The 461,373-nt window shown below is 31.0% G+C and carries 440 protein-coding genes, 2 tRNA genes, 11 pseudogenes, 2 riboswitches and 1 other annotated feature (2 of these 456 cut by a window edge); of the genes and pseudogenes, 272 read left to right on the forward strand and 181 right to left on the reverse strand.

The features are described 5' to 3' along the window. Both KTC94_RS01400 and KTC94_RS01405 read left to right on the forward strand, forming a co-directional pair. Positions 1 to 338: the 3' end of a monovalent cation/H+ antiporter subunit D family protein gene (locus KTC94_RS01400; protein ID WP_216303051.1), read on the forward strand. 1,108 nt of this gene lie to the left of the window's left edge; only the last 338 of its 1,446 coding nucleotides appear in the window; its start codon lies off the left edge, out of view; the stop codon is at positions 336 to 338. Positions 339 to 355: 17 nt separating this feature from the next. Next, positions 356 to 2,368, forward strand: coding sequence for a complex I subunit 5 family protein (locus tag KTC94_RS01405; RefSeq protein WP_220319513.1), 2,013 nt, complete (start codon positions 356 to 358; stop codon positions 2,366 to 2,368). 37 nt (positions 2,369 to 2,405) lie between these two features. On the opposite strand, the gene KTC94_RS01410 is transcribed toward KTC94_RS01405, so the two are convergent. Further along, positions 2,406 to 3,506 (reverse strand): iron-containing alcohol dehydrogenase family protein, encoded by a 1,101-nt coding sequence (locus KTC94_RS01410; RefSeq protein ID WP_216303049.1) that lies wholly within the window; start codon positions 3,504 to 3,506, stop codon positions 2,406 to 2,408. A gap of 416 nt (positions 3,507 to 3,922) precedes the next feature. Between KTC94_RS01410 and KTC94_RS01415 the strand changes: the two genes are divergently transcribed. The 8 genes and pseudogenes from KTC94_RS01415 to KTC94_RS01450 all read left to right on the forward strand — a co-directional run bounded on the left by KTC94_RS01415 (position 3,923) and on the right by KTC94_RS01450 (position 12,368). Beyond that, positions 3,923 to 4,633: a pseudouridine synthase gene (locus tag KTC94_RS01415; RefSeq protein WP_216303111.1), complete on the forward strand. Its 711-nt coding sequence runs from the start codon at positions 3,923 to 3,925 to the stop codon at positions 4,631 to 4,633. A gap of 83 nt (positions 4,634 to 4,716) precedes the next feature. Then, entirely contained in the window at positions 4,717 to 5,589 is an 873-nt protein-coding gene (locus KTC94_RS01420; RefSeq protein WP_216303110.1) for a MurR/RpiR family transcriptional regulator, read from the forward strand. A gap of 189 nt (positions 5,590 to 5,778) precedes the next feature. Continuing rightward, complete coding sequence (gdhA, locus tag KTC94_RS01425) at positions 5,779 to 7,131, forward strand: NADP-specific glutamate dehydrogenase (protein ID WP_220285874.1); 1,353 nt, start codon at positions 5,779 to 5,781, stop codon at positions 7,129 to 7,131. A gap of 238 nt (positions 7,132 to 7,369) precedes the next feature. Next, positions 7,370 to 8,557, forward strand: a complete 1,188-nt coding sequence (locus KTC94_RS01430; protein ID WP_369811892.1) for an NAD(P)/FAD-dependent oxidoreductase — start codon at positions 7,370 to 7,372, stop codon at positions 8,555 to 8,557. Positions 8,558 to 8,622: 65 nt separating this feature from the next. Next, the gene (gene cmk, locus KTC94_RS01435) at positions 8,623 to 9,285 is read left to right on the forward strand and encodes a (d)CMP kinase (RefSeq protein WP_216303046.1); all 663 of its coding nucleotides are present in this window, start codon (positions 8,623 to 8,625) and stop codon (positions 9,283 to 9,285) included. 41 nt (positions 9,286 to 9,326) lie between these two features. Further along, positions 9,327 to 10,160 (forward strand): annotated as a pseudogene (locus KTC94_RS01440) (4-hydroxy-3-methylbut-2-enyl diphosphate reductase); the annotation flags it as partial. Between the two features lie 166 nt (positions 10,161 to 10,326). Then, entirely contained in the window at positions 10,327 to 11,385 is a 1,059-nt protein-coding gene (locus KTC94_RS01445) for a CotS family spore coat protein (RefSeq protein WP_258876377.1), read from the forward strand. A 113-nt stretch (positions 11,386 to 11,498) separates the two neighbouring features. Beyond that, the gene (locus KTC94_RS01450) at positions 11,499 to 12,368 is read left to right on the forward strand and encodes a GNAT family N-acetyltransferase (RefSeq protein ID WP_216303043.1); all 870 of its coding nucleotides are present in this window, start codon (positions 11,499 to 11,501) and stop codon (positions 12,366 to 12,368) included. Positions 12,369 to 12,447: 79 nt separating this feature from the next. Here the strand turns inward: KTC94_RS01450 and KTC94_RS01455 are convergent, their stop codons facing one another. Next, positions 12,448 to 12,657 (reverse strand): hypothetical protein, encoded by a 210-nt coding sequence (locus KTC94_RS01455; protein WP_220319517.1) that lies wholly within the window; start codon positions 12,655 to 12,657, stop codon positions 12,448 to 12,450. A gap of 269 nt (positions 12,658 to 12,926) precedes the next feature. On the opposite strand from KTC94_RS01455, the gene miaB reads away from it, so the two are divergent. The 5 genes from miaB (at position 12,927) to KTC94_RS01480 (ending at position 20,924) form a co-directional block, all read left to right on the forward strand. After that, positions 12,927 to 14,252 (forward strand): tRNA (N6-isopentenyl adenosine(37)-C2)-methylthiotransferase MiaB, encoded by a 1,326-nt coding sequence (gene miaB / locus KTC94_RS01460; protein WP_220319518.1) that lies wholly within the window; start codon positions 12,927 to 12,929, stop codon positions 14,250 to 14,252. Positions 14,253 to 14,395: 143 nt separating this feature from the next. Continuing rightward, positions 14,396 to 17,086 (forward strand): DNA mismatch repair protein MutS, encoded by a 2,691-nt coding sequence (gene mutS / locus KTC94_RS01465; protein ID WP_220285871.1) that lies wholly within the window; start codon positions 14,396 to 14,398, stop codon positions 17,084 to 17,086. 43 nt (positions 17,087 to 17,129) lie between these two features. Continuing rightward, positions 17,130 to 19,067: a DNA mismatch repair endonuclease MutL gene (mutL, locus tag KTC94_RS01470; protein WP_220319519.1), complete on the forward strand. Its 1,938-nt coding sequence runs from the start codon at positions 17,130 to 17,132 to the stop codon at positions 19,065 to 19,067. Positions 19,068 to 19,082: 15 nt separating this feature from the next. Further along, positions 19,083 to 20,009, forward strand: a complete 927-nt coding sequence (gene miaA / locus KTC94_RS01475) for a tRNA (adenosine(37)-N6)-dimethylallyltransferase MiaA (protein ID WP_220285869.1) — start codon at positions 19,083 to 19,085, stop codon at positions 20,007 to 20,009. 21 nt (positions 20,010 to 20,030) lie between these two features. Then, positions 20,031 to 20,924: an MYG1 family protein gene (locus tag KTC94_RS01480; RefSeq protein WP_216303037.1), complete on the forward strand. Its 894-nt coding sequence runs from the start codon at positions 20,031 to 20,033 to the stop codon at positions 20,922 to 20,924. A gap of 102 nt (positions 20,925 to 21,026) precedes the next feature. Here the strand turns inward: KTC94_RS01480 and KTC94_RS01485 are convergent, their stop codons facing one another. After that, a complete protein-coding gene (locus KTC94_RS01485; protein WP_258280658.1) occupies positions 21,027 to 22,238 on the reverse strand; it encodes a pyridoxal phosphate-dependent aminotransferase in 1,212 nt (403 codons plus the stop codon). Positions 22,239 to 23,009: 771 nt separating this feature from the next. On the opposite strand from KTC94_RS01485, the gene iscB (KTC94_RS01490) reads away from it, so the two are divergent. The 14 genes and pseudogenes from iscB (KTC94_RS01490) (at position 23,010) to KTC94_RS01550 (ending at position 34,969) form a co-directional block, all read left to right on the forward strand. Then, positions 23,010 to 24,245: an RNA-guided endonuclease IscB gene (gene iscB / locus KTC94_RS01490; RefSeq protein WP_165412231.1), complete on the forward strand. Its 1,236-nt coding sequence runs from the start codon at positions 23,010 to 23,012 to the stop codon at positions 24,243 to 24,245. Positions 24,246 to 24,324: 79 nt separating this feature from the next. Then, positions 24,325 to 26,283 (forward strand): ATP-dependent DNA helicase, encoded by a 1,959-nt coding sequence (locus KTC94_RS01495; RefSeq protein ID WP_258280659.1) that lies wholly within the window; start codon positions 24,325 to 24,327, stop codon positions 26,281 to 26,283. 352 nt (positions 26,284 to 26,635) lie between these two features. Beyond that, entirely contained in the window at positions 26,636 to 27,046 is a 411-nt protein-coding gene (locus tag KTC94_RS01500) for a peptide deformylase (protein ID WP_220285866.1), read from the forward strand. Between the two features lie 8 nt (positions 27,047 to 27,054). Beyond that, complete coding sequence (locus tag KTC94_RS17700; RefSeq protein ID WP_220319521.1) at positions 27,055 to 27,147, forward strand: enhanced serine sensitivity protein SseB C-terminal domain-containing protein; 93 nt, start codon at positions 27,055 to 27,057, stop codon at positions 27,145 to 27,147. 424 nt (positions 27,148 to 27,571) lie between these two features. Continuing rightward, the gene (locus tag KTC94_RS01505) at positions 27,572 to 28,534 is read left to right on the forward strand and encodes a YafY family protein (protein WP_220285864.1); all 963 of its coding nucleotides are present in this window, start codon (positions 27,572 to 27,574) and stop codon (positions 28,532 to 28,534) included. A gap of 100 nt (positions 28,535 to 28,634) precedes the next feature. Then, positions 28,635 to 29,261, forward strand: coding sequence for a type 1 glutamine amidotransferase family protein (locus tag KTC94_RS01510; protein ID WP_164946729.1), 627 nt, complete (start codon positions 28,635 to 28,637; stop codon positions 29,259 to 29,261). A 946-nt stretch (positions 29,262 to 30,207) separates the two neighbouring features. Beyond that, the gene (locus KTC94_RS01515; RefSeq protein ID WP_220285863.1) at positions 30,208 to 30,699 is read left to right on the forward strand and encodes a pyridoxamine 5'-phosphate oxidase family protein; all 492 of its coding nucleotides are present in this window, start codon (positions 30,208 to 30,210) and stop codon (positions 30,697 to 30,699) included. An 85-nt stretch (positions 30,700 to 30,784) separates the two neighbouring features. Next, positions 30,785 to 31,621, forward strand: coding sequence for an MBL fold metallo-hydrolase (locus KTC94_RS01520; RefSeq protein WP_220319522.1), 837 nt, complete (start codon positions 30,785 to 30,787; stop codon positions 31,619 to 31,621). A 138-nt stretch (positions 31,622 to 31,759) separates the two neighbouring features. Further along, positions 31,760 to 31,969, forward strand: coding sequence for a hypothetical protein (locus tag KTC94_RS01525; RefSeq protein WP_220285861.1), 210 nt, complete (start codon positions 31,760 to 31,762; stop codon positions 31,967 to 31,969). A 523-nt stretch (positions 31,970 to 32,492) separates the two neighbouring features. Further along, positions 32,493 to 32,756: pseudogene (locus KTC94_RS01530) on the forward strand (AraC family transcriptional regulator); the annotation flags it as partial. Positions 32,757 to 33,152: 396 nt separating this feature from the next. Continuing rightward, a complete protein-coding gene (locus tag KTC94_RS01535) occupies positions 33,153 to 33,581 on the forward strand; it encodes a GNAT family N-acetyltransferase (RefSeq protein WP_258876378.1) in 429 nt (142 codons plus the stop codon). Between the two features lie 47 nt (positions 33,582 to 33,628). Continuing rightward, the gene (locus KTC94_RS01540) at positions 33,629 to 34,120 is read left to right on the forward strand and encodes a QueT transporter family protein (RefSeq protein WP_309550857.1); all 492 of its coding nucleotides are present in this window, start codon (positions 33,629 to 33,631) and stop codon (positions 34,118 to 34,120) included. A 214-nt stretch (positions 34,121 to 34,334) separates the two neighbouring features. Further along, a complete protein-coding gene (locus tag KTC94_RS01545; protein ID WP_268064126.1) occupies positions 34,335 to 34,595 on the forward strand; it encodes a CatA-like O-acetyltransferase in 261 nt (86 codons plus the stop codon). Then, positions 34,595 to 34,969: a CatA-like O-acetyltransferase gene (locus tag KTC94_RS01550; protein ID WP_253198227.1), complete on the forward strand. Its 375-nt coding sequence runs from the start codon at positions 34,595 to 34,597 to the stop codon at positions 34,967 to 34,969. Before KTC94_RS01545 ends, KTC94_RS01550 begins: the two co-directional genes overlap by 1 nt. Positions 34,970 to 35,043: 74 nt before the next feature. Here the strand turns inward: KTC94_RS01550 and KTC94_RS01555 are convergent, their stop codons facing one another. The 3 genes from KTC94_RS01555 to KTC94_RS01565 all read right to left on the reverse strand — a co-directional run bounded on the left by KTC94_RS01555 (position 35,044) and on the right by KTC94_RS01565 (position 38,256). Further along, positions 35,044 to 35,805 (reverse strand): CPBP family intramembrane glutamic endopeptidase, encoded by a 762-nt coding sequence (locus KTC94_RS01555; protein ID WP_220319523.1) that lies wholly within the window; start codon positions 35,803 to 35,805, stop codon positions 35,044 to 35,046. 335 nt (positions 35,806 to 36,140) lie between these two features. Continuing rightward, positions 36,141 to 37,181, reverse strand: a complete 1,041-nt coding sequence (locus tag KTC94_RS01560; protein ID WP_220319524.1) for an alpha/beta fold hydrolase — start codon at positions 37,179 to 37,181, stop codon at positions 36,141 to 36,143. A gap of 328 nt (positions 37,182 to 37,509) precedes the next feature. After that, positions 37,510 to 38,256, reverse strand: coding sequence for a helix-turn-helix domain-containing protein (locus KTC94_RS01565; protein WP_220319525.1), 747 nt, complete (start codon positions 38,254 to 38,256; stop codon positions 37,510 to 37,512). 603 nt (positions 38,257 to 38,859) lie between these two features. Between KTC94_RS01565 and KTC94_RS01570 the strand changes: the two genes are divergently transcribed. The 5 genes from KTC94_RS01570 to KTC94_RS01590 all read left to right on the forward strand — a co-directional run bounded on the left by KTC94_RS01570 (position 38,860) and on the right by KTC94_RS01590 (position 42,563). Further along, positions 38,860 to 39,336: a GNAT family N-acetyltransferase gene (locus tag KTC94_RS01570; protein WP_220319526.1), complete on the forward strand. Its 477-nt coding sequence runs from the start codon at positions 38,860 to 38,862 to the stop codon at positions 39,334 to 39,336. Between the two features lie 208 nt (positions 39,337 to 39,544). Next, entirely contained in the window at positions 39,545 to 39,793 is a 249-nt protein-coding gene (locus KTC94_RS01575) for a hypothetical protein (protein WP_369811882.1), read from the forward strand. Between the two features lie 147 nt (positions 39,794 to 39,940). After that, the gene (locus KTC94_RS01580) at positions 39,941 to 40,474 is read left to right on the forward strand and encodes a phosphoglycerate mutase family protein (protein WP_220319527.1); all 534 of its coding nucleotides are present in this window, start codon (positions 39,941 to 39,943) and stop codon (positions 40,472 to 40,474) included. A gap of 135 nt (positions 40,475 to 40,609) precedes the next feature. Further along, positions 40,610 to 41,143, forward strand: a complete 534-nt coding sequence (locus tag KTC94_RS01585) for a MaoC family dehydratase (protein WP_220285854.1) — start codon at positions 40,610 to 40,612, stop codon at positions 41,141 to 41,143. Between the two features lie 517 nt (positions 41,144 to 41,660). Beyond that, complete coding sequence (locus KTC94_RS01590; protein WP_304518669.1) at positions 41,661 to 42,563, forward strand: alpha/beta fold hydrolase; 903 nt, start codon at positions 41,661 to 41,663, stop codon at positions 42,561 to 42,563. 276 nt (positions 42,564 to 42,839) lie between these two features. Here KTC94_RS01590 and KTC94_RS01595 read toward each other — a convergent pair whose 3' ends face one another. Beyond that, positions 42,840 to 43,775 (reverse strand): RNA ligase family protein, encoded by a 936-nt coding sequence (locus KTC94_RS01595; protein WP_220319528.1) that lies wholly within the window; start codon positions 43,773 to 43,775, stop codon positions 42,840 to 42,842. Further along, on the reverse strand, positions 43,775 to 44,587 hold the full coding sequence (locus KTC94_RS01600; protein ID WP_216303710.1) for a Ku protein: 813 nt from the start codon (positions 44,585 to 44,587) through the stop codon (positions 43,775 to 43,777). The genes KTC94_RS01595 and KTC94_RS01600 overlap by 1 nt, the downstream gene beginning before the upstream one ends. Positions 44,588 to 45,019: 432 nt before the next feature. On the opposite strand from KTC94_RS01600, the gene KTC94_RS01605 reads away from it, so the two are divergent. From KTC94_RS01605 to spoVAE, 26 genes are all read left to right on the forward strand, one after another. Next, positions 45,020 to 45,880 (forward strand): DMT family transporter, encoded by an 861-nt coding sequence (locus KTC94_RS01605; RefSeq protein WP_165413377.1) that lies wholly within the window; start codon positions 45,020 to 45,022, stop codon positions 45,878 to 45,880. 27 nt (positions 45,881 to 45,907) lie between these two features. Beyond that, the gene (locus KTC94_RS01610; RefSeq protein ID WP_216303708.1) at positions 45,908 to 47,662 is read left to right on the forward strand and encodes an N-6 DNA methylase; all 1,755 of its coding nucleotides are present in this window, start codon (positions 45,908 to 45,910) and stop codon (positions 47,660 to 47,662) included. Between the two features lie 77 nt (positions 47,663 to 47,739). Next, positions 47,740 to 47,982 (forward strand): acyl carrier protein, encoded by a 243-nt coding sequence (locus tag KTC94_RS01615; RefSeq protein WP_220285848.1) that lies wholly within the window; start codon positions 47,740 to 47,742, stop codon positions 47,980 to 47,982. Continuing rightward, complete coding sequence (locus tag KTC94_RS01620) at positions 47,979 to 48,101, forward strand: hypothetical protein (RefSeq protein ID WP_258280665.1); 123 nt, start codon at positions 47,979 to 47,981, stop codon at positions 48,099 to 48,101. Before KTC94_RS01615 ends, KTC94_RS01620 begins: the two co-directional genes overlap by 4 nt. Before the next feature lie 35 nt (positions 48,102 to 48,136). Continuing rightward, the gene (locus KTC94_RS01625) at positions 48,137 to 49,456 is read left to right on the forward strand and encodes an AMP-binding protein (protein WP_258876383.1); all 1,320 of its coding nucleotides are present in this window, start codon (positions 48,137 to 48,139) and stop codon (positions 49,454 to 49,456) included. A 25-nt stretch (positions 49,457 to 49,481) separates the two neighbouring features. Next, positions 49,482 to 50,594, forward strand: a complete 1,113-nt coding sequence (locus KTC94_RS01630; protein WP_216303706.1) for an acyl-protein synthetase — start codon at positions 49,482 to 49,484, stop codon at positions 50,592 to 50,594. Next, the gene (locus tag KTC94_RS01635) at positions 50,591 to 51,895 is read left to right on the forward strand and encodes an acyl-CoA reductase (RefSeq protein ID WP_220285847.1); all 1,305 of its coding nucleotides are present in this window, start codon (positions 50,591 to 50,593) and stop codon (positions 51,893 to 51,895) included. The genes KTC94_RS01630 and KTC94_RS01635 overlap by 4 nt, the downstream gene beginning before the upstream one ends. A 28-nt stretch (positions 51,896 to 51,923) precedes the next feature. Next, positions 51,924 to 52,334, forward strand: coding sequence for a MaoC family dehydratase (locus KTC94_RS01640; RefSeq protein ID WP_220285846.1), 411 nt, complete (start codon positions 51,924 to 51,926; stop codon positions 52,332 to 52,334). Between the two features lie 157 nt (positions 52,335 to 52,491). Then, a complete protein-coding gene (locus KTC94_RS01650) occupies positions 52,492 to 54,297 on the forward strand; it encodes a sigma 54-interacting transcriptional regulator (protein ID WP_216303704.1) in 1,806 nt (601 codons plus the stop codon). 330 nt (positions 54,298 to 54,627) lie between these two features. Next, positions 54,628 to 56,082, forward strand: coding sequence for a 4-hydroxyphenylacetate 3-hydroxylase family protein (locus KTC94_RS01655; RefSeq protein ID WP_216303703.1), 1,455 nt, complete (start codon positions 54,628 to 54,630; stop codon positions 56,080 to 56,082). Between the two features lie 93 nt (positions 56,083 to 56,175). Beyond that, on the forward strand, positions 56,176 to 56,463 hold the full coding sequence (locus KTC94_RS01660; protein ID WP_216303702.1) for a NifU family protein: 288 nt from the start codon (positions 56,176 to 56,178) through the stop codon (positions 56,461 to 56,463). Continuing rightward, the gene (locus tag KTC94_RS01665) at positions 56,463 to 56,735 is read left to right on the forward strand and encodes a hypothetical protein (RefSeq protein ID WP_216303701.1); all 273 of its coding nucleotides are present in this window, start codon (positions 56,463 to 56,465) and stop codon (positions 56,733 to 56,735) included. Before KTC94_RS01660 ends, KTC94_RS01665 begins: the two co-directional genes overlap by 1 nt. A gap of 18 nt (positions 56,736 to 56,753) precedes the next feature. Then, complete coding sequence (locus tag KTC94_RS01670; RefSeq protein WP_220319529.1) at positions 56,754 to 58,061, forward strand: acetyl-CoA hydrolase/transferase family protein; 1,308 nt, start codon at positions 56,754 to 56,756, stop codon at positions 58,059 to 58,061. 23 nt (positions 58,062 to 58,084) lie between these two features. Further along, the gene (locus KTC94_RS01675) at positions 58,085 to 59,002 is read left to right on the forward strand and encodes a DMT family transporter (protein ID WP_165413388.1); all 918 of its coding nucleotides are present in this window, start codon (positions 58,085 to 58,087) and stop codon (positions 59,000 to 59,002) included. Positions 59,003 to 59,082: 80 nt separating this feature from the next. Continuing rightward, complete coding sequence (locus KTC94_RS01680; protein ID WP_216303726.1) at positions 59,083 to 60,561, forward strand: acetyl-CoA hydrolase/transferase family protein; 1,479 nt, start codon at positions 59,083 to 59,085, stop codon at positions 60,559 to 60,561. A gap of 100 nt (positions 60,562 to 60,661) precedes the next feature. Continuing rightward, entirely contained in the window at positions 60,662 to 62,032 is a 1,371-nt protein-coding gene (locus KTC94_RS01685) for an aldehyde dehydrogenase family protein (RefSeq protein ID WP_216303699.1), read from the forward strand. A gap of 76 nt (positions 62,033 to 62,108) precedes the next feature. Further along, on the forward strand, positions 62,109 to 63,227 hold the full coding sequence (locus KTC94_RS01690; RefSeq protein WP_216303698.1) for a 4-hydroxybutyrate dehydrogenase: 1,119 nt from the start codon (positions 62,109 to 62,111) through the stop codon (positions 63,225 to 63,227). A 72-nt stretch (positions 63,228 to 63,299) separates the two neighbouring features. Then, positions 63,300 to 63,938: a nitroreductase family protein gene (locus KTC94_RS01695; RefSeq protein WP_220285843.1), complete on the forward strand. Its 639-nt coding sequence runs from the start codon at positions 63,300 to 63,302 to the stop codon at positions 63,936 to 63,938. Positions 63,939 to 64,408: 470 nt separating this feature from the next. Next, positions 64,409 to 65,782 carry a hypothetical protein gene (locus KTC94_RS01700; protein ID WP_216303696.1) on the forward strand — a complete coding sequence of 458 codons (1,374 nt, stop codon included), beginning with the start codon at positions 64,409 to 64,411 and terminating at the stop codon, positions 65,780 to 65,782. A gap of 563 nt (positions 65,783 to 66,345) precedes the next feature. Further along, complete coding sequence (locus KTC94_RS01705; RefSeq protein WP_216303695.1) at positions 66,346 to 67,647, forward strand: acetyl-CoA hydrolase/transferase family protein; 1,302 nt, start codon at positions 66,346 to 66,348, stop codon at positions 67,645 to 67,647. A 249-nt stretch (positions 67,648 to 67,896) separates the two neighbouring features. Beyond that, entirely contained in the window at positions 67,897 to 68,232 is a 336-nt protein-coding gene (gene spoIIAA / locus KTC94_RS01710; protein ID WP_165413394.1) for an anti-sigma F factor antagonist, read from the forward strand. 13 nt (positions 68,233 to 68,245) lie between these two features. Beyond that, the gene (gene spoIIAB, locus KTC94_RS01715) at positions 68,246 to 68,674 is read left to right on the forward strand and encodes an anti-sigma F factor (protein WP_165413395.1); all 429 of its coding nucleotides are present in this window, start codon (positions 68,246 to 68,248) and stop codon (positions 68,672 to 68,674) included. Between the two features lie 10 nt (positions 68,675 to 68,684). Further along, a complete protein-coding gene (gene sigF / locus KTC94_RS01720) occupies positions 68,685 to 69,437 on the forward strand; it encodes an RNA polymerase sporulation sigma factor SigF (RefSeq protein WP_165413396.1) in 753 nt (250 codons plus the stop codon). A gap of 206 nt (positions 69,438 to 69,643) precedes the next feature. Further along, positions 69,644 to 70,096: a stage V sporulation protein AC gene (gene spoVAC, locus KTC94_RS01725; RefSeq protein WP_165413397.1), complete on the forward strand. Its 453-nt coding sequence runs from the start codon at positions 69,644 to 69,646 to the stop codon at positions 70,094 to 70,096. A 6-nt stretch (positions 70,097 to 70,102) separates the two neighbouring features. Then, the gene (spoVAD, locus tag KTC94_RS01730; protein WP_216303694.1) at positions 70,103 to 71,119 is read left to right on the forward strand and encodes a stage V sporulation protein AD; all 1,017 of its coding nucleotides are present in this window, start codon (positions 70,103 to 70,105) and stop codon (positions 71,117 to 71,119) included. Continuing rightward, the gene (gene spoVAE, locus KTC94_RS01735) at positions 71,120 to 71,479 is read left to right on the forward strand and encodes a stage V sporulation protein AE (RefSeq protein WP_165413399.1); all 360 of its coding nucleotides are present in this window, start codon (positions 71,120 to 71,122) and stop codon (positions 71,477 to 71,479) included. It abuts the gene before it with no gap. Between the two features lie 46 nt (positions 71,480 to 71,525). Here spoVAE and KTC94_RS01740 read toward each other — a convergent pair whose 3' ends face one another. Then, positions 71,526 to 73,907: a transglycosylase domain-containing protein gene (locus KTC94_RS01740; protein ID WP_220319530.1), complete on the reverse strand. Its 2,382-nt coding sequence runs from the start codon at positions 73,905 to 73,907 to the stop codon at positions 71,526 to 71,528. Positions 73,908 to 74,125: 218 nt separating this feature from the next. Between KTC94_RS01740 and yunB the strand changes: the two genes are divergently transcribed. Then, positions 74,126 to 74,803, forward strand: coding sequence for a sporulation protein YunB (gene yunB / locus KTC94_RS01745; protein WP_165413401.1), 678 nt, complete (start codon positions 74,126 to 74,128; stop codon positions 74,801 to 74,803). 181 nt (positions 74,804 to 74,984) lie between these two features. Here the strand turns inward: yunB and hpt are convergent, their stop codons facing one another. Further along, positions 74,985 to 75,509: a hypoxanthine phosphoribosyltransferase gene (gene hpt / locus KTC94_RS01750; RefSeq protein ID WP_165413402.1), complete on the reverse strand. Its 525-nt coding sequence runs from the start codon at positions 75,507 to 75,509 to the stop codon at positions 74,985 to 74,987. A gap of 121 nt (positions 75,510 to 75,630) precedes the next feature. Here hpt and hflX point away from each other — a divergent pair, with 121 nt between their 5' ends. The 11 genes from hflX (at position 75,631) to KTC94_RS01805 (ending at position 85,761) form a co-directional block, all read left to right on the forward strand. After that, positions 75,631 to 77,418 carry a GTPase HflX gene (gene hflX, locus KTC94_RS01755; protein ID WP_220319531.1) on the forward strand — a complete coding sequence of 596 codons (1,788 nt, stop codon included), beginning with the start codon at positions 75,631 to 75,633 and terminating at the stop codon, positions 77,416 to 77,418. A gap of 111 nt (positions 77,419 to 77,529) precedes the next feature. Then, entirely contained in the window at positions 77,530 to 78,030 is a 501-nt protein-coding gene (locus KTC94_RS01760; protein WP_216302768.1) for a hypothetical protein, read from the forward strand. Positions 78,031 to 78,184: 154 nt separating this feature from the next. Beyond that, positions 78,185 to 78,406 (forward strand): hypothetical protein, encoded by a 222-nt coding sequence (locus KTC94_RS01765; protein WP_165413405.1) that lies wholly within the window; start codon positions 78,185 to 78,187, stop codon positions 78,404 to 78,406. A gap of 73 nt (positions 78,407 to 78,479) precedes the next feature. Continuing rightward, the gene (locus tag KTC94_RS01770) at positions 78,480 to 79,376 is read left to right on the forward strand and encodes a nucleotidyltransferase domain-containing protein (protein ID WP_216302769.1); all 897 of its coding nucleotides are present in this window, start codon (positions 78,480 to 78,482) and stop codon (positions 79,374 to 79,376) included. 26 nt (positions 79,377 to 79,402) lie between these two features. After that, positions 79,403 to 80,809 (forward strand): PLP-dependent aminotransferase family protein, encoded by a 1,407-nt coding sequence (locus tag KTC94_RS01775; RefSeq protein ID WP_165413407.1) that lies wholly within the window; start codon positions 79,403 to 79,405, stop codon positions 80,807 to 80,809. Positions 80,810 to 80,842: 33 nt separating this feature from the next. After that, positions 80,843 to 81,502: a HEAT repeat domain-containing protein gene (locus KTC94_RS01780; RefSeq protein WP_220319532.1), complete on the forward strand. Its 660-nt coding sequence runs from the start codon at positions 80,843 to 80,845 to the stop codon at positions 81,500 to 81,502. Between the two features lie 65 nt (positions 81,503 to 81,567). Beyond that, entirely contained in the window at positions 81,568 to 82,233 is a 666-nt protein-coding gene (locus KTC94_RS01785; RefSeq protein WP_165413409.1) for a YigZ family protein, read from the forward strand. A 201-nt stretch (positions 82,234 to 82,434) separates the two neighbouring features. Next, entirely contained in the window at positions 82,435 to 83,175 is a 741-nt protein-coding gene (locus KTC94_RS01790) for a YebC/PmpR family DNA-binding transcriptional regulator (RefSeq protein ID WP_220287813.1), read from the forward strand. A 264-nt stretch (positions 83,176 to 83,439) separates the two neighbouring features. Beyond that, a complete protein-coding gene (locus tag KTC94_RS01795; RefSeq protein ID WP_220319533.1) occupies positions 83,440 to 83,790 on the forward strand; it encodes a hypothetical protein in 351 nt (116 codons plus the stop codon). Between the two features lie 382 nt (positions 83,791 to 84,172). Further along, positions 84,173 to 85,234, forward strand: a complete 1,062-nt coding sequence (locus KTC94_RS01800) for a hypothetical protein (RefSeq protein WP_220319534.1) — start codon at positions 84,173 to 84,175, stop codon at positions 85,232 to 85,234. 314 nt (positions 85,235 to 85,548) lie between these two features. Next, positions 85,549 to 85,761, forward strand: coding sequence for a DUF3006 domain-containing protein (locus KTC94_RS01805; RefSeq protein WP_220286588.1), 213 nt, complete (start codon positions 85,549 to 85,551; stop codon positions 85,759 to 85,761). A gap of 84 nt (positions 85,762 to 85,845) precedes the next feature. Here the strand turns inward: KTC94_RS01805 and KTC94_RS01810 are convergent, their stop codons facing one another. From KTC94_RS01810 to KTC94_RS01830, 5 genes are all read right to left on the reverse strand, one after another. Further along, on the reverse strand, positions 85,846 to 86,292 hold the full coding sequence (locus KTC94_RS01810) for an Rrf2 family transcriptional regulator (protein ID WP_165414603.1): 447 nt from the start codon (positions 86,290 to 86,292) through the stop codon (positions 85,846 to 85,848). A gap of 135 nt (positions 86,293 to 86,427) precedes the next feature. Next, complete coding sequence (locus tag KTC94_RS01815; RefSeq protein ID WP_165414604.1) at positions 86,428 to 86,727, reverse strand: hypothetical protein; 300 nt, start codon at positions 86,725 to 86,727, stop codon at positions 86,428 to 86,430. A 41-nt stretch (positions 86,728 to 86,768) separates the two neighbouring features. After that, complete coding sequence (locus tag KTC94_RS01820; RefSeq protein WP_216302775.1) at positions 86,769 to 87,884, reverse strand: amidase domain-containing protein; 1,116 nt, start codon at positions 87,882 to 87,884, stop codon at positions 86,769 to 86,771. A gap of 15 nt (positions 87,885 to 87,899) precedes the next feature. Further along, entirely contained in the window at positions 87,900 to 88,778 is an 879-nt protein-coding gene (locus tag KTC94_RS01825; protein WP_220319535.1) for a M15 family metallopeptidase, read from the reverse strand. A gap of 387 nt (positions 88,779 to 89,165) precedes the next feature. Next, on the reverse strand, positions 89,166 to 90,035 hold the full coding sequence (locus KTC94_RS01830) for an SDR family oxidoreductase (protein ID WP_216302776.1): 870 nt from the start codon (positions 90,033 to 90,035) through the stop codon (positions 89,166 to 89,168). 407 nt (positions 90,036 to 90,442) lie between these two features. On the opposite strand from KTC94_RS01830, the gene KTC94_RS01835 reads away from it, so the two are divergent. Beyond that, positions 90,443 to 91,717 carry a DEAD/DEAH box helicase gene (locus KTC94_RS01835; RefSeq protein ID WP_216302777.1) on the forward strand — a complete coding sequence of 425 codons (1,275 nt, stop codon included), beginning with the start codon at positions 90,443 to 90,445 and terminating at the stop codon, positions 91,715 to 91,717. Between the two features lie 318 nt (positions 91,718 to 92,035). On the opposite strand, the gene KTC94_RS01840 is transcribed toward KTC94_RS01835, so the two are convergent. Further along, positions 92,036 to 92,296, reverse strand: coding sequence for a thioredoxin family protein (locus tag KTC94_RS01840; RefSeq protein WP_165414609.1), 261 nt, complete (start codon positions 92,294 to 92,296; stop codon positions 92,036 to 92,038). Between the two features lie 238 nt (positions 92,297 to 92,534). Between KTC94_RS01840 and KTC94_RS01845 the strand changes: the two genes are divergently transcribed. From KTC94_RS01845 to splB, 5 genes are all read left to right on the forward strand, one after another. Beyond that, the gene (locus tag KTC94_RS01845; protein WP_216302778.1) at positions 92,535 to 93,587 is read left to right on the forward strand and encodes an AI-2E family transporter; all 1,053 of its coding nucleotides are present in this window, start codon (positions 92,535 to 92,537) and stop codon (positions 93,585 to 93,587) included. Positions 93,588 to 93,591: 4 nt separating this feature from the next. Then, positions 93,592 to 94,452, forward strand: a complete 861-nt coding sequence (locus tag KTC94_RS01850) for a putative RNA methyltransferase (RefSeq protein ID WP_216302779.1) — start codon at positions 93,592 to 93,594, stop codon at positions 94,450 to 94,452. 136 nt (positions 94,453 to 94,588) lie between these two features. Then, positions 94,589 to 95,068 (forward strand): LURP-one-related/scramblase family protein, encoded by a 480-nt coding sequence (locus KTC94_RS01855; RefSeq protein WP_216302780.1) that lies wholly within the window; start codon positions 94,589 to 94,591, stop codon positions 95,066 to 95,068. Positions 95,069 to 95,207: 139 nt separating this feature from the next. Continuing rightward, a complete protein-coding gene (locus tag KTC94_RS01860; RefSeq protein WP_165414612.1) occupies positions 95,208 to 95,441 on the forward strand; it encodes a hypothetical protein in 234 nt (77 codons plus the stop codon). 249 nt (positions 95,442 to 95,690) lie between these two features. After that, positions 95,691 to 96,701 carry a spore photoproduct lyase gene (gene splB / locus KTC94_RS01865; RefSeq protein WP_216302781.1) on the forward strand — a complete coding sequence of 337 codons (1,011 nt, stop codon included), beginning with the start codon at positions 95,691 to 95,693 and terminating at the stop codon, positions 96,699 to 96,701. Positions 96,702 to 96,923: 222 nt separating this feature from the next. Here the strand turns inward: splB and KTC94_RS01870 are convergent, their stop codons facing one another. Further along, positions 96,924 to 98,330, reverse strand: coding sequence for an MATE family efflux transporter (locus KTC94_RS01870; protein WP_253198152.1), 1,407 nt, complete (start codon positions 98,328 to 98,330; stop codon positions 96,924 to 96,926). 229 nt (positions 98,331 to 98,559) lie between these two features. After that, positions 98,560 to 99,228, reverse strand: coding sequence for a leucyl/phenylalanyl-tRNA--protein transferase (aat, locus tag KTC94_RS01875; protein WP_220319536.1), 669 nt, complete (start codon positions 99,226 to 99,228; stop codon positions 98,560 to 98,562). A gap of 220 nt (positions 99,229 to 99,448) precedes the next feature. Here aat and KTC94_RS01880 point away from each other — a divergent pair, with 220 nt between their 5' ends. The 19 genes from KTC94_RS01880 (at position 99,449) to KTC94_RS01970 (ending at position 117,841) form a co-directional block, all read left to right on the forward strand. Further along, the gene (locus KTC94_RS01880; protein WP_216302783.1) at positions 99,449 to 100,225 is read left to right on the forward strand and encodes a hypothetical protein; all 777 of its coding nucleotides are present in this window, start codon (positions 99,449 to 99,451) and stop codon (positions 100,223 to 100,225) included. Positions 100,226 to 100,431: 206 nt separating this feature from the next. Beyond that, entirely contained in the window at positions 100,432 to 101,031 is a 600-nt protein-coding gene (ruvA, locus tag KTC94_RS01885; RefSeq protein ID WP_165412779.1) for a Holliday junction branch migration protein RuvA, read from the forward strand. A gap of 23 nt (positions 101,032 to 101,054) precedes the next feature. Continuing rightward, positions 101,055 to 102,053 carry a Holliday junction branch migration DNA helicase RuvB gene (gene ruvB / locus KTC94_RS01890; protein ID WP_216302839.1) on the forward strand — a complete coding sequence of 333 codons (999 nt, stop codon included), beginning with the start codon at positions 101,055 to 101,057 and terminating at the stop codon, positions 102,051 to 102,053. A gap of 83 nt (positions 102,054 to 102,136) precedes the next feature. Beyond that, positions 102,137 to 103,162 (forward strand): tRNA preQ1(34) S-adenosylmethionine ribosyltransferase-isomerase QueA, encoded by a 1,026-nt coding sequence (gene queA / locus KTC94_RS01895; RefSeq protein ID WP_216302784.1) that lies wholly within the window; start codon positions 102,137 to 102,139, stop codon positions 103,160 to 103,162. Positions 103,163 to 103,187: 25 nt separating this feature from the next. Then, entirely contained in the window at positions 103,188 to 104,312 is a 1,125-nt protein-coding gene (tgt, locus tag KTC94_RS01900) for a tRNA guanosine(34) transglycosylase Tgt (RefSeq protein WP_216302785.1), read from the forward strand. Positions 104,313 to 104,445: 133 nt separating this feature from the next. After that, a complete protein-coding gene (gene yajC / locus KTC94_RS01905; RefSeq protein WP_165412775.1) occupies positions 104,446 to 104,736 on the forward strand; it encodes a preprotein translocase subunit YajC in 291 nt (96 codons plus the stop codon). 92 nt (positions 104,737 to 104,828) lie between these two features. Then, positions 104,829 to 105,197 carry a TIGR04086 family membrane protein gene (locus tag KTC94_RS01910; RefSeq protein ID WP_165412774.1) on the forward strand — a complete coding sequence of 123 codons (369 nt, stop codon included), beginning with the start codon at positions 104,829 to 104,831 and terminating at the stop codon, positions 105,195 to 105,197. Positions 105,198 to 105,265: 68 nt separating this feature from the next. After that, positions 105,266 to 105,406, forward strand: a complete 141-nt coding sequence (gene scfA / locus KTC94_RS01915) for a six-cysteine ranthipeptide SCIFF (RefSeq protein WP_165412773.1) — start codon at positions 105,266 to 105,268, stop codon at positions 105,404 to 105,406. Between the two features lie 56 nt (positions 105,407 to 105,462). Beyond that, positions 105,463 to 106,827: a thioether cross-link-forming SCIFF peptide maturase gene (gene scfB / locus KTC94_RS01920; RefSeq protein ID WP_216302786.1), complete on the forward strand. Its 1,365-nt coding sequence runs from the start codon at positions 105,463 to 105,465 to the stop codon at positions 106,825 to 106,827. Between the two features lie 80 nt (positions 106,828 to 106,907). After that, positions 106,908 to 108,146 (forward strand): protein translocase subunit SecD, encoded by a 1,239-nt coding sequence (gene secD, locus KTC94_RS01925; RefSeq protein ID WP_216302787.1) that lies wholly within the window; start codon positions 106,908 to 106,910, stop codon positions 108,144 to 108,146. Positions 108,147 to 108,150: 4 nt separating this feature from the next. Next, complete coding sequence (gene secF / locus KTC94_RS01930; RefSeq protein WP_216302788.1) at positions 108,151 to 109,017, forward strand: protein translocase subunit SecF; 867 nt, start codon at positions 108,151 to 108,153, stop codon at positions 109,015 to 109,017. Between the two features lie 245 nt (positions 109,018 to 109,262). After that, complete coding sequence (locus KTC94_RS01935; protein WP_216302789.1) at positions 109,263 to 110,141, forward strand: DHH family phosphoesterase; 879 nt, start codon at positions 109,263 to 109,265, stop codon at positions 110,139 to 110,141. Between the two features lie 76 nt (positions 110,142 to 110,217). Further along, positions 110,218 to 110,736: an adenine phosphoribosyltransferase gene (locus KTC94_RS01940; protein ID WP_165412768.1), complete on the forward strand. Its 519-nt coding sequence runs from the start codon at positions 110,218 to 110,220 to the stop codon at positions 110,734 to 110,736. A gap of 128 nt (positions 110,737 to 110,864) precedes the next feature. Then, positions 110,865 to 113,048: a bifunctional (p)ppGpp synthetase/guanosine-3',5'-bis(diphosphate) 3'-pyrophosphohydrolase gene (locus tag KTC94_RS01945; protein ID WP_220319537.1), complete on the forward strand. Its 2,184-nt coding sequence runs from the start codon at positions 110,865 to 110,867 to the stop codon at positions 113,046 to 113,048. Between the two features lie 36 nt (positions 113,049 to 113,084). Continuing rightward, positions 113,085 to 113,531 (forward strand): D-aminoacyl-tRNA deacylase, encoded by a 447-nt coding sequence (gene dtd / locus KTC94_RS01950; RefSeq protein ID WP_165412766.1) that lies wholly within the window; start codon positions 113,085 to 113,087, stop codon positions 113,529 to 113,531. Between the two features lie 10 nt (positions 113,532 to 113,541). Next, complete coding sequence (locus KTC94_RS01955) at positions 113,542 to 114,150, forward strand: MBL fold metallo-hydrolase (RefSeq protein ID WP_220286578.1); 609 nt, start codon at positions 113,542 to 113,544, stop codon at positions 114,148 to 114,150. Positions 114,151 to 114,206: 56 nt separating this feature from the next. After that, positions 114,207 to 115,634: a coproporphyrinogen III oxidase gene (locus KTC94_RS01960; protein WP_220319538.1), complete on the forward strand. Its 1,428-nt coding sequence runs from the start codon at positions 114,207 to 114,209 to the stop codon at positions 115,632 to 115,634. A 64-nt stretch (positions 115,635 to 115,698) separates the two neighbouring features. Then, positions 115,699 to 117,480 carry an aspartate--tRNA ligase gene (aspS, locus tag KTC94_RS01965; protein ID WP_220319539.1) on the forward strand — a complete coding sequence of 594 codons (1,782 nt, stop codon included), beginning with the start codon at positions 115,699 to 115,701 and terminating at the stop codon, positions 117,478 to 117,480. 73 nt (positions 117,481 to 117,553) lie between these two features. Then, the gene (locus KTC94_RS01970) at positions 117,554 to 117,841 is read left to right on the forward strand and encodes a metal-sensitive transcriptional regulator (protein WP_220319540.1); all 288 of its coding nucleotides are present in this window, start codon (positions 117,554 to 117,556) and stop codon (positions 117,839 to 117,841) included. A gap of 31 nt (positions 117,842 to 117,872) precedes the next feature. Here the strand turns inward: KTC94_RS01970 and KTC94_RS01975 are convergent, their stop codons facing one another. Then, a complete protein-coding gene (locus tag KTC94_RS01975) occupies positions 117,873 to 118,298 on the reverse strand; it encodes a threonine/serine exporter family protein (protein WP_220319541.1) in 426 nt (141 codons plus the stop codon). Beyond that, a complete protein-coding gene (locus KTC94_RS01980; RefSeq protein ID WP_216302796.1) occupies positions 118,295 to 119,068 on the reverse strand; it encodes a threonine/serine exporter family protein in 774 nt (257 codons plus the stop codon). Before KTC94_RS01980 ends, KTC94_RS01975 begins: the two co-directional genes overlap by 4 nt. A 418-nt stretch (positions 119,069 to 119,486) precedes the next feature. Between KTC94_RS01980 and glyA the strand changes: the two genes are divergently transcribed. After that, positions 119,487 to 120,716 carry a serine hydroxymethyltransferase gene (gene glyA / locus KTC94_RS01985; protein WP_216302797.1) on the forward strand — a complete coding sequence of 410 codons (1,230 nt, stop codon included), beginning with the start codon at positions 119,487 to 119,489 and terminating at the stop codon, positions 120,714 to 120,716. A gap of 139 nt (positions 120,717 to 120,855) precedes the next feature. On the opposite strand, the gene KTC94_RS01990 is transcribed toward glyA, so the two are convergent. Together KTC94_RS01990 and KTC94_RS01995 are read right to left on the reverse strand one after the other, a co-directional pair. Then, positions 120,856 to 122,151: a TMEM198/TM7SF3 family protein gene (locus KTC94_RS01990; RefSeq protein ID WP_216302798.1), complete on the reverse strand. Its 1,296-nt coding sequence runs from the start codon at positions 122,149 to 122,151 to the stop codon at positions 120,856 to 120,858. A 356-nt stretch (positions 122,152 to 122,507) separates the two neighbouring features. Next, positions 122,508 to 123,941 carry a DDE-type integrase/transposase/recombinase gene (locus KTC94_RS01995; RefSeq protein ID WP_258280699.1) on the reverse strand — a complete coding sequence of 478 codons (1,434 nt, stop codon included), beginning with the start codon at positions 123,939 to 123,941 and terminating at the stop codon, positions 122,508 to 122,510. A 174-nt stretch (positions 123,942 to 124,115) separates the two neighbouring features. On the opposite strand from KTC94_RS01995, the gene KTC94_RS02000 reads away from it, so the two are divergent. The 3 genes from KTC94_RS02000 (at position 124,116) to KTC94_RS02010 (ending at position 126,488) form a co-directional block, all read left to right on the forward strand. Beyond that, positions 124,116 to 124,517: a hypothetical protein gene (locus tag KTC94_RS02000; RefSeq protein ID WP_216302799.1), complete on the forward strand. Its 402-nt coding sequence runs from the start codon at positions 124,116 to 124,118 to the stop codon at positions 124,515 to 124,517. Positions 124,518 to 124,716: 199 nt separating this feature from the next. Further along, positions 124,717 to 125,481: a histidinol phosphate phosphatase gene (locus tag KTC94_RS02005; RefSeq protein WP_220286575.1), complete on the forward strand. Its 765-nt coding sequence runs from the start codon at positions 124,717 to 124,719 to the stop codon at positions 125,479 to 125,481. A gap of 98 nt (positions 125,482 to 125,579) precedes the next feature. Continuing rightward, the gene (locus KTC94_RS02010) at positions 125,580 to 126,488 is read left to right on the forward strand and encodes an AEC family transporter (RefSeq protein WP_216302801.1); all 909 of its coding nucleotides are present in this window, start codon (positions 125,580 to 125,582) and stop codon (positions 126,486 to 126,488) included. A gap of 118 nt (positions 126,489 to 126,606) precedes the next feature. Here KTC94_RS02010 and KTC94_RS02015 read toward each other — a convergent pair whose 3' ends face one another. Next, a complete protein-coding gene (locus tag KTC94_RS02015) occupies positions 126,607 to 127,956 on the reverse strand; it encodes an aminotransferase class V-fold PLP-dependent enzyme (RefSeq protein WP_165412754.1) in 1,350 nt (449 codons plus the stop codon). A gap of 187 nt (positions 127,957 to 128,143) precedes the next feature. Then, positions 128,144 to 129,460 (reverse strand): histidine--tRNA ligase, encoded by a 1,317-nt coding sequence (gene hisS / locus KTC94_RS02020; protein ID WP_220320208.1) that lies wholly within the window; start codon positions 129,458 to 129,460, stop codon positions 128,144 to 128,146. A 340-nt stretch (positions 129,461 to 129,800) separates the two neighbouring features. On the opposite strand from hisS, the gene KTC94_RS02025 reads away from it, so the two are divergent. From KTC94_RS02025 to nifU (KTC94_RS02045), 5 genes are all read left to right on the forward strand, one after another. Continuing rightward, complete coding sequence (locus KTC94_RS02025; protein ID WP_165412752.1) at positions 129,801 to 130,241, forward strand: Rrf2 family transcriptional regulator; 441 nt, start codon at positions 129,801 to 129,803, stop codon at positions 130,239 to 130,241. Beyond that, entirely contained in the window at positions 130,234 to 131,418 is a 1,185-nt protein-coding gene (gene nifS / locus KTC94_RS02030; protein ID WP_216302804.1) for a cysteine desulfurase NifS, read from the forward strand. Before KTC94_RS02025 ends, nifS begins: the two co-directional genes overlap by 8 nt. 1 nt (position 131,419) lies before the next feature. Beyond that, entirely contained in the window at positions 131,420 to 131,848 is a 429-nt protein-coding gene (gene nifU, locus KTC94_RS02035; protein WP_165412750.1) for a Fe-S cluster assembly scaffold protein NifU, read from the forward strand. Between the two features lie 10 nt (positions 131,849 to 131,858). Beyond that, positions 131,859 to 132,935 carry a tRNA 2-thiouridine(34) synthase MnmA gene (mnmA, locus tag KTC94_RS02040; RefSeq protein WP_165412749.1) on the forward strand — a complete coding sequence of 359 codons (1,077 nt, stop codon included), beginning with the start codon at positions 131,859 to 131,861 and terminating at the stop codon, positions 132,933 to 132,935. 165 nt (positions 132,936 to 133,100) lie between these two features. Then, on the forward strand, positions 133,101 to 133,496 hold the full coding sequence (gene nifU, locus KTC94_RS02045; RefSeq protein WP_187351419.1) for a Fe-S cluster assembly scaffold protein NifU: 396 nt from the start codon (positions 133,101 to 133,103) through the stop codon (positions 133,494 to 133,496). Positions 133,497 to 133,569: 73 nt separating this feature from the next. On the opposite strand, the gene nagZ is transcribed toward nifU (KTC94_RS02045), so the two are convergent. Further along, a complete protein-coding gene (gene nagZ, locus KTC94_RS02050) occupies positions 133,570 to 134,790 on the reverse strand; it encodes a beta-N-acetylhexosaminidase (RefSeq protein ID WP_165412747.1) in 1,221 nt (406 codons plus the stop codon). A 253-nt stretch (positions 134,791 to 135,043) separates the two neighbouring features. On the opposite strand from nagZ, the gene KTC94_RS02055 reads away from it, so the two are divergent. From KTC94_RS02055 to KTC94_RS02270, 44 genes are all read left to right on the forward strand, one after another. Further along, on the forward strand, positions 135,044 to 135,550 hold the full coding sequence (locus tag KTC94_RS02055) for a PRC-barrel domain-containing protein (protein ID WP_165412746.1): 507 nt from the start codon (positions 135,044 to 135,046) through the stop codon (positions 135,548 to 135,550). Continuing rightward, positions 135,537 to 136,565: an AI-2E family transporter gene (locus KTC94_RS02060; protein WP_220320207.1), complete on the forward strand. Its 1,029-nt coding sequence runs from the start codon at positions 135,537 to 135,539 to the stop codon at positions 136,563 to 136,565. The genes KTC94_RS02055 and KTC94_RS02060 overlap by 14 nt, the downstream gene beginning before the upstream one ends. Positions 136,566 to 136,645: 80 nt before the next feature. Beyond that, positions 136,646 to 136,839, forward strand: a binding site (T-box leader). Positions 136,840 to 136,959: 120 nt separating this feature from the next. Beyond that, positions 136,960 to 139,605 carry an alanine--tRNA ligase gene (gene alaS / locus KTC94_RS02065; protein ID WP_216302805.1) on the forward strand — a complete coding sequence of 882 codons (2,646 nt, stop codon included), beginning with the start codon at positions 136,960 to 136,962 and terminating at the stop codon, positions 139,603 to 139,605. 183 nt (positions 139,606 to 139,788) lie between these two features. Then, positions 139,789 to 140,046 carry an IreB family regulatory phosphoprotein gene (locus KTC94_RS02070; protein ID WP_165412743.1) on the forward strand — a complete coding sequence of 86 codons (258 nt, stop codon included), beginning with the start codon at positions 139,789 to 139,791 and terminating at the stop codon, positions 140,044 to 140,046. 76 nt (positions 140,047 to 140,122) lie between these two features. After that, the gene (gene ruvX, locus KTC94_RS02075; RefSeq protein WP_165412742.1) at positions 140,123 to 140,542 is read left to right on the forward strand and encodes a Holliday junction resolvase RuvX; all 420 of its coding nucleotides are present in this window, start codon (positions 140,123 to 140,125) and stop codon (positions 140,540 to 140,542) included. A 72-nt stretch (positions 140,543 to 140,614) separates the two neighbouring features. Next, a complete protein-coding gene (locus KTC94_RS02080; RefSeq protein WP_165412741.1) occupies positions 140,615 to 140,872 on the forward strand; it encodes a DUF1292 domain-containing protein in 258 nt (85 codons plus the stop codon). Between the two features lie 183 nt (positions 140,873 to 141,055). Further along, complete coding sequence (locus tag KTC94_RS02085; RefSeq protein WP_165412740.1) at positions 141,056 to 141,508, forward strand: Fur family transcriptional regulator; 453 nt, start codon at positions 141,056 to 141,058, stop codon at positions 141,506 to 141,508. Positions 141,509 to 141,756: 248 nt separating this feature from the next. Then, a complete protein-coding gene (gene typA, locus KTC94_RS02090; protein WP_165412739.1) occupies positions 141,757 to 143,580 on the forward strand; it encodes a translational GTPase TypA in 1,824 nt (607 codons plus the stop codon). A gap of 21 nt (positions 143,581 to 143,601) precedes the next feature. Then, entirely contained in the window at positions 143,602 to 144,600 is a 999-nt protein-coding gene (mltG, locus tag KTC94_RS02095) for an endolytic transglycosylase MltG (protein WP_216302806.1), read from the forward strand. A gap of 100 nt (positions 144,601 to 144,700) precedes the next feature. Next, positions 144,701 to 145,369, forward strand: a complete 669-nt coding sequence (locus KTC94_RS02100; protein WP_216302807.1) for an O-methyltransferase — start codon at positions 144,701 to 144,703, stop codon at positions 145,367 to 145,369. Continuing rightward, entirely contained in the window at positions 145,366 to 146,598 is a 1,233-nt protein-coding gene (locus KTC94_RS02105; protein ID WP_216302808.1) for a U32 family peptidase, read from the forward strand. Before KTC94_RS02100 ends, KTC94_RS02105 begins: the two co-directional genes overlap by 4 nt. Then, the gene (gene udk, locus KTC94_RS02110; RefSeq protein ID WP_165412735.1) at positions 146,598 to 147,233 is read left to right on the forward strand and encodes a uridine kinase; all 636 of its coding nucleotides are present in this window, start codon (positions 146,598 to 146,600) and stop codon (positions 147,231 to 147,233) included. The genes KTC94_RS02105 and udk overlap by 1 nt, the downstream gene beginning before the upstream one ends. Positions 147,234 to 147,295: 62 nt before the next feature. Beyond that, on the forward strand, positions 147,296 to 149,053 hold the full coding sequence (locus KTC94_RS02115; protein ID WP_220320206.1) for a penicillin-binding transpeptidase domain-containing protein: 1,758 nt from the start codon (positions 147,296 to 147,298) through the stop codon (positions 149,051 to 149,053). 123 nt (positions 149,054 to 149,176) lie between these two features. Continuing rightward, entirely contained in the window at positions 149,177 to 149,905 is a 729-nt protein-coding gene (gene sigK / locus KTC94_RS02120) for an RNA polymerase sporulation sigma factor SigK (RefSeq protein WP_216302810.1), read from the forward strand. 244 nt (positions 149,906 to 150,149) lie between these two features. Next, entirely contained in the window at positions 150,150 to 151,205 is a 1,056-nt protein-coding gene (locus KTC94_RS02125; RefSeq protein WP_216302811.1) for a type IV pilus twitching motility protein PilT, read from the forward strand. Positions 151,206 to 151,579: 374 nt separating this feature from the next. After that, positions 151,580 to 152,833, forward strand: a complete 1,254-nt coding sequence (gene ftsA / locus KTC94_RS02130; RefSeq protein WP_220320205.1) for a cell division protein FtsA — start codon at positions 151,580 to 151,582, stop codon at positions 152,831 to 152,833. Positions 152,834 to 152,848: 15 nt separating this feature from the next. Next, positions 152,849 to 153,940 (forward strand): cell division protein FtsZ, encoded by a 1,092-nt coding sequence (gene ftsZ, locus KTC94_RS02135; protein WP_165412730.1) that lies wholly within the window; start codon positions 152,849 to 152,851, stop codon positions 153,938 to 153,940. Positions 153,941 to 154,226: 286 nt separating this feature from the next. After that, positions 154,227 to 155,033, forward strand: coding sequence for a sigma-E processing peptidase SpoIIGA (gene spoIIGA / locus KTC94_RS02140; protein WP_165412729.1), 807 nt, complete (start codon positions 154,227 to 154,229; stop codon positions 155,031 to 155,033). A 55-nt stretch (positions 155,034 to 155,088) separates the two neighbouring features. Then, positions 155,089 to 155,796 carry an RNA polymerase sporulation sigma factor SigE gene (gene sigE / locus KTC94_RS02145; protein ID WP_165412728.1) on the forward strand — a complete coding sequence of 236 codons (708 nt, stop codon included), beginning with the start codon at positions 155,089 to 155,091 and terminating at the stop codon, positions 155,794 to 155,796. 239 nt (positions 155,797 to 156,035) lie between these two features. Next, positions 156,036 to 156,296 carry a YlmC/YmxH family sporulation protein gene (locus tag KTC94_RS02150; protein WP_165412727.1) on the forward strand — a complete coding sequence of 87 codons (261 nt, stop codon included), beginning with the start codon at positions 156,036 to 156,038 and terminating at the stop codon, positions 156,294 to 156,296. Positions 156,297 to 156,356: 60 nt separating this feature from the next. Next, on the forward strand, positions 156,357 to 156,812 hold the full coding sequence (nrdR, locus tag KTC94_RS02155) for a transcriptional regulator NrdR (RefSeq protein WP_165412726.1): 456 nt from the start codon (positions 156,357 to 156,359) through the stop codon (positions 156,810 to 156,812). A gap of 234 nt (positions 156,813 to 157,046) precedes the next feature. Beyond that, entirely contained in the window at positions 157,047 to 157,742 is a 696-nt protein-coding gene (locus tag KTC94_RS02160; RefSeq protein WP_165412725.1) for a response regulator, read from the forward strand. 2 nt (positions 157,743 to 157,744) lie between these two features. Beyond that, complete coding sequence (gene pnpS / locus KTC94_RS02165; protein ID WP_165412724.1) at positions 157,745 to 159,448, forward strand: two-component system histidine kinase PnpS; 1,704 nt, start codon at positions 157,745 to 157,747, stop codon at positions 159,446 to 159,448. 180 nt (positions 159,449 to 159,628) lie between these two features. Beyond that, positions 159,629 to 160,516 carry a phosphate ABC transporter substrate-binding protein gene (locus KTC94_RS02170; RefSeq protein WP_165413522.1) on the forward strand — a complete coding sequence of 296 codons (888 nt, stop codon included), beginning with the start codon at positions 159,629 to 159,631 and terminating at the stop codon, positions 160,514 to 160,516. A gap of 202 nt (positions 160,517 to 160,718) precedes the next feature. Further along, positions 160,719 to 161,630: a phosphate ABC transporter permease subunit PstC gene (pstC, locus tag KTC94_RS02175; protein WP_220320204.1), complete on the forward strand. Its 912-nt coding sequence runs from the start codon at positions 160,719 to 160,721 to the stop codon at positions 161,628 to 161,630. Then, the gene (pstA, locus tag KTC94_RS02180) at positions 161,630 to 162,517 is read left to right on the forward strand and encodes a phosphate ABC transporter permease PstA (RefSeq protein WP_220286570.1); all 888 of its coding nucleotides are present in this window, start codon (positions 161,630 to 161,632) and stop codon (positions 162,515 to 162,517) included. Before pstC ends, pstA begins: the two co-directional genes overlap by 1 nt. 12 nt (positions 162,518 to 162,529) lie before the next feature. Continuing rightward, positions 162,530 to 163,282 (forward strand): phosphate ABC transporter ATP-binding protein PstB, encoded by a 753-nt coding sequence (gene pstB, locus KTC94_RS02185; protein WP_165413525.1) that lies wholly within the window; start codon positions 162,530 to 162,532, stop codon positions 163,280 to 163,282. Positions 163,283 to 163,305: 23 nt separating this feature from the next. Next, entirely contained in the window at positions 163,306 to 163,962 is a 657-nt protein-coding gene (phoU, locus tag KTC94_RS02190; protein WP_220286569.1) for a phosphate signaling complex protein PhoU, read from the forward strand. Positions 163,963 to 164,027: 65 nt separating this feature from the next. Next, on the forward strand, positions 164,028 to 164,852 hold the full coding sequence (locus KTC94_RS02195; RefSeq protein WP_220320203.1) for a substrate-binding domain-containing protein: 825 nt from the start codon (positions 164,028 to 164,030) through the stop codon (positions 164,850 to 164,852). Between the two features lie 301 nt (positions 164,853 to 165,153). Further along, the gene (locus tag KTC94_RS02200) at positions 165,154 to 166,491 is read left to right on the forward strand and encodes a DUF512 domain-containing protein (protein WP_220286567.1); all 1,338 of its coding nucleotides are present in this window, start codon (positions 165,154 to 165,156) and stop codon (positions 166,489 to 166,491) included. Further along, entirely contained in the window at positions 166,491 to 167,807 is a 1,317-nt protein-coding gene (der, locus tag KTC94_RS02205) for a ribosome biogenesis GTPase Der (RefSeq protein WP_216302815.1), read from the forward strand. The genes KTC94_RS02200 and der overlap by 1 nt, the downstream gene beginning before the upstream one ends. Before the next feature lies 1 nt (position 167,808). Beyond that, positions 167,809 to 168,801: an NAD(P)H-dependent glycerol-3-phosphate dehydrogenase gene (locus KTC94_RS02210; protein WP_216302816.1), complete on the forward strand. Its 993-nt coding sequence runs from the start codon at positions 167,809 to 167,811 to the stop codon at positions 168,799 to 168,801. A 147-nt stretch (positions 168,802 to 168,948) separates the two neighbouring features. Then, positions 168,949 to 170,427 (forward strand): stage IV sporulation protein A, encoded by a 1,479-nt coding sequence (gene spoIVA, locus KTC94_RS02215; RefSeq protein WP_216302817.1) that lies wholly within the window; start codon positions 168,949 to 168,951, stop codon positions 170,425 to 170,427. 191 nt (positions 170,428 to 170,618) lie between these two features. Further along, positions 170,619 to 171,485, forward strand: coding sequence for a polysaccharide deacetylase family protein (locus KTC94_RS02220; protein ID WP_220320202.1), 867 nt, complete (start codon positions 170,619 to 170,621; stop codon positions 171,483 to 171,485). Between the two features lie 80 nt (positions 171,486 to 171,565). Beyond that, positions 171,566 to 172,219, forward strand: coding sequence for a thiaminase II (tenA, locus tag KTC94_RS02225; RefSeq protein WP_216302819.1), 654 nt, complete (start codon positions 171,566 to 171,568; stop codon positions 172,217 to 172,219). Positions 172,220 to 172,364: 145 nt separating this feature from the next. Beyond that, a complete protein-coding gene (locus KTC94_RS02230; RefSeq protein ID WP_165413534.1) occupies positions 172,365 to 172,805 on the forward strand; it encodes a GatB/YqeY domain-containing protein in 441 nt (146 codons plus the stop codon). 696 nt (positions 172,806 to 173,501) lie between these two features. Further along, the gene (locus KTC94_RS02235; RefSeq protein WP_258280667.1) at positions 173,502 to 174,929 is read left to right on the forward strand and encodes an aspartate ammonia-lyase; all 1,428 of its coding nucleotides are present in this window, start codon (positions 173,502 to 173,504) and stop codon (positions 174,927 to 174,929) included. Positions 174,930 to 175,340: 411 nt separating this feature from the next. Then, a complete protein-coding gene (locus KTC94_RS02240) occupies positions 175,341 to 176,621 on the forward strand; it encodes a dicarboxylate/amino acid:cation symporter (protein ID WP_220320201.1) in 1,281 nt (426 codons plus the stop codon). Between the two features lie 32 nt (positions 176,622 to 176,653). Continuing rightward, on the forward strand, positions 176,654 to 177,826 hold the full coding sequence (locus tag KTC94_RS02245) for an NADP-dependent malic enzyme (RefSeq protein ID WP_165413536.1): 1,173 nt from the start codon (positions 176,654 to 176,656) through the stop codon (positions 177,824 to 177,826). 196 nt (positions 177,827 to 178,022) lie between these two features. Further along, positions 178,023 to 178,361 carry a hypothetical protein gene (locus KTC94_RS02250; protein WP_165413537.1) on the forward strand — a complete coding sequence of 113 codons (339 nt, stop codon included), beginning with the start codon at positions 178,023 to 178,025 and terminating at the stop codon, positions 178,359 to 178,361. 248 nt (positions 178,362 to 178,609) lie between these two features. Beyond that, entirely contained in the window at positions 178,610 to 179,407 is a 798-nt protein-coding gene (locus KTC94_RS02255; protein WP_220320200.1) for an amino acid ABC transporter substrate-binding protein, read from the forward strand. A 12-nt stretch (positions 179,408 to 179,419) separates the two neighbouring features. Then, positions 179,420 to 180,103 carry an amino acid ABC transporter permease gene (locus KTC94_RS02260; protein WP_216302822.1) on the forward strand — a complete coding sequence of 228 codons (684 nt, stop codon included), beginning with the start codon at positions 179,420 to 179,422 and terminating at the stop codon, positions 180,101 to 180,103. 13 nt (positions 180,104 to 180,116) lie between these two features. Continuing rightward, on the forward strand, positions 180,117 to 180,860 hold the full coding sequence (locus KTC94_RS02265) for an amino acid ABC transporter ATP-binding protein (RefSeq protein WP_220320199.1): 744 nt from the start codon (positions 180,117 to 180,119) through the stop codon (positions 180,858 to 180,860). A 65-nt stretch (positions 180,861 to 180,925) separates the two neighbouring features. Continuing rightward, positions 180,926 to 181,132, forward strand: coding sequence for a hypothetical protein (locus KTC94_RS02270; protein WP_165413541.1), 207 nt, complete (start codon positions 180,926 to 180,928; stop codon positions 181,130 to 181,132). A gap of 59 nt (positions 181,133 to 181,191) precedes the next feature. Here the strand turns inward: KTC94_RS02270 and KTC94_RS02275 are convergent, their stop codons facing one another. Then, positions 181,192 to 181,698: a methylated-DNA--[protein]-cysteine S-methyltransferase gene (locus KTC94_RS02275; protein WP_216302841.1), complete on the reverse strand. Its 507-nt coding sequence runs from the start codon at positions 181,696 to 181,698 to the stop codon at positions 181,192 to 181,194. A gap of 584 nt (positions 181,699 to 182,282) precedes the next feature. On the opposite strand from KTC94_RS02275, the pseudogene KTC94_RS02280 reads away from it, so the two are divergent. The 6 genes and pseudogenes from KTC94_RS02280 to KTC94_RS02305 all read left to right on the forward strand — a co-directional run. Then, a pseudogene (locus KTC94_RS02280) lies at positions 182,283 to 182,441 on the forward strand (RNA polymerase subunit sigma-70); the annotation flags it as partial. 142 nt (positions 182,442 to 182,583) lie between these two features. Further along, positions 182,584 to 182,772, forward strand: a complete 189-nt coding sequence (locus KTC94_RS02285) for an alpha/beta-type small acid-soluble spore protein (protein ID WP_165413544.1) — start codon at positions 182,584 to 182,586, stop codon at positions 182,770 to 182,772. 232 nt (positions 182,773 to 183,004) lie between these two features. Continuing rightward, a complete protein-coding gene (locus tag KTC94_RS02290) occupies positions 183,005 to 183,133 on the forward strand; it encodes a hypothetical protein (protein ID WP_258280755.1) in 129 nt (42 codons plus the stop codon). Positions 183,134 to 183,208: 75 nt separating this feature from the next. Next, positions 183,209 to 184,471 carry a putative DNA modification/repair radical SAM protein gene (locus KTC94_RS02295; RefSeq protein WP_220320198.1) on the forward strand — a complete coding sequence of 421 codons (1,263 nt, stop codon included), beginning with the start codon at positions 183,209 to 183,211 and terminating at the stop codon, positions 184,469 to 184,471. After that, positions 184,464 to 185,195 (forward strand): TIGR03915 family putative DNA repair protein, encoded by a 732-nt coding sequence (locus KTC94_RS02300; protein ID WP_220320197.1) that lies wholly within the window; start codon positions 184,464 to 184,466, stop codon positions 185,193 to 185,195. The genes KTC94_RS02295 and KTC94_RS02300 overlap by 8 nt, the downstream gene beginning before the upstream one ends. 117 nt (positions 185,196 to 185,312) lie before the next feature. Continuing rightward, complete coding sequence (locus KTC94_RS02305) at positions 185,313 to 185,678, forward strand: hypothetical protein (RefSeq protein ID WP_216302826.1); 366 nt, start codon at positions 185,313 to 185,315, stop codon at positions 185,676 to 185,678. Positions 185,679 to 185,811: 133 nt separating this feature from the next. Here the strand turns inward: KTC94_RS02305 and KTC94_RS02310 are convergent, their stop codons facing one another. The 3 genes from KTC94_RS02310 to KTC94_RS02320 all read right to left on the reverse strand — a co-directional run bounded on the left by KTC94_RS02310 (position 185,812) and on the right by KTC94_RS02320 (position 190,064). Then, positions 185,812 to 187,089, reverse strand: coding sequence for an aspartate aminotransferase family protein (locus KTC94_RS02310; protein WP_220320196.1), 1,278 nt, complete (start codon positions 187,087 to 187,089; stop codon positions 185,812 to 185,814). Further along, on the reverse strand, positions 187,082 to 189,031 hold the full coding sequence (locus KTC94_RS02315) for a peptidase U32 family protein (RefSeq protein ID WP_220320195.1): 1,950 nt from the start codon (positions 189,029 to 189,031) through the stop codon (positions 187,082 to 187,084). Before KTC94_RS02315 ends, KTC94_RS02310 begins: the two co-directional genes overlap by 8 nt. Before the next feature lie 82 nt (positions 189,032 to 189,113). Continuing rightward, a complete protein-coding gene (locus KTC94_RS02320; RefSeq protein ID WP_220320194.1) occupies positions 189,114 to 190,064 on the reverse strand; it encodes an ABC transporter substrate-binding protein in 951 nt (316 codons plus the stop codon). A gap of 420 nt (positions 190,065 to 190,484) precedes the next feature. On the opposite strand from KTC94_RS02320, the gene KTC94_RS02325 reads away from it, so the two are divergent. From KTC94_RS02325 to KTC94_RS02370, 10 genes are all read left to right on the forward strand, one after another. Beyond that, complete coding sequence (locus KTC94_RS02325) at positions 190,485 to 192,341, forward strand: FAD-dependent oxidoreductase (RefSeq protein ID WP_216302830.1); 1,857 nt, start codon at positions 190,485 to 190,487, stop codon at positions 192,339 to 192,341. Positions 192,342 to 192,517: 176 nt separating this feature from the next. After that, entirely contained in the window at positions 192,518 to 193,489 is a 972-nt protein-coding gene (locus KTC94_RS02330) for a polyprenyl synthetase family protein (RefSeq protein ID WP_216302831.1), read from the forward strand. A 24-nt stretch (positions 193,490 to 193,513) separates the two neighbouring features. Further along, positions 193,514 to 194,959: a menaquinone biosynthesis decarboxylase gene (locus KTC94_RS02335; RefSeq protein ID WP_220320193.1), complete on the forward strand. Its 1,446-nt coding sequence runs from the start codon at positions 193,514 to 193,516 to the stop codon at positions 194,957 to 194,959. Beyond that, entirely contained in the window at positions 194,940 to 195,803 is an 864-nt protein-coding gene (locus KTC94_RS02340) for a UbiA-like polyprenyltransferase (RefSeq protein ID WP_220320192.1), read from the forward strand. Before KTC94_RS02335 ends, KTC94_RS02340 begins: the two co-directional genes overlap by 20 nt. 12 nt (positions 195,804 to 195,815) lie before the next feature. After that, positions 195,816 to 196,397 carry a UbiX family flavin prenyltransferase gene (locus KTC94_RS02345; RefSeq protein WP_220320191.1) on the forward strand — a complete coding sequence of 194 codons (582 nt, stop codon included), beginning with the start codon at positions 195,816 to 195,818 and terminating at the stop codon, positions 196,395 to 196,397. Then, positions 196,394 to 197,140, forward strand: a complete 747-nt coding sequence (locus KTC94_RS02350) for an ATP-binding cassette domain-containing protein (RefSeq protein ID WP_216302834.1) — start codon at positions 196,394 to 196,396, stop codon at positions 197,138 to 197,140. The genes KTC94_RS02345 and KTC94_RS02350 overlap by 4 nt, the downstream gene beginning before the upstream one ends. A 2-nt stretch (positions 197,141 to 197,142) precedes the next feature. Then, positions 197,143 to 197,886, forward strand: coding sequence for an ABC transporter permease (locus tag KTC94_RS02355; RefSeq protein WP_165412785.1), 744 nt, complete (start codon positions 197,143 to 197,145; stop codon positions 197,884 to 197,886). 145 nt (positions 197,887 to 198,031) lie between these two features. Then, positions 198,032 to 198,382, forward strand: coding sequence for an FMN-binding protein (locus KTC94_RS02360; RefSeq protein ID WP_165412786.1), 351 nt, complete (start codon positions 198,032 to 198,034; stop codon positions 198,380 to 198,382). A gap of 20 nt (positions 198,383 to 198,402) precedes the next feature. After that, on the forward strand, positions 198,403 to 199,974 hold the full coding sequence (locus KTC94_RS02365; RefSeq protein WP_220320190.1) for a sensor histidine kinase: 1,572 nt from the start codon (positions 198,403 to 198,405) through the stop codon (positions 199,972 to 199,974). Positions 199,975 to 199,979: 5 nt separating this feature from the next. Further along, the gene (locus KTC94_RS02370) at positions 199,980 to 200,675 is read left to right on the forward strand and encodes a response regulator (protein WP_165412788.1); all 696 of its coding nucleotides are present in this window, start codon (positions 199,980 to 199,982) and stop codon (positions 200,673 to 200,675) included. A gap of 49 nt (positions 200,676 to 200,724) precedes the next feature. Here KTC94_RS02370 and KTC94_RS02375 read toward each other — a convergent pair whose 3' ends face one another. After that, entirely contained in the window at positions 200,725 to 201,900 is a 1,176-nt protein-coding gene (locus KTC94_RS02375) for a DUF4317 family protein (protein ID WP_220320189.1), read from the reverse strand. A 577-nt stretch (positions 201,901 to 202,477) separates the two neighbouring features. Beyond that, positions 202,478 to 203,305, reverse strand: a complete 828-nt coding sequence (gene nudC / locus KTC94_RS02380) for an NAD(+) diphosphatase (protein WP_165412789.1) — start codon at positions 203,303 to 203,305, stop codon at positions 202,478 to 202,480. 407 nt (positions 203,306 to 203,712) lie between these two features. Here nudC and deoD point away from each other — a divergent pair, with 407 nt between their 5' ends. Then, positions 203,713 to 204,426, forward strand: coding sequence for a purine-nucleoside phosphorylase (gene deoD, locus KTC94_RS02385; protein WP_165412790.1), 714 nt, complete (start codon positions 203,713 to 203,715; stop codon positions 204,424 to 204,426). A 91-nt stretch (positions 204,427 to 204,517) separates the two neighbouring features. Here deoD and KTC94_RS02390 read toward each other — a convergent pair whose 3' ends face one another. After that, the gene (locus tag KTC94_RS02390) at positions 204,518 to 204,685 is read right to left on the reverse strand and encodes a hypothetical protein (RefSeq protein WP_224578941.1); all 168 of its coding nucleotides are present in this window, start codon (positions 204,683 to 204,685) and stop codon (positions 204,518 to 204,520) included. Between the two features lie 196 nt (positions 204,686 to 204,881). On the opposite strand from KTC94_RS02390, the gene KTC94_RS02395 reads away from it, so the two are divergent. From KTC94_RS02395 to KTC94_RS02415, 5 genes are all read left to right on the forward strand, one after another. Further along, positions 204,882 to 205,118, forward strand: coding sequence for a TIGR04540 family protein (locus KTC94_RS02395; RefSeq protein ID WP_165412791.1), 237 nt, complete (start codon positions 204,882 to 204,884; stop codon positions 205,116 to 205,118). A 339-nt stretch (positions 205,119 to 205,457) separates the two neighbouring features. After that, positions 205,458 to 208,202: a type I pullulanase gene (gene pulA, locus KTC94_RS02400; protein WP_220320188.1), complete on the forward strand. Its 2,745-nt coding sequence runs from the start codon at positions 205,458 to 205,460 to the stop codon at positions 208,200 to 208,202. 77 nt (positions 208,203 to 208,279) lie between these two features. After that, a complete protein-coding gene (locus KTC94_RS02405) occupies positions 208,280 to 209,188 on the forward strand; it encodes an alpha/beta hydrolase (protein ID WP_165412792.1) in 909 nt (302 codons plus the stop codon). A 14-nt stretch (positions 209,189 to 209,202) separates the two neighbouring features. Then, complete coding sequence (locus KTC94_RS02410) at positions 209,203 to 210,147, forward strand: TRM11 family methyltransferase (RefSeq protein WP_220320187.1); 945 nt, start codon at positions 209,203 to 209,205, stop codon at positions 210,145 to 210,147. A 116-nt stretch (positions 210,148 to 210,263) separates the two neighbouring features. Beyond that, positions 210,264 to 210,569, forward strand: a complete 306-nt coding sequence (locus KTC94_RS02415) for a hypothetical protein (protein WP_165412794.1) — start codon at positions 210,264 to 210,266, stop codon at positions 210,567 to 210,569. Between the two features lie 74 nt (positions 210,570 to 210,643). Here the strand turns inward: KTC94_RS02415 and KTC94_RS02420 are convergent, their stop codons facing one another. Beyond that, positions 210,644 to 210,796, reverse strand: coding sequence for a lmo0937 family membrane protein (locus tag KTC94_RS02420; protein WP_220320186.1), 153 nt, complete (start codon positions 210,794 to 210,796; stop codon positions 210,644 to 210,646). A gap of 317 nt (positions 210,797 to 211,113) precedes the next feature. On the opposite strand from KTC94_RS02420, the gene KTC94_RS02425 reads away from it, so the two are divergent. The 4 genes from KTC94_RS02425 (at position 211,114) to KTC94_RS02440 (ending at position 213,775) form a co-directional block, all read left to right on the forward strand. After that, the gene (locus KTC94_RS02425; protein ID WP_165412796.1) at positions 211,114 to 211,254 is read left to right on the forward strand and encodes a hypothetical protein; all 141 of its coding nucleotides are present in this window, start codon (positions 211,114 to 211,116) and stop codon (positions 211,252 to 211,254) included. Between the two features lie 309 nt (positions 211,255 to 211,563). Next, the gene (locus KTC94_RS02430; protein WP_216303454.1) at positions 211,564 to 212,520 is read left to right on the forward strand and encodes an ROK family protein; all 957 of its coding nucleotides are present in this window, start codon (positions 211,564 to 211,566) and stop codon (positions 212,518 to 212,520) included. A gap of 28 nt (positions 212,521 to 212,548) precedes the next feature. Next, complete coding sequence (locus KTC94_RS02435; RefSeq protein WP_220320185.1) at positions 212,549 to 213,406, forward strand: DegV family protein; 858 nt, start codon at positions 212,549 to 212,551, stop codon at positions 213,404 to 213,406. A 54-nt stretch (positions 213,407 to 213,460) separates the two neighbouring features. Continuing rightward, positions 213,461 to 213,775, forward strand: a complete 315-nt coding sequence (locus KTC94_RS02440; RefSeq protein ID WP_216303456.1) for a hypothetical protein — start codon at positions 213,461 to 213,463, stop codon at positions 213,773 to 213,775. Between the two features lie 117 nt (positions 213,776 to 213,892). On the opposite strand, the gene KTC94_RS02445 is transcribed toward KTC94_RS02440, so the two are convergent. Beyond that, positions 213,893 to 214,279, reverse strand: a complete 387-nt coding sequence (locus KTC94_RS02445) for a hypothetical protein (RefSeq protein ID WP_216303457.1) — start codon at positions 214,277 to 214,279, stop codon at positions 213,893 to 213,895. 201 nt (positions 214,280 to 214,480) lie between these two features. Between KTC94_RS02445 and KTC94_RS02450 the strand changes: the two genes are divergently transcribed. After that, positions 214,481 to 216,490: a YgiQ family radical SAM protein gene (locus KTC94_RS02450; RefSeq protein ID WP_220320184.1), complete on the forward strand. Its 2,010-nt coding sequence runs from the start codon at positions 214,481 to 214,483 to the stop codon at positions 216,488 to 216,490. Between the two features lie 47 nt (positions 216,491 to 216,537). On the opposite strand, the gene KTC94_RS02455 is transcribed toward KTC94_RS02450, so the two are convergent. Continuing rightward, on the reverse strand, positions 216,538 to 216,726 hold the full coding sequence (locus KTC94_RS02455; RefSeq protein ID WP_165412840.1) for a hypothetical protein: 189 nt from the start codon (positions 216,724 to 216,726) through the stop codon (positions 216,538 to 216,540). Positions 216,727 to 217,014: 288 nt separating this feature from the next. Here KTC94_RS02455 and KTC94_RS02460 point away from each other — a divergent pair, with 288 nt between their 5' ends. Further along, on the forward strand, positions 217,015 to 217,494 hold the full coding sequence (locus KTC94_RS02460) for a hypothetical protein (protein ID WP_216303459.1): 480 nt from the start codon (positions 217,015 to 217,017) through the stop codon (positions 217,492 to 217,494). A 67-nt stretch (positions 217,495 to 217,561) separates the two neighbouring features. On the opposite strand, the gene KTC94_RS02465 is transcribed toward KTC94_RS02460, so the two are convergent. Next, complete coding sequence (locus tag KTC94_RS02465; protein WP_220286559.1) at positions 217,562 to 218,149, reverse strand: protein kinase; 588 nt, start codon at positions 218,147 to 218,149, stop codon at positions 217,562 to 217,564. 186 nt (positions 218,150 to 218,335) lie between these two features. Here KTC94_RS02465 and KTC94_RS02470 point away from each other — a divergent pair, with 186 nt between their 5' ends. Further along, positions 218,336 to 219,334: a LacI family DNA-binding transcriptional regulator gene (locus KTC94_RS02470; protein ID WP_220320183.1), complete on the forward strand. Its 999-nt coding sequence runs from the start codon at positions 218,336 to 218,338 to the stop codon at positions 219,332 to 219,334. Positions 219,335 to 219,612: 278 nt separating this feature from the next. After that, positions 219,613 to 221,505, forward strand: a complete 1,893-nt coding sequence (pulA, locus tag KTC94_RS02475; RefSeq protein ID WP_220320182.1) for a type I pullulanase — start codon at positions 219,613 to 219,615, stop codon at positions 221,503 to 221,505. Positions 221,506 to 221,670: 165 nt separating this feature from the next. Here the strand turns inward: pulA (KTC94_RS02475) and KTC94_RS02480 are convergent, their stop codons facing one another. Then, the gene (locus KTC94_RS02480; protein ID WP_165412806.1) at positions 221,671 to 221,853 is read right to left on the reverse strand and encodes a hypothetical protein; all 183 of its coding nucleotides are present in this window, start codon (positions 221,851 to 221,853) and stop codon (positions 221,671 to 221,673) included. Between the two features lie 682 nt (positions 221,854 to 222,535). Next, complete coding sequence (locus KTC94_RS02485; protein WP_165412807.1) at positions 222,536 to 222,751, reverse strand: YwbE family protein; 216 nt, start codon at positions 222,749 to 222,751, stop codon at positions 222,536 to 222,538. 245 nt (positions 222,752 to 222,996) lie between these two features. On the opposite strand from KTC94_RS02485, the gene KTC94_RS02490 reads away from it, so the two are divergent. From KTC94_RS02490 to KTC94_RS02500, 3 genes are all read left to right on the forward strand, one after another. Further along, positions 222,997 to 223,626: a hypothetical protein gene (locus tag KTC94_RS02490; protein WP_216303463.1), complete on the forward strand. Its 630-nt coding sequence runs from the start codon at positions 222,997 to 222,999 to the stop codon at positions 223,624 to 223,626. Between the two features lie 238 nt (positions 223,627 to 223,864). Further along, on the forward strand, positions 223,865 to 224,023 hold the full coding sequence (locus KTC94_RS02495) for a hypothetical protein (RefSeq protein ID WP_165412809.1): 159 nt from the start codon (positions 223,865 to 223,867) through the stop codon (positions 224,021 to 224,023). 288 nt (positions 224,024 to 224,311) lie between these two features. Then, positions 224,312 to 225,460, forward strand: coding sequence for an aminotransferase class V-fold PLP-dependent enzyme (locus KTC94_RS02500; protein ID WP_216303464.1), 1,149 nt, complete (start codon positions 224,312 to 224,314; stop codon positions 225,458 to 225,460). 23 nt (positions 225,461 to 225,483) lie between these two features. Here KTC94_RS02500 and KTC94_RS02505 read toward each other — a convergent pair whose 3' ends face one another. From KTC94_RS02505 to KTC94_RS02515, 3 genes are all read right to left on the reverse strand, one after another. Continuing rightward, a complete protein-coding gene (locus KTC94_RS02505) occupies positions 225,484 to 226,140 on the reverse strand; it encodes a DUF4489 domain-containing protein (RefSeq protein WP_216303465.1) in 657 nt (218 codons plus the stop codon). 153 nt (positions 226,141 to 226,293) lie between these two features. After that, positions 226,294 to 227,052 (reverse strand): hypothetical protein, encoded by a 759-nt coding sequence (locus KTC94_RS02510; RefSeq protein WP_216303466.1) that lies wholly within the window; start codon positions 227,050 to 227,052, stop codon positions 226,294 to 226,296. A 237-nt stretch (positions 227,053 to 227,289) separates the two neighbouring features. Then, positions 227,290 to 228,063, reverse strand: a complete 774-nt coding sequence (locus KTC94_RS02515; RefSeq protein ID WP_220320181.1) for a hypothetical protein — start codon at positions 228,061 to 228,063, stop codon at positions 227,290 to 227,292. 242 nt (positions 228,064 to 228,305) lie between these two features. Between KTC94_RS02515 and KTC94_RS02520 the strand changes: the two genes are divergently transcribed. The 4 genes from KTC94_RS02520 to KTC94_RS02535 all read left to right on the forward strand — a co-directional run bounded on the left by KTC94_RS02520 (position 228,306) and on the right by KTC94_RS02535 (position 232,932). Next, entirely contained in the window at positions 228,306 to 229,841 is a 1,536-nt protein-coding gene (locus KTC94_RS02520) for a hypothetical protein (protein ID WP_220320180.1), read from the forward strand. A gap of 106 nt (positions 229,842 to 229,947) precedes the next feature. After that, positions 229,948 to 230,220 (forward strand): DUF3343 domain-containing protein, encoded by a 273-nt coding sequence (locus tag KTC94_RS02525; RefSeq protein ID WP_216303469.1) that lies wholly within the window; start codon positions 229,948 to 229,950, stop codon positions 230,218 to 230,220. 105 nt (positions 230,221 to 230,325) lie between these two features. Beyond that, positions 230,326 to 231,840: a YncE family protein gene (locus KTC94_RS02530; RefSeq protein WP_216303470.1), complete on the forward strand. Its 1,515-nt coding sequence runs from the start codon at positions 230,326 to 230,328 to the stop codon at positions 231,838 to 231,840. Positions 231,841 to 232,059: 219 nt separating this feature from the next. Then, positions 232,060 to 232,932 carry an ATP-binding protein gene (locus KTC94_RS02535; RefSeq protein ID WP_220286555.1) on the forward strand — a complete coding sequence of 291 codons (873 nt, stop codon included), beginning with the start codon at positions 232,060 to 232,062 and terminating at the stop codon, positions 232,930 to 232,932. 19 nt (positions 232,933 to 232,951) lie between these two features. Here the strand turns inward: KTC94_RS02535 and KTC94_RS02540 are convergent, their stop codons facing one another. Then, positions 232,952 to 233,224, reverse strand: a complete 273-nt coding sequence (locus KTC94_RS02540; RefSeq protein ID WP_220286554.1) for a hypothetical protein — start codon at positions 233,222 to 233,224, stop codon at positions 232,952 to 232,954. 408 nt (positions 233,225 to 233,632) lie between these two features. Here KTC94_RS02540 and KTC94_RS02545 point away from each other — a divergent pair, with 408 nt between their 5' ends. Further along, on the forward strand, positions 233,633 to 235,003 hold the full coding sequence (locus KTC94_RS02545) for a TRAP transporter permease (protein ID WP_220320179.1): 1,371 nt from the start codon (positions 233,633 to 233,635) through the stop codon (positions 235,001 to 235,003). A 97-nt stretch (positions 235,004 to 235,100) separates the two neighbouring features. Next, positions 235,101 to 235,439 (forward strand): arsenate reductase family protein, encoded by a 339-nt coding sequence (locus tag KTC94_RS02550; RefSeq protein ID WP_220320178.1) that lies wholly within the window; start codon positions 235,101 to 235,103, stop codon positions 235,437 to 235,439. A 141-nt stretch (positions 235,440 to 235,580) separates the two neighbouring features. Here KTC94_RS02550 and KTC94_RS02555 read toward each other — a convergent pair whose 3' ends face one another. After that, positions 235,581 to 236,135, reverse strand: a complete 555-nt coding sequence (locus tag KTC94_RS02555; protein WP_220320177.1) for a biotin transporter BioY — start codon at positions 236,133 to 236,135, stop codon at positions 235,581 to 235,583. Between the two features lie 151 nt (positions 236,136 to 236,286). Here KTC94_RS02555 and menA point away from each other — a divergent pair, with 151 nt between their 5' ends. The 6 genes from menA (at position 236,287) to istA (ending at position 240,880) form a co-directional block, all read left to right on the forward strand. Then, the gene (gene menA / locus KTC94_RS02560) at positions 236,287 to 237,237 is read left to right on the forward strand and encodes a 1,4-dihydroxy-2-naphthoate polyprenyltransferase (protein WP_220320176.1); all 951 of its coding nucleotides are present in this window, start codon (positions 236,287 to 236,289) and stop codon (positions 237,235 to 237,237) included. A gap of 240 nt (positions 237,238 to 237,477) precedes the next feature. Then, positions 237,478 to 238,881 carry an RNA-guided endonuclease IscB gene (iscB, locus tag KTC94_RS02565; protein ID WP_258280670.1) on the forward strand — a complete coding sequence of 468 codons (1,404 nt, stop codon included), beginning with the start codon at positions 237,478 to 237,480 and terminating at the stop codon, positions 238,879 to 238,881. A gap of 7 nt (positions 238,882 to 238,888) precedes the next feature. Further along, positions 238,889 to 239,059, forward strand: a complete 171-nt coding sequence (locus KTC94_RS02570; RefSeq protein WP_369811883.1) for a transposase — start codon at positions 238,889 to 238,891, stop codon at positions 239,057 to 239,059. A gap of 278 nt (positions 239,060 to 239,337) precedes the next feature. Next, positions 239,338 to 239,463, forward strand: coding sequence for a hypothetical protein (locus KTC94_RS02575; protein WP_258280671.1), 126 nt, complete (start codon positions 239,338 to 239,340; stop codon positions 239,461 to 239,463). A gap of 29 nt (positions 239,464 to 239,492) precedes the next feature. After that, positions 239,493 to 239,759 (forward strand): hypothetical protein, encoded by a 267-nt coding sequence (locus KTC94_RS02580; RefSeq protein ID WP_304518714.1) that lies wholly within the window; start codon positions 239,493 to 239,495, stop codon positions 239,757 to 239,759. Between the two features lie 110 nt (positions 239,760 to 239,869). Next, positions 239,870 to 240,880, forward strand: coding sequence for an IS21 family transposase (gene istA / locus KTC94_RS02585; protein WP_304518675.1), 1,011 nt, complete (start codon positions 239,870 to 239,872; stop codon positions 240,878 to 240,880). Positions 240,881 to 240,923: 43 nt separating this feature from the next. Here the strand turns inward: istA and KTC94_RS02590 are convergent, their stop codons facing one another. Next, positions 240,924 to 241,985 (reverse strand): IS30 family transposase, encoded by a 1,062-nt coding sequence (locus tag KTC94_RS02590; RefSeq protein WP_220320590.1) that lies wholly within the window; start codon positions 241,983 to 241,985, stop codon positions 240,924 to 240,926. A 189-nt stretch (positions 241,986 to 242,174) separates the two neighbouring features. Between KTC94_RS02590 and KTC94_RS02595 the strand changes: the two genes are divergently transcribed. The 6 genes and pseudogenes from KTC94_RS02595 to KTC94_RS02615 all read left to right on the forward strand — a co-directional run bounded on the left by KTC94_RS02595 (position 242,175) and on the right by KTC94_RS02615 (position 245,356). After that, positions 242,175 to 242,666, forward strand: a complete 492-nt coding sequence (locus KTC94_RS02595; RefSeq protein ID WP_304518676.1) for a hypothetical protein — start codon at positions 242,175 to 242,177, stop codon at positions 242,664 to 242,666. After that, positions 242,654 to 243,397 carry an IS21-like element helper ATPase IstB gene (gene istB, locus KTC94_RS02600; protein WP_220320588.1) on the forward strand — a complete coding sequence of 248 codons (744 nt, stop codon included), beginning with the start codon at positions 242,654 to 242,656 and terminating at the stop codon, positions 243,395 to 243,397. The genes KTC94_RS02595 and istB overlap by 13 nt, the downstream gene beginning before the upstream one ends. 849 nt (positions 243,398 to 244,246) lie before the next feature. Beyond that, entirely contained in the window at positions 244,247 to 244,381 is a 135-nt protein-coding gene (locus tag KTC94_RS02605; protein ID WP_258280672.1) for a hypothetical protein, read from the forward strand. Between the two features lie 47 nt (positions 244,382 to 244,428). Next, positions 244,429 to 244,512 (forward strand): hypothetical protein, encoded by an 84-nt coding sequence (locus KTC94_RS17705; protein ID WP_369811893.1) that lies wholly within the window; start codon positions 244,429 to 244,431, stop codon positions 244,510 to 244,512. Positions 244,513 to 244,596: 84 nt separating this feature from the next. Then, positions 244,597 to 244,986, forward strand: a pseudogene (locus KTC94_RS02610) (Tn3 family transposase); the annotation flags it as partial. Positions 244,987 to 245,260: 274 nt separating this feature from the next. Next, complete coding sequence (locus KTC94_RS02615) at positions 245,261 to 245,356, forward strand: MBL fold metallo-hydrolase (RefSeq protein WP_258280757.1); 96 nt, start codon at positions 245,261 to 245,263, stop codon at positions 245,354 to 245,356. 183 nt (positions 245,357 to 245,539) lie between these two features. Here KTC94_RS02615 and KTC94_RS02620 read toward each other — a convergent pair whose 3' ends face one another. The 5 genes from KTC94_RS02620 to KTC94_RS02640 form a co-directional block, all read right to left on the reverse strand. Beyond that, positions 245,540 to 245,857: a DUF6618 family protein gene (locus tag KTC94_RS02620; protein ID WP_220320551.1), complete on the reverse strand. Its 318-nt coding sequence runs from the start codon at positions 245,855 to 245,857 to the stop codon at positions 245,540 to 245,542. Between the two features lie 29 nt (positions 245,858 to 245,886). Continuing rightward, positions 245,887 to 246,690, reverse strand: coding sequence for an ExeA family protein (locus tag KTC94_RS02625; protein ID WP_220320550.1), 804 nt, complete (start codon positions 246,688 to 246,690; stop codon positions 245,887 to 245,889). Next, on the reverse strand, positions 246,683 to 247,393 hold the full coding sequence (locus KTC94_RS02630) for a Mu transposase C-terminal domain-containing protein (RefSeq protein WP_258876474.1): 711 nt from the start codon (positions 247,391 to 247,393) through the stop codon (positions 246,683 to 246,685). The genes KTC94_RS02625 and KTC94_RS02630 overlap by 8 nt, the downstream gene beginning before the upstream one ends. Positions 247,394 to 247,683: 290 nt before the next feature. Next, complete coding sequence (locus tag KTC94_RS02635; protein ID WP_258876473.1) at positions 247,684 to 247,947, reverse strand: hypothetical protein; 264 nt, start codon at positions 247,945 to 247,947, stop codon at positions 247,684 to 247,686. A 106-nt stretch (positions 247,948 to 248,053) separates the two neighbouring features. Continuing rightward, complete coding sequence (locus KTC94_RS02640) at positions 248,054 to 248,734, reverse strand: DUF6431 domain-containing protein (protein WP_220286544.1); 681 nt, start codon at positions 248,732 to 248,734, stop codon at positions 248,054 to 248,056. A gap of 248 nt (positions 248,735 to 248,982) precedes the next feature. Between KTC94_RS02640 and KTC94_RS02645 the strand changes: the two genes are divergently transcribed. After that, positions 248,983 to 249,333, forward strand: coding sequence for an MBL fold metallo-hydrolase (locus KTC94_RS02645; RefSeq protein ID WP_258280673.1), 351 nt, complete (start codon positions 248,983 to 248,985; stop codon positions 249,331 to 249,333). 319 nt (positions 249,334 to 249,652) lie between these two features. Beyond that, a complete protein-coding gene (gene pulA / locus KTC94_RS02650) occupies positions 249,653 to 251,710 on the forward strand; it encodes a type I pullulanase (RefSeq protein ID WP_304518677.1) in 2,058 nt (685 codons plus the stop codon). A gap of 448 nt (positions 251,711 to 252,158) precedes the next feature. Here the strand turns inward: pulA (KTC94_RS02650) and KTC94_RS02655 are convergent, their stop codons facing one another. Next, positions 252,159 to 252,287, reverse strand: a complete 129-nt coding sequence (locus KTC94_RS02655) for a hypothetical protein (protein ID WP_258280675.1) — start codon at positions 252,285 to 252,287, stop codon at positions 252,159 to 252,161. Positions 252,288 to 252,575: 288 nt separating this feature from the next. On the opposite strand from KTC94_RS02655, the gene KTC94_RS02660 reads away from it, so the two are divergent. Further along, positions 252,576 to 253,217: a Tn3 family transposase gene (locus KTC94_RS02660; protein ID WP_304518715.1), complete on the forward strand. Its 642-nt coding sequence runs from the start codon at positions 252,576 to 252,578 to the stop codon at positions 253,215 to 253,217. Here the strand turns inward: KTC94_RS02660 and KTC94_RS02665 are convergent. Continuing rightward, positions 253,206 to 253,940: pseudogene (locus tag KTC94_RS02665) on the reverse strand (IS30 family transposase); the annotation flags it as partial. The gene KTC94_RS02660 and the pseudogene KTC94_RS02665 sit on opposite strands and share 12 nt — an antisense overlap. Positions 253,941 to 254,190: 250 nt before the next feature. On the opposite strand from KTC94_RS02665, the gene KTC94_RS02670 reads away from it, so the two are divergent. After that, positions 254,191 to 254,874, forward strand: coding sequence for a helix-turn-helix domain-containing protein (locus tag KTC94_RS02670; RefSeq protein ID WP_258280590.1), 684 nt, complete (start codon positions 254,191 to 254,193; stop codon positions 254,872 to 254,874). Then, on the forward strand, positions 254,868 to 255,767 hold the full coding sequence (locus KTC94_RS02675) for an IS3 family transposase (RefSeq protein WP_258280758.1): 900 nt from the start codon (positions 254,868 to 254,870) through the stop codon (positions 255,765 to 255,767). Before KTC94_RS02670 ends, KTC94_RS02675 begins: the two co-directional genes overlap by 7 nt. A gap of 111 nt (positions 255,768 to 255,878) precedes the next feature. Here KTC94_RS02675 and KTC94_RS02680 read toward each other — a convergent pair whose 3' ends face one another. Further along, the gene (locus tag KTC94_RS02680) at positions 255,879 to 257,300 is read right to left on the reverse strand and encodes an IS66 family transposase (protein WP_220319666.1); all 1,422 of its coding nucleotides are present in this window, start codon (positions 257,298 to 257,300) and stop codon (positions 255,879 to 255,881) included. Continuing rightward, positions 257,222 to 257,860, reverse strand: a pseudogene (locus tag KTC94_RS02685) (transposase); the annotation flags it as partial. The pseudogene KTC94_RS02685 and the gene KTC94_RS02680, both read right to left, overlap by 79 nt. Positions 257,861 to 258,225: 365 nt before the next feature. Here KTC94_RS02685 and KTC94_RS02690 point away from each other — a divergent pair. The 3 genes from KTC94_RS02690 (at position 258,226) to KTC94_RS02700 (ending at position 261,133) form a co-directional block, all read left to right on the forward strand. Beyond that, a complete protein-coding gene (locus tag KTC94_RS02690; protein WP_220319667.1) occupies positions 258,226 to 258,609 on the forward strand; it encodes a LacI family DNA-binding transcriptional regulator in 384 nt (127 codons plus the stop codon). A 360-nt stretch (positions 258,610 to 258,969) separates the two neighbouring features. After that, positions 258,970 to 259,656 (forward strand): response regulator transcription factor, encoded by a 687-nt coding sequence (locus tag KTC94_RS02695; RefSeq protein WP_216303477.1) that lies wholly within the window; start codon positions 258,970 to 258,972, stop codon positions 259,654 to 259,656. After that, on the forward strand, positions 259,646 to 261,133 hold the full coding sequence (locus tag KTC94_RS02700; protein WP_220287228.1) for a HAMP domain-containing sensor histidine kinase: 1,488 nt from the start codon (positions 259,646 to 259,648) through the stop codon (positions 261,131 to 261,133). Before KTC94_RS02695 ends, KTC94_RS02700 begins: the two co-directional genes overlap by 11 nt. Positions 261,134 to 261,275: 142 nt before the next feature. Here the strand turns inward: KTC94_RS02700 and KTC94_RS02705 are convergent, their stop codons facing one another. Continuing rightward, positions 261,276 to 261,806: an amidase domain-containing protein gene (locus KTC94_RS02705; RefSeq protein WP_216303479.1), complete on the reverse strand. Its 531-nt coding sequence runs from the start codon at positions 261,804 to 261,806 to the stop codon at positions 261,276 to 261,278. A 360-nt stretch (positions 261,807 to 262,166) separates the two neighbouring features. Between KTC94_RS02705 and KTC94_RS02710 the strand changes: the two are divergent. Further along, positions 262,167 to 264,480 (forward strand): annotated as a pseudogene (locus KTC94_RS02710) (GxGYxYP domain-containing protein); the annotation flags it as partial. Between the two features lie 672 nt (positions 264,481 to 265,152). Continuing rightward, positions 265,153 to 266,043, forward strand: a complete 891-nt coding sequence (locus tag KTC94_RS02715; RefSeq protein ID WP_220319668.1) for a hypothetical protein — start codon at positions 265,153 to 265,155, stop codon at positions 266,041 to 266,043. Positions 266,044 to 266,466: 423 nt separating this feature from the next. Here KTC94_RS02715 and KTC94_RS02720 read toward each other — a convergent pair whose 3' ends face one another. After that, the gene (locus KTC94_RS02720; protein WP_216303481.1) at positions 266,467 to 267,033 is read right to left on the reverse strand and encodes a hypothetical protein; all 567 of its coding nucleotides are present in this window, start codon (positions 267,031 to 267,033) and stop codon (positions 266,467 to 266,469) included. Between the two features lie 861 nt (positions 267,034 to 267,894). Between KTC94_RS02720 and KTC94_RS02725 the strand changes: the two genes are divergently transcribed. The 5 genes from KTC94_RS02725 to KTC94_RS02745 all read left to right on the forward strand — a co-directional run bounded on the left by KTC94_RS02725 (position 267,895) and on the right by KTC94_RS02745 (position 271,232). Beyond that, positions 267,895 to 268,347, forward strand: a complete 453-nt coding sequence (locus KTC94_RS02725; RefSeq protein WP_216303482.1) for a recombinase family protein — start codon at positions 267,895 to 267,897, stop codon at positions 268,345 to 268,347. 72 nt (positions 268,348 to 268,419) lie between these two features. Continuing rightward, on the forward strand, positions 268,420 to 268,926 hold the full coding sequence (locus tag KTC94_RS02730; protein WP_216303483.1) for a hypothetical protein: 507 nt from the start codon (positions 268,420 to 268,422) through the stop codon (positions 268,924 to 268,926). Between the two features lie 507 nt (positions 268,927 to 269,433). Beyond that, positions 269,434 to 269,562 carry a hypothetical protein gene (locus KTC94_RS02735; RefSeq protein WP_258876400.1) on the forward strand — a complete coding sequence of 43 codons (129 nt, stop codon included), beginning with the start codon at positions 269,434 to 269,436 and terminating at the stop codon, positions 269,560 to 269,562. 125 nt (positions 269,563 to 269,687) lie between these two features. Next, complete coding sequence (locus KTC94_RS02740) at positions 269,688 to 269,882, forward strand: hypothetical protein (RefSeq protein ID WP_220319669.1); 195 nt, start codon at positions 269,688 to 269,690, stop codon at positions 269,880 to 269,882. A gap of 36 nt (positions 269,883 to 269,918) precedes the next feature. Continuing rightward, on the forward strand, positions 269,919 to 271,232 hold the full coding sequence (locus tag KTC94_RS02745) for a VanZ family protein (RefSeq protein WP_220319670.1): 1,314 nt from the start codon (positions 269,919 to 269,921) through the stop codon (positions 271,230 to 271,232). A 1,139-nt stretch (positions 271,233 to 272,371) separates the two neighbouring features. On the opposite strand, the gene KTC94_RS02750 is transcribed toward KTC94_RS02745, so the two are convergent. Then, positions 272,372 to 272,626: a hypothetical protein gene (locus tag KTC94_RS02750; protein WP_216303488.1), complete on the reverse strand. Its 255-nt coding sequence runs from the start codon at positions 272,624 to 272,626 to the stop codon at positions 272,372 to 272,374. Positions 272,627 to 273,299: 673 nt separating this feature from the next. Here KTC94_RS02750 and KTC94_RS02755 point away from each other — a divergent pair. Next, positions 273,300 to 273,755, forward strand: coding sequence for a GyrI-like domain-containing protein (locus tag KTC94_RS02755; protein WP_220319671.1), 456 nt, complete (start codon positions 273,300 to 273,302; stop codon positions 273,753 to 273,755). A 932-nt stretch (positions 273,756 to 274,687) separates the two neighbouring features. Here KTC94_RS02755 and KTC94_RS02760 read toward each other — a convergent pair. Both KTC94_RS02760 and KTC94_RS02765 read right to left on the reverse strand, forming a co-directional pair. Then, positions 274,688 to 275,017: a DUF3784 domain-containing protein gene (locus tag KTC94_RS02760; RefSeq protein ID WP_220319672.1), complete on the reverse strand. Its 330-nt coding sequence runs from the start codon at positions 275,015 to 275,017 to the stop codon at positions 274,688 to 274,690. Positions 275,018 to 275,906: 889 nt separating this feature from the next. After that, positions 275,907 to 276,917, reverse strand: a complete 1,011-nt coding sequence (locus KTC94_RS02765) for an alpha/beta fold hydrolase (RefSeq protein ID WP_220319673.1) — start codon at positions 276,915 to 276,917, stop codon at positions 275,907 to 275,909. A gap of 343 nt (positions 276,918 to 277,260) precedes the next feature. On the opposite strand from KTC94_RS02765, the gene KTC94_RS02770 reads away from it, so the two are divergent. The 3 genes from KTC94_RS02770 to KTC94_RS02780 all read left to right on the forward strand — a co-directional run bounded on the left by KTC94_RS02770 (position 277,261) and on the right by KTC94_RS02780 (position 278,213). Then, positions 277,261 to 277,434, forward strand: a complete 174-nt coding sequence (locus KTC94_RS02770) for a hypothetical protein (RefSeq protein ID WP_220319674.1) — start codon at positions 277,261 to 277,263, stop codon at positions 277,432 to 277,434. A 15-nt stretch (positions 277,435 to 277,449) separates the two neighbouring features. Then, positions 277,450 to 277,710, forward strand: a complete 261-nt coding sequence (locus KTC94_RS02775) for a hypothetical protein (RefSeq protein WP_304518678.1) — start codon at positions 277,450 to 277,452, stop codon at positions 277,708 to 277,710. 308 nt (positions 277,711 to 278,018) lie between these two features. Further along, the gene (locus KTC94_RS02780) at positions 278,019 to 278,213 is read left to right on the forward strand and encodes a hypothetical protein (protein WP_220319675.1); all 195 of its coding nucleotides are present in this window, start codon (positions 278,019 to 278,021) and stop codon (positions 278,211 to 278,213) included. Between the two features lie 212 nt (positions 278,214 to 278,425). On the opposite strand, the gene KTC94_RS02785 is transcribed toward KTC94_RS02780, so the two are convergent. Both KTC94_RS02785 and KTC94_RS02790 read right to left on the reverse strand, forming a co-directional pair. Then, a complete protein-coding gene (locus KTC94_RS02785; protein ID WP_220319676.1) occupies positions 278,426 to 278,662 on the reverse strand; it encodes a hypothetical protein in 237 nt (78 codons plus the stop codon). Between the two features lie 99 nt (positions 278,663 to 278,761). Then, positions 278,762 to 278,977 carry a hypothetical protein gene (locus tag KTC94_RS02790; RefSeq protein ID WP_220319677.1) on the reverse strand — a complete coding sequence of 72 codons (216 nt, stop codon included), beginning with the start codon at positions 278,975 to 278,977 and terminating at the stop codon, positions 278,762 to 278,764. 1,087 nt (positions 278,978 to 280,064) lie between these two features. On the opposite strand from KTC94_RS02790, the gene KTC94_RS02795 reads away from it, so the two are divergent. Further along, positions 280,065 to 280,502 carry a hypothetical protein gene (locus KTC94_RS02795; protein WP_220319678.1) on the forward strand — a complete coding sequence of 146 codons (438 nt, stop codon included), beginning with the start codon at positions 280,065 to 280,067 and terminating at the stop codon, positions 280,500 to 280,502. Positions 280,503 to 280,798: 296 nt separating this feature from the next. Here the strand turns inward: KTC94_RS02795 and KTC94_RS02800 are convergent, their stop codons facing one another. Next, on the reverse strand, positions 280,799 to 281,800 hold the full coding sequence (locus tag KTC94_RS02800) for an alpha/beta hydrolase (protein ID WP_220319679.1): 1,002 nt from the start codon (positions 281,798 to 281,800) through the stop codon (positions 280,799 to 280,801). 281 nt (positions 281,801 to 282,081) lie between these two features. Between KTC94_RS02800 and KTC94_RS02805 the strand changes: the two genes are divergently transcribed. From KTC94_RS02805 to KTC94_RS02890, 18 genes are all read left to right on the forward strand, one after another. Beyond that, positions 282,082 to 284,460, forward strand: a complete 2,379-nt coding sequence (locus tag KTC94_RS02805) for a DEAD/DEAH box helicase (RefSeq protein ID WP_220319680.1) — start codon at positions 282,082 to 282,084, stop codon at positions 284,458 to 284,460. A 112-nt stretch (positions 284,461 to 284,572) separates the two neighbouring features. Then, positions 284,573 to 285,187 (forward strand): hypothetical protein, encoded by a 615-nt coding sequence (locus tag KTC94_RS02810; RefSeq protein WP_220319681.1) that lies wholly within the window; start codon positions 284,573 to 284,575, stop codon positions 285,185 to 285,187. A 228-nt stretch (positions 285,188 to 285,415) separates the two neighbouring features. Further along, on the forward strand, positions 285,416 to 286,093 hold the full coding sequence (locus tag KTC94_RS02815; protein WP_220319682.1) for a response regulator transcription factor: 678 nt from the start codon (positions 285,416 to 285,418) through the stop codon (positions 286,091 to 286,093). After that, positions 286,086 to 287,096, forward strand: a complete 1,011-nt coding sequence (locus tag KTC94_RS02820) for a HAMP domain-containing sensor histidine kinase (protein ID WP_309137240.1) — start codon at positions 286,086 to 286,088, stop codon at positions 287,094 to 287,096. Before KTC94_RS02815 ends, KTC94_RS02820 begins: the two co-directional genes overlap by 8 nt. Before the next feature lie 83 nt (positions 287,097 to 287,179). Beyond that, positions 287,180 to 287,863, forward strand: coding sequence for an ABC transporter ATP-binding protein (locus KTC94_RS02825; protein ID WP_216304065.1), 684 nt, complete (start codon positions 287,180 to 287,182; stop codon positions 287,861 to 287,863). After that, positions 287,860 to 290,475 carry an ABC transporter permease gene (locus tag KTC94_RS02830; RefSeq protein WP_220319683.1) on the forward strand — a complete coding sequence of 872 codons (2,616 nt, stop codon included), beginning with the start codon at positions 287,860 to 287,862 and terminating at the stop codon, positions 290,473 to 290,475. Before KTC94_RS02825 ends, KTC94_RS02830 begins: the two co-directional genes overlap by 4 nt. A 196-nt stretch (positions 290,476 to 290,671) precedes the next feature. Beyond that, positions 290,672 to 291,199 carry an RNA polymerase sigma factor gene (locus KTC94_RS02835; RefSeq protein ID WP_216304063.1) on the forward strand — a complete coding sequence of 176 codons (528 nt, stop codon included), beginning with the start codon at positions 290,672 to 290,674 and terminating at the stop codon, positions 291,197 to 291,199. Continuing rightward, positions 291,193 to 291,477, forward strand: coding sequence for a hypothetical protein (locus KTC94_RS02840; RefSeq protein ID WP_216304062.1), 285 nt, complete (start codon positions 291,193 to 291,195; stop codon positions 291,475 to 291,477). The genes KTC94_RS02835 and KTC94_RS02840 overlap by 7 nt, the downstream gene beginning before the upstream one ends. A gap of 5 nt (positions 291,478 to 291,482) precedes the next feature. Further along, positions 291,483 to 292,352, forward strand: a complete 870-nt coding sequence (locus tag KTC94_RS02845) for an ABC transporter ATP-binding protein (RefSeq protein ID WP_216304061.1) — start codon at positions 291,483 to 291,485, stop codon at positions 292,350 to 292,352. After that, entirely contained in the window at positions 292,345 to 293,634 is a 1,290-nt protein-coding gene (locus KTC94_RS02850; RefSeq protein WP_220319684.1) for an ABC transporter permease, read from the forward strand. Before KTC94_RS02845 ends, KTC94_RS02850 begins: the two co-directional genes overlap by 8 nt. Then, on the forward strand, positions 293,570 to 294,220 hold the full coding sequence (locus KTC94_RS02855) for an ABC transporter permease (protein WP_304518681.1): 651 nt from the start codon (positions 293,570 to 293,572) through the stop codon (positions 294,218 to 294,220). The genes KTC94_RS02850 and KTC94_RS02855 overlap by 65 nt, the downstream gene beginning before the upstream one ends. Before the next feature lie 350 nt (positions 294,221 to 294,570). After that, positions 294,571 to 295,134, forward strand: coding sequence for an RNA polymerase sigma factor (locus tag KTC94_RS02860; RefSeq protein ID WP_220319686.1), 564 nt, complete (start codon positions 294,571 to 294,573; stop codon positions 295,132 to 295,134). 2 nt (positions 295,135 to 295,136) lie between these two features. After that, positions 295,137 to 295,601, forward strand: coding sequence for a zf-HC2 domain-containing protein (locus KTC94_RS02865; protein ID WP_216304059.1), 465 nt, complete (start codon positions 295,137 to 295,139; stop codon positions 295,599 to 295,601). Positions 295,602 to 295,628: 27 nt separating this feature from the next. After that, positions 295,629 to 296,297, forward strand: a complete 669-nt coding sequence (locus KTC94_RS02870) for a DUF2953 domain-containing protein (RefSeq protein ID WP_216304058.1) — start codon at positions 295,629 to 295,631, stop codon at positions 296,295 to 296,297. An 87-nt stretch (positions 296,298 to 296,384) separates the two neighbouring features. Continuing rightward, the gene (locus tag KTC94_RS02875; RefSeq protein ID WP_220287171.1) at positions 296,385 to 296,786 is read left to right on the forward strand and encodes a GerW family sporulation protein; all 402 of its coding nucleotides are present in this window, start codon (positions 296,385 to 296,387) and stop codon (positions 296,784 to 296,786) included. Positions 296,787 to 297,154: 368 nt separating this feature from the next. Continuing rightward, positions 297,155 to 298,072, forward strand: coding sequence for a DMT family transporter (locus KTC94_RS02880; protein WP_253198262.1), 918 nt, complete (start codon positions 297,155 to 297,157; stop codon positions 298,070 to 298,072). Between the two features lie 123 nt (positions 298,073 to 298,195). Beyond that, a complete protein-coding gene (locus KTC94_RS02885; RefSeq protein ID WP_216304055.1) occupies positions 298,196 to 298,708 on the forward strand; it encodes a GNAT family N-acetyltransferase in 513 nt (170 codons plus the stop codon). Between the two features lie 810 nt (positions 298,709 to 299,518). Beyond that, on the forward strand, positions 299,519 to 300,610 hold the full coding sequence (locus KTC94_RS02890) for a hypothetical protein (protein WP_304518682.1): 1,092 nt from the start codon (positions 299,519 to 299,521) through the stop codon (positions 300,608 to 300,610). A 223-nt stretch (positions 300,611 to 300,833) separates the two neighbouring features. On the opposite strand, the gene KTC94_RS02895 is transcribed toward KTC94_RS02890, so the two are convergent. Continuing rightward, positions 300,834 to 301,040 carry a DUF378 domain-containing protein gene (locus tag KTC94_RS02895; RefSeq protein WP_165412978.1) on the reverse strand — a complete coding sequence of 69 codons (207 nt, stop codon included), beginning with the start codon at positions 301,038 to 301,040 and terminating at the stop codon, positions 300,834 to 300,836. A gap of 247 nt (positions 301,041 to 301,287) precedes the next feature. On the opposite strand from KTC94_RS02895, the gene purB reads away from it, so the two are divergent. After that, entirely contained in the window at positions 301,288 to 302,718 is a 1,431-nt protein-coding gene (gene purB, locus KTC94_RS02900) for an adenylosuccinate lyase (RefSeq protein ID WP_216304027.1), read from the forward strand. A 382-nt stretch (positions 302,719 to 303,100) separates the two neighbouring features. After that, positions 303,101 to 304,099 carry a tyrosine recombinase XerC gene (locus KTC94_RS02905; protein ID WP_220319688.1) on the forward strand — a complete coding sequence of 333 codons (999 nt, stop codon included), beginning with the start codon at positions 303,101 to 303,103 and terminating at the stop codon, positions 304,097 to 304,099. A 243-nt stretch (positions 304,100 to 304,342) separates the two neighbouring features. On the opposite strand, the gene KTC94_RS02910 is transcribed toward KTC94_RS02905, so the two are convergent. Next, positions 304,343 to 304,810, reverse strand: a complete 468-nt coding sequence (locus KTC94_RS02910; protein ID WP_220319689.1) for a hypothetical protein — start codon at positions 304,808 to 304,810, stop codon at positions 304,343 to 304,345. A 219-nt stretch (positions 304,811 to 305,029) separates the two neighbouring features. Here KTC94_RS02910 and lexA point away from each other — a divergent pair, with 219 nt between their 5' ends. After that, entirely contained in the window at positions 305,030 to 305,638 is a 609-nt protein-coding gene (gene lexA / locus KTC94_RS02915; protein WP_216304024.1) for a transcriptional repressor LexA, read from the forward strand. Positions 305,639 to 305,744: 106 nt separating this feature from the next. On the opposite strand, the gene KTC94_RS02920 is transcribed toward lexA, so the two are convergent. The 22 genes and pseudogenes from KTC94_RS02920 to bla form a co-directional block, all read right to left on the reverse strand. Next, a complete protein-coding gene (locus KTC94_RS02920; RefSeq protein WP_220319690.1) occupies positions 305,745 to 307,025 on the reverse strand; it encodes a methionine gamma-lyase family protein in 1,281 nt (426 codons plus the stop codon). 149 nt (positions 307,026 to 307,174) lie between these two features. Then, entirely contained in the window at positions 307,175 to 308,761 is a 1,587-nt protein-coding gene (locus KTC94_RS02925) for an ATP-binding protein (RefSeq protein WP_220319691.1), read from the reverse strand. Continuing rightward, positions 308,751 to 309,926: a hypothetical protein gene (locus tag KTC94_RS02930; RefSeq protein WP_216304021.1), complete on the reverse strand. Its 1,176-nt coding sequence runs from the start codon at positions 309,924 to 309,926 to the stop codon at positions 308,751 to 308,753. Before KTC94_RS02930 ends, KTC94_RS02925 begins: the two co-directional genes overlap by 11 nt. Positions 309,927 to 310,271: 345 nt before the next feature. After that, complete coding sequence (locus KTC94_RS02935) at positions 310,272 to 310,862, reverse strand: DUF1349 domain-containing protein (RefSeq protein ID WP_220319692.1); 591 nt, start codon at positions 310,860 to 310,862, stop codon at positions 310,272 to 310,274. 316 nt (positions 310,863 to 311,178) lie between these two features. Then, complete coding sequence (locus KTC94_RS02940; protein WP_220319693.1) at positions 311,179 to 312,549, reverse strand: alpha/beta fold hydrolase; 1,371 nt, start codon at positions 312,547 to 312,549, stop codon at positions 311,179 to 311,181. A 155-nt stretch (positions 312,550 to 312,704) separates the two neighbouring features. Then, entirely contained in the window at positions 312,705 to 314,111 is a 1,407-nt protein-coding gene (locus KTC94_RS02945; protein ID WP_216304018.1) for a HAMP domain-containing sensor histidine kinase, read from the reverse strand. Further along, positions 314,108 to 314,812 (reverse strand): response regulator transcription factor, encoded by a 705-nt coding sequence (locus KTC94_RS02950; RefSeq protein ID WP_220287155.1) that lies wholly within the window; start codon positions 314,810 to 314,812, stop codon positions 314,108 to 314,110. The genes KTC94_RS02945 and KTC94_RS02950 overlap by 4 nt, the downstream gene beginning before the upstream one ends. Positions 314,813 to 314,923: 111 nt before the next feature. After that, positions 314,924 to 315,862 carry a hypothetical protein gene (locus KTC94_RS02955; protein WP_220287153.1) on the reverse strand — a complete coding sequence of 313 codons (939 nt, stop codon included), beginning with the start codon at positions 315,860 to 315,862 and terminating at the stop codon, positions 314,924 to 314,926. Positions 315,863 to 315,949: 87 nt separating this feature from the next. Then, complete coding sequence (locus KTC94_RS02960) at positions 315,950 to 317,731, reverse strand: ABC transporter ATP-binding protein (protein ID WP_220287150.1); 1,782 nt, start codon at positions 317,729 to 317,731, stop codon at positions 315,950 to 315,952. Beyond that, positions 317,728 to 319,458, reverse strand: a complete 1,731-nt coding sequence (locus KTC94_RS02965; RefSeq protein WP_216304014.1) for an ABC transporter ATP-binding protein — start codon at positions 319,456 to 319,458, stop codon at positions 317,728 to 317,730. Before KTC94_RS02965 ends, KTC94_RS02960 begins: the two co-directional genes overlap by 4 nt. A gap of 169 nt (positions 319,459 to 319,627) precedes the next feature. Next, positions 319,628 to 320,115: pseudogene (locus KTC94_RS02970) on the reverse strand (RNA-guided endonuclease InsQ/TnpB family protein); the annotation flags it as partial. A 78-nt stretch (positions 320,116 to 320,193) separates the two neighbouring features. Then, a pseudogene (locus tag KTC94_RS02975) lies at positions 320,194 to 320,514 on the reverse strand (recombinase family protein); the annotation flags it as partial. Positions 320,515 to 320,568: 54 nt separating this feature from the next. Then, positions 320,569 to 320,811 (reverse strand): hypothetical protein, encoded by a 243-nt coding sequence (locus KTC94_RS02980; protein WP_220319694.1) that lies wholly within the window; start codon positions 320,809 to 320,811, stop codon positions 320,569 to 320,571. Positions 320,812 to 321,026: 215 nt separating this feature from the next. Beyond that, positions 321,027 to 321,854, reverse strand: a complete 828-nt coding sequence (locus KTC94_RS02985; RefSeq protein ID WP_216304012.1) for a CPBP family intramembrane glutamic endopeptidase — start codon at positions 321,852 to 321,854, stop codon at positions 321,027 to 321,029. Positions 321,855 to 322,021: 167 nt separating this feature from the next. Next, positions 322,022 to 322,915: a GNAT family N-acetyltransferase gene (locus KTC94_RS02990; protein WP_216304011.1), complete on the reverse strand. Its 894-nt coding sequence runs from the start codon at positions 322,913 to 322,915 to the stop codon at positions 322,022 to 322,024. 137 nt (positions 322,916 to 323,052) lie between these two features. Beyond that, entirely contained in the window at positions 323,053 to 323,595 is a 543-nt protein-coding gene (locus KTC94_RS02995; RefSeq protein WP_220319695.1) for a CDP-alcohol phosphatidyltransferase family protein, read from the reverse strand. A 150-nt stretch (positions 323,596 to 323,745) separates the two neighbouring features. After that, the gene (locus KTC94_RS03000) at positions 323,746 to 324,264 is read right to left on the reverse strand and encodes a hypothetical protein (protein WP_304518684.1); all 519 of its coding nucleotides are present in this window, start codon (positions 324,262 to 324,264) and stop codon (positions 323,746 to 323,748) included. A 252-nt stretch (positions 324,265 to 324,516) separates the two neighbouring features. Beyond that, positions 324,517 to 324,861 carry a hypothetical protein gene (locus KTC94_RS03005; protein WP_216304008.1) on the reverse strand — a complete coding sequence of 115 codons (345 nt, stop codon included), beginning with the start codon at positions 324,859 to 324,861 and terminating at the stop codon, positions 324,517 to 324,519. A 42-nt stretch (positions 324,862 to 324,903) separates the two neighbouring features. Next, positions 324,904 to 325,470, reverse strand: coding sequence for an IS1595 family transposase (locus tag KTC94_RS03010; protein ID WP_216304007.1), 567 nt, complete (start codon positions 325,468 to 325,470; stop codon positions 324,904 to 324,906). Between the two features lie 137 nt (positions 325,471 to 325,607). Next, complete coding sequence (locus KTC94_RS17710; RefSeq protein ID WP_216304029.1) at positions 325,608 to 325,967, reverse strand: N-acetyltransferase; 360 nt, start codon at positions 325,965 to 325,967, stop codon at positions 325,608 to 325,610. Next, a complete protein-coding gene (locus tag KTC94_RS03015) occupies positions 325,964 to 326,281 on the reverse strand; it encodes a hypothetical protein (RefSeq protein WP_216304006.1) in 318 nt (105 codons plus the stop codon). Before KTC94_RS03015 ends, KTC94_RS17710 begins: the two co-directional genes overlap by 4 nt. Before the next feature lie 217 nt (positions 326,282 to 326,498). Continuing rightward, a pseudogene (gene bla / locus KTC94_RS03020) lies at positions 326,499 to 327,020 on the reverse strand (class A beta-lactamase); the annotation flags it as partial. Between the two features lie 161 nt (positions 327,021 to 327,181). Between bla and KTC94_RS03025 the strand changes: the two are divergent. Next, positions 327,182 to 327,448: a hypothetical protein gene (locus tag KTC94_RS03025; RefSeq protein WP_220319697.1), complete on the forward strand. Its 267-nt coding sequence runs from the start codon at positions 327,182 to 327,184 to the stop codon at positions 327,446 to 327,448. 178 nt (positions 327,449 to 327,626) lie between these two features. Here the strand turns inward: KTC94_RS03025 and KTC94_RS03030 are convergent, their stop codons facing one another. The 5 genes from KTC94_RS03030 to KTC94_RS03050 all read right to left on the reverse strand — a co-directional run bounded on the left by KTC94_RS03030 (position 327,627) and on the right by KTC94_RS03050 (position 331,880). Further along, complete coding sequence (locus KTC94_RS03030) at positions 327,627 to 327,779, reverse strand: hypothetical protein (RefSeq protein ID WP_216304030.1); 153 nt, start codon at positions 327,777 to 327,779, stop codon at positions 327,627 to 327,629. Positions 327,780 to 327,829: 50 nt separating this feature from the next. Continuing rightward, positions 327,830 to 328,660, reverse strand: a complete 831-nt coding sequence (locus KTC94_RS03035; protein ID WP_220319698.1) for a phosphoenolpyruvate hydrolase family protein — start codon at positions 328,658 to 328,660, stop codon at positions 327,830 to 327,832. Positions 328,661 to 328,766: 106 nt separating this feature from the next. After that, a complete protein-coding gene (locus KTC94_RS03040) occupies positions 328,767 to 329,975 on the reverse strand; it encodes a Tm-1-like ATP-binding domain-containing protein (protein ID WP_220319699.1) in 1,209 nt (402 codons plus the stop codon). 84 nt (positions 329,976 to 330,059) lie between these two features. After that, the gene (locus KTC94_RS03045; protein WP_216304002.1) at positions 330,060 to 331,253 is read right to left on the reverse strand and encodes a phosphoenolpyruvate hydrolase family protein; all 1,194 of its coding nucleotides are present in this window, start codon (positions 331,251 to 331,253) and stop codon (positions 330,060 to 330,062) included. Between the two features lie 468 nt (positions 331,254 to 331,721). Beyond that, entirely contained in the window at positions 331,722 to 331,880 is a 159-nt protein-coding gene (locus KTC94_RS03050; protein WP_216304028.1) for a helix-turn-helix domain-containing protein, read from the reverse strand. Positions 331,881 to 332,471: 591 nt separating this feature from the next. Here KTC94_RS03050 and KTC94_RS03055 point away from each other — a divergent pair. Beyond that, a complete protein-coding gene (locus KTC94_RS03055) occupies positions 332,472 to 333,965 on the forward strand; it encodes a multicopper oxidase domain-containing protein (RefSeq protein ID WP_220319700.1) in 1,494 nt (497 codons plus the stop codon). A 231-nt stretch (positions 333,966 to 334,196) separates the two neighbouring features. Here the strand turns inward: KTC94_RS03055 and KTC94_RS17715 are convergent, their stop codons facing one another. The 10 genes from KTC94_RS17715 to KTC94_RS03100 all read right to left on the reverse strand — a co-directional run bounded on the left by KTC94_RS17715 (position 334,197) and on the right by KTC94_RS03100 (position 343,186). Further along, a complete protein-coding gene (locus tag KTC94_RS17715) occupies positions 334,197 to 334,316 on the reverse strand; it encodes an IS3 family transposase (RefSeq protein ID WP_369811884.1) in 120 nt (39 codons plus the stop codon). 87 nt (positions 334,317 to 334,403) lie between these two features. Next, positions 334,404 to 336,269: an ABC transporter permease gene (locus KTC94_RS03060; protein ID WP_220319701.1), complete on the reverse strand. Its 1,866-nt coding sequence runs from the start codon at positions 336,267 to 336,269 to the stop codon at positions 334,404 to 334,406. After that, positions 336,269 to 337,015 carry an ABC transporter ATP-binding protein gene (locus KTC94_RS03065; protein WP_216304186.1) on the reverse strand — a complete coding sequence of 249 codons (747 nt, stop codon included), beginning with the start codon at positions 337,013 to 337,015 and terminating at the stop codon, positions 336,269 to 336,271. The genes KTC94_RS03060 and KTC94_RS03065 overlap by 1 nt, the downstream gene beginning before the upstream one ends. Before the next feature lie 31 nt (positions 337,016 to 337,046). Next, positions 337,047 to 337,895, reverse strand: a complete 849-nt coding sequence (locus KTC94_RS03070) for an undecaprenyl-diphosphate phosphatase (RefSeq protein WP_220319702.1) — start codon at positions 337,893 to 337,895, stop codon at positions 337,047 to 337,049. A 178-nt stretch (positions 337,896 to 338,073) separates the two neighbouring features. Next, the gene (locus tag KTC94_RS03075; protein ID WP_220319703.1) at positions 338,074 to 338,979 is read right to left on the reverse strand and encodes a sensor histidine kinase KdpD; all 906 of its coding nucleotides are present in this window, start codon (positions 338,977 to 338,979) and stop codon (positions 338,074 to 338,076) included. 41 nt (positions 338,980 to 339,020) lie between these two features. Further along, complete coding sequence (locus KTC94_RS03080) at positions 339,021 to 339,767, reverse strand: ABC transporter permease (protein ID WP_220319704.1); 747 nt, start codon at positions 339,765 to 339,767, stop codon at positions 339,021 to 339,023. Next, the gene (locus tag KTC94_RS03085; RefSeq protein ID WP_216304184.1) at positions 339,760 to 340,680 is read right to left on the reverse strand and encodes an ATP-binding cassette domain-containing protein; all 921 of its coding nucleotides are present in this window, start codon (positions 340,678 to 340,680) and stop codon (positions 339,760 to 339,762) included. The genes KTC94_RS03080 and KTC94_RS03085 overlap by 8 nt, the downstream gene beginning before the upstream one ends. A gap of 60 nt (positions 340,681 to 340,740) precedes the next feature. After that, entirely contained in the window at positions 340,741 to 341,466 is a 726-nt protein-coding gene (locus KTC94_RS03090) for a response regulator transcription factor (protein WP_220319705.1), read from the reverse strand. Positions 341,467 to 341,503: 37 nt separating this feature from the next. After that, entirely contained in the window at positions 341,504 to 342,484 is a 981-nt protein-coding gene (locus tag KTC94_RS03095) for a HAMP domain-containing sensor histidine kinase (protein ID WP_220319706.1), read from the reverse strand. A gap of 9 nt (positions 342,485 to 342,493) precedes the next feature. Further along, positions 342,494 to 343,186: a response regulator transcription factor gene (locus KTC94_RS03100; protein WP_220287127.1), complete on the reverse strand. Its 693-nt coding sequence runs from the start codon at positions 343,184 to 343,186 to the stop codon at positions 342,494 to 342,496. 440 nt (positions 343,187 to 343,626) lie between these two features. Here KTC94_RS03100 and KTC94_RS03105 point away from each other — a divergent pair, with 440 nt between their 5' ends. Beyond that, positions 343,627 to 345,534: an acyl-CoA dehydrogenase family protein gene (locus KTC94_RS03105; RefSeq protein ID WP_220319707.1), complete on the forward strand. Its 1,908-nt coding sequence runs from the start codon at positions 343,627 to 343,629 to the stop codon at positions 345,532 to 345,534. Positions 345,535 to 345,590: 56 nt separating this feature from the next. Next, positions 345,591 to 346,790 carry an FprA family A-type flavoprotein gene (locus KTC94_RS03110; protein ID WP_216304180.1) on the forward strand — a complete coding sequence of 400 codons (1,200 nt, stop codon included), beginning with the start codon at positions 345,591 to 345,593 and terminating at the stop codon, positions 346,788 to 346,790. A 151-nt stretch (positions 346,791 to 346,941) separates the two neighbouring features. Here KTC94_RS03110 and KTC94_RS03115 read toward each other — a convergent pair whose 3' ends face one another. Then, the gene (locus KTC94_RS03115) at positions 346,942 to 347,355 is read right to left on the reverse strand and encodes an Rrf2 family transcriptional regulator (RefSeq protein ID WP_165414758.1); all 414 of its coding nucleotides are present in this window, start codon (positions 347,353 to 347,355) and stop codon (positions 346,942 to 346,944) included. 201 nt (positions 347,356 to 347,556) lie between these two features. Here KTC94_RS03115 and KTC94_RS03120 point away from each other — a divergent pair, with 201 nt between their 5' ends. Further along, entirely contained in the window at positions 347,557 to 348,318 is a 762-nt protein-coding gene (locus KTC94_RS03120) for a YdcF family protein (protein ID WP_220319708.1), read from the forward strand. 84 nt (positions 348,319 to 348,402) lie between these two features. Next, the gene (locus KTC94_RS03125) at positions 348,403 to 349,089 is read left to right on the forward strand and encodes a DUF1287 domain-containing protein (protein WP_258280687.1); all 687 of its coding nucleotides are present in this window, start codon (positions 348,403 to 348,405) and stop codon (positions 349,087 to 349,089) included. Positions 349,090 to 349,105: 16 nt separating this feature from the next. On the opposite strand, the gene KTC94_RS03130 is transcribed toward KTC94_RS03125, so the two are convergent. Further along, complete coding sequence (locus tag KTC94_RS03130) at positions 349,106 to 350,050, reverse strand: YafY family protein (protein ID WP_220319709.1); 945 nt, start codon at positions 350,048 to 350,050, stop codon at positions 349,106 to 349,108. A 151-nt stretch (positions 350,051 to 350,201) separates the two neighbouring features. On the opposite strand from KTC94_RS03130, the gene KTC94_RS03135 reads away from it, so the two are divergent. Beyond that, positions 350,202 to 350,627 (forward strand): VOC family protein, encoded by a 426-nt coding sequence (locus KTC94_RS03135; protein ID WP_220319710.1) that lies wholly within the window; start codon positions 350,202 to 350,204, stop codon positions 350,625 to 350,627. Between the two features lie 125 nt (positions 350,628 to 350,752). Here the strand turns inward: KTC94_RS03135 and KTC94_RS03140 are convergent, their stop codons facing one another. The 5 genes from KTC94_RS03140 to KTC94_RS03160 form a co-directional block, all read right to left on the reverse strand. Further along, positions 350,753 to 351,055, reverse strand: coding sequence for a hypothetical protein (locus KTC94_RS03140; protein WP_220319711.1), 303 nt, complete (start codon positions 351,053 to 351,055; stop codon positions 350,753 to 350,755). A 71-nt stretch (positions 351,056 to 351,126) separates the two neighbouring features. Beyond that, entirely contained in the window at positions 351,127 to 352,515 is a 1,389-nt protein-coding gene (locus KTC94_RS03145; RefSeq protein ID WP_220319712.1) for a HAMP domain-containing sensor histidine kinase, read from the reverse strand. Continuing rightward, a complete protein-coding gene (locus KTC94_RS03150) occupies positions 352,508 to 353,230 on the reverse strand; it encodes a response regulator transcription factor (RefSeq protein WP_216304174.1) in 723 nt (240 codons plus the stop codon). Before KTC94_RS03150 ends, KTC94_RS03145 begins: the two co-directional genes overlap by 8 nt. A 58-nt stretch (positions 353,231 to 353,288) precedes the next feature. Continuing rightward, on the reverse strand, positions 353,289 to 354,050 hold the full coding sequence (locus KTC94_RS03155; RefSeq protein WP_220319713.1) for an ABC transporter ATP-binding protein: 762 nt from the start codon (positions 354,048 to 354,050) through the stop codon (positions 353,289 to 353,291). Between the two features lie 4 nt (positions 354,051 to 354,054). Beyond that, positions 354,055 to 356,382, reverse strand: a complete 2,328-nt coding sequence (locus tag KTC94_RS03160; RefSeq protein ID WP_220319714.1) for an FtsX-like permease family protein — start codon at positions 356,380 to 356,382, stop codon at positions 354,055 to 354,057. A gap of 192 nt (positions 356,383 to 356,574) precedes the next feature. Between KTC94_RS03160 and KTC94_RS03165 the strand changes: the two genes are divergently transcribed. After that, the gene (locus KTC94_RS03165; RefSeq protein WP_220319715.1) at positions 356,575 to 357,498 is read left to right on the forward strand and encodes an ABC transporter ATP-binding protein; all 924 of its coding nucleotides are present in this window, start codon (positions 356,575 to 356,577) and stop codon (positions 357,496 to 357,498) included. Position 357,499: 1 nt separating this feature from the next. After that, entirely contained in the window at positions 357,500 to 358,486 is a 987-nt protein-coding gene (locus tag KTC94_RS03170) for an ABC transporter permease subunit (RefSeq protein WP_220319716.1), read from the forward strand. A 252-nt stretch (positions 358,487 to 358,738) separates the two neighbouring features. On the opposite strand, the pseudogene KTC94_RS03175 reads toward KTC94_RS03170, so the two are convergent. The 3 genes and pseudogenes from KTC94_RS03175 to KTC94_RS03185 all read right to left on the reverse strand — a co-directional run bounded on the left by KTC94_RS03175 (position 358,739) and on the right by KTC94_RS03185 (position 361,459). Continuing rightward, positions 358,739 to 359,607: pseudogene (locus KTC94_RS03175) on the reverse strand (methionyl aminopeptidase). A gap of 77 nt (positions 359,608 to 359,684) precedes the next feature. Further along, entirely contained in the window at positions 359,685 to 360,527 is an 843-nt protein-coding gene (locus KTC94_RS03180; RefSeq protein ID WP_220319717.1) for an HNH endonuclease, read from the reverse strand. Positions 360,528 to 360,778: 251 nt separating this feature from the next. After that, positions 360,779 to 361,459 carry a DUF5680 domain-containing protein gene (locus KTC94_RS03185; RefSeq protein ID WP_216304166.1) on the reverse strand — a complete coding sequence of 227 codons (681 nt, stop codon included), beginning with the start codon at positions 361,457 to 361,459 and terminating at the stop codon, positions 360,779 to 360,781. A 213-nt stretch (positions 361,460 to 361,672) separates the two neighbouring features. On the opposite strand from KTC94_RS03185, the gene KTC94_RS03190 reads away from it, so the two are divergent. The 3 genes from KTC94_RS03190 to KTC94_RS03200 all read left to right on the forward strand — a co-directional run bounded on the left by KTC94_RS03190 (position 361,673) and on the right by KTC94_RS03200 (position 363,642). Then, a complete protein-coding gene (locus KTC94_RS03190) occupies positions 361,673 to 362,125 on the forward strand; it encodes a MarR family winged helix-turn-helix transcriptional regulator (protein ID WP_216304165.1) in 453 nt (150 codons plus the stop codon). Positions 362,126 to 362,137: 12 nt separating this feature from the next. Beyond that, positions 362,138 to 363,400 (forward strand): MFS transporter, encoded by a 1,263-nt coding sequence (locus KTC94_RS03195; protein ID WP_216304164.1) that lies wholly within the window; start codon positions 362,138 to 362,140, stop codon positions 363,398 to 363,400. A gap of 101 nt (positions 363,401 to 363,501) precedes the next feature. Beyond that, entirely contained in the window at positions 363,502 to 363,642 is a 141-nt protein-coding gene (locus KTC94_RS03200) for a zinc ribbon-containing protein (RefSeq protein WP_216304163.1), read from the forward strand. Positions 363,643 to 363,734: 92 nt separating this feature from the next. Here KTC94_RS03200 and KTC94_RS03205 read toward each other — a convergent pair whose 3' ends face one another. Then, positions 363,735 to 364,613, reverse strand: a complete 879-nt coding sequence (locus tag KTC94_RS03205; RefSeq protein WP_220319764.1) for an aldose 1-epimerase family protein — start codon at positions 364,611 to 364,613, stop codon at positions 363,735 to 363,737. A gap of 310 nt (positions 364,614 to 364,923) precedes the next feature. Between KTC94_RS03205 and KTC94_RS03210 the strand changes: the two genes are divergently transcribed. Further along, positions 364,924 to 366,192, forward strand: coding sequence for a VanW family protein (locus KTC94_RS03210; protein WP_220319718.1), 1,269 nt, complete (start codon positions 364,924 to 364,926; stop codon positions 366,190 to 366,192). A gap of 267 nt (positions 366,193 to 366,459) precedes the next feature. On the opposite strand, the gene KTC94_RS03215 is transcribed toward KTC94_RS03210, so the two are convergent. After that, the gene (locus KTC94_RS03215) at positions 366,460 to 367,155 is read right to left on the reverse strand and encodes a hypothetical protein (protein WP_220319719.1); all 696 of its coding nucleotides are present in this window, start codon (positions 367,153 to 367,155) and stop codon (positions 366,460 to 366,462) included. 141 nt (positions 367,156 to 367,296) lie between these two features. Beyond that, the gene (locus tag KTC94_RS03220) at positions 367,297 to 367,461 is read right to left on the reverse strand and encodes a hypothetical protein (protein ID WP_220286835.1); all 165 of its coding nucleotides are present in this window, start codon (positions 367,459 to 367,461) and stop codon (positions 367,297 to 367,299) included. A 536-nt stretch (positions 367,462 to 367,997) separates the two neighbouring features. On the opposite strand from KTC94_RS03220, the gene KTC94_RS03225 reads away from it, so the two are divergent. After that, on the forward strand, positions 367,998 to 368,609 hold the full coding sequence (locus KTC94_RS03225; protein ID WP_220286834.1) for a class I SAM-dependent methyltransferase: 612 nt from the start codon (positions 367,998 to 368,000) through the stop codon (positions 368,607 to 368,609). 34 nt (positions 368,610 to 368,643) lie between these two features. Here KTC94_RS03225 and KTC94_RS03230 read toward each other — a convergent pair whose 3' ends face one another. From KTC94_RS03230 to KTC94_RS03265, 8 genes are all read right to left on the reverse strand, one after another. Beyond that, positions 368,644 to 368,910 carry a hypothetical protein gene (locus tag KTC94_RS03230; RefSeq protein WP_216304356.1) on the reverse strand — a complete coding sequence of 89 codons (267 nt, stop codon included), beginning with the start codon at positions 368,908 to 368,910 and terminating at the stop codon, positions 368,644 to 368,646. Positions 368,911 to 369,062: 152 nt separating this feature from the next. Further along, entirely contained in the window at positions 369,063 to 370,991 is a 1,929-nt protein-coding gene (locus KTC94_RS03235; RefSeq protein WP_220286833.1) for an FtsX-like permease family protein, read from the reverse strand. A gap of 23 nt (positions 370,992 to 371,014) precedes the next feature. Next, positions 371,015 to 371,785, reverse strand: coding sequence for an ABC transporter ATP-binding protein (locus tag KTC94_RS03240; protein WP_220286832.1), 771 nt, complete (start codon positions 371,783 to 371,785; stop codon positions 371,015 to 371,017). Positions 371,786 to 372,067: 282 nt separating this feature from the next. Next, on the reverse strand, positions 372,068 to 373,099 hold the full coding sequence (locus KTC94_RS03245) for a HAMP domain-containing sensor histidine kinase (protein ID WP_220286831.1): 1,032 nt from the start codon (positions 373,097 to 373,099) through the stop codon (positions 372,068 to 372,070). Then, positions 373,096 to 373,770, reverse strand: coding sequence for a response regulator transcription factor (locus KTC94_RS03250; RefSeq protein ID WP_216304352.1), 675 nt, complete (start codon positions 373,768 to 373,770; stop codon positions 373,096 to 373,098). The genes KTC94_RS03245 and KTC94_RS03250 overlap by 4 nt, the downstream gene beginning before the upstream one ends. A gap of 254 nt (positions 373,771 to 374,024) precedes the next feature. After that, positions 374,025 to 375,074 carry an alpha/beta hydrolase gene (locus KTC94_RS03255; protein WP_220319720.1) on the reverse strand — a complete coding sequence of 350 codons (1,050 nt, stop codon included), beginning with the start codon at positions 375,072 to 375,074 and terminating at the stop codon, positions 374,025 to 374,027. 431 nt (positions 375,075 to 375,505) lie between these two features. Next, positions 375,506 to 375,823, reverse strand: a complete 318-nt coding sequence (locus tag KTC94_RS03260) for a hypothetical protein (RefSeq protein WP_220319721.1) — start codon at positions 375,821 to 375,823, stop codon at positions 375,506 to 375,508. 552 nt (positions 375,824 to 376,375) lie between these two features. Beyond that, positions 376,376 to 376,627: a hypothetical protein gene (locus KTC94_RS03265; RefSeq protein ID WP_220286829.1), complete on the reverse strand. Its 252-nt coding sequence runs from the start codon at positions 376,625 to 376,627 to the stop codon at positions 376,376 to 376,378. Between the two features lie 356 nt (positions 376,628 to 376,983). Here KTC94_RS03265 and KTC94_RS03270 point away from each other — a divergent pair, with 356 nt between their 5' ends. Beyond that, positions 376,984 to 377,691 carry a DNA alkylation repair protein gene (locus tag KTC94_RS03270; RefSeq protein WP_220319722.1) on the forward strand — a complete coding sequence of 236 codons (708 nt, stop codon included), beginning with the start codon at positions 376,984 to 376,986 and terminating at the stop codon, positions 377,689 to 377,691. A 162-nt stretch (positions 377,692 to 377,853) separates the two neighbouring features. Here KTC94_RS03270 and KTC94_RS03275 read toward each other — a convergent pair whose 3' ends face one another. Both KTC94_RS03275 and KTC94_RS03280 read right to left on the reverse strand, forming a co-directional pair. Next, positions 377,854 to 378,768: a GH25 family lysozyme gene (locus KTC94_RS03275; RefSeq protein WP_253198295.1), complete on the reverse strand. Its 915-nt coding sequence runs from the start codon at positions 378,766 to 378,768 to the stop codon at positions 377,854 to 377,856. Positions 378,769 to 379,565: 797 nt separating this feature from the next. Next, a complete protein-coding gene (locus KTC94_RS03280; protein ID WP_165414108.1) occupies positions 379,566 to 380,426 on the reverse strand; it encodes a YitT family protein in 861 nt (286 codons plus the stop codon). Between the two features lie 677 nt (positions 380,427 to 381,103). Here KTC94_RS03280 and KTC94_RS03285 point away from each other — a divergent pair. Continuing rightward, a complete protein-coding gene (locus KTC94_RS03285; RefSeq protein WP_165414114.1) occupies positions 381,104 to 382,453 on the forward strand; it encodes a sodium-dependent transporter in 1,350 nt (449 codons plus the stop codon). 90 nt (positions 382,454 to 382,543) lie between these two features. Here the strand turns inward: KTC94_RS03285 and KTC94_RS03290 are convergent, their stop codons facing one another. From KTC94_RS03290 to KTC94_RS03430, 29 genes are all read right to left on the reverse strand, one after another. Next, complete coding sequence (locus KTC94_RS03290) at positions 382,544 to 382,804, reverse strand: DUF1653 domain-containing protein (RefSeq protein ID WP_165414112.1); 261 nt, start codon at positions 382,802 to 382,804, stop codon at positions 382,544 to 382,546. A 431-nt stretch (positions 382,805 to 383,235) separates the two neighbouring features. Continuing rightward, on the reverse strand, positions 383,236 to 383,787 hold the full coding sequence (locus tag KTC94_RS03295) for a nitroreductase family protein (RefSeq protein WP_216304310.1): 552 nt from the start codon (positions 383,785 to 383,787) through the stop codon (positions 383,236 to 383,238). Between the two features lie 106 nt (positions 383,788 to 383,893). Beyond that, entirely contained in the window at positions 383,894 to 384,982 is a 1,089-nt protein-coding gene (locus KTC94_RS03300) for a glycosyltransferase (protein WP_258876401.1), read from the reverse strand. Between the two features lie 47 nt (positions 384,983 to 385,029). After that, on the reverse strand, positions 385,030 to 385,749 hold the full coding sequence (locus KTC94_RS03305) for a WecB/TagA/CpsF family glycosyltransferase (protein ID WP_220286826.1): 720 nt from the start codon (positions 385,747 to 385,749) through the stop codon (positions 385,030 to 385,032). Positions 385,750 to 385,778: 29 nt separating this feature from the next. Further along, positions 385,779 to 386,420 (reverse strand): sugar transferase, encoded by a 642-nt coding sequence (locus KTC94_RS03310; RefSeq protein WP_216304312.1) that lies wholly within the window; start codon positions 386,418 to 386,420, stop codon positions 385,779 to 385,781. A 69-nt stretch (positions 386,421 to 386,489) separates the two neighbouring features. Continuing rightward, positions 386,490 to 387,746: an O-antigen ligase gene (locus KTC94_RS03315; protein ID WP_165414070.1), complete on the reverse strand. Its 1,257-nt coding sequence runs from the start codon at positions 387,744 to 387,746 to the stop codon at positions 386,490 to 386,492. A gap of 35 nt (positions 387,747 to 387,781) precedes the next feature. Beyond that, the gene (locus KTC94_RS03320; RefSeq protein WP_220319723.1) at positions 387,782 to 388,999 is read right to left on the reverse strand and encodes a glycosyltransferase family 4 protein; all 1,218 of its coding nucleotides are present in this window, start codon (positions 388,997 to 388,999) and stop codon (positions 387,782 to 387,784) included. Positions 389,000 to 389,009: 10 nt separating this feature from the next. Further along, a complete protein-coding gene (wecB, locus tag KTC94_RS03325; RefSeq protein ID WP_220319724.1) occupies positions 389,010 to 390,065 on the reverse strand; it encodes a non-hydrolyzing UDP-N-acetylglucosamine 2-epimerase in 1,056 nt (351 codons plus the stop codon). 81 nt (positions 390,066 to 390,146) lie between these two features. Continuing rightward, on the reverse strand, positions 390,147 to 391,490 hold the full coding sequence (locus KTC94_RS03330; RefSeq protein ID WP_220319725.1) for a glycosyltransferase: 1,344 nt from the start codon (positions 391,488 to 391,490) through the stop codon (positions 390,147 to 390,149). 27 nt (positions 391,491 to 391,517) lie between these two features. Beyond that, positions 391,518 to 392,993, reverse strand: a complete 1,476-nt coding sequence (locus tag KTC94_RS03335; RefSeq protein ID WP_220319726.1) for an O-antigen ligase — start codon at positions 392,991 to 392,993, stop codon at positions 391,518 to 391,520. Between the two features lie 69 nt (positions 392,994 to 393,062). Continuing rightward, a complete protein-coding gene (locus KTC94_RS03340) occupies positions 393,063 to 394,142 on the reverse strand; it encodes a glycosyltransferase (protein WP_220319727.1) in 1,080 nt (359 codons plus the stop codon). Positions 394,143 to 394,206: 64 nt separating this feature from the next. Then, on the reverse strand, positions 394,207 to 395,961 hold the full coding sequence (locus tag KTC94_RS03345; RefSeq protein WP_220319728.1) for a CDP-glycerol glycerophosphotransferase family protein: 1,755 nt from the start codon (positions 395,959 to 395,961) through the stop codon (positions 394,207 to 394,209). A 114-nt stretch (positions 395,962 to 396,075) separates the two neighbouring features. Continuing rightward, positions 396,076 to 397,491, reverse strand: coding sequence for a lipopolysaccharide biosynthesis protein (locus KTC94_RS03350; protein WP_216304320.1), 1,416 nt, complete (start codon positions 397,489 to 397,491; stop codon positions 396,076 to 396,078). A 94-nt stretch (positions 397,492 to 397,585) separates the two neighbouring features. After that, on the reverse strand, positions 397,586 to 398,689 hold the full coding sequence (locus KTC94_RS03355) for a LegC family aminotransferase (RefSeq protein WP_220319729.1): 1,104 nt from the start codon (positions 398,687 to 398,689) through the stop codon (positions 397,586 to 397,588). Between the two features lie 37 nt (positions 398,690 to 398,726). Further along, positions 398,727 to 399,719: an NAD-dependent 4,6-dehydratase LegB gene (locus tag KTC94_RS03360; RefSeq protein WP_216304322.1), complete on the reverse strand. Its 993-nt coding sequence runs from the start codon at positions 399,717 to 399,719 to the stop codon at positions 398,727 to 398,729. 16 nt (positions 399,720 to 399,735) lie between these two features. Further along, positions 399,736 to 400,791 carry a nucleotidyltransferase family protein gene (locus KTC94_RS03365; RefSeq protein ID WP_220319730.1) on the reverse strand — a complete coding sequence of 352 codons (1,056 nt, stop codon included), beginning with the start codon at positions 400,789 to 400,791 and terminating at the stop codon, positions 399,736 to 399,738. A 4-nt stretch (positions 400,792 to 400,795) separates the two neighbouring features. After that, positions 400,796 to 401,437 (reverse strand): acetyltransferase, encoded by a 642-nt coding sequence (locus tag KTC94_RS03370; RefSeq protein WP_220319731.1) that lies wholly within the window; start codon positions 401,435 to 401,437, stop codon positions 400,796 to 400,798. 21 nt (positions 401,438 to 401,458) lie between these two features. After that, positions 401,459 to 402,607: a UDP-N-acetylglucosamine 2-epimerase gene (gene neuC / locus KTC94_RS03375; protein ID WP_220319732.1), complete on the reverse strand. Its 1,149-nt coding sequence runs from the start codon at positions 402,605 to 402,607 to the stop codon at positions 401,459 to 401,461. Between the two features lie 74 nt (positions 402,608 to 402,681). Beyond that, the gene (gene neuB / locus KTC94_RS03380) at positions 402,682 to 403,725 is read right to left on the reverse strand and encodes an N-acetylneuraminate synthase (protein ID WP_216304326.1); all 1,044 of its coding nucleotides are present in this window, start codon (positions 403,723 to 403,725) and stop codon (positions 402,682 to 402,684) included. After that, complete coding sequence (locus KTC94_RS03385) at positions 403,718 to 404,422, reverse strand: cytidylyltransferase domain-containing protein (RefSeq protein ID WP_216304327.1); 705 nt, start codon at positions 404,420 to 404,422, stop codon at positions 403,718 to 403,720. The genes neuB and KTC94_RS03385 overlap by 8 nt, the downstream gene beginning before the upstream one ends. A 22-nt stretch (positions 404,423 to 404,444) precedes the next feature. Continuing rightward, positions 404,445 to 405,185, reverse strand: coding sequence for an N-acetyltransferase (locus KTC94_RS03390; protein ID WP_216304328.1), 741 nt, complete (start codon positions 405,183 to 405,185; stop codon positions 404,445 to 404,447). A gap of 34 nt (positions 405,186 to 405,219) precedes the next feature. Beyond that, the gene (locus tag KTC94_RS03395; protein WP_216304329.1) at positions 405,220 to 406,308 is read right to left on the reverse strand and encodes a Gfo/Idh/MocA family protein; all 1,089 of its coding nucleotides are present in this window, start codon (positions 406,306 to 406,308) and stop codon (positions 405,220 to 405,222) included. Positions 406,309 to 406,401: 93 nt separating this feature from the next. Then, positions 406,402 to 407,718, reverse strand: a complete 1,317-nt coding sequence (locus KTC94_RS03400) for a nucleotide sugar dehydrogenase (RefSeq protein ID WP_220319733.1) — start codon at positions 407,716 to 407,718, stop codon at positions 406,402 to 406,404. Between the two features lie 309 nt (positions 407,719 to 408,027). Next, on the reverse strand, positions 408,028 to 408,936 hold the full coding sequence (gene galU / locus KTC94_RS03405; RefSeq protein WP_216303549.1) for a UTP--glucose-1-phosphate uridylyltransferase GalU: 909 nt from the start codon (positions 408,934 to 408,936) through the stop codon (positions 408,028 to 408,030). A gap of 55 nt (positions 408,937 to 408,991) precedes the next feature. Beyond that, positions 408,992 to 409,768 carry a tyrosine-protein phosphatase gene (locus tag KTC94_RS03410; protein WP_216303550.1) on the reverse strand — a complete coding sequence of 259 codons (777 nt, stop codon included), beginning with the start codon at positions 409,766 to 409,768 and terminating at the stop codon, positions 408,992 to 408,994. A gap of 21 nt (positions 409,769 to 409,789) precedes the next feature. Further along, complete coding sequence (locus KTC94_RS03415; RefSeq protein WP_220319734.1) at positions 409,790 to 410,473, reverse strand: CpsD/CapB family tyrosine-protein kinase; 684 nt, start codon at positions 410,471 to 410,473, stop codon at positions 409,790 to 409,792. A 12-nt stretch (positions 410,474 to 410,485) separates the two neighbouring features. Beyond that, complete coding sequence (locus tag KTC94_RS03420) at positions 410,486 to 411,157, reverse strand: YveK family protein (RefSeq protein ID WP_165413614.1); 672 nt, start codon at positions 411,155 to 411,157, stop codon at positions 410,486 to 410,488. Then, entirely contained in the window at positions 411,157 to 412,227 is a 1,071-nt protein-coding gene (locus tag KTC94_RS03425) for a capsular biosynthesis protein (RefSeq protein ID WP_220286809.1), read from the reverse strand. The genes KTC94_RS03420 and KTC94_RS03425 overlap by 1 nt, the downstream gene beginning before the upstream one ends. A 150-nt stretch (positions 412,228 to 412,377) precedes the next feature. After that, positions 412,378 to 414,108: a phospho-sugar mutase gene (locus KTC94_RS03430; protein WP_220286808.1), complete on the reverse strand. Its 1,731-nt coding sequence runs from the start codon at positions 414,106 to 414,108 to the stop codon at positions 412,378 to 412,380. 409 nt (positions 414,109 to 414,517) lie between these two features. On the opposite strand from KTC94_RS03430, the gene KTC94_RS03435 reads away from it, so the two are divergent. Next, positions 414,518 to 416,008, forward strand: a complete 1,491-nt coding sequence (locus tag KTC94_RS03435) for an aminotransferase class I/II-fold pyridoxal phosphate-dependent enzyme (protein WP_165413611.1) — start codon at positions 414,518 to 414,520, stop codon at positions 416,006 to 416,008. A 19-nt stretch (positions 416,009 to 416,027) separates the two neighbouring features. On the opposite strand, the gene KTC94_RS03440 is transcribed toward KTC94_RS03435, so the two are convergent. From KTC94_RS03440 to KTC94_RS03470, 7 genes are all read right to left on the reverse strand, one after another. Then, positions 416,028 to 416,873: a hypothetical protein gene (locus KTC94_RS03440; RefSeq protein ID WP_220286807.1), complete on the reverse strand. Its 846-nt coding sequence runs from the start codon at positions 416,871 to 416,873 to the stop codon at positions 416,028 to 416,030. Between the two features lie 238 nt (positions 416,874 to 417,111). Next, positions 417,112 to 418,125, reverse strand: coding sequence for an alpha-hydroxy-acid oxidizing protein (locus KTC94_RS03445; protein WP_216303555.1), 1,014 nt, complete (start codon positions 418,123 to 418,125; stop codon positions 417,112 to 417,114). Positions 418,126 to 418,137: 12 nt separating this feature from the next. Further along, positions 418,138 to 418,599, reverse strand: a complete 462-nt coding sequence (locus KTC94_RS03450; protein ID WP_165413608.1) for a DUF523 domain-containing protein — start codon at positions 418,597 to 418,599, stop codon at positions 418,138 to 418,140. A 14-nt stretch (positions 418,600 to 418,613) separates the two neighbouring features. After that, the gene (locus KTC94_RS03455; protein WP_216303557.1) at positions 418,614 to 420,980 is read right to left on the reverse strand and encodes an endonuclease MutS2; all 2,367 of its coding nucleotides are present in this window, start codon (positions 420,978 to 420,980) and stop codon (positions 418,614 to 418,616) included. Between the two features lie 50 nt (positions 420,981 to 421,030). After that, positions 421,031 to 423,409, reverse strand: coding sequence for a DUF3656 domain-containing protein (locus tag KTC94_RS03460; protein WP_220319735.1), 2,379 nt, complete (start codon positions 423,407 to 423,409; stop codon positions 421,031 to 421,033). 145 nt (positions 423,410 to 423,554) lie between these two features. Further along, positions 423,555 to 424,568 (reverse strand): WG repeat-containing protein, encoded by a 1,014-nt coding sequence (locus KTC94_RS03465; RefSeq protein ID WP_216303559.1) that lies wholly within the window; start codon positions 424,566 to 424,568, stop codon positions 423,555 to 423,557. Between the two features lie 26 nt (positions 424,569 to 424,594). Further along, a complete protein-coding gene (locus tag KTC94_RS03470; protein WP_216303560.1) occupies positions 424,595 to 425,353 on the reverse strand; it encodes an exodeoxyribonuclease III in 759 nt (252 codons plus the stop codon). Positions 425,354 to 425,745: 392 nt separating this feature from the next. Between KTC94_RS03470 and KTC94_RS03475 the strand changes: the two genes are divergently transcribed. Next, positions 425,746 to 426,063: a hypothetical protein gene (locus KTC94_RS03475; RefSeq protein ID WP_220286805.1), complete on the forward strand. Its 318-nt coding sequence runs from the start codon at positions 425,746 to 425,748 to the stop codon at positions 426,061 to 426,063. A gap of 172 nt (positions 426,064 to 426,235) precedes the next feature. Here the strand turns inward: KTC94_RS03475 and KTC94_RS03480 are convergent, their stop codons facing one another. Next, positions 426,236 to 427,726 (reverse strand): Na+/H+ antiporter NhaC family protein, encoded by a 1,491-nt coding sequence (locus tag KTC94_RS03480; RefSeq protein ID WP_216303562.1) that lies wholly within the window; start codon positions 427,724 to 427,726, stop codon positions 426,236 to 426,238. A gap of 231 nt (positions 427,727 to 427,957) precedes the next feature. Between KTC94_RS03480 and KTC94_RS03485 the strand changes: the two genes are divergently transcribed. Continuing rightward, a complete protein-coding gene (locus tag KTC94_RS03485) occupies positions 427,958 to 428,782 on the forward strand; it encodes an MBL fold metallo-hydrolase (protein WP_216303563.1) in 825 nt (274 codons plus the stop codon). A gap of 113 nt (positions 428,783 to 428,895) precedes the next feature. Here KTC94_RS03485 and KTC94_RS03490 read toward each other — a convergent pair whose 3' ends face one another. The 12 genes from KTC94_RS03490 to KTC94_RS03545 form a co-directional block, all read right to left on the reverse strand. Further along, the gene (locus KTC94_RS03490) at positions 428,896 to 430,293 is read right to left on the reverse strand and encodes an NCS2 family permease (RefSeq protein WP_216303564.1); all 1,398 of its coding nucleotides are present in this window, start codon (positions 430,291 to 430,293) and stop codon (positions 428,896 to 428,898) included. A 110-nt stretch (positions 430,294 to 430,403) separates the two neighbouring features. Next, a riboswitch (purine riboswitch) is annotated at positions 430,404 to 430,505 on the reverse strand. 136 nt (positions 430,506 to 430,641) lie between these two features. Continuing rightward, entirely contained in the window at positions 430,642 to 433,908 is a 3,267-nt protein-coding gene (locus tag KTC94_RS03495; RefSeq protein ID WP_369811894.1) for an SNF2 helicase associated domain-containing protein, read from the reverse strand. Positions 433,909 to 434,105: 197 nt separating this feature from the next. Beyond that, a complete protein-coding gene (locus KTC94_RS03500) occupies positions 434,106 to 434,309 on the reverse strand; it encodes a cold-shock protein (protein WP_216303566.1) in 204 nt (67 codons plus the stop codon). Between the two features lie 217 nt (positions 434,310 to 434,526). Further along, positions 434,527 to 434,601 (reverse strand) — tRNA-Gln (locus tag KTC94_RS03505). Positions 434,602 to 434,618: 17 nt separating this feature from the next. After that, a tRNA-Glu gene (locus KTC94_RS03510) sits at positions 434,619 to 434,693 on the reverse strand. A 156-nt stretch (positions 434,694 to 434,849) separates the two neighbouring features. After that, the gene (locus KTC94_RS03515) at positions 434,850 to 435,032 is read right to left on the reverse strand and encodes an alpha/beta-type small acid-soluble spore protein (protein ID WP_216303567.1); all 183 of its coding nucleotides are present in this window, start codon (positions 435,030 to 435,032) and stop codon (positions 434,850 to 434,852) included. Positions 435,033 to 435,200: 168 nt separating this feature from the next. Further along, entirely contained in the window at positions 435,201 to 436,958 is a 1,758-nt protein-coding gene (locus KTC94_RS03520) for a DEAD/DEAH box helicase (protein WP_220319737.1), read from the reverse strand. Between the two features lie 144 nt (positions 436,959 to 437,102). Then, entirely contained in the window at positions 437,103 to 437,858 is a 756-nt protein-coding gene (locus KTC94_RS03525) for an ABC transporter ATP-binding protein (protein ID WP_216303569.1), read from the reverse strand. Next, on the reverse strand, positions 437,839 to 438,846 hold the full coding sequence (locus KTC94_RS03530; protein ID WP_369811895.1) for an ABC transporter substrate-binding protein: 1,008 nt from the start codon (positions 438,844 to 438,846) through the stop codon (positions 437,839 to 437,841). Before KTC94_RS03530 ends, KTC94_RS03525 begins: the two co-directional genes overlap by 20 nt. A gap of 36 nt (positions 438,847 to 438,882) precedes the next feature. Further along, the gene (locus tag KTC94_RS03535; RefSeq protein ID WP_216303571.1) at positions 438,883 to 439,659 is read right to left on the reverse strand and encodes an ABC transporter permease; all 777 of its coding nucleotides are present in this window, start codon (positions 439,657 to 439,659) and stop codon (positions 438,883 to 438,885) included. Continuing rightward, entirely contained in the window at positions 439,631 to 439,921 is a 291-nt protein-coding gene (locus KTC94_RS03540) for a thiamine-binding protein (protein ID WP_216303572.1), read from the reverse strand. The genes KTC94_RS03535 and KTC94_RS03540 overlap by 29 nt, the downstream gene beginning before the upstream one ends. 112 nt (positions 439,922 to 440,033) lie before the next feature. Beyond that, a riboswitch (TPP riboswitch) is annotated at positions 440,034 to 440,143 on the reverse strand. Positions 440,144 to 440,230: 87 nt separating this feature from the next. Next, positions 440,231 to 440,530: a hypothetical protein gene (locus tag KTC94_RS03545; protein WP_216303573.1), complete on the reverse strand. Its 300-nt coding sequence runs from the start codon at positions 440,528 to 440,530 to the stop codon at positions 440,231 to 440,233. 134 nt (positions 440,531 to 440,664) lie between these two features. Here KTC94_RS03545 and KTC94_RS03550 point away from each other — a divergent pair, with 134 nt between their 5' ends. Further along, positions 440,665 to 441,675, forward strand: coding sequence for a patatin-like phospholipase family protein (locus tag KTC94_RS03550; protein ID WP_220319739.1), 1,011 nt, complete (start codon positions 440,665 to 440,667; stop codon positions 441,673 to 441,675). 196 nt (positions 441,676 to 441,871) lie between these two features. Next, positions 441,872 to 442,732: a sugar nucleotide-binding protein gene (locus KTC94_RS03555; RefSeq protein WP_220319740.1), complete on the forward strand. Its 861-nt coding sequence runs from the start codon at positions 441,872 to 441,874 to the stop codon at positions 442,730 to 442,732. Positions 442,733 to 442,858: 126 nt separating this feature from the next. Here KTC94_RS03555 and argH read toward each other — a convergent pair whose 3' ends face one another. From argH to KTC94_RS03575, 4 genes are all read right to left on the reverse strand, one after another. Continuing rightward, complete coding sequence (gene argH / locus KTC94_RS03560; protein ID WP_216303594.1) at positions 442,859 to 444,172, reverse strand: argininosuccinate lyase; 1,314 nt, start codon at positions 444,170 to 444,172, stop codon at positions 442,859 to 442,861. A 41-nt stretch (positions 444,173 to 444,213) separates the two neighbouring features. Then, positions 444,214 to 445,416 (reverse strand): argininosuccinate synthase, encoded by a 1,203-nt coding sequence (locus tag KTC94_RS03565; protein ID WP_220319741.1) that lies wholly within the window; start codon positions 445,414 to 445,416, stop codon positions 444,214 to 444,216. A 335-nt stretch (positions 445,417 to 445,751) separates the two neighbouring features. Next, entirely contained in the window at positions 445,752 to 448,958 is a 3,207-nt protein-coding gene (carB, locus tag KTC94_RS03570) for a carbamoyl-phosphate synthase large subunit (protein WP_220286798.1), read from the reverse strand. A gap of 102 nt (positions 448,959 to 449,060) precedes the next feature. Beyond that, positions 449,061 to 450,107 carry a carbamoyl phosphate synthase small subunit gene (locus KTC94_RS03575; RefSeq protein ID WP_220319742.1) on the reverse strand — a complete coding sequence of 349 codons (1,047 nt, stop codon included), beginning with the start codon at positions 450,105 to 450,107 and terminating at the stop codon, positions 449,061 to 449,063. A gap of 727 nt (positions 450,108 to 450,834) precedes the next feature. Between KTC94_RS03575 and KTC94_RS03580 the strand changes: the two genes are divergently transcribed. After that, positions 450,835 to 451,716, forward strand: coding sequence for an aromatic acid exporter family protein (locus KTC94_RS03580; protein ID WP_220319743.1), 882 nt, complete (start codon positions 450,835 to 450,837; stop codon positions 451,714 to 451,716). A gap of 103 nt (positions 451,717 to 451,819) precedes the next feature. Here the strand turns inward: KTC94_RS03580 and KTC94_RS03585 are convergent, their stop codons facing one another. Continuing rightward, positions 451,820 to 452,677 (reverse strand): DegV family protein, encoded by an 858-nt coding sequence (locus KTC94_RS03585; RefSeq protein WP_220319744.1) that lies wholly within the window; start codon positions 452,675 to 452,677, stop codon positions 451,820 to 451,822. A gap of 335 nt (positions 452,678 to 453,012) precedes the next feature. Here KTC94_RS03585 and KTC94_RS03590 point away from each other — a divergent pair, with 335 nt between their 5' ends. Then, the gene (locus KTC94_RS03590) at positions 453,013 to 453,858 is read left to right on the forward strand and encodes a hypothetical protein (RefSeq protein WP_220319745.1); all 846 of its coding nucleotides are present in this window, start codon (positions 453,013 to 453,015) and stop codon (positions 453,856 to 453,858) included. A 36-nt stretch (positions 453,859 to 453,894) separates the two neighbouring features. Here KTC94_RS03590 and yfcE read toward each other — a convergent pair whose 3' ends face one another. Together yfcE and KTC94_RS03600 are read right to left on the reverse strand one after the other, a co-directional pair. Then, a complete protein-coding gene (yfcE, locus tag KTC94_RS03595; protein WP_220319746.1) occupies positions 453,895 to 454,437 on the reverse strand; it encodes a phosphodiesterase in 543 nt (180 codons plus the stop codon). A 25-nt stretch (positions 454,438 to 454,462) separates the two neighbouring features. Further along, positions 454,463 to 455,965 carry a LexA family transcriptional regulator gene (locus KTC94_RS03600; protein ID WP_220319747.1) on the reverse strand — a complete coding sequence of 501 codons (1,503 nt, stop codon included), beginning with the start codon at positions 455,963 to 455,965 and terminating at the stop codon, positions 454,463 to 454,465. 239 nt (positions 455,966 to 456,204) lie between these two features. Between KTC94_RS03600 and pdaA the strand changes: the two genes are divergently transcribed. Further along, positions 456,205 to 457,098: a delta-lactam-biosynthetic de-N-acetylase gene (pdaA, locus tag KTC94_RS03605; RefSeq protein WP_253198216.1), complete on the forward strand. Its 894-nt coding sequence runs from the start codon at positions 456,205 to 456,207 to the stop codon at positions 457,096 to 457,098. A 109-nt stretch (positions 457,099 to 457,207) separates the two neighbouring features. Here pdaA and KTC94_RS03610 read toward each other — a convergent pair whose 3' ends face one another. Together KTC94_RS03610 and KTC94_RS03615 are read right to left on the reverse strand one after the other, a co-directional pair. After that, positions 457,208 to 457,654, reverse strand: a complete 447-nt coding sequence (locus KTC94_RS03610) for a GNAT family N-acetyltransferase (protein WP_216303583.1) — start codon at positions 457,652 to 457,654, stop codon at positions 457,208 to 457,210. Between the two features lie 65 nt (positions 457,655 to 457,719). Then, positions 457,720 to 457,887 (reverse strand): conjugal transfer protein TraX, encoded by a 168-nt coding sequence (locus KTC94_RS03615; RefSeq protein WP_258280760.1) that lies wholly within the window; start codon positions 457,885 to 457,887, stop codon positions 457,720 to 457,722. A gap of 602 nt (positions 457,888 to 458,489) precedes the next feature. Between KTC94_RS03615 and sigY the strand changes: the two genes are divergently transcribed. The 6 genes from sigY to KTC94_RS03645 form a co-directional block, all read left to right on the forward strand. Continuing rightward, positions 458,490 to 459,020, forward strand: coding sequence for an RNA polymerase sigma factor SigY (gene sigY / locus KTC94_RS03620; protein WP_220319748.1), 531 nt, complete (start codon positions 458,490 to 458,492; stop codon positions 459,018 to 459,020). Further along, positions 459,021 to 459,428 (forward strand): hypothetical protein, encoded by a 408-nt coding sequence (locus tag KTC94_RS03625; RefSeq protein WP_220319749.1) that lies wholly within the window; start codon positions 459,021 to 459,023, stop codon positions 459,426 to 459,428. It abuts the gene before it with no gap. Beyond that, a complete protein-coding gene (locus KTC94_RS03630; protein ID WP_220319750.1) occupies positions 459,422 to 459,634 on the forward strand; it encodes a hypothetical protein in 213 nt (70 codons plus the stop codon). Before KTC94_RS03625 ends, KTC94_RS03630 begins: the two co-directional genes overlap by 7 nt. A gap of 536 nt (positions 459,635 to 460,170) precedes the next feature. Then, positions 460,171 to 460,377 (forward strand): PLDc N-terminal domain-containing protein, encoded by a 207-nt coding sequence (locus tag KTC94_RS03635; protein WP_220319751.1) that lies wholly within the window; start codon positions 460,171 to 460,173, stop codon positions 460,375 to 460,377. A gap of 1 nt (position 460,378) precedes the next feature. After that, positions 460,379 to 461,305 (forward strand): ABC transporter ATP-binding protein, encoded by a 927-nt coding sequence (locus KTC94_RS03640; RefSeq protein WP_216303597.1) that lies wholly within the window; start codon positions 460,379 to 460,381, stop codon positions 461,303 to 461,305. Continuing rightward, on the forward strand, positions 461,292 to 461,373 hold the 5' end (the start) of the coding sequence (locus KTC94_RS03645; protein ID WP_220319752.1) for a hypothetical protein. It continues 674 nt past the right edge of the window; only the first 82 of its 756 coding nucleotides appear in the window; it begins with the start codon at positions 461,292 to 461,294; its stop codon lies beyond the right edge, outside the window. The genes KTC94_RS03640 and KTC94_RS03645 overlap by 14 nt, the downstream gene beginning before the upstream one ends.

The following is a 461,373-nucleotide window of genomic DNA, read 5'->3' on the forward strand; positions in this document are numbered from 1 at the left end:
TAACAATGGGGTGTTTTAGTGTAGCTGCAATATCACTTATCGGAATTCCACCAACAAATGGTTTTGTTAGTAAGTGGTTTCTAGCTCAAGGCGGACTTACAGAAGGGAAAATGGTTTTTCCTGCAATATTGCTTATTAGTGCATTATTAACTGCTTTATACCTTCTTCCAGTTATAAAAGAAGCCTTTTTCAAAAAAGGGGAGAACACTATAGTTAAGGAAGCACCAATAAAAATGTTACTACCCATAGTTATGATAACCATTATAATTGTTTTACTTGGATTATTTCCTAATATGCTTATCTCATTTATTCAGAAAATTGCTAGTGAGGTAATTTAAGAAAGGAGGGTATTATATTGAAATCCACTACGTATTTACTGTTTATTCTGCTGTTCCCACTTATTAGTTCTTTAATAGGCTACATTATAGGCATGAAAAATGAAAAATATAGAGATATCTTTAATATTGTAATGACTGCCATTGTATTTGTGGTTACTACTATATTATATAAATATGTTGTAGTACAGCCAATAGAGCTATCTATACCTTATATTATGGGTACAGGCCTTCATTTAAAATTGGATATGTTTAGGTATGTTTTTGTCTGGCTTACAGCTATGATATGGTTTTTAACTACAATATATTCAACACAGTATTTAAAAAATCCTAAAAATAGGAATAGATATTATCTGTTTTTTATGTTAACTCTAGCGAGTACTATTGGAATTTTCATATCAGAAAACTTCTTAAATTTGTTTACTTTCTTCGAAATTATGTCGTTTACATCATATGCTTTAATAATTAACGATGAAGATGATTATTCGCATGATGCAGGAAATACTTACATTATAATGGCAGTAACTGGTGGTCTTATTTTGCTTATGGGATTATTTTTGCTGTATAATTATACTCAAACATTAGATATTAGTGAACTTAGAGCTTGCGTAAGCAAGTTAGGTGATGTAAAGTATCTTATCGTAACTCTAATTATTATAGGGTTTGGTGTAAAAGCAGGAATGGTACCATTACACATATGGTTACCGAAGGCATATCCTGCAGCGCCAACGCCTGCAACTATTGTTTTATCTGCAGTTTTAGCGAAGACCGGTATATTTGGAATTATATTAACTATTGAAGTAATTATGAGTGGAGATTTTATGATTTCAATTATTATTCTAGTGATAGGTCTTCTAAATATGTTCATTGGTGGTTTTCTAGCCATGATGCAGAGAAACATAAAAAGAATTCTTGCATATAGTAGCATGAGTCAAATTGGCTATATTCTTGTTGGAATAGGATTAATAGGGGTTTTGAAAGAGCATAGAACTATAGCTATTTATGGTACAATGTATCATGTTATAAATCATGGAATTTTTAAAGCCTTATTATTTATGGGCACAGGAACCATATATTTGGTGCTAAATGAGGTTAGCATAAATAAAATTGGTGGCTTTGGAATTAATAAACATGCATTAAAGATAATGTTTTTTATAGGCGTTCTATCGGTAATAGGGATGCCTGGTTTTAATGGATTCACTAGTAAAACAATGCTGCATGAGGCACTTATCGAAGCGGAGCATATGTATGGGGGGGTGTTTTTTAAAACATGTGAAATTGTGTTTATAATAAGTAGTAGCTTTACTGTAGCCTATTTACTGAAAATATTTGTAGCTGTATTTATAGAAAAAAGCAATCAAAATATTGAAAAGGTAAAGGCAAAGATAACTAAAATGACACTTTTACCAATGGTTATATTTAGTTTAATGAGTATTTATATTGGACTTAATCCAAGTGTAATCTTACATGTGCTAGATAAAGCCTTAAAGCCATTTGGAAATGCTGAGCCAATAGCCGTGGATTTCTACACTTTTAATAATATTAAAAGCTCCTTTATAATAATATTAATTGGTATCGTGATTTATATGGGATTTATAAGAAAAGTGTTAAAAAAAGGGGAAGGTACTAATTGGTATTATGTGAACCCAACTTTAAATTGGATAAGTTTAGAAAAACATATATATAAGCCTCTAGGAAAAGGTATTATTTTTATTAGTTGCTTTATTTTTCATATAATTGATCGCTTAGTAGTTAACAGTGTTACTTTTATAGGGAGAAGTATTGATTCAATTAATAAAAGGGAAATAGATTATGGAAAAGCTATTATAAGAAGGATGAGAAGCGTATTCATCAATTTATTTAATACTCAAGATATTAATAAATGCAAAATTGAGATGGCAGAGGAAAAGTCAGAAATTATAAATGTAAAATCAAAAATAGAAGAAATAGGGTATAACATGAATAGTTTAACTTACTCACTATTTATATTTGGTATATTACTCGTAGTGTGTTTGTTATTTTTAATGTCCTAAAAAAAAGCAAATGTTAATTTGCTTTTTTTTTAAATATTTATAATTTGAAACTATTCTTATAAATATTTAGTATATCTTCTCGCTTTACAGGTGTGGGATGATTTTTTAACTTATTATTGTTTAAGGTCATTTTGTCACTATAAGAACATACGTCTTCATAAGTTACACTATTTACATCACCAAGCATAGAGTTTAGAAAATAGCCAAGTTCATCTAAATTCTCTAGGGTTAATAGATATAAAATCTTTTTAACTTTACTTTTATCATCGCAAAATTCTAAATATGACTTTAAAAGTATTCCATTTGCTTTCCCATGAGGTATATTATGAAAATATGTAAGAGCATAACCCATTCCATGTGGAAGAGATGTTCCAGATTGCGCTATAACCATACCAGCTAAAGTAGAAGCTACCATTAGTTTTTTTCTTATAGTGTAGGTGAAATCCTTTTCTTTTATCATATTTAGACATTCACCAAATAATTTTAATCCCTTTTCTGCTAAAGCATCACTTAATATACTTGCGTTTGTTGACAAATATCCTTCTATTAAATGTGATAAAGCGTCTACTGAAGTATTAATAGTTATTTTTTCTGGTAAAAACATTAGATATTTTACATCCAGCAGAGCATATTCAGGAAATATTCTTTGACATATACCATGCTTTGTTTGTAGTTCATTATCTGTAACTATAGAATAAGGAGTTGTTTCAGTTCCTGTTCCAGCTGTTGTTGGCACGGCAATTATAGGTATAGATTTTAAATTTGGGCTTTCAAATAAATTACATATTGTATCATTTGGGTTATTTATGAGCACACCGGCTGCCTTTGCGGCATCAATGGGAGATCCCCCTCCGATTCCAATAATGAAATTAGATTTTTGTAATATTCCAAGTTTTGCAATGGCTTCTACAGTTTCTAAAGAGGGATTTTCTTCTACATTATTAAAAACATCATATTTAATTCCCTCTTTTTTCAGCGCATTAGTAACATCTTTTAATGAACCATTAGTGATTGAAGAGGTTTTACCAGTAACAATTAAAGCTTTTTCTCCATAATTACAAAATAAATTGCTATTTTTTAGTACTACGTCTTCATCTAGTAATATTTTTGTTGGCATGTAGTAATTAGTAAAGTTCATAGTATATCCTCCTTTTATAATAATATATTTTGTGTATATTATAGCATTAGATACATCAAAATAAAAACAAGTCAAATCTATTAGTAATTGAAGTTGTTAATAATGCAATATATTTCCTTGGAAATATATTGTATTATTAACGGTGCTTGTGTTTTAAAATGAAAAATAATTTTTCAACAATTGATTTTTTATTAATATACTATATAATTATCCGTGAAGACTTATTTATATATATATTAATTTTAATTTTAAATCAATTTTATTTCATAATAGATTATGAAATGTGGTTAGAAATATTTGGTGAAAAATACATTTATAGTGATATTCATTTATTAAGTGGAATTTAGCTTATGAAATTTTTTTAATAGGAGATATATATTTATACAGTGACTAAAATAATATTAGGAAGTGATATAGTGGAAGAACGATTGCAAAAATTCATGGCGAGCTGTGGTGTTGCTTCACGAAGAAAATGTGAGGAAATAATTACAGCAGGAAGAGTAAAAGTAAATGATTTAATGGTTACAGAACTTGGTCATAAAGTTGACCCTGAAAAAGATAGGGTACATGTGGATAATAAAATTATCAATATGGAAGAAAACAAAGTTTACATTGCACTAAATAAACCAGAAGGGATAGTATCTACTGTAAAGGACGAAAAAGAAAGAAAAACTATTCTAGATTTGGTGAAGGTAAAAGAAAGAATATATCCCATAGGACGGTTAGACTATGATACATGCGGTTTAATTATATTAACGAATGATGGAGATATCTATAATAAGGTTATTCACCCAAGACAAGCAATCAACAAAGTTTATTTAGCAATACTAGAAGGATGCCCAAATGAAGAAGAAATATCTAAGTTCTGTAATGGGATAGATATTGAAGGATACATTACAGCGAAAGCGGATCTTCAAATAAATAAGAGGGTTGGATTCAACTGCAGGGTTACAATTACTATACATGAAGGAAAAAATCGCCAAATCAGAAAAATGTGTGATGCAATAGGACATCCAGTTATTGCATTAAAAAGAGTTTCTGTGGGCAATATTTTATTAGGCGATATGGAAAAGGGTTCATGGAGAAACTTGACTGAAGATGAAATAAAATATTTGAAAAATCTATAATTAAATGATGCATTTTATGTGGGACATGAAGGAGTTTTTCATTTTATTTGGTTGGAATTAACATAGAAAGGATTGAGTTAGTTATGGAAAACAGCAAACAAGATTTGATGAGGTCTATTCAAATCAAGTTTCCACGGTTAAGCAAGGGGCAAAAATTAATAGCAGAATATATTTTAAAACACTATGATAAGGCAGCATTTATGACCGCAGCCAAATTAGGTACTAGTGTAGGAGTAAGTGAATCTACTGTTGTAAGATTTGCTAATGAGTTAGATTTCACTGGTTATCCAAAACTACAGAAAGCTCTTCAAGAATTAATTAAAAACAAACTAACTACCGTTCAAAGAATTGAGTTGTCTAACGACTTCATTACGCAAGAAAATGCATTAAAAGGTGTATTAAAAGCTGATATGGAAAATATTAGAGCTACTCTGGAGAAGATTAATTATAAAACTTTTGAGGAGATAGTAAATTCACTATTTAAGGCTGAAAGAATATACATAATCGGGCTTAGAAGTTCATCTGCATTAGCAGAATTTTTGGGTTTTTATTTAAATCTTATTTTAGATAATGTTAAGGTTGTAGCATATGGTGTCAGCGATATATTTGAGCAGATGCTTAATGTTAATGAAAAAGACGTAGTAATTGGAATAGGGTTTCCAAGGTACGCAACAAGAACAGTTGAAGCTTTGGCTTTTGCTAAAAGTAGAAATGCTAATGTTGTAGCAATTACAGATGGTTTATTATCTCCACTAGCTGCTAAAGCCGACTATACATTAATAGCTCAAAGTAATATGGCTTCATTTGTTGATTCTTTAGTAGCGCCACTCAGTGTAATAAACGCATTAATTATTGCTGTGGGATTAAGAGAAAAAGAAAAAATTTCAAGGACATTTTCTAATTTGGAGACCGTATGGGAAGAATATCAAGTTTATTCTTATAAAGATAAAGATTAGGATGATTAGTATGAGATAAGTGGATATAAATATTTGCTTTTTATTTTAAAATATAATTATAATTCTTTAAATGAGGAAGAAATAGTGCATACTATAAATTATGTGCAAAGTAGTAGCAATCTAATATATATATACATACATATATATATTAAATTCAAATAAAACATTAATTTAAGGAGGAAATAAATTATGGAAGTAAAAGAATATATAGAGCAAGTATTAGAAAATGTTAAAAAGAGAAATCCTAATGAACCTGAATTTTTACAAACAGTTGAAGAAGTTTTAGGATCTTTAGGACCAGTTTTAGAAAAACATCCAGAGTATATTGAAGCAAACCTTTTAGAAAGATTCTGTGAACCTGAAAGACAAATGATGTTTAGGGTTCCATGGATAGATGATGCAGGCGTTACACAGGTTAACCGTGGTTTTAGAGTGCAATTTAATGGATGTATAGGACCATTTAAAGGCGGTTTAAGATTTCATCCTTCAGTTTATATTGGAATCATTAAATTTCTAGGATTTGAACAAGTGTTAAAGAATTCATTAACTGGACTTCCAATAGGTGGAGGTAAAGGTGGTTCTGATTTCGATCCAAAAGGGAAATCAGATGCTGAGATAATGCGATTCTGCCAAAGCTTTATGACTGAACTTTACAGATATATAGGGCCAGATGTTGACGTTCCAGCTGGAGACATTGGTGTTGGAGGACGAGAAATTGGCTATTTATATGGACAATACAGAAGGATTAAAGGAACTTTTCAAAATGGAGTTATTACAGGAAAAGGGTTAGCGTATGGCGGAAGTTTAATAAGACCACAAGCTACAGGTTTTGGGATAGCTTATTTCTGTGAAGAAATGCTTAAACATGAAGGGCTAGATTTTAAAGGTAAAACAGTAGCTACTTCGGGTTTCGGAAACGTTGCTTGGGGTGTTTGCACAAAAGTTGCTGATTTAGGTGGTAAAGTAGTTACACTTTCAGGTCCAGACGGATATATATACGATCCAAATGGAATAACAGGAGAGAAAATAGATTACTTAGTTGAAATGTTAAGGGTAAATAAAGGCTCGAGAGTTAAGGACTATGCTGACAAGTATGATGTTGAATTCCATGCTGGAGAAAAACCATGGAATGTAAAAGTTGATATAGTAATACCGTGTGCTACACAAAACGATATCAATATAGAGCATGCTAAACAAATAGTCGCAAATGGAATAAAATTTGTTTGTGAAGGTGCTAACATGCCATGTACTAACGAAGCAGTTGACTACTTCTTAGAAAAGGGCGTTAATGTAGGACCATCTAAGGCTGCAAATGCAGGCGGAGTTGCTACATCAGCACTTGAAATGAGTCAAAATAGCATGAGACTATCATGGACGGCTGAAGAAGTTGATGAAAAATTACATGAAATTATGATTAATATATACAAAAATTGTAAAGATGCTTCAGAAGAATTTGGATTTGGTTATAATCTAGTTTCAGGAGCTAACATCGCAGGATTTGTTAAAGTTGCAGAAGCAATGCACGCACAAGGAAATTATTAATTCTTACGTATATATTTCAAAGAGAATCCTTTTAGGGGGATTCCCTTTTTTATTTTTTTATTTTTTAGTTATATAAAAGAGTGTGATATAATAGAATGCATATATTTATTTGAAATACGGTGTTTATTTTTAAATGAGGTTGAATAAATTAATGTATTATATTAATTTATAATTGTAAGTATTATAAGGGAGTGATTAGGTGGCAAAAGTAGTTATTATTGGAGGAGGACCAGCAGGTATGATGGCAGCTGTTACAGCTTCATCAAAACATGATGTGGTACTCATTGAAAAAAATGAAAAATTAGGAAGAAAACTTTATATAACTGGGAAAGGTAGATGCAATATTACAAATGCGAAGGATATTGGTGATTTTTTTGAACATATACCATGTAATCCTCATTTTTTATATAGTTCTTTATATTCCTTTACTAATGAAGATACAATGAATTTTTTTAAAGAATTAGGAGTTAACCTTAAGGTTGAAAGAGGAGATAGAGTATTTCCGCAGTCAGATAAGTCTTCGGATATAATAAAAGCGTTTAATATGGAATTAAAAAATAAAAATGTTAAAGTGCAATTAAACTCAAAAGTTAAAAAGTTAGTTAGGGATAATCAGAAGATTGTCGGAGTACAGCTTGCTGATGGAAGTTATGTTTATGGAGATTACTTTATATTATGTACCGGTGGTTTATCATATCCACAAACTGGATCATCTGGCGAAGGGTTATCTTATACTCGTGCTTTAGGACACAATATAATTAAACCTAAAGCATCACTTGTACCAATAGAATTTGATGAAACGTGGGTTTCGGATTTACAGGGCCTATCTCTAAAAAATGTAGAATTAAAAATTACTAATAGTAAGAATAAGAGTCTATATAAAGAGTTTGGGGAAATGCTTTTTACACATTATGGTGCTTCAGGACCTATTGTTTTAAGCGCAAGTAGTTTTATAAAAGAAGGAGAAAAATTTAAGGCTGTGATAAATCTTAAGCCAGCATTAAGTGAAGTTGAACTTGATAAGCGAGTTCAAAGTGATTTCTTGAAATATGCAAACAAAGCTTTTAAAAATTCATTAGATGATTTACTTCCTAGAAAAATGATTAATACAATAATTCAACTATCTAATATTGATGAAGATAAAAAAGTGAATTCTATTACTAAAGAAGAAAGAAAAACCGTAGTAAATTTACTTCGAAATTTAACGTTTAATATTAAGTGCCTTCGCCCAATAGAAGAAGCAATTATAACTAGTGGTGGAGTAGATACTTTAGAGATAGATGCTTCTACCATGAAATCAAAAAAAATTGATAATCTTTATTTTGCAGGTGAAATGATAGATGTAGATGCATATACAGGAGGTTATAACCTTCAAATAGCATTATCAACAGGGAATTTAGCTGGGAGTAATGTAGGGGAAATTTAATGCTACTTCCAGTAGCAAATTAATGCTATTAAAACTAGCAGTTTTATAAACGAGGGGTGAAGAGTATGGGAATTTCCGTTGCCATAGATGGACCTGCAGGTGCAGGTAAAAGTACTATAGCTAAAATGATAGGTGAAAAATTTGGTCTTATGTATATTAACACGGGAGCAATGTATAGAGCAGTTACTTTAAAGGCGATGAATGCAAACATATCAGAAAACAATGTAGATGATTTACTTAAAATGGTGGAATCTTTAGAAATTCATTTTGAAGAAGAACGTCTATTTGTTAATAAGGAAGATCTGACATATATGATAAATATGCCTATTATAAGCAACAATGTTTCAAAATATGCAGCTATTCCTGAAATCAGAGAAATACTTGTTAAGCTACAACAAAATATAGCCAAAAAATTTAATGTTATTATGGATGGACGCGATATTGGTACAGTTGTACTTAAGGATGCTTCTTTTAAATTTTACTTAACTGCTAGCAGCGAAGAGAGAGCGAAAAGAAGATACGAAGAATTAATTTCTAAGGATATAGAAGTTGATTACAATACTATTTTAAAGGATATTATAAAAAGAGATTATGTTGATACACATAGAGAGACTAGTCCACTTATAAAAGCGGAAGATGCTATAGAAATCGATTCTTCTGATTTAAGCATTAATGGAGTAGTTGAAACAATTGTGGAATATATTAATTTGAAAATTAAGAATAGTTAATTCAGTATTTTTTATAATGCCTTATATATGGAGGTGGCAGTATGAGTAAAATAACACTAGCAGATTCAGCTGGTTTTTGTTTTGGAGTTAAACGAGCTGTAGATACGGCTTTAAATATGAAAGAAAAATACAATAATGAAATCTATACACTAGGGCCACTTATTCATAATACTGATGTTGTGGATTTTTTGAAAGAAAATTCAATATTTCCTATAGAACTTGATAATATTTCAAGATTAAAAGAAAATGATACGATTATTATAAGATCGCATGGAGTATCTGAAAAAACATTAAATATTTTAAAAAAAACCAGCCTTAATGTAATAGATGCAACATGTCCTTATGTAACCAATATTCATAAAAAGGTGAAAAAGTATTACGATTTAGGATATCATATAATTATAGTTGGAGATAAAAATCATCCCGAAGTTATTGGAATTAATGGATGGTGTAATGATTCTGCAGTAATACTTAAGAGTGGTACGGAGCTCGGTAATATATCAAATAAAGTATGCGTGGTGTCTCAGACAACAGAGAGGCAAGCTACTTGGGAGGATGTATTAACCAAGGTAATAAAAACCTGTAAGGAAATAGTTGCGTTCAACACTATATGCAGTGCAACTGAAGTACGCCAAAAATCCGCAGAAGAACTTTCAATTAAAGTTGATGCTATGGTTGTTATTGGTGGTTTTAATAGTTCCAATACTACAAAGCTGTATGAAATATGTAAGAAAAATTGTGAAAATACAATACATGTAGAAAATTTATTAGGTATTACTGATGAATTTATAAAAGATAAAAATGTTAAGAGTATAGGGGTCACAGCTGGAGCCTCAACACCGGATTGGGTTATTAAAGAGGCAATTTTAAAAATGAAATAATAGATTATTGAAGCATAACATTTTCTTTAAGAAAATTTCTCGTAAAAAACGTGTAGCATAAAATTATGCAAGCACGTTTTTTTATAATTTTTACGAATTATTGAATACTAAATTAAATTAGCTAATATAATTTAATAGCACTATTATGGGAGAGAGAAAATTGAAAGGTAATGCAAGAACAATTGAGCACTTAAATATAATTACTAATAAAAAGATGCAAATATTAATAAATGTAGTTAGGAAGTATAAATTAGAGTTAATAACTGCTGAAAAAGTTAGAAGTGCATATAAGATTACAACAGATAATGGTGATTTCTGTTTAAAGAAAATGAGGCATGGAAGAAGTAAGGTTAAAAATGGTTGTATTTTAACAGAAGAACTACTACTTAATAACTTTACCAATACACCTAAATATTTTAGAACAAAAGACGGAGCTTTTTCCGTAAGCTATAAAAAAAATATATATTACTTAACAGAATGGTTAGAAGGCTGTGAATGTGATTTAACTGATATTGATGAAGCTGTGAGTTGTACAAAACTCTTAGCACAATTTCATAACGTATCAAATAAAATTGACCATAATAAAATCCATATACCAAACAATTTAAAGGATTGGCCGAAAATTTTCACTAACGATTTAAATGATTTTAAAAGATTCGAAAGAATAATTACTAACAAAAGGATAAAAAATGAATTTGATATTCATTTTCTAGAAAATATTGATAACTTTTATAATAGAGGTATGTCTTCCGTTAATATTCTAAATAAGTCACAGTATTATAAATCATCAAAAATAGCAAATGTTAAGAAAATAATATGTCATAATAACTTTCGTTATCACAACATAATTAAAAAGGATGGAGAGTACTTCATAATTAACCTTGATAGTATTATGAGTGATTTACAAATAAGTGATTTAGGAAAGCTTCTTCGGAGATTGATGTTCGAAAAAGCTTATGGGTGGAATTTTAATTTTGCTAAAGTTCTGATTGAAGCATATAATTCTACTAATAAATTAAGCAAAGAAGATTTAGAGATAATGCTTGCCTTAATAATATTCCCTCATAAGTTTTGGAAGTTAGCGAAGAAAAGATATATGAAACAAAAAAAATGGTCTGAGACAAAATATTTGAATAAACTTAATAAGATAACATGTCACAATGAAGCTCAAGAGAAATTTTTTAATGAATATTTAAATTTTTTAGAAGAATATTCATAAATTATAAAAATTCATTGTAAAACTATTAATAATAGATTTATAATTATAAATGTATTAAAGTTTTATAAATAATCAAATTTATTTAAAAATAAATATTAGTGGAGTAAAGTTAAATGTATAAATTAATAAGTCTAACTTTGAAAAATATTGAAAGTTTTAGAAAAATTAGTAGAATTAATACTAACTTTAGTTTATCGAATAAAGATTTCTTTGAACAGTATGATAATAGTAACATTATTCAAAAATTGTTTTTAAGAAAAACTGTAAACTTATTATTAGAAGAAAATAATTATATAGGTTATATATGGTTTGAAAAACATACTAAATATCATAGTTCCATTAATTCAATAAATGTAATAGAGGATAATAATTTAGTCTACTGCTATAAAATTTTAATTAGTTCACTGGTAAGTAATAGTTTGATAACTTATGAATGTGAAGATAATGGAATAAACATAGATATTTTAAATAAGCTAGGGTTTACTAGATTAAAGGGAGTTATGGAACTAGAACTAGAGTGTAAAGAATATTTTAATGCCCTTGTTCCTAGTAATATTACTTTTTCTATAGTAAAAAAGGGCAAAAATGAAAAAGAACGTTGTTTATTACAAAATGAAATATTTAAAAATGATGATAGAATTCCGATAAATGTAGAAGATATCTATTATGATGAAGCACAGGAATATTATTTTAATGAGGGCGCAATATTTATTAAACTAGATAATATACCCGTTGGATATGGTCAAATTATAGTTGAAGATAAGGCAGCAATCATAGTAAATTTCGGAATAGTAGAGAAATACAGAAAAGAAGGATATGGGAAAGTGCTTTTAAGGCATTTGCTTAATATAGCTATGGATAATGATTTTTCTAAAGTCTCACTTAAGGTGGATTCTAATAATGTTTTCGCTTTAAAATTATATATTTCATTAGGTTTTAATATTAAAAAGGAAGTTTATACTTGGAAAAAAACCAAAGCTTAAGAATGCATATAAAAAGTGATAGAGGATTCTATCTCTTTTTATATTTTATCCTCAATATCAGAAAGCATTTTTATTTTTGTTATAATAAGGAATTCTCACTAATGGAAGTGGTGGATATTCCTCCTGAAATGTCGTTAAACTGGTTTAGTACAATTTCAACAGGAACATAGGATGCTTTCATATTTAGCATATTACTATGGTTACACATACAATAATAACTTCTATCACCTATGCAATTGTATTGTAAACTCGTATCTTTTATAGTCTCTTCTTTTTTTGCATCATACATATAAATTCACTCCTTTTAGGTAGGTTATCCTAAAAACAGAAATTTACTCTAGAAATCAAAACAAATATAAGTGCTAATTAAAGAATCATAATATGTAATTTTTTCTATATTAAAATAGAAAATCAACTAGTAAGAGTATAATCTGATTCGTATATATATTTAGAATAGATTAATTATATAATCAATTATTAAAAATGACTTTAAAAAAGCTTTCATATTATATATAATGGTATGTATTAATACTTTTTTTTATAAAGGAGAATGCACTAATGAATAAAACACTTAATTATTACATAGAAACATGGGGATGCCAAATGAATGAGGAGGACTCTGAAAAATTATCTGGTATGCTAATACCTGTGGGATATAAAAGAACTTTGGATAAGGGAACTGCTGATATAATTATATTCAACACTTGTTGTGTTAGAGAGAACGCAGAGCAAAAGGTTGATGGAAATATAGGTGCTTTAAAAACAATGAAAAAAAATAATCCAAAGCTTATAATTGCGATTATTGGATGTATGATGCAACAAGACGGCATGGCGAAACATATAATTACTAAGTTTCCATTTGTAGACATTATTATCGGGACACACAATGCTCATAAATTCCCAGAGTACTTAAAGAGAATACAAGGCGGAGAATCATCTATCGTTGAAATTTGGGATAAAGAAGAAAATATTATAGAGGGAATTAAAATAGATAGGGGAAATAATCTAAAAGGTTTTGTTACAATTATGTATGGTTGCAACAATTTTTGCACTTATTGTATAGTGCCTTATGTAAGAGGACGCGAGCGAAGTCGAAAGCCTGAAGAAATTATTAATGAAATAACAGCTATGGTTGCACAAGGGTACAAAGAGATAACCTTACTTGGTCAAAACGTTAACTCCTACGGTAAGGGATTAACTCCTGAAATAAATTTTGCACAGTTACTTAGAAGAATTAACAATATTGAAAATTTAGAGAGATTAAGATTTATGACATCTCATCCAAAGGATTTATCAAATGAAGTAATGCAAGTGATTGCTGCGGGGGATAAGATTTGTGAACATGTTCATTTACCAGTACAATCAGGTTCATCTAATCTTCTAAATAAAATGAATAGACATTACGATAGGCAGGAATATTTGGATTTGGTTAAAGATATTAGAACCACAATACCTAATGTAGGAATAAGTACAGATATTATCGTTGGATTTCCTGGAGAAACAGATGAAGATTTTGCAGAGACTCTAAGCCTTATGGAAGAGGTGAAATTTAATTTAGCATTTACGTACCTTTATTCTAAAAGAAAAGGAACTCCAGCTGATGAAATGCTAGACCAAGTGCCAGATGATATTAAGCATGAAAGATTTAATAGATTAATTGAAGTTGTTAACAGAAATTGTGCAGAAAGAAACAAAGAATGTGTAGGTAAAATAGTAGAAGTATTGGTAGAAGGGTATAGCAAAAATGATAAAAATAAATTAAGTGGAAGAACTAGAAATGGGAAATTAGTGAACTTCGAGGGAAACGATAAAGCTATTGGAGAGCTCGTATCAGTTCAAATAACTGAGGCACACTCTTTTTCACTTTTAGGTGAAGAAATATAAGGTGCATGAGAATAAATGCACATTAGGGGCATGAAAGTAAATAACAAGTCACTAGGATACTGACTTGTTATTTACTTGAATGTCCCTTATATAAAAATTAACAATTATTATTTACTTACAGATGAAAGCAAGGTGGTATGACAATGGCATTAACTCCAATGATGATACAATATTTTGAAATAAAAGAAAAGTGCAAGGACTGTATATTGTTTTTTAGATTAGGTGACTTTTATGAAATGTTTTTTGACGATGCGCAGGTTGCATCAAAAGAATTAGAATTAGTCCTAACAGGACGGGACTGTGGCCTTGAGAAAAGAGCACCTATGTGCGGAATACCGTACCATGCTGCTAACACCTATGTAGGAAGGCTAATTGCAAAAGGATATAAGGTTGCCATATGTGAGCAAGTGGAAGATCCAGCACTTACAAAGGGCATAGTTAAAAGAGATATTATTAAAATAATTACGCCGGGAACTTACACTGATTCCGGTTTTTTAGAAGAAACTAAAAATAACTATATTATGAGCATTTACATTGACAGAAAAATTAACTTCTGTGGAGTGTGTTTTTGTGATGTATCAACTGGTGAATTTACTTGCACAGATACTAAATTTAACATTGTTACTATATTAGATGAAATTTCAAAGTTTAACCCAAAAGAAATTATTGTGTCAGAGGATATATCTGAGGAGATACTGCGCGCTATAAAAGAAAGATTTAATGTTTTGTATTCGTCTTACCCAAATGAGTATTTTACCCTGAAAGACGAAAGTTTAATTACAAATCAGTTTCATAACTTTTGTGAGAATACATTCACACAAACTTTAATTAGCAGCATTTCAGGATTGCTTAGTTATATTATGGATACACAAAAAAAATCACTTTCTCACATAGATACTATAGAATATTATGATATTTTAGATTATGTAAGTTTAGATGCAAATTCTAGGAGAAACTTAGAACTCACGGAAACTTTAAGAGATAAAACTAAGAAGGGCTCTTTGCTTTGGGTATTAGATAGAACTAATACTGCCATGGGAGCTAGAAGGCTCCGTAAATGGTTAGATCAACCTTTAATAAGCAAGAGCTTAATAGATGAAAGATTAGAGGCCGTAGAAGAACTAAAAGGTAATACTACCTTCCACGAAGATTTAAAAGATGTGCTCGTGGATATTTATGATATAGAAAGACTTGTAGGGAAAATTTCTTCAAAGAATGTTAATGCAAAAGAATTGATTTCTCTTAAAAATTCTATAGGGAAAATACCAAGGGTTAAATCCATTTTAGCAGGACTTAATAGTAAATTAACGAAAAAAATATATTTAAACTTAGATGATTTGCAAGATATATACAATACTTTAGATAATTCTATTATTGTAAATCCATCTATTTCTATTAAAGAGGGAAATATTATTAAGGAAGGCTTTAATAGTGAAATAGATGAGCTAAGGCAAGCTAAGGCCCATGGCAAAGAATGGATTGCTACATTAGAAAATGATGAAAAAAGAATAACTGGAATAAAGTCATTAAAAGTAGGGTATAACAGAGTGTTTGGTTATTTTATTGAAGTAACCAAATTAAATATTGGGTCAATTCCGGAGGGAAGGTACATAAGAAAACAAACCTTGTCTAACGCGGAGAGATACATTACTCCTGAACTTAAGGAAATGGAAGAGAAAATTTTAGGAGCACAAGAAAAATTAGTCAATATCGAATATGAGGTATTTACAGGTATTCGAGAAGAAATTGAAAAACACATAGAAAGAATGAAAAATACTGCAAAGTTAATATCAGAAATTGATTGTTTAAGTGCCCTAGCTACAATTGCCCTTGAAAATAATTATACCAAACCTAAAATAAATACTAAGGGTATTTTTAATATAAAAGGTGGGAGACATCCTGTAGTTGAAAAAATGATGCCTACAAATACTTTCATTGAAAATGATACATGCATGGATGCTGTGGATAATCAATTACTACTAATAACTGGACCCAATATGGCGGGTAAATCCACCTATATGCGTCAAGTCGCATTAATAACTATTATGGCTCAAATAGGAAGTTTTGTTCCCTGCATAGATGCAGATATATCCATATGTGATAAGATATTTACGAGAATAGGAGCTTCAGACGATCTTGCTGCGGGTAAAAGTACCTTTATGGTTGAGATGTGGGAAGTATCCAATATATTAGAAAATGCAACCAATAAAAGTTTAGTTTTACTTGATGAGGTAGGACGTGGTACTAGTACTTATGATGGACTAAGTATTGCCTGGTCAGTAATTGAGTATATTTGTAAGAATTCTAATTTAAGGAGTAAAACTTTGTTTGCTACCCATTATCACGAGTTAACAAAACTTGAAGGTATGATTAAGGGTGTTAAAAATTATTCTGTAGCTGTAAAAAAGATTGAAAATGAAATTGTATTCCTTCGGAAAATTGTTCCCGGTGGAGCTGATGAATCCTATGGAATAGAGGTTGCAAAGCTTGCAGGTCTACCAGAGGATGTAATAAATAGGGCAAATGAAATTCTAGCGTCACTAGAGAATCTTAACAATACTACGGAAATTGACTTAAGAAGCAATGAATTCTCGGAAATTAAACGACCTAATAAAGCTAATAATAAAAAAGATATTGAAAATATTGTGGCGAAAGAAGCGGCTGTAACTTATGTACCGAAGATAGAAAACGATGAAATTACTCAAATTAATTTTACAGACATAGAAAAGGATAATATGTTAAAGGAAATTAAAAATATAAATATCCTTAATCTAACACCTATGGATGGGTTTAATAAGCTATACGATCTAGTTAATAGGGCTAAGTTGCTATAGTGATAGGCGGGGGCTATAAAAATAGCTAAGGATGTGAGTTGTCATGAGAATTAATATGTTAGAAGTTGAAACTTCCAATAAAATTGCTGCAGGTGAGGTTGTAGAGCGGCCGTCGTCTGTAGTCAAGGAGCTCGTGGAAAACAGTATAGATGCTGGTGCTAAAAATATTAGCATAGAAATCGTTGATGGTGGTCAAAAAACCATAAAGATAACTGACGATGGCACTGGAATACATATAGATGATATAGAAAAGGCTTTTTTGCCTCATGCTACTAGTAAAATAAAATATGTTGAAGATATTTATAAAATACATACGTTAGGGTTTAGAGGAGAGGCATTACCAAGTATTGCGTCTGTATCTCATACTTTACTAAATAGTAGAACTGAAGAATCCTCATTTGGCAAAGAGATATCTCAGTCATCAGGAGATATACTCTACGTTAAAGAAGTGGGATGTAATGTTGGTACAACAATAGAAGTTAAGGATCTGTTTTTTAATGTTCCTGCAAGGCAAAAATTTTTAAAAACGCCTCAAAGAGAATCGGCTTTAATATCAGATATTATAGGCAGGCTTGCATTAGCTAACAATGAGATTTCTTTTAAACTACTAAACAATAGTAAAAAGGTTTTGTCTACATATAGTTCTACAAATCTTTGTGATACTATTAGATATATATATGGTAAAGAAGTTGTAGATAATATTACTAGTTTTGAAAGGTATAACGATATAATGTCTGTTCATGGATATATCGGTAATGCACAGATAAGTCGTGGAAGCCGAAATAGACAAAGTATTTTTGTTAATAAAAGGTATATTAAAAGTGGTCTAATTACAGCGGCCGTCGAAAATGCATTTAAATCTTTTTTGACTGTTCATAAATTTCCTTTCTTTGTTATATTTTTAGATATTTTCCCTGAGTATATAGATATAAATGTTCATCCACAAAAAACTGAAATTAAATTTCAGGAGGATAAAGCTGTATTTAAAATTGTTTTTGACGCAGTGCATACAGCAATTGCTGATAGTTTAAGAGGCAATTTTGATATACCAGAAGGCGATAAAGCAAATAGCAGTGAGAAAGAAATTGAAGAAAACACCTTAAGAAAAGAAATTTATGATTTTAACAGGACGGTAATAGATGAAAAGGATAGGGAAGAACTAGAAAAGAGTGTTCAAATCCCAATAGATTTTAATTATAAAACATTAAACAATGAAACGGATAATTTTAAAGAATCATCTTATACAAATGTGAGTGATCTAAAAGTTACAAGTAATTATGGTAGTGAAGCTACTAATGAGTTACAAATCGCGCGGGTAAGTGAGAATGTTAAAGATAGTAATATAATTAATTATGAGACGGGTAAAATCGCATCACCAAATGAAGTTTCTAAAATTTCAAAGTTTCCAGAGCTTCGAATTATAGGACAATTCAATAAAACCTATATTTTAGGTGAGGTATATAATGAGCTTTACCTAATTGACCAACATGCAGCTCATGAAAAAGTATTATTTGAAAAATATAAAAAAGAAATTACAAATTCCGAGGTGCTATCCCAAATTTTACTTACGTCAATAGTAATAGAGCTTAATCAAGATGATTACACTTATTATATTGAAAATGAAGCAGTGTTTAAAAATTCTGGTTTTGACATTATTGAATTTGGTGAAAACACAATAAGTATTAGGGAAGTTCCAATAATACTTGGTAAACCGGATATTAAAAATCTCTTTAATGAAATATTAGATAATTTAAAAAACATGGGCAGCGGTAAAACTGTAGAAGTTAAATATAATCGTATAGCATCTATGGCATGTAAAGCAGCTGTAAAAGCAAATAATCAGCTAACAGAGCTTGAAATGAACAAATTAATTGATGATTTAAGATATATTGATGAACCTTTTACTTGTCCCCATGGAAGACCTACAATAATAAAAGTTACACTTAATGAACTTGAAAAAAGATTTAAAAGAATACAATAGAAAAAAGGTGGAAACATGAAAGATTTATTTATTTTAGCAGGCCCTACAGCTGTAGGTAAAACAGAAATCTCTATAAAACTTGCGCAAAAGCTAAAGGGAGAGATCATATCAGCAGATTCAATGCAAATATACAAATGTATGGATGTTGGTTCTGCTAAGATTTCATTCGAGGAGATGAGGGGAGTTCCTCATCATCTAATAGATATAATAGAGCCTAGTGAAGAGTTTAGTGTGTCTGAGTTTAAAGAAAGAGCTGAAAGTGCTATTGAAGATATAAGTAATAAAAATAAACTCCCAATGCTAGTTGGTGGAACTGGGTTTTATATAAATTCACTAATATATAACTATAGCTTTGCGCGTACCAACAAAGATGAAGAGTATAGAGAGTATCTTACAAAACTTTCAGATGAAAAAGGAAACGAATATGTACATAGCTTACTTAAAGATATTGATGAGGAATCTTACAATAAACTATATCCTAATGATTTAAAAAGGGTTATTAGAGCTTTAGAAGTGTACAAAGTAAGTGGTAAACCCATGAGTGAGTTTAAATCAGAGCAAAATATTTTGGATATTCCTTATAATGTACATTATTTTGTACTAAACATGGATAGACAAAAATTGTATAATAGAATTAACCAACGCGTAGATATAATGTTTGAAAATAATTTAATAGATGAAGTTATAAAATTAAAAGATATGGGCTACAATTCAGATATGCAGTCAATGAAGGGTATAGGATATAAAGAAGTGCTATACTATTTAAATGGTGAAATATCTTTAAATGAAGCTATAGAAATGATTAAACAAGGAAGTAGGAATTATGCTAAAAGGCAGCTTACCTGGTTTAGAAAAGATCCAAGAGTAACTTGGATTAATAAAGATGATTTTAGCAGTGATGATGAAATTGTAGAATATATTGCGGATATGAGTAAATTATAATAAATATAAAAGAGGTAAATAATGATTAATGAAAAGAATATTAAAACTTTAGGAACACATAATGGAAAATTTCATGCAGACGATGTTATGGCTACAGCTATACTTAGTCTACTACTAGGGGATATAAAGGTAACAAGAACAAGAGATGAGAATATACTTAGAACTTTAGATTTTGTATATGACATAGGCTTTGGAGAGTTCGACCATCACCAATTAGACAAAGAAATAAGAGAAAACGATGTTCCATATGCTGCTTGTGGTTTGGTTTGGAGAGAGTTTGGGTCAAGAGTAATACAAAAGTTTAATTCTGAATTTGATGAAGAGGACATAAGATCCATTTTTGATTGTGTTGATAAAAATTTAGTTCAGGGTATTGATGCTACAGATAATGGAATAGATATAAAATCAGAAATTAATGTAACTACAATAAGTGATATAATCCAAAGTTTTAATCCTGCATGGGATTCTGATGATTCAAAAGAGGAGGCATTCGAAGAAGCCGTCCGGTATGCTACTGAGGTTATAAAAAGAATAATAAGCAGACAAGTTTCTGTTATAAAAGCAAGGGTAATAGTAGATGAAGCCTTTCAAAATAGAAAGACTAACGAAATAATGGTTTTAAAAACCGGTTGCCCTTGGCTTAAACAGTTACTTAAAATAGATATAAATAATGAAATATTGTTTGTTATTTCTCCAAATGATAATAATGCAGAGTATAAGATTCAAACTGTAAAGAAAGCCGTTGATACTTTTGAAGCAAGAAAAGATTTATTAGAATCGATTAGAGGAAAATCAAGTGAGGAAATAAATTCTATACTTAAAATAGATGATGCTATTTTTTGTCACAAAGCAGGGTTTATAGCATCTGCTAAAAGCTTGGAAAGTGCTATGAAAATAGGGGAATTATCTATTTAAAACTGATATAAGGAAAATAGATAAAAAGGGCCATCTCAAAATAGAAAGTAATTTCTATTTTGAGATGGCCCTTTTTTCTTTTGGTGTATAATTTAAGTATGATTAACGTATACCCTCATATTTTCTTAGAAGCTTAACGAATAACTCAGGAACTTTTGCCATGTTTTCTGGAGTTTCTACGAATGCGATACGCATCTGGGTGCTCCCTGGATTAGATTCGCCTGGTTTAATGTCATAGAAACCTTTCATAGGTGCTACCAGAAGAGTTGTTTCCACTCCGTGGAAATCCACTGAGCCTTCTTGGGCACAATACATAACAAATTCGATTGAATCAAATCCTGGTTTTACAACATTTCTAACGTCAACTACTGAGTATATAGCTGCATCAGGGCTAGAAACAATAAGACCTGGGTCCAGTTTCTTCATACAACTATAGAATTTAAACAAGAGTTTTTTGTAATACTCACGGAGTCCTATACACCATTCATCAAGCTGTTCTTTGCTTTCATGAGCTAGTGCTCCGAAGATATACTGACCTATTACATTGGCGCAAAGGTTAGCAGTATATTCAGCTACTGATTGAGTATGGAACTCTTCATTATCAGTGATTAAAGCCCCTATTCTTAAACCACAGGCACTCCATATCTTTGATGCGGTATCGAGACTTATTCTTCTGCCCTCTATGCCAGGTACATCTGCATCAGTGATTCCCCAGATACTTATGAGGTCACTGTTAACATAATATAGTTCACGATAAGCTTCATCGCTAATCATCCACATATTATATTTTACGCATATTTTAGCAAGTTCTTTAAGAGTTGCATAGTCGTAGAGCTGCCCTGTAGGATTGTCGTAAGGGATTACAAGAAGTGCCCCGGGATTATTCTTTTTAATAGATTCTTCAATTTTGTCTAGTTCTGGAAGGCTGAACTTACCATCATCGTCTAAATGACGCTTTACTGTAACAGTTTTACGGCCAATTCTTTCTGCAAAAGAAATATAATTTGTATAGGCTGGGTCAATCATCATAAGAGGTTTATCATCAGTGCCGGAAGCTCCGCAAACACCAAGTAATAACATCTCAATACCAGTGGATCCACCATCGGTTACCTGAACAAATAATTTGCTAGTATCAAACCCTTGGCAATTGAGAATGTTTTTAAATGCATCCTGAGCCTCGGCTACACCGGCAGTACCTGAATATCTTACAGTACCCTTTGCAAATGGGCTTTCAGGTGAATCCAATGCAAACATTCTTTTCTGCATAGCAGGATTTGTTGGTAGGGAAACGTTTCCAATCGCTACGTTGACCAACTCAGGTTTAACTTTACGCTCATTAAATTTCATTTGTCCAATTCTTACGGCTGATGGCATCCTTTTCTTAAAATGTTCCGATATTACTGGTTTATTCATAAAAAATACCCCCTAAAATTATAATTTATAAAATATTTAGCTTCTAAGAATATTATAACAGTAAAGTCAAATAATGGATGCAATTATGGTGCGATTAAATTTACTATCTGGTATTAGGATCGACTTTGAGGTGAAAGTAAGTATATATCCAGGAAAGTGACTAGATTTTATGTAATATAAATTAGAATCATTAAAAGATGTAATTTTTTCTCCATTGTTAATGTTATAATACTTATTGAAAAAGTTTAGAATGTAAGGGTGTTTATGTTTAGTATATAAAGAAAAACTATGTGCATGTACATAACTGACAGTAAATTTTCGCATAATATTTTCTATGGTATTCCATAGGTTAACAGGAGCTACTAAACTGCTTAAAAAAATCTAAACAATTTTAAACAAAAGTGAACATATTTAGTTGTTCATGCAGTGAACGTTGCTTTCAAGCTTAAGTGAGTGTAGCATCTGAAAAGATCGTAGCACGATGAACTACGTGAAATGACAGGTTAAAGACGTACCTTTAGATGTACTTCAGTCTGATGCTCTACGATAATGAGGAGGAAAATAATCTAAGGTTTTGCTACGGCTTAATTATGATTAGACACACCGAAATTCAGTGCACCATCATTTTACATTGGCAAGAAGAAAAATTTCCCGTAAGGAGGTTGACTAGAAATGGTCGAATATTCATTTGTACTGGACTTAGCTGGCAACAGACTAAGCCCATGCAACAAAAATAAAGCTTATTACCTTATTAGAAATAAAAAAGCCAAAATGCTTAATAAATTTCCGATGGTAATACAATTGTTTAAAATAGTTAAGGAGAATAACAATAATAAAACTAAAACCTATCTTGGAATTGACGATGGGAGTAAACATGTTGGGCTAGGAATAATTCAAGATTGTAATAACAAAGTAAAACCAATTTTTAAGGGGACTATAGAACTTAGAGATGACGTTTCTAAAAAAATGGCTATAAGAAAAGGGTATAGGACATATCATAGATATCATAAAAGGTATAGAGAAAAGAGATTTGATAATAGGCAATCATCTAAAAGAAAAGGTAGACTTGCTCCAACGATAATGCAAAAGAAACAATCCATTTTACGAGTTGTAAACAAAATAACCAAATGGATTAAGATAGATTCGATATATTTAGAAAATGTGTTAATAGACATACGAGTTCTAACTGAAGGTAGAAGTCTATACAAATGGCAATATCAAAAATCTAATAGACTGGATAATAACATTAGGATAGCGGCACTCATGAGAGATAACTTTACTTGTGTTGATTGTGGTTCTAAAGAAAATTTACAAGAACACCACATTAAACCAAGACGTGCTAAAGGAGCCGACAGCATACATAATGTTGTAACATTATGCAAGTCCTGTCACACAAAAACCTTTGGCAGAGAAATCGAGTTAATAGATCAATATTTAGCTATAATAAAAGGTAGAAAATTAAATCTTAGTGATGCATTGCATGTTATGCAAGGTAAAAAAAACTTACAGACTGAACTTAAAAAAATAGCCCCATTATATTTAACTACGGGTGGCGATACTGCAAACCATAGAAATGATTGGGATATAGAAAAAACACACTCAAATGATGCTTTAGTTATATGTAACGTAGATATCAAAAAAAATAATATTGATATCAAAGACTGGCAAATATCACCTTTACGTAAAAAATCTAAGGGTGACGCAGAGCTAATTGTAAAAGGATTTAAGCATAGAGATTATGTAAAGTATACCAAGAAAAATGGAACCGAGTATATTGGATATATTACAGCATTATACCCAAGTAAAAATCAATTTAACATGACACGAACAAATGGTGAGATATTAAAAAGATATGGTCTAAAAAGCTTGAAACTATTATCGAGACCAAAATGTATACGGTGGATATAATATTAAAAATAAGGAGGTGAACTGGTTAATTAAGTCAAATGTATAATTATGTTCAGATTTAATTAACCAGGATAAAATTTTGTATAAGAAAATAGGACCCACCTTTGATTATAAAACAAAAAAAGAGTTTCCAAGTAAGTTGATGGATTGGATTGGCGATGTTTTTTACGATATTCTTCCGGAACACGGATATGAGATACGTGATGAGCAAATATATACTGCTTTTCAGCTTGCTGATGCAGTTTGTAATAAAAAAGTTCATCTGGCTGAGGCTGAGGTCGGTACCGGAAAGACATTCGCCTACTTACTCACTGCAATTGCCTACGCTGGTTTTAGCGGAAAACCTGTAGTAATTGCATGTGCCTCAACAGCACTTCAGGAACAGCTGGCAGGGCCAAAGGGAGATATTCAAACACTTTCCCGAATACTGGGATTAGAAATAGATGCGCCAATGGCAAAGGATCCTCGTCAGTATGTTTGTGATGAGAGAGTTAGTGGAATAGGGGGAATGTTTGGCGATGCGACAGCCTCTGATGAGATTAATCAATGGTTAGCCAGGACTACAAAAGGTGAACGCTCAGAAATGCCGCATATATCCGATAGTGTATGGAGACAGATTGGATGGGATGAGACTATGCCCTGTGATGCCTGTCCCAGAAGAGGCTTTTGTAAGCTTGTTAAGGTAAGGGAACATTACAGATCTTCCAAGGATTTAATTATCGCTGATCATAATATCTTTTTTCAGGACCTCTGGACAAGGGATGAAAGAATTGCAGACGGTAAAATGCCTATGCTTCCAGATTACTCGCTGGTGATTTTTGATGAAGGGCATAAAGTCATACTGCCGGCAGCCATGGGTGCTGGAAGACAAATTCATAAAGAGGATATTGATAATATTATCCTTTCGATAGAGGAAATCCAGGGAGCAAGAACTTCACTGGTTGTAAGTGCAATTGCCTTGGACCAGGCCAATTCTAACTTTTTCGAAAAACTTAATCAAAACGTAATAGATGATGAGCAATCAGAGCGTCTGGGGGTTCGCACCGATGATATACTTCTGAAAGCAGCTGATACTTTTCATAAGGCACTAGATCGGTTGCTTTTAGATATACAAATTGAGGAAGAGCTATACATAGACGCGCTACCGGAAAGCACGTTACATACCTTTGAAATTCAAATAGAACTATCAATTACAGCCTTAGCTAGGTTTGGTAGGAATAAAGGTAGAGAGGTTATTACTTGGGTAGATAGGGCAGACGGCAGCTTTTGGGTAGTTCCGCGGAATTTGAGCAATATGCTAGATAAACATTTATTTTTGAAAAAATTGCCTGTGGTGTTTACTTCAGGAACTTTAAGTGATAAGGGGGATTTTGGTTACCTTATGAGGACTCTTGGCTTAAAAGATCCAGCAATATCAACGGTTGGAAGTCCCTTTGATATTGAGGAACAGGTGGTGGTTTATTTACATCAGCCATCCTTTGAGGCTACTTCCAGTGCCAAGTTTTCACGCAAAATCAAACAATTACTATGTTTGCTGAAAGAAAATGGAGGAAGAGCGCTGATACTTGTTAACTCTTTGAAGGAAGTCAGGAAAATAAGAAATGAAATTAGTGGCTATGAGTTACCTTTTGAAGTTTTATGGGAGGATAAAGGTGAGCGAGGACATCTTGTCCAAAAGTTTCGTGCGGAAGTTACATCTGTATTAGTAGGTTCTACTTTTTGGGAGGGAATTGATGTGCCCGGGGAGTCTTTATCTCTCGTTGTAGTTTGGCAGCTTCCCTTTCCTTCCTTAGACCCTTTGATTGAAATGAGGCGCAAAGAAGCAGAAGAAGAGGGGATGAATCCACTTATAACCGTTGATTACCCTGAAATGGGATTGAAGTTAAAACAAGGTTGTGGCAGATTAATTAGAACTAAGGATGACCGTGGAGCAATAGCTGTCATGGACCAAGTAATAGGAACCCCATGGGAAAAGGTGGTTATGAGGGCTCTACCTAGAGGATCGAAAATCAAAACTTTGGAACATAGGGATATTTAAAATACCACACCTTCTTCAACAGATTCAACACAAGGATCTAACCAGAATTGCGCTGAACAACTATGCGATTTATCGGGTACAGAGTAGAAGATAGTAAGGTATATCTCTAAGATTGGATCTATTACCATTCGTGCTTATGTTCTTAAGAAATAAGCCAATGATATTAAAAGTGTCATTGGTTTATGTTATAATTTTTTTGAGTTAAGGATGTGTATTAAGTGAAGAACTTATAGCTAATTATGGGAAAGGATATAGTCAAGCAAATTTATTTAATATGCTTAGGTTATACGATATATTTTAAAATCATATCTTATTTTTTATAAAAAATATAACTGAAAAAGAGGTATAAATTATGATAAAACCAATTGTAAAAGATATATTGTTTTTAGGACAAAAATCAGAAGAGGCAACTAAAAATGATATAGTAGTAATTGATGATTTAATAGATACATTAAGTGCAAACTTAGAGCATTGTGTTGGATTGGCTGGTAATATGATTGGAGCAAAAAAGCGTATATTGGTATTTACTGTAGACAACCTTATTGTGCCTATGATAAATCCAGTTATATTAAAAAAAGAAAAGCTTTATGAAACAGAAGAAAGTTGTTTATCTTTAATTGGCTTTAGAAAAATGAAGAGATATGAAATGATAGAGGTGGAGTATCTTGATAGAAATTTTAACAAGCAAAAGCAAGTGTTTAATGGGTTTACAGCACAAATAGTTCAACATGAAATGGATCATTTTGAAGGTGTAATAATCTAATTGAATATTTGAAGAAGCAAAAAAATGTACAGGCAGCCTATTTGCAACTAATGGTAAAGGAAAGTGAACAGAGTTATTTAGTAGTAGATTTTATGGAATAAGTAATGTTGCAATGAGTCACTTAAAAGGTATTTTTATTGACTTGGTACCCTATGATTCTGAGTTTGGAAGTAGTACGCAAATAATATTGAACAATTCTATAAAAAGAAAAAATTTGGATTTTTTTAAAATAGAAATGCTAATTGTAGAGTTTTACAGTAAAGTAATTAAATTATTTCTTATTACTCAAATACCCATTAGGCTAATAATGGGCAGTCGAAAAAATGTGTAACACTTTATATGTGTACTGGGTATCAACGATATCTGAAGACATTTCTCAGTTAAAGAGTTATGTCAAACTTGTTAAAAAATGCGTCACAGTTGATTTAATAATAAAAAATGTTATAAATTTTTAAAAACAATATTTAATGATATTATATTCCTAAACAATAAAATTTAATAGTTAACCAGATTAGGGGGTGCATTATGCCAAAAAATGACAATATGCTAGCAATTTTATGGATGCTGAATTCAGGTACAAAAATAACTGCAAAGCAAATATCCGAAAGGTTAGAAATAAACATACGATCAGTTTATCGTTATATGGATGCACTGTGCGTTAGTGGAGTGCCAATAATATCGGAGCCTGGTCATAACGGCGGATATAGTTTGCTTAACAATTTTATCCGAGCACCCCTGTTTTTTGATCTTGAAGAGAAAAAATCACTTTTGCATGCTGCTGTTTTTGCAATGGAATCAGGATATCCTTTTATGGAATCATTAAATAGTGCAACATCAAAGTTAAAGATGTTTTCGAATCAAGAACAAGAAAAAGTTCTCAATCGTCATTTAGTTGGATTTGAAGTAGTGAGCCGTATTTGCGATCCAGCTGTCAAACCTATATTAATGGAACTCGAGCAAGCTGTTGCAAATGAATGCTCTATGGAAATTGAATACTGTACAGGTTATGAAGGGCATCCCAAGCATAGGGTTGTTGACCCCTATGGGATGCTTTACTGGAACAATAAATGGTACGCTATTGCATTTTGCCATCTTAGGAATGAAATTCGCAGCTTTAGGGTAGATAGAATAATAAATATTATAAGCACTAAAAATACGTTTAAGCGTCCTGAAGCTTTTTCGGCACGTGAGTTTTTTACAGAAAGCTTATTATCGAATATAGAAAGTAAAGTAGGACTTTGCACTTTAGTAATTGAGGGCAAGTCAGAAGCATTGAATGACCTTTGTGCACATTGGTTTTTAGGATATCATCTGATAGAACGAACTGAATGCAGAGCGAATTTTTTAATGGATGAATACTCAATCCATACCTATGTTCCTCATATTCTACTTCCATATGGTAAATCAATAAAGGTGCTTGAACCAAATAGTTTTAAAGCTGCTATGGCATCAATTCTTAAAGATTTGCTGGACTATTATCTCCACTGACTGAATTTGTCAGTAAAGATAATATATAATTGATTAAGATGGAGCTTGAAACCATCCTGTGATAAATAGTACTAATGAAATGAAAGTGGAGGAATAGAAAATGAAAAACAAAGTATATCTTTATGTATTTGATACAATGGCAGACTGGGAAATAGGTTATTTAAGTACTGAAATCAATTCGGGAAGGTACTACAAAAAGGGATTAATGCCTCTAAAAATAGTAACTGTAGGAATTAACAAGAACCCTATTACTACAATGGGAGGTCTAGAAATATTGCCAGAAATTGAACTTAAGGAGTGTAGTATTGAAGAGACAGTTGCTTTGATTCTACCTGGTGGGAATACATGGACAGAAGCAATTCATGCTCCCATTATAAGAATGGCTGAAGAATGTTTAGAGAAAGGTATTGTTGTAGGGGCAATTTGTGGTGCTACAATAGGACTTGCTATGGAAGGAGTATTAAATAAGCGAGCCCATACAAGCAATGACCTGGGATATCTTAAAATGGTCTGTCCAAGCTATGCAGGAGAAAAATATTATAAGCAAGAATACGCAGTAACTGATAGAAGTTTGATTACTGCCTCTGGAATAGCTCCTCTTGAATTTACTTTGCACATATTGAAAATTCTAGAGGTGTTTTCACCACAAACCTTAGATTCTTGGTACAATCTTTATAAAACTCAAGATGCAAAATATTTCTTTGAGTTGATGAGCTCGATTCAATAGTAGAAAATTGAGTGAATCAAAGTTATTTATATAAATATAAAAGTATAAAGCCAAATGCGGAGTTGGAGATTATTATAGATTTGCAAGTGAGTCTGTTTCAAAGTTTATGTAAACTTCCAGGATTGATATAGAATAAATATAAGTCATGGAGTTTTTTCATGGAAAGAAGTTAATACTACTCTGAAAGCTTATGAACCAAATATATCTATGATTCTTCAAAGGTTAAAAGAACGCTATAAGGGGTAGAGCCAACATTTCTCTTATTCACACCAACAGGAACAAAAAACGACTATAAATCAAGTAATATCAAGAAAAATTCTATTATATTATTAGCAATGCAAATACTCACTACCAATCACGAGAACTTAAATTGTTGATAGAAAAAATATCGAAAGCCATTAAGGAAAAAAATATTTAATTCACTATGGAAGATAAGTATTATTTCTATTAAACCATGTGTCATATTCTTCTTATAGTACGTCATAACAGCCACAAAATAGTAGTTCCATTTTTGATTTATAGTTCATCGAAAATGCTGTCTTGTGGCTGTTTTTTGCACGAATCGTTGCCGTACCCCGTATACATTTACGTAGGGTTTTTGCTTTTACAGTTACATCTTACAAAAATATAGCAATACAATTTCTAAAATAACCTTGTTTTTTAATTTTTTAAGTCGATATATATCATAGGACGGTTATATTTCTAATAAGTTTTGTTAGTGATTACATTTGAAAAGAGGTTAATAGGAGTATTTCAATATCAGGTTCAAGCAAAATACAGTCTATTAGCTTTAATAATTATGATATGATTAAATATATATTTTATGATAAATTTATAAAATATTGCGGTGCTATGAAAATTTATGAATTAATGATAATATTTATTGAGGAAACGTAATAAAAACAAGGGCTTAATAATAATGAAAGAATTATAGAGGGGTGTAATTATGTTCAGAGAAATGAGAAGAAAAAAGCAGTTATTGTCCAAAGAAGAAACAATTGAAATTCTACAAGAGTGCACATCTGGAGTTTTAGGTGTAACAGGCGATGATGATTACCCATATACCGTTCCCGTAAGTTATGCTTATAAAGACGGAAAACTCTTTTTTCATGGTGCAAAAGAAGGGCATAAGATTGACAGCATAAAAAGGAATGATAAGGTGACATTTTGTGTCATAGAAAAAGACGAAGTAATACAAAAAACTTTTACTACCCATTTTCGTAGTGTGTCTGTTTTTGGTAGAGCAAGGATTCTTACAGAAGATGACGAGAGGAGATATGCCATTGAAAGTTTAGTTGAAAAGTATTCACCTGACTATATTGAAGAAGGACAGCGAGAAATTGAAAGTGAATGGAATAGAGTATGTTTACTTGAAATCAAAATCGAACATATAACAGGTAAAGCAGCTATAGAAATTGTAAATAATAGGCAGAATTAGGTCACAATATGCTTCTAAGTAGTCACAAGTAAACCCATACCTAATGATATGGGTTTACTTTATTAAGTGTATATGGAGGTGTGTAATGAAACTAACGGCACTTATTGAAAATAAAGCTACTGGTAATTTGAGTGGGGAACATGGACTTGCTGTTCATATCGAATACAATGGAAAACAGTATCTTTTAGATACTGGTGCATCAAATAAGTTCCAGAATAATGCCAATAAACTAGGCATAGATTTAAAAAATATTGATACTGCTGCGTTATCACATTGTCATTATGACCACTCTGGTGGATATGTTGGATTTTTTTCTGAAAACAGTAAAGCAAAAGTATATCTCCAAAGCGCAGCAAGGGAACTGTATTATGCCAAACTAGGATTGATTAAAATATATAATGGTATTCCACGAGGCATTTTAGATACATATAGTGACCGATTTGTCTTTGTAGATGGAGATTATGAAATTGATGAAGGTGTATGGTTAATTTCTCATAAAACGATTGGGCTAGCAGCACGGGGAAAGAAAGCACATATGTATCGAAAAACAGAAAAAGGATTTGTTGCCGATGATTTTCAGCATGAACAAAGTTTGGTGTTTGAAGTAGAGAACGGTTTAGTTATTCTAAATAGTTGCTGTCATGGGGGCGTTGATAACATTATTGAAGAGGTAATGGAAACGTTCAACGGAAAGGAAGTTCTGGCTATAATCGGTGGTTTTCATTTAATGGGGATTATAGGCACCAAGTCTATGAGTGGAAAACCGGAAGAGGTTAGAGCATTAGGAAAACGACTATTTGATTTGAATGTAAAGCATATATATACTGGTCATTGTACTGGTAATCCTGCTTATAAGGTATTGAAAGAGAAACTGGGAGAACGGTTGCAATATTTTAGTACGGGAACCACAGTTGAACTATAAGATTATGAGCAATAATGTGAAGCTGGAAAAATGAACACTTAATTGATGAGTGTAGGGAAAAAGAATAACGGCGATACGTCGAATTTGTAGAGTTATGCGAAGTAAGGTTAATTTATATTTTATGAGGAGGAGTTCATTATGGCTGATTTAAAAAAGAGTAACGATAGAAAAAACATCAATGAAAACAAAAAGAACTCTAAAAATGGGTCTTACCTTGCTATTGGGATTAGTCTCGGTGTTGTATTTGGATTATTAATTAATAATCTGGCTATTGGTATTGCTATAGGGGTTGCTAGTGGAGCAGCAATAGATGCGAAAATAGCGAACAAAAATAAGAAACAACAATAAAGTTAATAAGTATAATCCGTAATTATAGTTAATTCATACTTTTTTTATAGTGTTAACTAACTAGAGTAAAAAACACTCTAGTTTTATTTTATTTGAGAGTATCTAAAATGGTCGTTTATGGTCTCTTTTATCCATATAATTCCTTAACGTTGGTTTTGTCGGATTATCTATACTACACCACATAGAAATGGCTTAGACAATTTAGTTTTTTGGCTAATAATATATTGTGTTAAATAGAATATTTTAAGAGAAGTTGCTCTAAGGGTCTGCTACTTTTTGAATACTAAATGTTGAGGAAGATAAGATATAAGGCAACATAACTATTGAATTTGGAAATTGAATAATCCGGTATTAAAAAATGAAAATATTTACTATTATAGGAATGTAGAAATATGTATAATATGCTATAATTTCTATAGAGTTAGGTCGAAGGTGTATAAATTAGTTACTACTATAGAATCTATACTATAAATAAAAAGGGGGCACAATATGTCAAGGGAAAATAAAGTGGACAAAGGTTTTGAACCTAACGATAATGGCTGTAACAGCGGACTTTTTTCAAAAGATGGGTGCAGAAGTAAGTAAAGGCTTTTATAAAAAATATGATGAAAAAGATGAAAACGGAGAAATAAGTGTTTGTACGAGAAAGGCGTGGGAAAAGGTATGGTCTGAGCATAAATCGGGCGATATACATAGAACCTTTACAGCAGATTTTGAGAGCACTGTTCCAAGTGAATATACGAAAGATGGCAAAGCACATTGCTATTTGTATGATGCAATTCAGTAGATTTAGAAAACATAAGTGGGATTATGAGAAATGTGTAGCGTGTGTACATGGTGACATGAATAGTTGTAAATAAATCTGAAGAAAGTAGGTATGTATTATGATATCTGAAATTCCCATACCTAAAGGAGTGGGCTTTTAGCCAAACAATTGTAAATTAAACAATGATGAAATAGAAATTCACATTGAAGAGCAAAAGCAGTTCGCAGAATAATAAATACACAATTTTTTTAAACTGCATCACAATGTTTATTTATAACGAAGCTAATATATTTATTAATAGAATCTTTTATTAATATAGAAAGGAGAAAATTAAATGGAGTTAAGTACAGAACGTTTAAAAATTATACCTTTGACACACTTCACCAGTTTAAATTATTGCTTGATGGAATTGATAAAATGGAGAAGGAGTTAAAGTTAAGTGCTTCAAATGAATGTTTAGATGGACATACGCAAGAAGCAATGGAGAGATTATATCAAGAAGCTGTAAAAAATAAAGTTAGATATTTTTGGTATACAAATTGGCAGATTATCTTAAAATCAGAAAATAAGGCTATTGGTAGTGCTTGTTTTATGAAATGTCCAGATGAAAATGGTGAGGTTGAAATAGGATATGGTATCAATAGTACCTATCAAAATAATGGGTATATGACCGAGGCAGCACAGGCTATTTGTAAGTGGGCTATTAGTCAACATGATGTTTCCATTATCACTGCAGAAACAGAAAAAGACAATATTGCTTCACACAGAGTTTTGCAAAAATGTGGAATGGGAAAATATAAGGAAACAGACGAGGGAATTTGGTGGCGTATAAAAGTTGCTGAATAATATAATACTTAATAAAAGGTAAAATTGAAGTTACAGTTTTGTGAGGAGTGTTTATTATAAAAATTAAGGAATTAACTATAGCAGCCTTAGTCATGGCGATGTATATAGTAATAATGTATTTAACACAAGGGTTTTCATTCGGACCTTATCAAATAAGGATGGCAACAAGTTTATATGCTTTAGGGTATATATATCCATTTTTAATAGTTCCTATGGGAGTTGCAAATTTATTAAGCAATACATTAATGGGTGGCTTAGGAGTATTCGATATGATAGGCGGAACAATGGTGGGAATCATAACGACAACATTAATATATCTTATAAAAAGATTTAATTTAAATAAGTGGATGATTGTTATTCCGATAGTATTTATTCCAGGCTTATTAGTACCTATATGGCTTTCATATCTATTACATATACCATATTTCGCATTAGCCATTAGTCTTTGTATAGGTCAAATAATACCCGGTATAGTAGGCGTTTTTTTAATAAAAAGGTTAGAACGTAATGCAAACATAGTTCGTCATAACCAAATGTAAGAATTATTAAAGAGATAGATTATTTGGGCAGGTTGCGGCTATAATGTGAAGCTCAAAAAATTAACACTTAATTGATTAGGGTAGGGAATATAAGAAGCATCTGAAAGGTCATGGTTATACAAAGCTATCCCTCAGTTAAAGAATAACGGGGGATATGTCTAACTTGTAGAATAAGACTAAGTTTAGGAGAATTTTTAGGGGGAGTGGTATACAGGTGAAGTTTATAGACATGGAAAATTGGGAAAGAAAAACTCATTACAATTATTTTAAACAACTTGATTATCCTCATTTTAATATTTGTGGGAATGTTGATATTACTGAATTTTATAGATTTATTAAGGAAAAAGATAATCCGTTTTTTATATCAATGTTGTATGTTGTTACAAAAACAGCAAATAGCATAAAGGAATTTCGTTATAGGATAAGAGAAGATAAAATAATTGGACATGAAATGGTCAGTCTTCTTTTACAGTAATGACTTCAAATGAAATATTTAGTTTTTGTACAGCTGAATTTATAGATGGATTTAAAGAATTTAAGATTAACACATCAAATGAAATAGAAAGAACAAAAAATAATGTAAGTATTGGAAATGGAACAGGTCGTGATGACCTTATATATACTACAAGTATTCCATGGGTTTCATTTACTAGTATAACTCACCCAATTCAAATGAACCCTGTTGCTAGTGTCCCAATAATAGCATGGGGTAAATACTTTGAGGAAAATGGAAAGATAAAGTTACCACTATCTGTTCAAGTACATCACTCACTGGTAGATGGCGCACATGTTGGACATTACTTTAATAAAATTCAAGAAATTTTAGATAATCCTGTAAAGTATTCATAATATTTACCTTTAGATAAAATAATTTTATATTTATGCAGTTGGTTTTCAATGTTCTTAAAGTTCGTCTATAATGATTAACTTCTTTTTTTTGGTAAATTATACTTTATATACTTAATGTTCATTACAATAGATATGATTATAGATGCAAAAACTACAACTACGACTAAAGGTTGTGCCGTACCATCTGAATTGGACATAGGTATATAAACATATTGAGATAGAACAACAAATATAAAAATGCTAAAGTTGTGTAACATATGAAAAATAATACAGTTTACAATATTCTTGGTTTCTATATATAATAATGCACTTAACACACCCATAAAAAACCTACCTATAAAGTTTAAATCAAAGTGTACTATTGCAAATATTGTCGCAGATATTAAGATTGCAAGTCTGATACCCGTCTTAAATGTTAATTTATTTAACAATACCCCTCTAAAAAACAACTCCTCAACTATTGGCGCTGTTGTTACTCCAAATATTAAATAGCTTAAAGTCAGACCTGTAGCAGTTACATGTGTACCTACTAATAAAATAAGACCTACTCCAATGTAAAGACCTATATTCAATAGGTATAATCGAGCTATCTTTTTATAACTTATTTCTTTAATGCAACTAACTAAATCGTTTTTCATTGCATTGTTACCTCTAAATACCAGTAGGCTAACAAAAACTAACAATATAATATTTAACATAATTTCAGCTACGTACTTATCTTTCAAATATATATTGTCAATAATAGGTATCTCTAATAATAAAAAAGTTAGTATAATTGCAAGTATATAAAATAGTACGACTTTTTTTACCTTTATTTTCTCAAACATGTTATCCATATATTAATAATCCCACCCACATAAATTTTTATAAATTATATACTAAATAAGTATATATAAAAAACTAATATCTGTAAATATTAGTTTATATTTTATAAACTATAACATGAAAATTAAGTATTCTTATTGGACAACTGATTTTTAATAAATTTAGTCGAACTCTATTAAATTTCTCTACTCAATATCATCTAAAATAGATAATATCCTTATAATCAAATATCTTCTCAGTAAGCCCCAATCTTTGTGAATGGGTTTGGAGCTCGCCAGTTGCTTTTGTAGCCCAACATAAGTTGTAGTAAGTAAGGATGGCAAATTAATTCAAGTTTGCATTATATTTATTTAATAAATGTATCGCACATCCATTTATTAAATCTTTCTTTCTCTTCAAATTGCGGATAATGAGCTGATTGTTCAAAGACAATAAATTCTTTTTTATCCGTTTTAATCATATCAAAATATTTTTTTGCTGCACTAGCTGAAGTCATATAGTCATATTTACCCATGATAAAATAGCATGGTAATTTAAGTTTTGTTACTATAGTTGGTAAAGGATTTTTTAATAAATCCTTTACCAAAATCTTTTGAGATAAGGATATCCCATAGTCATAACGGATAACATCTAACAAGTTATACTCACTACTGAATAAAAAACCTATACTATTATTATCGGGGGCATCAATAAGTCTTGAAGCCCCACCATATTTAATAACATAAGATCGTGGGGCATACATATTGCCATTTTTGATTTCTTTAGTTAATCCTTGTAGATACAAAACATCATCTGTATTGGCAGCATTTTGAGCTTGATTAATACAGTAATTCAAACTGTCGATCTCACTTTCTGTTGTATCGCTCATCTGTCCAATGCCAATATATGCTTCATATTTTTCAGGAGCTTTATAGGCAGCTTGCATTGCAATATATGTACCACAAGAATGGCCACTCAGTATTATCTTTTTTTTGCCAAGACGTGCTGAGATATAATCCGTCATATCCAATAAGTCCTTAACCAATAAGTCTGTTGAAAGGTTCGAATAGTCCTCAAAAAAATGATATGATTTTCCACTTGCTCTTTGGTCGTAATTAACAACTGTAAATTTGGTTTCCAATAAATTTTGGTATTTATCAGCATATGGTATTTCCGGACATCCAGGTCCTCCATGTACAAAAACAATAACTGGATTATCCCTATCATTACCGCGTATCATAAGTTCATGATTACTTCCATTTATCTTTACTTGTTCTAATACACTTATACTGTTTTTACCTTTTATATCCGGAGTCCATGTAGGAAAGAGAAGTGCCATTATTGGCAATACTATAATAATTACTCCGATATATATATAAATTTTCATTGATTTTTTTTTATTTTTCATCAAAGATACTCCTTTAAAATTGCTAGAGTTATTAATCAGTGTTCAAATTTTGAGAACTTTTATTTACCGATTTCATAATTCCTGCTATTGCAAACGACACAGTCATTCCCAATAACAAAATGATTATAATAATATGTATATTCCCATTCATATATTTGTCACTCCAATCACGAAAATTGTATTGGAATCCAAATACAGAAGGTTCAAGCCCCAATACCATATTTATCAGACCTTGTATAAAATATTCAAATACAGAAATTACAGCGAAACATCCTGAAGTCTTCAGTAACCCATTGATTCTAGAATATCTAATAATAAGCATCATACTCTACAGAACAATCAGACATAATAATGTAATCGGAAGACCCTTCGTTAAGAACCATCCTCCGCCTGTATACATATCGCATACAAAAATCAGTAATAATAGTAATACGGTATCTACCATAAAGCACAGCAATGCTTTTTTATTTGTCAAGAAATCCGGAAGCCATATGCGATTTAGTACAATTGGTGAAAAAACAGCCGTCATACCAAACAGCAACGGTATAAATGTCACAAAGAACCAGTCTCCATTCGTATAAATGCAGCAAGTCATCAAAAGAAGAACAAGCGAAGTAAATAAAGATCCTAGCGTGATCTCTCTACGATACTCAGTCACCAAAACAGGCAGCAGTGTTAACGTAAATGCAATCAATTCTGCAGTCAGCACAATAAAAAACCACGACAGCTTATGTTGAACAGCCAGATTACATATAAAACATACTAATAAAGATATTCCATACATAAAAAATAATGTATATTTATATCTGTTTACTATTTTTATATATTTTGTGGCTAATTTTTCAGTAGCTCTTGTTTGAAGGTCTTCACTGGCGGTCAACAGTTCATGTTCGTTAATCTTAAGCACCTCACAGATATCACTTATAAGGGTGATGTCAGGATAAGAGATTCCCCTTTCCCATTTTGAAATTGCAGATTCTGTTACAAATATTTTCTCTGAGAAACTCTTCTGAGTCAATCCTGCTTTTTTCCTTTTTTGCGTAATAAATTCACCAAATGACTTTTTATCTTCCATAGAAATTCCTCCTAGTATTTTTTCACTTCCAATACTATACTTACCATTTCTCTATGTCAACGAAACAGCCCGATTTAACAACTCGACTATCAAGCCAGTCGGCTAAAACACTGCATTTATAGGCATCTTTTCTATAAGAATACAATTGAAGAGGTGTATTTATCTTCAACGTACAACACACTGTGTGTAAAAGGAGTATAACTAATAAAGCTAAAATATGTTCTTTTTAACGTATCAAGGCATGTGGAGTGCTGTTCGCTACTCGTAAGAAAATAGAGGTATGATAATTAGAAAAAGATAGTAAAAACTTTGTTATAAGGTTTTGCTATCTTTTTTGTTAGGCTAGTGATTTAGATGGAGCGGTTTTAGTTTAAATCGTAGATAAAAGTAAAAGAAATATCAAAGGTAAAATAAAGAGATTATGATAAAATTTGTAGTATAATTAAGGTATATGTTAATTGATGCGTGTAGGGAATATCGTAGTCGGCTGAAAAGTCATGTTTTACAGACATTTCTCTTCGTTAAAGACCGGCGATATGTCGAACTCGTAGTTTAATACAAAGTAAAGATTATTAATAAAATGTGAGTATGGAAGTGATAAAAATGATAAGGCAGATAGAAAGAGATGAGATTAAAGTTTGTGTACAAGTAATCAGAAAAAGTTTTGGAACGGTAGCACAAGAATTTAATCTTACAAAAGAGAATTGTCCAGGGAATGCAAGTTTTATGAAAGTTGAAAAATTATATAAGCAGTATGATGAAGGTCGACCAATGTTTGCGTGCCTTGATAATGGTATCATTGTAGGTTATTTTTCACTTGGCAAGAATGATGGTGGGAGTTTTGAACTGAATAATCTTGCTGTATTGGTAGACTATCGCCATAAAGGTTATGGCAGAGAAATGATTATTTTTGCAATGGATAAAGTCAGAGAAATGGGAAGTAATAAAATGACTATTGGAGTAATTGAAGAAAGTACGAAATTAAGGAATTGGTACAGTGGGTTAGGATTTATACATACAGGTACAAGAAAGTATAAACATTTACCTTTCACAGTGGGCTTTATGAAAATTGGACTTTAGACTTCTATAGTAAGAAATACTTCAAATCGCGCTTCAGGAAATATGAGAGGAAAAGCTTTGAATTTCTTGGATTTGAATTTCGATGGGGAGTTTCTCTTAAAGGAAAAGATACAATAAAAAGAATAACTAGTAGGAGCAAACTAAGAAAATCAATAAAGGCGTTTATTTATGGTGTAAACAAAATCGTTATAAGAGAATTAAAAAGATAGTGGCAATGTTAAATTCTAAATACAGAGGATATTTCAACTATTACGGAGTAATAGGAAATAGTAAGGGACTTAGTGAGTTCTATGGACCATCCCTAAAAATATTGTATAAATGGATGAATCGTAGAAGTCAAAGAAAGGGTTTCAACTGGGAAGAGTTTAATAAAAAGATGAATTGGTATGGACTAATTAAACCTAGAGTAGTGGAAAGAGCAGAAACACAAATGAGAATCGAAATCTGTTTTGAGTGATTACGGAAGTGAATATATTTGAAGAGCCCGGTGCGGTACTTCCGCACGCCGGGATCTGTACGGGGCGTACCGGGTGACTAGTACGTTTACCGTGACATTCTACGATACATAAACAAGTGCATAAAATTGCGAATTATTGGAGGAGAAATGAATATAGGATTGGTTAGACATTTTAAAGTTAATTGTTATACAAAGATGTTTATGACATCAAATGATTTTAAGCAATGGGTAAAACAGTATGATAATAGTAATGTTATAGAAAATAAATTTAAAATAGGAAACATAAAATGGGATAAATGTTTTTCAAGTGATTTATCAAGAGCCATTAAAACTTCACAATCTATTTTCAAAGGTGAAATAATAAAAACTCAATTATTAAGAGAAGTGCCTATGGCCCCGATATTTAATACCAATATAAAAATACCTTATATATTTTGGTGTATAAGTGGAAGATTTGCCTGGCTTTTTCAGTGCAAATCTCAAATAGAAAATAAAAAAGATACTCAAAAACGAGTGAATGAGTTTTTGGATAGTATTAAGGATGAATCAAATAACAATATATTAATTGTTTGTCATGGTTTCTTTATGAACACATTACAAAAGGAATTTAAAAGTAGGGGTGCTAATGGACAAAATATAAAAAGACCTAAAAATGGTAAATTATATTTATATAAAAAATAATTAATTCGAATTTTTTTAAATTACGCCAAGAAATAAATACAAAAAATATGTGGTAATAATTATATTATTAAATATATACTTTAGGTTGTAATTTTGTGTGAAGTTAATAATTATGAAGATATAAGGAGAATAAAAATGATAGATTTATTTAGAGCATTTTCTACAACAGAAGATTTTTTTTATGACGGTGCATTTATTGCTAAAGCAAAATATCAACGTTTTAAGCTAAAATTAAATGAAGAAACTTATAGAAATGAAGTTGTAAAAAGTAATAAAAGGCTTTGTATAGCCAACTGTAGTGGATATATTGAAAATGAAATTGCAGAGACATTAACAGTATATTTAATGATGAATGTAACTGTTAAAGAATCTGTTCAAACAGAAACTATTCAAGACGGGGAGACTTTATGGCGTAATTTCTCAAAAGAAGAAATCGCAGATTTTAGTCATCTAACAGGAGATACTAATTCTATTCATCTTTCTGAAAATCCTGTTGTGCAAGGCTTGTTTATTTTGAAAGAACTTTGTAACAAAACTCAAACAAATAAAATAGAAGTAAAATATATTTATCCTGTTTATGGTGATAATCCAATTTATTTAAAACATGAAGGAAATCTTACCAAGGGTTTTAGTAATGGTATATTATGCTTTCAAGCAACCCTATTTTAAAATGTTTTTAATTCGTAGTTCTCATAAAGTTCGGTGCGACAAGAAGTCGCTAAATAGTAGTGTTTCGTGAGAAACTGCGTTAGTTACTAAACGTATCCCCGCTCGAAACTGCACTCTGAGTAATCGGTTTGTAGGTTTAATGAGAGTTAATTACCTAATGTTATTACTTTCGCATAAGTAATGCTGGGTTAGGGGAAAAGTGGAAAGTAGAAACGAAAGTTGAATCTTTGTAATCTCCGCTAATGAAGATAAGTGTACTGCGGTATAACGGGCTTATTATGGATATGAAAGATTGAAGCTTACCCATTTGAATCTACTAATAGTGGAACTTGATAAGCCTTTTGTATTCCTCGTTAGAGGTAGGGTAATCTAAAGAAAGCTACAATATTAAGTTGGGAATAGCTATATTTATTTTAAGGGGGAGTTTATAAATGAATTTACAAACAAAAAAAAAAGAATCGAACTAAAAGGTGTAAAACGATTCAGACAATATGTATTTAGGGTCTTAATTTGTATAGTGGTTATTTTATTAATTGGTTTTTTATATGAAAAGATTGGAGAGTATAATGATGCTAAAAAATATTCTCCAGTAGGAGAAATGATTGATGTAAATAATCATAAAATAAATGTTTACAGTAAAGGTAAAGGGAATGTTACTGTAGTTTTTTCATCGGGTACGAATACTCCAAGTACATATGCAGATATGTACTCTCTTTATAACGAAATTTCAAAATATAATAAAACAGTTGTTTATGACAGACCAGGACATGGATGGAGTGAGGTAACAGATGTGCCAAGAGATACAGATTCTCTTGTAAAGGAAATGCACACTGCTCTAATAAAATCAGGGCAAAAATCACCATATATATTAGTTGGTCATTCATTTGCATCATTACCACTAATAAGATTTACACAAATTTATAAAAATGAAGTAGCTGGGTTAGTGCTTATAGATGGTGCCAATCCTGAGTACTATGCTAAAAATGATTCGCAAATTCCCAATAGCACAATATCTAAGTATAAGCTGCTAAAGGGTACGGGAATAGCAAGGTTAGCACTTTACCATACAGATTACATCTCAAAAAATTTAAAGTTATTGCCTAATAATTTAAAACAATTATATTTAGGAATGGCTCTAAAAACTATGTATAATAAAAATATTATTGATGAATTTAACATGTCAGGAGCGGATGCAAAAACCGTTTTAGCAAACGGTCATTTAGGAGATATACCAATTAGAATACTGACTTCTGAAAATAGCAGTCTAGATGCAGAATGGGAAAATAGCCAGGAAGCCTTGAAAGATTGGTCTACAGATAGTATGCAAATGGTCGTTAAGGGTTCAACCCATGCTATACATCAAACTGCTCCTGATGTTATAAATAATGAAATAAGAAAATTGATAGAAGGCCAGATGTAAAAGGTACATAGGTTTAATGCAGTGAAATGCGCAAATACGATAAAATAAACGAAATTAAGGAAAAAAATAGTTGAAATGATTTGAAATTTCAATGTAAAATGTAGCCTAACAGTTCTGTTAGGCTGCATTTTTTGTTTATCAGCATACTTATCGGAAGTGATTCAAAATAATAGTTGTTGATGTTGAATAGTACTTGAAATCTTTTCTAATGAGTATTGAGACTAGGTTTATTATTAGTAATAGAAACTAGTTTAAACAAAAATAATTTTATAATAATTATTCTACGATACAATCTTCAGGCTCTTTATCGTTCCTCAAACATTTGAATACGGGTTGACGCAAGGAACCGTTTGCTGTTTTCATCATATATTTTACGGTGCATACAAGCCTAGGTTGTATCCACACTGCATTATCGTTTCCAGAAGGCAAATCAGTAAAAGGGTGTGTGATTATTCCGGGCATGGATTTTATTAATTGAAAGTCTCCGGTCGATATTCCCAGAGTGACATGGCCTTTGTATACCAACCCTTTGCTTGAATATTGACCAAGTACAATGCTGATTACACCGGTTTGCTTAAAAATGAAACCACACACTATAAAATCATCATCCAGAAGATTTTTAATTTTAATCCAATCCTTAGTGCGTTTGTCTAGATAATATTTACTATCCTTACTCTTAGCTACTATGCCCTCCAATTCATTTTGTTTAGCAATCTTATAAAATTCAACCCCTCGCTTCTCAATATATCTAGAAATAGCAATGCGCTCATTTTCATTAATAGCTTTTTCAAGTAGCTTTTTCCGCTCCATCAATGGCAAATCTGTAACCTGTTGATCATCATAGTAGAGAATATCAAAGGCTGTGAAACTGGCTGGTAATTTAGATGATGCAAGTTGTATTTTAAAGGTATTTGACATCAGAGATCGCCTTTGAATTTCATAAAAGTCTGGTTTGCCGTCTTTAATAACGATTAACTCACCATCTAAAATGCAACGGTGATTTATCTGCTTGTGTATATTCGACAATTCTGGTACCTTTACAAGCATCTTTATATTTCGTTTGTTACGTAGTTCTGTCATGTCCTTATCTAAATAAGCGATACATCGTTCACCATCAAGTTTTAACTCATAAATATAATTAGGGCTGTCAAATGCCTCTTGTATTTCACCGATTAACATAGGCTTAATGTTTTTATTATCAAACAAATCCATTATGCACCTTTTGGAGTTCTTTTACGTTTTTCTTTATTTGTTGGAGTTTCTTTTACTTTATTTTGCTCGATGCTTGCTTTTAATGCGTCCATAAGATTAATAATATTACTTGGTGTCTCGGGTTTGGAAGCAACGATCTCTTGACCAGATATTTTAGTTTCCAGTAACTCGCGTAACTTTACCTGGTACTCATCCTTATATTCTGCCGGATTAAAAGGAGTGGCCATTGAATTAATTAATGCCTTTGCCATAGTAATCTCAGCATCTATTATTTCGGGTTTATTATAAGATTTGGGAAGGTCTTTAATCTCATCTTCATAGTACATTTTCGAGATTAGTATTCCATCCTCACGTGGGATTATAGCGAGTAAGGTCTCTCTTGTACCCATTACAGTTTTGCCAATTGCAATTTTTTGCTCGCTCATAAGCGCTACACGTAAAAGTTCAAAAGCTTTATCACCGCCAGCCTCAGGAATGGCTTGATATGTTTTGTCGTAAAAAATAGGGGAGATTTGATTAAGTTGTGCAAAGTGCATTATCTGTATTGATTTTTCTTTTTCGGTTTTGATTTTTTCTAAATCATCATCGGTTATGACTACATAATGATCTTTGTCATATTCATATCCTTTGGTAATATCTTTAGTTGTAATTTCCTTGCCGCAATGACTACATGATTTTTTGTATTTTATTCTTGAATTGTCATCTTTATGAAGTTGATTAAAATGTATGTCGTTATCTTGTGTTGCGGTATACATGGATATTGGTATAGCAACAAGGCCAAATGAAATAACTGTTTTATGGGCTATAGCCATTTTTAACACCTCACTTTTTTAATAGTATAACCATAACTTAACTTATTTACTATTTGTTTTCCCACCAAATAATCTATTTAAAATATATATTACAAAATAAGTATGCAAATTTGTTTACTATATCAAAGGAAGATTTAAAACTGGGTTCTTAAAATAGCTATGAATAGCTGTAAAGATTATTGGAAAAGTGCCTATATTAAAAATAATATACTTCAAGATTTTAAAAATGGCTTAGGGTAGTTGACATTAATTTTAAATGAGCAATCTGTTAGCTAACTCGCTCGTTTATAGATATATCGATTATTTGTAAAAAATTTATTTAAATGATGAAAAATTAACATAAAGATGGTACAATTTTAGTAGCTATTAAATTGTTATTTACTTAAGACCACAGCTTCGCGAAGACGATTTAATATACCAAGGGGGATTAACATGGAAAAAACAAAAGGAATTTTATATATTGTTTTATCTGCAATTGCTTTTGGGTTTATGCCAATACTCGCAAAATTGTCATATAGGGGAGGGGCAAATACATATACCACATTAGCGCTTAGGTTTTTTTTTGCGTCAATTATGCTATTATATTATTTGAAATATAAAGGTATATCTTTAAAATTAACTAAAAAACAATTATTTTTAGTATTAACCACAGGTATGTTTGGATATTCACTTACATCTTGTAGTTTATTTATGTCCTACAATTATATAAGTATTGGATTGGCGAGTATGATTTTATATACACACCCTGCTATTATTACTTTATTGTCATATATGTTTTATAAAGAAAAGATAAAAGCTAGAAAAATCATTTCTTTAATTATTTCCTTAATAGGTATTTATGTTTTAATCGATAAGGGAAGTGTTAGCTTTAATTTAAAAGGAATAATATTGGCAGCTATGGCTTCGCTGCTATATTCAATATATGTGCTAGGAGTATCTCTTAAAGAAATTAAAGCTATCAACAGTTATGTTTTAACTTTTTATATCTCGTGTTCAGCTGCTGTTATTATGTTTATAGCAGCAATCACTACTGGTAATTTTAACATGCATATTTCCTTTTATGCACTTGTGGCAATTTTATTATTAGCATTCATATCTACAGTGGTGGCTTTAATGGCATTCTTAGAAGGGGTTAGAATAGTAGGGCCTTCTAATGCTTCAATTCTTAGTACTATTGAGCCTATAGTTGGGTTAATACTAGGAATACTAATTTTAAGAGAACCTATATCAGTTAGAATTGTAATTGGAAGTATATTGATTATTATGTCAGTCGTGATATTAACAAAAGAATAATTTAATTATATAGAATGGAGATAATAAATGCTTGACTTGTTAAAACAGAAAATATGTGAATTACATAATGTTATTTTAAGCCCAATAGATGATATGTTCAAAATAACTGCTTTAAAAAATTATAAAAGGGAAATAGAAGGAACACAGCAAAAAAGTTTTGGTGAAGTTTATTATGAGTTTATTAAAAATAATAAAGAAAAAGGCACAGTATACACTCCAGAACCTATAACTTCTTATATGATAGAAAACACCATAAAAGCAGAACAGATAATAAAGAATCCGTACATAAAAATTGTGGATCCATCTTGTGGAACTGGCAATATATTAATTTGCTGTTTTAAATTTCTTAGAAATTTATATAAGGATAATTTAAACCTAATAAATGAGAAAAATGGGTTGAATTTAAATGTTCAATGCATTGATGAACATATAATAACACATAATTTGTATGGCTTTGATATTGATGATATAGCTGTGAAAATCCTGATTATAGATTTATATGATTTAAGTCAGGGGAGCATAGCCAGTAATGTTGTTAACAAGGATTTTTTATTATATGAAAGTGAACATAAATATGACGTGTTCATAGGAAATCCACCCTATGTGGGTAAAAAATCTATAGATAATGAATACGCAGCTTATTTAAAAATTCGATATAAAGAAGTGTATAGAGATAAAGGAGATCTATCCTATTGTTTTTTCAAAAAAGCATTAGAAGACTTAAACGAGAAGGGAAAGCTGACTTTTATTACTTCGAGGTACTTTTTAGAATCACCTAGTGGAGAGGATTTAAGGAAGGTTTTAAAAAAACTATGCACGATAGACAAAATTATAGATTTTTACGGGAGAAGACCATTTAAAAACGTAGGGATAGATCCTGTAATAATGTGTATAACGAATTGTCAAAATGATGATAGTAAAATTGAAATTATAAAACCTTCTAATGTAAAAAACAAACATAAAAAAGAATTTTATAACAGTGTATTTTTAAAAAGTGGGAATGAATTTAATAGTTTTCTTCTTAATAAAAGTCAATTAAATGACAAGGGTTGGATTCTAATAGATGAAAAGGATAGAAATATAATAAATAAAATAGAGCAAAGAAGTTTTACTCACTTAAGTAATATTTGTAATAGTTATCAGGGAGTAATAACTGGGTGTGACAAAGCGTTTGTAGTAACCAATGATATTGCTCTAAGGAGAAATATTGAAAAAAATATAATAAAACCTTGGATTAAGAGTAGTTACATAGAAAAAAATGAAGTTTCAAGACAAGATAGTTACATAATATATTCAGATTTAATCCATAACACGCATGATTATAATAATGCTATAGCCTATATTGAATTGCAGAAGGAAAAGCTACTAAAAAGAAGAGAATGCCAAAGGGGTATTAGAAAATGGTATGAACTTCAATGGGGTAGAGATCAAAACATATTTGAAGGCGAAAAAATAGTTTTTCCATTTAAGGCAAGCAGTAATAGATTTGCTCTTGACAAGGGAAGTTATTTTAGTGCGGATGTATATGCATTGATATTAAAAGAAAATGTTCCGTTTACCTATGATTTTTTATTATATCTATTAAATAGTAAAATCTATGAATTCTATTTTAAGACCTTTGCAAAAAAACTAGGTGAAGATGCTTATGAGTATTACCCAAATAATTTAATGAAATTATGCATCCCAATTATTATAGATTTTAAGGGTAAAGATGAAAATTATTTATATGATTATTTTCACTTTAGTGAAGAAGAAAAAAAGATTATACTTGGGGAAGTATAATCTTTTTTTTTGATGGAAAAGTTGGCATATATCTTGCTGTATATAAAATAAATTATTAATATTTAGGAGGAATTATTGTGAGCAATTTGGAAAAACTAAACAAGGTGTTATGTGATTTATTTGATTTCAAAAAAGTAGAGGACATAAATGATGATTTTGGACCAGATGAAATAGAATCTTGGGATTCTTTAGGCCATGTAGAACTTATAACAAGTTTAGAGGAAGTTTTTGATATAGCTTTAGATGTAGTGGATATCTCCAGAATGTATACCATAGGTGATATTAAGAAGATAGTTGAAAAATATGGTGTTCAGATATGACATTTACAGATTATGTTTTTGAGTTTTCATCAAAACTGGATAAAACTTCTGTAATTTTTAAAGATAAAATAAGTTATGAGGAAATTTTTAAAAATGTAAAAAAAAAGCTTCTTTTATAAAAAGCAAGAAATTTTTTAAAAAGGATGCTGTACTTCTGGTTTCAGAAAATTCTGATTTTTTCATTGAAAATTATTTTGGAATAATTAAAAGTGGAGCTATTTGTGTTCCTATTAACCCAGCTTTAAGTAGCAATGAGATAAAGTATATTGTAGACTCTCTAGATATTAAGCTGATTTTCACTCAAAATAAATTTATTGAAAAAATAAAGCAATTGGTTCGTGAAGACGTTGAAATTTATACAGATATCATTGAATGTAATTTTACTTATGCACATGAAAACAATTATAGTGAGGATATAGATATACAAGAAGATGTGGCTGTAATACTTTTTACTTCCGGTTCCACAGGAAATCCTAAAGGGGTAATGCTTACTCATTATAATCTGATGTATAATACAAATTCTATAATAGAATACCTGAAACTTACAGAGCGAGATAGAGTGGAAACAGTACTTCCTTTTTATTATTGCTATGGGACTTCAATTTTGCATACACACTTTAGGGTAGGGGGAAGCCTTGTAATTAACAATAAATTTATGTTTCCGCAAACAGTTGTTGAGGATATAAATAAGTATAGTTGCACAGGTTTTTCAGGGGTCCCTAGCACTTATCAAATACTGCTTAGAATGACTGATATAAAGAATACTAAACTTCCAACCTTAAGGTACATAACTCAAGCTGGGGGAAAGCTCTCAGATAATTTTATTAAACAGCTTATAGGTATTCTAAAAGGAGTAGAAATTTTTATAATGTATGGTCAGACTGAGGCTACGGCAAGGTTATCATATTTACCGTCATATTTAATTAATGAAAAGATGAATTCCATAGGACGTGGAATTAAAGGAACGGAGCTTTTGGTTTTAAATAGTGAAGGAAAGCGAGTGAAATCTGGAGAAACGGGTGAGGTTGTTGCCAAGGGTGGAAACATAATGAAGGGATATTTTAATGATAAGGAAGAAACGGATAAAGTTCTAAAGAAAGGATACTTATACACGGGGGATATAGCAAAAGTTGATGATGACGGGTATATATATATAGTTTCAAGAGAAAAAAATATTATTAAAAGTGGTGGGATTAGAATAAGCCCTAAGGAAATAGAAGCCATAATATTACAAATTACAGAGGTAGTGGAATGTGCAGTTATTGGAGTGGAAGATGATATTTTAGGAGAATCAATAAAAGCCTTTGTAGTATTAACAGAAGATAACCACTATATGGATTTTAAATATATATTAGACTTTTGTAAAAATCAGTTACCATCATATAAAACTCCAAGGTATATAGAATTTTTAAAAGAACTTCCCAAAAATTCTTCTGGCAAAATTTTAATAAAAAAGCTCAAGGAGCTTAAGTAAAAGAAATAGTAAGAGGGTGAAGTAAGTGGAGGATTTAGAATTAATAGATGAACTAGTGCTTGGAGCGCAGTTTAATATAGAGCTGAAAAAAAAGGAAAAGTTGCTTTTAAATATTATGTTACCTCAATTAGAACACAATAAGGAAAATTTAAGTATAAAAGCTATGTATAATAAATTAAATGTAGACATTAATAAAATTAAAACGTTAGAACAGGTACCATATATCCCTGTAAATATGTTTAAATCTTTCCATCTCAGAATATGTAAGGAGGAGCAAGTAGTTAGGGTGTTACAATCTAGTGCTACCACCACAGGAGTTCCTAGTAAAATATATTTGGATAAAAAGACTTCAATAAGACAAACGCAAGCTTTAATAAGTACGTTAACAAGTTTTTTAGGAAGAATGCGAAGACCGATGCTTATTATAGATAACGCAGACAGTAATAAAAGAGGGAATGGAATGACTGCACGTGGTGCTGCTATTAGAGGGGTAAGCACTTTTGCGAGCAAGATGTTTTATATTATGGATAAAGAAGAAGGGGAACTTAAATTAAATATAGATAGGCTTCGCGACTTTGAAAGAAAATATAAAGATGAGGAAGTTTTAGTTTATGGATTTACTTATATAGTGTGGTCGAAATTTTTAAAAGTATTAAAGCAGGAAGGAATAAAATTAGACATGCCAAAGTTAAAGCTGTTACATAGCGGAGGTTGGAAAAAACTTATTTCTGAAAAGGTGGAAAAGGAAGTGTTTTCAGAGACTGCTGCGCAGATATTTAACACAAGTAAAGATAATATTATAGACTTTTATGGAATGGTGGAACAGTTAGGAGTAGTTTTTATTGATTGCCAGTGTGGGCATAAGCATGTACCAAATTTTGCAGAGGTTATTATAAGGGATATACAGACTTTAGAAGAAGTGAATTTTGGTGAAGAAGGGCTTATAGAGGTTATGAGTGTTTTGGGCTCTAGCTATCCATCGCAGGCTATTCTTACTGAGGATATTGGGAAATTTATAGGCGTGGATGATTGCCCTTGTGGTAGACGAGGCAAGTATTTTAGATTTAAGTCACGAGTAGACAAGGCTGAAATTAGAGGCTGTGGAGATACATTTGCAGAAAGGGAGGTAGGTAAATGATAAATTGTTACGAGCTAAATGGAGAGTTTTATGAAAAGGGACTAAAATTTGAGGACTTTCATGAATTAGAAACTTGCTTAAATAAGAATTTCAATAAACTTCATGAATTCCCAGTGCAAGTTATAATACTTATTATAAATGAATATAGCAAGAGAATTGCAATAAACAGAGAAATATTAAGAATGGAAGGGGTTCCGTTCTTATGTTTTTATTTAAAGAAAATAAATATGGAAAAACAGTTAAAACTTAACTTATCAAATATTGAATATCTAAATAATTTTGTGCAGGTAGAGAATGAAAAATACATCAAAGCACAGCCAAAGGGTTTAGTGTGTCATTGGATGGCTGGGAATGTACCTACCCTAGGTATCTATTCAGTGATTCAGAGTATAATATGCAAAAATAGTAATATCCTAAGAGTATCTAAAGAAAGTGTCAGTACAGTATATGAACTATTAAAACTTTTGGACAATATTGAGGTTGAGTATGGCGGGGAAGCTTATTCTTCTAAGATTATATTGAAAAATATTGCCCTTGTTTATTTTAATAGTGGCGATAAGTATCTTAATTCTCAAATGTCTTTAAAAGCCGATGCACGAATAGTTTGGGGTAATAAAACAGCAGTAGATGCTATTTCTCTTTTACCTAAAAAAACTACTTGTAAGGATTTAATTTTTGGGCCTAAGTATTCTTTTGCAGTTTTTGATAGATCAGCTATTGAAAGTGATGACTTTGAAGAATACTTAGAAAATCTGGTTACAGATATAATTGCATTTAATCAAAAATCATGTTCTTCACCTCAGGTATTGTTTTTAGAGAAAAGTAAACTAACTGTAGAAGAAATAGCGAAAATATTAAGTCGGAAATTTGAGAAGATTACTAAAAGATATACTAATTTAGATTTAGAGGAGGCTATAGCTGCTAAAATAATTAATAAAAGAGGTGAATATCTACTAAGTATCAATAAGCTTACTTATATGAGTAAGGGACTTCAATATACAATACTAATTGATAGTGAAGTAAAGCTTGAAGAAGCAATTACAGGACGAACTATATTTATAAAAGAGGTGGATGATATATTGGATGTATGCCCTTTAATTACTAAAAACATACAAACCATTGGGATAGCCTCAAAGAATAGTAATAAGACTTTAGAGTTTGCAGATAGAGTGACGACTTTTGGAGTAGATAGAGTTGTGAAAATTGGATACATGAATTTCTATGATTCTCCATGGGATGGAAGTTTAATAATAAGCGAATTAGTTAGGTGGTGCTCCCTTAATACAAAGGGAATGATTTAAATCCTATTTTGCAATGGGGGGGGAGAAAATGGCAGATTTTAAAAGTTTTTATGTAGGTCAAAGCGAGGAGTATATAAAGAGATTTACAGAGGCTGAAGTAGAATCTTATGCAAGAATTACTGGAGATTATAATTATGTGCATATGGATGAGGAAAAAGCTAAAAAATCATTTTTTAAGGGTAGAATCGTTCATGGACAATTAGTTGGAGGAATGATTTCAGCTTTGCTTGGAACAAAATTACCTGGAGGCGGTAATATATATTTAAGGCAGAGCTTCGAGTTTTTAAAACCAGTAAGAATTGGGGATACAATCAAAGCGAAGGCTATTATAACTAAAATAAATGAAAAAAAGAAAATACTATTACTTGACACATTTTGTCTAAATGAACAAGACGAAATAGTTATAAAGGGAAAAGCTGAGGTTTTAGTATTAAGATAATCTATAATTGAGAGAATGGCATAACATATATACGTTTTACTTAAAACAGTAGTTGAATAGTCACATTAAATTATGCTTTTTCTGATATAATAAAATTAAGCTATGTAATCTATAAATAATGAATAGCTTAATTTTTTATAGATTGAGAGGTGTTTTTATGAAAGTAAGGGATGTTATGATAAAATGTGATTTCATACTTAAAGAAAATAATACTTTTTATGAGGCGTCGCAGTTATTTAGTAATAATGAAGTTGAAGTTATACCTATATTAGATGAAAAAGAAATTTTGGTTGGTGTTATAACGAAAAATGACATAATTAAGAATTTTATTGAGGGTACAAGCCCTAATATATGTATTAAATATCTTTCACGTGGTAAAGAAAATATTATCAATGAGGATGATAAAATACAGGATTATGTTGATGCGAAGGAAAGTTATTTGGGAGTTGAAAATTCAGTTGGTAAATTTGTTGGCTGTTTTAGTGTGAATAATATGTTAAAGCGAGGTTTTGATAATCAATCAGAAAAAATAAGTGAGCTAAAGCAAAGATTAAATTGTACGGAAGAATGTGGCAATGCAATCCTTAATTGCACAGAATTAGATGCAATTATTGAATCGTCATTTGATGGTATTTACATAACCGATGGTAAAGCTAATACGTTAAAGATTAATAAATCTTATGAAACCATAACAGGTATACAAAGAAAAGGTATGATTAATAGGAATATGTATGAACTTGAAAAAGAGGGATACATATCTAAATCAGCTACTCTTATGGTATTAAAAAATAGAAAATCTAATACCATTGAGCAGGAATTTAGTACTGGTAAAAAAGTATTGGTTTCTAGTAATCCTATATTTGATGATAAGGGTAATATAAGCATGGTGGTTACAAATGTACGAGATATAACGGAATTATACGAATTAGAAGAACAGCTAACTAAAAATAGGAAGCTTACAGAAAAGTATTATTCAGAGATAGAAACTATGAGAATTCAATATTTAAATTTGTCAGATATGGTTGCTAAGGATAAAGCGATGATAGATTTATTGGAGGTTGCTAAAAGAGTAGCTAGTGTGGATACTACTGTTTTAATATTAGGAGAAACTGGAGTTGGAAAGGAAGAAATCGCTAAGTTTTTACATAAAAATAGTACGAGACAGAATAAAAATTTTATAAAAATTAATTGTGGAGCAATCCCTCAAAATCTTATAGAATCTGAGCTCTTTGGATATGTAAAAGGGGCGTTCACAGGGGCTAATAAGGAAGGCAAAATGGGACTTTTTGAAGTAGCAGATGGAGGTACAGTTTTTTTGGATGAAATTGGAGAACTTCCTTTGAATATACAAGTTAAGCTACTTAATGTACTTCAAGAGGGCGAAGTGGAAAGAGTGGGGTCGGTTAAATCAATTAAAATTGATGTAAGAGTATTAGCAGCTACTAATAGGAACTTAGAAGATATGACTAAAGAGAAATCATTTAGATCAGATTTATATTATCGTTTAAATGTGGTCCCTCTTACTATCCCACCACTAAGGGATAGGAAAGAGGATATTGTTCCTTTAGTCCAACATTTCTTATCTCAATTAAATAAAAAATATAACTTTGAGAAAACTTTCACGATTGAGGCGATGAATACACTTTATAATTACAGTTGGCCGGGTAATGTCCGTGAACTTAAAAATATTGTAGAAAGGGTTATAGTGATGAGTAGTAGTGATAAAATATTCCAAAGTGATTTGTCGATTAAAACCTCTTCGAATGTTATGGAGAGAAATATTGAATGCGGGGATGCATGTAATTTAAAAGAGGCAGTTGGAAAAGTTGAAGCTAAACTTATTAGCCAAGCGTTTGATAATGCTGGTAATGTCAGGGGTGCTGCAAAAATACTTGGAATTGATGCCTCTACTTTTGTTAGAAAGCGTAAAAAATATTTTGGAAAAGAAGCGTTGCAAAAATGAAACGTGTTGCAAAAATGCAAAAACAAGTAATTACCTTCTAAATCTCATATAGTATGCACGAGTTTATAGAATTCTGTCGGTTGAGTTTCTAATATCTGTTGCCTTTATGCAACAGATATTAATAAAAAATAATATATTTGTGATTGTTTTCACAGATATATTATTTTTTTTATAAATATATCTGTTAAAACAATCACAATAATTCATTAAAATACATTAATATAATAGTATTTAAGAAAACATATCACATATTTGTAACTTTGGCACAGGTATTGCTACATATGTAAATGTAAAGTTACATAAAATACACATGTGAGGGGAATGGTTTTAATGGGATTAATGACTGGCGAACAATACGTAGAAAGTCTTAGAGAATTGAATTTAAAAGTTTATATGTTTGGAGAAAAAGTAGAAAATGTAGTAGATAACCCTATAATTAGGCCTTCAATGAATTCAGTTAAAATGACTTATGATTTGGCACAAATGCCTGAATATGAAGATTTATTGACATCTACTTCAATAATTACAGGTGAAAAAATTAACAGATTTGCTAATATACATCAAAGCACAGAGGATCTAGTTAAAAAAGTTAAAATGCAAAGATTATGTGGACAAAAAACCGCTTCATGCTTCCAAAGATGTGTTGGCATGGATGCATTTAACTCTGAATATAGTACTACTTATGAAATAGATAAAGCTTGTGGAACGGAGTATCATGAAAGATTTAAAAAGTTTTTAAAATATATTCACGAAAATGATTTAATAGTAGATGGAGCAATGACAGATCCAAAAGGAGATAGAGGTCTATCAATATCAAAACAAGAAGATCCAGATATGTATCTTAGGGTAGTTGAAAGAAGACCTGATGGTATTGTAGTCAGAGGGGCAAAGGCTCATCAAACTGGTATATGTAATTCTCACGAAGTTTTAGTTATGCCAACTATTGCTATGAGACCAGAGGATAAGGACTATGCAGTATCATTTTCAGTGCCAACAAACACAGAAGGCATTATTATGATTCTTGGACGTCAATCCTGCGATACAAGAAAAAGTGAAGAAGGCGCAGATATCGATGTTGGAAATTATAATTATGGTGGAGTAGAAGCTTTAACTATCTTTGATGATGTATTCGTACCAAATGAACGAATATTCTTAAATGGAGAAACAGAATTTGCAGGTATGCTTGTTGAAAGATTTGCAGGATACCATAGACAAAGTTATGGCGGATGTAAAGTTGGCGTAGGTGATGTGCTTATTGGCGCTACGGCACTTGCAGCAGATTATAATGGAACTAATAGAGTATCACATATTAAAGATAAATTAATAGAAATGACTCACCTAAATGAAACACTATACGCTTGTGGAATTGCATGTTCTGCAGAAGGTCATAAAACTGAATCAGGTAATTATATAATAGATTTGTTACTTGCTAATGTATGTAAGCAAAATGTTACAAGATTCCCATATGAAATAGTAAGACTTGCTGAAGATATCGCTGGAGGATTAATGGTAACTATGCCTGCAGATAAAGATTTTAAAGATCCAATAACCGGACCTTATCTTGAAAAATATTTAAAAGGTGTTGCATCTGTTTCAACTGAAAATAGAATGAGAATATTAAGATTAATAGAAAACTTAGCACTTGGAACCGCGGCAGTTGGTTACAGAACAGAATCAATGCATGGTGCAGGTTCACCACAGGCTCAAAGAATAATGATAGCAAGACAAAGCAATTTAGCCCATAAAAAGGCCTTAGCAAAAGTGATAGCTAGAATAAAAGAATAAATTATTTATAAAATACATTTTTCATAATATGAAAACCTTAAATATATAAGGGGTAACCCACCCCGCATATATTTAAAAGAATGGAGTGACGTAATGTTTGCTGAAATTGAAAAAATCCTTGAGATGAATGTCAGACCAAAGCTAAAAGATCACTATGGAAATATTGAACTTGTTAGCTTCGACGATGGAATAGTTGAGGTTAAGCTTTTGGGGCAATGTAAGGGATGTTTATCTGCAAAATTTACCATTGAAGATGTGGTTGAAGTTGCACTTAAAGAAGCAATTCCTAGCATTAAAAAGGTAATACTTAAAAATGAAGTAAGCGAAGAGTTATTAGAACAAGCTAGAAAATTTTTAAGTAAGGGTAATAGAGGGAATTAATGAAAATTGGTATTAAATATTGTGGAGGATGTAATCCAACTTATGATAGGCCAGGGGTAGTGTCAAAATTAAAGAAATATATTGGCAAAGCGCACAGTATTGAAACGGCAAAACACGGGATTATTTATGATGTGGTTGTTATTTTATGTGGATGTACCAGTGCTTGTGCGAGTCACCAAAATCTTGAAGCTAAATATGAAAAAGTATATATAACTTGTGAAAACGATAACAGAAAATTGCTTAATATTATAGACAAAATCAAAGTTTTGTAATTGGGGAGAGTGATAATTATGAACTTAGAAGAAATTTATAAATCAAAGGTTATTACGGCGGAGCAAGCAGCAGGGAAAATAAAGTCAGGAAATAGGATAGTTACAGGACATGCTTGCGGAGAGCCAACAGATGTTATAGCTGCAATGGTAGCTAATAGTAAGGCTTATGAAAATGTTGAAATCGTACATATGGTGGCAATGAGTAAAAGTGAATATGCAAAGCCAGGCATGGAAAAACACTTTAGACATAACTCGTTATTTGTAGGGGGAACTACAAGGGAGTCAGTAAGCTCAGGAAGAGCAGATTTTACACCATGTTTTTTTTCTAAGGTACCTGATCTATTTAAAAATGGTTATCTACCAATAGATGTGGCAATTGTTCAAGTTTCAGCACCAGATGAGCACGGTTGTTGTAGTTTCGGTGTATCTATTGATTATACAAAGACTGCAACGGAATGTGCAAAAATGGTAATTGCAGAAGTAAATAATAAAATGCCAAGAACTATGGGAGACTCTTTTATACATATTTCTGATATTGATTATATTGTAGAAGTAAGTCATCAAATAATAGAGCTTAATCCTCCTAAAATTGGAGATGTTGAGAAAGCTATTGGAGAGTATTGTGCTTCTTTAGTTGAGGATGGTTCCACACTTCAACTTGGAATAGGAGCTATTCCAGATGCAGTACTTTTATTTTTAAAAGACAAAAAAGACTTAGGCATACATTCGGAAATGATTTCAGACGGAGTAGTTGAACTTGTTGAAACAGGAGTTGTAACAAATCAGGCTAAGACAATTCATCCAGGGAAAATAGTAGTAACTTTCCTTATGGGAACCAAAAGACTTTATGACTTTGTTGATAATAATCCAATGGTTGAAATGTATTCTGTAGATTATGTAAATGATCCGGTTATAATTTCAAAAAATAATAAAATGGTTTGTATAAATTCTGCTATTCAAGTAGATCTTATGGGGCAGGTCAATGCAGAAACTATAGGTTTAACTCAGTTTAGTGGAACTGGTGGACAAGTTGATTTTATTAGAGGTGCAGCTATGGCAAAGGATGGAAAATCTATTATTGCCATGCCGTCTACAGCAAGCAAAGGAAAGATTTCCAGAATTAAACCAATGCTTGATGAAGGAGCAGCGGTTACAACTTTGAGAAACGAAGTGCAATACGTAGTTACTGAGTATGGTATTGCAGAGCTAAAAGGTAAAACATTAAGAGATAGAGCAAGGTCTCTCATAAATATTTCTCATCCAGACTTTAGACCTTCACTTATGCAAGAATGGGAAAAGAGATTTAAAGCCAAATTCCAAAATTAAATGCAAATTATAGGGGGAAACAAATGAGGAAAGGTTATGTGTATATTATTCTAACTGCTCTACTATACAGCACTCAGGAAATTGCAAATAAAATGCTAGTAAAAAATGGAATGGATTCATTTCAAATTACATTTCTAATATTCACAATCGGCGCAATACTATTAACTCCATTTGCAATAAAAGATATTAAAGCTAAGAAGTTAAAGCTTGGTATAAATGATGTTGGCTACTTTGCATTAAATGGTGCACTATGTATACCCATCTCAATGGCGCTGTTATCATTTGCAGGTAAATATACTCTAGCTTCAACTTCAGCGGTTATATTTAGTTCAAATGCGATATTTACAGTACCCTTTGCTTATTTAATTTTAAAAGAAAAGATTAATAAAGCAACATTAATATCTCTTTTGGTAGGTATTTTAGGTGTTATTATAATTTTCAATCCATCAAAAATGGTAGCAGGAATGAATGGTGAATCTTCTAATTTGTTAGGAATAACACTTGCATTAGGTGCAGCTATAGCCTGGTCGCTATTTACAGTAATTAGCAAAATTAGAATAAATCAATACGGTGGTTATGTATTTAACTGTATAGCATTCTATATTGGAGCATTCTTTGTATTAATAATACTTTTAGCTACAGGAAGACCTATATTCAAAGGAATTGATGGTAATGCAGGTTTAGTACTCGTGTACATGGGCCTATTTATAAAGGCACTTGGATATGTATTCTACCTTGGAGCAATAAGGTTAACATCAGCAGTTACAGCATCCTTAGTATTTTTAATAAAGCCTGCTTTAGCTACTATGCTTGCTGTAATGATACTTGGAGAGAAGCTTGAATTAAATATAGTTATAGGAATTGGATTTATTATTGTGAGCTCGTATATTGCATTTAAATCTAAGCGAGCTTCAGAGATTTCTCAAGTAGTTACTAACTAAATACTTAAGATAATCTTTTACAGTTAATATAAACTGGAGGTGTAATTTTGGAAAATGCAAGAATAAGAAGTCAAGAAGTTATGAAAAAAGTAGTTTCTGCGCAGGAAGCAGCGGGTCTAATAAAAGATGGAATGGTAGTTGGAGTAAGTGGGTTTACTCCATCAGGTTATCCTAAGGATGTTCCTTTAGCTCTTGCGCAAAGAGTTAAAAGTACTGGCGAAAAAATGAAACTCACATTGTATACAGGTGCGTCTGTTGGTGCAGAAATAGATGGAGCTTGGACTGAGGCGGGTATAATTTCAAAAAGAATGCCCTATCAAACTAACAGCAATTTAAGAAACTGCATTAATAAAGGGCTTACAGAGTATATTGATATGAATTTAAGCTGTATGCCTCAATTTGTAAATTATGGATTTTTACCTAAAGTTAATGTTGCAATTATAGAAGCTTTGGCAATTACGGAAGAAGGCAACATAATCCCTACAACAGCAGTGGGGAATGCTGCTACTTATGTGGAAAATGCAGATATGGTTATTATTGAAGTTAATGAAAATCAGCCATTGTCATTAGAAGGTATTGCAGATATTTATACGTTAGAAAATCCTCCCTTCAGGAAGCCAATTCCAATAACACATCCGGGAGATAGGATTGGAACAACTTATATACCTTGTAAACTTGAAAAAATTGCTGCAGTTGTGATGACAAATACATCTGATAAAACAAGAGCGTTAAAACCTATTGATGAAACTTCTAAAGCAATTTCAAAAAACTTAATAAATTTTCTTGAAAATGAAGTTAAAGAAGGAAGGCTCCCAGAAAATTTATTACCTTTGCAATCAGGAGTTGGGAATGTAGCGAATGCAGTGCTTGCAGGACTTTGTGAAACTAATTTGAAAAAGCTTACCTGCTATACAGAGGTAATACAGGATTCTATGCTTGATCTTATAAGATGTGGCAAAGCAGAAATGGTTTCAGCTACAGCATTAAGCCCTTCACCAACTGGAATGGAAGCTTTTAGACGTGACGTTGGCAGTTTAAAAGATAAAATTGTATTGAGGCCTCAGGAAATAAGTAATAATCCAGAAGTTATTCGAAGGCTTGGAGTTATTGCTATGAATACAGCTTTAGAGGTTGATATATATGGTAATGTTAATTCAACTCATGTTATGGGTACAAAGATGATGAATGGAATAGGTGGCTCTGGAGATTTTGCAGGAAATGCTTCTTTAACCATATTTACAACAGAATCTATAGCCAAGGGTGGAGATATATCTTCAATAGTTCCAATAGTTTCGCATGTAGATCATACAGAACACAATGTTATGGTAATTGTTACTGAACAAGGCACCGCAGATTTAAGAGGTAAGAGCCCAAAGGAAAGGGCAGTTGCGATTATTAATAATTGTGCTCATCCGGACTATAGGCCACAACTTTTGGAATACTTGGAGAAAGCAGAATGTTGTGCTGGAAAGCATACCCCTCATGTGTTATGCGATGCGCTATCCTGGCATGTAAGGTTTATGGAAACAGGTACAATGAAGATGAATAAAGAATTATAAAATGTATTTTCGTTAAATAATATGATAATCTAATAGTAAGTTAATATAAAAAAATATATAAATATATAAAACAATATAAAACAAATAGGAGGAAGATAAAATGGATAACAAGGCATATATAAATGAAATGATGATTAAGGCAAAGACAGCTCAAGCAGGTATTGCAAATTATAATCAAGAACAGGTGGATGATTTAGTTAGAGTTATTGGTAAGGTTATATTTGATAATGCTGAAATACTTGCAAAAGAAGCGGTAACTGAAACAAGAATGGGAGTTTATGAAGATAAGGTAGCTAAGAACATGGGTAAGTCAAAGACTATATGGAACAGTTTAAAAGGTAAAAAATCTGTAGATATCATTGGAGCAGAAGAAGGAAAAGAAGGAATAGTACTAGTTGCTAAGCCAAAGGGAGTTATAGCTTCTATTACACCAACTACAAATCCAATAGTTACACCTATGTGTAATGCCATGTTTGCATTAAAAGGAAGAAATGCAATTATTGTTGCTCCACACCCAAGATCTAAGGATTGCTCAGCACATGCTGTTAAACTAATGAATGATGAATTAAGGAAACTAGGAGCACCAGAAAATTTAATTCAAATAATATCAGAACCATCTGTTGAATTAACTGGAGAATTAATGGCAGCTGCTGATACAGTTGTAGCTACTGGCGGAATGGGAATGGTAAGGGCTGCTTACGCAAGCGGAAAACCAGCATTCGGAGTAGGAGCAGGAAATGTTCAAGTTATTATTGATAGAGATTATGATTTTGATAAAGCCGCTAAAGATATTATAGCAGGAAGAAAGTTTGATAATGGTATCATCTGTTCTGGAGAACAATCAATTATTGCTCCAGTTGAAAAACATTCTGAAATAATGAAGGCATTTGTTGATAATGGTGCATACTACATTGAAGATGAAGCAACAATTGATAAGTTTAGAAAGGTTATGTTCCCAGGTGGAAGTATAAATGGCAAACTTGTTGGTCAATCAGTTCAATTTATTGCTGATATGGCAGGAGTTATGGTTCCTGAAGATACTAAAGTAGTTATACTAAAAACTAAAGGAATAGGATCACTAGATGTACTTAACAAGGAAAAAATGTTCCCATTTATGATCACAATGACTTACAATACTTTTGAAGAAGCAGTAGAACTAGCTAAAACTAACCTTTTATATGAAGGCGCAGGTCATACTACAGCGGTTCATTCAAATGATAATGATCATATTGAATATGCAGGAAAAGAATTACCTATAAGTAGATTAGTTGTTAATCAAACATCATCAACAGGAGCGGGTGGAAGTTTCAATAATGGATTCAATCCATCTACAACTCTTGGCTGTGGATCTTGGGGAAATAATTCAATATCTGAAAACTTTACGTATTACCACTTAATAAATATATCAAGAATAGGATATTTCAATAAGGATGCTAAGGTTCCAACTATAGAGGAAATTTGGTCAAAATAATATAGAGTTATTAGGTTTCAATTTATGTTGAAACCTAATTTCCTAAATTAAATTAAATTAAATAGGAGGTAAAATAATGAAATTATTTTCAATTAAGTCACAAATTCATAAGTTTGATACAGCAAAGGATTTTGCTGAAACCTTTAATATCGGTGAAGGAGATTTTGTATTATCAAATGAATTTATATATAATCCTTTTTTCGGAAGCCTAAATCTTAACGCTGAAGTAGTTTTCCTAGAAAAATATGGAGTTGGAGAACCTTCAGATGAAATAATTGATGCAGTTCTCGCTACTATTAAGGGGAAAACTTTTAAAAGGATTTTTGCTGTTGGTGGCGGTAGTGTTATTGACATAGCAAAGCTTCTTGTAATAAAAGGTGATAATACAGCATTAGATTTATTTGAGAAAAAAGTTCCACTTATAAAGGATAAAGAGCTTATAATAGTTCCTACAACTGCTGGAACGGGTTCAGAAGTTACAAATTTATCTATAGCTGAAATTAAAGCTAAACATACAAAAATGGGCCTTGCTACAGATGAATTATTAGCTGATCATGCAGTACTTATTCCAGAACTAGTTAAAGGACTACCATACAGATTTTTTGTTGCTAGTTCAATTGATGCGTTGATTCATGCTATTGAGTCCTATGTATCTCCAAAATCTAATCCATACACAGAATTATTTAGTGTTAAAGCAATGGAATTGATTTTAAAAGGATACGTTCAAATAATTGAAAAAGGTGAAGAATACAGAAAAGAAATAATTGAAGATTTTGTAATAGGTAGTAACTATGCTGGTATTGCTTTTGGAAACACAGGAGTTGGTGCTGTTCATGCACTTTCTTATCCACTTGGTGGAACTTACCACGTTCCTCATGGAGAAGCAAACTACCAGATGTTTGTTGAAGTATTTAGAACTTATAATAAGAAAAATCCAAATGGTAAAATTAAAGATATTAAAAAAATACTTGCAGATATTTTAAATGTAAATGGTGAAGATGATGTATTTGCAGCACTTGCCAGCATACTTGATAAATTATTAACTAGAAAACCTTTGAAAGACTACGGTATGAAGGTAGAAGATATTGAAGGCTTTGCGGATAGCGTTATTGTAGGTCAGGCAAGACTTTTAGCTAATAATTATGTGCCTTTAAGCAGAGATGAAATTAGAGACGTTTATAAGAATTTGTATTAAAATATAAGGAGAGAGGGTTAAACCTCTCTCTTTATAGTATATGATATACAATATAAAATTAGGAGGTATTCCATGTCGAATTTAGATTTTATTTATAAAAGACACAGTATACGAAAATTTAAGGACGAAGTTATTCCTATGATTGATTTAGAGGAGATTATTAAAGCGGCTATTCACGCTCCATCGGGTAAAAATGTTCAGAATTGGCACTTTGTAATAATTAGAAATAAAGAAAAGATAAATGAAATTGTAAAAGTCGTGGAAGATAAAAATTCAGAAATAGCATCTAAAATTGTAGATGAAAATATTAAGGCAATTTTCACTAAATCTTTAAAATACCATATTGCATTTAGGAATGCTCCTTGCTTAATTCTAGTATATGCTGGAAATTATAAACCAACAGGATTTGAAGAATTTAAGGCCATTAATGAAAGCGCAGATGATATACAAGAACTTTTTAATACTGCACCAGGAATACAGGGAGCATCGGCCGCAATGGAAAACTTATTACTTGCAGCAGCGAGTCTTGGCTATGGCACATGCTGGATGACAGGTCCAAATTATGCTGCAAAAGAAATTGGAGATGTGCTTAATTTTAAAAAAGAAGAATATTCATTAATGGCATTAACCCCTATTGGATTACCATTAGAAGAGGAAAATAAAAGCCCTCGTAGAAAGCCTGTGGATGAAGTTATTACAGTTATACTCTAAAAAATTCTTATTGATGATACCAAAGATTTTTACTAAAAATTAATGAATAGAAGCAGGGTGATTTTGTATTTAATTATCTTGATTCTATTTATTTTCATGTTCTTGGGTCGCGCTTTTTTAGATGAAATGCTGAATTTCTTTTAGGTATACAAGTTAAGATACTTAGTATATACTAAATAATAAGATATATGTATTATACAGGGATTTATAAATTTTTTTGCTAATATTTGTGAAAATAATCACAATAATTCATTGAAATACTAAGAAAAATGCATTCAGACATATTAAAATGACAGTGGTTTTGGTAACGATTTCTTACTAAGTGAAAGCTATATTAAATTAGATAATATATAGTCAAAACAAAAAAAATATAATTTAGGATAGTAATAGGTATGAACTTAGAAGATATTTACAAATCAAAGGTCATTACGGCAGAACAAGTGGTAGGAAATAAAATCGGAGGTTAATTTATGTCTATTAAAAAAGAGTTTGTGAAAGAACAACCATATATACCTGCAGGTCCTTTTAAGATAAGAATACCTGGAATTCACTATAAGTTTCAAATGGCAGATTATATTCAAGGATTACTGATGTGTGCGGTTTGTCTTGGAGCTATTCCAATGCTCCAGGAATTTTTAGGAATGCCTTTTGAAGTAGCAATGGCAGTTGTTGTGTTAAATGGTATATTTTATTGTGCACATGTATTTTTAGGGGATCCAGTTGTGCCTGGGTGGGTTACACCAGCCATTCCACTTCTCATTCTTTATGTAAGTGATTATGCCATAGGACCTGAAAGAATACAAGCATTAATTGCATTTGAAATGAGTCTAGGAGCTTTAGCATTATTATTAGGTGCTACAGGACTTGGTAAGAAGATAGTTCACATTGTTCCTAATGCTATGCAGTCCGGCATTATAATTGGAGCTGGTATTGCAGCTGTAAATATTATATTTGTAAAAGGTGCTCGTTTTGATCAATTTCCAATTTCTATTGTTGTTTGTGTAGGGTTAGGTTTCTACCTTTTATTTTCAAATCATTTTAAAAGTATTAGCAATAAAAATAAAATTTTAAAAGCAATATCTAATTTAGGCATACTACCAATTATAGCACTTGCGATAATATTTGCGCCTTTAGTTGGGGAAACAGCTTGGCCTAAGGTAGAATGGGGTATAACAAAACCAGCTTTTGGAGTTTTATGGACACAATGGACCCTTTTTTCTAAAGATATAGGGTTTCCTCCAGTCAAAATGTTTATAAATGCTCTACCGATGGTTATTTCTGCATATATAGTTTTATTTGGTGATATGATACAATCTCAAGCGTTAATAGGAGACTGTAAGAAGGAGCGACCAGATGAACTTATAGATTATAATCCGAACAGATCTCACATAATATTTGGTCTTCGTAACATGCTAATGTCTGTAATAGGACCAGATCTTACAATGTGTGGACCACTATGGGCAGCAATGCAAGTTGTTATTTGTGAAAGATATAAACATGGCAAGGAGTCTATGGAGTCGATATTTGGTGGAGCGGGTTCCTTCAGATTCGGTACGCTTACTGGATATTTACTCTTACCAATAGTTTCCCTATGCAAACCTATCTTAGGAATTGCACTAGCATCTACAATGCTAATACAGGGGTATGTTTCTATAAGGGTAGGAGTTTTGAAGGCGCGTACAGCAAATGATCTAGGTATTGCAGGTGTTATGGCTGCTGTAGTTGCAACAAGAGGGGCAGCTTGGGGATTAGCAGCAGGCATTGTACTTTGTATAATCATTCAATCAGGAAATAAACCAAAATTTGATGTTATGCTGTTTGAAAATGAAGAATTGGAGGCATAAGCAAGAGAAAGACTTTTGAATAAAAGGAATAGAAGCGAGGTGATTTTACATTTTATTATACTGCTTCTATTTATTTTATGTTTTAGTGCCTTTTTTATTTTGTTAAGTTTTGTACAAAATAAAAAAGGCTAATAAGAGTTATGAAGTTTCAAACTGATGTATTTTAATAAATACATGGGAAATATGGTTATAGATATAATTAAAGAACCTTATTTAGGTATACAAGTTAAGAGAATTAGTGTATACTAAAAGAATAATAAGTGGAAAGATAAGCCAATTAGAATTGGTGTGAAAATGAACAAGTTTAAAAAATGCAGGAAGAACAATAAATATTAGTATATATATTATGCAGGAGTTTATAAATTTCTGTAAATTCGCTTTCTAATATTTGTGAAATAAATCACAATAATCCATTGAAATACTAACAAAAATGTGCTAATACAAATTTTAAGAAATATTATAACCTTATTTATAACAACGTTTCCTTAAAAACTGAAACTATGATATTAAAATATTTAATATATAGTCAAAACAAAAATTTATAATTTAGGAGAGTGATTGGTATGAACTTAGAAGAAATCTATAAATCAAAGGTGATTACGGCGCAGCAAGCGGCAGGGAAAATAAAGTCCGGAAATAGGGTAGTTACAGGACATGCTTGTGGAGAGCCAACAGAGATTATAGCTGCAATGGTAGCTAATTGTAAGGCTTATGAAAATGTTGAAATTGCACACATGGTTCCTATGGGAAAAGCTGAGTATACTAATACTGGAATGGAAAAACATTTTAAGCACAATGCTTTATTTGCAGGTGCTCCTACAAGAGAAGCCATTAGAGATGGAAGAGCAGATTTTACACCTTGTTTTTTTTCTAAGATACCTGAGCTATTTAAGAAGGGCTATCTGCCAATAGATGTGGCAATTGTTCAAGTTTCAGCACCAGATGAACACGGTTATTGTAGTTTCGGTGTATCTGTTGATTATACAAAGACAGCAACGGAATGTGCAAAAATGGTAATTGCAGAAGTAAATAATAAAATGCCAAGAACTATGGGAGACTCTTTTATACATATTTCTGATATTGATTATATTGTAGAAGTAAGTCATCAAATAATAGAGCTTAATCCTCCTAAAATTGGAGATATTGAGAAAGCTATTGGAGAGTATTGTGCTTCTTTAGTTGAGGATGGTTCCACACTTCAACTTGGAATAGGAGCTATTCCAGATGCAGTACTTTTGTTTTTAAAGGATAAAAAGGACTTAGGTATACATTCGGAAATGATTTCAGACGGAGTAGTTGAACTTGTTGAAACAGGAGTTATAACAAATAAAGCTAAGACACTTCATCCAGGGAAAATAGTAGTAACTTTCCTCATGGGAACTAAAAGACTTTATGACTTTGTTGATAATAATCCAATGGTTGAAATGTATTCTGTAGATTATGTAAATGATCCGGCTATAATTGCAAAAAACAGTAAAATGGTCTGTATAAATTCTGCTATTCAAGTAGATTTTATGGGACAGGTAAATGCAGAAACTATTGGATTAACTCAGTTTAGTGGGACAGGTGGACAGGTTGACTTTATTAGAGGTGCAAGTATGGCAAAGGACGGTAAATCTATCATTGCAATGCCTTCTACAGCAAGCAAAGGAAAGATTTCAAGAATTACGCCTTTGCTTGATGAAGGAGCAGCGGTTACAACTTTGAGAAACGAAATACAATACGTAATTACTGAATATGGTATTGCGGAGCTAAAAGGTAAAACATTAAGAGATAGAGCAAGGTCGCTCATAAATATTGCTCATCCAGACTTTAGACCTTCACTTATTGAGGAATGGGAAAAAAGATTTAACTGTAAGTTTTAGTAAAATATATAATAAACACTAAAGATATAGTAAAAAGAAGCAGTGACTTTGTATTTAGTCATCCTGCTTCTTTTTATTTTCATATTTTACTGTAGTATCTAATAAAAATGGGTATAACATAAAAAAATGAAAAAATATTACATAAAAAAAGAAGGAAAATCATGTAAGTTATAGAATATAGAATAAAGGTACATTATTTAGGCAATACTGAAAAAATATTTTAATTTAAAATGATTTGGGGGGAAGAAAATGCATTTAAATTTTGAAAATAGCGAGGACAAATTGATAGTTTACATGTTTGGAGAACTAGACCATCATAGTGCTGAAGAAGTAAGGAACATTATAGATGATCGTTTAGAACGAGATAGCTACAATAAATTAATTATGGATTTCAAAGATGTGACGTTCATGGACAGCTCCGGTATTGGTGTGGTCATTGGAAGATACAAAAAGTTACATATGAAAAATGGGAAAGTATGCGTAACTAACATTAAATCTTCAGTAAAAAGAGTATTTGAATTGTCAGGAATGTTTAAGATTATTATGTCATATGATGACGTTGAACAAGCTGTAAACAACATTTAGTGGGGGGATTAGTATGTGTTACAATAGAATTAAAATTGAATTTTTAAGTAAATCGCAGAATGAAAGTTTTGCAAGAGTAGCAGTAGCAGCATTCGCTTCACAATTAGATCCTACAATTGAAGAAATTACCGACGTTAAAACAGCAGTATCAGAAGCAGTTACTAATGCAATTATTCATGGATATGATAATGAAGAGGAAATGATTAATATAGAAGCTATTATTAATGGAACTGAACTAACAGTGATAATAGAAGATGTAGGAAAAGGAATTGACAATTTAGAACTCGCTAGGCAACCATTATATACTTCCCGCCCAGATTTAGAGAGGTCAGGTATGGGTTTTACTGTAATGGAGACTTTTATGGACAGTTTAGAAGTAAAGTCTGATAAAGGTAGGGGAACAAGTATAATAATGAAAAAAATATTTAATCCTTTAAGTTAGGTGGAATATTATGGATCAAAAAATAGTAAGAAAAGAAAACTATACTTATGAAGATAATATGCAACTTATTCAATTGGCTAGAAATAAAGAACCGGGTGCATTAGATACGTTGGTGGAAATGAATTTACCATTAGTTTCATCAATAAGTAAAAAATTTCTTAATAGGGGATATGAGTATGATGATATATTTCAAATTGGATGTATTGGCTTAGTAAAGGCAATTAATAATTTTGATACTAAGTATAATGTGAAATTTTCTACATATGCCGTACCTATGATAATGGGAGAGATTAAAAGATTTCTTAGAGATGATGGAATTATAAAAGTAAGTAGAAGCGTTAAGATTACTGCAAGACAATTACATTATGATAAAGATACTCTAACCAAAGAATTGGGGAGGGAGCCTACTATTGATGAACTGTCGGTTTTTTCAAAAATTGAAAAAGAGGATATAGTATATGCATTAGAGTCTGCTAGCAATATGCTGTATTTATTTGATACAATACACCAAGATGATGGTGCCCCAGTACTATTAATAGATAAATTAAGTGAAAAATACGAAGAAGATAATCAGGTTTTAGATAAAATTTCCCTTAAAGAAGCACTTAGAAAACTTGATGCAAAATCAAGGCAAATAATTATGCTCAGATATTTTAAAGATAATACACAAATTCAAGTTGCAAAAATGATGGGGATTAGCCAGGTACAAGTATCGAGAATAGAAAAAAAAGTTTTGAAAATAATGAGGGAAAAGTTGATCTAATAAAAGTGAGTGTATAAGATGAGATATAAATAAGGAACTTCAATTTTAAATTTTGAAGTTCCTTATCTATAAATTCGTCTTATTTTTTTTGACTAAAAATAATATTAATGCAAATACTAACATAAAGAATTAGCATATTATATTTGCATAATACAATATAATAAATGATTAGTAGTGACTATTAAAAGCGACAAGGAGGACATTTCATGAAAGTGGAAGAAAAAACTATAAGAAAAAAATTTGATAAACTTAATTCTAATAACATCCCTAAACCTAATTTAGGATTGCATTGTTTTAATGCTTTTTGGGTTGGAGGCTTAATATGTGTAATAGGACAATTTATCAGTGACATTTTTTCTGGAATTGGTATTCCTAAAGATGAGGTAGGCACATATGTATCTATAGTTATGGTTTTTCTGGGAGCTGTGCTTACTGGCATAGGGGTATATGATAAGCTAGGTGATTTTGCAGGAGCAGGTTCTGTTGTGCCAATTACAGGGTTTGCAAATTCAATCGTTTCACCAGCAATGGAATTTAAAAAAGAGGGTTTTGTTTTTGGTGTTGCAGCTAAAATGTTTACTATTGCAGGGCCCGTTTTAGTATATGGAATAGGGTCATCTGTAATTGTAGGAATTTTATATTATTTTTTAAGGTGGTGATTTAAAATGGGTAGAAGAATTGGTCTTCAAACAGTAGAAATCGAAAGTAAACCTAGAATTATCAGTACATATAATATAGTTGGGCCTAAGGAAGGGCAGGGACCATTAAAAGAGTATTTTGACCGGATTTTAGAAGATGATCTTAATGGAACTGAAAGCTTTGAAAAAGCTGAAACTAGTTTATTATATACTGCTGTATCAGAGGGCATAAAAAAAGCAAAACTAAAAGAAGTTGATATAAATTATCTACTAGCAGGTGATTTATTAAATCAGTTATCTTCTTCATGTTTTGCAGCTAGAGATTTGAATATACCATTCCTAGGACTTTATGGAGCTTGCTCAACTATGGCAGAGTCTTTAAGCGTTGCTTCAATGATAATGGAGGGTGGGCTGGCTAATTATGTTATAGCAGCTACTTCATCACATTTCTCATCAGCTGAAAGGCAATTTAGATTGCCACTGGAAATGGGAAGTCAGAGAGCTCCAACAGCGCAATGGACCGTTACAGGTGCAGGAGCAATGATTTTGGGAAAAAAAGGTAAATTTCCATATGTTACCCATGTTACAACTGGAAAGGTCAAAGATTATGGAATAATTGATGTGAATAATATGGGAGTTGCAATGGCGCCAGCGGCTGTAGACACTATTAAACAACATTTTATGGACACGGGTCGAAAGCCTTCGGATTATGATATTATAGCTACTGGAGATTTGGGCATTATAGGAAGAGAATTTACAGAAAAACTATTACTAGAATATAAGTACGATATGAAGGGTCATTACATTGACTGTGGTGAGGAAATTTTCGATGCGCAGACCCAAGGAACTAATGCGGGTGGTAGTGGGTGTGGATGTTCTGCAGTGGTTGCAACAGGGTACTTACTAAAAAATATGCTAAAGGGAAAATTTAAAAGAATACTACTAGTTTCCACAGGTGCACTTTTAAGTTCAACTTCACCGCTTCAAGGAGAAACAATACCAGGAATTGCTCATGCCGTTTCAATAGAGTTTGGGGGTGAATAAATGAATAATTATATTATGTCTTTTATAGTTGGAGGGATAATTTGCATAATAGGTCAAATACTTATGGACACTACTAAATTAACTCCAGCTAGAATACTAGTTTTATTTGTAACTGCTGGTGTAATATTAGGTGCATTAAATATATATGATGTGGTGATAAAATATGGAAAAGCAGGTGGAAGTATACCTCTTCCTGGGTTTGGGTATAGTTTAGCTAAAAGTGTAATGAAGGAAGTAGATGAAGTTGGTATTATAGGAGCATTTACAGGAGGTATAAAGGGTACTGCGGGCGGTATTACTGCTGCAATTTTCTTTGGATATATTATGGCGTTGTTATTCAATCCTAAAACTAAAGGGTAATAAAAAACTACTATCAAATATTTGATAGTAGTTTTTTATTTATGTGTTAAGGCTTAGTAAAATAGTTACCTTTAGTTTTAGGAATGCTAGCTTTAGGAGTGGCAACTGGGGGGAATATACTATTATTTGAAAAGGTGTCAACTGCTGTTGGTAATACATAAGCAGAGTCCTCTAGAAATACATTAGGTGTATAATTTCTCTTTATAAAAACTTTTGTTTCAATTTTTCCAGGTGGCGTAAATTCTGATGCAAGAACATATTTACCACTTGGGTCTTTGATAACCTTAGCCAAAACATGTATGTTATCAAGGGATGTAGGTTGAGTTCCATCAATAAATAGTTCGGAGTAAACTCTATTGCCTCTTGGGTCTGCATAAGTTAAATCAGTAGGTATATCACCTGAATCTTTTGATACGGAATAGGGAGATATACCAGAAGGCATTTCTAAGTTTTTCACTGGAAGAGACGTATGGGCTTTTTTCATAATATTTCCCCATAGTGAAGCGGCATCATTACTTCCAATATTTTTAAGTTCATCTCCCTTATCGGTTCCAATCCAAACAGCTGTAGAGTAATATGGAGTTAAACCAACAAACCACAGATTCTTAGAATCGGAAGAAGTACCAGTTTTACCTCTGACTGGCATGTCGCCAAAAACAGCATTTGTTCCAGTACCACCAGGATTTACAGGTCCTTTTAATAAATCATATATAATGTATGCACTTTGAGGAGATAAAACAGGTTTTGTTTCAAGTTTTGTTTCAAGCAATACTTTACCAGATCTATCGACTACTTTAGTGTATAATCTGGGAGTTGTACGTAGCCCATTGTTACCAAAAACACCATATGCCGCTGACATAGTGAGAGGATTAGTGCCTTTATAAGTACCACCATCTAATTGTCCAAGGGCCATAGCAGATATACTATTCTTATCTTGGTCATCTAACTGCAACCCAAACTTTTCGCCATAAGAAACGCCAGTTTTAAGACCAATCATATCCTCAATTTTAACAGCTGCAACATTAACAGAATATTTTAAGCAATCTCTAAGAGGTAAATATCCCTTATATCCAAGCGGGGAATTTCTAGGATTATAAGGAGGTGTACCTGGAGCAGAATATTTCTTGCCAATGTCTTCAGGTATAGGTGAATCTTCAATAATAGTAGAAGCTGTAGCTGTTTTTGAATCGATAGCTGGACCATATACGGTTAGTGGCTTAATGCTTGATCCAGGAGCCTTTAAGTAGTCATTCGACGCACCTCTGTTATAAGACATAGGAACTTGGTCACCACGTCCACCTATAATAGTTTTAACTTCACCTGTATGATAATCTGTGATAACACAGGCTGCCTGGAGGCCTGCTTGCGTTGATTTCATAGGATCATCAATTAGTTTCTGTGATGCATTTTGCATATCTCTATTCATGGTTGTATAAATTTTTACACCATCGTACATAAGCATTGAATATGCTTCCTTTTTACTAATATTATTTTGTTTCATTAAATCCTCAGCAACCTGTAGGAGTACAGGTCTTGAGAAGTACTCATAGTTCATTTTGTTTGCATCTTTTTGTGAAAAACTAAAATTTAAATCTTCAGCCATAGCTGAATCAAATTGTTCTTTGCTGATTTTGCCACTATTGTACATATTATCAAGAACGGCCTTTGTTCTATTTGAATCAAAAGCTTCTTTATTTTTATTTGATTTAGATGCCAAATTATATGAAACACTAGGATTTTGTGCAGCGCTAGCAAGAAAAGCGCATTGTTTTAAGGTCAAATCTTCAACAGATTTGTTAAAATATTGATGAGAGGCTGCTTCTACACCATGAGCATTTCCTCCTAGAAAAATAGTGTTCATATAAGTCTCTAAAATTTGAGACTTGGTTAAAACTTTTTCAATTTGTAAGGATAAAGACATTTCTTGAATTTTTCTCTTTATAGAAGTTCTGTTTTCCATAGAATCTTCTAAAAACACTCTATACTTAACTAATTGTTGAGTTATAGTTGAAGCGCCCTGGAGACTTTGACCGCTACCAGCTATTTTTATCTTTATATCATTAAAAATAGCACCACCAAGTCTTTTTAAGTCAACACCTGGGTGTGTTTGAAATCTAACATCTTCAATACTTATAAATGAATCCTGAAGGATGACCGGAACTTTATTAATAGGTACATTAATTCTTCTTTGTGAAATAACATATTCATCCATAGTCTTTCCAGAATCGTCTAATAACATTGTAATCTCATCCAATTTTAAAAATTCATTAATATCTAAGATAGGAGCTGTCTTAATCATAGCTAGAACTGCTCCTCCAATAACTACACTGCTTACTAAGGCTATAATTAGAAAAGTAAAAACAAGGGTTCTAAAAACATGTTTCTCAGTTTCTTTTTTCTTTTTTTTATTAGGTTCTTCTTTTTCCATTAAGTATCCTCCTTGCATTTCTCAGGAGCTGAAAACACTTATTAAGTAGCTTTCCGCCTTCTAAAAATTCATCTTGTTTAACTATAATTAGCTTTTAATATTATACCATATAATCATGGTATTTATTTGAATGTGGCTTAATATAGAATATTGAGTTTGAGTTGGATATTTAAATTCTTTACCGTAAAAAAGTTACATATAATAGCATATAACCTTAGATGGAGGTAATAAATATCAAAAATAAAATTAAAGTTAGGATATTAATAATTATAGCCATAATTATGATAAATTTTACAATATTCATATACATTTTTGATAAAACCGTAATGCCAACGGTAATGGCGGTAGCGGATGCGGAAATGAGAGCAAAGGCTACAGAGATTGTAAATAGATCAATTATTAGTGAATATTCCAAGCAATTTAACTACGACCAGGTTATAAGAGTGGATAAAGATTCACAGGGGAATATTGTAATGCTAAAAGCGGATACTCTAAAAATGAATAAAATAGCATGTGATGTTGCTTTAGAATCCCAAAAGGAACTTATGAAATTGGGGGAGGTTGGTATGAAAATCCCAATAGGTTATATAACAAGAAATAGTATTTTATCTTATTATGGCCCTAAAGTAACCATAAAAATGCAGCCGATAGGCCATGTAGAAACTAAATATTCTTCTGAGTTTGAAAGTGCAGGTATAAATCAAACAAGGCATAAAATTTATGTTAAAGTAAAAACTACCGTTAAAGTAATTGCGCCTTTAAAAAGTAATGATATCGAAGTAGCTAATGAAGTACCAATTGCTGAAACTATTATAGTGGGAAAAACACCTAATACTGCAGTTCAATTAGATTTAAATGGTACAGATTTTAAACTGGGCAATAGTGGTAGTGATTAACAAAAATATAAAAAATAAAGTACGCTATTAATAATAACGTACTTTATTTTTATAAACTAACAATATGTATTTAAGAAGTATTGAAAAAGTGAGTTATTAAATAATCTCCTGCGGAGCTGCAATATTAACGACTTTCCCTCTGAAATGTCATTAATATGGACTTCTCTGATATAGAAGGTTATTAGTCTTCCCAATTAAATACGTATGGTATATTCCTATAGTAATCTCCGTAATTCAATCCATACCCAACTACAAAAAGATCTGGAATTTCAAAACAACAATAATCAGGTGTTATCTCAATTTTTCTTCTAAGTGGTTTATCTAAAAGAACGCAAGATTTAACGCTGGTGGCACCTAAAGACTTAACGTGAGCCACAACGAAATCCATAGTTATTCCAGTATCAACAATATCATCTACTATTAATACATCAAAACCTTCAATATTGTCAGGAATATCATTTATAACATTAATTGATCCACAAGACTCTTCACCATCACCATAGCTTGAAGTTGTCATAAATCCTATTTTTGTAGGCACAGTAATTTGACGCACAAGGTCTGCGGTATATATAAAGCTACCTCTTAATAATGAAAGAATATATAATTTTTTTTCGCAATAATCTTTCGAAATCTCAGCACCAAGTTGCTCTATTCTTTCATCAATTTGGTCTTTAGTTATAAGAATATTTCTTTTTTTATTATCCAATGTTAATCCCACCCTCTATATATATTTACATTAATGCTTTAATGGTATAAAATTATATGAAAGTTGTCAAGTATAAGTATAAGGATACTTGTTAAATATTATTAGAATGGAGTGATTTACGTTGATATATGGAAATATTGGTGGAGTTAAAAATTCAATTTTAAATAAATTGGAAAATGCTTGCGATATAACGGTTTCCAAAGATTGCATTTTGTCTGAAGAATTGGTAGACATACTAGTCGAGGTAACAAAAGATTTGGATAGAGAAATTAGCGCTGCAATTGATAGAAAAGGTAAAATAATTAGTATGGCAATTGGTGATAGTAGTACAGTGGAATTGCCTATAATCGATATAAGAGAAGGTCGATTATCGGGGGTTAAAGTAGTACACACTCACCCAAATGGTAATTCAAGATTATCTGCGCTGGATATGTCAGCTTTAACAAAATTAAAGTTAGATTGTATAGTAGCTATTGGTATAGGAGAAAAAGAGAATTTAAAGTATAACATAGGTTTTTGTGGAATAGAAAAGAGCATTTTAATAGAAGAAGAAATAGGACCAATAACTATAAATGAAGTAATGGAATATGATATTTTAGACAAAATTAGATATATTGAAAAATTAATGAAAACAAGTGAAATTGTTGAGGATGATTCAGAACGAGCTATTTTAGTAGGAATAGAAAGTGAAGATGATTTAGTAGAACTTGCAGAACTTGCAAAAGCATGTAATGTAGAAACTATAGATACAGTACTTCAGAATAGACATAAAATAGATTCGGCTTTATATATAGGTAGAGGTAAAGCAGAAGAGGTAGCTGGTCTTAGGCAAGCAATAAGAGCGAATATAGTAATCTTTGATGATGAATTATCAGGCTCTCAAGTTAGAAATTTGGAGGAAGTACTTGGATGTAAAGTTATAGACAGAACTACACTAATACTAGAAATATTTGCACGAAGAGCAAGAACTAGGGAAGCAAAAATTCAAGTTGAACTTGCACAATTAAAATATAGATTACCACGTTTAACAGGACTTGGAACTATACTATCAAGAACAGGTGCGGGAATTGGAACAAGAGGACCTGGAGAGAAAAAATTAGAAATAGATAAAAGGCGAATAAGAGAAGGTATCTATGAATTAAATAAAGAACTTGAAAAAATAAGAAATACTAGAAATGTGCAAAGAGAAAAGAGAAGTCGCGATAGCATTTCAAAAGTATCTTTAGTTGGATACACTAATTCTGGAAAATCAACACTTAGAAATGCATTATGCGATGTAGCAGCATTAAAAAGTATTGTGCAAAAAGAAAAAGTGTTTGAAGCAGATATGCTTTTTGCAACTCTAGATGTAACAACAAGAGCACTACTATTGCCTGATAATAGAGTGGCAGCAGTAACTGACACAGTAGGTTTTATAAGGAAACTTCCCCATGATTTAGTAGAGGCCTTTAAATCAACCCTTGAAGAAGTTGTATATTCAGATTTGTTGCTGCACGTGGTAGATGCATCATCTGAAAACGCAGTACTACAAATAGAGGCTGTAGATGGGGTTCTAAGAGAATTAAACGCAATTGATAAGCCAACAATATTGGTGTTGAATAAAATTGACAAAGCCTCACAAGAAAATATTTTGAAAATCAAAGAAAAATATAAGAATTTGAAATCAATTGAAATATCGGCTAAAGATGGTACAAATTTGGAGGAACTTCTAAAAGAAACTTGTAAAGACCTTCCATATACTCTTAAAAAATTTAAGGTGCTTATTCCATATACTGATCAGGCAATAGTGGCATATTTGCATAGAGGATCAAAGGTTGATACAGAAGAGTATATTGAAGAAGGAACGCTTATGTCAGTACAAGGGGACGACGAAGTTTATAATAAGTGTGAAAAATATATTTTAGTGTAGTTGAAATTTCTTTTTTATAAAAAAATCTTCATAAGTGTAATAAAGTCAATGGGCATCTTATATAATTTAATATTAGGTCCGAAGCATTTATCAAAGAACTTAGGAGTAGATATGGGAGAAGAAAAATCAAATCCAGATAATGAAAAGAGAAAAAACAAAAAAATAAATCAGTATAACGTCAATAAACTAATTAAAAAAATTATAAATGATATTAATGAACAAGATAAGGTACCCAATGATGGTCAATTTGATACCTGTGACATATGTGACATATCCAATAATTTTGACGTTAAATCATTAGCAGATAAGGTTGTAAATATAAATGTTTTAAGATTCGAATTAGATAGATTGCAACTAGATTTTAAAGCAAGTGCGTATTTTGAAAATGACATAAGACCGTTAATAGACACTCTATATACATTAGGCCTTGCATCTATTAATTTTTCAACCGCTGCAAGTAATATGTCGAATACAAATTTTGGACGCAGTTCAGAAATAAAAAATGCTCTAGGTTTAGCTGAAGACGTTAATGAAATTTCTGAAGATTTAATTAAAGTGTTAAGATGTAAAGTTGATAACATGCTGAAATTATCAAAGCATGATTGTAAATAATCTTCATAATGATAAGGAGAACAGGGTTATTAATATTAAACTTGATTCTCTTTATTTTTTTATTAGAAAATTATATGCTTTTCTTTTTTTTATTAAGATTATTATAATAAAAACTGGTAAAAATAGATATGATAATGAATTTGGAGGTAATATCATGAAAAAAATATGTCCTGTTTGCAATAATTTAGAAAGGAATATTTGTAATTGTGAAAAATGTAGTGCTATAATGAACGATAAAGGAATAATACAAGAATTTTATGATGATTATACTGCTAATATGGAGATTGATGACAAAGATCAGTTTTGTGTTCATATATATCAGTGCAGTAATTGTGATTTTTATGAGAGAATTAAAGTTAATAAAATATTCATTTAGGAATTTGATTTTTAAGACACCTAAACATATTTTAAAATTATAAGGCACATAAAAACTTGGGGGAGGCAAGGAAATGATGAAAACTATTTTGCAATATCAGAAAGCTTTTAATAGTGTAGTAGATAGAATAAAAATCGACGAATCTGTTTTATCAGTAATGGTTTTTGGAAGTATGGTAACAGGCGATTTGTGGGAAGAATCAGATATTGATATTTTCGTAATTGTCAGGGAGAAATTCAGTGAGATTAGGGACATATATGCACAAGAGAAGGGTGTTCCTATTCATATTAAACTCATGGGTAAGGAAAAATTCATACAACTTTATTCTGATAATCTAAAGGGCGGATATATACATAGAATTTTCTCATCCTCAAGACTTATATTCTCAAAAGATATGGATATAACAGTAAGGTACGACGGTGGTAGATTTTTCCCGGATGTAGATAGAGAGCGATGGGGAATGTGTTTCCTAGGAAAACTCTTAAAAGATATTGGCGTATGTAAAAAATATTTATCAAGTGATGGTGTATATACGGCCTATAGTACTGCGATAAGATGTATAGAGAAGTATTCAAGATTATTTGTCAACTCGTCGGGATATATGATTAGTAAGGATGTAATGACTATGGCGCTTAATTTAAATGAAGACTTTAAACTTTGCGTTGATAAATTGTTTTTTGAAAAATCAAATACAGTGGAGACAATTCAAGAAACTATGACATTTTTAGAACAAAGCATAAACTCAAGTATTAAGAGTAATTGTAGCCTGCTTTTAAACTATATGAGAGAAAAAGATAAGTTTTTAAGTGCTGAGGAAATTATGACGGAGGATTTGTTTAAGGATTTTGATATAGAAATGGAAGAGTTGCTTAATAAACTTTGGGAAAGAAATATTATTAAAAAGGAAATTAGGGATTTTAAGATAAACAAGGATAAAATCTTATTTAATCAAAATGTTTACTTTGTTTAACATTTTCGGGATAGATAGGTGGAGATATGCATAAGTATGAAATTAAATTTATCTCCGAAATTCCTAAGTATATAGAGATATCAAAGCATATAAAAAAAATGATTGATGAAAATATGGTTGACGACGGTGAAAAATTACCCTCAATAAGGAAATTATCAAAACTGTTGGTGGTTAATGATGTTACCGTAGTTAGTGCTTATAAAAAACTTGAAGCTGAGGGCTATGCGTATCAAAAGATGGGGAGCGGAACTTACGCTAAACGAAGGGATACAAACAGTAAGTTTAAAAAGGAATATTCTAATACCTTAAAAAAAATTTCTGGTCAAGACCTAAAAAAATATATAGATTTTACAGGAGAAATTACAAGTAGTGAATATTTCCCTGTAACAGTCTTTAAAGACGTATTAAATGAGGTATTAGATAGAGATGGCACGGAAGCATTTGCCTATAAGGAATCTTTGGGGTATGAGGGACTTAGAAATAGTATAAGTAGTTTTTTTTGGGACAATAAGGTAAACACTGAAGATATATTGATTCTCTCAGGTGCGCAACAGGGTATTGATATAGTTTCAAAATCTATAATAAATGTTCATGATAACGTTGTTGTAGAAAAGCCGACCTATGGTGGGGCACTAACGGTCTTTAAATGGAGAAGGGCAAATATATTTGAAGTTGATATGTTAGAGGATGGTGTGAATTTACTTCAATTTGAAGAGATACTGAAAAAGAATAGGATAAAATGTTTTTATGCCATGAGTTATTTTCAAAATCCTACAGGGGCCACCTATAGTTTGGAGAAAAAGCTAAGAATATTAGAACTCGCAGAGTTATATGATTTTTATATCGTTGAAGACGATTATTTATCTGAACTAATATATGACCAAAAGCAATATAAGAGTTTTAAGAGCTTAGACATATTTGATAGAGTTATCTATATAAAGAGTTTTTCAAAGATATTTCTACCAGGAATAAGGCTCGGATACATGATATCACCAGAGAAATGCAAGGAGCATATTCAAAATTCCAAAATTAACACAGATATATCAACTTCAAGTCTTATGCAACGTGCTTTAGATTTATATATAAATAAGGATCTTTGGAAAGAACATATAAGTCGTCTAAATATGGCTTATAAGGACAAATATAACTTTATGATAACTTGTATAGAAAAAAACATGGGTGCAAAGGCTAGTTGTTATACCCCTGGAGGGGGAATTCATTTTTATTTTAAGATAGCTACTGGTTTGAAGATTAATTCCATGGAATTGTTTTATTTGTGTAAGCATAGAAAAGTTTTAATAACACCAGGGGTTTTATTTTATAAAAATGCTAAAGAAGGTAATGATTACTTTAGATTAAGTTTTTCAGAAATAAGAAAACCAGAAATAGAAGAAGGAATTAATATTATTTCAGAGATACTAAGTGGAAAGTAGAAAAAAATGGCTACAAGGTAAGGAGAGGAGCTTTTGAAAAAGGGATTAGTGGACGTTGATTGGTTGTGCATTAGCAAATATTCTAACGAAGAGATATCTTATTTCTTGTTTTTGGAAGGGAAAACTATGGAAGCCATATGTAAAATTAGAAACTTGGATAATGCCATTGTGCAAAAACACATTATAGATGGTAAAATAAAATATAGATTTTTAGTGCATAGCAATGATACTGATGAGCTTTTTAAGAGTATTGCTAAAGCAGGGAAAGAGGATAAAATTTATTTCTTGAATTCATTGGAAGAGGATAATAAAAATAAATTAACGCAGCTAATAAAAACGAGTTATGTGGAGATGCACCCTAAAGATAAAGAAGTCGCAGTTTGGATATTAGGAGAATTAAAAGAAAAATCTTGTTTAAACATTTTAATCAAAGCTTCCGTGCATAAATTCTTAAATGTACGGAGAATGGCAGTTTCAGCTATGGGTAAAATGGGAGATGCGAGAGCTGAAGGAGCATTACTTAGAGCCTTAGAGGATGAGAATCCACAAGTAATAAGCTATGCAATAAAATCTCTAGGTAAAATAAAAAGTGAAAAAGCTATTACAAAAATAAAATACATATATGACAACACAGAAAAAAAATACATAATTGATGCTGCTGAGAGGTTTTTATTACTAATGGAGCAAATATAAATAGAAATTAGAGTGGGATATTAAATTTTTATTTGGAATATTCAGTAATAGTTGGGAGAATTGAAATGGGTTACTTTACAATAAAAGATGAATCAATCGCTGAATTTAAAGAGAAAAAGTCCATTTTTATAGGACATGGAAAAAGGGTTGAAAGCGAAGATGAGGCTAAGGAATTTATCCAAGCGGTTAAAAATAAACACAAACAAGCAAGACACAATGTTTATGCCTATATAATTGGCGAAAACAGAGGGATACAAAGGTATAGTGACGATGGAGAGCCTCAAGGTACGGGAGGAATTCCTATGCTAGAAGTTTTGAAAAAAAGTGATATTACAGATGTAGCGGTGGTAGTTACCAGATATTTTGGAGGAATTCTTCTAGGCACTGGAGGCCTTGCAAGAGCATATTCGAAAGGTGCATCACTAGCTATTAAAGAGGCAGGGGTAGTGGAAAAGGTTGAAGGTATTTCAATAGATATACTAATTGAATACGATTTACTAGGGAAGCTACAACATGTCTGTGCTAAAGAAAATTTTTATATAGAGAACGTAGAATATACTGACAAAGTGAGGATTAAAATACTTTGTCAGTTTAGTAATCTAGAAAAATTAAGGGCAGAAATAACCCAGGTTACTTCAGGAAAAGCTCTGTTTTATGAAGAAGATCCAAAAATGTACTTCAAATTAGAACATAGATTATATGATAGTGAAATTATAAACTCTATCCTTTAACAATATTTCAGCTCCGCAGGAGATGACTTAACACATGTAAGAAAAGTATATATACTTTTCTTTTTTTATTTGAAAAACGCTTTATTTCTATGATATAATGGGAATGTAATGTATTTAAAACCAATTGATAGAAATATTGGTATTTATTAGAGAAGGTTAGAATATTTCATATGAAAAATAGTTAGTTGGGGGGGATATCAAATGTCAGGACATTCAAAATGGCATAACATACAACAGAAAAAAGGTAAGATTGATGTTATAAGAGGTAAGGTATTCACAAAATTAGGTAAAGAAATAATAATGGCAGCTAAAAATGGTGGGTCTAATTTAGATATTAATGCTCATCTTAGAGATGTAGTTGCAAAAGCTAAATCTAATAATATGTCTCAAGAGACAATAACTAGAGCAATAAAAAAAGGTGCCGGAGAGCTTGAAGGCGTAAACTATGAAGAAATAGTTTATGAAGGCTATGGAGCAGAAGGCGTTGCTATAGTAGTTAAGACGCTAACGGACAAGAAAAATAGAAGTGTGGCAACTGTAAGGCATGCTTTTGATAGACATGGTGGAAACATGGGAGCGGCTGGATGTGTAAGCTGGATGTTTGCTAAAAAAGGACAAATCATCATAGAAAGAAATGAAACTATGGATGAAGATGAGATAATGATGGTAGCATTAGAAGCGGGTGCAGAAGATTTTAATGCAGAAGAGGAAATGTTTGAAATAATTACAGCTGCAGAAACTTTTGGAGCTGTAAGAGAAGTGTTAGAAACAGCGGGTTTTGAATTTGCTTCTGCAGAGGTTACAATGATACCAGATAACATGATACCTATTAGCCTAGAAGGCGCCGGTAAAGTGCAAAGACTTATAGATGCACTTGAAGATGATGATGACGTGCAGGACGTTTATCACAATGCAGAGTACCCTGAGGAATTTGAGGGATAGATGGTTTGCAGGCAATCATCAGAAATTTAGATGTTTGTATAATGATATACATGTTACCGTAGAAAATTTAAGACAATGATATACTGAATTTAACCACTTTCAATAATAGATACACAATGTATCTGTTATTGGAGGTGTTTTTTTATTTTACAGAAAATATGGTGGTAAATATAAGAGGAATTTGTATAGTATCAAAAATAGTATATTTTAATTCAATTATCCTAATAATATAAAGAACAAATAATCTTAGGATGGTGTGTAAAAATGAAGAATGTAAAAATTGCTTCAACATTTATTATAATTAGTATATCTATTTTGCTATTTACTGCTTGTAATTCCATGAAGTCGCCGACTAATACTACTAAAAAAGCTATCCTTCCAACAGCAACAAAAACAATTTACTCTGACACTCTTAAAGGACTAGTTACGGCTAAGACAATAACACAAACCCAGTCAGATAAAGTAATGGAAGAGGCAACAAAAAATGTGTCGCAAGTTAAAGGTAGTATTAATAGATTAGGTACATTAGTAGAAAATCGTGTAATTACTCAAATACAAGCTGATAAAATAAACCAAGAAATTGAGAAAGGTATGAAAGGTATTGAGGGTAAGTAGCTAAGGGTAAGATTACCCGTAGAATAATAGGGGAGCTTAGAGATGAGCTTCTTTTTTTGTCGTGCAAAAAGGATGGTAATATACGAGACCCTATGAAAGAGTGCTCTAATGTAATATTTATATCACATTAGAGTAAAACTTAGTGGGAGTATAAATCTCCTTCTGAAGTCATTAATATTGCAGATTCGCAGGAGATGACTTACACAATTAGAGTAGGAGAAATACTACTTTCGTTCTTTAGTTTGCAAAAATATTAGGTTTACTAAGAAAGTTGATAAATCAATTAACCAAATTTTTCATAATTATAAAATATTATGTAAATTATGATATAATATGGATATGTAAGAACGGATAAAAAATAATTATATACGAGGTGGATAAGATGAAGTGTTTTAATAATTTCTTAAAAAATATGTTAATTAATGATTTAGAACGTAAGGCATATTATGAAAGTAAGAAAATATTAGAAAAAAGAAAGCCTATTTATGTATCAAGACAAAAATGGTTAAATATCCGTAAAGTCGCTATAGATGAATTTGTAGGAGAAAACAGAAATCCTAGAAATATTAGAGAACTTGAATTTAGTACATGCTATAAATTTTTAAATAATAATAAGCCTTCTTATATTAATAACAATGAATGGGATTATATATTGAAAAAATCTACAGAGGTATTAGAGGAACAAATCAAAAAAATAGTTATGGAAATAAACTATTACAATGATTTTTCAGTGCTTTTAGGTTTGAATAAACCTCAAAATATTAAGCAAGATATATGGAATATAATACAGAATAAAATTTTTGATGTATTTATATTATTAAAAAAATACAATGCTAGTCAATATTATTTTAATACAGATAAAATACTAGATTTATTAAAAGAAAAAAAACAAAATGGAATGTTAGAAGATAAGTGGCTGGATTATTATAATTTCTTAAAAGAGTTGTATTTACAAAATTTATTAAGTAAATTATATTCTATAAAGTCTCCAATTGAATTTATAAATAATCATCCACTAGAATATTTGGAAGACAAAAAAATTTATGAGTTAAAGCATGAGGCATATAGATTAGAACTACTTGCCTTTAAAATACTTTGTTATACTAAAAATCCGAAAGAATTAATTAAAAAGGAAAAACCTGCTTGGATTAAAGATATTGATTTTAAAATAATAGTATTAGATTTAAAGGGTAAAATTGAGATTGACGAAAAGAGAGAAGAATACAAAGAAAAACTACAATTGATTAATGGAATTTTAAAATGCAATAAATTACAGATGGATAGACCGAAAAATATAAATGAAGAAGACTGGTCATACTTATTTGATCTAGATAAAAGTATAAAAGATAAAATTGATAATAACAAGAAAAATGATATGGCGAAAAAACTAATTGAAGATGAAGAAGAAACAAAATATATGAAAAAAATCACAAATATATTATAGGATAATAAATTAGTACAATATATATTCGAATAAAATTTGTTCAATGATGGTATAACACCTTAGTGTATTGATTAATTATTAATACACTAAGGTAGGTTTAATATTAAACACCCTGTGGTTAATTCATCCCTTGAGAAAAAGTCAAAATAACTCAAAATAAGAGCGTTACAGTATATACTGTAACAGGTGAAAAGTATCACAGTGATGGTTGTAGATACTCAAAGAAAAGTAAAATGCATATGAATTTGAATAATGCAAAAGCGGGATATGAACCATGTAGCGTTTGGGGGGCACCTCGTTAAGGAGTTGATTGTATGAAAATAATAATAGATAGATTTGTTGGCTGTTATGCAGTATGTGAAAAAGAAGATAGAAGTATGATTGATATTAAAAGGATTAAATTACCTCATAGCGCTAAAGAAGGAGACGTACTTAGTATTGATAATGGTTTGATTACTATTGATACAATGGAAACTAAAAAAAGAATCAGAGAAATTGAAAAATTAACTGAAGATTTATGGGAATAGAATTAATCAAGGTGTTCTTTTATGTTAATGAAAATAAATGAAGAATAACAGCACCGGGATTTCCAAAGTGCTGTTATTCTTCATTTATATTATAAAGTCTAAGATATACTCATCATTTAGACTTTTATATTTTTCTACAAGATCTTGTAGCGTTACTGAATCCATAACTTTATTAATTTGTTCATTAACCTCTTGCCAAACTAGAGTGTTTATACAAACTTTTATGGTTTTATCAACACCTAAGGCACCACCATCATCTCCAGTAATATCTAAATCACCTTCAAGGGTTCTTAAAACTTCACCTACTGTGATTTTTGATGCTTCTTTTGATAGGGTATAACCACCCTGGGATCCTCTTGCACTTTTTACAAGATTAGCCTTTCTAAGTACTGAGAACACTTGTTCTAGATAATTTTCTGAGATTGACTGCCTTTCAGCGATAACCTTTAAGGGTATATAGTCTCCAAATGAATGCACAGCTATATCAACCATTGCCCTTAAACCGTATCTTCCTTTAGTAGAAATATTCATGGTAAGTTAATTCTCCTTATCTACACTAAAATATACATATTATGCATAATATAATATTTATTCATCAAACTATATACTACTATATTGAAAAGAATAAGTCAACTTAACCATGCCACAACGACACTTTCTGGGGAACTATAAATTTTCGAATTCATTTAATGTCTTTAATTTGCTCTCAACTTTAGCCTTTTCACTTCTTATATTATCTAATTGCTGTATTAGTTTTTTATTTTCTACTTTTATGTTTTTAGTTGAATTGTGTTTAAGACCTGTTTCTGAAAGTTCTAATGTATATTGAATTTCTTGCTCAAGCTTGCTTTTATAAGTTTCCTCAAATTCCTTCTCTACCTCAGTTAATTCTTCATTTAAAGTTGTTTTCATACTATCAATAACCTGCCTAGTAACTTCTGATTTAATTTGTTCTTCAGTTTTCATGATTATTTACCTCCTTATAGTTTATTGTTTTAATATTTTTGTTAATAATGAACTCTAACTAACCAAAATTTAATGTTTTTATCGCTCCATCCAAGATCCCAAGGAACTTTATTTCTATCAGAATTATGACAGCTGACCAAGGAATATCCTCTTGAATCAGATCCTGTAACAACAGAAATATGAGTTATGTCATTTTTCTTTTCATAGGCAACAAAATCTCCTGGCAGTAGATTATAACTAGCTTTATATACTTTGTCATAGCTGCCATAGGAAATTATTGATGCTCTACCACTATATAGCATATAGTTTTTAAAACCATCCGCATTTAGCCAAGATCTTGTTGCTCCATTTTTGTCGTAGTTCCAAGCAGGATTTTTTCTGAATTTACTTCCTTCTAAAAGAATTTGTGATGCAAAGTTTGCACAATCACCACCTTCGGGATTATAATTTCTGTACTTTTTATTATACTTGTATTCGTATTCTGCAGTGCTTGCAGCCCCGCAATATTTATCAGCATATTCTATAGCACTTACTCTTCCTTTATCTATGGCAGATAGATCTCGTGCGCTTTGGGATAGTATAAATTTTTTTATAGAATCTGCCTTAATATTATCTAAGTTTAAAGAGTTTGCAAAAGGGTCTTTATACCATTCTTTAGAAATTACCCAAGAACCATCTTTACTCATAAGTTGTAAGTTGTGATAGGTTCCAATTCTAGACGTATTTTCTAGTCCGGGCTGATTTTCATATTCATATTTATATTCTGTGGAGCATAATAAATAAACTGAAAGATTATTATTGCTACCTTTAATATTTTTTACAATTACAGTTGGTATAATATGTGTAAACTTAACTCCTTGTTTTTCTGCCCAATTATTAATATACTCCATCTTTCTTTTTTCATATTCATATGCCCAAGTTCCATATTTTGTGTCCATATTATAAAGTGACTGTATTAATTTTAAATCACCGCTAAGTAGGGCTTTGTTTCTTTTTTGAAAAATTTGATCTATATAACTAGTAACTTCTTTTTTTGAATCATCCGTAATAGCATATGTGTAACTATTGCTATATAACTGTATTAATAAAAGAAGTATGATAAATATAAGTAATCTACTTTTAGATAATTGTAACTTTTTAATTTTACAAAAATTCATAATATTATACTCCTATTATTTTATTAATGCATTGATTCTATCAATTGCATTCTTTATAGGCACTTGTTGCCATGGTGCACCTTCATACCAAGCATTTTTTGAACCTACATTGCCTGTAAAATAGCGAGCTTTTAAAATGATTTCAGGTCTATACTCGAAATGTAAGATATCAAAGTGTGACCATTTACCACCCCAAACAAAGCCATTATTTTCAAAAACTTTTACAAGCTCGTTCGGATATGAGGATAATCTGTTTTCACCTGCTTCTTTTGATGCCCATTTCCAATAATCACTTTTATCACTAGCAAGATCAATAGCAATACCAAAAGAATGAGGACTTAATCGATTTGTACCTGCAATTACGCGATAATTAAAAGTTCCACTACAGGGAAGAAGACATCTTCTTACATTTTGGTTTCTTTCTGAAAGAGGAATTAGCTCACTCATAACAGATTGCAGTGAATCGGATGCACTACTACTATTATTGAATTGAAAATTACTATAACCTACTTTGACTTTTGTAAGTTTGGATTCTACAGCTTTTTTTGAAGTGCCATAAACTTCTGATAATAAGTCGTAGGACCGAAAGCGACCAGGATCAAAATTAGACTCCATAATGCTTTTAACAGCAGAAAGGGGATAAATTTGATCTAACGTGTCTTGAAGATCTGGGTTTGATAGTTTTTCTTGTGAATTTTTCTCTTTCTTGTCATCATAGCATAATTTTTTTCCAGACTTCATTATTAAATATACGTGTCCATTATTTTCTTCAATATTTGTAATATATTCAGAATAAGCTATCATTAGGCAGAGTAGGTCTTGCTTCATTATTATGTTATACTTATTAGCGTTTTGATCTGTAAAAGTAAAATTTGTAGCCGAGGCTATTGTCATATTGCAAATATTAAGAAGTAAACTAACAAAAAGCGTGAAAGTAAAAATTTTGATTTTGATAATATCTTCCTCCTTAAAAAATAAATTATTTTAAGAAATTTTTAAAAAATATACAAGGATCAAATTACTTATTAATAATACTATTGGTATATATATTTGCCAATGTACTATTATTATATGTGTGGATATATTAACAAATTAAGTGAAGCTATTTCCAATAGAAATAAAATAATTATAAATTTTTAAAAAATTGCAAAAGGAGAGAGGTAGAAATAAAGGTACCACAAAGCGAACAAAATAGGCCTCAAAAAATTGACGCCTATTTTGTATTTTCCTATTTAGTTATGATAAGAAACATGCCACTTGTAAGCTGGATGATACCAGGTATTAACCATTTATAATATTGCCGCCATTTACATGAATAGTTTCACCGCTTATAAATGAAGAACCTTCGGAAGCTAAAAACACATAAGTTTCAGCGAGTTCTACAGGTTGACCTGGCCTTCCCATAGGAGTGTTGCTCCCAAATTTACCAACCTCATTTGCGCTAAAGGAAGACGGTATAAGAGGTGTCCATATGGGGCCTGGAGCCACTGAGTTAACTCGTATTTTTCTACTTGCTAATGAAAGAGCTAAAGAACGGGTGAAGGTAACTATTGCTCCCTTAGTTGAGGAGTAATCAATTAATGTTTCGTGGCCTTTGTAGGCTGTAACCGATGAAGTATTTATAATAGTAGCACCCTCTATTAAATGGGGTAATGCAGCTTTAACCATATAAAACATGGCAAAAATATTTGTTTTAAAAGTTTTCTCTAGTTGCTGCTTTGTAATATCTTCAATACTATTTTGGGGATGTTGCTCACCGGCATTGTTCACAAGAATATCTAATTTACTAAATTCTTTTATTATTTTATTTACAGAATCATTGCAAAAGGTATCGTCTCCTATATCTCCGGCAATTAAAATACACTTTCTACCCTTTGCCTCAATAAGTTTTTTTGTCTCTTCTGCATCTTCATGCTCATCAAGATATACTATGGCTATGTCAGCTCCTTCTCTGGCGTATGCAAGAGCAATTGCTTTTCCAATGCCACTATCGCCACCTGTAATTAAGGCAACTTTATTCATTAATTTTCCAGAACCTATGCAATTTAAATTTTCAAAAATAGGTCTTGGATTCATAAGCGTTTCTAATCCTGGTTGTTTATCTTGTTTTTGCTCAGGTACGTTCATAGGGTAATTAAAGTTTTCATTCATATAAATGTCTCCTTTTGTAAAAAAAATATTTTGTAGATATAGTTTGTGGTAAATTAACATTTATATTCAACATTATTTATGGAAAATAGAAGAATAGCAACAAGAGTCGAAATATGTTATAATAAAAAAATATGAGTGCAACGAATAGTTGAATTAAAACAGTTATAAGATTGAAGTTGATATAAAAGAAACATATTTATTTATACATCATAGACCTACAAAGTCGGAGCTAAATGAAGAAAAATCAGCCTAAATATGCTCATATCACTAATAAAAGGGTGGTTTCTTAGATGCAATATAATCATGTAAGAAAGTTGTTGTTTCCAATTTTCGGGAAAATTCATAACAGGATATCAGTGATTTGTGACATTTAAAGTCAAAGACAGCCACTTCCAAAGGAGAAAAAAATGTTATTCGAAGACTTAAATCTTATTACACCAATAAACAAGGCTTTAAAAACTGAAGGTTATGTGCAACCTACGCCTATACAAGAAGCTGCAATTCCTACTATATTGGAAGGAAAAGACTTTCTAGGCTGTGCTCAGACAGGCACTGGAAAGACAGCGGCTTTTGCTATTCCTATACTGCAAATTCTTTGTGGGAGGCAAAAAGTTATAAAGGGACCTAAAAATATAAAGGCCTTAATACTCGCACCTACTAGGGAACTAGCAATTCAAATTGGAGAAAGTTTTACAGCCTATAGTAAACACATGAATCTTACTAGTGCAGTTATTTTCGGAGGCGTATCACAAAAAAAACAAACTGATGCTTTAAAAGATGGAGTAGATATTTTAATTGCCACTACTGGTAGATTACTCGATTTAATGCAACAGAAATACATTAACATACACCATGTGGAAATGTTTGTACTTGACGAGGCAGACCGTATGCTTGATATGGGATTTTTGCGTGACGTAAAAAAAATTATAGCGCAACTACCTAAAATTAGACAAACTATGTTATTTTCAGCGACTATGCCACCAGAAATCTCAAAGCTAGTTGATTCTATTCTTGTGGATCCAGTAAAAGTAGCAGTGACACCTGTTTCATCTACCATTGAGCTTATTGAACAATCAGTATATTTTGTGGATAAAAAAGATAAGAAACCGCTACTTATTCATTTGCTAAAAGATAAGTCCATAGTTTCTGCCTTAGTATTTTCAAGAACAAAGCATGGTGCAAATAAAATCACGAAGGACCTTAACAATGTAGGAATAGAAGCACAAGCTATTCATGGTAATAAATCTCAAAGTGCTAGGCAACTTGCTTTAAATAATTTTAAGTCGGGTATAACAAGAGTATTAGTCGCAACAGATATAGCAGCGAGAGGTATTGATGTTGATGAATTATCTCATGTAATCAATTTTGATTTGCCAAATATACCAGAGACTTATGTTCATAGAATAGGAAGGACTGGTAGGGCAGGACTTGGTGGAGTTGCACTTTCGTTTTGCGATGAAGAAGAAAAACCTTTTCTTAAGGATATTCAAAAGGTTATATCAAAATCAATACCAGTAATTGAAGATCATCCTTATCCTGCAAGTAATGAACCTGTAATAGCAAGTAATGATAAGGCAAATAAACCTTCAACAAGAAAGCCTCAACAATCAGGCAATGCTAGAAGAAATGGAAGAAATCAGGGCGGGAGTCAGCAGCCTAAAAATTTTAGATCAACAAGATAAAAAACATAAAGCCAATGATTATATAAAATAATCATTGGCTTTACTAATCCATATAAAATATGGATTTATAACTCCGTATTTTAATTTTCATACGGAATTACTTAGTAGTCCCCATTTTTAGCCCCAGCAATATTGCCTACGCTTAAAATTACAAGTGGTTTACTTATTAACATAACTAACATCTCCCTTTTATAAGTTTAATGTTTGTTTGTCGACTACAATAATAGTATATCCCGCGATTAAAAAGATATACATGAAATTAAAAAAATGTAAGAAGATAATTTAAAATTATCTTCTTACATTTTTAGTTTATTAAAATTATTTTAAGGCCTTTTCAAATATACCATTAATAATATTTTTAGAGGCAACGCCTTCATGAACTTTAACTCCGTCAACATAGTACGTAGGGACATAATAGTATGTATATTGTTTTGCTATATCCGGTTGAAGCTCTTCATCAATTATTTTAATATCAATACCAGCGTATTCTGGATTTTGTTTTTTTATAGCGTCCATCCAAGTAAGTGCTTTTTTACAATATGGACACCATTCAGTTACAAACATAATTACAGGTTTCATTTATTATCATCACCAAACTTTCTTATTAGTATATATATTATACACCATTTTTCTTATTCTTCGTGTATTATAAAATTTTAAATTTAGTACATAGTAATTAATAGAAATAAGTTAAACAATTTGATATAATGAAATAGCCGAAAAATAATTTATTATAGCGAAAAAATTAAAATAATGTTTAAATAAATCTCAATAAATTTTAACAAAAAACAATAAAAAAGATGAAGGAGCGCCTTAAATGCAAACAATAACACAGTTATTTAATAGAAAAACCGTAGAGAAAATGCTATTGCTTTTAGCAATAATATTATTTGCATATTTAATAAGATCCATTTTTAATTTGATTCTATTAACATTTATGATTACTTATTTAGTGAATAGTCTACAAAGTTTATTAGTTAAGCAAATTAACAGAGTAGTAAAAGTAAATCCAACTATTATTACTATAATTATATATATGTTTATGACAGTAACAATAGTCCTTCTAGCAGTAAAATATATACCAATTGCTATTTCTGAAAGTATATCTATTTTAGGCAAGATGGAATATATTAATTTTTCTGAAAATACAAAAGGATTTACGAAGTATTTAGCACCGATGTTTAATCAAATTAATATTGCAAATTATGCTAAATCGGGTATTCAAAGTATTATGATTTTTGTAACTAATTTTGGAAAATGGAGTTTTAATTTTTTTATGGCACTTTTACTAAGCTTAGTATTTATATTAGAGAAGGACAGCGTGTTAAAATTTGTACATAAGTTTAAATATAGTAAAGTATCTGTGGCATATAATTATTTGAGCTATTTTGGTAATAATTTTTTAAATTCCTTTGGTAAAGTAATACAGGCTCAAATAATGATAGCCATTGCAAATACAGTATTATCAGTGATAGGATTAACTATAATGGGATTTCCGAAATTATTCGCTCTTGCATTTATGATATTTATTTTAAGTCTTATACCAGTGGCGGGGTTATTTATTTCGCTAATTCCCCTATGTTTAATTGCTTTTAAAATGGGCGGGTTAGTTAAAGTAATATTTGTGCTTATTATGATTTTTATAATTCATGCTATTGAAAGTTATATTTTAAACCCAAAGTTTATGTCTGATACCACCAATCTTCCAATATTTTTTACTTTTGTAACATTAATAGTGTCAGAGCATTTTATGGGAATTTGGGGTCTGCTCCTTGGAATCCCAATATTTATGTTTATATTAGATTCAATTGGAGTAGAGTTTAGCGAAAAAACCATTCTAAAATTAAAGAAAATTAAAGAAAGGCAGTGATTTTGTGACAATAGAAAATAAAGAATCTATATTAAAATGTCCCGTATGCAACTTAAGTTTAAAAAAGTATGAAAAACAATATGTATGTTTAAATAATCATAGTTATGATATAGCAAGTAAAGGACATATTAATCTTTTGCTTGCTAATCAAAAGAAAACAAAAGACCCTGGTGACTGCAAAGAAATGATGGAAGGGCGTAGAGACTTTTTAAATAAAGGGTATTATCACACTTTTTCTGATAAACTAAATGATGTAATAATATCAAATATAAATGGAAATAATATAAATATACTTGATGCTGGGTGTGGAGAAGGATATTTTTTATGCAGATTAAAGGAAGCCATACATAGAAAAGAAGCTAGCTACACCCGAAATAAAGAAATTGATTTTTTTGGCGTAGATATTTCGAAAGCTGCAGTTACTTATGCAACTAAGAGAGATAAAAAAATAAAATTTATAGTAGGTAGTAATTTTAACCTACCCATAATGCCAGGCACTATAGATATCATTATAAGAAATTTTGCACCCTCAGATGAGACTGAGCTTAATAGGGTTCTAAAGGATAACGGTAAGCTAGTTGTTATAACTCCTGGAGTTCAACATTTATATGGTTTAAAAGAAATATTATATGTAAATGCTAGAAAACATGAGGAAAAAGTAACAACATTTGATGGATTTAAGTTAACTCAGAGCGTGGAAGTTAAGTACAGCATCGATGTCGGAAATGCTGAAGATATAAAGAGTCTTATTGCAATGACTCCTTACTATTGGACTATTGATAATGCAATGAGAGAAAAAGCTAATGATACCTCAAAGCTATCAACTTTGCTCCATTTTAATATAAGTATATATGAAAAAAATTAACCGTATCCTCCATTTGAACTTCTTAGTTTTATTGATAATGCATGTAGGTTTTGGTAAAATCAAATTAGAACTAATGGAACTATATTTATAATGTATAATAAAATATATAAGAATAAATGTTATTGGGGGAGTTTGTGTGAAGTTTTATATCCGAGAAAAGATATTCTCAATAGGTGACAGTTTTAGTATTAAAGATGTTTCAGGTAATGATGTATTCAATGTAGAAGGAAAGATTTTCTCATTTGGAAATAAACTTAGAATTTATGATATGAATAATAATGAAATTATATACATTGAGCAGAAGTTATTTAAGTTACTGCCGGAATATAATATATATTTAAGCGGAAACTATGCTGCCAAAGTGAAAAAAGAATTCACTTTATTTAGTAATAAATTCCATATAGAAAGCGATATGGGTAATTACGAGATTGAAGGAGACTTCTTTGCTCATGATTTTTCAATAGTGAAAAATGGTAGTATAGTTGCGCAAATAAACAAAAAATGGCTTTCGTGGGGAGATACTTATGAAATTGCCATCAATGAAGAAGAAAATTATGCGTTTACCTTAGCAATGGTAATTGTAATTGATCAAGTATTGCATGATAATAAAAAATAAAATAATGGGTAAATATCATAAATATTCGATTTCTAGAAGACTTTAAAAAAAAAACTTATTAATTTAATTAGAAATGATTTATTGATGTTATTTAAGATGATATAATGTATTTGATAAATAAGAAATTTGAGGTGCATCCATGACTAATGATGAAATGTATAAACGTATAATAGCTATGACTAGTGTTAAAACTGCAAAAAGCTTTATTAAGACTTGTGATATAAGTAAAGGGGACCTAGGCAAGCTTTGCAAGAAATTTAACATATTTGTAGAAGGTAAAGCTACTAAGGAAGAAATGATTGATAGATTTATAGGAGAAACCCTTGGGAAAAAATTAAAAAATAAGGTGATCAATAAATACAACACTAGATAAAAAATATTAAGTTTGTAAAATCACTGAAACATAGGGAGAACGGTATATATTTATTATACCGTTCTCCCTATATTTTGGTTACTATGGTAAATATAAAACCGCGGTTTTATTATGGAATCAGTAGGTGCAATAATTATTGTGTGCTTTTAAGTGATAATAAGTAAGAAATAAGAAATAAGGAAGACTATAAAGGAGCTGAGATGTATAAATAACTTTGTTTAATAAAATAATACTTATGAGGTGAGGATAATGGAGTTATTTATACCAGACATTGCATATATAGATCCTAAAGTTCTGAAATATGATGCAGCAAAAAAAGTTATAGAGCACTTAGAAAGCTTAAAGGTACCCATAGTTAATTCTAAAAGAGTAATAATAGATTGTGGATCACCTGAAAAAAATTATGCAATGTCTAAAAAGGTTGTTCTTTTTACGATAAACGGTCAAAAAAAATTATCGAGTTGCAAACCATCTGCTGATTATCAATTTTCACTATCAAGTTCATGCCCTGCAAATTGTGAATATTGCTATCTTCAGACTACTCAAGGTGAAAAACCTTTCATGAAGATTTTTATGAATATTGAAGAAATTTTAGAGAATATACAAACTTATATAGAGGATAACAAGCCGAATATTACGACCTTTGAATGTGCAAGTATAACAGATCCCATTGCGCTTGAACACTTAAGTGGGAACTTAAAAAGATGCATAGAGTTCTTTGGAGAAAGTTCCAATGGTAGATTGAGGCTTGTAACGAAATTTAATGATGTTGATCCATTTTTAAAGCTAAAACATAACAAGCACACAAAATTCAGATTTACTTTAAATTCGCGTTATGTAATAGATAATTTCGAACACAATACTTCTAGTTTTAAGGAGAGAATAGACGCAGTTAAAAAAATTGCTGCTGCTGGATATCCAATAGGATTCATAATTGCACCTATCATGATATATGATAATTGGCGTGAGGAATATAAGGAGTTATTTGAAACACTAAAAATAGCACTAGGTGATTATACTGGGGAAGTAAGCTTTGAACTTATTCAACATAGATTTACTAAAGCGGCAAAGGAGTTGATAGTTCAACGATTTAAAAATACTAAGCTTGATCTGAATGAAGAAAAAAGGCAATTGAAATGGGGGCCGTATGGAAAATTCAAATATGTCTATAAAAAACCAGACAGCGAGGATATTAAAAATTATATCTCAGAACTTATAAATAATAATTTTAAGCAGGCAATAATTGAATATTTTACTTAGTATTCTTTACCAAAGATAAGATGGTAGCATACTATTAAGAGTAGTGTTGATTTCTAACATAATAAAAGACTGCACTATTATATTATGAACGGCACCCTGCACAACGTGCAGGGTGCCGTTCACTTTTTTTAGATTCTGACTCTATAGTGTATATTGTATAATATTCGATAGCTTTTGTTTTTGTAATAAAATAAAAGCTATCGAATGGAGCGTGATAGTATGTCAAATTGGCGGATGCATAGAAATATCATCTTTGAGATAATTCTTTATAAGGAATAAGCTCAACAATAAGGTAATCACTTCTGCACACGGAATAGTTAACCAAACTCCTGTCATTTGCAGAAAATGCGGAAGAATGAAAATCAAAGGGATAACAGTAATAAAACCTCTTGCAAGAGAAACGGTAAATGCTTTTGCAGGTTGATTAATAGAAGCAAAAAATGAAGACGTTAGAATATTAAAACCCATGAAGAAGAAGGAAATAAAATACAGCCTTATACCTTGTGTCGCCATATCAGCAAGCGCAGCATTATACTCCTTGTTAAACAGTTGGATAATAACATTCGGGTAAACCGCCCCTGCAATATAGAAAGCGAAGCCAATACAAAATGCAAGTATCACAGCGTATCTGAATACTTTCTTTATATTGTCTTTATTTCCTGTACCGAAATTTATACTCAAAATGGGTTGTATACCCTGTGCAATACCAGTAAAAACAGCGACAACAATTAAAGCAAGGTTAGCGATAATTCCATATGCTGCAACGCCGATGTTTCCGATGAGATTTAAAATTTCAATATTGAATAAAAGTATAATGAGTCCTGAAGATACCTCGGTGAACAAAGACGGTAATCCGAGCGAAAATATTTTTTTTACATACTTCTTTTGTAAGGATGTTTTTACTAATTTAAAACGGTTTTTCTTCTGTATAAGATGGATAGACAGTATGCCAATACTTATGATAGGGGCAAGACCTGTCGCAAATGCGGCGCCGAACATACCAAGATTCATGTGAAATATAAAAATATAATCAAGAATGACATTGCCAAAGCTTCCTGCAAGCATGGCAATCATCGAGAGCTTCGGATTGTTATCATTCCGTACAAAACAAACAATCACAGTGTTTACCATAAAAGCACAGGAAAATAGCAGTATTGTTCTTAGGTATGAACTTGCCATTGGCATTACCTCTGCATCAGCACCTAGCAGTCTCGCAATATCACCAGAGAAGAATGCTCCGACTGCCGTAAATAGGAACCCAAAGGCAAGAGCCATATAGATGGTTTGCGTAAAGGTCTTGCTTGCATTTTTGAAATTTCCCTCTCCGCAGAGGATGGAATACCTTATGGCACCTCCCATGCCGAGCATTAAACCGATACCATTCACAAGACTATAAATAGGCAATACTAAATTCAATGCAGTTAAACCGTTATTACCCATATTTCTTGATACAAATATCGTATCTGCCAATATGTAGAAAGACAACCCTATCATGCTGATTACATTTAACAACACATATTTAAAAAATAATTTATTAATGCTTGTATTAGTTTTTGTTTTCATACTTTTACATATCCCCTTTTTATTAATTATTTTATGTTTAATGCTTGTATTAATTTTAGTTTTCATACTATAATCCTCCTAACAAAAAAAAGCATTAGGCGATTCATACCCTAAGACCTAACGGCATGAATTCCTAACGCTTATGATTTCAGTACATTTATCCGGTGACAAAAGTACCTAAGCAATATTTATTTAATCATATTATAATACTTGGAGTTTGTCAATGCGTTTCCATGCTTCAGTGTTTCTGTTTGTAAGAAGTTTTAGAGCTTGAATAATTAAGGAATTGTGCAACTTAAAAGCACAATTTTAAAGGGTTTATTGAAATTTCTTTTTTCATAAGTTCCAAGAATTTTTCTCTTGGAATATAAACTGCTCCTAAACTTTCCAAATGAGTTGTATGAACCTGACAGTCAATCATAGAAAATCCTTTTTCTTCCAATGATTTGCCTAGAGTAGTAAAGGCTACCTTAGAGGCATTATCCATAGTTGAAAACATTGATTCACCAAAAAAACATTTTCCTATACTTATGCCGTATAATCCACCAACTAACTTATCTTTGTACCAGGTTTCCACTGAATGGGCATAGCCGAGTTCGTGAAGCTTGCAGTAAGCTTCAATCATTTCATTTGTAATCCATGTACCTGTTTCTTTTCTTGTATTAGAACAATTACATATAACATCTCTGAAACAAGTATCAAAGGAAACCCTATATGTACTCTTTTTAAGTAGTTTTTTCATAGAATGTGAAATTCTAATATCTTTTGGATAAACAATAAATCTTGGATCAGGTGACCACCAAAGTATAGGCTCGTCTTCTGAAAACCATGGAAATATTCCATTAGAATACGCAAGTAGTAATCTCTCGGGAGATAGGTCGCCTTCAATGGCTAAAAGTCCATCCGCGTCGCTTAGAGATGGATCTGGGAATACTAAATCATTTGATAATCTATAAATCGTCATAATAAACTCCTTTCAAGGTATATATTAATATTGCAGCTCCGAAGGAGATGATTTAATTACATAAACTAAGGGTCCGTAAAATTTATTATATACTATCTGTCTCATTGATACATACATTTCACCTTTATGATTATAGGAAATTGATATTTAAGTTATATTTTTCAATTTATTGAATGAATACCCCCTTATATGGACATAATTTCAAATAAGGAGTGGTAATATGAAAAACAGAAAAATTTTATATTCAATATTTACAATAATTTTAATAACTTTCGTTGGTGCTAACTATTCTCTTAATCACTATATGAATAAAAATGATTTAAAGCTTGAAGCTTGTGGCAAATTGCCATATTTAAAATTCACTGCGAAAAGTATTAATGATAATGACAAAAATAATTTAATGCAAACGTCCGTGAATACTAAATTGGTTAGGGTATCTCAGGATACAAAATTTATGTTTAAGATTAGATATAAAGACAATGAAGTTAGAAATATGGTGCTCGAAAAACAATTTAATGGTTCGGATGTGCTAAACAAAAAAACACAGTTAGAACTTAATGAATTTTTTAAAAACCAAGGTTACACAGTTTTTAGTATGAGTAATGATGAAATAGTTTTTGTTAATAATAGTAATAGGTACAGTTACAATGCTAACAGGTATTTTTTGGGAGTATATGAGGACCTTGTAACAATTTATAAAACAGATGAAAATGGAGACATAACAGCTCATAAACTATTTAATTCAAATGTTTATATAGCAAATGGTAAACAGCAGAAATATGACTTTGAAGCTCGAGACAAAGGGGAATTACAATATGTCAAGATAGGTGATTTGAAAGAGAAAGATGGCTTGGTGGATGACCTAATTCGCGGTAGAAAATATAGTAAAGACAGTGATGGTAGTAAGGATGCGGAAGAAAGCGCCGAATATGAAAAAGGAGAATTTAAAACACCCGAAAAGGCTTTTGATTATGCTAGGGGTTTATTAAAGTCTTAACATCCTAATGTGAAATAAAAAAATATGTACTAAAACCTTAAGAAAAATGTATTTCTTAAGGTTTTTTGACTTATTATTTATTTTCATGCATCTTAATTATTGAATTAATACCGTTTAGGTGGTAAAGTGTTATGTAGCCTTTATAAAAATGTGATGATAGCAATTAATAATTTATATTCACGAAGAAAGCATCAAGGAGGAAATATATGTACGAATATATAAATGGAATTTTTGTAGGCATTAATAAGGACTATATTGTAGTAGATAATAACGGCATGGGTTACAAAATATATACCTCTGGAAGTACTATGGCAAAGATGCCCAAAACTAACGAGCATGTATTATTATATATAAAACAAATTGTTAGAGAAGATTTTATTGGACTATACGGATTTCTAACAAAAGAAGAGATAGAGATGTTTAGCCTTGTAATTAGTATAAATGGAGTTGGGTCAAAAGCTGGCTTATCATTACTTTCTATTTGCAGTGTTACAAATTTAAAATATGCGATTGTGTCGGGAGATGAAAAAACTTTAATACGGGCACCTGGAATAGGCAAGAAAATTGCTCAAAGAATAATTCTAGAGCTCAGAGAAAAAATTCATATTGAACAGTCAGCAGCTAACACTTTATCACAAATTTCAGGTAGTAATTTAGAAGATGATAGAAAACTTATAGAGGTTTTAGGAGCGCTTATTTCCCTTGGATATTCTGAAAAGGAAGCAGAAAAAGCATTAAAAGCTATAAGTAAAGAACAATCACTTGAAAATATGATTAAAGATTGTTTGAAATATTTGATGAACTAAGGTGGGAGTACACTATGGATGATATTGAGGAAAGAATTATTACTTCATCGGTCATTGAAGAAGATATGGAAGCAGAGTATTCGCTAAGACCCCAAAAACTTAGAGAGTATATTGGTCAACCAAAGATTAAAGAAAAATTAAATATATTCATTAAAGCAGCTCAAAATAGGGAAGAAGCTCTTGATCATGTGCTTTTATATGGTCCTCCTGGGCTTGGTAAGACAACACTTGCCAACATTATTGCAAAGGAAATGAAGGGTAACTTAAAAGTAACCTCCGGGCCCGCGATTGAAAGAGCAGGGGATTTGGCAGCTATTTTAACTAGTTTGAGCGATTATGATGTTATTTTTATTGATGAAATACATAGACTTAATAGAGCTGTAGAAGAAATATTATATCCTGCTATGGAGGATTATGTTTTAGATATTGTAATTGGAAAAGGAGCTTCAGCAAAATCTATAAGACTAGATTTGCCTAAGTTCACACTTATTGGTGCAACTACCAGGATTGGACTATTAACAGCACCTCTTCGTGATAGATTTGGTGTGCTAAGCGCCATGGAATATTATACGCAAGGTGAGTTAAAAGAGATAGTAATTCGTTCTGCATCTATTTTAAAAGTAGATATTACGGAAGATGCTGCAATTGAAGTTGCAAGACGTTCAAGAGGCACTCCGAGAATTGCTAATCGTTTGCTTAAGAGGGTTCGCGATTATTGTGATGTTAAGGGGAATGGAATTATTGATTTGAATTTAGCAAAGTCTGCTTGTGAACTTCTTGAAATAGACGACGAAGGATTTGATAGAATAGATAATAAAATGCTTGAAGCTATTATAGATAATTTTAATGGGGGACCAGTAGGCATAGAGACCTTATCTTATTTTATAGGAGAAGAATTAGGAACTTTAGAAGATGTCTATGAACCTTATTTAATTCAAAAAGGATTCATAATAAGAACCCCAAGGGGGAGGATGGCTTCTAATAAGGCTTATCAACATTTGAATAGGCCTTTTAAAAAATAGAATAAGCATAAAAATCTAAAACAATTCACAGTATTTAATGATGAAGTTTGAATGATTTTTGCTAAAGAAAGGATGTAGTTTTTTTGAAAGTAAAGGATTTTTATTTTGACTTACCAAAGGAGCTTATTGCTCAACATCCAGTTGAAAAAAGGGATGAGTCAAGGCTTATGGTAGTTAATAAAACAAATAAGGAAATACAGCACAAACAGTTTAAAAATATAATAGAGTATTTAAACCCAGGAGATTGCTTAGTGCTAAATGACACCAGAGTTTTACCAGCAAGGCTTTTAGGAATGAAAGAGGAAACAGGAGGTAAAATGGAATTCCTGCTCCTAAAGAGAATAGATGTTAATCACTGGGAAACCTTAGTTAAACCGGGTAAAAAAGCAAAGATTGGAGCTAGGTTTGTTTTTGGAAATGGAGAACTAAAGGCAACAGTCATGAGTGTTTCTGAGGGTGGAAGTAGAATAGTGGAATTTGAATTCGAAGGAATTTTTGAAGAGGTTTTAGATAAACTCGGAGAGATGCCGCTACCACCATACATAACTGAAAGATTAGAAGATAAAGAAAGATATCAGACTGTATTTTCAAGAGCTGCAGGATCTGCAGCAGCCCCTACTGCAGGACTCCATTTTACAGATGAGTTGCTAAGTCAAATTAAAGCTAAGGGTGTTAAAATTGTATTTGTAACACTTCATATAGGTCTGGGTACTTTTAGACCTGTAAAAGCCGCAACAGTGGAAGAACATGAAATGCATTCAGAGTACTATATGCTTAGTAGTGAAGCAGCAGCGATAATTAATGAAGTAAAAGAGACGGGTGGCAGAGTAATTGCAGTAGGTACTACATCTAATAGAACACTCGAAAGTATAGCAGATGATAATGGCAGAGTAGAGGAAAAATCCGGATGGACAGATATATTTATTTATCCAGGATATAAATTCAAAATTGTTGATGCAATAATAACAAATTTTCATTTGCCAGAATCCACGTTAATAATGTTAGTTAGCGCTTTTGCGGGCCAAGATTTAATTATGGGTGCATATGATATGGCAGTAAAAGAAAGATATAGATTCTTTAGTTTTGGAGATGCAATGTTTTTATATTAATTATTGTATAGAAAGTAGGGTAAATATGTATAAATTACTTAAGAAAAGTGGTAAAGTAAGACGTGGTGAGTTTACAACACCTCATGGAACTATTCAAACACCTGTATTTATGAATGTGGGAACTCAGGCAGTTATTAAGGGCGCTGTTTCCACTATGGATTTAAAAGAAATCAACTGCCAAGTAGAATTATCTAATACCTATCATTTGCACTTAAGGCCAACAGATAAGGTTATAAAGCAAATGGGAGGACTTCATAAATTTATGAATTGGGATAGACCTATTCTTACAGATTCCGGTGGGTTTCAGGTGTTTTCTCTATCTAAAATGAGGAAAATTAAAGAAGAAGGAGTTTACTTTAATTCACATATTGACGGGAAAAAAATATTCATGGGGCCAGAAGAAAGTATGCAGATACAAAGCAATTTAGGATCTACTATTGCCATGGCTTTTGATGAATGTATATCAAACCCATCTACTAGAGAATATGTAGAAGACTCAGTAGCAAGAACTACAAGATGGCTAATTAGATGTAAGACTGAAATGGATAGATTAAATTCTCTTGAGGGCACCATAAATAACAAACAGATGTTGTTTGGAATAAATCAAGGTGGTATTTGTGAGGATATCAGAACAGAACATGCTAAAACAATTAGTAAAATGAACCTAGATGGTTATGCTATAGGAGGACTTGCAGTAGGGGAGACTCATGAAGAGATGTACAGAATCATTGATGCAGTTGTTCCACACTTACCACAGGATAAACCAATATATCTTATGGGAGTGGGATATCCAAGTAATATTTTAGAAGCAGTATCTAGGGGAGTAGACTTTTTTGATTGTGTATTGCCAGCAAGAAATGGTAGGCACGGAAATGTTTTTACGAGTGATGGTAAAATAAATATAATGAATGCTAAATTTGAGCTGGATAGCGCTCCGATTGATGAAGGATGTCAATGTCCTGCTTGCAGGCACTATACAAGAGCCTATATAAGACACTTATTTAAGGCAAAAGAGATGCTCGCCATGAGGCTTTGCGTGCTTCATAATCTATATTTTTATAATAAACTTATGGAAGACATTAGGGATGCCATTGATAATGATTGTTTTGAAGAGTTTAAGGCTGAGAAACTTGCTCAGTGGAATGAGTAAATATAATTATTTACTATAATATGATTAACCTATAAATGTACTAAGGGATGTTGTGGTTCTTTAGGGATTAAGTTTATGGGAAATTATTTTATTATAAGTTTAAAAAAAATTTATTGAAAGGAGGGGAACATAAATGGGACAATTCGGTTCTTTAATATCTATAGTGTTAATGCTTGCGGTATTTTATCTAGTAGTATTTATACCAGAAAACAAAAGAAAGAAAAAATATGCTACACTTTTAAATAATTTAAAATTAAATGATGAAGTAATGACTAAGGGCGGTATAATGGGAAAAATAATCAACATTCAAGATGACTACATTATATTGGAAAGTGGTCCAGACAGAGCTAGAATTAAATTATCAAAAAGTGGAATAGGCACAGTTATAAATTTAAACAGTGATGAAGTAGTAGAGAAAAAGTAGAAAATTAGTAATAAACCCCCCTTTTTAATCATAATTAATACTATAGATTTCAATGAAAACAATATTGAAATCTATAGTAAGGGGGGATATACATGGAAAACAAAAAAAAATATTCTTATGCTGCAGAAGGAGTATTTAGGGCTGCAATTTTAACCTTAATTATATTAGTGATTTATTCTATAATAACAACCTTTTTACCAGCTAGCATGAAGGTAACATCCGTTTTTTACATTGTAATAACATTAGTCAGTGTGCTTTATGGATCTGTATTTGCTGCAAAAAAAGCTGGAGAAAAAGGTTGGCTAATGGGTATCATGGTGGCAGCTACTTACATGTTAGTTTTATACCTAGTTAAAGTAGTTGGTGGTGGAAGCACTGCTATAGGTATGAGGGAAGTAGTAAGAACAGCTTTAGCTCTAGGCACAGGTGCTTTTTCAGGAATGCTTGGAATAAATCTATAAGAATACTTTATTTAGCTAAGATATTATGATATAATTATGCAGAAACTTTACGATATGGAGGAATAATAATGAAACATATAAGAACTATAAACAAATCAAGCATTAAAGAAAGTTTGAAAAAACCAGGATGCAAAGAATGTGCTAATTCATGCCAATCAGCATGTAAAACTTCTTGCACAGTAGCAAACTTAGCTTGTGAAAACGAATAATATTAATGTGGCAGTAACTTAAGGTTACTGCTTTAAATTTGTTAGGAGGAATAAAATTGTCATTAATTCATAAATATATCCAAAATGGAGAATACTACGTAATAGATGTAAATTCTGGAGCGCTACATGTAGTCGATGAAATAGTTTATGATCTTTTAGATGAGGTTTCCCTTGGGGAAAAAGAAGAGTTAATAGAAAGTTTAAAAGATAAATATAATGTAGAAGATATTGAGGAAGCGTATAGTGAAATTCAAAGTTTAATACAGGAAGAAATGCTATACACAAAAGATTTATATGAATCAATTGCAAAAGAAAGTGGACAAGCGGAGTCGTACATAAAAGCTTTATGTCTTAATGTAATACACGATTGTAATTTAAGATGTAAATACTGTTTTGCTGATGAGGGTGAGTATCATGGCGCTAGAGAAGTAATGTCAGCGGAAGTTGGAAAGAAAGCAATAGATTTTGTTTTGGAAAAATCTGGAACGAGAAAAAACATTGAGATAGATTTATTTGGTGGAGAACCACTCATGGCTTTTGATATGATAAAAGAAGTAGTGGAATATGCTAAAGTGCAAGAAAAAAAATATAAAAAAAGTATAAGATTTACAATGACAACTAATGCTACATTACTTAATGATGAAATCATGAAATATATGGATGAAAATATGGGCAATATAGTACTTAGCATAGATGGTAGAAAATCTGTTAATGATAAGGTTAGAGTAAGAGTTGATGGAAGCGGTTCCTATGATAGGGTACTTCCTAACATCAAAAAAATGGTTGATATGAGAGATAAGTCAAAAGCTTATTATGCGAGGGGAACCTTTACCAGAGGAAATACTGACTTTTTTGAAGATGTAAAACATATGGCAGATTTAGGGTTTAAAGAAATATCTATAGAACCAGTAGTGTTACCAAAGGAACATGAACTTTCAATTAGAGAAGAAGATTTACCAGTCATTTTTGAGCAATATGATAAATTATATACGGATATGCTTCAGAGACATAAGGATGGAAATGAATTTAAATTTTACCATTTTAATATAGATTTAAAAGGTGGACCATGCGTCTATAAGAGAATTTCTGGATGCGGAGCGGGTCATGAATATATAGCAGTTACCCCTAAAGGAGAAATATATCCTTGCCATCAATTTGTTGGTAATAAAGATTATATACTGGGCGATATATATAATGGAATTACTAATAAAAAAATTGTGCAAGAGTTTAAAGAAGCACATATTTACAACAAACCTACATGTATGCAGTGCTGGGCCAAATTTTATTGTAGTGGGGGATGCCAAGCAAATAACTTTAACTTTAACGGAGATATGCATATTCCTTATGAACTTGGATGCAAGATGCAAAAGAAAAGGATAGAATGTGCTATAGCTTTAAAATCAAAAACTATGAATAAGTAGAATTATTTTGACAAATATTGACTAAATTAGTTAATTATAATATAATTCACTTATGAATATGCAGCGAAGGGGTGATAAAGATGAAAAAGAAAAAAAGTATGATGCTTTTTCTGACTAGTGTTTTAGTTGTGGGGGTATTGGCATTTGCAGGTTTCTATGGACTTGAAATAGGAAATTATAGGTTTAAACCATTTACTGAAACAATAAATAAAGGGTTAGATCTACAGGGTGGAATTTCTGTCTTAGAAGAAGTTCAAGGTGGGAAGGTTGATTCAAAAACATTGGACACAACAATTGAACTTATATCTATGAGAGTCAACAAAATGGGAGTTAGTGAGACACTAGTTGCCAAAGAAGGTGATAATAGAATTAGAATTGATATACCAGGAAAATTCGATTCTAAAGAAATTCTTGATACTGTTGCAAAATCAGGAGAGCTTAAATTTGTTGGTCCTGATAAAGTGACAATTCTTACTGGTAAAGATGTAAAAGATGCTACTGCATACATAGGTCAAGATAATAAACCTACTATAGGGCTTGAACTTAAGGAATCAGGGAAGAATAAATTTGCAGTAGCTACAAAGAAGTTTTTAGGACAGTCAATTACTATTTATATGGATGATGAGGTGCTAACAGATCCTACAGTAGACTCAGTTATAACAGACGGTAAGGCTATGATCTCAGGAACCAAGACATTAGAAGAAGCTACAACAAAATCTCAAATTATTAAATCAGGAGCATTGCCTGTAACTTTAAAAGCTGTTTCCGTTAAAACAGTTGGAGCTACTTTAGGTAAAAATGCATTGCCATTAAGTATGAAGGCTGGAGCTATAGGAATATTAGTTATATTAATATTTATGCTTTTATATTATAGAGTACCAGGTATGATTTCAGGTATATCTTTAATTTTATATGTGGTTTTAGTTCTTGGAGCATTCTCAGCCATTAATGCCACTTTGACACTTGCAGGGATAGCGGGATTCTTACTTACAGTTGGTATGGCAGTAGATGCTAATGTGTTAATATTTGAAAGAATAAGAGAGGAACTTAAAACCGGAAAATCAATAAAAGCCTCTGTAGATGCTGGTTTTCATAGAGCATTGTCATCAATATTAGATTCAAACATCACAACTATAATTGCCGCCTTAGTTCTATATACAGTTGGAACAGGCACAGTTAAAGGGTTTGCACTTACATTGATGATTGGTATAGGTATAAGTGTATTTACAGCACTTACTAGCACTAAATTCTTATTAAAATTAGCTGTCGAAATGGGACTACTAAGTAAGACATCTCATTTTGGCGTGAAAAGGGGGTAAGCATATGCTAAAAATAGTTGAAAAAACAAAACTATGGTTTGCTATGTCTCTATTCATAATTGTAATAGGAATGGGGTTCATGGTAACAAAGGGGCTAAACTTAGGTATAGATTTTAAAGGTGGTACAGCACTTACTATAAATATGAAGCAGGAATTTAAAAAAGCCGATGTAGATAAAATAATTGATAAGCACGCAAAGGGTGAATACTTATCAAAAACATTAGATGATGGTAAGGATTTGGAAATAACCATAAAAAGTGATGCTCTTTCTGCTGATGAAACAGCAACCATGCTAAAAGAAATTAAGAAAGAGTTTAAAGCTAGTGAATTAACTGCACAAGATACGATAGGCGCGTCTGTTGGTAGTGAATTACAGACAAAAGCTGTGAGTGGCTTAATTATTGCTATAATTTGTATGCTAGTGTATATAGGATTAAGATTTGAATTTAAATTCGGAGTTGCAGCCATAGTTGCATTACTACATGATATTCTAATTATGGTTGGAGTGTATGCAGTAGTCCAAATACCGGTAAACGCAACGTTTATAGCGGCTATTCTGACTATAGTGGGTTACTCTATTAATGATACTATTGTTGTATTTGATAGAATAAGAGAAAATCAAAAGAATATGAGGAAAGCGTCTATAGAAGATATTACTAATGCCAGTATTACACAAACCATGGCAAGATCAATAAATACAGTTGCTACAACTTTATTTACTATAATTGCGGTATATATATTTGTACCATCTATAAGAGAGCTTAGTTTACCATTAATAATCGGTATATTAGTTGGATGTTATTCTTCAATTTTTATAGCAAGTCCTGTTTGGGTGTTGCTTAAAAAAAGAAGTAAGAAAGCAACAGTCTAAGCTGCTTAAGATTACTAATATGTAACAGATAACTAAGCTAAGGATTGTTTCAAATGGTTAAAAATTAAAGCAGAGAAGTATGATGTATTAATTACTTCTTTGCTTTTTATTTTTATAAAAGGAAATTAGAAAATTTAAAATCAATTATTGAGTAGGGAATCATTGGAATATAATACTTTTGTATTTATTAAAAAAACTAATTTAAATTATACCAATGTGTTTTTTATTAACTTTGGGGAGCTTTTATGCTGGATTATCTTAAAAACATGCAAATGAATAAAAATAGCTATATAGATTACAATATGTATAATCCATTTTTATTAAAAGGAATGGAAGCTGCATTATATAGAGTTGTCAAAGCTATAAATGAGAGAGAAAAAATTGTCCTTTATGGTTTTTATGATGTGGATAGTATTACGGCAATTTCTTTATTGATGCTAGTACTGAAGTTTGTAAATGCTGATGTTGAGTATTTTATACCAAGTGAACTAAGTGAAAACCGTGATTTAAATGAAAAAGATATTAATAATCATATAAAATATTTAGGACCAGGACTTATAATAACATTAGGCTGTGGAATCAATTCTATCAGTGAAATAGAATCATGTAAATACATAGGAATTGATGTTATAGTCACAGATTTTCACGAACCTATTAAAAACGTTCCTGACACTATTGTTGTGGATCCACAACAGAGGGGTTGCAATTATCCATTCAAGGGATTATGTGCTTCAGGGCTTACATTTAAACTAGCGCAAGCAATTTCGTCTTACTACAAGATGAAGTCCATAAATAAATATATGGATTTGGTAATGATAGGTACTAGTTATAGTAAAACAAAGCTTGAAAGTGAAAATAAAATAATCGCAGAGGAAGGTATAAAGCAATTAAAGTGCACCAATAATTATGGAATTTGTGCACTTCTAAAAACTCATAATATTAAGATTATTAATGAAGATACAGTATTGAAATTGGCATTAAAGGTAATGCCTACAATTAATCCTGTTGGAAGAATGGATAATGCTAAAATTGTTGTTGAGTTATTTATTACCACAGATAAAAATAGAGCACTACAGATATCAAAGTACTTAGATAATGAACTAAAAAATAGTCTCGTATTTTAACGACAATTTAGAAGGAAAGTCTACCACTTATATAAGTGGAAGTATATACCTTGATTTTACTTTAGGGGGAATAACTGTGGATTTAAAAAATAGTATAAGAATAATAGAAAATTTTCCGAAAAAAGGTATCAGTTTTAAAGACATAACTACGTTACTACAAGATGGTAATGCACTTAAGTACACTATAGATGGTATGGTAGCATATTTAAAAGATAAGCAAATAGATGTTATAGTGGGACCAGAAGCAAGAGGGTTTTTATTCGGTGTACCAGTGGCTTATGCTCTTGGCGCAGGATTTGTACCAGTTAGAAAACCTGGTAAGTTACCTTATGACTCAATAGAAATTGAGTATGCCCTTGAATATGGCACGGATAAACTTGAAATTCATAAAGATGCAATAAAGCCTGGACAAAAAGTAGCGATAGTCGACGATTTACTTGCGACGGGTGGGACAGTTGTAGCAGTAACAAAACTTATAGAGCAAATGGGTGGAGAAGTTGTTTCCTTAAACTTTGTAATTGAATTAACAGAGCTTAATGGAAAAGACAAATTGCAGGGTTATGATATAAAGTCTCTTGTAAAATATGATATTTAGTTCTTATTTAAATTTAGTGTAGTGAATTACTAAATTAAAATTGCAAAATCCTACAAGATATTATATAATATTAGTAAAAAGTATTGGCTGGTTATTTAACCAGCCTTTGATTTTAGGAGTGTATAAGCATGTTAGAAAAATTGTTACATAAGATTGAAACTAATTGTAATGCTGTAGACAAAGATCTTATTATTAAAGCCTTTAATTTTTCTTACGCTGCACATAAAGAGCAAAAGAGAGAGTCGGGTGAGCCTTATATTGTGCACCCATTAGAAGTAGCCTGCATTTTAGCAGAGATGGGACTTGATACTAGCACAATTGTTGCAGGTTTGCTTCATGATGTAATTGAAGACACCGTATATTCTTTTGATGATGTAAGCAGGGAGTTTAACATAGAAGTAGCAAATTTAGTGGAGGGTGTAACTAAGCTTGGACTAATAAAATATAAGACTAAGGAAGAGGAACAAGCTGATAATGTTCGCAAAATGCTCTTAGCCATGGCAAAGGATATTAGGGTTATCCTTATTAAGCTTGCAGATAGACTTCATAATATGCGAACGCTTAAATATATGCCAGTTGCAAAGCAAAAACAAAAGGCAAAAGAAACTTTGGATATTTATGCACCTCTCGCTCACAGACTTGGAATGTCTAAGATTAAATGGGAACTCGAGGACTTATCACTCAGGTATTTAAATCCGAACGAATATTATAATTTAGTAAGAAAAATTGCAGAAAAAAGAGCTGAGAGAGAAGAAAATATAGATAACATAGTGATGGAATTAAAGTTCAACTTAAATATTGTTGGAATAGAAGCTGAAATGGATGGAAGACCAAAACATTTTTACAGCATTTATAGAAAGATGGTTACTAAAAATAAGACTTTAGATCAAGTTTTTGATTTAACGGCAGTTAGAATTTTAGTAAATGATATTGGAAATTGTTATGCAGCTCTAGGTATAGTGCATACTGTGTATAAACCAATTCCTGGAAGGTTTAAAGACTATATTGCAATGCCAAAACCCAACATGTATCAATCATTACATTCAACGGTGATAGGACCGCACGGGAAACCTTTTGAAATACAAATTAGAACATACGAGATGCATAAAACAGCAGAATATGGCATTGCAGCTCATTGGAAGTATAAAGAGGGGATAGAGGGCAGTGGAGAGCAAAATTCTGACCCTAAATTTTCATGGCTTAAGGATATTCTTGAGTGGCAAGGGGAAACTTTTGACGCAGAAGAGTTTATGGAAGGGTTTAAAACTGATTTGTTTTCAGATGAAGTTTTTGTATTTTCGCCAAAGGGTGAGGTTATTAATTTACCACTTGACGCAACGCCAATTGATTTTGCTTATAGAATTCATACAGATATAGGGCATAAGTGCATGGGTGCGAAAGTAAATGGAAGAATGGTACCTTTAGAATACCACTTGAAAACTGGAGAAATAGTTGAAATTGTAACTTCATCTACGCCTAAGGGACCTAGTATTGATTGGCTGAATATTACAAAGAGCAATCAAGCTAAGAGTAAAATAAAAGCTTGGTTTAAAAAGGCTAAAAGAGATGAGAGTATTGAAAAAGGTAAAGAATTATTAGAAAGGGAATCTAAGAGACAAGGATATAATTTTGGAGAAATTGCTAAGGGCGAAGCAATAGAAAAAATATATAAGAAATATAATTTTAGAACTGTAGACGATTTATTTGCTTATGTTGGAGTGGGAGATATTATGCCTCCAACTGTAATTAATAGGTTGAGAGAGAGTTTTGAAAATAAAAACATGCAAGAGAATATGACCATTGAGGACATTGAGCAAAAGATAACCAAGAGTGAATGTAAAGATGATAAAAAAATAATGGATTACCAAGGTCTAATAGTTAAGGGTGAGGGCAATTTACTTGTGAGGTTTGCTAAGTGCTGTAATCCAGTTCCAGGTGATGAAATAGTAGGGTACATCACTAAGGGACGAGGAGTTTCTGTTCATAGACGCGATTGCAAAAATGTTGAAGCTTTAATAAATAGTGAAATAAATAAAGTGGTTGAGGTAAGCTGGGGAGCGCCCGAGGGAAAAGGCTATATTACCGAGATTCAAATTAAAGCTGATGATACGTATGGACTATTGTCTCATATTATGGAGATAATAACGCTTACAAAAACACAATTATACTCAATCAATGCAAAAACTTTAAAAAATAATGTGGCTTTAATAAATATAAAGCTACGAGTTGCTGATATTGAGAATTTGAAAGAACTACAAAAGAAAATCACTAAGTTAACGGGTGTAATGGAAGTTTATAGAATAAAAAATTAAGAGAATTGTTTTGCTTAATTTAGGAGAGGAATATTTATGAGAGCAGTAGTGCAAAGAGTTAAATCATCAAAAGTTGAAGTTAGTGGTAAATTAGTTAGTGAAATAGGTTTTGGATTAAATGTTTTACTTGGAATCTGCGAAGGCGACACGGAGGATGATATAAAATTCCTAAAGGATAAGATATTAAACCTGAGGATTTTTGAAGAAGATGGGAAAATGAGTAAGTCATTAATAGACGTAGGGGGGGAACTTCTTGTAGTTTCTCAATTTACGTTATATGGAGATTGCAGAAAAGGTAGAAGACCAAATTTTATGAGAGCTCTTGGTGGAGAGCAAGCTGAAATATTATATTTAGAATTTGTTAAGCAGTGTAGTGAAGTGTTAGGTAAAGTTAAAACTGGAGATTTTGGAGAAGATATGCAGGTTTATATACAGAATGATGGACCAGTAACCTTACTTTTAGAGAGTAAAAAAGACTTCTAGGAGGATTAAAATGGAAATTAGAAAAGTTGTTACAGGAATATATGGATCAAATTGTTATATTGTAATGGATAAAAACACCAATGAAGCGATAGTGTTAGACCCAGGTGGAGATGTGGATGATATTGTTAAGGCCATAGATACTATAGGTGCAAAAGTTAAGTATATACTATTGACACATGGACATCTAGATCATACATCAGGAGTCGCGCAGCTTAAAACCATCACAAATGCAGTAGTGTGTATGAGTAAAAAAGACGATGATTTAATAACTAAAGGCGTAAATTTGTTTGGGCCGCTTATTGAAGGTGGAGCAGATAAGTTACTAAATAATGGGGATATAATAAGAATTTCTAATTTGGAAATTACATGTATAGATACACCTGGACATACACCTGGTGGTATGAGCTTTTTAATAAAAAACTGTGCTTTCACCGGAGATACTCTTTTTGCAGGTTCAATCGGAAGAACAGATTTTGCAGGAGGAGATTTTAATACTATAATTACTAGTATTAAATCAAAGCTTTTATGTCTGCCAGAGAACACTATAGTGTATCCTGGTCACGGACCATGTAGCACGATAAATAATGAAAAATTAAACAATCCATTTTTACAGAATTAATATAAGGGATAATAGCACAAGGAATTTTATAAGCTATGTTTCATTAAGGAGTTAGGATGATTAAGGTAAAATTAAATAACGCAGAATTTAATTATGATGTATATCAAATCATAAATTTATTTTTTTTATTTCCAGATATTAAATTTGTTGAAGAAAATTATGATTTTAATATTGAAGTAAAAGAAGATATGGTAGTTATACAAAAGGGTTTTGAAAGTTTTGAGTACACAATTAATAAATTATACAAACTTAAAGAAGAGGTTAAAAAAGCTGTTTTCTTATATTTTTCAAAGGATACAACTCGTGAGCTACCGTGGGGAACTTTAATAGGAATTAGACCTTCTAAAAGAGCTCTTGAGCTACTCCAAAAGGATATTTCTGAGAAGGATATCATAGCTGAATTTAAAGAAAAACATATTACAAGGGAAGATAAGGCGCGACTTTGTATTGATGTTGCAAAGTTTGAAAAAAATATTGTAAACAAAGAGAAAGACAATATAAGTGTTTATATTGGTATGCCTTTTTGCCCTACACGTTGTTTATACTGTTCATTTGCATCTAATCCTATAAGCAGTTGCAAAAACATAGTAGAACCTTACCTTGAGGCATTGTCGCATGAAATTAAAGAGATAAGTGATTACGTTAAAGGTAAGAAGCTTAACATTGAATGTGTATATTTTGGAGGTGGTACTCCAACTTCCGTAAATGATGAGCAATTTGAATTTATAATGAAGTGTATTTATGAAGCTTTTATTCAAAATGATAATGTGAGTGAATTTACAGTAGAATGCGGAAGACCAGATAGTATTACCTTTGAAAAGTTAACTACAATGAAAAAGTATGGAGTACATAGGATAAGCATAAATCCTCAAACTATGAACGACGATACTTTGGAATTGATTGGGAGAACTCATTCTGTAAATAGTGTTAACGAAAAATTTGCTATGGCAAGGGAACTAGGCTTTGATAATATAAATATGGATTTAATAGTAGGGCTACCGGGAGAGAAGATTTCACATATAATAAGAACTTGCGATAAAATATCCCAAATGAAACCTGATAGTATTACAATTCATGGAATGTCCATAAAAAGAGCTTCAAAACTCCATGAAAATATGCTTAATAATTATAGGTTTCAAGTTCCAGCTCAAGAAGAATTAAACCAAATGTATGAGCACACTGTTGAATTATCTAAAAAACTTCATATGAAACCGTATTATATGTATAGGCAGAAAAATATGGTGGGCAATATGGAAAATATTGGATATACAACGCCTGGAAAAGAAGGAATATACAATATTCAAATGATTGAGGAGAAACAGACAGTTATTGCACTTGGTGCAGATGCAGTTTGTAAAGTTGTTTTTTTAGAGGAAAACAGACATGAAAGGTTTGCCAATATCAAAGATGTTAGAGAGTACGTAAAAAGAGTAGATGAGATGGTTGATAAAAAAATTGAATTGCTCAATACTTTATATAATTGATAATTAAGGGTTAATAAATAAGTAATAAGTAATAAAAATAGTATTTAGAGAGGAAGGAAGCAAAATGGCAGAAGCATTAGATGGTTTAAAGAGAACCAATATGTGTGGTGACCTTCGGGAATCACATATATCAAATAAGGTAACAGTAATGGGTTGGGTTCAACGAAAAAGAAATCTAGGAGGACTTGTTTTTATAGACTTAAGAGATAGAACAGGTTTATTACAATTAGTATTTGGAGAAGAAATAAATAAAGAAGCTTTTCAAAAGGCAGATTTAGTGAAACCAGAATACTGTATTGCTGTAACTGGAGAACTTATTAGAAGACAGTCTCCAAATGAAAATATGCCTACAGGACTTGTAGAGGTTAAAGGTGAAAACATAAAGATATTATCTGAATCAGAAACTCCGCCTATATATATAAAAGAAGGTTTAGATGCCTCAGAAAATATACGTCTAAAATATAGATATCTTGATTTAAGAAGACCAGATATGCAAAAAATATTTATGATACGCCATAAAACAACTAAGGTTGTTCGTGATTTTTTAGATGAGAATGGTTTTTTAGAAATAGAAACACCTATGCTCACAAAAAGTACTCCAGAGGGCGCTCGCGACTATTTAGTCCCAAGCAGAAATTATAAAGGAATGTTCTATGCACTCCCACAATCACCACAATTGTTTAAGCAATTATTAATGGTGTCTGGATATGATAAGTACTTCCAAATAGCAAGATGTTTTAGAGATGAAGATTTAAGATCAAATAGACAACCAGAGTTTACACAAATAGATATAGAAATGTCATTTGTTGAAGAAGAAGATGTTATAGCTGTTAATGAAGCTTTAATTAAAAAAGTATTTAAAGAAGTTGTAAACGAGGATGTTAAACTTCCTATAAAAAGAATTACATATAAAGAAGCTATGGATAAATATGGATCAGATAAACCGGATTTAAGATTTGGAATGGAAATAAAAGATATTACCCAAGAGGTTAAAGAATGTGAATTCGTAGTATTTAAAGGTGCCATAGATAATGGCGGCAGCGTACGAGCTATAAAGGTTAGTAATGCTGCAGATATGGGAAGAAAGAAGTTAGACAAATTAGGTGAATTTGTTAAGACTTATAGAGCAAAAGGACTTGCTTGGATTGCATATAAAGAAGATGGAATTAAATCGCCTATATCTAAATTTTTAAGTGATGAAGAAATGCAATCTGTTCTAAATAAGGTAGACGCCAAAACTGGAGATTTAGTACTTATTGTTGCAGACAAAGACAGCGTTGCATTGCAGTCTTTAGGGGCATTAAGATTACAGGTAGCTAAAGATCTTGAAATTTTAAAAGATAATAAAGAGTTTAACTTTGTATGGGTTACAGAGTTCCCATTATTTGATTATAGCGAAGAAGAAAATAGATATGTTGCTGCGCACCATCCCTTCACGATGCCAATGGATGAAGATCTACAGTATCTAGAAAGTGAGCCAGGCAGAGTTCGTGCTAAAGCTTACGATATAGTCTTAAACGGAGAAGAATTAGGTGGAGGAAGTATTAGAATACATAATTCTAAATTGCAAGAAACTATGCTTAAAGTTTTGGGATTTACGCAGGAAAAAGCATGGGAAAGATTTGGATTCTTACTAGAATCATTCAAATACGGTCCACCACCACACGGCGGCCTTGCTTTTGGACTAGATAGAATGATAATGTTCTTAGCGGAAACTGAAAACATTAAAGATGTAATAGCATTTCCTAAGAATCAAAATGCTTACTGTCCAATGAGTGAAGCTCCAAATATGGTTGATGATAAACAGCTTAAAGAACTTGGTATCAAAAAAGCCACGGAGAAATAGGATACTGGCTTATTTTTTATTTGTTTGTGACTAACTGTCAATTGTCCACTATATTGTATAGGGGAGTGGTAAAATGATAAATGAAAAAGAAAAAACAATGAATGATGAATTAGTAAAAGATATCCAAGTGAGACTAAGAAAAATTGAAGGTCAGGTTAAAGGTATTGAAAAGATGGTTTCCAGCGAAGCTTGCTGCAAAAACATATTGGTGCAAGTTGCTGCAGCTAGAGCTGCTATGAATAAAGTTGGTGGTCTTGTTTTAGAGAGATATACAAAAAACTGTCTTATACATGAAGAGGATGCAATAGAGGAAAAAAAAATCGAAGAGTTAGTTTCAACTTTCCTTATGTTTTTAAAGTAAAAAATAAAGAAGTAAAATTTGATACTAAATTTTACTTCTTTATTTTTTTGAAAATTGAACTTATGGAGGATACGAATACAATTCCAATTGCAATTGAAATTGCGCTAAATAAAGTTTCAGCACCTTTGGATAGAGCAGCATTAAAATTACCCTTTACGGCCTCAAGAGTAGAATAATACATTCCACCACCGGGTACAAGTGGTATAATTGCGCAGATTACAAATATAGTCACAGGATTTTTATATATTCTTGCCATTAATTCTGAGTAAATACTTCCAACCATGGAGGCAAAGAATAATGAGAAAACTATGGAAGCTTGTAGTCTTGAGGCAAGAAGATAGGTGAACCAGCTTATGCCTCCACCAAGGGCGGCGATTACTAAGTTTTTACCTCTAATATTAAATAGTATTCCAAAACTAAGAGAACTTAAAAAAGCATAAAAAGAATTAACAATCATATAAGAGTACCTCCAAATAATAAGAACCATGTTTTGAAAACTATACTTGTGCCTGCAGCTATAGCAATGGCTATAAATAAAGCTTCTATTGTCCTAGAGATACCAGAAACTAAATCACCAGCAATAGTATCCCTTATTGCATTTGTTATGGCAATGCCAGGTGCTAGTATCATTATAGATCCTATTATTATAGTATCCATATTACCTACTAGACATAAAGACTTGGCTAAGAGGGCTATGAATGCAGCCAAAGAACCACCAAGCATGTATTTTAGAAAGCTATTTACATCTAATTTTTCTAAAAATAAACTTAAACAATTTATAAGTGCCCCAATTATAAGGGCTACAAAAAAGTCCTTATAATTTCCACCAAAAAGTAAAGTAAAAAATCCTGCGCAGATAGCAGAAAAAAATGTGGTGGTCTTCGGAGAATAAGGTGGTAAATTATTTATATAATCAATTTTTTTTCTTATATCACTCATAGACAATGGATTAGAAACTAATTCTCTAGATAGATTGTTAATCATGGCAACCTTACCAAGGTTAACTGTTCTAACATTTATTCTTCTAATTAATGATATAGTTTTATTTTCACTATTGGTTATGGAAACCATAATACCAGTAGGGGTAACAAAACTTTCAGTGATTGGTATGCCATAGGATTTACATATCATAGTGATTGTTTGCTCGACCCTGTAGGTTTCTCCACCATTTTCTAATATGATTTTACCAGCTTCAGTAGCTACATGAATGATATCATCAATATGCATGTTATCTCCTTTCAATATAAAATTAGTTTTTGTAGACTATTATAAGGCTTAAATATTTAATTTTGTATTGCATATAATAAAATTTCTACACTATTATATACCATAAATCTATTAAATAATTATTAGTTGAAAAATTATTATTATTTATTAGCAGTTGTAGTAGGGAAATTGATACGTATACATAAACGTGTATAATATGACCATGGAATTAGAAGTGTGAAAATCCTATAATAATTATAGTTATTAAAAAAATTAGAAGATTTTCATATTCTTGTTGATAAATATGCCATTAACTTTTATAATATAAGTATAATACATATTTATATAATTTTAGAGTATTATTCTTATTTATTTTAAATTATTAATGAAACCGGTTTAGTGAATTGTTTAATCTAAAAGATGAGAGGAAGGATATGACATGACGGAATATTTAAAAAACAATGATTTGAAGGTTTACGATATTATTAAAGAGGAAAATGCGAGGCAAGAGGATCATATTGAACTAATAGCTTCTGAAAATGTTGTTAGCAGAGCTGTACTTGAAGCAAATGGTTCTATATTAACTAATAAATATGCAGAGGGATATCCTGCTAAAAGATATTATGGTGGTTGTGAAGTAGTTGATAAAATAGAAAATTTAGCTCGTGATAGAATGAAGGAACTTTTTGGAGCAGAACATGCTAACGTGCAACCTCATTCAGGTTCTCAAGCTAACATGGCTGTATATTTTTCAGTGCTTAAGCCAGGAGATACAGTATTAGGGATGAATTTGAGTCATGGTGGACACTTAACTCATGGTAGTTTAGTAAATTTTTCAGGGATTTTATATAACTTCGTTCCTTACGGTGTTAATTTAGAAACAGAAACTATAGATTATGAAAAAGTGAGAGCTTTAGCTAAAGAGCATAACCCTAAAATGATAGTTATTGGGGCGTCTGCTTACCCAAGAGCTATAGATTTTGCAGCATTTAGAGAAATTTGCGATGAAGTAAACGCATATATGTTTGTTGATATGGCTCATATAGCAGGACTTGTTGCAACAGGAGCACATGAGTCTCCAGTGCCATATGCTGATTTTGTTACTACTACAACACATAAAACACTAAGAGGACCTAGAGGTGGAGCAATTTTATGTAAAGAAAAATATGCAAAACAAGTAGACAAGTCTATTTTCCCAGGAATGCAAGGTGGACCATTAATGCATACTATTGCAGCTAAAGCTGTTTGCTTTGGAGAAGCTCTTAAACCAGAATTCAAAGTTTACATTGACCAAGTAGTTAAAAATGCAAAGGTATTGGGAGAAGAACTTTTAAAATATGGATTTAAATTAGTATCTGGAGGTACAGATAACCATCTTTTACTTATTGAATTAACAAACAAAGATATTACTGGAAAAGCAGCTGAAAAGTTATTAGATATTGTAGGTATTACTGTAAATAAAAATACTGTACCAAATGAAACTTTAAGTCCATTTGTTACAAGCGGCATAAGAATTGGTACGCCTGCTGTAACTACAAGAGGATTTAAAGAAGAAGAAATGAAAAAAATAGCTGAACTTATAAATGAAACTCTAGAAAATAGAGAAGGAAACTTAGAACCAATTAGAGAAAAAGTAGTACAATTATGTAGCAAATTCCCGTTATACTAGGGGAATAGAAACATAATATTTGTGTGTAGAGAAGGGCATCTGCTTATTGGCAGGTGCCCTTTATTAAAATATGGCAGTAGAAATATTAACTCCATTATACATTACTATTGATTACTTTTATATTTTAGTTTCTGTGATTTTACACATTTATATCTTGGGTTTCAGCGTCGTTCACAGCAGTATCGTTAACTATTAATACTGATTCACAACTATTACAGATTTCAGAAGTCTCACTATTAAGTGCGGTGCAATTTGGGCATCTTATCATGATTTTAATTCCGTTTGCAGATTGAGGTGATGTGTTAGTATTATGGTTAGTGTGATTTCGCTTTTGAAATAAATTTTGTAGTTTATTCTTTAATAAAATCCCCTCGTCTGATTTTAAAAGGTGCTTTATTGATTCAAATGCAATATATCCTATAATTGCCGTGTCTATTAATTCATAAGGAGTACTATATTTGGAATGCTGTATTTTTGGCAAAGAGCTAGCTAACATGATTAATTTCGAGATAGTAATAACTACAAATGATAGAGAAAGAGCAATGTACTTTTTATTTATAAAGCACAAGGCACCTACAAGCAATAATATTGTTACGCTACTGTTAATCCATATAAAGTCAGTGAAAATGGATATTGCAATGGATATAAAACTTACAAAATATAAAATGAAATCTATAAATGGCATAATAGTTTTTAAGACTTTAAAGGAATAAAGCACTTCAAGAAGATTTTGACAAACTTCATCAAAAGTTACCCCAGTTGCTTCTTTTGCCACAAGGGAATTATCCATTTCTATTATGTTTTTTATATTCGAAGAGAAAGTATTTCCTAGTGGAAGACTTTTAGGCTGCGATGAGTTAATTTTTGAGAAGCATGAATTTGAATTAGTCGCGTTTTTGTGTAAAGTTAATTGTACCAATACTCCAACTATAGAAATGGCTACACTAAGAAGTATATTAGCTAAATCACTATCTGCTTTAAGTATTATAAGTAAACTCATGCCAGCCGCGAAGCCACCTGAAACACTGGTGGAGAGAATAATTACAGTTTTTACAAAAAATATACTTAAAATACCTACCACTAATGATGTAAATATTGATAATGCAATACTTTGTGTCAGCATATAAGCTAATAAAAATCCCATAAGACCACAAAGAGTAAAAACTCCTACATTATATATCTTTAATGATATAAAAGCTCCTCCTATAGCGAATAGCAATCCGAAAAATATCCCCGCTCCTAAGCTTCCTATAATAAATACGCTGACTAATCCCCCTAGCATACCAAATATTAAAAATCCAAAAACAGCAATCCAAAATTTTAATATCTTATACCCTAGGAAACATTGTAAAATTCCAAAAATAAATAATGTGATAGCAATAAGTTTAATAGATTGGCCAGACGTAGAGCTAAATTGATCTAAAATTTCAATCATTTACATGATCCTCCCATTATAATTTTATTGTTCCTGCAAATGAAATTATAACATATATTTACAAATTATAAAATATTTTACTGAAATATATAATTAAGAATATGGGCATCTTAATATATAGATAGTGTTAACTAATCTATGAAAAAACAAGATTAAAAATTTTGGAATTTAAATTGCACCTTGAAAAGTGAAAATATACCTTAAAGGAATGAAATATTAGTTTTGTCTTCATCAAAACCTTGTAATTTTTTTGGTAAATAAAAAAAGTCAGCAAAAATATACCTAATCAGATTGTTCCTTTTTTACGGAACCCTGCCGGGTAAGAAAATTCAAACTATATTAAAAGGTAAATTCACTTATACAACCTGTTTTTCTATTATAAGTTGCTGTGAAAGTTCGATTAACTTTTGCCATTTTGCTGGCATAGTAGAAATCTTTTCAAGTTCAGGGATTGAGTTCAATGGTCCCCAATAAGCGTAGCTATGTGGGCGGAGAAAGTTGTAATATGCTACAAACAACGCCAAGTGCGTGTTGGAACCTTCTTCACTACCAAAGCCATTTGTAACCCTATAGGAAAATTTAAATGTTCTGTTGAGACGCTCTATTATTTGTTTAAGCCAACGATATTCGGTTGAAATAGGATCAGAGTTAGTAAGACCAATTACTTGGATTACATCGAAGTCCATGCCGTTAAGTTTAAACTGTTGCTCAGCAAGCTTATATGCAGTATAGCCATCAGCAACGAATTTAAGTGACTTGCCGGGAAACTCTTTGAACTTATCGAAAGCCATACGCATAGTCAAAATGCAAGGGCCAGTATCACGGCTAAAAGACGCTTGGTATCCTAAAATTGATTTCTTGATAGCGTCCATAACAAGCCAAACATATTGATGGACTCCTTTGACTTTAGTATAAGTTTCATCAGCAGCGAGGTAATCAGTAGGCTTATAGTCATAATTATCGACAAAGGGTTTAACTAAAGCGGCAGCTGTGACGGCGTATCTGCTAACCATGACATGAGATATTTTAACTCCATGTATTTCCCAAAGAGCAAGCGCCGTACGGCGTGTAGATAATCCTAAATTAATGTTATATGTTAGACATAGGCCCATTACATGAGACGAAAAATTTCTGAAATTTAGGCTAGTAGCACCTTTTGGCATAGAAGATAAATCTACATCAAAATAATTCGTTGTAAACTCACGATAAATGTAATGCAGTTTAAATCTGTGCTTATCTTTCTTGTATTCTTTAATATCTTCAAGAGAAAGCCTTGAAAGAGAATTCAGGTAATAATTACATTTTTTATTAACACATTTATGGATATAAAAGTTTTTACGGTCCTTCTTCTTACTTAAAGAGTGTCCACAAAATGGGCAAAGGAAGCTCTCAGTTTTAAAATTAACCTTATTTTTGTTGAAATGCAGATCACAAACTTTGCACCAAAGCTGCCCACGGCCTCCAGCGTTATCGTAGATATAGATGTGCGGAGCGCCACATTGAGGGCAGATGGTCTCTGGGGATACTGGATATTTACCACGAGAATTGACAGGTTTTTTATCCTTACCATGAGAGGTTTTATACTCATCTAATAGTTGATTATAATTAAGCTTTTCAAAAGTTTTGATAGTAGGCAATTTGTCTACAGTAAGTTTTTTATATTTAGGACTTGTCATATCGTATTTTGGAACTTTTAGCGGTATATTTTTAGCAATAAAAATAAGTAATTGTTTAATTTGAGAAAGTAATACTTGATTATAGGTAACTAACATTGATATAATTGTACTCACAATGACACCTTCCTTTTGGTATTTTGTTGAGTTCAGATACAACAATTATATCAAATAGAAGGGGTCATTGTTTTTTTATTTTAAAAACAACTTAAATCCTTGCAAATGCAAGGATTTATATAAAAAAAGTAAAGATAGTGTTTACACTATCAATATATAAGAAGAGGTGGAGTTATGAAAATTAAGATAGCATGTGTTTTATTAATAGGTATGTGTATGATAGGGTGCAATCGTACTACTGAGGTAGCAACAATGGTAGAAGATTTAAATATGTCACAAAAACAATCTGTAATATCTCAAAGTCAATTAAAAATTATAAGTGAGGTATCAGTTGTTAAGCGTGGAGAAACAGGTGTTATAACAATACAAGGAACACCGAATACATTATACAACATAAAGACTTCTTATAAATTAGCAAATAAAACAGTCTCTGTCATTCAATGGCGTACTACTGATGGTACAGGGGTTACTACATTTGATTGGGTTGTTAGCATGGGAACTATGGCTGGAACATATGATGCCACAATCTCTGGTGGAGGAGATACATTAAAAACGAATCATAGAGTTAAAGGGTAAAGTTTTTATTGTAGATTATTAAAATTTAAATAGTCATAAGAAGACGAAGGGATTACATTTTATAATCCCTTTTTTTAGTGCATAATCTCAGGAGATGATTTAACTGAAAATTATATATTTATAAACTATGATATAATTAAATAGATAAAAGTAAATAATAGCTTTTACATTATATATAGGAATACTAGGAGGATGGCTTATGATTGACTCACATATACATACAGAATTTTCTTCAGACTCCCAAATGAAGATTCAGGATGCTCTAGAGCATTCGAGGAAAAATGGAATAGGAATGACTATTACAGAGCATCTAGATTTGAAATTTCCAACAGGAACAGGTTTTGTTTTTGATATAAATAAATATCTTAATGATTATGAAAAGTATAGAAGTAGCAAGTTTATGCTTGGGATTGAAATAGGTATGCAACTAATCTGCCTAGAGGAAAATAGAGAAATAGCTCGTAAATATCCTTTTGACTATATAATTGGATCTATACATGTAGCCAAAGGAGAAGATGTTTTCAATCCGAAATTTTATGAAGGTAAAACTAAAAAAGAAGCTTTTGAGCAATATTTTTCAAGTATGATTGATTGCATAAAACAGTACGACTTTATTGATAGTTTAGGACATATTGACTATATATCTAGATATGCCACTTTCAATGATAAGGAAATACATTATCATGAATTTAATCAATATATAAATGACGTTTTAAAAGCTATAGTAAATAATGGAAAAATAATGGAAATCAATACTAGAAGATTAGGAAATAAGGAAGCATATATTAATTTGCTTAATATTTATAAAGCATACAACCAAATAGGAGGAAAATATGTAACCATAGGATCAGATGCTCATCATGCAGAGGATATTGGGAAAAGATTCTTAGAAGCTACTAGGATATGCGAGATATGTAACCTCAAGCCGGTGTATTTTAAAAAAAGAAAAATGGAATACATTTAAATGCGAAAAAGTATAATTTTAATGAATAGTTGATAAGTGTCCCCCTTTATTTGGTTAATAGTAAATTACTGATATGTTTTGAACTAAGGAGGACAAAAATGAAAAATAGCCAATTAATTAATCAAGTTATCGCATTGTTCTTTGTTATGGCGGTAGGTTTTTATGCTAAGAAAAAGAAGTTTCTTAATAAGGCAGTTGATAAAGGTCTATCGGAATTATTATTGAATATAACTTTGCCATTTATGATAGTTACATCATTTAATATTAAATATGAAGCAGAGATGGTTAATAATGCCCAAAAGATTTTAATATATTCTTTTTTAATACACATAAGTTTAATATTTATTAGTAAGATATTTTTCGTTAAGCTTCCTAAAAACAAACAGCAAGTATTTAGGTTCATAACAATTTTTTCTAATACGGGGTTTATGGGTTATCCAGTGCTTGAAAGCATTTATGGAGGAAAGGGCATTTTTTATGCAGCAATTTTCAATATTGCATTTAACATTTTAGTGTGGACAGTAGGGATAACGCTATACACTGGCGAAAAAGATTTTAAATCAATGAGGAAAGAAGTGGTAAATCCAGCGCTTATAGCAGTAATTATTGGCATAATTTTATTCGCTTTTTCAATAAGATTACCTGTGCCTATTGAAGCTTCGCTAAAACTAGTTGGAGTTACCACAACACCAATATCTATGATAATTATTGGCTCAATGCTTGCGGAAATGCAATTTAAGAATATCTTTTCTGATTTTTCTATATACTATGCTACAGTAGTTAGACTTTTAATAGTTCCAATGATCGTTTACGTAGTGTTAAAATTTTCAAAGGTAGATGAATTGTTACTTAACATATGTGTTATACTGCAAGCAATGCCGGCAGCGGTAATAACTGGAATAATGGCTGAAAAATACGGTGGAGATGGGTTGCTAGCATCACAGTGCGTATTTATAACTACAATAATTTCTGGGATAACTATACCTATAGTAATATTATTTTTATAGGGTAAATAAAAACAAAATTAAGAAGAGACAAGCTCCGCATAATGAGACTTGTCTTTTTGTAATTTCAGATAAAAACCAAAGTATATTATTTTTAATTACCGGTAAATGAGTTTAGAAGTTATACATCAAAAAGGGTTTTTTTCATATTTTCATATTTGGTAACATAAAAATTTTTGTTTAATGAAATTTTCTTTAGAGCATAAGCTAGGGTATCAATTTCTGAGTAAGTGTTATACAGTCCAAAACTGATTCTAACCATTCCAGGACGGCATAAATCAGGATTTGTTATGAGATTAAGTGTAAACTCATTAGAAATATTCAATAGCTTAGCAAGGTATGGCTGAGCACAAAAACACCCACTTCTCACTGAAATACCCCATTCATAGGAAAGTATTTTTGCAACTAAGGCGTGGTGAATTCCGCAAATATTAAAGGGGATTATGCTAACCCGGTCAACTCCTTTAGAAGTATCACAATAGATTTTTAAGTTTGGAATATTTTTCATTTTCAAAATAGCGTATGCGGTCAATTTTTTTTCAATACATTCCACGTTGTCCATACCAATTTTATTCAATGTTTTAATGGCAGATGCTAGAGCTATAGATCCTATAACATTGGGGGAACCAGCCTCATGCCTTTGAGGAGAGTCATCCCATTTTATAAAATCATGAGTAACAATATCTACTGTGCCACCGCCTACTAAATCGGGCTCACATTTATCTAAGAAATTTTTAGGACCGATTAATACACCGGTGCCAAAAGGGGCATACATTTTATGAGCAGAGAATATTAAAAAATCTATATTATATTCTGAATTCTTATTACTCATAATAAAAGGAGCGTGGGGTATTAATTGTGCACCGTCCACAAGTAGTTTTGAACCAAATTTATGAACTAATTTAGCGATAGCATAAATAGGGTTTTTATATCCAGTTACATTTGAAGCACCTGTAATTGTAACTAATTTTATATGATTATTATATTTATTTAACTTAGATTCTAAATCATCTAAGGACAAGCGACCATCCGCATCTACGGATATATAATCGATAATAAATTTATCTCTCCAAGGTAGGTCGTTTGAGTGATGCTCCATATCCGTTGTTAGAATAACATTTTTTTCATATGGATCGTATAATAGGGTGGAAAGCTTGTTAAAGGCTTCTGTGGAATTTTTAACATAAATGACTGTATTATTAAAATCAGCATTAACAAATTTGCTGACGATATTTCTAGAATCGTCATATAATCTAGTAGTTAGTTGAGACTTATACCCTTCACCACGGTGAATGGAGGAATACCACGGAGCAAAATCAATAATATCTTCCATGACAGATTTAAAGGGAGGTGTAGTTGCTGCATTATCAAAATTAATTGCAGTAACATTTTTTCCGGATATAAGGGGTACCTTTTTGTTTATGCCAAGTATCAAACCCCTGTAGCTTGGACTATTATCTTTACTAGACATATAATCCTCCTCGTAAAATTATTTACAGTATATAGTATTAGTCTTACGAAGAAAAGGTGACTAAAAAAAGAGAAAACTTCAGGAGGAGCTATTGCAGCTTTGTAGGTAATGATTTAAAGTCTACGATCGTTTCATAAAAAAAGTAATATATTTTGCGAAAATATATTACTTTTTGTGAGTTAATGATTTATATATTAACTATTTTATGAGCACCATCAAAATCAGAAGTTATTTGCTCACCAGTGAGCATATTCTTTATAGTAACAGTTTTATTTTGAGCTTCCGTTTCACCGATTAAAAGTACAAAAGGGATGTTTAGTTTATTTGCATAACCAAGCTTCTTTACAAGTTTAGTATCCTCAAGGTATATTTCTGTGATTACGCCCTTATCTCTTAACGCATTTGCAAGAGAAATTCCATAATCAATATTATTATCTAATGGTATTACTAGTGCTTTTGTTATTGAAGAGGTAGTGCTATTTTTAAAGAATCCAACTTCATTTAATTGATAAAATAATCTAGTAAGACCAATTGATATCCCTACTCCTGGTAGTTTTTGTTTTGTATAATACCCTGCTAAATCATCATAGCGTCCACCTGAGCATACAGATCCTATAGAAGGGTATTCGTTTAAAAATGTTTCATAAACAGTGCCTGTGTAATAATCGAGGCCTCTGGATATTTTTAAATCTATTTTAAAATTATCATCAGGAACTCCAAATAATTTAATGTATTTAGTAACTGTTGAAAGTTCACATACACCGTCTTTAAAGTTTGAATTAGAAATGTTTAAATTCTTTAATAATAATAAAATATCATCGTTGCTTCCACTGATATTAATGAATTCAAGAATTTTTTCTACGACTTCTTTACTTAAACCACTATTTAAGAGTTCCTCGGTTGCGGTTGTTACTCCAATTTTATCTATTTTATCAATAGTCTTTAAAACCTCAGATTTATCTTGGATTTCTAAAGATTCAAAAAAACCATTTAATAACTTTCTATTGTTTATTTTTATTGTGAAACTCTTAAATCCAAGATTGTTGAATATTGAATAAATAATGCTAGGTATTTCAGCATCATTCAAAATACTTAAACTGTTGCTTCCAACAATATCAATATCGCATTGGTAAAATTCACGGAAACGTCCTTTTTGATTTCTCTCTCCTCTATATACCTTACCGATTTGGTATCTTCTAAATGGGAAAGTTAAAGAACTAAAATTTTGAGCCACATATCTCGCGAGTGGCACTGTTAAATCAAATCTAAGGGATAAATCATTACTACCCTTTAAAAATCTATAAATTTGTTTTTCGGTTTCTCCGCCTCCCTTTGCTAGGAGTATTTCTGATTTCTCTATTACTGGTGTGTCTATGGGCATAAACCCAAAGCTCTCATATGTTTCCCTTATTGTATCTGCTAATTTGTTGAATTGAATTTGATCTGCTGGCAGTAACTCCATGAAGCCAGGTAAAATTGATGGTTTTACAATTTCATTTTTCATTTTTAATACCTCCTATAAAAATATAAAAAACCCCACGCAAGTGATGTACCTACGTGGGTGATATTCTTCCAAAGCTTTTTTTAAATTATACTATATATAATTAAATACTTCAAGGATGAATATGAACTTTTTTAGTTATAAGATTAAATACGTCTCATAATATATAAATTTGAGCATTATGGATATATATATGGATTATTAATGAATAATTCAATGATTTAGCTTATAAATAGGAATAATAATGAAAAATTGAGTTATTTATAGTTGACAACATTACTAGGATTTGATATTATTATTTTAGAAAGTATAGCAAAACACTCTACTTTGAAGGAGTGATTAAATGAAATTATCTACTAAGGGAAGATATGGGGTTAAAGCCATGGTGGATTTATCAATAAATTATGGAGAACAACCTGTATCTATAAAAAGCATATCAGAAAGACAAAATATTTCTGAATATTATTTAGAACAATTATTTTCATCACTAAGGCGCGCTAAACTTATTAAAAGTATAAGGGGAGCTCAGGGTGGATACATACTAAATAGAAAACCAGAGGAAATAACTATACAAGACGTCCTTGATGTACTTGAAGGTCCAATTGAGGTGTCAAATTGTTTAGAAGACGGAGCATGCAATAATATTGATTGTTGTGCTACTAGATTATTATGGAAGAAATTAAAAAATAGTATAGATAGTGTAACGTCATCAATAACTTTAAAAGATATTGTAGATGATTACAATGAAATTACATTAATTAAAGGAGTGAAAGATAATGAATAAATCAATTTACATGGACCACGCTGCAACCACTTATACTAAACCAGAAGTTTTGGACGCGATGATTCCTTATTTTACAAAATACTTTGGAAATCCTTCATCAATTTACTCTTTGTCAAGAGAAACTAAAAAAGCTATTGATGTTGCAAGAGACAAGGTGGCAAAAGCGCTAAACGCCAGCGAAAATGAAATTTACTTTACTGGTGGAGGTTCTGAAGCAGATAACTGGGCAATAAAGGGGATAGCTTCTGCTTATAAGCAAAAGGGAAATCATATAATAACAACAACAATTGAACATCATGCAGTATTACATACTTGCGAATATTTAGCTAAGAATGGATTTGAAATTACATATTTACCAGTTGACGAATACGGATTTATTAGCATTAAAGATTTAGAAAATGCTATTACAGATAAAACTATTCTAGTATCTGTAATGTTCGCTAACAATGAAATTGGAACAATAGAACCAATAAAAGAAATAGGCGCATTATGTAGAAGTAAAAAAATACTTTTTCATACGGATGCAGTTCAAGCAGTAGGCCATATTCCAGTTGATGTAAAAGAAATGAATATAGATTTATTATCCCTTGCTGGTCATAAATTTTATGGACCTAAGGGCATAGGAGCTTTATATGTAAGAAAAGGAATTAAAATAGATAATTTAATACACGGTGGTGGACAAGAAAGAAATAGAAGAGCAGGTACTGAAAATGTAGCTAGCATAGTGGGAATTGGTAAAGCTCTTGAACTAGCTGTAGAAAACATGGTAGAAAATAATAAAAAGCTAGTGTATTTAAGAGATAAGCTTATGAATGGATTATTAGAAGTACCTTACACAAGATTAAATGGACCAATAGGAGCAAAAAGGCTCCCAGGTAATTCGAATATATGTTTTAGATTTATAGAAGGTGAATCTATATTATTGATGTTAGATGCAAAAGGCATTGCAGCGTCAAGTGGAAGCGCATGTACATCGGGTTCCTTAGACCCATCTCACGTGTTACTTGCAATAGGCCTTAAGCATGAGATAGCACATGGATCCTTAAGATTAACATTAGGTGATGCTACCACAGAGGAAGAAGTAGATTTTGCATTAGAAACAATACCAAAAATAATCCAAAGATTAAGAGATATGTCCCCGCTATGGGATGACTACTTAAAGAAAGGGGAAAATTAATATGATGTACAGTGAAAAAGTTATGGACCATTTTACTAACCCAAGAAATGTAGGAGAAATTCAAAATGCTAGTGGAATTGGTGAGGTTGGTAACGCTAGATGTGGAGATATTATGAAAGTTTATTTAAAAGTAGAAGAAAATATAGTAGTAGATGCAAAGTTTAAAACTTTTGGTTGTGGATCAGCTATAGCATCTTCAAGTATGGCAACAGAGCTTATTAAAGGTAAATCTGTAGATGATGCATGGACACTTACAAATTTAGCTGTGGCTGAAGCGTTAGATGGACTTCCAGCAATAAAAATGCATTGCTCAGTACTTGCTGAAGAAGCTATTCACAAAGCAATTAATGATTATAGAAGTAAGGCTGGACTTGAAGTATGGGATTTCGTAGAACATGACGATATACATGGTGAAGTACACGGAGAATAGGTGATATTAAATGAAGAAAAAAGTAGTTATCGGAATGAGTGGTGGAGTAGATAGTTCCGTAGCTGCATATCTTTTGAAAGAGCAAGGATATGAAGTTATAGGAATTATGATGAAGCTATCACCAGATAATCAGGATTATGAAGAAAATGAAGGCGGATGTTGTTCTATTTCTGCAGCAAATGACGCAAGGCGCGTTGCAGACGTACTAGATATACCCTTTTATGTTATGAATTTTAAGGATGTTTTTAAGACAAATGTTATTGATAACTTTATTGATGAATATATGGAAGGCAGAACGCCTAATCCATGTATTGTATGTAATAAGATGATTAAATTCGAAGAATTTTTAAGAAAAGCGAAGGCGCTTGGGGCTGATTATATAGCTACAGGTCACTATGCTAAAATTGAAAAACAAGACGATCGATATATTCTTAGAAAATCAGAAGATGATAGAAAAGATCAAACTTATGCATTGTATACATTAACTCAAGAGCAATTAAGTCACACTTTAATGCCCTGTGGAGATTATGCTAAACCAGAAATACGAAATATTGCAGAGCGAATTGGACTAGAGGTTTTTAAAAAAAGGGACAGCCAAGAAATTTGCTTTATACCTGATAATGACCATGGAGCTTATATTAAGAAGTATAGTGGTAGAGAAATAAAGCCAGGTAACTTTGTTAATAAGCAAGGGGAAATTATGGGAAGACACAAGGGAATAGTGTATTATACTATAGGACAGCGAAAAGGACTTGGGATAGCGGTAGGTAAGCCTGTTTTTGTTACTGACATTAACCCTCTAACTAATCAAGTAATAATAGGTGATGAGGAGGATATTTTTAAAACTGAGCTTATAGCAAAAGATTTAAATTTCATTCTCTTCGATAAGCTCACCTCAAATTTAAGAGTTTCGGCTAAGATTAGATATTCTGCAAAACCTCAATTAGCTAATTTAATTCCTTTGGAAAATAATAGAGTGAAGGTCGTTTTTGATGAGAAACAAAGAGCTATAACCAAAGGCCAATCAGTAGTTTTCTATTCAGAAAACTTAGTAGTTGGCGGAGGGATAATCGAGGAAATTTTATAGGTGTACTAATTTAGTTTATAATTTAGGCAGAGGGATATTTAGTTAAAAAACTAGGTATCCCTCTGTATTTATAGTGGATAATTGTAACTATTTTAAATAGTGAAATTTCAGCTTTGAAGGTGATAATTTTATTATTTTGTTTATAAAAGGAGGAGCAATATTATGATGTATAGTGATAAGGTTATGGAGCATTTTTATAGTCCAAGAAATATGGGTATATTAGGTGATGCTAACGGTATTGGAGAGGCAGGGGACCCTAATTGCGGGGATATAATGAAAATTTATATAAAGGTTGAGGATAATATAATAACTAGTGTTAAGTTTAAGGCTTTTGGGTGTGGCTCAGCTATTGCATCATCTAGCATTGCGACAGAGCTTATAAAGGGTAAAAACTTAGAGAAGGCATGGGAATTAACCAACAAGTCAGTTATTGAAGCTCTGGAAGGATTACCGGCTTTAAAACAACATTGCTCAGTGCTTGCAGAACAAACTATACATAATGCGATAAATAATTATAGAGAGTCATGCATGCTTGAGCCTTGGAAGAATGATTTAAAATAAATATATTTCAGCTACGCAGGAGATGATTTAATGAAACTTCATTGGTGTTAATCCCATGTAGTTTGATTTTGATTTACTCTTTCAATAAGTTTTCTATTTTATTGTTAATTTCATGAATGTTTATTGAACTTATTGCAGCGTTATTAATAATATATTTTTCTTTGAGTTTCAGTATTCTATATACACTCTCATTTAACCTATTTTCTGATATTACATTATTTTGTACTGCAGCTTTTAGTGAATTAATTACTTTTAGCTCGTTGTCATATTCATGGCATACTAAGATAATGTCACTTCCAGCATTAAATGATTTAACGGCAGCATCGCCAATGTCATTATATTTTGTAATGGCCGCCATGGTCATATCATCAGTAATGACTACACCGCTAAACTTTAAAGTTCCTCTTAATATATCGGTTATAATAACTTTTGACATACTCGCAGGATAAACAGAATCTATTTTATTAAGTAATATATGTGATACCATAATGGCATCCACATTATTCTTTATAGCTTCATTAAAAGGAGTCAGTTCGAAAGCATTAAGTTTTGTTAAATCCTTATTTACTACAGGCAGGCCTACATGGGAATCAACTGAAGTGTCCCCATGGCCAGGAAAGTGTTTTACCACAGGAATTATATTGTTATCTATCATACCTTCCATGGTTTTAATGCCTAGTTTATTAACAATATCAGTGGTACTCCCAAAAGCTCTGTCTCCTATTACAGGATTATTAGGGTTGCTATTTATATCGAGTACTGGAGCAAAATTCATATTAAATCCAAAGGTTTTAAGTTCTTCTGCAATAATTTTCCCAATGTTGTAACTTAAGGCACCATCGTTCTTTTCCCCTATAACTTGATTGGATGGAAGCTTTTTAATTTCATTTGGAATTCGTGATACCCGTCCACCTTCCTCATCTACAGAAATAAATAGAGGCGTTTTGTTTTGTGAATTAGTAGTTTTTAGTGAGTTAATCAGGCTAACTAATTGATTAGAAGTAGCTACATTATTTCTAAATAAAATAAATCCACCAACTTTATGGTCTTTAATCAAATTATTTATATTATTATTCATTGTATAACCATCAAGCCCAACAATTACTAACTGACCAATCTTGTCATCTAAACTCATAGCATCAATCTTGTTTTGAACTACATCAATATTTTCAGGCTTAGGATTAACAACCTCATCCTTAGAATTAATATTAGGGCTAAGGTTAGAATTTGAATTACTACAGCCAGATAAAAATAAACCACCAATTAACAATATACTTATAACTAATTTTTTCATTACAAAATTTCACCACTTTCTTTTAATAAAATTAATAGGGTAAAGAAGTCATTAAAGAGTAAAATTTTTATTAAAAATATTATTTAGAGCAAATATAAAAAATAGGGCTAACAGTAATTTAATATAAGAAATTGTAAAATTACAAAATATTAATCTTTAACATTATTTTTAGTATATGTAATAATTCTTAGATTATTTGGAGAATATAACTATAAATAAATAATAATTAAATTTTTTTCATTTAGGAGATAATATGTTTAAAAGCAGAGATTTTATATTTATGAATGTTGTTAGTATGGATGGCAAGAAAATTGGGTTTATCAGAGATTTGTTAATGGATTTTAATAAAGGAAAGGTAATCGGATTTGTAATATCTCCTTATAAACTTTTCCATAAAAATTTAAGTGTATTAAAAGAAGACATCATATATTTTAATAAGCATATGGTAGTTAAAAAAGTAGAGAAAAATAAATATCTATGTTTACATAGCTTTATTAATATGGATGTAATAGATAAATGTAGCAATGTATTTGGTATGGTGGAGGATATTACTTTTTCATGTGATACATTTGAAATAAAAGGAATTATAGTGTCTTCTGGATTTATTACAAATTTACTTAGAGGGAAAAGAATAATGCTAATAAATGAACTAATACTTGGAGAAGAAAATATTCTCTACATTCCCAATTTTGATGAATCATGTTTTAAAAGTATGCCACATAACTTCTTTGTGGAGGGAAAAGCCGATGAAAAAAATTAGCAAAAAGAAGTTAGCTATTACGATTCTCAGTATTATTATTTTTGTAGTTGTACTCTTTATGTTAATAAAAATCCCTATTGTTAAACAATTAATGAATTTAGTCTTTATTTCTTTCATTGTGGCATATATACTAAAACCATTATATATGCTTTTAATTAGAAAAGGAGTAAATAAAAAAGCTTCTGCTTGTTTAATAATAGTCGGTTTATTAAGTTTAGTATTATTAACGTTTATAGTGGTAATTCCATCAATATTTAGAGAAAGTTTAGACATAAATAAGGCAATAAATGATTTGCAAAAATATTTAATTAATGCAAATATGAAAATAAAAGTATTAAATAGAAGCAGAGTCATGAGTAGTATTATGACTACTATATACCAAAAATCAAATGCTCAAATACTTCTAATATTTGATAAAATATTAGATTCTATCATGGGCATCGGTGAGAATATATTAACTTACATGGTTTCGCCTTTAATAGTATATTACTTTTTATGCGATAGTGAAAACATGATAAATAAGGCATTGATAGTTTTTCCACCAGAGAGCAGAAATATAATAAAGAGAATCATAGCGGATATTGATAAAGTATTAGGAAGGTATATTATAAGTCAATTTATCTTATGTGGAATTATAACCATTGCTACATTTTTGATATTAATGTTTATGAAAGTTGATTTTCCTTTGATACTTTCATTGATAAATGGAATTTTTAATATAATACCTTACTTTGGACCTATATTTGGGGTAATACCTATCATTTTAATAGCTCTGCTTGACTCTCCAAAAATAGCTTTATATACAGCGTTGTGGCTATTTGCACTTCAACAAATCGAAGGAAGTATATTGTCACCAAAAATAATTGGAGATAGTATAAGTATGCACCCATTAACAGTAATATTATTGTTGGTTATAGGTGGGAAGGTTGGAGGGATTTTAGGTATGATACTAGCAGTGCCACTAGGAGTAGTGATAAAAGTTATATATGAGGACTTAAACTATTATCTATTCTAGGAATAAGCAATATATTTTTATTTATAATTTGCATATCTTGAAGTATTAAGGTAAAATGTACTATAGTATATATAAGTTAATATCAGGTAATGATAAGAATTAGTAAATATAGTTAGTCATTTAGAGAGGAAGTGGAGGGTGAAAACTTCTTGATAGCCATATTGAAGCTGTCTTTGAACCTTATTTTGTTGAGAGATATTGCAGTGTAATTAATTATTATTAATTATATAGTGATATAATTAGGGTGGTAACGCGGAAAACTTTCGTCCCTTGCTTTAGGGAAGTGAAGGTTTTTTTTTATATTTTAGAAAATTATGAATTTTAAAATTCTATATATAAAATTAGCATAAATAGATCGTGTTAACACAGTCTATAAACAATCGGAGGAGATATTATGGAAAAATTAGGATTAAATGAAATTAGGGAATCGTTTCTAAATTTTTTTGAAGGTAAAGAGCATCTTAGACTAGAAAGTTTTCCTCTAGTACCTAAGAATGACAGCAGTTTATTGCTTGTAAATGCGGGTATGCAACCACTTAAACCATATTTTACAGGAATTAAAACGCCACCTAATACTAGAATAACTAATTGTCAAAAATGTATTAGGACAGGAGATATTGAGAATGTAGGAAAGACATCAAGACATGGCACTTTCTTTGAAATGCTTGGAAATTTTTCTTTTGGTGATTATTTCAAAAAAGAGGTTATACCATGGGCTTGGGAATATGCAACAGAGGTTTTGAAAATACCAAAAGAAAATTTATATATAACTATATATTTAGAGGATGATGAGGCTTTTGATGTATGGATTAAAAATACTGATGTTGATCCTTCACGTATTTTTAGATTAGGAAAAGAAGAAAATTTTTGGGAAATAGGTCAAGGACCTTGTGGACCGAGTTCAGAAATACACTTCGATAGAAATGTAGAACTCGGCCAAATAAAAACGGAAGAAGAGTTTATTAAGGCAGGCAATGAAGATAGAGTAATAGAATTTTGGAATTTAGTGTTCACTCAATTTAATAAGGATGAGCATGGTAACTACAACAAATTAAAAAATCCTAATATAGATACAGGTATGGGTCTCGAGAGAATAGCTGGCATAATGCAAGGCACAGATAGTATATTTGAAGTAGATACTATAAAAAATATTTTAGAAGAAGTTTCAAGAATTTCAGGCGTGAAATGTGGCGATAGCTGTAATGAGTCGATATCTTTAAAAGTTATAACAGACCATGTTAGAAGCACAACCTTTATGATAAGTGATGGTGTACTTCCGTCTAATGAGGGAAGAGGTTATGTTCTTAGGCGACTACTAAGGCGTGCGGCAAGGCATGGTAGGTTAATTGGAATTAAAAATACTTTTTTAAGTGAACTTTGCGATACTGTTATTGAAAACTCCTCTAAAGCATACCCAGAATTAAAAGAAAAATCATCCTATATTAAGAAAGTTATAAAAATTGAAGAGGAAAGATTTTTAGAAACTATAGATTCTGGTATGGATATTTTAAAAGTTTACATAGAAGAGCTTCAAAAAAATAACAATAAAATTTTAGGTGGAGATAAAGCTTTTAAATTATACGATACCTATGGTTTTCCATATGAGCTTACAGAAGAAATACTTAGCGACGCTGGTATAAAAATTGATTTAGAAGGATTTAATGCTGCAATGCAAAGTCAAAAGCAAAGGGCAAGAGCTGCTAGAGTACAGTCAAATTATATGGGCAGTGGAGAAAGTTCAATGAACTTAATTCCTAAAAATATAGAAACAAAATTTGATGGATATGATAAAATACAATTGGAATCTAAGGCTAAATTTTTAATTAGTGGCGAAGAGCATGTTACGGACCTTTCAAAGGGTTCAAAAGGGATTATTGTAACCGAAGATACTCCTTTCTATGCAGAAATGGGAGGGCAAATTGGAGATAAGGGAATAATTTTTAATGATAATTTTAAAGCAAAAGTGTACGATTGCCAAAAAGATATTTCCGGAAAAATAATACATTTTATTGAGGTGTTAGAAGGAATAGTGATAGCAGATGAAATAGTAACTCTTAAGGTTGACGAAGATAGGAGAGCTCAAATTTGTAAAAATCATACTGTAACTCACATGCTACAAGAAACGCTGAAAAGAGTTTTAGGTGATCACGTTCATCAATCAGGTTCTTATGTAAATGAAGATAGATTAAGGTTTGACTTCACTCATTTTTCTGCACTAACTGAGAAAGAGATTGCTAAAGTTGAGAAAATTGTAAATGACAATATTATGAAGGCGTATAAGGTAGAGACTGAGGTTATGACCATTGAGAAAGCTAAGGAAACTGGAGCTATAGCATTATTTGATGAAAAATATCAAGGAGATGTTAGAGTAGTATCTGTAGGAGAGTATAGTAAGGAATTATGTGGCGGTACTCATGTTAGAAATTCAGGCGAAATCGGATTATTTAAAATTTTATCTGAAGCAGGAGTAGCGGCAGGGGTTAGAAGAATTGAAGCTATAACTGGTAGTGAATCTATAAAATATGTAGAAGATAAAAGTAATTTATTAAAATATATTGGAAGTACATTAAAATGTTCAGAAAAAGACATAATAAATAAATTACAAACTCAATTGGTAGAATTAAAATACAAAGAAAAGGAAATAGTATTATTAAAAGAAAAATTAGCCAGTTCTTCAGTAGATGAAATTTTAGAGAATATTAAACAGGTCAAAGGTGTTAAAGTGATTTCGGGAGCTGTAAAAAATATAAACGGAGATGCTTTAAGAGATTTAGCTGATAAACTTCGTAATAAGATTGTTGATGGTGTAGTGGTAATAGGAAGCTGTACAGACGATAAAGTACAATTTGTTGCAATGGCGTCTAAGTCAGCAATAGATAAAGGAATACACTGTGGGAAAATAATTAAAGAAGTTGCTAAAATCGCTGGTGGTGGCGGTGGTGGAAGGCCTGACATGGCAGAGGCAGGTGGAAAACTTCCCGAAAAATTAGATGAAGCAATAACGAATGTATGCTCTATAATTGAAAGATTGGTAAAATAGTATACTTTTTGCAATAGTTGTTTTATAATATAATTAATAATAAGTAATTTAATTATAGTTAGTATGTAATTATGGAACTTATTACAACTGAAAAAATTTACTATATTACCAAATTATTTCCTAGCGTATTCAAATGGGATAAATTTTAGTGTTTAGCGTATGATGAGGAAAGGGGTGTATATAATGGATAATAATCAAAATACAGTCCAATTTGATTTTGTAAAAGATAAAAAAGATTTAACAAAAACTATTTTGACTGACGTATATAATTCACTTATAAAAAAGGGCTATAACCCAGTGAACCAAATGGTAGGATATCTAATTTCAGGAGATCCGACATATATAACGAACTACAATGGAGCAAGAGCGATGGTAAGAAAGCTAGAGAGAGATGAGATATTGGAAGAAGTTTTGAAATCTTATCTAGACATAAAAAAGTAAAATGCCCATAGGGGGCATTTTATTTTTTAAAGTTAATGGTGTACATTAACTAGGCTATTATTAAAGGAGCATTTGGATGAGAATATTAGGGTTAGATATTGGAGACAGAACAATAGGGGTAGCTGTATGCGATCCGTTAGGATTAACAGCACAGGGAATTACAACAATTAAAAGGAAAAGCATAGTTCTAGATATAGAGGAACTTTCTAAAATATGTAAGGAATACAATGTAGAAAGTTTTGTATCAGGCCTCCCTAAAAATATGAATGGAACTATAGGACCACAAGGGGAAAAGGTTCAGCGTTTTTGTGAAAAGCTTAAAGAAACATTAAATTTAGAAGTGAAAATGTGGGATGAAAGATTATCAACAGTAGCTGCTAATAGAGTAATGCTTGAGGGCGATTTATCTAGATCAAAAAGAAAAAAGATTGTAGATAAAATTGCGGCTACATTCATTTTACAAGGATATTTAGATAGTTTAGGCACACATCTATAAAATGAAATTTACAAAAATATGCAACGGGTATTAAGATATTATTGATTGCATAAATTGAAAGGAGAAAATAAAATGGATAACAATGTTGAAACCGTATTATTATATGATGAAGAGGGTAAAGAAATAGAATTTGACGTACTAACGAAATTGGACATTAAAGATAAGGAATATGTTATAGTTGCGCCAACTGGTGAAGAAGATATTGATGCAATTGCACTAAGAATAGATAAGGACGCAGAGGGTGAGGATATTTTAGTTACAATAGATGATGATGAAGAGTTTGAAATGATTTCGGAGGCGTATGACGCAATTTCTTCAGGAGAACTATAATAGTATTTAAGCAAAAAGATTCTAAATTAAGACATTTTAATATATTTTCAAACTAATTAACCTATTTTCTTAAAACTAAATGATTATCAATTGACAATATTATAATAAAGGATTAAAATAAAAGTATACTTAATATAATTTTATCTATGAGTCAAATGATGTTTGTAGAAAAGGGGTATATATATGTCAAAGGTATCTCCAGAGAGCGTTGAGAGTTTAAAAGAAACTCTAAAACAAGAGGGCTATAAGCTTACTCCGCAGAGAAGGGCTATTTTAAATGGGATAATTAAGAGTGAAGGTAGCCATCTTACTGCGGAAGAACTATATGACTTGGTTAAATCTGACTGTCCAGAAATAGGTCTTGCTACAATTTATAGAACAGTTCAACTTTTAGAAGAAATGGGTGTAATTCGAAAGTTTGATTTAGATGATGGCTGTAGTAGATATGAACTTAACCATGAGAATGAGAGACATCAACATCATCACCTAATATGTAATCGCTGTGGTAAAGTATTAGAGGTGCAGGGAGATTTACTAGAGGAATTAGAGACTATTGTTGAAAAAAAATATAACTTTAAGATTGAAGATCATAGTTTGAAATTCTATGGTGTTTGTGACAAGTGTATTTGCAAATAATGTAAACGATAAATCCTACAGAGGAAGCATTTGTATTTATGTGGGATGATGTGATGAAAAAACCAAGTAAATGATGTAATTTAAGTAAATGTATCATTTTTTTAATAATGAATGCTATACATAGTTGACTTTTTTGCAAGATAACATTAAAATAAGTATAGTAAATGCGAAAGTTGGGTACTTAAAGACGTATCCAATTTTTGTTTGTGTAATATGTTTAACTTACGAAAAAAAATTGGAGGATTAATATGAATTTATTTACAAGAAATGATGTTAGAAATATAGCAATAATTGCTCACGTAGATCACGGTAAGACAACACTAGTGGATTGTTTACTTAAACAAAGCCATGTTTTTAGAGAAAACGAAAAAGTGCAAGAAAGAGTAATGGACTCTAACGATTTAGAAAAAGAAAGAGGAATAACAATTCTTTCTAAAAATACTGCAATAATGCATAATGGAATTAAAATAAATATAGTTGATACTCCTGGCCACGCTGACTTCGGTGGAGAGGTTGAACGAGTACTTAAAATGGTTGATAGCGTACTTCTTGTAGTTGATGCATATGAAGGTCCAATGCCACAAACTAAATTCGTTTTAAAAAAGGCATTAGAATTAAACCTTAAGCCAATCGTTGTTATAAACAAAATTGATAGAAAAGATGGTCGTCCTACACATGTTCTTGATGAAGTCTTTGACTTATTTGTTGAACTTGGAGCGGATGATGAACAATTAGATTTTGCAGTGGTATATGCTTCTGCTAGAGAAGGATTTGCTAAATTAAATGTTGATGATGTAAGTGACAACATGGAACCATTATTTGATTCTATAGTAAAGAATGTAAAGGCACCAGAAGGATATTTAGATATGCCACTTCAATTGCTTATTTCAACTATTGATTATAATGAGTATGTTGGTAAGATTGGAATAGGAAAGATCGAAAGAGGATCAATCAAAAGAAATCAACCTATCGCACTTATAAGAAAAGATGGCACAATAAACAATGTTAAAGTTTCAGCTCTTTTTGTTTACAAAGGTCTTAAAAGAGAAGAAACTGAAGAAGCAATGCTTGGTGATATAGTAGCAGTTTCTGGTATTCCAGACATTAACATCGGAGAGACAATAGCTGATATTAATGAACCAGAAGCTCTTCCATTCGTTGAAATTGATGAGCCTACACTAACTATGAATTTCATGGTTAATAATTCTCCTTTTGCAGGAAAAGAAGGAACTTATGTTACATCAAGACACATAAGAGATAGACTTATCAAAGAGCTTGAAACCAATGTTAGTTTAAGAGTAAAAGAAATTGATGATGGTTTTGAAGTAAGTGGAAGAGGAGAACTTCATCTTTCAGTTCTAATTGAAACTATGAGACGTGAAGGATATGAATTCCAAGTGTCAAAAGCAAATGTTATATTTAAAGAAGAAAATGGCCATAAAACAGAGCCAATTGAGTACCTTACAATTGACGTACCAGAAGAATTTATGGGCGTAGTAATGGAGAAAATGGGACCTAGAAAAGCAGAAATGGTAAATATGACTTCAGCTATAAATGGATACACTAGATTAGAATTTAAAATACCATCAAGAGGATTAATTGGATTTAGAAGTGAACTTATGACTGATACCAAGGGTAATGGTATAATGAATCACGTTCTAGATGGTTACGATAAATACAGAGGTGAAATACCAGATAGAAGTAGAGGTTCTTTAATTGTATTTGAAACAGGAGAATCAATTACTTACGGATTATTTAATGCTCAGGATCGTGGTACTCTTTTCCTAGAACCAGGAGTGCCTGTATATGCAGGAATGATTGCAGGAGAATGTGCAAGAGCTGGAGATATGGAGATAAATATTTGTAGAAAGAAACAATTAACAAATACTAGATCTTCAGGAGCAGATGAATCACCAAAACTAGTTCCAGTAAAACAAATGACACTAGAACAATGCTTAGAATTTATAGCTGTTGATGAGTTAGTTGAAATTACTCCTCTAAATATCAGAATGAGAAAAAGAATATTAGATTCAGGAGAAAGAAAAAGAGCAACTAGCAAAAAAAGCAAATAGCATAAATTATGGGGTGGTTTAATGAAAAAGATAGTGCTATTAATTATGGTTTTAATAGTTTGCGTATTAGCTGGTAATTTTCAGTATAAAAAGATAATACAGCATCCTATTAAAACTAATAAAGATATCTATGTTAATGTGAAAAATGGAGACGCTTTGTATAGTGTACTAGATGATTTAAACCAAATTGGTGCTATAAAAAATGCAAGTATTATAAAATTTTATATCAAATCAAACAAAATAAAATCTAATGTTCATACAGGAAAGTTCTTGATACCAAAGGATGTTACAGTTGTGGAGTTTATAAAAATTTTATCAACTGTAGGAAATGAAAAAGACATTATTAAAGTAACAATACCTGAGGGATTTGATATAAATAGTATTGCAAATATGCTACAAGAAAAAGGCATAATAAACAAAGAAAAATTTATTGATAGCTGTAAAACTTACAAGCTGCCTACTTATATTACGGAAAAAGAAAACCGAAAATTTAATTTGGAAGGTTTTCTTTTTCCATCTACATATGATCTTAAAGCCGGTATGAGTGGAAATGCAATAATAAAATTAATGGTGGATAAGTTTTATAGTACTATAAATGAAATAAATAAAGAAACGCCTATAGAGATGAAGAAATTAGATGATATAATAATAATGGCATCAATTGTTGAAAGAGAAACTAGTGATAAAAATGAAAAAGCTAAAGTGGCATCAGTTTTTTATAATAGGCTAAAAAAAGACATGAAGTTACAATCTTGTGCAACTGTTTTATATTCTTTAGGTAAACATAAGGAAAAATTATACAATAAAGATTTAGAGGTTAAGTCACCTTATAATACCTACAAGGTGACAGGACTTCCTGTAGGTCCAATATGTAACCCAGGAAAAGAATCTATTAAAGCAGCCTTATCTCCTACTAAAACAAATTATTTATACTTTGTTTTAAGTAATGATGGAAAGCATTTTTTTACAGATGACTATAATGAATTTTTAAAGGTCAAAGATGTAACACAAGGATTTTAGTTAGTGTTAGTCACATGAGAATAAATAACAAGTCAGTATAATTATATCGTTGACTTGTTATTTGTTTTTATGTGCATTAATGAATTTTGGAGGAAATTAAATGAGTGGGATAACATATGATTATATGGAACAATATTTAAGAGATCTCATTCCAAGTAATGTTGGTATTTTAGATGAGCTAGAGAAATTTGCTCTCGAGAATAGAGTCCCTATAGTTCAAAAAGAAACTGCTAAATTTTTGGAATTAATGATAACTATAAATAGACCTAAAAAAATTTTAGAGCTGGGCACGGCTATAGGATATTCTTCTATTTTAATGAATTTAACTTCCGGTGGGTTAAGTGAAATTACGACTATTGAAAGAGATGAAAAAATGATAGAAATTGCAAATGCGAATATAATAAAATACGGAATGCAGAATAAAATTACTGTTCTAAAAGGAGATTGTTTAGAGATTTTAGAAAGTCTCCAAGATGAATATGATATGATTTTTATGGATGCAGGTAAAGGTCACTATAATCATTTTCTTCCTCACTGCTTGAGACTCTTAAAAAGAGAGGGAGTTCTTATTGCTGATAATGTACTTTTTCGAGGAATGGTTGCATCGAAAGAACTCGCAACACGTAGAAAAATCACTATAATAAAACGTATGAAAAGCTATTTAGAACTAGTATCTAATAATGATAACCTTGTAACTTCTGTAATACCAATGGGTGATGGTATCTCAGTTACAGTAAGAAAGTTTGCAGGGGGAAGTAAGGAGGCATGAAACTAATGAAACCAGAAATATTAGCACCGGCAGGTAATTTGGAGAAATTAAAAGCAGCTATAAATTTTGGAGCAGACGCAGTTTATTTAGGCGGAAGTAAATTGAATTTAAGAGCTTTTGCGGATAATTTTAGCAATGTTCAATTAAAAGAAGGTATAGACTTTGCACATTCCAAAGGTAAAAGAGTATATGTTACATTAAATGTATTTCCTCATAATGACGATTTAGAAGGCCTAGAAGGTTATCTAAAAGAAATATATGAACTAGGTGCAGATGCTATTATTGTTTCTGACCCAGGAATTATTATGACGGCTAGAGAAGTTGTACCAAATTTAGAAATTCATTTGAGTACCCAATCTAACAATGTAAACTACAAATCAGCTATTTTTTGGCATAAGCAAGGGGTCAAAAGAATTGTTCTTGCAAGAGAATTGTCTCTAGGTGAAATTAAAGAAATTAGAGCAAAGTTGCCGGATAGTTGTGAACTTGAAGCTTTTGTCCATGGATCTATGTGTATGGCATATTCGGGAAGATGTCTTATGTCAAATTATATGACGGGAAGAGATGCAAATCGTGGACAATGCGCCCAGCCATGTAGATATAAATATTTCTTAACGGAAGAAAAAAGAGATGGTGAGTACTTTCCTATAATAGAAGATGATAAAGGCACTTACATAATGAATTCAAAGGACTTATGCATGATAGAACATATACCGGAACTTGTAGAATCAGGGATAACGTCATTTAAAATAGAAGGAAGAATGAAAAGCTCATATTATGTTGCTTCTGTATGTAAATCCTATAGAGAAGCTTTGGATACATATATGAAGGATTCAGTAAATTATAAATTTCAAAAAAAATGGATGGATAACCTCTTGAAACCGAGTCACAGACAATATTATACTGGGTTCTACTTTGGAGATCCCAATAAACAGATACATGAATCCTCTTCATATATTAGAGATTACGATATAGTTGGAATTGTACGCGAATACCATTCGGAAAATAATATTGCATTAGTGGAACAAAGGAATAAAGTATTCCAGGGTGATACTGTTGAAGTATTAAGGCCTGTAGGAGATAATGTTTTAATTGTGCTTAATGATATGAGAAATTCTAAGGGCGAAAGCATAGCTGCTGCACCAAGTGCCCAGATGTTATTCACTGTAAATGTTAAAGAAAAACTACATGAGAATGATATACTTATCAAATCTAAGGAGAAAGAATAATGTATCGCCCGGTTTTAATAGGGATAACCGGAGGAACGGGTTCAGGAAAAAGCACTATAGCGAGAGAAATTTATAAACATTTTGATGAGACATGTATTACAATGATTGCACAAGATTCTTATTATAAGGATCAGAGTAATCTTTCTTTTGAAGAAAGAATAAAAACAAATTATGATCATCCGGATGCTTTTGATACTTCACTATTAGTGAGACACCTAAACCTTCTTTTAGAAGGAAAGGTTATTGAAAAGCCTATATATAATTTTGAAATGCATAATAGAATAGAAGAAACAGTTTCCGTGCAGCCAAAGGAAATTATTATATTTGAAGGGATTCTTGTACTCCAGGAAAAGGTTCTTCGTGACATGCTGGATATTAAAATATATGTAGACACAGATGCAGATGTTAGGTTTATACGAAGACTTACAAGAGATATTACCGAGAGAGGTAGAACAACAGATTCTGTTATAAATCAATATTTAAATGTTGTTAAACCAATGCACGAACAATTTATTGAACCTACCAAAAGACACGCTGACATTATTATACCTGAAGGCGGACATAATAAGGTAGCTATAGATATAATTACAGCTAATATAAGCCAAATACTGCAGAAACAGCAAAAGAAAAAATAACATATTTGAAGTATAAAACATCTCAATCTAGGCGAGAATTAGCCTAGGTGAGGTGTTTTTTTATGAGTAGTAGAAATAATATCTTTGGTTACTCAAATCAAAGAAGTGAAATTAAAAAAAGAACTTGGACGGTAATGGGTGTGTTTACGGTATTATTTTGTTTTTTAATTTGGAGAATCATGAATTACATGTATTTTAAATCTGAACCCTTGAAAACTATGTTTAATTCACAATATACAATAGATGAACAATATGGGTCGCTATATAGTTTAACTGACTGTAATGGGCGAGATCTTTTGAATTATGCTGTGAGTTACTATGCGATTATTGATCCTGTCGATTATTTGAGATTTAATGAATATACTAGCAAATATGACATGCAAGCATTAACTATTACTTTAAGAAACTATGATAAAGGCTATGATTTAGAAAAAATAAAAGGTAATGGTAATGGAGAGAAAATAAGATATAAAATTGATGAAGTGACTTATAATAAACTTAAAGATATTAAAAAAGTAAAAGGATTTTATACCTATGAAGCTAATGAAGTGATCAAGGATAGGAATTGGAAAATTGAAAATGTATTGATAGACCCGAAATACAATAAAGAACACGTTGATCCTGTATCTAAAAAAGTCGTTAGTGATTATGTATTCAAAGGTACTGATTCTTTGGAAATGGAAATATACAATAAAACTAAAAATAATGATTATACAAAAATTAGATTTGCTAAAGGGGTTAATGGCGAAATAGCTGCGGGCAAAATTATTAATCCTAAAAACAATGTTAATGTAAGACTTACCTTAGATAAAGAAATCCAAGATAAAGCCTGTGCTGTTATTCATGAGGGAATCTACAAAAAGTATAGTCAAATTGGTGTTGTAGTAATGGAGAGCAATAATGGAAAGATAAGGGCGATGGTACAAAAGGATGATAACGCTTATAATGCGAACTTAGGATATCCAAGTACTAATGGAGCTTTGCCGGGATCGATTTTTAAAGTTATTGTGGATGAAGCTGGTTTAGACACGAACAAAATAGATAACTATAAAAAATATACAGTAAGTCCTAAAATATTTCTAGAAGAGCCTTTTAAGGGAGAAACATTTACAGTTGCAGAGGCGCTAGCCAAATCTTCTAATAACATATTTGCTCAACTAGGTTGGAAAATAGGTTTTAAAAATATATATGATTATGCAGAAAAACAAGGGATGTTACATAAAGTATTAAATATTCATCAAGAGGCCAGTGGTAAGTTTGACATGGCGGATTTATTACACCCTACGGATGGTGATACAAGTCAAACAGCTATTGGTCAGAATGTTAGAATAACGCCGCTAGAAGCCATGAGTATTCCTAATACTATTATAAATAATGGAGTGTATGTTCAGCCAAGCATAATAGATGCATACGTAAATGACGATAATAAAATTCTAGGGGAAATTACCCCTAAAAATACGACCATATTAAAAAGAGAAACTGCAGAAGCTGTGAAACTTCATATGATGGATGTAGTAAACAAAGGCACAGGAACCCAGGCTTCAATTAAAGGCATGGATATAGGTGGGAAAACGGGCACTACTACATACTATGTAATTAAATTAGTAAATGGGAAAAAAGAAAGTCAGAAGTGTTCCGATGGATGGTTTGTTGGCTTTTTCAATTTAAACGGGAAAAATTATTCCATGGTTGTATATGTAAATAATATTGAGATGAGTAATGTAAAAGGTGTAGCAGATGAAGAAGGTGGAGGTACAGCGGCTCCGATATTTAAAAAAGTAGTTAACGCCATTAAAACATCTCCTGTGAGGCTGCATTAAAGACTTCGGAAGGAAAGTTATTAGCTAAAGAAATTTATAAAATAATAAAATAAATTTCCATGTACAGGCACTTTTAGTAAAATAAATCATATTATATTATAAGCTCTATTAGGAGGAACATCTGTGTTTTTCATAAATTGTTTATTAGATATGATTGGAAATGTTACACTTTTGACGGCTTATATAACTGGAAGTAGTTCATTCCCTCAACCATTAAGTGAAGAAGAGGAGAAATCCTATTTAAAAAAGTTAAAGGACGGCGAGTTACTAGCTAAAGGTGTATTAGTTGAACGAAATCTAAGACTAGTTGCACATATAGTAAAAAAATATTCCTATCCAGGAAAGGATGTAGATGACCTGATTTCTATTGGAACTGTAGGTCTTATTAAAGCCATTGATTCCTTTGATATAAGTAAGGGAACAAGGCTTGCCACCTATGCTGCAAGGTGCATAGAAAACGAGATACTTATGCTTATTCGCAATAATAAGAAAACAAAAGGGGAGGTTTACCTGCAAGACCCTATTGGTATTGATAAAGAGGGTAATGAGATATCACTTATGGATGTGTTAAGCAGCGATGAAGATTCTATTATTGATATAGTAGAAAGTAAAATACAAATTAAAAAGCTTTATAATAAGATAAACGTAGCTTTAATGGATAGAGAAAAAACAATAATTCAAATGCGATATGGATTACTTGATGGTAACCCTAGAACTCAAAGAGAAATTGCATTGATCTTAGGGATTTCAAGGTCCTATGTTTCTAGAATTGAAAAGAGGGCATTAAAGAAGCTTAATAAGGAATTAAATAGTACTAGTAAAAATAGGTTGAATAGTTCTAATAAATTGTAACAACTATGGTATAATTATAAAATGTACACCGTTAGTCAAATAAAGCATCTTAACGATTTTCATTAAAGATACAAAATATTTCGGGAAAGAATGTATTTAAATTATTTATCTGAGAAAATAAAATTTCTGCAGTTAGGTGATGAAAATGGAGCAAAAATTTTAAGTGACAAGAAGATTCTAAAATTTAGAACTCAATTTGGCATATATATTTGGAAGCTTCATTAAAAGAACAGGAGGACCAATAATGATACCTCTTAGTGAATTACTAAAAAAGACAACAGAACAAAATGCATCAGATTTGCACCTTACAGTGGACTCAGTGCCAATCATTAGAGTCGATGGTAATTTAATACAAACAGGAAAAGATAAATTAACTCCAGCAGACACTGAAAAATACTCAAGAGAAATTTTAGAAAATTCTTATGAAAAATATTGTCAAAATGGAGAAATCGATACGTCTTACTTTATTTACGGACTTGGAAGATTTAGGGTTAATGTTTATAAACATAGGGGAAGCGATACTATAGCTATTAGAGTAGTTGCATTAAAAATACCTACTATTAAACAGCTTGAGCTTCCAGAGGTTGTTAGGGTTCTTACCACAAAACAAAGAGGGCTAGTTTTAGTGACAGGGCCTACAGGTAGTGGTAAAAGTACAACTCTCGCTGCTATGGTTAATGAAATTAATTCTACTAGAGCATGTAATATTATAACACTCGAGGACCCTATTGAATATTTACACAAACATAACAAATCCATTATTAATCAAAGAGAAATCGGAAAAGACAGTAAAAATTATAAAAATGCATTAAGGGCTATTCTTAGAGAGGATCCAGATGTTATATTAGTAGGTGAAATGCGAGATCTTGAAACGATTTCTATTGCTATTACTGCAGCTGAAACTGGACATTTGGTTTTCTCTACTTTACATACTATAGGTGCAGCAAAAACAGTAGATAGAATAGTTGATGTATTTCCTCCATATCAGCAGCAACAAATTAAAGTTCAATTATCAGCGGTAATGCAGGGAATAGTTTCTCAACAATTAATACCTAAGATAAGTGGAAGAGGGAGAGTAGCAGCGCTTGAGGTAATGATATCAACTCCAGCAATTCAAAATCTTATCCGCGAAGGCAAGACACATCAATTACAATCTTGTGTTCAAACTGGCGGGAAATATGGTATGAAAACTATGGATATGTCAATTGCAGAGTTATATAAAAAAGGTGTTATATCTAAAGAGGAAGCAATTAATTACTCAGTTGACAATGAAATGATTGTAAGAATGCTATCGCTTTAGTAAATAATTAAAAAACAAGCTAAAAGCATAGATAAATTATAGCTTTCAGCTTTATTTTTAATTTAATGTAAAATTAACCAATTTATATACTATTTGGTTGATTTACTTAACGATATGATATTGCTTTTTCTATATTTTGCTATTATAATTAGTCTAGAAGGACAAGTTAGCTTTTTAACATCATAATATAATGTATTTACTAATTTGAAATTAAGGTTATATATATCTGCAAATATACAATAAAATGAAATTAATTTTGATTATATTTAAATTTATAATAAATATTTAAAAAAATCATTTAAATTAAGAGGAAAATTTATCTTTTTGTTGAATATATACACTTAAGGTTTCTCTTATGAGGGGGGATAAACTTAATGAATGAACAAATAGTAGGGATTGATTTAGGATCATCAAAAATATGTGGATCAGTTGGTAAAATCAGTAGTAATGGAAAACTTCAGATTATAGGCATTACATCAGTTGTATGTAGTGGTTTAAATAAATCAGTTGTAATAGATATTGATAGTACAGCGGAAGCTATAAAAAAATGTATTACACAATTAGAGCGTATGACAGATACACAAATCAATGAAGGGTATATATCTTTACCTGGAGGAATTTGTGAACTAGTAAGAAATACAGGTATGATTGCGATATCTTCTGAAGACAGAGAAATAAAGCAGAGCGACGTGGACAGGGTAATTGAGGCAGCTAAACTCATCTCAGTTCCGCCCGATAAAGAAATAGTAGGTGTTGAGCCCGAACAATATATTGTTGATGGATATGATAATATCAAAGACCCTAGAGGAATGAGTGGTATAAGGCTAGAAGTTGAAGGACAAGTAGTCATGGCACAATCCACAGTAGTTAGTAATTTATTAAAAAGTGTGAAGCGAGCTGGAATTAAAGTTAATGGGATAGTACTTCAACCATCAGCTATATCAGAGGCTGTATTACGAAAAGAAGAAAAGGACATGGGAATAGCACTAGTTGATGTTGGAGCACAAACTATTGATATTTCTATTTACAAGAGTGGAAAATTAAAACATACTTCTATTATTCAATTAGGTGGAGATAACATAACCAACGATATCTCGGTTTGTCTTAAAGTTCCTTTTAGCGAAGGTGAAAGATTAAAGCTTAAATATGGAAGCTTAATTAAAGAAAATGGAGAAAACGTTGAGAAAATTAGAGTCAAAGATTCTTATGATAATTTAATGGAAATTGATAATAATTTATTAGTTGATATAATTTATGCTAGAGTAGATGAGTTATTACATTTGATTAAAAGAAACCTAGTAAATAGTGGATTTTATAATGAAACTTCTGGAGTAGTAATAGTTGGTGGAGGTATAGCTTTATTAAGAGGCACTAATGAACTCAGTAAAGTTATACTCGATAAGTCAGTGAGAATAGGTTCACCAGAGTATGTAGGAGCAGCTAGCCCTATATATGTTACAGCAGTAGGTATAGTGCTTCAAGCTGTTAATAATATTAAAACTAGTAATAGTTCATTTGAAGAATCAGATGAACATTCATATGATAACAAATGGTCAAAAAACAAAAATATAAAAGTAGAAAATGGATTTGCATCAAAAATAAAAGGTTTTTTTGCAGATTTTTTCTAAAGAGGAGGTAGTGTTGTGCTAGATTTTGATGTTGATGTTCAAGAATTTGCTCAAATTAAAGTAATTGGGTGTGGAGGCGGAGGAAACAATGCTATAAACAGAATGATTATAGAGGGACTCAAAAACGTGGAGTTTATAGCGATAAATACCGATAAACAAGCTTTAATTCTTTCTCATGCAGTTCAAAAAATTCAAATTGGTGATAAGTTAACTAAGGGGCTAGGAGCAGGCGCTAATCCAGAAATAGGTATGAAAGCGGCAGAAGAAAGTAAAGAAGAAATTTCTCAAGCAATAAAAGGAGCGGATATGGTATTTATTACTGCAGGTATGGGAGGCGGTACAGGTACTGGAGCTGCACCTGTAGTTGCAGAAATCGCTAAATCCATGGGAATACTTACTGTAGGAGTTGTAACAAAACCATTCCCTTTTGAAGGCAGAAAAAGAATGATTAATGCTGAAATCGGAATAAAAACGCTTAAAGAAGTAGTTGATACTTTAGTAACAATTCCAAATGAAAGATTATTAACAATGGTAGATAAAAAAACTACATTGATGGACTCTTTCAAAATGGCAGATGATGTTTTAAGACAAGGTATACAAGGTATATCTGATTTGATTACTATACCCGGTCTTGTAAATTTAGATTTTGCAGATGTGAGAACAATTATGCTTGCTAAAGGTCTTGCACATATGGGTGTTGGTAGAGCCTCTGGTGATAATAGATCTCAAGAGGCAGCAAAACAAGCTATTTCAAGCCCGTTACTAGAAACTTCTATAGTCGGTGCTACAGGTGTACTTTTAAATATTACTGGTGGAATGGACTTAGGTTTACTTGAAATAAATGAGGCTGCGGAAATTGTACAAGGTGCAGCTGACCCAGACGCTAATATTATATTTGGTGCAGTTATAGATGAAGACCTAAAAGATGAAATAAGAATAACAGTTATTGCAACTGGTTTTGAAAGTGACAAAGTTGTGCAAAATAAAACTGTCCCAAAGCCTAAAGTAAAAGAACCAGTTAATCCTATTGAAGAAGTTGCATATACTAAAGAGTATGGAGATTCTGATTTAGAAATTCCAGCTTTTTTAAGAAGACAAAGCAAGTAATAAATAGTAAAGTGCCTTTTGGCACTTTATTTGCGTTTAGGGCAATTTTAATTGCTAATAGGACATAATCTCTATGCAAATTCACTGAGTTAACTTAAGTCGTTTTAGAGGGGCTAGTTAACGTGGTGAATTAATAAGGAATGGTCCTTTTTTTTACTTTGTATTTCCTAACACAATATGGGAAAAAATGGTGATTTATAGAAGAATAAAAATAAAAAAATATTGTAAAAAATGACAAAATTTTGATTGCATAAGTTATATAATAATTTTAAAGGAGGAAGAGCAAGTGATAGTATATATAGATGTCCTTATATTAGTGAATTTTATAGTTAATCTATTCATATTGCATATTACAGTTCAAACATTAAGAAAAAGAGTAAATCTTATATGGATGTGTCTTTCAAGTTTTATAGGCAGCTTATATGTATTAACAGTAGTCTATCCAAAGCTTAGATACTTGACATATTTGCCTTTTAAAATATTAGTACCAGTCGCGATGATTTTAATTGTTTTTAGAGAAAAAAACATTTTATTCAATATTAAGGCTTCTTTAATATTTATATTATATTCAATACTTTTAGCTGGAATGTGTTTATTTATACAAATGAACAATAGTAAAAATATGTCATTTGATATAATCATAATAAATTTTCCTTACGAAAAATTAATGCTTTCAGTAATGATAATTTATATATTGATATACAGGATCATGATTTTTATTGGAGATAGAAAAAAAATATCAACACTTATATACACTGTTGATATAATAAATAAAAGCTATAAAAAAACTATTAAGGCATTTTTAGATACTGGAAATGAGCTTCGTGAACCTGCTACCAACTTACCAGTATTAATTGTTGAACGGGATATTTTAAGCGAAATTTTGTTAGAAAGAAACAACACTTACTTTATTCCTTATAATGTAGTGAATGGCACTAATGGAAGGCTTATAGGGTTTAAACCACAGTATATTAATATTCATATTGATAAAAAGAATGTTGAAACAAGAGATGTAATTATAGCATTTTGTGAGTATAAATTAAGCAAAGATAATGACTATAACGCTCTTATGTCTAGAGGGATACTCAGTTAGATGATTTAATAGGAAATGATCGCTATGTGCTAATAATATAGATGGGGAGGAAATTATGTTCAATTTTAAAGTGATGTTAAACAAGTTATTTGCTAAATTCAAAATATTTTCAAACAATTTGTTTTATATAGGAGGGAACGATGCATTGCCACCTCCTTTAACTAAGGATGAAGAGTATGAGTTAGTAGTTAAATTAGATACAGGTGATAAGCAGGTGAGAGCTACCTTAATTGAAAGAAATTTAAGACTGGTAGTATATATAGCAAGGAAGTTTGAGAATACAGGCTTAAATGTTGAAGATTTAATTTCTGTAGGAACCATAGGGCTTATAAAAGCAGTTAATACTTTTGATCCTGAAAAGAACATTAAGCTAGCTACATATGCTTCAAGATGTATAGAGAATGAAATTTTAATGTATCTTAGGCGAAATAGTAAAATTAAAACAGAAATTTCTCTTTATGAGCCTCTAAATGTTGATTGGGACGGTAATGAATTGCTGCTCTCAGACATTATTGGAACGGACAACGATGTGGTTTATAATATTATTGAAGAAGATGTAGATAAACAATTGCTTTGGCTTGCTATGCAACGTTTAAATTCAAGAGAAAAAGAAATTGTTCAATTAAGATTTGGCTTAAATGGAACCATAGAAAAAACACAAAAAGAAGTGGCTGATATACTTGGAATATCACAATCTTATATCTCAAGGCTTGAAAAAAGAATAATAAAAAGATTACAAAAAGAAATAAATAAAATGGTATAGGGGCCGCAAGTAGGACCCTTTTTATAATTTTATTTTAGAAACCGATTTTAAAAGTTATTATTTGAAGATTAAATATTAAGCAAAATGAAACAAATAAAGAAATGTTCTAATTATAAATAATATTTTTAATAACTTATGAATATAAATAATATAAAGTGCTAGGCCTCTAAAAATAGACTAGAGTAGTGACTAGCTGGTTTAAAAAAAGGGTTTATGAAAACTTATTGGGGGTGAACAAAATGGAAAGTTTAATGTTTGCAATAAATAATTTAAGACAGATGGAAATTATAGATATAAGTTCAGGCTCAAAAATGGGATATATCAAAGATTTAAAAGTTGATTGTGAAGACTATAGAATTATTTCAATCCTAATGCCAACCCAAAAGTCATCTTGGTTCAATAAAAATAATAGTGTTGAGATACCTTGGGAAAAAGTAAAGAAAATTGGGGTAGATGTTATTCTTGTAGATGGTAGTGATGTAAATATAGAAAACGAATAGGAAAAAGTGTATAATGTTAGTATATTTGCTAACTATACTATGAAAAGGACGTGAAGGCCATTGAAATGTCCATATTGCAGCTGTGAAGAAAGTAAAGTAGTTGATTCTAGATCAACAGATGAGAATATTGCAACTAGAAGAAGAAGAGAGTGCCTAAGTTGTTTTAAGAGATATACTACATATGAAAAAGTGGAAGATGTACCTATTTTAGTAATAAAGAAGGATTCTAATAGAGAATATTTTGACAGAACGAAAATATTAAATGGCCTTATGAAGGCATGCCAAAAGAGGCCGGTGTCAAGAAAACAAATAGAAGCTATTTGTGATGAAGTAGAAAAACAGTTAAACAATGAAATGCTTACAGAAGTGAAATCAGATTATATAGGAGAAATCATTATGAGCATATTAAAAAATGTAGATGAGGTATCTTATGTGAGGTTTGCTTCAGTTTATAGGCAATTCAAAGATATTAATACATTCATGGAAGAGATAAGGAAATTAATGTCTAAGGAATGAAAATGCCCTTAGGCATTTTTTTTATAATTTTTTTTTTGAAAAACTACGAGAAAATTATGGCGTAGCAGCTAAATATATTAGAGGCTGATGATATGAAACTATCAGGTAAGTAATAGAACAGTTTACTAGTGAGGATATTTAGAGTAATATTAAGGCTAGTAATAATAAACAAAAGAAAATGTATTATTGTTTATTTAAAACAATAAACTAACGCTGAAATATGGAGGGATTAACATGGCTGAAGAAAAAATATTAGTGGTTGATGATGAGGAACATATACAAGAGTTAATTAAATTTAATTTGGAGAAGAATGGTTATAAAGTTATGTGTGCTAATAATGGTATAGATGCTATAAAACTTGCTAAAGAACAATTGCCGCAATTGATGTTACTAGATTTAATGTTACCTGGAATGGATGGCCTAGATGTTTGTAAGGAAATTAGAAAAGATTCATCTATGTCAAATATGTCAATAATAATGATAACAGCAAAAGCAGAAGAAATAGATAAAATAATAGGGCTAGAGTTAGGGGCAGACGATTATATTACAAAGCCATTCTCAGTAAGGGAGCTAGTAGCAAGAATCAAAGCCATGCTTAGAAGAACCAATATGCAAGTAGCTGAAAAGTCTTTTAGTGTTGGAAATTTGACTATTGATTTTGGTAAGCACGAGGTTATTAAAGGTGAAATCAAAATTGATTTGACATTAAAGGAATTCGAACTATTGGAAATTTTGATAAAGAATAAAGGAAGAGTTATGACTAGAGACTTTTTATTAGATAAAATATGGGGTTATGAATACTTAGGAGAAACAAGAACTGTTGACGTTCACATAAGACATTTAAGGCAAAAAATTGAAGAAGATGATAAAAATCCAATGTATATCCAGACTATTAGGGGCATAGGATATAGATTTAATTTTGGAGAGTAATTATGAAAAAAAAATTACTTATATATTTGTTAAGCACTGTGATTTTTATATTTGTGGTAGTAACTGCATTATTCACGTCTATTTTTAATTATGAATATCAGCAAAATCTAAAAGGGAAGCTTCAAATTAATAACAATATGATTATTAGATTATTGCAAAGTAATAATTTAAGAGACCCTCAGAAATTTTTTATGGAGAACTTAGAAAGTTCGCAGCTAAGAGTTACCTATGTTGATAAAAATGGTAAAGTTATTTATGATTCAAATATAAGCGGGGAAACTATGGATGATCATAATGATAGGCAAGAAATAAAAGACGCAAGAAAAAGCGGCAGTGGATTTACAGTGAGATATAGTAAATCTACTGATCGGAATATGATGTATTTTGCAACCACTTTTGGTGATGGGTTTATTATTAGAAGTTCTATGCCTCTTGAAATTGTAAATGGATTAGGCAGTAAATATTTTAAGCTTTACATCTTAGCCATAATTTTTTCAGCAATAATGTCAATTTGGTTTTCTCTAAAACTATCATATATTATAGTAAAACCAATTACCGACTTGATTTTTATTACTTCAAGAATTAGTAAGGGCGAATTTCATAGAAGAGCTAGAGTATTATCAGATGGTGAAATAGGACAACTAGCTAAGAATTTTAATGAGATGGCGGATAAACTAGAGTCTACATTGAATGAAGTTACCGATAAGCAAAACAGGCTTGAGGCTATTTTGCAAAGTATGGATAGTGGAGTCATTGCTGTAGATAGAAAAAATAAAGTGATAATGATTAATCCATATGCTAAAAAAACATTTGGAATCACTAAAGATATTATAGGGCAGAATCTTCTGGATAATATAAGGGATTTTGAATTAGAAAATATCTTCCACCAAAGTGATAATGATTATAAGGAAATAAAGATAGTTTGGCCACAAGAAAGAGAACTTAGAATAAAAACTACAGATATAATTAACAGAAGCGAACATATAGGCACTGTGGCAGTTGTTCAAGATATTACAGAAGTGAAAAAATTGGAAAATATGAGAACACAATTTGTTGCTAATGTTTCTCATGAGCTTAAAACGCCTTTAACCTCTATTAAAGGGTTTGCAGAAACTCTAAAATATGTTGATGATGCTGACACAAAGGAAAAATTTTTAAATATAATCAATGAAGAAGCTGAAAGATTAACTAGATTAAGTACAGATATTTTAACACTTTCACATATAGAACAACAAAAGGAAGTTAAAAATGAAAAAATTAATATTAATAAAATTGTAGAAAATGTCTACAACTTAATGAAAAACATAGCAGAATTAAAAGGAATCAAGTTAAAGGTTGATCAGCGAAATGTAAAAGAAGTGATAGGTGACGCTGATAGGTTTAAACAAATGTTAATTAACTTAGTAGATAATGCAATAAACTACTCAGAAACTGGAGATAGTGTTTGCATTGGAATGGAGAGCAAGGATGATAGATGCATGCTATGGGTTAAGGACACTGGGGTTGGAATAGACAAAGAACAAATTCCACGTATATTTGAGAGATTTTACAGAGTGGATAAGGCTCGTTTAAGATCAAAAGGTGGCACTGGATTAGGACTTGCTATTGTTAAGCATATAGTACTTAAATTAAATGGAAAAATATATGTGGAAAGTCAGCTAGGATCAGGCAGTAAATTTATAGTTGAAATTCCGTACGCTAAATAAAAATAAAGCTATCGCGTTATTAACGTGATAGCTTTATTTTTATCATTGTAAAGTTTAATTAACATTAGCTAAACTTTAGTTAACTTTGCCTTAATACAAAGTTAACTTTCGGGGTATAATATTATAAGTGTAATGAGTAGCTAATAAAACAATCTAAATAAATGAACGGGGGAATTATCAATGAAAAGAAAAAACTTAAAATTAATGGTCGCTGCACTAGCAGTTGCAATGACAGCAGGAATTTCCACGGGTTGTTCAAGTAAAACTGCACCTAAAACTGAGACTAAAAAAAATGAGTTATCAGGTACAATAACAGCAGCAGGATCAACATCACTTCAGCCTTTAGCTGAATTAGGTGCTAAGAGTTTTTTAGATAAAAACCCAGGAGCAACTGTAAATGTTCAAGGTGGCGGTAGTGGTACTGGACTTAAATTAGTATTAGAAGGTAGTGTAGAAATAGGAAATTCAGATATTTATGCAAAAGATAAAGAAGGAATTGACGCAACTAAATTAAAAGACAATAAGGTATGTGTTATAGGAATTGCAGCAGTAACAAATCAAAAATCTAAAGTTGAATCTTTAACAAAGGCTCAATTAATAGATATATTTACAGGTAAGATAAAAAACTGGAAAGAAGTTGGCGGAGCTGACATGAAAATCACTGTTATAAATAGACCAAAATCTTCAGGAACTAGAGTAACATTTAAAGAATTTGGTCTGGATAAAAAGGAAGAAGTCGCTGGTTTAACTCAAGATTCGAGCGGAGCTGTTAAACAAGCAGTTAAACAAACAGATGGGGCAATAAGTTACTTAGCATTATCATACTTCGCTGATGAGGCTAATAAAGAGGGTTTAACCGTACTGAAAATTAATGGTGTTTCTGCAAATGCAGAGAACATAAGCACAGATAAATATAAAATTTGGGCATATGAACATATGTATACCAAAGGTGAACCTACAGGAATAACAAAAGCATACTTGGATTATATGGTAAGTGATGAAATGAAGGCAGGGATAACAAAATTAGGGTATATTCCAATGGCAGATATGAAGGCTAAAAGAGATTAATATTCTCTAAATGCTGGGTAAAACCGGTCTTATTTTGCATTAAATTATCACTTTCGGTTCTACAATATTAACGACTTCAGAAGGAGATTTATAACCTCGCCGAAGTTTCATTTTTGTTAGGGTAGTAAGTCCACAATTATAGAAGGTAGGGGGACTTTCCTTCTGGAATATCGTTAAAATAATTTTTTTGAGGTACAATGATATGAAAAAAAATGCTATGAAAAAAATATTTTTAAAACTAAAGAATGAATATTTAGGACGTGGATTTGCAACATTTTGTGGTGCTGTTATAGTTATTCTTACTTTTTCAATCATATTTTTCCTAACGACTAAAGGATTAAATACCTTTATAAAGCACGGATACTCAATATTTCATTTTATATTCTCTGGAGAGTGGAATCCAGAGGTGGGGGGAGAATCTTTATCTCCTCAATTTGGAACTTTGATATTTATTCTTGGGTCTTCAGCAGTGTCTTTCCTTGCAGTGCTAGTAAGTGCACCGATAGGGGTAGCTTTAGCAGTGTTTATGAATGTAGTATCACCAAAACTTGGCACAAAAGTTCTTCAACCTGCCATAGAGTTATTTGTGGGAATACCTTCAGTTGTTTATGGTTGGATAGGTGTAAGTGTTTTAGTGCCTATTATTAAGCTTTGGTTCGGAGGAATTGGTTTTAGTTTACTCGCAGGAGTATTAGTTATAAGCGTAATGATTTTGCCAACAATCACAAGTATTGCGTCTGATGCTATAAAAACCATACCCAAAGATTATATAGAGGCATCTTATGGACTTGGAGCAACTAGATGGCAAACTATAATTAAGGTGATTATTCCTGCATCTAAAAGTGGAATATTAACAGGTATAGTACTCGGAGTTTCAAGAGCATTTGGAGAAGCATTAGCAGTGCAAATGGTTATAGGAAACTCAGTAGCATTCCCTAAGGGGTTACTCGGAACCACATCTACATTAACAAGCATACTTACTATGGATATGGCAAATACAATCTATGGTACAGCTTGGAATGATGCGTTATGGTCAATGGCATTATTATTACTAGTAATATCCTTTGTATTTATACTTATAATTAGAAAACTTGGAAGAAGAGGTGAGGTATAATGAGTTCTAAAGTTAAAGATAAAATAGCAACCATAGTTTTATATATAATTTCTGCTTTAGTAATTCTTTTACTCGTAAGCCTCATAGGATATATACTATATAATGGAAGGCAATCATTAAATTTAAAATTTATATTTGGAGAACCCCAAATTGGTGAAGCCGGTGGAGGGATTGGACGTCAATTATATAATTCGTTACATCTGCTTGTAGTAACACTTATAATCACAGTGCCACTAGGTGTAGGGGCTGGAATATATTTAGCTGAGTACGCAAAAGAAGGCAAGCTATTAAATATTATTAGATTGAGTATTGAGACTATGGCATCTCTACCGTCTATAGTAGTTGGTCTATTTGGACTTTTAGTGTTTGTTAATATGACAGGATGGGGATATTCTCTTATTGCTGGAGCATTAGCTATAACTATAATAAATTTACCTGGACTTACTAGAGTTAGTGAAAATGCTATTAAAGCCGCTTCGTCTGGTGTTAAAGAAGCAAGCTTAGGATTAGGTGCAACTAGATGGCAGACTATTAAAAATGTTATATTGCCATCTGCAATGCCTCAAATTCTAACGGGTGTTATACTGGCAGCGGGAAGAATATTTGGAGAAGCAGCGGCATTACTATATACTGCAGGTATGAGTGCACCAACTTTGAATTTTACTAATTTAAGTTTAACTAGTAAAGCTTCAGCTTATAGTTTATTAAGGCCCGCTGAAACCTTATCTGTATATATATGGAAGTTGAATTCTGAAGGGATGGTACCTGATGCTACTAAGATAGCAAATGGAGCTTCAGCAGTTTTAATAATTGCAGTGCTTATATTTAATGTATCTGCAAGGGTAATTGGGAAAAAATTGTATGAATCTCATACAGGAAGTAAATAAGGAGGGTATAATATGGGAATTGTTATAGCAAAGAATCTAAATCTATATTATGGCAACGTTCAAGCACTGAAAAATGTAAACATTAATATAGAAAAAAATTCTGTTACTGCACTTATAGGACCATCAGGTTGTGGTAAATCGACATTTTTACGTACTATAAACAGAATGAATGATTTAATAGATTCTGTTAAAATAGATGGAGAAGTATTATACGAAAATAAAAATATATACAATCCAGATTATGATGTTATAGATTTAAGAAAGAAAATAGGAATGGTATTCCAAAAGCCTAATCCTTTCCCTATGTCAATATACGATAATGTGGCTTATGGACCCAGAATTCATGGTCTAACTAATAAGAAACAACTTGATGAAGTTGTAGAGAATAGTTTAAAGGGAGCTGCACTTTGGAATGAAGTAAAAGATAGGCTTAAAAAGAGTGCGCTAGGATTATCTGGTGGACAACAGCAACGTTTATGCATAGCTAGAACTTTGGCAGTAGAACCTGAGGTTTTACTGATGGATGAACCAACTTCAGCATTAGACCCTATTTCAACTTTAAAGGTTGAAGAATTAATGGATGTTCTCAAAAAAAAGTATACAGTTATAATTGTTACGCATAATATGCAGCAAGCAGGTAGGATTTCTGATTATACAGCATTTTTCTTAAATGGAGAAATCATTGAGAATGGAAAAACAGAGGAGATTTTTTACAAACCTCGAGATAAAAGAACAGAGGATTATATTACAGGAAGATTTGGCTAAAATATAATAAGGAAGGTGATTTAATGGCAAGAAAAGTATTTGAAGCGAATCTTCAAGAGCTTCATAATGATTTAATTAGAATGGGAAGCATAGTAGAAAAACAAATTTATGACTGCATCGATGCCTTAGTTACTCAAAACACCGAAAAAGCTAAAAAAATAATGAAGAATGATGACATAGTTGATGAAATGGAGCGAGAAATAGAAGATAAAGCAATAAAATTAATCGCTATGCAGCAGCCTTTAGCAATAGATTTAAGAAATATTTTCACTATGACAAAAATAGTAACGGACCTTGAGAGAATGGCTGATTATGCCGTTGATGTTGCTAAAATCACATTAAGATTAAAAGATGAAAAGTATGTAAAGCAACTAGTAAGTATACCTAAAATGGCTGAAATAGTAGTGCTTATGATAAGAGATGCCTTGGATGCCTATGTGGCAGGAGATGTTAAAAAGGCTTATGCAGTTTGCAAAAGGGATGATGAGGTAGATACTATATATAAGGAAGTATTTAGAGAACTACTACAATTAATGATTAAAGATCAAAATACAGTAAATCAAGCTACTCAATTTATATTCATTTGTAAGTGGCTAGAAAGAATTGCTGACCATACAACAAACATATGTGAATGGACAATTTATCTAGTTACTGGTGAAAAAATTAATTTAAACGAATAGTTTTTAGATAAAATACAAAAACTACAATAAATACAAATTTAAAATATTGTAGTGGAGTTGTGATTATGAAGAAAAAAAAACTAAAAAATTTTTTTATATTTTTTTGCGTTAGTATGATAATGCTAAGTACAGGGTGTAAAAAAGGTGCAGAATTCAAAGAAAAAAAGTCCAAAAGCATTAAAATAATTTGTGAAGACACAGTTTTTCCTTTGGTAAATGATTTAGCACGTGATTATAATTTAAATAATGAGCATGCAGTTACTGTGGAATCTGCTGAGAAAGAAAGTGCTTTTAATAAATTAGATAATTCTGAAGGGGATGTTTTAATTGGATATGTTCAGCCAGATAAGAAGGAGATTGAAGCTGACATGCTAGCTTGTGATGGAATAGGGATTATTGTTAACGCTAGCAATAAAGTGGATGGTGTGGGAACTCAGGAATTAAAAAAAATATATACTGGAAATATAGTAAACTGGGAAAAATTAAATGGTGAATCAAAAACAATAGTACCTGTAGCATATAAAAATATGTTAAATACAGCCCAGCAGGGATTTAACATAAGGATAATGGATACTCCTGTAAAAGAACAAATGGGTAATAGCACTCAATATGTATCAAGTGTAGAAGAGATGAAGAATTTTGTTGCTCAGAATAAAAATTCTATAGGATTTATACCTGGACAGTGGTATAATAAAGAAAGTAAATTTTTAAAATTAAATGGTATTGAAATTACTAAATCAAATTTGCAAAATGAACTTTACTTTCTAAGGATTCCAATAAAAATGTATTATTCTAAAGAGAAAGAAGACAGTTTAAAGGATCTTTTTCAGTATTTTAAAAGTGAAGATGGTAAGAAAATTATTAGAAAATATTGCATAGAAGCATTTTAATACCTCCTTCTTAGGAGGTATTTTTATTCTGTAGTAAATTGCATAGCAGGTTTAAATCCATTAGTATAAGATAGTTAAAAAACCGCAAAATGAGCGTAATTTGCTTTTTTTCTTCTTTTAACGACTAATAGCGTTGACTTAGGTATTTAATTAATGTAATATAACTTAATGGAATACTATAATTTATTACTTAACTAATTTCTTATTATAAATTTAAAGGTGTGATTTAATCTTAATATAATATTTCTAATTCCTCATAAAACCTTTTAGATGAAAGGTTATGGTTGAGCAGGAGGTAAAAATGAAAAACCAAATAGCTAAGATACTTCCAGGAAGTATCGCAGAAGAAATTGAGTTAGAAGTAGGAGATAGATTAATAAGTATAAATGGCAATGACGTAGTAGACATTATAGACTACAAGTTTTTAATTACAGATGAACTTCTTGAAATTGAAATTGAAAAGATAGATGGTGAGATTTGGGAAATTGAATTTGAAAAGGAATATGATGAAGATTTAGGAATCCAATTTGTTGATGCTATTTTGGATAAACCAATGAACTGTCATAATAAATGTATATTTTGTTTTATTGACCAATTGCCAGAAGGAATGAGAGAAACTTTGTATTTTAAAGATGATGATTCAAGGTTATCGTTTTTTCAAGGTAATTTTGTAACTTTAACTAATATGAAGGAAGAGGACATAGATAGAATTATTCGATACAAAATAAGCCCTATTAATGTATCAGTTCACACTACTGATCCAGAGCTTAGAAAGATAATGTTAAACAATAAATTTGCTGGAAATGTGTATGATAGGTTAAAAAGGCTGGCTGAAGCGGGTATTAAAATTAATTGTCAAGTAGTTTCTTGTCCAGGTATTAATAATGGAGAAGAGCTTATAAAAACCATTGAGGATTTATATAAACTTTATCCTAGCATAGAAAACTTAGCAGTTGTTCCAGTTGGTATAACAAAGTATAGAAAAGGCTTATTTAATTTAACATTGTATGATAAAAATACTGCAGCAAAGGAAATAGAAAGTGTAAAGCAATTACAAGAAAAATATATTAGAGAAGTAGGCTCACCTTTTATACGATTGTCTGATGAATTCTATGTTGTAGCACATAGTGATGTACCACAAGAAGAGTTTTATGATGGGTATGATCAATTAGAAGATGGCATTGGTATGATTAGACTACTTAGAAGTGTTATTGATAAAGATATAGCAAACCTAAAGCCGAATAATAAGGGAAGCTTTACATTTGTAACAGGGCATTCAGCTTATACAGAAATATTAAAGGTAGCTGAGAAAATTACTGCATGTAATAATAAAATAAAAACTGATGTTAAAAAAATAAATAATGTTTTTTTTGGAGAAACTATTACAGTAGCGGGTCTTTTAACAGGAAATGACATAATTAAGCAGCTAAGGGATGAAAAGCTAGGAGATTATTTAATAATTCCTAGCAATATGCTAAAAAAAGGATATGAACTAGGAAACTATGAGGAACAAATACTCTTGGATAATATTACGATAAGTGATTTAGAAAAAAGCTTAAATACAAAAATTTTAATATGTGATTATTCAGGAGAAGATTTAATCCATATAATAAACCAAAATAGTCGGGAGGAAGAATAATGGCAAAACCAATCGTAGCAATAGTAGGAAGACCCAATGTAGGGAAATCTACATTATTTAATAAGTTGGCAGGTAAAAGAATTTCAATAGTGGATGATAAACCAGGTGTAACAAGAGACCGAGTATATGCAGATGCAGATTGGCTTAGACACAATTTCACATTAATTGATACAGGTGGTATAGAAATTGAAAGTCAAGATATTATTTTAGCTCAAATGAGAAGACAGGCACAAATAGCGATAGAAACAGCAGATGTTATAATATTTATTGTAGATGGTAAACAAGGACTTACAGGTGCGGACACTGAAGTTGCACAGATGCTTAGACAAAGCAAAAAAGCAGTAGTACTCGTAGTAAATAAAATAGACCATCTTGAACTAGAAGCTAATGCCTTTGAATTCTATAATTTAGGTATAGGGACTCCTATAGCTATTTCTGCAACTCAAGCCCTTGGACTTGGAGATATGCTAGATGAAGTAGTAGCCCATTTTGAAAGTGTTTATTCAAACACAGAAGATGAAGAATATATTCAAGTTGCAGTAGTAGGTAAGCCGAATGTTGGTAAATCATCGCTTATAAATAAAATACTTGGAGAAGAAAGAAACATAGTAACTGATATTGCAGGTACTACAAGAGATGCTATTGATAGTAAAATAGAAACTGAAGAAGGTAAATTTATTCTTATAGATACTGCGGGAATAAGAAGAAAAAGTAAAGTAGAAGAAGGAATTGAAAGGTATAGTGTTATTAGATCATTAGCTGCTGTTGAGCGAGCTGATGTAGTTGTACTTATCCTTGATGCTACGGATGAATTAAGTGATCAAGATGAGAAAATTATAGGTTATGCTCATGAGATGAAAAAAGCAATTTTTGTTATAGTGAATAAATGGGATCTTATTGAAAAAGATACAAAGACTATGCTTGAATATAAACAAAAATTACAAGCAGGATTAAATTTCATGGCATATGCACCTTATTTATTTATATCCGCAAAAACCGGCCAAAGAGTACATAAGGTATTAAAAACAGTTAAAGAATGTTATGAGAATTATTCAAAAAGAATTTCTACAGGAATACTTAATGAAGTTGTAAATAAGGCTGTACTTATGAAAGAACCTCCAACGGTGGCAAATAAAAGATTAAAAATATTCTACGTTACTCAAGTAGACTCTAAACCACCAACATTTGTATTCTTTGTAAATAATGAAAATTTACTACATTTTTCTTATGAAAGATATTTAGAAAATCAATTAAGAAATAGCTTTGAGTTTATCGGAACAGGGATAAGACTTATATTTAGGGAAAGGAAGGAATAGAATGTCAAAAGTTGCTTTTTTAGGTGGTGGGAGTTTTGGCACTGCGTTATCAATAATGCTTGCCAAAAAAGGTACGAGCGTTAATATCTGGGATAGAAAGCTTAGTGTTATTGATGATATTAACATTAAGAGAGAAAACATTAAGTACTTACCAGGCATTATCGTGCCAGCAGGAGTAACAGCATTTACGGACATAGAAAAGGTTATAACTGATAGTGAGCTAATTGTATTAGCAGTGCCTTCGCATGCAATAAGAGGCTTAAGTAAGATGATAGCACCACATCTAAAAGAAAATCAAATTGTGGTTAGCATTGCAAAGGGGATAGAAGAGGGCTCAGCAAAAAGGATTTCAGAAGTTATAGAGGAAGAAATTGTAAGTAACCCTATAGTAATACTTTCTGGTCCTAGTCATGCAGAAGAGGTTGCATTAGATATACCTACAACGCTAGTAGTTACATCTAAAAAAATGGAGTATGCAAGTATTGTGCAAGATGCATTTATGTCTAGTAAATTTAGAGTTTACACTAATGAAGATATTGTGGGTGTAGAGATAGGTGGAGCAGTTAAAAACATTATTGCACTAGCTGCAGGCGTATCTGATGGTATAGGCTACGGTGACAATGCTAAGGCTGCACTAATGACAAGAGGAATGAGTGAAATTATACGAATAGGCACAAAGCTCGGAGGCAGAATTGAAACATTCTATGGCTTAACGGGTATGGGTGATCTTATAGTAACTTGCACTAGTATGCACAGTAGAAATAGAAGAGCTGGTATTTTGATTGGAAAGGGTGTTCCAATGGAAAAGGCATGCGAAGACATAGGAATGGTAGTAGAGGGTATAAAAGCTGTAAGAGCCTTCTATGAGCTTAAAGAAAAAGAGCAGATTTCTATGCCTATTACGGATGTGTTATACAAAGTATTATTTGAAGGTAAAGACCCTAAATATGGGGTATACGAATTGATGTCAAGAAACAAAAAAGATGAGTTTTAAGAAAACTATTAGTATGGAAAGACCAATTTTTTATTAAGAATTTAATAAAAAATTGGTTTTTTTTTATATATTTTTAATCTATAGTAATAATTCATTGATCTCTAAAATATATTTATAGTGATAATAATAAGTATTGGGAGGTATATATTGGATAATTTTGATATATATAAAGATATAGCGGAGAGAACGCAAGGGGATATTTATGTAGGTGTTGTGGGTCCTGTAAGGACTGGAAAATCAACATTTATAAAAAGATTTATGGAACTTATGGTAATTCCTAACATAGACAATCCTCATAAAAAAGAAAGAGCAAAAGATGAACTTCCTCAAAGTGGTTCAGGGAAATCGATTCATACTACTGAACCTAAATTCGTACCCAACGAAGCAGTTGAAATTGAGTTTGAAGGGGGAACTAAATTTAAAGTAAGGATGGTCGATTGTGTTGGGTATATTGTTAAAGGAGCGGTAGGATATGCTGAAGGAGAGACGCCTAAGATGGTGACAACCCCTTGGTATGATTACGAAATTCCATTTGAGGAAGCCGCAGAGATTGGAACAAAAAAGGTAATAAATGAGCATTCAACTATCGGTCTTTTAATTACTACAGATGGTTCTATCACAGGCATAGAAAGGGAAGAATATTTAGAAGCGGAAGGAAGGGTAGTTGATGAACTTAAATCCATTAATAAACCTTTCATAATGGTATTAAATTCTAAAAATGCAGATGCTCCTGAAACACAAGTTTTAGCAAGAGAATTAGAAGAAAAATATGATGTTCCAGTTCAAGTTATGGATGTTGTAAATATGAAAGAGGAGGATATAGCTAATATATTTCAAAGAATTCTTAAAGAATTTCCAGTTAAAGAAATTAACATAGATATGCCAGAATGGATTGAAAACTTAAGTTCTAAGCACTGGGTAAAAATTAACTTTATGAAGTTCTTAAAAGATACGTGTAAAGATATTTTTAAAGTTAGGGATATAAATAAATCGCTACTAACATTTAAAGAAGTTGATTTTTTAGACTCTGCAATACTTGATGAAATGAATATGGGAGAAGGTACTGCTAGAGTCAATATAATTCCTAAACACGAATTATTTTACAAAATACTTGGCGAAACTTGTGATTGTGAAATAAAAGGAGAAAATGATTTATTAACATTAATGGGGGAATTCTCTAGAGCTAAAGTAGAATATGATAAAATTTCAGAGGCTTTAAAAGATGTTAAAGAAAAAGGCTATGGATTAGTTGCACCACAGCTTTCAGAAATGACATTAGAAGAACCTGAAATTGTGCAACATGGTGGGAGGTATGGAGTTAAATTAAAGGCATCTGCACCTTCTCTTCATTTTATTAAGGCAGATATACAAACAGAAATATCACCTATTATGGGTACAGAAAAGCAAAGTGAAGATTTCTATAAATCCATTTTAGAACAGTTTGAGAATGATAAATCTCAAATTTGGCAGAGTAATATGTTTGGTAAATCTTTAGAAGTATTAGTTAAAGAAGGCCTCCAAAGTAAGCTGTTTAAGATGCCTGATGACGTTCAAGTGAAAATTCAAAAGACTCTACAACGAATTATAAATGAGGGTAATGGCAGCTTAATATGCATTATATTATAATAAGATTTTTCAGGATATAGTAGCTTTGAGTTATAGGGAGTATTCCTTATGGCTCAAAGCTTATTTTCATTTACAAATAATTATAATAATACATACAAAAAAATATTATAAAATATTTTAAAAGAGGTATAATAGCTATGTGGAAGTTTATCGTATATGAATATATTAAAATATACATAGAGGTGATCTAATTGCAATTTAAAAAAATACCGTTATTAATAGTATTAACACTTGTGCTTTGTGGTTGTGCAAATGACAGACAAAATCAGATAAGTTTAAGTAATGCAAAGCAAACAAATAGCAGCATTAAAACGGGCAGTGATGGAAATACAAACTCTAAATCAACTTTAAAAGAGAATAGTCCGAATTTACAGACAAAAACTATTAACTGGTCATGGGCTTATTCACCAAGAGAAAATTCAACATTATTATCGAAATATCATGCTTATGCTTTTGGCGAAACTTCTAAAAAAGTAATTTATCTAACTTTTGATGAGGGGTATGAGAATGGTTATACAGCAAGCATTCTTGATACTTTAAAAGCTAACAATGTTAAAGCAGCTTTTTTTGTAACAAAGCCCTATGTAACGGGTTCTTTTAATGGTGCAAAAGATATTGATCTTGTAAAAAGAATGATGAATGAAGGCCATATTATAGGGAATCATTCAGTGCATCATAAATCCATGCCGTCTATAACTAATGAAATGGATTTTAATTCAGAGATTACAGAAAATGAAACTACTGTTAATAACATCCCCGGTTTAAAAATGTCGAAATTTTTTAGACCGCCTATGGGTGACTTCAGTGAACTTTCTCTTTATTACACTCAAAAGCTTGGTTATAAATCAGTGTTTTTTACACTTGCTTATAAAGATTATGAACCTAAGGATCAGCCAAACCCTGAAACGGCAAAAAAAAATCTTTTAAAGCAAACAAAGCCTGGAATGATATGTTTGCTTCATGCAGTTTCAGAAACCAATACAAAAATACTCGACAGTCTGATTAAAGAGTGGAAAAGTCAGGGATATGAGTTTAAAACATTGAATGACCTTCCTTAGAAAATAGCATAGACTTATATAGACATTTTTGGGCTTAGAACTGTTTGAGAAATTAAATGACGATGGAGGGGTGGAATAGTATGAAATTTACAGATTATATATTTGAAGAGGTAAAGGAATTTTGGAATTCATATTTAGAGCATCCATTTATAAAGGAGATAGGAGAAGGTACCTTAGATAAGGAAAAGTTTAAAAACTATCTTATACAGGATTATCTATATTTAAAAGAATATTCAAAGGTATTTTCTGTAGGGTTAATTAAGGCAAAAACTATGGACGAGATGAAATTTTATTATAATTCAATAAGGGGAATTATGGAGGATGAAACGGCTGTTCATATAAAATATTTAGAAGGCTTTGGATTAACTGCTAAAGAAACGGAAAAATGTGAATATAAATTAATAACTACAAGTTATACAAGCTATATGCAAGGTGTGGCGCTTACCGGAGATTTAAAGGAGATTGCCCTTGTTGCTATGCCGTGTACGTGGAGTTATAGCTACATAGGCAAATATATTAAAAAGACTTATGGACATAAGCTAGAGGGGAATTTTTTCAATCCATGGATTGAAGAATACGCTTCTGAAGATTTTGAAAAATTCACTAATGACTGGCTGGATTATATAAATGATTTATGCGAAGACATAGATGAGATAGAAAAGAAAAGATTATTAGCTATTTTTATGAAATCATGCATGTATGAATTAGAATTTTGGAATAGGGCATATAATTAATATTAGATTATAAAATTGGGAAACTTTCCTTCTGAAATGTCGTTAAAGTGAGATTATAAGAGTATAATGTATATATAAGTATAGTTTTAATAAAGTAACAAAATGACTTGTTAAAAAATATTGAATTATTTAGGAGGTAACACATATGTTAAAACAAACACTGAAAGATGATATTATTAAATATATGAAGAGTAGGGATAAGGTAAGACTGACTGCTTTAAGGACTTTAATGGCTGACGTTAAATATAAAGAAATGGATTTGAAAAAAGAACTTTCTGACGACGACTTAGTTGGTATTATTGAGAAAACAATTAAACAATTAAATGAAACTCTTAGTTATGCGAAAGAAGCTAATAAAGAAGATATTATAGCTGAAACAGAAATTGCTATCGAAATGTTTACATTTTATATGCCCAAGCAATTAAGTGACGATGAAGCAAAAATAATTATCAGTGAAGTTATTACCCAAAATCACTTTAGCGGAAAGGGTGACATGGGGAAGGTTATGAAGGCTGTTATGCCTAAGTTAAAAGGAAAGTATGATAGCAGGAAGGTAAATCCTCTTGTGAATCAATTATTGGCATAGGGAAAATGGAGTAATGATACCATTTATTAAAGGTAAAGGCAAATTAGTAATTATGAGTGAGTTTTATCCCATATGTAGGGGTAAGATTCACTTTTGAATTTTATTAAGAAAGTATTTTTTTATGTTAAAATTTATAAAATGGAGTTTTAATAAGTAATGAGTCCTTATTGAATAATCAATTTAAGGGTATAACAATAGTTGATAATACTGGATTTAAATTATATAATAAGTACTAAATAATTGTAAATATAATAGTGTAAACAATTACAATATGATTTATTAACAGGTTAATTAATTCATTGTGATGTTATATGCCTATAAATATCAAAAAACTCTTAGTAGCAAGTAGTTATCTTCAGGTCATATCATAGTACCCTTGAGGTACTTATTTTTTTTATGTGGAATACCACTTAGAGAGCAGATGTAAAATTAATCTTAACGGTAATCTTGCAAAGTAAACAATATTCAAAATATTCAAACTTAAGGTTGTATTCGATATAACCCTAGGTATATTAAGAATTAATTTTCAATTTCAAATGCTTTAAAGCGCCGTAAATCAATAAATATTAAGTAATAAATTAGTCTTAATTTAGTTAAAAGACTTACTTATGATACTTAAAAAGACAGATGTTTATTTGACAAAATTTATTTCAAAGGGTATTATTAGTATATTATAGTAAACAAGGAGGAAATATTATGAATGAAAACATGCAAAAATTTAGGGTGGAAAGCGATTCTGTTGGCTCTAAGAATGTACCTATAGAAGCATATTATGGAGTTCAATCATTAAGGGCGTCAGAAAACTTTAATATTACAGGTAGGAGGATGCACAAAGACTTAATAGTCAGTCTTGCGCAAGTAAAAAAAGCTACAGCTATTGCAAATAATGAAGCTGGATTAATGAGTAAAAAAATCAGCGACGCTATAGTACAAGCATGTGATGAAATAATAGTTGGTAAATTACATAATGAATTTATAATTGATCCTATTCAAGGTGGAGCAGGTACATCGGGTAATATGAATGCAAATGAAGTAATTGCTAATAGAGCAAATGAAATATTGGGTGGTAAATTGGGAGCGTATGATAAAGTTCATCCAAATGATCATGTAAATATGGGACAATCTACAAATGATGTATTCCCAACAGCAGGCAAGATGGCAGCTCTAAAACTTATTCCAAAAACCTTAGAGGAGTTAAGAAAACTTGGTGATGTACTTGTTGAAAAGTCTAAAGAATTTGATGATGTTATTAAAATGGGAAGAACTCAAATGCAAGATGCTGTACCTATTAGATTAGGCCAAGAATTCCATGCATATAGCTCAGTAATAAAAAGAAATATTGATAGGTTAGAAAAAGCCAGTGAAGGGCTAAAGAGTGTAAATATGGGAGCTTCTGCTATAGGGACAGGAATAAATGTGGATACAGGATATTTTAAAAAAATCGTGCCAGCAATTAATGATGTTGTTAATTTAGATTTACATCAAGCAGAAGACTTAATAGATGGGACACAAAATCTGGATGTTTTTGTGGACGTTTCATCAGCTCTTAAAACTTGTGCAGTAAGTCTATCCAAGATATCAAATGACTTAAGGTTAATGTCTTCAGGTCCTAGAGCAGGCTTTGGGGAAATCAATCTGCCAGCAAAACAAAATGGATCTTCAATAATGCCAGGAAAGATAAATCCTGTAATTCCAGAAGTTATGAGTCAAGTATCTTTTAATATTATAGGCAATGACATTACTATAACTATGGCAGCAGAGGCCGGACAATTAGAATTAAATGCATTTGAACCAGTTATATTCTATAACTTATATGAATCTATAGAAACACTAGGTAACGGAGTTAATACCCTTAGAGAAAATTGTATTGCAGGTATTACGGCTAATAGAAAAAGGTGCAAATACTTAGTAGATAATAGTGTAGGTATAATTACAGCGATAGTACCTCATGTAGGTTATAAGGCAGCTGCAAAAATTGCAGCTAGAGCGATTGCAACAGGCGAACCTGTAAGTGAATTGGTACTTAAAGAGAGTATTTTAACGAAAGCACAACTTAATGAAATACTAGATACAATAGCAATGACCGAGCCAGGAATAGCAGCAAAGCATTTAATGGCTATATAAATTATTTTATTAATTAAATGTAAACAATAGTATGCAATTAGGTATTTTTTGTGGTATTATAGTATAGTGAAATTGCAATCATCATGGAATAAAGTAAAGGCTCAGTTAGTTTCGAGGATTGAAACTAGAGATGATCTTAGCATTGCATATACTCCGGAAGTGGCTAAAACATATTGAGTGAATATTAAGAAAACGGTTACCAGTATGCTCCTAAACAAGATTTGGTTGTTTAGGAGCATACTGACATGAAGGGCTCCTTTCGAAATTCATTTTTAGTGTATACCCATCTTGTAAATGTATATGCGCCCAAGATGGGCGGATTACAGCCATTTCAATATATAAAAATGTGGTATTAATGCTGGCTGTGGCATTTCATAGCCAGCTAATAAAATATATAAAGGAGGGTTTTGTATGAGTAAAAAAAAGGTCAACTTGACAACTAGGATCCTTATTGCTCTATTATTAGGATCAATAACTGGAATTATTGTTTTTCAATTTCCTAATGGAACTTTTAAAAATGCTTTTTTAATAAATGGTGTTTTCCAGTTAGTAGGTCAACTTTTTTTAAGAGGAATAATGATGCTTGTAGTTCCACTTGTGTTTATTTCCTTAGCAAATGGTGCGGCCAGTATGGGAGATGTAAAGAAATTAGGTAGGGTCGGGGGAAAGACAGTAGCTTTTTATCTATCAACTACAGCAATATCTGTTGCTATTGCGCTAGTCTTAGGTTATTTTATAAAGCCAGGATCAGGGTTAGATTTAACAGCCGTAAAAGCAGTGAAAACTACAATTGCTACCAAAACTCCATTGGTACAAACGTTATACGAAATGGTACCAAGCAATCCAATTTTAGCTATGTCGGAAGGAAATATGCTTCAAATTATTGTAGTTGCTGTATTAACTGGTATAGGCTTATCTCTATTAGGTAAAAAAGGTCAGCCTCTAATTAATTTACTTGAAAGCCTAAATGATTTAATAATGAAATTAGTAGAAATCGTTATGACATTTGCACCTATAGGTGTATTTGGGCTTATAGCTAAAACCTTTGCTACTGTAGGGTATGTAGCTATGATGCCTTTAATGAAATATATTCTTACAATATATTTGGGTCTATTACTTATCTCAATATTAGGATATGCAAGTCTTTTAAAAAGTTTTACTGGGTTATCTATAAAAAAGTTTTACAAAAAATTCTTCCCAGTTATGTCTGTAGCTTTCTCAACAGCTAGTAGTAATGCTACAGTACCAGTGAATATGGAAACATGTGAAAAAGAATTAGGGGTATCAAAAGGTATTGCGGCTTTCACTATTCCATTAGGTGCAACAGTTAATATGAATGGTACTGCTATTATGCAAGGGGTAGCAACATTCTTTGTAGCTCAAGCATATGGCATTCCTGTTACACTAAATATGATGTTAACAGTAGTTCTAACTTCAACTATTGCATCTGTAGGTACAGCTGGAGTCCCTGGTGCTTCCATTATAATGCTGTCTATGGTATTTCAGGCTGTAGGTCTTCCCTTAGAAGGAATCGGTCTTATAATGGGTGTAGATAGATTGGTAGATATGGGCAGAACAGTTGTCAATATTACAGGAGATGCTATTTGCACTGTTATAATAGCTAAGCAAGAAGGGGAATTAGACGTTGACGTATTCAATAGTGAGAACGAAGAATTAAGTGGCAATGTATAAATAATACAATTTAATAAAAGGGGAAGTATTGAATGAATTATTTTGTAGAAAGTTTAAAACTGCATGAAAAACATACAGGCAAAATTGAAGTAATATCAAAAATAAAAATCCAAACAAATGATGATTTGGCACTTGCGTACACACCTGGTGTTGCAGAACCTTGCAAGAAAATCTATGAAAACGTAGAAAATGTGTATAAATATACATCTAAAGGGAATATGGTTGCAGTGGTTACGGATGGCACTGCTATTCTAGGGCTTGGAGATATAGGACCCGAGGCAGGACTTCCGGTTATGGAAGGAAAGGCTATATTGTTTAAAGAGTTTGGTAATGTAGATGCCTTTCCAATATGCTTAGACACAAAGGACGTAGATGAAATTGTTCGCACAATACAGCTTATCTCCCCAGGGTTTGGTGGGATAAACTTAGAAGATATTAGTGCTCCAAGATGCTTTGAAATAGAAGAAAAGCTTAAAAAAATATTAGATATACCAGTATTTCACGATGACCAACATGGGACAGCAATTGTAGTTCTTGCAGGTCTTATCAATGCTTGTAAAGTAGTTGGAAAGAAGCTTGAGAATTTAAAGGTTGTAGTAAACGGTGCTGGTTCTGCGGGAACAGCAATATCAAAGCTTTTACTCTCCTCAGGAGTGAAGAATTTAATTGTCTGTGACAAAGTAGGAGTACTTTATAGAGGGATGGCAATAATTGATGATGCAAAAACAGCCCTTACAGAAATAACTAATCCAGAAAATATAAAAGGAAGCTTAAGTGATGCATTAGTAGGTGCAGATGTATTTATAGGGGTTTCTGCACCAGGAATAGTAACACCTGAGATGGTTAAATCTATGAACAAAGATTCTATAGTCTTTGGAATGGCAAATCCAACCCCAGAAATCATGCCAGATGAAGCTAAAAAAGCGGGCGCGAGGGTATGTGGTTCAGGACGTTCAGATTTTCCAAACCAAGTAAATAATGTTCTTGTATTTCCAGGGTTATTCAGAGGTGCATTAGATGTGAGGGCAAAAGAAATAAATGAAGAAATGAAGCTTGCAGCAGCATATGCTATTGCAAATTATATAAAAGATGAAGATTTAAACGAAAACAATGTAATTCCAAGTGCATTAGATAGAGGTGTAGCAACAAAAGTAGCAGAAGCAATTGCGAAAGCTGCAAAAGAAACAGGCGCAGCAAGGATATAACCAAGCGCTGCTAGGATTACCTCTTCATGACCATTGAGAATCATGAATAAATTGTAAATGATTTATTTTTTTAATTTAAAAAGATAGTAAAAACTTTATAATAAGGTTTTGCTATCTTTTTTTCTATTAATTTCTTATAGAATTTTTTAGAATAAATCTTCGCCTTATTACATATAATTAGTGGAGGTGGTTAAATATGTATAGAACTATGGTGTGCAAAACATGTGATAACAATAGAGTACTCATTGAAAAAGTTGGACAGGAACTAAATATCAAGTGTTCAAAATGTGAAAATACAATAATGCAGGCGGTTTACCTAGAGTCTTGGAATGAACATATTGCTAATACATATAAATTTAGAATCGGTATTGATGATGATAGGTTAATTGAGGCGGATATAGTTGAAATGAAAGTTAATAAAGAAGAGCCTCAAACTTCAAGCGAAGAGGGAAAAAAAATTCGGTTAATGTATGTAAAAGAATATGAATTCATAAGGCAACTTCCAGAAGATGAGTATGTGGAAATAATCAATTGAAATAGATTGTAGGGGGATGAAAGAGTCGAAGAGCTGCTTTGAATATGTATGTTTATATAGGGAAAATGAAAAAAAGAGCTCACTAGGGCTTTTTTTTGTTTTCAAAACAAATGAATATGGTGATAATATATAATTAGTCTTCACTATAGTAACTTAAAAATAAATATTGACAGTAAAAGAAAACCTATGGTATTATAAATACAATGCAATACATTACTAAAACGATAGGAATACTAGGAGGGTAATAAATGAAAAAAACATCTGTATTAATTAGTACTTTATTAATAGCAACACTGGGACTTGTAGGATGCGCCACAAGTAGTAGTAAAAACACTGAATCTAAGGACCTATTATCAAAAATAAAGAGTGAAGGGAAAATACAAATTGGTACTGAAGGAACATACGCACCATACAGCTTCCATGATAAATCAGGAAAGTTAACTGGTTTTGATGTTGGAATTGCAGAGGAAGTATCTAAACGTCTTTCCGTAAAACCAGAATTTGTGGAAACAAAGTGGGATGGTATGTTTGCTGGGCTCGACGCAAAGCGATTTGATATGGTAGTAAATCTAGTTGGAATTCAACCAGATAGACAAGAAAAATATGATTTTTCAGAACCATATATAGTTTCAAAAGCAGTGCTTATAGTAAACAGTGATGATAACACTATCAAAAAGTTTGAAGATTTGAAGGGGAAGAAATCTGCTCAATCATTAACTAGTAACTTATCTAAAATTGCAAAAGATAATGGTGCAATACTTCAACCAGTTGACAGCTTTAATCAAGCAATTGACCTTTTAGGTTCTAAAAGGGTAGATGCCACAGTTAATGACAGTTTATCTTATCTTGATCTTAAAAAACAAAAACCAGACCTTGCTATAAAAGTTGTTGATGAGGAAGGAAATGCACAGCCAAGCGCATTTATGTTTAAAAAGGGAAATAAAGAATTAGTGGATGCGGTTAATAAAGCACTTATTGATATGAAAGCAGATGGTGCTTATTTAAAAATTTCAAATAAGTGGTTTGGCAGCGATGTATCAAAATAAGAGGGTGATAAGATGAATTTTGATGTGCAAACACTAAGAATATTAAACATAATTAAAGACTCTTTTTTTCCTTTATTAATAGCTGGTGTAAAATTTACCATTCCAGTGGCAGTGCTTTCTTTCATACTCGGTTCAATTGTGGCTATGGCAACGGCTCTTGCACGTATATCCAAACATAAATCATTAGTTTTAATATCAAGTTTTTATGTTTGGATAATAAGAGGGACACCGCTTCTCGTGCAGTTATTTATAATATTCTACGGATTACCAGCTGCTGGTATAACCATGGGAGCTTTACCGGCAGCAATTATAGGTTTTACATTAAATGTTGGAGCTTATAATTCGGAAGTAATTAGGGCTGCAATTCTATCTATACCTAAGGGGCAGTGGGAAGCAGCATCTTCAATTGGTATGACTCATACTCAGTCGTTGATTCGTATAATTTTGCCACAAGCAGCTAGAGTATCTGTACCGCCGCTGTCAAATTCATTTATAAGCCTTGTTAAAGATACATCCCTTGCTGCGTCGATTACTTTAGCGGAAATGTTTCAGATTGCTCAAAGAATAACAGCAGTAACATATGAACCACTTGTATTGTACTGTGAAGTGGCCTTTATATATCTATTATTTTGTACTATACTATCTACAATTCAACAGAAAATAGAGAAAAATCTTGAAAAATATGTCGCTAGGTAATTGGAGGAAATTCATGATTAATATAAAAAATTTACACAAGAGTTTCGGAAATAATGAAATATTAAAAGGTATAGATTTGCGAATTGTAAGAGGCGAAGCAACCATTATTATAGGGCCTTCAGGTTCGGGTAAAACCACACTTCTTAGATGTATGAATTTGCTAGAACTGCCTAATAAGGGGACTATGAGCATTGGGGATAATGAATTAGTGTTTGGGGAAAATAAAAATCCAACTGATAAAGAAGTGATATCACTTCGCAGGAATACTGGAATGGTATTTCAAGGATTCCATTTATTTCCTCATATGACTGTGGTAGAAAATATTATGGAAGGGCTTGTTACTGTACTTAAGCAATCTAAGAAGGCAGCCCATGATAAAGCACTTAAGCTTTTAGATAAGGTTGGGCTTTTAGACAAGTGCAACAGTTATCCTCATGAGCTTTCAGGAGGACAACAACAAAGGGTTGCTATAGCGCGTGCTATGGCTATAGAACCATTAGTACTATTATTTGACGAGCCAACATCTGCACTGGATCCTGAGCTTGAAGCGGAGGTGCTTAAAGTTATGAAGGATCTATCACTTGAAGGTATGACAATGGTAGTTGTTACTCATAATATGAGTTTTGCAAGAGAAGTAGCAGACAATATAATATTTATGGATAACGGAATCATTGTTGACAGGGGAACACCGAAGGAGTTATTAATTAACACAACTAACCCAAGAATAAAACAATTTTTAAATTTAGTATCTGATTAGATAATAGATTGTTTGAGAAAAAATAATTTCGACACTAAGAATTTTATTAAGTTGGAGGCGTGAAAATGTTAAATAAAGAAGTTAAAGAGAATCTATTGAGAGAAGGCATTCATGAAGATGCTGTAAGTGCTTTAGATGAAAAGGGAAAGTGCCTATTTGATATAGATAGTACAAGGGACGTATGCTTTGAACTGATTGATGTGGGTGTTAAATTTAGTTGTGAACTAAGTATTTTAGATGATGGATTGTATTTGATAAAAATTTTAAATTAGATTATAGACATAACCATTATTAGGGCTATGTCTATAATTATTATTATGTGTAAAAATTACTATTGGAAATTGAATCCTTCAATTTCCAATAGTAATTTTTGTGTAGGCGTTCTATTACCAGCAAAGCCTACCAACTTACCACTTTTACCAATGACCCTGTGACAGGGTATAATTATAGGCAATTGGTTATATTTATTAGCTTGACCTACTGCCCTTACAGCTTTAGGGTTTCCGATGGATTCTGCAATTTGCAAATAATTCCGCGTTTCACCATAAGGTATATCTCTAAGGGCTTTCCATACTTTTTTTCTGAACTGTGTGCCTTCTATAGATAAAGGTATATCGAAATTTTTCCTTTTACCTTTGAAATATTCGTCTAGCTGAACTATAACTTCCTTGCATAACTCATTATCTTTGGGAATAGCTTCATGTTTTTTCTTGTATTGTATCCAATCTTCTTCAAAAATTTCTACTTTTATAACACCAATCTCATTCACTACTACATGGATAAGCCCAATAGGGGAATCATAAACATCATAACCGATTTTCACAAAACGCCTCCTCAATTGTATAATAGAAACCATAAATAAAAGGTAGCATAAGATTCATATTATGTCCAGTTTAAAGCAATTTTTTTATCATATAAAATGAAAACGTGAATATTAATTTTCTCCAAATGAAAAAGGCCAGACTTTAAGGCGGGCCTTTCAATTTCTTAATCTATATAAGTTTTTTATTAAATATATTAGTTAAATTTAAATTTTCTATTTTACCTTTAATCTCATCTATATCTAAAGTATAGAGTCCAAGTTCCTGCATTCTTTTAAAATAGTATTATTACTCCTATGAGTATTCATTTATGAATATTGATTTATCAAAACTTGTTTTTGTAATGCAACATTGAAATCAAGAAAATGTCTAATTGTTGGTTATCAATTATAAATGCGTAAAAAAATATAATGTGGTAGAATAAATAAAATTTTTAGGGTATGAGTATGTATAGGGTCCTCTAGTGGGTCCCTTCTGCAAAAGCATTTTAGAAACCGGCCTTAAAAGTTCTTATTTAATAATTAAATATTAGGTACATGAAAACAAATAACAAATCATATTATATTTAGAAGCTCTGGTAGGAGGAACATCTGCGTTTTTCATGAATTGTTTATTAAATATGATTGGAAGTATTACATTTTTAACAGCCTATATAACTGGCAGTAGTTCATTCCCTCAACCATTGTGTGAAGAAGAAAAAAAATATTCCTATCCAGGAAAGGATGTAGATGAGCTAATATCTATTGGAATAGTGGGACTCAATTTATATAATAACTAGCCCTTAAAAATCATCTATTTAATTATATTGGAATAGACATAATTTTCTATGAATATTGTTTATAATAATACACATGATAATAGTGTAATTGAAAATGATTATCAAATATAGAGGAGGTTATTATATGTCAAGAAATAGAGTATTGGTTCCGGAGGCTAAGGTTGGATTAAACAAATTTAAAATGGAAGCTGCTAAAGAAGTAGGAGTAAATCTTACAGACGGTTACAATGGAGATTTAACCTCAAGAGAGAATGGTTCGGTAGGCGGACAAATGGTTAAGAAAATGGTTGAGTCTTACGAAAAGAATTTGTAATAAGAAATGTGGAAGAAGTTAGCCTAGCGTAATTGCTAGGCTTTTTTTGTAAAATCATTTAAATTTGATAAACAGCCCCATAGAAATATGGAAATTGTCAGTTTGCGTGGGAAGAAAGAGAAAATAAATGGTTACACATGGTAAGTAAAGAAGCTATTGCACTAATAAAAGTTAATCAAGAATAAATATATATTCTTTAGAATTTGAAAAAGAGAGTGAAATAAGTTTTCCCATTAATAATGGAAGACAGGTATATTTAGTTCAAGTAGAGGGATGTTCAAGTATAAATAGTATTAAGATAGGAAAAAGATGCTATGGAAATGGTAGCGTGGTTAATGTGTATTTTAATAGAGTTTCGTGATTATCCAGGAAATATATCTATTAAAATTGGACAAAACGTGATAAAATAAGAACAAACGTTTGCGGGGTGATAAAAGTGGATATAATGAAAAAACTTGAAATATTATCTAATTCAGCGAAGTATGATGCGTCTTGTTCTTCGAGCGGTTCTAATAGAAAGAACACAAAGGGAGGCATAGGTAATGCAGCATCAACAGGTATTTGCCATTCCTGGTCACAGGATGGTAGATGTATTTCGCTACTTAAAATTTTGTATACCAATAAATGCATATACGATTGTAAATATTGTATTAATAGAGCTAGTAATGATCTGGAGAGAACAAGCTTTACTCCAAAAGAAGTAGTAGATTTAACTATAAATTTCTATAGAAGAAATTATATCGAAGGATTATTTTTAAGTTCTGGGGTAGAAAGAAGCCCAGATTACACGATGGAAAATTTAGTGAGAATTTTAAAGGATTTAAGACTGATTCACAAATTTAATGGATATATTCATGTAAAAGCTATTCCAGGCTCTGATCCAAAGCTCATATATGAGGCGGGATTGTATGCAGACAGAATGAGTGTAAATATTGAGTTGCCGTCAGAAAAAAGCTTAAAACTCTTAGCACCTCAAAAGAATAAGGCAGATATATTAAAACCTATGCGACTTATTAAACACAGTATAATAGAATCTAATGAATATAAGAAAAAAGGATTTAAAGCTCCTAGATTTACTCCTGGTGGACAAAGTACTCAGATAATGGTAGGGGCAACTAATGAAAGTGATTTAAGAGTAATTAGTCTTACTGAAGGATTATATAATACTTTTGGGCTTAAGAGGGTGTATTATTCTGCTTATGTGCCGGTGGTGCAGCACGCAAATTTACCCGCTATTCAAAGCACACCTCCAATATTAAAAGAACATAGAATGTATCAAGCAGATTGGCTTTTAAGATATTATGGATTTAAGGCAAATGAATTATTAGATGAGCAAAATCCGAACTTTGATATAAATTTAGATCCCAAAGCCTTTTGGGCATTAAATAATTTGGATAAGTTTCCGTTAGAAGTAAATAACGCTCCCTATGAAACATTACTTAGAGTGCCTGGAATAGGAGTAACATCGGCTTTAAGAATTATAAAATCAAGAAGACTTTGCAATCTTTCCTATGATAATTTAAAAAAAATAGGAGTAGTGCTCAAAAGAGCTAGATACTTTATAACTTGTAGTGGTAAATTTTATGGAGATAAGGCGATGGAAAGAGGAAGGATCATAAATTATTTATTAGACTATGAAAGTTTTGATAAGCCACAACAAATGAGCTTGTTTACTCAAAGGAGTGATTTATTTGGTTAGATACATTTATGATGGAAGTTTTGATGGGTTTTTATCTGTTGTATATGGTTGTTACTATGATAGAATACCTGAAGGCATAGATAGGATAGATAGCTATACTTTTGATATGATATATAAGGACAAGTTTATAGAAACTGATATAATAAAATCAAATAAAGTATCTAAGTCAATACTAGAAAAAATCTCAAAAGATGCATTAATTCATGTGTATCAAGCGTTTTTGTCTGAGGTACAAGGAATAGAGTTAATATTATTTAAATATATACAGTTAGGGTTTAAGTTAGGGAATAAAGTTAATGATTTTCTAACAGATGACATTGTAAATGAAGTACAGAAATATTCTAGAAAAGTTGGCTTTGAAGCACATAGATTTTTAGGATTAGTTAGATTTCAAGAATTCAAGGGCATATTGTATGCAGCAATTGAACCTACTTACAATATTCTTGAGCTCATAGCAAATCACTTTAAAGTAAGACTTACAAATGAAAAGTGGATAATTCATGATGTGAAGAGAAAAACAGGTGTAGTTTATGAAAATCATGAATGGATATTAAGGGATTTGAAATTTGAAAAATTAGAAAGTAATGAGAAGGAAGAGTTATTCTATCAAGATCTTTGGAAAGTTTTTCATAAAAGTATTAGCATACAGGAAAGGAGTAATAATAGATTACAAATGCAACATATGCCAAAGAAATATTGGGATAATTTAATTGAAATGAAATAGTGTCACTAGTTGCACTATTTTAAATTTCAGTATTTTTAAAAAAAATGTTAAAAGTCATGTTATAATAGATATAAACACATTATTAGGTTATTGTAATTAAAGGAAGGAACGATGATTATGAAAAAATCAGTAGAATACACAGAAGTTGAAAGTCCTAGCATAAGTATTGAAAGAAAAAAACATATGATGGAAAAAATCTATAAAACACTAGAAGATTTGGGGGCTACCAGTAAAGAAAAAGGTAAAACGAGTAAAGAAATAAACAACTCTATTCCTAAGGAGCCTACTATTAAAGATATAGATAGTGTGAAAAAAATCAAGAAAGTACAATTAAATACACCTTCATTTGTAGGTTCACTTGCAGGACTTATGTCTAAATCTCGAATACTTGGTAAAGTATCAAGCGTAGAGAAAAAGGAAGTTAAATGGTACATACTGGGGACTGCAAAAATGATTAATGATATAGATCCTAGAGATATGTAATATTTATCATTTGTTTTTCAGCAATATAACACATAACCACAATAAAAAACTAAGTCTTAAAAGTTAAGACTTAGTTTTTTTTTATTCGAATATATCATTAATGAACATATTGTATTATATTAGCGCGTGGAAACTAACATAATTTACTCAAAGCTAAATTTAATTTATCTATCATAAAATCTACATCATTTTTTGTTATAACAAGAGGTGGCTGGAAAGCTAGCACATTTCTACCTATTCCATTTTTACCCAAAAGAATGCCTTCATCCTTTAATATCTCTAATACAAAGTCAGTTTCTTTAAACGCTGGTTCACCATTTTCTTTTACTAGCTCTACACCTAACATAAGGCCTATACCTCTAACATCATAAATTATTGGGTACTTTTCCTTAAGTTTTAGAAGGCCACTTTTTAATTTTACTCCTAAATTTTCTGCATTTATACATAAGTTATTTTTAGAAATGTAGTCAAGGACAGCTATAGCAGTACTTGCAGCTACTGGATTTCCACCTAAAGTAGATGCAGAAGCTTTGGTAAATGTTGCTGCAATTTTATCATTCGTGCAAAAAGCTGATATCGGCATTCCGTTTCCAAGAGCTTTTGCCACTGTAATTATATCTGGAATTATTTCATAATGTTCTATGGCAAACATCTTACCAGTTCTTGCAAATCCTGTTTGAACTTCATCAATAATTAATAGTATTCCATGTTTTTCAAGTAGAGTTTTTAATTTTTTGAAATACCACTGAGGTGGAGTTATAATGCCTCCATTACCTTGCACGGGCTCTGCAATTAAAGCAGCAATCTTATCTGGTCCTTTAGCCTCAATTAATTTTTCTACAGATTCTAAGGATTCTGTAGCTGCTGCTTCAATGCTTTTCTCTTTAGCATAAGTATTGGGGGCAAAGGTAACACAATCAGAAAGCGTAGGATCTGCTCTCCACATAGGTATTCCTGTAACACTCATAGTTAAATAAGTTCTACCATGTAAGCTATTATTCAATGAAATAAATTCATTTCTGCCTGTGTAAAGTCTAGCAAGTAAAAGAGCACCTTCATTAGCTTCTGAGCCCGTACAGCAGAAGAACGAATGATTAACATCCCCAGGTAATACAGATGAAAGCTTTTCAGCTAGATCAACTATTGGCTGTGTTAAATATATAGTACTTGTATGTTGAAGGGTTTTCATTTGTTCTATTGTTGCATCTAAAATTTCAGGGTTACAATGACCGCAATTAACAACAGAAACTCCTGCAAAAAAATCGAGATATTTTTTACCTTCTGAATCAAATAAATACTGCATTTCTCCACGTGTAATCTGAGGTGGGTTTTTATAAAAATGCTGCGAACAGGGAAAAAGGAATTCTTTTTTCTTTTGAATAATTTTTTCAGGACCTATATAATTACACATTATTATAACCGCCTTCATTATTAAATTGAAATGCTCCAAGAGTAAATCCAGCATCACTAGGACTTAGGGAATGGAATAATTCTTCACATTTGCTTAAGTCATTAATGGCTTCTCTGTAAATGCTTAAAACTTTTCGTAGATTATTAGTATCATAATGACAAGCTTCAATTCTAAAATGGGTTACACCAATATCATTTAGTTCTTTTAAAAAGGGAAGATAACAAAGCTCTTTATAAAGCATCATATGATTCCTACCATAGTTATCTTGATATATTGGGTGTTCATGTTTTTTTTCATCAACTAAAACTAACACCTTGTTATCAACGTGAGAATTATTCTCGCATATCACAGACTCTAAGACTTTGGTATTCTCATATAAATTATGATCCATATACATAACTGTTGGAGAGCCGTGAACTATGATTTCAATAGGAATTGGTGATTTAGCAATGGTCTGTTTAGCGTCTAGCAGTGGGGTCTCTACAGAAAGTGTAGCAACAGATAAACCTTGCTTTTCATAGAAACTAGCCGCATATTGATTATAAATGTTTAAGGAATAATCTCCAATAAGCTCAAGTCCTAAAGATTTGTATTTATGAATAGCTCCTAAATTGGTTACTAATAAGCCATCAAGTCCTAAGTTATTTTTCACAAGTAAATGATTGTATTTTGAAAAATCCTCTTCAAACATCATTTTTGGAAAGCCTAGATATATTTTTGTATTTCCTTTTCCATTTGTTAATTTAAGTATTTCACTCTTGCTAAAAGGAAGGTTTGGCGCAAAAACTTCTCCAGATAAATAAATCGCGTCTACACCGACCTCTATCGCGACTTTAGCTTGTGAATAGGAATTGACTTTTACACTTAGATTAGGTTTCTGTGCTAGAGAAGTTTTTTCATTCAAAAGGGTTTTGATTTGTTCTACCGTTTCTTTACTAATTTCGATTTCTTCTACAGGCTTACTAAAAACTTTACCATGGCTATAAAATTTCCCCGTACCTTCATAGCGTCTATTGATATTTGAGAGCCCTGGGTTTCCAAAGGCACTGCAGGTAGATAAGTCTCTAATGCGGGTTCCATAAATACTTTGGGCATCTTTTTTTCTATCATAGCAAATAGGGTCATCAATATATCTATTTATAGCATCGCTGTAGTAATTAATCATGGTAACTAGATAATCTGCATCTTTCATTCTTCCTTCTATTTTAAAGGAGAGGATACCTGCCTCAATCATTTCAGGTAGATGTTCATACATATACATATCTTTTACAGCCATTGGATATTCTGTAGGATAAGCTAGACCATCTTGTTTCATTGTAAAATTCCAACGGCAGGGCTTCATGCAAAGTCCTCGATTACTACTCTTTCCGAAAAGCATGCCACTATACAAACATTGAGCACCATGGGCAATGCACATATCTCCATGAGCAAAATATTCGAATTCCATATCGGTTTGGTAATGCAAGTTCTTTATGGTTTGTAAATTCATGTCCCTGGACGCAACAATCCTAGTAATTCCACAACCTCGAAGTGCTTTAATAGTCTCTAAGTTGTGAACATTCATCATTACAGATGAATGGATAGTTAGGTTTAAATTTAAACTATTTATTAACTCTAATATGCTAAAATCTTGAATAATTAAAGCATCTGGTCCAGCTTTTTCTAAGAATTTTAGATATTCCACCGCATCTTTTAAATCCTGCTGACTAAAAAGATTGTTTACTGTTACATAAACTTTTTTATTTAAAGAATGAGCAATATTGATTGCTTTTTCTAATTCATCATTTGACAGGTTGTAATCTTTTCGATGCATACGCATATTTAATTTTTTGCCGCCCAAATATACAGCATCAGCACCGCTGTGAATAACCTTTTCAAAAATTTCGAAAGTTCCTGCAGGAGCTAATAATTCTATTTCATTGTTGTTAAAAAATCTACTCATATTAAAGCACCTTCCTTTACTAGTGATGTAGCCTCTTTCTACACTAAGTGAAAAAGAGGTTATATATTATTACAGTGGTATATTATTTAATAAATGAACTATTTGATAAGTCTTGTAATTTGTAATTATTAGTAGTTAGTTTTTTTGCTTTAAGCCAAGTCATAACTTCCTGTAACTCTTTTTCTGGTGGCATAGAAGCCTTTGAATAATTCGGAATAGTTAGTGTGCTTTTTATTGTATCAGGGAAGCCAGCTTCTTTAATTACAAAATCAATATAGCTTTCAGGTTTTTCTTTATTCAAGTATTCAACAGCTTTATTATAAGCTCTATAAAATGATTTTATCTCTTCAGATTTTGAGGATACTGCATCTTTTGTGAATAACATTACACCAGGGTTTATACCTAGTTTATCAGAACTACTCAAAATCTTGCCACCTGCAGAAATCGCAGTACTTGCAAGAGGTTCTGGTAATGTAGCCATATCTAATTTACCATTAGTTAGCATCTCAAGGCGAGTAGGTATTTTTGGTATTGCAACTTTTTTTTGTGAGTTAACATCTATGTTTGAACTTTCTATAATTCTATCTGTTAAGTATTCAATAATAGTATTTTTAGAAATCCCTATGGATTTTCCATCAGCTTGTTCAATTTTAGAAATATTAGAATTCTTTCCAGAGATCAATTTAAAGCTACCTTCTGTCTTTGATGTGATTTTAACATCAAAGTTATTGTCGTTAAAAAATACTACCGAAAGCATATCAGATATTGCTCCATGAATTTTCCCGGTTTGAAGAGCTGTATCCCTATCCGATGCACTTTTAAAATGCTCTAGTTTTACCTGGAAACCTTCTTGCTTAAAATATCCATTGTGCTCTGCTATAATAAGTGGAAGGGAATCTAAATCAGGCATAACACCAATAGTTAGAGTCTTTAGGGATTGTGAACTTGTATCTTTTTTTTGATTGTTAGAACAACCAATGATGCTTATACTCATTATTAATACTAACATAAGTGTTAAAAAAATTTTTTTCATAAAGTGCCTCCAATAATATAATTTTAGAAAGTTTAAAAAAAGTGAAGTATGGATAAAATAATATAAAGCGCTGTAATGAAATGTAAATAACGCAGTTATCATAACACTTATTTAAACTAGTGTAAACAGCTATAGACCCAGCTCGTGGAACATATACATGAACTAAATTAACAAAATACATTATTAATGAACAAATCGCTTTCTTATTTGCTTAGCTAAAATTATTATGATAAAATTTTAACTAAGGAAGTTCAAAATAAATAAAGACTTGGTGATAGTGTTAATAACATATTTAATTTTTTATAAAGTAATATATTTTAATCTAATGTATTAATAATTCTATGGTTTGATATTTATAAACTATGATTTTTATAAAAACAGTCCTATAAAATAATAATTTTAAACAGAAGGGGATATAGTATGAGTGAAAAGAAAAGAATAGCTATACTTGGAGGCGGATATGGCGGAATATTAACCGCGAAGAAACTAGCTAAAAAGTTTAAAAAAGATGAGAATGTTGAAATTACTCTTATAGATCAAAATCCATACCATACATTACTTACTGAACTTCATGAAGTGGCAGCTGGAAGGGTAACGGAAGAATCAATCAGAATTGATCTGAAAAAAATATTTGCAAAAAGAAAAGTAGAGGTTGTACTTGACGAAATTACAGATTTAGATTTTAAAAATAATGTGTTAAAATCTAAAAATAATAACTATAATTACGATTATCTAGTTATTGGTGCTGGCTCCAAGCCAACTTACTTTGGCATAAACGGCGCGCAGGAATACTGCCACAAATTATGGTCATACGAAGATGCTGTAAATTTAAAAGAGCATATCCTTCAAATGTTCAGAAAAGCTGTGAAAGAACCAAACAAAGCAGAAAGACAAAAACTGCTAACGTTTATTGTTGTTGGCGGTGGGTTCACAGGTGTTGAAATGATGGGTGAATTAGGGGAGTGGAAAGAAAGATTATGTAAGGAATTTTACATAGGAGAAGAAGAGGTAACGTTATATTTAGTAGATGACTTGCCTAAAATATTACCTACTTTTCCGGATAAGTTAATTGCAAAAGCTAAGAAAAGACTTAACAAATTAGGAGTTAAAGTACTAACTAATGCCGGTGTTACGGAAGTTACAAAAGATTGTGCTACAATAAGAAATAATGGTACCATTAATACCTACACGGTAATTTGGACAGCTGGTGTTGAAGGTTCAGATATTGTCGGTAAAATGGATATAGCGCAAAAGGGTAGAAAAAGAATAGTAACTGACGACAAGTTACAATCTTTAGATTATAAAAATGTTTATATTGTTGGTGATAATATCTTCTTTATTCCTGAAGGTGAGGAAAGACCTGTTCCTCAGATGGTTGAAAATGCAGAAGCATCTGCTGAATTAATTGCACATAATGTTTATAGTGATATATTAGGCTTAGAAAAAAAATCTTATAAACCTACATTCCATGGTGCAATGGTATGCATAGGTGGTAAATATGGATTAGCAAGCATTGGATCCGGCAAAAAATTCTATAGTTTATCTGGGTTCTTCGCATTATTTGTTAAACACTTTATAAATATTGTGTACTTTATCCAGGTTGCTGGGTTTAACAAATGCTTTTCATATTTATTGCATGAATTTTTCCATGTTAAAGATAATAGAAGCCTTGTAGGTGGACATTTTTCAAAGTCATCTCCAAATTTTTGGCTAGTAGTACTAAGAATATTCGTTGGTTACAAGTGGTTATCAGAAGGGCTTGCAAAATTACCTAAAATAATAGCCGATCCTTCAAAAATATTCTTAATACCTGCTCCAGTAGTTGATGGAGCAACTGCAGCAACGGCTGCGGCAGAAGGAGCAAAGACTGCAGTAGAAGCGGCAACGACTGCAGTGGCATCCTTGCCAGTGCCAGGTTTTATAGGGAAAATGGTTAAATTGTCTATGGATACTTTCTTTTATACAGGGGACGGTGGATTTACGACTTTAGCTTCAGTTTTCCAAACAGGTATGGTAATTGCAGAAATATGCGTAGGATTATTATTGATAGTTGGATTATTTACAGCATTAGCTTCGCTTATGTCAATTGCTATGGGTATAATGATTTGGACTTCAGGAATGGCTCCTACTGAGATGTTATGGTACTTAAGTGCAGGAATCGCGCTTATAGGTGGATCTGGAAGTACTTTCGGGTTAGATTACTATGTATTACCAGTACTTAAAAAATATTGGAAGCGTATAGGATTTGTTAAAAAATCTTATTTATACGTTGATTAACAATTATACATTTAAACAACAGTTATATAATTAAAAATTGAATTTTATAAATCAAATGTCCTTTTAAAAATAATTAAAAGGACATTTGATTTTGTAGTGGAATAATTATAATAAGAAATTAATAGTTATAAAATGAAAAAAAGATTTTAAAATAATAATTGGACATAGGTGATAAAATGAGTAAGTTTTGGGGTGATTACCCTGATATTGCAGAGGAATTGAAAAGCATTCAGAAAATAATTAAGAACAATGTAAAATCTAGTGAGAAAAAGTTTGATGAAGCTATTTCTCCATTAGTTGACGCAGGAGGCAAGATGTTAAGGCCTGCCTTTCTGTTATTAGCAGCAAAATTCGGGGAGTATAACTGTGATAAAATGTATAATTTAGCGGCTGCCATTGAAATGATGCATATGGCAACATTAGTTCATGACGATATTGTAGATGAATCAAAACTGAGGCGCGGCACAGAAACCATACAACATAAATACAGTAAAGAATATGCAGTGTATATAGGTGATTTTTTATTTTGTCAATGTTTTATAATGCTATCTGGATTTGATTATTCTACGGAAAACTTAAGAGATATTTCAAAGGCTATATCTAAAATATGTATAGGGGAAATAAGACAATACAATATAAGATACGCAAGAAACACAAGCCTTAAAAAATATATAAAGATTATATCTGGAAAAACAGCAGCTTTATTTGCTATCAGCTTTTACACTGGTGCAAAGGAATCTAACTGTAGTGAGAAAACTTCAAAATTACTCGGAAGAGTTGGTTACTATATTGGAATGGCTTTCCAAATTATAGATGATTCGCTGGATTACAGTGGAGATGCTAATAAACTAGGGAAAAATCCTCAAAGTGATTTAATAAAAGGGTATTATACACTACCCCTAATATATGCTATGGTAGGGGACAAAGAAAATAGGATTGCTACTATTTTAGATAACTCTTCATTAAGTGATGAAGATGTACGCGAAATAACTATATTAGTTAATAAATACAAAGGAATAGATAAAGCTCAAAACTTAGCGAATAAATATACTAAAAAAGCTTTTGATTATATAGAAAAATTACCTGATTGTGAAAGTAAAGAAATAATTAAAGATATCACACAAAAATTATTAACTCGGAATTCTTAATGAATTCTAGAAAGGAGTCATTTTATGGCTTATAAAGATTTACAGGATTTTATAAATTATTTGAAAGAAAAAAAACTTTTAGATGAAATTGAAATAGAAGTAGATAGTGATCTTGAAATTACGGAGATAGCTGATAGGGTTTCAAAAAAAAATGGGAACGCATTGCTTTTTAAGAATGTGAAAAATTCTGACTACCCAGTATTAATTAATTCTTTAGGAAGCTACGAAAGAATTAACTATGGACTAGAAGTGGAAGATCTTGATGAAATTGCGGAGACTATAATGGATTTTATGGACGTTACTAATTACATAACGTTAATGAATAAGGTAAAATCTATTCCAAAACTTGCTAGGCTTGCAAGGGTATTTCCTAAAAAAGTCAAAAATGCACCTTGTCAAGAGATAATAGAGGAAGCGGATTTAAGTACACTTCCAATATTAAAGTGCTGGCCAAAAGATGGAGGACGATACATAACACTGCCACTCGTAATAACAAAGGATCCAGAGACTAACCAGCAGAACGTTGGAATGTATAGGCTTCAAGTATATGATAAAAATACCACTGGTATGCATTGGCATCTACATAAAGACGGCAAAGAGATATATGAAAAATATAGGAAGCTTGGAATGAAAATGCCTGTATCTGTAGCCATAGGCTGTGACCCGGCAACTATATATGCAGCAACTGCACCACTTCCAAAAATGATAGATGAAATGATTTTTGCAGGATTTCTTAGAAAATCACCTTTAGAAATTGTTAAATGTATCACCAATGACATTTATGTACCTGCTAATGCTGAATTTGTACTAGAAGGATATGTAGACTTAGATGAAAAAAGACTAGAAGGCCCCTTCGGTGACCATACAGGATATTATTCTCTTGAAGATATGTATCCCGTGTTTCATATTGAAAAGATTACAAGAAAAAAGAATCCAGTATATGTTACAACCGTTGTAGGTAAGCCTCCTATGGAAGATTGTTACCTAGGAAAAGCTACAGAACGGATTTTTTTACCCCTAATAAAGGTTCAATGCCCAGAAATAATAGACATGAATTTCCCTTTAGAAGGAGTATTTCATAATTGTGTAATTGTTTCTATTAAAAAAGCCTATCCAAAGCATGCTCATAAAGTTATGAATGCGCTATGGGGTCTTGGACAAATGATGTATACAAAAATGATTATAGTTGTAGATGAAAATATAGATCCACATGATATTTCAACCGTTGCATGGAAAGTATTTAACAATATTGACCCTAAGAGGGATCTGGTAATTTCAGATGGACCTTTAGATGCACTAGACCATGCATCAAATACTCCTCATTATGGATCTAGAATAGGTATAGATGCTACAAAAAAATGGCCCACAGAAGGACATTTAAGACCTTGGCCAGATGATATAGAAATGTCGGATGAAATTAAGGAAATGGTAGATAAGAGGTGGAAGGAATATGGTATTAAAGAAACTTAAAAAATATGGAGAGTTAGTTATGTTTTCGCATACATTATTTTCACTTCCTTTCGCTTTAATAGCAATGATTTGGGCAGCAGATGGGTTACCTTCAGGTCCTACAATATTTTGGATATTAATTGCTTTGATTGGAGCTCGCAATGGAGCTAATGCTCTCAATAGAATTGTAGATAAAGATATTGATAAAAAGAATCCTAGAACGGCAAGTAGACATTTGCCAAAAGGAATAGTAAAGGATTATGAAGTCTGGGGAATCATAATACTGTGTTTTTCAATCTTTATTTTAGCAGCCTATGAATTAAATGATTTATGTTTTCTATTATCACCTGTGGCGCTTTTTCTTTTTATAATTTATTCCTATACTAAAAGATTTACATGGATATGCCATATTATTCTAGGTATTACTTGTGGAGGAGCTCCTGTGGGAGCATGGCTTGCAATAACAGGAAAATTTGCGCTCACACCAATTATTTTAGGTGCTGTAGTTACTCTATGGGTAGCAGGGTTTGATATAATTTATGCAACACAAGATATTGACTTTGATAGAAAGGCAGGTTTATTTTCTATACCTGCTAAATTTGGCCTAAAGGATGCTTTATACATATCCACCTTGTTTCACTTTATTATGATTCTACTTTTATTTAGCTTATATTTTATAATGCATACAGGCCTTATATATTTATTTGGTATTTTTATAAGTGCTATTTTATTAGCATTAGAACATTATATTGTATCGCCAACAAACGAAAAGAAGATGAAAATTGCTTCTTATCACATAAACCAAGTTGTAAGTGTTTTGATATTTGTTTTTACTGTATTAGATATGTTTATATATTATAATTAAGAGGTGATTTATTTGGGAAGATATATAGTAGGGATTACTGGAGCTAGTGGTAGCATTTACGGTGTACGACTTATAGAAGAACTAATAGTAAAAGATAATGAAGTTTATTTGGTTATTACAGATAATGGTAGAAAGGTTTTAGAATATGAGGTTGAAATTAATTTTGAGGAATGGCTCCAAAATATGAATAAAACCAAAGGAACGCTTAAACTATGTGAAATAGACGATATGTTTTCCTCTATAGCAAGCGGTTCCTTTAAGACTGATGGAATGGTAATTGTGCCATGCTCAATGGGAACCCTTTCAAAAATACGAAGTGGTACTTCCGATAATTTACTAATAAGAGCTGCGGATGTAATTATTAAAGAAAAAAGAAAGTTGATTTTGATTCCAAGAGAAACTCCTCTAAGTTCTATTCACCTTCAGAACATGCTTTTTTTAAGTGATTTAAATGTTAGAATAATACCGCCTATGCCAGCTTTTTATCAAAAGCCTAAAACAATTGACGATATTATAAATATCACTGTGGGGAGGATTCTTGAAAACTTAGATATAGATAGTGATTTATGTCATGAGTGGAGTGGAAATAAATGATAAAAATAAATAATTTAAATGTTTGTTATAAAAATGTAGACAAAAATGTAAAGGCGATAGAAAATGCAAATTTAACAGTGAAAAAGGGGGAAATATGTGCTGTAATTGGCCCCTCAGGGGGAGGCAAATCAACCTTATTAAAAGTTTTAGCAGGAATTATTGTAGACTATGAAGGTGAAGTTTTAATAGATGGAAAAACAGTAGATCCTAAAAATCATAGAATTGGGTTAATACCTCAGAATTACGGACTAGTTAAATGGAAAAACGTAGAAGAAAACATATTTCTTTCAACTAAAATTAAAGATGGCAAGGTGAATATAGATATAGAATTTTATAAAAAAATTCTAAAAGAGTTAAAGCTTGAAGACTTTGTTAAAAGGTACCCCAGTCAGCTAAGTGGGGGACAAATGCAGAGAGTTTCCCTGGCTAGAGCTCTATTATTAAAACCAGATTTACTTTTAATGGATGAATCTTTTTCTGCATTAGATGCTATGACTAGGGAGGATGTTCAAAAATTGTTTTTAGAAGTATGGGAAGAACATAAGGTTACCACCATCCTTGTAACCCATGATATTAAGGAAGCAATATATTTAGCAAAGGACATAGCTGTAATCTCATCGTCTCCAGGAAAAATAGTTGAAGTTATAAGCAATCCATTGTTTGGACGTGTAACTACGGAGGTAGATTTAGAATATATCCATGTAAATAGTAAACTTAGAAAAATTCTTAAAGGGGACGCATAGTAATGAGACTTAAAGAATATAAAATAATTAATTTTGTTATTGCTTTTATCATTATTTTTAGTTTATGGCAAATAATAGCAATGATTATTAGTAAGCCTTTATTTCCACCACCATATGCAATAGTTATAAATATATTTAGAACTTTTCATAAGGATATTTCAATCCATGTTATTTACAGTTTTAATAGAATTATGGTAGGTATATTATTTACATTGGCAATAGGTGTGCCAGTGGGTATTTTAATGGGATACTTTAAAAAAATTGATTTAATATTTTCACCAATTATATATTTTAATTATCCAATACCCAAGATTGCATTACTTCCTATAGTAATGCTTATTTTTGGGTTAGGAGATTTGACAAAAATAGTTATGATATTTTTAATTACCTTTTTTCCCGTAGTAGTTAATATACGAGATGAAGTGAAAAATATTCCTGAAGATGTTTTTTATCCTATGTATTCATTGGGAGCAACAAATTTTCAAATAATAAAAGAAATTGTTTTTCCAGGGATTCTTAAAGCTATATTAACATCTCTTAGGATAGGCATAGGCACAGCAATATCGGTTTTGTTTTTTACTGAAAATTTCGGAACTGAATACGGCATGGGATATTTTATTATGGATTCATGGATGAGAATTAACTATATACAAATGTACTCAGGAATTTTAATTCTAAGTATAATTGGCTTATTTTTCTTTATTATAATCGACATTTTAGAGGGGATATTTTGTCCTTGGATATAAAAATATTAAAAAAATTCTCAAGAGTTTTATAATGGACTAGTAAATGGTATACTTGAAATGAGAAGAAGCTCAAAATCGATTTTATTATAATAACCGATATTTACTCCAGAGAAGGTCAAGGATAATAACAAGAGGGGAGACTTATTTGAAAAAATTATTAGGACTAACTTTAATAATAGTTTTAGCAACTAGCCTAGTATCTTGTGGTTCTAAAAATATAATTTATAAAGAAGGAATCTATGAGGGAAATGCAGAAGGACATATTGGGCCTATAAAAGTACAAATAGCAACTGACAAATATGAAATAAAAGAAATTAAGATATTGGAGCAACAAGAAATACCAATAATAGCTAATATAGTTTATGAAAAGATCCCAGTGAGAGTCATTAAAGCCAATAGTTCAGAGGTTGAGGTTGTGGCAGGAGCTACATATACGAGTGATGGGCTCATAAAAGCAATTAAGGATGGGTTAAATAAAGCAAAAGTTAAAAAATGACAATATGAGGTGGAGTGTTATTGAAATTACAGTATAGATTAACAATATTTATGAGCATTATAATATTTATCGTGATCGGTAGTATAGGAGTTGTTACTTATTACCAAGCACGAAATTCTGTGGAAACTCAAATGGGAAATAATGCTATGGATTTAGCTGTAACTATTGCTTCTATTGATATAATTGAAGAAACTTTAGCAACCTCAAATGATTATGGAACTGTTCAAAAGACTATAGAAAGTTTCAGAGATAAAACTAGATTTAAATATATTATTGTTATGGATATGAAGGGAATAAAATATTCTTATCCCTTTGGAAATTCGCTAGGCAAAAAATATGCTGATGGTGGAGAAGAACGGGTAATTGCAAAGGGTGAGGCTTATGTATCTAAGGACAGGAATGTGCTGATTTCTGCAATAAGAGCCTTCGTACCCATATATTATAAAGGAGAACAAGTAGGAGCAGTTTTAGTGGGTCTATTAACCGATACCGTGTATGCTGAACTTAGCTTTCATTTATTTTGTTTAAAGATAGCTTTAGTAGGTGGACTTTTAATGGGTATAATTGCCGCAGCCATTTTATCAAATAGAATAAAAAAGAGCATATTTGGTCTAGAGCCAAAGGAAATTGCACTTCTATTAGGTCAGAGAGACTTAATTTTGCAGAATCTTAAAAATGGAATTCTAGCTATTGATAAAGATGGTAAAGTAATACTCTTTAATAAAATAGCTAAGGAAATATTACAACTAGAAGATGAGGATATAGGTAAAAAGATTGTTAATTTTAACTTTAATTATACAGATGAAATGATGGAAGTATTGAGGACTCATGAAGGGGTATATAATCAAGAAATTAAAATACGCCAGAATAGAACCCTTATGTGCAGTCATACCTTATTAAAAAATCATAGAGAAGAGATTATAGGTGTTGTATCCAGTTTTCAGGACTTAACAGAAGTTAAGAATATGGCAGAAGAATTAACGGGAATTAAAAAAATGACCTGTGCCTTAAGAGCACAAAATCACGAGTTTATGAACAAACTTCACACTATTTCAGGACTTATACAATTAGAAGAATATGATGAGGTAATTGAATATATTTGTCATATATCTAAGCTACGAGGCGAAGTTTCTGATATTCTCAATAAAAAAATTAAGAATGCGCACATAGCAGGGATCTTACTTGCTAAATATAGCAAGGCAACAGAAGCAAAGATTTCTTTAGAAATTGATTCAAATTCTTATATAGATAAAATTCCTGAAAACATAACAGTAGATGAAATTTGCTCTGTTATTGGAAACTTAATAGAAAATTCTATTGAAGAATTAGTGAAATTTGAAAATGGTAGGATATTTATAAGATTAAATTCTACTAATGAAGCACTTAGAATAAGGATTCAGGATAATGGGCCTGGAATTAGTGAAAATATAATGGATAGTGTTTTTGTTCGCGGATTTACAACTAAAGTTGGAAATAGAGGATTTGGGCTTAGTATTGTAAAGCAAATAATAGATTATGCTGGTGGAGATATAAATATTCTGCAAGAAAATGGAACTATATGGGATGTTTTTATACCGATGAAAAGGGGGTAAATGATATGATTAAGGTTCTTATTGTTGAAGATGACCCAATGGTGGCAAAAATCAACGAAAAATTTTTAAAAAAGATAGAGGGATTTACACTATATGATAGCGTTAACTCGATTGAAAAAGCAAAAGAAGTTGTATTAAGAGGGAAACCTGAATTAATATTATTAGATGTTTTTTTTCCTCAAGGGAAGGGTATAGATTTATTAAAGTGGATACGACTCCAAAATTTTAAATGTGATGTTATATTAATCACAGCAGATAGGAACACAGAAACGGTTGAAGAAGCCTTTCGATATGGTGCAGTAGATTATTTAGTTAAACCCTTTATATTCAATAGATTTAAAGAAGCACTTCTTCAATTTAAAAGTAGAAAGAATAGTTTTAAAAACTTTGATAGTATGGAGCAAGGAGCTATTGATAAATATACCATAAAAGAGAATAGACATGTGATAGAATATGATGGGAATATTGGTGACATTAAGGGATTTAATCAATACACCTACGAAAAAGTTTTAGTGGGTATATCTAACATGAAAGATAATTCTTTTACATCAGAACAGATGGCAAAAAATATCGGAGTTTCTAGAATAACTGCTAGAAGATACTTAGATTATTTAGAGAAAGAACAAAAACTTGTAGTTGAAATGGAATACGGTAAAGTTGGTAGGCCTAAGAACAAATATAGAATAAAAGGAGAATATTAGTGTCATCTAAGATGCACTAATATTCTCCTTTTATTATGAGGGTTAGAATTTAAAACTCTTCAGTTTCTAATTTAAAGCCTTCTATAACAATATCCTCATCAATTTCAATAAGTAGACATCTTCTACCGTCCTTATTTTTTACTTGTTTAATTGAATTTAGTTCCTTAGGTGTTAAAGTAATATTTGCAATTTCACTAGTAATTTTAATGGATTTTGCATTAAATTCAGGTACAATATTGTTTATCTTAAAATCATATTCGCTACCACAAGTTTCCTCAAAAGCAGTTTCTATATCGCATATAATCTCTGCACCAGAATTATTAAGGATATTTTTAATATCTTTAGCGCAAAGAGTAGGAGTTTCACCTTCGTCAGCTTGCTCCGCAAATTCGTGGATGTTCGCATAAATATCTTGCATAAGTTCAGGTTTTATTTTATCTCCAATTATAGATTTTAATATATCACTAAAGCAATTTTTTTCATCTTCAGCAGTAAATTTAAAAGCACAGTTAAGAACATTTTCAATAAAGTCTGTGTTTAATTCCTTAGGTTTTGAGGCGTAATATAAAATTTTATTAATATCTGAATACCCATTAGTTAGGCTAGGAAACATAAAGCCTTCCAAGGGGGCATTAAGATTAATAACCGAATCTAGGGCTGAATTTGCTTTAAATTCCTTATCAGTGTAGTCGAATTTTAGGGTTCTCTTTGGAATATCTATTTTGTTTACACTTGCTAGGATAAAGTTAAAGGCTTGGACAGCATCATCGATACTTTCATTTGCATCCATATTTTTGTGGCTAGAGCCTAGCCAGTATTCAGCTTTAATGAAAGTAACCACCACATCAGTTTCATATTTATAGTTAGCCGCAATCTTTTCAATAAGCTTATTAATGTAGCTTTGAATTTCATTTTTATCACTTGATTTTAAAGCACCACCTAAAATTTCTTGAGTATTATTTTCTTCTTCTATATTTTGAACATTCAACTCGAAAATTTTAGTATCAATAGCACCGGTAAGAACTTTCTTAAAATTACCTAAGAACAACTCTTTTTTATCCATATCCATTCTATCAAAGTAATCAAATTCTGAATGAATAACTGGCTCATAATCAATTCGTACATTATCTTTTTTTAGATAAACACTATAAATCTCCTGGATTTTCATCATGCCACTATCTAATTTAAACCCTTTTCTTATGTTTGCCAACTCTTTTTTATTCATCATTAAACCTCTTTTCATTGTTATTTTATAAGCAATTCAAGAAAATATTCTCGAAATCAGTGACTTGTTATTTTCTTTCATATACATAAAATTATACCACAAAATTATGGATTGGAATTATAAAATTTCTTTTGTTGATTAATAATAACTATTGACAAATTATAATTATCATGTTATATTATAAATATAAGAAGCGCAACTTATCATATATTTAGTAAAATCTTTAAACAAACTTGATACCCCCAATAAAATATAATAGAGTGGGGAGAGGTCATAAAAAATATATAGAAACTATACGTAAACTAAGAATTCAAAGATGATTGCCATTGCAATCGGCTAGGAAGCCATTTTATAAATTACTTAGGAATACAAAAGTTAAGTTTAACCGTAATAAATTAAGTATTAAAATTGTAACACTATACTGATTTATTGATTAAAATTTAAAAAGAAAATATAGTTTAAGGAGAAAAAATATTGTTAAATATATTAAGAACAAATAGAAGTTAGAATCTAATTCGTTGTGAATTAAGGATTCTAACTTCTATTTGTTTGTGTATTAGTATATATATTCTCTGATTTAATTGTTTTCAGTAAACCAGTCAATCAATTTTTTAGCTATGCTTATACTATCAGGTGTTAAAGGTAGTTCAGTAGAACTATACCATTTAGCATGCCCAATTTCTTTTCCGTCTACTTGTATTTCTCCGCTTTCGTATTCGCAAGTAAATCCTATCATTAGAGAATTAGGAAAAGGCCAAGGTTGATTTCCAAAATATTTTATATTTTTTACAGTAATGCCTGTTTCTTCACAAACTTCGCGAACAACACACTCCTCAAAAGTCTCTCCAACCTCTACAAAACCAGAAACTACACTATATAAATCTTTCGGAAATTGATTATTATGAGCAAGAAGTAATTTCCCATCCTTTACAACAGCTACAATTATAGCTGGACAAATCCTAGGGTAATTTACAAGTCCACACTTGGAACATTTTTTAGATCTTTCTCCACCAACGCTCTGAGTTAATGTGCCACATCTGCCACAATATTTATGATCATTATTAAAGCTTACTATTTGTTTAGCTCTCCCAGCTATCCAAAACATTTCGTTAGGTAACTGGTGAGTTAAAGATTTAAGGTCGAGCAAACACATACTGTTTGGGATAATAGCATCTTTATTCATTTCTCCACAAAAGCAATTTTCACCATTTATGGAGCCAAGATATTGAATATTATTTAATTTTAAATCTACTAGATCTCTAATTGTAGGTATTGTTGTTTTATTAGCGTCAGATTTAACTAATAACTCATCCTTGTAAAATAAAAAATAAATATCATTATTTGTTTCAGGTAAAATTGAAGCTACTGAGGGTATAAAAGTTGATATAATTTTATCGTTATGCATTAGTATCATATCTCCAATCTATAATTTTAAATTGTCTAAACAATTAGAATTCATTTTAATTATAATACAATTATATCATACACGAATAATTATTAATATTATAAAAATTAATAAATAAAAAGAATTTGAGATATAACGAAAATAGGTTTACATAATTGTAATTATGTAAACCTACAAAAATGTAAACCTACATTAATAATTAATATTGTAAAAAAGCCGAAATAACAATCTATATATTAGATATGCTTGAGTTTGTAAATTAAATCAAAAATATTGTCAAATAAATAGCATATAGCATTTTTTTATACTTTTAATTTGGTATAATATGAATGTACCTTAATTGTTATTAGTAGGAATACAGTTCACTATATTTCAAAAAATAAATATAAGTATAAGGAGGTTTCAATATGATACCAACAGCGCATATTGAAGTAAAAGAAGAAGGAATTATTGCAAAAACAGTCTTAATGCCGGGGGATCCATTACGGGCACAATTTATTGCAGAAACATTTTTACAAAATGTATCCAAATTTAATAACGTACGAAATATATTTGGATACACGGGTACATATAAAGGACGTAAAATTTCTGTAATGGCTAGTGGCATGGGTATGCCTAGTATTGGTATCTACTCATATGAATTATTTAATTTTTATGGTGTAGAAAATATTATACGAATTGGTTCATGTGGTGCTTACACTGCTGATTTAAACTTATATGATGTAGTACTTTGCACTGAGGCTTGGAGTGAATCCACTTATGCAAAAACTCAAAGTGGATATGAATCCGATACAATTGCTGCATCATCTGTTTTAAATAGTAAGTTAGAGAAAACGGCAGAGGATTTAGGCATAAAAATTCATAAAAATAGAGTTCACTCATCGGATGTATTTTATCGTGAAAATTTTGATGAGTATAAGGATATTTATGAAAAGTACGGTTGTACTTGCGTAGAAATGGAATCATTTGCTCTATTCCATAATGCAAATATATTGGGGAAGAAAGCATCTTGTTTATTAACAGTCTCTGATAATTTAGTAACTCATGAGGTGACTACGTCTCAAGAAAGACAAGAAGCCTTTACTAATATGATGAAAATAGCTTTAGAGATGGCTGAATAATAGTCAAGTAGTAAATCTAGTTCCATTCATGCTTAACTCTAAAAAACCCTCAATATAAAATTATTGAGGGTTTTTTAGAGTTAATTTATTATCATATCATTAACTCTAATTTTAGGATGCTATCTTTTAATGTGTATTCATAGGATTCGTTATCTTTCTTCATAGTAGCTGCTATGGAAATTAGATTTTCGTTATTTTGCATTGCTATGCTTTTAGCAATATAAAGTGAATTACCAGTTCCTGAAAAATAAAATATCATAAAATACCTCCAATTAGCAATTACATCATACTTGCCTAATATTAGTAAAATTTCTTTGGTTAAAATTGTTAACAATACATTTCCCAAGGTAATTATATAGAAAGTAGCTACAATTCCTTCAACATATCTTTAAATTTTAAAGATATTAGGCTATAATAAGAAGATACACATTAAAATGAATAATAAGGAGTACAGTATGAGAAAAGTTTATAAGGACCCAAAAGCATTAGCATCATGTTTGAAGGATTTAGTGGATTTTTATTTGGATGATGTTATATCATATGAAAAGTTAAAAGAAAAAATAATGGTATTAGTTAATGCAAATGAGGATAGAATTTATAAGGATGGTAATATATCTTTAAAAATATCTAATATAATAGGTAGTTCCAGAGTAGATATTATTAACAAGGTATTCTCAGAAAGCCAAGATTAATTATGCAGCTATAAGAAATGAAAATAGGTAGCTCCGCAGGAGATGATTTAAGTAAACGTCTTTTTATTTAGATGATGTTACAAATAAAACTAATGATAACCGTACACTGGAGATAAAGTGTACGGTTTTTCACTTGTGGAGTAGGATACATCCCATTCCGAGGTCGTTAAGCCATCTCCTGCGGAGCTATTGTAGCTTCGCAGAAGATGATTTAAGAGAGTAATAAATTACTTGTATATATCTCTCTAAAATTATATAATGGATTAAGATTAAAAATGTTTATATAGTAAGTGGTAGTACATAGATTAGATGACCATAATTTTTTTAGAGGAGAAATTTATGAACTTTGATATACAGAGTAACAAAAGTAAGGCATTTAGCATTTTTCTTGCAGCTATTATAGTTATAACAGAGTTGTTTTTTCTGTTCCCAAGCATGCATACGTTTGCTAAAAGCGGTAAGATGAAGATAATTGTTCATTATGCTAAAAATCCAACCAGCGATTTAAAATGGAACATGTGGTTGTTGACTGATGACGAAGAGGGAAGTAAGTTCGCTTACACTGGCAAGGATGCATTTGGTCAGATATGTGAAGTTAAATTCGATGATAAATTTAATAAAGTAGGGTTTATAGTACGTACAGACAAAGGGGAAAAGGACACTAATGAGAACAGATTTATTGAGAAATTCAATGATGGTGCTCGGGAAGTTTGGATCAATGGAGGCGACTCTAAAGTATACTATTCAGTAGCTGAAGCTAAAGCGGGTGCTCCAAAGGTGGTCATACCTGCTGGAAATGATTTAGATAAGTCAGGTAAATTTATAGCTGCAAAATTAGATGACTTGAATAGCATAAGCATAGAAACAAACGTAGCATTTCAATTTGTCGCGCAAAGTACTGAAGGCATTATAGTTAAGGTCGATGGTAAGTCTGTAAAAATAAAAGAAGTAACCAGTAATGAAGTAAAAGATGGTACTACAACAGTTGCCAAGATAGAGCTTAGTGAAAATGTTAAACTAAGTCAAAAACTTACGGTTTCTAAGGAAGGTTTTCCGGAAAAGGACGTAGTGCTTGGGGATGTAATGGGAAGTGCTGGTTTTGAAAAAATGTTTTATTATGAAGGAAATGATTTAGGTAATACTTATTCTACCAATAAAACAAGCTTTAGAGTATGGGCACCAACTGCAATCGAGGTAAAGCTTGTAACCTATAAAAAATGGGATGATAAAATCGGTAATGAATCTAGCATGAAAAAAAGCGTAAAAGGTACCTGGACCTTTGACTTAAATGGAGATCAAAAGGACATATTTTATACTTATAAGGTTAATATTTCAGGAGTTTGGAACGAGGCCGTAGATCCTTATGCTCGTTCTGTGTCTGTAAATGGAGATAAGGGCGCTGTAATTGACTTAAAGAAAACAACTCCTGAAAAATGGAAGCCAAGTGAAAAACCTAATTTCATAAATTTAAATGATGCAATTATATACGAACTACATGTTAGAGACTTTTCTATAGACCCAAATAGTGGCATGGAAAACAAAGGTAAATATTTAGCGTTTACTGAAACAGGGACAAAGGGAACAGATGGTGCCAAGACGGGTGTTGATTATATAAAAGACCTAGGGGTAACGCATGTGGAGTTTATGCCAATGTTTGATTATGCTAGTGTGGATGAGACTTCAAAAAAGCCACAATTTAACTGGGGTTACAATCCTAAAAATTATAATGCACCTGAAGGAAGTTATTCAACAGATCCATACAATCCTATCACTAGAGTTAAAGAATTGAAACAAGCAATACAATCTCTTCACGATAACGGATTAAGGGTAACCATGGATGTAGTTTATAATCACATGTACAATAGCTATGATTCTAATTTCAATAAATTAGTACCTGGATATTATTATAGATACGATAAAGATGGTAGCAACACAGATGAAAGTGGGTATGGAAATACCCTTGCTTCAGAAAATGCAATGACAAGAAAGTTTATTGTAGATTCCGTAATGTATTGGGCAAAAGAATATAATATAGATGGATTTAAATTCGATAATATGGGGCTCATTGATATAAATACAATGAATGAAGTTAGAAAAAAATTAAATAATATAGATCCTTCCATTATCATTACAGGAGAGAGCTCTAATATTGGGACTACTCTTCCAGAAGATAAAGCGGCAATACAGAAAAATACCAGTAAAATGCCTGGAATATCACATTTCAATGATAAAATGAAAGATGGAATAAAAGGTAGTGTATTCGAAGTAAAATCTAAGGGATTTGTTAATGGTAAAACTAATGTGGAGACAGACATTAAAAAGGGAATAGTCGGAGGTATAGATTACTCAAGTGGTATAAAAACTTGGGAAAAAGTTGACCCTGTACAATCTATTACTTATGCTGAGTCTCACGATAATAATACATTATGGGATAAACTTATTTTAACAAACCCAAAAGATAATGATGAAGCAAGATTAAAAATGCACAGAATGGCAGATGCTATAATTCTTACTTCCCAAGGTATTCCATTCTTTCAATCAGGACAGGAATTTTTGAGAACTAAAGGTGGCGATAACAACTCCTATAAGTCTCCTGATAGTGTAAATAAACTTGATTGGACTCGAAAATCAGAAAACATCAACACTGTTAATTATTTCAAAGGTTTAATAGAGTTAAGAAAAGCACATCCGGCCTTCAAAATGTCTTCAGCGGATATGATTAAGAAAAACTTGAATTTTTTAACAGTCCCTGAAAATGTGGTAGCATACGAAATGAACTACAGTGCAAATATGGATACTTGGGCGAATATTGTAGTAGCTTTTAATGCAAATAGAGAAGACACAACCATTAAATTATCTAAGAAAGGCACGTGGAATATTGTTGTAGATGGAGAACAAGCAGGTGTTAAAACTATAAAACAATTTAAAGGTGATTCATTAGTAGTCCCTGCTCTAAGCTCTACTGTAATTTATTTCGAATCAGAATATATTTTTATGACATTAACCTTTTGGATTTATGCTGTATTAATCTTAGCTGGGATTGCTTGCATGATATATGTTTTGAAGGTTAGAAAGAAATCTTAGTATTACAACTTATTGTGTATTTTGAATGGCCCTTATGATAAAATACAAGGGCTCTTTTTTTTAGAGGAGGGATTATCATGATAAATATAGCATTATTTATATCAATTTTAATTATTATTACTATTTTTATTATAGGGTGGCACTTTTCTAGTATAATTATATATCCTAGGGTTGCAAAATATAATTTTACCTATGATCACGAAGTAGAACAAGGGAAAATAGAAATAGAAAAATTTGATAATTTGGAAAAACAAGAAGTATATCTCGATTCCCAATATGGTTATAAAATTCATGGTTTCTTCTTTCCAAATAACAATGCAAAAAGAACTATAATATTGTGTCACGGAATAACTTGGAGTTTGTATGGCTCTGTTAAATATATGGATATGTTTTTAAAAAGAGGTTTTGCTATCTTTATTTATGATCATAGAAATCACGGTCTAAGTGGTGGGAAAAATACTTCTTTTGGTTATTATGAAAAGTTTGATTTAAAAAAATGCACCGATTGGCTGTTTAATAAATTAGGAAATGATATCATCGTCGGATTACACGGCGAGTCCATGGGTGCCGGCATAGTTCTTCAAAATATTGCAATAGATGATAGAATTAAGTTTTGTATAGATGACTGTGGATATTCTGATGCAGAAGATTTATTTAAACACAGATTAGAAAAAGATTACGGTATAAAGAGATTTCCACTCATAAAATTATCAAGTAAAATCAGCAAAATTCGAGTTGGATGGGACTTCAAAGATGTATCACCTATAACTACTTTACCTAATGTGAAAACTCCGATATTGTTTATTCATGGTGAAGAAGATGACTATGTACCTACTTTTATGTGTAACCAAATGTACTCAGTAAAGAAGGGCTACAAAGATATATATATTGCACCGAGTGCAGGTCATGCCGAGGCGTATTGGAAGAACAAAGATGATTACGAAAAAAAAGTTGATGGATTTTTAAAAGCTATCAATATAATTTAAAAGGATGTGCTTTAATGTTTCAGCTACCACAAAATGAAAAGAAGTATTTATACACAACTAATTATTCGAGTGATGAAGAAAGCCTATGCAAAATGGAAATAAAGTGCCTCTTTAATAAACACCTTGATGAAAAGCACTTGTTTTCTGATATTTATGTGGATCCATCTAGAAGTCCTTTTATAAAAAAATGCATTTCTATAATGTATACCGGAGAAACAATGAAACAGATTATCGATCAAATTGTTATGGATAAACTTACCGGAATAAATTATAAAGTTGCTTATATCAATGCTACTGATGAAAATATTGGTTTTCATGAGAGGCGTAGGATTGAGTTCGAAATAGGCTTTAAAATACTCGGAGAAGCTGAAATGAAAAATCCCGGAATTATCTTTGGCATAACAAAAATAGCTAACAAATGGATATTTGGTGAATGTGAGAGCAATGCTTCTGAATGGCTATTGCACAATAAAAAACCTTTTTCTTATTCAAATGCACTAAAGGTGAATGTATGTCGGGCCCTTGTTAATATAGCTGTAGCTAATAATCTAAATTGCAGCGTTGTAGATCCATGTTGTGGCATTGGGACGGTACTAATTGAAGCTATTTCAATGGATATTAATATTAAAGGTTATGAGATAAATCCATACATTGGTGAAAATGCAAAGGCAAACCTCCGGTATTTTGGATATGATGATGTAATAACTATTTGTGATATGAATGATATTGCGAATAAATTTAATGTGGCCATAGTTGATCTTCCTTATGGTATATTTACTCAAATTACGACCGAGGAACAGCTAGCTATTATAAGTAGTACTCGTAGAATAGCGGATAGAATGGTAATAATTACTTTTGATGATATGGAAGAGGAAATTACTTCCGTTGGTTTTCACATAGATGATCGGTGTACGGTGTCTAAAGGGACCTTTAAAAGGCATATATTCATATGTAGTTAATATGGTGAATCATCTCCTGCGGAGCTCTGCAATATAGAACTGGGAGACTTTCCTTCTGAAATGTCTTTAAAAGTAATGTTAAATATAAAACTTCAAAAAATAAAGAGGTGTTAGATATGACAAAAAAAAGCAGTAAAAATAATGATCTTTTATATAATTATAAGGGAACGGCTTCTCCCCAAATATATTCTATATTAATTAATTTGATAAATGAGGATAAGGAAGACTTAGCAAAAGTAGTTATAAAAATTGATTATTTACTAGAATATGCAAGTTCTTGCATAAAGCAACTGGACTTTGATGAAGCAAAGGAAGTTCTAGATAAGGCTAAAAGTAGAATAGATATATTAAAAATGGGAGACGTTAATACGAATCACCTAGAATATTTATATGCTGGAATAGCAAAAAAGGCGAAAAAATAATGTTACACAGGATATTTAACAATAGATATCCTGTGTAGCATTATTTTTTCTCATGAATCCAATAGGATATGTCCCTAGGTTCTTCTTTTTCCTGAAAGCATATCCACGATGAATACAATTGTAGCTATTAGAAGTAATATATGGATCATACTGCCACCAACTCTAAATATAAGCCCTAATGCCCAAAAGAATACTACTATTCCGCCTATCCAACGTAAAACTCCCATATAAAACACCACCTTTCACATTTATATTTATTTTTTAAATTTATTTTAATATTATAATTACCTAAATTCAGATGAAATATGCGAAGTGATTTTAACGACATTTCAAAAAGATAGTCTCCCACTTCTACAATAGGGAGTTATATGCCCTAACAAATAGAAAACTTCAGTGAGAGTATAAATCTCCTTCTGAAGTCGTCAATGCATCTTCTGCGAAGATGTTGCAGCTTCGCAGGAGATGATTTAACTCCAGTTCTTGTATAAAAATAACGTATAAATATTTTTTTTATGGCAACCATATTATAGAAAGAGGTGGATACATGGCTAATAAACTTAAAACTACTAATAAGCAAATGGCATCTTTAGGAATCAGGAAAAATGAAGTAGGTGATTATGAATATATAAATCCGGATGAAAAAAATAATTCAAAATATAAATCTGTTAAAAAAGAGCCCAAGTAATTTAAAATTACTTGGGTTCTTTTTTAAATTTACAAAGTAAAAATACGTATATATGGTATAATTTATTCATATACAAAACCAAACCAATTTTAAAAATATTCACTACTAATCTGTCTAAAACTGTTTAAATTGATATCTTTCTAATCCTTTATGAATATAATGTCAAAGCATATTGGAATAAAAACGATGAAAATTTAATTATTTTTTAGTTTGATGGCGAATACCTTTAAATGAAATTTATGGTTTTAAATTGAATATATATTTATTAAATAAAAGAACTGTAGCAGAGGCTATGAAAGGAAGAAGTATATGTATATAGGTATTGATTTAGGAGGCACTAATATTGCAGTTGGCATCGTTGATGATCAAGGAAACATAAAGTATGAAAAATCATGTGCTACAAGAGTGGGGAGGGACCCCAATGAGATAATAGAGGATATGGTAGTTCTAGTTTTAAACACTTTAGAGGATTTCAATATGCCACTAAAAAGAATAAAGGCGATAGGTATCGGTATTCCGGGCTTAGCTGATAAAAATGGGAATGTAATATTTTGTGTGAATCTTGGATGGAAGAATGTACATTTAAGAGAGATGTTGGGAAATGCACTTAATAAACCAATTTATATAGATAATGATGCTACGGTGGCCGCACTTGCGGAATATGAGAATGGCTCAATGAAGAATTGTAAAAGTAGCTTGATGCTTACATTAGGAACAGGTATTGGTGGGGGAATTATTTTAAATGGTGAAGTATATAGTGGATTTAATGGTATAGGCTCGGAAATTGGACATATGGTTGTTGGTGAAAATTTTTACAATTGCAATTGTGGAAGAAATGGTTGCTTAGAAACCTTCGCTTCATCTACTGCTATAATAAAACATACAATAAAACTAATTGAGGAAATGAATGAAAGCACTATAATAATAGAAAGGGCAGGAGGAAATGTTAACAATATAGATGCAAAAATAATATTTGATTGTGCTAGAGAAGGAGATATAATAGCAAATTTAGCAGTGAATCGCTTAGTGAAATATCTAAGCATAGGAATACTTAATATAGTCAATTTCATTGATCCAGAAATAATAGCATTAGGTGGCGGTGTTGCAGGGGCAGGCCAATATCTTTTGGATAAGGTTATAAATGAAGTTGCAGCGAACAAGTCTTATTCTGAATTACCTATTGCTAAAATTGTTTTAGCAGAACTAGGTAATAAAGCAGGTATAATTGGTGCAGCGATGATTGCAAAACATGGAACTATTGAATAAACATTAAAATACGAAAGGTGAAATTAAAATGAGTAAGATTGCACTTATTACGGATAGTACTTCTGATGTTGATAAAGAAATGATTGAAAAATACGATCTATTTGTACTTCCTCTAAGAATAATATATAAGGATAGAGAGTACATTGACAGGGTAACTATTACCCCAAAAGAAGTTTATGATAATTTCGTATATGAGATCCCCTCAACTTCATTACCTTCAATGAATGATATGGAAGACTTGTATTTAAAGCTTGAAGCGAAAGGATATACACATGCCATTGCAGTAGTAATATCTGAAGCGTTATCAGGCACATATAATACATTGAGATTGGTAAGTGAAAATCATCCATCTATAGAAACCTGCGTTTTTGATTCTAAATCATTAACTATTGGCGAGGCGGCAATTGTTGAAGAATGTGGTGAAATGATCAGCTGTGGAAAAGGCTTTGAGGAAATTGTAAAAGATCTGCCTGAAATAAGAAATAGAATCACTGTTTACTATGCGGTGGATACACTAAAATATCTAACTAAAGGCGGTAGAATTGGAAAAGTTTCCGGTACCATAGGGGAAATTTTAAACATAAAACCAATAATATCAATTAATAAAGAGGGCGCATATTATACTTATGCAAAGGCAAAAGGAAAAAAGAAAGCTACAAGTAAACTTGTAGATATTGCAAGAGAAGCTCTTGCAATATCTCCTTGTAAAGTTTGGATTATGCACGGTGGCGCTTATGAAGAAGCAAAGATCTTTTCTGACACAATTGCTGGTCTTCAAAATATTACAAGATTATCCTTTGGAGAAATTAGTCCAGTGGCTGGAGTTCATACAGGGCCTGGATTACTTGGACTTGTGATAGTAAAAGAACCCCTCACTAAAAACTAAATAAATATATATAATAAAAATACATTTTAAAACAGAAATTACTAAGGAGTGGTTATGTTGGAAATTCAAGATATAATTTCAGGAGATTTTTCTGCATATCCTGAAGAAACACAAACTTTTATGAAAAAATATACTGAAAAGCTACGAGAAAATATAAAAGAAGAATTAATAAAGGATATATCATATAAGATGCTTAAGGATATAGATAAAAGTAAAGATTATTTCATAAGTGTTTTAACTGATATATTGGACAATGGATATAAGGGCTTTAGTAAATTGTCTACTCAGTCACTTATAGACACATATTTAGAACGTAAAAATGAAGAAGACTTTTTTATTTTGTTAGAAAAAGTTAATGAACAAGTCTAATATTATAATCACTTTTTAAATTTTCTATAAAACAAAAAGTCCATTAAAATCTTAAGGTTTTAATGGATTTTATGGTTTAATTTGAAAAGGTTTTTATTTTCAAACAATAACAGCGCTTTAGTACTTAATTGATAATTCTCCACTTAAAATTGTGTCTTTAACTTGGTTCCAAGTAGCCTCAATTAAAAGATTTACTTTTAAGCTTGTTTTATAATTAAATGAAATCTCTTTATCATGTACCACATGATAATTTTCATAAACCACTAAATTTTTTCTAGCTTTATCTTTAATTTTAATTGTCCATTCTCCCGTTTCAGGCTGAAAAATTTTTGCTGTAATCATTAAAGTTGACCAAAACGCGGTGCTTACCCCAGTTTCGTAAAAGCCTTTTCCATCATGAATACTTATTTCAAAAGCTTGTTGAATATTGTCACTGCTACTTGTTGCTGCTTCTTCTGTTAATTCAATATTTTCATTTTTTATATTATTAATTAACTTTTTCATATATTTTCTCCTTTTTATTATTCTCATCGAATGTTAATTTTCTAAGATAAATTCATTATATTTTATTATACGTAAGTATATAAGAAATGTTATTATTAATGTTATTTATTATTTTCAAAGAATTAAATAGTAAAGAATGATATAATTATATTTTAAATTATATATTGAGATTCACGATTAAAGCAAAAGAAGGTGGAAGTAATGAGTGATAATAAATATTTACCTATTAGTAAGAAAGATATTATAGATAGAGGTTGGACTGAATTAGATTTTATTATAGTTACTGGTGATGCTTATGTAGATCATCATAGTTTTGGAACTGCAATCATTTCAAGAGTTCTTGAAAGTGAAGGTTATAAAGTAGGAATAATAGCTCAACCTGATTGGAAAGATATAGATGATTTTAAAAAATTAGGCAAACCAAGGCTTGGATTCCTAGTTAACTCTGGGAATATGGATTCTATGGTTAATCATTATACAGTAAGTAAAAAAATAAGAGAAAAAGATATGTATTCCCCTGGTGCAAAGATGGGCCTAAGGCCTGACAGAGCAACAATAGTTTATTGTAATAGAATAAGGGAAGCATATAAAAATGTTCCTATTGTTATTGGAGGGATAGAAGCAAGTTTAAGGCGCTTCGCACACTATGATTATTGGAGTGACAAAGTAAGAAAATCTATGCTAATTGATAGTGGAGCTGACCTATTAATATATGGTATGGGAGAAAAACAAGTCGTTAAAATTGCAAAAGAATTAAATGAAGGTGTAGATATAAAATTCATTACTCAGGTACCTGGAACATGTTATGTGGTAGATAATATTGAAAATATATGTGACTACATTGAAATAGAATCATATAAAGAAGTCTGCAGAGATAAAAAGAAATATGCACAAGCCTTTAAAATACAATATGATCAGCAAGATCCTATTAGGGGAAATGGTATAATTCAAAAACATTCTAATAAGTATCTTGTGCAAAACAAACCAGAAATGCCCCTTACTAGAGAGGAATTAGATACTGTTTATGGCCTGCCATATGAAAGAAATTATCATCCTATTTATGAAAAGCTCGGTGGAATACCTGCTATAGAGGAAGTTAAATTCAGCTTAGTTAGTTCAAGAGGATGTTTTGGTAGCTGTGCTTTCTGTGCCATAACCTTTCATCAAGGCCGAATTGTGCAAAGTAGAAGTGAAAATTCAATAATAGAAGAAGCAATTCAAATTACAAAACTCAAGGATTTTAAAGGGTATATTCATGATGTAGGAGGGCCTACCGCTAATTTTAGGCGACCTGCATGTGATAAACAATTAAAAGTAGGAGCTTGCATAGATAAGCAATGTTTGCATCCAAGCCCTTGCAAGAATTTAAATGTTGATCATATGGAGTATTTAAATTTACTACGGTCGCTTCGAGAATTGCCGGATATTAAAAAAGTTTTTGTGCGTTCAGGGCTGCGTTATGATTATATTATGGCAGATAAAAATGACACCTTTTTTAATGAACTTATTAAGAATCATGTCAGCGGCCAACTAAAAGTTGCACCAGAGCATGTTTCTCATAAAGTTTTAAAATTCATGGGCAAACCAGCAGGTAAAACTTATGATAAATTCAGGGAAAAATTTTATAAAGCTACTGAAAAAATAGGGAAAAAACAATATCTTATCCCGTATTTAATGTCTAGCCACCCAGGATGTACAATAAGTTCAGCAGTAGAACTAGCAGAATACCTTAGGGATACTAATTACCAACCTGAACAAGTTCAAGATTTCTATCCAACTCCAGGAACACCATCAACAACCATGTTTTATACAGGACTTGATCCAAATACCCTTGAAGAAGTTCATATACCTAAAACTAAAAATGAAAAAGCTATGCAAAGGGCATTGCTTCAATATAAAGATCCTATGAAATATGATTTAGTATTATCAGCTTTAACAGAGGCTAATAGAGAAGATCTCATTGGTTATGAACCTAAGTGTTTAATAAAACCAAGAAGCAAAAAAAATAAGGAACATTTAAATAACACAAATATAAACCCAAAACAACAAAATGGCAAAGATAAAGGGAAAAATATAAAAAGTAAGAGCAAAGATACTCCGATAGATAAAAACTTTAAAAAGAAAAGTAAGCCACTAAGCACCCAAGACAGAGCAAATTATGGAAGCAGACAAGATAATAAAAATAAGGCAAAGAACAAAAAAAGAAAATAGAACGTTATAATAAATACCTACATCCACGCCGTGGATGTAGGTATTTATTACAATTCTGTTTTAACTATTTTGCTTATACTTTCTTCTTCAACCAGTTCACTTTTACTGAAACCCTTTTTAAAATATCTGATTTGCTTATATTTAATTCCATTCATTTCAAAATCTAAAACATCAATTCTGTCGCCTTTGTAAATAACAGCCTTTTTATTACCTTTTAAAAATATGTGTACTTCCATAGTTTTATTTATTAGCTGCAAAGCAGCTACTCCTTCCTATTTATTTTTGATTTATTAAGGTTTTTGTTTAAGCATTCTTTAAAATTATATATTACTATTTAAATTATAATGCCATTATTTATATTTATCAAGGTTAAGAAGCAACAATTTAATAGAAGCTAGGACCTTCCTTCTGAAATGTCGTTAACCATTTAATTATTAATGAATATAATATAAATAAAACTAATGATTCAGATATCTTTTTATTAAAAATTCAATATAGACTTACTTAGAAAAGGAGATAGTACAATGATTTGTAAAGAGTATTTGTTGGATACCAATATAATTATAAAAATGTGGAATAAATATCCTACCTTGCTTGATACTATTGAAAATATGAAATGTATTAATTTTAAAATATCTGAAGATATAGCTGGAGAATTATCAGTGAAAGAGTATGTAAAATTCAATGAAGACTTTATACTCTCTAATAAATTTTTAAAATTATTAGGACATATTATTACTAATAATGGTCATACTTTTATTGAAGAGTGTGTAGGTCGTGATTTTATTAAATATGAGCAGAATAAAAATATATATTTAGTTAATGGAGATAAAATTTCTATAAATGACTATAGTTTAATTGATATTTGCAAGCAGAATGAAGACTACATCCTTGTGACGGATGATAAAAAACTAATTCGAAGCGCAAAAATTATATTAGATTCTTCAAGGGCAATAAACTTTCAAGAATTTCTAGATGAGTTAAGAGAATTAAATGTATTATAATAATACACTAATATAAGAGGCTGCTCCTTTAGTGGATTACAGCCTCTTATACTATTTTGATGTTCACTTATTTAATGGTTTCTTCTAAATACTGTTTGAATTTAAGATTCCACAACTTATAGATTTCAGGATTTTCATCACTAACTGTTGATAAAAATTCATCAACTACACCTAAGTTGTTTAGGCCTTTCATTAGATGTCTGGGGTAAATTACATTTTTAGAATAATTGTTTTTAGGATCGATTACATTAATCGAAAAATCATCCGTTAAGTATAAATCTTTACACCTAATATCTAGTCTTTTAAATTTAAGCTTCTTAAATTCTGCAATAAGTTTGATTATGTTGAGTGATATTTTTTTGTTTATACCATGCTTCTTGATATACTTATCTAACCGCTCTCCGCATGCATAATCTCGTACAATGTAGTAGGCACCATGTTCATAAACTCTAGGGAAGTATTTACTTCTTCTAGTTTTTATGAGAATATTATATTCACCCTCACAAACTTTCTTATCTTTAAAAATTTTAATTACTTTTTTGCCTGGAAGTAAATAAACTATTCCATTATGACCCGAACCTAAAAATTCTGATTTTCTAATCATTTTTTCAACCCTACTATTTAATTGAATATAATAATTTTTGTCCTCATTCATATTAGCATCTTCTTTATAAGAGATATTACTATATTATATGATTAAGTCCTGTAAATATTTCCTGAATAAAGATGAATAATATAGGTATTTCATTAATAAAAATAAACTAAGCTAGCCTTGATTAATATTATGTTTAATAATATAATGAGCATAGAATATTTTTAGAAATTAGGAAGTGAAGTTTTAATGTCTGTAACTATAAAAGAAGTGGCTAAGCTAGCCAATGTATCGCCATCCACAGTTTCAAGAGTAATTGCGGATAATCCGAAAATTAGTGACGCCACAAAAGATAGGGTTTATAAAGCAATGAAGGAAATAAATTATCATCCTAATGCGATAGCTAGAAGTCTGGTCAGCCAAACAACAAAGACTATAGGACTTATTTTACCTAATACTGATGAAGATTTATTTGTTAATCCTTTTTTCATTCAAGTTATGAGAGGAATAAGTCACTATGCTCAAAAAAAAGGATATTATATCATGTATGCTTACAGCAGCAATGAAGATCAAGAGGTTGAATACATATCAAGTTTAATGAATAGTAGAAGAGTTGATGGGATTATTTTACCAACAGTAAGGAAGGATGACAAATGTGTTGCTTATTTAAAAGAAGCAGATTATCCTTTCGTAGTAATAGGTAAACCCGAGAGTACCGAAGGGGTCTTATGGGTTGATAATGATAACTTTAACGCTATGTACAATGTTGTTAATACGCTTATACAAAAGGGTGAGAGAAAAATTGCATTTATAGGAGGTTCTCCTATGCTTAATGTAACTATAAATAGATTAGAAGGTTACAAGATGGCTCTTAAAAATATCGGAGTGGAAATAGACGGAAATATGGTACAATTAGGAGAGTTTACAGAAATTAGTGGTTACAATGCTATGAAAAAAATTTTAAATACCTCTACCCCTACAGCTGTTGTCACTACTGATGATTTAATTGCCTTTGGTGCATCCAAAGCTATAAGTGAAATGTCAAAGCGTCATATTTCAATTGTTGGATTTAACAACACGCCACTCGCAGCTTATAGAAAGCCCTCGCTATCTTCAGTGGATATTAATTCTGAAGAATTAGGCTATTTTGCAGTTAAGCTGTTAATAAACAAATTAGAAAACGAAAAAGAGTCAATATACAATTATATTATTGAGACAAAATTAGTTGAAAGGGAATCAACTAAATAACTATAACTTTTTAGGATTATTTTTCATGCGTACTACATATTATGAATAAAGAATCACTTACTCTGTTTTATACCTATGCAAACGCATGTCCTATTTCATAAAATGTCTAACAGCATTTTACAATAAAGTCCGTCATTTTTATATGTGGGTGTTTATTGCCCTAGAAAAAAAGAACTTCAGTTGGAGTATAAATATCCTCCTGACGCCGTTAGTACATCTTAAAAAAGATGTACTGCTCTGCAGGTGATGATTTAATGGATTTTTAAGGAGAGAGATTGATGATGATAAAAGTATTAGAAAACCCAGAATTCACATACTATGGGAATGATTTAGGCGCAGTTTATACTATTGAATACACCACATTTAAGGTTTGGGCACCTACTGCTCAGAAACTTGTAGTAATAGTGTATGAAACTCCCGATGATGACTTAGGACAAAAATATGAAATGAACAAGAAAGAAAAAGGAGTTTGGGAATTTAAACTTAAGGGTGATTTTAAAAATAAATACTATAATTATTTAGTATCAGATGGTTCCGAGGAAAAGGAAACACCAGATATATATACTAAAGGATCAAGTGCTAATGGTGAAAAGGGTATGATTATTGATTTTACTTCTTTAAATCCCCCTAATTGGGATAATCATAAAAAACCTTTACCAATTAATAGAACCGAGGCAGTAATATACGAAATTCATGTTAGAGATTTTTCAGTATCACAAGATTCCGGAATGGAAAACAAAGGGAAATACTTAGCGTTTTGTGAAAAAAACACCAAAACTTCAAAGGGTGTTGTTACAGGACTAGACCACCTTAAAGATTTAGGAATAACTCATGTTCATTTGATGCCTGTTTTTGATTTCAAAAGTGTGGATGAAACTAAGGGTGGATATAATTGGGGATATGACCCTTATTTATATAATGTTCCAGAGGGTTCTTATGCTACGAATCCCTATGATGGTACTGTGCGAATTCGCGAGTTTAAGATCATGGTTCAAACTTTGCATGAAAATGGCATCAGCGTAATTATGGATGTTGTATATAACCACACTTTTACAACCGGTAACTCACCAATGGATATCTTGGTGCCTGGCTATTATTATAGAACAGATGGCGAAGGCAACTATACTAATGGTTCAGGCTGTGGAAATGAAACAGCGTCAGAGAAACCAATGATGAGAAAATTTATAGTTGATAGTGTTAAATTCTGGGCACGAGAATACAAGATAGATGGTTTTAGATTTGATTTAATGGCGCTTCATGACATTGATACAATGAAAGAAGTAACGCTACAAGCAAAAATTATTAATCCGAATATTATTATTTATGGTGAACCATGGACAGGGGGAACATCATCATTACCATCTTCTATGCAGCTTAGAAAAGGTAGCCAAAAGGGTATGCAAGTGTCTGTATATAATGATGCTCTCAGAAATGCAATTAAGGGAGATAATGATGGTTTCCAATCAGGGTTTGTAAGTGGTAGGGTAGGCCTTGAGGTAGAAATTAAAAAGGGGATTGTTGGTGGCATTCAATATAACAATGAAATATATGATTTCTCGCAAGATCCTGGAGAAACAATAAACTATGTAAGTGCTCACGATAATTTATGCTTATATGATAAATTTGAAAAAAGCAATTCTAATAATACTCCTTTGGAAAGAGAAAAAATGAATAGATTGGCTTTATCTATAGTCCTTACATCTCAAGGAGTGCCTTTTATTCAAGGTGGAACAGAAATACTAAGGACCAAACAAGGAAATCATAATAGCTATAACTCTAGTGATGCTGTGAACGAAATACTATGGAGTAGAAAAGCTGAGTTCCCAGAAACCTATGAATATATTAAAGGGCTAATCTCTTTAAGAAAAAGCCAAAAAGTTATGACCTTAGACAATGCTTGTGAAGTAAGAGAATCCTTGATATTCCTTGATTCGCCTCGCAACTGTGTAGCTTATGAATTAACTTCCCCATTCAAAGATGGTTATAGTAAATTAATTATAATTCATAATGCTAACAAAGAAGAAATAAAAATAATTTTACCAGATACTAAAGAATGGTCTATTATAGCAAACGAATATGAAGTTGATAAAACAGGGGTAAGTAGAGGCATTAAAACTTGTATTAATGAGGTAAGTGTACCTTCTCTTTCTACCTATATATTATGTAAATAATCATTAAAAAGAAAACCTAAAGGTTGTCTTGTTGGATAACCTGAAAATACGTAAGTTTATAATTAATATATACAAAAAACCTGCATCCTTATAGAAATGCAGGTCTTTGTATTTTATTCCAATTCATATGAAGAATTATTCATTACTTTGATATATCACCAAAACCTACGGCTCTATCTCAATATAAGCTATTGCTTTCTTATTAAACAAATATTTTTTACCCATAGAATTAACTTCATGAGGCCTGGAGTTTTCAAAATTATAAAACCAACTTTTAAACAGATCACATTCAGATTGTTTTAAATCAAATAGTTCCGTATCACCGCTAATAAAAGAAATCGTTAACATTATAAACACTCCTTTTTAATTACATTCTCTCTACTAACACATATTCTCTACTTAAAAGAAATTTCCTCTATTTATAGCATTATTTATTTTAAAATATTCATTAGAGATTAAGAACTTGGTAATACTCCATAATATAACTTTAAAGTAAAAACTTATAAATTGTATTTTAATAAAAAAAAGAAACCTACACTAGAACGTCAATAGTGACAGATTTGCTTTTTTGTTGTTAGTCTAAACATTCTAAACATTCATTAATTACATCTTCTGTAATTTCAACTAGTTCGTCTTTTCTCATATAAACACCTCCTTGCTATTCTATGAGAGCACATGAAACAAATATTAATTGCTTTGCTTCCTTAGAGTGATTTGAAATACCGCTAAAACAAATTAGGATATGTTATAAGCGTTATCAGTACGTTATTCAACATAATTTTAATAAGGGATTCATTAAGAAATTTCAGAGTGAAAAGGGTAAGAATTTAAGAATTGGAATTTTAAAATTCAGGTCTTCTCTTTTGCTAAGTGTTTTAATGATCCGACTTTGCATGTATTTGCAGATATTCTATTTTTACTAGGTAACTTTATTATTATATATCATTTCGGTTAGAAATGCAAGGGTATGATCTATAATAAAAGTTAAAAGTCAATTTACAATAGTAAATGGACTTCAAACTATTAGTTTTTATTTTGATATAATGGCTTGGACTCTTCCTACCTGGCCATCTTCTAGCATAACTTTTATACCTCTTGGGTGTACTGCAGAGTTGGTTAACAACCTTTTTACTACTCCTCTGGTTAGTTTAGTTGTTCTTTGGTCTTTTTTTAATACAACGTCTACTGTAATACCTATTGGTATATTATTTCTTATTTGTCCTCTGTTATCACTTTGTGTATTCATGAGTTTGTAGTCTCCTTCATTAAAATTACTTTAAAGTATATTTTTAATCTAGTAAAAATCGTATTTTTGTAAGCTTTACATATAAATAATACCCTAATTACCTCTTACTTGTCAAAATATATTTCAACCTGTTAATTCTTCAATGATTAGAATATAAACTAAAAGTATAGAAGGGTAGACGAATAAATTTAATTTGTAAGGAAACTATATTGTAGAAAATACTTTTTTAAAAAGGAGAAATAGGAATGCTAAAATCGTTACTATTCATACCTGCTAATCTTATAAATCCAATTATATCCTCTGTATCCATTATAATTGGCGCTATTTTAGGCGGTGTTTTTAGTTGGTTCATAAATAAAAATTCTACTAATATTGCAATTGAGAGGGAAAGCAAAATTGAAAAAGCAAATAGAGAGCATCAGAAGCAAAGTAAATCTTTAAGGCTCAGTGAATATGCTGCTATTATTCAATTAGATATATGTACCACTTTATTTCAAAGTTTAAGAATGTTGAAAGAAATTGATGATAAGAATAAAATTAGTATTTATCCTATACCTATGAACTTTAAATATGCTGAAGCTATTGTAGCTTTAGATAAAATTTTCAGTTTAAAAGAAATGAGCTATATTTATCAATTATATGGAATTATAGAAAAATTGAATAATGATATAAAAGGGTATCATTGTGATGAAATACATTATACATTAATAAAAGGAGATTTTGAGACGTTTATTAAAAAGATTTACGGAAACAATTTCTCAAAAGCATTAGCCTTTGATATCGATAAAGCAACCTATGAAAATTTGTATGATAATGAAATTATAAAACCAGGATATAAAAATGTACTTATTAAGTTAAACAGAATTACTTATTAATTGCTATGTATATGAAAATCTAAAAATATTTTACAGACTAAATGGCATTTTAATAAAAAAGTATTGTTATCTTTCAATATTATATTGAATTTTTACAAGAATTGAGATAAACTGATTAGTAGGGAAAACAACAAGTTGAGTTTGAGTGTAGAAAATAAAAATGTAGAGATTATGAATTGAAACATAAATTCTATAGGATCTAACATTCTTTGATTTGATGCCAAAGGAGGAAAAATTTATGTCAAGTAATAATATTGAAATGATGAAAAAACTTATCGAGGAAAAGAAAAAGAAAAGTTCTGAGCAAAGTGGTCTTTCAAGAGCTGATAAAGTAATCGGAAAATCAAAAAAAGCAGCAAGGAGCACTAAAAAAACTGGTGGTTTATTTGATAAATAGGATTATATTATTAATGGGACCTTGTTTCGATAATATATTTATACGATAATACTAAAATTAAATTAGTAATGGTTAAAATAAATGAGCTCTTATTTTTAGAGGCTCATTTTTTATGTTATTATTTTAATACATTAGTTTAAAATCCAATTTGAAATTTACAAATGGAGGAATGTCGTTAAAAATTAGATAGGTAAAAAAATTAACACTTTATTAAGCATACTATTAAGTATATCAAAATATCTATACTATATAAAGAATAAAACGCTATATTCAAAATAGGAGGATTCTATGATATATCTTGATAATGCTGCAACAAGTTTTCCAAAGCCTGTGGCAGTTTATTCCGAAGTGTTAAGATGCATGGAGAATTACGCTGCAAATCCTGGTAGGGGTTCGCATGATATGGCAGTTGAGGCTTCATCTAAAATTATGGATACCAGGCAAGAGATAAGTGAATTCTTCAACATCCCTGATTTATTAAATATTATTTTTACATGTAATGCTACCCAGGCTCTGAATATAGGTATAAAAGGAATATTAAAGTCAGGAGATCATGTTATTAGCTCAATAATTGAACATAACTCAGTTCTTAGACCATTAAATTATCTAAGTGAAAAAGGGATAGCATTTACCCTTCTTGGTGTAAATGAAAATGGATATTTGAATATGAATAATTTAAAAAGAAAAATACGTAGAAACACAAAAGCAATAATAATAAACCATACTTCCAATGTATTAGGAACCGTTCAAGATATAAGAGCTATAGGGGAAATCGCGAAACAATCAGGAATAATATTCGTAGTTGATGCATCTCAAAGTGCTGGTGTTATCCCAATAGATGTAGTACGAGATAATATTGACTTATTAGCTTTTCCGGGTCATAAAGGATTATATGGTCCCCAGGGAACAGGAGGCTTATATATAAGAGAAGGGATTGAGCTGGATTCGTTTATTCAAGGTGGCACTGGAAGTGAGTCCTTTTCTATGAAGCAACCTGACTTTTTACCTGATAGATTTGAAAGTGGAACCTTAAATACGCCAGCAATAGCAGGCCTATGCGCAGGTATAAGGTTTATTAGAAAAGTCGGAATAGAAAATATAAGAAAACATGAGATAATGCTCGTAGAATATTTAGTAAAAGAATTGTGTAAATTATCTTATGTTAAAATTTATGGAGGATGCGATTATAATAACAGAGGAGCTGTAGTTTCTTTGGCTATAGACGATATTGATGTTTCTGAAGTGGGATATTTCTTAAATAAAAAAGGAATAGCTGTGAGAACCGGGTTTCACTGTGCACCACTAATACATGAAATACTTGGCACAAATCGTAAAGGCACAGTTAGAATAAGTCCAGGATATTTTAATGATTTAGAAGATATTGAAAAACTTATTAAAGCTTTAAAGGATATACATGAAAAAAGGCCCTTTTTATAGAGCCTTTTTTATCTGTTATAGTACTAGCAGCAATGACGTTTGTTTTCTGCTACTAAAACTGAAAGTGTTGGATTGTTAAAAGTGATGCTTGCGGGCTTACGATCATCACCGGGTGTGCCCGTAGTAGTTGACTGTACAAAATAGGTGCAGCATTCGGAATCACAATCACAATCACAATCACAATCACAAACGATAAAAGTAACAATATCATGCTTCATTAATTGGAAATCGTCTGAAGGATTTGATAAATCAAATATCCATTCAGGTCCAACTTCGGTTGCAACTCTATCACGTTTACAAAGCTTAAATAGTTGGAATCTAACAGTTACACTTGCCATTTTTTTATCATTACCTTCATCATCTGCTTTTGGTAGTGTAGAAAATATATTGGTTGAAAATTCAAACTTAAAGCATGGATTACAAAATCTTTCAGTATTTATACTAAGAGTAGCAAGTCTTTTAGTAACTTCATCATCAGTTGCTGCTGCCACTGATGCTGCGGTTCCAGGCTTACACTTTAATAAAATTTCAGCTTCATTTTCTCTATCCCTATCTCTGTCTCTTTTACAACATTCCTCTTTTTCTCTATCTCTGTCTCTTTTACAACATTCCTCATTTTCTCTTTCTCTTTTAAAGCAATCCTCTTTTTCAGATTTACAATGACATGACATTGAATTCATATATTAATTCCTCCTAAATTTTAAGTCGTTATATCTAGTAAAAGAATTCTAAATGTACTGTTTACGAGGTCGGATATCTTAGAATTCTCATATTACAATATATGAGATAGGCCTATAAATGTTCTAATTATTCGTAATTTTTCTAGAATTTACTTACTCATCATCTTCACATTCATCATCAAATAAAGGTCTAAGCTTTTGATCTGGGAAGAATTTTGGAACTGGTGCGCGATCAAATTTTTCACAAGCATCTTCTTCACATTCTTCTTCGCATTGACAAGGTACAGGACAATAACCATATGCAGGAATTAGTAATTGAACAATTAGTTCACATTTTACAATAAGATGGAATCCTAAAGTTATATCTAAAAAACTATGACAGTCATCATCTTTACAAAAAACTCCATCTAAACATTCTGCTACCAATTCAAGTTTTATAATTTCAGAATCAAGATCCTCTGATTTACCAGGCATAAAGCTAGCAGATATTTGGGCTATTGAATCTGGGCAATATAGTTTCGATATAACCTCTGTACGATTAATTTCAAAAAACTCGCATTTAGTCTCTCCATTACAATTTATATAATCTGCATAAAATGAAATTCTAAAGCAAATTAATACTTTCTTGTAACTAGGATTTTTCTTTAGTGGGATTTTCTCTACCGAAATAAGTTTAAGTTGAAAATCCCTACATCCTGTAAATATTTTCGGGTTACAAAGGGAGTCGCTTCTTAATTCTTCATCTGTATCCACCGTATCTTGTCCGCAAGAATAAACTAAACATCTTTTAATTAGGCACTGGTCAAAAACTTTTGGGATTTCAACGCAAACTAGTTCTGATGGATCAGGAAGGTGCCCTTGTTTGTTAATAATACCAGGTCTTGCAATAAACTCTTCACGAGTAATAGCCATAAATTATCCTCCTTTATTATGTTAAGTGATACACTTTTAATTCGTGTTCTCTATATTATAGTATGCAGGTGGTTATAAGTTGTGAATGATATTTTTATTGATTAAAATTTATATATGGAGATTTAGAACTAACCCTGTAAACAATATCAAGCCTCAGTACGTCTACCATTTGTACTGAGGTTTGATTTCAACACTTAAAAAACTTTAGTTGCTTTGTGTTTTTTTATTAGAATTCACTTATTTATCAGCTTCACTTTCATCATCTTCACAGTCATCATCAAATAAAGGTCTAAGTTTTTGATCTGGGAAGAATTTTGGAACTGGTGCGTGATCAAATTTTTCACAAGAATCTTCTTCACATTCCTCTTCGCATTGACAAGGTACAGGACAATAACCATATGCAGGAATTAATAATTGAACAATTAGTTCACATTTTACAATAAGATGGAATCCTAAAGTGATATCTAAAAAACTGTGACAATCATCATCTTTACAAAAAGCTCCATCTAAACATTCTGCAACCAATTCAAGTTTTACAATTTCAGAATCAAGATCCTGAGATGAACCAGACACAAAGTTAGTAGATATTTGCGCTATTGAATCTGGACAATATAATTTTGATATAACTTCTGTACGATTAATTTTGTAAAACTCGCATTTTCTCTCACCGTTACAATTTATAAAATCCGCATAAAATGAAATTACAAAGCAAATTTTTACTTTCTTATAATTAGGATTTTTCTTTAGTGGAATCTTCTCTACTGAAATAAGCTTTAGATCAAAATCCCTACATCCTGTAAATGTTTTTGGATTATCAAGAATGCCACTTCTTAATTCAGCATCTGTATCTAGCGTATCCGGTCTGCAATCATAAACTAAACATCTTTTAATCAGGCACTGGTCAAAAACTTTTGGAATTTCAACGCAAACCAGCTCTGATGGATCAGGAAGGTGTCCTTGTTTGTTAACAATACCGGGTCTTGCAATAAATTCATCACGAGTAATAGCCATAAATCATCCTCCTTTTATGTCAAGGGATACACTTCTAATGCGTGTTCTCGATATTATAGTATGCAGGTATCCAGGAGGTGTGATTGGTATACTTGTTTAGTAATACAAATAGTTCCTAAGTGTTAATTTTAAATTATCTATTACTATATTATGTAAATACTTTATATATGGCCTTTAATATTAATTTTTAGGTCATATATTACTTTGGAATAAAATATAATTTCTATAAGGAGATGAGTAATATGAGGATATGTAGTCCATGTTTATTTTATGATAGTGAAGATCATATATGGAGCTTCTATGTAAATGATGATAGGAATTTAATGTACAGTATTATGTATGATGAGAATAAATGGACTAAGGAAAACAAAATTGACAATGAAGTTATTGATTTTACCGTTAATTTTGATATAGATAACAAAATTTACATTATATATAGTGTTGGAAATAGCGATCTTAAGTATTGCGAATGGGAACAGAATAAATGGTTTGGAAAAACCATTTATAGTTTTGAAAATGAAGGCTATGAGATGACTGAATTAAATGTTATTACAATTGGTGAACAAATGCATATATTTTTCATTGGTAAAAATAGCATAAAGAGAATCCAATGTTCTTTAATGCATTTGTGCTTAAATAAAAATGAAAGTTTATTTAATACAATAGATACCATACCATTTCTAAAAGAGGTTTTCTGCCATTACCAGGTACAAAATTTAGAAAATGGTGATTTATCCCTAGTATTTATTAAGCATGAAAAAAATGAAATAGTAATTAATTTCACAGAATACAAAAACAATAACTGGAGTATTCCAAGAAGATTATATGGTATTATCGGCAATAGTATTAATTTTTGCACATTATTATATGTAAATAAAATAAATATAATAAATCTGTCTAAAGAGGGATCATTGTATTTTATAGAACATGTATTAATTGAACCTGATGGAAAAATGAAAAGCTATAAAATTCATGAAGGTTGTGATAAGCCAACTAATTTATCGCTAGTTGAAATTAGTGGAGTCCTTTGGTCGATATGGAGTGAAGGCAAAAACATTCTAACTTCTTCATATAAAAATCAATGGAGTGAACCCAATAAAGATTACACCCAATTAAACAATGAAATTTCACTGTATAAATTTTTATCTTTAAGTAAAAAGCATAGTAATATACAGTGTAAATATATGATAGGAACTAATCCTCCTGAAATAAATTTATTATTACCTCAATGCAAAGATAATGACTCTAGAGATGACTTTCCAAAACTAAATAGTGTAGCTCCTAAAACTAAATTAGATTCTAATGTGAAAAAAAACAAACTAGATATTCAAGAAGAGATTTTAGCTCTAAAAAAAATTAACAAAGATTTAGAAAAAAAACTAATAGATTTACAAATAAAGTATCAGCAAAAACTAAGAATTCTAGCGGAATCAGATAATAATTTCTTTAAGATTTCAAATGCAAAGAAAAAAGCTGAAGAGAAATTAAATATAATAGCTGAAATACAACAGACTTCTATAAAAAAATTAGAAGTAATGAAAATCGAAAAAATATCTACGGACAGAGTAATAAATGAATTAAAGAATAAATCAGAACAACTTACTAATGAATACGAAGGGTTGAAAAAACAGAAGATGTTCAAAGATGTTGTAGTAAATGAATTGAATAATAAATTAGAGCGACTAACTAGTGAAAAAGAAGGTCTGAAACAAGATCTAAAATATGAAAAAAACATAGGAATTGTAGATAGAATTTTAAAAAAAAGACCGGTCAGATAGATATCACATTAAGAAGATATTTTCATATTATGGATTGGTCTACTAGTTTATCTATGATACAAATTAATTTATAAACTTGATTAGCTATAAGGGAGATGTTCAAGCTATGAAGGTAGAAGTAGTAGAAAGTGAATATTTAGTTGTTTACCCAGGTCATAATGTTGCAACACTTTTGTACCAAAGGCTTCTAAAAAAATCTTGCAAGGTTGAATTAGTATCAACCCCAACAAAAATATCCTATGGTTGTAGTCTATCCATCAAATTCAAAGAAGTCTATATGAATATTGTTAGCGATGAAATTCGAAAGATTAATATAAAAGCAAAAGGTGTGTACAGAATCGTTAAAAATGGAAAATTTGATAGCTACGAAAGGGTCTAGTTTGTATCCAAAGAAATTATTAGGATTTGGAATTTCCAAATCCTTTATAATTTTAGCATATTTTCTATCGTTAGAGCATATTTTCTATTAAGAAAGATAAAGGGTGTGATTGAAATAGCTGAAAATATTAGAAAAAGTTTTTATTTTGTTTCAAACGTTAAAACTGGAACCTTAACTATAATTGATAGTCTTTGCAATACTATATTAAAAGAAATATCTGTAGGGAAAAGCCCATTTAGATTAGCCTTGAAAGATAACAATACCATTGGCGTTGCTTGTGATATGAGTAATACTATCTCATTTATTAACTGTATTACTGGTGAAATAAAAGAAAATATTATTCCCAATAATGGCAACTTTCAAATTGATACCATAAACAAAAAAATATACGTTTCAAATACTTCTGAAGTAACTGTATATGATATAAACTTAGACAATTTAATAGGTCGCATTAAAGGATTGTCAGCAATTATTGATTTAAGACTTAATAAAGAAGGGACTAAACTATATGTATTAGATACATTACTAAAGGAATTAAGAATTTATAGTACAGAAAATTATGGACTTATACATTCATTTAAAAACTTAGGTATAAATCCAACTTATCTTTTAATATCCGAAGATGATAAAACTGCATACATTTCAATGCGAAATACTATATTAAAAATAGATATTAACTCAGAAAAATTTACTGATTTAATTTTACCTAAGGGATCATTAATTGCTGGAATGATCTTAAAAGACGCTACCTTATACGCATCAAATTTTGGACTAAACAGAATAGAGTTAATAAATACTAATACTAATGAAGCATATGATTTTATTATTACCTCAAAACCTGAACCTACCAGACTTTTTATAACTGACGACAATACTAAGCTCTTGGTAGCTAACAGAAACCGTGAAAATCATGGCGGGATTGATATAATTGATTTAAAATCTAATTCTGTAATTGGTTCAATTCTGATGAATACACTTAATAGCCAGCCCTATGATGTTATTTCACTGAGACTTCCTTATACATATGTTCCACCAGCTGCAATAACTAATCTACAACCAGGCAATCAGATAATAACCATTATAGCAAAAAAAATATTTGCATCATACAATGAAAATCTTAATTTCCCTATCATAAATATAAATTTACCTAAAAATATAAATTCTTCTTATATTTTTGAAAAAATAAAATTTGAACCTGGTATTATTGTAGAGCATTCCGAATTTAGAAGCCTTTTATCTACAACATCTGGGTTCGCAAGTATTAAATTTATTGAAAGAGTTAATTATATAATTGATTATCTTGAAGACAACAAAAATAACAGTATAAATGGATTTTTTGAAAAACCTATAGAAGTTTTTTTAGATATTCCTAAAGACCGTGAATTAAATGAATTTCAACTCAAAATTAAAACAATCACTGAGCTTACAGATGCTCCAAAAATTCTTCAGAATGTTATAAGCTTTGGTGTAACTACTTTGATGGAGTTAAATATAATAGGTGACGATGAAATATCTATTATTAATTCGAAAGAAACCCCTGATAATGTGGAAGAGCACTTCGAAGCATTCGATGGTTTTAGCGGCTCAATTTTTCCAGATGACACAGTGTTTACTCTTTAAATAAACATTTCAACATATTTGTTCTGCTTACAAGATGATTTCTGCAATATAAACAGAAGTCATCTTTTTTGGGTTACATCTATATATCATTTATAGTGGTTTGATCAGATGCTTTAAGTTTCTGTTATTATAATAATGTGTATCAGCGTGTATTACTTTCCAAAGACAAACCCTTCTGAATTATGTTATAATATTCTAATGTACAGGAGGGGTGATTTTATGAGTAGCATTGCAGGAGAAGGTTGTGAAATATTAGTTCCATTTAATGATAGAAAACCACTAGCGGAAATAGAACGTAGTCTTATTACAACCTTTAGAAAGCCTATTTGGAGAAAATTCATTAAGGCTATAATAGATTATAATTTAGTTTGCGAGGGTGATAAAATTGCTGTAGCTATCTCGGGCGGTAAGGATAGTCTAATAATGGCTAAATTATTTCAAGAGTTACAACTTCACGGTAAATTTAATTTTGAATTAGAGTATATTGCTATGGATCCTGGTTACCATAAAAATATAAAAGAACTATTAATTGATAATTGTAAACATCTAAATATTCCTGTGAAAATATTTGAATCAAGAGTTTTTGATATAATTGATAGTATAGCTAAGGATTATCCTTGTTACATGTGTGCAAAAATGCGCAGAGGTGCATTATATGCAAAAGCAAAAGAGTTAGGTTGTAATAAACTTGCCCTTGGACATCATTTTAATGACGTAGTCGAAACCACTATGTTAAATGTTCTTTATTCAGGAAATTTTAAGACTATGCTTCCAAAATTAAAAGCACAAAATTTCGAAGGTATGGAATTAATTCGTCCTCTTTATTATATTGAAGAACAATATATTGTGGATTTCACTCAAAACAGTGGTATTTGGCCACTAAATTGTGCATGCATGGTGGCAGCTAAAAAGATAGGCAATAAACGTCATGAAATTAAAGATTTAGTTAAAGAGTTAAAGAAGAATTTTAGCGGTGCTGATAAATCTATTTTTAGAGCCGCACAAAATGTTAATATGGATTCTATCTTAGGTTGGCAAAAAAATGGTGAGAATTATTCGTATTTAGACTTTTATGATGAAAATGAAGATTAAAAAATAGTGCTTATTAGCACTATTTTTCAGTTGGTTTTAATTCTTCTATCATAAACTTATCAAAGTAAATTTCCTCTATAAAATTATTTTCGTCAAAACTAGTTTTATGTCTTTTATTGTATTCATTAATATTAGATTTTAGCCAGTACGGTGTTGAAATATCAAATTTGTAACATAACTCTGAAATGCACGCTTTTAGATTTTCCTGGTAATTATCTTCTAGCTTCGACATTGACACTTCATCCATAATAATTCTATTATCTTTGATTAATTTACCCCAGATTTTTAACATGTTTGCCTCCTTGCTTATCTTTGCATATAGATAACAGCTGTTATCTATTATCCTCTTGGTTTAGAAAACATCAGTTGATTAAATGTTCCATAGAGTCGAATATTTTTTGCTAATCACAAGTTTATCATAAATGAAAGCTAAAGTCATGCAATATGTTATGTCCATAAACATAAATAGTAATACATTATACTAGCCTATTTATATTTATGTTCCTCAAAATATATTGCAAATTTTTTATCTTAATTGAAATAGTAAAAATTGATTATTTTCTTTGAATATTGCATATACTCAATTTAAGATATCTTAAAAAAACAACTAGATAGAGCATTTCGATTCTTAAAATAGTTAATCAAATTAATACACCAATATGTATGCATCGAGAATAAAACATAGGAGGGGCAACAACATATGATAAATTTAAGTGTAATTCATTATGCATATATAATCATTATTCTAATAATTACAGTTATAATTACACTTAAAAAAGATATAATACTTCTATGTATTTTAGGAATTGGCGTAATAGGTTATATTTTTACAGGTGATGTTCTAAGTGCTGTTCAGATTATATATAAGGCCGTAGTAGTGTCGGGTAAAGAATTTATTGAAATAGTTGTAGTTATTGCATTAGTTAATTCAATGTCTAGTTCATTACATGACCTGGGTGCAGATGAATTAATTATAAAACCTATAAGGAAATTGATGATAAATAAAACAATGTCATTTTTTATTCTAGGAATTACGGTTACTGTAACCTCGTGGTTTATTTGGCCCACACCTGCAATAGTTTTTATAGGTGCTTTAATGGTGCCTGCAGCAATAGAATCTGGATTGCCACCTGTATGGGCCGCAGTTGTTTTATGTTTATTCGGAAATGGAGTTGCTTTATCAAGCGATTTTGTTCTTCAAGCAGCACCATCAATAACCGCTAAGACTGCAAACTTGCCTAATGCATTAGGAATTATTAAAGAATGTCTTCCCTTTTGGGGTATAATGAGTATAGTAACTATAATTTTAGCATTTATACTTATGAAAAAAGATAAAACCTCTAAAATTATGGTTGATGCAACAATAATTGAAACTAAAAAATTAATACAAAATCATTCAATAGGAATAAAAATAATGGCAATTGTTACCCCTTTATCATTTATAATAGATATCATATTCATTAAAAAATTCAACTTCATAGGTTCAGACTCTACAGCTCTAATAGGTGGTACAGCAGCAATAATAATGATTATTTCATCTATAATACATACTGATTTTAGAACGTCATTAGGAGAGGTTACTAAATATATTAAAAGCGGTTTTACTTTTGGTATAAACATATTTGCACCAATTATAATTATTGGTGCGTTCTTTTTTCTAGGAAGTGAAGGGACCGCAGTTGATATATTGGGTAATGGAGCTAGCGGACTTCTAAGTGATATAGGAATATATGCTGCAAGCAAGATACCATTATCTAAATACTCTGTTATAGGCATACAAACAGCAGTAAGTACTCTTCTTGGACTTAGCGGTTCAGGTTTCGCAGGGTTACCGCTCGTAGGCACTTTGGCTAACACCTTTTCAAATACTATTAATATAGACAAGGAAAAGGTTGCGGCATTTGGTCAAATAATTACAATATGGATAGGCGGAGGAACTATAATCCCTTGGAGTGTAGTTGCTGCAGCAGGAGTATGTAAGGTTGAACCCTTTGACGTAGCTAGAAAAAATGTTATTCCTGTTATTTGTGGAATAGTTGCTACCGTGCTACTAGCTATGATAATATTATAGTCTAACGACATTTCAGAAGTCTTTGCCGCGACACCGCAGGTGATTATTTAACCATTTTAAAAAAATAGAATAATATATTTTAAGGAGAATTTCAAAGATGAATATTCAATGTTTTGGAAGAAAAAAGTGTTTTGACACACAAAAAACTGAACGATATTTTAAGGAAAGAAATATAAAATATCAATTTATAGATTTAAATATTAAAGGACTAAGTAAGGGTGAATTACAAAGTGTGAAACATTCTGTAGGATTAAACAATTTAATTAACACGAAAGCAAAGGATTATAAAAAATCAAATTTACAGCAAATTAGAGGTGAGGAGACTAAAGAAGAAATTTTATTGAAAAATCCTCAACTTCTTAATACCCCTATAGTACGTAATGGAAAGGAAGCCACTGTGGGCTATGTACCAGAGATATGGACAACCTGGGAATAAGGGATATTCAACTAAATAATAAGTCAGTATACTAACAGCTTTGACTTGTTATTTATTTTCATGCCCCTAAATGATATTAAATATGTATTTTAGAAGATATCATTAGATTATCTCCTAAAATACTACAATAACTTATGAATATTAATTGGAATTCGAATGTTTTGATAATCTAGAGATTAATTGTTTAGCTATGATTATAGCTATAATTGCCTTTATAATATCTCCAGGTATAAATGGTATGCAAGCGTATTTAAGAGCTGCATAAAAATTTATATTTTTCCCTAAATAATTCGTAAAAATAAAATAAAAGTAGGGTATCCCCATAAGATACATTACGGAACTTCCTAAAATAACAGAACATATTATTGTAGAAAGAGATTTATTTTTCTCTGTAATCTTGCCAATTACATATGCTACAACAATAAAAGATATTAAAAATCCAAAGGTAGGACTTACTACAGAAGTTAATCCTCCTGTTCCGCCAGAAAAAACAGGTAATCCAATTAACCCCAAAATAAGGTATGTGATTTGAGATAGTGCACCTAACTTGGCACCTAATATAAGTCCAGATAAAAGAACAAAAAAAGATTGTAGCGTTATAGGAACTGGACCTAGAGGTATAGAAATAAAGCCTCCTACTGCCGTTAATGCAGTAAATAATGCAGTAATTATTAAATCTCGTGTAGATAATTTCAAAATAAATTCCTCCCTAAAAAATTATAAATATGATGTCTGAAAAATTGTAAACCCAATTAAATTTATGGTTTACAATGATAATATCATGGATTATTTTGAAAGTCAAACAAACTATAGCTAAGAATTTATTATTTAACAGGAGGGTTTAAAATTGTATTTAATTAGTTTTCTTGAATTTATTGAAATTAAAACAAAATTGGCCAGTATGATACCATTTATATTGGGAACACTTTATTCTTTATACCGATATAAAAGCTTTAATTTGAAAAATTTTATTATTATGGGTATCTCACTATTAACATTCGATATGGCTACAACCGCAATTAACAATTATATTGATTACAAAAAAGATTTAAAGTGTAACAGACATAATCATGAAAATAAAAATGGAATCATAAGATATAACATCAAAGAATCCACAGCTGTAGCTATAATTTTTACCTTACTTGCAATAGCAATTTTCTTTGGGATTCTATTAACTTTAAACACTAATGTAGTTGTGCTCTTAATTGGAATTATTTCATTTTTAGCAGGTATATTCTATACATATGGGCCTATTCCAATTTCACGTATGCCACTAGGCGAAGTATTTTCTGGAGTATTTATGGGATTTATAATTCTATTTTTAGCTTGTTACATTCATATATCTGATAGAAATATAATTTCTATCATGTATGTTAGTAATATGTTAAACATCAGCATAAATCTAGTAGAATTATTTTATATCTTCTTGATCTCCATCCCAACAATCAATGGCATAGCAACTATAATGCTTGCTAATAACATTTGCGATCTTGAAGAGGATATAACAAATAAGAGATACACGTTGCCTTACTATTTAGGTAAGGGGAATGCACTTACCTTATTTAAGACCCTATATTATATTGCATACCTAGATATTATAATTTTAGTTATATTGAAAATTTCACCAGTTTCATCATTGCTGGTAATTTTAACTATAATACCATTGAATAAAAATATAAAATTATTTCACCAAAACCCTATTAAAAGTGAAACCTTCATTTTATCCGTGAAAAATTTTGCGTTAATGAACATGACTCACATCATATTAGTATTAATAGCGCTTATATTTAATTGGTAGGTGTCAACTACCAACTACCCTAAAGGGTAGTGGCTTGTAGGAGTAAACAAGTCGGTTGAATAGCCTAAGACTTAACAGACTACGTTATGTGAGAATATATAGGTACTTCAAGATACTTCTCTAGTCTTGAACACTACGGTCTAATTTTAAACATCTCTGATGGTAGGAGAAGTGAGTTAGATATTCAAAACCTTGCATAACATTGGCGAAGAGAACCAACTCTGAAAGGAGGTAGACTTTATGATAGTCTACGTATTAAACAAAATAGGAAAAGCATTAATGCCTACTACACCTAGAAAATCTAGGTTATTGCTAAAACAAAAGAAAGCAAAAGTTGTAACAATTAAGCCATTCACAATTCAATTAATTTTTGGTAGTAGTGGATACAAGCAGGATATTACATTAGGAATTGATAGTGGATATAACAATGTTGGATTTTCTGCTGTAACTGAAAAGAAAGAATTAATTGTAGGTGAATTAACATTACTACAAGGTATGAAAGAAAGATTATTAGAAAAGTCAAGATATAGAAAAATAAGACGTTCAAGATTAAGGCATAGAAAAACTAGATGGAGCAATAGGACAAAATCAAAACCAAAAGGGTGGTTAGCACCTAGTTTACAACACAAATTAGATTCTCATATTAAGTTTATTGATAGTTTATATAAGATATTGCCAATAACTAAATGTATTATAGAAGTTGCGAGCTTTGACATTCAAAAAATGAAGAATGACAATATTAGTGGAGTAGAATACCAACAGGGAGATATGATGGCATTTTGGAATACTAGAGAATATGTACTTCATAGAGATAATCACAAATGTCAAAATCCTAACTGTAAGAACAAAGGCAAAGAACAAATATTAGAAGTACATCATATTAAATTTAAAAGTCATGGTGGAACAGATTCTCCTAGTAATTTAATAACTTTATGTAACAAGTGCCACACTTCTCCTAACCATAAAAAAGGAAAATTCTTATACGATTGGTGTATGGAAGGTAAGAAAGTTAGAGGATTTAAAGATGCTACCTTTATGAGTATGATTAGATGGTATTTAGTCAATAAGTTAAAAGAAAACCATAGTAATATTGAGACAACTTATGGCTATATAACAAAAAATCATAGGATTGAAAACAAAATAGAAAAAACTCATTATAATGATGCTTTTGCTATAGTTAAAGGTATTAACCAAGTTAGAAATTCAAAGATATTTGAGGTTAAACAAGTAAGAAGAAATAATAGAAGTTTAGAAAAATTTTATGATTCTAAATATATTGATATACGAACTGGAGAAAAAGTAAGTGGTGGAGATTTAAACAACGGCAGAAGAACTAGAAATAAAAATTTAAATTCTGAAAATTTACATCAATATAGGGGTAAGAAGCTATCAAAAGGACAGAGAAGAATAAGAAAGGTTAAATATTTCTATCAACCTAATGATTTAGTTAATTATGAAGGAAAAATTTATAGTGTTAAAGGGACTCAAAATGGTGGAGCATATATAAGATTAAACGAAATTAAGAAAGTTCCTAGAGTTGATTTATTAACGCCTTATAAGTTTATGAAAGGATTTGTGTATGGATTATACATCAAGGAATCACAGCAAATACTTGATAATGGTGCATTTAATATTTGTTTGTAAGTATCGCATGCAATTGTTAATTAAATATGGCAATCAAATCAAGCAAATATTGAATGATATTGCCGAAGAAAAACATTTTTGGAATGAGCGTATACTTTGGGGAGATGGTTATTTTGCTTGTAGTATCGGAAATGTAAACAAGGAAATTATTGAAAAATATATTCAAAGTCAAGGATAGTGAGGGCTTACATCCACTACCCTAAAGGGGTAGTGCTCGCAAAGCGTAAATTTACAACGTTAAGCCAGTTATTTACAATTTGATACTATTATTTTAATGTTCTGACTTAGAATTAATATGTAATAGTTCTAACTCAAAAAAATATATAATATCAATATAAAGCATTGATATAGCTAGGGTTTGATCGCTAAATGATAAAGCTCTTATTTTTTTGCTCAAAACCAGTTAGTTAAAGTATAATTATAGTATTGATAACACTAACTAAGCGAGGGATAAAAATGGCAAATGATAAAATGAAAAAAGGAAGCAAAACAGTAGATCCAATAAAAAGTAAAAGAGAAATTCAGGCAGTAAAAAATTATCTGTTTGGGAAAAATTTAAAGATTATACTATATTTGTTGTAGGTATAAATTCAGCTCTAAGGGTAAGTGATATTGTAAAATTAAAATGGGAGGATGTTTTTTATGAAATTGGAGAACTAAAAAAAGAAATTAGGCCAATTGAAAAAAAGACAAGCAAACAAAAAGTTTTTCCTATAAATGAATCTATGAAAAAAGCTCTTTTGGGGTATTTTGAGCATATAGATAAGCCATCTGATGATGAGTATATTTTTAAATCAAGACAAGGAGGCAATAGCCCTTTAAGTGTAAAAATGGCCTGGAGGATATTCAATGACATACAGGTGTTAGCGGTAAACTAAAAGGGTGATATTTCGGCAAACAAAAAAGGAGAATAATTTCCAGTTAAGTACAATAATAATTCCTTCTCTGATACAATTAGAGATATATTTTACAGAGGGGGAATTTAAAATTGAAAGGATGGAATATGTTTAGTGAAATAAAACAATATAAAGCACTTGGATTTAATAAATCACAGGTTGAAAGAGCTCTAAATATAAATTACAAAACAGTTCAAAAGTATTGGGACATGGATCCTGGTGAATATGCTAAAGTCACTATTCAATCGAAGAATAGACATAAAAAAATTGATATCTACAAAGATGATATTTTAGAATGGATTACTGATTTCAGAGATATGTCAGCAGCACAAGTACTTGATTGGATAAAGGAAAGATATGGTGATGTAAAATTTAAAGAAAGGTCTTTAAGGCTTTATATTAGTAATTTAAGGAAAGAATACAATCTGCCTAAGGCTTCGCCAATAAGACAATTTGAGGAAGTACATGAACTTCCCATGGGCTACCAAGCTCAGGTTGATATGGGTCAAATATGGCTCAAAAGATTAAATGGAAACAAAGTAAAAGTGTATTGCTTTGCAATGGTTTTATCACATTCAAGGTATAAATACATACTTTGGACAGACAAACCATTTACTACCGCCTCTTTTATTGATGCTCATAATCGAGCTTTTGAATATCTTGGTGGTATGCCTATTGAAATAGTGTATGACCAAGATCGTGTGCTTGCAGTAGCCGAGAATTCTGGAGACATTATTTATACCGAAGGTTTTCAAAATTATATTAATACTATGAAATATAAAGTTAGGCTTTGTAGAGGTTTTGATCCTCAAAGTAAGGGGAAAATAGAATCTGTGGTAAAATACTCAAAATATAACTTTGCTATAAACAGAGTATTTATAGATGTTGATTCCTTTAATGAAGACTCATTCAAATGGCTAGATAGAACAGGCAATGGTAAAAAACATGAAATAACGAAAAAAATACCGGCAGAAGTGTTTGCTCTCGAAAAGAAACACTTGCTACCAGTACCTGAACTCTTTGAAAAAAATTCATTTAATACTAGTTTAACTTATGCTGTACGAAAAAACAATGTAATTTTGTATAAACAGAACAGGTTGTAGATTGCAATATAAAATGTCCGAAATTTTCAAGAAAAATATAATGTTAAGTTGTAATGGTTTTCTGTTCCATCATATTGGCAGATAAACCGTTGAAAATCCTTCTTGGATAATTGTTGATCCAGTGCTGTATTTGCATAATTTGTTTTTTAGAGAATGCTGAAATATCCACACCTTTTGGGATAAATCGTCGTATCATTTTATTGATATTTTCGTTTGTGCCTCGCTCCCATGAACTATATGGGTGAGCATAATATACTTTAGTTCTCTTTCGTTTATTTCTTACTGAGTTCTCAATACCCTCGAAATCAAGGTTCTCACAGCCGTTATCACAGGTGATTGTTTTAAATGTTTTCGAGAATAACATTCCCATTTTACGCTCCAATTTGTCCAATTCTTTCACGACAGCCGCCTGTGATTTAGATGGTATTTTAAAGACTAACTCCTTACGAGTTACTCTTTCACTTAACACCATCAAGACAGTTTTTGTACCCTGTTTGCCAACTACAGTGTCCATTTCCCAGTGGCCTATCTCATCACGTGCAGCTACCGCTGCAGGTCTCTCCGATATGCTAGTTCCTTTGGTATTGTTATACGCTGATCTTATTTTTTTATAGTTTCTCTTTTTAGCATTCTTTTTAACAGGCAGATCTTTGTTACTTATATTTAAAAACAAATTATTATCCAAATAGTTATACACAGTTTTGAAGCAAATAGTTGTTTCAAATTGTAGATCTTTATTTGTGATATTTTGAATAGCTGCATACGGAGATTCGCCATCTATACCAATAGCTTTTTCTAAGTACTTCACCAATTTATGATCTTTTCCTATTTTTAATGCAGGACCTTTAGCGGTACCTTGTTTGTCATGCTCTGACTGCCCAATTTCTGCGCTATATTCCATTCGAGTGGTTAAGTCACTATTCAATAGTTCTACAATTCCTTTAGCAATTTCACGCCTTATTGTACGTTCTGAGCGCCCACCTATTTGCTCCGCAATACGAGTTGAATTAAGTCCCATTTTGTGTAAAGCTTCTAACTTTATGCGTTCCTCGTATGTTATGTGTTTACCTTTTCTGCTCTGTGTGATAAAATCTAATTGACTCATTTGAAATCCTCCCGTATATGTTGGTTTAGTCACTTAACATTATACAAGAGTATTTCTCTTGAGTCTTTATTTTTTGTTACTCTTCGGTCATTTCATTATACAACTTACCATAAACAGAACAGGTATCAAGTGCCCAAAGGAACTTATAGCCCAGGTAAAGAACTTAAATTAATGATAAAAGGCTCCAAAATGAATATAGTTGATTTTGATACAGGTGTATTAATAGCAAGTCATCAAGTAAGTACAAGGCAGGGTGAACTTATAAAAATAATTCATCCCGAAAGGGATATTCACAGTTCTATTGACCAAGTTTATGAAAGATTGTTTTTTGCCCTCGGTAAAACTGAAAATGCAAAAATGCTACTAGATGGCATAAAACGTGAAAAACCAAGATACTGCAAAGATCAATTTGGTTCAATACTAAATATAGTACATTCATATGAAGCTTCGCTAATAGAACAAGCATTGAATTATTGTGTTATACGAAACTTGTGGAGTGCTGGAATGTTTAAAGAAACCCTTGAATATCTTGCGATACAGGATATTGCAAAAGTTGATAAAAAATCTGTAATTGACAAGTTATCTATACCATCAAAGTATAGAGGGTTAAAACCGGAAGTAAGAAGTATAAGTGACTATATTGATGCTTTGAAGGAGGACAAGCAATCATGGAGAAATTAGAATTAATCAAAGAGTATGCCAAAAATCTTAAGCTAAACTATTTAAATGTAGATGCAGATAAAATTATTGAAAAAGGTGAGTTAGGTAATGTTTCCTATCAAGACTTTCTATTATCAATACTTAAAAATGAGGTTGTTTTGAAAGATCAGAAAACACAAGAAAAAAGACTTAAATATGCTGACTTTCCAGTTAAAAAGACAATGGAGGAATTTGATTTTCTATTTCAAAAATCAATAACAAAGAAACAAATAAACAGACTCATGGAAATGGAATGGATAGATAGGATGTATAATCTTATATTTTTAGGCCCACCGGGCGTTGGGAAGTCTCACACAGCTATTGCCTTGGGTTATAAAGCCGTTGAGGCAGGTTATAAGGTAAGTTTTGTAACTATGGATAATCTGATGCATGTTTTGAAAACTCAGCAGATATCAAGAAAAAGCAAAGGTAAACTAAATAGAATCCTTTCTTCAAGCCTCGTTATAATTGATGAGGTCGGATATCTTCCTATAACTAGAGATGAGGCTAATTTGTTCTTTCAATTAATATCATCCCTTCATGAACAGGCATCACTAATTATAACTTCTAACAAAGGATTCGAAGAATGGGTAGAGCTTTTAGGAGACCCAGCATTAACAACAGCTGTATTAGATAGAATATCTTATAGGTGCGAACTTTTTAACATGATTGGAAAGAGCTATAGGTTGGAGCACAGAAAATCTATATTTTAGCAGTTAAATGGGAAAAATATACTGGGATAAATTCAGTAAAATAGTTTGCCGAAATTTCTCCAAAAGTACTTGCCAATAACAACAGGATAATGTAAAGCTAAGTACTCATATAGGGACCCATAGTATGAGAAGTGCGACTTGTTTCTAAGTGAAAAGCTTAGACTAATTAGTTGATTGAATTCAGAAATTAGAACTGTTATAACAAAAAGTAGAATGAAAGGGTAACGCCTTGAAATGCTTTCTCTAAGTCTCCGACTAGCGTGGTGGTGAGTAAACACCTAAATGTTAGAAGCTCGGTGAAGTTGGCTGAGAGTACACCGTAAGTAGAAGAAATACCATGCCTACACGAATAGCGAACCAGAGGTGGTCGAGTGTATGATAGGCCGGGAGTCTATAAAATATTTATGGTTAGGATGTTCATAAGAACTGACGAAATTGTGAATGTACGGGTCTTTATGCTGAATACTTAAAAATGAGTATAACACATATGTGTTTGTGAGTGTGGACAAGTAAGATTTTCTTATATGAAAATCCATATAATGTTACAGGCATTATCAAGCTTACAAGGCTTATACCAATGACCTAAGGATATATGTAAAGATAGTAATAACGGAACAAGGGAAGCTTGGAATACGGAGGGTTTATTCCCCATGAAGTAGTGATAAGGAAAACGCACGTATAACTTATCTTAATCCAAGTGAAAGTGGTGGCATAAAGCTACAATGGATTCTGTAACGGTCTCCTAGCAATAGCCACTAGACAAATTGTTATTTGAAAATTAAATACTGAATAATTCAAGGTTCTGGTGAGACTAAGAGAAATGAAATACCGTAAGGGGTAGTAATTGACTTGAAGGAAAACTTTAAATTAGAGAAAAGACAGAAACTAAGAAATAATGAATATTATAATATGCAAGACGTATTTGACAATCTGTATAAAGACTCTAAGGAAGGCAAAAGATTTACTAATCTAGTAGTAAACTAGGATTCGCAGTTCAGCTCTGTATAATTAGATTTGCAGGGTGGACCTTGATGGATTTTGAAAATATACCTTATGAAATAATATTGTATATTGCAGAACAATTAAAAATCAGTACTTTTGAATTTCAATCATAAAAGCGACAGCCCACAAGATATGAACATTTAGAAGAAATATTAAAACTATATGGATATAAGAGATTTAAAACTAAAGACAGAGTAACTATTTTTATCCTTGATTATTAATCAGACGAAGATTTCAGAAGAAAAATCCAGATAGGATTGAATAAAGGTGAAGCAATGAATGCACTGGCTAGAGCCATATTTTTTGGTAAATATGGAATGCTTCATGAAAAAGATATTCAAGGACAGTTACAGAGAGCTACTGCTTTAAGTATAATTATAAACTCCATAACTCTTTAGAATACCATGTACTTACCTAAAGCAGTTGAGAAACTTAAGGAAAAAGAAGGAGTTGACAAATCTCTTCTAAGACACGTTTCTCCACTTGGATGGGAACATATTAATTTTATTGGTCAGTATAACTTTGACAATAATTCTGATTACAATTTAATAGATAATATGAGACCTTTGAGGGATATATTACAATAATTTATAAAAATTAGAATTATATTTACCGTAATGATATACTAACAAATAGGTCGTATATGTAAAATATTTAAAAAAAGGAGGAAATGAAATGGCTGAACTAATAACGTTACCATTATTGTTTGAAATGGGTGAAATGAAATTTTATATTTAATCAGTTGTAATTAAAAACAATGATGATTTAATTTTAATTGACACAGGTTATCCTATGTTTTTGTCAGTAATAGAAAAAGCTTTTGAGCAAAATAGGTTGGATACCAGAAATCTTTAACAAGTTATTTTAACTCACCACGACCATGACCATATGGGAGCAGTAAAGGAACTTGTAAAAAAATATCCTTCTGTAAAGGTGAAGTGTTCCGCAGAGTGTTAAACGGCAAATTATAACTAATTGAAACGTCATTTTATTTCTATTATTAATATGTGATTTACGTCAGATTATACCTATAAACTCACTTTATCAATAAGAAAAAATCACTTTATTAATATAATTTCTCTTAGCCGGCAGGCCACTTTTATATAAAAAATGAGTAGCAATAATAGCTACCCAAGTACGTTAGTTTAAATCAATATGTTCAGCGATAGCTTGTAATGCGTGAGCCACAGTTATGGCATCTACTTTATTCATAATTTCACGTAAGCGTTCAGAGTTCCAAAATAAATCTTTTAAGGTAGAGAGATGACATCCTACATCATAATCAGGAATACAAGCAAAATTACCATAACTTGTTTTACCTATAACTACAATAAATCCACTTCTACTTTCAATCTTAAGCTCATAATGACTCCCAAATTCAGTTAATTTAGTTATCATCCCAGACCAGTTTTCTGTTTTTTTGCCCGTTTTCATTGTACACTCAAATTTAATTGGCATAGACAATCCTCCTAAAAAATAATTTACGGTTAACGAAGTGATATTTCATTGGCTGCAGCCATTATTGTGTCCGTGTCAATTATTGTTTTTTCGTGCTGCGCACCTATTATTAAAGACTTTGTTAATATCATATTTAGACGTCTTATAGAACCAGCGCAGCTGCTATATGCAGCTAAAATGGCATTATCATCAATTATTTCAGAAGAAGCACCTGCCAATGAGAGTCTAGAATGAATGTATTCTATAGCCTCAGTCTCTGAAAGCCCTTCAAAATCATAATTTATTATGATCCTTTGCTTTAATGCTTCATGTATCTGTTTTTCTAAGATGTTATTAAGTATAGGGTGGCCTATTAAAATCAGTGAAAAACAATCCTTTGAGTCCATAGAAAAATTCATGAGTAGTTTTAATTCCTTTAATATGTCGTTACTCAAATACTGTGCTTCATCCCATACAAGTATGTAATGAAGACGTTTGTCACTGCTCATGCTTTCCATATAATCTTTTATACTTTTAAACATATCTGATTTACGAGAGGAAGGTTCAAGTCCTAAGGAGATACAAAACTGACGATAAAACTCAGTAGTAGTTACGGTAGTAAGGCAAAGATAAATAACCTTTGCTAAATTCGGATTGACTTTCTTCGCGAAACATCTAAGAGCAAAAGTTTTTCCAGACCCAGCCGAAGCCGTAAATAATCCAATGCCTCTAGTTTCATTAATATAATCAAGTCTTGATATCATTTCTTTTAAATCCCTTGATATATATGCATCTTTTTCTTTAATGCCTTTTTCAAAAGGGTTTAAGCTCATACCATAAAACTGCTTAAACATATTTAATACCATCCTTTGAATAGTCTATATTAAGTGGGTTTTTACGTTTAGTTTTACCATTTTCAACCTTGTTTGTTTTTCTAATGCTATATTTAATCTTCTCATAATAGATATAACCACTGTCCAGGTCATCAGGTAGATACCGCACTTCAACCTTCTGTTTTATAAATTGCATAGGTACATCATAAGAGGTTTTATCAATGCTTATAGTTGCATCATTATTTACTCTGCGTTGTACGCGATTCATAAAACAATTATCTAGCCATTCACTGTTAGATGCTACTTTCACATGAGCTAAATCGCTCTTATATCTATCAATAGGGCGCTGATTTGTAGAAGAATGAATAGTTATGTTATGCTTATTAATATAGGTGAATAATTCATCATTTAGCTCCGCTAAGGAGGAAATGGATTCTACATCTAATGCATTTAGCCATCTGCTTTTTAATGTCCTAAAATTTCCTTCTACCTTTCCTTTTGATGCCCCATCTCTTACCATTGTGTGGAGCTCTACTATTCCAAGAGAGCCGCATATAAGGCTTAATTGCTCATTTCTGTACGGAGAACCATTATCCAAATAAATTTTATTGGGAATTCCATACCTAGCTACAGCCTCTTTAAGTACTTTCTGAAAGTTATAAGAATTATCATTGTAAAAGAATCTACCGCCTACTATTAGCCTAGACTTATCATCTATTAGCATAATTACGTACGTCCGCTTACGCTCACCATTTTCAGTTATAAATGGACCGTAACACGTGTCTCATTGATACATACCAGTTGCAAACTCTTCTTCAAAAGCTTTTCTATCTTTCATGTTGATACATCTAGCAGATTTAAGGTCCTTGTTTTTTATAAACCGCTGAACTGTCGAAATTGATACATCATTTTCTTTAATAAAGCCATCTTCGATGAGTTTATAATATATAAGCGTAGCATTAATTCTAGGGAAGTTGTTTTTTAAAGTGTATATCTGCTCTATGGCTACATCACTTAGCTTTCTGGTTTGGTTTGACCTATATCGCTACGCGTCTTCGGAAGAAGGGCATCAAAACCAAATCTATTATACTCTAATTCCCAATTAGAAAGCGTCCCCGGGCTATACAAAACTGAATTACCGTTAGGTAATTTTACAGGGTTAATAGAAACACGTCTATAATAAGCAATTTTAGATTGCTCAGTAAAAGTATTATTTATAGCAGGGGCTATTAGTGCTAATCTAATAGATGCTATTTCGATTATTTCTTTGTTATTCATTTATCATCACCTCTAGAAAAATGGTATCACATGGGCATTCCAATGACCATTATCGTATTAAGTGGTATGGATAAATTAAAATGAAGAAAATATGGTTATAGTTAAATTATGACGTTCCTTGAAAAAACGATAAACCATTTTGCTTGAAAAATTGTATTATAAAGTTCTCAATTTCATCAAAAGAGCTATTTATGATATGCTGTATAAAACTTAAATTTGAAATAAGCTTTTCCTCTAAAAGGCCAAGCCATAGCTGTTTATGTTCTTTAAACTTCTTTAAAATTCGATAGAATGTAGATATAGCAATTCCATAATGCTCACACATACCTTCCACGGAGCGATATTTATGTACAAGATAGTCATGGATGAGGGATACAGTGAATTTAAAACTAAATGACATATACGGCACAATTACCGAAGGTAGGAGGGCATGGGTATGTCCACAGGATGAACAAATATATCTGAGAATGGTGATCGTATTATCTTGAGCAGTATTATTCCCATAGGTCACAAGATGACGTTTGTAAGAATCAAATGAGGATAATGCATGTTTAGCGCCACAAAATGGACATACTAAAGTCGCTGTATTGACCGTGCTTACATATTTATCAAAGGCAGCTATCTCATTTTTAAAAGAAATTTGATTAAAACACTTGTATAATTGTGAAAATAGTCTTATCATAATAATAGTTTTATAAGAGTTTTTAACTCTTATTTTAAAGGGAGAACGTTGCTTTGGATGGCGGGGGTTCTCCCTTTTCCTTTCTCTAGTTTTAATAATAAGCATAAATTAAGCTCCTGATGATGTCAAGTCATTAGGAGCTTTTGTCATAGAAATAATGTGATTATTAAAAAAGCAATTAATCGCTAGATAATTATTAGTGTTATAGTTATAATTCGACTTAGGAATGCAGTTCCATAAAGCTATATTTTGACGCACTACACGCAGAGCAAATCCCATATGTTTTAGGAAAAAAGAAATCACTTCGATTAGAACAGGCAGAAAAATTGGAGGCAGACGCTGGGTTTATACAAATGATAAAAAGTGTAGAGTATTTGGATTCTGCTTTAGCAGTTACAGATAATGAAATTATATGTAATGGAGTAAAGGTTATTGAAACATCAGGGCATATGCCAGGACATATTTCTATTTATATTGAATCAATGAAAACCTTAATAAGTGGAGACATGTTAATTTCAGAAGGTGGTATATTAGGTATTGCGGATGAACAATTTGTGTTAGATAAAGGGGCAGAAATAAATTCACTAAAGAAAATTGTCAATTTGGATATTGAAAAAATTATATGTTTCCATGGTGGAGAGTATAAAAGCAATAATTTAAAAGAAGATTTAAAAAAAATTATTGCAAAGGGGTATAATGTCTAAGCAATAAATTTCAAGTTGTAGAGTTGATGTAACATAATTTTAGATTCAGTTCTGTCGTATATTTCTTTTAGTGTGACTCAAATCCTACCTTTTTCATTTTTAAGAAATATGTTTAAAATATATTTTAGAGTAATTAAAATACCGATATATTCAAAGAATTCTTTGAATATATCGGTATTTTGGTAATACATGTCTTAACGTATAAAATCCGCGTTTTGCGGTTACTACCCCTATTAGAAAAATATATAAAGGAAAAATTGAATTAATGTCGAATGGTATAAAGAGAAAATAAAGAAAATAATTTTTAAGGAGGGCAATTGTGAAATTAAAAAGAATAAAAAAAACTAATAAGGGTCTGATAATGTCTTTGACATTAGTTTTAGCTTTTACAAATGTATTTTTTTTATTGCCAGATTTGCAAACGTTTGCACGAAGTAAAACAAAGGTAATTTCTAATGATGTAATTTCAGGAGATGCAATGGGAAGTGATGAGTTTGATAAAAAGTTCTATTATGCTGGAAATGATCTAGGAAATACTTATACTAAGGATAAAACAAGATTTAGAGTATGGGCGCCTACCGCTATTGAGGCTAAACTGGTAGTCTACAAAAATTGGGATGACAAAACTGGTACTGCTATCAATATGAATAAAAGTGAAAAAGGAACATGGGTAGCAGAATTAAAAGGAGACCGGAAGAACATATTTTATACATATAAGGTTAATGTTGAAGGTAAATGGAATGAAGCTGTGGATCCCTATGCTCGTTCTGTTTCTGCTAATGGAGACAAAGGAGCTGTAATAGATTTAAAGGATACCAATCCTGATAAATGGGAACCTAACAAAAAACCTAAATTCGGAAAGTTAAACAATGCAATAATATATGAAACGCATGTCAGAGATTTTTCTATTGATCCCAATAGTGGAATGAAAAATAAGGGAAAATTTTTGGCTTTTACTGAAACAGGTACAAAATTACCTAATGGATTAAAAACTGGAATTGATTATATAAAGAAACTAGGTGTAACACATGTGCAGCTTATGCCTATATTTGATTATGCAAGTGTGGATGAAGCCTCTTCAAAACCACAGTATAATTGGGGCTATGATCCTAAGAATTACAATGCTCCAGAGGGTAGTTACTCAACAGATGCGTATAATCCTAATATAAGAGTTAAGGAATTAAAGGAAGCTGTTCAATCCCTACATGGTAACAATTTAAGAGTAACTATGGATGTAGTTTATAACCATATGTTTAGTGCAGATAACTCGAATTTTAATAAACTAGTACCTGGTTATTATTTTAGATACAATACTGATGGCACTCTTGCTAATGAAAGTGGATGTGGAAATACTATAGCTTCAGAAAATCCCATGGCAAGAAAATTTATTGTGGACTCTGTAGTTCATTGGGCTAAGGAATATAATTTAGATGGTTTCAGATTTGACCTTATGGGTCTTACTGATACTCAAACCATGAATGAGGTAAGAAAAGCCTTAAATAAAATTGATCCAAGTATAGTAGTTATTGGAGAAGGCTGGGATATGGGTGCAACCTTGAAACCAGAAGATAAGTCAGATCAGAAAAATGCAGATAAATTATCGAATATAAGTTTTTTTAATGATACTATTAGAGACGGAATAAAAGGTAGTGTATTTGATGCAAAAGGAACAGGCTTTGTTAATGGAAAAATTGGAGCAGAACTAGATATCAAAAAAGGTATCGTAGGTGCAATTGATTATTCAAAGGATATCACAACCTGGGGAAAGGTTAACCCATTGCAATCTGTTGCTTATGTAGAAGCTCATGACAACAACACATTGTGGGATAAACTTATTCTTACTAATCCTAATGATACCGATGCTACGAGATTAAAAATGGATAGATTAGCAAACAGTATTATTTTTACTTCACAAGGAATTCCCTTCTTCCAGGCAGGTCAAGAATTTTTAAGAACCAAGGGTGGAAATCCAAATTCCTATAATTCAGATGACAGTGTAAATTTACTTGATTGGAATAGAATGTCGGATAATATTAATACTGTAAATTATGTAAAAGGGTTAATTCAACTGAGGAAAACTCATCCAGCCTTTAGAATGGATTCTGCTGAAATGATTAGGAATAACCTAAAATTTATAAATACTGCAGCTAATGTTGTAGCTTATTCAATTATAGATAATGCAAACAAAGATAAATGGAACAATATAGTTGTGGCTTTTAATTCAAATAAAACTGAGACCACAATAAAGTTACCTGAAAATACTAAGTGGAATATTGTTGTTGATGGAAAAAAAGCAGGAATAAAAACCATTAAGAAGTTTAAAGGTGATTCTGTTGTAGTTGATGCTCAAAGTTCTGTAGTACTTTACAAACGATAAAAACAATATATTCTTATCATCAATTTAATAGTTAGACAAAAGCGAATTTGCTAACTCGACCGTAGGGAGATTTTGTTCTAATTAATTTGCAGCTTAGTAAGTTCGATAAAATTCAAAAAGAATAATATAATTTTTCCCTAAAATTTTATAGAGTTTCGCAATCAGCTAGTAATTATTAATAGGTATTGTTTGCAATTGCTATTATTCATAATTAGAATTATAAAAAAAATATTTAATTGTGGGGTAGTAACCGCAAAACGCGGATTTTATACGTTAAGACATATATTACCAAAACACGGATATATTCAAAAAATTCTTTGATTATATCCGTGTTTTAATTACTCTAAAATATATTTTAAACATATTCTTTAAAAATGAAAACGGTAGGATTTGAGTCACACTATAAGAATAGTTCGAATGTAAAACAAATTCATTTTTCTCAATTTACTTATATGCCTTTTATAATTGCTTCAGCTAGCCCTTTTGGATTCTCCCAAGCCATAGAGTGCCCAGCTTTCTCTACAATCTCAATTTTAATACCATGATCAGAGAGCACCTGCATATCTGGATCGGGCAACGAGTTCTCTCCAAAAATAAATGTTTTAGGACATTCAAGTGAATATAATATGTCTCTCCATAATGGCTCTTCACCCTTATTGAAAATACTGATTTTAAAGTGTCCTTGGATGTTGAAAAATATTTAAAATCTAGATTGGAGCTGCTAAATAGTAAATTTAAATATGTGTCCGATAATATAAAAACCCTGAAAGGGGTATCTATAGAAAACAATAAGTTTGTATTATCAAGCTTAGAAAAATCAGTTCCTGATGAGGCAAAAAAATTATCTTCTAAGCTTTATAGCTTAATGCCTAGAGTAAATTTGTCAGATATAATTATAGATATTTGTAAATATACATCATTTGATAAAAAGCTAACCCATGCCTCAACTAGCAAAGAACCTAAAGATAATGAAAGAGCCTGTGTGACAGCTGCCCTTATGGATCTAGGGACCAATATAGGACTTAAGAAAATGGAACAGGCTGTAAAGGGATTAACCTACAAACAAATAAGTAATGCTGCTAACTGGAGAATGAGTGATGATAATATGGAAAAAGCTATGACGGATATTATAAACTGCCAACATAAACAGCCCTATGCTAAATATTGGGGAAATGGCAGTACTTCGTCGTCAGATGGAGTAAGAGTTAAATCGGCAGTTGAAGCTTTAAATGCATGCTATAACCACCATTATGGCTTAGAAAAAGGTGTGACAATGTACTCAGCTGTAAGTGATCAGTACTCAAGATTTGGAATAGGTATTATAAATACAAATTCAAGAGATGCAATTCATATAGTTGATATACTTCTCAACCATAAAACAGAACTTGAGATTGAAGAACACTATACTGATACAGCAGGTTATACTGATCAAGTATTTGGATTAACTCATTTATTAGGTTTCAGATTTGCTCCAAGACTTAGAAATATATCAGACTGTACCATATAAGTTGCTGATATTTGCAAGCTCATTCATAACTGCACTAGCTGTTTTACCTGCAATTGAACGTACAATAGCATTCCTAGTTTTACGTTCAACAATAGTCAAAAGTACACAGTCATTACCTGCTTTTTCTCCAATTACGGTATCAATCTCCCAGTGACCAAATTGCTCGCGATTATTTATAATATCTGGGCGCTCCTCAATACTTTTACCAAGAATTTTCTTATGTTTCTTGGCTGTTGATGGCTTAATATTTCTACGTAGTTTTATTGGTAAATCAATATTTTTAACACTAAGTAAAGCAAGATCGATATAGTTATACAATGTTTTAGTACAGACTATTTCAGAACGTTTAAATAGTCCAGTTTCAAGTGAATTACCAACACAAGCATCAGGTGACCATGATGAATTTTTAATCTTATCCACTACATAGTTTATAAAATCACAACAATCTAAACGCTTAAAAGCACGACAAGAATTCAGACGATGCTTTTTGTAAATGGCTTCCCCTGTATCTGCAAGATACATTTCAATTTGTTTACTTTGTTTAATCTGAGTTGTAGTACCACGGCGTATTTCATTAAGAACAGTGTTTATTGGACGTTTAAGTTCTTTAGCTATCTTATATGGCGAAAAGCCATCTTTAAGACGAATTTGAATAATAATGCGTTCTTCAAAATTTAAGTGTTTATTTTTACGTGATTCTGTGTTATTATTTGGGTATTCCATAGTGATTATCCTCCTGTGTGTTTTTTTCTTAGTCGATTAAATCATAACACAGAATAATCCACTATGGATTTTTTGTTACTACACAGGCATTCCCAATAGGGAGTGCCTGTGGTAATATAAAAATATGGTCGTAGCCCCTCATCTCTAAAAAAGAACATACTAAATTAAAGGGAGCCGAAAGTGATATGCTCCCCTTATGGTAGACAGTTAAAATAATAAAACTGTTTACTATAAGGAGGGCTATTTTTTTATGGGAAGAAAATCAACTATATCAGACCAACAAAAAATTAAGGCTGTAACATCATATTTAAATGGAAAAGCTAGTATGTTAAGTTTATGCAACAAACTTCAAGTACATAAGAGTTCTTTTCAAAAATGGGTAATACGATATAAATCAGAAGGTGAAGCTGGGTTAAAACATTCTAGCAAAAATACTTCTTATACTGCCAAAATCAAGATTAACATTGTAAAAGAATATCTTGATGGGCATGGCTCACTGAATGATTTATGCATTAAGTATCATATTTCGTCAAATACAGTTTTATGCAATTGGATAAAGAAGTATAATGGTCATGAAAACATAAAATCTTCTGGAACAGGAGGAAAAATAATCATGACCAAAGGACGCAAAACTTCTTATATTGAACGCATTGAAATCATAAAGTACTGTATTGAAAACAATAACAGTTATAATAAAACTGTTGAAAAATATAAGGTATCTTATCCTCAGATTTATACCTGGATGAAGAAGTATAATCAGTTTGGTATTGAAGGGCTTTTGGACCGACGTGGAAAGCCAAAGGCTGAAGAGTTAATGACAGAAGATGAAAAGCTAAAAGCTCAATACAAGCTTTTAGAAGCACAAAATAGAAGATTACGGATGGAGAATGCTCTTCTAAAAAAAATCCAAGAGATAGAAAGAAGGCGATATTAAGCGAAGCTAGATACGAAGATACTTATCTTGCAATCCAAGAATTATCTAACAAAGATAAATTTCCTATAACTGAGTTGTGCATTATAGGCGGCGTTAGCCATTCTGCATATTATAAATGGCTACACAGAGAAAAAAGTAACCGAGTATTGAAAAACGAAGAATTATTAAAGCTTATTTGTGAGTTATATGAGGAAAAAGACGGTATCTTAGGCTATCGCCAGATGACGATTAAAATCCGTAGAGAATATAATAAAAAAGTTAATTATAAACGAATTTATCGTCTGATGCAGATATTAGGATTAAAATCCGTATGCAGAAAAAAAAGATATAATTATATTAAGTCAACTCCTGAAGTTACTGCAGAAAATATTTTGGATAGAAATTTTAAAGCAGAACAAGTCAATAAAAAATGGCTTACAGATGTAACCGAGTTTAAATATGGGAGAAGTGGACAAAAGGCTTATCTAAGTGCAATATTTGATTTAGGTGATAGAAGTATTGTTTCATATGTCATTGGTCATTCTAATAATAACCAATTGGTTTATCAAACCTTTAATCTTGCTGTTAAAGTATACCCTGATGCTAAACCAATATTTCATAGTGACCGAGGTTTCCAGTATACTTCAAAAATATTTAAAGAAAAACTAAAAAAAGCTGGAATGATACAGAGCATGTCGAGGGTTGGGCATTGTATTGATAATGGTCCAATGGAAGGATTTTGGGGAATCTTAAAAACAGAAATGTATTATCTTCATAAATTTGAAGACTATGAAAGCTTAAAGAAATCGATTGAAGACTATATAGAATATTATAATAATAGACGTTATCAAAAACGTTTAAAGTGCATGACACCAATGGAATATCAGCGATATCTATTAGGTAATGCAGCATAAATAAAGCGCCTACCAAATGATAGACGCCTTACATAAAATCTTTAATTATTTCCACTGTCTACTTGACAGGGGGAAGTTCAAAGGCGTCCCCTAATATAAAATTAAATATAGCTATATCTTTTCTGGTATAAATGGTTCACCTTTTATTGCGTTCTTCAGTGATTCCATTATATCTTGCCCATTCTTATTGCAGGTAGAAATATAGCTTCTTATTCTACAGAACAGGCTACCACCATCATCACTTCTAAAGCAGCCAGATATCTTTTGTCTGAGCTTTACCATTCTGATATCTCGCTCGGCTAAATTATTTTCGAATGGAATGTTGAAGTCATACATAAACGAAAGTGTTTCAACATCATATTCTTCTAACTTTCGTAGAAGTCTCAAAGCATCGCTTTTTACAGGCTGCCCTGTTTTCTTCGATAGTATAACAGAACATTTTTCTGCATCCTCTATTTTGCCTTGAGCAATGATAGTTTTGTACTTTTCATCATAAGCTTTGATATCACTTTCAGCCATAGAAGTTACTCCTTTAGATTTAAGAGAATCAACTTCTCTTTTTATCTCAATCAAAAGGCTTCCCATGTCAGTAGCCCATATATGACCAAAGTTTTCATTTATACCTTTTAAAATTCTCATATTAGGAGCATTACACTCAGCATGAGTACAGTTTGTGAATGTATAATATGGTTTCCAATGATCATGAACCATGGTTCCTTCAAAATCTGGAAGTATACCTATCTCATTGGTAGCAATTGAGCCTCTTTTTTTATGTATGGCATAATGCGTAATACTACTTGTGGATGCAACATGAACCCAATTTATTTTACCTTTTAAACGTAGTCCTGATTCGTCAACATGAAGTACTTCGGCATTTTTAAGTTGTTCTTTAATAGTATTTTCAAATATTTCAAGACTATCATAAAGACGTTTATTTGCATTCACAATAGTTCCTTGGCTAATATTTTTACCAGTAAGGTTTTTAATAATTTCAGTTGTTCTAGCAAGAGGTACAAGTTGATAGTTTGAAAGGTATACCATTAACGCCTGCAGGTTTTCACCATACTGTACAGACTGAGCTACTGTTACTGGAAAATCAGTTTTATGAACTTCTTTGCAATCGGGACATACCACTTCGTGGGTTCTATACTCCGTAACATTCATAACAATCTGAGGTAAATCAACTACTTGTCTAGTTTGGATTTTACCTTCAAGACCAGATAAATCACAGCCACAATTACAAGTTTTTTTTCTTATATCTATAATATTATCTGGATTATCAATTTTTAAAAGAGTTTTTCCAATATGACCAGCTTGCCCTCCTGAGGACCTACCGGTCTTTGTTCGGCTATTTGAAGGCTTTTTATTATTATTTGTTGACGGTGGCTTGCTACTGTTATTACTATTTTCGGAGTTTGTCAACATAGTTGTCGCAATTTTAAATTTTGATGTTTTTATGACGACGCTGTCTCTATACAACCAAGCTCTTCTTCCTTTATTGGATTTAATGCCACATATTTTGGCAAATCCCAATTTCTTATTTCCCTACTCCACCTTTCAGGATGATTTTCTTTTGCCATTTTATACACTTTTTTTCTATTCTCTATGATGTTTTTATCCAAGCTATAATGGCGCTGGTATGGGGTCAAATATTTGATGCCACTATGCATATGAACATGGTTGTACCAGTAAACAAACCTAGTTACCCATTCACGTGCGTCTGAAATATTAGCAAAACCACCATTAGGGAATGAAGGAACATATTTCATTGTCTTAAATAATGATTCTGAATATGGGTTGTCGTTGCTTACTCTAGGCCTTGAGAATGAACTTTGAACCCCTAGCTTCTCTAATGTAGCAAGGAAAGTTGCAGCCTTCATAGGACTTCCATTATCAGAGTGAAGTATAAGAGGCTTACCTGATATTTTCTGAGAAAGAATGGCGCGTTTAACAAGGATTTGGGCATATTCTGCATTCTCTGTTTCCCAAACTTCATAACCAGCAATCATACGGCTGAACATATCTAGTATCAGGTATAGCTTAAAGTATAGACCTTTCACAGAGCCGTCAAGCCAGGTTATGTCCCACGTCCAAACTTGGTTTTGTGTGCGGTTGCTATGTGGGTAGGCGGAACCCTTTTTACAGGCGCCTTCGTCTTAAATCTATGACTGTTTTGTTTTTCTTCTCTAAGTATTCTGTGAATCGTAGATTCTGAAGAAATGTAAATTCCCTGATCAGCAAGCTTTGGGACTATTTGTGCAGGTACTAAATCAGCATACTCATGGCTATTTATAACTTGTAGAATCTCAGCTCTTTCTTCATCACTAAGTTTGTTTTTAGGAGGATTCCTATATACTATGGGACGTTTATCTTCCGTGGATTCTGGCGTTAGCGACCATCGATCATAGGTCCTAGTCGATATTCCAACTTCGTTGCATTAGAGGGCTATATTGAGTGAATGAAGAATTGTGGAATATATGATGAAAAGTATATATTTGAAGGAGCCTTTAATGTTGAAGGTGGTGTACTAGCTACGCAAAAAATAATAAGTACTTTCCCCAATTTGGATGCTATTTTTTATAGTAACGATATGATGGCCCTTGGTGGGATGAAAATTTTACTGCGAAATGGGTATAAAATTCCAAGAGATATATCCGTTGTTGGCTTTGATAATATCCGTATATCAGAAATTATAGAACCACAACTTATAACAATAGCACAACCTATATATAAAATGGGCAAAAAAGCCTGCAGTATTTTAACAGGTGTAATAAATGGTGAGTTACCTTTTGAAAAACAAGTTTACTTTGAAACAGAGCTTATTATTAGAGGAACTGCATAGATTTCTATTTTTATTAAAGACAATAAGTTTTTTATTAAAAATAAGAATTATTATTGTGGCTTAAAAGTTTATAGTGCCCTTCATAATTTGTTAACATTTTTGCCGTTTAAGTGCCATGGTATAACTTTATTATATATATAAAGGATAGAAACGAATAAAATAATTAAATCATCTCCTGTGGAGCTGCAATATACTAATTTACACTTCCTTTGTGCCCTCCCTTTCGCTGAGTAAGTTTTCATATTACTTTTATGTTAGTTGAAATATAATAAATTATGATTATTACTGGTATTATTATATAATATAAAAGAAAGTTGAAAATTAGCAAGTGCTACACTAGCTATATAAAGGAGAAAATATATGAATGAAACCATTTTAATTGTAGATGATGAAGAAAGAATTAGAAATCTTGTGTCCATTTATTTAAGGAAAGAACAATATAATATTTTGCAAGCAGAAAATGGCAATGAAGCTGTTAATATATTTAATAAAAATAAAGTAGATTTGATTATTTTAGATGTAATGATGCCTATTATGGATGGCTGGGATGTATGCAAGGAAATAAGAAAGACCTCAAATATCCCTGTTATAATGCTCACAGCTAAATCCGAAGAAGATGATGAATTATTGGGGTTTGAATTAGGCACGGATCATTATATTACGAAGCCATTTGTCCCAAAGGTACTAGTTGCTAAAGTGAAAGCAATTATAAGGCGAACTTACAGCACTGAACCTGTTCTAAAGGAAGGAAATAACTTTGACGGCCTTGTAGTTGATAATTTAAGCCATGAGGTTACTGTAGATAATAGTGAAATATATCTATCCCCAAAGGAATTTGAACTACTAAATTATTTTATACTTAATAAAAGGATCGTATTAAGTAGAGAAAAAATATTGGATGCTTTATGGGGTATTGACTACTTTGGAGATTTAAGAACTGTAGATACTGTTATAAAAAGATTAAGAGAGAAGCTAGGTGAAAAATCTTATCTTATAGCAACCATAAGAGGAGCTGGATATAAATTCGAGGCGAAAAATGAAAAGTAAAAAGAGCATCACTAGAAAGCTTTTCGCTATAACCTCTATAGTTTTTATAGTGTTTATAACTACTAATTTGATAGTACAGTCTGCATTCTTTGAGCAGTTTTATATAAAATGGAAAAAGAATAACCTTGAACATAATCTTGTTAAATTCAAAAGCGAATATTCATTACTCCAAAAGGATGAAGATAAAATTAATTTAGTTAGTTCTTTTGAAGAAAACAATAACTATAAAATAATTACACGAGATAGATTAGGAAATTTAAAATATCTTACAAAAACAATTGATGAAAGAAAAGACTCTATAAAAGTTAGAATCATGAACCAAATAATGTCATCTGAAATAGAAAATAGCGGTGGTATTAATAAATTTAAAGAAGAAGGAAAATCCCTGATTTTTACTACTGAAGAAACCCCCGATATGGTAGCAAGTGTATCAGGTATATTATATGCTGAAAATAGCGATGAAATTGTGTATGCTTTTGCTTCGCTACAGCCAGTAAATGAAGCCGTTCAAGTTATAAAGGTATTTTACTTGTATTTCTACATAGGTGCCCTAGTTATAACTCTATTTCTTTCTTTAATTTACTCAAGCATGATTGCAAAGCCATTGATAAAAATAACTAAGACGGCAGCTAAAATGGCAAAGCTTGACCTTACAGAAAAATGTGAGGTTAAAAGTGAAGATGAAATAGGAGCTCTCGCGACTTCACTTAACCTTCTATCAGAAAATTTAAATGAAGCATTAACCTCACTTAAAGAATCTAACGCACAATTAGAAAAGGATATTGAGAAAGAAAAGAAACTAACAGAAATGAGGAAAGACTTTGTGGCAGCAGTTTCCCACGAGCTTAAAACTCCTATAACCCTTATAGAGGGGTATACACTAGCGTTAAACGATGATGTTTTAGAAGGCGCAGAAAAACAATATTTTATTGATGTCATAATGGATGAATCAAGGAAAATGAACAATTTAGTATCAGATATGTTGAATTTGTCTCAACTAGAATCTGGGAATTTTAAATTGATTGAGGAAGTATTTTTTCTTGATGAACTAATAAATCCAGTTACTAAGAAATTTTCATCCCTACTTAATGAAAAAAACATTAAGCTCGAATTAAATTTAATCCAAAATGTAAAAGTAAATGCAGATTGGAACAGAATAGAACAGGTACTAACAAACTATATGACTAATGCAATAAGACATACCTATGATGGCGGATCCATAACAGTAAAAATGATAAATATAGAGGGTGCTATCCGCGTCGAAGTGGAAAATAGCGGAAGTAAAATTGATGATACTGAAAAAAATAAGATATGGGATAACTTCTATAAAATCGATAAATCAAGAACTAGAAAGCTTGGGGGAACTGGTCTAGGTCTTTCCATAGTCAAAAACATAGTATTACTTCATGGTGGTAGCTGTGGAGTAGAAAACACAGAAATTGGAGTTGAATTTTATTTTATTTTAAAAAAACAATAGTTAGCCTGTAATTATAGCTACTATATTTCAAAAATGGTATGTAAAATGATTTGATTTATCGTTACTACTCAGGCATTCCAATAGCGAATAGCTGAGTCGTAACTATCATTTTACATGCCATTACATATTTAAATTATAATTGTTATAAACTTATTTTTAAAAAATGTACACGATTTGCTCCCCAAGAATCTCCATAAAATATGTTTAAAGCCTCAAAGGTATGTTGAGAAATTAAAGGCTGTGAATATCTAAAAGCGGTGATAATCGCAGAGTGAAAAATATTTCCATCATTATCTTCAAAAAAAATTAAATCACCTAATTCAAGAAGGCGAGTATCATATATTTCTAGACCCTTAATCCCTGAAGCTTTAGATTGTTGATTAGTCTTTAAAGACCAATAAAGGGAATTTGCCACAGCCCATGGAACAGACCATGTGTCATCATTTGTACTATTTGTATTAGCCTTTCTGTACCACCAAGGATGTGAGCCTTTAAACCTCATAGGTGCTCCCCCAGCTAATAGACACTGAGATACAAAGTTTGCGCAGTCGCCACTAGTCTCATTATTAATAAGAGAGAAGTACCTAAAACTGGGGTTTGGATGCAAGGCATAGGTCATTGCATAATTAACCGCATTTATTCTAGAATATTGATTTGATCTAAAAAAATCCATGTTACACTCCATAAAATTACTATTATTAAATTCTATGATAAAGACAGTGAGAATGTTCATAAAAATTAAAATTTCAGATTATATTCACAACCCCAGCGAACGTTATATAATAATGACTTTTTGGTGGGGTTGTAATCTTGGTTCAACTCAAACATCAAGATCAAAACTCCGTAACAAAATAATTTTTTATTCATAATATATGGTGAAAACTATTTTTTATGGAGGATATACATGTACATGTGTCCCTATTTTTATAATATGATGAGATTAAATAAATATATGCAGCAGAACAATGAAATGATGCTTGCTAATACGATGCGATCCATAGCACGAGCTTCTGATGTATCCTTAAATGACACCAATATAAATTTAATTTTAGATTTAAAAAATCATCTCTATGAAATTCCAAAACATTTTCGCAAGTCGACTAATATATTAAGTACACAAAGTAGTAAAGAATTAAATCTTAGTGGATTAAACACATTAAACATTTCAGGTAGTCAACAATTTTCCGAGTATAATCTGCCTCTTGTAATAAATAGTCTAGGAACTTCATTACCTATAGCAGTTATTGACTTGAGGCAAGAATCACATGGGTTTATTAATGGAGTCCCTGTTAGCTGGGCTAATGCAAAAAATGATGCTAATATAGGATTAACAAAGGATCAAGTGATGTCTGATGAATATAAAAAATTAAATAGTATTAAATTAAATGTGCCTATTACTTTTTATAATCATAATAATATAGGTATAGTTCCAAAAAAAGTTGAAGATGAAGAGCATCTTGTTAATTCTAAATCACTATCATATAAACGCATTCCTGTTACTGATGGTAAGATTCCAACAGATGATATGGTTGATTACTTCGTAGAGCTCGTAAAATCACAATCTAAAAATACCTGGGTTCATTTTCACTGTAAACAAGGTATAGGAAGGACTAGTACCTTCATGATTATGTATGATATGATGAAAAATGCCCACCAGGTTATGGCAGATGATATTATAAATAGACAATTACTATTAGCAAATTTTGATGAGAGTCATATTAAATCTTTTTATAATAATAATGAAAGAATTAATTTTCTGCGAAATTTCTATAAATACTGTAATGGAAATATAGATGTCTAATATTAAATGGAGCGACTTTAAAAAAACTCTCAATAGTAGTAATTTTATGAAAAATCCTACAACTCCAACTTATTTATATGTTATTTCTCAAGATACAATGACGCCTTGTGAGCGGACAATGATAGCCACCCTTCAAGGGCTTATTAGTAGTCAATCATCTATTCAAATATATACACTTAATTCCTCACAACCAGATTATCAAATATGGCTAGAGGATTTAAAAAATAGTTATGGAGTTTTATACGAAAATACATCAGATCCGTGGCGCTTATTAGATGTATTTAAGGATTATATTGATGGATATGTACTTTACAATAATAAATCGCTAAAAGATCCTTCGATAAATAATGCTTGTTCACTTGCCTCGTTAAATAATTGCATTGCAGTTGATGAAGCTATCCAAGACAAAGTACGCGCCTATGGAATTACAAATATTAAAGGCGATTGCAGAAACACAGATGAAAAATGGGCGTACGATAATTTATGGGATTCTGGCCTCAATCATTCCATAATAATTGAGTTATCCCCGAGCAAAGATTCCGCCTTAAGAGATTATGGTATAATGACCAAATCCCTAATATTTTATGAGGATAAAATAAATGATACAACGCTTCGCAATAAAATATTCTCATCCATGGAAAAGGACTCCATTTGCCTCGGGTGGGGACCCGATGAATTTATTAATATAAGTACGGTTTCAAAATATGGTATTAGCATGGTTGCTGCAGATTGGTCGTATAATTTAACTGTATTAAGTTCATTCCCATTATTACCAATGACTCAAAAAACGTTAATGAACAGTCCTAATAAAGAAAATGTTCATAATGTAACATTTATTGTGTCAGATGGAGATAATCAACAGTGGAACCTTGGAACTAATTATGGTTCTCACAAATGGTATGGTTCTCCTTATAAAGGCAAATTTAATTTGGGGTGGTCATTAAGCCCATCTTTATATTACCTTGCACCTACTGTATTTAAATTATATTATGAAAGTGCAGCTCATGGAGCTACTAATGATTATTTTATAGTTCCACCATCTGGAAATGGGTATATGTACCCAAGTAAATTTGATAAGGATGCTCTCAGAATATATATTAACAGATTAAATGATTATATGAAAAAAGTAGATCAAAAATATATATCAATTATAGATGACTCGTCTTTTTATGATAAGGAGCTTTGGGGCAAATTTACTATGAAGTCTAATATACATGGGTTGTTTTATCTTGATTATCATAGGCACGATAATTATCACGGAGAAATTATTTGGTCTAATAATAAACCTATAGTGTCCTGCAGAGATTTACTTTGGAATACTCTTGAAAGTGAAGATGAACTCGTGAAAAACATTACTCATAGAGTTGACTCTGGGCAAGTAGATATTACTAATTCTAATAGCTACACCTTTGTTTATGTTCATGCTTGGAGCAAAAGCCTTAGTAATATTGAAAGGGTTGTGGATAGGTTAAAGGATAATCCCAAAGTGGCAATAGAAACCCCTGAAACATTTATGGAGTTAATAAGTAAGAATGTTAAAAGCTGATAAACGGCATTATAACTTGCTTCCTCTTTTTGAACGATAAGTTTTTATGGACACTATCCATGTTCCTCACACGTCCTAATTTATTTAATATGTTATTTAGTTAATATTACTTATAAATTATCATTATAACCACAATCAGAACCATTCAATATAATAAAAGTTATATTGAATGGTTTTGTTTTTACTTGTTTTCAAGCCTTTTTACTGATTTTATATGTATTTTTCAAAGATTTCATGGTATACTTACAATGTAAACATAAAGTATACACAGTAAAATGCATTGTAAACAATGGTATACACGTGTTAACAATTAAAAATTATTTATATTATATAAAAAATTCAATGATAAATATAAGTAAATCACTAAAAAATCATTGAAACCAAGTATCCTAGGAATTATACTGTTTATATAGCAGCTTCTAAGAAGATGAACAGCGCCGAAGGGTATGATTTAACGACATTTCAGAAGGAAAGTCTACCACTTCTATAAGTGGTAGTATAAATCTCCTTCTGAAGTCGTCAATGCATCTTCTGTGAAGATGTTGCAGCTCCGCAGGAGATTATTTAACAAGCTGTAGATAAATTTAAAGTATAAATGCCATTAAGTTATGAAAATAATTAAATTTATTCTATTTATTATAGAAAATACAGGCCTAAGAGAGGAAGTACGAAATGGATGCAATATTAAGCGTAAGAATCAGTGATGAATTAAAACAAAAATTTAATGAGTTAGCTCAGAGTGAAGGAATAAACAATAAGGAATTGATGGAGCAAGTAGTTAAGTATTACGAATTAAATAGAGCAAGAGAAGGGGACAGTGCTATGTCCGAAGATATAAAAGAATTACAAACAATAACCAGTAGAATGGCAGATATATACATAAACATAGTAGAAAGAAACAATATTAAAGCCTTAGAGGTAAAAAATATCCATAGAAATGAGTTAATAGACAATAATAAGGAAAATGAAAAACTAAAAGGAGAAATTACATTATTAAAAGAAGACAACAAAAAAATAAGCTCATTGGGAAAAGACCTATCTGATGCAAAGCATATAACTAAAGAATTACAAGAAAATATTAAGAACTTAAAAACCCTTAATAATATGCAGGAAGAAAAAATATTAAGCCTAGCTAATACCAATGAAAAATACATTAAATTCGAAGATGAGATTATAGAGCTTAAAACATCCCTTGATAAATCATTGAATGAAAATATGCAACTTAAGAATGAATTGTTAAGTAAAAAGGCTGAACAAGATAAATTAATAAAACAGATAGATGAATTAAACCAAATAAACAAAAATAAAATAGATGAGCTGCAAATTAAAGCTAAGCAAGATGTTGAAATACAGCGGGAAAGAACAAGCTTTGAAATGGACAAAGAACTTTTAAAATTAAAAGAGGGGCAACAAATCAAAACACAGGAATTACAAGAAAGCTTTAATGAGAAAATTACTAATTTATTAAAAGAAAAAGAGGAAGCGGCGGAAAAATTTAAAAATATGATTTTAGAAATGGATAAAAAAGAAAATGAAGCTAACGTTATTGCTAATAATAAATAACACACCAACAGAGACTGATATAACCTATATTTTTAAAAGGTAAAATTGAATAAAGAAATAAGAGGTATACCTTACTATAAAATATCCTGCTTCTAAACTGTACATTCCATAATATTAAATAAATTGACACCATTAATCTTATTGGTGTCAATTTACTTATGACATAGTTTACTTAGTAGGGTAGGGTATACTTTAATTCTATTATTATGAATACGGAACACCCTTTTGACTTGTTGTATCAGCCCGTGACACTGGATAACTATGTGGCCATATCCCTTATAACTAATTAAATTGGCTTTTTAAATTTACACTTTCTTTTATTTAATAAATTCTCTAAGCAAATTCTTAAGGTTACCATCCATTCAGGTTCATTTCCATTTTTCTTCTACAGAGCGTAGCAATCGCACATATCCATATAAATAACTATATCTTTTGAATATAGTTAATAATTTTAATAGTTAAATTAAAAGTTTGTTCCATTTTCTTGTAATTATCTACTATTCCATTGATCTCTATATATAAAACTTTTTCATTGAATTTTTTTCCTTTCCTAATTTCCATACAGAATAAATCTTGCGAACTTATCAAACTAATAATCTCATCATCTTTGAATAATTCAGCTAAAGCATTTTTGTTATTAGTTTTTATTATAAATTTATTAAAAATTTCATTATCGATTTTTGCATTTTCAAGTTTATTGAAATTAACAAATGGTGTATATATGCTTCCCTTTATTCTTGATTTAAAAACAAAATTGCCTTTTGTAATATAAGAAGCTGTTATCTGTGTATTCATACCTCTTTTATCATTAGCTCTCCTGAATGCTTTATAACATATGTAGCCTTCCAAATTTTTTATTTTTATACTTTGCTCTTTTATTATGTTTCCTTTTTCAAATATGCCATTGTTATCCAAAGCAAATTTTCTCCATACAGGAGAACAAGTCCAGCCGAATACATCTGATATACTTGACTTATTAATATCCAACATAAAATCACTCCCTGTCAAATTTAGTGTACTTGCTTGTATACCAATTAATTTTACTCGTTTTATAATCATAAATAGCAAATTATTCATTCTCAAGCATTTCATTTTTTCACCTTTAAATATGATATTTTACTCCCAAATCAACAGGATAAAAAGAAAAAAACATAAGCACCTATAAAAAATATAATTTTATAGATTGGAAATAAAAAGTTTTTGTAATTCACATCTACAAATATCGCTGTCAATCCTACACAAGTATTTCTTAAGGAAATATCTTGTTTGTTATTCAGTTTACCAAAAAATGTTTGATGTTGATTCTCCGTATTGAGTTGCATCTTATATACTAAAAGAGAAATAATTATTGCTAAATCAACTATAAAAATAATAATCACTATTGGTAACCTGTAGCTTTATAATATCCTGAAGCCATAGAAGTCATTTAAAAATTACTATTTTTATATTTAGATGGTTTTAAATGTCTGAGTGGGAAGGAATAAATGTTTTTCTCAAAGCATGTACAACTTTTATTCTTATGTAATTTTATTATAGTGCAATATTTACATTTTTTCAATTTATTAAATTAAAAAAATTAAGCCTTATAGTTAGTTCATAAAATGTGTGTTTTTGCCCACCCCCCCGGAAAGGTGGAATAAGCAAATTATCTGAAAAACTTTTTAAATATTCTATGCCAAGTTATAAATGGGTAACACCTACAAATGTGTAAAACCGATAACTTTATGGAACTTATTAATATAGTAAATAGGTTTGTTATTATTAAATTGAATCATATTCTTTAACTCTTCTATAAAAAGCATTATTTTTCATGGTAACAAACTCCATAGCTTTTGCAGCAGTTATATTGATTTGCTTCCACTATTTTTTTATGCAAGAGTAAGTAGCAAAGACCAATCTTTAGAAAGACAAGTTTCTACGGCTAAAGACCTTGGAATACAGGATGAATACATATTTATAGAAAAAGCCAGTGGTAAAGATTTTAAGAGACCTGAATACCAGTTAATGAAACGTATTCTTAGAAGTGGTGGTATTTTATACATAAAATCTCTTGATAGATTAGGAAGAAATAAGCAAATGTTCTTAGATGAGTGGAAGGATTTTATAAAAAATAAAGAAGTTGATATAATTGTTTTAGATATGCCTTTACTTAATACAACAAGATATAAGTATACAATCTATTTGAAATGTTTCATATATGAAAATGTTGAAGTTTTGACATATAAAAAGTATAATAATATCACCATTTCAAAAAGTATACTTTATGAAAGAGCGTTATTATTAAGCATAAACTATCGTTTATAAATTATTTACATCAAGTTACCGGTTTTTACACGTATCTCGGTATCCCACCTAAATGATTTGGAGGGGGGGTAAATGTATAAAAATGGATTGTATAATAGAAAACACTATTTAATTATTGTAATAATAATAATTATTATTATTGCATGTTTAGGTTATAAAGAGGTTAGTTATAGACATAACAAAGATGTTGGTTATAGACCTAACAAATATGTTAATGTAAATGATTTAGTAAATAAAGCTTATACAAGTTCAAAAGGGTACGATTCTGAGATGGCAAAACATATGTCTAAGGATGTGTATACCTCTACAAATGGTTATATTATGTATGAACTGTATCAGTGTAAGAAACCTATTAAAATTTCTTTCAAGTCAACTGAAATTAATCAACATAAAATTAATGGAAAGATATTTTTATATATGATTTATGATTTTGAGATGTTTGATGCTGATGGAAAGTTAGTAACAGGTGCAATGAATAGTTCCGTTGTGTTTACAGTTACAGGAACTAATGATAATTTATACTTAGAAAAGAAACAGGAATATATGAGTGGAAATGACGTTCCTAAAATGTATAAATAATACTAATACTTGGCATCTCTGTAGCAATGGAACAAAAACGGAAATGGGAAATACAATTTACACCATTGCCGTTTAATTAGTTCTTTATTATTCAATAGGGCGTACTACCCCCTTAACATCATGGGTAAATATTCATTTAAGGTATCAGAAGAAATTAGAAAAGGTATGTTAAGATCCTCGCTTACTTTAGAATCGGAAATAGAATAAATTTAATATAGTAACAGCTAATAAGTATAGTGTATTATTAACTGTCACCATATTTTTACACGTTTATAGCCGTTTTCTGTTCCGTTACTACCTGTACCACCTATAATTGGATAACAATTAAAAATAAATGTAAGAAGTTATTTGAATCTAATTATTCCGAGTTGATTTCTTGTTTTTATAATTATCATGGTATTTAATATATAATCTAGTTATGAGATTAAAAGACTCAAAAACACATTGCAAAAGACTTTATATCACGTTTAATTGTGTTAACACAATTAAACGTGATGTATTTTTAGAATGGCAGATGAGAAATGTACAGTATTAGGAATTAGGATTGATACGGAAGAACGTAAAAGGTTTGATGAGTTTGTAGGAAAAAAAGGTCAAAACACCCATTTAAGAAGATTAGATGATTTTTTCTATTAATCCATATTAATGAACCGACAGCTTCGTTAGATGCACAGGGTGAATATGAACTATTTAATAATTTTAAAGAGGTTATAAAAGATACAACTAGTATTATAGTTTCACATAGGTTCTCAGCAGCAAAGGTGGCTGATAAAATTATTGTTATGGAGCAAGGTGAAGTTGTAGAAATAGGATGTCATGAAGAGCTTTTTAGAGATAAGTGTATATATTATAGATTGTATAGGATTCAATCAGAATCATATGAAGAGATTTTTATAGTAGATAATATAAAACAGGTTGATGTAGAAATGGAAGACTGTACAATATCAGTTGGTTAAAAAATAAACAACAAATTATAAGTGAGAGTGATTAGAGTGGAGCAGAAGTCAAAGTATAAGAGTATATCAAAATTTATAATTATATGTATTTTTGTAGCATATATTGCAATAATATTTAAGATAGTTGTATTTAAATATCCTGGATCTATACATATATTTTCAACAAGAGCAGCTAGTTTAAGACGCTTAAATTTAATTCCATTTAAGCTATGGGTTGATTTCTTTGAAAATGCATCCAGTCTGGGATGGGCATGGGCTATATCTAATTTATTTGGTAACATAATAATATTTATTCCACTAGGATATTTATTACCTTTAATCTTAAAAAAGGCTAAGAGTATATTGCCGGTAGCATGTATGTCATTTGTATTTAGCTTAGTGCTTGAGTCTTTACAATATGTATTAGCAATAGGGAGTTCTGATATTGATGATATTATTTTAAATACATTAGGTGGAGTAATAGGATATTTGTGTTATAAAGTAGTTACTAAAATATTAGTAACTAATAAAAAAATATGTATAGGTACAATAACACTAACAGTTTTATTTTTAGTAAGTGGATTTACAGTTGCAAAGGCTGAATTCGGAAATATGATTGGAATAACAAAATTTGAGCACGAAGTAATCGGAGGAGATGTTATACCAGAATCAAGGGTCGATTATATAGGAGCTTTTATTAGTTATGATGCTAATATTATAAATATGTATGATGGTATGATTGTAGATAGCAATGTAGACACTTCATTAATGGAAAAATTAAATGTAAAAGTTAATGAAGATACAAAGATATATCTAAATACAATGGAAAGTAAAAAAAATAAAATGACTACTGAATATAATGAATATACGGACTCAGTAAGTAGTATAGAAAAAAATTCTACTTTATCTATTTGGGGGAAAAAGGTAGAGGGTAAGATAGTAGCGGAAATAATTGTTATACAAAAACCAATCATAAATCAAGAAGGGTCTACTATAAGTCATACAGAGGATAAAAGAAATAAGAAGACTACAGACAATAAATCAAAAGATGATATTCAAATTCCAGAAGCGAAGTCTGATATAGAAGGTTGCTTTAAAGAGTATGAAAATGATGTAATAACAATTAACCGTATAGATAATTTCGAAAGTGGGGAGTCTACTATTTCCGTTTCATCCGATAATAAGGTGAAAATAAAAGTACAGGATGATACAAATTATATTATTAAAGTTATAACTTCAGCAGGAGAAGTAAGGTCTATAAAATCAACTTCTATAGATGATATGAAAAAGGGCGACAAGTTAGATGTTTGGGGAGAAAGTTCTGATGGAGCACTAATAGCTGATAAGATAGTAATTATAAGGATGGAATAAAATTAATATTAGCAAACTCTCCATAGTAAAGTAAAAACCCTGGTAGCATATCAGAAATACAATATTTAAAAGATAAAATAATAAAAAATAGACAATGATAATTTTATAATAGAGTAGAAACAAGAATATATATAAGAAAAAGATGTACCGATTGAATTATAATAATCCTATAAGTGGAATTTAAAGAGTAACAGGATATTTAAGTTTGGATGAAAGATTTGGATTAGGTAAATATCATGAAAGACAAGATAGGAGATCACATACAGGAACTGATAAAAATAATTATCAAGTTTTATAAAAGATATACCTAGCAGGGTGATTCGTGTTGATTAACATGAATTACCCTGCTTTTGAAGTTGATTAATTAGAAAAACATGAACCCACTGATAACAGAATTTATGAAATATATATGGATAAAAATATAGTAAAATCAAGATAATAATAACTTAAGTTTCGGAGCATAGAGTAATTCTTTCTTCCTAAACCACGCCAGTATACGCTTAATAATTCTAAATTTCTTTCTGATAATAAAGTATATCTCTCTTTATTTCCTTTACCACTTCTAATTCTAATCTTCATGTCATTAATTTAACTAGAATCGATGCACGCCGTCGGGTACCCAAAAAAGGACTAGCTTTATCATTAGTAGCTCTTAGTTTACCATGGTTTGAGGGACGAAAACACTGGGAAGCTTAGAGAGTCTTATGCTGAAGCTTGTTCTCTTTTTGGGTGACGGTATACGTGCCCAGACCTTGTCCTTCCAAATTCCCTATACTACTAGTAGCTATAAAATATAATAATTATTATAATAAGGTTTTATAAAATATATATACTATAATAATATTTCGATATCCAAGAAGGAAAACACGAAGACTAATTACTTTTTTTAAATTTGTAGGATGCTGGTAAATGGACGAGTTTGTGACCTCTACTATAAATTTATTTTTTTGAAATTCTAAATTTTCAGAACTGAAAATAGCCAAAGTGATGATAGAAAGAAAGGTGTAATCATAACAAATTCTTCAGGCAAATTAGATTTACAACATATTTATATTTTGGATAAAGAAAATAACATACTATACGAAAAAACATTCCAGTAAAAATAAAAGGATAGCTTTTAAAATCTATCCTTCATATTCTTACCATGTCATGTTAGGCGACTTAATAGTTCCATCAAAATTACCATAGTAACTATCCATAAAATAATTTGCACTCAAACCATACCAAAAAGTACCTGCAGGCCTACCGTAAATACATGCAGTGGCCGATGCAAAATTCTTATTATAATTTCTACTATAACCCGATTTTATAATTTTATAATTATTATTAAATACGTAAGCATGTGATGAACTTATGATTGCAAAAAAACCTAATTGCTCTTGACTCTCATTCAACCCGTTAACAACCTTCTCAATGTCTTTTCCTAAATTACTAACAGTAAAAATTTATATTTAATGCTAACTAATAACTCCATATCTTTAGATTGAGTATCTGCAAGTGACTTCTTATACTGTTCCACTTCAACTTTATATTGTTTATATTCCTCAAGTATTCCTGTAAGAGGGGTAGTAACCGCAAAGCGTAAATTTACAACGCTAAGCCAGTTATTTACAGTTGGATATTATTATTTGAATATTGCGAGTTAGAATTAATATGTAAAAGTTCTACCTCAAAAAAAAAAAGTATATAACATCAGTGTAAATCATTGATATACCTAGGGTTTAATCACTAAATGATAAAGCTCTTATTTTTTTGCTCAAAACAAGTTAGTTAAAGTAGAATTATAGTATTAATAACACTAACTAAGCGAGAGATAGAAATGGTGATAATTCTGATTATGATTTAGTAGATAACATGAGACTTTTGAAAGTAATTTAACATTACTCCGATAATGGGTATAATATTCCTAAAAGTTACGTCAAATTGATAAATTAATGCGTCATATAAAGTATTAATAAACACATGTAAGTGGTAATTTAGTAATTTAAAAAAATGTCTTGTTTTCTATTTTAAAGCATTATATGATGTTTATAGACATCGATGTACTTTATAAAGAAAGGAAGAATTATGAATATAGAAATTGAAAAAACTTTATTTTATAGAATTGCTTATATAAGGCAGGTTGGATCTTATGGGCAGAATAATATTAAAGTAATGGAAAAATTAAAGAAATGGGCTAAGTCTAATGGACTTCTTAATGAGCAATCTATTATACTAGGAATTGCCCATGATAACCCTAAAATAGTAGAACCTGAAAATTGTCGTTATGACACAGGTCTCGTTATTTCAAATGATTATTGCATTAGTGATGATTATATTAATGATGGTAACATTCTTGGAGGAAAATATGCAGTTTTTAAAATAAGACATACAGCTGAAGAAGTTCAAAAAGCGTGGCTTGCAATTTTTCCGGAATTATTCAAGAGAGGCTATAAACTGGATGAAGCAAGACCAATTCTTGAAAGGTATAAGAATGAAATGGTTAAAAACCATTTTTGTGAAATTTGTGTACCAATTCACTAAAGTTTAGTTTTGATAAATTCTAGTTTATAGAATTTATTAAAACACGTAAGTCTTACGCATTAGTTGTGTCCCATTCTTCATACTTTACATCATAACAGCCACAAAATAGTAGTTCCGTTTTTGATTTATAGTTCATCAAAAATGGAGAATACTGTCTTATGGCTGTTTTTTTCAAGAATTGTTTCAATACCCCATATATTTAATAACTGTTTTATTGTATCAGTGTCTTGGGAATATATGTCTTATCCGGGCGAATTTACGCTTTGCGGTTTCTACCCCAATAACATCTCCATCCTAAAGCATTATCAAATATATATGATGCTATAAGTAATGTATTCTTAAATTTCAAATCCATTTATTTACATGCTTATAGCCGTTTTTGGTTCCGTTACTACATATACCCATAGTAGGTTGAAAACAAAAAAACAGATCCTGCTGTAGTGCAGTAGGATCTGTTTCCCTTGGGGGAAGGGGAAATAATTTCATTTGCTTTGGACAAGTTTACTGACTGCTACTAAGATTAAATAGAATGATGAATGCTTAGGTACTTTAATAGATTAGTTTACTTTTGGGCAGTGAGTAGGATTGTCCAAAGCTTCATTTGTGACCTAGAGTAGTGAAAGAGCTTGTGCCACATCAGGTTTTAGTATGAAGAATGAAGGAGAAAATCTGATGTGGACCAGCCTTTGACTGGGGAGTCTTATTATTATATTAAGACTGATTTGTAATACATTCAAAATGAAATTTCAAAGGAATAGGCAATAGTCCCAATGTGAAAGTAACACAATTAGTATTGTGTTACTTTCAGTGTATAGATATGCACTGAAAGCAAGTACCCACCATAGCTAAGATCTTGGGGGTACTTGCGACGAAATATATGAATATTATCTACCACTTTATCTTCTTATATCTTTTACTTTAAGACTGCATATTTATTTTTTTATTCTACATTTTTTATCCATATCATATATACTTTTTATAATTCCTAGTACGAAAATAACGACCTGTGCAATAGTTAAATAATTATAAAATTTGCTACTAAAAAAACCCCCACCAACCCCTATAAGAATAATTAATAGACCAGTATACAACATATCTCCGCCTACTATCCTTGATACTTTATCTTTATCATATTTTTTCGCATCAAATCCATTCAGCATATCTCCTGCATTTTGACTTTTAATTATCAATCCTAAAAATGTAAACATCCCTCCCATAATTAATGTAATTATAATTAACCCATATACATCCGTATTCCTCATATAAAACCTCCTGCATTTTATCATTGTTATATTATATCAATTCCTATTTCGCTATTAGTTTGAGAGACAACTAACTCTAATAAAAATACGAGCACGACACAAAATACTTGCTTAATTATCTTATTCTATATTATAGATCTACAATCCTTTAAAAATATATTTCAAAGATACAATGCCGTGAAACTAAAATTTCACAGCATTTAAATAGGCTCCTTAACTAGCCTATGCCCTCATAGTTATTTCTTATTTTTGTTCGCTATAGCATCCATTGATGCTACAATAGCAACCCCTAAAGCAATACCAATAGCAAGGCCTACGTTAAGCAAATAATATAAAGATATGTTTAAACTACATATGCGTGCGTAGACTTAGTTTTTTTTGATCATTTATATAGAGTGATTGAATTAAATTTAATTAAAACAGCTTCATAGAAGATGCTTTAATTAGGATTCGCGCACGCCGTCGGGTACCCAAAAAAGGACCAGCTTTATCATTAGAAACTCTTAGTTTACCAGGGTTTGAGGTACGAAAACAATGGTACGCTTAGAGATACTTATTATGAAGAATGAAGGAAAAAATCGGATGTGGACCAGCCTTTGACTGCGGGATCTTATTATTATATTAAGACTGATTTATAATAAATTTAAAGTAAAGAGTCAACTCGTTATGTTACATTCAAATTGAAATTTTAAAGGAATAGGCAATAGCCTCAATGTGAAAGTAACTCAATAACCATTGTGTTACTTTCACTTTATTCATATAATCTAAATATATTAAACCCCATATCTAATGATGTGGGGTTACTTGCGAATAAACTTTAGTTTATTTTATAATGTTTTGTGCATTTCAATCGCATTAAACCTAATTACCTTCTATTTCCGGGTTTTTATTAATTTATTAATTTTTTTATTTCATTATTTATAACATTAGGTTCATATTGATGTATATAATGAGGACTGCCATTAACAATTTTCTGCTTACTATCCGTTGACCAAGACTTAAAATCTTCTTGACTATTTTTCCATTTACTATCTTTTGCTTCTTCACCAGACGTTAATATTCTTAAAGGTATTTGACCTAAATTCCCATTTTTCTTTACAATCAGTGCATTTGATTGTAAATTTACTAATTCAGCTGTTTTGTTCTTGTTTGTCATAGTTTTTAAATACATTGCAGTATCAACATTTTTTAAATCTAATGGTACAAGTGATAGTTGATTTCGAGATGAGTATGTTGAATTACAAAATTTTTTTGAGTAATTAAACATTAATCTGATTATTCCCTCATTTTTCAAAACTGATTTTAGTTTCATAGATGATATTGGATTTTGATTAATTTCTTCATTCGCATAAAATTGTGGACTTCCACCATCTATCATGACAATTCCTTTAACCTCATTTTTATACCTTTGGGCAAATCTTATAATTTCCAATGAACCCATCGAATGTCCTACAAGTATATATGGAGCCTTTTCCCCTGATGTTTCAAGCAATTCATGCATTTCTTTTGTAATTGTATCAATATCTCTACTTGTATTAGACACTTCGCTGTATCCATATCCCGGTCTTTCATAAACCACAGTTCTTGTATACTTTGATATCTCATTATATAAAGGATAAAAATCAGCATATGGACTTGGTGTGCCGAAGCCTGATACAAAAACTACCGTTAAATTTCCTTTTCCTTCTGAATAAACATGCATATTATGACCATTAACTTTAACGATTTTTCCTGGTACACTATATTTCTTGCTATCAGAATATAACCCGATTCTTTCATATATTAAGCCTGATATACTTATTAATAGGATCACTGTAATAAAGAAAATTGTAATATTCCTAAAACCTTTAAAAATTTTCTTTCCAATATTCATTTGAATTTTCTCTGTTTTATTTTTCATGTAATTCCACTCCTTATTGATTTTTAATTTCACGAAAAATTCTCTAATAGGAGAAAACTTGTCGCCAATTTTAACATTTTTCATAATAATATTCAAAACCTATCTATAATATTAGTGTACTATATTAGTATTACACTAATATTATACTCGTGTCAACAAAGAAATTGTAGTTATAAAAAATGTTAGCTTGAATAAAAAGAATGCTATATATAGCCCCAAAGTAAAATTAAAATTTATTTACATTATAAGGCATATCAAAGCATTTAAATTATTTTTATATCACATTTACGGTAAGACTAGTATAATTTAAATGTATTATTACTATGAACGGGGGATTTAATTAATGAAAAGAAATATAAATATATTATTAGTTTTTTTGCTTTTTTGGTTTACGTTAGATATTATAGGATTTTCTACAGGACAATTTTGCTTAGTTGAAAGTCCTGGTATATTAAGTGTTGATACTGCTTGGTGGATACTTTTTGTAGCTTTTTCTGCATTGTTTTTATTAAAATAAAAGCAAGGGAAGTATGTGCTATCAATATTTCTAACTACTTGGCCTATAATTCAATATTCATCTCATTGGAATTATACGATTTTTGGTGTAACTGAGAGAAAATTAAGAGGATATAATGAATATTTTGCTAATACATTTCATGTTATTCCACCATCTGATAGTATACTAATACCAGACTTATACCATATAATTTTACATATATTGATAATTACATTACTTGTTTTAATGCTAATTTATATATTAAAAAATAAAAGCAAAGAAACTGTAAGTAAATAAAGCAAGCATACAACACAATTTTAATTATGTTGTATGCTTGTTAATTCTAAAAAATAATAGATTCAAAATTAAGAGATAAGATCTAAAACGGGGGTATTTTAAAATGCTTAAGGAATGGTAAATAGCCTCAATGTGAAAGTAATTCAATTGGTATTGTGTTACTTTCGCTTGCTTAGCTTTTAATGAAATTTATATTGTTTTATATGACCGGTTTGAGGTAAAAATGGTATAATTAAATAAATCTATTTTGTGTATGCCGTTGATTATATCATTTTTTAAATTAAGAAGATAACGGGGGGTTAATAATTATGGAGAACGAGGCAATCAAAAAATACATAGGAAAGTGTTGCAATATATTTGCAACAGGAGGACTTGGTTTAAATGTTGAAACCGGGAAAATAATTGAAGTAAATGGAAATTGGGTTGAAGTCGAAACTAAAAAAGGTATGGAACTTATTAATGTCCGATTTATACAATGTATTAAATTAGATCCAAATAGATAATAGTATAAAAACATACAATATAATAAGATGTTATATTGTATGCCTTTTATCTTGTAATAAGAGTATTTAAACCCTTATAAAAGGTTAAGTACTTTAACACTACCGCATTTCATATAGGGAAGAAAGCACGCCCTATATTCCATTTGGTCTTATTCTAATTACTAACACTAGATTTTATTTTGAATAATAAAGAAATTAGTTAATGACATTTTCTATTTTTTAAGTTCTGTTTTTTTACTTTGATTTTGCCTTTGTCTCTGCATCTCTCTTATATAATCTTCCGCCTGCTTCTGGTATTCTAATATTTTTTTATTAGACTGCTCTTGAAAATCCTGCATCTTTTTATTAAATGACTTCTCCTGCTGTGGTAGTGCTTTTTCCTTTTCAAATTCTTTCAGTTGGGAAATTCGAGTTACTTCCTTTTGGGCTTCGGTAACTGTAGCTTCCATTTTTGTTTCTAACGTCTGATTTAATTGATATGACGATAAGGGGTACTGGCATATGGTAAACTTATGATTAATGAACTATATAAGAGTATTTTGTACCAATTAAATATTTTTTTTAGAATTATTGTCTTTATTTTTTTGTGATTTATAGATTTCAATATTACTACAAAAAATACCGATAGCACAAAACAATATAATACCGTTAGACCAATTTGATGTTCCTTTAATTATTGCATATACAAATGTTATTGATGCAATAATGATTGCAAGTACAGAAAGAATTACTCCTGCTTTTGAACTTTTCGTATTGTATTTCATATTAAGCCCCCCCTCATTACACAGCTTTTTAGAAGTGTTTATTAAATTATAGTTAATTTACAGACTAATAATACCATAATTTTCAATCAAGGGTGGAGCCAACGGAACCGACAAAACCTACGTTAAGGAATATAGTTCCACAAACCTTCGTTTTCGGTACTTAAATATAAGCCTTAGAAGTAGTAAATTTATACGTGATTTTCATATTGCTAAAAACAAAGTATCAAAACAACTCTAATATAGCTTTTATGGTACTTATTTTTAAATATTATTTGCTTAACGTAGGTGAAAATCCTGCTTTATATCCATTTTATGTCTTAAAGTGGGTTTTGTCGGAAATGTTGGCGCTACCCCATAGCCATCAAGCTAAGTCATATCGAGTATTAGTAAATTATAGGTTTACATTAGTAGTCAAAAAATTTTATGCTACACCAAAAAAAAACATGTACATAGTAGTTTCTCAATAGCTTTAGGTAAATATAACGTATTGATAGCTATGTGGCGAGACCTCTATCTGACATATTTCAAATGGTTAGCACATATGTTGAAATACAAATATGGGCAATTAGTTTTGGAATGGCTATATTTCAAATAATATCTAATTAGTAATTTTCTTATTCCACCTTTTCGGGGGGGATGAAAAACCATCCAAAATAGGAAATAACTTATTGTATTTTTTTACACCAATCGGTAATTAGCCAACGAAACCGGGGGTTGCGTAGTAATGTAACAGAAAACCGGTATAAGCATAGAAAATAATGATATTCATAAATTTAAACTCAAATTAAGTACTATATATTCTTCCTAAGTGATTTCAATATACATCACAGTATCACTAATACAACAAAATTTGAAATTTTGCGAATAATTTCGATCATCACATCTTTTATCCACTTAACATTGTTAGTAAAATATGATGAAATTTTATATTATGTGAGATATAATCATAATACTTGTATTTTATTGTCATAGAATTTTTAAAACAGTTATATATCAAGTGTTTTAAAGAATTTAGTAGAACATTAGATTGCTTCCGTTTTCAACACCACTATTGGAAAATTATATTGTTTAAAGGAGGATTTGGAAAATGCAGAAAAAAATATATAATAAAAAGAAATTTTGGAGTGGTATAATATTTTTATTCTTAGCAGGAATTAGCATTCCAGATACAATTACGCGGTTTAATACTTTAAATGCTTTAAGAATTACCAAGTCTATTATATTAGCTATTTTTTGTATTCTATTTGGAGTTACAGAAATATGGAGAGGTTTGAGTAGCAGATGTACAAAACAGGATGTTCAAAATGATGATGAAAGAGTAAATTTAATTAATATGAAATCAAAAACCAGTGCTTTTAATATTACACTGATCATTTGTGTTACTTTTTTAATACTATCAATGGTTGTATGGGGAGTAACAAAAAATGATATGTGTCTTGGCATTTTCAGTTGCTTCGGCATCATTTTTACGATTATGATGATTGCTGAAATAAGTAGTTATTTTTATCATGACAAGCGGAATTAATTTTATAATTGGGCACTTCATTAGTCCAATTTTCTTGAAAAAGATATAAAGAGAAGCAATGAAAAAGAGAAATCTTCTAGTATTAAAACGGTAAAGTCAAATTTAGACCAAACTGAGATTTCAAAGCGAGATATATAAATGTTGATTTCTAAGCGAATTTGAATAGTAGTAAATTTATGGTAACAATATTACTATCAAAGAATACACTGAAAATGTTATGTCATAAAAATTCATCTTATCTTACTTATATATAATAGATAAATAATTTGTACTAAATATTATGATCATACTTTGTATTAATATGTGTCAGCTAGATCATTCCTGCCTTTTAATACATCCTGCTGTATAATCTGTAACACTTTTTCAGACTCTTCAAATATTGGACTGTGGGCAGATTCCTTAAAAAGATAAAATCCCTTTGCAGGTGCACCAAGTTTTTTAAGATAAGCTTCCGACATCGAATAGTTTACCGTATAATCATATATTCCCGAAAAGAAATATACCGGAATATCAAGTTTTGTTATCTTGTTACTCAAACCCGTTCTGTAAAGCTCCTCGTTTAAAACAGTAGAATTTGAAAATGCTTTTCCACGCCATATATTAATTTTTTCTCTCAAGGTATATTCGCGATTCTGCATAACTGGCATAAAAATTCCGGTGACTACTGATTTCATCTTATGTGTTGTACCAATTCCTGCTCTATGCATCACATTATCCCTTATTTTATTGTATGCATCTGGCAGATGATCCATTGTTTCAATAGGTATTGCCTGAAGCTTCTTTACAGTTTTTTCATCACCTGTTACCTTGTAGTACTTAAGCATATATTTATATGCAATTTTTTCCGATTCCATTTGATTTGATATTTGTCCGACACCAATATAAGCATGGTATAACTCATATGATTTTGCCGCTGCCTCTATAGCTATGTATGAACCCCATGAGTGTCCCATAAGGTATATTTTATCTTGTCCAAACCGTTTACGCAGATAGTTCGTTACTTCTATTGTGTCAGATACAAACTGTTCTGTTGTCATTGTTTTTGCTGAGATATCACTGCTATAGGACAAACCCGCGCCACGCTGATTCCACCATGCTACCGTAAAATATTTCTCAAGTCCCGTAGGGTATGTTTCGGTAAGTGGATGTTCCGGCATACCAGGGCCTCCGTGAACAAAAAGCAGTACTGGATTTGATGCATTCTCACTTTTAATAATCATTCCCATCTTCGCTCCGTTAATTTTAACATAAACTTTTTCCGAAATACTGCCCTCTATAACATTTCTTTGTCTTTTCATAATATCCTCCTTTTCGAATGCTTCACCTTGAGTTTAACACATAAATAAAAATGTGGATAATATAAACAATTAAGACAAAGAAAATTAGTAGTATGTATAAATTAACTCATCCACTTTTAAAAACAGTAATTTATGGTGCATAATGGTATAATTGACTTAAAATTATTGCATGATTTGAATTACTAAAAACACAGTGTCATAATTTACAATATCTAACGTGTTTGTACTATTTAAGTGAATTGAGAATCAAATTATTTTATGTTGAAAGAGTGGTGATTCATATGTCCATTAGTATTAGAAAAAAATTTCATGACTTAGTAAATAAGGCAGAATATAATAGCTATGAAAAAACAGTAGAACAAATAAATCGTCTTAGATTTGATTCATTGGATAATACTGAATTTCTAAATAAATCACATGGGCTCAGGAGTAAGCTTTTAGAGTATACATCTATGGATGACATAATTATAGAAGTCTTTGCACTTACAAAACAGGCGGTTAAAAGAGTACTAGGACTCATTACTTACGACGAGCAACTGATTGCTGGCATAGCTATGCATAATGGAAGATTAATAGAGATGCAGACCGGTGAAGGAAAAACTTTAGCCGCGGTGTTCCCCGCAGTCTTAAATGCACTTACAGGACGTGGATGTCATATACTGACCTTTAATGATTATTTAGCGCGTAGGGATGCAACTTGGATGGGACCCGTATATGAAATGCTTGGATTAACTGTGGGGTTCGTACAGGAAACTATGAAACGGCCTGAAAAACAAAGAGCTTATGGTTGTGATGTTACATATGTAACTGCCAAGGTAGCTGGATTTGATTATTTAATGGACTCACTTTCTTATAAAAAAAGTGAAATTGTGCTACGTCCATTTAATTTTGCCATAATAGACGAGGCAGATTCCATAATAATTGATGAAGCCAGAATACCATTAGTTATTGCAATAGGAGGGAACGCTGCTGATGATACTCTTTGTTTAACAATGGAAGCTTTAAGAAAACTAGAGCCTGAAGTTGACTATGAGAAAGATGAAGTTAAAAGGAACGTATTTTTGACTAATAAAGGACTACTTCGAGCAGAAGCTATGCTTAATTGTGAAAATTTATATGCAGAAGAAAACTTTAAATTATTAAGTGAAGTACACAATATTCTTCATGTAATTGCTTTATTGAAGAAGGATATAGACTATATTGTAAGAGACGGTAAAATTGAAATGGTAGACGAGTTTACTGGACGCATCGCTGAAAACAGGCGTTGGCCCGATGGAATTCAATCAGCCCTTGAGGCCAAGGAGTGCCTTAGCCATAAGTCAAAAGGACGTATAATGAATCAGATAACTTTGCAAAGTTTCATTTTGCTTTATAAAAAAATTTCAGGGATGACCGGTACAGCAATGGACTCATTGAATGAAATCAGTGAGATGTATGACATGGAGGTGATAGTAATTCCACCACATATTCCTTGCAATCGAATTGATTATCCTGATGTAATATTCACGCACAAAAAAGCCAAATACAAAGCTTTGAGCTCGGAAATCAAAAGAGTACATGACACAGGACAGCCTATTTTAATCGGCACTTGTAGTGTAGCAGAATCAGAATATTTGGCTGAAGAATTAAATAAGCTAGGCGTTAAATATAAAATTTTAAACGCAAAAAATGATGAACTTGAAGCACATATCATTGAACAAGCAGGTACTCTTTATGCAGTTACTGTTTCAACTAATATGGCTGGCAGGGGTGCTGATATAAAACTTGGGGGCCTAGATGGAGCTAATAAAGATAAGATAGTTTCCCTTGGAGGATTATATGTTATAGGTACTAATAGGTATGAGAGTAAACGCATTGATAAGCAGCTTAAAGGAAGAACTGGCCGTCAAGGTGATATTGGCATGTCAAAATTCTTTATAAGCCTTGAAGATGACCTCATTAAAACATATGGTATCAATGAAATAGTGCCCGTGGAAATTAGACCTTCTATGCAAGAAGAACCGTTGATTAATACTAAGATAGCAAGTAAAATAGAACACGTTCAGAGGATTATCCAGGGCCAGGATTCTGATTTACGTAGAGAATTATGGCAGTATTCCTTTATCATAGAAAATCAGCGACTTGTTGTTCACCAAAGGAGAATGGAAATAGTATATGATATTTTACCTTTTAATATATTAAGCCTGGAAAATCCACAGCTATTTACAAAATTAATTAACTTCTTTAGTGAAGACATCGTAAAGGAACTTGAAAAACAAGTAGCACTATATAATATCGATGAAGTTTGGGCTGATTACCTCGCTCATGTAGAATATCTTAAAGAGGGAGTAAAGTTAAGTATACTAAGGCTTAAAGATCCGTTGCAAGCATTTCAAATAGAAACAGCTGGCATATTTCAGACGATGCAGCAAGAGATACAAACGAGAATTTTACAAGATTTTGAAACGTTAGATTTATCAACGCAGGGACTCATTAACTTAAAACAGCGGATAAACCCACCCTCTTCAACTTGGACTTATCTTGTTAATGACAATTCACTAATGGATCCACTTTCTTCATTATTTATTGGTAACGCAATTGCATCCATAGGAATGTTTCTTGCCTTACCAATTCGATTTGGAACTTTGATTTATAGAAAAATTCTTAAAAATAGAATTTAAAATAGTGTTAAACAATATAATAAGGCTTAAAGGAATCACTGGAAATAGGTATTTGTAACAAAACAGCGAAAGCAGAATAATATAAATGGTGAATATTATTTTGGAGGTACTTATGTACGACTACCGTTATAAAGACTGTGAAAATGTTGGACAAAAAATTCCTATGGCCAATATGCCTATGACGAAAATCCCAATGGCCAATATGCCAATGGCCAATATGCCTATGGAGAATATGCCTATGATGAACATGCCTATGGAGAACATGCCTATGATGAACATGCCTATGATGAACATGCCCATGATGAGCATGCCCATGATGAATATGGCCATGATGAATATGGCCATGATGAGTATGCCTATGATGAATATGCCTATGATGAATATGGCAATGCATGATGAAGCTGATGAAGATTTAAAAAGCATGTATCCTAAAATCTATAGAATGATATATCCCATGGTAAAAAAACATTGTGATATGATGGAATCCAAGTATGGCCCAATGTATTGCCCTAGTAAGGATGAAATGGAGCATATGTGTAAAGAAGTATCTGAAAAGTGTGAAAAACATTATAGGGATGACGATGATAATGATGATGAGGATATGAGAGACACACGCCGTCAAGGCAGAAGAGGTCCGATTCAAGATTTAACCAGAATACTGTTTATCAGAGATTTACTTGGACGAAGGAGAAGAAGACGGAGAAGAATGTTCCATCATGGATATTAAAATAAACGTCTGTTGACATAAAGAACACGAATATCTAATTTGTTAAAATGTTTTGTTATACTTTATGAATACATTTTATAAGTTTTTAACCCTACGCAAAGGAATACCTTTACGTAGGGTTATTCATTTTAACATCAAACTATCGTTTTTATTTAAATTATGAGATAGATAATGTGATAAAATAGAAGAAAGATAATACTTACTAGGTATACAAAGGAGATTTACACAATGAAAATACTATTTGTTGAGGATGATATAATAATTGCATCAGGGCTTTGCTACTCACTTACTCAAGAGGGGTATTTTGTTACCCACTGCTTGAATGTGGAGTCAGCAAAAACTATGCTGCATAAAAATAGCTTTAACTTGGCAATACTTGATTTATCTCTTCCAGATGGAAGCGGCTACGATATTTGTAAAATAATTAAGGCAAAGGAAGATATACCAGTAATATTTCTAACGGCAATAGATGATGAAGTTAATGTAGTTATGGGGCTTGATATGGGGGCAGATGACTATATAACAAAGCCATTTCGTATAAGAGAGCTTCTATCTCGAATTAAATCTGTACTTCGCAGATATGATAAAACAGAAATTACAAAAACAATCATTGAGTTTAGCGGTATAAAGATAGACACTACACAGGCAAAAGTGTATAAAGAAGCGAATGAAGTTACATTAACATCTCTTGAATACCGACTACTTCTAATCTTTGCAAATAATCAGAGGCAAGTTATTGATCGCAATCAACTTTTAGAAGGTCTATGGGATTTTGCAGGGGATTTTGTGAATGACAATACTTTAACGGTATATATTAAACGTTTGCGTGAAAAAATTGAGGATGACAGCAAAAATCCAACAATTATAAAAACAGTTCGTGGAATTGGATATAAGGGAGGTGATTAATATTCTACGAAATAAAGAAATAAAGATATATATAACTCTTTTGGTTTCAATTTCACTAATAGGATCAGTTGCCTGTTTTTTCGTTAATATAATTGCAGGAATTATAGCACTTTTAGTTTTGCTTTTAATAATTGTTATATCTTTCATTTTTACCAGATGGAGATATAATCAATTAGACCAATTATCTGAGTATCTAAGGATAATTACAAGTGGAGATTATTCCCTTGATATTAGAGATAATGATGAAGGCGAGCTTAGTATACTTAAAAATGAAATATACAAAGTAACTGTGACTTTATATGAACAGGCTGAACTATTAAAGAAAGATAAACTTTTTCTTTCGGATTCAATTTCTGATATTTCCCATCAACTTAAAACTCCAATAACTTCAATGTTTGTTATGACAGACCTTATATGTGACAAAAGTCTACCCCAGGATAAACGCCAAGAATTCACCCAAAATATTCGGTCACAACTTGAAAGACTTAAGTGGCTTGTTGCGTCACTACTAAAGTTATCTAAGATTGATGCAGGTACAATTGAGTTAAAAAAAGAGAATGTAAATGTACGGGAGCTTATCAGTAGGGCTACGCATCATCTGCTAATTCCTATGGAACTTAAAGATCAAACCCTTGAAATTAGCGGTGATGAGCATACTGAGTTTATTGGCGATTTTAATTGGTCCTCAGAGGCTGCTTCAAATATAATAAAAAATTGTGTTGAGCATACACCTTGTGGTGGAAATATAGGTGTTGATTTTTGCGAAACTCCAATATATACAATGATGAAAATATTTGATAATGGTGAGGGGATCCATAAGGAGGATTTACCACATATATTCGATCGCTTTTATAAGGGCATCAATGCTCCCAATGACAGTATAGGTATTGGACTCGCCATGTCAAAAATCATTTTGCAGAAACAAGGTGGTACAATTGAAGTTACCAGTGAGAAAAACAAAGGTACAAAATTTATTATAAAGATTTATAAAAGTGTTGTGTGACAAAATCGTCACACAAATAGTCACTGTAAAGTCATATTAGACAGATATACTAAGGTTACAAACTAACAGAGGAGTGAGCAGCAATGGAGATATTAAGAGTAGAAAATCTGTCTAAAATATATGGTAGGGGTGAATCATCTGTAAAGGCTCTAGATAATGTGTCGTTTTCAGTCAATAAAGGGGAGTTTGTTGCAATTATTGGACCATCGGGGTCGGGCAAATCAACACTTTTACATATATTGGGTGGCGTTGATACGCCAACAAGTGGAAAGGTTTTTGTAGAGAATGCTGACATTTACGAAATGGATGAAACAAAGCTTGCCATATTTAGACGTAGGCAAATAGGTCTTATCTATCAATTTTATAATTTAATACCAGTTTTGAATGTAGAAGAAAATATTACCCTACCGCTATTACTGGATGGTCAAAAAATAAAAAATGGTCAACTAGATGAGATAATTAACACGCTGGGCCTTGTAGATAGATTAAATCATCTGCCTAATCAGCTTTCAGGTGGTCAACAGCAACGTGTATCAATAGGAAGGGCATTGATTAATAACCCAGCGCTCGTACTTGCAGATGAGCCTACAGGAAACCTTGATAGCAAAAACAGTGGAGAAATAATAGAACTTCTAAAGCTGTCAAATAAAAAATACCATCAGACCTTAATAATAATCACTCATGATGAACGCATTGCTTTGCAGGCAGACCGAATAATTTCAATTGAAGATGGGCGAATCGCAAAGGATGAGGTGATTCGAAGATGAATATCATAAATTCTTTGACCCTTCGTCACATGAAATCAAATAAAAAGCGTACTATTGTTACAATTATTGGTGTTATATTATCAGTTTCTATGATAACAGCCATACCTACCTCCGTGATGTCTTTCCTTAGTATGATGAAGAAAAATACCATAGAGGATACAGGAAATTGGCATGTACGCTATAACAATTTACGTAGTGAAAACATTAATGAAGTGATGAATGATAAAAATACGGCAAATGCAGCTTTAAGCAGGAATATAGGATATTCAAAGCTTGAAGGTTCTAAAAATAAGAGTAAACCCTATCTTTTTATAGAAGAATATGATAAGCAGGGCATGGAAAGCTTTAATTTAGATTTAGTTAAGGGTCGTCTCCCTAAAAAATCAAATGAAATAGTTATATCTTCTCAGATTTCAGAAAATGGTGGCGTGGCATATAAGGTTGGTGACGTGCTTAAATTAGATGTTGGAAAGCGTTATGAAGATGGAAATAAGGAAGCCCTTGGACAGATTTATAGCTTCCAAAAGCAAGGCAAAGATAAAAAAGGTGAAAAACTTATTGAGGAATATAAAAAAGAATATACTATAACAGGAATTATAAGTAGACCCAACTTCGAACTCTACTGGTCACCTGGCTATACAGTGATATCCTATCTTGATAAAACGGAGCTTGCGCCTACTGACACTGTTGATATATCAGTAGTTTGGAAAAATGTGAGCAAAAAAGTAAATACACAAGCAAATAAGCTTTCGGAAAGAATAGGAATTCCTAGCGATAATAAAATCTACAATAGTAGCCTTTTAAGGTACTATGGAATTATTAATGATCATTTACTCTTAACTCTATATATTCTTGCAAGTATAATGATGGTTATTATAATTATAGGTTCCGTAGCGCTTATATATAATTCCTTCGCAATTTCAATTTCGGAACGTAGCCGTTATTTAGGGATGCTTGCAAGTGTAGGCGCAACAAAAAAGCAAAAGAGTAAATCTGTATTTTTTGAAGGTTTTGTTGTTGGGGTTATCGGTATTCCTATAGGTGTATTTTTGGGGACAGTAGCAATGGGTATAACTTTTAAGCTTGTGCAACCGCTAATAGAAGGCTTCGGAATAGTTGTTAAACTAAAGCTTGTAATATCTCCAGGTGCAATACTAGTGGCTATATTACTTTCTATTATTACTATTTTAATATCAGCTTACATTCCCGCAAAGAGTGCATCTAAGATATCGCCTATTGATGCGCTGTGTCAATCACGAGACATCAAGCTCACCAGTAGAGTTGTGAAGACATCTAAACAGACAAGATTTATATTTGGATTTGAAGCAGAGCTTGGGCTTAAAAACTTAAAGCGCAATAGTCGCAGATATAAAACTACCATATTTTCCTTAGTTATTAGTATTGTACTGTTTTTATCAGTTTCATCCCTATCCTTGCTGTTTCAAAAATCAGCAGAAAGTAAAGTCAATAATATGCCTTATGATGTTAATGTTTTTGTAACATCCTCTGCCACAGCACAAGAGAAAAAGAATTTTTATAATGCCATAACAAAAATGAAATATGTGGATGAAAGTATTATTGAAGAAACTATGAATAATGCTGTAGTAGATGTTAAAAGCAGTTTAATTCCTGATGAAATTAAAGCAAGTATTTCACCAAATAATAAAGAAGAAAAGGCTGAAAATTATGAAACACATTTTACGATAAAATCTATTGATGAGGCAGCACTTAAGAGATATGCTAAAGAAACGGGAACTGATCTTATTAGTTTAAAAGATATTGTAAATCCATCTGGCATACTCATTAACACTGTGTCTATCAAAGCGGATAATAAATACCTACGTATGAACCGCTTTAATATTAAGCCAGGAGAAAAATTGAAATTTACGTATCCTGTAGGTAATAAGCCTAATGAATATAGTGTTTTATTAGAAATAGCAGCCCTTGCAGATAAGACGCCTATTGGTGAAACCATGTTAACTAATATAGAAGAACCTATGATTATAGTATCAAAGGATGTGTATGCTAGTATACAAGGGAAGCTGCCAAAAATATCTGAGATTAGCCAGGTTGATATGCTTATTAAAAGTTCTAATCCTACAAAGCTTGTGGAAAGTATTAAGGAATATCAAAATAAGACCTCAATTGCAAGTGTAACTATTATTGATTTTACAATGCAAAATAAACAAGGCAGGCAACAAATGACATTTATCTATGTATTTTTCTATGGCTTTATAGCAATTATTACTGCTATTTGCGTAGCTAATATTTTAAATACCATATCAACTAGCATATCCCTACGTAGACGGGAATTTGCAATGCTTAAATCCGTTGGAATGACACCAAAGAGTTTCAATAAAATGATTAATTACGAAAGCTGGTTTTATGGAATTAAGAGCTTGCTCTATGGGCTTCCTATTAGTTTTGGAATGATGTATTTGATTTACAGGGTTTTGAGGGACTCATTCGATATTCAATTTGCTGTTCCATGGGGTAGTGTTATTGTGACTATAATTGCTGTATTTGCAATTGTCCGTTCAACGATGATATATGCAACTTCAAAGATTAAAAAAGAGAATATTATTGATGCACTAAAAATAGAAAATATATAAGGTAACATTAATGTTTTTCTAAAAAGCTAGTTTGGAGGTTAGCATCTCCTTGCTAGCTTTTTAATATTGCAGCATCGCAGGTGATAATTTAATTCACATGAAAATTTTTCTTATAGTGTAACTTTTTATGAACTTATACGTGTAAGAAGTATAATAAAATAGTTAAGCTATGGTTTTTTCGCAAAGAGGTGATGATTTGATTGATGATAATACAATAATGGATCTAGTCAAAAGTGGTAATAAAAAAGCTTTTGAGGAGATTGTTATTAGGCACAGATTAAAGGCTTTAAGGTTTGCACAGAAATATGTAAAAGATGAATTTATATCAGAGGATATTATACAGGATAGTTTTGCTTTAATTTATGTAAAAAGAATGGATTATAAGAATAAATATAGTTTTAAAACATTCTTATATACAGTGGTAAGGAATAAGTGCATCGATTATCTAAGAAAACAAAAGCCAGTAAATATTGATGATATAAAGCTACGGACACCTTCCGCAGAGGATATTGTTATGAAAAAGGAAGACAGATTATTTGTAACAGAATTATTAGGTAAATTAAATAAGGAGTATAAGACTGCATTGTACCTTTATGAATATGAGGATATGTCCTATAAGGATATTTCAAAGATAATGATTAAGTCTGTAGGTCAAGTGAAAATTATTATTTTTAGAGCAAGAAAAAAACTACAAAAACTTGCTAAGGAGGAATATAGATGTTAAAAGATGAAGAATTTCTAAGCGTAATGTGGCAGAAGGTTGAAATAGTTGAAAATGAACAATTGGAAATAGAAAGAATTTTAATAAGAGATAAGGAAATTAAGAAAAGACAGTGTTTTATCTATTTCGCTTTAATTCTAATGTTTATAGGAATTTCAGTTCTCTCTTTATTTGTTTATATTGATATATCTATAATCGCCATTTTATCATTCATTACTCTTTTATCGTCAATGAATTATGAATCTAAATTAATGAAATTTACGCCAGTAATTAGGAGGTAGGAATCATGCAAATTAATATAAATAATTTATCAAAAAAATTCAGTGGTATGAGTGCCTTAAAGGATGTTAATTTAACAATAGATCAGGGGATGTTTGGACTACTTGGAAGAAATGGAGCAGGCAAAACTACTTTGATGAGGATACTAGCAACTCTGCTTAATAAAAGTAGTGGCGAAATCAGCATTTGTGGAATAGATATTTTAAAAACTAAAGAATTAAGAAAACTTATTGGATATCTTCCTCAGGACTTCTCAGTTTATCCAAATCTATCCGTTTATGAAGCCATGGATTATTTAGGAGTTTTATCAGAGGTTCCCTCAAGTGAGAGGAAAAAAGTAATTCCAGAACTTTTAGAAAAGGTTAACTTGTTAGATTGTAAAAAAGTAAAGGTTAGGGCTCTGTCTGGCGGAATGAAAAGAAGACTTGGAATAGCTCAAGCAATTTTGCATAATCCAAAAGTTCTAATAGTTGATGAGCCAACTGCAGGGTTGGATCCAAAGGAGAGAATTCGATTTAGAAACCTTCTTTGTGAACTAGCAAAGGATAAAATAGTTATTCTTTCAACACATATAATCGGAGACATTGAGGCCACCTGCAAAAACATTGGAATATTAGATAATGGGAGCCTTATATTTAAAGGAACTGTTCAGGAATTAAAAAGCAAAGCAGAAGGAAAAGTTTTTTCTATGAACGTTAACCCCGAAGAATTAGAAAGAATAAAACAAAAATATATTATAACAGGTATGATTATGTTAGGGGACAGTATCTCCATTAGGGTTATCTCAGATGTTCCTCCAAGCGATAATTCCCAAATCTGTAAACCCAATATTGAAGATTCGTACATGCTTATGATTGGAGGGATAGATAATGTTTAATCTATTTTCAAAGGAATGTAAGCAATTAGGTAAGAGTTTGATTTATATAGTTTTTATTTGTATCGCCATAGTATTTTATAATACCCAATACTATTCAAGTATAAAAGGAAATGATCCACAGTATCAAGGAAGTGCTTTGATAAAGCCTTCTTATGTTCAAGATGTTGAAAAGTACAATAAAGAGAATGATGGGTATCCTTATGGATCTACCTTTAAAGAGATACCAGAACAAATTATTTCTAAATCAACATCAATGATGTATGGAGAGCATATGCAAGGAACATACTCATCCTATCCACATAGCTTGTTTAAAAATGTTAAATTAGATAAGGAAGACACGAAAAAGATAGAAGAAATTTTATGTCAAATAACAGGAAAATCTCTAAGCGAGTTAGACAAATTGCATAAAACCGAAAAATGGAGTGAAATACATTTTAGCAGCAGCTCAAAAGACTATGCTAGCTTTAAAGTATTAATGGAGGAAGCTAATAATATAATAGGAGAGCAATCTAATTATTCAAAAGAAAATTTAAGAAGGTTTGGCGTTAGACCAATAACATATGAGGAAGCAATGAAAACTTATAAAGATTTAATAGAAAAGGATAAGATTACAAATGGTTTTGCAAGGATATTTTGCGACTTTATGGGAATCGTAATGGGCTTATTTCCGGTGTTTGTTGTAGTATCTTTTATTAGGAAAGATAAAAAAAGCAATATGAAACAAGTCATTTATAGTAGAAGAGTAAGCTCTACTAAGTTAATCCTGTCGAGGTATAGTGCCTTAGTTATAATGATGATGGTTCCAATTTTCTTACTTGCAATCGTCTCAACATTTCAGGCCGCAAGTATTAGTGGAAAACTTAATATAACGGTAGATTATTTTGCGTTTTTTAAATATTCAATAGGATGGCTTATGCCAACGCTTATGGCAGTAACTGCGGTAGGGATGTTTTTAACTCTTCTTACAGAAACAGCAATAGCTATTCCAGTTCAAATGATTTGGTGGTACTCCTCTATATTTAAAGGTGCATTAATTGGAAGTTATGGTTTAAGTCAATTAATGATAAGATTCAATACAATATATGAGAGAGATGAATTTGTTTCTATTATAAATAATATATTTTTAAATAGAATGTTCTTTATATCGCTATCGGCAATTTTCGTGATTGCATCTATTTATATATTAAATCTAAAGAGAATAGGAAGGATTGATTTTTATGATAAGTATTCGAAATGTTTTACAAATTTCAAAGGTAAATTTAAGAATAGCTTTTCGAAATAATATATTATTCTCAATTGTATTATTAATTGTAGCTCCCATAATCTTTAGCATTACTAATTTGGATTTTCCAATGGCTGCAAAGATATGTGAGCAATTTATTATAATGATTGGAGTAGTGATTCTAGTGCCAATCTTTACACCGGAGGAAGACGGAAATATAAAAGAGACAATAAACGCAAAGGCTATTTCTCCTATATTGGTTTATATAATAAGAATACTAATATCAGTAATTTTACTAGTATCACTAATAGCATTATTTGTTAATATATTGATTTATCTTGGTGGAACCTTTACTTCAGGAAGGTTAATAATGGGAACATTTATATCTGCATTATTTCTAGGCGGATTAGGGTTATTTGTTGCTTCCCTTACTGAAAATGTAAGCATAGGGTATATGATACCAATAGTTTATTTTGTCTTTGATATCATGACAAAGGGTAAATACACAAAAAACTTTTGTATATTTTCTTTAATGAATAATAGCTTTAAAGAAAGATATTATCTTCTTGTAGCAGCAGTAGTTCTAATAATTTTATCATTATTAGTTTATTGGGTTAAGACTAGCAGGGGTGTCGCCAACATTTGAATTTGTTTCTATTATTTGTTTATTGGACATTAGGAGCAGGATGCATTAACTCCTCAAAAACCTCCAGAAAATAAAGTCATTAGAATCTTATCTAAAGTAGGATTTGGAGGGAATATAGTTTTATTTATATGCTCTATATTAATTATTATTGGATTTGGTATTATACCTTAATAATTAAGTGACATAAAAAAGGTGTTCATAATAAATTGATACAAATTTATTATGAACACCTTTTAATTTTTGATATAAATAAAAATAATATATATTTGAAACTTTATTCATTAATTATGTGTATATAATAGAGAGAATTATTTTGGAGATGATTTAAGGTAGAAGCCGGAGGGGATGTTGTGGAGATTGAAAAAAAATTAATATCGAGATGCAAAAACTATGACAAATCCTCCTTTATGGAACTTTTTAAGATTTACGAGCGGTATTTGTATAGCATTTGCTATAGTTACACTCAAAATGAACAGGATTCTCTTGATATTGTACAAGAAATTTATATAAAGATTTTTAAAAATATATCAAGTTTTGATGAGACAATGCCTTTTCGCCCCTGGTTACGAAGGATTTCAGTAAATACTTGTATTAACTTTAAAAGAAATATTAAAACCAACGTCATTTCATTAAATTATGAATATGCTAATAAACTTTGTTTAGAAGATACTATTGTTTCTGACTACAATTTAGAAGAGGAAGTTGAGAAAAAGGAGTTTAAAAAGATTATTGAGGCTGGACTTAATAACTTATCTGATAATTATAGAATGGTAATTGCATTAAGATATTTTGATGATCTGAGTTACTTGGAAATTTCAGAATTGTTAAATAAACCACTTGGAACAATTAAAACGGACTTGTATAGGGCTAAAGCGATATTAAAGAAACAACTAGAAAGTGAGATGGAGGCGTAATTATGTGCTGTAAATTTGATAAGGAACTGTTATATGCTTTTGATGATAAGACAATTGAACCATTGGAGAAAATATTCATTGAAGAGCACATAAAATACTGTACTGACTGTCAAAAAGACCTAAAGCTAATAACTATTATTAATGAAAATATTAAAGATGAGCTAAGTCATATTGAATTTCCTGATAAACTAAGCATAATTTCACAACTTGTTGCAGAAAACTGCATATCGGAAATGGACAATATTAGCATTAGGATGAAGGTTCACAATATTATTGTGACATACAAGGGCATACATAACGTTATAACAGAATCAAGCGAAGCATATAAAAATAATCCATATAATAATTTCATAAGTAATAGAATTGATGCTACTTTTAACTATATTAAAACGCCTGTAAAACATATGATTAAAAACAAGATAAATGAAATGAGTATAGTAAAAAAATTAAAATTAAAAGTAGGTTAGACTGCTAAAGGAAAAGGAGGTGCAAGCTTGTTTGTTTTATTTTCAATAATAAAAATACTACTTTATTTATTAATCACTATATTGGGCTTGATTTTATTGTTTATAATAATACCATTTGAATATGAATTCAATACAAAAATTGATGAAAAAATTAGGACAGATGTAAATCTATCATTTTTTAAAAATTTTTTAAAGATGATGGTGGCATATGAGGATAAAGAAACATTATTTTTAATAAAGGTGATGGGATTATGCATTATTAGAAAAAAAATTAAAATGTCTAATAGAAAAAAAGAAAATGAAAAGGTAAAACTAAAAAAGAAAAAGAAGAAAAATGTTGATTTTAATATAAAGGATTATATCCAAGGGGCATTCATAAATGATTTAATTAATTACTTTAAAGATATAATAAATATTACTAAACCAAAAAAAATCAAACTCAATGGCGTTTATGGATTTGAAGATCCTTCATTAACGGGTATAGCTTGTGGAATTGTCCCTTTAGTATCAAGTTTTATTCCTACAAGCGATATTAATTTGCAACCAGTGTTTGATGATGAAATAATTGATATTTATTGTGAAATTCATGGCAGAATTTCTTTATTGGTAGCTACAATAAAAACACTTAAATTCATTCTTAAGAAAAATAATAGAGGAAAAATATTTAAAAACTTTAGAAAATCTGAAACTTATTAATAATTTATGTGTATTGTTAAGTATAAAGTTAATAATGATTGCGCAATCAATAAATACTTAAATTTAAAATATTAGGGGGATTAAGTTATGATAAATATTACAGAAAATACCGAAGCATTATTCTCAAACCTTGAAAAATTTTTAAAAACAGAAACAGTAGTGGGGGAGGCAATAATTATAGGGGAAACAACACTCATACCACTTATTACAGTTTCATTCGGATGTGGAACTGGCGGTGGCACAGGCAACTCTACTAAGGATGGTGAGGGTTCTGGAGGCGGACTTGGAGCAGGAGCTAGAATAACCCCAACTGCTATTTTAGTTATAAAAAATGGAGAAGTAACAATGCTTCCTATAAAGGGTAAATGTAATCTTGAAAGTCTTATTGAAATGGTACCAGAAATAGTATCTAAAGTAAGCTCAAAAATGGGATGTAGTAAGAACAAAAAAGAAGGGTCTGAAGAAGATACTAAAACGGAAAAAGAGTAATTAAACATTATTAAATACATTACAAAAAAGCATCTATAATATATTTATAGATGCTTTTTTGTATTGATAAAAAATATGAAATCAATTTATACATAATTTTACTAAATATTTGAAACTTATATTAATATTATGTATAATTGAATAATTACGCAATGGTAATTTAATGGGGAGGGATCTAGCCGTTTATGAGAAAATTTAACAAAATATATTTAGGTATTATTTTAGGTGTGAGCTAATTGGTCCTAATGCTGGTTGATAGTACATAAAAATGTTTATTGAAAATAATGACACCTATGCTGTTGTTTTGTAATCAGTAAACAAAGTTATTGGTAGTTAACATAATGAATAGAAAAAAGGAGTTTAGAATTATGCTGAATTTACGCTACAAAGGATATGCAATGGCTATAGTCGGTGCGATTTTGTGGGGGATTTCTGGTACTGTTGCACAGAAACTTTTTCAAAACGAAGGATTTCAACCTGGCTGGCTAGTAACAGTAAGAATGATAACATCAGGTGTACTATTGCTCTTATTCGCAAGTATTAAAACTAATGGACAACATAAGGTTTGGTCTGTATGGAAAGACTCTTCTAAACGATTACATTTGATTATATTCGGGATAATTGGGATGCTCGGAGTACAATATACTTATTTTATGTCCATCAAATCAGGTAACGCTGCGACAGCCACTTTGTTGCAATATTTAGCTCCGATATTTATAGTAGCATATTTGGCAATACGATTAAAAAAAGTCCCAAGCCCAAAAGAATTTATTTCAGTTGGTTTAGCTATTTTGGGAACATTTCTTCTTGTGACTAACGGCACGGTTGATAGGCTTACTATTTCGTTACCTGCCATCGCTTGGGGAGTTGGGTCAGCAATTGCCCTTGCCTTTTATACATTATATCCACATAGTTTGCTTAAGGAGTGGGGGGCTGTGATTGTTGTAGGTTGGGGTATGCTTATAGGCGGAGTTGGGCTGAGTTTCATAAACCCGCCATGGAATATACAAGGTCAAAATTGGTCTTTGCTTTCTAGTTTATTTGTTGGATTTGTGGTTTTATTCGGTACACTAATTGCCTTTTATTTGTACATAGCTAGTTTACAATATATTGCACCTACTGAAGCTAGCTTATTGGCAAGTGCAGAACCTTTATCCGCTACACTTGCTTCTATATTTTGGTTACATGTTCCTTTTGGATTGTTTGAAGTAATCGGAGGAATGTGTATTATATCTACAGTAGCAATTTTAACTTTAGGGTCTAACACTAATAAAAAACCCTTATAAGAAAAAGAAAAAACCAATTATAAAAGGTTATGTTTTAAAAAACAAAAATATTGTATAATGTTGTATAGAATGATCGTTAAGAAATTTTTAGTGGCAACTTTTTATTGTGAGAGGGGTATAAAAATGATAAGAGAAGCAGTAGAAAATGATTTGATTGATATTTTAGAAATTTGTAATGATGCAATATTAAATACAACAGCTGTCTATGATTATAAAGTTCACACAATTGATGACAGAAAACAATGGTATGAAAAAAAGAAGAAAGAGGGGTATCCAATATTAGTAGTTGAAGAAAATAATAAGGTTATCGGATTTGCTACATTTGGGCCATTCAGAGCATGGCCTGCATATAAATATACTATTGAACACTCTATTTATGTTAATGGTAACTGTAGAAACAAAGGCATAGGAACACTACTAGCTAAAGAACTAATAAGATTTTCCAATGAAAGAGGATTTGCAACCATGGTGGCGGCAATTGATGAATCAAATGAAAAAAGTATCAAATTGCACGAAAAATTGGGGTTCGAGTATTCAGGTAAGATAAATAAAGCTGGATTTAAATTTGGGAAGTGGCTCAATCTTGTTTTTTATCAATTAGAGCTTAAAGGCCCTGAAAACCCAATAGATGGTTAGTGTGTAAGTTATAATAATTATAAAATACATAGAGAGTAGGAAATAGAATGGCTGCAATGATATGATAGCAATTTATTGTAATAATTGGAGTAGTAATTCTAGTGCCTAACTAATCAAAAATTCATTTAGACAAAGCATCTATATTAATTTATACATGCTTTTTTTTGTTAATAAAAAAATTTCAAGTAAAACTTGATTAGTTTAATCACATATATCTCGCAAAATATAATATTCTCTTTATTGAAGAAACTCAAAATGGGAACAAGAGAATACTAACAATGGAACAAATTTAATCAAACAAATAAATAAGGCATCAAAAATAATTATTAACAAAATTATTTTCCAACTACAACTTAAAATATCCTTTGTTGAGACATACTTGTATGTTATTTAAATCAGCAAGTAGAAAAAAGCAATTAATGTTACTATACGGGTTAGCGTCAACATCATAATGAAGTATTTTATGATGTTAAATTTTTATTAATGATACCACATTTGGGGAATTTGATTTGCTATCATTCGATATATGGAATATAATGAAACAAGTATTTTAACGATACTTCATTATATTTCTAGGGGGACTACAAAGAGAAAATTTCAGTGTAGTGAGCAATCAAAAGGGAGGCGTTGGCAAGACCATGTCTACATTAAGATGCGTAGCTACTATTACTTAGGCTCTTGTATAAATCTTCTCAATTCAATTTTTAAGTTTGTCACAAGTATCCATCTACTTTATAATTTACTGAAAGTGAATTATATAATTATGTAGCTGGAAAAACAGTAAAAAATAAGGGAGCGAAAATTAATTTTATGAATATTATTAAAACTGCAATTATAACTATAATAATATCATTTATATCTGGATTACTATTAGATTATTATAGAAATTTAGGACCTAGAATATTATGTAATGTACGAAATGGTAAACCTATAAAAACGGATGGAAAAGAACATTGCACATACATTATTACTGTTAAGAACCCATCAAATAAAACAATTCATGAGTTAACTATAAATATACAGGGTTCACAGACTAACTTAAAGAGTGCGGGTGCCACAATAACAAAAGGTTTAAAATTTGATTCTTCAATAAAGGATAACATTTTAGAGGTTTATATCCCTTTTATAAGTAAGGGTGATGAGTTTTCAGTTACAGTATATGTAGAAAAACAATCTAATTACAATAATAAGCCTATTATTGTAATCAGATCACCTGAAAATTTTAAGGAGATAGACTCTGTAGAACAAAAGGGAATACTATCATTTTTGTTTAATATACCTAAAAATGTAAAACAGGTAATCCTTAAGGCAGTGAGAAAGAACGAAGCAATAGTTCCTAATGAAAAAGAAGATTTTACAGCGGTTATGAATAAGGTAACAGGCGCTGAACAAACAATAAATAAAGAAAATAGGGAAGCGCTCTCTAGAAATAAGAAAACTAGTAAGAATAAAAAGGCAATTATAATTATCGCAACAATTATTTTAGTTATAATTGTTGGGGGTTTAGGAAGATTTTATTTTAAAGGGATATCTCCTAATGTAAAAACTCCCGTTCCCAAACTATCCACAGATGAAAAAAAATCAACTGGAACTCCAGATAAAAAAGGATCAACTGGAACTCCAGATGAAAAAGAATCACCTGTAACTCCAGATAAAAAAGAATCACCTGGAACTCCAGATGAAAAAGAATCACCTGTAACTCCAGATGAAAAAGAGTCAACTGGAACTCCAGATAAAAAAGAACCAACTGTAACTCCAGATGAAAAAGAACCAACTGTAACTCCAGATGAAAAAGAACCAACTGTAACTCCAGACGAAAAAGAACCAACTGTAACTCCAGATGAAAAAGAACCAACTGTAACTCCAGACGAAAAACAATCAACTGTAACTCCAAGTAACTAGTTAGCTAGGATGTGATAATGGAAAAAATCGATATATCAGAAATTAAAATAAAAGTATTGGAACGTAGGCCAGTATAACTTAGCAATTGTGAACTGAGCCCAATTAAGAGGGCCTAGAAACCCAATAGATGATTTAATATAATCAAAAATACTCCATAATAATTTACGGAGTATTTTTCTATTAATATTACACTATTTAAGATAATATTAATAGAAAAGAGGATCTAATTTTTTTTATTTCTCGCTATGAAAACAATAATATTCACAGCAGATAATCCTACTAAAATGTATATTGCTCTAGCAAGGAAGGGAACAAATCCAAAGATAAGACTAACTAAGTTAACATTTAACAATCCTAAAAGTCCCCAATTTAAAGCACCAATCAATACAAACACGAATGAAAGTTTGTCGATAATACTAAGCTTATACATAATTACCCCCAGACTAATATAATTATTCTATTTGTATAAATTATATTATAAATATAATATTTTAGAACTGTTTAATAATTTCTTTAAAGCGTATATAATGTTATGGTATATAAATTTATATACTAAAAAATAATTTGGAAAGTACAAATTAAGTATACGAACATTTTCATTACTTTTAGCACTATTGTATGTTATAATATGAATGAAACTTGTTTTATATTTAAAATTGTACGTATGGAGGCAGAATATGAGAAATTCTTATAATACACCATTAAATAGTAGATATGCATCAAAAGAGATGAGTTATTTATTTTCAGATGATATGAAGTTTAGAACATGGAGAAAGCTTTGGGTTGCACTAGCTGAAGGTGAAAGGATATTAGGAATCAATATTACAGAATCTCAAATTGAAGAGCTTAAATCCTATGTAGATAATGTGAATTACGAAGTGGCTGAAAATAAAGAAAAAGAAATACGACATGACGTAATGAGCCATGTATATGCATATGGGGTTCAATGTCCTAATGCGAAGGGTATTATTCATTTAGGGGCTACTAGCTGCTATGTAGGCGATAATACAGACTTAATAGTCATGAAAAAGGCTTTACTATTAATTAAGAAAAAATTAATTAATGTAATTAGTAAATCTTCAGAATTTGCATTAAAGTATAAAGATGTTCCTACACTAGGTTTTACCCATTTACAGCCAGCTCAATTAACTACTGTAGGTAAAAGGGCAACCCTATGGATTCAAGAATTAATAATGGATCTAGAAAATTTAGACTTTGTAATAGATAGAATAAAGTTACTAGGGGTTAAAGGAACAACTGGAACCCAAGCGAGCTTTATGAATCTATTCGAAAATGATGAGAAAAAAGTAAAAGACTTAGATAAATATGTAGCGAATAAAATGGGCTTTGAAGATACATATCCCGTTACTGGTCAAACTTATTCTAGAAAAGTAGACTCTATAGTATTAAATACTTTATCAGAAATAGCTCAAAGTGCATATAAATTCAGTAATGATTTAAGGATACTTCAAAGCATGAAAGAAGTGGAAGAGCCTTTTGAAAAAAATCAAATTGGATCCTCTGCAATGGCATACAAAAGAAACCCTATGCGTTCTGAGCGAATTAGCTCTTTATCAAGATATATTATAGTGAATTCATTAAATCCTGCTATAACAGCTGCAACACAATGGTTTGAAAGAACATTAGATGATTCAGCTAATAAGAGAATATCCGTAGCTGAAGCTTTCTTAGCACTTGATGGAGTATTAAATTTGTATATGAATATAGCTGGAAATATGGTAGTATATGAAAAAGTAATTACTGCTCATGTAAACCACGAGCTTCCATTTATGGCTACAGAAAATATCCTTATGGAAGCTGTTAAAAGGGGCGGGGACAGACAAGAACTTCATGAGAACATTAGAGTTCATTCTATGGCTGCAGCAAAACGCGTTAAAGAAGAAGGCTTAAATAATGATCTTATAGAAAGAATAATAAATGATGATAGTTTTAGGATGTCAAAAGAAGAGATATTTGCTGTAATTGACCCGATTAAATTTGTAGGTAGAGCTCCAAGTCAAGTAATAGAATTTATAGATGAATATGTAAAACCAATAATCGAGGCCAATAAAGATGCATTAGGAGTAGAAACTTCTATAAACGTATAATCCTTAGTATTGGATAGAAATTATACTATAAAAAGCTATCAGTGATGCAAACAAAACTGATAGCTTTTTTAGTTTAACGACATTTTAGAAGGAAAGTCTCCCAATTCTATAAGTAAGAGTTACATAACCTAACAAATAGAAAATTTCAGTGGTAGTATAAATCTCCTTTTGAAGTCGGTAATATTGTAGCTCCACAGGCCATGATTTCACTATAACTTTCGAAGAATAAAATTCAAATTGCATGTGGAAATAATAAAAATAATAAAAACATTTGTTTATTTTTATTATTTTAGAAAAATCAGGATTTTGCTCCCCCTCTTGTAGTATAATAATGTCGTGAAATGTAAGTTTCACGACATTATAATGATTTTTGGAGGTACTTATGAAATCGAATATAAATACTATTTATAACAATGAACTCCCACCGTTTCTAAATGATTATCTGAATTATTTATCTACTATTAAAGGATGTTCTAGTTCTACTGTTGTTGCTTATACTGCTGATTTATCATTGCTATTAAAGTTCTTAAAAATATACAAAGGTCTAGTCTCTTCAGAAAATGCTCTGCCTCTTGAGAACATTATAATTAGTGACCTAACTTTAGATACATTAAAAACTCTTACATTGCAGGATTTATATGCCTATATCTCCTATCTTGGGAAATATAGGGCTAATGGTAACTACGCTAAAGCAAGAAAAATTGCATCTATAAAGTCCCTATTCAAGTATTTAACCACTAAGGCTAAAGTGCTAACTATAGACCCGACAATAGATTTAGAGTCACCAAAACTTGGTAAAAGAAGTCCTGTTTTTTTAACATTAAGTGAAAGTAAGGCACTACTCGACGCTACAAGCTCTAGAGATAAGCATTCTATTCGCGACCATAGTATTATTACATTATTCTTAAATTGTGGTATCAGGCTGTCAGAACTTTGTAGTATAAATATATCCGATTTTAAAGATGATACATTATCTATTATTGGGAAAGGAAATAAAGAACGAACCATTTATTTGAATAAAGCTTCATTGAAATCAATTTATAAATATTTGCCTATTAGAAATACGAACATAGATAAAATTCATTCTGAAGATAAGGATGCCCTTTTTATAAGTGGTAAATATGGAAGAATTAATAAACGCACTGTGGAGAGAATTGTAAAAAAATATATAGGTAATGCTGGACTTAATAAAGATAAGTATACTCCTCATAAATTAAGGCATACATCTGCTACTCTTATGTATAAATATGGAAATGTAGACATTAGAAGTCTACAAGAAATATTAGGCCATGAAAATATATCTACCACCCAAATATATACTCATGTAGATAATGATAAATTAAGAAATGCGGTTAAGTCAAACCCACTTTCTGATGAATAAAAAAAAGTATATATTACTATTAATACATTCACTTCGCTAAGAACTACTAATTTTTTTTAATTAATCTGCTAAAAAATATAAACTCAATGTCGCTCAAATATATATTTTTCTTAACGCATATTAATTAAAAATAAAATAAGAAGTTCTAAAGCTTGTTCAAATGCATTATACGTAATATATACTTTTTTTGCACATAAAAAATATGCAATAGATTTTAACTATTTCCCTATTTACTTTTAATACTTATATTTTTTTTAGTCTTATAAGTCCAGGAAATTCTTCTTGAAGTAATCCTGAGTTATCATCTTCATTTTCAAGTAGCTCTTTTGCCCCGTCTATGTCATCTATAAATTCCCAAACCTCATTGTTTTCAGGTATGAACTCATCTTGATGTAGTTTTAAAAATTCATCGCTGGCTACCACTGAGTCATAATCTTCAAGTTTTGGTAGTCCATCATTTTCATCATTATCTACTTCTTCCGCTAAATTAATTTCAGACCTGTCACAAATATTTTCGTCTACCTCTTCTACCCCTTCAATCTCATTATCCTCAAAAACTTCATCAATTTTTATAGCTTTTACATCGTAACCTTCCATTTCTAAGCATTTACCGCAATTATTACATTTCTTATTTGAATTTAATTCACAGACTTCACATTCTCCACAACTATTACAAATTTTCTTATTATTAAATATACAATTTTTAGACATACAACACTCCAATCTATTTATTTCAAATACTTTCATAATAGACTATTATAGCAAATATATTTTCAATAATCAAACACTAACACCCCTTAATAATGACTTATGTATTCATACATAATAATATATAATTTTTTATTTTTATTAATAACTATAAAACAGAACGTAAGTTTGATGTTATTACATTTATATGGTATAATTATACTATGAATGGGAGGCGTTTACATGTTAACTGAAAAAAAAGATAAGCAAAGTGAAATATATAACTTTATAAAGAAACAGGTACAACTAAAAGGATATCCACCTTCAGTCAGAGAAATATGTGATGGCGTAGGATTAAGATCTACTTCGACTGTTCATGGGCATTTAGCAAGACTAGAAAAAAAAGGATTTATCCGTAGAGACCCTACCAAGCCTCGTGCAATTGAATTAATAAAGGATTCTGTCATAAGAAAAGAACTTATAGATATACCTATTATAGGGAAAATCACTGCTGGCAAACCAATACTCGCAGTTGAAAATGTTGAAGATACATTTACACTTCCTTTAAATTTCACTAAAACCAATAATGAACTATTTATGCTTAAAGTTTCTGGTAGCAGCATGATTGAAGCAGGAATATTGGATAAAGACCTTGCTATAATTGAGAAAATCAATACCGCTAAAAATGGCGATATAGTTGTAGCTCTTATTGATAATGAAGCAACTATTAAAAGATTTTTCAAGGAAAAAGATCATATAAGGCTTCAGCCTGAAAATTCAACTATGTCCCCTATCATAGTTGATGACTGTGTAATTTTAGGTGTACTTGTTGGTATTTACAGAAAGTATTAAATATCCACCTTTAAAGATTTTATGTAACAAAAAAGTCCTGCAATGAATATATCAATTGCAGGATTTTTTTATTCTATTATTAAGTCATAAATATTTACTTTCTAGTTCAAATAACTCTTGAAAGTGCTATTAGTATTCCAATTTTAGCATGATCAAACGTTAATCCACCCTGTAAATATGCTATATAAGGCTCTCTTATTGGAGCGTCTGCAGATAATTCTATAGATGCTCCCTGAATAAATGCACCTGCTGCCATTATAACCTTATCTTCATATCCTGGCATGTCCCACGGTTCGCATTGAACAAAAGAATCAATGGGAGACCCCTCTTGTATACCCCTACAGAAATTAATTAACTTTTCCTTATCATTAAATTTAATTGCTTGAATTATATCACTTCTTTTATCAGTATACTTAGGAAGAACTTCAAAACCTGCAAGTTCCATAATTCTTGCACAGAAAATAGCGCCCTTCAATGCTTCCATAGCTATATGTGGTGCTATGAATAGTCCTTGATATAAAGAACGCATAACTCCAAACGTAGAACCACATTCCCCTCCTATTCCAGGAGTTGTTAGTCTGTAAGAAGCTTGTCGTACATATTCTTCTTTACCTGCAATATATCCACCTGTAGGTGCAATTCCACCACCAATATTTTTTATGAGGGATCCAGCAACTATATCTGCTCCTACATCTGTAGGCTCCGTAACATCAATAAATTCACCATAACAATTATCTACAAAACAAATAACCTTTGGATTTATAGCTTTTGCAGCGCTTATAATATCATCTATTTCAGAAATTAATAATGCTTTTCTCCAGCCATATCCAGTAGATCTTTGAATATGAATTAGCTTTATTGACTTATCTTCAATCAGTGTCTTTTTCATTAAATCAATATCAACTTTAGAGTTATCGTTTAATTCTAATTGTTTATATTTTACACCATAATCTTTTAATGAGCCTATATCCTCCTTAGCATTTATACCTATTATATTAAGAAGTGTATCATAAGGTGTTCCGCATACCGATATCATGGTATCATTAGGTCTTAAATTACCAAATAAGGACGCTCCAATTGCATGTGTTCCATTTACGAAATGCGGCCGAACGAGTGCACTCTCACAATTGAAAATTCTTGCATATACTTTATCTAATGAATCTCTCCCAATATCGCCATAACCGTATCCAGATGAATTTGTAAAATGGCATTCGCTAATTCGTTCATCTTGTAGTGCGGTCAAAACCTTAAGTTGATTAAACTCTCTTATTTCATCAAGAATTTTAAACTCATCTTGTACATCTTGTATTGCTATATCATAGAGTTTTAGCGTTTTTGAACTTATTTTATACTTCTTTTGAAGGTATTCTTTTGTTATGTCTATCATGATTCCAGGTCCCCTTTTTATTATGTATATATTATGTGTTTTAAACTTTAACTACCGTAATAATAGTAACATAAATAATACCGATGTAGAATAGTTTTATTTATATATCAATCATATTAGTATGTATTTAATTGTCTCTTTCTTTACTATTACAGCAACGCAGGTGATGATTTAACTTTTTCAATAATCTCTTCAACAGTTTCCTCTAATTCTTTTCCAACTTTTTTATACTCAATTTCAAATTTTTCATTTTGATTTTTCATAAAATACATTAACGCATAATAAGTAGGCTTAAATTTATCCTTTAGCTTAAATTCAGCTTCATTAAACATTTTAAATAAGGAATTGTATTGTTTTTTAGCCATTAGAAAAATTAAATATTCATTAATAGATTTATTATATTTATCTGTATTATTAGCTGATCTTAAAAATAAGCGAGCTTTTTCTAAGGATTCTTCTATTCGATCATTAGAAAGTAAGGTTTCAGATAAAACATAAATGGTATTAAAATCATTTTCATTTTTTTCATTTTTTTCATTTTTTTCACTTTTGTTAATTAGGTCCTCTTTATTGCACCAGCTTTCAAAAAAACCCACAAGCCATTTCACCTGCTGTTTTTCTTTTTCTCCCCCAAACCTCATCATATACCATATGTTAAAAAATCGTTCTTTTATTTTGTACATATAATTTTTCTTATTTACAGGTGTTTTATTTATTACTCCGTTTTTTTCTAATTGATTTAACTGAGCGGATACTTCTTTACTTTGCATTCTTATTTTATCTGCTATTTCTTTTGTGGTTATGGCATCAAAGCGTAAAGCTATAACATCAACAATTTCCTGTTGCACTGGAGATAACCTATCCATTGTATGTTTATAAAGAGGTGTTACTCTATCTAGTAATGTATCTAATTGTTTAAATACGGGTCCGTTGTCAACATTTAAAATATCGAAAAGTAATGCCATGATTCTTGGCACCCCACCTGTTAACCGCCTTAAAGCTTCTATTTTCCCACTGTTACTTTTAAGTATCTCATTTATACCCTTCTTATTAAAAATTCCACCTAACTTTTCAAAAAATTCCACAGTTTCTTCTGAATTTAATCCTTCTAATTTTATCAGATTAAAGAAGTTATAGAAGGGCTTACTATAATCAAAAGTAAATTCTAAAACTTCTGAAGATGCTCCTATAATTCGAATTTCAGCAGAGGTTAATAGAATTTCTCTAAGTTTTTGCTGCTCATAGATTTTAAACTTCTTTAGAATACCGAAAGTATCATCTATTAATAGTATTAATTTTTTATTTTTTTCTTTAAGTTTTTGCTCAAGTATTTTAAAGCATATATCTTCGTAGTCTTCTACCTCTGCATATTTATCCATTTCATCATAAAGCCCTACAAACTCATCATTTTCCATTTCAAGATTCGCAGCCGTTACCTCCCAAAGTTTAAACAGTCTCCGTATACTGTATTGCTCCTCAGGAAATATAACAGGGATAAACTTTGCTTTTAGCTGCTTATCTCCTTTTATTTCAAAGTATATTCTTTTTAATAAAGTTGTTTTACCATATCCTCTTTGACCTTCTATGATATAATGCTGCTCTGGATATTTCATGTCAGAATTTTTTATATCTTTAAAAATCTTTTGAAATTCTTTTTTCCTTATTACAAATCTATCAACTAATTCTTGATGCGATAAATTATTGGGATTATAAAAACTTAAAGTACTAGTTTGCATTTTTTTTACACCACCACATTCTTAATATAGGAGAGGTAAATGTATATAATTTTTCCTCCTCATCATTATTTATATATCCATCATCAATAATAGTATTTAAGAGATCTTTATATGTTTCGCAAAGATTATATTTTACAGCTAAATCATATATTTCGTTATAAGTTATCTTCTTAGCTTCTGTTATAGCTATTATGTTTAATACTTCTATAATAAACTTATAGTCATTATTTTTGTACACCTTAAGCCTCTCATGCCAACTGCTAAATTTATTATTTTCCTCTATCATCCGTTTAATTGCTATATCAACCGATTTATTATATATAGAGCATATTTGATCTTCATCATAAATATCCTGAATTTTATCCATAGCAAGTTGAATATAAAAAGGAATCAACCACTTAATTTCATGTAGCATATGATTTATAGTAGCGGTATCCATTGTGAAATCAAGCCCTTTAAGTAGTTCATTTATAAGACTTTTCCCCTCTGATTCACTTAGTGGAGTGACTTTTAAAATATCTAGATCATTTATAAACTTTGAAGAGTCCATTCGTCTTGCAATACCCTCGAGGCTTATGGACCCTGTATATATGAATTGAAATTTATTATTTATATCACTATTTTGTCTTAATGCTCTATTACTTTGAAGAAGATGAACTGCATATGTAGTGCCTTCATTTTGTTGAATATTTTCTATTGTTTGAGCAAATTCATCTATCATTATAATTAATTTGTGCCCTTCTAAATCAATAGATCTCATAATTTCTATAAACTTTTCATAATAATTAAGTTCAATAGTCTTAGTAAACTTAACAGTGTCTATGCCTACTTCGTCAATACTTTTAAAAATGGTTTTAGCTAAATCTTTAATTGAATTTATTACTTTGTCTCTTTTCTTTATTGAATCGCAATTTAAAATGGCCTTTACAATTTCCTTATAATACTTATTTTCGTTGTAAACAGACTCCGTAATTACATAGATTATATAATATTTATCCCTTGGGTTATCTTCTATATACCTCATTAAAGATGTTTTCCCAACCCTTCTTGGAGCTGAAATTATAATACTACTAGCTGAATCAATTTTTCTCCATAATTTATTTATTAAAATAGGTCTTTTAAAAAAATTTTCACCTCGTGCAGCTTGCCCTGTTGTAATTTTCATAATTAGCACCTCCGCAATTACTTATATTTACAATTATATCTAACAAAAAATATTTTGTCAAGCATTCTAACAAAATATTTTTTGTCAAAGTCAAACCCCCTTATTCGCTTTTTTTACAATTACTAAACAATTTAAGAAACATGTACCCTAACTACTTAAAATAATATCTGAGGATTACTATAGCAAATAAAACTTCCTATTAATAATATCAATCCTAAAATTCTAATAATTAAGATAGTTTTTTTAATCCCTAATTTACTAAATGTTTCTGGTGTTCCAAATGGGAATACAATAATACAGCACTTAATATCATAACGCCTACACATATGTTATTTTCTCATTTTATTATTTATGCTCTTTCCATAAACAATCCCCTATCTTCATTTCAGTAAAAACAGCCTTAAAAGAATTTTTACTTGGTGAACATGCAAGTAGCCCAATATTAATTTGTTTTTCACCTTCAAACAAGTGGAAAATCCGCATCTGTTTGAAATTTACACCATCAAAGGAATTTTCAAGACAATAATCACTCTCTCGTCTGCTTAATCTATACCACATACAATTTACAAATGCTCCAATATCCGTAGTTGCCCAATCAGAATATCCATGATTTGTTACCACACTTCCAAGCCATGCAGTATTATTGTCATGAAATTCTATTCCTGCCTTTACCCAATTTTCACTGTTTTGATAAATTGCAACTCCACATTGGTCAAACAATGCTGTACTATTAAACTCTGCCTTTACTGTAAATGAAAAATATCTTTCATCTGTTGTAATATAAAGAACATGAGCATTATCATTTCTAAATCCATAATAAGTTCTTTGCCAAAAATCAGTGTTAGGGTCTGTTATAATTTCAACTCTATCTCTTCCAATTACATAATTTCGAGGTTTAAAAAACCATTTTTCTTCTTTATCACTAATTTCAAACATCTTAATCCTCCCCCAATTCAAATAACTTTTAATACATAATAAAATACAACTGCGTCGTAACTAATGTAATATTATCATAATTTACCACACTTTGGAACAATTTCCTCGTAAATAAAGATCATACATTGTTTATATATACGCAACACTAAAATCAATTGTCCAAGCCATTTATATGTGAATTAGTATAGATAAACAAGCAATGTTGGCGCTACTACGATAATAATAGGGACGACTCATAGTCCCCACTTCATTGATATATCAATAATGTGGAGACTCAGTACAAGAAACGGAAAACAGTCCCATTTCAATAACTCTGTTACTTTATCTTTGTTTCCTTCAATATCAAATTTATCATCAAATCAACAAACTTGTCTGGTTCGTTTCTCCATGGATCGTGCCCTGAGTGTTCAAACCAAATGAGCTCTTTAGAAGGGGCTTTTAGTGAATTGAAATAATCCTCAACCAATACTGGTGACGCGTTGACATCGTGACGACCTTCCATAAAGTACACTGGAACATCTAACTTTATAGCTTGTTTACGTAGATCTAAATTGTATAACTGAGGATAGACATGATTAAAAGTAGTAACTAAACCAAAAAAATAATTTACTTTATCGCATAACCCATACTCAGTACCTCCAATTTCACCAAATGTATTATATCCTGGTCGTTCAATTTCAAGATTTTTTGTCATATATTTACTCAAATACTGTGAGAGGGTAGCAAATTTCCAAACCATTCCTTTACCATAGTATGGTGGCAGGCCTTGATTTTTCATTTTTTCAATTTGTTTTATATCTCTGCTATCTTTTGCCATCTTAAGCACTAGTTCATACATACGGACATCGGTTTCAACGAATTCAACCATCTGACCAGTACCAATAAAAGCAGAAAATAGTTCTGGGTAACATTGCACAAGCAATATACCTAGTGCACTCCCCCACGACTCACCAAGTACATATACCTTTTCTTGTTTAAATCTATTGCACAGGTACTGTGTTAGCTCATGTCCATCAGAAATATATCGCTCAGGGGTAATTGATTTAAGAGGTACAGCATTAATTGACTTACCCGCCCCTGGTTGATCCCAGTTAACAACCACATAATTATCTTCAAGTTTTTTTAGTTGCTCTCTGGTTGCGGCTAGCTGTGTTCCACCGGGACCACCAGCTAGAAAAAGTAGCACCGGATTATTTTTATTTTTTCCACGAATAGTTATCCACTGATCACTACCACCTAGACTTACTTTCTCTAAGGTAGCAATACTACCCACTAATGGTTTGCCATTATCTCCAAGTATAGGTGGCGTGTATGCCATCCACTGGCTACATAGTATAGAAACAACATTCACAAATAATAATACTACTGCTACAATCAACTGACTCCGCAGTTTCAAAAGCCAGGGCGTTATCCTTGCTTTTTTACGTGTACAAACAGCAATAATTACTGTAATCAAAATTGAGATGAAAAGAGTTGCTATTGCTACAACCAAAGAAAGTATCAATATTAACGCAAACCCTAACTCTATAGGGACAGTTTTCATTGTAATCATAAGATGTGGGCGTATAACAATAATATACAAAGCGATTATAACTGCTGTGAGTAGCGGTAAAAGAAAACGTAGTTGAAGCAACAAATTGGTTTTTGACCCACGAGAAGTTGTATCTTTTTTAAATAATGATTTCATATTAGTCTCCCTTCTACAAATATTTAGTCTGTTTTCTCAGATACCTCCAATTCTTATTTGACGCAAAAAAATGGAAAACAACCCCATTTAGTACCCCTTGCTATTACTATAACAAGGTATACTTAACTGGGGCTGTTTCTAATCTTAAATCCATCTTAAATTTTGGGGATATTGATAATAAACTCACACCCACAGTTTACCTCTGTGTTTAGACGAATACTACCTCCATGTGTTTCAATGATTTTTTTAACTATGGCCAGTCCGAGGCCTGTGCCACCTGTTTGTGAGTTTCTTGCCATATCCGCGCGTACAAATGGATTAAATATATCTTTTGCAATTTCTGAAGGCATTCCAATCCCATTATCCTTAAAGATAATAACGACTCCATCACCCTGCTCAAATAAGCTGATCATTAAGAGTGTTCCTTTGGGATTATATTTTATTGTATTAGAAACAAGATTTTGGATTACTCTATTCATCTGCTTTAAATCGATGTCAATAAAGATTTCTTTTTCTGGTATCTCAAAATCATATGTAAATTGTGCCTTATCAAATGTAGTTATAAAAAAACCTATTTCTTCCCTCATATACTCACATATATCAACTCTGGTTTTATTCAATAAATATTTCGAACTTTCCATTTTAGACAGCTCAAATAGGTTAGTAACTAAATTATTTACTCTTACGCTGTTTTCACATATTACTTTCATGTATGTACGGTATTCTTCTTTTGATAAATCAGGTTTGTTATAGCTAAACTCTGCATAACCCATAATACTTGCAAGAGGGTTTTTAAGATCATGAGAAATATTAAGTATAAGCCTTTTACGGTTTTCTTCAGACTGCTTTCTAAGATATATTTCCTGTTCAATTTGTTCTGCCATTTCGTTAAATATATATTCTAATTCTCCAAACTCATTTTTCAAATTAAGCTCAACTCTTGAAGAATAATCTCCATCTTTCAATCGAGAAGCACTGTGACAAAGTTTCTTTAATGGGCTTATAATGCTTATAGATGATAGCTTTGAATATATCACGGTGCATATTGCAAGCAGTATGAAGTAAAGTAAGGTAACAGCAACAATAACACCAACTACTCCCTGTTTATCAACGGAATTGTATTCTTTGTTGTATACGAAATTCAAATCAATTCTAATAGAAGTTGGAAACGTCACTACCAGCCAAAATTGCTTTTTAGAATTATATTTAATACTATAGCTATAACGTCTTTCAATACTTTTACTCTTCATCAAAAAATCAGTAAACTCCGCTGTGGTAAGTTTACCTTTTGAAATAGTGTTAAGCCCTAAAGAATATGCAACTTCATAATCGGTGTTAATTACCTGTACACCGCCGCCATTATAAATAACCTGTTCTACGTCAATCCTTTTATAATCATCCTTCATTAGGCTTTCTGCAGTATAATTATTCTTAGCAAGGGTCTTGGATATAACATCGTTTGTAAAACCTAAAAGCATAAGTGCGAATAGAGCTATCATTATGGAAATAATAAACATGAGGACATAGTTTGCTAAGAATCTGCTTTCTATTTTTCTGTTCATAAGCTAACCGTGCTCTGTTTATGAAACTTATATCCAATACCCCTAATGGTTTTGACATATTCCGGATTTCTTGGATCAGTCTCAATCTTATTTCTGATATGACTTATATGCACCATAATGGTGTTATTGTCACAATAAATATCCTCATCCCATACTGCCTTGTATAACTGCTTTCTGGTAAAAACCCTTTCCGGATTCTCCATAAGGTACTTAAGCAACATATATTCTTTTGCATTCAGTACCACCAGCACATCCTCTTTATAGACGCAGCAGGCATCTTTATCCAAGCACAAGCTGCCATACTTTATTTTGGAGAATGCGTGCGTATTTTGCACCGAGTATTCAAGGTTTCGCCTAAGCTGTGCACCAACTCTTGCAAGCAGTTCTGGCATGCTAAACGGCTTTACTATGTAATCATCAGCACCAATCCCGAGTCCTAAAATCTTGTCCATATCATCACCTCTAGCGGTTAGAAATATGACAGGAAGATTACTTGTTTGACGGATTTTTCGTAGCAGATTGAATCCATCCAGTCGTGGCATCATAACATCAAGGATAGCAATATCAATTGCTTTGTTTCGTATGATTTCTAAAGCCTCAATGCCATCCTCTGCAGCAAATACAGAGTATCCCTCCTGCTCAAGCTCTAACTTTAAAAGGATTCTGATGTCCTTTTCATCTTCTGCGATTAATACATTCAAAAAACCACTTCCTCATCGTGTATATTTGTTTGCGCTGATATCAACATCTACTCCTCCTTAATTAATGCCTACCTTTAAACAAAATAACTTTTATGTTTCCTCAATCTACATTTACGCTTGTTCAACAAGCAATTTAATATTTTCTTCCGTTGAAAGCAAGGCATTTTGTATACTATCGAGCTTTTCTTTCAGTGAACCTATTACATTTTCTACATTGTTTGCAACACGATGTACACTATCTAATGATTCACAGATCCTTGATTGTACAACCCAATCAGATATAAGACCATCAATAAAATAATCTGCAAATGTTTCGAAAGACCCAATATTTATATCTATATTCATTATTAAATTCACATCGGATAATTCATTTTGGAATCGTATCAATGCAATTTTTGTATTATTTGCATATTCCTTAGCTTCATCAATATGTGAGTGCTTAGCTGCAGTTGCAAGTAAGCCTCCTCCTAGTATATCCCATGTTCCCCAGCCTTCAGCGCTTTCAAGAGAATTTTTTACCCGTCCAAGTTCAATTTGTACAGCCTCACCTGACGCAATTGCTTCCTTCAATTCTTTCTTCTGTGCTTCAAGGTCAGCTAGGTTGTCTATAAGTTGAAGTAACTTTTGAGATTTACCATCATTTAATCGCAGTATAAACTCTTTTTTGTGCTTCAATACAGTTTCATATTCACACTCTACGCCAAGTAGACTGTTTAATGAAGCTTTATACGATACAATTTCCCTCTCTAATGCTAAAACTGATTTACAACACTCATCATACTTTAACCTAGCAGAAAGCAACTCTTGCCTCTCTTTTTCAAGCTGTTGATGTTTACTCCCGAGTATCGAATAAAATATACTAGTAATACTTAATGATTCAAGTTTTTTGACATCCTTATCCTCATCTTTAAGAATATTTTCGAGCTCTATCTTTCTATCTAATTCTTTTTGCAACACTTCCCTAGTCTGGTTAACCGAACTTTGAAATTTCTTTTTTCTCAACAATTTTTCTTTGACATTTATAAGTTCCCTGTTAAGTTCTTCAAACATACTAAACTCCCTTTCTGCATATAACTTTTTTATACACAATAAAATACAATACGACCATGATACTTTAAATATTCATTAATAATTAGTTTAATTTGCTACCGGACTCCCAAACTGACTATTATAGAGTTTTTCATAGAAACTGCCCTTTTTCATTAACTCATTATGGGTTCCTTGTTCTATAATATTTCCTTCATCTATAACCAATATTAAATCTGCATTACGAATAGTTGAAAGTCTATGTGCAATAACAAAGCTAGTTCTTCCTTTCATTATATTCCTCATAGCTTTTTGAAGTAATATTTCTAATCTAGTGTCAACTGAACTAGTTGCTTCATCTAATATTAATATTGCTGGATTTGATATTATAGCTCTTGCTATAGTCAAAAGTTGTTTCTCTCCTTGAGATATGTTAGAAGCCTCTTCGTTTAGAAACATGTTATACCCATCTGGAAGTGTTTTAATAAAGTGATGTACGTTAGCTATTTTAGCCGCTTCAATAATTTCTTCCTTGGTAGCTCCAAATCTACCATACTCAATGTTTTCATAAATTGTTCCATTATATAGCCAAGTATCCTGAAGAACCATACCGAATATAGAACGTAAATCTTCACGTTTCATATCTCTAGTATCCACTCCATCTATCTTTATAGCTCCCCCTTGAATATCATAAAATCTCATTAATAAATTTATTAATGTTGTTTTACCTGCTCCTGTTGGACCTACAATAGCAACCATCTGACCACTTTTTATCTCTGCGTTTAAGTCCTCAATTAAAATCTTATCTCCACTATATCCAAATTTGACATGTTCAAAAGTAACATTTCCACGTACATTCGCGAGCTTTATAAAAGAGGCTTTATCTGGAATCTCCTCCTTCTCATCTAATATTTCAAATACACGTTCAATTGCCGCAAAGGCTGATTGTATTGCAGCAGATAATTGTGTTACTTGAGAAATTGGTTGGTTTATTTGCCAGATATAACGAATAGATGCTTGAAGATTACCCACTGTCATTATTCCATTTATAGCATATGTTGCGCCAAGAATTCCAATGGCTGCAATTCCTAAATAACTTACCAATGAAACTAATGGAGAAATTATACTAGATATAAATTGCGCCTTAAATCCAGTATTAAAAAGTTCTTCATTAATATTTTCAAAATCTTTTATAGCATCTTCTTGCTTTCCATACAGCTTTATTTCGTTAAAACCAGTATATATTTCTTGCACTTTACCATTTAATTCCCCCAAAACATTTTGCTGTCTATAAAATAAATTTTGTGATTTACTTACTATAAATTTTGACACTAAATAACTTATCGGTATTATAAGTATAGCTACCAATGCAAGTTTTATATTAATTGTAAACATCATCGCAATAGCTAGAGTTATTGCCAATATTGAATTTATAACTTGGCTAAAACTCTGTTGAAGTGCATTAGAGATAGTATCTATATCATTTGTTATGCGGCTCAGCATATCCCCATAGCTATTTTTATCAAAATAACTTATAGGTAATTTTCTAATTTTACCTTGTACAGCATTTCTTAAATCTTCCATAGTGTTTTGAATAGAATTAGTTAACAACAAACTTGCTGCATATGTTGATAATGTTCCAAATATATAAATAAAAGCCAATATTACCAATACCCTTAAAATATAATTAAAGTTAACTGAAGCTCCTTTTATACCTTTTGCTATATTCACAACATCTTTGGCAAGACTAGTTGTAATTAATCCCTCTATTTTTGGAGCAATAGCAGTAAAAATAGACGCTACTACTATAAATAAAATTGCGCCAATCAGTGCTCTCCTATATGGTTTTACGAAGGGAGAAATTTTTCTTATATTATCCGTTAACTTTTTCATTGTTCCAGTTCCTCCTTTGTAAGTTGAGATGATGCAATTTCATAATAGATTTCGCAGGTTTTTAGTAATTCTTTATGAGTTCCTATTCCTACTATCTCGCCTTCATTCAATACTATAATCTTATTAGCATCAATTATGGATCCTATCCGTTGTGCAACCATTAAAACTACGGAATCTCTAGTTTCGTCCTTTAACTTTTCTCTAAGCATTGCATCTGTTTTAAAATCTAAAGCGGAAAAACTATCATCAAAAATATAAATTTCAGGCTTTCTAACTAATGCTCTTGCAATAGATAATCTTTGCTTTTGACCTCCTGACATATTAGATCCACCTTCACTTATTAATTCTTCAAATTTTTTATGTTTACTATTAATAAAATCATAAGCCTGGGCTACCTTAGCCGAATGTTCAAGTTCTTGTTTATCTGCAGCAGCTTTACCAAATTTAATATTAGTGCCTATACTGCCAGTAAACAACAATGTTTTCTGAGGTATAAACCCCATTTTTTCACGTAGTGCTTTTAAATCATATTCTCTCACATCTACGCCATCTATCTTTATGCTACCCTTTGTAACATCATAAAATCTTGGAATTAAATTAATTAACGTACTTTTCCCACTGCCTGTACTTCCTATAAATGCAACTTTTTCTCCTTTTACTGCTGTAAAGGATATATCACTTAAAACTGGAATCTCTCCATCTGGATAAATAAAGGTAACATTATCAAACTCCACAATCCCCCTAATAGCCGTATTTTTAACACCATATTTAGGATTTTTAATAATAGGCTCTTCAGCTAATATCTCGTTAATTCTATTAGCTGAAATTTGTGCTTTTGGATACATGATAAACATCATTGAAAAAAGCATAATTGAGAACATTGCATGAAACAAATATTCTATAAATGCTACCAGTTGTCCAACTTGTAGCGTTCCTGCATTTATCATTTTGCTAGAAATCCAAAAAATAGCGAGCACTGCTAAATTCAACAAGAAAAAGAAAGTTGGCTGAGAAATTGCCATAAGCTTATATAACTTCTTAGATAGATTTGTATACTCATTGTTAATTTCTTCAAATCTTTGGTTTTCATGATCATCGTTACCAAATGCCCTAATTACTCTTGCTCCAGTTAAATTTTCTCTTGATATTCTATTTAATTTATCTAATTTTTTCTGTTGCTTTTCTGATATTGGATAAGATATCTTAGATATAATAATTACCCCAAGCACTATGAATGGTACCGTTATCGCTAATACTACAGACAAATGTAAGCTCGTTCTTATAATCATTACCAAACTTACAATAAACATAACCGGTGCAAGGAATGCTACTCTTAATAATGTATTTGTAAATTGTTGTAATTGAAAAACATCATTGGTTGTTCTGGTTATCATTGACGATATCCCAAACTTATCATATTCACTATGTGAAAATTCCTGAGATTTTTTAAAAATATCGTTTCTTAAATCTCTAATCATACTAGTAGAGATTTTTGAAGAACAGTATCCTAATAATATTGTACCCATGGCTCCAACTATAGATATTCCTACAATTACAATACCCATATGCTTTGTGTATTCTATATCCTTATTAGCTATTCCTGTGTCAATTACTCTAGCCATTATTGTTGGAATTCCTAATTCCACTAATACAAATCCAAAAACGGATATTATATTCAGCACTAGAAGCGGTTTATATTTTTTTATATATTTTAATATTAGTTTCATTCCTTCTATTCACTGCTACTTAAAATATGGACAATTATCCCCATACCAAGAAAATTCCTTTTTCAACGTGTCTGTCCTCATATAGCAAACTATACTACTAACATTTGATATAACACTCCAAAGGCGTAAATCCCCGACTAGCCATCGGTACATATATACAATAGCTTGGTTATGCTACTTTGTATGTTTTAGCATTTGCAAGGTTTATACTAGCATTTTTATCCCTATCAATTATAAGTCCACATACTGGACATACATACTCTCTGTCTGAAAGTTTTAAATTTCCTTAATGCTTCCACAATCAGAACACGTTGTACTTGATGGATACCATCTATCAACAATTCTTAATTCTATATTGTTAATCTTACATTTGAAAGTAAGTTTAACTCTAAAGCCATAAAAATTTTGTTGTGCTATTGCCTTTGCCAAATGCTTATTCTTCATCATTCCTTTTACGTTTAAATCTTCAATTATTATATAAGACGGTTTGGTTTTTACTATCTTATTAACTACTTGATTAACATAATTGTTTCTAATATAAGAAAGTTTCTGATGAAGTTTTTGTACCATAACTATTTGTTCGGATATATTTTGCCTGGTAGCAGTTCCTCCTTTTATATTTATTTTTTTATTTCTTACCTTCAAACTCTCATATTTCCCTTGAACATTAATTAAAACAGAAACATAGTACCTACCTGCTTTAAAACCTACAGTTCCACTAGTTACTTTTAACTAATTAAGTCCACTTCCAATATCCTCAAATACCTCATCAATTATGATACCTCTAGCATTGGCAAATTCTTTAAGAGTAGCAACTTGATTTTTTAAATCATCTTTCTGACCACTACTCGAAACTCTTGTATAAATAATGGTTTTTCTGATGTCTTTATCTTGAATTATTTTTCCCATATATTTAGCATATTGGTTATGGGTATAATATCTTCTATTAGAAGGATTTCTAAAAGCTATTAATTTCTTATCGTTATCCCATCTTTGTAATGTTCTTACTGAAATGCCTATCATTTCAGCAAATGCTTGTGGTTTGTATATATTCATTCAAATCATACCACGCTCTTTATCGTATAACTTATCTTACTAATCCTAAATTTACTAAAAAAATGTTATAATTACAGAAACAAAGATTACGAATATTCCACTTAGAATTAACAAAATTGATTCTCCTTTTTTGTTATTAATATATGAGTCATACCCATTTAATATGCTCAAGATACCTAATAATAGTAATGCAATTGGTATTATAATTTTTATATTAATGATATTAAATAAACCTAAAAGCGATAATGTAATAACTATTGCTGAGATTAATATTTTTATAACTCTTACTTTTTTCAAGTTATTACCTCCCAATAAAAATAATCTTCTCAATTTTCTACAAATGTTTAGGTATTATGGATTTACGATTGACGAATTATCTAAATCCATTAGTATGGTGTTAAAAAATAAAGCCATATTGATATTCAGAAATCCCTATTAATTTTACTGTCCAGTAATTTCTACTCACGACCTATAAAAAAAATAAGCGTTTATAATAAATCCTAAGCTTGTTTTTAAGTATTGGCACTTAATTTTTTATGTTTAAATTTATACACTGCTAAAATTAAAATCAGTATTATAATTACAATAATTGTTACATAATCAAAATATAAACTGAAAACCAAGTTACTAATTTTTATATCGAAAAGTAAAAAATTGTTAGATTCACCTGTTATGAAACTATAAAAATCTACTACGAAATGTAACCCTATAGGCAAATATAAAGATTCTGTTATTATATACAAATACCCCAATAGAATTCCCATAATAAACACAACAAATAGGGCATGAAATTGTTGATAATACTGCGTATGAAATATTGTGAAAATTAATGAGCTTATTATCAGAGCAACGACTTTCCCTTTAAATTGCATTAAATGCTTTAAAATAATACCCCTATATAATATTTCTTCAGTAAAACCGACTATTGCACAAGTCACGAATGCACTAATAATAGCTACAATAATTTCATTTGTAGGGTAGAACATAAACCCTATACCTTTGAATTTTACAATTTTTATTACACTCAAAATCAACACCCTAGCGAAATACATTAGCGTTCCTATGCCAATACCTATAAATAACTGTTTAAAACTATTTTGTTTAAACTTCATGTCAATAAAATCAAAACTAACTCTGCCATTATTGTACTTTTTAATAACAAAATACTGGCCGATTAATATACTAATTTCTAAGCCACTATAATTTATAAAATTATTTTCAAGCAATTTAAGCCCAAATTTTCTACTAATAAGTGTTATTACATACCATACAAATGCAGCTAATATAATATTTACAAAAGATACTGCTACGATTTTTAAATTTCTATTAACCTTCTTCATTTTAACCCCTACTTTAATTTACTCGTATTTAATTAAACATATCATTCTTATTAAGCGTCATAACTATAAAACCGAACAATTCAATGTTTGTGTTTATGATTAGTGTTTTACGTTCATAGCATTCCGATAGTAGTACATCTAAGAATATTTTTGCATAAATGCAATATTTACTTACTTATTTCATAGTAATCCATAGTATAAGTCTCTTCAAAGCCACAAGATTTATAAAGATTTAAAGCATTTTTGTTTTTTACAGACACTTGGAGCATAATATCCTTTGAGTTTTTCTCTTTCAATTTTTCTATTGATAAGAGTAAAATGTCTCTTCCATAACCATTCCCACGGTACTCTGGAAGCACACCAAATCCATAAATACCACCTACACCATCACATATTTCTAAACGAACTTTTCCTATGATTTTATTATTAATTTCTGCTATATAAGTAATTGCGCCACATTTTTCTTCTTCCTCAAACATACAAATATCCTCTTCTTTTAATTCCACATTTGAATATATATGATCCTGCACTGCAATTTCTTTTGCATCCTTATTTGTAGTTTTTCTTAAAACTACATCATGCGCTATTGTATTTTGTTTTAATTTATTTCTTAAAAACATCTCATATTCAGAGTTATCAAAGCTGGCACCTGTGGATTTAATAAATTCCTGTCCAGAACTAGAATTATTATCACTTAGCAAAAGCATTTTTGTTGCATCGCCTCTTCTCCATTCATCTTTAACTAAAGAAAATAACCTTTTAAATACACCCATTCTTCTATACCCGGGGTGCACCATACCATTTACTTCTAGTACAGCTCCCCCAAAGTTACATATACCAGCATAACCTATAAGCTCATCTCCATCATAATACATGAATTCATTAATTTTGCTTAAAGTATCAATTTTTCCTTCTGCCCTGCTTAGCTTATAATCAATCTCTAATTTTAGTTTTACTCTATCCATTTCTAAACAAATTCCTTGAAGAGCATATATATCTTCATAGTCATTTTTATTTAATCTTTCTCTTAATCTTATATAGGGACTTTTTATTTCACCCATAATCTATATCTAACCCCTTTTTATTATTTATTAGTAATAGTTAATACTATATATTTGCACCATCCTTTTCTCTTACAGTTGTTTATGACGAACCTTAAGAATTATTTGTCTTAACTGTTAATTGATATGGATAATGCTCATTTTAAGAATATACTTTTCTTATTTGCTTGCAATTCATTTGATAATAGATGAATGAATAATTCTTCAAAAGCAGCGGCACTTGCAACCATACAAATTATATACATCAGCACATCTGATTGGGAAAAAGCAAGTGATAGTGGGAATGCAAATAGCACAAGCCCTGTAATTTTATTCCCATAAGTATGAAGTATCCCAAATGTTTTATACTTTACAAACACCACTATCATTGACACTACTCTAACTATTCCGATGATAACTACCCAAACAATGATTTGAACTGTTGGATTTATAATTGAATTAATAATTGGATATAGCACAATTGTCAGTATCACAACCATTATCAAATCTGCAACAGAGTCAAGTTTTTCACCCAATTTACTTGCGGTATCTGTTTTTCTTGCTATGTATCCATCAAAAACATCGCTAATTCCACAAACGAGATAGATTGCGAAGAACACTATACTTAATGGTTTTGCCACAAGCAATGTAATGGAAAAAAATATTCTCGCAATTGATATATAATTTGCTATTGTCTTCACTGCATCACCTCTTAAAATATAAATTAGCCTTACTTCCTATAAGAATACAAGTTGACATACCCCCATTATTCTTTCAAGAATTCTTGTAGTTGTTTATGCTGAACTTTATAAAAATCGGACTTAAAATGACCACACATTATGCTCATGCTCTTACCATATTAAATACTTTAAAATCACAAAACATATCCCTGAAATAACAATCGACCCAATTACTGATATTACACTTCCCTTTAAGAAACCGATAAAATGGAATTTATAATCTTTGTACGCTTTATTTCCCTCACTCCCAGGAAGTACAATAAACTTCGGCTGCCAAGTGCAAAAAATAAGCCAGTCCATCACGATTAAATCAAATATATTCCAACACAGGCAGACTATAAGTATATGGCAAAAGATTATCCAATAACTTACTTGATTTTCATGATATGTATATATGCCACTCCAAAATATAAAAGCTACAATTAAAAGCATCGTTATTGTTTCAAACATATATGCAGCTTTTTTGTTTGTAAATGGAGGAAGATTAATAACCTCCTGTAGTTCTTTCGGATAATCTTGTAGAAATAAATGAGGCCACTTTATTTCAATAAATGTAACCGTACTGCTCCACATAAGTGCCCAAATTAATCCATGTATCAATGCTGTTCCCAAATTCACTAACATACACATCCTTTCACCTTCACATAATATAAAAGCTGGAGGGAATTTTTTGTTTATGTAAAATATTGGCGAAGTCAACTTGACTCTTTTTTTATATAAATCTAAATCCTTACCTAAAAAACTTTCATTTTGTATTTTTTTAATCGGAGAATTAAGCTTATCTAGATTGCTTTTATATAAATATTAAGCTATGTTTAATCATAGTGTTAATAATATGCCAATTTTAAATGAATACATTTTAGGATTCCTTTAATCAATATTTTACAAATTCACGAATTGTTGTTTTTCAAGTTTATCAATTAAATACCCTAATAAACCACCGAAAATCAATGTCATTACTATAGTCCAAATTGCTCCTGTTAAATTAGATTCTATTACAAAAATAGTTGAGGGGATAAATATAAGTATAGAAATAATAATTCCTTTTATAATTCCATGGAATTTCAACTTTGTTGTTGAAATAAAGAAGCCCACTATAACCCAAGTCAAAAAAGTTGATATATTAGCATCCCAAGCTACCTTTTGCAATATCATAGGTAAAACATTTATAATTCCTACAATAGTGCCTAAAATAATACCCAAATATGTTTTATTAAAAATTTTCATAAACAACTACTCCTTTCAATTTATTAAATCATTATGTCTTTATTATATTATACAAAAATTAAGTATATATTTCAAATATTTAACATTATCACATATAAATCGCTTCCCTATTTTAAAATCCTTTAACTTTGTATCAGAATGAGATGTATGTGATTGAACTAATAAATATTTGCTTTTTTCAGTATCCTTCTCTGTTTTAAAGAACTCTACCCACTTAAACCAGTACATGTAGTTGGCAAGATATTTTGTTGCAACACTATGAAACTGATACATCCACTCTTTTAATTTGCTATGGAACGCATTAATATGCTGTATATGAAATATGCCTTCCTTGTGTTTACCACGTTTAATCTGCTGTAGTTCAACATTTGAATTTTGAGCAAATTTAATATAACTCTTATGTGAATCAGTACACAGAATAGATTCATCCTCAATTCTGTCTTTAAAACGCCTTTCTAAGTCTGTGTGCTTCATTCTAGCTTTACAAATTAGTTCTGTTATAATATTTCCAGTTCTATCAATAGCACAAAGAACACAAATTTGTTCTTTGGAAACTCCTCTTTTTCGCTTTTCATCTTTACTACCTCTATTACCCTTAACCCCTCGCATATGAGCTTTTCGGGGCATGATAAAAGTCGTGCTTTTCTTGTGGTTACCTTTAAACGATTCTCTAAAAAAGTTTCGTCCACTTCAATTACACCACCGACATTACCCACACCCATGTAGACTCTGATAGCATCTAAAAATTATATCTCCAAAAGAATGATGTAGGTATGCTTATTCCAACTAGCTCTGCACATTTTCTTATAGAATAACCATTTGCCATACATTTTGAATATAGTATCCACTATATTAATATCTTTTTTACTGTTATAACGTGGTGAGAGTGTAAAGTCGGTAAAGGTCTTTCGGCAGGACTTTTTTAAAGCATTTTTGTTTTTTACAGACACTTGAAGCATAATATTCTTTGAGTTTTTCTCTTTCAATTTTTCTATTGATGAGAGTAAAATGTCTCTCCCATAACCATTCCCACGGTGTTCTGGGAGCACACCAAATCCATAAATACCTCCTACACCATCACATATTTCTAAACGAACTTTTCCTATGTTTTATTATTAATTTCTGCTATATAAGTAATTGCGCCACATTTTTCTTCTTCCTCAAACATACAAATATCCTCTTCTTTGAATTCCACATTTGAATATATATAATCCTGCACTGCAATTTCTTTTGCATCTTTATTTGTAGTTTTTCTTAAAACTACATCACGCGCTATTGTATTTTGTTTTAATTTATTTCTTAAAAACATCTCATATTCAGAGTTATCAAAGCTGGCACCTGTGGATTTAATAAATTCCTGTCCAGAACTAGAATTATTATCACTTAAAGAATATACTTTTCTTATTTGCTTGCAATTCATTTGATAATAGATGAATGAATAATTCTTCAAAAGCAGCGGCACTTGCAACCATACAAATTATATACATCAGAACATCTGATTGGGAAAAAGCAAGTGATAGTGGGAATGTAAATAGCACAAGCCCTGTAATTTTATTCCCATAAGTATGAAGTATCCCAAATGTTTTATACTTTACAAACACCACTATCATTGACACTACCCTAACTATTCCGATGATAACTACCCAGCCCTCTGGTGCTCCTGCACGAATTAGTGTATTACCTGTTGCATTACATGTCATCCAATCAATAAGAATTTTTTTCTTATCGTCTGTTAATATATCTCCAGTTGTGTATGCTTGTAAATCAGTTGCCAATTGTCTTGGTGTGCTAGTGTCCCTAATATCTTCAGGTATGGCTTCGTTTAGATCTGGTTCTATACGTGTAGGTTGCGTAACGTTATCCCCTAATTGATTAAGTGCTGATTTAAAACCATTAGGTCCACCTATATGATCAAATAAAAGGTTTGCAGCTGTATTATCACTAAACCGTAATGCTGCATTGCAAATTTCTTCAATGGTCATGCCTTTATCAATGTTATCTTTTGTAATTGGAGCATAAGAAAGAACATCTTCTTTGTTATATTTAACTACTTGTTTAAGCTGCTCTAATGAATCTTGTTTTAAAACAGCACCAGCGGCTAAATCTTTGAATGTAGAACAGTAAGCAAACCTATCATCATGGGCAAAAATACCCAACTTACAGTTGCAGTGCAAAGTGAAAATCAAAACTCAGAGCTTAAATTAAATGCACCCGAGCTTCTTCTATAAATTCCTACTTATATTTTTCTATCATACAAACACATTTTGACTTCATTTGAATATATATAATAGGGTAACATAATAATTTTTGGAGGAACAATATGAATCAAATGTACAATATGGAAGAACCCATGATGCCGTGGAGGATGGCACCTGCACCTATGCCTAATATGCCAAACATGCCCAATATGCCCAATATTCCTATGCCCATTATGCCTGTATCTAACAGTACTATGCCTATGACTATGCCTGAGCATATGCAAATGATGCACATGCATATCATGATGCAAATGTATATAACTATACAAATGAATACTATGAAAATGATGGATAAAATGAATAAGATTGAGAATATGGATAAGAAATAAATGCAGGAAAAATCAATAAGTATGTAGTAGTTAAAATTAGAAAAGCATGAGTCTTAAACTATACTTATGCTTTTCTAATTTTTGTTAACAGCCTAAACCCAATTAATTACAATAAATTAAACTACTATATTACGTAATAAAAAAGAAGCCAATTTTTAAGCTTCTTATTATTCCATATTTATTTTATTATTTTTCTTAATAATTCTTTTTCCTTAATAAAAAATTCTTCTTCTGTTATAATTCGTTCATCTAATAATTCTTTATATTTCATAATTTCATCTGTTACACTTTGTTGTTCCATTAAACTTTCCATAGGTTGTTTAATAAGCATCTTGCACCTCATAACCCTTTCTTTTCCCTTTAAAGTATAATCTTAATAATTTATTTTGCTATCGATTTAAATAATACTGTCTGTTCTTTAATACCTTTCTCAGCTGCAAATCTTTCAATACTTGATGCACCAAAGAAACCATCTATCCCTTCTGTTCTTTCAATTACGTATGTAGCATCTTCTGGTTCTGCAATCGGTCCACCGTGACAAATTACCATAATATCTGGATTAACTTCTCTACCCGCTTTAATAATAGCTTCAATCTTCTTAACACAATCATCTAATGTAAGAGCTGTTTTTGCTCCAATTGTACCTTTGGTAGTCAAACCCATATGTGCGACTAAGATATCTGCTCCTGCTACTGCCATAGCTTTTGCTTGATCTGGATTAAATACATAAGGAGTCGTAAGCATGTCTAATTCATGTGCTGTTCTAATCATTTCTACTTCTAATCCATATCCCATACCTGTTTCCTCTAAATTTTGTCTGAATACGCCATCAATTAAACCTACTGTTGGGAAATTTTGAACTCCATTAAACCCTTGATCCTTTAGTTGTTTTAAATATATTTCCATAACTCTAAAAGGATCAGTACCACATACCCCTGCTAAAACGGGTGTGTGTTTTACAACAGGTAACACTTCTGAACCCATCTCAACCACAATTTGATTTGCATCACCATAAGATAATAATCCTGCAAGTGATCCGCGGCCTGCCATTCTATATCTTCCAGAATTATATATAATTAGCATATCAGCTCCGCCAGCTTCGCTGCTTTTAGCAGTAATACCTGTACCCGCTCCTACTCCTAATAGTATCTTTCCATTTTTAACTTCATCCTTAAACTTTATAATAATTTCTTTTCTCGTCATTTTATTCATTTCCAAATCCTCCTTAAATAGTTTGAACTTTGGTCACTAGTTTTTCAATTTTGGGATTATTACCTAAAATCCCTATTACTACGCTAATATATCCGAACATTATAGCCTATTTACTCATTAAATCTATTAATTTTTGTGCTGCTACTTCTGCAAATACTGCATTGTTAATCTCACAATCCATTTCAATTACTTCTACAATGTTTTTATTTACACCATTTCTTAAGGTGTCAAATAGCATCTTATCTTCTTCTACACCATAGAAAGCTTGACCTTCTACATCAATGCCCGATATGCCTCTTAGTGGTAAAAATAAAGCAGTTTTCTCTTTTGCCATATTTAATTTCTCAACAAGCTTTTTCCCGATTGCTTCATTTTCTGCTACATTTGTTCTCATAAGTGTCACTGTCGGATTGTGCTTATAAAAATTACGTCCCTCAAACTTTTTTGGTACTGTATCGTATGTCCCAAAGTTGCACATATCAAGTGCCCCTACTGATACAACTTGTGGAACATGATTTTTACTTGCGGCTTCTAAACGATGTTCCCCTGCATTCAAAACTCCACCGATAACTTCATCTGCCCACTCTGTTGTTGTAAGATCTAAAACTCCTTCAATAAATCCAGCCTCAATAAGTGCTTCCATCGACTGTCCACCTATACCTGTTGCATGGAACACAAGCACTTCATATCCTCTATCCTCAAGATATTTTCTGGCTGCCGTTACACATGGAGTTGTTACGCCAAACATAGTTGCAGCAATTAATTTTTTTTTCTCTACCACTTTTATGTTTTCAAATTTAACCATACCTGCTATTGCAAATACTGCATTTGCAAAAATCTTAGTTGAAATTGAATTAAGCCCTGAAACATCTACTACAGATGGCATCATAACAATATCACTTGTTCCTACATATGGAGCAGTATTTCCCGATGCTACTGTCGATACCATAACTTTTGGCACCCCAATAGGAAGTGCCCTCATTGCTGGTGTTACTAGTGAAGTTCCTCCACTACCTCCAAGGGATATTATTCCATCAAATTTACCTTCTTTGTATAATTTAGGTGCTAATTTTTCCATACCTTTTGATAATATTTCTGTTGCTAATGCTCTGTCCTTTTTATCAACGAGAGTTTTAATGTCTACGCCTGCTATCTCTGCTACTTCATTGTTTGATACATCAGGTTTAAATGTTGGCTTAAACACTCCTGTGTGAATCGTAAAAGTACTTAACCCCAAACCTTCAATCAATTCTTTTACATATAAATACTCATCACCTTTAGTATCAAATGTTCCTGCAATTGCAATTGTTTTCAATTTTTAACCCCCTATACAACTCTAAATTAATCATACTGCCATAGCTTCTTACCGTAAACGCTTTTATGTCTTATGTTTTTGTGCTTATGTATTATTTTTAGCTTTATATTGTTTGGGAGACAATCCCTTGTACTTTTTAAACATTTTGCTAAATTGTGAATAATCATGATAACCAACTAATGATGCTAACTCTGATAACTGGATATTTTCTCTTTCTAAAATTTCTACTGCTTTATTTATACGGAATTTAACTATATACTGTGGAAAACTGCAACCAATTTTCTTTTTGAATAGACTGCTTAAATAACTCCTAGATACATGCGCTACTGTAGCTAAATCTAAAAACGAAATATCATTCATATAATTTTCAGAAACGTATTCCTGCACAAATCCAACATAATCATAGTGTTTTGAAACTCCATCCAACATCTTAATCATTAAATCTTCTTCATTCAGCTGCCCTGCTATTTTGAAGGCTTTTGTTATATTTGTAATCGCCTTTTCTGATGGAATCCTCTCAAATGCAGACCCACCTATATATCCCATTAAGCTTTTATTACTACTATACATATACTGAATATCAATTGGTGTCTTTACAGGGCCACCATAAACCAACTTAATTACTTCTGGCTTTAATTCATTACATTTATTAAATATCTTGTCCACTTTAACCTTTGCAGCTTCCAGAGAGAATACTTTTTTTGCCCCTAATAACCCGCCTCCCGTTAATCCTAAATGTGCACAAATTATATCAGCTCCAGCATCAATCATCTGAGCTGTTTGTACCTCGTCAAACACAAATGCAACTGTAAACATATCTTTTTCATGGGCTATTCTTATTGCTTGTACTTCAATTAGATAATGCTGTCCATTGTCTTTAAGAGCCTCGCTAAATTGACCGTCAATTAGTCCAACTGTCGGGTAATTATTAATACCAGAAAAACCCATGCCCCTTATTTCATCTATGTAACTATTTATGTTTTTTGTAGGGTCTGTTGCATTAAGGCCAAAAATAATAGGTATGTCAGTTACCAAAGGCATTATTTCTTTAGAAGCAAAGTCCATTACCATATCATTGCTATTACAAAACGGTAAAAAACCTGCTAGTGAGCCCCTCCCCATTTGGCGAAACCTACCTGAATTTAACATCAAAAGAAAATCAGCCCCACCCTGTTTGGCATACGTTGCTGTTATTCCTGCACCTGCAGCTACCCCAATAATATGATTACCCATTTTTATTTGTAATTTTAAATTTTCTAGTATTTTTTCTCTTTTCATGCTTTCTAAGCCCCTTATTTTATTCATAATTCATTTCTTTGCTCATATTTTCTCTTCCAATATAATCCTCGCAGTCCTCAACCTTATTCTATCTTCATTATACTGCAAATTTTATCATTTTATCTTTATTTTACCTAAAATATCTTTTTTTACTTTTATCCATATTTAACGACATTTCAAAAGGTGATGATTTAACTAAAATTCTTCCCTCTAAATCACTTTGCTATCTTTTCTTATTATGGCATATATATTTTTTTTATTAGCATCAAACATCACACCACATTTCAAGTTTCTTACTCATTTGCCTAAATTGAAAATTAAGCCTAGATAAAACACCCTGGTCATAATCCACCATGTTGAAAGAATAATTCCCCTTCATTATTTCATCTACCTCTAAAGAAAAGCTATCTAGTTTTCGAACAAAATATTTTATTATGTACCACAAAAAAGCGATGCCAATCACAGCTATTACTGTAAGCTTCTTATATTTACAGCTATAGTATTTGGGTCTATAAAATCCCCATCAATATTCCACAATTCATTTAAAAGCTGCTCCTTTGCTAGAAATTGCTTAGGATTAATAATTAAATATTTGAATAATTTCAGTTCTGTATTACTTAAAAATATCTCCTCTTGATTTTTTTATATCTTCATGTCCTTAAGAGAAAAAACTATACCTTGAGACATAATCTTTTCTTCTCCTTTTTTCACACAATTCTTTCTAATGAGAGCATTACCTCAAGGTGATAAAAATTGAAAATATTATTAGCATATATTAGCTAATGTAACATCTTTGAGAACAATATTAAAATAACACGAGTATATTTAATATTCCCCTGGATTTATCGTTATTTTAATAATATTTTCTTAACGTGGTAAATTTACGCTTAGCGGTTACTACACCTTTTTCAGTAAGAATGGAAACAGATGATATAGAAAAACTCATAGAATTCATTCAAGAAAAGGGTAAGAGTAGTAAAGAGTTTAATCCTAGCGGTGAAGTAAAGCATTTTGATCAAGAAATGTAACTTTAGATACTAGATTAAGTATAATATATTCACTTGAATTTAGAATCAATTCTATTATATTTGTCATATTATGAACTAAAGATGCAGTTATATATTTGAAATTATATCTTTCAAAGAGCTGGATCTGTATACAAACTACTATATTTCTTTCAATATTGATCAAAAATAAATAAACAGGAGTGATAAGAAAATGAGTGTTAGACATTATGTGCTTGTTGCCACTGATGGGTTTATAGAACTTCCTACTTCTCCAGACCTACCGCCAGTAGGAACTGAGCGTAGAAAAGTGTATGTATTTGGTTTTGTTGGTGGGCTGTTAAGTGTTAATGGTAAAGTAGTAAATGAAGACCTTGATTGGACAAAGCCCTCTAATTGGCCAAAATTTAAAGCCTTGATAGGAACTGCTACCATACCTTCACCAATGATCTGGGGGGAAATGGGCGATAGAGTTTATATAACCTTGATAAATTTAGGCATGCCTACCGCAGGTATTATGGATAATCACACTGTGCATATGCACGGTGCCCATGTAGCGACTCAGCTGGATGGCTTCCCGGAATCATCCTTTGGAGTTCCTATGTGGATGGATTTTGATAAAGCCCCATCCGTGGCAACTTATCTTTTTGATACGGAACATCCCGGAACCTATATGTATCACTGTCATGTTGAGGCATCTGAGCATGTTCAGATGGGTATGTACGGAGCCCTGGTTGTCTATCCGTCCATGAAAAGTCTTAAATTGGTAGGTATAAGTAAATTATGTAATGGCGGCTGGGTATACAAAGGAAAACTACAACACCATATTTCTAAAACTGCTACAAATAGAAATTTTGCATACAATGATATACGTTCTTATTTTGACAAGGAATATATCATGTTACTTTCTGATATAGATACCAGATGGCATGATAGTGTTCAAACCGGTGGTAATTTTAATCCTGTGGATTTTAAACCTGACTTTTGGCTTGTAAATGGTCGTGCCTTCCCGGACACCTTACTTCCACATCCCTTAACTCCTTCTCCAGGCAGTAATAAAGATGTATCTCAGATTAACTACGAATCCTATGTGCATGTGAAAACAGGAGAAATGTTCCTGCTTAGAATGATTAATATGGGCTATCAGGTCGTACCATGGCATATACACGGATGGCATTTTGCAGTAATAGGTAAGGATGCTAATCCAAGCCCATTCTTAAAGATGTCTGAAACACTAGTTTTACAAGGACATGAGGGCCTTGAAAGAGGCTTTACAGCTACAATAGGTTCAGGAGAAACGTTTGACCTATTGATAGAAGCCGAAGATAAACGTCCACAATATAGAAACTATATTGTAAATGGACAAGATTGTATACCCTCTTTGTGTAAGCAAATGCATGAAATAAAGAATATAGACCCAAATGCAATAGCTAATATTCCAACTGAACCAGTCAACATCAATAATATAAATACAGTCAATTATGTAGATATCTGCGATGAACCTTCAGCTGTTAATGACAACTTTTTCCCTCAATTTTATCCTATGCACAATCATGATGATTATAAAGTTACTAACAATGGAGTGTATCCAGGAGGACAATTGACCTACATTCAAACTGATGCTCCTGAGTCAAAGCGTGAAAAAAAGCATAATCACGTTACTTGTCCTGAAGATGGGTGTGATCCTTGGTGTGAAAAAGAAAATTAGTATAAATGTAGTTGAGGTAAGGCCTTTCTGTAAAAGGCAGTGACTTCTTATTTATACTCCTTCATAGCAAAAGCACCATAAAATCCATTCCTGAATAATACGGTGTTTTCATGCTCTGCTGTGTTTTTTAATGTAATACAAAAGTTGAACTGATCCCTATAAAATAGACAGTGGAAATAATAAAAACTAATCAAGCGGCCTGACCCCTAAATTTCAAAGGGCTAAGGCCGTTTAATCTTTTTGTAAACGCTTGGTATTGCAGAATATAATATATTCATCAATTGCATTAGACAGATCTTCATATGTATTATATTTGTGTAAATAGTACTCTTCACACTTGAGATGTAACACCAGTAATTGTAACCTCTCTATTTTTTTCTTATTATCAACAAACAACAAATGTGCGCTATATTACGAGATAATTCAATTAAAATAAAATTACACTAAGCTTTTTTTAATCTCTAATAAATAGTTTTTTCTTATAACAAGGAAATATATGATTTGGACAATCAACATAATTCCTACAACCTGTAATGCTGGTACAGTTATCTCAAATCCAAAAGCGGATTTTAATGAACACATGGCAAAGAAAAAATGTACAACAGCAATTATATATGGAAGTAAAAATAATGCCCCTATCTCAATATTTAACACCTTCTTTATTTCACTATAAGTTAATCCTATTTTATTCAATTGTTTATACTTCTTTTTATCCTCTATAAGATCCATGTAACACTTGTTATATAAGAAACTTGCGGTTGTTACAAAAAATATAAGTCCTATAAATATTGCGCTAAACAAAATTACCCCATAGTTTATTTTAGTTCTTTCCAATATATATGCTTTCAGAAAATTATTATAATATTTATCACCTTTATCATCGCCAAACTTATTATAACAATTATTACCTATACTTAATGTATCCTTATAATTATTTACATTAAGTGCTCCAAAGTAACACTTAGACCCCTTCATTTTTTCATATACATCATCTTTAACCACATATACCTTTTCATAAATTGCTGGGATTACTCCTTCATCACCGCTACTAACAACCTTTAATTCCTTATTTTCTAAAGTAACATTTTCTCTTTCATCTTTAGCTAAAGCTTCGACTATTCTGGTCTCATTTTCTTTTAAAATAATAGTGTTTAAAGATAGTTCCACTGCTAATTTATTATAAATATCTTCTTTAATTATAGTTACTTCATCTTTACCACCATCAGGTATAACAAACTTCATTTCGCCATTAACCTTAGTATAATCTATCTCTTCATTTTTCAATGAATCTTCTATAAAATCGACTTTATAATCAACTTTAGTTTTATTATTATAAGTATCAACACAGAAAAATGCTTGTGGAGAAATTTTATTTACCTCCGCCTCTTTATCTCTCCAATAAGCATATACTGACCCTATTGACGAAAGAGCAACTGTTGAAGTTATTGTAATTAAGAAAAGCATTCTTGTGTTATCTTTTATTCTATATAGTAAATTTGACACCCATAGTACTGTAGTTTTATTCATATAAAAGTTTCTGCTTTTTTTAAGTAACTTGAGTACAAATACACTTAATTGAGAAAATAATAGATATGTTGCTACAATCACCATTATTGTTACAGGTATTATTCTATAGGCTAGTGTCTTTTCACTTGATGTAATTGATAGATAATATCCTACTGTAAGCAATACTATACATATAATCGAGAGAATAGCCGATGATTTTGGTTCTGCTTTGGGTTTTTTAGTCCCTTTAAGCAATCTTAAAACCATATCTTCTTTTATAACAAATGAACAAAATATTGAAATTACTATTCCTATCAATACAAATGCAATTAAGGTAATAATCATAGCTTTAACTGGAATATAAAATCCTAGTGCATTAAATCCTAACAACTTTCCACTGACTGCTAAAAGTATTTTTGAAAATACAATTCCTACTATTATCCCTACTACTGCAGATACTGAACTAATTATTATATTTTCAATGGTTATCATCCTCTGTATTTGCTTTTTTGATGAGCCTATAATATAAAGTATTCCAAATTCTTTATATCTACTTTTTAAAAAGACACTTACTGAATAGAATACAAAAAAACACAAAAATAAGTATGCAATTACAGTTGTAACATAAAGAGCATTTCTTATGTTATTAGGTAATTTAAGCCCCACAAAGTCAGGATGAACTATAATCATAGTAAAAGAGAATAATAGTGTTGCTGATATACTACTACTTAAAAAGTAGGCAAAATATCCTTTTATATTTCTGTACACATTTTTAGTGGCAAACTCTCTAAGATTCATTAGTTTCCACCTCCCATTAGTGCAATCACGTCAATAATTTCCTGATAAAACTGTTTCCTGCTATCTCCCCTATAAATTTCATTATATATAGTTCCATCTTTTATAAATAGAATTTTATTACAATAACTTGCTGAAAATGTATCGTGAGTTACCATCATTGTAGTTACTTTTTCATCTTTATTTATTTTTTCAAATAATTCCATTACATTTTTAGCAGCTTTTGAATCCAAGTTACCAGTTGGCTCATCAGCAAGTAATAGAGTAGGATTATGTATTAATGCTCTTGCAATAGCTGTTCTCTGAGCTTCTCCTCCTGATATTTCAAAAGTTCTCTTGTTAATTAGATTCTCTATTCCAAGTATCTTTGATATTCTATTAAGTTCCTCATCCTGATCTTTAACTAGTACTCCATCTAATGTTAGTGGAAGCACTATATTTTCACCAACAGTTAAAGTATCTAATAGGTTGAAATCTTGAAATACAAAACCTAATTCTCTCCTTCTAAATAAGGCCAGATCATCGCCCTTAAGATTCAGTGGATTTTTATCTTTTATTCTTATTTCTCCTGATGTTGGCTTATCTACTGTTGAAATCATATTTAATAATGTTGTCTTACCACTTCCTGATGGGCCCATTATCCCTACAAATTCTCCTTCGTCAATTGTGAAACTTATATTATCCAAAGCATTGAATGATATTTTATTACCATATACCTTGCTTAAATTCTTTACTTTCAAAATATCCATATTACTTATTCCTCCTATTATGTTAAAATGATTATGTTAAGATGATAATCTTAGTTAATACTAATACTCCAAGTAAAATCCCTACTACTATTCTATATATTGCAAATACTTTCATTGGTTTCTTTTTTAAATAATCAACAAATTTTTTCATAACAATTAAAGACACTATGAAAGCCACAACAAATCCAGTTATTAATGAGCTCCATAATGCTTTCGTCATTATAGAATAATCAAATTCAAATAAGTCCTTACCTGTTGCCCCTATCATAGCTGGAATCGCTATGAAAAATGAAAATTCTGCCGCTATCGGTGTTGATAATCCTGCAATCCATCCACCCATAATCGTAGATGCACTTCTTGACATTCCTGGCCACACGCAAAGAAGTTGTAATATGCCAATTTTTAATGATTGTACAGGTGTTATATTATCTATACTATCTACTTTATGCTTCTTACCTACGAAACTCTTTTCGACTATCAGTAACAATAATCCACCAACTATAAATCCTACTATGACAGCTTCGGGTATAAATTTCGATTTTATTTTATCGTAAAATGTTACTCCTACAATAGCCATGGGAATAGAAGCTGCAACAACATTAATCCCAAATCTAAATCCCTTTTCCCCCTCTCTTCCTTTAGTAAATATAAACTTAAAAAATTCTATTACACTTTCGTTAATCTTCTCCCAATACAAAACAACAACTGCCATTATTGCCCCAAGTTGAATTACAACTTCAAACATCTCTACGAATTTTCCTTCAAACCCAATTGCCCATCCAATTAATATCATGTGCCCTGTAGAAGATACTGGGATAAACTCAGTTAGGCCCTCTACTATTGCTATTATGATTGCCTTTAATAAAAATATTATATCCATGCGTTATCACTCCTTACAAACTAATTATTACTTTATATATAGTTTATAATAAAAATGTATAAGGTACTATCTGCAAAGCTTACAGGAATGTGACATGGTTGTAAGCTTTGCAATTATTAGTTGTTACAGCTCTTCAGGAGATGATTTAACAGCCTAAAAAAAAGTATATAAAATAATACTATTTTATATACTTCCATTCACATATTATAGAAATCCTATTTCCTTCAAGTTTTGATATTATAACTCCATTCATCTTTTCCATTAAACTTTTTACAATAGCTAGCCCAAGTCCTACACCATTCCCAGTTCTCACTTTGTCTGCCATATAGAATCTATCAAATATATGTAATACATCTTTTTCATCAATGCCTGTACATATATTTGAAATTTTAAAAATAACTTTAGCATCACATTCTTCTAATTTTATTTCAATAACTTTCTCAGCATATTTTAATGTATTAGATAGCAAATTATCTATTATTCTCTCTAGACTATCCTTATCCCCCATTATAAAAATTGGCTTATCCGGAATGCATATTTTGGGCTCTATCCCTTTTCTCTCAAAAGATTCATAAAGTGATAAAATTTCGTCTCGTACTATATTAGTTAAATTTATTTTTACCATCTCTAACTCATAATCTTCAGTCTCTATTGAAGCTAACTCAAAAAAATCATTTATAAGAACATTTAATTTGTTAGTTTTATTTTCAATTATCTCTAATGCCTCTTCTTTATCTATGGTATTTTGTTTAAGAAGTTTTAAATATCCTATTATTGATGTTAAGGGGGTCCTTAAATCATGAGACATATTAGCTATGCCTTGTTTTAATGTATTTTCAAACATTACTTTTTCTTGTTCATTTCTTCTGTAAAGTTCTAAATATTCATTAATTTCAAAAGCTAAATTTTCTATATATTTATCAGCTATTTCAGTATTAACTTTTTTATTGGTTTCTCGCACTCTAAAATTTCTGATTTGCTTAGTTATAGCTCCTATTTCTCTTTTATATAAATGTAACTTAATAATTGCTACTGCCAAAATTAATATTAGAAAAATAATTATTAAAATAATAGCTAAATACATTTCATTTCTCCTACTCATATAATAAAATTTTTACTTATCTTTTACTTAATATCTTCACGCCGTACATATAACATACTCACTCCAATTGTTATAATAAAAGTTAAAAGTGATGAAATTATCCCAATTATAATCTCTTCTTTAGGTGCAAATCTTGATATTGCCCCTCGCCCAGCAACATAAGGAAGAAGAATATATGTACCTATATTTGAAAAAGACAATTGAAGACTCAAAAAGAATATAACCGGTGAAACAAATGTACAAAGAGCACTCTTTGTTATCATAGCAATCATAGCAATTATGCATATTGTGGCTGCATTATACATTATTCCAACAATAATCACCCTTGTTAAGTATAAAATAGTACTTAAATTTAAGACTTCACAAAATCCATGATTTATTGAAACATATACAACTAAAATTGTTGTATAAATTATTTCTAAAAATAAACAAGCAATTATAAATACTATTAATTTACTTAATATAACCTTACTTCTCGTATATCCATAACTGAAACTTTTACTTATATTATTATTCTTAAAATCCTTAGCAATAAATTCTCCGCCTAATAATGCAAATATAAAACTAGTATATATAATATACTCGAATGCGTATTCTATTGAATATGCTCCATTCATAAGAAAATTAGGATGTACTTTCTGCAGTCGTTGTATATCCTTATCCCATACAGTAATTAAAAAAAATGAAGCCACTATTGCCATAAATATCATTCCAACAAAATATCTACTTTTCCTTAATTTATAAAATTCTCCTCTAATTAGATTACTCATTATCTTCTCCTCCAACTAACTTAGTAAAATAATCCTCCAGTGATTCACCCATTTGCATTATTTCTTTAACGCCTATGTTATGTTTAGATAGAGCAATAGTAATCTTTTCTCCGTCAAATTCATCATATATTCTTATGATATTATTTGGAAAAACTTCAAAGTCTTTTATCCCAATCTCATTTTCTAAAATAACTGAAACATCCGAAGTATAATTTACTTTCAAATGAAGATAAGTTCTACATTTGTTTGAAAGTTCACAAGACGTCATTTCTTCAATTAATTTCCCATCATTTATAAAACCATATCTATTGGAAATATGAGTAAGTTCAGATAACATATGACTTGATATTAAAATAGTTGTTCCTCTTTCTTTGTTTAATTTAATTAAAAGCTCTCTTATTTCTTTTATTCCAATTGGATCTAGCCCATTCATAGGTTCATCTAAAACCAAAAATTCTGGCTCACTTAATAATGCCATAGCAATTCCCAGTCTTTGTTTCATTCCTAGCGAGAAATTCTTAGTTTTCTTTTTCGCGACATCCTTAAGTCCTACTAAATTTAAAGTCTCATTAATACATTTGTTTCCTGGAACTCCTCTTTGAATTTTGACAAGTTCAAGATTTTCATACGCCGTCATGTTAAGATAAAGAGCTGGTGATTCTATTAATGTACCAATTCTACTTCTTTCCTTAATAATCTCTTTCTCCTCACTATGTCCAAATAGTTCAACTTGTCCAGCATTAGGTATAACAAGACCTGTAAGCACTCTAATCATAGTTGTTTTTCCGGCACCATTTTTCCCTATAACTCCATATATATCACCTTTTTTTATCTTTATGGACAAATCATCTAAAACTTTGCGACTACCATATGTTTTTGTAATGTTACTAGCTATAATTACATACTCACTCATTTTATTACCTCCTTATGAATCATTCTTTTATCATAACTAATGTTTCATAAGAAAACTTTACTAAAGTCTTTCAAAAGTCTTAATTCTTCTTAATTTATACCCCATTGCCCAAATTGTTTCTATGTAATCTTCACTATCATTTGCAATAAACAGCTTATTTCTTAGTCTACTCACATGTACATTTACAGTATTATCATCGCCCAAAAATTCTTCTCCCCATATACTTTCGAAAATATTAGATTTACTGTACACCTTATTGGGATTTGTTAATAACAGTTCTAGTAATGCAAATTCTTTTGCAGTTAACGTAAGTATAATTTGTCCCACTTTTACTTCTTTACTTTCTGTATTTAAACTAATATCTTTATAACTCAAAATATTATCTCTATTTTTCTTTCCCTCATCCTTAAAAAATTCTAGATATCTTCTCAAATTACAATTAACTCTTGCAACAACTTCATCTGGATCAAATGGCTTACAAATAAAATCATCTGCTCCACTTTCTAATAATTCTATCTTAGTTTTTTTAGATGTTTTTGCACTTACTACAATTATTGGTGCTTTTGTTATTTCTCTAATTTTTAATATAGCTTCTTCTCCACTAATCCCTGGGATCATCAAATCTAATAAAATCATATCCCACCGTTCATTTTCTACACACATTAAAGCTTCTGTCCCTGAAAAAGCTGCTCTAACTCTATAACCCTTATTTTCAAGAATACTACAAAGTAATTTATTAATTTCATTTTCATCTTCAACTACTAAAATCTTAGCTCTTTTATCCATATTCCACCCCATTATAATCTATATATAAAGCTATTTTTCATTTTGTAAATCTTATTGTAACCACTGTTCCTTCATGCACAGTGGATTCTATCTCTATTGCATGGCCTAAATTTACACATACCTCTTTGGCTATATATAATCCCATACCAGTTGATTCTCCATATCTACGCCCATTCTCTCCAGTAAAGAATAGGTCAAATACCCTTTTAATATCTTTCCTTGGGATTCCTATTCCCTCATCAATAACACTTAATTTAATTTCTTTTTCTTCTTCCCATGCTTTTATAATCAATTCTTTTCCCATGCCTTTTGAATACTTCACACCATTAATAATAAGTTGATCTAATACAAACTTTATCCACTTTACATCACTGTATACTTCAATATCTTCATCTATTTCTACTCTAGGAATTATTCTGTTTTTTATGAAAATCTTCTTTTCTTCATTTACTGTATCAATAACTAACTTCTTCAAAGAAATTCGCTCTGCTACAAAATCTTTTTGGAAAGAATCTATTCTTGCAAAATGCATTGCCATATTTAAACCTTTATTTAATTTATTAACCTCTTCTTCTATACTTCGCGCCTTTTCTTCTCCTGCGTATTCTTGAAGGAGAAGTTGTATTACAGAAAGAGGTGTCTTCATTTGATGTACCCACTGATTTATAAAAGTTAAATGCTCATTATGATTTTTGTTACACTTTTGTATTTCAGCTTCATATAAATTATGTTGCTTCTTTAATATTTCAGAAATATTTTGACTCAAATCCGAACTATCAAGTTCCAAAAAAGCATCATTCAAACAATTTAATCCATTTCTTAATAATTTGTATAACTGTCTATTTTGATAATACCTAAAAGCTAAGAAGCATACCAGAATAAATGTATTAAATACAAGTATATAAATGATTTCACCAAACTCTATAAACCCCATAATATTACAATACATAACTGTAAGAGCTAAACTTAATAAATATATAAAAACATAACCTCTATTATCCTTTAAAAATAATTTCATATCATTCCACTACCAGGTTTTATTTAATCTATAACCTGCTCCTCTTATAGTCTCTATGCCCATATCTATTCCTAAAACCTGCAACCTCTTTCTTATTCTACTAATATTTACGCTTAGGGTATTTTCCTCTACAAACTCAATGTCATCCCATATTCTTTCTAAAAGGAAATCTCTACTAACTACCTTAGGATACTTTTCCATAAGGCATTCTAGTAGTACGCCTTCCCTTTTAGTGATAATTAAACTTTCACCATTAAATTCTACTTCTGACCTTTCTGGGTAGAACTTAAGACTATCGGCTTCAACTATTCTTTCCTCTACCTTAGGTGCATAATCTCCAAAAGCTCTTCTTATATGGCTTTTTATCTTTGCAATAACAACATCAACATAAAAAGGTTTGGTTATATAGTCATCTGCGCCACTCTCTAAAGCCATAACCTGATCCATTCCACTATCTCTTGCAGATATAAATATTATAGGAATCTTTGATTGCTGCCTTATCTTTCTGCACCAATAAAATCCATCAAATTTAGGTAAATTAACATCTAATAATACTAAGTCTGGGTTACACCCATTAAATCCTATCATTATTTCTTCAAAGTTTTTTACCGCTATTACCTCAAACCCATACTTAGCTATGTATTCTTGTAATAAAGTACTTATTGATAAATCATCTTCTACAATATATATTTTGTATTTCATATTTATTTCTCCTTAATTTAATAAATTCAAAATTATTTTCAACGACATGCTTCTAAACCATATTTCTACAAAGTACCCTGATTACCCTTCTAAATTTGTAGAAAGAAGTAAAAAACATAGTAATCTCACTTTGCAAATTCCTCTTTTAGCCTTAGAATAAGCCACACATTTTTATGGGGAATCCTGACGAAAAAAAGGTTTTGGTTAAGCTTGTAATGTAAATCTCTTACGTATATAATAAATCTATACGGTTTAGGTATACATTCGAAAAAAATCCAAGTATGGTTAATGCAGTAAAACATATTGATTAGATGTATTCCAAATGTAAAAATAATTGGAGGAGTTTGATGAGTTTTGCTTGCAGCAGCTCAATGTTGTGGTTTTACAGATTTCACAAAGCAACATTTACGAAACCGTATTAATTAAAGGGGGGTATATTTATGTTTTTTAAGACTAGGCAGCAACATGAAAATTTGAGGACAAAGATTAGAGAATTTGCAGAAGAGGAAGTTAAACCTATTGCATTTACCTTGGATCAGGAAAATAAATTCCCTATGGAAGCAATTAATAAGTTAGGTAAAATGGGAATGCTGGGGATCCCATATCCAAAAGAATACGGCGGAGCAGGTCTGGATGTAATGAGCTATGCAATTGCCGTTGAAGAATTATCAAGAGTGGATGGTGGTACAGGCGTAATTCTTTCCGCTCATACATCTTTGGGCACCTACCCAATTTCTGCCTATGGAACAGAGGAGCAGAAACAAAAATACTTAGTGCCACTCGCAAAGGGAGAGAAACTTGGTGCATTCGGTCTTACCGAAGAAAATGCTGGTAGTGATGCTGGCGGTACGGAAACCATTGCCGTACTCGATGGTGATAATTACATTTTGAATGGTGAAAAAATCTTCATAACAAATGCTGGTAAGGCTGATATTTACGTTGTTTTTGCAATTACTACGCCGGATATAGGTATTCGTGGTATAAGTGCATTTATTGTGGAAAAAGATACAGAAGGCTTTACCTTCGGTAAGCATTACGACAAGATGGGTATTAGATCATCTGCAACTGCAGAGCTAATATTCAATGACGTGAAAGTCCCTAAGGAAAATCTACTAGGAAATGAAGGTGACGGGTTCAAGATTGCTATGGCAACTTTGGATGGTGGTCGTATCGGTATTGCAGCTCAGGCTCTAGGAATAGCTCAAGGCGCGTATGAAAATGCTTTAGAGTACTCAAAAGAAAGGGTTCAATTTGGTAAACCTATTTGTCAGCAACAGATTATCTCTTTTAAGTTGGCAGATATGGCTACAAAACTTAGAGCAGCTAGATTACTTATTTACAGTGCAGCAGAGCTTAAAGAAAATCATGAGCGTTACAGTATGGAAGCTGCTATGGCGAAACAATATGCTTCAGATGTTTGCCTTGAGATTGTAAATGACGCTCTTCAAATATTTGGTGGAAACGGCTATTTGAAAGGTATGGAAGTTGAGCGTGCTTACAGAGATGCTAAAATTTGCACAATATATGAAGGAACTAATGAGATTCAACGTGTCGTTATCGCTGCTCACATCATAGGCAAGATGCCGAAAAACAAGAATACAGGTAAAGCTACTGAACGTGGACCTGCAACAGGTTATCGCAGAAAAGTGATTTTCAAGGAAGGAACTGCGAGTGAAAAAGTAAATGCACTTGTGGAAGCTCTTAAGGCTGATAAATATGATTTTACAGTTGGAATTCCAATGGATACTCCTATAACTAAGGCTGAAAGGGTAGTCAGCGTAGGACTAGGCATAGGGGAAAAAGAAAATATGAAGCTTATAGAAGACTTGGCAGTTCAAGCTGGTGCAGCTATAGGATCTTCGCGTCCAGTAGCTGAAACACTTAAATATTTACCACTCAATCGTTATGTTGGTATGTCTGGTCAAAAATTTAAAGGAAATCTCTATATTGCTTGTGGTATTTCAGGTGCAGGTCAGCATTTGAAGGGCATAAAGGATGCTGCTACAATAGTTGCTATAAATATTGATCCCAAAGCGAAAATTTTTAAGAACTCTGATTACGGTATCGTTGGCGATTTAATGGAGATATTACCATTACTTACTGCTGCTTTAGATAATGGAGAAGCAAAGAAAGATGCTCCACCAATGGTGAAGATAAAGTCAGCTACTCCTAAGAAAATTGTTCCAACCTGGAAACATTATGTATGTAACGGATGCGGTTATGAATACGATCCTGGTATGGGTGATCCCGAAGGCGAAATAGCTGAAGGCACTCTCTTTGAAAACATACCTGAAGGGTGGACTTGTCCTTCTTGTTATGAAGAAAAAAATATGTTTATAGAAGTCTAATTTTTATAATAATTAAATATAATAATGTGTTTTTAGTATAGAGGAGGATTATATATATGTATTGTGTTAGAAATATAACTGAGGATCTTTATTGGGTTGGTGGAAGCGATCGTCGCCTTTCCCTTTTCGAAAACATTCATCCAATTCCACGAGGAGTTTCTTATAACTCATATTTGCTAATGGACGAGAAGACAGTACTCTTTGATACAGTAGACTGGTCAATTTGCCGTCAGTTCATTCTGAACATTCAATCAATTCTAAAAGGCAAGCCTTTAGATTATATGGTAATTAACCATATGGAACCTGATCATGCAGCGTGCATTGAAGAGATTATTCTTCGTTATCCTGATGTAAAGATTGTATGCACCCAAAAAGCTTCCTTGTTCATGCATCAGTTCGGTTTCGCTATTGATGGCAAAATAATGGAAGTTAGTGAAGGAGATACAATGTCCTTTGGAAAACATAACGTTACATTTGTAGCTGCTCCAATGGTACATTGGCCAGAAGCTATGGTGACATTTGATACTTACAATGGTGTATTATTTTCAGCTGATGCCTTCGGTTCTTTCGGCTCATTAGATGGTCAGCTGTTTAATGACGAAATGAACTTTGACCGGGATTGGATTGACGATGCCAGAAGGTATTATACAAACATTGTAGGAAAGTATGGTCCTCATGTTCAGAATCTTTTAAAGAAGGCGGGCACTCTCGACATCAAGATTATCTGCCCGCTACATGGACCGGTATGGCGTAATGATTTGGGGTACTTGTTAGATAAGTACGACAAGTGGAGTCGATACGAGCCTGAGGAAAATGGAGTAATGATCGTTTATGGAACAATGTACGGCAATACGGAGGCCGCTGCAAGTGACCTAGCAACAAGGCTCGTGGAAAAGGGAATGACTAATGTGGTTATGTATGACGTTTCAAAAACTCACGTCTCCTATTTGATTTCTGAGACATTCAAATATAGTCATGTGGTTCTTGCCTCTGTAACCTACAACTTGAAGATTTATCCACCGATGCTGAATTATATGATGGATATGAAATCATTAAATCTTCAAAAACGTACTTTCACTCTTATAGAAAATGGCTCATGGGCTCCTCAATCCGGCAAATTGATGCGTGGACTTTTGGATGAGATGAAAGAAATGACTATTTTAGATAATGAGATGTCATTGAACTCCAGCATGAAAGAAGATGATGCGGATTCAATGGATGCCATTGCAGGCAGCATTATCGAGTCAATGAAGTAATTTTAGAAAAATATAAATTTAGGACCTGCTCATGGATAAAATTCATGAGCAGGTCCCTTTTGGTATACATCTTACTATTAAATTTATATTAGTTTTTTTTATATAATTTATCAGTAAGATTAGGCATGCATAACTAATCTTTATTGCATACCTAAACTTCTCCCTCTACTAGTTGTTTAAAATTTATACTTTCTAATTCCGCATTTAAATTCTTTTGTACTTTTGTCATAGCTCTATGCACAATGCATTCACCACTTCTATTCAAATTACAAAAGCTTGGTTCAATTACGCATCTATTAACACATATTGGACCGTCTATTGCTTCTATAACACCTTTTAAGGTTATTTGTTCTGGCAATTTGTTTATAGCATAGCCTCCCTTGACTCCCCTGTAAGATTTTAGAATGTTTGCTTGTATAAGCTTTCCTAAAAGTTTTAAAAGAAATCTTAGCGGTATACCCTCTTTTTCTGAAATTACTTTTGCCTCTATCTTTTCACCATAGCCTAATTTGCATAAGTAAATTACTACTCTAAGAGCGTAATCTGCTTCTTGTGTTATTTTCATATTATATTTCTCCCTAAAGTATATTCATTTGGTATAGTTTCATCTTAAAACGTTTACCCTATTTTGTCAATAGTTTTTGATGTTTTTCATACTAATTAGGTTTTAGAGTAACATTGTTATAAATATTACACCGTTTATATAAAAAATTATGATATTATATAAATAAAAGTGTTATCTGCACACAGCAGGCTAGGAGATATTATGGAAAATAAGGGCAATGTTTATGTAGTTTTAGGTGTATTATGTGAAGTCTATTTTATAGGAACTATAATATTTGGCGGGAGAGTAACTTTTGCAGAATTTTATCTAGGCCTCGGAGTATTATTAATATCACTAGGATTAATTAAACGGAAAAGTAAACGGGAATATATTTTAATAAAACCAGGAAAGATTAGAACAGCGATAAAAATATGCTTTTTTATGGGACTAGCTTCTTTTGTATTTATTGAAGGGTGCATAATTCAATCAGCTATATCAAAGCATAGAGAAAAAACAGATTATCTAGTTATTTTAGGGGCTGGTATTAGAGGAGAAGTTCCTTCAACGGCACTTTATCAAAGGCTTTATGCCAGTTTAGAATATATTAAATTAAATCCTAATGTTAAGGTAGTGGTTTCAGGTGGAATAGGTCCTAGTGAAACTATTACGGAAGCAGCGGCTATGAAAAGATTTTTAATAAAGCACGGAGTGGCAAAAGAACAGATAATACAGGAGGAAAAGTCAACCGATACTTTAGAAAACTTTAAATTTACAGCAGCGCTTTTAAAAGGATTAGATAAAAAAGAAAATATAGAAGCAACTATTGTTACAAATAATTTCCATATGTTTAGAGCTAAGTTCTTAGCAGAAAGGCAGGGGTTAAAAGTATATGGGTATCCTGCCCCACTTCATCCAATTCTAGTGCCTACTTGTTTTGTTCGGGAATATTTAGCAGTAATAAATTCATTTATTTTTGATAGATAATTATGGGCTAAGAATTTTTAAATCTTTTTTTCTTTAAAGATATTTTTAATGTCATAATTGTAAACTAGATGGGGTGGTGACAAAGTGAAAAAAAAATTTGTTGTAATTTTAATAATGATTTTTTTAATCTTAACTTGTGCTTATATATATTCACCTTTTAAATCCATCATTAATGAATATGTTTTTAGCATCTTTAAACCCAAATTTATAGTATCTGAAAATTTTTCGAAAATTGATAACAATAAAAACGGAGTAGCAGATGCACTAGATATAGTTAATGGTGCTAATAATGAAGTTCTTAATAAAACAAAATATATAAGTAATTATTATAATGGTGGCTATCCACCTGAAAAAGAAGGGGTATGTACCGACGTAATTTGGCGAGGTTTTAAAACTGCTAACATTAATTTAAAAGACCTTATTGATGAGGACATAAAAAGCAATATTAAACTTTATCCTAGAGTAGATGAAAAGCCAGACCCTAATATTGATTTCAGACGAGTGCCCAATCAAGATATATTTTTTAGTAGGCACGCTCAAAGTTTAACCACCGAAGTTAAATCTAGGAATGCTGAAAATTTAAAAGAATGGCAACCTGGTGATATTGTGGTATTTACTAAGGGTTATGAACATATTGGTATTATTTCTAATAAAAGAGATAAAAATGGTATTCCTTATGTCATTCATAATACCAAACCTCATGCTAGTATACTGAAACTTTCTTACTTTACATCTCCTATACACGGTCATTATAGATGGAAATTTGATTAAATAATTTATATTAAAATTAAGTATACTGATTTAAAATTATATTTAGTTTCCCTTTTATGCATGCAATTAACTCAAAAGGTTTTTTGATAATTGCATGTTTACTATATGTAATAAAGTAATCAGAAAAAAAATCAATATCATGTTTTGAGATATTCCCATTCAAAAATCCTGAACCATCTTCTTGTTTATTCAACTCAATATTTGGCCATTTTGCAGATTGATATTTTTCTACACCTTTATTAGTTAACTCCACATATAATTCAAATGTTTCTTTAGTATCATTAAGGATTGAAAAACGGTTCTTTAAATTAATATTAGACAAGTCAATAGTATCAGTGTTTTCATCAAGTTTTACAGACTTTATACGGTCACACCTAAAGACTCGATAATCTTTAGTTAAAAAGCAATAAGATGGACAATACCACATTCCTTCATTTGCATATATACCAATTGGTTGAATACTTCTATTGCTGATTTTCTCATTTGTCACATAGTTAATTATAATAACATCCTGCTTTATTGATGCATCTAATAATTGTCTTAAAAATGGAATTTCCTCTTGTTGATGTACTGACAAAAAATCAACACGGTCTTTTATTCTATCTATCGTATCTCTAATATCTCCAGAAAGATTTAAATAAAACTTCTTTTTTATTGATTCATACTCACCGTCAAATGGGAGAGAAATATAATGTCTTAATGCATGAATAGCAAAGAATATAGAGATAGCCTCATCATCAGTAAATGTGATGGCAGGAAGAATTCGTTCATTTAAGACTTGATAGCCCCCATGCGGACCTACTTCTGAATAAAATGGTACACCCATTTCGCCTAATTCTTGCAAATCTCTCAAAATGGTTCTTTTAGAAACCCCAAATTCTTGTGCTAATTCCCGAACCGTAAATCTCTTCTTTCGATTGACCATCATAATCATTTCATTTAATCTTTTTGCTTTAGACATATACGCCTCCCAAAAATAACTATGACATAGTTTGTCACCATTATAATATATAATAATAAATAGAGCAATGAATAAGGATATTTGCTTTTGTAGAGACTAAATTTGAATTATATTAAATCCTTATAAAAATTTACAAAGGAGCTGTTTAATTATGTCATTAAAAGTCAGCCCTTTTATTCAGATAATGGATGGAAGAGCAAAAGAAGCAATTGAATATTATCAAGAGGTTTTAAATGCTAAAGTTCTTTTTATGCAAACTATAGGTCAAGGTCCCAAAGATGAGGTGTCAAAGTTTGAAAAGAATCAATTAGATCTTGTCGCACACTCAGTATTAAAAATTGGTGAAAATAAAATTATGGTTGCTGATATTTTCCCTGGTGTTCCTTTTCAGAAGGGAAATCAAATCTCAATATGTATCACAAGCGATGACATTTCAATAACCAAACAATTTTACGATAAATTAAAGGAAGATGGTAAAATCCTTATTGAACTTAATGAGATTTACTTTAGCCCTGCATATGGAATGGTTACTGATAAGTTTGGAGTTACTTTTCAGATTTTTACTGCTAGAAAATAAATAAAATTAGAACTACAAGAAACACATAGTGGAAAATTCTATGTGTTTTCTTATTTATTAGCTTGGGGAACTTGTATCATTATCTATATTCACCAACAAGACCCACTTATAAAGTGGAGGCTAGTTCATAGTCCAAAAATTAAAGTTCCTAAAGTCCAATATAAAAAAGGTAGTGTTATTAATATAATATTGAAAATAATACTATATTTTGCAAGTTTATTACGTATAATCGCCATTGACAAAACACCAAATAACATCCCTATTGGACAGATTAAAGGCGTCAACAATAAAGGCATCCCTTCTAATTTTTGATATGGAGTTATCTCAAAGAACCAATTCAGTATAAACATAAAATTAATTAAAGGTATTGTAAAAGAAATAACAACTAACATATTTCCAATGTTTTTAGTTGAAATTTTACCCTTCATATTCCTCCCCTCCTCATACAGTTACAATTTTAATGTACACTATCTAACAAATACATCTTAACCCATACCACTTATATTGGTATTCCAAAGCAAATAATAGTCCCATTCAATGAAGATTCAACGCAATTTATAAAGCCACCATGAGCCTCAACAATATACTTAGAAATGGAGAGACCAAGGCCGGATCCTGGAATATTTTGATTTCTGCATTTCTCGGCTCTATAGAATTTATTAAATATATAAGGAATATCAGCCGAAGAAATTCCCATTCCTGTATCTTTTATGTATACATTAAGATACCTACCAGTGTTTTCAAAATATATTGAAATGGATCCATCTTCTCTTGAATACTTTATACTATTTGAAACTAAATTGTACATTACTTGAGAAAGTCTTTTCTTATCACCATTTAACAAAAGGTTAGGTATTTTATCTGGGAAAATAAAATGAATTTCCTTACTGGTTATCTCTACAGATAAATCATCTAATATATCCTTAAAGAAATCGCCACAGTAGAACTCAACTAATGATATGTTCATTTTGTTAAGCTCTGCCTTTGAATGCTCTAGTATATCCTCTAGAAGCTTAGATAACATTTTTACTCTGTTTAATATTATTATACAATAATTTTCAATACCCGCCTTATCTTTAACAATGCCATCCTTAATCCCTGACACATATCCATGGATGGCAGTTAGAGGGGTTTTAATATCATGAGATAAGCAAGCTAAAAGCTCCTTTTCACTTACCTTTATTGATATTTCCTTTTTCTTTGAAAATTTAAGTTCATCTCTCATAGCTTCGAAATCGTGGCAAAAAACACCCATTTCTGTATCATAATCATAATGAATTTCATATGTGAAATCACCCTTTAAAATTCTCCGCGCACTTTCATTAAGAGAATCTAAGGGCAATAAAATATCCTTTTTCAATAAAATATAAGTGAGGATTATCAGTATAATTATTGCAGATAAAGCGATGATAATAGGTAGTACATCTCTAAAGGTAACTAGCTTGGGTGAAGTAGATAAAAAGTCCTCCTTAGGAATTAAAAAAATTGCTGTACCAACTTGATTACTATTTATAATTAGTGGGGTAGTATATTTAATTAGTCCCGGCTGCTGCAGCGAAGCTTTATTATCATACTCCATAAATTCATTTAAATTAGCTACAGCATCTTTTTCATAAATACTTATAGAAGAGTACAAAACCTTTCCATTTAAACCTATAGCAGCATAGGGAAAATCAGTTTTCAAAGGAAATTCAGAATTATTACTCCCTAATGCTTCTTCTACACTTATTTTTATAGAACTTGTTAAAAGTCTACCCTTATTAACTGTAGGATAAAAGCTGTTTTTATTATATATAAGCTTTGTTGAATAAATAATTACAAAGGCTACTAATACAATTACAGATAAAGTGAAAACTTTAACTTTCAAAGCTATGCTTTGCTTATTCATCTATTGCTTCCTCCCATTTGTAACCAACTCCCCAAACAGTTTTAATGTAATTTATATTGTGCAGAGAAAATTTCTCGCGAATTCGATTTACATAAACAGCAACTGTATTTAAATCTCCAAAGTCGCTAAGTCCCCAAATATTATCATAAAGCTGCTGCTTAGAGAATACTTGGCATGGATAATCGGATAAAAAGTCTACTATTTCAAATTCTCTGGATGTTAAGTGAATCTCTTTTCCCTTAAAGGTCACTTTATAGCTTTTACTATCTATAGCTAACTTACCAAACTCTTTTATTTCAGAATCATACTTTTTAGAAGGATAAGAATCCTTTAATGGAATTGAAAAAGTTTTATATCTCCGCAGATGTGCTTTTATTCTAGCTATTATCTCCATGGGAGAAAAAGGTTTAGTTATATAATCGTCAGCGCCAACTCCCAGGGATAATATCTTATCAATATCCCCACTTTTAGCAGAAAGCATTATTATGGGTACTCGCGAGGTGGTCCTAATAATTCTGCAGATTTCTATGCCATCCACCTCAGGAAGCATTATATCTAAAACAACAATATCCGGATTAAAAGAATTAAACGCGACAAGAGCTTTTCCTCCATTATCACAATAATCAACTATAAACCCTTCACTATTAAAATAATCTTTTAATATATTTCTGATATCTATATCATCTTCAATGATAAGAATTTTTTCATTTGCCATAATTACCCTCCAAATGCTTTATAATTACATTTTACCATAAAAATATAAAAAAGAGAGTTTACCACCCTCTTTCTTTCAAAAATTCAAATATTAAAACCTCTCTATTTTTTCCATCGTCTGATTTAAAGAATTTATCTAAATCAAGTTCTCCATCTATTCTACCATCCTTTAAATATATTAATCTGGAAGCACGAGCAGCAGCCTTTAAATCATGAGTAACCATAACTACTGTTTGACCATTATTATTTAAGTCCGACAATATGTCTAGAACCTCTTCTCCCGCAGTGGAGTTAAGTGCTCCTGTGGGCTCGTCTCCAAATAGTATTTTAGGGGATGTGATTATAGCTCTTGCCACTGCTGCTCTTTGTTGCATACCACCAGAAATTTCTGAGGGGTATTTTTCCTTAGCATCTTTTATACTCAGGGTTTCAAGAAGCTTTAAGGTTTTCTCATTTACTTCTTTTTTATTTTTATTTACTCCATAACCACAATAAGCTATGTTTTCAAAAACCGTTATATCAGGTAATAAATTTATACTTTGAAATACAAAGGAAACGTCTTTTTTTCTAATTGATGAAAGTTCATCCTCTTTCATTGATGTAATATCCTTTCCTAAGAGATTAACGCTGCCACTAGTGGGTGAGTCCATACCACTTAAAGTATATAATAATGTAGATTTTCCAGAGCCTGAGCTTCCCATAATTACAGTAAAGTCCCCTTCATAGATGTCTAAACTTAAATTTTTTATCACATTAAGCGCAGCTTTACCTGTGACAAAGGATTTGCAAAGGTTATTAGCTTTTATAACTGATTTTTTCATCAAATCACTCCTCCATTAATTCAGTAATCTTAGTGTTTTTTATAGAGTTACAGCATATAAGTGTTGTTACTAATATTAAAATAACCATATTGATTATTAGTAGTAACATTGTTACTGGAGATATTATTAACACATCTAATTTACTAACTGCTACAGCAATCATAGGTCTTGCTAGCGTTAAATTAAATATGATAGCTATAATTGTGCTAAATAATGTTAATATTAATATCCTATATAGATATCTGTTTCTTATTTCTTTAGATGTAAATCCTAGGGCCTTCATTATTCCAAAGTTTCTTCTATTATCTCTAATATTGATTATGATAATATTTAATATCGTTATTGCACCAAATGCTATAAATACCACAATTAATAAATTGGTAATAGGGAGTACTGTTCCAGGGATAGATACTATGACATCTTTAATTGCAGGTGGAATTTCACTGGCATCTAAATTAGGATATATATTGTTAATCTCTTTCTTAAATTGTTTTATATCTGTACCAGCTGTTAGAGTTATAAAAATTTCACTGCCTATAAATTTTGGAATCTCCTTTTCTATTGCAGCATTTAATATTCTTATACCATATCCATTTTGCATCATTGAATTATAAGAGCCTGTTATTAAATAGGAGTCTTTTTTATTATTTATAGAAAGTTCTATATAGTCTCCTACGGATAACCCTGCATCTTTTAATATTTTTGAAGAAACAGCTACTTCTTTAGAATTTTCAGGATTATGCCCATCTATGATAGTAAATCCTAAAGAGCTATTATAGGAATTCATTGCAAACACATCGTACAATGTACTCTTTATAGGATATTTTTTAGTGTCCAATTCTACTACATCCGTTAGCGTCATAGATCCATAAACATAATTTTTAATTCTTTTGTCCTTCTTTACATCATTCAAAACCTTATTTAAACCTTCTGATTGTCTAACCATTTGCGGAGCACTAATGGTTACATTACTTTTAGGTAGTCCAAACCAAATAGGAGCATTTTCCTTCATCTTTGACATAGATCCATTTGCATTACCAAATATCAATACCAGTGTTAGGGATAATGTTAATGTTAATGTGATAAAGGCAGTAGTCTTTTTATATTTAAACATATCGTTTATTGCAAAGGCTAAGGAAGATATATTATCTTTGATCAATGACTTTGTTAGCTTTCGCCTTGAAGATGTAATCCCTGTTCTAAGAGCCTCCACAGGTGTAATCTTATTAGTTCTTCTAATTACAAAATACAGATTAATAATCACCACTAATGTAAATAAAATTACTGTAGCTAAAATAACATATGCATTAATACTTACACCTTTAAAATCACCAATATACTTTAAAACTTTCGAGGCTGTATAATTTAATATAGGGATACTACACAGAGCTCCAAGGATACTTCCAATAAATGCAATTATTGAGTAACCTATAATATAAAATTTGAGAATATCTCTTTTAGAAAAACCAAGAGCTTTGTATATTCCAATAGATTTATATTCTTTTAAAATATTATTCCATAAAATAAATCGCATAAGAAGCACTGAAACAATAAACACTAGAATTGAAGCTAAGGTTGCAATGCCACCTATCATAGAAGAAGCCATCGTTGAACTTAAGCTTAATAAATCTTTATCAAATACAAAGCCACCAACTTTTATAGCCCCCGTCAAATCCTTTTCTACATTAGCTACATTAGTCCCACTTTTAACATCTATAAAAATTAATGATGCTTTCCTTAATGAAGAGAATTCCTGCTCACTATTCTTATTGGTATATAGATTAATTATACCAATAGTAGAAGATGGCTCAAGAGAGTCATTAATTAAGGAAGAAACCTTTAAAGTAACGTCCTTTGTCTTTGTTTTGATGGTTAATCTATCTCCAAGGTGAATATTATTATTTTCTGCTAGAATCTTAGTAATCCACACTTCACCTTCTTTAGGACAACTGTCATTATTTGATGAGTTACCCTTAGTTAAGCCAAAGGGAATACTTTTCCTATCTTCTATGGGAACAACATCGTACATTGAAATCTTTAAATTTACACCATTGTGATAAAGGTCGTTACCAGAAGTGACCGCCTCAATAGCTTTAACATCATTAACCTCTGTATTATTTTTACCCCACTTAAGTATATCATTTGTAGAACTTTCATTAGCGTTAAAGCAAATTATATCGTAAAATTTATCATTAGAATAAAATTTATTAACATACCCTTGAATAGAGGTTAACATGGACAAACTACTTGTAAATATTAAAGAGGATAAAAATAATAACGCTCCTATTAAAAAACATTGAAGTTTTTTCATTTTTAGTTTTTTAAGCCACATCCAAACACATCCTTTCTTTAATTATATAATACATAAGAAAAATTAAAGAAATATATTTAAATTATTAATGAAATCTTACAAAATAGTAAGATAACTTTTTTATTTGTAAGTGTAGCGACATTGAGTGTTAGCAGCTCGTGGAGTATACTATGTTATAGTGATGAGAAATGAAAAAAATTCAGGGGGCATATTATGGCTAATGAAGTATTAAAAATCGAAAAAATAAAAAAAGTAATTGGTAAACATATAATAGTTTCAGATATTTCCATTGAACTAAAAAAAGGAGAAATATTCGGTTTTCTTGGACCTAATGGAGCTGGAAAATCCACTACCATTAAGATGATTGTGGGATTATCCAAAATTACTGAGGGAAATATCTATGTAGGTGGCTGCTCCGTAAAAGATGATTTTAAAGGAGCAATGCGTAACATTGGGTGCATAGTTGAAAATCCGGATATGTATACTTATATGTCTGGCCTAGATAATCTTAAAATATTTGCAAAAATATATAAAGATGTAGATGAGATGCGAATCAAGGAAGTTGTAAAAATTGTGGATTTAGAGCGGGCAATAAATGATAAGGTGAAAACTTATTCGTTAGGTATGAAGCAACGTCTAGGTATTGCTCAGGCCCTACTTCATAGTCCAAAGCTTCTTATACTTGATGAGCCTACAAATGGTCTTGATCCCGCAGGAATCAAGGATCTGCGTGAGCTACTTCGAAAGCTTTCATCAGAAACTGGTCTTACGGTGCTTGTATCTAGTCATATATTAGGTGAAATGCAGCAGATGTGCGACCGTGTTGGTATAATTAATAAGGGGAAAATTATAACGGTAAAATCCATTGACGAACTCCTTAACATGTCACAAAAGGGTGATAAAACTGCTCTGATATTAGAATCTGATAATAATGAAAAAGCAGCTTCACTTCTAACAAGCGTTAATATAAGTAACAGCATCTTGGAAGGTGGATTACATATTGAAACAACCAAAAATCGTGTTCCAGAAGTAGTTACAACATTAACTTCTGCAGGCATAGCTATTTTCGCTATGGACAGACAAGTGATTCAATCACTTGAAGATGTATTTATGAAGCTTACAGGGGAGGAAAAATAACATGGGGAATTTTTTTACACTTATTTCACTAGAAAATACAAAACTTTGGAAAAGACTTTCTACAAAAGTAATGTTAATTATAATGATTGTAATTGTAATAGCGGCAACGAGTATTTATAAATATCACAAGGTGTCTCATAATAGTTCAACTACTACAAAGATTTCCGAAAATTGGAAACAGGACTTACTGGTAAATCTTCCTGCAAAAAAAGCTGCTCTAACGCAAATTGAAAAAACAGATAAAACGTCAGCATTCATAGGAAATATGAAAAAAAGCATAGCTGAAGATGAATACAGCATTGTTAACAATATCAGGCCAGAATCCAAAGACAGCATTTGGACAAGAATCACAAAGTTTGATTCATATGTTCCATATAGTTTAATTATTGCACTTCTTTTAATAATAGCATGTTCAGCTTTAGTTGCAGGTGAATTTTCTGAGGGTACAATGAAAATGATGATATCACGGCCTTATAAGCGGTTTGAAATTCTTACTGCAAAACTAATTGTTACATTATTTTATGGTCTTGTACTTTTGGTAACAGCATTTTTGTTAAACTTTATATTGCTGGGTATATATTTCGGTTTCAATGGCATGGGTGCTAAGGAAATGATGTGGACGAGTACCAAAATAATATATATACCAGCCGTACTAAAAACAATTATTATTTATGGCCTTAATTTTCTTACTGTGCTTGTGTATGTATTAGTAGCTTTTGCACTTTCAATAATATCTCGTTCACGCTCAATTGCAACCGGATGCTCTTTATTCTTGCTTTTGGCTGGTAGTTATATGGTGCAAATATTCTCATCCTATTTCATCTGGGGTAAATATCTTCCTTTTGGACTGTCTGATTTTACTAACTTTATTGTTAACGGATCATTCGTCGTTGGTACAACACTTGCATTTGCTATTGGCGTATCCGCTATATATTCTGTTATATTCTGCGCTGCAGGTTATTTAGTTTTTGAGAAACGCGATATTTAACGACATTTCAGAAGAAAGTCTCCCTCTTCTATAAGATGGGGTTACGGACTATAACTTTAGTGGGAGTATAAATCTCCTTCTGAAGTCGTTGATATTACAGCACCGCAGGTGATGATTTAACTGGTAATCGTACTCTACCTAGATTCTCCTAAAAAGCTCTGATTTTCTTAAGAAAATCAGAGCTTTTTTAATAACCACCATGTTCTGCTAATGTTAATATTGCAACTCCGCAGGAGATGATTTGATTATTATTTATTTAGATATTATCTCTATACCATCCTCAGTTACAAGAAGTGTATGCTCCCATTGTGATGAAAGAGATCCATCAGCTGTAAGCGCTGTCCATCCATTATCTTCATCTATATATATTTTATGACTTCCGCCATTTATCATTGGTTCAATCGTAAATACCATTCCTGGTGCTAAAATCATACCTGTTCCTCTAGTACCAAAATGAAAAACAAATGGATCCTCATGCATATTTAGCCCAACTCCGTGTCCGCCAAAATCCCTAACTACTGAGTATCCATTACTTTCTGCATATTCTTGAATACCTGCCCCTATATCACCTAAAAAGCCCCAAGGTTTTGCTGCTTCTATTCCCTTATTTAAACATTCCTTAGTTATTTCTACTATCTTCTTAGCTTCATTACTAACTTCTCCTATCAAAAACATTCTTGATGCGTCTGAATAATATCCATTAAGTATAGTAGTTACATCGACATTTATAATATCACCATTTTTAAGTACTACATCTTTACTTGGTATTCCATGACACACTTCATCATTGATTGATGTACAAATACTTTTTGGAAACCCATCATAATTAAGAGTAGCTGGAGTTCCACCCCTGAATATTGTATATTCATGAGCTAGCTTATTAATTTCTTCTGTGGTCATTCCTTCTTTAATATTCTCACTAACTAAATCTAAAAGAGCATTATTAATTTTAGCACTTTTTCTTATTCCTTCAATTTGATCCTTGCTCTTAATAAGATTTCTTGTTGGAACTATGCAGCCTTGTTTCTTCAAGTTACTAGCTTTTTATCAAAGTCCAAATGGCAATTCTTATATTTTAGTACACTTCCACACCAGCATTTATCATTTCTATTTAAAATCATATACATCCTGGTTAATTAAATCTGAACATAATTGTACATTTGATTTAATTAACCAGTTCACCTCCTTATTTTTAATATTATATCCACCGTATACATTTTGGTCTTGATAATAGTTTCAAGCTTTTTAGACCATATCTTTTTAATATCTCACCATTTGTTTGTGTCATGTTAAATTGATTTTTATTTGGGTATAATGCTGTAATATATCCAATATACTCGGTTCCATTTTTCTTGGTATACTTTACATAATCTCTATGCTTAAATCCTTTTACAATTAGCTCCGCTTCACCCTTAGATTTTTTACGTAAAGGTGATATTTGCCAGTCTTTGATATCAATATTATTTATTTTGATATCTACGTTACATATAACTAAAGCATCATTTGAGTGTGTTTTTTCTATATCCCAATCATTTCTATGGTTTGCAGTATCGCCACCCGTAGTTAAATATAATGGGGCTATTTTCTTAAGTTCAGTTTGTAAATTTTTTTTACCTTGCATAACATGCAAGGCATCACTAAGATTTAATTTTCTACCTTTTATTATAGCTAAATATTGATCTATTAACTCGATTTCTCTGCCAAAGGTTTTTGTGTGACATGACTTGCATAATGTTACAACATTATGTATGCTGTCGGCTCCTTTAGCACGTCTTGGTTTAATGTGGTGTTCTTGTAGATTTTCTTTAGAACCACAATCAACACAAGTAAAGTTATCCCTCATGAGTGCCGCTATCCTAATGTTGTTATCCAGTCTATTAGATTTTTGATATTGCCATTTGTATAGCCTTCTACCTTCAGTTAGAACTCGTATGTCTATTAACACATTTTCTAAATATATCGAATCTATCTTAATCCATTTGGTTATTTTGTTTACAACTCGTAAAATGATGGTGCACTGAATTTCGGTGTGTCTAATCATAATTAAGCCGTAGCAAAACCTTAGATTATTTTCCTCCTCATTATCGTAGAGCATCAGACTGAAGTACATCTAAAGGTACGTCTTTAACCTGTCATTTCACGTAGTTCATCGTGCTACAATCTTTTCAGATGCTACACTCACTTAAGCTTGAAAGCAACGTTCACTGCATGAACAACTAAATATGTTCACTTTATTTGAAATTGTTTAGATTTTTTAAGCAGTTTAGTAGCTCCTATATTAGTATTAATCTATTATTTAATAGTTCCACCATGAAAAAAGCACTCATATACCTTTGTATCATCAAAATAAATTTCCTCATATCCTTGAAACCATTTAAATTCTCCATTAACAATGCAATGATATTTATATTGTCCATTTTGATATACCATAGGTCCACGATATGGATTTTCTTTTGGAACTAAGCTCAAGGCTTCTTTTAAAAAGTTTCCTGAAAATCCTTCCCCTATAATTCTGCCTGTATAATTCATTGACCAAAATGGAATATCATCCTTCCATAAAGCCTCTTCTCCTGCGAATTGCCCTCCCCCTAAATAGGTATCAATATATTTTAGATTTCCTTCTACATACTCTAAATCATGTGAATTAGGTCTTGAAGATTGGATCTCGGCACCCTTTCCTGCATATGTAGATCTCTTTGCTGTACGTAAAAATTCTATTATTTTTTCATGTATAGAAGCAACCTTATTCTCTTCTATACATAAACGGCAATTTTCTTCATAATCATTAACTAATTTATCAATACTCACTTTAAAGAAATCACTTAATGCAATTAGTCTTGCAATGTCAGGATATGAATGTCCAACTTCCCACTTTGCAACTGCTTGTCTTGATATACCTAACATTTCAGCTAATTTTTCTTGTGATAATCCTTTTCCTTTTCTAAGGATTTGCAATTGTTCCTGAAAACTCATTTTTAATCACCCCTATTTAAGTCTACTAATAAAACAACCATATTGCTACCAATTAAACATAACATTTTTGTCAACTATAGGTTGCCTTTAAATTTTAAATCTCTATAATTAAATCATACTTCACTACTATTATAAAATATAGTTGCACTCACAACTATATTGCTCTATTATATAATTAGTAGGGATTGCAACTAATTTAGGAGGAATACGACAATGAATAAAAATATGAACTCATTAGGAAGATGGATTTCTCTTTTACATAGAAATGGTCATGTATACGTAGGAAGGCAACTTAAGCCATATAATATAAGTAAGGGTCAATATACATTTTTAAATGCATTATATAAAAAAGATGGAGTACGTCAGGAACAATTATCAGATTACCTTAAAATTGATAAAGGTACCACAGCAAAGGCTATAAAAAAGCTGGAAGATGATGACTATATCATTAGAAAAATAGATGCAAAAGATAAAAGAGCATATAATGTTTATCTTACAGAGAAAGCATTGAAAATAAAACCTCTGGTTAGAAAAGCCATGATGGATTGGATATATATTTTATTTTCAGGATTTAGTGAAGATGAAAAGAAAACATCGTTAGCATTACTCGAAAGGATGGGAGAAAATGCTACAACTTTCACACATGATTATTCTAAAGATGATTAAGCTCATTAGGAGATGATAAAAATTAATATAGTGGTTAATACTAAGAGAATTATTAACAATAATTTTCATGCTCTTACACATAAAAATTATAGATATTTTTGGATGGGTCAGTGTCTTTCTTTAATAGGTACCTGGACACAAAATATAGGGCAATCTTGGCTAGTACTTTCTCTGACAGGATCTCCATTTTTACTTGGACTTGTCGGAGCAATGCAGTTTTTACCCATAACCTTTTTCTCATTATTTGCGGGGGTACTAACTGATAAGTTTCCAAAGAAAAAAATACTGATTTTCACTCAGAGCGTATCGATGATATTAGCTTTTATATTGTCTGCCTTAGTCTTTACGAATACATTAAAGTATGAACATCTAATAGCTTTAGCTTTGTGTCTTGGATTTTGTAATACTTTAGATATGCCAACTAGGCAAGCTTTTAATGTTGAAATAGTAGGAAAGGACGATTTAATGAATGCCATTGCTTTAAACTCAGCCACTTTTAATTTAGCAAGAATTATTGGACCGGCTATTGGAGCTCTACTCATGGGCTATCTCGGAGCAGGATGGTGTTTTTTATTAAATGGTTTTAGTTTTATGGCAGTTATCTATGGACTGGTCCATATTGAAGCAATCAATTATGTTAGAAAGAAAACTTCTGAAAAAGGGATGCTTAAAGAAATATTGGATGGCCTTAAATATATAAAAAGCAAATCTATCTTACTCGAAACCTTGATATTAATTAGCATTATGGGAATATTCGTTTTTAACTACAACGTTTTGATACCTGTATTTACGAAAAACGTACTACATATGCAGGAAAAAACCTATGGAATTTTACTATCTGCACTTGGAGCAGGTTCCCTCATTGGAGCACTTCTCATGTCTTTTAAAAGCAAAAATGGTCCAAATAAAATTCTTATGATTGGTAGCTCTATTGGAATTGGCATAATGTTAATTTTTACAGGTATAAGTAATTTATATTATTTTACTGCCTTAAGTTTAGCTATAACAGGAATATTTAATATGTTTTTTTCCACCACTGCAAATTCAATGTTACAACTAAATTCTAAGGATGAATACAGAGGACGAGTTATGAGTGTATATTCACTTGTATTTGCTGGATTCACCCCCCTTGGAAGTCTTCTTTCAGGGTTTGTGGCTGAAAAATACGGTGCTAACACTTGTTTCATATTATCAGGTATTTCTGCAATAATGTTGATATTGTTACTTGTTACTTGGTCTAAACTTAGAAAAAATGGTAAAGTTCCATCCGTATAAATTAAAGCAATTGCTACTTCCTTTTCTAGTATTGTTAAAATAATTCTACTATGCTAAAATTATATTAACTATAATTTAATAAAAAAAGAGGTGAATTATTTATGAAATACTCAACTGGTGAAAAACCCGGAAATGGTACATACGTTTGTAAAATTTGCGGTCAAAAAGTAGTATTAGATGATAATACTGATACTTTACCTCCCTGTCCTAAATGTAAAAAAACAAACTATAGGAAATTTTAAAATAAAATAATGGTACAATATAATCAAAAAAATAAGCCCTAGTCTTGGGCTTATTTTTTTCTTGTAACAACCTATGCATTTATTAGCATGTATTATTCTACAATAGAAATCTTATAACTATATGTAAACTCTTCTCCAATAGTTAATGAAATCGAGCCCTCTTTATCTTTAAATTCACCAGTAAAATCTTCATAATCTGCATGTCCAAACCAAGGTTCTATGCATAAAAATGGTGCTCTGCCTTTTGGTGACCATATTCCCATGTAAGGGAATCCCTTAAATTCTACTGATACCGACTTTTCATGATTTTTTGATTTTATAGTTATTTTATCAGATTTCAAATCATCAAATACTAAAGCATCATCTTTAAATAACTCTTTTGATAGTATCATGATATCAGTATCCTTTAAACATTCTTTTCTCTTATGTGAAAAATAAGCATCTTTAGTTAATTCCATAATATCACTTGTTTCTTTCTTATTAAATTCAAGGTAATAATCTTCTAATTTTTCATTTTTTTCAATAGGACACATAAATGCAGGATGTGCACCAATTGAAAATGATATATCCTTATTATCTAAATTTATAACATTATACGTTACTTTAACTGTATTCTTTTCAATTGTGTAATTAATAAGTAAAGAAAATTTATATGGATATCTTTTTATAGTACCCTCAGAATATTTTAGTTCAAAAGTAATTGAATCATTAGTTTGTGATATAAATTTAAAATCTGATATCCTACCTAATCCATGAGATGGCAATTCATATAGCTTTTCATCAATTTTATATTTTGAATCAACTAACTTTCCAACTATTGGAAATAAAATTGGTGAATGATATTTCCAATAGTTTTGGTCTCCATTCCACAGATACTCTGTTCCTTCTTTTTTTCCAGTTATTGAATGTAGTTCTGCACCATGAGCGCTAGCCGTTATTTTAATTGTTGAATTTTCTAAAGAATAAATCATCAAAAACACCCTTTCATTATTTAGTTTACATAAAGCCGCATAGGCACATCCTTTAGCCTTAGGACTTCCATTAATAAGTAATACTTTCATCTTTACAACTAATTTTATATTCAAAAATAACTATCAACTACTAATATACATCAGTATAACTATAAATAGTAGAATGAATAAAAAATTAAAAATAAAAGTAACTTCTTTGTAATAACTCTCTATCAAAAATCAGTTATAATGTACTTAGTTGCAACAAAATATGTATTAATATGCGGATTATAGTCGAAAAACAATAATTGTAAGGAGAGGTGCAAAAAACATGAGTTTAAATATTATGTCAAAAGCAAGCAAAAAAAGAAAAAAAAGGTTAAGAACAACCTTGATTATAGTAGGAATAATTGTGTCTCTAATAGGAGTCCAATTAATTATTATGTATTCTACTATATCAAAATACGACTTAAAGATCTATCCCGAGGTATGGGTGGAGGATATAAATTTAGGTGGCATGACTAAGGATGAAGCGAAAAATGCTATTATTAAAAATCGTAATAATATTATTGCTAAAAAAGATATAACAATAAATCTTAATGACAAACACTATACCGTCCATACATCAAAACTTGGAATAAAACAGGATTACAATGTTGTCATTAATAAAGCTTACGATATTGGTAGAAAAGAGAATTTATTTAAAAATTATTTTGCTATAACGTCTCCTGGCAAGCAAACTTTTGATGTTAAATATACCTACAATTATGCCATTCTAGATACCTTACTTAAAGATATTGCTAAGGACAACAATAAAAATGCAATAGATGCAACTATTTTCAGAAACAATTCAGGTCAATTAGTTATAACTGAAGATGAATATGGTCTTAGTGTTGATTCTGCCAGTTTAAAAAAAGCTATAATTAACAAAGTTAATACTATTGAAAAAGATCAAAATTTAGTAATCGAATCTAAATTAAAAAAAGTTGAACCTAAAATTAAAGAAAATGATTTAAAAGGTATAAATGCTGAAATATCTAGTGTTACAACTAACTTTAGAAATTCAAATAAAAATCGTTCAGAAAATATTAGAGTATCTTCTAATGCTATAAATGGGAAGCTACTTATGCCGGGAGATGTTTTTAGTTTTAATGATGTAGTAGGTGATAGAACTTCTGAACGAGGATATAAAACATCAAAAGAAATTGTAGGCGACAAATATGTAGATGGCATAGGTGGTGGAGTATGCCAAGTTTCAACTACACTTTATAATGCAGTACTTAGAACTAATTTAACATCTGTAGAAAGATATCCGCATACAATGCATTCTAGCTATATTGGTGCAGGATTGGATGCTACAGTTGCCTACGGTTCTCTCGATTATAGGTTTAAAAATACTACTTCTTATCCTATATATATAGAATCGGCAGTACATAACAAAAATGTAACATTTAGTATCTACTCAAATTCAATTCTTAACAATAAAAAATATGATATTGTTAATGAAATTGTAGGAAAGAAAGTAAATGTATTTAGAATAACATATGAGAACGGTAATCAAGTGTCTAAAACCTTTCTTTATACTGATAAACTTTCATAGAAAATATTAACATTAGTTGGACAACCTACCTTTCCTATGAACTGAACCCCTAAAAATGGTCATTGCGAAATCCCCCCAATTGTAGGATAAGAAAACTATGATTGGGGGGATTTTTATATTCAAGGCAAATTTTCTCTAGACAGAAGCTTTTCTTTTTTTAATTTACTCTATATCTAATCCTATTTTCTTAATATTCCTAATTAATTCCGACATTTCAATGTTTAATATAATTCTATAAAAAATTTAAAGACCCTTTAATATTATCATTTAAGTTCGGTAAATAAAAATTTCTTTGTACGAAGCTTGATCAGTAATATTACCTTTTATATCTGAATTAAAGAAAAATTGTATATCTGTCATATCATTTTTACTTAAATCGTCCAATGAAAGTACTTTTTTTATACTTTTCAATCCATCTTCAAGATATTTTTTTGATAAATTCATATTTCCTAATTGCTTGTATTTATTAGAAAGAAGTATATAACTATTTTTTTTAGCATGTTTATCAGTACTAATAGAAAATTTTAATAATTGTATTATATTATCTGAATCTATACTTGAACATTTTTCAAAATCAAATGCTTTTAAATAATAAAGCATAGATTTTATATATGAATCAGTACTATTCATTAATATATTATCTAAAAATTTCCTTGTAAAATCTGATCTCTCGCTAACACCATCCTCAATCCAAGCTAATAATATTACAAGATATGCCTTGTACTTCACATCATCTACATTATGTTTTTCTAATAAATACTTAAGACAATTTATACATTTTTCATCATCATATAAATTATGTTCTAATAATATAAATCTAGAAACTAAATTATAATCTAATTTAAAATCACATTTTATGTGATTTTCCATATATTTTTCTATTTCAGCTATTACAGCTAAATCGACATTATCTTTATTTCCCTGTTCAATAATTTTATTCAATATATCATTCGTATATCTCACCTCCTTTTAAACTCTCACTACTAGATCAAGAATAAAACTTAAAAATCAGAATAAGTTAAAACATTAAATATAGACAATCAAAATATATTTGTAAATAAGAAAAAGCCTAGCGGAATTGCTAAACTTTTCTTGTTTTATGAATTATACGTATAATACTTTTAGCCAATTACATTTTTTTGTTTTTTCAGTTTCCATTTTTGTTCCTTCGAATTCCATCTTTAGTAATGTCATGTCTTTTTTAAATCCCATTAACCCCATAGCTATTAATACACTACCGATAACTCCTACTATAATATCTGACCCCATATGATTTTTCATCTCCTAAAATATCTCATAATTTCAATCTATGTTAAAACTATACTATGATATACAAAGGCTTAGCAACTTCTCAAATGGGTAGTTAATACGTTTACTTAGGTAAAATCATTTAAAATGATCTTAATTGCTATTATAAACTGAGATTGTGAAAAAATACTTTCACGAGATTAAATGACTCCTTTTAATCGGAGCAACAGCTGTAAAAAAATCACCAGATGTAATGGTTGACCTGCTAAAGCAAGCGGTAGCTTATGCCATACCTGGAACCTATGTTTTGTTCGATAGTTGGTTCACCTATCCGAAAACTTTAATAAGAATTTTGGAACTTAAATTTCATACAATGACTATGGTTAAAGCTATTGTATGAGTTTGCAAAGGCAGAGAACCACTTTTTAAATAATCCAATCCCTTATAATTGAAATTTATGTTATAATTAGTAATTAATTGAACTATAATTTAGTTAACACCTGTAAAAATGACTGAATTTACTTATATTTATTTAAAAATATTAAATGAGGTGAACTATGAAAGATTATAAGGAGAAATCAAAACAAAATTTCAATATGCAAGCTAAAGTATATGATGAAAGTAATTATAGCAAGTATCCAAGAGAATGTTATCCTAACGTTATAAAAATATTATCTGAAATAGAGTTTGACACAATCTTAGACTTAGGATGTGGTACAGGCAGTGTTTTAGCTTTATTATTAGAACAAAAGCCTAATATACATGCTTATGGGCTGGATTTATCAGATGAAATGCTAACAATCGCAAGGCAAAAATTAGAAGAAAAAGCAGAACTAATACAAGGTGATTCGGAAAATCTACCCTATAAAGACAATAGCTTTGATGTAGTGATATGTACGGAATCCTTTCACCACTATCCTAACCCATTAAAAGCTTTAGATGAAATTCATAGGGTATTAAAACCACAGGGTAAATTTATTCTTTGCGATACGTGGATGTTTACTCCAATAAGGCAGATTATGAATGTTTTTATTAAATTCAGTGATGGTGGTGATGTAAGAATATATTCAGAAATTGAAATCACAAAAATGTTTAATGAAAGAAAGTTTAGAAATATCAGCTGGCATAAGTCAACAAAATATACCTATATATGTATCGGCGAAAAATAACTTACTTTCCATCTGAGTAAGAGTTTATTTTTTATCAAATAATTAATAATGTATATGCTGGAAATAAGCTTCCTGGTTTTCTGATAACTGGTGGAAGATCTCTTTTTAAAAGTTCTCCTAAGGGTTCAACAGAATCATAAAATTTATCACCTATACTTTTATAGTAAAGTGGCAATCTATCATCAAGGCCTGCAGTATGAGTTAACAAATTTCTAAGTGTAACTGGTTTTGGAAAGTCATTTTTGATTTTAAAACCAGTTACATATTTATTACCATACTTTAAACTTCTTGATATATACATTACATTTTGCCTAATTGTTAAAATTATTTACCAACATCTAACAACTATTAGTATATAGGCTATTTTTCTTGCAATGTATTTCAATATTTCTTAATTTTTTCTTACGATTTCCATACAACATGTAAGTATAAATTTGATACTCCAATCAATTTTTATGCTTTTACATTAACTATTTTCCAATAAGAATTAACAGTTAATATATAATATATTAAATAAATCAGAGTGTATACTCCCACAGTTATAAGAAGGGGATATACTAAGCTCGAGCTAAGCATAATTTGCAGAATTGTTAATGCAATAATACTATGTGTTATTCCAACAACTAAAGGTAGTGCAAATATAAAAATCATTTGCTTTGCTATAGAAATCCTTATTTCTGATTTTTTCACACCAATTTTTTTTAGTATATCGTATTTGTCCTTATCCTCACCAGCCTCTGACAGCTGTTTGAAGAATATTATACTTCCAGTGCATATCAAAAACACAAACCCTATAAATGATGCTAAAAATATTATAATACCCATACTAGTCATAGTATGTATGTAGCTCTTATAATATGATGATAGGGCTTCTTTACTACCTAGTGCTGTTTCTATTTCTGATGTAAGCTTTTTACTTTCTTTCTGATTTTCAATATTTATAAATCTTCTTTTTATAACCTTATCTTTATCATATAATTTATTGTAAACCTCATCCTTTACAACTACGGTATCTTGCATAAATGAATCATTTATATCAATTGAATTAGTTAGAAGGCTCTCTTTGAAATCTTTTATTTTTAAGGGAACTGTTCTATCCTTTATTTTAAGCTGTATATTCCTCCCAACAGGATTCTCCATCATCTTATCTGAATACATACGCATAAAAAATAATACTTCATCTGAATTTAAAGATATATTGTAATCTATTCCTCTTGCTTTTGATAATTCTTTCATAGTACTTTCTGATATAATAAAGGATTTTGAATTTGTTAATGGCTGCGTTTTCATCTTTGATATCTCAGGCCATTTACTATCTATAATTAAAAATTCGCTATTAGTAGAACTTTTAATTTTATTATTCGGATATTTATTTATGATCTGATCAATTTGTTCATCTAACGTTTTGCCATTGCTCTTATAGTCATAACTAAATGGGGTTAACTTATTTATACTATTTACTTGATCATAATAAAGCGATGCTGCGGTTCCCATAGCCGTAATAGTTGTTGCACTAAGCACTGCAATAGTAGCTAAAGATCTTCCATTAGCTTTTATTCTATATAAAAGCTGAGAAGTACCTATCATATTTAAGCCCCTAAAATATTTAACCTTATTTTTCTTAGAAAGCTTAACAATAAATACTATAAGTGAAGAGAAAAACATATAAGTTCCAATAACTGTACTAACTAATATAACTAACAATTTAGATAAATTATCAAATTTATAGGTTAGTGCCATATAATAACCCGTCCCAATAAAAATTATAGAAAGTAGAGCCAATATTAGTGAAGCTTTTGGCTGCTTCTGTGCCACCTTCTCTGATTTAAAAAGTTCTATTAGCTGAAATCTATAAATTAGTGTATATGAATGCACGGATGCTATAATAAATATCACTAAAAATACTATAATTGTGCTAATAATAGCCTTTAACGATATAGCAAATTTAACATTTACATCAAAGCTCATAATATGAATTAAAATCATTACAAATAATTTTGAAAATAACGTTCCTATTAATATGCCTGCCACAAGTGCCAGCGCTCCCATTACTAGATTCTCATAAAATAACATTCTTCCTATCTGCTTTTTCTTAACTCCAAGCATGGAGTATAAAGCTACTTCCTTTTTTCTTTTTTTAGTAAAAAATGAGTTTGAATACCATATAAACATAGCTACAAACACTGCTATAACAATGGAGGCTGCATTAAAAGCAGTACTTACTTTCATAGAATCCGCCGCTAAGTCTGTAACCTGTTTATTGTACTCGATGGAGGTAAAGGTATAATAAATCATTATGCAAAATACCATGGATACAAAATATATTAAATAGTTATGAAAATTTCTCTTTATGTTTCTAAAAGTAATATTAAATAAATTCATCTGTATATCACATCCTTTCTAAGTTAAATTGATACTTCATCGAAGTTCCCGCCTAAGGCAGCCAATACATCTAGTATCTTTTTAAAAAATTCTTTTCGTGATGTTGTGCCCTTGACAAGCTCCGTAAATAGCGAACCATCTTTTATAAATATTATCCGTTTGCAATAGCTGGCAGCAAAGGCATCATGCGTTACCATCATAATAGTAGCCCTTTGAGTTTCATTTAAATCACTTAAAGATTGTAAAAGTTCTGTGGAAGATTTAGAATCCAACGCACCTGTCGGTTCATCGGCTAGTATAATCTTAGGTTTAGTAATAATAGCTCTGGCAGCAGCTGCTCTCTGTTTTTGTCCCCCAGATACCTCATAAGGATATTTATTGAATATATCCTTTATACCTAAAGTAGCTCCTATAATACTAGCCCGTGCTTCAATATCTTTTATGTTTATTCTAGCAAGAGCTAATGGAAGCACCACATTTTCTTTTAATGTTAACGTATCGAGTAAATTAAAATCTTGAAATATAAAGCCTAATTTGTCTCTTCTAAAAGAAGCTAACTTATCTTCATTCATTTTTGCAAGATCTTCCTTATCAATAGTTACTACTCCCGAAGTTGGTTTATCTATAGTTGATATAATATTTAATAATGTAGTTTTTCCTGCACCTGAAGGCCCCATTATTCCAATAAACTCCCCTTCTTTTATTTCAAGGTTTATATCATTCAATGCAGTGTAAACATTCCCCCTTGAGCCGTAAACCTTTTTCAAATTTCTCGCAACTAATACATTTTCCATTTTTATTTCCTCCTTAAATCATCCTCTTCGAAGCTGCAATATTAACGACTTCAGAAGGAGATTTAGATTTTTACTGAAATTTCTCTTTGTTGTAGTATACCCCCACTTATAAAAGTTGGAGACTTCCTTCTGAAATGTCCCTAAAACCCTTTCGCTCCTTTCGCTTATTACAATTCTATTTTATAACAAATCTAATACCCAATCCATTGTGTAACATTACAAAGTCCATTCTAAACTTACATTGTTGTAAGTTTTAAAAAAATAGGGCTACAAACCACATTTTTAGTTTGTAACCCTATAATATTCTATAAGTTTTGGAAAATGAACTGTTACTCTAGTAAATTCAGAATGCATTGATTCAATAGTTATATGGTGACCAAGCTTTGTAGCAAGATTTTTTGATAGATAGAGTCCCATACCTGTGGCTTTAAAATCATCCCGTCCATTATATCCAGTAAATCCTTTGTCAAAAACCCTATTAATATCCTCAGATTTTATTCCAATTCCATTATCTTGGATAATAAGCTGTTTCTCATTGTGCTTTAATACTCCACTAATTTTAATAAGTCCATCGCTTGTTGTATATTTTAATGAATTTGATAAAATCTGATCCAAAATAAAGAAAAGCCACTTTTTATCTGAGTCTATAGTAAATTCTAAGTCACTTAATTCTATCTTTATTTTTTTACCTATAAATTCCTTTGCATGTTTTTTCACAACCCCAACAATTAGACTATGCATATTTATTTCATTTACTAAATAGTCCTTTGAAAAGCTATCTAATCGTGAATAGTACAATGCTTGTTCAACGTAATTCTCTATATGATCTATTTCATCCTCTAAGTTACTTAAGGTCTCCTCCTTAGACTTGTACATACTGTTCTCTATAACCAATCTACATGCAGAAATAGGCGTTTTTATCTCATGAACCCAGGAATTTATAAAGTCTACATTTTCTTTTTTCCCTTCATGTAATCTATCTGTTTTTAAATTGAATTCTTCGTTAACTTTCATAAGAATTTCTCCAAATAGCCTTTGTTCATAATTTAATGGCATAGGCAACGAATTAACAATATTCTCTTTCTGGTTATCTATAATACATTTAATAACATTATAATATCTTCTATTTTTTAAATACTCAAATATTAAGTAAAGTATAAACATAATAAACCCTACTATATTGATATAGGCTATATCGCCAACACTTATTTTTACTTCATTGTTAAAATACACCACCGATGAAATAAATAGCATCAATATAAAATAAAACAAAATTAAAAATATCCTGTCCCTTAAAAAATTTCTAAATCTCATAGTATTGTATACCCTTGCCTTTTTTTTGTTTTAATTAAGTCTTCTAGTTCAATATTCTCTAATTTTTTACGCAGTCTATTGATATTCACTGTAAGGGTATTATCATCAACAAAACTTTCATCCTCCCAGAGACTTCGCATAATTTTATCTCTGCTTATTAAATTGCCATTATTTTTCATAAGTAGATATAGAATGCTAAATTCATTTCTACTTAGTTCTACCCTCTTATCTTTAAAAAACACGCTATTATCCTTCATATTTAAAACAATGTTTTTATACTCAAGCACATTAGTCTGCGCATCTGCGTAGGAATATGTTCTTCTTATCAATGCATTTATTTTGGCCATCAATATTTCTAAGGAAAAGGGCTTTTGAATAAAATCATCTCCTCCCATATTAATTGCCATTATTACATCCATATTGTTATTCCTTGAAGAAACAAATATTATGGGAACCTTTGATATTTCTCTGATTTTATAGCACCAGTAAAAACCATCAAAATAAGGAAGGTTTATATCCATAAGAACTAGATGTGGAGAGTATTTTGAAAACTCGATAAACACCTCATTAAAGTTCTCAATGGCTTTTCCATCAAAACCCCATCTCATTACATTTTCAAGCAATATTTCTTTTATCCTAATATCATCTTCTACTATCATTATCTTAAACATGTAAAAACCTCACTTTAAAATGGAATTTGATTCTTCTCCATTATACTATAAAATGGGTATCTACACCATTATGTTGGCTTACAACATTAACCAAGTACTGTAATGTAAAACTATACTTTAAACATTAGTGGCTTTAAAAACTTAATATTACATGGCCCTTTACTTCCGGTTAGTTTAAAATATTTTGTATATTTATGTATTCACCATAAAGTTTAATTATATAAGTAATTAAAAAATATTTATTTAGCATAATATTAAATTTGCTTTCTATTAAATTGCTCTTTTAGATATGTTGAAATTTCGATTAAAGCCTCATCTGATTTATTCGTAATCTTATCCATTGAGATAAAGCCATGTGTAACACCTTTATATCTGGTAGAAATTACATTCACACCTGCTTCCTTTAATTTATTACCGTAAGCTTCACCGTCATCCCTTAATGGATCAAATTCGGCTGTGATTATGAGTGTGTCTGGTAAATCTTTAAAATTTTCAGATAATAAAGGCGAGGTATATCCACTTTTTCTTTCTTCTAAACTTGGAGTGTATAGGGATATAAATTTTTCAGAGTTTTCCCTTGTAAGATTATAATCCATACCAAAATACGACCAAGATTTAGTATTTAGTTGATAAATGTTTGTTGATGGATATATTAGTACCTCAGAGATTATGTGTGGGCCACCTTTATCACGTGCCATTTGTGCAACTACTGCAGAAAGGTTGCCCCCAGCACTGTCCCCTACAACACATACTCGACTGGAGTCCCCATTAATACTCTTAGCATATTTATAAACCCATTGGAGCACATTATATACGTCATTAAGACCAGCTGGGAATGGATCTTCTGGCGCAAGACGATAATTTACAGATACAACTATAGCCCTTGAATTTTTTGAAAGCTTCCTGCAAACATTGTCATAGTCATCAATACTACCGCTAATCCAACTGCCGCCATGTGAATAAATTATGATAGGCAATTCATTCCCATTGCCGTCAGGCGTATATATTCGCACTGGCACTTGATTTGAATCTGTTTTTATATCCATATTTTTTATATCGGAAAAGGGTATAGGTTTGGAATTCCATATAGTTGTTGACTTATGCAATGCTGCACGCATTTCATATATTGATTTTCCTTTAAGTGAAATAGGATTAAAATGCTCTTCTATTTTTGACATTACACCAAATAATGTATCAAGCTTACCATCACCTGTTCTAGAAAAGTTTTTAATTAAAAGAAAACAGTATATTGTAACAATCAAGACAATAGCAGAAAAAATCCAAAATATTTTTTTCTTTTTCATTCAATACCTCCACCATTAACTTAACTATTTACAAAATTCATTTTTATTTATGATTGGTACCAATCCTATGCAGTACTATGGATGGATTAATAAATAACTAAACTCATTGATATATCCATAAGTTAATATCACGAATAGATAGATATGTTAATCGCCTTTGTATTTTATATCGACTATATTATATTACCCTATTCAAATTTTGTTTATACTGACCATATAATGAACATAGGTTAATAATTATATGGAGTGCGCTTATTGGATATTTTATTTGAACATCGTTTAGTTACCAATTGATATTGGAAAGTTAATAGTTGTTTTATAGCTTTCTACATTTAAGCTAGTTGCAACTTTGATAGTTAATCAAACAGTAGCACAATAATTTAAAGGGCAGCCTCTTAGGAGATTGCCCAATTTGTTGTTTTATAATTTCTTTAATAAGGTGTTGGATAATCATAATCATAATCGTAATCATAATATGGATAAGGATAGAATGGAAAAAAATCAAAGACACCAAAAAGTCCACCACCGTGACCGAAGTTACCACCATGTCCAAAATGTCCACCGTGTCCAAAATGTCCACCGCCACCTCCGTGACCGTGTTGTCTTACAAGAAAGTCTTCATCTTCTTCTCTTTCTGTTGGATTACTCATAGACATTTGTCCCATCATACCAGTATAATCCATAGGTTGTTGCAACATAAATGGGCAAGGTTGATATGTTGGTTTACCATCTTTTATTTTTTCTTCCAAAATAAATCCTCCTAAATAAATTCTATGATATTATTATATTCACGGGATATGAAAGGGTACCTACCAGCAAAATTATTGATTGTTGAAAAGGATACATTATCATATTATGCAAATATCTTATTAGACTTGATGTATAAATAAAATACTGCATTAGGACGAATGCCCAATGCAGTATTTTATTGGAATTGCCTTGTAAAATATAATTCCAAGGTGACTTCCTTCCATTGCTAAAACTCTAGTTTAGACTTGCTTTATTTAATCTTCACGGCTTATTAGATTTTTCATAGATGTAAGTGATAATAATTCTCCTTCTGATATTAAAATTGCACTACGTTATATTATGTGTAATATAAAATTAATTAACTAAAAAAATTTAAAATAAAATGGTTCCTACCATTCATAAAAACCATACTCACTATAAAATACCATTTCTTCCATTTGATTATCGATTAGAGCCACCATTTGATTAATTTCATATATGGCATCAGCTTTAATCTCTTCAAGTTTTTTATATCCATAATTTATATTTATCCTCTTAATCTAATACTTAGTTTATTTTTTGCCTGCAGCTATAATAGCTTCTGAACGTTCATTAAATTCTTTTACATCTTCTGGAGTGCTAAAATTAATATTATTAGTCATAGTAGACATATCAGTGCTTGGATCGTCCTTTGATGCATAAGATTGTTCATTACTTAGCACTTTTACTGAACCAACCTTAAAACCAGTTGATTCTTTACTTGATTGTAATGTGGCGCCACTAGTGCTACTGCTTACATTAGCGTTTTTATTTTTATTATTCATAAGTATTCTCCCTTCAAATATATAAATTACACTGTATTAATAAGTGTATACTATAGCTTACCCAATTCTATAAAATATAGTTTAAGATAGCTATTATTATATGGTACAATCTTTAAGTGATTTATCGTCGCTGAATCTCACAAAAACCAAGAACTCCATTTTAATTAATTTAAAACTTTTATTGGTAATATTTTTTTAATATATTTGACAGATTATGTTTTATTCAGTAAAATATAATTGATAATGAGTATCAATGCTACACTGAGGATGTTTAATAATATGGTTGATTACGCTGATATTAATAAGGAAAATAAGAAATAAACTTTTGAGAATATAAAATAATTTAGGAGGACTTTATGGAGTTAAATGAAATAGTAAACAAAATAGAAGCATTTGGGACACCTCAAATAAAAAATGTATTGTCTAATCATGGAATATGCGAACCGTTCTTTGGAGCTAAAATAGCTAATTTGAAAAAGTTAGTTAAGTTTGTAAAGAAAAATGATGATTTGGCGAAAGAATTATATAAAACAGGGATTTATGATGCTATGTATTTAGCAGCATTATCTATAAATCCTAAAAGCATGTCAAAGGAAGAACTGAAAGGGTGGATAGATAAAGCTTATTGTTATCCAATTGCGGAATATATAGTTGCAACTGTAACGGCCGGAAGTGATTATGCAGTAGAACTTGCAAAGGAATGGATAACATCTGAAAATGAAATGATTGCAGCTTGTGGTTGGAGTACATATAGCATTTATATATCTGTAGCAGAGGATAATCTAATTGATATTAATGAAATAGGATATCTTTTAAATAAAATAGAAGCAAATATACGTAATGAAAAGAATAGGGTTAAATATACTATGAATGGGTTTATAATAGATGTTGGAACTTATATAACAGAATTAAATGAAAAAGCATTAAAGGTTGCTATTAATATAGGTAAAGTTAATGTTTTAATGAATAAAACTAGTTGTAAAGTGCCACTAGCTAAGGAAATTATAGAAAAAATGATTAATATGGATAAAATAGGAATTAAAAGAAAGAAATATATTTGTTAGGGGTTTAGCTCAAAATAATTAAAAAATAGCAAGCAAGTGAAGGAAGAGACCCTTCCCTAATAAATTTGGCATAAACAAGTAAAATAAGAAATTAAATACCCATTTGATATAATTTATGAATGCAACACAATACTGTTGAGTTACATTCATAAAAACTACTTTTTATTTTAAAAGTTGTATTGTGGTTATTGGCCCGACAATTCCATCTGGTTTTAACCCTCTTGAAGCCTGAAAATGCTGAACCGATAATAATGTGTTCAATCCAAAATATGAATCAGAGCCTGTTTTACCACAACTAAATCCTAATGCAATAAGTCGCTGCTGTATCCACCTTACAAGTTCATTATGGGTGCCTCTAGTAACAAATGTCTTAGCTACAACCTCATTAGTATGTGTACCTTTGATGCCATCTTCAACAAGCTTGTCCCCGTTTTTATCTTTTAAACCGACTAAGTTGACAGCATGTTGAAAAGCTACTACAACAATATTTACAGGTACATGTGAGACTGAATTAATAAATATATCAGATTTAAATTCATTTAAATCAACAGGTCCATTTATTCCGTCTACTCCCCCAGAGCTTGAATATTGAAATCCTATATAATTAATTGCATCGGGCTTTGCTACTCCATAATGGGCCACCCACAAAGGTATATCTTTAACTGAGCTATTTAAATTGTTTGCGTAAAAATAATCTCCTGTATAAATGCATACTTCCTTATTATTTGATATTAGATAATTCGCGAAAAGTCTTACATTAGAGCTTGTCTTAGTTACGGTTTGCCCTAATGCCACTTCTACATCTATAACGTATTTACAATCGGATGAAAGCCCTTCTATAACACTTAGAAAATGTTTTGCTTCTAATATTGGATCATTTGCTCTTAAAAAATGATAAAACCCAATTTTAAGTCCTGCTTCAATTGCTCCACTATATTGTGATTGTAACAGTGGATTTTTATAATTGATTCCTTCCGTGGCTTTAATATAAACTATTTCTATTCCACTGTTTTTTACTTTTTTTAAATCTACATTTTGTTGGTAACTAGATATATCTATTCCTTTAATAAAACCCATCTCCAATTTTAATTATTTTCTCGTAACAATATATGTTTCAACCCACATCTTTGATACCGCTCAGGTGTTTATAATATTTTTATGTAACAAAGGAGTATCTTGCTGGTGAAAACTTCTCTGATATTTATTGTCCCCTGCCACATAGCTTAGTAGCTGTAGTATCAAATCAGCAATTAAACTTTCTATACCTTTCATATCCACAATACTATCCTCAATTACCTTTAAAAGTCACACTATTTTTAAGTTCATTGTAACTTATTGTACTTGCAATTATATATAAAGGTCTGTCTTTACTCTCATCAGATATTCTTCCACTATATTGCCCTATAATAGCGAGAAAGCAAAACATAATGCCAAACATAATTAAGTTAATGGAAAGTATTAGACCTAAATTTAATATATTGCTTTGCTTAAACAGTGAGGTTGTAATACTACTAATTAATAAAATAGTACCTATTAAACCTGCAAATGCTCCAAAGTAGCCAGTAATCATTAATGGTTTATAATAAATAAAATTTCATGGTTTTCAAGTGTTTGATCCATGACGGATTTTAATCTTTTGTAACTCTCATTTATAACAAGTTCTTCATTATACAAAGGCACTATTACAGAAAAAAATAATTCCATTACTCATTATTATCATTCCCTTCACTTTAATTATTAAATGTTTCTCCACAATTAAAATTATAAGTGTAAATTGTATCAGCAGTATCAAATTAATATGTGAACTTTATGTGATAAGTTATATAAAAAGGCTACCTAAGAAAGGCAGCCAGTTACTGTTGGAGTGGTTACTACTATATTAAATCGTTTTTAAATCCTTTACCTCTCACCTCTGAAGCATCAACTATTATCATAAAAGCATTATTGTCTATTTCTTTAATTATTAATTTTAATTCGGGAATTTGATGGAGTGCTACTGTACAAAATAATATTTTTTGATGATTACCAGTATATGCACCTTCTCCATATAAAAAAGTAACTCCTCTATGCATTTTATACAAAATCCCACTACAAATTTCTTTTTCTTTTGTAGTAATAATAAGAACTAATTTTTGTTTTTTCATTCCATGAATTATTCTATCGGTAACTTCAGCCGTTATATACATAGAAGCTATAGTATACAACGCGCTAGTTACTCCAAAAAAGAAAGTACCGATACAAACAATTATCATATTAACACAAAATGATATTTGTCCTATATTAAAGTTATCATGCTTTACTTTTATCAAAGCTGAAACAATGTTGGCTCCTCCTCCGGAACCGTGATTGCTGAATATTATTCCTATGCCAATTCCATTTAATACTCCACCGTATAAACATAATAGTAACGTATCGTTTGTGCCAATCAGTTCTTTTAAAGGAGCAGTTAAAATTAAAAACAAAGAAAATGAGATTATACCTATAATTGAAAAAATAGTAAATCGTTTGTTAAGATATTTATAACTTAGTATTAATAACGGAATATTTAATAAGAGTATAGTATATCCAGCAGGAAATTTAAATAAATATTGGATAATTAACGATATACCAGTTGCACCACCACTTAGAAGTTTGGCTTTGGAAATAAACAAATTAATTCCGAGTGAAGATATCAAACTTCCAAGTAGTATAAAGAAGATATTCTTAATGATATTTTTGTTTATATAATTAAACATATTGTTTCCTCCTCCAGAGTAAAGCTATTTGTCAGAGTCTATAATAGTCTTTAACATGAAAACTTTATGAATTAATCATATAGACCTTCTTGTTATAGTGTATCATAACAGTATCATTATATGAATTAAATGTAAATAAGAATAAAAAACCACCATGTACCTAATACAGTTCTACTGCATAGTAAATGGTGGATTAAAACTAGATTTTTTTTGTTTTATGGCGTTATCCTAATACATAAGTTTGTTATTTTGTAGTATCGGTTTTTGAATCCCCCTTTTGAGAACTAGAGATTAAACTAAGTCCTGCAGATGGGAAAATTTTAATATTTTAACTATTCTTAAACATACCTAAACTATATAAATAGGTAAAATCATATTGTTTTACTTTTTATATCGGTGTTTTATCTTAATTTGCTTTGTCTGTACACCTTCATAAGATATGAATATATACACTAATAAGAGAAATAATAAATAAAAATAACGTTCCGTAATAATACTTTTTTATTGATATATTTAAATGTACGTGCTAAGGTGTTAAAGTAACAGATACAAATTAATTTTACCTTTTAAATAAATTTGATATCATTTAAACAGTACTCTAATTTTGTAGTACAGATAATTGTTTAATTAAAGATAAAGAGGAGTGATATGCAGTGGCAGAGAAAAATAAAAGAGAGATGTTTTCTACAGGATTTGCAATTTTTTTTGCAACATTAGGTTCAGCCGTAGGTTTAGGTAACATATGGAAATTCCCTTATTTAATAGGGTCTAACGGTGGAGGAGCTTTTCTCTTAGTATATCTTTTATGTGTTGTATTAGTTGGTATTCCCATTATGGCATGTGAATTTTACATTGGAAGAAAATCAAGGAAAAATGCAGTCGGAGCTTTTAAAAAATTAAATGCTGCTAAAGGCTGGAAAACTATTGGATTAATGGGGACATCTACAGCATTTCTAATAGCATTTTTTTATAGCTGTGTTGCAGGATGGGTTTATTCCTATGTATTCAAGGCAATAAAGGGCGATTTTAGGGGGGTTACTTCTAGTACTGCTTCGGCAAAATTCATGTCAACCTTAATTGGACCACTGTCTCCAATAGTATGGCAATTTATAGTTCTCATCGTAGTTTCAATAATCTTAATTGCAGGAGTTAAAAATGGAATTGAAAGAATAACAAAGACACTTATGCCTGTATTATTCATACTAATTATTATATGTGGTGCAAGGGCATTAACACTTCCAGGTGCATCACAAGGATTAAAATTTTTATTTCATGTGGATTTTTCGCAATTAACTGGACGTGTTATATTAGCAGCTCTTGGTCTAGCCTTTTTCAAACTGTCCCTCGGAATGGGAACAATGATTACTTATGGAAGTTATTTTACACCTGATAATAATATGATAGCAACTTCAGTTAAGGTTGCTTTATCTGACTCACTAATTTCAATATTGGCAGGAATTGCAATATTCCCAGCCGTATTCTCTTTTGGTCTAAAACCTAGTGAAGGTCCTGGTCTTTTATTTATGACTATACCACTTGTATTCTCAAAAATACCTTTTGGCAGTGTATTATTAGTCGCATTTTTCTTTTTAACTGCAATAGCCGCTACAACAGCACTGATATCTATGGTTCAAGTCCCAGTTGCGTATTTTACAGAAGAAAAGGGTATGAGTAGAACGAAAGCTGTGTTATTTACAACAAGCATAATGATGGTGTTTGGAATTCTCGCAACATTATCGGCTCATCCCACGAGTGCCCTTGCTAATATTCATATAATAGGCCAGAGAGGATTTTTCGATACCTTTGACTACTTATCTTCAGATATATTACTTCCAATAGGTGGGCTTTTAATAGCGATTTACGTTGGATACTTTACTAAAAAGGAAGATTTCAAACTAGAACTATCAAATCAAGGAACTTTAAATAACGATTCTGTGTTAAACATTATATATGTATTTATTAAATTTATATCACCAATCCTTCTTTTAATTATTTTCTTAAATTCTATAGGAATAATTAAATTTTAAATAAAAATATTTATTAACAAACCACTTCATTACTGAAGTGGTTTACCTTTCACATCTATGCCACTAATTTGGTTTTCAACCTTAATAACATCAACTACTGTGATGCATTTCTTCGGCTAATTCCAGTTCGTTATCAATCTTTTCAAATCTATTTACCATTTTACCATCAACTTCTTTTTTCTCTAAAAACATACTTAATGGTCTAACCCATATTCCTCTTTCTCCATAAAGGGCCTGATAAACCACCATATCTTCACGCGTTTCTGAGTGTTTTGCTACATAAAGCACTAAATACTCATTGCCTTTAAAATGTCTATATTTTTTACCGATTACAATATTATTTTCATTCATTAATACATACCTTCTTTATAGAAATATATTTTTTAGGCTTTAAATCTTCCAACTTATTATCTCTTCTAAATTGAAATGAGTGAGTTTAATTACATGCTTGATCTGAAGACATTACTGCCACTCCCTCATTTTTCTATTTTTCACGGTTAATAAATATTTATTTTTTTATAAAATTTAAGTTTAATACGTAAGTTACCATTAGAATTATAGACATACTTAGCTTACTTTATTATACCCGCTTTTCTTACCTTATGCACTCAATACTTTCTACAGTATTACCTTCTTCTTGCCAATTTAAAAACATCATCAATATATCACTAATAATTTCTTCAGGAATCGTTTCGCTCATTTATAGATATATAACAAAATAAAAGCCCTATGTCTGCTTTTGCAGACATAGGGTAATTAAAAAAAATCATCTAAATCATAATTTATTTAGTGTTTTCAGCATAGGCATTATCCCAAGTATTCAAGAATACATAATCTTTTGCATCTTTTTTATTGTTATGTTCTTTACTTTCTGCAATTTCCCCAATAGGAGTCATTGCAACTACTTTGTAATTTTGTGGAATGGCTAATGCTTTTTTTATAATATCTTCATCAATTGCAGCAATCCAACAAGTTCCATAACCCTCATTAGTAGCTGACAAAATAAAATGCTCCATAGCAATGGCACTATCCACTAAATAATACTCTCTGTTTTCAACTTCTCCAGAAGCATCTGGCTTTGCTACTATAACCGCCGTCATTGGAGCATCTAATATTGATTGTGCTGCTGAATTGTCCTTATTCATTATAGATTTAGAAATTTGTTCTAGTTTGTTTTTTTCATCAACTAAAATAAATTTGTATGAAGTATTATTTTTCCATGAAGGGGACATCATAGCTGAATCAATCATTTTTGCTAATTTTTCTTTATTTACTGGGGTATTCTTAAATTTTTTAATACTTTTTCTACTTTTGACTACATCATAAAATTCCATATAACACACTCCTTTAATTATAGTATGTGTAATCGCTTCATAAATAATGTAGTTGTTTCACCTAAAATTTTAAAGATAGAATTAAAAAAATAAAAAAGTGTACTTATTATTTTTTTAGTATACTCTTATAAATTTCAAAATAATTTTTCCAAAACTTCTCTATAGTAAAATTATTTACAACAATGTTATATAACTTTTCACCCTTTATGTTAAAATTGCTCTTATCTAAATATGCTTCTTTCATAGCTTTATAAATATTTTCGTTGTTTTGATTCTTCACTTTATACCCGCTGTCTTCGCCTAATATACTTTGTAAGTCGCCCACTTCAGTATAAATCAAAGGTTTCTTTACAATTGCTGATTCTAAAACCGTTAAGGGTGGTGCTCCACCCTCGCTTAAAGAAGCTAAAACACTAACATCAGAGGCGTTTATATAGTCTATTGGATTAGAAACATTTCCGGTCATTATAACTTTATTTTCTATTTTTAGCTCCACTATTAACTTCTCTAGTTCGGATTGTAGCTCACCATCACCAACTAAAAGCAATTTTACATCATGAAATTCAATAGTAAGTTTTCTAAATCCCACTATAACTTCTCTATGATTTTTTATAGGATGTAATCTCGCAACCATAACATATACAAAATCATTCTTCTTTAAATTCAAATTATTTCGTATATCTTCTGTTGGCGTCACAATACTAATTTTCTTTATATCTATACCATTATTTACAACTGATTTACTTCCTTGAATATTTTTTTCTTCTAATAAAACCTTCAAATTATTTGATACACAAATATAATTATTAAAGCTCTTTAGACCCTTAATACTCAGGGGAGTAAAAATAAAATATTTCACTTTATTATTAAGGAAATCATATCTAAAATCACTGTGAACTACAGCTACTGTAGGTACGTTTAATTTACTTTTTAAAATTAAATGCATTAGGAATGGCTTTGCCCCATGGAAATTTACTAAACTTATCGAATTGCATCTTATAAAATTCACTAGCTCAATATTATTAAGCTTCTTACTAAAAAGTTTGTAGCTAATATCCATAACTCTAACTTTTGAGTAAAGTGGACCTTCTCCCAAGCAACCGACTATATTCTCAAATTTGTTATTGTATTTACTGCATATGTTTAATACGTGTTTTCCACCACCACCATTATCATTTCCTGATATGACATGCAAAACTTTAATATGGATCCTCTCCTTTACTTCTCTGATGTTAATAACAATTATTTACGTTTATACTTGTCCTTTATTACCATTAAAATAAACTTAGGTATAGATGATAATCTTTTAATTCTAAATGGTTCTTTCGCAACTCTGTAAAACCATTCCATGCCTATATTTATCATCCATTTAGGTGCACGTTTAACATTACCAGCTATAATATCAAAACTTCCTCCAACTCCCATAAATACTTTGCAAGGAAGTCTGTCCATATATTTCGCTATAAATACTTCTTGCCTTGGGCATCCCATAGCAACAAATAAGACTTGTGGACTAACTTTTTCTATTTCTTTTAATAGTTCTTCACAATTGTCCATTTCGAAATATCCATCATGACTCCCTAAAATATTTAATTTGCGATATTTAGTTCGCAGATTAATATTGCACATATTCACTGTTTCCTGGGTGGACCCTAACAAATATATTCCTTGGCTTTCTTTTTCACATTTTTTTACTATACAATCCATAAGTTCTACACCAGCAATTTTTTCTTTCACCGGTTGCCCTACAATTTTAGAACATATTACTGTACCAATTCCATCTGGAATAATGATTGAATTTTTACTAGTGAAATTTTCTAACAATAAATTATTTTGTAGCCCACTAAAAAGAACTTGTGGATTTCCTGAAACAATATGTACCTTTTTAAAACTGTTTATGTTTTTAAACAATTCTTCTATGGTATCATTAAAAATTTCGAATTGAAAAATTCTTGTTATCATAAATAAAACCCCTCCAAATTAACAACTCCCTAATAAGCGCCGTCTTTTTTAAACACAGATACAACTGTTAAGAAGATAATTTTTATATCTAATTGGACTGAAAAATTTTTAATATAATCCAAATCATAAGTAACTGTTTTCCCTAGTTCGATTTCTCCTCTTCCACTAATCTGTGCAAGTCCAGTAATTCCTGGCAAAACTAAGAGTCTTTGGTAGTAGCTTTCGGGATAATACTTAACTATCTCTGGTATTTCAGGCCTAGGACCTACAATGCTCATTTGTCCAAACAAAACATTGAAAAATTGTGGAATCTCATCTAGGCTGTTGCACCTTAAAAATTTTCCAACCCTTGTTATTCTAACGTCCGACTTGTCTTGAAACACAAAATTCTCCAAATCAAACGGATCTATATTAAGTTCTATTTTGCTTTCAGCTTGAGCTATCATAGTTCTAAATTTATAAATATTAAAGTTTTTTCCATCTTTACCTACCCTAACCTGCTTAAATACAGTTGCTCCTTTTGAATCTAGTTTAATAGCAATAATGATAATTAAATATATAGGCAATAATATAATTATACCTATAAAAGATAATGTAATATCCATTAATCTCTTAAGTCCAAATTGAAGCCTCTTATTCTCAATATGCGCTTTTTTATCTATATTTATCATATTGCGTTAACTCCTACTTTCTGATGAATATTTAAGCGTCCCCCTGTATTTCTAAATTTCTTCACCAACTTATATATTCAAATTATTTGTTGATGCGTTTAATAAACTTTCAGCTGTAGCTACTATAAACCAAAAATATGTTGTAACTTTAGGCACAAAAAATAGATTGTCTGATAAATTCATAAAATAGAATGCTACCATCGATGCCAATGCACCCATGTAAAAAGCTTGCAAAAATTTGTCATCTGTTATAGTAATTAATTTTTTCAATCTAATAAGCACTGTTATTAAAATTACTAAAAGAGATGTTATTCCTATTATGCCCAATTCACTTTGAGTCTTTAAATAAGAACTATGTGTAGGATATCTTGTATACGAGTTGTAGCTTAGGCCTTTATACTTATTAATATATTCGTTATACCTACTGATATAATTACCATTACCAACTCCTAGAATTGGATGTTCCTTAATCATCATTAGAGCCGTTTTCCACAATTTAATTCTAGCCACATTTTGTCCATTATTTGTTAAATCCTTAACTGTATCAAGAACCGCCGGACTAAATAAAGCCAAAATACCTACCCCTCCAAAAACTACAATTAATTTTAAACTATACAGCACACATAAAACCGCTGCACCGATACAAACGCCTAATAAAACATTTCTAGAATAAGTCATAAGTATATTGAGAAATATTAGAATTGATATTATTCCATACATACTTTTTAATTTTTTATTTTTTTCATAAATTGTTAGCATTACTAATGGAAAAATAATTAAAATAAGAAAGCCCGCATATGCATTAGGATTTTGCATTGTTGCAGCAATCTTACTTGCTCTATATCCATAGGAGTATTTCACAATAAACCTTTTATCTAATCCAATTATTGTAAAGTATTGAATTATACCAAAAATACTCAAGACTCCTGATGTGAATATAAAGCATCTCAATAAGTTTTTCACTAATTTTTTTGTATTAAATTCATATTTAATTATAAAAAATATAAATACATATGTTAAAAATCTTGCGCTTTCGCTTAATGCTAATCCCTTTTCTAATGCATAAAAAGTTGATAATAACATAATACCCAATAACATCACTATGCAAATACTTAAAGTACTACTAAAGAAGTCTCTAATCCCATAAAGAAACCTTCCCCTCGTATCCCTATTAAAAATCAACTTTATGAGATATAAGCACATAATTATTCCTAATAAAATATCTGAAACAGATACTCCTTTTAAATTTGTTCCCTCTTGAATTAGAGGCATTATCACTATATAAGCACACATTAAATAATACAAAATACTACACTTAGCTTTCATTTTTTACACCTCTTTATAGACTAATATTATAATTTTTATAAATTCATCAATATTTTTTCTAATTTTCTTGTTATATCCTCTCTAGCATAATTCTCCATAACATAAGCCCTTCCATTTTCACCCAACCTATTTCTAAGCTCCATGTTATTATATAACTTTAACACCGCTTCTGCAATTTCTTTTGAATTTTCTGGTTCTACTACAATTCCTGCATTTGCACTGTTTATTAGTTTAGCCGCTTCACCCTGTACTGGTAAAATAATAGGTATTTCTGAAGCTAAGGTCTCAAACATTTTTGAAGGTAGAGCACCTTTAAAAAGTTCTAACTTCTTTAAAGGGATTATTGCAGCATCCATAGAAGCTACTATTTTAGGCATATTTACCTTTGGCTGAAGAGGTAAAAAGGTAACATTTTTTAATCCTTTTTCTTTTGCCATATTTACAAGATCTTGTTTTTCCGGACCATCACCTACAAAAACAAATTGAATGTTTTTTTCCTCTTTTACTATCTCTGCTGCATTTATTATAACTTGTAGTCCTTGTGCAAGTCCATGAATACCAGCGTAACATAGTGCAAACTTATTTTCTACTCCAATTTCACTTCTAAATGTTTCATCCCTATTTTCACTTTTAAATAGCTTTGTATCAACTCCATTAGTTAGCAGATGTACTTTGTTTTTATCAAATCCTCTACCGACTATATCATCAACTATTCCTTCTGTTTGACAAGTAACAGCTACTGCACGTCTATAACAAAATTCTTCTAACCATACAGACATTTTAATGAATAACTTATTATGAAGCATACCTAATTTTATAGCTGATTCTGGCCATAAATCAGATATGTTAAAAACAAATTTAGCTTTTTTAAGCTTAGCTATTACATACCCTGAAAAGCCTAGAAACAGTGGTGGAGATTCCGTTATTACTACATCCTGCTTATTTATATGAATAGCCCCTTGAAGTACAGAAGAAAAAGTAAAAGATAAATAATTTCTTAATCTCTTAGTAAAACTCTTAGATTTTGTAGCATAAATACTAGTTCTAATTATCTTTATACCTTCAATTTCTTCTATGACCACCTTATTACCTTTATAATCATCAAAAATCTCCCCTCTAGGGTAGTTAGGCATTGCTGTTAATATTGTAATTTCATGGCCAAATTCCTGTAATTTTTTAGCAAACTCAAAAATTCTATTTTGAGGTGCCCCCACCTCTGGGGGACAGTACTGAGTTAAAAATAAAATACGCATGTTTTCACCTCTATTGTTTGTTTATAATTTTTAAAATTTTCTCTGCAGCATGGCCATCTCCAAAAACATTTTGCTGAGATTTATTTGGCATAAAATTAACTATGCCCTCTAAAATCTTAGTTTTATCAGTTCCAACAATAATATTCCATCCATTTTCTACTGTTTCTACCCATTCTGTTTCTTCTCTCATAGTAATACAAGGCTTACTCATAAAGAAAGCTTCCTTTTGAACTCCACCACTGTCTGTGACAATCTTTTTACAGTACATTTCTAAAATGATCATGTCTAAATACCCAACTGGGTCAATTATCTTTATATTATTATTAAATTTCAAACCATAATCATCCATATATTTTTTTGTTCTTGGATGTAGGGGTAATATTATTTTTTTGCCGCTCTCATTTAATGCCTCACTAATATTTCTTAATCTATTTATATCATTAGTATTTTCTGCTCTATGTATGGTAGCTAAAATAAATTCTTCCTGGTATAAAATAAGTTTCTTCATAATCTTAGATTTTTCTTTTGAAATCTTTGAAAAATTAAGGGTCGCATCATACATTACATCCCCTACATTATGAACACCCTTAGTTATGCCCTCAGTACTTAGGTTTTTAACCGCTGAAGTTGTAGGTGCAAACAGATATTTTGAAATATGATCTGTTAAGATTCTATTTTGTTCCTCCGGCATATTCATGTTAAAGCTTCTAAGTCCCGCTTCTATATGTGCTACTGGAATACGTAACTTACTTGCACAAATTGCTCCAGCAAAGGTTGAGTTCGTATCCCCATAAACTAAAACCAAATCTGGCTTTTCTTTTATATAAATTTCTTCGAGCTCTATTAACATCCTACCAGTTTGCATGCCGTGTCCACCTGAACCTACTTCTAAATTATAACTAGGCTTAGGTATTTTAAGTTCTTCGAAAAAAATCTTTGACATATTTTCATCATAATGTTGACCTGTATGTATTAAAATTTCTTCATGCTCATTTCTAATTATATTCGATACTGCAGCTGCTTTTATAAACTGCGGTCTTGCTCCTACGACTGTTAATATTTTCATATAGACTCCTGACTTTTAATAAGTTTTTTTAATAAAGTTTTTTATAAAAATTAGAATTGCACTTTCTTTTCAAATCATCATTTATAAACTTTCTATAATACTCATCAGTTCTCTAGTTAAATTTTCTCTGTTGTACTTTTTAACTTTTTCCCAATGAATATCTAACTTTTCCTGCGTGCCTTTCCAAATGCCATAGGATTTATATATAACTGCTTTAATTTCATCTATTTGTTCAGGATGACAACAAAATCCTGTGTTCGTATCAAGTATTAAATCTTTAGCAACACCGTCCGGTACAATGCCTATAACAACCCTTCCACTTCTTATGTACTCAAATATCTTTCCTGTATATACGCCTTCGCTTCTTTCAAAAGCTCCTATAATTAGAAGCGCTGCTGAAGAATTTTCTAATTCCCTCAAACTTTCTTTATGGGGCAAATATGATATAAATTCAATAACCTTATCATATTTTGCAAGAAAAAACGTAATATCTTCCTGGGCATCCTTGCCTATTTGCCCGACAAATCTAATGATAAGCTCTTCCAGTTTTATTTTTTTAACCTCAATAAGCCTATCTATAGCTATTAAGAAATTCTTTGGTGATATCTTCCCATACAGGGTTCCATTATAAGTTATAATATATTTGGGAGGTATCCTATCTATATTATAATCATCAAAATCATCCTCATCATATCCATTAGTAATTATTTTAAATTTATCTGCCCTCTGATTCTTATATCTATCAATAAAATCATCTATTATAGGTTTACTTACAGATATTACAACATTCGCTTTTTCAATAACTGTCGTCTCCATCCTTTCATTTTTTCTCTTAGCATAGGGCGTGTAATCTGCGAATGGGTTAGTTACCCATTGGTCACGAAAGTCAGCAATCCACGCTATGTTAGATTTTTGCTTTAATTCACAAGCAATTAAATGCCCAGTATATGGTGCTGAGGTAGAGTATATTATATCAATTTTTTCTTCCTGAATTATTTTAAGTCCTAATTCTACCGCATCTTTTTTCCATGAAATTTTATCATCCGGTATGTACATATTTCTATAAATATTTAATAAGGTTTTTTTTATTTTTCTCTTAACTTTAGATTTAAGTGTAATTTCAGAGGTTATTTTTATTATATCCTCTTTATTTTCAACCTTCATGGTTTTAACATGGGTTATATTCCTATTAGCAATAGTATTGACAATAAAATTATCTCTTTGCATAGCCCTAAATACCTTTATTCCATCCGTTGATTCAGCTTCCAAAGACTCATCCTTTATAGTGCTCTTTTCATTATTTACAGTAAGCACGTTTACGTTGTATCCAAATTTCTTTAGAAACTTAGCAAATTTTAAAGTTCTCTGAACTCCTGCACCTCCTAGTGGTGGGTAAACATAAGCTACAATTAATATGTTTTTCATTATTAACACCTCTCATTGTCCTAACTCTTAACTAACAGATTTCCCTTCTGAATATATCATTAGTATCATCACTACAGTAAAAACAAAAGCAGGCACTACACTTATTGGATCTCTTGAGGCCATAAAAGATTGGCCTGTAATATTTCCATAAACTAAGAGACATAAAAGCCCAATAATTCCTGGCCATTTAAATTCTTTGAAATCTTTCTTATTATTTTTAATTATATCCAATACTGACTTTATTAAGCTGCTTAGCCAAGCTAACATAAAAGTAAAAGTAAATATAATTCCAAATTCTGTAATTAAATTAAGAATTATATTATGAGCATCTATGTACAATTTTTTAGGGTTTCCACCATATTGTAAATAGTAATATTTAAAGTGCCCTGGTCCCACACCAAAATAAAAGTGGTCATTTATCATTTCAAAAGCTAAGGCCCATATTGGTCTTCGACTTTTAGTTTGCTCTATTAATCTTTTAAGCATTCTGGCATTGTTGCTGACTAGGTCTTCTATACTGTTTATCTTTATGTCTGTTGCAATTTCTTCCACTTCCCACCTATGCATAACATTAAATGTCATGCAAGAAATCACAACTATAGAAATTAGTATATATTTTTTCCAATTATTTATATCTACTATAATTACAATAAAAAAACACATAGCTAATGTTAGTAGAATGCCCCTTGATTTTTGAGTACTAAAATTAATTATTTGAATTAATAATAAGAATATATATATTTTATTATGTCTCCCTGATAGCTCTTTATTTATAGCATATAACAATATAAAAGGCATTACTATTATAGTATATCCAAGCATGAAATTGCTACCTAAGACCCCATAGAGATGCTGATTATTGCTACGTACAATTAAATTATATAAAGTTACTATTATATCTGGTATTGATGATAACGTAACTCCAATACATAAATAGAGCAATATATCCTTGTAAAACTCTTTATTGCTTTTTTTATAGCAAAGTATACCTATGCTATAGGTCATCATTGAAACCATGTTAAGTAGCACTAGCTTAAATGCTTCTAAAACATGAATACTTAGCATAGAAGATATAGTCGCTAATAATAACAATATAATATAGAGTACACTTAGCTTGGTGTATTTAACCGTAAGCTTTGAAAAATCAAATCCTCCATATTTAAATTCGCGAGCCATATTTGTTAAATATATAGCAAAATAAGCTAAATATACCACTTCACCTATCCCAGCTATATTTAACCTATTCATAATATACAATGCCATAGGTATTATTGGTATTGCTACCGCGTAAACTAAACTTGCGGTAACAAAATCTTTAAACATTAAAATCAAACTACAAATTACGAACAAGGTTACAAATATGCTACTTACGAACATGAGCACATTTGATGTACCCATCTTTATAAACAACCCTATTTCTATAACGGCATATAATATTAGAATTATGTGAATATACTTTTTCAAATAATAGTAATACTCTTTAATCTCTTGCGTTAATTGCATTTTTATCCTCCTACATAGTTTCTGATATTTTCAAATGACAAGTGCATTGCAAGCTAGAATATACCATTACTATTTACTAACCTTCTCAAGTGTTTTATATATATCATTCATGATTTTTGCATTGTCAAACCAATTATACCTCTCCCGGACTAATCTTCTTGCATTTTTTGAAAATTCCTTCATTTGATCTTCATTTTCAATTATTTTCATAAGTTTTAATGTTATATCATAACTACTCTTTTGCTTGATTACAAAACCGTTATAGTTATTAAAAATTATCTCTTTTAATCCACCTACATCTGTAGTTATTATTGGCCGTCCACACGCACAGGCCTCGACAGCTGAAACTCCAAAACTTTCACTTAAGGATGGCAGACATACTATATCCATCTTGTTTATGTATTCAGGTACTTTTTCATTATCTATTTTACCTGTAAATGTAACCTTAGAATTTAAATTTAATTTCTTTACTAAAGACTTAAGCTCTAATTTTTGGGTACCATCTCCAACAATTAAAAGTCTTAAATCTTTGGTTCCACTGTATTTACGTATAAGCTCTGAAAATCCCTCAATAAGATAATTTAACCCGTATATTTTTTCTAATCCCTTAATAACACCTATGGTAATATAACTACTATTTAGTATAGGTGTGTTACATTTAAATTTATCTAAATCTACACCAAAGGGGGTTACTACTATCTCTTTGTTGTAGTATTTTTTTGTTTCCTCAGTCATATTATAACTTGTAGAGCAAACTTTATCCGCTCCTTTTAATATATACTTAAGTAGCAATTCTTTAGCTTTATTATCTTTAGGGAACTCATACACATCGCTACCCCAAACAGATATTACAAATGGATGGAAATTGCACATTCTCCCATAAAGTCCATAGCTAGTAGCATAGTGACTGTGTAATATATCTGGATTAATGTCTTTTACTAATTTTTTAATTGATTTAATTAATAAAAAATAACTTAACTTATTTGTACCTATAGTTCTTAACACATGCAAATTTACATTGTTTTCATACACATAATCTGTTTCTCTCATAGAAATTATATGAATCTCATTACCAAGTCTCGCAAAATATTGAACCCATTTTCTTGTATGTATACTATGTGCATCTGCTAAAAAGCAAATTTTTCTCATAAATTTCCTCCTGTTCTTTTACACTATTTAAGTATAATTAAGAATCTTAGAAAGTTATCTTTAATTACTCATTCTTTATTGTTTCTAAAAGCTTCTCAGGAGAATTTACTATAATATTTATTATCCTCTCTGTTACTTTTCCATCCAACTTATAGAAATTTTCATGGATATACTTTTGCATATCGTGGTTTAGTGTCACGTCACCTATATTTATTTTAATCATACACTCTAAAAGCTCATTTTCATCCTTAACTCCAAAGGATACCCCCTCTTTAACAAAACCACCAGCATCATTATATTTAGGGAGTAATATACATATAGAAGGTTTATTAATAAGTGCCGCTTCTACAACTACTGTAGAATGTACGCTTACTACCAAACCACTCCATTTAATTAATTCATACAAATCTCCATCCTTCATTATTTTACAGTTTTTAATGTGGAACTTTTCCACCATAACTTCATAAAATTCAAAATTCAAATCTACAGGATGAAGTTTTATAATTAATTCGTAATCTTCCTTCATTAAATTTAATGCCTTAAATAGCATTAAGGTAGCCGGTTCAAGTAAATCCCTAAAATATTGGGTGGCATAAAGTATTCTCAGTGTCCCATTTTTTTTAGACTTTTTCAAATATCCATTTTGAACTAAATTGTCTGTTCTTACTTGACCAACTACATTAACATTTTCTTTATTATATACATTTGTATGAGCTATCAATAATTCTTTATACTTTCCCCCCCAGACAAATGTATTACGTGGCACCAACAAATCTTTATACTTTGAATTAATTATGTAAGTAGATGAGGTTTCATTTATTATTCCATGTTGCACAGCATAAGTATCTATATTCAACTTATTTCCTGCGACTATAAAGCACCTTCCCCTGTCGCCTTCTCCTACTACCAAACATTTTTTACTTTTCAACTTTCTAATAATTTTTCCTGCCATTAATAGTTCATATAAATAGGAAAGATAACTCGTTCTTAAATCCTTCATCACAAATCCTAAAAGTATATTTTTAAGATCAAGTTCATTTAAGTGAAAATCTAACTTATCTAAATAAATTAAATTATCTACTAATAAATTATTATTTACATTTTTCTTGGCTTTAAGCCTTTTGTATAAAATAAATAATTCAAATGGTACAAAATTTTCATGACAATTTAGAGTCTTATCTATGATGTATTTATTGTTTAAGAGTTGAAAATTTAAAATATTATAAGTGTCTTTTAATTTATTTATAACTTTCCCTAATTGAGTATCGTAATAGCCATCGGTATTGCCTTTAACTAAGTTTAAACTTGAAGCATGTGAAATAATTAAAAATGGTTCTTTATAATTTCTACTCTTCGTTAAAAAGTTTTTAAATATAAATTTGCAGTAACTCCCTATTCCCCTAATAAACCGTTTAGTTAACTTGCCTTTACTTATAGCTTGAATGTTTCTTTCACTATAAATTCTCTCACATTTAAGGTTGAATACCTCTACACAAACCTTTTCCATAAAGTCATCATCTGTTTTTACTTGTATTTCTTCATTCGTTTTATACTGAGCATTTCTTATAACCATAATACAGAAAATCAAACCATTTAATTTTCTATAAATAGTGGGTCTACTAAAAATATATAATGGTATATCATCATATAAATATAACTCTTCAAGCTTTAACCCATTAACCTTTTGATTTTCTAAATAAGTTAAATACTCAAAAGCTTCCTTTTCTGCGTTTATATTTCCTATATATTCAAATAAATCCACAACTTTTCTATCTATTATCAGTTCTTTTTTTTGTGCTGTATAGATTAATTTAACCATTAAATCATCTCCTGCGGAGCTGCAATATCAACGACTTCTGAAGGAGATTTGTACTCCCACTTATAGAAGTGGGACACTTTCCTTCTGAAATGTCGTTGAATCATCTCTTTTAACTTATTTTTGCATTAACTTTCCACTGATTTTTTTAATCTCATATCCTAATACAATTAATGTTGCTATTAATATTCCATATCTCAAAACCGAATTGTTTTTCACTATAAAAAATATTACACTGCTAAGTACTATGTATAAAATGCCATATGCAAAAGGTTTAAACGTATAAATTCTTACGTCTAATATGCGTAAAGATATATAATAATGATATAAAAATAATAAGATATACGATATTATTGTTGTCCATGCCCCTGCAACTGCACCGTATCTTGGAATTAAAATATAATTTAATACACCATTTATTAAAGCTGCAATAAGGGTTCCTAGGGAAAGGAACTTTGTATTTTTAGTATAGAATTCAATATTAGCTGGTATACTGTATAGAAATTGAAAATAATATCCTATTATGATTAATGGAACGTAATCTAACCCTTTATAAAATTTTTTTGTACCCATTAGTTTTCCTATTTCAGGAGATATAAATATAAGTATAAACCCCATCACAGAAAACAACATAATATAACATTTAATTTTCAGCTTTATGTCATCATAATTTTTTTCTTTCATATTCTCATAAAACCACGGTACCCAAGCCTTATTACACGCCAACCATACAATATACATTATCATTCCAATTTTATATGCAAAGGTATATATTCCTGCAGCACTAGATCCTATCATACTATTTATCATAACCGTATCCACAGACTGCAAAATCACGCCTGATAAAAGATGCACAATTGCCGGTATAGATATGGCTAATCCATACTTCCAGTATTCAAAACTAATTAGTTTTTTGCCTTTTTTCATAGCAATTACATATAAAACTGTACCGTAAATTAAAGCTACAATAATTAAAGAACCAATCCTACCATAATACTTATCACTTTTAATATTACTTATGAGTATTATAGCCAGAATTGTGTTTATAATAGCACTACTTATTGATATAAGTAAATATTTCTTATATTTATATTCAGCATTTAATTTGGCATTAGAAAAATCCACGATAAATCCAAAAAAACCTTGAATAATAAGGAAGATGACTAATATAGAATTTAAATTTATAATAGAAGATATTTGCTTTTTAAACACAAATCCAATTATAAGCCACATAATAGCAAATAGTGTGACTAAAAAAAGTATAGATGAAGCATACTCATCATATCTTTCCTGAAAATCCACTTTGGCATTATTAACTGTAGCCAATAGCCCTAATGTAATTATAGTTGTAAAAACGGAAAGCCATGTGGTATATACCCCCGTTATTCCATAATCACTAGCACTAAGTAAACGCGTAAAAATAGGCATAGTTACAAAGGAAATGCCTTGAACAAAAAAGGTCCCTATAGTAAACCAAACTCCACTTTTCACCAATCTGCTTTTGTACAATTTCTTTATAAAATCTATATTCATATTATCTCCTATCCACCTTACCAATATATCATAAACCTCCACTAAAGCGGCTTAATTAATGACTTTCGCCCTTAAATGCAAATAAATAACAGAGTTATTTATTGCATTCTTTTATTATTTCACATACCTTTGCAATGTCTTCTTTTTTAAGTCCAACAGAACTTGGAAGATTTATTCCACGCTGATAAAGCTCATTTGTAATACTTAAATCCCCATGTGTACAAGTTTTATATGGAATCATATCATGTATAGGCATAAAGAATGGTCTTGCCTCTACTTTTTCTTCATTAAATTTTTGTATAAGCGCGTCGCGAGTTATACCATACTTTTCTTCAACTAGGATTGAGTATAGCCAGAAACAATTTTCTACATTCTCTTTTTCTATCGGTAAGGTAATTCCTTTAATTTCACTTAATAGTTCATTGTAATATGCTGAATTTTGTCTTTTAATTTTTAAATATTCTTTAATATTTTCAAGTTGAGCCACTCCAAATGCAGCCAAAAGATTTGGCATTCTAAAATTATATCCTATTTCTGGATGATAGAACGCTTTATTTTCAGTAACTACTTTTGTTTGAGTGGATAAAAATTTCGCTCGTGCGCCATATTCTGAATTATTAGTTACAAGCATTCCACCTGCTCCAGTAGTTATAATTTTGTTCCCATTAAAACTAAAACAGCCTATATCCCCTATGGTACCTGTCATTCTGCCATTAAAAGTAGATCCTAATGATTCAGTTGCATCTTCTATAACAAATAGATTATGTTTTTTAGCTATTTGCATTACTCTATCCATATCTACAGGATGGCCATAAATATGTACTGGCATTATAGCCTTTGTTTTAGGTGTTATTAATTCCTCTATCTTTTCTGCATCCATGACAAAGGTATCTCTACATACATCTACAAATACAGGCTGTGCTCCTACGTATTTTAAAGTGTTAACTGGTGATATAAAAGTTAAAGATGGAACTATAACTTCATCTGCGTATCCTATTCCAAGGGTTACTAACGCTAATTGAAGTGCTGATGTACCATTATTTGTGACAACTGCACTTTTGCTACCTACATATTCACTAAATTTTTCTTCAAATAAATTAACATAACTACCTACTGAAGATACCCAATTAGTATCTATACAGTCCTTAACATATTTAAGTTCATTTCCTCTAATTTCTGGTATACATAAAGGTATCATAACAAAACCCTCCCACTTTTTAAACATTCTTCTTTTGCTAAATATTATATATGTCTGTCTTAAAATGTTGCATATTATTTTTTATCCAATCTACTGTCGCTTCAAGACCTCTGTCTATAGTGTAATTAGGCTTCCAGAGCGTTAATTCCTTTATTTTAGTATTATCAGCCCATAATCTATTAACTTCGCTGTTTATAGGTCTTAACCTTTCATCATCGCAAATAATTTTTACATCCTTACCTATTATACTTATTATTTTTTTAACTGTTTCTCCTATAGTTATCTCGTGATTTGAACCAGCATTTATAACTTCACCATTAGTTTTTTCACTCTCTGCTATTTTTATGAATGCCTGGGCAGTGTCCAATACAAAGTTAAAGTCTCTAGTCGGAGTTAGGCTTCCAAGCTTGATTTCTGTTTTCCCTGCGAGTATCTGTGATATTATTGTTGGAATTACAGCCCTTGCAGATTGTCTTGGTCCATATGTATTAAAAGGTCTAATAGTTGCTATAGGCATATTAAAACTTTTATAGTAACTTTCCGCCATTTTATCTGCTCCTATTTTTGATGCTGAATATGGAGATTGACCCTGCATTGGGTGTTTTTCATCAATTGGTACATAAAGTGCTGTTCCATAGGTTTCAGACGTTGATGTGTGTACAATCTTTTCTACCCCATATTCTCTGCAGGCTTCTAAAACGTTTGTAGTGCCTTCCACATTTGTTCTTACATAGGCCATAGGCGATAAATAAGAATACGGGATTGCAATGAGAGCCGCAAGATGAAACACTACCTCTTGTCCTTTAATAATTCTTTTCATTCCATCGTATTCTCTTATGTCTCCAGTAACAACTTTAATACTTTCTTTTACTGACTTATCAAAAGTATCAATCCATCCCCAGTTATTAAATGAATTATATTGAGCTAGGGCTGTAACATCTGCTCCAAGTTCCACCAATCTTTCTGTTAAATGACTTCCTATAAAACCTTCTGCACCTGTAACTAAAACTTTTTTCCCTTGCCAGTTCATTTCATCTACTCCTTTCTTATAGTTTAAAATATTTGTTAATATCCGTGTTGGCCATTTTATAGTCTTCCATTCTACCTATATCTTTCCAGTATTCAGTTATCTCATAAATACCTGACGTGCAATTATTGTTAATTGCATCTTCTATTAAATCAGTCATATTATAGACTCCATCTTCCTGTATGTATTTTATAATTTCAGGATTAACAGCATATACTCCACCATTAATGTGAAATTTATATGTAGGCTTCTCTTCTACAGACTCTATAATCATATTATCAGTGACTAAGACTCCATAAGGAACGTTAATTTCATAATTTCTAACACCTACAGTTATATTAAAGTTATTATTCATATGATGATTTAAAAATTTTTCAAAATCAATTCCTGTTAATATATCTCCGTTTATAACTATGAAAGGTTTTGTAAACTTTTCTTTTACTAATGCTATTGAGCCTGCTGTGCCTAGTTTTTTAGTTTCTCTAATGTATTCTATGTTTACATCAAATTCTTTTCCATCTTTAAAGTGTTCCTCTATCATTTTCCCTTTGTAATTAAGAGAAATAATAAAGTTCGTAAACCCATATTCTTTAAATTGTTCTATTATAAGCTCCAAGATAGGTTTATCACCAACTGTTAGCATAGGTTTAGGTAGTGATTCAGTTAATGGTCTTAACCGAGTTCCCAAACCTCCTGCTAAAATAAAAACATAATTTTGCTTTTTATCATAAGATAATATGTCATCTAAAAAATATAAGTCTATGAGCTTTTTATTTTTATCAATAACAGGTACCTGCCTTATCTTTTTCTTAATCATATACTCTTTTGCTTTCTTTTTACTATACTCTTCTGTAACAAATTTAAAATCCTTAAAATATGTATTCTCTATATCCTCATTTATACTGTGGCCTTTAAGTATAGCACGACGTATATCCCCATCTGTAATAGTTCCCACTAATTCATTATTTTCATTTACAACTAAAGCTCCCCCAGTTAAGTTTTTATCTATAACCTTCATAGCTTCTTTTATACTAGAATCCACTCCTATACAATAATTATCAATTGGAAATTTCATAATATCACCTGCACTTTATAATTTTCGATGGAATTCCTACAGCAACTACATTATCTACTATATTTTCAACAACCACAGCTCCTGCTCCAATAATTACATTATTCCCTATATGCACTGATTGAATTATAGAACTCCCCATACCTACATGGGTATTGCGCCCTATGCTAACCCCGCCAGCTAAACAAGCCTTAGGTGAAATATGTGTATTCCTTTGTAGCTTGCAATCATGTTCAATTACTGCACCGGTGTTTACTATGCAATTTTCTTCTATGTAAGCTCCTGGATTAATTATGGCTCCAGGCATTATACAAGTTCCTCCTGCAACATTTGCATAAGGTGAAACCATTGCATCCTTATGTATAAGTACAGGTATACTAAATCCTATAGCTTTTAAATTATTATATATCTTTTCGCGAGTTAAAATGTTTTGGAGTGCACCAACACATACAAATGCATTTTTTACACCAGTATTATATAATTCTTCTAAAATGCTATCATCGCCTATTATAGGTATATCTAATACAAATTTATCGTAGTTATAATCTTTATCAGTTACCCCCACAATATTATATCTAGAAGCACTTTTTATAATGTCTATAATAACCTTGCAATGGCCACCTGCACCTACAAGTACGATTTTCTCCATAATCTCACCCCTAACTATCAACTAATATGTTATCCTTTTTTGTATAAGTTCCCTATCTATCTTTATCTCACTTAAAATTTGTGCTATTTTACCACTTGCATTACCATCACCATAAGGGTTTGTGCAGTTTTCTAATTGCTTCTTAAAGTTCTCATTGTCTATTGATTTTTTAATGCCTGCTTTTACAGCTTCCTTTCCATAAGGTACGTCTATTATATTGAGTGCTCTTAGTCTTCCGTCCTGCCTTGACCCTATGTTTACTACAGGCAGTTTAAAGCTAGGTGCTTCAATTATACCTGACGATGAATTTCCTATCATTACCTGAGCTATACTTAAAAAACTTAGGTACTCTATTTGACTTAAATTTCTAAATACTTTTAAAAATGGATATTTCGCTCTATACTCCTCAATAACCCTTATAATTTCGCGTCCTCCATTATCACTGTTAGGGTATGAAACTATAGTTTGATATCCAAGTTCTACAACAGCATCTAATGTTTCTCTTACTTGCCATTCCACCATGTCTCTTTCTGTAGTTACTGGGTGCTGAGTCATTAAAAATATCTTATCATCTTTTAATTTAAATTTTTCTAGTATTTCTTCCCTTGATAAATATTTTGCTTTCGCAATATAATCAAGTCCCGGCGCTCCTACTACAAAAATATTTTTTTCCTTCTCCCCTAATTTAATTATTCTTTGCATGCTGTCCTCATTTGCTGGAAAGTGAATATGAGAAAGTTTAGTTATAGCGTGCCTTACAGACTCATCTACTGTTCCCGTTACTTCTCCTCCATGAATATGAGCCACAGGAATATTCATATGGATAGCTACAGTTGCTGCCGCTAGCATTTCTCCTCTATCACCTAGTATTAGTACTAGGTCCGGTTTTATTTTATCAAAGCTTTGAGCCATACCTATAATTGAAAGTCCTATAGATTTAGCCATTGCCGCCCCTGTATCAGAAGCTAAAACAGTTTCAAATTTATCTGATACTACAAAGCCATCTTTTTCTATTTCATTTATAGTCATGCCAAATTCAGGACATAAATGCATTCCACAAACGATAAGCTTAAGATCCAATTCCTCATGTTTTTCAATTTCTTTAAGAACATGATAAAATATACCATAATCTGCTCTCGTACCTGTTATAACTGCTATTTTTCTTTTCATATTTAATCTCCCATTCTATAAGTGCATGTTCTATGTACTCATGTTCCATGTGCTCGAAATAATTTAGCTAATTTTTATTCCACCATATTTAAGGCTATTTGTTCGTCAATTTTTATATCTCTATTAGTTTTTCGCCCAACAATATCAATGTAGAATTTAGGCGAAAGTCCGTTTCCTGGTCTTTTGTAATCTAAGTCCGAGAATCTTATACTCTCCCCTGCTTTTATATATCTAACTGCGACTATACTTTTTCTAGCTGCCTTCATGGTATCAACTTCACTAAAATTATACATTTTAATTCCAGTTCCGAGTGCTATTTCTACATCTCTAATCGCTTTAACCATCTCTTTTAGCTCTATTGGATTCAGAGAAGCTTTATGATCTGGCCCTTCCATACTTTTGTCCATTGTAAAATGCTTTTCTATTATATTTGCTCCCATAGCCACTGCTGCAATAGGCACTGTTATTCCTTCAGTGTGATCGGAATATCCAGACACAATTTCAAAAGATTTTTTTATGGTATTCATTGCATTCAAGTTAACACTTTCTAATTTAGCTGGATAATTTGAAGTACAGTGAAGCACTGCTATTTCTTTATTACCCAGGAAATTTATTACATTTATTGTTTCTTCGATTTCTGAAAGTGTCGCCATGCCAGAAGATAAAATTATAGGTTTATTAAATCTTGCTATATGTTCTAAAAATGGAATATTAGTTAAGTCTCCCGAACTAATCTTAAAAGCCTCCACGCCTATAGACGCTAAAAAATCAGCGCTTTCAAAATCAAAAGGTGTAGATAAAAACATAATTTCCTTATGTATACAGTATTCTTGTATTTCTATAAAACTTTCGTGCGATAGTTCTAGTTTCTTTAACATATTAAACTGTGAGTCAATTTTTCCTATGTTGTCCTTTTGATATTCAGCCATTTCTGCATATCCAGTAACTAATTTTTCTGTAATAAATGTTTGAAATTTTATGGCATCGGCCCCTGCAAATACAGCTTTATCTACCATCTCTTTTGCTATTTTTATGTCTCCATTATGATTAACCCCAGCCTCTGCTATAATAAAAGTTGAATTTCCATCGCCTATAGCCTTATTTCCTATCTTAAACATGAATACTCGTATCTATTATCATCTCTACAATTCTTGCATCGAGCATCGTGTCAATATCTATAGAGCTTTCCTTGTTCATTACATAAGGGATTGTGTTTTCATCAACAAATTTTTTTTTGTTAACTAACATATCATTTGAATTTATATATAGTGCACCATTAAATATATAAAAAGCAGGTAAGTCTTGCCTTCTGATATTTGTTCCTTCAAAACTTATGACTTCTTTTAGCTTTTCATTTTCTATACTTCTCATAAGTACAGGATTTTCATAGGCTTCACATACACTTACTAAAGAGGTACTATTACTCTCAATAAGCTTTTCTATAGATTCATCCAGGTGCTTAAACGTTCTTAATGGAGATGTGGGTTGCAATAATATTACGTAATCAAAACTTACATTATTTTTTTTGTAAAAATCTATTGAATGTATAACTACGTCTATGGATTTTGAAGTATCATTTGATAGTTCTTCTGGTCTTAAAAAAGGTACCTTAGCCCCATATTGCTGTGCTATAACCTTAATAACCTCACTATCTGTTGATACAATTAATTCATCTATATATTTAGATTTTTTTCCTGATTCAATTGTATAAGCTATAAGTGGTTTACCACTTATAGCCATAATATTTTTATTTGGTATACCTTTCGAACCACCTCTTGCTGGAATAATAGCTAGAAACTTCTTATTCTTATACATAATTATCACCTTTTGCTTCCTTTTATTGATTTTTAAGCAATTGATCCTCTGGTACAGATCGAAGCACTTTAGCTGGATTACCAACTACGATTTTACCTGCTTCCACGTCTTTTGTGACCACACTACCTGCTGCCACAAAACCATCTTCATGTATAACAATACCTGGCAGGATAACTGCTCCTGCTCCAATTCTACCACCTTTTTTTATAGTTACCCCTTTGAACTTTCCAAATCTTTCTTTTGATCTGCCTGCATAATTATCATTAGAGGTTGTAACACATGGCGCAATAAATACATAATCCTCAACTTCTGAATAAGCTGTTAAATATACATTAGTCTGTATTTTGCAATTAGAACCAACCTTACAGAAATTTTCAATAGTTGCTGCGCGGCCGATAATTGTTTTTGAACCTACAATTACATTTTCTCTTATTACAGCAGTGTCAGCAATAAGTGTTTTTTCTGCAATTGCGCATCCACAATAAATAATCACTCCTGCCCCTATAATGCAACCTTCACTTATTTCAGCTGGAAGCAATTTTTCCTCACTTTTGAATATACTGTTTACTGATCTCATAGGTTGTTTACCTATTACCGTATTATCATCTATTCTAACATTATCTGCTATAACAGTTCCTATGTGAATAACTACATTACTTCCTATAATACAATTTTCACCTATTACTACATTATCTTCTACTACCACAAAATGTCCCATTGTTACATTATTGCCAATTTTGCTTTTTTCTGAAACATAATTCATAAAAATACCCTCTTTTCATATAATATCTTCAAAATTATTTTTTCATTTCGAGTGTTGAGAAATCCCCCATTGGAAATTTAACTGGGAGACCTGTAAGTCTTGATTTATAAGCTGCAAGTATAATAGACATACCTTTTTTTCCTTCTTCGCCATTTATAAGCGGTTCTCTATGCATATTTATAGCATCTATCATATTTTTAAATAAGGGGGTATGTCCGAAGCCATATACTGAATCTGGATTTCCCTTTTGCTGCGTTAATATTTCCTGCTCAGTATCCTTATTATCAGCAAATCTCCAAGTTTCTATTGAATTAACTGCAATGCCTCCGATAGAAACAGTACCAGTTTCACCAAAAATGCTCAATGTTTCTTCCAAGTTTTTAGGATATACACAAGCCGATCCTTCAACTATACCTATAGCTCCATTTATAAATCTTATAATTATTGCTCCAAAATCCTCACCTTCTATATCTCGAAGGAAAGTACCACACTGAGCATAAACCGTATCTATTTCTCCACCCATCATCCATTGTAATAAATCAATATTGTGAATACATTGATTCATTAAAGTACCACCATCCAGGCTCCACGTTCCTCTCCAAGGTGCTTGCGTGTAATATTCCATATTTCTATTCCAAAGAATTCTTGCTGTTCCATTAACTAATTTTCCAAACCTGTTTTTGTCGACTGCAGCTCTAAGTTTTCTTATTGGCTCATTAAACCTATTTTGGTGACTAACACAAAGCTTTACATTATTTTCTCTTGAGCATTTAATCATTCTATCAGCATCTTGAATAGATAATGCCATTGGTTTTTCAACAATTACATGTTTCCCACTATTCATGCAATATATAGCTATTTCTGGATGATACCCACTTTCAGTAGCTATAGAAACCATATCAATATCAGTTTTCTCAAGCATTTCTTTATAATCTATATAAACTTTTACATCTGAATTTTCACCTATTGCTTCTATATACTCATCTCTTTTGGAATTAGCATTAACTTCTAACACATCGCAAACTGCTACAAGTTCAACTTCTGTTTTATTTTGTGTTATAGCCTCCACGTGTTTGTATGCTATTCTTCCACATCCTATTATTGCAATTTTTAATTTTTTCATTTAAACCCCTCCTTGCAATTACTCTTAAAGGTGCCTTCCTAGGATTTTGGCATGCAATATTATAAAATATTTTACAATGCTTGCATGCATTATTTAGAGTTTATTTATCTTTTCTCTATTATTTACAACATGCTTTGTAGCATTTCTAGTATCATATAGTAAGCTAGCTTCTTCCACAATTTTTTCATAATTATAACCACTATGATCTGTGGTTATTACTACTATATCCGCATTTTTTATTTCATATTCCCAAGTTACAGATACATATTCTTTACCCTTGTGTGTGAATTTTTTAATAAATGGATCATTTATAATTATATCCGCACCATTTTTTTCTAATTGATCAATAACCTTTAATGTTGGTGATTCTCTCACATCATCTATGTCTTTCTTGTAAGCTACACCCATAAGGAGAACTTTTGCTCCGTTTAGTGCCTTTTTATTACCATTTAAAAGTTTCATAACATTTTCAAGCACAAATTCAGGCATATAATCGTTAATTATACCCGACGCTTCTATTAATTTTGTATGATAATCATACTCTTTTGCTTTCCACTCTAGATAAAATGGATCAAGTGGTATACAGTGTCCACCAATCCCTGGGCCTGGGTAGAATGGCATAAATCCATAAGGCTTAGTTTTAGCTGCATCTATTACTTCCCAAACATCTATATTCATCCTTTTACACAGAATAGCCATTTCATTAGCTAGTGCTATATTTACATTTCTAAAAGTATTTTCAAGAATTTTTTCCATTTCAGCCACTGCTGGAGAAGACACTTCCAATATTTCTGCCTCTAGTACACTTCTGTACAACATTCCTGCTACTTCAGTACAATTAGGAGTACATCCTCCAACTACCTTTGGGGTGTTTTTTGTATTAAACTGCTTATTCCCTGGATCAACTCTCTCTGGAGAAAATGCCAAGAAAAAATCTACTCCACATTTTAAACCTGATTCTTCAAGTATTGGTTTTAGTACTTCCTGCGTTGTTCCTGGGTATGTAGTGCTTTCGAGTACTACTAACATCCCCCTATGTAAATACTTAGCTACACTTCTAGTTGATTCCACTACATATGATAAATCCGGTTGCTTATATAAATCTAGTGGCGTAGGGACTGCAATACACACTGTATCAACATCCTTAACAAAGCTAAAGTCTGTGGTAGCTTTAAGTTTTCCTTCTTGTACTAATCTAAGTAAATCTGAATCTACAATATCACCAATGTAATTGTGTCCCTCATTTACCATTTGAACCTTTTGATCTTGAACATCAAACCCTATTACTTCATATCCTACTTTAGCCTTTTCTACAGCTAATGGCAATCCCACATAACCCAAGCCTACTACACCAAGTTTAGCTGTTTTATTTTTCAATTTTAATAATAACTCCTCTTTAAATTGAAACATTTTGTTACCTCCTATAGCCTTAGATCATATAATTTTGACAAATCTTTTATCAACAGCTTCATGGCTACATTTTACCACATTATAAGTTCCTACCCAAAACCTCTCAATATATTTTTTATACTAGCATATAATATTTTACCCCAAATATTTCTATTTGTTCAATCTATGGGAGTTTATTAACTATTTATTTAAAATTTCTTAAAAATCAAGTAATCTATTTTCTAATAAATTTACTTGGTTCATCCCCAATACTGAGCGCACCAAATAAAAAAAAGCCAGTTTCACTTGGCTTTTTACTAATACTCTCTGTTATAAATTATTACTACATTTATTATAAATTTCTTTAAAGGTATCGTTATCCTTAATAGTTAGGAGATATTTCATAAATGCTTCTTTAAGATCATCTCTTTTAAGTGCATATTCTACATTTGCTTCTAAAAATCCTTCTTTATCCCCTACATCATATCTTCTGCCATCAAAATTATAAGCATACATATTTTCCTCTGCTATTAAAGTTTTTAAAGCATCTGTAAGTTGAATTTCCCCACCCTTACCAGGCTTTGTATTTTCTAAAATATCAAATATTCTAGGTGTTATAATATATCTTCCGAGTATTGCTATGTTTGATGGTGCTTCGGATGCGTTAGGCTTTTCAATAACATCTTCAACCTTATAAACTCTATCTTCTACTGAAGTTCCCTTTACTATGCCATATTTGCTAACTTCACTTAAAGGAACCTTTTGAACTCCTAAAATTGAAGTTTCATATTTGCCGTAGCAATCTATGAGTTGTTTTAAACAAGGTACTTCACTATCCACCACATCATCGCCCAACATTACAGCAAAAGGTTCGTTCCCCACAAAGGTTTTTGCACAACCTATAGCATGACCTAGTCCTTTAGGTTCTTTCTGACGTATGTAATAAATGTTTGCCATATTAGATATATCCCTAACCATTGTTAAGGTATCTTCCTTACCGTTCTTCTCTAATTGTTGTTCAAGTTCAATCGACTTATCAAAATGATCTTCGATTGCTCTTTTATTTCTTCCTGTTATAATTAATATTTCCTCAATCCCAGACGCAACCGCTTCCTCTATAATATACTGTATTGTTGGTTTATCAACAATTGGTAACATCTCTTTTGGTTGTGCCTTTGTTGCTGGCAAAAATCTTGTACCAAGCCCCGCTGCTGGAATTATAGCTTTTTTTACTCTCATAGTGTTTCTCCCCTCAAATAATGCATTTCTATATTTCAACCTTATTTCTCAAAATTCATTTGATAAAACTTAAAAATGAAATCTTGCCTTTTTCTTTTTTAAGTTTTATTTCTAAGACTTCCAATGAGGAAACATTATTAATAATGTTAGTTTGATTTTCAGCAATCCAGTTATATACAGCTTGATTTTTATGTTTTATAATTGCATAAGCTTCTTTTATCTTCGTTTTTCTGCTCGTAATATTATGTCCGTCACTACCCACCAAATGTATCATGTTCCTTTTTACAAATTCTTCAGCTGTTTTTTTAACTTCCTTACCATAATCACCTAATAAACTACCAGAATTTATTTGCATCAATACCCCTTGGTTAATTAAATTAATAACTAAATCATAATTTTTCATAATCCTAAGATTTCTCTCTGGATGTGCTAAAATGGGTTTTGCCCCAAGTAACATTAACTCATAAAATACATCTTCAGTGTACAGAGGAAACTGCCCCATAGGAAGCTCAATAAGTAGATATTCCGAGTCGTTAATTCCCCAAATCTTCTTTTCTTTATAGAGTTTTGGCAAATCGGGGTGCATATAAATTTCTAGTCCAGATAAAATCTTAATATTAAGATTTTCTTCCCTAGAGGCTAAAACTAATCTATCTATTTTTTCAATATATTCCTCGTGACTAAATTCAAATTCTTCAGTTATAAAATGAGGAGTAGCACAAATATATTCTACACCTTCACTATCTGCTGTTTTCAACATTTCTATGGACATGTCTAAGTTTTTTGATCCATCGTCAATAGCATATATTATATGACTATGAAAATCTATCATAAATTTACACCTTTTAAACCTTTAGTTTTCATTTCCATAATAGCCCTTATAATATTTTCCATAATAACCGCTTACAGATTGAGGAACTTTATTAAATACAACTCCCAGTATCTTTCCACCAACCTTATCAATCAATTGTTTCGCATCTACCAATGCTTTTTTTTGAGCCTCACCATATGAAGCTACAAAAATCACGCCATCTACTATTGTAGATATAATTTGTGCATCCGTTACCGCAAGAACTGGTGGTGCATCAATAAGAACTAAATCAAATTCACTTTTTAGCACTTCAATAAAGTCCCGCATTTTTTTACTTCCTAATAATTCTGCTGGATTTGGGGGCACCGGACCACTAGTTAGTATAAAAAGATTATTAACAGTTGACTTAACAACACATTCCTCTTTTTTCACACCTTGAACTAATATATTTGTTAATCCTACAGAATTGGTAATTCCCATTTTCTTGTGGATTGAAGGTTTTCTAAAATCACAATCTACAAGAATAACACTTTTACCACTTTCAGCCATAGTTATAGCTAAATTTGACATTACTGTACTTTTACCTTCTCCAACGCCAGATGAAGTAACTACTATGGATTTATATTCTTTATCCAAGGAAGAGAATTGAATATTTGTTCTTAATGTTCTAAAAGCTTCTGCCGTTCTAGATTTTGGATTTCTTAATGTTACTAATTTTTTTAACATATTCTCACCCTCCTATTTTTTATCTTGAGTTAAAGGAATAATACCTATAACTGGTAACCCAGTTAATTTTTCTATGTCCTCTTGGCTTTTTACAGTGTTATCTAAGTACTCCAATAAAAATGCTATTCCAAGCGAAACCATTAGTCCAATAAAAAATGCAATTGCTATGTTTAACTTTGAATTTGGACTATCTGGTCTTGTAGGTTGTAGTGCTTCATCTAAAAGTTGTACATTATCCACTTTTTTGACATCGTTACTTATGTATTTTAATGACTTCGCTAACTGATTAGCAATGTTCATAGCTTCTTTGGGATCCTTAGATTTAACTGTTATCGTTAAAAATTCAGTATCTCCTTTAGGTGCTACTGATATCATTCCTTGAAGCTGATTAGGCTCTATATTTAACTTAAGTGCTTTAATGACATGTTCTGAAACTTTTCGTGATTTAGAAAATTCACTATAAGTTTTGACTAATTTTTGATACATAATTACATCATTATAACTATCCTGCGGCGCCGCAGATTTACTTTCTGGTTTTCCAATTATTACTGATATATCAGATTTATAACTAGGTGTAATAACAAAATAGCTTAAAACCCCACTAAGCACCGTTGCTCCTATTGTTACTAAAATTACTAATAGTAACCTCTTTTTTATAATATTAAAATACTCCACTAACTCCATTATTTACCCTCCGCCAATTGATTTTCTAGTTGCATTACAATTTCATCTTGTGGATCTATTTTTTTAGCCATATCTAAATGTATTCTCGCCTGCGCAAAGTTTTCAACATTTAAATAACACATAACAAGATTTGTACATATCTCTATAGACTTTGTAACCTCAAATGCTTTCCTAAAATATTGAATAGCTGCTTCGTAATTTTCAAGACAAGCATAGTTAATACCAAATTCATTTACTACCTCTATCAAATCGTTGTCAATTGCTTGTGCTTCGTTTAAATAGTATATAGCCTTCTCATAATTTTGTAAATTCCTGTATGCTACAGCAGTGTGATAATATATATCTGCTCTATCTCCTAATTGTTCCATTAAAGGAATAAAAATTTCAAGTGCACCTTTAGGGTTATTAGATACTAAATCTTTCGCTTTTTGAAAATTTGTTATGGTTTCCAAATCGTTTTTAAGTTCAATAACCGCTTCCGTTTGTTCTCCACCATTTATAGTATAATTGCTTATTGCTATTAATGCTAATTCATGTTTACTTTCACTATTTAAAACTAGCGCCTCATATAAATATGGATTACTGTAATTAGTGATTTGTTTAGCTTTTTCTACAAGTTTTAGTTGCTCATCCTTGAATATACTATTTGTAGCTCTTAATTTATCAACTAACAAAAAAATCTTATCGTAATTATCTTTGTTTTCTTCTATAGTTAACAATCCTTTTAAGAAGATAAATGCTTCTTCGTACTTTTCATTCTGAATTTCTTTAAATATCACGCCCTTAATAAATCCTATTGAATTTGGAATAGTATTTATAATTTGTTTATACTCTTTATTGTATTTAAAAAGTTCATCTGCTCCTAAAACATAGAACATCCCTTCTATAAATAGATTAACTGGTATATTATCGAAATCTTCTTTATTCTTTACTTTTTGGATTATCTCATTAGTTCTCACTGGGAAATATATGTCCTCCAAAATCACAAAATCATTAATTTTGCTGTCTTTTTTTATTTCTAGAAAAAGAAGAACTGATAATTTTTCAGAAAAATATGTTTTAATATCCATGATTACACCTTCCTACTGGTTTAAAAATTTATGCTACAAATGTTACTATTAATAATAATAGTATACTGAGGTTGTTTTGTAAACCATATAAAATCATAAAAATGAAAATTATGGTTTTTTATGCATTTAATAACTACCTACGATACGTTTTTAATTTATGCCTGCTTCATCAAATATTGACATAACATTTTCTTTTAGCTCAGTTATTTTTTTATATGTATTCTCTAATGAATTCCCTTTAACAGATAAATAAATTTTCATTTTTGGTTCAGTTCCAGAAGGCCTAACTACAAACCAAGAACCATCCTCTAAGACAAACTTTAATACATTTGATTTTGGCAATTTAATTATTTTTTCTTTATTTGTGATTAAATCCACTTCTAAACCAGCTCTATAATCCATTTTTTTTATAATTCTGTTATTACCTATTAAGCCATTCATTGAATGTCTTAAATGTTCTATTATATTACCTATTTTTTCTGCGCCATCTTTTCCTGCAAGTTCTATTGAAACTAAACCTTCCTCGTAGTATCCATGTTCTTTATAAATATCCATCAAAGCATCATACAAACTCATGCCTTTGTTTTTATAGTAGAGTGTCATTTCACAAATTAGCATTGCAGCTATTACTGCATCTTTATCACGCACAAAATTTCCTGCTAAATAACCAAAGCTTTCTTCAAAACCAAATATAAATTCTTTTTCACCCGCATTTTCAAACTCTTTAATTTTTTCTCCAATATATTTAAATCCTGTGAGTACATCTAACACTTCAACATTATATTTTTTCCCAATACTCTCTACCATATTTGTAGTAACAATAGTTTTTATTACTACGCCATTTTTAGACAACCCATTAGTTTCACTTAATGAACTTAAAATATAATTACTTAATAATACACCTGTCTGATTTCCTGTAAGAACCTTATACTTTCCTTCTTTGTCTTTAACTACTACTCCAATCCTATCGCAGTCAGGGTCCGTACCAAAAATAATGTCAGGATTAATGTCTTTTGCCATAATAAGCGCCAATTCAAATACCTTTGGTTCTTCTGGATTAGGATATGGCGCCGTAGGGAAATTCCCATCTGGCATTTCCTGCTCTTTTACAACAAATACATTATCATATCCTAATTCTTTTAAAACTCTCCTCACAGGTACGTTTCCAGATCCATGAATAGGAGTATAAATTATTTTTAAATCCTTGGCATATTCCTTAACTAGGTCTTTTCTCATAGTTAAATTTTTAACCTTATCAATGTATGATAAATAAAGATTTTCTCCAATTATTGTTAACATTCCATTGGTTTTAGCTTTATGAAACTCCATAGTTTTAACCTTAGAAAAATCTTTTATGCTAGCTGCACAATTTATAATTTGGCTTGCAGCTTCATCAGTGACTTGTCCACCATCATCTCCATAAACCTTATATCCATTGTACTCTTTAGGATTATGTGATGCTGTAATAACAATACCGGCTTTACTTTTTAGTGCGCGTACAGCATAAGATAAAATTGGAGTTGGTGTTAATTGTTCAAATAAATTAACGAAAATACCATTCCCACAAAGAGTTTCTGCAGCAGCTATTGCAAATTCCTTAGACATATTTCTTGAATCATACGCTATGCTAACTGATATATTCCCCTTATATCTTGAGTTCAAATAATCTGCTAACCCTTGAGTAGCTTTACCTATGGTATGTATATTCATTCTGTTTGTTCCTGCTCCAATTACACCTCTTAATCCCCCTGTACCAAACTCTAAATCCTTATAAAATCTATCTTCAATTTCTTTTTCATCTACTAATTGCTCTAGCTCTTTCTTTAATTTCAAGTCTATCAAATTAGAATTAATCCAACTTTTATATTTTTCTTTGTACATTTTATATTACCCTCCTTATATTCCCCTGAGGAAGCAAACAATTATTATCTTCCTTTCTATTCCTCCTAATCTATCTTTAGTCTATTATATTATACTATCAATGCATTACAAATAAAAGGCATTTTTTACAAATAACCCACTTTTTCATGTTTTCAATTACTGTATTTCTACTAAAAAGCTTAATTGCCTAGCATTTACGACATGATTATCTTTTATTTGAAGATTATAATTGCATTTATATATCTAATCATTTATAATTATAAATTGGCTGAATGAATATACTATAAAGAACAGTTTTAAAAATTTGGAACATTTAAATAAATAGACTAGGATATAATAGTCTAACATACTGACTCGTTATTTATTTAAATGTTTTCTAATATAAATTCTTTTGAAAGGGGTGTATAGATTGTATAGATTAAATCAAAATGAAACTCCACTATTTGATGCTCTAATGGAATATGTAGACAGAGAAACCTTACCTTTTCACGTACCTGGGCATAAAAAAGGAATAGGCGCTGATGAACAATTTAGAAATTTTATGGGGGAAAACCCTTTTAAAATTGACGTTACGGTTTTTAAACTTGTTGATAGTTTTCACCACCCAACTGGACCTATCAAAAAGGCACAAGAATTAGCAGCGGATGCTTATGGTGCTGATGCATCATTTTTCTCAGTACACGGAACTTCTGGCGCTATTCAAGCTATGATTATGTCTGTAGTTGGATCTGGTGATAAAATCATTGTACCTAGAAATGTACATAAATCCATAACTGGTGGTATCATTTTATCAGGTGCAGTTCCAGTTTATATGCAACCAGAACTAGATAAAAAAATAGGTGTTGCTCATGGAGTTTCCCCAGAAACAGTGGAAGAAACCTTAAAGAATAATCCTGATGCAAAAGCTGTACTTATAATTAACCCAACATATTATGGAGTTTCCACTGATATTAAGAAAATTGCAGATATTGTTCATGAATACGATATTCCTTTTATAGTTGATGAAGCTCATGGCCCTCATCTTAATTTTAATAGCAAATTACCAATGTCAGCAATGGAAGCTGGTGCAGACATCTGTGCTCAAAGCACTCATAAAATTATAGGTTCATTAACTCAAAGTTCAATGCTACATGTTAATTCAAAGCGTGTTAACCCCGCTAGAGTTAAACAACTAATAAACCTAATGCACACAACGTCACCTTCCTACATTCTAATGGCATCACTGGATTGTGCTAGGAGACAAATTGCATTAGAGGGCACTCAGCTTTTAGAAAAAACTATTGATTTATGTAATTATGTAAGAAATGAAGTAAATAAAATCCCAGGATTTTATTGTTTTGGCGAAGAGGTTTTAGATGGTTTTGGTGCTTACGCTTTTGATCCAACTAAAATAACAATAACTTGTAGAGATTTAGGAATAACTGGTTATGACTTGGATATGATTTTATCTAACAAATATCATATCCAAATGGAATTATCTGATCTTTATAACATATTAGCCGTTGGTTCGTATGGTGATACAAAAGATGGAATGGAGCAATTACTTCAAGCTTTAGTAGAAATAAGCAATGAGTACTATGGCAAAGGCACAATAAAATCTGATTTTATTGATATTCCTAGTATTCCAGAGCAAGTTCAAATTCCACGCGAGGCTTTCAACAGCGTAAACACTGCTGTTGAAATCAAAAATAGTGTTGGTATGATAAGCGGAGAATTCTTGATGGCTTATCCACCTGGCATTCCAGTACTTTGCCCCGGTGAGAGAATAACTCAAGAAATCGTAGATTATGTTGAAAAATTGAAAAACACTGGATTATATGTTCAAGGAACTGAAGACCCTGAAGTTGAATATATAAAAGTTGTTAGAGAAGAAGATGCTGTTTATATAACTGTTGAATAGAAGAAAAAGAACTCCTGATTTAGGAGTTCTTTTTTCTTCTATTCAATTTTACTCTATAATCAACATTTGCTTTTTCAATAGTTCCTAAATACTTGAAATATTCAGTGTCTTGCATTTCACTTATTTTTTCACAGGTATTAACTGTTTTAATAAAATACTTCATAACATGAATTATCTTTTTTAAGGGTTCAGCTAATTTTTGATTAAGCCTAATGGACATTTGTTTTCTCTTATTTTCGGAAATTCTTTTAATATTTTCATAGCATTCGCTTGCAGAATATACCAATCTTATCTTTTGTAAATTTATGCTTAAGGCATCTCTGTATGTTGGCAATAATTCTTCCAACATATGTTCATTAAAATATTTTTTCTCCTCTTTAAATTCCTGAGATTTATCTATAAGTTGTTTTAAAGTTTCATTATTCTTTTTTCTAATATCAGGCAATTGAGTAACAATTTGTTTTACCTGCTCTGAGTCCACAACTCCTTCTTTAGTTAATAACTCTAAACCCTTAGCCACTAATTTATACTCTTTCTTATCCTTTTCAACTGTAGATTCATCTTGAAATGAATTTACTATGCATGCTCTGTTTTCTGTATTATAAAATATTTCTGAAAAATAAGCTAATTTCGCTAGTCTTTCTTGTAAAAATTTTTCAGTAGCAATTTCATTTTTTTCATTAATATAAAGATATCCCAAATTTTCTTTACGAAAATTTCCGAACAATTTCTTAGAAAATACAATCTCTCTATATAATATATTATTATATTCTAAAGGGGTAGAGATCCTAACTACTTCACCTTTCTTTGTATATTGCTTTATATGCTCTAATATTTCTTTAGATGCTAGTATGTATATTGGCATTTTTATTCCTCCTTTGTTTTCTCATTTACGATTCTAAGGCTTTTACAAATGTTTTTGCCAATTTAACGACATTCCAGAAGGAAAGTCTCCTACTTCTATAAGTGGGAGTATAAATCTCCTTCTGAAGTTGTCGATGCATCTTCCTCGAAGCTGTGAAGCTCTGCAGGAGATGATTTAATCTACTAAAAGGAGTAGAGAATTAAAAAGATCACAATATTTCAGTGACCTTTTAATAAATTTAATATAAAATTCTATTATTAACATTTTGTATAGATTTACACCCTGTAAGCACCATAGCTGATTTTAATTCACCTCTAAGGTAATCAATATAAGATTTTACGCCTTCAGCCTTGCCTCCAAATGATGCGGTTACAAATGGCCTCCCAATAAGTACCGCGTCTGCACCTAGTGCTAGCATTTTAAGTATATCTGCTCCACTTCGAACTCCACCATCAGCTAAAATAATTACTTTACCCTTAACTTCCTTCGCAATTTCCGTAAGAACATCTGCTACACCCGGGGTTTGGTCTAATACTCTCCCACCATGATTTGACACTACAATTGCGGATACCCCTGCATCCACCGCAAGTTTTGCTTCGTCTGCTGTCATTATTCCTTTTAAAATAAATGGAAGCTTCGTTGATTCAACAATTTCTTTAATCTCTTCTACGGTTTTAGGCATAACTGGTTTGCCATGAAGTGCTAACGTAATAAGACCGCAAGCATCTATATCCATACCTATAGCAAATGCGCCTGCTTTTTCTGCTAATTTAATTTTTTCTATAACGTTTGCATTTTCCCAAGGTTTTATTATTGCAATGCCGTTTCCACCCTGTTTTTCTAATTCACAAAGATTAGTTGTAAAAAAAGAATCTACAGCAGTATCTCCCACCATTGGGATTATACCACCCTTAAGGCATCCACTAATAACCCAAGATATATATTCTTCTTCACTAAATTTACCACCCATGTTTAAAGTAGTTCCAGATACGGGAGCTGCAAATACAGGTATATCCATTTTTATTCCAAATAATTCTATAGAAGTATCTGGATTTTTTGCATCATGTATAGTTCTCATATTAAGTTTATAAGCTGCCAGTGACTCTATATTAATTTTAAAAGCATCCCCTGTTCCTTTTCCGCCCATTCCAGGTACCTCTCCAGCACAAGCTACTCCATTACATATAGGACAAACTCTACAGCTTTTGTTTAAATTCCCTCTAGCATCTTTTAAAACATCTTTATAATTCATTTTATTTCCCCCTTAGTTATAATCTAAATCATCTAGATTTTCTTCTGTAAAAACTTTTATACCCCTGGATAATAATAACTCCGCAGTAACTCCATTACCTTTTTTTTTGGTTCCACTAAAAGTTCCATCGTATATTTGGGGAGTTCCACAAGAAGGACTTCGTGCTTTTAAAATAGCAATACTAGCTCCAACGTTTTGTGCAATTTCAAGAGTTTCATAAGCCCCTTTTATAAACTTTGCAGTTACATCATCATCCTCTGGCCCAAGAATTCTAGCTTTACCTTCTAGCACATCTCTACCATTCCCGTTTACAATTTCATGAGGAGCCCTAGGGGTTTCTTGTCCCCCTAACTGTTCTGGGCAAACAGGCATAACTTTTCCTTCTTTCAATAGTTTAAGCACCCTTAAATCTAAATTATTGCCACCATTATATTTACAATTAACTCCACATAAACAAGCACTTGCAATAATCATATCATAACCATCCTTTATTTTAGTTCTACTACAGTAACTCCACTACCGCCTTCACCGTAATTTCCCAATCTATATGTTTTAACATGGCCATGCCTCTTTAACATATCTGTAATAGCTTTTCTTAAAACTCCTGTCCCCTTGCCATGAATAATTGTAGCTTCTTTAAGTCCTCCTAAACAAGCTTCATCTAAATATTTATCAACAGTATAAAGAGCTTCCTCCGAATCCATACCTCTTAAATCTACAGAAGTTGACACATTTCTTATATTTAGCTTCATTTCTCTCTTAATTATCTTTGCCTTTTTCTTATCTTCCTGCGTAAGCTTTGATTCTCTCAGATCACCCACTTTGACATTTATCTTCATAATGCCAGCTTGAACCTGCACCTCACCCTTTTTATCAGGTTTTGAGATTACAATAACCTTTTGGTTAAGAGATGGTAAATATACTTCCTGACCTTGTTTTACATTTTTTAATTTTTCTCCTAGTTCGTCATTGCTTTTTTCTACATGTCTATCTAATGTTTCAAGCTTATTTTTAATTTTCATTCTTTCCTCTTCAAGCTTTTGCCTTGCTTCAGAGGAATATCCAAGCTTTTCAAGTTGTCTCATGTTTTTAAGAATGACATCTGATTCTTCCTTGGCATCTTTTATAAGTCTCTTTGCTTCCCTTTGAGCTTCATACATTGCATTTTCTCTAATGTTTTCAAGTTTATATAATTTTTCCTGGTATTTGTCTTTTAACTTACTAGCTTCTAGCTTCAAAGCTTCAGCTTCCCTAGCATCACGCTCTGCCTTTATGCTCTTTTCTTGCAAACTTTGAACTAATTCTTCAAACTCTAATGTATCTTTAGAAATATTCTCTTTTGCATTTTTAATAATGTAATCTGGGAGACCTAGTCTCTTAGATATTTCAAAAGCATTTGATTTACCTGGTACTCCAATTATCAGTCTATATGTTGGGCTTAACGTGTCTACATTAAATTCTACAGAAGCATTTTCAACCCCTGTAGTTTTTAAAGCATATCCTTTTAATTCACTATAATGGGTAGTCGCAACTACTTTTGTACCTCTTGCCCTTAAATTTTCGAGAATCGAAACAGCAAGTGCTGCTCCCTCTGTAGGATCTGTTCCAGCTCCTAATTCATCAAATAGAGCTAGAGATTTTATATCTGCTTTTTCAATTATATTTACTATATTTGCCATATGGGAAGAAAAGGTAGATAAGCTTTGCTCTATGCTTTGCTCGTCACCTATATCTGCGAAAATCTCATGAAAAAAGCTTACCATGGACCCTTCTCTAGCTGGAATTAAAATCCCACTCATAGCCATTAACTGAATTAAGCCTACAGTTTTTAAAGTTACTGTTTTACCCCCGGTATTGGGTCCTGTTATTACTAGTGAAGTAAATTCTCCTCCTAAATAAATATTACTAGGTACTACAACCAACGGATCTATCAAAGGGTGCCTTGCTTCAATTATATCTATTACTCCCTCTTCATTAACCCCTGGAATAATAGCATTAATTTCTATTGCATACCCTGCCTTTGCAAAAATAAAATCTAATTCCCATACTATATTTGCATTGTTACCAACAATATTTATATTTTCATATATCTTATAGGATAATTCAGCCAAAATTCTTTCAACCTCAGCCTTTTCCTTTAGCATAATTTCCTTAATTTCATTATTTAGGTTCACTAAACTCATTGGCTCAATGAATAGTGTAGCCCCTGAAGAACTCTGATCATGCACAATTCCTGGCACACTGCCCTTATGTTCTATTTTAACAGGAATTACGTATCTATCCCCTCTTATAGTATAAAGGCTTTCTTGAAGATATTTTGCATTTGATCTAACTAGTGAAGTTACCTTATCTTTTACTGAAGCATTTTTCTCTTTTAAAGATTTCCTTAAGCTAAAAAGCAAACTACTAGCCCTATCAGAAATTTCTTCATCACTAATTATTGCTATAAAAATTTCATCTTCTAATTTTTTTATTGGGACAATCCCAATACATATATCTTCTAAAACTCTAGAGGACTGCTCATCTGACTTGTTACCAACATAATTTTGAAATAATCTAGCACACCTAAGCATTTGCGCTATCCTCAAAAGCTGCGTTGGCATAAGTGATGCTGCTTTTGATGCCCTTATTATTGCAGATCGAACATCATATATACCTTCAAATGGTGCACTTCCTTTTTTTGATAAAAGCAGTAATGCCTCATTAGTTTCCTGTAAGTGTTCTTTTACTTCATAAATATTAGTGTAAGGCTCCAAACCCTCTATAAGGTCTTTACCTGCCGTAGTGTGCGTGTATGCTTTGATTTTTTCTTTAATTTTATAGTATTCTAAAACCTTTAATGATTTTGTATTCATAATAATTCACCATCTTTCCTTTGTTAAAAAATTTAAACGCCTACTATTATTTATTCGACTCCTCTTTTATAGTGCCCTCTAGTATAATTTTTAAATTCTCCTTGCCATTCTTTATTGATATAATTTCTAAGAACCTCTATAGTTTCCTCATAATTTTCATGGATAAAATCTAATCTAAAAGAGGAAATATTATTTTTCTTTATTTCATCCATATTTGAGATCAAATTCACAGGCACATTGTTATAAATATAGCTTCTACAATATTTGTCAGTATCAATACTAAATTCTGCGCCCATTCTATCTTTAAGTGTATACAATCCTATGATGCATTTCTCTTTGCAGGTATTATTATCACTCTTGTTTCCAAAAACGCTTCCTATAGCACAATATTCACTAACCATAAGCTCATATTTTCCGTAAATCATAATTTGCAGTGGCAAAGAACTTTTAGTTGCAATTTTCTTGATTTCCATTTGGTTTAACTCAGCACTAATACAAGTTCCCGTTAGAAAATCCTTGTAAAAATCTCCTGCATAGCTATTAAAAATATTCAATTTATAATCCCCAATTACAGTGATTTTTTTATTAAATCTACTAATTATTCCTAGATTAGCCGTAATAATACCTTTTAATTTACCTAAGTTATTCTCAATAAATTCACAAATACTTTCAAATTCTTCTTTGATAATATTGGGAACCTTAAAATAAATATTTACATCATACTCATTAAAGTTGATGTTACATCTTCTCATAAAAGGATTTATAGCAATATTATCAAAACCCATTTCAAGTACCGCTTTTAATTGCTCTTCATTTGTTACATATATAAGTGTCTCAGGTATAATGTTATTTTTATTCTCATTAAATTCTAAATAATTCTTTTCTCCCTGTAGGCTAAGTCCTTTATTGTAATTAATCTGCACATTATTTTTTTCTCTTTTATATTTTGCTATTATATAATTTTGAACGTCATCTATTAATTCTCGCCTAACTAAATTCAATGTTGCCATTGGCACAAAACCTTCTTCAAAGCTTTCAAAATTCACTTCATTTATTTTGAAAGGAGTATCTCCTGTTTTAGATAGATTTTTGGTTATACGTTCTCTTTCAAGTGGTTTATTTAAAGCTTCTTGAACAATATCTCCCTTAACATTAAAGCCTTTTCCCATATAACTTGTACTTATACTTAAAGGCTTATTTGTGGCGAACTCAATCGAAAGATTTATTTCTATTTTCCTCTTAAATTTATCCTTATACCTATTTGAAAGATCATCCATTAACTTAACATCAGAAATTTTGTATAAAAAGTCTCCAGCTTTAAATTTAGCTGGTTTTAATAAAACTCTATCGGAGGTCACTGCATTTTCGACCTCTATTCCATTCTTTATTATTTTTGAAATAGCAAACCCATCCTCTAAAAACATTACACCATCTTTTAATGCTACATTCTCTAAAAGTGTTACTGACAAATCATCATTTGCGATGCCTATTGGTAGCCCAGAATTTTTAGGCACTTTATATGCCATCATATCTTTTCCTTTATTACCATATAGGTAAGCTTTTGAAAACCCTTCTCTATTAAATAATTGTGTTAAAACTTTAGTATCCTTATCTAATTTTTGTATTTTATTATTACAAATATTGTCCAGCGCTCGTCTATATATTTCCACAACACCTGCAACATATTCCGGTTTTTTCATTCTTCCTTCAATTTTTAGTGAAGACGTGCCACTTTTAGCTATATCTTTTAAGTTTTCTATTGTACAAGTATCTTTAGGGCTTAAAAGGTATGCCTTATACATTTTGTCAGTGTTTTTATCTGTTAGTGTATAAGGTAATCTGCAGGGTTGAGCACATCTGCCCCTGTTTCCACTCCGCCCTCCAATAATACTACTCATAAGACACTGTCCCGAATAACATATGCATAAAGCTCCATGAACAAAAACTTCTGTTTCCACTTTTAAAGTGTTAGATATGTAATCAATTTCTTTTAAACTAAGCTCTCTTGAGAGAACTATCCTAGTAAATCCCATCTCTTTTAAAAACAAGGCAGCTTCGCCATTATGAATCGTCATCTGTGTGGACGCATGAAGCTCAAAATCAGGAAAATTATTTCTTATTAAGTATATTAATCCTGTATCTTGAACAATCAGTGCATCTACTCCTACACTATATAAAAAGCCTACATACTCCATAATTTCTTTTAATTCGTTATCCTTTAGTAATGTGTTTAAAGTAACATATACTTTAACTCCATAAATATGACAGTAATCTACTGCCCGAGCGAGGTTCTCATTATCAAAATTAAAAGCATAAGCTCTTGCTGAGAATTTACTTCCTCCTATATAAACTGCATCTGCCCTCATTTGCACTGCTGCATATACGCTTTCCATACTTCCAGCAGGGGCTAGTAATTCAATCTTTTCCATTTACATCTCTCCTAATTAGTGTTGTAAGTCTTATTATACAGTAAATGTTGTCATCAATACAACAAAACCTCCACTGGATTTCCAGTAGAGGTTTCAATACTTATTTAATTATAATAGACTTAAGAAACTTCCATTCATTAAAATTTTATGATTGTAATTTCCAAACATATTCCCCTAATTTATTAACATATCCAATTCTTTTACCTAATTCAACCCTTGCAATTCCACCAATAAATTCATATGCTTCTTCAAAACTTGGCTCTATAACTATTTCCCCAACGCAATCTATGTAACCCCACTTTTCTCCTATTTGAGCTGCTATTAAACCTTCACTCATAATATCTACATCTTCAAACTTAGTGGGTATTATAATGCTTCCATTTTTATCAATGCAACCATATTTTTCATTCTCACAAATTACAGCTATGCCTTCATAGAAACTATCTGCCCATTGAAACTTAGGTTTTATAATAAGCTCGCCGCTGCAATCTATATAGCCGTATTTTTCCCTCATTTCAACTGGTGCGAGTCCATCATTGAACTCCCCACAAACATTATATCGAAGGGGTATAATTATTTCTCCCTTATTGTTTATATAGCCATACTTTCCATTAGCGCAAACAGATGCCATCCCATCGTTAAATGCATGGGCATACTCATAGATCGCATCTATTATAACTTTTCCATATTTATCAATATAAGCTATTCTACCACCTATTTGCACTGCTGCTAACCCTTCACTAAAGTCGCTTGCATCTAAAAAGTTTACCGGCACTATTTCCGTACCTTCAGCATCTATATATCCCCACATATATCCATTCTTTACTGCTGCTCTTCCCTCCATAAAGTAGTTAGCTTCATCATATTTAGGCTCAACGATAATTTCACCGTTTAAATTAATATAGCCTTTCTTTCCTTCCAACTTTATTACTGCAGATCCTTCGCTAAACTGTTGAACTTCATCATATTTAGGTTCTATTACAACCTCTCCAGCTTTATTAATAAATCCATACTTTTCCTCTATTCCAATTATGGCTAGTTCGCCTTCAAACTCCTCAGCATAATTATATTTACATTCTATAACTACATTGCCTTCCTTATCTATATACCCATACCTTTTTTTTGATTTCACAGGATATAATGTTTTCTCATTCTTCATACTATAACTTCCTTTCTTATATATATCTATAAAATAATGCTCACAGGACAATGATCCGATCCTAAAACATCATTTAAAATATTAGCTTCTTTTAATTCACTTACTAACTCCTCAGTTACAAAAAAATAGTCAATTCTCCATCCTACATTTTTTTCTCTAGCCTTAAATCTATAACTCCACCAAGAATATTTGGTTTCTGCCCCGTGGAGATATCTAAAAGTATCAACATAACCATATGATATAAATTTATCCATCCAAGCTCTCTCTACCGGTAAGAACCCTGAATATTTTTCGTTTGCTTTTGGATTTTTAAGATCTACTTCTTTGTGTGCAGTATTGTAATCCCCACAAATAATTAATTTTTTCCCTTTTAGTTTAAGCGTCTCACAGTAGGAGAGCAGTGCATCATAAAAGTCCATTTTATAATTTAACCTTTCTTCATCTCTCTGCCCATTAGGAAAATATATGTTAAATAGAGTAAACTTTTCAAACTCAGTTATTAATATTCTGCCCTCACTATCAAATCTTTCTATTCCAATACCGTACGTAACAGATATTGGTTTTTCCTTAGTGTAAGTAGCTACACCACTATACCCCTTTTTCTCCGCACACGAAAAATATGAGTAATAACCTTTTATATTTTTAAGCTCCTCAACTATTTGGTTTTCTTGGATTTTAGTTTCTTGAACACATAAAATATCTGGCTGTTCTTCTTTAATCCATTCAATAAATCCTTTATTTTTTATAGCTCTTATGCCATTTACATTCCATGAATAAATTTTCATAAAAAAAACTTCCTTCTACAGTTATTTCATACAAGTGCATTACCTATATAATTTTCATATATTCTTTATTTAATATATCATATTATTGAATATTATTGAATTATTTATTTAGCTATGCCTATCAACAAGTATTATATCCTAATTTCGCTATAATTAAATCATCTCCTGCGGAGCTGCAACAGCTTCACAGAAGCTGCATTGACGACTTCAGAAGGAGATTTATACTCCCACTAAAGTTTTCTATTTGTTAGGTTATGTAACTCCCGCTTATAGAAGTGGGAGACTTTCCTTCTAAAATGTCGTTAAAAATTGCTTTTTAGTAAAAATACACACAATTACTATCACCTTTATGATTAAATCTGAATATTATTATAATGAAAGGGGGTTTATACATGAATTCTATAGAAAGATATGTTGGAAGCAAAGAAGAGTTTTACTTTTTCCTAAAAGATGAAGTTATAAGATTATTCAAAGACAAACTCAAAATAGACGGAACCCGTGTTTTAATACCTGACAATGAAGAATTAGGTTATGAATTTAAATTTGTTAGGGACGAAAATTATGGTGATTTCTCAATTAAAGTTAAATGGGGACAAAAACCAGAAAAAAACGAAGATTTCGAAGAAAATTTCCAAGAAAATTTTCAAGAAGACTCCGAAGAAGATTCAAAAATGATTATAGATAAACATTTTACCATGAATAACTATTAAATTATTTATCAACTAGTATGTTTATATAAAATTTTTCTTTTCCTCAATTTAACGACTTCAGCTCCGCAGGAGCTAATTTAAGCAAATTCATTATTTTTTTGATATTTAATAAAAACACTATATTGTATATTTACAATATAGTGTTTTATTACATATTATTAAAACTTTACATTTAAGCAGATAATTCATCTTTACTATCCATCTTAATATTTTTCTTTAATCTAACATTGGGTTCAGTCGGCAATTTAAATAATGGTATAAATCTATCTAGTCCTGTTATAGTAAGTAGTAATAATGAACCTACTGCCACCATAGCCATAAAGTTATATCTTATTATATCAAGAGGTACAAACTTGTGAAGTGGATAAACTGATGAAGCTATCCCCATATAAAAAGCTATATATACATGCCATGGAATAAGCTGTGACCCAAATACACCAAGCGCATCACCGAAAGTAGCATTTCTTAAACGTAATGTATACATATCTTCTTCGCTACCCTCTACGTTATCTTCAAGTAAATTTTTGATTATTGGTCCAACTGTTACTATTTGTGCCATTTCATCTGCTAATGCAGCATTACCTAAAATTGACAACATTCCATTCCAAAACATAAGTTGGCGTACATTTTTTGAAATTTTAGAAACTAATCTTGATAACGGAGCAAATGCATCCATTTTACCCATGATGCCTCCAAAGGCACCAACCCACATCATCATGACAATAACCCATGAACCTGCATCTGCGAAACCTATTTTCATTAATCCTAAAAATTGAGGTACAGATTCTACTGTTCCCGCTGTCAATCCAAGGATTAAAGATGTTATTATTCCAAGCCCTAAACATGCAAGTGTTGGAAGTCCTTTAATTGCTACTACAAGTACAACCAATAATGGAATTACCATATAATATGGAACCCCGGTTTTAACTTGATTTAAAAGTTCAACTGCTGAAGGTCTAGCTTTTTCAAGTGATACCCATACATCTTTTGGAATTTTATCTATTGCATCCGCTGCATTACCAATTACTGTTGGAAGTCCCATTCCAACGCTTACAGCATAGAACATAATTGCAGTTATTGTTAAACATATTAGTGACCAAACACCTTGATGCCTTATTCTATCAATAACTTCCACTTTTTGAATACCTGAACTTACGACCGTTGTGTCAGAAATAAGCCCTATATTGTCTCCAAAACAAGCTCCACCAGCAATTGCTGCTGTAGTAAGTAATAAATTTCCTCCTACTATATGGTTTAGCCATAGAAAAATCGGAGCACAAGCTGCAAAGGTTCCCCATGAACTACCAGTTGCAACTGAAAGCACTGCCGTTACCATAAATCCTGTTACAGCTACAGTTCTAGCTGTTAATCCAAGTGTTAATGAGAAATTAATTATTGATGCACCCACTCCTGTTGACATAAAAGCCTCTGCCATTGCATAAGCTGCCATCAGTATAAAGAAAACTAATTGCATTTCTTTTACGTTATCCACCGCACCATCAACAATGTCATTAAATTTAAATTTACATACTAATGATGCTATTATAGCTGCGTAAATAGTTGCTATTGGTGCCGCTAGTAATGCATCCATTTTAGACATCATTAATCCTGCCATTAAAAATACTGGTGATATTTTTAGTAAAGCGTTTAAGAAGCCAATCATGTATAAGTCCCCCTTTTTTGATTCCGTTTACATAAATAATAGAATACATATATAATATATAATGTACACACTTTCTTGTGTACATTATATATTATATATTATATTAGTTCAATTGTTTTTTATTTAGTAATTTAATACATATATATATATAATATAGCAGGTTATGTTATAATTAAATTAGATTTTTTAATCTTATTATAAAACGAATATATTAAAATTAAGAGGTATAAAATGAGCTTTAATAAATTCCCGAAAATCTTTAAATATATGTATGAATTACATCGTAGAAACTTTAAATTGTACTTCAATCCCATTAGTGTGCCATCGTATGAGCCCGTAGTAACAAATTCTATTCATTGGGTAGGCCATGCTACTGTAGTTATTAATTTAAGTGGTAAGGTTATAGTAACTGACCCTGTAACTAGTATATATCTTGGTCAATTAAAAAGATTAGTTAAACCATCTTTAAACTTAGCCTCCATTAATATTGATTATATATTGCTGTCTCATGGTCATATGGATCATATGAATTACTCCACTCTAATGAAACTAAATAAAAGTGCTATAATTATTGCTCCTAAAAACCTAAAGGTTCCTTTAAGACTTTTAGGTTTTAAAAGTATAATTCTTCTAAACAATGATGAAACGTATAATGATAATCACATAAAAATAAAGGCTTTAAAAGCAAATCATGATGGTAGACGTTATCCTTGGGGAGCTGAAGCTGAGAGCAATTCCTATATAATTGAAAGTAGTTCAAAAAAGATTTTTTTTGCTGGTGATACTGCATATACTGATACATATAAAAATTTAATAGCAGATGTTGCTATCATGCCTGTAGGCTGCTATAAACCTGATGAGTTTCAAGAAATGCATTGTACTCCTGAGCAGAGCTTTAAAATGTTTAAAATGACAGAAGCTAAAATCATGATCCCAGTTCATTATAAAACCTATATTTTAGCTCAGGATGAAGATGAGGTTACCTGTGATACTTTAAAAAGAATAAATGATGGAAGCATAAAAATTATTGATATCGGTCAAACTGTAAAATTATAATGATTTAAACAAAATAAAAAACAGGCACTAGAACTTTCAAATAAGTCTAGGCCTGTTTTTTTATAAACAAGAAGTTATATTTATGATATCTTTAATTAATTAACTATAACTTCTTAATCCGGTAGATAGATAAATCTTAAAATAAATAACGCTGCAAGCACATAAACTATTGGATGAACTTCTTTCCTTCTTCCTGTGCTAACCTTAAGTATAGGGTAAAATATTATTCCCGCCGCTATACCATTAGCTATGCTATAGCTAAAAGGCATTATAGCCATAGTAAAAAAAGCTGGAAGTGCTTCTGTAAAATCATCAAAATCTAATTTAGTAACTGCACCCATCATAAGGACTCCAACCATTATAAGCGCAGGTGCTGTTGCTTCTGGTGGCACTATCCCAACTATACCTGCAAAGAATAAAGAGAATAGAAATAAAACGCCTACCACGCAAGATGTTAACCCAGTTCTTCCTCCTTCAGCTATGCCCGCAGTAGATTCAACATAAGTTGCCATAGTGGGTGTACCAATACAGGCACTTATAGTTGTTGCGATAGCATCTGATAAGAGCGCTTTTCTCATATTTCGAACTTTTCCATTTTCATCTAACATCTGGGCTTTTTCTGCTGTTCCAACCAAAGTACCAATTGTATCAAATAAGTCTACTAAACTAAAAGTTAAAACCACCATAATTATGCTAGTTATCGCTCCTATAACACCTGCTCCTCCAGCTCCTAAAAGACCCTTAAAGTCAAAAGCCATAAAAGTTGGAGCAATGGATGGTGGTGTACTTAAGAGCTTTATTCCAGCTAAATTTGTTATACCCATAGGTATTCCAATTATTGTCGTTGCGATTATTCCAATAAGCATAGCTCCTCTTACATTTCTAGCCATTAAAATTGCTGTTATAATTATACCGATAATTGTAAGAGCAGCGTGTGGATTTGTGAATTCACCAAAACTTATAAGAGTTCCTGGATTCGGAACTACTATGCTTCCAGTTTTAAAACCTATTAACGCAATAAATAATCCTATACCACCGCAAATAGCTATCTTGAGATTTGCTGGTAGCGCATCTACTATTTTTTCGCGTATTGAAGTAACCGTAATTATTATAAATAAAATTCCAGAAATAAATACAGCTGCTAAAGCCTGATTCCAAGTATAGCCGAGTGTTAAGCATACACTATATGTAAAGAAAGCACATAATCCCATACCTGGTGCAATTGCAAAAGGTAAATTTGCATAGGTACCTATTAAAATAGTACCAATTCCAGAGCCTACACATACTGCTGTAAAAATTGCTCCTACCACAGGGTCATTTGTTGCTGTAAAAACTGCAGCACCATCGCCCTTTATTCCAGGAAGATTCATACCACTAAACTTTAAAATATTAGGAATTACTAATATAGTATATGCCATAGTAATAAAGGTAGTAACACCCGCTAATATTTCGGTCCTAACGTTTGAATTATTTTCTTTGAGTTTAAAAAATGATTGCAAAAATGATTTCATGCCATTTCCTCCTAGGTAAAATATAATGTTGAATTTATAAATCCTTATTAAGCAAAAAAAAAATGCCCATGGATAGGATTAATCCACGGGCATAATTTCAGTAAAAATCTTTACTTATAGGATTAATCCATAGTTAGAAGGTTAATGGCCTTCTAGTAGAAACTCTTGAACCTTATTATCAAGATTATACGGATTATTATTATTCATTTTTCAAAATAATAACATTCATTTCTACATAAGTCAACATTTTTTTCGTTTTTTCACTAAAAATCCCAATATTATTTCCCCATAGCAAGATACTACTTAATAAATTTATTCAGTTAAATCATCTCCTGCGGAGCTGCATTATTAAACAAATAGATCTTCAATTTCATTTTGGCTCATCTGAGAAAGAAATAATTCTGCTCCTGTTTCATCATTAATAACGCTTTCAACAATTTGTTTTTTCTTTTGTTGCAACTTAAATATTTTTTCTTCTATAGTCCCTCTTGCTATTAATTTTATCACCTCTACTGTCTTCTTTTGCCCAATTCTATGAGCCCTATCTGTAGCTTGAGACTCCACAGCCGGGTTCCACCAAGGGTCAAAGTGTATTACCATATCTGCACCTGTAAGGTTTATACCCGTACCCCCAGCTTTAAGAGAAATTAAAAATACCTGTGTGTCTCCTTCATTGAAGGTTTTTACCATTTCTACTCTTTTTTCTGCCTTAGTAGAGCCATCTAAATACATGTACTTTATCTCTTTAGGATCTAACCTCTTAGAAATGTTTTTAAGCACCCTAGTAAATTGAGAAAATATTAATATTCTATGACCTTCTTCTAAGCTATTTCCTAAAATTTCATCTAGAGCTTCCATTTTACCGCTACCCCCAACATAGTCCTCTATAAAAGTAGAAGGGTCGCAACATATCTGTCTTAGCCTTGTTAAAATTGACAGTACTTTAAACTTGCTTTTATTAAACCCTTTCGCCTTAATATCTTCTTCTAGTTCTCCCTTTGCATCCTTTAAATAGGCTAAATACACCTTTTTCTGCTGCTCCGTCATTTCTACTGAAATTCTATGTTCTATTTTAGAAGGCAAATCTTTTGCAACCTCTAATTTAGTCCTTCTAAGTATAAATGGTTTTACATGATTATTTAGTTCTTGTAGCGCTTCATGACTTCCATCCTTCACAATTGGCGCTTCGTATTTTTTTGAAAAAGCACTATGATTTAAAAGATAACCTGGCATTATAAAGTCAAAAATTGACCAAAGCTCCGTAAGAGAATTCTCAATAGGCGTTCCTGTAAGTGCGAATTTACTTATAGCATTTATACTTTTCACAGAATGTGCATTTTGCGAATTAAAATTCTTAATATACTGTGCCTCATCTAAGAAACAATATCTAAATTTTATCTTTTGATAGTCCTCAAGGTCTCGCCGTATAAGTGCATATGATGTAATAATCACATCAGTCTCATCAATGCTTTGTTTTTGTTGCACTCTTTGACTTTTATTTCCGGATATTACTATACAATTTAGTGATGGTGCAAATTTTTCTATTTCATCCTTCCAATTGTATACAACCGACGTAGGGCATACTACCAGGGATGGTTGCTTATTTTCATTTTCCTGCACTTCTGATTGAATAAATGCTATAGCCTCAAGTGTTTTACCCAGCCCCATTTCATCCGCTAGTATCCCTCCAAATCCACAACTTGCAAGCGTTTTTAACCACTTAAACCCTACCTTTTGGTAATCTCTCATTATACTATCTAAGGTTTTAGGAACTATTACTTTCAATTCTTTAATATCCTTAACAGTATTAACTAGGTCTCTAAATTTTTTATTTGTATCCACAAAATCCATTTGTTCTCGTTTTAATTTTTCTTCTATATATATGGCATTATATTTTGAAAGTAGAATTTTATTCTTCGCAATATCGCTATCCTTTATATTTAGATACTCTATCATTTGAGCAACTTTTAATAAATTATTTGAATCTAATAAAACAAAACTGCCGTTTTTAAGCCTATGATACTTTCTTTTTTCTCTTAAAGCTGAGAAAACATTACTGAGTTCAGTATTATCTACCCCCTCAATGCTAAAGCTGAATTCTAAAAGATTATCCTTATTAAGCTTTATATTCGACTTATATCCAGCATTTCCGTGCACCTTAATCTTCTTGAATTCTTCAGAATAATATACCTCCGCCACTTGCTGAAGCTTTTCCAGTCCTGAAACTAAAAACTCTAGAAGCTTTGCTTCATCTCGAATATCAAACCCCTTATTTGTACTAACAAAACCAAATTCAAGAAATTGATTTATGATACCCATTTCCTTCTCTATGTCTCTTATAAGTACTCTTCCCTCTTGTGCTTTGTTTTCTTTACTATTAAAAGGATTTATCTCAACCTCTCCATACTTGAAAGTTATGAACACCTCTACATTTTTAGACTTTTTTTCAAAATGAACAACCGCCTTAAGCTCTTCTATATAAAATTCTTTTTCTAATGATGTGTCTATGGCAACTCTATCACTTATCTTGTTTAAAGTTGGAAGTACAAATGATGCTACATCATCTTTCTCTTGTTCATAAAATTCTATGCAATTATTATTTTCCTCTTTAAATCTATTATAAAAAGGTAAATATGCGTCCCTTTGAGCAATAGGTGGCTGATATATTTCACCTTTATAGAAAAAGAATTCCCCATCATTGCTTATTGCAATAGGCATATCTTCTTTTTGCTGAAGTATAAATTTACTATCTTCTCTATTGATTTCGAATTCTAAGGGCATGGCTTTCTGCCTTATGTGTACATTAGTAAACGTTTCGCCTTTTATTACCACAGTTAGATCCCTATTGTATAAGCATTTAAATAACCTTTTAACCATGCTATCTGTAAAATAAGCTTTTTTACCAGACAGAAATTTCACTGTATTTCCCTTATATCTATTTGCAGCCCCAGCCACCGCTTCAAGTTCACTCGCTTCTTTAAAAAGTTCTATGATATTTAAATCACCTTCTTTAAATGAGTGCAAATAGGGATTGTATGTAAATTTTTTCCCAAACTCCATAGACTCAAAACTTTTATTATAGCAAATAAAAAATTCTTTTATGTTTTTAACTACGTATTGCTTATCCTCTCCAACCTTTAGACTCACAAAAGATTTTCGGTTATCACTATTAGGATCATGCTCATATTTTACATCTACATTTAGATATGATTTTATCCTTTGATCACCATTTATACTTTTAGTTATTTGTTTAATTAAACTATTTGTTTTAGCCATTCTTTTTGCTTTAATAATTTCGTCTTTCTCATAAAAATACTTTAATAATGTAGCCACTACATGCTTGCACATGCTCACCTCTCCATAATAACTATAACAATCATTACATTGACAATGATAACTTATAAAAGAATTACTATTATTAAAACTTGTGTCTACTTTATACCGAGTGAAATTTGTTGACTCCACATCTGAAGTTATCTTAGTTTCCCTGTAATCTTCCCGCTTCTTTATTTCTATATCAATATGCTTAACCTTATTACTTAAATAATACTCTGTTCCACTTTTATAAGAATCTTTATCACTGTGTTCTCGTATAATCTCTTCATTAATAGCAATCAAAAGTTTCACCCCATCGAGTTTTTTCTATTTTTATATATTATAAATTCCAGAATGTGTTACCATTATAAACTATACGCACGCCCATATTTTTCAACCAAATAAATTCAAAATACATTGTAAAAAAGCACACTCAAAGGATTAAATGAGCGTGCCGGAAATTTTCCATTTATATTGTTTAATAATAACGAATATTTTTACATTTTTTGAACATTAATAGCTTGAGGGCCTTTAGGTGCATCTACAACATCAAATTGCACTTCTTCTCCCTCATGTAAATCCTTTCTTGGCCCTTGTTCTTTTATTGCTAAATGATGAACAAATACATCTTCACCCTCTTGAGCGGATATAAATCCATATCCTCTTTCAACATCATACCACTTTACTATACCTGTTTTCATATATTTCCCTCCTTGTCCTTCTCTGAAGTACAAAACAATTCAAAGTTTAAATATAGTATTAACTATAAATGTCTAACTAATACTTTTTATTATGCCTAACTTCTTCATCTAACAATATAATTATTAATATTATTTCAAGGAAAAAATATACAAAAAAATAACCCCAGCAAAATAAACATTATGCTAGAATTATTTATATTCATTATGATAATATATTTGGCTGAGATGGCAGGATTTGAACCTGCGGATGCCAGAGTCAGAGTCTAGTGCCTTACCGCTTGGCTACATCCCAATAAAAAAAAGTGTTAATGGTGACTCCTAGGGGAATTGAACCCCTGATCCCACCGTGAGAGGGTGGTGTCTTAACCGCTTGACCAAGGAGCCTTATTAGTAATTAACACTACGAGATCTAGTATACTTCATTATGTAGTATAAGTCAACTATATATAAAAAATAAATTTCCAATTAATTATTTATGTGAATATGCCTTAATAAAAGATAGGGTATACAGTTTTGCTGCACACCCTATCTAATTTTAACTTATAAGTTTTTTTCGTATTGTTCTACCATTAATTTAACCATTTGTCCACCAACTGAACCACATTGTCTTGATGTTAAATCTCCATTATAGTCCGTAAAGTTTACTCCTAATTGATTTGCTGTTTCCATTTTGAATTTGTTTAATCCTGCTTTTGCTTCTGGTACTAAACTCCTGTATGACATACTATGTGCCTCCTTTAAGTTGATTTTTTGTTATATTAATATAATGTACATATTTAATATATTTTATAACAGCGTTTTGATGGGCACAAAGGTAAAAAAAGTATAGCAAGCAATAGCTATACTTTTAAATATTATTTTCTATAAGAATCATCGATGTTATCATTTGTTTTATATACTTTTCAAAATTTTATTAATATCTTCACTGACTTTTATTCTATTCTCATATACCCATTGTTCATCAAAATTTAATTTAAAAACTTTTGAGAAGGAATAATAAATATTTATTTTTTGGTAGTAAAGCTCTAATTCATAAAGATCCTCTAATAGACGCTGTGGTTTTGAGATAATCTCTCTTTTAGTTATAAACAATTCATCTACATATTTTAAAAATGCATTCATCATCTTATCATTAGATACATCAAAAGGAATTTTCAGTAGTCTCCATTGAATTCTTTCTTCCAATTTATAACTCCTTAAATTATCTAATACCACTAAATACTCGCTTATATCCATTTTTCTATAAAAAGGTGTTTTTTCTTCTTTTGTACTCCATAACGCTAATTTCTCTCTAAGAGAAAGCGAACTGATTTTTAATATAGCTTCACTTGGGCCTATTACTCCTTTTTCTATAGTTGCATCCCTTGTATCTAAACTTTCTCTTATAAAATCTTGAGAATCGCCATAAGATGCTACATATCCAACCTCATATATCCCTTTTCTACCTGCCCTTCCCGCGATCTGTTTCACTTCTTGAGAAGTTAAATACCTTATCTCATTACCATCAAATTTTTTAATATCCATAAATATTATTCTTTTTATAGGAAGATTAACTCCCATACCTATTGCATCAGTAGATATTAAAATTGTGCTTTCCTTGTTAATAAACTGATTGTACTGTTTTTTTCTAACTTCTGGCGGTAAATCTCCATAGATTAAACTTACTTTTATACCTAGGTTTGAGTAATGATAAGCTAGTTCTAATACTTTCTTCTTCGAAAATGTAACAAGCGCATCACCCACCTCAATACTTTTATATACAAAAGATTTATTTTCCATTACAAGAGGGGTATCCCTTTTATACTCTATAATATCGTACTCCTCAGAGCAATCCTCTATTATTTTTATTAGCAATTCTTTCGCATTCGTAGCCCCGCAAATGTGTATCTCTTTACTTTTTAATCCTAAAACAGCTCTTGTCCAGGCAGCTCCCCTCTGGTCATTATCTATCATTTGAATTTCGTCTATAATACCAACTTCATATTCCTCATTTATATTTAATTTTTCTATAGTACAACATACATGAGCTGCATCTTCAATGATTATTTCTTCTTCTCCAGTTGCAAGATTACATTTTACACCTTCTCTATTTAATCTTTCAAAATTCTCAAGTGCTAATATTCTTAAGGGAGAAAGGTAAATTCCTTTTGTTGCCTCTTTAAGCCGCATCATTGCATTATATGTTTTCCCAGTATTAGTTTCACCTAAATGGAGATAAAATTTTCTTTTAAATTTTCTTGATCCCTCATATTCATTTTTAGGATTAGTTGGAAACACGCGTTCAAACTCACTAGATATAATCTCAGGAATATGCTCCGTTATTAACACACTTATAATTCCTGATTTTAAATAGCTTTCACCCTTGTCCTTTAAAATGTTCTCAAAATTAAAATCTGTATTATTTTTCTTGTTATAGTCCTCAACAAGCCTTATTGATATATATTTAAGTAATGCTGAATAATTTTCATGAACCCTTTTATAGTCTTTAAAATTTTCTTTCTTAAACTCATTTAATTCCTTTAGTTTCTTTCTTACAGCAGCTTCATGTTCCCATAGTACATTTGACTTAGTATGCTTTACTATTTCTTCAATCTGAGCAAATTGACTTTTTATTTTTTTAAAATTCCTTTCTATAGCTCCTTGTTTCATTTTGTTTCCTCCAATATTGACTTTTTATTTATTTCCATGTGGCTTATTGTTCTATTTTCTCACAACTATAAATTTATCATACATTTTTCAATCTCAATATAAATGAAACACCCAACTTAAATGCTTTTAAGCTGGGTGTTTTCCTTATAATGTCTGTAAAATGATTTTCTTTATTTCATTGAATTTTTCTGATGTAACAATATCCTTATTTCTGTTTTTAGGTAAATCAACGATTATTTCTTTTTTTATAGTTGCCGGTTTATCTGATAATACATATATTCTATCAGATAAGAATACTGCTTCTTCAATATCATGAGTTATAAATATTATGGTAACTTTTAGCTCTTTAATTACGTCTATTAGCCAATAGTGCATCTTTGCCCTAGTAATTGCATCAAGTGCACCAAAAGGCTCATCTAACAGCATAATATCAGATGATGACATATATGTTCTAAGCAATGCAGCTCTCTGCCTCATACCTCCTGAAAGTTGAAAAGGATATTTATATTCGAAGCCTTCAAGCCCAAATGTTTTAAAATGACTAAGCGCCTGAGCCCTTGCCTCTTTTTTAGATTTTCCTTTTATAATAAGAGACAGTGTAGTGTTATCCACAATGTTTTTCCATGGAAGTAGCAGGTCCTTTTGATGCATATAACTTACTTTTTCAAAAGTATCGCAGCATTTTTCTCCGTCAAATATAATTTCACCCGAATCTTTACGCAAAAGGCCTGATATAATATTAAAAATTGTACTTTTACCACTGCCACTTGGTCCTAGTAAACTTATAAACTCATTCTCTCTTGCATAAAAAGAAACATCCTTTATTATATTCATACTTCCAAAAGTTTTTTTAATATTTTCTACTCTTAATTTTTCATTACTAGTTCGGTAAGTACTCATTAGTAAATGCCTCACTCGCCTTCATATCTTTTCCTATAAGCTTTTTATCTAAAAGAAATTTGGTGTAATTATTCCAAACCGATTCTTTCATTTCGCCCCATTTTTCAGCTTCAGCTTTATATTGATCCTTTAAATATTTTTGACTTGCGACGGCAAGAGCTTCATCTGTCTCCGGTGCATTTTTCAGTAAAACCTTAGCACTTTCCTCAGGTTTCTCCATGCTGTATTCATATCCTTTTGTAACTGCTTTTAAAAATTTCTTTGCCATTTCAGGATCCGCTTTTAATTTGTTCTCATTGGCTATAATTACCGGAGTATAATAATCTAAATCTTTATTTAATTTTCCAATATCAATATAGTCAATAGGAATATTTTTAAGCTTCGCTTCTATTCCTGTCCATCCATAAAATACCCATTCAATATCAATATTTTTCTTAGTTACAGCAAAGAAATCCTCTGATCCTGCATCTACCATCTTTAGTTTTGAAAAATCCGCATTATCTTTTTCCATAACCGCCTTTAAAATTGCATTTTCAGAAGGCGACCCCCATCCGCCATAGGTTTTTCCTTCAAAATCCTTAGGAGATTTAATATTTTTTTCCTTAGGCGATGCAAACCCGGAAGTATTATGCTGAATAATAGTGGCTATAGCTTTTATTGGAAGTGGATCTTTAGCAGTTCTAGCATAAGTTACATCTTCTTGATAGCTTACGCCAAAATCTCCTTTGCCCGCTGCAATTAAACTTGCAGTACTTCCCTGCGCTGGTTGAATAATTTCCACGTCAAGTCCTTCTTCTTTAAAATATCCATTATCTTTCGCTACATATAATCCAGTATGATTAGTGTTTGGTATCCAATCTAAAATAACAGTAACCTTTTTTAAAGTTTCTTCCTTCTTTACATGTTCTTTTTTTGCAGCACAACCCACAAATAAAACCGTAGTCATTGAAACTGTTAATAATAATGAAATTACTTTCTTTAGCATGATTTTACCTCCAAATAAAATAATATGTCCTATTTAAATTTAGTCATTGTTATCTGCTTTATTTCTAGTCCAAGGAGTAAAAAAATATTGTAATAAATTCAAGAGTCCAAATAGTCCCATGCTTAATATTACAATAATTATAATCACTGCAAAAACTTTATCAAGTGCATATGAATTTTTAGCTCTAATCATATATACCCCAAGACCCTTATCTCCTCCAAGCCATTCTCCAATAACTGCCCCCATAATACTATAGGTTGCTGCTATTCTAAGGCCCGAAAAAAAATTTACAGTAGAGGATGGCAGCTTCACCATGGTGAAAATTTGAAACTTACTAGCTCCCATAGTCTTTAAAAGGTTTACCATATCCGCGTCTACTGATTCTAATCCATCAATCAAACTAACAACTATAGGGAAAAAGCACACTAACACTACTACAATAATCTTAGGCAATATTCCAAAACCAAACCATATTATGAAAAGTGGTGCTAGAGCAATAATTGGAACAGTTTGAGATACTACTAAAATTGGATATATGCATTTTTTAATGATTTTCACATTATCCATTAAGATGGCTAAAATTAACGCAATCAAAATTGATATTGCGAATCCAATCAAGGCTTCATATAAAGTCGCATAAATATGCTTAGTAATGCTTGGAACTATATTCACCAAGGTACTAATAATATCTTTTGGCGAAGGCAATATGTATTGCGGAACCTTCCATTTGTCTACAGCTATCTGCCATATAAAAAGAATTATTAATTGAAAAACTATAGGAATAAGTTTATTTTCTATACTTATATGTTTTTTCATTCATAGTCACGCCTTCAGCTTTATAATCGATTTTCACTATAGAAACAACCCTACTTGCTCCATGAACTACACAAATTTCCTGGGCCTTTTTTACTATATCTAAAAGCTCATCCATTTCACCTTCCATAGTGGTTTCCATTGGTCCTACCTCATATTTCACTCCACTAGATTGAATATATTCTATAACCTTATCTACTACTGGGTAAATTTTTTCTTCCGCAACCACTGGTATAACTTGAAGACTCACATTTACAACTGACATTTCAATTCCCCCTTATAATATTGTTAAAGTAAAATAAACCCTTTGCTCATTTTTAAGCGAAGGGTTCTATAATCGAATAACTTTGCACCATTTATATATTCTTATTTTAACCTAAATGCAAATTATATTTTCCCTCCGCTGGCATTATCCAATTCAGGTTATAAGGGTCGAAACTTAACTGTTTCCTCTCAGACAAAAATATTGACTCCCCTAGTTTTTAATATTAAATTACTTTACACGTATATACTACCTAAAAATTCTTATAATGTCAAACCATAAAAAACGCATCTTTTATTCAGTGCGTTTTTCTTAACAATCCATATTATCTTCAAACTTTTTAATATTTTCCTTTAGTTCATCTATTTGTTTTTGTAAATCCTTATTATCGCCCTTAGAATTACTGTTTCCATTATCTCCAGATTGATTGCCATCCTGCGATTCAAGATTTTGAGACTGAGCTGCAATTATCAAAATACTCTGCGCCAAACCCGTTAAAAAATTACCTATTACATTTTGTTGATTAACATTAAGTTTTCCAGCAATTATAATCCCTATTACTGTTGCTAATGTGGCTAATTGACAAGGCGTGAATTCTTCTAACTTTTTCATACATTGCCTCTTTTATAAAATGGTTGTAATATATTATATTCTTTTAACAAAAAAAAGTGTAACTAATATTATTTTTTAAATATATGACATGAAGATATTTTTATTCATATATTACTCATAAAGGGGTGATATATATGAATATATACAACAATAGAAGATTTGCAGATATTGTGTTTGAAGGTGGCGGAGTTAAGGGCATCGGTCTTGTAGGTGCCTTAAAAACATTTGAGGATAATGGATATCAATGGAAAAATATTTCAGGAAACTCTGCCGGATCTATTATAGCTGCACTAGTTGCGGTAGGCTACCCAGCTGACGAGATAAAAAAATTAATGCTAAATCTAGACTACACAAAATTTGCTGATAAAAGTCATTTTAATATGCCTATATTCTCTGATGCTTATAATCTACTTTTTAAAAAAGGCATTTATAAAGGTGACTATATAAAAAATTGGGTTGACGAAGTTCTATCGCATAAACTTAAGCTTACAAATAGGAAAAAAATAACCTTTGGAGATTTGATTATTCCAGGAGAAAAGGGTATTCTTTTAAATAATAATAAGTATAAAAGAAAATACAAACTGCATATTATAGCAACTGATATTAGCTGTGGAAAGATGCTAATACTACCAGAGGATATTGCGGGATACGGGATAAATCCTGATGAACTTGAAGTAAGTTTGGCAATAAGAATGAGCATATCTATCCCCTTTTTTTTCCACCCTGTAAACTTATATAATATAAAGACTAATAAAAAGTCTCTCATTGTTGATGGTGGTGTTTTAAGCAATTATCCAGTTTGGATTTTTGATGTGAATGGTGTTCCTCTCTGGCCAACCATCGGTTTTAAACTCGGAGGGAACAAAGAAATACGAGAACATAAAATCACAAATATCTTAAATTTTACTAGCTCAATTATTGAGACTATGTTAGAAGCACAAGATGATATTCATATAAGCGAAATGGATTTCTTGCGTACTGTAAAAATCGATACCCTTGATATTAAAACCACAGATTTTAATATTGGGAATAAAAAAATTATGGAGTTATATAATTCTGGTGAAGTTTGTGCAAAAGAATTTCTTAAAAATTGGGAAGATAATTATAAAAAGCATAGAATCTTTAGAAGTAATTCTTTTAAATAATAATCGTTGCTAAAAACACTAAATCTTTTTATTCATATATACACCATCTTACATTTATTTATTGAACAATACTAAGAATCTAAAAGTGCACTAAGCTTAGGTGTTTTTATCTTAGTTCACAAATTTAGTCACAGTTCAAATAATGTGATATTATAATATTAAGAAAAAAAAAGAAAAAAAAAATGAGGTGAGTTCAATGAAAAAAGTATTATTAACCGGCTCTAATGGTTTCTTAGCATCAAGATATTACACATATTATAAAGATAAATACGAAATAATCCCATTAGGACATGCAGAGTTAGATATAACAGACGAGAGTAAAGCCTTAGAAATTATACAGAAATTCAAACCTGATTACGTGATACATACCGCTGCTATTGCTGATACAGGTTTGTGTGAACGAAACCCAGAACTATCTTATGAAATAAATGTAAAAGGTTCAATTAACATTGCTAAAGCCTGTAGTTTAACAAAATCTAAATTAATATATTTAAGTTCTGAACAAATTTTTAATGGCAATTTCGAATCAGGACCATATAATGAAAATCACATTCCAACTCCAAATACCATTTATGGGAAACATAAACTTGAAGCTGAAAACGAATTAAAAGGAATTATTGATGAACTATGGATTTTAAGACTTACTTGGTTATTTGGATTTCCAGAAAAAAATTGCAGGGTAAATTCTAATATACTATGGAATGTTGTATCTTCTATTTTAAAGGATAAAAAAATGAAATTACCCTCAAATGAATTTAGAGGAATGACCTATGTTTATGATATAATAGCAAATTTTGATAAGATTTTTACTCTTCCATACGGAACTTATCACACTGGAAGCGAAAATAACTTAAGCACTTATGATATAGCTTTGCTCATATTAAAAGAAATTGGCTTAAATCATAAAGCAGGTAATTATTTAGAAAAAGATACCGAAAAATACAAAGAACATCCAAGGGACTTACGAATAAGTAATAGCAAATTGAAGAATTATGATATTGTTATGCCTAAAACTGAAGATGGCATTAAAAAGTGCCTTAAAGATTTCAACTATTAATTGTCTACTAAAGTAGCTTTATCTACTAAAGTAGCTTTATCTACTAAAAAGCACGTAACAGGTGGGGATTTACCTGTTACGTGCCTTATATTTAAAGGGGGTATTCTGCCACCTCTAAGGCGGCCTTTACATTTCTTTTTTTATACCGCGGCTTAAAGTCTTTTCATAATCTATAAATTCATACACATCATTTTGAAATAAATCGCTAAAACTTTTAAGTTCTTCTAAACTTAAATCTTCTATAGCCTTATGTTTTTTTTCACAATTTATAACTATAGCGCCTATAACACCATGAGCATCTCTAAAGGCTGCCCCTTTGCTTACAAGATAATCTGCAGCTTCCGTAGCATTTAGAAAACCTCTTTTAACTGCGTTATACATATTATCTTTTTTAATTTTTAAAGTACTTAACATTTCATTCATAACCTTTAAGCATTTTAAAACTGTGTCAACTGCATCAAAGAAAGGTTCTTTATCTTCTTGCATATCTTTATTATAGGCAAGTGGTATTCCTTTCATAGTGGTAAGCAGACTCATTAAATCTCCATATACTCTTCCAGTTTTCCCTCTTATTAATTCTGCTGCATCTGGATTTCTTTTCTGTGGCATTATACTACTGCCCGTGGAGAATTCATCGCTAATTTCAATGAAATTAAATTCTTTAGTACTCCATAAAATGAACTCCTCACTTAATCTACTAAGATGCATCATTATTATAGAAAAATCGGATAAAAGTTCTAATAAATAATCTCTATCACTTACTCCATCCATAAAATTATCTGTAGGTTTTTTAAACCCTAGCTCGCTTGTTGTAAACTTCCTGTCTGTATCATATGTTGTTCCCGCTAGTGCACAGCATCCAAGAGGATTTTCATCCATAATCTCTGTAGCGCTTATAATCCTTTTCTTATCGCGACGAAACATATTAAAGTACGCCATAATGTGCTGTTTAAATGTCACTACTTGTGCTCTTTGCATATGTGTATACCCTGGCATTATAACCGCATTATCATTCCCAACTTTTTCAATAGTGTTTAAAATAACATCTAAGTTATCAATAACATCCAATGCTTTGTATTTTGAATATAATCTCATATCTACTGCAACCTGATCATTTCGACTTCTAGCTGTATGGAGTTTTTTACCTACATCCCCTACAAGTTTTGTAAGCTGTATTTCCATAAAACTGTGAATATCTTCATAATCACCTTCAATTTTAATTTTGCCTTCTTGAATATCTGAAAGAATAGAATTCAGACCATTAACTATAGTCACACTTTCCTCATTTGTTAAAATACTACATTTAGCAAGCATTTTAACATGGGCTATGCTACCCATAATATCTTCATAATATAATCTTTTATCAAAGCTTAGAGAACTATTAAAGTCCTCCATAAGCTTGCTTTCTTTTTCCTTAAATCTTCCACCCCAAAGTTTCATATATATCACCCGCTCTTCCTTCATAAATTTTATAATTTTTCTTAGCTATTGTTTAAATTTTTATATGCTTTAATTTTGCTTGGCAATGAAAATAAGTTTATAAATCCTTCTGCATCCTTATGATCATATAAATCACTTGCTCCAAACGAAGATATACCCGCGTCGTAAAGAGCATTAGGTGATTCTTTACCTGCTGACATGATGTTTCCCTTATAAAGTTTTAGTTTAACCGTCCCTGTTACTGTTTCTTGAGTCTTATCCACAAATGCATCAAGGGCTTCTCTCATAGCGCTAAACCAAAGTCCATTATATACTAATTCCCCATATTTTTGTGATACTAAGTATTTAAAGTGGAGTGTATCCTTGTCTAAAGTTATTTCCTCTAGTTCTTTGTGTGCTGCATAAAGTACAGTCCCACCAGGAGTCTCATATATTCCTCTTGATTTCATCCCCACAAGTCTATTCTCTACTATATCTATAACTCCAATTCCATTTTCTCCACCAATTTTATTTAATGTTGAAGCAATATCAATTGGCTCAAGTTCAATTCCGTCAATTTTGGTCGCAATTCCCTTTTCAAAATATATCTCTACATAAGTAGGTTCATCCTTAGCTTTTTCTGGAGGTGTAACCATAAGATACATATCTCTTTTATGCTCATTATTTAATTCTTCAATATCTCCGCCTTCATGACTTGCATGCCACAAGTTCTGATCTACTGAATAGATTTTCTCCTTGGTAACTGATATTTCTATGCCTCTATCATTAGCATAATCTATAGCATCTTCTCTTGATTTTATATCCCAAATTCTCCAAGGAGCAATAACCTTTATAGAAGGATCAATGGCTGTTATCCCAACTTCAAATCTAACTTGATCATTTCCTTTCCCAGTACATCCGTGACATATATATTTTGCCCCTTCTTTATGAGCGATTTCAACAAGTTTTTTAGCTATTAATGGTCTTGCAAATGCTGTACCCAATAAATATGTTCCTTCATATGCAGCATTTGCTTTAACTCCTTTAAATACGTAATCTTTTATGAATTCAGCTGTTACGTTCTCAATATATATTTTTTGCGCGCCTGAACTTATAGCCTTTTTCTCAATTGCCTTCATATCATCTTCTTGACCAATATTAATGCAAGCTGCTACAACGTCCATATCATAGTTTTCCTTAATCCAAGTTATTATTATAGATGTATCTAATCCTCCAGAATACGCTAAAACCACTTTTTCTTTCATTTTAATATCCCCCTTAGATTCTAGATAGTGTAACCACTATCTTTATAACATATTGCATGTTTGAATGTTTATACATTCTTATGCATATTATTTATTTTCGTTTATTTATCTTTTACAGCTATTTTTTAACCATTTTTACTGATGTTGCTGGCTTGTTTTTATTTATTATATATTATTTTTTATATTAATGCAATGCTTTCGCCTTATTAATTATTCATTTATTATAATATTTATACATAAAGCAAACCAAGATGAGGTTTAAAACTGCCCTTAGCTTAATCATAAGCTAAGGGCAGTTTTAATTTATAATTCAATATTTTTTTAAATAGAATATACTAATCCGCAATATTAAATACTTCTAAATTTATACTCGCAATATTTTTCTTCATAATCTCTACTAAAGCCTTCGCAGTATCTAATGAAGTAATAACAGAAATGTTATTTTCTATAGCTGTTCTTCTAATTCTAAAACCATCTGTTTTCGAATCATTTCCCTTAGTAGGTGTATTTATCACTAAATCAACCTGCCTTCTCTTTATCACATCAATGATATTAGGGGCTCCATCCGTAATTTTTTTAACACCTAAGGCATCAATCCCATTATTTCTCAATAACTTAGCCGTACCTTTCGTCGCTATAAATTTATAATTCAATTCATTAAACGCCTTTGCAATATGCAAAAACTCTTCGTAATCCTGCGGATTTATCGTTGCCAAGATAACTCCTTTTTCTTTTTCAACCTTCATTCCAGACGCTACAAACCCTTTATATAGAGCTTCTTCAAAGTCTCTTCCTATTCCGAGCACCTCTCCTGTGGATCTCATTTCCGGCCCAAGGCACACCTCAACCTCTGGAAGTTTTTGAGTTGAAAATACCGGAACCTTAACTGACACCAACTCCGCTTCTTTATAAACTCCATTACCATACCCTAAATTTTTTAACTTTTCCCCCAGCATTACTCTTGTGGCAAGCTCTACGATCGGTACTTTGCTAACTTTACTAATGTACGGAACCGTTCGGCTAGCTCTTGGATTAGCCTCTATTATATACAATTCACTTTTAAATTCTATAAATTGAATATTAATCATGCCTATCACTTCGAGTCCTATTGCTATCTTCTTAGTGTATTCTAATATCTTCTCTTTTATAGCATATGATATATTTCGACTTGGATATATTGTAATGCTGTCTCCGGAGTGAATTCCAGCTCTCTCTAAGTGTTCCATAATGCCCGGTATTAATATTTCCTCACCGTCACAAATAGCATCAACTTCTATTTCTCTACCCAATAAATATCTATCTATTAAAACAGGATTTTTCTTATCTTTCTCAAATGCATTTTTTAAATAATGTTCCAATTCTTTTTCCGAATAAGTTATTTCCATTCCCCGTCCACCTAATACATACGACGGCCTAACCAAAACCGGATAACCTATGTTTTCAGCCTCTTCTAATCCTTGTTTTAAATTCCAAACAGCTTTCCCCGTTGGTCTATTTATATTTAGCTCTTCCAAAAGCGCATCGAATTTTTCTCTATCCTCCGCTACGTCCATTTGCTCAGGTTTAGTTCCATATATAGGTATGTTTTTTTCCTTTAAGAATTTAGCGAGTTTAATAGCGGTCTGACCTCCAAATTGAAGTATAACCCCATCAGGATTTTCTTTTTCAACAATATTAAATACTTCTTCTTCTGTTAATGGTTCAAAATATAATTTGTCCGAAATATTAAAGTCCGTACTTACTGTTTCCGGGTTGTTATTTACTATTATAGTCTCAATCCCCAGCTTTCTAAGAGCAATTACACTATGAACAGATGCATAGTCAAACTCAATGCCCTGCCCTATCCTTATAGGCCCCGATCCTATTACCATAACCTTCTTTCTATCACTTATCTCTACCTCATCATATTCATCATAAGTCGAGTAGTAATATGGTGATAATGCTTCAAATTCCCCTCCGCATGTATCTACCATCTTATAGACAGGTTTGATATCCCATATATTTCTTAGTTCGTAAATTACATTTGGATTCACCTCTAATAAATCTGCAATGCCTTTATCTGAAAACCCCTTTTTCTTTAACAAAAGCAACCAATCTTTATTCATATCTTGCACTGACGTTTTTTTAATCTTTTCCTCTTCATCCACTATCCACTTAATTTTGTTTACAAAGAATTTATCTATTCCTGTAATTTCCGAAACCTTTTCCACCATATAATCACGCCTAAGCATTTCAGCCAAATGAAATATCCTCTCATCATCAGGAGCCATCACTCTTTTCTTTAATTCGCTTAAATCTTTTCGCGCTAGGCAGTCGTATTGCAATGAATACTTTCCTATTTCTAAAGAGCGAATTCCCTTTAATAGAGCTGCCTCAAAATTGCTTCCAATTGACATTATTTCACCTGTAGCCATCATCTTCGTACCTAAAACCCTATTCGCACCCTCAAACTTATCAAAAGGCCATCTAGGAATTTTAACTACCACATAGTCTAGCGAAGGTTCAAAACAGGCATAGGTTTTTTGCGTTACTGCATTTTTTATCTCATCTAGTGCATATCCTAGTGCTATTTTTGCCGCTACTTTGGCAATAGGATATCCCGTAGCCTTCGAAGCTAGCGCAGACGATCTACTCACCCTCGGATTAATTTCTATAACTGCGTACTCAAAACTTTTGGGATCAAGCGCAAGTTGCACATTGCATCCACCCTCTATTCCTACACTATTTATAATATCAATAGATGCACTTCTAAGCATCTGGTATTCTCTATCAGAAAGAGTTTGGCTTGGCGCTACAACAATACTATCTCCAGTATGTATTCCTACAGGATCTACATTTTCCATATTACATATGGTAATGCAATTGCCATTTCCGTCCCTCATAACTTCATACTCTATTTCTTTCCACCCTTTAATACTCTTTTCTAAAAGAACTTGCCCTATAGAGCTTAACTGCAATCCCAGTTCTAGGATTTCAAGTAGTTGCTCCTCTGATTCTGCAATTCCACCGCCACTTCCTCCCATAGTATATGCCGGTCTTACAATTACGGGATATCCCATTTCGCTCGCAAATCTTAGTCCTCCTGCTATATCTGTAGCAATCGCACTTTCCACTACCGGTTGATCAATTTCCTGCATAAGATTTCTAAAAAGCTCTCTATCTTCACCTTTTTTTATCGCTTCTATCGAGGTTCCAATCACTCTCACATTATATTTTTCTAAAATTCCATTATCAAATAGTTCAACCGCTAAATTAAGTCCTGTTTGCCCGCCCATACCCGCAAGTAAACTGTCCGGCCTCTCCTTATCAATAACCTTCTCCAAAAATTCTATAGTTAAAGGTTCTATATAAACTTTATCAGCAACTTCTTTATCAGTCATTATAGTTGCCGGATTACTATTCACAAGTACAACTTCTACGCCTTCCTCTTTCAACGCTTGACAAGCTTGTGTTCCAGAATAATCAAATTCCGCCGCTTGCCCTATTATTATCGGCCCTGACCCAACTACTAATACTTTTTTAATGCTTTTATCTAATGGCATACGAATCCCCCTATATGTTATTTCTTCTTAAATTCTATTTATGCATCCTAATTTCATTAGTTCTTAACTTTCCTTCTCAACTTTCAGTTTTAAATATCTACCCTATATCAGCGACAGAAATTTATCAAAAATAGCATCTATATCTTTAGGCCCCGGACAAGCTTCCGGATGGAACTGCACGCTAAGTATCGGCAGTTTCTTATGCCTCATTCCTTCTATCGTTCCATCATTTACACTTACATGCGTAACCTCCATATCTTCCGGCAGTTCACTCACATAATATCCGTGGTTTTGTGATGTAATATAAACCTTATTCTCTTCTACATCTTTAACTGGATGATTACACCCTCTATGACCAAACTTAAGTTTTTCAGTTTTCCCGCCAAGGGCTAACGCTAAAAGTTGATGCCCTAGGCAAATTCCAACTACAGGTTTTTTACCTATAATCTCTCCCAACGTCTTGATCACTTCTTGCAAATCCTCCGGGTCCCCAGGTCCATTCGATAAAAATACTAGATCAGGGTTAACCTTTAATATTTCTTCCGATTTCTCGCATGCAGGAAATATTGTTAATTTGCAATTTCTCGCAATAAACGAGCGAAGTATATTTTCCTTTATTCCAAAATCTATAATAGCCACATGTCGTCCTGTGCCCTCAATCGTGTAGCGCTCTTTCGTTGTAACTTTCATCACCGCATCGTTATTATTAAAACTCGCAAATTTTTGATTTATTTCAATTTTAGTAAGTTCCTTTGTAGCAATAATACCTTTCATGGTCCCGTTATTTCTAAGTATTTTCGTTAATGCCCTTGTATCAATCCCTTCGAGTCCTATTATTTTATTTTGTTTAAAGTATGCTTCCAAATCCATTTCGCATCTAAAGTTATTAGGATAATCACATTTTTCTCTAACAATGAACCCCTTTACCTTCGGATACTTCGACTCTACATCCTCCAAATTAATACCATAATTCCCGATGAGCGGATACGTCATTGTCACTATTTGTCCATAATAAGATGGGTCCGTTAAAACTTCTTCATATCCAGTCATACCCGTATTAAAAACTACTTCCCCAACATTTTCTTCTAAACACCCAAATATACCACCTTCAAATATTATTCCATTCTCTAAAATCAACTTACCCTTCATACTAAATCCTCCTTAGTAAACTAAAAACTTTCTCCGATTAATAAAAGACATTTATGAATAATTATTCATTTTTATGAATATTATATGTTTTTCTAATATATATGTTTTTAAATTTATTTTTAGCCACATTCCTCATACGTACAGGCTTAATTCTATTTATTATATATTGTTTTTTATAATAATGCAATGTTTTTTCTTATTTTATTATTCATTTAGCATAATATTTATGCACAATAAAAATCAAGTACTTTCCAAATTAATTGGTTTTGCTCATTTTTATTAAAAAAATCATTATGTTTTTTCAATAAAATAAAGGATAACAGAGAGATTATTTAAATAATCTCTCCGTTATCCTTTATTAATATATTAATAGCATTTATTAACAAAATAGAAAATAAATCTATAGCATTATTCTGAATATTATTAATTGTATTATATTTAATAGTATTAAATTCAAAATTGACAGAACAAAAAACACATGCCATAATTATCTATACTCCTTCCTAGTCTCACAGGACTAATTTAAAAGTGTACTTTACTTTTATTTGTAATTTTTATGTTTTATAATTTCTTTCTATTTTAATTTAAATTTTATTATTTGTCAATGTATAAATGTAATTTTAGGTTGCAAGTTTATTCATACTTTATAAGTTATTCTATACATCTATCACTAATTCTAATTCACTAAACTATATCCACCCTACAGAATAAAACAGGAGGCAACAGTGTGCAAAAAATAGGAATGAGAAATATAAAGACTGCAATTTCAGTTTTTTTATGTATAATTATACTAAGAGCTTTTCATAATACATTTCCCTTTTATGCATGTATAGCTGCTGTAATAACAATGCAAAGTGCTGTACATGATTCCTTTACTGCTGGTAAAAACAGAATGATTGGTACTATTGTAGGTGCAATTTGGGGATTGATATTCACACTTATAAGTCCCAACAATGTATTTCTTACCAGCATTGGAATAGTATTTGTAATTTATTCTTTGAATCTTCTTAATAGAAAAAAGTCTATTATAATTGCATGCGTAGTTTTTTTAGCAATAATGACGAATCTTAAACAAGGCACTCCTCTATTTTATAGTTTAAGTAGGGTTGAAGAAACTTTTATCGGTATTTTTGTATCAGTTTCAGTAAACTATCTTATATTCCATCGTAAATACTTAGATAACTTACATCGGGATGCAGAAAATCTAACCCATAATGTTTTTATAATTTCTAAAGAGATGATTAATTTCAATACAGATATTAATCTTTCTAGTTTAAACATCCAAATATCCAAATTGGAAAAATCATTAGACTCATACTTAAGTGAAATACAAAGTGAGAATGTCGAAAGCCACCATATACTTAAAATTAACAAAGTCATAGATACTTCTAAAACTGCTTATAATCACCTAGTTATACTAAAGTCTTTAACCTTTACGCCTTCTCATTCTAATTGTTATATCAACGAGAGTAACTGTATTAGAATAAATGAATTATTTAATGAAAATATGTTTAGTTACCCGTACATTAGTAATGATATAAATATAGTATTTAACTTTCACCTTCAAAATTTAATTGAAACTTTAACTATTTCAAAAAAAATATACTAAAAAACTACTTAAAAACATAACTTACTGAGTGTATTTCGTGTTTTATACAAATTATTTTATAAGCAAAGCCGTACTATATATCCACAATACGGCTTTGCTTAATTTATAAATCTGTCTTTGTATAATACACAATACCTAATGCACCAGGTCCAACATGAGTTCCTATTACAGGTCCAATTGGAGCTATGTCTACTTTTTTTCCTATACATTCTTCGACTTTTTTTGCAAAAGCCAGTGCTCCTTCAACATCATTTATGTGATGAATCATTACCTCTCCAAGTCCATGTTTTGTTATGTCCTCGATGAATTTATCAATCATAGTTTGTATTGCACGTTTTTTAGTCCTTACTTTATTAAATAATCCTGTTTTTCCATCCACTACGGTAAGAATAGGTTTGATTTGAAAAATAGTACCTAACAGTGCACTTGCACCACCTATTCTGCCACCTTTTTTTAGATACTCTAAATTATCAGGAATAAACAGAAATCTACTTCTCTTTATATTGTTTTTTACTATATCAACTACTTCATTTATTGATTTTCCTTGTTGCGACGCAATCGCCGCTGTTAAGGCTGCAAATCCTAATTGCATGCAATTGGATCTAGAATCTATAATCTCAATTAGTGCATTTGGGTAGTTTTCAAGAATCATACTCTTTGCAAGGCATGCATTTGAATAAGTTCCACTCATGTCTGAAGAAAGGAAAACACCAACCATTTCATTATTATCTCTTACCTGATTTTCTATCATATTGTACATTTCCACAAGCGATGGTTGTGATGAAGTAGGAATACTTAAGTTCTTATCAAGTTTTTCGTAAAAACTTTCATTTTCAATAAGGGTTTCTTTGAACTCCTTATTTCCAAAAATAACACTTAATGAAACTATCGAAATATCATATTTTTTCCTTAAATCCTCACTTATATATGAGGTACTATCAGTGACTATTTTTACCGCCATTATACATCCCTCACTTATTAATTTTAATTATATTATACTACAGTCTTGTTCTAAACAAAATCAATCTTTATATTACATTATAAACACAATAACTGTAATATATTTCACAAAATATTAAATTACTTTAAACTCCTACAAATAGCACTCAAATACCTCTTAATATGTTATAATTATAATATAAAAAGTAGGTGGTGTAAATAATTTAGTAAACTGTGTCAGTTGATAAATAATTTTTAAAATTAAAGCTTTGATATAATCAATATAAAATAAAGGGAGGTGCTGCAAAAATATAGGTTAACCGATAAATTTCTACCTATATTGGCAAGCAGAAAAATATGAATAAAGAGGACCTAGTAAACAATGAAAATAATGAAAATAATGAAATTATAAATAATTTGTATTCAAACAAAAATATTCCTGAAAAACCTGACTCTGAAACTGACAATAGTGAAGTTGCTAAGTTAAAAGATGATGAGGAAAGTGAAAAATACATAAAAGAAATGCATGAGTTAGCAGACAAAAACGAGTTTAAGAACAATGCGGTTGTTTTAGGACTTGGTATAGTTATAGTATCTATAATTATATTTTCTATTTTTATGAACACCTCATTCATGAAACCCAAAGCAGATGTAGCTACCATTAAATCAGTCCAAAAAAATCCCGATGCTAGCCCATCTACTAAAGCTCCTGAAGTTACTGAAACTACTAAACCTGACACCATTAACCCTACCGTAACTTCAACTAAAATTTATGAATATTTAAATATAGACGCAAATAGAACATCTGTCCTAAAAAAAGCAATTACTTTAAATAGTGGAAATCAAAAGGGTGTTACTGTATGTCTCTTATCAGAGATTTTGAGAATTAATTCCATTGCTATCCCTGCGAATACAACAACAGTAAAGGGATTAATGGAATCTTTAACTTCTATGGACTGGAAAAAGAATACTGACTTCACTAAATTAAAAAAAGGTGATATATGTTTCACTACAGATATGCCAGAAAGTCCTGGTACGCCTTCCCATGCCTATGTATTTATGGGTTGGGTAAAAGATGGTAAAACTGATTATGCCTATGTATGTGATGGTCAACTTGAAGTATTTGATAGTATACTTCATAAACGAAATCTATCTGTTACAACTACAACAAAGGATCAATTTAGCTTTTTTCTTAGAAAATAAAAAATAATACCTCAGGGCACCCTGAGGTATTATTTTTTATAATTTTATTTCTTTTATAACAGCGCCATCTAAATCTTTTATTTGAAATAAATCATCTTTGAGTATTGCATAAGATTTAGGGTTATTTTCCTTAGGTAAAGATACCGAGCCAGGATTTAACACATATATTTTATTGTGTTTTTTAGCTACAGGGACATGCGTGTGTCCAAATACCAAGACATCATTTTCACTTAGTTCGGGCAAATTATCCTCATTATATATGTGCCCATGAGTCAAAAATAATCTTCTATTATTGCATAATATTATAGAATAATCAGACATCATAGGATACTCAATAATCATTTGATCCACCTCACTATCACAGTTCCCTCTAACAGCTATTATTTTGTCTTTATATTCGTTTAAGAGACTAGCTACTAATTGTGGATTGTAATCCTTTGGCAATTGATTTCTTGGGCCATGATATAACACATCTCCTAAAAGCACTATATAACCCGCTCCCTCTTCTTTATACCGCTCTATAGCCTTTTTAAGATAGTATAAAGAACCATGGATATCGGAAATAAAAAATATCTTCATCGTAACTTAGCTCCTTTCAAATAGATTAATTTTCATGCTTTATAATTCCTATAGCTACTCCTAAAATGTATGTATCTTCACTATCTACTACAATAGGCTGATATTTTTCATTCTCTGGCATAAGTAATATTCTATCTTTGTTTATAGAAAGTCTCTTTAAAGTAGCATTTCCGCCTATGTCAACTGCTACGATATCCTTATTATTTGCAGCTTGTTCCTGCCGTATTACTACATAATCTCCATTATTAATGTGAGCCCCAATCATACTGTCACCTTTAACCTTTAAAATGAATGGGTTTTTTACTCCCTTTAACCAATATTTCGGGATATAAAATTCACCTTCCATTTCAGAATTAATAAGCATAGGTTCGCCTGCTGCTATATCACTATACACGGGTAGCTCCAATAATTCCTCATTTATATACTCATAGTTGCCTTTTTCATCATTTACTATAATATCTGATCTTCTACTATAATCCCTCATAAACTCATATGCTCTGTTATGTCTTATATCACAATACTTAAAGTTCTCAAGTGAATTAATATTCAAGTTTTTGCTTGTTATTTCATCACACTTTTTTTGGAGCTTTTCTTGTGTTTTATAGTATTTTTTGAATGAATAAGACTTTCCTTTTTCTCCTAGCGGTTTAGTATTAACTCTTTTGCCTTTCACCATCCATGAATTAGTATAGTGCGTTCTATCCACATCAAGAAGAAACACCATGTTCGAATAAGATTTTTCATTAAATAATGCATTAATAAAATCCACTTGTATCTTAGTTAAATTATTACTTTTGTCAATTATGATATGAGAATACCTGCCCACTGTAGTAGTTTGTGCCATTCGCAGAGCATATATATTAATATCTTCATTGTCAACTAAACCCTCTGATTTAAGCTTTTCATTATACGTGATCATAAGTTGAAATATTGCTTTCCTAGCAGTTGAATTTTTAAGAATTCTTTGAGGCCCTTGTCCTTTTTCGCATTTTCTTCCTCTTCTATTTACTTGCAAGTACAAATCAGCTTTTAAGTAATTGCAACTTTTTATCCACTTTACTTCTTCTATAAAAAATTGAGCATAATCTGTATGTAATATTCTTAGTCTTGGATAAATATTTTTAATTTCTAAGATACAATCTTTCATAATGCTATTCTTTTTATCATTATCTACAATTATTTTATTTTTTAATTTATGTTTGTTTTTATATTTAATAAAATATCTATGTAAAATACTTTCTAATGTAACCACATGAAAGTTTCTTTCATTATTAGAAAATAGACTTAAATAATCTAACCTAGTTTCTTCTTCTGCTCTGTTATATATATTTTCAATATAATTTATGTCTTCATCCTTAGATGCTAACATTAATATTTTATCCTCTTCATATAAACAATAGTTATTTTTTAAATAAAGGCTTCTATAAATGGCCGCTGTCGTTTTACCTGAACCTTGAATTCCTCTAATTAAGCTATATCTTGAGGGTTTGCTATGAATCATTTTTTGTTGCTCTAAACTTAATTCCATTTAATCGCCTCCACTGTAGACATACTAATAGTATACAATAATAATAACCTTAAAGTAAAATTTTTATGAAATTGTAAATTCAAAATGTTGTGAAAATATATTTATGGGAATATTAATAAAAATTACTAATTATGTAACATTAGATTCAAGAATATCTACACACATCTACTGAGCATACTAAGTTATATATTAATCTATCTAAATAAAATAAACTAGAGGTGATTGTTCTGAAAGGAAAGATGTTAAGTATTATTGTTTCTTCAATGTTTTTTGTTAACTCTTTTTCAAGTGTTGCTTATAGCAAAGATTTAGGCAATATTTCAATTAAAGACTCAAACAATGGATATTATAATAATCAAGGTTCAAAAACACCTACCATAGTAAATTTTTTCAAAAGTGTCTTTAGTATTACTAAGCCCTCTACTGGATTAAGCACTAAAGAATATAATTGGTATTTCCAACCACGTAATGACAATAACCCACCTGAGGGACCTAAAGAAACCAAAGGCTTTATATCAAAGTATGGATGTTATCATTTAGGAGATACATCGAAAAAGATATTATATCTAACTTTTGATGAGGGTTATGAAGCTGGATATACCGCTCCAATTTTAGATGTTTTAAAAAAGCATAATGTAAAAGCAGCATTTTTCGTTGTAAAACCTTATATTACTTCTAACCCAGAATTAATTAAAAGAATGGTAGCCGAGGGGCACTTAGTATGCAACCATAGTAATCACCACCCTTCAATGGCTTCTATAAAGGATGAAGATAAATTCAAAAAAGAATTATCTGATGTAGAAGAAGCATTTGAAAATATTACTCATAAAAAGATGTCTAAGTATTTTAGACCTCCGATGGGGAAATATAGTGAGTTATCCTTACAATATACTCAAAACTACGGATATAAAACCATATTCTGGAGTTTCGCTTATATGGATTGGCTTACAGACAAACAACCATCCCATGAAGCTGCAAAAAAACGTATTATGCAAAGAACCCACAACGGTGGAATTATGTTACTACATGCAGTGTCAAAAACCAATGCTGAAATATTAGATGATGTAATTACCGAATGGGAAAGCAAAGGCTATGAACTAAAAAGCTTAGATGAATTGCCTGCTAAACATTAAAAAATTATATATTTTCTATAGCTTAAATTAAACCCTATCTATATTAGACAGGGTTTAATTTGTTTTTTGTAAAAAAAAACGTAAAGATGAATCTGATGCTAATATATAATTAAAGATTTTTATATAACATTTCTATATGTGGAATGTTATCTTCCAAATATACCTCAGAAACCCTCACAAACCCTAAACCCTCATAGAAATTTACCAAATACTCCTGTGCGCCAATCCTAATTACCTTCTCATTTAAATTATTCTCGATAAATTCTATTGCTCTTATCATCATTTGCTTTGCTAAACCTTTACCACGATATTTTTTATCAGTTAATACCCGACCTATAGATATTTCATTATAAGAAATGCCTTTTTCTAAAATCCTTAAGTAAACAATGATTTTTCCATTTTCTTTTGCAAATAAATGATAAGAATTATTATCTTTACCATCACACTCCTCATAGATACATTGCTGCTCTATAACAAAGACTTCACTTCTAAGTTTTAAAATTTCATATACTTCCTCACCGTTTAGTTCATTAAATTTTTTTATTTTCCATTTCATACTACTTAAATCTCCTTTTCTTAATGTTATCTTCTAATAATTTCTCTGTGTATTCATTATTGATATTACAATAATGTTTTACGAAGGATCCTTATTAATCCTATTACTAATAAATGCACTGGATAAAAAGCATAAAAAAAGTATTTTAAGTCTTTACCCTTCTTATCGTTATACATAAATATAAAAATTAACGCTAATAGGGATAATGCTTGATTAAACCAAACTAGCTCTATTGTCGTAACTAAGAATTACCCCCATAATTAGGTTTTCATTTAATTGTATTTATAATATGATACCATTTATTTCATGTTTTTGCATTACTATGTTTTTAACACTAATAGTATTGTTAATGCTAAAAATCCTGAACTCTTTTTGAGCTCAGGATTTTTTTTGCTTTTTAGGTCATTTACTTTTTAGGCCCCTTATTTTTTTGATTCTTTTTATCACTTTTCTTGCCATTATTTTTGGTTGAAGCACCCTTACTTTTGCCCTTGTCTGACATAATATATACCTCCTTTTTTATTTAGATCGAATACCAATAAACTTACCTCAACTTTGTTCATCTTAAAAATAGTTGTTATTATAAAGACTATGCTTATCGTTATTAAAAAGACTCTATTTTAGTATTTTATTATCAGTAATACCTTTATTTACAAAACTATTGGTTTTTAGTAATGCTTTTATTTAAATACTTTTCAATAACAGGAATTAAAGGCTGAGCATATTAAAAGAAAATAGGAAAACAGCAAAATAAATTAATAATTATAGATTATAATAAATATAGTGAACTTATTAATCAATATTTGCGTTAAAGGATTGCTAGGAGTGATTATTATTGGATGAACTAGAACTTATTAATAAAGCTAAGGATGGAAATAAAAGCGCGCTAAATTCTCTTTTAAAAGATAATTACAATATTTTAAAAGGCTACACTGTTAAAATGGTAGGAGACCCACACTTAGCACAGGATATTATTCAGGATGCATTGCTTAAAGCTGTGATTAATATAAATAAGTTTGAGCCTAGAGCAAAGTTTTCTACCTGGCTCATAAAAATAGCCACTAATGTTTACAGGGATTATTTAAGAAAGAATAAATCCTTTGGACTAATAGAGGAATGTGTGGATGATAAAAGCAAACAAGTAGAGGACATTGTGATCGCAAATTACGAGTACAAAGAGATAATGAAAATAATTTTAAATTTACCCTATGAGAAAAGGGCTGTGTTTATTTTAAAACATTATTATGGTTACAAATATGAGGAAATATCAGAAATTTTAGGATGTCCCCTTGGAACAGTTAGGTCAAGGCTTCATAATGCAGTGAAATATATAATAAGCGAAATTGAAAGGAAGGAGATTATATAAATGAAGGATTCTGATAAGATTAAAAACTCTTTAATTGATGAATTTTACAATGAATCTCATGAACAGGTTGATAAAAGTATAGAGTATAGTGATGAATATAAAGAATTTAAAAACGTCCTTAATTCCACAGCTAAAAAAATGGATGTTTTAAATGAAGATATATTTGATTTTGATATAGATACCTTAAGCATAATAGAGCAAGGAGAGTGTATACGAGGCAATAGTAAGGCTAGAAAAGAATTTATTCTTTTTATATTAACATCCTTTATAATTCTTTCTGTGTATGCTATAGCCACCATTTTCTTAGGTACTAAACTACTAATTATTTCACAGATTTTTATTATTACCATTATTCCTTGGATAATAATACCTGTTTTAGCAATCAAAAGAAGGGAAAGTGAATGTTAATGGTGATTTTAAATAATAAACTAACTATAGTGCTTGCAATAGCAATTCCTATATTATTAATTCAAGGAGCTTGGGTATTTTGTGATGCAAGAAGGCGTAAAGAAAAATACTATTGGCTTTGGGGGATTTTTGCACTGATTAATACACCAGGTAATCTCCTTATTTACCTACTGGTAACACGAGTAATATTAAAAAATAAAAAATAAGAGTGCAAGACCTATGAACTTTCTCCTGCGTGACTTGAAATAAGAGCTTGAAACGTGAAAGTTGATTAAGAAATTCTATTGTTTGGCAAATATAAAATCCTCTAACACTCACATTCGACTTACAGGCGGTTCGCTAGCCTTCCTTCCAGTCGGGCTCACGAGGATTTTATATTAGCAAAACAAGAATTTCTAAATCAACTTTCAATGTTTCTGCACATCTTATTTCAAATCACTTCCGGAGAAAGTTCATACTATTATGCAATTATCCTAATATGTATCTAAGATGGATGGCATATAAGGAAAATAATAACTCTCAATCCGCTTCACAAAGAAAGTCTTTTGGTAGGCTGAGGATGTGGTACATATACTTTGGATTTAAGCTGTTATTACTTTCATGTGTTTTATCATTTAAATAAGTGTTTTTACATTCTCATCCACATCCACTTACGCAATCTGTTTCCTAATATAAAAATAAAATGAACTTTTTTATTTTTATTGCGTTAAAGTTATGAAAATATAAAAAGGGGGAATCGAATATGTTTGACGGAATGGCGCTACTCGAGATAATAAAATTACTTGCACCTGTAATTATAATAGAGATAGTTCTTGTTGGTTTCTGCTTATATAGATTAACACGAGACAGGGTAAAATTTTTACCTAAGTGGGCATGGGCTTTAGTTGTAATTTTTATCCAATTAATAGGTGGCATATCCTTTTTATTAATAGGAAGAGAGCGTGATTAAGATGCTTAAAGTGGTAAATATCAACAAAAAATATGGAGACTTTGAAGTTCTAAAAGATATATCCTTTGAAATAAAAAAGGGAACCATATACGGATTTCTAGGTCCTAATGGAGCAGGTAAAACTACAACCATGAATATACTTTCAGGGTTAATTGATTTTAATGGTGGAGAGATACATTTAGATGGAGGGGATTTCAAGAAAAATAAAAGGCAATTATTAAGGAAAGTAGGATATCTTCCACAAAATCCAGTGTTTTATAATTACATGAGCGCTAATGAGTATCTGCATTTTATTGGCGAAATAGCTAATATGACAGAGAAAAACATAAGGGAGCGAACTGTAGAGATTTTAGAAATTGTTAAGCTTACTGAGGTAGCAAAGAGAAAAATAGGGCAATATTCAGGTGGAATGAAGCAGCGATTAGGAATTGCAGTGGCACTATTTAATAAACCAGAAATAGTTTTTTTAGATGAACCCACATCTGCACTAGATCCTGAGGGAAGAATGGAAATACTAGAGTTTATAAAAGACTTGAGGTCAAATGGAACCACTGTTTTTATCTCAACTCATATTTTGAGTGATATAGAAAGGATTTGTGACGAGGTAAGTATTTTGGATAAGGGGCAAATACTCATATCTGATAATTTAGAGAGTTTAAAGAGTAAGTATATTCAACCTATATTCGATATTGAGTTTGAAAAACACTGTGTAAACTTAGATAAAATTCTTTTAAACTTTAAGTGGGTGGAAAAAGTTTTGATAAATGAAAATAAGGCCTCTATCTATGTTAATAATTTAGATGTTGCTAAATCTGAACTTTTAAAACTACTTGTTAAGGGAGAAAATAATATTTTATCTTATAATTTAAGAAAAAGTAATCTTGAAGATATTTTTATAAGGCTGGTGAATAAAAATGACAACCTTTAAGGCGTATTTTAAGAAAGAAATAATGGAATCCAAAAGACAATTTAAATATATAATACTTGCTGTAGGAA

The sequence above is a fragment of the Clostridium sp. CM028 genome (genome assembly GCF_030585565.1).
GTDB classification, from domain to species: domain Bacteria; phylum Bacillota; class Clostridia; order Clostridiales; family Clostridiaceae; genus Clostridium_AD; species Clostridium_AD estertheticum_B.

Bases quoted from the DNA above. Each gene is read 5' to 3' on its own strand.
- KTC94_RS01410 (WP_216303049.1), bottom strand. From the start codon at position 3,506: ATGAACTTTACTAATTACTACATGCCAACAAAAATATTACTAGATGAA.
- KTC94_RS01420 (WP_216303110.1), top strand. From the start codon at position 4,717: ATGGAAAACAGCAAACAAGATTTGATGAGGTCTATTCAAATCAAGTTT.
- gdhA (WP_220285874.1), top strand. From the start codon at position 5,779: ATGGAAGTAAAAGAATATATAGAGCAAGTATTAGAAAATGTTAAAAAG.
- KTC94_RS01430 (WP_369811892.1), top strand. From the start codon at position 7,370: ATGATGGCAGCTGTTACAGCTTCATCAAAACATGATGTGGTACTCATT.
- cmk (WP_216303046.1), top strand. From the start codon at position 8,623: ATGGGAATTTCCGTTGCCATAGATGGACCTGCAGGTGCAGGTAAAAGT.
- KTC94_RS01450 (WP_216303043.1), top strand. From the start codon at position 11,499: ATGTATAAATTAATAAGTCTAACTTTGAAAAATATTGAAAGTTTTAGA.
- KTC94_RS01455 (WP_220319517.1), bottom strand. From the start codon at position 12,657: ATGTATGATGCAAAAAAAGAAGAGACTATAAAAGATACGAGTTTACAA.
- miaB (WP_220319518.1), top strand. From the start codon at position 12,927: ATGAATAAAACACTTAATTATTACATAGAAACATGGGGATGCCAAATG.
- mutS (WP_220285871.1), top strand. From the start codon at position 14,396: ATGGCATTAACTCCAATGATGATACAATATTTTGAAATAAAAGAAAAG.
- mutL (WP_220319519.1), top strand. From the start codon at position 17,130: ATGAGAATTAATATGTTAGAAGTTGAAACTTCCAATAAAATTGCTGCA.
- miaA (WP_220285869.1), top strand. From the start codon at position 19,083: ATGAAAGATTTATTTATTTTAGCAGGCCCTACAGCTGTAGGTAAAACA.
- KTC94_RS01480 (WP_216303037.1), top strand. From the start codon at position 20,031: ATGATTAATGAAAAGAATATTAAAACTTTAGGAACACATAATGGAAAA.
- iscB (WP_165412231.1), top strand. From the start codon at position 23,010: ATGGTCGAATATTCATTTGTACTGGACTTAGCTGGCAACAGACTAAGC.
- KTC94_RS01500 (WP_220285866.1), top strand. From the start codon at position 26,636: ATGATAAAACCAATTGTAAAAGATATATTGTTTTTAGGACAAAAATCA.
- KTC94_RS01505 (WP_220285864.1), top strand. From the start codon at position 27,572: ATGCCAAAAAATGACAATATGCTAGCAATTTTATGGATGCTGAATTCA.
- KTC94_RS01510 (WP_164946729.1), top strand. From the start codon at position 28,635: ATGAAAAACAAAGTATATCTTTATGTATTTGATACAATGGCAGACTGG.
- KTC94_RS01515 (WP_220285863.1), top strand. From the start codon at position 30,208: ATGTTCAGAGAAATGAGAAGAAAAAAGCAGTTATTGTCCAAAGAAGAA.
- KTC94_RS01520 (WP_220319522.1), top strand. From the start codon at position 30,785: ATGAAACTAACGGCACTTATTGAAAATAAAGCTACTGGTAATTTGAGT.
- KTC94_RS01525 (WP_220285861.1), top strand. From the start codon at position 31,760: ATGGCTGATTTAAAAAAGAGTAACGATAGAAAAAACATCAATGAAAAC.
- KTC94_RS01535 (WP_258876378.1), top strand. From the start codon at position 33,153: ATGGAGAAGGAGTTAAAGTTAAGTGCTTCAAATGAATGTTTAGATGGA.
- KTC94_RS01550 (WP_253198227.1), top strand. From the start codon at position 34,595: ATGACTTCAAATGAAATATTTAGTTTTTGTACAGCTGAATTTATAGAT.
- KTC94_RS01555 (WP_220319523.1), bottom strand. From the start codon at position 35,805: ATGGATAACATGTTTGAGAAAATAAAGGTAAAAAAAGTCGTACTATTT.
- KTC94_RS01560 (WP_220319524.1), bottom strand. From the start codon at position 37,181: ATGAAAAATAAAAAAAAATCAATGAAAATTTATATATATATCGGAGTA.
- KTC94_RS01565 (WP_220319525.1), bottom strand. From the start codon at position 38,256: ATGGAAGATAAAAAGTCATTTGGTGAATTTATTACGCAAAAAAGGAAA.
- KTC94_RS01570 (WP_220319526.1), top strand. From the start codon at position 38,860: ATGATAAGGCAGATAGAAAGAGATGAGATTAAAGTTTGTGTACAAGTA.
- KTC94_RS01580 (WP_220319527.1), top strand. From the start codon at position 39,941: ATGAATATAGGATTGGTTAGACATTTTAAAGTTAATTGTTATACAAAG.
- KTC94_RS01585 (WP_220285854.1), top strand. From the start codon at position 40,610: ATGATAGATTTATTTAGAGCATTTTCTACAACAGAAGATTTTTTTTAT.
- KTC94_RS01595 (WP_220319528.1), bottom strand. From the start codon at position 43,775: ATGGATTTGTTTGATAATAAAAACATTAAGCCTATGTTAATCGGTGAA.
- KTC94_RS01600 (WP_216303710.1), bottom strand. From the start codon at position 44,587: ATGGCTATAGCCCATAAAACAGTTATTTCATTTGGCCTTGTTGCTATA.
- KTC94_RS01605 (WP_165413377.1), top strand. From the start codon at position 45,020: ATGGAAAAAACAAAAGGAATTTTATATATTGTTTTATCTGCAATTGCT.
- KTC94_RS01610 (WP_216303708.1), top strand. From the start codon at position 45,908: ATGCTTGACTTGTTAAAACAGAAAATATGTGAATTACATAATGTTATT.
- KTC94_RS01620 (WP_258280665.1), top strand. From the start codon at position 47,979: ATGACATTTACAGATTATGTTTTTGAGTTTTCATCAAAACTGGATAAA.
- KTC94_RS01635 (WP_220285847.1), top strand. From the start codon at position 50,591: ATGATAAATTGTTACGAGCTAAATGGAGAGTTTTATGAAAAGGGACTA.
- KTC94_RS01640 (WP_220285846.1), top strand. From the start codon at position 51,924: ATGGCAGATTTTAAAAGTTTTTATGTAGGTCAAAGCGAGGAGTATATA.
- KTC94_RS01650 (WP_216303704.1), top strand. From the start codon at position 52,492: ATGAAAGTAAGGGATGTTATGATAAAATGTGATTTCATACTTAAAGAA.
- KTC94_RS01655 (WP_216303703.1), top strand. From the start codon at position 54,628: ATGGGATTAATGACTGGCGAACAATACGTAGAAAGTCTTAGAGAATTG.
- KTC94_RS01660 (WP_216303702.1), top strand. From the start codon at position 56,176: ATGTTTGCTGAAATTGAAAAAATCCTTGAGATGAATGTCAGACCAAAG.
- KTC94_RS01665 (WP_216303701.1), top strand. From the start codon at position 56,463: ATGAAAATTGGTATTAAATATTGTGGAGGATGTAATCCAACTTATGAT.
- KTC94_RS01670 (WP_220319529.1), top strand. From the start codon at position 56,754: ATGAACTTAGAAGAAATTTATAAATCAAAGGTTATTACGGCGGAGCAA.
- KTC94_RS01675 (WP_165413388.1), top strand. From the start codon at position 58,085: ATGAGGAAAGGTTATGTGTATATTATTCTAACTGCTCTACTATACAGC.
- KTC94_RS01680 (WP_216303726.1), top strand. From the start codon at position 59,083: ATGAAAAAAGTAGTTTCTGCGCAGGAAGCAGCGGGTCTAATAAAAGAT.
- KTC94_RS01685 (WP_216303699.1), top strand. From the start codon at position 60,662: ATGGATAACAAGGCATATATAAATGAAATGATGATTAAGGCAAAGACA.
- KTC94_RS01690 (WP_216303698.1), top strand. From the start codon at position 62,109: ATGAAATTATTTTCAATTAAGTCACAAATTCATAAGTTTGATACAGCA.
- KTC94_RS01695 (WP_220285843.1), top strand. From the start codon at position 63,300: ATGTCGAATTTAGATTTTATTTATAAAAGACACAGTATACGAAAATTT.
- KTC94_RS01700 (WP_216303696.1), top strand. From the start codon at position 64,409: ATGTCTATTAAAAAAGAGTTTGTGAAAGAACAACCATATATACCTGCA.
- KTC94_RS01705 (WP_216303695.1), top strand. From the start codon at position 66,346: ATGAACTTAGAAGAAATCTATAAATCAAAGGTGATTACGGCGCAGCAA.
- spoIIAA (WP_165413394.1), top strand. From the start codon at position 67,897: ATGCATTTAAATTTTGAAAATAGCGAGGACAAATTGATAGTTTACATG.
- spoIIAB (WP_165413395.1), top strand. From the start codon at position 68,246: ATGTGTTACAATAGAATTAAAATTGAATTTTTAAGTAAATCGCAGAAT.
- sigF (WP_165413396.1), top strand. From the start codon at position 68,685: ATGGATCAAAAAATAGTAAGAAAAGAAAACTATACTTATGAAGATAAT.
- spoVAC (WP_165413397.1), top strand. From the start codon at position 69,644: ATGAAAGTGGAAGAAAAAACTATAAGAAAAAAATTTGATAAACTTAAT.
- spoVAD (WP_216303694.1), top strand. From the start codon at position 70,103: ATGGGTAGAAGAATTGGTCTTCAAACAGTAGAAATCGAAAGTAAACCT.
- spoVAE (WP_165413399.1), top strand. From the start codon at position 71,120: ATGAATAATTATATTATGTCTTTTATAGTTGGAGGGATAATTTGCATA.
- KTC94_RS01740 (WP_220319530.1), bottom strand. From the start codon at position 73,907: ATGGAAAAAGAAGAACCTAATAAAAAAAAGAAAAAAGAAACTGAGAAA.
- yunB (WP_165413401.1), top strand. From the start codon at position 74,126: ATGGAGGTAATAAATATCAAAAATAAAATTAAAGTTAGGATATTAATA.
- KTC94_RS01760 (WP_216302768.1), top strand. From the start codon at position 77,530: ATGGGAGAAGAAAAATCAAATCCAGATAATGAAAAGAGAAAAAACAAA.
- KTC94_RS01765 (WP_165413405.1), top strand. From the start codon at position 78,185: ATGAAAAAAATATGTCCTGTTTGCAATAATTTAGAAAGGAATATTTGT.
- KTC94_RS01770 (WP_216302769.1), top strand. From the start codon at position 78,480: ATGATGAAAACTATTTTGCAATATCAGAAAGCTTTTAATAGTGTAGTA.
- KTC94_RS01775 (WP_165413407.1), top strand. From the start codon at position 79,403: ATGCATAAGTATGAAATTAAATTTATCTCCGAAATTCCTAAGTATATA.
- KTC94_RS01785 (WP_165413409.1), top strand. From the start codon at position 81,568: ATGGGTTACTTTACAATAAAAGATGAATCAATCGCTGAATTTAAAGAG.
- KTC94_RS01790 (WP_220287813.1), top strand. From the start codon at position 82,435: ATGTCAGGACATTCAAAATGGCATAACATACAACAGAAAAAAGGTAAG.
- KTC94_RS01795 (WP_220319533.1), top strand. From the start codon at position 83,440: ATGAAGAATGTAAAAATTGCTTCAACATTTATTATAATTAGTATATCT.
- KTC94_RS01800 (WP_220319534.1), top strand. From the start codon at position 84,173: ATGAAGTGTTTTAATAATTTCTTAAAAAATATGTTAATTAATGATTTA.
- KTC94_RS01805 (WP_220286588.1), top strand. From the start codon at position 85,549: ATGAAAATAATAATAGATAGATTTGTTGGCTGTTATGCAGTATGTGAA.
- KTC94_RS01810 (WP_165414603.1), bottom strand. From the start codon at position 86,292: ATGAATATTTCTACTAAAGGAAGATACGGTTTAAGGGCAATGGTTGAT.
- KTC94_RS01815 (WP_165414604.1), bottom strand. From the start codon at position 86,727: ATGAAAACTGAAGAACAAATTAAATCAGAAGTTACTAGGCAGGTTATT.
- KTC94_RS01820 (WP_216302775.1), bottom strand. From the start codon at position 87,884: ATGAATTTTTGTAAAATTAAAAAGTTACAATTATCTAAAAGTAGATTA.
- KTC94_RS01825 (WP_220319535.1), bottom strand. From the start codon at position 88,778: ATGACAATAGCCTCGGCTACAAATTTTACTTTTACAGATCAAAACGCT.
- KTC94_RS01830 (WP_216302776.1), bottom strand. From the start codon at position 90,035: ATGAATGAAAACTTTAATTACCCTATGAACGTACCTGAGCAAAAACAA.
- KTC94_RS01835 (WP_216302777.1), top strand. From the start codon at position 90,443: ATGTTATTCGAAGACTTAAATCTTATTACACCAATAAACAAGGCTTTA.
- KTC94_RS01840 (WP_165414609.1), bottom strand. From the start codon at position 92,296: ATGAAACCTGTAATTATGTTTGTAACTGAATGGTGTCCATATTGTAAA.
- KTC94_RS01845 (WP_216302778.1), top strand. From the start codon at position 92,535: ATGCAAACAATAACACAGTTATTTAATAGAAAAACCGTAGAGAAAATG.
- KTC94_RS01860 (WP_165414612.1), top strand. From the start codon at position 95,208: ATGACTAATGATGAAATGTATAAACGTATAATAGCTATGACTAGTGTT.
- splB (WP_216302781.1), top strand. From the start codon at position 95,691: ATGGAGTTATTTATACCAGACATTGCATATATAGATCCTAAAGTTCTG.
- KTC94_RS01870 (WP_253198152.1), bottom strand. From the start codon at position 98,330: ATGAAAACTAAAATTAATACAAGCATTAAACATAAAATAATTAATAAA.
- aat (WP_220319536.1), bottom strand. From the start codon at position 99,228: ATGACGATTTATAGATTATCAAATGATTTAGTATTCCCAGATCCATCT.
- KTC94_RS01880 (WP_216302783.1), top strand. From the start codon at position 99,449: ATGAAAAACAGAAAAATTTTATATTCAATATTTACAATAATTTTAATA.
- ruvA (WP_165412779.1), top strand. From the start codon at position 100,432: ATGTACGAATATATAAATGGAATTTTTGTAGGCATTAATAAGGACTAT.
- tgt (WP_216302785.1), top strand. From the start codon at position 103,188: ATGTATAAATTACTTAAGAAAAGTGGTAAAGTAAGACGTGGTGAGTTT.
- yajC (WP_165412775.1), top strand. From the start codon at position 104,446: ATGGGACAATTCGGTTCTTTAATATCTATAGTGTTAATGCTTGCGGTA.
- KTC94_RS01910 (WP_165412774.1), top strand. From the start codon at position 104,829: ATGGAAAACAAAAAAAAATATTCTTATGCTGCAGAAGGAGTATTTAGG.
- scfA (WP_165412773.1), top strand. From the start codon at position 105,266: ATGAAACATATAAGAACTATAAACAAATCAAGCATTAAAGAAAGTTTG.
- secD (WP_216302787.1), top strand. From the start codon at position 106,908: ATGAAAAAGAAAAAAAGTATGATGCTTTTTCTGACTAGTGTTTTAGTT.
- secF (WP_216302788.1), top strand. From the start codon at position 108,151: ATGCTAAAAATAGTTGAAAAAACAAAACTATGGTTTGCTATGTCTCTA.
- KTC94_RS01935 (WP_216302789.1), top strand. From the start codon at position 109,263: ATGCTGGATTATCTTAAAAACATGCAAATGAATAAAAATAGCTATATA.
- KTC94_RS01945 (WP_220319537.1), top strand. From the start codon at position 110,865: ATGTTAGAAAAATTGTTACATAAGATTGAAACTAATTGTAATGCTGTA.
- dtd (WP_165412766.1), top strand. From the start codon at position 113,085: ATGAGAGCAGTAGTGCAAAGAGTTAAATCATCAAAAGTTGAAGTTAGT.
- KTC94_RS01955 (WP_220286578.1), top strand. From the start codon at position 113,542: ATGGAAATTAGAAAAGTTGTTACAGGAATATATGGATCAAATTGTTAT.
- KTC94_RS01960 (WP_220319538.1), top strand. From the start codon at position 114,207: ATGATTAAGGTAAAATTAAATAACGCAGAATTTAATTATGATGTATAT.
- aspS (WP_220319539.1), top strand. From the start codon at position 115,699: ATGGCAGAAGCATTAGATGGTTTAAAGAGAACCAATATGTGTGGTGAC.
- KTC94_RS01970 (WP_220319540.1), top strand. From the start codon at position 117,554: ATGATAAATGAAAAAGAAAAAACAATGAATGATGAATTAGTAAAAGAT.
- KTC94_RS01975 (WP_220319541.1), bottom strand. From the start codon at position 118,298: ATGATTGTTAATTCTTTTTATGCTTTTTTAAGTTCTCTTAGTTTTGGA.
- KTC94_RS01980 (WP_216302796.1), bottom strand. From the start codon at position 119,068: ATGCATATTGATGATATCATTCATGTAGCTACTGAAGCTGGTAAAATC.
- glyA (WP_216302797.1), top strand. From the start codon at position 119,487: ATGACGGAATATTTAAAAAACAATGATTTGAAGGTTTACGATATTATT.
- KTC94_RS01990 (WP_216302798.1), bottom strand. From the start codon at position 122,151: ATGATTGAAATTTTAGATCAATTTAGCTCTACGTCTGGCCAATCTATT.
- KTC94_RS02000 (WP_216302799.1), top strand. From the start codon at position 124,116: ATGAAAATTAAGATAGCATGTGTTTTATTAATAGGTATGTGTATGATA.
- KTC94_RS02005 (WP_220286575.1), top strand. From the start codon at position 124,717: ATGATTGACTCACATATACATACAGAATTTTCTTCAGACTCCCAAATG.
- KTC94_RS02010 (WP_216302801.1), top strand. From the start codon at position 125,580: ATGAAAAATAGCCAATTAATTAATCAAGTTATCGCATTGTTCTTTGTT.
- KTC94_RS02015 (WP_165412754.1), bottom strand. From the start codon at position 127,956: ATGTCTAGTAAAGATAATAGTCCAAGCTACAGGGGTTTGATACTTGGC.
- hisS (WP_220320208.1), bottom strand. From the start codon at position 129,460: ATGAAAAATGAAATTGTAAAACCATCAATTTTACCTGGCTTCATGGAG.
- KTC94_RS02025 (WP_165412752.1), top strand. From the start codon at position 129,801: ATGAAATTATCTACTAAGGGAAGATATGGGGTTAAAGCCATGGTGGAT.
- nifS (WP_216302804.1), top strand. From the start codon at position 130,234: ATGAATAAATCAATTTACATGGACCACGCTGCAACCACTTATACTAAA.
- nifU (WP_165412750.1), top strand. From the start codon at position 131,420: ATGATGTACAGTGAAAAAGTTATGGACCATTTTACTAACCCAAGAAAT.
- mnmA (WP_165412749.1), top strand. From the start codon at position 131,859: ATGAAGAAAAAAGTAGTTATCGGAATGAGTGGTGGAGTAGATAGTTCC.
- nifU (WP_187351419.1), top strand. From the start codon at position 133,101: ATGTATAGTGATAAGGTTATGGAGCATTTTTATAGTCCAAGAAATATG.
- nagZ (WP_165412747.1), bottom strand. From the start codon at position 134,790: ATGAAAAAATTAGTTATAAGTATATTGTTAATTGGTGGTTTATTTTTA.
- KTC94_RS02055 (WP_165412746.1), top strand. From the start codon at position 135,044: ATGTTTAAAAGCAGAGATTTTATATTTATGAATGTTGTTAGTATGGAT.
- KTC94_RS02060 (WP_220320207.1), top strand. From the start codon at position 135,537: ATGAAAAAAATTAGCAAAAAGAAGTTAGCTATTACGATTCTCAGTATT.
- alaS (WP_216302805.1), top strand. From the start codon at position 136,960: ATGGAAAAATTAGGATTAAATGAAATTAGGGAATCGTTTCTAAATTTT.
- KTC94_RS02070 (WP_165412743.1), top strand. From the start codon at position 139,789: ATGGATAATAATCAAAATACAGTCCAATTTGATTTTGTAAAAGATAAA.
- ruvX (WP_165412742.1), top strand. From the start codon at position 140,123: ATGAGAATATTAGGGTTAGATATTGGAGACAGAACAATAGGGGTAGCT.
- KTC94_RS02080 (WP_165412741.1), top strand. From the start codon at position 140,615: ATGGATAACAATGTTGAAACCGTATTATTATATGATGAAGAGGGTAAA.
- KTC94_RS02085 (WP_165412740.1), top strand. From the start codon at position 141,056: ATGTCAAAGGTATCTCCAGAGAGCGTTGAGAGTTTAAAAGAAACTCTA.
- typA (WP_165412739.1), top strand. From the start codon at position 141,757: ATGAATTTATTTACAAGAAATGATGTTAGAAATATAGCAATAATTGCT.
- mltG (WP_216302806.1), top strand. From the start codon at position 143,602: ATGAAAAAGATAGTGCTATTAATTATGGTTTTAATAGTTTGCGTATTA.
- KTC94_RS02100 (WP_216302807.1), top strand. From the start codon at position 144,701: ATGAGTGGGATAACATATGATTATATGGAACAATATTTAAGAGATCTC.
- KTC94_RS02105 (WP_216302808.1), top strand. From the start codon at position 145,366: ATGAAACTAATGAAACCAGAAATATTAGCACCGGCAGGTAATTTGGAG.
- udk (WP_165412735.1), top strand. From the start codon at position 146,598: ATGTATCGCCCGGTTTTAATAGGGATAACCGGAGGAACGGGTTCAGGA.
- KTC94_RS02115 (WP_220320206.1), top strand. From the start codon at position 147,296: ATGAGTAGTAGAAATAATATCTTTGGTTACTCAAATCAAAGAAGTGAA.
- KTC94_RS02125 (WP_216302811.1), top strand. From the start codon at position 150,150: ATGATACCTCTTAGTGAATTACTAAAAAAGACAACAGAACAAAATGCA.
- ftsA (WP_220320205.1), top strand. From the start codon at position 151,580: ATGAATGAACAAATAGTAGGGATTGATTTAGGATCATCAAAAATATGT.
- sigE (WP_165412728.1), top strand. From the start codon at position 155,089: ATGTTCAATTTTAAAGTGATGTTAAACAAGTTATTTGCTAAATTCAAA.
- KTC94_RS02150 (WP_165412727.1), top strand. From the start codon at position 156,036: ATGGAAAGTTTAATGTTTGCAATAAATAATTTAAGACAGATGGAAATT.
- KTC94_RS02160 (WP_165412725.1), top strand. From the start codon at position 157,047: ATGGCTGAAGAAAAAATATTAGTGGTTGATGATGAGGAACATATACAA.
- pnpS (WP_165412724.1), top strand. From the start codon at position 157,745: ATGAAAAAAAAATTACTTATATATTTGTTAAGCACTGTGATTTTTATA.
- KTC94_RS02170 (WP_165413522.1), top strand. From the start codon at position 159,629: ATGAAAAGAAAAAACTTAAAATTAATGGTCGCTGCACTAGCAGTTGCA.
- pstC (WP_220320204.1), top strand. From the start codon at position 160,719: ATGAAAAAAAATGCTATGAAAAAAATATTTTTAAAACTAAAGAATGAA.
- pstA (WP_220286570.1), top strand. From the start codon at position 161,630: ATGAGTTCTAAAGTTAAAGATAAAATAGCAACCATAGTTTTATATATA.
- pstB (WP_165413525.1), top strand. From the start codon at position 162,530: ATGGGAATTGTTATAGCAAAGAATCTAAATCTATATTATGGCAACGTT.
- phoU (WP_220286569.1), top strand. From the start codon at position 163,306: ATGGCAAGAAAAGTATTTGAAGCGAATCTTCAAGAGCTTCATAATGAT.
- KTC94_RS02195 (WP_220320203.1), top strand. From the start codon at position 164,028: ATGAAGAAAAAAAAACTAAAAAATTTTTTTATATTTTTTTGCGTTAGT.
- KTC94_RS02200 (WP_220286567.1), top strand. From the start codon at position 165,154: ATGAAAAACCAAATAGCTAAGATACTTCCAGGAAGTATCGCAGAAGAA.
- der (WP_216302815.1), top strand. From the start codon at position 166,491: ATGGCAAAACCAATCGTAGCAATAGTAGGAAGACCCAATGTAGGGAAA.
- KTC94_RS02210 (WP_216302816.1), top strand. From the start codon at position 167,809: ATGTCAAAAGTTGCTTTTTTAGGTGGTGGGAGTTTTGGCACTGCGTTA.
- tenA (WP_216302819.1), top strand. From the start codon at position 171,566: ATGAAATTTACAGATTATATATTTGAAGAGGTAAAGGAATTTTGGAAT.
- KTC94_RS02230 (WP_165413534.1), top strand. From the start codon at position 172,365: ATGTTAAAACAAACACTGAAAGATGATATTATTAAATATATGAAGAGT.
- KTC94_RS02235 (WP_258280667.1), top strand. From the start codon at position 173,502: ATGAATGAAAACATGCAAAAATTTAGGGTGGAAAGCGATTCTGTTGGC.
- KTC94_RS02240 (WP_220320201.1), top strand. From the start codon at position 175,341: ATGAGTAAAAAAAAGGTCAACTTGACAACTAGGATCCTTATTGCTCTA.
- KTC94_RS02245 (WP_165413536.1), top strand. From the start codon at position 176,654: ATGAATTATTTTGTAGAAAGTTTAAAACTGCATGAAAAACATACAGGC.
- KTC94_RS02250 (WP_165413537.1), top strand. From the start codon at position 178,023: ATGTATAGAACTATGGTGTGCAAAACATGTGATAACAATAGAGTACTC.
- KTC94_RS02255 (WP_220320200.1), top strand. From the start codon at position 178,610: ATGAAAAAAACATCTGTATTAATTAGTACTTTATTAATAGCAACACTG.
- KTC94_RS02260 (WP_216302822.1), top strand. From the start codon at position 179,420: ATGAATTTTGATGTGCAAACACTAAGAATATTAAACATAATTAAAGAC.
- KTC94_RS02265 (WP_220320199.1), top strand. From the start codon at position 180,117: ATGATTAATATAAAAAATTTACACAAGAGTTTCGGAAATAATGAAATA.
- KTC94_RS02270 (WP_165413541.1), top strand. From the start codon at position 180,926: ATGTTAAATAAAGAAGTTAAAGAGAATCTATTGAGAGAAGGCATTCAT.
- KTC94_RS02285 (WP_165413544.1), top strand. From the start codon at position 182,584: ATGTCAAGAAATAGAGTATTGGTTCCGGAGGCTAAGGTTGGATTAAAC.
- KTC94_RS02305 (WP_216302826.1), top strand. From the start codon at position 185,313: ATGAAAAAATCAGTAGAATACACAGAAGTTGAAAGTCCTAGCATAAGT.
- KTC94_RS02310 (WP_220320196.1), bottom strand. From the start codon at position 187,089: ATGTGTAATTATATAGGTCCTGAAAAAATTATTCAAAAGAAAAAAGAA.
- KTC94_RS02315 (WP_220320195.1), bottom strand. From the start codon at position 189,031: ATGAGTAGATTTTTTAACAACAATGAAATAGAATTATTAGCTCCTGCA.
- KTC94_RS02320 (WP_220320194.1), bottom strand. From the start codon at position 190,064: ATGAAAAAAATTTTTTTAACACTTATGTTAGTATTAATAATGAGTATA.
- KTC94_RS02325 (WP_216302830.1), top strand. From the start codon at position 190,485: ATGAGTGAAAAGAAAAGAATAGCTATACTTGGAGGCGGATATGGCGGA.
- KTC94_RS02330 (WP_216302831.1), top strand. From the start codon at position 192,518: ATGAGTAAGTTTTGGGGTGATTACCCTGATATTGCAGAGGAATTGAAA.
- KTC94_RS02335 (WP_220320193.1), top strand. From the start codon at position 193,514: ATGGCTTATAAAGATTTACAGGATTTTATAAATTATTTGAAAGAAAAA.
- KTC94_RS02340 (WP_220320192.1), top strand. From the start codon at position 194,940: ATGGTATTAAAGAAACTTAAAAAATATGGAGAGTTAGTTATGTTTTCG.
- KTC94_RS02350 (WP_216302834.1), top strand. From the start codon at position 196,394: ATGATAAAAATAAATAATTTAAATGTTTGTTATAAAAATGTAGACAAA.
- KTC94_RS02355 (WP_165412785.1), top strand. From the start codon at position 197,143: ATGAGACTTAAAGAATATAAAATAATTAATTTTGTTATTGCTTTTATC.
- KTC94_RS02370 (WP_165412788.1), top strand. From the start codon at position 199,980: ATGATTAAGGTTCTTATTGTTGAAGATGACCCAATGGTGGCAAAAATC.
- KTC94_RS02375 (WP_220320189.1), bottom strand. From the start codon at position 201,900: ATGAATAAAAAAGAGTTGGCAAACATAAGAAAAGGGTTTAAATTAGAT.
- nudC (WP_165412789.1), bottom strand. From the start codon at position 203,305: ATGCATAACGATAAAATTATATCAACTTTTATACCCTCAGTAGCTTCA.
- deoD (WP_165412790.1), top strand. From the start codon at position 203,713: ATGATACCAACAGCGCATATTGAAGTAAAAGAAGAAGGAATTATTGCA.
- KTC94_RS02390 (WP_224578941.1), bottom strand. From the start codon at position 204,685: ATGATATTTTATTTTTCAGGAACTGGTAATTCACTTTATATTGCTAAA.
- KTC94_RS02395 (WP_165412791.1), top strand. From the start codon at position 204,882: ATGAGAAAAGTTTATAAGGACCCAAAAGCATTAGCATCATGTTTGAAG.
- pulA (WP_220320188.1), top strand. From the start codon at position 205,458: ATGAACTTTGATATACAGAGTAACAAAAGTAAGGCATTTAGCATTTTT.
- KTC94_RS02405 (WP_165412792.1), top strand. From the start codon at position 208,280: ATGATAAATATAGCATTATTTATATCAATTTTAATTATTATTACTATT.
- KTC94_RS02410 (WP_220320187.1), top strand. From the start codon at position 209,203: ATGTTTCAGCTACCACAAAATGAAAAGAAGTATTTATACACAACTAAT.
- KTC94_RS02415 (WP_165412794.1), top strand. From the start codon at position 210,264: ATGACAAAAAAAAGCAGTAAAAATAATGATCTTTTATATAATTATAAG.
- KTC94_RS02420 (WP_220320186.1), bottom strand. From the start codon at position 210,796: ATGGGAGTTTTACGTTGGATAGGCGGAATAGTAGTATTCTTTTGGGCA.
- KTC94_RS02425 (WP_165412796.1), top strand. From the start codon at position 211,114: ATGGCTAATAAACTTAAAACTACTAATAAGCAAATGGCATCTTTAGGA.
- KTC94_RS02430 (WP_216303454.1), top strand. From the start codon at position 211,564: ATGTATATAGGTATTGATTTAGGAGGCACTAATATTGCAGTTGGCATC.
- KTC94_RS02435 (WP_220320185.1), top strand. From the start codon at position 212,549: ATGAGTAAGATTGCACTTATTACGGATAGTACTTCTGATGTTGATAAA.
- KTC94_RS02440 (WP_216303456.1), top strand. From the start codon at position 213,461: ATGTTGGAAATTCAAGATATAATTTCAGGAGATTTTTCTGCATATCCT.
- KTC94_RS02445 (WP_216303457.1), bottom strand. From the start codon at position 214,279: ATGAAAAAGTTAATTAATAATATAAAAAATGAAAATATTGAATTAACA.
- KTC94_RS02450 (WP_220320184.1), top strand. From the start codon at position 214,481: ATGAGTGATAATAAATATTTACCTATTAGTAAGAAAGATATTATAGAT.
- KTC94_RS02455 (WP_165412840.1), bottom strand. From the start codon at position 216,726: ATGGAAGTACACATATTTTTAAAAGGTAATAAAAAGGCTGTTATTTAC.
- KTC94_RS02460 (WP_216303459.1), top strand. From the start codon at position 217,015: ATGATTTGTAAAGAGTATTTGTTGGATACCAATATAATTATAAAAATG.
- KTC94_RS02465 (WP_220286559.1), bottom strand. From the start codon at position 218,149: ATGAATGAGGACAAAAATTATTATATTCAATTAAATAGTAGGGTTGAA.
- KTC94_RS02470 (WP_220320183.1), top strand. From the start codon at position 218,336: ATGTCTGTAACTATAAAAGAAGTGGCTAAGCTAGCCAATGTATCGCCA.
- pulA (WP_220320182.1), top strand. From the start codon at position 219,613: ATGATGATAAAAGTATTAGAAAACCCAGAATTCACATACTATGGGAAT.
- KTC94_RS02480 (WP_165412806.1), bottom strand. From the start codon at position 221,853: ATGTTAACGATTTCTTTTATTAGCGGTGATACGGAACTATTTGATTTA.
- KTC94_RS02485 (WP_165412807.1), bottom strand. From the start codon at position 222,751: ATGAATACACAAAGTGATAACAGAGGACAAATAAGAAATAATATACCA.
- KTC94_RS02490 (WP_216303463.1), top strand. From the start codon at position 222,997: ATGCTAAAATCGTTACTATTCATACCTGCTAATCTTATAAATCCAATT.
- KTC94_RS02495 (WP_165412809.1), top strand. From the start codon at position 223,865: ATGTCAAGTAATAATATTGAAATGATGAAAAAACTTATCGAGGAAAAG.
- KTC94_RS02500 (WP_216303464.1), top strand. From the start codon at position 224,312: ATGATATATCTTGATAATGCTGCAACAAGTTTTCCAAAGCCTGTGGCA.
- KTC94_RS02505 (WP_216303465.1), bottom strand. From the start codon at position 226,140: ATGAATTCAATGTCATGTCATTGTAAATCTGAAAAAGAGGATTGCTTT.
- KTC94_RS02510 (WP_216303466.1), bottom strand. From the start codon at position 227,052: ATGGCTATTACTCGTGAAGAGTTTATTGCAAGACCTGGTATTATTAAC.
- KTC94_RS02515 (WP_220320181.1), bottom strand. From the start codon at position 228,063: ATGGCTATTACTCGTGATGAATTTATTGCAAGACCCGGTATTGTTAAC.
- KTC94_RS02520 (WP_220320180.1), top strand. From the start codon at position 228,306: ATGAGGATATGTAGTCCATGTTTATTTTATGATAGTGAAGATCATATA.
- KTC94_RS02525 (WP_216303469.1), top strand. From the start codon at position 229,948: ATGAAGGTAGAAGTAGTAGAAAGTGAATATTTAGTTGTTTACCCAGGT.
- KTC94_RS02535 (WP_220286555.1), top strand. From the start codon at position 232,060: ATGAGTAGCATTGCAGGAGAAGGTTGTGAAATATTAGTTCCATTTAAT.
- KTC94_RS02540 (WP_220286554.1), bottom strand. From the start codon at position 233,224: ATGTTAAAAATCTGGGGTAAATTAATCAAAGATAATAGAATTATTATG.
- KTC94_RS02545 (WP_220320179.1), top strand. From the start codon at position 233,633: ATGATAAATTTAAGTGTAATTCATTATGCATATATAATCATTATTCTA.
- KTC94_RS02550 (WP_220320178.1), top strand. From the start codon at position 235,101: ATGAATATTCAATGTTTTGGAAGAAAAAAGTGTTTTGACACACAAAAA.
- iscB (WP_258280670.1), top strand. From the start codon at position 237,478: ATGATAGTCTACGTATTAAACAAAATAGGAAAAGCATTAATGCCTACT.
- KTC94_RS02570 (WP_369811883.1), top strand. From the start codon at position 238,889: ATGCAATTGTTAATTAAATATGGCAATCAAATCAAGCAAATATTGAAT.
- KTC94_RS02575 (WP_258280671.1), top strand. From the start codon at position 239,338: ATGGCAAATGATAAAATGAAAAAAGGAAGCAAAACAGTAGATCCAATA.
- KTC94_RS02590 (WP_220320590.1), bottom strand. From the start codon at position 241,985: ATGAGTCAATTAGATTTTATCACACAGAGCAGAAAAGGTAAACACATA.
- KTC94_RS02595 (WP_304518676.1), top strand. From the start codon at position 242,175: ATGAATATAGTTGATTTTGATACAGGTGTATTAATAGCAAGTCATCAA.
- istB (WP_220320588.1), top strand. From the start codon at position 242,654: ATGGAGAAATTAGAATTAATCAAAGAGTATGCCAAAAATCTTAAGCTA.
- KTC94_RS17705 (WP_369811893.1), top strand. From the start codon at position 244,429: ATGGATTTTGAAAATATACCTTATGAAATAATATTGTATATTGCAGAA.
- KTC94_RS02620 (WP_220320551.1), bottom strand. From the start codon at position 245,857: ATGCCAATTAAATTTGAGTGTACAATGAAAACGGGCAAAAAAACAGAA.
- KTC94_RS02625 (WP_220320550.1), bottom strand. From the start codon at position 246,690: ATGTTTAAGCAGTTTTATGGTATGAGCTTAAACCCTTTTGAAAAAGGC.
- KTC94_RS02630 (WP_258876474.1), bottom strand. From the start codon at position 247,393: ATGCTAATAGATGATAAGTCTAGGCTAATAGTAGGCGGTAGATTCTTT.
- KTC94_RS02635 (WP_258876473.1), bottom strand. From the start codon at position 247,947: ATGAATAACAAAGAAATAATCGAAATAGCATCTATTAGATTAGCACTA.
- KTC94_RS02640 (WP_220286544.1), bottom strand. From the start codon at position 248,734: ATGCTTATTATTAAAACTAGAGAAAGGAAAAGGGAGAACCCCCGCCAT.
- KTC94_RS02645 (WP_258280673.1), top strand. From the start codon at position 248,983: ATGATAAAAAGTGTAGAGTATTTGGATTCTGCTTTAGCAGTTACAGAT.
- KTC94_RS02660 (WP_304518715.1), top strand. From the start codon at position 252,576: ATGCCTAGAGTAAATTTGTCAGATATAATTATAGATATTTGTAAATAT.
- KTC94_RS02670 (WP_258280590.1), top strand. From the start codon at position 254,191: ATGGGAAGAAAATCAACTATATCAGACCAACAAAAAATTAAGGCTGTA.
- KTC94_RS02690 (WP_220319667.1), top strand. From the start codon at position 258,226: ATGAAGAATTGTGGAATATATGATGAAAAGTATATATTTGAAGGAGCC.
- KTC94_RS02695 (WP_216303477.1), top strand. From the start codon at position 258,970: ATGAATGAAACCATTTTAATTGTAGATGATGAAGAAAGAATTAGAAAT.
- KTC94_RS02700 (WP_220287228.1), top strand. From the start codon at position 259,646: ATGAAAAGTAAAAAGAGCATCACTAGAAAGCTTTTCGCTATAACCTCT.
- KTC94_RS02705 (WP_216303479.1), bottom strand. From the start codon at position 261,806: ATGGATTTTTTTAGATCAAATCAATATTCTAGAATAAATGCGGTTAAT.
- KTC94_RS02715 (WP_220319668.1), top strand. From the start codon at position 265,153: ATGGATGCAATATTAAGCGTAAGAATCAGTGATGAATTAAAACAAAAA.
- KTC94_RS02720 (WP_216303481.1), bottom strand. From the start codon at position 267,033: ATGTTGGATATTAATAAGTCAAGTATATCAGATGTATTCGGCTGGACT.
- KTC94_RS02730 (WP_216303483.1), top strand. From the start codon at position 268,420: ATGTATAAAAATGGATTGTATAATAGAAAACACTATTTAATTATTGTA.
- KTC94_RS02735 (WP_258876400.1), top strand. From the start codon at position 269,434: ATGGCAGATGAGAAATGTACAGTATTAGGAATTAGGATTGATACGGAA.
- KTC94_RS02755 (WP_220319671.1), top strand. From the start codon at position 273,300: ATGAATATAGAAATTGAAAAAACTTTATTTTATAGAATTGCTTATATA.
- KTC94_RS02760 (WP_220319672.1), bottom strand. From the start codon at position 275,017: ATGAGGAATACGGATGTATATGGGTTAATTATAATTACATTAATTATG.
- KTC94_RS02765 (WP_220319673.1), bottom strand. From the start codon at position 276,917: ATGAAAAATAAAACAGAGAAAATTCAAATGAATATTGGAAAGAAAATT.
- KTC94_RS02770 (WP_220319674.1), top strand. From the start codon at position 277,261: ATGAAAAGAAATATAAATATATTATTAGTTTTTTTGCTTTTTTGGTTT.
- KTC94_RS02780 (WP_220319675.1), top strand. From the start codon at position 278,019: ATGGAGAACGAGGCAATCAAAAAATACATAGGAAAGTGTTGCAATATA.
- KTC94_RS02785 (WP_220319676.1), bottom strand. From the start codon at position 278,662: ATGGAAGCTACAGTTACCGAAGCCCAAAAGGAAGTAACTCGAATTTCC.
- KTC94_RS02790 (WP_220319677.1), bottom strand. From the start codon at position 278,977: ATGAAATACAATACGAAAAGTTCAAAAGCAGGAGTAATTCTTTCTGTA.
- KTC94_RS02795 (WP_220319678.1), top strand. From the start codon at position 280,065: ATGCAGAAAAAAATATATAATAAAAAGAAATTTTGGAGTGGTATAATA.
- KTC94_RS02800 (WP_220319679.1), bottom strand. From the start codon at position 281,800: ATGAAAAGACAAAGAAATGTTATAGAGGGCAGTATTTCGGAAAAAGTT.
- KTC94_RS02805 (WP_220319680.1), top strand. From the start codon at position 282,082: ATGTCCATTAGTATTAGAAAAAAATTTCATGACTTAGTAAATAAGGCA.
- KTC94_RS02810 (WP_220319681.1), top strand. From the start codon at position 284,573: ATGTACGACTACCGTTATAAAGACTGTGAAAATGTTGGACAAAAAATT.
- KTC94_RS02815 (WP_220319682.1), top strand. From the start codon at position 285,416: ATGAAAATACTATTTGTTGAGGATGATATAATAATTGCATCAGGGCTT.
- KTC94_RS02825 (WP_216304065.1), top strand. From the start codon at position 287,180: ATGGAGATATTAAGAGTAGAAAATCTGTCTAAAATATATGGTAGGGGT.
- KTC94_RS02830 (WP_220319683.1), top strand. From the start codon at position 287,860: ATGAATATCATAAATTCTTTGACCCTTCGTCACATGAAATCAAATAAA.
- KTC94_RS02840 (WP_216304062.1), top strand. From the start codon at position 291,193: ATGTTAAAAGATGAAGAATTTCTAAGCGTAATGTGGCAGAAGGTTGAA.
- KTC94_RS02845 (WP_216304061.1), top strand. From the start codon at position 291,483: ATGCAAATTAATATAAATAATTTATCAAAAAAATTCAGTGGTATGAGT.
- KTC94_RS02850 (WP_220319684.1), top strand. From the start codon at position 292,345: ATGTTTAATCTATTTTCAAAGGAATGTAAGCAATTAGGTAAGAGTTTG.
- KTC94_RS02855 (WP_304518681.1), top strand. From the start codon at position 293,570: ATGATAAGTATTCGAAATGTTTTACAAATTTCAAAGGTAAATTTAAGA.
- KTC94_RS02865 (WP_216304059.1), top strand. From the start codon at position 295,137: ATGTGCTGTAAATTTGATAAGGAACTGTTATATGCTTTTGATGATAAG.
- KTC94_RS02875 (WP_220287171.1), top strand. From the start codon at position 296,385: ATGATAAATATTACAGAAAATACCGAAGCATTATTCTCAAACCTTGAA.
- KTC94_RS02880 (WP_253198262.1), top strand. From the start codon at position 297,155: ATGCTGAATTTACGCTACAAAGGATATGCAATGGCTATAGTCGGTGCG.
- KTC94_RS02885 (WP_216304055.1), top strand. From the start codon at position 298,196: ATGATAAGAGAAGCAGTAGAAAATGATTTGATTGATATTTTAGAAATT.
- KTC94_RS02890 (WP_304518682.1), top strand. From the start codon at position 299,519: ATGAATATTATTAAAACTGCAATTATAACTATAATAATATCATTTATA.
- KTC94_RS02895 (WP_165412978.1), bottom strand. From the start codon at position 301,040: ATGTATAAGCTTAGTATTATCGACAAACTTTCATTCGTGTTTGTATTG.
- purB (WP_216304027.1), top strand. From the start codon at position 301,288: ATGAGAAATTCTTATAATACACCATTAAATAGTAGATATGCATCAAAA.
- KTC94_RS02905 (WP_220319688.1), top strand. From the start codon at position 303,101: ATGAAATCGAATATAAATACTATTTATAACAATGAACTCCCACCGTTT.
- KTC94_RS02910 (WP_220319689.1), bottom strand. From the start codon at position 304,810: ATGTCTAAAAATTGTATATTTAATAATAAGAAAATTTGTAATAGTTGT.
- lexA (WP_216304024.1), top strand. From the start codon at position 305,030: ATGTTAACTGAAAAAAAAGATAAGCAAAGTGAAATATATAACTTTATA.
- KTC94_RS02920 (WP_220319690.1), bottom strand. From the start codon at position 307,025: ATGATAGACATAACAAAAGAATACCTTCAAAAGAAGTATAAAATAAGT.
- KTC94_RS02925 (WP_220319691.1), bottom strand. From the start codon at position 308,761: ATGCAAACTAGTACTTTAAGTTTTTATAATCCCAATAATTTATCGCAT.
- KTC94_RS02930 (WP_216304021.1), bottom strand. From the start codon at position 309,926: ATGAAAATTACAACAGGGCAAGCTGCACGAGGTGAAAATTTTTTTAAA.
- KTC94_RS02935 (WP_220319692.1), bottom strand. From the start codon at position 310,862: ATGTTTGAAATTAGTGATAAAGAAGAAAAATGGTTTTTTAAACCTCGA.
- KTC94_RS02940 (WP_220319693.1), bottom strand. From the start codon at position 312,549: ATGAAATCATTATTTAAAAAAGATACAACTTCTCGTGGGTCAAAAACC.
- KTC94_RS02945 (WP_216304018.1), bottom strand. From the start codon at position 314,111: ATGAACAGAAAAATAGAAAGCAGATTCTTAGCAAACTATGTCCTCATG.
- KTC94_RS02955 (WP_220287153.1), bottom strand. From the start codon at position 315,862: ATGTTTGAAGAACTTAACAGGGAACTTATAAATGTCAAAGAAAAATTG.
- KTC94_RS02960 (WP_220287150.1), bottom strand. From the start codon at position 317,731: ATGAAAAAGTTAACGGATAATATAAGAAAAATTTCTCCCTTCGTAAAA.
- KTC94_RS02965 (WP_216304014.1), bottom strand. From the start codon at position 319,458: ATGAAACTAATATTAAAATATATAAAAAAATATAAACCGCTTCTAGTG.
- KTC94_RS02985 (WP_216304012.1), bottom strand. From the start codon at position 321,854: ATGAAGAAGGTTAATAGAAATTTAAAAATCGTAGCAGTATCTTTTGTA.
- KTC94_RS02990 (WP_216304011.1), bottom strand. From the start codon at position 322,915: ATGGGTGAAATAAAAAGTCCCTATATAAGATTAAGAGAAAGATTAAAT.
- KTC94_RS03000 (WP_304518684.1), bottom strand. From the start codon at position 324,264: ATGTGTATGTTAGTGAATTTGGGAACAGCATTGATACATGGATTAATT.
- KTC94_RS03005 (WP_216304008.1), bottom strand. From the start codon at position 324,861: ATGAAAATTTTTAATAAAACATATTTGGGTATTATTTTAGGCACTATT.
- KTC94_RS03010 (WP_216304007.1), bottom strand. From the start codon at position 325,470: ATGCGAGGGGTTAAGGGTAATAGAGGTAGTAAAGATGAAAAGCGAAAA.
- KTC94_RS03015 (WP_216304006.1), bottom strand. From the start codon at position 326,281: ATGAATTGCAAGCAAATAAGAAAAGTATATTCTTTAAGTGATAATAAT.
- KTC94_RS03025 (WP_220319697.1), top strand. From the start codon at position 327,182: ATGAATCAAATGTACAATATGGAAGAACCCATGATGCCGTGGAGGATG.
- KTC94_RS03030 (WP_216304030.1), bottom strand. From the start codon at position 327,779: ATGCTTATTAAACAACCTATGGAAAGTTTAATGGAACAACAAAGTGTA.
- KTC94_RS03035 (WP_220319698.1), bottom strand. From the start codon at position 328,660: ATGAATAAAATGACGAGAAAAGAAATTATTATAAAGTTTAAGGATGAA.
- KTC94_RS03045 (WP_216304002.1), bottom strand. From the start codon at position 331,253: ATGAAAAGAGAAAAAATACTAGAAAATTTAAAATTACAAATAAAAATG.
- KTC94_RS03055 (WP_220319700.1), top strand. From the start codon at position 332,472: ATGAGTGTTAGACATTATGTGCTTGTTGCCACTGATGGGTTTATAGAA.
- KTC94_RS03060 (WP_220319701.1), bottom strand. From the start codon at position 336,269: ATGAATCTTAGAGAGTTTGCCACTAAAAATGTGTACAGAAATATAAAA.
- KTC94_RS03065 (WP_216304186.1), bottom strand. From the start codon at position 337,015: ATGGATATTTTGAAAGTAAAGAATTTAAGCAAGGTATATGGTAATAAA.
- KTC94_RS03070 (WP_220319702.1), bottom strand. From the start codon at position 337,895: ATGGATATAATATTTTTATTAAAGGCAATCATAATAGCAATAGTAGAG.
- KTC94_RS03075 (WP_220319703.1), bottom strand. From the start codon at position 338,979: ATGTATTTAGCTATTATTTTAATAATTATTTTTCTAATATTAATTTTG.
- KTC94_RS03080 (WP_220319704.1), bottom strand. From the start codon at position 339,767: ATGAGTAATCTAATTAGAGGAGAATTTTATAAATTAAGGAAAAGTAGA.
- KTC94_RS03085 (WP_216304184.1), bottom strand. From the start codon at position 340,680: ATGAGTGAGTATGTAATTATAGCTAGTAACATTACAAAAACATATGGT.
- KTC94_RS03090 (WP_220319705.1), bottom strand. From the start codon at position 341,466: ATGGATAAAAGAGCTAAGATTTTAGTAGTTGAAGATGAAAATGAAATT.
- KTC94_RS03095 (WP_220319706.1), bottom strand. From the start codon at position 342,484: ATGAAATTATTTTTAAAGGATAATAGAGGTTATGTTTTTATATATTTA.
- KTC94_RS03100 (WP_220287127.1), bottom strand. From the start codon at position 343,186: ATGAAATACAAAATATATATTGTAGAAGATGATTTATCAATAAGTACT.
- KTC94_RS03105 (WP_220319707.1), top strand. From the start codon at position 343,627: ATGTTTTTTAAGACTAGGCAGCAACATGAAAATTTGAGGACAAAGATT.
- KTC94_RS03110 (WP_216304180.1), top strand. From the start codon at position 345,591: ATGTATTGTGTTAGAAATATAACTGAGGATCTTTATTGGGTTGGTGGA.
- KTC94_RS03115 (WP_165414758.1), bottom strand. From the start codon at position 347,355: ATGAAAATAACACAAGAAGCAGATTACGCTCTTAGAGTAGTAATTTAC.
- KTC94_RS03120 (WP_220319708.1), top strand. From the start codon at position 347,557: ATGGAAAATAAGGGCAATGTTTATGTAGTTTTAGGTGTATTATGTGAA.
- KTC94_RS03130 (WP_220319709.1), bottom strand. From the start codon at position 350,050: ATGTCTAAAGCAAAAAGATTAAATGAAATGATTATGATGGTCAATCGA.
- KTC94_RS03135 (WP_220319710.1), top strand. From the start codon at position 350,202: ATGTCATTAAAAGTCAGCCCTTTTATTCAGATAATGGATGGAAGAGCA.
- KTC94_RS03140 (WP_220319711.1), bottom strand. From the start codon at position 351,055: ATGAAGGGTAAAATTTCAACTAAAAACATTGGAAATATGTTAGTTGTT.
- KTC94_RS03145 (WP_220319712.1), bottom strand. From the start codon at position 352,515: ATGAATAAGCAAAGCATAGCTTTGAAAGTTAAAGTTTTCACTTTATCT.
- KTC94_RS03150 (WP_216304174.1), bottom strand. From the start codon at position 353,230: ATGGCAAATGAAAAAATTCTTATCATTGAAGATGATATAGATATCAGA.
- KTC94_RS03155 (WP_220319713.1), bottom strand. From the start codon at position 354,050: ATGAAAAAATCAGTTATAAAAGCTAATAACCTTTGCAAATCCTTTGTC.
- KTC94_RS03160 (WP_220319714.1), bottom strand. From the start codon at position 356,382: ATGTGGCTTAAAAAACTAAAAATGAAAAAACTTCAATGTTTTTTAATA.
- KTC94_RS03165 (WP_220319715.1), top strand. From the start codon at position 356,575: ATGGCTAATGAAGTATTAAAAATCGAAAAAATAAAAAAAGTAATTGGT.
- KTC94_RS03170 (WP_220319716.1), top strand. From the start codon at position 357,500: ATGGGGAATTTTTTTACACTTATTTCACTAGAAAATACAAAACTTTGG.
- KTC94_RS03180 (WP_220319717.1), bottom strand. From the start codon at position 360,527: ATGATTAGACACACCGAAATTCAGTGCACCATCATTTTACGAGTTGTA.
- KTC94_RS03185 (WP_216304166.1), bottom strand. From the start codon at position 361,459: ATGAGTTTTCAGGAACAATTGCAAATCCTTAGAAAAGGAAAAGGATTA.
- KTC94_RS03190 (WP_216304165.1), top strand. From the start codon at position 361,673: ATGAATAAAAATATGAACTCATTAGGAAGATGGATTTCTCTTTTACAT.
- KTC94_RS03195 (WP_216304164.1), top strand. From the start codon at position 362,138: ATGATAAAAATTAATATAGTGGTTAATACTAAGAGAATTATTAACAAT.
- KTC94_RS03200 (WP_216304163.1), top strand. From the start codon at position 363,502: ATGAAATACTCAACTGGTGAAAAACCCGGAAATGGTACATACGTTTGT.
- KTC94_RS03205 (WP_220319764.1), bottom strand. From the start codon at position 364,613: ATGATTTATTCTTTAGAAAATTCAACAATTAAAATAACGGCTAGCGCT.
- KTC94_RS03210 (WP_220319718.1), top strand. From the start codon at position 364,924: ATGAGTTTAAATATTATGTCAAAAGCAAGCAAAAAAAGAAAAAAAAGG.
- KTC94_RS03220 (WP_220286835.1), bottom strand. From the start codon at position 367,461: ATGGGGTCAGATATTATAGTAGGAGTTATCGGTAGTGTATTAATAGCT.
- KTC94_RS03225 (WP_220286834.1), top strand. From the start codon at position 367,998: ATGAAAGATTATAAGGAGAAATCAAAACAAAATTTCAATATGCAAGCT.
- KTC94_RS03230 (WP_216304356.1), bottom strand. From the start codon at position 368,910: ATGTATATATCAAGAAGTTTAAAGTATGGTAATAAATATGTAACTGGT.
- KTC94_RS03235 (WP_220286833.1), bottom strand. From the start codon at position 370,991: ATGAATTTATTTAATATTACTTTTAGAAACATAAAGAGAAATTTTCAT.
- KTC94_RS03240 (WP_220286832.1), bottom strand. From the start codon at position 371,785: ATGGAAAATGTATTAGTTGCGAGAAATTTGAAAAAGGTTTACGGCTCA.
- KTC94_RS03245 (WP_220286831.1), bottom strand. From the start codon at position 373,099: ATGAGATTTAGAAATTTTTTAAGGGACAGGATATTTTTAATTTTGTTT.
- KTC94_RS03250 (WP_216304352.1), bottom strand. From the start codon at position 373,770: ATGTTTAAGATAATGATAGTAGAAGATGATATTAGGATAAAAGAAATA.
- KTC94_RS03255 (WP_220319720.1), bottom strand. From the start codon at position 375,074: ATGAAAAAGAAAAAAATATTTTGGATTTTTTCTGCTATTGTCTTGATT.
- KTC94_RS03265 (WP_220286829.1), bottom strand. From the start codon at position 376,627: ATGAATAATAAAAATAAAAACGCTAATGTAAGCAGTAGCACTAGTGGC.
- KTC94_RS03270 (WP_220319722.1), top strand. From the start codon at position 376,984: ATGGAGTTAAATGAAATAGTAAACAAAATAGAAGCATTTGGGACACCT.
- KTC94_RS03275 (WP_253198295.1), bottom strand. From the start codon at position 378,768: ATGGGTTTTATTAAAGGAATAGATATATCTAGTTACCAACAAAATGTA.
- KTC94_RS03280 (WP_165414108.1), bottom strand. From the start codon at position 380,426: ATGTTTAATTATATAAACAAAAATATCATTAAGAATATCTTCTTTATA.
- KTC94_RS03285 (WP_165414114.1), top strand. From the start codon at position 381,104: ATGTTTTCTACAGGATTTGCAATTTTTTTTGCAACATTAGGTTCAGCC.
- KTC94_RS03290 (WP_165414112.1), bottom strand. From the start codon at position 382,804: ATGAATGAAAATAATATTGTAATCGGTAAAAAATATAGACATTTTAAA.
- KTC94_RS03295 (WP_216304310.1), bottom strand. From the start codon at position 383,787: ATGGAATTTTATGATGTAGTCAAAAGTAGAAAAAGTATTAAAAAATTT.
- KTC94_RS03305 (WP_220286826.1), bottom strand. From the start codon at position 385,749: ATGATAACAAGAATTTTTCAATTCGAAATTTTTAATGATACCATAGAA.
- KTC94_RS03310 (WP_216304312.1), bottom strand. From the start codon at position 386,420: ATGATAAATATAGATAAAAAAGCGCATATTGAGAATAAGAGGCTTCAA.
- KTC94_RS03315 (WP_165414070.1), bottom strand. From the start codon at position 387,746: ATGAAAGCTAAGTGTAGTATTTTGTATTATTTAATGTGTGCTTATATA.
- KTC94_RS03320 (WP_220319723.1), bottom strand. From the start codon at position 388,999: ATGCGTATTTTATTTTTAACTCAGTACTGTCCCCCAGAGGTGGGGGCA.
- wecB (WP_220319724.1), bottom strand. From the start codon at position 390,065: ATGAAAATATTAACAGTCGTAGGAGCAAGACCGCAGTTTATAAAAGCA.
- KTC94_RS03330 (WP_220319725.1), bottom strand. From the start codon at position 391,490: ATGAAAAACATATTAATTGTAGCTTATGTTTACCCACCACTAGGAGGT.
- KTC94_RS03335 (WP_220319726.1), bottom strand. From the start codon at position 392,993: ATGCAATTAACGCAAGAGATTAAAGAGTATTACTATTATTTGAAAAAG.
- KTC94_RS03340 (WP_220319727.1), bottom strand. From the start codon at position 394,142: ATGAGAAAAATTTGCTTTTTAGCAGATGCACATAGTATACATACAAGA.
- KTC94_RS03345 (WP_220319728.1), bottom strand. From the start codon at position 395,961: ATGGTTAAATTAATCTATACAGCACAAAAAAAAGAACTGATAATAGAT.
- KTC94_RS03350 (WP_216304320.1), bottom strand. From the start codon at position 397,491: ATGAATATAGATTTTATAAAGAAATTGTACAAAAGCAGATTGGTGAAA.
- KTC94_RS03355 (WP_220319729.1), bottom strand. From the start codon at position 398,689: ATGATACCTTTATGTATACCAGAAATTAGAGGAAATGAACTTAAATAT.
- KTC94_RS03360 (WP_216304322.1), bottom strand. From the start codon at position 399,719: ATGAACTGGCAAGGGAAAAAAGTTTTAGTTACAGGTGCAGAAGGTTTT.
- KTC94_RS03365 (WP_220319730.1), bottom strand. From the start codon at position 400,791: ATGAAATTTCCAATTGATAATTATTGTATAGGAGTGGATTCTAGTATA.
- KTC94_RS03370 (WP_220319731.1), bottom strand. From the start codon at position 401,437: ATGGAGAAAATCGTACTTGTAGGTGCAGGTGGCCATTGCAAGGTTATT.
- neuC (WP_220319732.1), bottom strand. From the start codon at position 402,607: ATGAAAAGAAAAATAGCAGTTATAACAGGTACGAGAGCAGATTATGGT.
- neuB (WP_216304326.1), bottom strand. From the start codon at position 403,725: ATGTTTAAGATAGGAAATAAGGCTATAGGCGATGGAAATTCAACTTTT.
- KTC94_RS03385 (WP_216304327.1), bottom strand. From the start codon at position 404,422: ATGTATAAGAATAAGAAGTTTCTAGCTATTATTCCAGCAAGAGGTGGT.
- KTC94_RS03390 (WP_216304328.1), bottom strand. From the start codon at position 405,185: ATGAATTATGTTTCAGAAAAAAGCAAAATTGGCAATAATGTAACAATG.
- KTC94_RS03395 (WP_216304329.1), bottom strand. From the start codon at position 406,308: ATGAAAAAATTAAAAATTGCAATAATAGGATGTGGAAGAATAGCATAC.
- KTC94_RS03400 (WP_220319733.1), bottom strand. From the start codon at position 407,718: ATGTTTCAATTTAAAGAGGAGTTATTATTAAAATTGAAAAATAAAACA.
- galU (WP_216303549.1), bottom strand. From the start codon at position 408,936: ATGAGAGTAAAAAAAGCTATAATTCCAGCAGCGGGGCTTGGTACAAGA.
- KTC94_RS03410 (WP_216303550.1), bottom strand. From the start codon at position 409,768: ATGATAGATTTTCATAGTCATATAATATATGCTATTGACGATGGATCA.
- KTC94_RS03415 (WP_220319734.1), bottom strand. From the start codon at position 410,473: ATGTTAAAAAAATTAGTAACATTAAGAAATCCAAAATCTAGAACGGCA.
- KTC94_RS03420 (WP_165413614.1), bottom strand. From the start codon at position 411,157: ATGGAGTTAGTGGAGTATTTTAATATTATAAAAAAGAGGTTACTATTA.
- KTC94_RS03425 (WP_220286809.1), bottom strand. From the start codon at position 412,227: ATGGATATTAAAACATATTTTTCTGAAAAATTATCAGTTCTTCTTTTT.
- KTC94_RS03430 (WP_220286808.1), bottom strand. From the start codon at position 414,108: ATGTACAAAGAAAAATATAAAAGTTGGATTAATTCTAATTTGATAGAC.
- KTC94_RS03440 (WP_220286807.1), bottom strand. From the start codon at position 416,873: ATGCCAATATACATACTAGCATCTAAAGAAATATTAGAGCATATAAAG.
- KTC94_RS03445 (WP_216303555.1), bottom strand. From the start codon at position 418,125: ATGAATTATAAAGATGTTTTAAAAGATGCTAGAGGGAATTTAAACAAA.
- KTC94_RS03450 (WP_165413608.1), bottom strand. From the start codon at position 418,599: ATGATTATTGCAAGTGCTTGTTTATGTGGAGTTAATTGTAAATATAAT.
- KTC94_RS03455 (WP_216303557.1), bottom strand. From the start codon at position 420,980: ATGAATACAAAATCATTAAAGGTTTTAGAATACTATAAAATTAAAGAA.
- KTC94_RS03460 (WP_220319735.1), bottom strand. From the start codon at position 423,409: ATGGAAAAGATTGAATTACTAGCCCCTGCTGGAAGTATGGAAAGCGTA.
- KTC94_RS03465 (WP_216303559.1), bottom strand. From the start codon at position 424,568: ATGAAGAATGAGAAAACATTATATCCTGTGAAATCAAAAAAAAGGTAT.
- KTC94_RS03470 (WP_216303560.1), bottom strand. From the start codon at position 425,353: ATGAAAATTTATTCATGGAATGTAAATGGCATAAGAGCTATAAAAAAT.
- KTC94_RS03475 (WP_220286805.1), top strand. From the start codon at position 425,746: ATGAATTCTATAGAAAGATATGTTGGAAGCAAAGAAGAGTTTTACTTT.
- KTC94_RS03480 (WP_216303562.1), bottom strand. From the start codon at position 427,726: ATGATTGGCTTCTTAAACGCTTTACTAAAAATATCACCAGTATTTTTA.
- KTC94_RS03485 (WP_216303563.1), top strand. From the start codon at position 427,958: ATGAGCTTTAATAAATTCCCGAAAATCTTTAAATATATGTATGAATTA.
- KTC94_RS03490 (WP_216303564.1), bottom strand. From the start codon at position 430,293: ATGAAATCATTTTTGCAATCATTTTTTAAACTCAAAGAAAATAATTCA.
- KTC94_RS03500 (WP_216303566.1), bottom strand. From the start codon at position 434,309: ATGAAAACAGGTATAGTAAAGTGGTATGATGTTGAAAGAGGATATGGA.
- KTC94_RS03515 (WP_216303567.1), bottom strand. From the start codon at position 435,032: ATGTCATACAGGAGTTTAGTACCAGAAGCAAAAGCAGGATTAAACAAA.
- KTC94_RS03520 (WP_220319737.1), bottom strand. From the start codon at position 436,958: ATGAAACAAGGAGCTATAGAAAGGAATTTTAAAAAAATAAAAAGTCAA.
- KTC94_RS03525 (WP_216303569.1), bottom strand. From the start codon at position 437,858: ATGAGTACTTACCGAACTAGTAATGAAAAATTAAGAGTAGAAAATATT.
- KTC94_RS03535 (WP_216303571.1), bottom strand. From the start codon at position 439,659: ATGAAAAAACATATAAGTATAGAAAATAAACTTATTCCTATAGTTTTT.
- KTC94_RS03540 (WP_216303572.1), bottom strand. From the start codon at position 439,921: ATGTCAGTTGTAAATGTGAGTCTTCAAGTTATACCAGTGGTTGCGGAA.
- KTC94_RS03545 (WP_216303573.1), bottom strand. From the start codon at position 440,530: ATGAAAAAGTTAGAAGAATTCACGCCTTGTCAATTAGCCACATTAGCA.
- KTC94_RS03550 (WP_220319739.1), top strand. From the start codon at position 440,665: ATGAATATATACAACAATAGAAGATTTGCAGATATTGTGTTTGAAGGT.
- KTC94_RS03555 (WP_220319740.1), top strand. From the start codon at position 441,872: ATGAAAAAAGTATTATTAACCGGCTCTAATGGTTTCTTAGCATCAAGA.
- argH (WP_216303594.1), bottom strand. From the start codon at position 444,172: ATGAAACTTTGGGGTGGAAGATTTAAGGAAAAAGAAAGCAAGCTTATG.
- KTC94_RS03565 (WP_220319741.1), bottom strand. From the start codon at position 445,416: ATGAAAGAAAAAGTGGTTTTAGCGTATTCTGGAGGATTAGATACATCT.
- carB (WP_220286798.1), bottom strand. From the start codon at position 448,958: ATGCCATTAGATAAAAGCATTAAAAAAGTATTAGTAGTTGGGTCAGGG.
- KTC94_RS03575 (WP_220319742.1), bottom strand. From the start codon at position 450,107: ATGAAGGGTAAGTTGATTTTAGAGAATGGAATAATATTTGAAGGTGGT.
- KTC94_RS03585 (WP_220319744.1), bottom strand. From the start codon at position 452,677: ATGGCGGTAAAAATAGTCACTGATAGTACCTCATATATAAGTGAGGAT.
- KTC94_RS03590 (WP_220319745.1), top strand. From the start codon at position 453,013: ATGAATAAAGAGGACCTAGTAAACAATGAAAATAATGAAAATAATGAA.
- yfcE (WP_220319746.1), bottom strand. From the start codon at position 454,437: ATGAAGATATTTTTTATTTCCGATATCCATGGTTCTTTATACTATCTT.
- KTC94_RS03600 (WP_220319747.1), bottom strand. From the start codon at position 455,965: ATGGAATTAAGTTTAGAGCAACAAAAAATGATTCATAGCAAACCCTCA.
- pdaA (WP_253198216.1), top strand. From the start codon at position 456,205: ATGTTAAGTATTATTGTTTCTTCAATGTTTTTTGTTAACTCTTTTTCA.
- KTC94_RS03610 (WP_216303583.1), bottom strand. From the start codon at position 457,654: ATGAAATGGAAAATAAAAAAATTTAATGAACTAAACGGTGAGGAAGTA.
- KTC94_RS03625 (WP_220319749.1), top strand. From the start codon at position 459,021: ATGAAGGATTCTGATAAGATTAAAAACTCTTTAATTGATGAATTTTAC.
- KTC94_RS03630 (WP_220319750.1), top strand. From the start codon at position 459,422: ATGTTAATGGTGATTTTAAATAATAAACTAACTATAGTGCTTGCAATA.
- KTC94_RS03635 (WP_220319751.1), top strand. From the start codon at position 460,171: ATGTTTGACGGAATGGCGCTACTCGAGATAATAAAATTACTTGCACCT.
- KTC94_RS03640 (WP_216303597.1), top strand. From the start codon at position 460,379: ATGCTTAAAGTGGTAAATATCAACAAAAAATATGGAGACTTTGAAGTT.